A 461373-nucleotide genomic window follows, 5' to 3' on the forward strand; every position below is an offset into this window, starting at 1 on the left:
GGCTCAGCGACCCCGCAGCCGGAACCGGCGGACCATCATCGCGACCCCGGTGACCAGGGCGGCCACGACGGCGACACCCGTCCACAGCCGACGGGGGGCGTCCTCGCCGGCACCACCGGCGGGCTGTGCCGTCCACCGGGTCTGCTGGCGGGGCGCGGCGAACCCGAGCGGGTCGCTGCCGGTCCCACCGGCGCGGGCGTCCTCGGCGGAGCCGGGGGCCGGCCCGAACCCGACCACACCGGGGGAGTCGTTGTCGTCCAGCGGGTTGTAGCCGATCAGCGGCACGTCGGCGGTGAGCGCGGCCACCGGGTCGACCAGGCCGTACCCGAAACGGTCGTCCCGGCCGACCGGCCCGATGTCCTTCGCGGTGCTCAGCAGCCGGTTCACCACGTCCCCGGCGGACATGTCCGGGTAGCGGGCGCGGACCAGGGCGGCGGTCGCCGTCACCAGCGGCGCGGCGAAGCTGGTGCCCTGCACGCCCCAGTAGTTGCTCGGCGGGCGGGCCCCGACCAGGCCGGTCGCCGGTGCGGTCAACGTGGTGGCGTGACCGGTGATCGAACCGGACCAGAGGTTCTCGCTGTCGCGTTCCAGACCGGCCACCGCGATCACGCCCGGCTCCCGGGCCGGATACCAGACCTTCGAGGTGGTGGACGTGGCGACGTTGCCGGTGCAGGCCACCACCACCACGTCCCGGGCGAACGCGTAGTCCAGCGCGGCGGCCAGGGCCGGGCTGTCGCCGCTGCCGCCCAGGGACAGGTTGATCACGCGGGCGCCGTTGTCGACCGCCCAGCGCACGCCCTTGGCGACGATCATCGCGTCGTCGTACCGGTTCTCGTCGTCGAGCACCCGGACGGGCAGGATGCGCGCGTTCGGCGCGAGCCCGACCACACCCCGCCGGTCGTCGCCCCGCCCGGCGATCAGGCTGGCCACCGTCGTGCCGTGCCCCACCGGGTCCGGCTCCGCACCGCCGCCGGGGGAGACCAGGTCCATGCCGGGCAGCACCTGGCCGACCAGGTCGGGGTGGTTGCCGTCCACCCCGGAGTCGATCACCGCCACCGTGACGCCACGCCCGGTCGAGGTACGCCAGGCGGTGGCCGCGTTCAACTCGTCGAGCTGGAACTGGTCGTCGCGGACCCGGTCGGCACGCGCCTGGACCGGGGCGAAGTCGGGCTCGGCCAGCGGACTGCCGACCAGCGCCCCGACCAGGGTGGACGACGGCGGGGGCGCGGCGGACGCGGGAGGCGGGGCCGTGCCGAGCACGGTGACGGTGGTCGCCGCGACACCGAGCAGCGCCCGCCCGGCGAACCGGTGCAGCGCCGTCGGGGAGCCCTGCCGAACCCTGGTCACATCGTCAGCCATTCATCACGTGGGACACATGCTGCTCGGAGATTACCGGTTCCGGGTGCCGACACGGCACGTTCCGGCACACCCGGATCACGGTGGCGGCAGATGTGCCAGTTGAACGAGGCGGACCCCCTCGCGTCGGGTGACCAACCGACCACGCCCCGCCGGCAGCGGGCCGGGGCGGACCGCCCCGACGAGCTGCCCCTCGTCGGGGCTGCCGCTCATCACCAGCCCGGCGGTGGACAACTCCCGCAACCGCTGCACGACCGGCTCGTACTGGGACCGGCCCGCGCCACCGCAGCGGCGGGCCAGCACCAGGTGCAGGCCGACGTCCCGGGCCTGGGGCAGGTGCTCCTCCAGCCCGCGCAGCGGGTTCGCCGGGCCGCTGGCCACCAGGTCGTAGTCGTCGACCAGGATGAACAACTCCGGGCCGGACCACCAGGAACGGTCCCGCAACTGGGCCGGGGTGACCTCCGGGCCGGGCAGCCGCCCCCGCATGTAGCCGGCGACCGAATCGATCAGCTCGGTGGTGTGCGCCGCCGCCGTGCCGTACCCGATCAGGTGGTCGGTCTCGACCGTGCCGAGCAGGCTGCGCCGGTAGTCGACCAGGATCACCCGGGCCTGCTCCGGGGTGAACCGGGTGACGATCGAGGTGGCCAGCGCCCGCAGGAACGACGACTTGCCGCACTCGGCGTCGCCGAAGACCACGAAGTGCGGCTCGGTGGCGAAGTCGAGCAGCACCGGGCGCAGGTCCGCCTCGGCGATCCCGATCGGGAAAGCCAGCCCGGCACCGGCGGTGGTGTCCAGGTCGGCGTAGGGCAGCACCGGGGGGAGCAGCCGCACCCGGGGGGCGGGCGGCCCCGACCAGGCCCCCGCGACCGCCTTGACCAGATCCGCCGTGTCCCCGCCGGTGAGCTGCGGCAGGGCGGTGAGGAAGTGCAGGCTCTGCGCGGTGATCCCCCGCCCCGGCTGCTCCGGCACGCCGGCCGCCGCCACCCGCTTCACCACCGAGTCGGACGGGTCACCCAGGCGCAGCTCCATCCGGGACCCGAACAGGTCCCGGATGCCGGGCCGGAAATCCAGCCAGCGCACCGCGCTGGCCACCACGTGCACCCCGTACGACAGGCCCCGGGTGGCCAGGTCGGTGATCAGGGGTTCCAGGTCGTCGTACTCGCCGCGCAGGGTGGCCCAGCCGTCGACGACGAGGAACACGTCACCGAACGGGTCGACAGGGGGCTGACCGGCGGCGGCCAGCTCCCGCCGCCGGTTGCGCCACGCCGCCATCGACTCCACGCCCAGCTCGGTGAAGCGGCGTTCCCGCTCGGCCAGCAGGGTGGCGACCTCCCCGACCGTACGCCGGACCACCGTCGGGTCGGCCCGGCCGGCGACCCCGCCCACGTGCGGCAGCTCCCGCAGCGCGGTCAACCCGCCGCCGCCGAAGTCCAGGCAGTAGACCTGCGCCTCGGTCGGCGTGTGGGTGAGCGCCAGCGCGCAGACCAGCGTCCGCAACGCGTGCGACTTGCCGCTCTGCGGCGCGCCGACCACGGCCACGTGCCCGGCCGCCCCGCCCAGGGCCAGCCACAGCACGTCCCGGCGCTGCTCGTACGGCTTGTCGACCACCGCCACCGGCACCTGGAGGCCGCCGTGCAGCTCCGGGTTGGCGAAGCCCAGACCCCGGTCGGGGTCGACGGCGGGCGGGCCGAGCAGCTCGTCCAGGGTGGGCGCCAGGTCCAGCGGCGGCAGCCACACCTGGTGCGCCGGCGGCCCCTGCCCGGCCAACCGGCCGACCAGCGTGTCGAGCAGACTCCCCGCCTCGTCCCCGACGACCGGTGGGGTGACCGGGGCGGCCGGCTCGGGCACCGGCACCAGATGGGTGGAGAAGGTGAGCAGCCGGGCCGCCCCACCGGCCCCGCCCCCGGCCGGGCCGCCGTGCCGGCGCAGCGGGCCGGACACGTACGCGGCCCGGAACCGGACCAGCGGGTCGGTGCCGGCGCGCAGGTAGCCGTGTCCGGGGGAGCGGGGCAGCTCGTGCGCGTCCGGCACGCCGAGCACCGTGCGGGACTCCAGCGCCGAGAAGGTCCGCAACCCGATCCGGTACGACAGGTGGGTGTCCAACCCGCGCAGCCGCCCCTCCTCCAGCCGCTGGCTGGCCAGCAGCAGGTGCACGCCGAGGGACCGGCCCAGCCGGCCGATCTGCACGAACAGGTCGATGAAGTCGGGCTTGGCGGACAGCAGCTCGGAGAACTCGTCGCAGACCAGCAGCAACGACGGCAGCGGGGCCAGTGGCGCGCCGGCCGCCCGGGCCCGCTCGTAGTCGCGCAGGCTGGCGAAGTTGCCGGCCCGGCGCAGCAGCTCCTGGCGGCGCATCAGCTCACCGTTGATGGCGTCCACCATCCGGTCGACCAGCGGCAGCGCGTCGACCAGGTTGGTGATCACGGCGGCGGTGTGCGGCAGCCGGTCGAAGGAGGCGAAGGTGGCCCCACCCTTGAAGTCGACCAGGACGAAGTTGAGCTGCTCCGAGCTGTGCGTGGCGGCCAACGCCAGGACCAGGGTGCGCAGCAGCTCCGACTTGCCGGAACCGGTCGCCCCGATCAGCAGCCCGTGCGGGCCCATCCCGTCCTGCGCCGACTCCTTGAGGTCCAGCTCGACCGCGCCGCCGTCCGGGCCCACCCCGATCGGCACCCGCAGCCGGTCCCGGGGCGAGCGGGGCAGCCAGCCCTGGTCGGCGGTGAACCCCTCCGGGTCGCCCAGCCCGAGCAGCTCGGGCAGGCCGGGTTCGGCCCCGGGGGCGGCCTCGGTGCCCCGGGTGACGGCGGCGAGCCGCAGCGGGGCGAGCCGCCGGGCGACCGCCTCCGCGTCGACCACGTCCAGCCGGTCGGCGGTGCCCACCTCGGCGTGCCCCTCGGCCGACCAGGAGTGCAGCCGTCCGGCGCGCACCTCCAGCAGCAGGGCGAACCGGTCCAGCAGGCGCGGTGCCGGGGTGTCCAGGTCGAGCACGGTCACCGCGTCGATGCCGCCGTCGCCGGTCAGTTCGGTGGCGTCGGTCAGGTCACCCCCGTCGAGGAGCACCACCACGTGCGGGCCGTCGGTGGCCGGCCCGGCCGGGCTGAACCGGGACCGGCTGGCCAGCACGTCGCCGAGGAGCCGCTCCAGGTCGACGGCGGAGCTGGTGACCAGCCGGACGGGGCCCAGCGCGTCGACCCTGCTCGGGTGGTGGGCGTGCGGCAGCCACTTCACCCACTCCCAGTGCCGACGCCGTTCCGGGCCGGCGCAGACGGCGACGAGCAGCTCGTCGGGGGCGTGGAAGACGGCGAGCTGGACGAGCATCGCGCGGGCCAACGCCTGAGCGTCGGGCGACCCGCCGCCGACGCTCTCCGCCGCCCCGCCGGGGCCGGCCGGCTGCCCACCCCGGAGGAAGACCCGGGCGAAACTGCGCAGCGACAGCGCCACCGGCAGGTCCGGCACCACCGAGTACGCGTCGAGGAACCGCCGCAGCGCCCCCGCGGTCATCGGCTCCAGCTCCTCCAGCGGCCGGGTGACCGGCGGCACCAGCGGGGTGGCCAGCGTCTGCGGCCCGACGGCGACCCGTACCACGGCGAAGTCCGGGTCGCCGGGGCGGCGTTCCCAGACCCGGTGACTGTCCACCGTCGACCAGAGCCGGTCCGGATCGGGATGCCGGTAGTACAGCCCGGCCCGCTGCTGCCGGGCGGTCTGCCGGACCCGTCGCCGTAGGGTGGTCAGGTGCCGCAGGTACTCCCGGCGGGCGGCCATCATCTCCGACTTCCGCGGGCTGCCCGAGGCGCTGCCCCAGGAGGTCATCAGCATCGCCACCGAGGAGAGCCCGAACATCCCGCCCACCACGTACGAGTAGGCGCCGCCACCGCGACCGAACATCATCGCCATCGCCACCGTGCCGCCCAGCATCGGCAGCACCATCAGCGCCTGCTGCCAGCGCCCGCCGGTGAGCACCGGGATCTCCGGCGGACCCTCCACGGGCAGCTCGCCGACCGGGATCTCCGGGGCGGGCCGGCGCGGTGGCCGCCTGATGACGACAGTGGACAAATCCACCTCCCTGTGGCGCTCGGTAACCCGAACCTGGCTCATCGTAGGTAAAGTGCGCGTCGTCCGTCAGCCGCCACCTCCTATCGATATGGAGTCCAGTCGATGACCATCGGGCTGGCCAGGGTCACCATCAGCGCGCCGGGGCGACGCGTCGACGTGGCCCTGCCGGAGCAGGTCCCCCTGGCCGAGCTGTTGCCCGAGGTGCTGCGGCACGCCGGGGAGGGGCTGGCCGACGACGGCGAGCGGCACGGCGGCTGGGTGCTGCGGCGTACCGACGGGGCGGTGCTGGTGACCGCGCAGCCACTGCTGCCGCAGGGGGTACGCGACGGCGAGGTGCTGCACCTGGTGCCCGCCCACGACCAGTGGCCCGAACTGGAGTACGACGACGTGGTCGAGGCCATCGCCGACGGCGCACGTCGCCGGGGGGCGGCCTGGTCGCCGGCGACGACCCGGGCGGCCGTGCTGGCCGGTGCGGGCGTCCCGCTCGCCGTGGGACTGCTCGCCGTGCTGGCCGCCGGGCCGGGACAGCCCGCCGCCTGGCCCGCCGCGGGCGCGGTGGCGCTGCTGCTCAGCCTCGCCGCCACCACCGCCTCCCGGGCGTGGGGTGACGGCCCTGCCGGGGCCACCCTCGGCGGCTACGCCCTGCCGTACGCCGCCGCGGCCGGCGCGCTCGCGGTCAGCTCGGGCGACCCGGTGGGGGTGTTCCGGCCACTACCCTGGCTCGGTGCACCCGAGCTGCTCGCCGGTGCGGTGGCGCTGCTCCTGGCCGCCGTGCTGGGCCTGCTCGGCGTCGCCACCCGGCTGCGGGTCTTCGTGGCCGGCGCGACGGCCGGGGCGGTGGGCGCGTCCGCCGGCCTGGGCGGGCTGCTGCTCGACCCGGCCGGCACCGCCGCCGTGCTGCTCTGCGTCATGGTCTTCGTCCTCGGGGCGCTGCCCCTGCTGGCGATCCGCCTGGGCAAGGTGCCGCTGCCACCGATCACCCTGCCGGCCGGCCCGACGGGCGGCCCGGACGGCGTACGGGACCTGCCGGACCGGGCCCGGGTGCACGCGGCGGTGGCCCGCAGCGAGGAGATGCTGACCGGGATGCTGCTCGGGCACGCGGTCGCGGTGGTGGCCGCCGCGCTGGTGCTCGCCGTCGACGGTGGGCTCGCCGGGAGGGTGCTGGTGGCCGTCGGCGCGGGGGTGCTGCTGCTGCGGTCCCGGCTGTTCGTGGCCGTCCGGCACCGGGTGCCACCGGTCACGGCCGGGCTGGCCGGGTTCGCGGTGCTCGGGGCGGTGCTCGCCGGCCGGCCCGGTGCTCCCGGGCTGCTGGCGTTGGCCGGGGGCGGGCTGGTCGTCGCCCTGCTCGCCGTCGCCGCCGGTACGACGTACGCCCGGCGGCCGGTCTCGCCGTACCTCGGTCGGGTGGCCGACCTGACCGACACCGCGCTGGTGGTGGCGGTGGTCCCGGTGGCCTGCGCGGTGCTGGACCTCTACGACGCGGCCCGGGGCCTGCTGGGTTGACCTGCGCCGGCGGGATACGACGAAGGCCCGGACCGGGCGGTCCGGGCCTCTCGCGGACGGCCGGCGGCCGGTGGGTCAGTGCCCGCCGCCCTGCGCCTCGGCGTCGCGGGCCCGCTGGTAGGACGCGAGCACCTCGGCCTCGGCCTCGACCCGGCCGACCCAGGTCGCGCCCTCGACCGACTTGCCCGGTTCGAGGTCCTTGTAGACCTCGAAGAAGTGCTGGATCTCCAGCCGGTCGAACTCGCCCAGGTGGTGGATGTCGCGCAGGTGCTCCTGGCGGGGGTCCTCGTAGGGGACGCAGAGGACCTTGTCGTCGCCGCCCTTCTCGTCGGTCATCCGGAACATGCCGATGGTGCGGCAGCGGATCAGGCAGCCCGGGAAGGTCGGCTCGGGGACCAGCACCAGCGCGTCCAGCGGGTCGCCGTCCTCGCCGAGGGTGCCCTCGATGAAGCCGTAGTCGGCCGGGTACTGGGTCGACGTGAACAGGGTGCGGTCCAGCCGGATCCGGCCCGTCGCGTGGTCCACCTCGTACTTGTTTCGGTGACCCTTCGGGATCTCAACCGTGACGTCGAAATCCATCTCCCACGCTCCCTCGTCTGCCCACGCTGGCTGAACGGAACCACTGACGCCCCGGTACGGATGAATGGCCACCCGTCGGCTCCGGACGCCGCATAGTCTTCGGACCGAAGTAGTGTCACCCAGGCGAGTTCGGCGGCGGGAGGAGGGGGTCGTGGGGAGGGAAGATTCACACTACCGCCCGGAGGGGGTTGACGGCCGGGGATCGGGCCGGTCCGTGAGCGGCGGTGCCACCGGTCGGGTCTCGGTGCCCGACGCGAACGTCCCCCGTCGCCCCGGGTCGACGCCCGAGCCACCGGTCACCGGTCGGTCCGGCGAGCACCCGCCACCGCCGATCTGGCGTGCACCGTCCGCGACCGACGGCCGGCCGGCCGTCGGGTCCGCCCCGGTCTCGCCCCCGTTCCCCCCGTCCGGTGCCGCGCCGGCCGCCCCGGCTTCGGCCGCTCCGGCGTCCGGCTCCGCGTCGGTCCCTCCGCACCGGGGCTCGGCCCCGGTCGCCGCCCACCCGGTCGTGGCGTCGCCGCCCCGTCCGGAGCCGTCGGCCCGTCCCGGCTCCACGCCGCCCGCCGCGCCGTCGGACGGTGGCCCGCCGCCCGCCGGTCCACCGCGTCGGCGTCGGCGGTGGGTGCCGGCGCTGCTGGTCGTCGTGGTGCTGGCGGGTCTGGCCGGAGCTGCGGCGGTGCTCCGTCCGGGCCCGGTCGCCGGCTGGTTGGGCGGGGCGGACAGCACCCCGTCGCCCGCCGCGCGACCGCCCGAGCCCGACCCGTCCCCGGTGCTCGCCGGCCCCGACACCACCGCACCGGCACCGACCGCCGCCGGGGTACGCGCCGCGGTGGAGCCGCTGACCACCGCCGCCGCCCTGGGCAGCCGGGTCAACCTCTCCGTGGCCGACGTGGTCACCGGCGAATCGTTGTACGCCAAGGGCGGCGACGACGCCACCGTGCCCGCCTCGGTCACCAAGCTCGCCACCGGGGTGACCGTGCTGAAGGCGCGGGGGCCCGGCTACCGGATCGCCACCCGGGCGGTGGCCGGGGCGAACCCGGGCGAGGTGGTGCTGGTCGGCGGGGGCGACCCGACGCTGGCCGTGGACAAAAACGGCTTCTACCCCGGTGCGGCCCGCCTCGACGCGCTCGCCGCTCAGGTCAAGCAGGCCCTCGGCGGCACCGCCCCGACCCGGGTGGTGGTCGACTCCACGCTCTTCCCCGGCCCGGTCCACGGTCCCGGCTGGGACGCGGACATCCCGACCGGCGGGTTCGGCGCGTCGATCACCGCGTTGATGACCGACGGCGCGCGCCGGGACCCGGTGGGGGCACGGAAGAACTTCGTCGACAGCCACGGCGCGGCCACCCGCTACGCCGAGCCCGACCTGGCCGCCGGCCGTTCCTTCGCCCGGCTGCTCGGCCTGCCCCAGGGAGGGGTGGTCCGGGGCACCGCCCCGGCGGCGGGTGGCGCGACGGCGGCCGGCACGCCGGCGCCCGGCACCGAGCTGGGCAAGGTCGAGTCGCTGCCGATGGTCCGGCTGGTCGACATCATGATCACCGACAGCGACAACGTGATCGCCGAGGCCCTGGCCCGCCAGGTCGCCCTGGCCCGCAACCAGCAGGCGTCCTTCGCCGGTGGCGCGGCGGCGACGGACGAGGTGATCGGCGAGCTGGGGCTGCCGGCCGACGAGATCAGCCTCGCCGACGGCAGCGGGCTGTCCCGCAGCAACCGGATCAGCCCGTCGCTGCTCACCGACCTGATCGCGGTGGCCGGCAACGGCACCCACCCGGAGTTGACCGCGATCTTCGGCGGTCTCCCGGTGGCCGCCTGGTCGGGCACCCTCGGCACCCGCTACGAGTCGACGGAGACCGTCGCCGGGGCCGGCGTGGTCCGGGCCAAGACCGGTACCCTGACCGGGGTGCACGCCATCGCCGGCCTGGTCACCACCCGCGACGGCCGGCTGCTCACGTTCGCGGTGCTCACCGACCGGGCCCCGGCCGGCGACCCGGAGGTCACCCGGGCGGCACTGGACCGGATCGCCGGCGCGTTGGCCGGCTGCGGCTGCCGCTGAGCGACGGCACCCGACTGCCCCGGGTGGGCGGGGACCGCCCGGCCGGTGGGACGCGTCGGCCCGGCCGCAGGGCAGCCCGGACGCGCGCAACCGGCCGGGGTGTCGCGGCGCGGGTACGGTGGGTGGCATGGCGCAGTTCGTGGACTGGGATCTGGCCGCCGCCACCGCTGGGGCGCTGAGCAAGTCGGGCCCCCGCGTGTCGTACGCGGAGGCGACCGGGGTGGTCGGCGATCTGCGCCGACTCACCGACGAGGCGGCCGGGCACGTCGCCGACTACACGGGGCTGCGCCCGCAGGTGAGCCACCCGCCGGTGCGGGTGGTGGACCGGCGCGACTGGGCGGCCACCAACATCGCCGGCCTGCGTGAGGTGATCACGCCACTGGTCAGCCGGCTCTCCGGCGACAAGCCGCCCGGCGCGCTCACCGAGGCGGTCGGCTCCCGGCTCACCGGGGTGCAGGCCGGCACCGTGCTGGCGTACCTCTCCGGTCGGGTGCTCGGCCAGTACGAGGTCTTCTCGGCCGACCCGGGGCAGCTGCTGCTGGTCGCGCCGAACATCGTCGAGGTGGAACGCAAGCTCGGGGCCGACCCGCGCGACTTCCGGCTCTGGGTCTGCCTGCACGAGGTCACCCACCGCACCCAGTTCACCGCCGTGCCGTGGATGCGGGCGTACTTCCTCGGTGAGGTGCAGGCGTTCGTGGACGCCTCGCAGGGCACCGAGCACCTGGTCGAGCGGCTGCGCCGGGGGGTGTCCACCCTCTCGGACGCGGTCCGCGACCCGGACAGCCGCACCAGCGTGCTGGACATCGTGCAGACCCCGGCGCAGCGGGCCGTGCTGGACCGGCTCACCGCGCTGATGACCCTGCTGGAGGGGCACGCCGAGTTTGTGATGGACGGCGTCGGCCCGCAGGTCATCCCCAGCGTGGAGCGGATCCGGGTGGGGTTCAACCGCCGCCGCGAGGCGGGCAACCCGCTGGAGAAGGCGATCCGCCGGCTGCTCGGCGTGGACGTCAAGATGCGCCAGTACGCCGAGGGCCGCAAGTTCGTGCACGGCGTGGTCGAGCAGGTCGGCATGCCCGGCTTCAACAAGATCTTCGGTTCGCCGCTGACCCTGCCCCGGCTCGACGAGCTGGGCGACCCGGCCGCCTGGGTGGCCCGGGTGCACGGCCCGGCCGGCGCCACCCCGACCGCCGGCTGACCCGGTGGCCGGCCGGCCCACCCCCGCCGACCCGGTGACCGGGCCGCCCCCGCCCACCCGGCGGACGGGCCCGTGATGAAGGAACCGACCGGGTCCCACGTCGCCGATCTGCTGACCGGGCCCCGCAGCGGGAAGCCGGCCGTCGTCGGGCGGCATGGTGCCGGCGCCGCTCGCGGGCCGTCCCCCGATCCGGCGGTCGCCGCCGTACGGGTCGCGGTCCGTCGGGTGCTGGCCGGGCTGCCTCCCGCCGGGCCGGTGCTGGTGGCCTGCTCGGGTGGGGCGGACTCGCTGGCTCTCGCCGCCGCCACCGCCTTCGTGGCGTCCCGGCTCGGCCGCCCGGCCGGTCTGGTGACCGTCGACCACGGGCTGCAGGACGGGTCGGCCGAGCGGGCCACCGCCGTCGCGGAGTGGGCGGGGCGGGTCGGCTTCGATCCGGTCGAGGCGGTGCCGGTGACGGTGGCCGGCCGTCCCGGTGGCCCCGAGGCGGCCGCCCGGCAGGCCCGCTACCAGGCGTTGACGGCGGCGGCCCGGCGGCACGGCGCGGTCGCCGTCCTGCTCGGGCACACCCGCGACGACCAGGCCGAGACGGTGCTGCTGGCGCTCGCCCGGGGGGCCGGCCCGCGCGGGCTGGCCGGGATGCCCGCCCGACGGGAGCTGCAGGGGGTACCGCTGCTGCGCCCACTGCTCGACGTCAGCCGGGCGCAGACCCGCGACGCGTGCGCGGCGCTGGGCCTGGCCCCCTGGCAGGACCCGCACAACACCGACCCGTCGTACGCCCGGGCCCGGGTCCGCGCCGACGCGCTGCCGGCGCTGGTCGCCGCGCTCGGCGGCGGGGTGGTGGACAACCTGGCGCGTACCGCCCGGATGCTCGCCGCCGACACCGCCGCGCTGGACGACCTGGCCGCCGCCGCCCTCGGCCCCCCGCAGTCCCGGCCCGACGGGGTGGCCGTCGACCGGCCCGTGCGTGACGGTGGGGGCCTGTCCGTCGTGGCGCTGGCCGGGTTGCCGGGTGCGGTCCGGAGCCGGGTGCTGCACACCTGGGCGCGGGAGTTGGGGGCCCCGCCGGGTGCGCTCTCGCACCGGCACGTGGACGCGCTGGACGCGCTGGTCACCGCCTGGCGGGGGCAGGGTGCGACGGCGCTGCCGGGCGGGGTACGTGTCGGCCGCCGGGACGGCCGGCTGGTGCCCGTCGACTGAGCACACCCGGCCGTGGGTCCGTCAGCTGAACGCGTCCGAGCCGTGGACCGTCGGCCGTCTCGGTGCGCCGCCGCCCGGGTTGCCGGCGGTGAGGAGCGGTCAGATTGCCGTTTTGCGCATCCGGCTCGGCGTGTCGTCTCCATTTTCGCAGTTCGATCATGATGCTCCGGATCTCCGAGGTGCCGGGAGGTGCGGTAGACAGGGCTGATGGCGTACCCCCGCAGTGCCCTGTTCGCCCCGCACGGTGCCGTCTCGACAAGCCATCCGCTCGCGGCGGCGGCGGGCCTGGCCGTGCTGCGGCGCGGCGGCAACGCCGTCGACGCCGCGCTGGCCACCGCGATCACGTTGACCGTGGTGCAGCCGCCGTCCAACGACATCGGCGGTGACCTGTTCGCCATCGTCTGGGACGGCGACCGGCTGCACGGTCTCGCCGCCGCCGGGCGGTCACCGGCCGGGCTGACCCGGGAGGTGGTGCTGGCCGCCACCGGCGGGGTGGCGGCGGAACCGGTGGCGGCGCTCGGTGGCGCGCAGGCGTCCGGGCCGGCGATGCCCGCCCGGGGCTGGCTGCCGGTGACGGTGCCCGGTGCGCCGGCCGGCTGGCGGGACCTGCACGACCGGTTCGGTGTACTGTCCTTCGCCGACCTCTTCACCGACGCGGTCGGGTACACCGAACACGGCCATCCGGTCTCCACCGGCACCGCCGCCACCTGGGCGCGGGCGCTGGCGCAGCCGGTGCCGACGGGTGCCGAGTTCACCGAGTTCGACCGGGTCTTCACGGTGGCCGGTCGGGCACCCCGACCCGGCGAACGCTGGCGCAACCCGGCGGCGGCCCGGACGCTGCGGCTGATCGCCGCCACCGGCGCGGAGGACTTCTACCGGGGCACGATCGCGGCGGCGCTGGACCGGCACGCCGCCCGTACCGGTGGCTTCCTCACCGCCGCCGACCTGGCCGCGCACACCTCGGCCTGGGTCGACCCGGTCCACGTGCGCTACCGGGGGCACGAGGTGTGGGAGCTGCCGCCGCCGGGGCAGGGGTTGGCGGCGCTGTCGGCGCTGGGTGTCCTCGACGGCCTCGACCCGGTCGCCGACCCGGTGGAGCGGGTGCACCGGCAGGTGGAGGCGGTCAAGCTCGGCTTCGCCGACGCGCACGCCCACGTGGCCGACCCGGAACGCGTGAACGTGCCGACCGCCGGCCTGCTCGACCCGGGCTACCTGGCGGCGCGGCGGGCGCTGCTCACCGACCGGGCCGGCGACCCGGTGGCCGGCACACCCGAGCGGGGCGGCACCGTCTACCTCTGCACGGCCGACGCCGACGGGCTGATGGTCAGCCTGATCCAGTCCACCTACCTGGGGTTCGGTTCCCGGGTGGTGCTGCCCGGCCACGGTTTCGCCCTGCAGAACCGGGGCACCGGTTTCCGCCTCGACCCGGGTCACCCCAACCTGGTGGGGCCGGCCAAGCGGCCCTTCCACACGATCATCCCGGGTTTCCTGACCCGCGACGGCGCACCGGTCGGTCCGTTCGGGGTGATGGGCGGGCACATGCAGCCGCAGGGGCACGTCCAGCTGGTCGCGGCGACCGTCGACGACGGCCGTGATCCGCAGGCCGCCCTCGACGCCCCCCGCTGGTACTGGCACGCCGGCCGGACCCTGCTGGTCGAGCCGGCCCTGGCGGCCGAGCCCGGCCTGGTCGCGGGGTTGCGCGCCCGGGGCCACGAGGTCACCGTCGCCGACGAGCCTTCCGTCTTCGGGTACGGCCAGGCGCTGTGGCGGGCCCCGGCCGGCGGCTGGGTGGCCGGCGCGGAGCCCCGGGTCGACGGCGCGGCGCTGGGCTACTGACCCCCTGGCGCTTCCGGCCGGCGGGGCGGTCGGTGTCGCAGCGGTGGCGGGCTCAGGCGGTAGGGACCCGGTCGCGGAAGGTGGTGCGGTAACCCTGCGGGGTGGTGCCGACCCGCCGGGCGAAGTGGTGGCGCAGGGCGGCGGCGTCGGGGAAACCCGAGCGGCCGGCGACGCTCTCCACGCTCAGCCGGGTCTCCTCCAGCAGTCGGCGGGCCAGCAGCACCCGCTGGTTGGTCAGCCAGTCGTGCGGGGTGGTGCCGGTCTCGGCCCGGAACCGGCGGGCGAAGGTCCGCGGTGACATGCCGGCACGGGCGGCCAGCTCGTCCACGGTGGTGGGCCGGTCCAGGTGCCCCACCAGCCAGCTCAGCACCGGTTCGAGGGTGGGCGCGTCGGGGGTGGCCGGGATCGGCGCCTCCACGTACTGGGACTGGCCGCCGTCGCGGTGCGGGGGCACCACCATCCGCCGGGCCAGCCGGGTGGCGGTGACCGAGCCGTGTTCCTGGCGTACCAGGTGCAGGCAGGCGTCGATGCCGGCGGCGGTGCCGGCGCTGGTCAGCACCGGCCCGTCGGCCACGTATAGGCTGTTGCACCGGACCCGGGCCGAGGGGTGCCGGCGTTGCAGCTCGTCGGCGTACTTCCAGTGGGTGGTGCACTCCCGGCCGTCGAGCAGGCCGGCCGCGCCGAGCACGAACGCGGCCGAGCAGACGCTGAACACGTACGCCCCCCGGTCGGCGGCGCGGCGCAGCGCGGCCAGCACCGCCTCGGGCACCTCACCCCCCTGGGTGTACGCGGGCACGGCGACCAGGTCGGCGTCGTCGACCGGGGCGAGGTCGGCGTGCGGGGTGAGGCCGAACCCGGAGGCGGTACGGACCGGGTCGCCGTCGGCGGTGCACACGGTGAACCGGTAGCCGGGGAAGTCGTCGTCGGTGCGGTCGGTGCCGAAGACCTCGGTGAGCACGCCCAGCTCGAAGACGGCCACCTGGTCCAACGCGATGACGGCCACCGATCGAATCATGTGACGAGGGTAACCGGAAACCTGGCAGGAAATCGAGGTTACCTGGCATGACTGCCACTGTCCCGGCCCGGAGCCGGGGCGGAAACTGGGATGAGTCCGGTGCGCACCGGCGGCGAAAACCACGCAGATCGCGAGAAAGCGAGCGCCGCCATGCAGTTCCTGCTGTTCCTGCTCTTCCTCGCCGCGCTGACCGCCGCCTCGGCGTTCGGCCTGACCGCCGACACCCGCGACTCGGCCGACTGGAAGCCCACCGAGGAGGGCCGCCGCTGGCGATCCCGTACCTGCTGAGGTGATTGGTTCCGGTGTGCCGGAAAATTCGGGGCGGGACCGCGCCGAAAGGGGCGGCCCCGCCGACGCGGGCCCTCCGGCGTACGGCAGGCTAGGACCATGGCTGACGGCTCCTGGTACGACGCCGACATCGATCACGTGATCATCTCCGAGGCGCAGATCCGCGAGAAGACGGCGGAGCTGGCCAAGCAGGTCTCGGCGGACTACGCCGGGGTCACCGACGGGCTGCTGCTCGTCTGCGTCCTCAAGGGCGCGGTGATGTTCATGGCCGACTTCGCCCGCGCGCTGGGTCGGCAGGGTCCGCCCGTCGAGCTGGACTTCATGGCCATCTCCTCGTACGGCCAGGGCACCACCTCCTCCGGCGTGGTGCGCATCCTCAAGGACCTCGACCGGGACATCGCCGGCCGGCACGTGGTGGTCGTCGAGGACATCGTCGACTCCGGCCTGACCCTGTCCTGGCTGCTGCGGTACCTGGAGTCCCGGTCGGCCGCCAGCGTCGAGGTGGTGGCCCTGTTCCGCAAGCCCGACGCGGTGAAGGTCCCGGTGCCGGTCAAGTACGTCGGCTTCGACATCCCCACCGAGTTCGTCGTGGGTTACGGCCTCGACTTCGGCGAGCGCTACCGCGAGCTGCCCTACGTCGGGGTGCTCAAGCCCGAGGTCTACGCCCGCGCCTGAGTTCCGCCCGGACCGGTCGTCGTCGAGCGGACGTTCAGCGGGCTCCCAGGCAGTCCGACTACCGTGGGTGCCGGTGGCGTGGGACATTTCCGCGTCCGGCACCCCGACCGCGTGACCGGGCGGTCGACGGAGCCGGTGCGCACGTTCCCCGGCACGCCGGCTGAAACCCCGGTTCGCCGTACGCGTAACTGCGGGACTCGCAAGCTCCCGTGTCGCGTGCACGGTGTACCGTCGAATGACCGCGGTGCGGCAGTTCGCGCGCCTCGGGGTCGAGGCCGGCCCGCACGGCGGCTCGACGCCGCCCCCGGCGGCGACACCATTCAGACGGTCAGGACGTCGATCAGGAGGATGCGGGCGCCTCGGCGCTCGACAACAGCATGGAACGTACGCGTTTCTTCCGCCGACCGGTGGTCTGGATCATCCTGGTCATCCTCGGCGCCGTTGTGCTCAGTCAGCTGTTCACCGCTGGTCCCAGCTACCACCGGGTGGACACTTCCGTTGCGCTCGACCAACTGCACACCGCCAAGATCAACAAGGTCGTCTTCCAGGACAAGGAGCAGACGCTCCAGCTCAACCTGGCCGAGAAGACCAAGTTCGGCGACACCACGACCGACCGGATCGAGGCCCAGTTCCCCTACCAGGCCGGCGAGCAGGTCTGGAACGAGGTGCTGGAGGCCAAGGCGGCCAACCGGGTCACCGGCCCGGCCGACGCCAAGGTGTCGTCCGACAGCATCTGGGTGAGCCTGCTGGTCAACCTGTTGCCGATCGCGCTGCTCGTGCTCCTGCTGCTGTTCTTCATGTCGCAGATGCAGGGCGGCGGCTCCCGGGTGCTCAACTTCGGCAAGTCCAAGGCGAAGATGATCACCAAGGACACCCCGAAGACGACCTTCGCGGACGTCGCCGGGGCCGAGGAGGCGGTGGAGGAACTCCACGAGATCAAGGACTTCCTCCAGAACCCGGCGAAGTACCAGGCCCTGGGCGCCAAGATCCCGAAGGGTGTGCTGCTCTTCGGCCCGCCCGGTACCGGTAAGACGCTGCTGGCCCGCGCCGTCGCCGGCGAGGCCGGGGTGCCGTTCTACTCGATCTCCGGATCCGACTTCGTCGAGATGTTCGTCGGTGTCGGCGCGAGCCGGGTCCGGGACCTCTTCGAGCAGGCCAAGGCGAACGCCCCGGCGATCGTCTTCGTCGACGAGATCGACGCCGTCGGCCGGCACCGTGGTGCCGGCATGGGCGGCGGCCACGACGAGCGCGAGCAGACCCTCAACCAGTTGCTCGTCGAGATGGACGGCTTCGACACCAAGGGCGGGGTCATCCTGATCGCCGCCACCAACCGGCCGGACATCCTCGACCCGGCGCTGCTGCGTCCTGGCCGGTTCGACCGGCAGATCCCCGTCGACGCCCCCGACATGGAGGGCCGCAAGGCGATCCTTCGGGTGCACGCCAAGGGCAAGCCGTTCACGCCCGACGTCGACCTCGACGCCGTCGCCCGGCGTACCCCCGGCTTCTCCGGTGCCGACCTGGCCAACGTGATCAACGAGTCGGCGCTGCTCACCGCCCGCAAGGAACAGCGGGCGATCACCAACGACTCGCTTGAGGAGTCGATCGACCGGGTGATCGCCGGGCCGCAGCGCCGGACCCGGGTGATGAGCGACCAGGAGAAGAAGATCACCGCGTACCACGAGGGTGGGCACGCGCTGGTCGCCTGGGCGCTGCCGCACGCCGCGCCGGTGCACAAGGTGACGATCCTGTCCCGTGGCCGCTCGCTGGGGCACACCCTGGTCCTGCCGACCGAGGACAAGTACACCCAGACCCGGGCCGAGATGATCGACACCCTGGCGTACGCCCTGGGTGGCCGGGCCGCCGAGGAACTCGTCTTCCACGAGCCCACCACCGGCGCCGGCAACGACATCGAGAAGGCCACCCAGTTGGCCCGCGCGATGATCACGCAGTACGGCATGAGCTCGAAGCTCGGCGCGATCAAGTACGGCACCAGCGGGGACGAGCCGTTCCTCGGCCGCAACATGGGCCACGAGCGGGACTACTCCGACTCGGTCGCCGCCGAGATCGACGGCGAGATGCGGGCCCTGATCGAGCTGGCCCACGACGAGGCCTGGGAGATCCTGGTGGAATACCGGGACGTCCTGGACAACATGGTCCTGGAGCTGATGGAGAAGGAGACCCTCTCCACCGCCGACATGGCCCGGATCTGCTCCCGGGTGGTCAAGCGCCCGCCGATGGCCCCGTACAACGGCTTCGGCAAGCGCCTGCCCTCCACCGAGCCGCCGGTGCTCACCCCGGCCGAGAAGGAGAAGCTCAAGGCGCAGGCCACGGCCGACGGTATCTCCGTCGGCGGGGCCACGAACAACTCGGACGGTCTGCACTGAACACCGACGCCGTGGCCAGCCCCGACAACCCGGGGCTGGCCGCCTCGTCCACCGAGCCCGGTGACGAGACGTTGGACTACGTCGCCGCCCGGCTGATCAGCGGCAAGCTCAACGGTCGCCCGATCGAGGACACCATGGACCTCGGCCGGATCGAGAAGGCGGTCCGCGAGATCCTCATCGCGGTCGGCGAGGACCCCGACCGGGACGGCCTCCAACAGACCCCGGCCCGGGTCGCCCGCGCGTACGCCGAACTCTTCGCCGGCCTGCGGGTCGACCCGTCCCAGGTGCTCAGCACCACCTTCGAGGCCAACCACGAAGAGTTGGTGCTCGTCCGGGACATCGACGTGATGAGCCTCTGCGAGCACCACCTGCTGCCGTTCCGGGGCAGCGCGCACATCGGCTACATCCCCGGTCCCGACGGCCGGATCACCGGCCTGTCCAAGCTGGCCCGGCTGGTCGAGGTCTTCGCCCGCCGCCCGCAGGTGCAGGAACGGCTCACCGCGCAGATCGCCGACCTGCTGATGAGCAAACTGCAACCGCGTGGCGTCATCGTGATACTGGACTGCGAGCACATGTGCATGGCGATGCGCGGCATCCAGAAGTCCGGGGCCAAGACCATCACCTCGGCGGTGCGGGGCGTGCTCCAGCACGACGCGAAGTCCCGCGCCGAGGCGATGTCCCTGATCATTCCCCGCTGAGCCGCTGAGCCGCTGAGCGTAGGGGGCTGCGCCGGTCAACCGGCCAGCAGCGCCAGCGTTGTCCCGGCGGTGGTCACCACCGCCGGGACCAGGCAGGTCAGCAGCCCCAGCCGGGGCGTACGGTCCCACCGGCCGTCCGGCCCCGGCGGGAACAACCGGCCCACCCCCACCCAGCCCGCCGCGAACGCCGCCGCCGGCATCGGCAGACCCACCAGCAGCGCCGCCACGACCGCCGGTCCGGTGCCGAGGGCCATCAGGAGCAGCAGCTGCACCAGGGGCACGACCAGCGCCAGCGGACCGTACACCAGCAGGTTGCGCAACCGGGGCGGCCAGCCCGCAGGCCGCAGCGAACCGCGCGCCGCCAGCGCCGCGTCGGCACCCTCCGCCCAGCCCTGCGCCTTGCGCAAGCCTGCCAGCACCGCCGCCGGGCCACCCACCATCGCCCGGGTCGCCTCGGCCAGTTCCGGTGGCGTCGGGGTCAGCGAGATCGCCGGTACGCCCAGCTCGCGCAGCCGGGCCTGCTGCGGCGTCAGGCGGGCGCGCACCTCGGTCAACTCGGCGCGCGCCGCCTCCACCGCCCGGGCCTGTGCCGCTGCGGCCGTCGCCGCGCCCCGGCGTACCCCGTCGAGCTGACGGGCGGCGGCCAGGTAGTCGGTCCAGGCGGCGGCCACCGACGGGGTCGGCTCGCCCCCGGCCCGCTGCCGGACCGGGGCCACCGTCACGGCGTCGTCGATGCTCACGGCCGAGGCTCCTCGCAGCTCGTCACGCCCGGTCCTCCTCGCGGTCGGTCACCTGCGGTCCTCCCGAGGGTCGGTCCCGCATGCCGCACGTCGCGGCCGGAGCCGCGTGGCCGCCCTGCTGCCCTGCCGGCTCCGCGCGGGCCGCCCTCGGGGCCGCTCGTGCCGGCCCCGTCGTGGACGGTCTGCGCGCGGACCCCGTCGTGGATGGTCTCCGCGCATGTCCCGTTGTGGGCGGTCTCCGCGCGGGCCCCGCCGTGGCCGATCATGCCGGGTCCGCCTCGTCGGCGAACGGCACCAGGACCGTGCCCCGGTCGTCGGTGGTGTCCCAGAGGACCACCCGGGCCGGCCGGGGACGCCAGTGCACCGGGTGCCCGAAGAGCGGGGCGAGCTGCGCACCCGGCACGTCGACCGCCGCGACCGCGGCCAGCTTCCCGACCTCGCCGTCCGGCCCCACCAACCCGGCCAGCGGAGGCACCGTCCGCCACCAGCCGAGCAGGTGCCGACCCGCCGGCGGGCCCTCCCGCAGCAGCGCACGCAGCCGGTCCGGCGGCAGCTCCTCCGTCGAGGGTACGTCCACCCCGAACACCACCAGGTAGGTCGGACAGGTACCCGAGACCTCGGTCGGCAACCCCGGTCCGTCCACCGTCGACACCCGATGGCGCTCACCCAACTCGGCGGCGAGCGCGGCGGCCAACGGCGCGGACCCCTCGGCCAACGGCGCGAGCACGAACTCCGCGCCGCCAGGCGGATGGTGCGCGGCGGTGCTGCGCGCGGCCGTCGCCAGCAGCGTCGCCGCCGCCGTACCAGGCCCGAGGACAGCCAGGTTACGGCCGGCCACCGGGCCCAGCGGCACCGCCACGGTCGTCCGGGCCACGTCGACCGCCCGGCCCAGCAGTGCTGCGGGTGCCCCGCACCGACCGGCGACGGCGGCGCGCATGCGGGGGTCGTTGCCCAGCAACGGCCGGGCCCAACCCGCGAACACCACAGGCGGTACGGCATCCTCCGGCCGTGCCGCGAACAGCCGGTGCCGCAGCTCCTCCACCACCTCCGGGGCGTCGTGCGGGTCGGGGAATCGGACCAGCCGCTCATGCCCGCGCGTCGCGCCGCGTGGGCCGCCCAGACCACCGGCGGTGTTGACCACGGCACTGCCCACCGCCAGACCGGCGGCGGCGTCGTTGGTCGGCATCAGCACCGCACTGCCGCCGGCAAGCGCCACCCGCACCGGGAACTGCCCCAGCACCGAGTCCCGGGGTGCCGCTCCCGCGCCGACGCCGAGGTCACCCGCGCCGGCCAGCACCAGGTGCACGCCGTACCCGCGACCCGACCTGGCCAGCCCGTCCAGGCGGGCCAGCACCTCGGCGGCCACCGGTTCCCGGTCCGACAGCAGCAGCGGAAAGTTGTCGATGACACAGACGACGCGCGGCAGCACCTGATGGTCACGCAGCTCGGCGAAACGATGGCCGCCGATCCGCGCCGCCACCTCCTCCCGGCGGTGGATCTCCGCCGCCAACTGGTCGAAGAGGTCCCGAACGTACTCCGGGTCGGCGGCCATCCCCGCCGCGCGGACCTGAGGCACCCACGACCTGTCCCGCCGGGTCTGGAGGAACTCCACGAACGACTCCCCGGCACCCAGGTCCACCAGGTACAGGGCCAGCTCGTCCGGGCCGTAACGGGCGGCCAAGCCGAGCAGCGTGTTGGTCAGGAAGGCCGCCCGGTCCGCATCCGACCGACCGCTGACCAACCAGTGCGGGGTCAACTCGGTGAAACCCACGGTGACCGGCCGGCCGCCGGCGTCGCCCACCGTGGTGGACAGGCCGTCGACCGAGGAGGACGCCCAGAGTGACGCGTCCCCGGGCGGCAGCAGTTCGGCGAGGCCCAACCGGGAGCCCGCCTCGATCTGGTCGGCCAGCCGACGACAGACGGCGTCGATCAGCTCCGCGCCGGGGTCCTCGTCGACGAGGACGGGACAGTTCAGACCACCCGGCGCATCGGTGCCCGGCCCGCTGTACGGGCTGCCCGGCGGATCACCCAGCAGCGCGTACGAGGTGCGTAGCCGTACCGGGGTGGCCTGTGGCAACGGTGGCCGGGTCGTCGGCCAGCCGGCGACCACCAGGTGCAGCCCGGCACCCCGGCCCCGTTCGGCGAGCGCCACGATCCGGTCCAGGTCACTCGGCGCGGTCGACCCGGGCAGCCCGGCGACAACCACCAGCAGCGTCCGGTCGTGCCGGCGGGGTCGGCCGGCTCCCGGGGAGACCCACTGCTCGGCCTCGGCGAGCACCGCCCTCAGCCCGGCGACGTCCGTCGCCGCAGGGGGGAACAGCCCGGCGTCGGCCAGCGCGGTGAACGGGGTGAAGACGGCCCCCTCCCGGGGGCTTGTCGTCCCGCTGCGCTGCGGTGCGGCGCTCGTGTCGGCGGCGGCGCTTCGGGGGACGGTCCCTGTGCTGCCGGCTCTGGTGTCGGATCGCCCGACGCCGGCTTGTTCCATGCCAGCCCTGCCGGTGTCGGTGGTGAGCGGGCTGGTGGTGTCGTCGGCGGTGCCAGGTCGGGTGCCGGTGCCTGCGGTGCCCGACGTGGCGGTGCCGTCGATGCCCCGGACCAGTAGGCAACCCGCCGGAGTGGCCGCCAGCATGCGCAGCAACACGGCCCGGACGAGACCCGCCACCCGGGTGTCACGCACGTCCGCGTCGAGGGTCAGGTGCGCCGAGCCGAGCAGCGGCACCAGCGCCGGGAAGCGCGCATCCTCCAGCGGGGCACCCGTCCCGATCCGGACGAAGGGCGGATGCTCCTCACCACACGGCGTGTCCGCCGACAGGTCCGTCAAGGCGTCCCCGGCCCAGCCCGGGGCGAGCAGGGTGGCGGCGTGCCGCAGCCGGTCCGCCAGCTCGTACTGGCGGCGTTGGTCGGCGGGGGCCGGACGGATCTCGTCGAGGACCGTGGCGGCAGCGGCGACGGTCGCGGCGGCCCGGCGGTGCAGGGCTGCGGCGCGGTTCGTGCGAGCCTTCGGACCGGCCACCGCGTCCACCCCTCTTTCCGAGGTGCTCCACCCCGCTGTTCGCGACGGGAAGCCTCCCCGACTGCAGACCGTATCCCAGCCCTGGCCGCTCCTCCGGGAAGCGCGGCGGCGATGCGCCGGGCTTGTCGCACATCGCGGCAAACTCTCACCTCCCGGGGTCGTCCTGTCACGATCCGCAGCCTCCGGGGCATTGGGTACGGAGCGTCCAGCCGATAGCCTCAGGGGGTGGAATCAGTGCAGCCCCCCGCCGGTTCCCAGGTGTCCCGAGTACCGGCGCAGCGGACCCCACCGGAGCACTCGGCCCCCCCTGCGCCGCTGCCGGTGCCGCAGCGTCCACCCCGTCGGCTCCGGACCGTCCTCACCGTCGTCGCCGGGGTGCTGGCGTTGCTCTGCGTCGGCGGTGGGATCACCGGCTACGTGCTGTACGAGCGGGCCGCCACTCCGGATCGCAGCGCCCCGGACGTCGTCGTCGACAACTATCTGCGTGAGTTCCTGGTCAACGAGAACGACACCCGTGCCAGCCTTCTCGTCTGCCAAGATGCGGATCTTGGTGCGGTTGCGGCTCTCCGTGACGAGTTGCGACAACGAGAAAGCAAATTCAATGTTGTGGTAAGAGTTGGCTGGGGGGCGTTGACCAGAGTGGAAACGCCTAAGGGTGAGTCCGTGACGACCACTTTGACTATCTCGGGTTCGGCCAACGGTCAGCAGCGAAGCAGCCGTCGGGAGGACTGGACGTTCGAGGTCGTCGACATTCGTGACGGCTGGCGTGTTTGCGGTGCGCGGAAGGCTGTCTGACAGTCATTCGATCCATAGCAGGTCGACGGGGATTTCCATCGTGGTGGGCGGTTGTCCGCGCCAGGCCCAGCGGTACCACTCCAGTTCCGGCGTGACCCGGACACAGATGTCACCGTCGGCACCGGAGTAGGACTCGGTCACCGCGCGTAGATCGCGGTGTTCGACGGCGTCCTCGACGTGGACCACCCGTCGTCCGCTGACCGCGTCGGTCTCGAAGACCGGGGTGGGGGGCCGGTGCGTCGGCCCGTCCAGCGAGACGAGTTGGATCCCCTGTTCCCGCACCGGTCCGGTATGCGCAGGCCGGTCACCCAGGGTCTCCACCCAGACCCGCTCCACGGGGACGAGCGGGGCGAAGACCTCCACCTGGTCGGCCTCAGCCCGGTACCACTCGTGTTCGGGGATGACCGGCACGTAGGTACGACTGCCCTGTACCACCCGCTCGTCGGCGCGCAGGTCTCCGCGCCAACCGAGGCCGGGGAGCCCGACGAGGACCCGCCGACCGCGCAGCTCGACCCGGCCGGTGGCGGGAACGATCTCGACCGGTCGTGGTGGAAGTGGTGCCCAGTCGGGCTGACCGGCGAACGGGTCCGGCAGTGGTCCGCTCATCGGGGCGACAGCCTCATGCCGAACCGTTAAGCGGTGCACCACGTTGCCGCATGAACGGCACCGGATTGATCCCGCCGGAGAAGCTGCGGTTGCTGTCGACGTGCACCTCGAAGTGCAGGTGCGGGCCGGATGAGTTGCCACTGCTCCCGACCAGCCCGATCACCTCTCCGGCCTTGACGAGCTGCCCGGGGACCACCCGGGGCTTTTCGATCATGTGGCAGTACCGGGTGATGAAGCCACCGGCGTGCAGGATGTCGACGAACCAGCCGCACCCTCCCTTGCCCGGGAAGCCGTCGACGTCACAGTTGCGAACTCCACGATGGTCGGGATCGCAGCGGGCCACCAGCACCCGACCGGTGGCGGCGGCATGGATCTCGGTTCGCTTGCGGGCACCGATGTCCACGCCGTTGTGTCGCGGTCGGCTCGCCGTACGGAAGCCGGAGCCGACCCCACCGTCGATCGGTGCGGTCCAGCCGGAGGCGGCGATGGCGCGGGCGGAGGCCCGGTCGCACACCGCCCGCTCCGCGATCTGGACCGTGCGGGCAGCCCCACCGGCGAGCGCGTTGACGATCTGACTGGCGACGTCCTCGTGCTTCGCGTACGCGTCGGGATAGGCGCTGATCTGCACCTTCTGAGCGGCCCGGGTCAGGGGCATCCGCTCCCAGCCGTCGATCTTCACCAGCTTCTCGTAGAACTTGCGGGCCGCGTAGTCGGGACTCATCCGCTGGGTGACGCTGCCCCAGCCGGCCCGCTGCTGGAATAGACCGAGGGAGTCGTGGTCGGAGCCGACACCCTCGTTCGGGATGCCACGGGAGCCGGCGACGGTGCTGTTGGACAGGTTGCGCAGCGCCGACTCCTGCATCGCCGTCGCCACCGCGATCACCCAGCCCCGCGGTGGCACCTTCATATCCTGACCGACCTTGATGATGATCGCGGCATTGCGCATCTGACTGGCCCCGTACGCGGACATCCGAGGCATTTTGCCGGTGACGTTGACCCGGTGCTCGTCATCGCACTGCTGCTCGTCCGACACCAGGGTTTCCTGGTCGCCGCCAAGGTTGGTCAGGAAGAACGCGGCACTGCCGCCACCGCAGCAGAGCAACGTGAGAGCGCCGGTCAGCGCGGCGGCGACGGCACCCACCCGGACCCGGCGGCGTGAGGCTCCGGTCTGTGACAGTTCGGCAGTCATTCCCGCTCCCAGTCCACGGCATCCACCAACCAGCGGCCGTCGGGGGCAACCAGTTCCAGCCGCAGCTGTCCGCCCTCCAACGGAACCAGAACCTCCGTGAAGACCGCCGTCCGAGGTCGCAGCGTCGGAGGGCCGGCGATCTTGACAGCAGGCACTCCCGCCGGGTCGGCGCCGGTCAATTTCTCGGTGAGTTCCGGCGTCGACATCGGCCGCAGAGCGGCCTGCCACTGCTCCGCAGTGGTGGTGGAACCGCCCAGCCAGGCGGTGGTGAACCGGGCCGCCGTCTGCTCGGGGGTCAACTCCCCGGGCCGGGTACGTGGTGACTCCGGGACCGGGGTGGCGACGACCCCGTCGTCACCCTCCTCCGGATCGACGGTCGTGATCGGTTCCCGTGGGCGGGTGCTGAGCCCCGCTGTGAGATCGTCGGGACCAGACACCAGACGAGCGGTACCGATCACCCCTAGCACCAGTACGGCGATCACGAGCGCGATGCCGAGCCGCGACCGGATGAGTCGCGTGAAGAGGAGTTCGACCGCTCGCCGCATCGCGTCACCTCGCCTCGGAGCGGATACGAGGGCTTGACTTCACGGGTGTCGGTGCCGGCGCGGAGTCAGGTCGGTAGACCACGAAGGACGGGGCCTCCTCCGGGACGTCCGGCTCGGTCCAACTCGCCGGGCGGCGTCGGGGGCGGGGTGCGGCCGTGGGCCGACTGCTCTCCCTCGCCGGTGGCTTCACCTCGGTTTCGTCGGCGCGTTCGCGCCCATCCGGGCGATCCCGCTGGGCCGGCGTGCTGACCGTTGAGTGGCTGGGGTCCTCCCGCCTGGCCTCAGGGCGTAGGGTTGCCGATTCCAGCGGGGCCCCGCGCCCCCGGGTGAGCTTCGGCTCGGCCGTGCCCCCCGGCTCGGCCACGTCGAGTCGGGCGGCGACGCGCATGTCCCGGAAGAACCGGCGGTGCCACGACCCGGCTGAGCCGACCGCCTCACTGCTGTCCTTGCCACCTAGCTGGGTGATCCTCCGGTAGGGCCGGAGCAGCAGCCAGCCGACCACACCGCAGAGCCAGACCAGCACCACCTGGAGCCAGCCCGGCAGGGTCGGAGTGCTCATGATCAGGTCGACGGCGAACAGGTAGATCGCCGCTCCGGTGCCGAAGATGGCGATGTTGAACACGGCAGCGACCACGGCGTTCGCCAGCCGTCGCAGCCCGGCGCTGGCCGGGCGGAGCAGGCCGATCGTGCCCAGGATCGGTGCGGCGATCACCGCCCACCGGAAGATCATGAATCCGAGCAGCACCAGCAGCGAGGCGGTGAGGTCGAACATGGCGAAGAGCAACGCGGCGAGGACCGCAATGAACCCGGAACCGATCCGGTCCATGTCCCGGCTGCCCTGGAGATACTCGTATGCCTCAGGATCCTCGGTCTTGATCTGCTCGGCGACCGTCATCCACTGCTGCTGCTTGGCCTTGATGGTGGCGTCGCGGGTGGCGGGGTTCTCCCGGAGCTTCTCGGCCTCCTCCCAGGAGAGCGACTTAGCATCGTAGAGGGCAGCCCCGTACTTCTTGGCTGTCTCGCTGTCCGCCGAACCCAGGACCCCACGCAGCCAGTTGCGGTACAACATTGATTCCGTGGCGGTATCACTGGCGCGGACGGCCGGGGGGCGGCTGTCCTTGCACGCATCAGGATTCGGATCGTCACATTGGTCCGCCGGTGTGTCGCGTGCTGCCGGGCCGATTGCGTCGTGGATGACGCCCAGTGAGGTGATGAGGGTGCCGTCGGCAATGTTGGCGGACTTCACCGGCCAGGCGGCCAGAGCGGTCACCGCGACCATCACCAGCAGAGCCCAGCCTGCGGTGGTCATCGCGTTGCTCATGTCCGACTGGCGGGAGCGCCAGAGCAGGTAGAGGCCGACCACGCAGAGCGTCACGATGCCGAAGACGCTGAACACCTTCTGGTAGACGGCCTTGGTCGCCTTCTCCACCAGCGGGTCGGCCCAGTTCCACATCGACCGGGGGTCCCAGGCGCGTTCCCGGAGCGCGTTCGAGGCACCCACGACGGCAGTTGCCATCATGAGTTCGCCGTTGGCGACGGTGGTGGTGAACTTGTAGTCCGGATGCAGGACGGTGGAGGCACAGCCCCCTTCCACGTCGTACGTGTTGAAGCTGTAACCGCCGTAGCCGTAGTCGCTGTAGAAGCCTTTCGGTCCGGGGAGCTTCGACGAGTCGGGGCGGGAGGCGAACCACCCGGCCAGGCCGGAGTCCGGGGCCGACGGTACCGGCGGCTTACGGCAGTCCACCTCCGTCTCGCTGACCTGCTTGAGCTTGCCGACGCAGGCGCGGAAGTCGGCCTGCCACTCCTTGGTGGTACAGAGATCGGCAGCCGCCCGCGCCGTCAGGGTTGTCTGCACTGTGGCCGGGGTACGGGCGTACGCCGGTGTGGCCCCGACCACCGGCCAGGCGATCGTGGCACCGGCGAGTACGCCGAGTGCGAGGAGGAGCGCCGTGATCCGTGCCCGGGCCCTCGCCATTGTCACGCCTCCAGATCAGCCAGGACGGTCGGCAGTATCCCGGCGGCCTGGGCGACCGCGGCGGGGGTGGTGTCGAGGTGATCCAGCAGCCCCTCGACGTACGACACGTCGACCCGGACCTTCTGCACCCGGCCGTCCACGTCCCGCATGACGAACTCGCGGAAGCCGAGCCGGGTGGCGGAGGTGGTGTCGACGGCGGACAGGGAGGCCAGGGTGGCCTCGTAGCCGTCGTCGACCGGCACCCGGAGCAGCCGGAGCGCCTCGGAGGCGATCTCGGTGTCCTCGGCGATGCGGCCGACGAAGACGGTGGAGACGAGGTTCTGGACGTCGAGGCCGAGGATGTCCTTCGGGTTCTGCGAGGCGACCAGGGCGGCGAGGTTCCACTTGCGGGAGTCGCGGGCGAGGCGGACCAGGAAGGACCGGCCGGAGCGCCAGCCCTCCATGAAGTGCGCCTCGTCCAGGCCGACGAGTTTGCGCGAGGACATCGACCCGCCGTAGCAGCGGCGGACGGCGAGGCGGTGCGCGGTGTGCAGCATCGGCAGCGCCAAGGCCTCCTCGGCCGACCAGTACTCGCGTTCGATCTTGAGGTCGGGCAGCCGCAGGCCGGCCATGGTGATCACGGTGAGCGCCGCCCCGGCGCCGAGCAGCCCTTCCGGCGGACGACCGAAGAAGAGCATGGCCAGCGGCATCTCGGCGGTGTCGAGCAGCAGGTGGGCCAGTTCCCGGCCGGCGTCGTCGTCGAGCCCCTGCAGGCAGGTGACCACGTCGTCCAGGGTGGACGTCTCCTCGGCCGGCACCTGGCGTACCGCGTGCCGGAACAGGGTGGCGGTGGACGCCTCCCGGGCCACCTGCGGCGGCACCAGCATCATGCAGATGTCCTGAACCAGCATGCGTCGCTCGGCCCGGGCGTTGGAGACGGCGATCTCGAACTCCCGGTCGCCCGCCGCCCCGGAGGTGAACTCGGTCCGCAGCGGGGTGGGGATGAGGGCGTACGGGGCCAGCGTCCCCGGTTCCGAGCCGGTCAGGTTGAGCACCCGGGCGTACGGCTTGAGTTCCGGCATGGCGCACAGCCGGGCCAGCGGTCCGGACGGGTCGAGCAGGGTGACCTGCACGCCCCGCCGGGCGGCCAGGTAACCCAGCGCGCCGAGCAGGGTCGACTTGCCACCACCGGGTTCGGCGACGAAGACGGCGAGCCCGGAGCGCTCGCGTACCTCCATCGGGAAGTGCAGGTCGAGGAAGACCGGCCGGCGGCAGGTCCCGGCGGTACGCCCGATCAGGTCGCCCCGGCGGTCACCGACGGTCGACGCCGCCTGGGGGAGCGCGGCGGCCAGCAGCGGCACCGGCATCCGGCGGACGTACCCGGTGTTGGCGATCGGTTCGCCGGGGATGAACTCCCGGGCCAGCCAGTCCTGGTTCTTCGGGTGTTGCAGCGAGATGCGCAGTTCCCGGGAGTAGAGCTGGATGAGCCGGCGGGCCCGTTCCATGCACTCCTCGCGGGTCCGGCCGCCCACGGCGATCCGGTGCCAGCCGTGTGCCCGGGCGGAGTCCACCGGCAGACCGGTGGTCATCTCGTCGCCGATCACCAGCGCCCGCTTGGCGAGCCGTTCCAACTCGGGCGGGGCGTCGATGCCGTGCTCGGCATAGTCGAGCTGCTGCGACCGGATCATCCGCAGCCGGTGTTCGAGGTTGCGGAAGGAGTCGCCGGAGCCGAGGATGTCGACCCGGGTGGAGATCTCCATCGGCCAGGGCAGCCGTTCGTGGAAGTGCAGCCAGGGTTCGTGCCGTTCCGGGATCTCCAACGGCTCCATCCGGCCTACCGCGAGTACGGCCACGTGGCGTTCCTCGCCGGTCATCCGGTTGACCAGTTTGACAGTCGTGCCGTACGGGGTGCGGTAGCGCTCGACCTGTTCGGTGAGGGCGAGCAGGTCACCGCGTTCCCACCGGCCGTTGGTCACCGGGGAGAGCGCACCGGGCGGGGCCATGCACAGCGCCACCGACCGGTAGAGCAGCCATTCCAGCTCCTGAGCGGTGACCCGCCGACCCCGCATGCCGAAGCTGCCCAGCACCTCGTCGAACTGCTCGACGGTGCGCCCCAGCTTGCGGCGTTCACCGTCGGCGGTGCCCCTGCCGAAGGCGCGCAGCAGACGTTCGGTGAGGGAGTCGCCGAGGGAACGACGGGCGAAGGTGACCCCCAGGTAGGTCTGCCCCTCGGCGTGGTTGACCGCCATCAGGTGCTGCTGCGCGGCGACCAGGTGGTCGGCCCAGCCGGCCGTGCCGGGGACGTCGGGCAGCGGCGACGCGGTGTGCGCGTCGATGGTGCGGGCCCACTCGTCGGCGGGGAACGGCCGGGTGGTGCGGCGCAGGTGCAACCGGAAGCCGGCCAGGCCGGCGTACTGCTCGGAGATGGCGGAGAGCAGCGCCTCGCGTTCGGCGTCCGGACGGAACGCCCAGCGCACCTCGGGGAGCCAGTACCAGGCGGTGACCGTGTTGGGGGTGAACGTCAGGTGTCCGGCGATCTCGGTGATGGCCAGCTCGATCGACGGGTCCCGGTCCCCGAACTTGATCTTCGGTGGGCGTACCCGGACCGGCTTGGTCGCGGCGGTGCGGCGGCTCGCCGCACGGTCGCGGGGCGTGGCCAACTCCCGGGAGCCGGGGTCGGCCGGCGCGAGCCGGTCGGAGTCGACGGGTGCGGGCCGGTCCGGTCCGGCGGCCGGCGCACCGGCCGGGGCGACCACGGCCTCCGCCCGGATCGGCTCGGCCGGGTCCGGCCAGGCCGGCTCGACGTCCTCCGGCCAGGCCGGCCCGACGGGTTCGGGCCAGGCCGGGGTCGGGGTCGCAGCCGGGGTGGGTCGGGGTCGGGGGGTCAGGGTCGTGTCCCGCCGGGACTGGCCGGCGTTCTCCCGTCGGGCCTGGTCGGCGGCCTCGCGTCGACCCCGCTCCGCCGCCTCGCGCCGGGCCGCCTCGGCCGCGTCCCGCCGGGCCTGCTCGGCGGCCTCGCGCCGGGCCGCCTCCGCCGCCTCGCGTTCGGCACGTACCACCGCCTCGCGATGTGCCGCCTCGGCCACCTCGCGGCGGGCCGCGTCCGCCGCCTGTTCGGCGGCCTCCCGACGGGCCCGCTCGGCGGCCTCGCGCCGGGCGCGGTCGGACGCCTCCCGGGCCCGTTCGGTGGCCTCCCGGCGGGCGCGTTCGGCCGCCTCCCGCGCGGTGAGCGGTTCGCCGGTGTCCCGGGGGAACGGGTCGGTGGGGACCCGGCGCGGGGCCCGCTGCGGCGCCTCGGCCGGACGGTCGCCGGTCGGGTTCGCCGTCGACCGGTCGCCCTGCTGGTGCGGAACGCGGGTACGCACGGTCGGTGGGGCCGCCTCGATGGCCGCCGCAGGTGCCTGCGCCTCGATGGCCGGCGGCGGGGTCGGGGTGGGGGCCGGTTGGTGCGGCACGGGTCGGTGCCCCCGGCCCGGTCCCCGGCGCGCGGGGGTGCCGGGCGACGGGGTGGCGCCGGGGCGGGGACCACCACCGAAGAGATCGAGGAAGGGGGAGTCGATGTCGGTGCCGTCGCCCACCAGCATCGGGGCGGCGGCTGCCGGCTCGGCCGGCGGGGTGCCCCGGTCAGGGCCGGGCCGGGGAGCCTGGAACACCCCCACGCCGCCCTGTCCCGGGTCGGTGAGCAGGGACGGGTCGTACGGCTCGTCGTCCCGCAGCTCCTCCTGGGGGTAGTCGAACGACCGCGCACGGTTACCGTGTGGGGCGCTGTGTCGTCCGGCCGGGAAACCCGGCGTGGAAGAGCGACTCATTCGACCGCCTCACCCGTGTGGTCCGACTGCCCGATAGGGGTACGCCCCGTCATGCCAGTTCCTCCCGGATCCTGATCCGGCTGCCGACCAGGCGGGGGTCCCGCAGTTCGGCGGCCGGTTCCCGGGTGCGTCGCCAGTCGGTCAGCGCGGTGCGGATGACCATCCGCGCCGGCCGGTCCGGGTCGACGTACCGGAAGATGAACGAGGTGCTCACGATGGCGAGCGCGATCTCCCAGGCGGGAAAGAGCTCGACCTGCAGCGTGAACAGCCAGTGGATGAACATGTAGAGGGGCACGAGCAGCATGAACAGCCCGTACTGGGCGTACGGGAGGTGGACCGGAAGGGTGTAGCCGGGCGGCCCGAGGTAGACCAGGCGGGCCCGGTAGATGTCGTCGTCGGTGCGCAGCCGCATGTCTCGCCCGCGCCTATTCGAAGATCAGATCGATCAGGTAGTCACCGATGAAGAAGAGTGTTGCCGCGCCGGCGATGAAGGCCAGCCCGACGATCGCGATGGCCGAACTGGTCAGCACCTTGGAGATCTCGCCCCGGCTGGCCCGGCCGATGAAGATGACCCCGAGCACGGCGAGCAGGATGGGTGCGATCTTGCTGGCGAAGAAGGTGACGACACCGTTGGTGTCGATGCCCTTGGGGGCCGGTTCGGCGAGTGGCGTCGTCGCCAGGGTGTGCAGCACCTGTGCGACGCCGGAAGACGTCGTCTCCATCAGCTCGAAGGCGATCACTGGAACCTCCCCATAACGCGGCCGGCGGTGCCGCGGTGGTGCAGTAGGCAAGCCTGGCGGGAATGTGCTCACTGTGCACAGCGTCGATGACGCGGCGCGGGTCTCTCACCACGCAGAGTGGCGAGATTTGGGGGGATTTTCCCGCTTCGGCCCTCCCTCCAGGCTTCGCCATCTCTTGATGCTGGGCAATTCCACAGCGTACGGGCCGCCCCCCTTTGCGACAAGCCGCGAAGAGTCGACCCGATTCGACCCGGACGACCGATCGTACACCTGTTCCAACAGGCACGTCAGGATGGTCGTGGCGGAGCTGGTCGGGGGCCACCGGAGCGCCCCCGCGCGACCGGTACCGTCTAGTCGTGACCGATCTGGTACGGGCGCAGGCCCCGGTGGTGATGGGCGTCCTCAACGTCACCCCCGACTCCTTCTCCGACGGTGGCCGGTACGCCGACCTCGACGCCGCCGTCGCACACGGTGTGCGACTGCACGACGAGGGTGCGCACCTGGTCGACGTCGGGGGCGAATCCACCCGGCCGGGCGCCGACCGGGTCGACCCCCGTACCGAGGCGTCCCGGGTGCTGCCGGTGATCCGTGAACTCGCCGCCGCCGGGGTGCCGGTCAGCATCGACACCACCCGCGCCCCGGTCGCCGAGGCGGCCGTCGTCGCCGGGGCCGCCGTGGTCAACGACGTCTCCGGCGGGCTGGCCGACCCCGACATGGCCCGGGTGGTCCGCGATGCCGGCTGTCCGTGGGTGCTCATGCACTGGCGGGGGCACTCCCGGGGGATGCGCGAGCTGGCCAGCTACACCGACGTGGTCACCGATGTCCGGGCCGAACTGGCGAAGCGGGTCGACGACGCGCTGGCCGCCGGGGTGGCCGCCGACCGGCTGGTGATCGACCCCGGGCTCGGCTTCGCCAAGACCGCCGCGCACAACTGGGAGCTCAGCGCCCGCCTGCCCGAACTGCTCGCCCTCGGCCTGCCGCTGCTCTTCGGCGCCAGCCGCAAGTCCTATCTGGGCCACCTGCTCGCCCACCCCGACGGCACCCCCCGCGACACCGACGGCCGGGCCGCCGCCACCATCGCCACCAGCGTGCTCGCCGTCGCCGCCGGTGCCTGGGGGGTCCGCGTGCACGACGTCCGGGGCACCACCGACGCGCTGGCCGTCTGGTCGGCCACCGGCCGCCCCCGACTCGCCACCACCGGCAACGACCCGGCCCCCACCGGCCGGACGGAGGGAGGAACGTGACCGACCGGATCGTCCTGACCGGACTGCGGGCCCGGGGCCGGCACGGCGTCTACGACTTCGAGCGCGCCCAGGGCCAGGAGTTCGTGGTCGACGCCGAACTCGAACTCGACCTCGCCCCGGCCGCCCGCTCCGACGAGGTGACCGACACCGTGCACTACGGCGAGCTGGCGCAGCGGCTCGTCGAGGTGGTCACCGGCGAGCCGGTCAACCTGATCGAGACGCTGGCCGACCGGCTGCTCGCGGTCTGCCTGGCCGGGCCGCTGGTCGTCGCCGCCACCGTCACCGTCCACAAGCCCGAGGCCCCGATCCCGCACACCTTCACCGACGTGGCCGTCACGATGCGGCGTACCCGGTGACCCGGGCGGTGCTGTCGATCGGCAGCAACCTGGGCGACCGGCTCGACCACCTGCGGTCCGCCGTCGCCGGTCTCGGTGACGCGGTGCTGGTGGTCTCCGGCGTCTACGAGACGCCCCCGTGGGGGGACGCCGACCAGCCGGCGTACCTGAACGCGGCGGTCATGGTCGCCGACCCGGCGGCGACCCCGGACGACTGGCTGGCGCGGGCACACGCCGCCGAGACCGCCGCCGGCCGGGTCCGCGACCCGGCGCGTCGGTACGGGCCGCGCACCCTCGACGTGGACGTCGTCGCCGTGTGGGACGACGACGGCCGGCCGGTGCTCAGCGACGACCCCGGGCTGACCCTGCCGCACCCCCGCGCCCACCAGCGCGCCTTCGTGCTCCGCCCGTGGATCGACATCGACCCGCACGGGCGGCTGGCCGGGCACGGCTGGCTCACCGACCTGCTCAACGCCGAACCGGTCGCCGGGGACGCCCTCGAACTGACCCCCCGCCCCGATCTTTCGTTAGAGTCGGACACATGAACCAGTGGAGCCGGCCGGTATGACGCCGTCCCGACCGTCCCGTGACCGGGAGCCCGACGGGTCGAGGATGGGCCCCACCCGGCTCTCGACGCTGCTGGTCGCCGCGCTCGCCGCCGCCGCCGTGGCCTGGTTGCTGATCAGCAGCTTCTACTACAGCGGCATTCCCCGGCTGCCCTGGCTGCCGGTGGTCACCCTGGCCGCGCTGGCCGTGCTGGAGGCGTACGCGGCGGTCAACACCCGCGGCCGGATCGAGCGGCGACCCGGCCGGGAACCGGTCAACCCGCTGCTGGTCGCCCGGTTCGTGGTGCTGGCCAAGGCGTCCGCGCTGGTCGGGGCGATCTTCTTCGGCTTCTACGCCGGGTTGACCGGCTGGCTCTTCGTCGAGCCGACCAACGCGGCCATCGAGGACCGGCCGGCCGCCGGGGCGGGCACCCTCGCCGCGCTGGCCCTGGTCGCCGCCGCGCTCTGGCTCGAACGCTCCTGCCGGGTCCCCGAGTCCGACGACGACGCCGACGACCGGGCCGACCGGACCGGGCAGCGCTGACAGGGGTTACGCCCGCCCCCGGCGCGCGGGTACGGTGCCTGGCGACCGGAACACAGTCAGCCGTCACCGGTGACGGCCGGTCACCTGGGAGGCGCACCGCATGGTGTACGACGAACCGGGCCGGACCGCGTCGGCAGAGGTGCCCGCGACCGCACCCGAGAACGTCCTCGACGACCCGGAGCAGGGGGAACCCGGCCGGGACCGGCTCGGCGTGCATGTGGTCTGGGAACTGGCGCTGCTGCTCGCCCTCGCCGCGTTGGCCTACCTGCTGTGGCGGGAGGACCCGGACGCGCTGCGCGGTGCCGCCCTGCGGCGGCTGCTCGTCGACGCGGTCGCGCTCGGCCTGCTCGTCCTCGCCGCCGGGCTGAGCCTGCGGACCGCCGCGGTGAACCTGGCGATCGGCCCGGTCGCGCTGGCCGCCGCGCTGCACTTCGCCGAGCAGGGCGACCGGGGGGTGTCCACGGCGGTCGTCCCGGCCCTGGTCGCCGCCGCGCTGGGCGGGCTGGCCCTGGCCTGGGCGGTGGTGGTGCTGCACGTGCCCGGCTGGGCGGCCAGCCTCGCCGCCGCCGCCGGGGTGATTGTCTGGATCGAACGGCGGAACCTGCCGGTGGCCGTGCAGGCCGACTACGACCCCCGACGTAACGCCTACTACCTGTTCGCCGGGTTCGCCGCGGTGGTCGTCCTGCTCGGCGCGTTCGGCGCGATCCGGACCGTACGCCGGCTGGTCGGCCGGTTCCGACCGGTGGCCGACCCGGCCCGCCGCCGTGGGATGGCCGCCGCCCTGGTGACCTCGGCCGCGCTGATCGCCTCCACCGTGCTGGCGACGCTCGCCGGGGTGCTCGTCGCCGCCAACGCGGACGGCCCGGTGACGCCGGCGTCGGGACTGGACTGGACGGTGCTCGCGGTCGGGGTGTCCATGTTCGGCGGCACCAGCGCGTACGGTCGGCGGGGTGGGATCTTCGGCGCCCTGCTCGCGGTCGGCCTGGTGGTGACCTACCTGACCTGGGCGCAGGATGTCGGCGCGCCGACCGACAGGTGGGCCGTCGGTGGGACGGCCCTGGCCGGTGGCCTGCTGGTGACCCGGCTGGTCGAGACCTACGGCCGGCCCCGCACCGTCCCGGGTGAACAGGTGGAGCTGCCGCCGGTGCGGGACGGGGCGATCAGCTCCGGTTGGTCGATGCCCCCGGGCGGGGAGGCGCGCAACTGGACCCCGGCCCTGCCGGAGCGGACGACCGACGACACCCCGCCCGACCCCTGGGAGGCCCCCCGCTGGCCGAGCGCGCCACCCCGCTGGGACGCCGACGGGCGGTGAGCGCCCGAGCCCGGACCGGTGCGACCGGCGACCGGGCGTGGACGACGGGCCGGCGACGATCTCTCCGGTTAGGCTCGCGGGCATGACCGAGACTCCTTCCGCCGGCACCGGCCACACCTTCGACCAGCTCGACGCCCTCTCCACCGAGGAACTGCGGGAGCGGGCCTTCGCGCGGGCCCGGGAGCGGCGGGACGTCGGGTTCTTCTGGTCGGTGCTGCGGCACCTGCCGAACGCCGACGAGGCCGCCGCGCTCGACGGGGCACCCAACTCGGTGGGGCCGACCATCGACGAGGCGGCGGCGCTGTGGCGGGAGCTGACCGGGCACGGCTACGAGGAGTCCGCGCCGCTGCTGCGGGCGGCGTTCATCGACTACCTGATGAAGCACTGAGCGGCCGGCCCGCCGGCTGGCGGGAGAGGTTTGCCGGCCGTGGCGGGTCGGGAACTTCCCGCCGCATGGCCCTCACCCAACGCCCCCGCACCGTGCAGGGGTACGGCACCGCCGCCGGCACCGGCACCCTCGCCGCGCTGATCCTCGTCGTCGTCGGCGGCAGTCCCTGGTACGTCCGCTGGGCCGAGGCACACACCGACCCGAACTCCGCCGGGGGCTGGTACCTGCGGCTGCTCGCCTGGCCCGCCTGGCGGGTCGAGTCGACCCCGGAGCACGGGGTGCTCGCCACCGACCTGCGGGCCATCCTGCTGCTGCTGTTCGCCGGGGCGCTGCTCTACCTGCTGCCGGCCGGTCAGGTGGCCCGGGTGCCCGGGTCGGCCAGCCAGTTCTTCTCCGGCTGGGCCGCGTACACCCTGGCCGCGGCGGCAGCGACCCTGCTGGCGGCGCTGCTCACCGCGGACGGCCCGCTGCTGGCGGCCTTCGAGACCACCGGTACCGGGGCCGGCTACGGCTTCTTTGCCGGCTGGATCATCGGGCTGGCCAGCCTGGGCGGGCGGGCCTGACCCACAGCCGGCCGGCGCCCCGACCGCCGGGCCGGTCCGGGTGGCGCCCTCCGCGCCGGCTACTTGTCGGGCTGCCCGAGGTCGAGCACCCGGGTGCGGCTGAGCGTGCCGGCCGGCCGGCCGTCGGCGGTGACCACGACCGTGTCGGTGCCGGCGGTCAGCATCGCGGCCAGCGCGTCGTACGCCGAGCGGCCCAGCGGTAGTTCCGGCAGGGTGGCGTCGGTGGCCTCCCCGTCGAGCACCTCGCGGGTGACCGGGGTGACCGCGAGCCGACGGATGCCCCGGTCCGCGCCGACGAACTCCCGCACGAACGGCGAGGCGGGCGTGCCGAGCAGCGCCGCCGGGGTGTCGTACTGCTCCAGTCGGCCGCCCTCGGAGAGCACCGCGATCCGGTCGCCGAGCCGGACGGCCTCGTCGAGGTCGTGGGTGACCAGCACGATGGTCTTGCGGACCTCGGCCTGGAGCCGGAGGAACTCCTCCTGCAACCGGGTCCGCACGATCGGGTCGACGGCGGAGAACGGCTCGTCCATCAGCAGCACCACCGGGTCGGCGGCCAGCGCGCGGGCCACCCCGACCCGCTGCCGCTGACCGCCGGACAGTTCGTGCGGGTAGCGGCGTCCGAACTGGGCCGGGTCCAACCCGACCAGCTCCAGCAGTTCGCCGCTGCGCTGCCGGATCCGCTCCTTCGACCAGCCGAGCAGCCGGGGTACGGTGCCGACGTTGGTGGCGACCGTCTGGTGCGGGAACAGGCCGACGTTCTGGATCACGTAGCCGATCCGTCGGCGCAGCTTCACCGGGTCGACCCGGGTGATGTCCTCGTCGCCGAGCATGATCCGCCCGCCGGTCGGCTCGATCAGCCGGTTGACCATCCGCAGCACCGTCGACTTGCCGCAGCCGGACGGGCCGATCAGCACCACCAGCTCGCCGGCCGGCACATCCAGGCTCAGCTCGCGGACCGCGTCGGTGCCGTCGGGGTACCGCTTGCGGATGCCGTCGAGCGTGATCGAGGCGGCGCTGTGTCCTGCGTCGCCGGTGCCCCCGGGGGTAACGTCCACGTGTGTCCTTCCACCTGAGTTACCGGGCCGAGCCGGGTAATCCGTGGTTCTCCTGGCAGTACGTGCGGGACAACTCTGACACCATTCTCGCCGCGCTGCGCGAGCACGCCTCGCTGACCGGCCGGGCCGTGCTGCTCGCCGCGCTGGTGGCCCTGCCGCTGGCGGTGCTGGCCTACTGGTACCGCCGTCTCGCCGGGCCGATTCTCGCACTGACCGGGGTGCTGTACACGATCCCCTCCCTGGCCCTGTTCGCGTTCATCGCCCCCTACCTGGGCATCGGGGCGGTGACCGTGCTCACCGTGGTGGTGCTGTACGCGCTGCTGGTGATCGTCCGCAACGCGGTGGCCGGGCTCAACCAGGTGCCTCCCGAGGTGCGGGACGCCGCCGAGGGCATGGGGTACGGCCGGTGGGCCCGGCTGTTCCGGATCGACCTGCCGCTGGCCCTGCCCGGCATCCTCACCGGGGTGCGCCTCGCCACGGTCTCCACCGTCGCGCTGGTCACCGTCGGGGTGGTGATCGGCCGGGGCGGCCTGGGGCAGTTGATCTTCGCCGGGTTCCAGAACAACTTCTACAAGGCCCAGATCATGACCGGCACGCTGCTCTGTGTCCTGCTCGCCCTGGTGCTGGACCTGATCCTGGCCGGCGTGGGCCGCCTGCTCACCCCCTGGCTGCGGAGCCGCCCCCGATGATCTCCGCAGTCACGAACGAAAGGTCCGTCCGGTGAATCCGGTGCAGCAGGCGGTGGTCTGGCTCAACGACCCGCTCAACTGGACCAACCCCGGTGGGGTGCTGGACCGGATCGGGGAGCACCTGAGCATGTCCGCCGCGGCGGTGCTGCTGGGCTGCCTGGTGGCCTGGCCGATCGGTCTCTGGCTGGGGCACTCGGGGCGCGGCGGCGGCGCGGTCGTGCTGATCTCCAATCTGACCCTGTCCATCCCCACCCTGGCGCTGCTCACCATCCTGCCGCTGACCTTCCTCGGCTTCGGACGGCCGGCGGTGGTGGTCGCGCTGGCCGTGTTCGCGGTGCCGCCGCTGCTGGCCAACGCGTACACCGGGGTGCGGCAGGCCGACCCGGAGGCCCGGGACGCGGCACGCGGGATGGGGTTGTCGGGGTGGCAGGTGCTGCGCCGGGTGGAGTTGCCGCTGGCGGTGCCGTACCTGGCCGCCGGGTTCCGTACGGCCGCCGTCCAGGTGGTGGCGACGGCGGCGCTGGCCTCGTTCGTCAACGGCGGAGGGCTGGGCCAGATCATCCGGGCCGGTTTCGGGCTGGACATCGCGGCCGGTGGCGGGCAGATCATCGCCGGTGGGGTGCTGGTGGCGGGGCTGGCGTTGGCGGCGGAGGGGGTGCTGGCACTGGTCGAGCGGGCGGTGACCCCGCGACCGCTGCGGCGTACCCGGCGGGCGGCCAACCGGCGGGCGGCGGACGCCACGGCGGGGAACTGATCCCTTTCCGTGACGATCACGTGACGAAAGTGGTTCAGAGTTTGTCGGTCGGTCCGGAAGGATATTGGGTGAACCCGCGGGCGGCGGCCGTCGCCCGTCGGACACGCGGCCGGCCCTGCCCGGGGTCGCGCCGGGACACGGAAGGCGGGCACGATGCGCGTACGGACACGGCTGGCGGCGGGCGCGGTGGGCGCCCTGACCCTGGCGGGTCTGTTGACCGGGTGTGGGGACGCCGGCTCGTCCGGCACCGACGCTCCGCAGCAGGGCGCGAGCGGTGCGGGCTGCGCCCCGGTCGCCGGTGACCAGCTCGTCGTCCTCGACGACGACAAGAAGCTCCAGAACACCGACAACATCATCCCGGCGGTCAACGCCAAGGTGGCCAACCCGCAGCTGCTCGCCGCGCTGGACAAGGTCTCCGCCGCGCTGGACACGCCGAAGCTGATCGCCCTCAACAAGGCGGTCGACGTGGACCGCAAGACGCCGAAGGCGGCGGCCGAGGAGTTCGCCTCGGCCAACGGGCTGACCACCGGCATCGCCAAGGGCCCGGGTGGGCAGATCGTCGTCGGGGCGGGCAACTTCTCCGAGAGCCAGACCCTGGCCGAGCTGTACAACATCGCCCTCACCGCTGCCGGCTACCAGGTCAAGGTGCAGCAGATCGGCAACCGTGAGCTGTACGAGCCCAGCCTGGAGAAGGGCGAGATCCAGGTCGTCCCCGAGTACGCGGCGACCATGGCCGAGTTCCTCAACACCAAGGCCAACGGCAAGGACGCCACCCCGGTCTCCTCGCCGGAGCTGGACAAGACGGTCAGCGCGTTGAAGTCCGAGGGTGACAAGGCGGGCATCACGTTCGGCACCCCGTCCTCGGCGCAGGACCAGAACGCCTTCGCGGTGACCAAGGCGTTCGCCGACAAGTACTCCCTGAAGACCCTCTCCGACCTGGCGGCCAAGTGCTCCGGCAAGGACACCGTGCTGGCCGGCCCGCCGGAGTGCCCGCAGCGGCCGAAGTGCCAGGCCGGTCTGGTGGAGGTCTACGACTTCAAGGCCGGTTCGTTCAGCTCGCTGGACGCCGGTGGCCCGCAGACCAAGAACGCCCTGAAGACCGGCACCGCAAGCGTCGGCCTGGTCTTCTCGTCCGACGGCGCGCTCGCCACCAGCTGAACGTGATCCCGGTCGCGGTCGGCTTCCTCCGACCGCGACCGGGTCCGCCCGGAACCGGGCGATCATGCCCCGCGTGACCAGGCCGGATGCTCATCGGCGGCGATCCGGTCGCGCCGAGGCGTACCGGACGAGATCGGGGCAATTCTGCCCTGGGACCGTTCCCAGCCCGCGTACATCTCGGTAGGCTGCACAGCCATGCCCTCCCCGGTCGTCTCCGAGAAGCGCAGACCGCAACTGCTGACCGTCCTGTTCTGGATCGGGGTGGCGTTCGCACCGATCGCCGCGCTGATCCTGCTGTTCGCCGACGGCAACGGTCCGCTGCGGTTCGCCGCGGTGCTGGCCATCACCGCCGTCGTGCTGATCGGCCTGTCCATCGCGCTGCGCGCCGACGGCGGTGCCCGGGCGTCCGACGAGTCGGTGCTCGACGAGTTGGAGCAGCTCCGGCGCGAGCTGCGTAGCGAGATCGTGGCCGCCGCCCAGCGTGGCAACCAGGCGCTGGACCAGTCGCAGCGGGCCGAGGAGCAGGTCACCGCGTTGCGTCGCCGGTTGGACGCGGCGGCCGAGCTGGCTGCCGCCGTCGCCGCCCCGCCCGCCGAGGATTCCGTAGCCGGTGCCGGCCGGGCCCGGGTCCCGGCCGCCGAGCCGGCACCGGAGGCCCCGGTGGGCCGGCGACGGGCCGTGGTCGAGGAGCCCCCGTCGGACTGGAGCCACCCGGAGGATGCCGCGCCGGTCGCTGCGGGCCGGGGACGGGTCCCGGTCGACCGGGAGCCCGCCGAACCTACCGGCCGCCGCTACGCTCCCGAGCGCACGCCCACCGGGCAGGCCGGGGTGTACGGAGCGGCGGCCCGGGAACCGCGCGGCGGGATTCCCGCCGCCGAGTCGACGTCCCGCCCGCTCGGTGTGGTGCGGCACACCGAGACCGTGCACGTGACCACCCGGCACACCGTCGTCGACGGCCCCGACCCGGCCGGCGGCTACGGCGGCGGGTACGCCGGCCGGTGGGCCCCCGGCGGGGACGAGTCGTCCTGGGCCGGCGGGGAGCCGGAGCGTCCCTGGTCGGCGCAGTCCGAGCCGACCGGCCGGGGCTGGTCGGCCCCGCCGGATGACCGTTCCCGGACAGCCCGTCCGGCGTCGCGTGACGAGCGGGCCTGGCCGGCCGCCGCCGGCCCCGCCTGGTCGACGCCGGGCGACGACCGGCCCGAGCCGGGCCGGCCGGAGTGGTCGACGGGTGGCGGGGAGGCCGGTGGCTGGTCGGCGGGCGGTCGGTCCGGTTGGGCGGGAGACCGGGCCGAGTCGCCCGCGCCGCCTGCCGGTGACCGCTGGGGACAGGACCGGGCCGACGTACCGGCCCGGCAGGCGCCGGCCGGTGACCGCTGGGCCGAGGCGCGTGACCAGGGGCGGGCCCGGGAGGTGCGGGTCGGGGAGCGCCATGCGGAGGCGCGCGCCGACGGCGGCTACCACTACTCGGACCGCTGGGCCTCGGTGCGACAGGAGGAGCCGTACCGGGACGGGACGGACCCTACCGGTGACCGGTGGGGTGGCGGTCGACCGGAGCAGTCCGACCGTCCCGCGCTGCCGGCCGGCGGGGTGCCGGTGCCGCAGCAGTGGCGGGAGCCGGCGCGCAGCTACCGGCCGGCCGACCAGTGGCCGGCCCACGCGACCCCACCGGACCAGGGCCGGCCGGACGGGCAGTGGCCGTCCCGCGCCGAGCCTCAGCCCGCCCAGGAACGGCCGGCGCACGCCGACGACCGGCGGTGGGAGGGACAGCGGGCCGAGCAGTGGCGGGACCGGGAGCCGGTGGTGTCGTGGCGCGACCCGGAGCCCGAGCCACGCGACCACCAGCAGTGGGCTGGCGAGCAGCGGTACGGCTACCCGCCGCGGGACGACGCGCCGCGCGCGGGCGGGCACTGGCGCTGAGCGCCGCAGGTCAGCTCACTTGTCGATGTCGCCGACCACGAAGAACATCGAGCCGAGAATGGCGATCAGGTCGGGCACCAGGCAGCCGGGGAGCAGGGTGGCCAGCGCCTGCACGTTGGCGTACGACGCGGTGCGCAGCTTGAGCCGCCACGGCGTCTTCTCGCCCCGCGACACCAGGTAGTAGCCGTTGATCCCGAGCGGGTTCTCCGTCCAGGCGTAGGTGTGCCCCTCGGGGGCCTTGACCACCTTGGGTAGTCGGGTGTTCACCGGACCGGTGAGCCGGTCGACCCGGTCCAGGCACTGCTCGGCGAGGTCGAGGGAGGCGTACACCTGGTCGAGCAGCACCTCGAAGCGGGCGTGGCAGTCCCCGGCGGTGCGGGTGACCACCGGCACGTCGAGCTGGTCGTACGCCAGGTAGGGCTCGTCGCGGCGCAGGTCGAGGTCCAGCCCGGAGGCGCGGGCGACCGGCCCGGACGCCCCGAACGCGGCGGCGTCGGCGGCCGACAGCACCCCCACCCCGACGGTGCGGGCCAGGAAGATCTCGTTGCGCCGGATCAGGTTGTCGAGGTCGGGCATCCGGCGGCGGACCTCGTCGATGGCGGCGCGGGCCCGGCCGGTCCAGCCGGCGGGGACCTCCTCCTTGAGCCCGCCGACCCGGTTGAACATGTAGTGGATCCGGCCACCGGAGACCTCCTCCATCACCGCCTGGATGGTCTCCCGTTCCCGGAACGCGTAGAAGACCGGGGTGATCGCGCCGATCTCCAGCGGGTAGGAGCCGAGGAACATCAGGTGGTTGAGCACCCGGTTCAGCTCGGCCAGCGCCATCCGCAGCCAGGTGGCCCGCTCGGGCACCTCCATGCCCATCAGCCGTTCCACGGCGAGCACCACGCCCAGCTCGTTGGAGAACGCCGACAGCCAGTCGTGCCGGTTGGCCAGCACGATGATCTGCCGGTAGTCGCGGACCTCGAACAGTTTCTCCGCGCCCCGGTGCATGTACCCGACGATGGGTTCGGCGGCGACCACCCGTTCCCCGTCGAGCACCAGCTTCAGCCGCAGCACGCCGTGCGTCGAGGGGTGCTGCGGGCCGATGTTGAGCACCATGTCGGTGCCGAGCTGCTCCCCGCCGGCCCCGGTGCCGACGGTCAGCTCGCGCAGTTCACCGGTGTCCGTGGTCATGCCGGTCATCGTGCCATGAGCGCATCGACGGCGACGCCGACCGGCTGGAGCAGCCAGTGGTGTCCACCGAGCCCGGCCGGATCGGTCAGCTCGGCCACCGCCGAGGCGGCGGCGAGCGCCCGCACGTAGCCGGCCGGGTCGGTGCCGGCCAGGCTCAGCGCCGGTCGGCCGCCGTCGGCCCCGAGCGCCCGCAGCGCCTCCCGCTGCGACAGCAGGGTGTACGCACACCCGGCGACCCGGGCACCGGCGGCGGCGACGGAGTCGATGGCGACGTGTGCGGTGATGTCGCACGACCCGTCCGGCACCGGCGGCACCTGTCGCCCGTTCCGGTACCCGGTCAGCGTGCCGCCGACGGGTCGCCGCTCCCGCAGGTGCCCGTAGTCGACGGCCAACGCCACCCCCCGCCGCAGCCGCCCGACGACCCCGCCCCAGGCGAGGTCCCGCCCCCGCCCCACCTCCACCCGCTCCACCTCGGCCTCCACCCGCTCCCCAGCCCCGTTGATCAAGAGGTTTGCGTCAACGGAGGGGCCCGGACCTGACGCAAACCTCTTGATCAACGGGGCGGTGGTGGTGGAGGGCCGGGGTGGGGTGGAGGGCCGGGGTGGGGTGGGGGTTTGGGGTGGGGTGGGGTGCCAGGTGGTGAGCCAGGTCAGGTCTTCCGGGGTGAGTGGGGGGCCGGGGGTCTCCTCGCCGGTGTCCGGGTCCACCAGGTGGTAGCGCCAGCCGGTGCCGGTGGGGACGGCCACGTCCAGGGGGACGTTGTCCAGCCATTCGGTGGCGGTCAGCAGGCCGGTGATCCCCGTCGGGGGCTCGGTCGTCCAGCCGATGTGGGGCGGCAGGTCCGCCGGGCGGGGGGCCAGTTCCACGGCCGTGAGGCGCAGGCGGTCAGCCAGCGGCGTCGCAGCCGCGTCGGGCGTCGCCGGGCCGTGGGCCAGGGCGGCCAGGGCGCGCAGCAGCTCACCCCGGCCGGCACCCATGTCCACCACGTCGAACGGGGTGGGGAAGCCGAGGGCGGCGTCGAGACGGCACACGAGCCGGAACACCGCCGCCGCGAACGCCGGGGAGGCGTGCACGCTGGTCCGGAAGTGGTCGGCGGGGCCGGACCCGGCGACGAAGAAGCCGTGCGGCCCGTAGAGGGCGGCGGTCATGGCGTCCCGCCAGCGAATCGCGTTCATCCCGTGTTCAGGGTCCGTCACCGTGCCGACCCTACGGTCTGCGGGCATGAGACGAATCGTGATCCCCGCGCTGGCGGTCGTACCGCTGCTGCTGACGACCACCGGTGCCGCCGCCGCGCCCGCCCGGGACGACGTGCCGCGTGCGGTGCGGGCGGTGGCCGAGACACCCGCCCTGTTCGACGACGCCGCCGGTGGCGACGCCGACGCCGACGACCCGGCGATCTGGGTGCACCCCACCGACCGGGCCGGCAGCCTGGTGATCGCCACCGCCAAGAACGGCGGCCTACGGGTGTACGACCTGCGGGCCCGGGAGCGGCAGGCGATCGCCACCCCGCCGGCACCCGGTCCGGACGACGAGGCGGGCCGGTTCAACAACGTCGACCTGGTCGGCGGCTTCCGGTTGGCGGGCCGACCGGTCGACCTGGCGGTGGTCACCGACCGGGGACGGGACCAGCTGCGGTTCTACCGGATCGACCCGGCGTCGCGGCGGTTGGTGGACGTGACCGCGCCGCAGCCGCCGTTCGCGTTCAGCCGGGACCAGGCGGAGGTGAACACCCAGCGCACCGCGTACGGGTTGGGCACGTTCACCGACCGGGACGGGGCCGCGTACGCGGTGGTGAGCCGGCGCAGCACCCCGGAGGTGGGGGTGTTCCGGCTGGTGGAGCAGGCCGGGCGGGTCAGCTACCGGCCGGTGGGGCGGCTGGTGCTGCCGTCGACGTTCACGCTGCCGGACGGCTCCGCCTGGTCGCCGTGCACCGACCCGGGGGACGGCCCGCAGGTGGAGGGGACGGTGGTGGACCCGGCCACCGGCGTGGTGTACCTGGCCCAGGAGAAGGTCGGCCTGTGGCGGACCCGACTGGTCGGTGGCCGGTTCGTGGGCGTACCCCGGCCGGTGGAGCGGGTCCGGGAGTACGGCGTCCCGGCGGCCTTCGATCCGGCGGCCGACGACTGCGTCACCGACCACACCGCCGACCCGGGCTTCGGCGGGCGGATCGCCCAGGACGTGGAGGGCCTGACGATCATGCGCACCGGCCGGTACGCGGGCACCCTCGTCGTGTCCAGCCAGGGCGACGACACGTTCTTCACCTACGACCGGGTCGGCAACCGGCCGACCGGGCGGTTCGCGGTGGTCGACGGCCGGTTCGACGGCGCGCAGGAGTGCGACGGGGCGGCGGTGACGGCCACCCCGCTGCCGGGCTTCCCCGGCGGGCTGCTGGTGGTGCAGGACGGCCGGAACACCCCGGCGACGCCGGACGGGGACGGCGGGGCGCGTCCGGGCACCAATTTCAAGTTCGTCGACGCCGGGTTCCTGGGCGGCCGGCGGTGAGCTGCCACACCGGGCCACCGGCCGCCACCCGGCCGGCCGGTGCCCGCGGTCGGTGAACGTTTTCACACATCCTTGTTCGGGTTCCCTGCCCCCGGCGCATACTTGCCCTCGACCGGTACCCCCTTCGAGGACTGGATCGTCGCCATGAGCGCACCGCTGCGCCCGCGTCCGGCCGCCCCACCCGGCGTCGCCGCACCGCAGGGCCCCGTCGTACCCGATGTCCCGTTCGTCCTTCCCGCCCGCCTCACCGTGGGTGTGGTCGGTGCCGGCCGGGTGGGTGCCGTGCTCGGGGCGGCGCTGGTCTCTGCCGGGCACCGGGTGGTCGCCGCCTCCGGCGTGTCCGGGGCGACCCGGGCCCGGATCGCGCTGCTCCTGCCGGACGCGGTGCACCGGTCCGCCACCGCGGTCGCCCGGGCCGCCGTCGACCTGCTGCTGATCGCCGTGCCCGACGACGCGCTGGCCGGTGTGGTCGCCGGGCTGGCCGACGCCGGCACGTTGCGCCCGGGCCAGGTGGTCGCGCACACCTCCGGCGCGCACGGGCTGGGCGTGCTGGCCCCGGCCGCCGCCGTGGGCGCCCGGCCGCTGGCCCTGCACCCCGCGATGACCTTCACCGGTACGCCTGACGACCTGTCCCGGCTGGCCGGTATCTCCTTCGGGGTGACCGCCCCGGCGGAGCTGCGGGCGGCGGCGGCCCGGCTCGTCGCCGACCTGGGCGGGGTGCCGGAGTGGGTGGGGGAGACCGACCGGGTGCTCTACCACGCGGCGCTGGCACACGGCGCGAACCACCTGGTGACCCTGGTCAACGAAGCGGCCGACCGGCTGCGTGACGCCGGGGTCACCCAGCCGGAGAAGGTGCTGGCCCCGCTGTTGCGGGCGGCGTTGGAGAACGCCCTGCGCCTCGGCGACGACGCGCTCACCGGTCCGGTGTCGCGTGGCGACGCGGGCACCGTACGCCGGCACCTGGCCCGGCTGGCGCAGACCGCGCCGGAATCCGTCGACCCCTACCTGGCGTTGGCCCGACGCAGCGCCGACCGGGCGATCGCGGCGGGCCGGCTGCGCCCGGTCGACGCCGAGTCCCTGCTCGACGTCCTGGCGGGCGTCCACCGGGAAGTGGCGGCGTGAGCGGGCCCGGATGGGCCAGTGAGCCGGGTTTGCGAGCCCCGCAGCGCGAACGGAAGGCGATTCAGTGACGGAACTGGTGCACACCCGGGCGGAGCTGGCGAAGGCGCGGGCCGGCCTGGCGGGCACGGTCGGCGTCGTGATGACGATGGGTGCGCTGCACGCGGGGCACGAGACGCTGATCCGGGCCGCCCGGGAGCGGGCCGACCACGTGCTGGTGACGATCTTCGTGAACCCGTTGCAGTTCGGCCCGAACGAGGACTTCGACAGGTACCCGCGCACCCTCGACACCGACCTGGAGGTGTGCCGGCGGGCCGGCGCGGACCTGGTGTTCGCCCCGGCCGTGGCGGACATGTACCCGGACGGGCAGCCCACGGTCCGGGTGAACCCGGGCCGACTCGGTGAGGACTTGGAGGGGCAGAGCCGGCCCGGTTTCTTCCACGGGGTGCTGACCGTGGTGTTGAAGCTGCTCCAGCTCACCCGGCCCGATTTCACCTTCTTCGGGGAGAAGGACTACCAGCAGCTCACCCTGGTCCGCCGGATGGCCCGGGACCTGGACGTGCCGGTCGAGGTGGTCGGCGTGCCGACCGTCCGGGAGCCGGACGGGCTGGCCCTGTCCAGCCGTAACCGTTACCTGTCGGCGGACGAGCGGCAGGCGGCGCTGGGCCTGTCCGCCGCGCTGCGGGCCGGCGTGACCGCCGCCGAGCAGGGTGCCGACGCGGGCGACGTGCTGACCGCCGCCCACCGGGCGCTGGCCGCGACGCCGGACGTGCGGCTGGACTACCTGGCGCTGACCGATCCGGACCTGGAGCCGGGGCCGGTCGCTGGGCCGGCCCGGCTGCTGATCGCGGCCTGGGTGGGCGGCACCCGGCTGATCGACAACCTGGCCATCCGGCTCGCTCCCCGCAGCTGACCCCGTACCTGACTCGGAAAGGCACCACGATGCTCCGGACCATGCTCAAGTCGAAGATCCACCGGGCGACGGTGACCCAGGCCGACCTGCACTACGTCGGTTCGGTGACGGTGGACCAGGATCTGCTCGACGCCGCCGACCTGCTCCCGGGCGAGCAGGTGGCGATCGTGGACGTGACCAACGGGGCCCGGCTGGAGACGTACGTGATCCCCGGCGAGCGGGGCAGTGGCGTGATCGGCATCAACGGCGCGGCGGCCCACCTGGTGCACCCGCAGGACCTGGTGATCCTGATCTCGTACGGTCAGATGGACGACGCGGAGGCCCGCACGTACCGCCCCCGGGTGGTCCACGTGGACGCCGACAACAGGGTGGTTGAGCTGGGCGGCGACCCGGCAGCGGCGGCCGTCGGCACGGCCGGTGACCCGGTGCCGAGCCCGCTCGCCGTCGTCGGCTGACCAGAATTCCGGTCTGTTACCGGAAGGTCATTTTTGGTTACCCTGGGCTGACCGTCGGATTGACGGTCGTCGGCTGGGGGAGGCCGCGTTGCGCCGTGCGATGAGGGTCCGCCGAGCGGTGACGCTCGTCGTCGCCGCCGTGGCGGCGGGAGCGGTCCTGGCGGCCTGCGGTGCCCCGGGCGGCCTCGACGGCGATCTCACCGACGACTGGGCGGCCCTGCCGCCGGCCGGGCCGTTCACCCCCGCGGCGGGCGTGTGCCAGGTCGCCGACTTCACCGACACGGTCTCCCTGGCGGCGTACGCGCCGGTGGACTGCGCGGTGCCGCACCGGGTGGAGACGGTGCACGTGGGCGTGTTGCCGGGGGAACGGGCCACCGCGCCGGCCACCGGCTCGACCGAGCTGCGGGGCGCGTTCGCCGAGTGCGACACCCGGGCCGCCGGGTACGTGGGCGACGACTGGCGGGCCGGCCGGCTGCGACTGGCGGTGGCGCTGCCGACCGCGCCGGGTTGGGCGGCCGGGGCGCGCTGGTTCCGGTGCGACCTGAGCGAGCTGAACACCGTCGAGGCGGCGGCCACCGTGGTCACCCGCACGGGCAGCCTGCGGGACGCGTTGAAGGGGCCCTCCCCGCTGCGGCTGGGCTGCCAGCGGGCCAAGAGCGGTCGGGGCGCCGGGGTGCAGGTGCTGGTCCCGGTGGAGTGCCCAGCGGTGCACGAGGCGGAGTTCGTGGGCGCCTGGAAGGCCCCTGACCGGCCGTACCCGACCAAGGATGTCGACTGGCTGCCGTTGTACGCCGGCTGCCGCAGCGTGCTGGCCCGGTACGTCGGGGTGCCGGACGACACGAGGCTGCGTTTCCGCAGCGGGGTGGTGGTGCGTCCGCCCGGTCCGGGCCGGTGGCGGGTCGGTGACCGGGGGGTCCGCTGCTACCTGTGGCTGAGCGACCGGACGGTGACGGCCTCGTTGAAGGGCGGCGGTCCGGCCGCCCTTCCGGTGCGGACGAAGTAGCGGACGGGGTAGCCGAAACCACTCGTCCCGCCCCCCGCCCCCCGTCGCGAGGATCGTTCGGGTTGACTGTGGTCATGGAACTACGTCCGACCGTCGACCTGCCGGCCCTGCCCAGCCTGCTGGCTGCTCCCGCGCCCGGCTGGGTGGAGACCACCGACGTGATCGTGGTCGGCTCCGGGGTGGCCGGGCTCACCGCCGCGCTGCACCTGCGCGAGGCGGGCCTGCACGTCACCGTGGTCACCAAGGTCAACATCGACGACGGTTCGACCCGCTGGGCGCAGGGCGGGATCGCCGCCGTACTCGACCCGGCGGACTCGCCCGCCGCGCACGCCCGGGACACCGAGATCGCCGGGGTCGGACTCTGCGACCCGGCGGCGGTCCGGCTGCTGGTGGAGGAGGGGCCGCTGCGGCTGCGGGAGCTGATGCGCATCGGCGCGGAGTTCGACCGCAACCCGGACGGTTCGCTGATGCTCACCCGGGAGGGCGGGCACCGGGCCGACCGGATCGTACACGCCGGCGGTGACGCGACCGGGGCGGAGGTGCAGCGGGCCCTGCACGCGGCGGTCCGCCGCGACCCGTGGATCAGGCTGGTCGAGAACGCGCTGGTGCTGGACCTGCTGCGTGCCCCCGGCGACGGCCCGGACTCGCCCGGCCCGGCCTGCGGGATCACCCTGCACGTGCTCGGCGAGGGCAGCGAGGACGGCGTGGGCGCCCTGCTCGCCCGCGCGGTGGTGCTGGCCACCGGCGGGATGGGGCAGGTCTTCTCGGCCACCACCAACCCGGCGGTGTCCACCGGGGACGGCGTGGCGTTGGCGCTGCGGGCCGGCGCGGCGGTAACCGACGTCGAGTTCGTGCAGTTCCACCCGACCGCGTTGATCGTGCCCGAGCAGGCGAGGGTGCCCGGGGCCGGCCTGGCCCAGCAGCCGCTGGTCTCCGAGGCGCTGCGGGGCGAGGGTGCGCACCTGGTCGACGCGGACGGCAAGCGGTTCATGCTCGGCCAGCACGAGCTGGCCGAACTGGCCCCCCGCGACGTGGTGGCCAAGGGCATCCACCGGGTGCTGCTGGCCACCGGCGCCGACCACGTCCATCTCGACGCCCGGCACCTCGGCGGGGACTTCCTCGCCGGGCGGTTCCCGACCATCGTCGCGTCCTGCCTGGCCATCGGGGTCGACCCGGCGACGGATCTGATCCCGGTCGCCCCGGCCGCCCACTACGCGTCCGGCGGCGTCCGCACCGACCTGCGCGGCCGGACCTCCATCCCCGGCCTGTACGCCTGCGGCGAGGTCGCCTGCACGGGCGTGCACGGCGCGAACCGGCTGGCCAGCAACTCGCTGCTGGAGGGGCTGGTGTTCTCCCGCCGGATCGCCGAGGACATCGCCACCGGGCTGCCCGAGCAGGCGCAGCCGGCGTCGACCGGCGCGTGGGTGGGCGGCGGGGGCGGGGTGCTGTCCGCCGAGGGCGTGCCGGCGCTGCAACGGTCGATGACCCGGGGTGCCGGGGTGCTGCGGTCGGCGGCCAGCCTCGCCGGGACCGCCGCCACCCTGACCGGGCTGGCCGCGGACGCCGGCCGGGCGGGCACCGCCGGTTGGGAGGCGACGAACCTGGTCACCGTGGCGACGACCCTGGTGGCCGCCGCGTACGCCCGGCAGGAGACCCGCGGCTGCCACTGGCGGGAGGACTTCCCGACGGCCGACGAGCGGTGGCGCGGCCACCTGGTCGCGGCGATCGACGCCCGGGGCGGGCTGACCGAACGCTGGGAGGCGCTGCCCTGACCACGGGCGGCGAAGGAGCGGTGGCGCGAGCCCCGCAGTGGCGAACGGAGGGGGCAGGGTGAGCCCGAGGAGTGAGCCGGGTTTGCGAGCCCCGCAGTGGCGAACGAGAGGAACACAGTGCGGGAATCGACGCGGCAGGCGCTAACCGTCGGTGGGCTGGACCCGGAGCGGGTGCGGCGGGTGATCGTCGACGCGCTCACCGAGGACCTGGGGGCGGATTTTCGCGACGTCACCAGCGTCGCCACCATCGCGGCCGGGCAGACCGACACCGCCGACCTGGTGGCCCGCGAGGACGGGGTGGTGGCCGGGCTGGCGGTGGCCGCCGCGGTCTTCGAGCTGGTCGGGGAGGTGACCGCTGCGGAGCGTACCGTCGAGGTGGTCGTGGTGGCCCACGACGGCGCGCGGGTGGCCCGGGGTGACGTGCTGGCGACGGTGACCGGGCCGACCCGGCTGCTGCTCACCGCCGAGCGCACCGCGCTGAACCTGCTCTCCCGGATGTCCGGGGTGGCCACCCACACCCGGGCCTGGGCGGACGCGCTGGCCGGCACCAAGGCGACCGTGCTGGACACCCGCAAGACCACGCCCGGCCTGCGGATGCTGGAGAAGTACGCGGTCCGTGCCGGTGGCGGCACCAACAAGCGGATGGGCCTGTACGACGTCGCCATGATCAAGGACAACCACAAGCTGGCCGCCGGCGGTGTGGGGGCGGCCTTCCGGCGGGTCCGGCAGACCTTCCCCGAGGTGCCGGTGCAGGTGGAGGTGGACACCCCGGCCGAGGCGGTGGAGGCGGTCGAGGCCGGTGCCGACTTCCTGCTGCTGGACAACATGTCCCCGGCGACCCTGCGCGAGGTGGTCGCGGCGGTCGGCGACCGGGCGGAGCTGGAGGCGACCGGCGGGCTGACCCTGGAGGTGGCCGCCGAGTACGGGGCGACCGGGGTGGACTACCTCTCGGTGGGCGCGCTGACGCACTCGTCGCCGATCCTGGACATCGCGCTGGACCTGCGCGAGCGGTGAACCGGCCGGCCGGCCCGGGCGGCCGGGTGCCGGCCCACTCCTCGCGCCCGGCGGCCCGGCCGGCGTCTAGGCTGCGTGCGTGCTGCTCTGCATCGACATCGGAAACACCAACACCGTGCTGGCGACCTTCGACGGCGACCGCCTGGTGCACTCGTGGCGGATCAAGACCGACGCCCGTTCGACAGCGGACGAGCTGGGGCTGATGTTCCGGGGGCTGCTGGCCGGTGACGCCGTGGAGATCACCGGGATGGCCGCCTGCTCGACGGTGCCGGCGGCGCTGCGCTCGCTGCGGACCATGCTGGCCCGCTACTACGCCGACCTGCCGAGCGTGGTCGTCGAGCCGGGGGTACGCACCGGCGTGCAGTTGGCCATCGACAACCCGAAGGAGGTCGGCGCGGACCGGGTGGTCAACACGCTGGCCGCATACACCCTCTACGGCGGTCCGTCGATCGTGGTGGACTTCGGCACCACCACCAACTTCGACGTGATCAGCGGCCGGGGGGAGTTCCTCGGCGGGGCGTTCGCCCCCGGCATCGAGATCTCCTTCGACGCGCTCGCCGCCCGCGCCGCCCAGCTGCGCAAGGTGGAGGCGAACAAGCCCCGCTCGGTGATCGGCAAGAACACCGTGGAGTGCCTCCAGTCCGGCCTCTACTTCGGCTTCGCCGGGCAGGTCGACCGGATCGTCGAGCGGATGACCGAGGAGCTGGGCGAGGTCCGGGCGGTGATCGCCACCGGTGGGCTGGCCTCGGTGGTGATCGGCGAGTGCCGGACCATCACCCACCACGAGCCGATGATCACCCTGATCGGCCTGCGCATGGTCTACGAGCGCAACACCTGATCACGGGGGGCGGGTTATCCCGTAACGGCCGCCCGGGGGCTTGAGTACGCTCATGGGCTGACCCCGCCGAAACTCCCTTAGCCGAGGAAGCGTGCCGTGACCGAGCAGAACGCCGTGCCAGTGGACCCCGCCGACGACCTTCCCGAGCAGATGAAGGTCCGCCGGGAGAAGCGGGACCGGATGCTCGCCGAGGGCGTCGAGCCGTACCCCGTCGGTTTTCCCCGGACCAGCACCCTGGCCGAGGTGCGTGAGCGGTACGCCGAACTGCCCACCGACACCGCGACCGGGGACCGGGCCTCGGTCACCGGCCGGGTGATCTTCGTACGGAACACCGGCAAGCTCTGTTTCGCAACCCTGCGCGACGGCGACGGCACCGAGTTGCAGGCGATGCTCTCCCTGGACCGGGTCGGTGCGGAGCGGCTGGAGGACTGGAAGCGCCTGGTCGACCTGGGTGACCACGTCGGTGTCACCGGCGAGGTGATCACCAGCCGGCGCGGTGAGCTGTCGGTGCTCGCCGACGAGTGGGCGGTGACCGCCAAGGCGTTGCGTCCGCTGCCGGTGGCGCACAAGCCGCTGAGCGAGGAGGCCCGGGTCCGCCAGCGTTACGTGGACCTGATCGTCCGCCCGCAGGCCCGCCAGATGGTCCGGACCCGGGCCGCGGCGGTGCGCAGCCTGCGCGACTCGTTGCACGGTCAGGGATTCATCGAGGTCGAGACGCCGATGCTCCAGTTGCTGCACGGCGGCGCGGCGGCCCGCCCATTCGTGACCCACAGCAATGCACTCGGTACGGATCTGTATCTGCGAATCGCGCCGGAACTGTTTCTCAAGCGCGCCGTGGTCGGCGGGGTCGACCGGGTGTTCGAGATCAACCGCAACTTCCGCAATGAGGGAGTCGACTCGTCGCACTCGCCGGAGTTCGCGATGCTGGAGACCTACCAGGCGTACGGCGACTACGACACGATGGCCGAGTTGACCCGTAATCTCGTGCAGCAGGCGGCGGTGGCGGTCAGCGGCTCGACGACGGTGACCCACGCCGACGGGCGCGAGTTCGACCTGGGCGGGCAGTGGCGCTCGGTGACCCTCTTCGGGGTGCTTTCCGAGGCCCTCGGCGAGGAGGTCACGGTCCGCACCGACCGGGCCCGCCTGGTGGAGTACGCCGACAAGGTGGGGCTGGCGGTCGACCCGAAGTGGGGTCCGGGCAAGCTGGCCGAGGAGCTGTTCGAGGAACTGGTGGTGCCGAGCCTCCAGTCGCCGACCTTCGTGCGGGATTACCCGGAGGAGACCAGCCCGCTGACCCGGGCCCACCGCAGCGAGCCGGGCCTGGCCGAGAAGTGGGACCTCTACGTGCTCGGCTTCGAGCTGGGCACCGCGTACTCGGAGCTGGTCGACCCGGTTGTGCAGCGGGAACGCCTGGTCGCGCAGGCGCAGCTGGCCGCCCGGGGCGACGACGAGGCCATGCGGCTGGACGAGGACTTTCTCCGGGCCATGGAGTACGGAATGCCGCCGGCCGGGGGTATGGGAATGGGAATCGACCGGCTCTTGATGGCGCTGACCGGCCTGGGAATTCGGGAAACCATCCTCTTCCCGTTGGTCCGTGCCGAGTAGCCCCGCAGGGGGACCTTTGCCGGGTCGTTACGGCGACCTATTGACGTGGCAAGCATCGGGCGGGTTATCGTGCTCCTATTGCAGGAGCACCCTGCTCGAAAGGAATGTGGGACGTGGCCAAGCAGATCATTCACAAGCTGGTCGATGACCTGGACGGCGGGGACGCGGACGAGACCGTCAAGTTCGCCCTCGACGGCGTTCAGTACGAGATCGACCTGTCGAACTCCAACGCCGACAAATTGCGGGATGTTTTCGCGCCGTACGTGGCCGCCGGTACCCGGGTCGGTCGCGGCGGTGTGGTCGTGGGTGGCCGGGCCGCCCGGGGCCGGGGCGGGGCGACCGCCGACCGCGAGCAGAACAAGGCGATCCGTTCCTGGGCCAAGAAGAACGGCAAGGACATCTCCGACCGGGGCCGCATCCCGCAGGAGATCGTCGACGAGTACCACGCGACCCGCTGAGCGTCAGCGGCGAACCGACGCCGGGCCGGAGCACCCCTCCGGGCCGGCGTCGCCGTCTGGGGGGTCGGCGGCATCGCCCGGCCGGAGGGAAGCTCTCCGGCTCCGGGGGCGTTGTCCACAGCCGGTGGAGAGTTCGTCCACAGCCTGTGGATGACCCACGGGGCCCGGGGAGGGTGCTCTGCACCCCGGGCGAATTTCGCTCTGCGCGTACAGGCTGGGGTGTCGGAACACCTCCTGAGCGCGGATGGTTGGTCAAAACGACGTCGGAACGGCCCGGTACGAGGAGACACGACCTCAGCGGAGTCGGTCAGCGGCGATAGAGTAAGGAGGCACGGACGCCCGTCCCGGACGTCCGAGCACCGGCCCCGCCAAGATCTCGCAGTCGAGGCGCACGGCACGTGAGGAGCACGAGGGCATGTTCGAGCGGTTCACCGACCGAGCGCGACGGGTTGTCGTCCTGGCCCAAGAAGAGGCCCGGATGCTCAACCACAACTACATCGGTACGGAGCACATCCTGCTGGGCCTGATCCACGAGGGTGAGGGTGTGGCGGCCAAGGCCCTGGAGAGCCTCGGCATCTCCCTGGAGGGCGTCCGTCAGCAGGTCGAGGAGATCATCGGCCAGGGCCAGCAGGCGCCGAGCGGGCACATCCCGTTCACGCCCCGGGCCAAGAAGGTGCTGGAGCTGTCCCTGCGCGAGGCGCTGCAGCTCGGCCACAACTACATCGGCACCGAGCACATCCTGCTCGGGCTGATCCGCGAGGGCGAGGGCGTCGCCGCCCAGGTGCTGGTGAAGCTGGGTGCCGACCTCAACCGGGTCCGCCAGCAGGTGATCCAGCTCCTCTCCGGCTACCAGGGCAAGGAGCCGGCCGCCGCCGGCACCGCACCGGGTGAGGCCGCGCCGTCGACCAGCCTCGTGCTGGACCAGTTCGGTCGCAACCTGACCCAGGCTGCCCGCGAGGGCAAGCTGGACCCGGTGATCGGGCGCGAGAAGGAGATCGAGCGGGTCATGCAGGTGCTGTCCCGCCGCACCAAGAACAACCCGGTCCTGATCGGTGAGCCCGGCGTCGGCAAGACCGCCGTGGTGGAGGGCCTGTCCCAGAAGATCATCAAGGGCGAGGTGCCCGAGACGCTGAAGGACAAGCAGCTCTACACCCTCGACCTCGGTGCCCTGGTCGCCGGCTCCCGCTACCGGGGTGACTTCGAGGAGCGCCTCAAGAAGGTGCTCAAGGAGATCCGTACCCGGGGCGACATCATCCTGTTCATCGACGAGATCCACACGCTGGTCGGTGCGGGTGCCGCCGAGGGCGCGATCGACGCGGCGAGCATCCTCAAGCCCATGCTGGCCCGGGGCGAGTTGCAGACCATCGGGGCGACCACCCTCGACGAATACCGCAAGTACGTGGAGAAGGACGCCGCGTTGGAGCGTCGTTTCCAGCCGATCCAGGTGGGTGAGCCGTCGCTGGCCCACACCATCGAGATCCTCAAGGGCCTGCGGGACCGCTACGAGGCGCACCACCGGGTGAGCATCACCGACGCCGCCCTCGTGGCTGCCGCGACGCTTGCCGACCGGTACATCTCCGACCGGTTCCTGCCGGACAAGGCGATCGACCTGATCGACGAGGCCGGGGCCCGGATGCGTATCCGTCGGATGACCGCGCCGCCGGACCTGCGCGACTTCGACGAGCGGATCGCCCAGGTGCGCCGTGACAAGGAGTCCGCGATCGACGCGCAGGACTTCGAGCGGGCCGCCCAGCTGCGTGACAAGGAGAAGCAGCTCCTCGGTCAGAAGGCGCAGCGGGAGAAGGAGTGGAAGGCCGGCGACCTGGACGTCGTCAGCGAGGTCGACGACGAGCAGATCGCCGAGGTGCTCGGCAACTGGACCGGTATCCCCGTCTACAAGCTGACCGAGGAGGAGACCTCCCGGCTGCTGCGGATGGAGGACGAGCTGCACAAGCGCGTCATCGGCCAGGAGGACGCGGTCAAGGCGGTGTCGAAGGCGATCCGGCGTACCCGGGCCGGTCTGAAGGACCCGAAGCGGCCATCCGGCTCGTTCATCTTCGCCGGCCCGTCCGGTGTCGGTAAGACCGAGCTGTCCAAGGCGTTGGCCGAGTTCCTGTTCGGCAGTGAGGACGCGCTGATCCAGCTGGACATGTCCGAGTTCCACGACCGCTACACGGTGTCCCGCCTGGTCGGTGCACCTCCCGGTTACGTCGGTTACGACGAGGGCGGGCAGCTGACCGAGAAGGTGCGTCGTCGCCCGTTCTCGGTGGTGCTCTTCGACGAGATCGAGAAGGCCCACCCGGACGTGTTCAACACGCTGCTCCAGATCCTGGAGGACGGCAGGTTGACCGATGGTCAGGGTCGGATCGTGGACTTCAAGAACACGGTCATCATCCTGACCACGAACCTGGGCACCCGGGACGTCGCCAAGGCGGTGTCGCTGGGCTTCCAGCAGTCGGAGGACTCCGAGTCCACCTACGAGCGGATGAAGCAGAAGGTCAACGACGAGCTGAAGCAGCACTTCCGGCCGGAGTTCCTCAACCGGATCGACGACACCATCGTCTTCCACCAGCTGCGGCAGAACGAGATCCTCTCGATCGTGGACATCATGATCCAGCGGATCGAGAGCCAGCTCCGCAACAAGGACATGGGGCTGGAGCTGACCGACAACGCCAAGAAGTACCTGGCCAAGAAGGGCTTCGACCCGGTACTCGGCGCGCGTCCCCTGCGTCGCACGATCCAACGCGACATCGAGGACAACCTCTCCGAGCGGATCCTGTTCAACGAGCTGACCCCCGGTCAGATCGTGGTGGTGGACTGCGAGGGCGATCCGGAGGACATCGACAAGTCGAAGCTGGTCTTCCGCGGCTCCGACCGTCCGGCCGCGGTGCCGGACGCTGTTCCGGCCGACCTGGGTGGCGCCGCCACCACGGGCGAGTAGGCCCCGACGGGTCGGTAGGGACACCGAGCACGAGGGCGGCGGCCCGGTGGCGTGAGCCACCGGGCCGCCGCCCTGTCTGTCGAGCCGGTCCGGTCGGACCGGCCGGATGCGGTCCCGGTCAGCCGGGAAGCGGCTGGGCGGCGGGTCCGTCCCCGACGAGCCGGAAGTGCTCCTCGCCGACCGGCTCCACCATGCCGTCCTTGACCAGCGCGGCAAGCGCACGGGCCCGCTGGACGTCGTCGTGCCACACCTGGTCGAGCCGCTGATGCGGCACCGGGCCGGTGGCGTCGCGGAGCACGCCGAGCAGCAGCCCACGTACCTGACGGTCGGTGCCGGCGTACCGCTGGATCTTGCGGGTCGGCCCGGTGGGTGCCACCTGGCCGGAGGCGCGCCAGGCGCAGATCGACTCGACCGGACAACTCGTGCAGCGCGGCGAGCGGGCGGTGCAGACGATCGCCCCGAGTTCCATGAAGGCGGCGCTGGCCAGCGCGGCGGCGGCCGGTTCCACCGGCAGCAGCTCCGCACAGGCGACCAGGTCGGCCGGGGTGGTGGCCGGGCCCGCATCCGGTGCACCGGCGACGGCCCGGGAGACGACCCGCCGGACGTTCGTGTCGACCACCGGGTGCCGCTGGCCGTAGGCGAACGCGGCGACCGCCCGCGCCGTGTACGTCCCGATGCCGGGCAGCGCCAGCAACTGGTCCAGTTGGTCGGGCACCCGGCCGCCGTGCCGTTCCACGATCGCCACCGCGCACTCGCGCAGCCGTACCGCGCGACGGGGATAGCCGAGCCGACCCCACATCCGGATCGCCTCGGCCGGGGTGTCGGCGGCGAGGGCGGCGGGATCGGGCCAGCGGGCGAGCCAGGCGTGCCAGGCGGGCAGGACGCGTACCACCGGGGTCTGCTGGAGCATGACCTCGCTGACCAGGATCGGCCAGGCCCCGATGCCGGGCACCCGCCAGGGCAGGTCGCGGGCGTTCTGCTCGTACCACCGGCTGACCAGGGTGGTGAAGGTGGGTTCAGTCATCGCGCCGACGATGATGTCACGCGATGCCTTCCCGCTGGTTGGGCGGGCCGGGCGGGGCGTCACCGGGCCGCCGGGCGGATCGGGCAGAATGCCCGGATGAGCGAGCTCGCGATCACCGTCATCGGTCGGGACCGGCCCGGCATCGTGGCCGACGTCGCCGAGGTGCTCGCCGGGCTCGGCGCGAACCTCACCGACTCCACGATGACCCGTCTGCGCGGTCACTTCGCCATGACCCTGATCTGTGTCGGCCCCGCCGCCGCCGAGGTCGAGGCCGCCCTGACCCCGCTGGCCGCCGACGGGCAACTTCTGGCCACCGTACGCGCGGTCACCCCGGACGGTACGGCGACGCCGGCGGGTGAGCCGTACGTGCTGGCGGTGCACGGCGCGGACCGGATGGGCATCGTGGCCGCGATGACCCGGGTGATCGCCGAGGCGGGTGGCAACGTGACGGATCTGAGCACCCGCCTGGCCGGCACGCTCTACGTGGTGGTGGCCGAGGTGGACCTGCCCACGGGCCGTGCCGACGAACTGGCCGGCCGACTCTCCCGCACGGCCGCCGACCTGGGGGTCGGGGTCTCCCTGCGCCCCGCCGACCCGGACCTCCTGTGAGCGCGAGGAGCGAGCGGGGTGTGCGAGCCCCGCAGTCGCGAACCGAGGTCAACCTGTGAGCGGGCTCGGTGGCTGGACCCCGGCGGACCTGGGCCTGCCGGGCGAGGTCCGTCGGGTGGTGTGCGCCCCCGAGCCGGTGCTGAGCCGGCCGGGGCCGGAGGTGGATCCGACCGCCGAGGAGACCGTCCGGCTCGCCGCCGACCTGGTGGCCACCATGCGGGTGTCCCCGGGCTGCGTGGGGTTGGCGGCACCGCAGGTCGGCGTGGAGGCGCAGGTGTTCGCGGTAGACGTGACCGGGCATCCCAAGGCGGTGACGGTGCACGGCACCTTCGTGCTCTGCAACGCCCGGGTGGTGGAGGCGAGCCGGTGGAAGCCGGGTCGGGAGGGCTGCATGTCGGTGCCCGATCTCACCGGCGACGTGAAGCGGGCCAGCCGGTTGGTGGTCGAGGGGGCGCTGCCCGGCAGCGGCACGGCGGTCCGGCTGGTCACCGACGGGTTCGAGGCACGTGCCCTGCAACACGAGATCGACCACTGCGCCGGGTTGCTCTTCCTCGACCGGGTGGCCGGCGCGCACGCGGTCTACCAACGCAAGGTCTACCTGTGACCCGGCCGGTCACCACGACGGCGACGCGGATTGCCGGCGGAGCGGGCCGGTCGACTGTCGTCAGTGGAACGTCGTTCGCCGCCCGCTGGCTGATGCCCGGCGAGTCGTGGCCGGTCCTCGTGCGCCGCGCCGCTACGGTGGGGGCATCATGCGTCTGACGGTCGGTCCCCTGCCTTCCGCCGTGTACTGGCGGCGTCGCGCCGTCGTACTCGGAGCGGGGCTTCTGCTCCTGGTTGTTCTGCTCTACTCGTGTGCCCGATCGGGGGACACCGGCACCACACCCGGTGCCGGGGCCTCGTCGTCGGCCCCGGCGCCGGGGGCGACGAACCCGACGACCGCCTCGCCACCCGCCGGTTCCGCGTCGCCGTCGGGCGGGTCCGAGGTGGGCGCTCCGCCGGCCGGACCGACCGCCGATCCCGACACGAGCAGCGCCCCGCCCGCCGATCCGCCGGCCAATCCGGTCCGGGTCGACGACGGCACCTGCGCCGACAGCGAGATCGTGGTTACCCCGGTGGCGCTCCCCGCCGAGGTGCGTCGGGGTGCGCCGGTCGACCTCAGCCTGAAGGTCAGGAACAAGTCGCAGCGGACCTGCAACCGGGACGTCGGCGCGGACGCCCAGGAGCTGTTCATCAAGTCCGGGGCGGACAAGGTCTGGTCGTCGGACACCTGCGGCACCGGCCGGGGCTCCGACGTGCAGTCGTTCACCCCCGGCTTCGAACGCTCCTACCAGCTCACCTGGAACGGCATGGACGCCAGCCGGTGCAACCAGGGGGTGGCTGCGGGCCCGAACCCGCCGGCCGGCAACTACCAGGTCTTCGCCCGGGTGGGCACCAAGCTGAGTGAGCCGGTCAAGCTGGTCGTCACCGGCTGACCGGACCCGGTCAGACGTACCGTTCCAGGATGGACGCCTCGGCCAGCCGGGACAGCCCCTCGCGGACGCCCCGGGCCCGCGCGTCACCGACGCCCTCGACGGCCTGGAGGTCCTCCACGGTCGCGCCGAGCAGCCGTTGGAGGCTGCCGAAGTGCAGCACCAGCCGGTCGACGATGGCCACCGGCAGCCGGGGAACCTTGGCCAGCAGCCGGAACCCGCGCGGGCTGACCGCCGCGTCGAGCGCGTCGGAGGCCGCCGGGTAGCCGATCGCCTTGGCGACCGCGACCAGGTCGATCAGCTCGGTCGCGCCGAGCAGGTCCAACTCGACCAGGGCCTCGTCGAGGGTGCGCGACTTGCGGCCGGCGGGCAGGTAGTCCCGGATGACCAGGGTACGGTCGGCGTCGACCCCGGCCATCAGCTCGTCGAGTTGCAGGGCGAGCAGGCGGCCGTCGGTGCCCAGCTCGACCACGTACCCGGCGATCTCGTCGGCGATCCGACGGACCATCTCCAACCGCTGCACCACGGCGACCGCGTCGCGGACGGTGACCAGATCCTCGATCTCCAGCGCGGACAGGGTGCCGGAGACCTCGTCGAGGCGGAGCTTGTACCGCTCCAGGGTGGCCAGGGCCTGGTTGGCCCGGGAGAGGATCGCCGCCGAGTCGTCGAGCACGTGCCGCTGCCCGTTGACGTAGAGGCTGATGATCCGCATCGACTGGCTGACCGAGATGACCGGGTAGCCGGTCTGCCGGGCCACCCGCTCGGCGGTGCGGTGCCGGGTGCCGGATTCCTCCGTCGGAATGGACGGGTCGGGCATCAGGTGCACCCCGGCCTGCACGATCCGGGTGCCGTCGCTGGAGAGCACCACCGCGCCGTCCATCTTGCACAGCTCACGGACCCGGGTGGCGGAGAACTCGACGTCCATCGGGAAGCCGCCGGTGCAGATCCCGTCGACTACCTTGTCGTAGCCGAGGACGATCAGTGCGCCCGTCCGACCACGCAGGATGCGTTCGAGCCCGTCACGCAACGCGGTGCCGGGTGCCATCAGGGCGAGGTTGGCCCGTAGCGGATCACCGGCGCTGCCGGTGGCCCCGGCCACGCTCACGCTGATCGGACGGGTGGGCGAGCCCACGGCGGCGGCGCGGGTGTGGGGCGTCGCGCCGGCAGGCTTGGCGGCGTCGCGGTCGGTCGGCACGCGCACAGTCTACGGACTGCCCTGCGGTGGGTGCTCTCGTGGTTACTGTGATGTGTCACGGCGTCGGTTGCCTCCTCCCGGTCGGACCTGCCGGACGTCGACCGGTATGGCCCGACCGGTACCCCGCCGTCGCCACCCTCGGTCACTCCGCGGATGCGCGGGCGACCGCCTGGAGCGCCGACCGGACGTCGGTGACCTCGGTCACCCGCATGTTCTCCGGTCCGGCGCCGGTGCTCTCGGGGCCGCACCCGGGCGGCACCAGGGCCATCCGGAAGCCGAGCCGGGCGGCCTCGGCGAGCCGGCGGGGGACCGCGCCGACCCGGCGCACCTCGCCGGTCAGCCCGACCTCGCCGATCGCCACCAGGTGCGGCGCGATGGCCAGGTTGAGCCCGCCGGAGGCGACCGCCAGCGCGACCGCGAGATCGGCGGCCGGCTCGACGACCCGGATGCCGCCGACGGTGGCCGCGAAGACCTCCCGGTCGTGCAGGGTCAGCCGTTCGGTACGGCGTTGCAGCACCGCCAGCACCATGGCCAGCCGGGCCCCGTCGAGCCCTGAGACGGTACGCCGGGGCGAGCCGGCCACCGTCGCGCCGATCAGCGCCTGCACCTCGGTCAACAACGCCCGCCGCCCCTCCATCGCCACGGTGACGCAGGTGCCCGGGACCGGCTCGGAGTAGCGGGTGAGGAAGAGCCCGGACGGGTCGGCCAGGCTGCTGATGCCGCCCTCGTGCATCTCGAAGCAGCCGACCTCGTCGGCCGCCCCGAACCGGTTCTTGACCCCCCGGACCATCCGCAGCGAGGAGTGCTTGTCCCCCTCGAAGTGCAGCACGACGTCGACCAGGTGTTCCAGCACGCGAGGGCCGGCGACCTGACCGTCCTTGGTGACGTGACCGACCAGCACGGTGGCGATGCCGCGTTCCTTGGCGACCGCGACCAGGGCTGCGGTGACGGCCCGGACCTGGGTGACCCCGCCCTGCACCCCCTCGGCCCCGGTGGTGGAGATGGTCTGCACCGAGTCGAGGACGAGCAGGCCCGGCTTGACCGCGTCGAGGTGCCCCAGCACGGCGCCCAGGTCGCTCTCGGCGGCCAGCCAGAGCTGTTCGTGCAGGGCACCCATCCGCTCGGCGCGCAACCGGACCTGGCTGACCGACTCCTCACCGCTGACCACCAGCGACGGGCTGCCGGCGGTGGCCGCCCACTGCTGCGCCACGTCGAGCAGCAGGGTGGACTTGCCGACCCCCGGCTCCCCGGCGAGCAGGACCACCGCGCCGGGGACCAGACCGCCGCCGAGGACCCGGTCGAGTTCGCTGACCCCGGTGGGGCGGGCGCGGGCCGGCGCGGCGCTGATCGTGGCGATCGGCCGGGCCGGCTCGGCCGGCATCCGGGAGCTGACCACCCGCCCGGAGACGACCGGGCCGGTGACGGTGGACTCGACCACCGAACCCCACTCGCCGCACTCCGGGCACCGTCCCACCCACTTGGGCGGCTGGTGGCCGCAGGCGTCGCACTCGTAGGCGGGGCGGGGCTCGCGGGCGGCCCGGCCCCGGGACGCGCCGGAGCCGCTCCGGGCGGGCGTCGATCGGGAGGTGGTCACCCCAGGACGCTAACCCCCACCGGTGACGAAAACACCGTCGGCGTGGTGGTCACCACGCCGACGGTGTCGTCGGTGTCTCGGGTCCGGCCGGTCAGCCGCCGTGGCCGGAGCTGCCCTCCTGGCCGCTCTCCTCGCCACCCTCGCGGTGCACGATCGGGGAGGGCCGGGCGGCCGGGCTCAGCGGCACACCGACCGGGACCGGGGTGCTGACGGTACGGCCGTCGCCGAAGTCGAAGGTCAGGTTGACCTGCTGACCGGTACGCAGCGCCTCGTTCAGCCCGATGAGCTGGAGGTGCTGGCCGTTCTGCACGTTGAGCTGCACAAATCCGAGGGCCGGGATCTCGATGCGGGCGGGCTGGCCGGCCGGCGCCGACGGGGAGGCACCCTCGGACGGGGAGGCACCTTCGGACGGGGAAGCGCCCTCGGCCGGCGAGGCGCTGCCCGACGGCGAGGCGCCCTCGGCCGGGGAGGCGCTGCCCGACGGCGAGGCACCCTCGGACGGCGACGCGCTCCCGGACGGCGAGCCGCTCTCCGAGGGGGAGGCGGAGGGGCTGGCCGAGCCGGCGGCCCCGGTGAGCACGATCTGCCGGGCGCTGTCGGTGGTGACGGTGACGGTGACCGGGTCCCGGGTGTCGTTGTAGATCACGGCGTTGAGCGCGGCGTTCGCACCGGCGGTGAGACCGTCCTCGCCCGGGTAGTCGACGTAGAGGCCACGCACCTTGTACGCGTTGTCCGACGTCTGGACGTTGACCCCCTGGACCGACGGCTGCTTGTTGGCGGTCTCGGACACCTGGCCCGCCCCGCAGCCCGTCGCCAGCAGGGCGGTCGCCCCCGCCAGGCCGGCCAGCAGCAGGGTGGCCCGCCGGGAACCCCTGATCGAGCGCGTCACGTCGGTCCTCCTCGTCACGATCCCCACCCGGTGCGTGCCCCGGGCGCGGGGTGGTCATACCCGCGCAGACCGCGCTCCAGGGTAGTTGGGGCTGATCGAGGGCCGCACGCGGACCCGGTGCCGCCACCCGGGCGGGTGCCGGTCAGACCACCCGACCGCTCGCCACCAGCAGCAGCACATCGATCAGGGCCACCACCAGCACCGCCCGGAAGGCGGCCGCCGAGCGGCCGCCGCGCCGGGTGGCGGCGCGGCCCGCGTACCAGCCGACCGCCGGCACCGCGACGGCCGCCGCGACCGCCGACCAGCCGACCCACGACGGCGGCCCGGGTGGCCCGAGGACCAGGGCGACGGTAGCGGCGAGCAGCAGCCCGGCGGCGGCCAGCCGGCTGCCGGTGGCACCGAGGCGGTGCGGCAGCCCGCGCACCCCGGTCCGGGCGTCGTCGGCCAGGTCGGGCAGCACGTTGGCGAAGTGCGCCCCCGCGCCCAGGCAGGCCGCCGCGACGACCAGCCAGAGCGGCGGCGTGGGCGCCCCCGGCAGGGCGAGCACCACGAAGGCGGGCAGCGAGCCGAAGGAGACCGCGTACGGCAGCACCGAGACCGGGGTGGACTTCAGCGGCCAGTCGTAGAGCAGCGCCGAGACCAGGCCCACGGTGTAGCAGAGCGCGGCGACCGGGGTGGTGGTCAGCGCCAGCAGCGGGGTGGCGAGCGCGGCCAGCACGGCGGCCACCACCACGGCCCGGCGGCCCACCGCCCCCGCGGCGACCGGCTTGTCGGTACGCCCCACCGTGGCGTCCCGCCCGGCGTCCACCGCGTCGTTGGTCCAGCCGACGGCGAGCTGGCTGGACAGCACGGTGAGCACCACGGCGACCGTCCCGGTCGGACGGTGACCGACCGCGACGGCGAGCAGCCCGGCCACCGTGGTCACGGCCAGGCCCGGTTCCGGATGACTCGCTTTGACCAGCCCTAACACCGTCCGCCACATAAGGGAAGTCTGGTCGTTACCGGCCGGTCGTGCCACGCTCGATGCCATGGGTCACGGTCCGGTGTCCGACGGCGTACGCGTGCTGCCCCCCAACGACCCCCGCCAGTACGACGACCTGGCCGGTGAGTGGTGGCGGCCCGACGGCGCGTTCGCGATGCTGCACTGGCTGGCCCGGGCCCGCGCCGCCCTGGTGCCACCGGCGTCCCGGCCCGACGCGGTCCTGGTCGACCTGGGCTGCGGCGCCGGGCTGATGGCGCCGCACCTGGCCGGCAAGGGTTACCGGCACGTCGGGGTGGACCTCACCCGGTCGGCGCTGGAACAGGCGGCGGCGCACGGCGTCGTCACCGTGGCCGGTGACGTCACGGCGGTGCCGCTCGCCGACGGGTGCGCCGACGTGGTGGCGGCCGGCGAGGTGCTGGAGCACGTGCCCGACTGGCGGGCGGCGGTCGCCGAGGCGTGCCGGCTGCTGCGCCCCGGCGGGTTGCTCGTGCTGGACACCCTCAACGACACGCTGCTGGCCCGGCTGGTCGCGGTGGAGCTGGGTGAACGCCTGCCCACCGTGCCGCGGGGCATCCACGACCCACGGTTGTTCGTGGACGACCGGGCGCTGGTCGTCGAGTGCGCCAGGCACGGCGTCGCCCTGCGGGTGCGCGGGGTCCGCCCGGGGCTGCGGGCGACGCTGGGCTGGCTGGTGCGGCGTACCCGTGGGGGTGCCGCCCGGGATGTCACGCACGACGGGCCCGCGATCCGTCCGACCTGGTCGACGGCGGTGCTCTACCAGGGCCGGGGGGTCCGACACGGGTAGTCACCCCGGTTCGGGGTACCAGGAACACCCAGGAAGGGGACCGCATGACTGTGGACGCACCGGGGGTGGCCCGTCGGTTGGCACCGAGGTTCGCCGCCCGGGCCGCCGGGCACGACCGGGACGGCACGTTCCCGGTCGACGACTTCGCCGACCTGCGGGAGTCCGGGCTGTTCGGGCTGATGGTCCCGGCCGGGCTGGGCGGCGCGGGAGCCTCCTTCGCCAGGTACGCGGCGGTCGCCACCGAGCTGGCCCGGGGCAACGGCGCGACCGCGCTGGTGTTCAACATGCACGCCTCGGTGACCGGCGCGCTGGGCGCGGTGACCGAGGAACTGGCCGAGGCGCTGGGCGTACCGGACGAGGCGCTGGCCGCCCGGGACCGGTTGCTGCGCGCGGCTGCCGAGGGCGCCTGGTACGCGGTGGCGATGAGTGAACGCGGCGCGGGGGCCCGGTTGTCCCGGCTCAGCACGGTCTACGCACCGGTCGACGGCGGCTGGCGGATCAAGGGGAGCAAGACCTTCTGCTCCGGGGCCGGGCACGCCGACGGCTACCTGGTGGCCGCCCGCAGCGCCGCCGACCCCTCGCTGGTCTCCCAGTTCCTGGTGCCCGCCGGCACGGGGGTGACCGTGGAGCCGACCTGGGACGCCCTGGGCATGCGGGCCACCTCGTCGCACGACCTGCACCTGGACGTGACGGTGCCGGCGGACCGGCTGCTCGGTGGCGTCGAGGGGCTGGCGCTGGTGGTCGCCCAGCTCATGCCGCACTGGCTGGTGGCCAGTTACGCCGCCGTCTACGTGGGGGTCGCCCGGGCGGCGGTGGACGCCGCCGCCGAGCACCTCACCGCCCGGGACCTCGGCGGCCTGCCGGCGGTGCGGGCCCGGCTCGGCCGGGCGGACGCGGCGGTGGCGGCGGCGGAGCTGGTGGTGGCCGAGGCGGCCCGCCGGGTCGACGACGCCCCCGGCGACGCCGGGACGAACCGGTGGGTGTGGCGGGCGAAGCTGCTCGCCGGCACCACGGCGGCGGAGGTGGCGGCGTCCATGCTGGAGGCGGCCGGGACGTCGGCGACCCGCCGGGGGCATCCGCTGGAACGGCTCTACCGGGACGCCCGCTGCGGCTCGCTGCATCCGGCGACCTCGGACGTGTGCGCCGACTGGCTCGGGGTGGCGGTGCTCGGGGGTGACCCGGACCGGGACGGAACGGCCCCTCGTTGGTGAGGGTGACGGGGGTCGGGGCGACCACCGGACGGGCAGTGCGGACGAGAGGTGGGGACAGATGGCCGTGCCGTTGATCGCGGGGCTGGGGGCGGCACACCCGCCCGGCGCCGCCCAGGACGAACTCTGGACGGGTTACTTCGCGAAGCACTTCTCGGGTCCCACCCGGGCGCTGGCCGAGCGGATCTTCGCCAACTCGGGGGTGTCCCACCGGCAGGCGGCGGTCAACCCGCTGCTGGAGGACGTCTCCGACTGGCCGACCGACCGGCGGATGCGGCGCTACCAGGTGGAGGCGCTGCCGCTGGGCAAGGAGGCGATCGGCCGGGCGTTGACCGCCGCCGGCCTGGACGCCGGTGACCTCGGGCTGTTCGTGGTCTGCTCCTGCACCGGTTACGCCACCCCGGGGCTGGACATCCTGCTCGCCCGGGATCTGGGCATGGCCCCGGACTGCCAGCGGATGTTCGTCGGGCACATGGGCTGTTACGCGGCCCTGCCGGGGCTGGGCGCGGCGGGCGACTTCGTGACCGCGCGGGGCCGGCCGGCGCTGCTGCTCTGCGCCGAGCTGACCAGCCTGCACATCCAGCCGTCCTCGGCCCGGATGGACACCCAGCAGATCATCTCGCACGCCCTCTTCTCCGACGCGGCGGTCGCCACCGTGCTGGTCCCCGGCACCGGCACCACCGGCCGGGGGTACGCGCTGCGCGAGGTCGCCTCGGTGACCGACACGTCCACCGCCGACCACATGACCTGGGACGTCACCGACACCGGTTTCCGGATGGGCCTGTCGCCGAAGGTGCCGCAGGTGCTGTCGGCGCACGTCCGGGGGCTGGTGGACGGTCTGCTGGCCCGGCACGGCACGACGGTCGCCGAGGTGGACGGCTGGGCGGTGCACCCGGGCGGCCCGCGCATCCTCAACGTGGTGGAGCGGGAGTTGGCCCTGCCCGACGACGCGTTGGCGGCCTCCCGGGCGGTGCTGGACGCGCACGGCAACTGTTCGTCGCCCACCGTGCTGCTGATCCTGGAGCGGCTGCTGCGGGCGGCGGCACCGCCCCGGTGGATCGTGCTGCTCGCGTTCGGCCCGGGACTGACCCTCTACGCCGCCCTGCTCGAACGCCGCTCCTGAGCCACCGGCCACCGCGCCCCGGCCGGAACCGGGTCCGCCCCGACCGGTCACCGGCTGGCCGGGAGCGCTCGGAGTGCGGTGGACGACCTGGTCAGGGTGGGTGGGGTCGGCGCTGCGCCGAGCGCCGCCGTCGGCTGCTGGTTACCCTCGCCGGGTGGGGGTCGAGTGGGGCGGCGGTGATCGGCTGCGCGGTGCGGTGCTGGCCGGCGTGGCCCTGCTCGCCCTGGTCGGGGGCGGTTGGTGGTGGTCGGCCACCGCCCCGGCCGTCGACCCGGTCGGCTCGGCGGCGACGGTGTCACCGCAGCCGTCGGCCGGCGCGGAGGCCAGCCGGCGGGTGGTGGTGATCGACGCCCGTACCGGGCGGCTGCTGGGCGCGACCGAGCTGCCCGGGACCTCCGGCGACCCGGACGTGGGGCTGCCGACGTTCACCGACACCACCTGGCGGGAGCGGATGACCCTGGTGTCCGGCCGGGCACCGGTACGCCGGGAGTCGGCCCCGGACGGCGCGAGGCACCTCTTCCAGTACCGCTGCTCGGGCGACGGGACGCTGCTGGTCTCGGTGCTGCACGACGATCCGCCGCAGCACCGGCGGACGGCCTGCGACGGCGAACTGGTGGCCTGGGAGCTGCGTGGTCCGGACGGGGGTACCCGGTTGGAGTTCTCGGTGGTCGGGCCGGGCTCGGTCGAGCTGGAGGCGCAGGTCGTCGCGGTGCCCTGAGCGGCCCCGCGGGCCCCGTCCGTGCCCCGGACCGGTCGGACGGGCCGGCGGCGGCAGCACCCCGGCCCGGTTCAGCCGCCGAGCCGGATCAGGTCGCCCCGGTAGTCGGCGGCGGCCCCCAGTTCGGGCAGCACCCGGACGACCGTGCCGGCCCGGTCCACCAACAGCGCCGGGGCGGCACCGGCCTGGGCGGGCAGGTGCAACGCGGCGCGTAGCTCGCCGGCGGGGTCGGCGAGGGCGCGCACCGGTCCGCCGACCGGTGGCGCGGGGGTGACCTTCCGTCCGGCGGCGACGCTCACCACCTGCACCCCGTCCGGGGCGGCGCTGGCGGCGGCGGCCACCTGTTCGGCGCAGGCACAGCCGTCGACCAGGATGATCATCGCGGGCAGCAGGCCGCGCAGCGGGACCGGCCGCTGGTCGACGTCGACCAGGTCCAGCGCGGGAAGCGACCGCCCGACCAGCGGCACCGCCGTGCCCGTCTGCGGCAGGACGGTGGGTCGTTCGGTGCCCCGGGAGGACCTGGGCCAGGTGACGGTGACCAGCCCGACGGTGGTGGCGAGCACCGCCACCAGGAGTATCAGCAGGGGCAGCCCGAGCGGTGGCCGCCCGTCGGGGCGTGCGGTCAACCCCAGCCGGCGTCGCCACCGGCCGGACCGGGCCTGCCGGCGCAGCTCGCGGCGGAGCTGGGCGGCCTCCTCGGCGAGCGCGGAGGCGTCGTCCGGCACCACCACCCGCCCCCACTCCGGTGGCAGGTCGGGCAGTCCGTGTCCCTCGGCGTCGGGCATGCCCATCGGACCCCCCGGGTCAGCGGTGCGGCGAGCGGCGTGCGGTACCCCTCCAGCGTCCCGCACGGACCCTCCTGCCGCCAGACCTGGGCGGCCGGAGCGCCGCCGGGCTACCATGGGAGAAGCGCACAGCTGGAGAAATCCGCGCTCCGATCACCCGTACCGGGTTGTCATCCGCTGCTCACGGAGCGTGTTTGAACCACTGGTTTGGCCGCCTGTCAAGCCGAAGCAACGCCTCTCACAGGGCCCCTGAGCTGCGCCAACGGTCAGGACGGCAGCGGGACATTGGTGCCTGAGCGTGTTACCCTAGACACAGCGAAAGGGGTTTCGAACCTATGGTTTTCAGCGTCGGCGAGACCGTTGTTTACCCCCACCACGGGGCCGCACTCATCGAGGCAATCGAGACTCGGGTCATCAAGGGCGAACCCAAGCAGTACCTCGTCCTGAGGGTCGCGCAGGGTGACCTGACGGTCCGGGTGCCGGCCGAGAACGCCGAGATCGTGGGTGTGCGTGAGGTGGTCGGCGAAGAGGGCCTGGGAAAGGTCTTCGACGTGCTCCGTGCACCGCACACCGAGGAGCCGACCAACTGGTCGCGACGTTACAAGGCGAATCTGGAGAAGCTGGCCTCCGGCAACCCGCTGAAGGTCGCCGAGGTCGTCCGCGACCTGTGGCGGCGGGAGCGGGAGCGGGGCCTGTCGGCGGGCGAGAAGCGCATGCTCGCCAAGGCCCGCGACATTCTCGTCGGCGAGGTCGCGCTGGCTGAGAAGAGCACCAAGGACGAGGCGGAGACGCTGCTCGACAAGGTCCTCACCGAGGCCTGATCCCACCGCATCGTCGTACCCACCCCGCAGCGAAGAATTCCCGAGGACCGCGACGTGACCGCGCAGCTCAATCCGCGCGGTGACGTCGCGGTCCTCGTTCCTGCGGCCGGTGCCGGGGTACGGCTCGGGCCGGGCGGTCCCAAGGCGCTCCGGCTCCTCGGCGGTGAACCCCTGCTCGTGCACGTGGTACGCCGGGTCGCCGCCGCGCGATCGGTGCACACCGTCGTCGTCGCCGCGCCGGCCGCCGAGGTCGACGCCGTCCGGCAGTTGCTGGCCCCGGTCGCCCCGGTACTGGTGGTGGCGGGCGGTGCCGAACGTCAGGCTTCGGTGGGGAACGCGCTGGCGGCGGTGCCGTCCGGCCCCGACATCGTGCTGGTGCACGATGCGGCCCGGGCGCTCACCCCGCCCGCACTCGTCGAGGCGGTGGCGGCGGCCGTCCGGGCCGGGCACGACGCGGTGATCCCGGTCCTCCCCGTCAGTGACACCATCAAGCGGGTGGACGCTGCCGACGTCGTCCTCGCCACCGTCGACCGGTCCGCCCTGCGGGCCGTGCAGACCCCGCAGGGTTTCCGCCGGGAGGTGCTCGCTGCCGCGCACGCCGCCGCCGGTGACCCGCTCACCGACGACGCCGGCCTGGTCGAGCAGCAGGGGGTGCCGGTGTTCTGCGTCCCCGGCTCCGAGTACGCGTTGAAGGTCACCCGGCCGTTCGACCTGACCCTGGCCGAGCACCTGCTGGCCGCCGGGCACTGACGCGTACCCTCGATCCATGATCGTTCCCAGGGTCGCCGTCGGCACCGACATCCACGCCTTCGCGGCCGGCCGGCCGTGCTGGCTGGCCGGCCTGCACTGGCCGGGCGAGGACGGCCTGGCCGGGCACTCCGACGCCGACGTGGTCGCCCACGCCGCCTGCAACGCGCTGCTCTCCGCCGCCGGGCTCGGTGATCTCGGGGCGAACTTCGGGGTGGACCAGCCGGAGTGGGCCGCCGCCTCCGGGGTCACGCTGCTCACCGAGTCCGCCCGCCGGGTCCGCGCCGCCGGGTACGCGATCGGCAACGTCTCGGTGCAGGTCGTCGGCAACCGGCCCCGGATCGGGCCACGGCGCGACGAGGCACAGCAGGTGCTCTCCGCGGCGGTCGGCGCACCGGTCACCGTCACCGCCGCCACCAGCGACGGCCTCGGCTTCACCGGTCGGGGCGAGGGCCTCGCCGGTATCGCGGTGGCCCTGGTCTACGACGCGTCGGCCGGGTAGGGCCGCGATGACCGACGACGAGTCGCCGCTGGACGGCTACCGGCAGCGGGCCCAGCTCCTGGCCGAGCTGGGCCGCCACGACGAGGCCACCGAGGAACTGGGCTTCGCGCTAGCCCTGGCGCCCGCCGATCCGACCGCGTTGACGCTGCTGGCCCGGCTGCACCTCGCCGCCGGCCGTCCCGGCGAGGCGCTCGCCGCCGCCGACGCGGCGATCGCCCCACCCCGCCCCGACACCCCACCGCCCCCCGGACCGCCGCACCCGCCTGTGCCCCCGGGGCCCGCCGTGTCGTCGGCGTCACCTGTGCCGCCGGATCCGGCTGCGCCCCCGGGCCCGATTGACCGGTCAGATGGGCCGGCACCGGCCGGCCCTACCGGATCATGGGCGGCGCCGGGACAGGCGGGCCCACCGACGTCGCCCGACCCGTCCGGACCGTCGCCGGACCGGCCCGCACCACCTCCCGGCTCTGACCAGCCGTGGACACCCTCCCTCCCCGGCCCGGCCGGTGCACCCGCCCCCGCCGGCCCGTCCGGCGGATCCGGCCCGGCGGGGGAGGCAGGGGTGAGGGTGCCGACCGCCGCGCTGGTCGTCCGGGCGATCGCCCTCGCCGACCTGGGCGAGTACGCCGAGTCGGCGCGTACCGCCGATCGGATCCTGGCGGCCGGGCCGGGTGACGCGTACGCCCAGCGGAGCGCGGCGGCGATCCTGGCCGAGGCGCGCAACGGCCAGCCGGCGCTGAACGCGGCCTGGCGTGGGGTGGAGCTGGCCCCCGACGAGCCGCAGGCGCATCTGGTGCTGGCCCTGGTCGCCGGCCGGCTGGAGCTGTTCGACCTGGCCGAGCGGGCCTACCGGGAGGCGCTGCGGCTCGATCCGGAACTGGCCGAGGCGCGGCACGACCCGGGGGTACTGCGGTTGGAGCGGCGGCGCTGGGTGCTGGCGCTGGAACAGGTGGCCGCGTTGGCGCCGGTGCAGCCGGCGCGGGCCGAGAAGCTGCCGCTGTGGGCCGGGCTGCGCCGGCTCGTCCTGATCGGCAGCGGCTGGTCGCTGGTCGCCAGCCTGCTGCTCGCGTTCCTGGCTGCCGGTGGGGCGGGGGCGAGCCGGGTGGTGGCGGTGCTGGCGGCGGCCGGTGGCGCGCTGCTGGCCTGGCGGCTGTCCCGGCGGGTGCCCGAGCTGGGCCGGGTGGTCCTGCCGGCGCTGCGCCGCGAGGACCGCGCGTTGGCGTTCGCCGTGTACGCCGTCCCGGCCGGGCCGGCCCTGCTGCTGCTGTTCGCCCTGGTGGGCAGCCCGTGGCCGCTGGTGCTCGCGATCGCCCTCGCGGTGCCGGCGACCCTGATCGCCGCCACCCGCACGGGCATCGCCTAGCCTCGCGCCCCCCTTCAGGGCTGGCGGTTCCAGGTCCAGGCGTAGCCCGGGTCCTCGCACTCGACGGCGGCGTCGCAGAGGTCGAGGGGGCGGAAGGTGTCGACCATGACGGCCAGTTCGTCGAAGAAGTCGACGCCGATCGAGCGTTCCGCCGCGCCGGGCTGCGGGCCGTGGGTGAAGCCGGACGGGTGCAGTGAGATCGAGCCCTGCCCGATGCCGGAGCCGCGCCGGGCCTCGTAGTTGCCGCCGGCGTAGAAGAGCATCTCGTCGGAGTCGACGTTGTGGTGGTGGTACGGCACCGGGATGGCGTCCGGGTGGTAGTCGACCTTGCGGGGCACGAACGAGCAGATCACGAAGTTGGGGCCCTGGAAGGTCTGGTGCACCGGTGGCGGCTGGTGGAGGCGGCCGGTGATCGGCTCGAAGTCGTGGATGGAGAACGCCCACGGGTACTGGTGGCCGTCCCAGCCGACCACGTCGAACGGGTGGTGGGCGTAGACGTGCCGGGTCCAGGCGGTGCCGGTGGCCCGGGACCGGTGGCGGACCAGCACCTCCACGTCGGTGCCGTCGACCAGCAGGGGCGCGTCCGGCCCCCGGACGTCCCGCTCGCAGTAGGGGGAGTGTTCCAGGAACTGGCCGCGTACGGACAGGTAGCGCTTGGGTGGGCCGATGTGCCCGGTGGCCTCGATGGTGAGCAGCCGGACCGGGGCGTCGCCGGTGGGCACCAGCCGGTGGACCGTCGAGGTGGGGATCACCGCGTAGTCGCCGGCGACCAGGTCGAGCGCGCCGAAGGTGGACTCCAGCCGCAGCGTGCCCGCCTCGACGTAGAGGCACTCGTCGCCGGTGGCGTTGCGGTAGAGCGGGGACGGCCGGTCGGCCAGCACGTACCCGATCCGGACGTCGTCGTTGGCGAGCAGCTGACGCCGGCCGAGCACCGGGTCGGCCCCCGCGCCGTCGAGCTTGTGGGTCTGCAGGTGGCGTGGCTTGAGCGGGTGGTTGGGCAGCCGGGTGTACCCGGGTGGGGTGAACTCCTCGGCGGCGACGATCGCGGTCGGCGGGTGCCGGTGGTAGAGCAGGGACGAGTCGGCGGAGAAGCCCTCCTGACCCATCAGCTCCTCGGTGTAGAGGCTGCCGTCGGGCTGGCGGAACTGGGTGTGCCGCTTGCGGGGCACCTCGCCGACGCTGCGGTAGTACGGCATGTCGCCTCCCGTATTGTCCCGATATCCGGCCGGTGGCGTCCGATAACCGGACGTCGCTGTCCGTTCCTTGACAGCGTCCCGTAGATTCTTGTCTCGTGTCAACGCAGGTCCCCCGCCTCCTCGCCGGACTCGTCGACGACGCCGCCGTCTTCCCGCCCGGCAGCGCGTCGCTGCCCGACGCGATCGCGGCCCACCGCGAACACCGCACCTCCTGGTACGCCGACCTGGTCGGCCCGCTGCTGGTGCCCGCCTCCGCCGTCGGTGCGCTGGACGGCCTGCCCGAGGGCACGGTGACCGGGCTGATCGGCGACACCGGCGTCGCCGGGGTGCCCGCCGCGCTGGCCGGCCTCGCCGCCGCCGGCATCGCCGTCCGGCAGGTCGAGGTGGCCGTCGCCCGGCGCGGCGAGGACCCCCAGCCGGGCCTGGCCGCGCTGCGCGGCGTGCTCGCCCGCCACGGTGACCTCGACTGGTACGCCGAACTGCCGCTGACCTTCGGGCTGACCGCCGGGCTGGACACCCTCGCCGAGGCCCGCGCGGCCGGCGAACCGGTCGCCGCGAAGTTCCGCACCGGCGGGCTGGCCGCCGAACTCTTCCCCACCCCGGTCGAGCTGGCCGCGGTGATCTGCGCCTGCCGGGACCGGGCGCTGCCGTTCAAGCTGACCGCCGGGCTGCACCACGCGCTGCGCCAGATCGACCCGGAGACCGGCTTCACCCACCACGGGTTCGGCAACGTGCTGGCCGCCACCCTCGCCGCCGCCGGCGGCGCCGAGGTGGACGCCGTCGCCGCGCTGCTCGCCGACACCGACCCGGTGCGGGTGGTCGAGCCGGCGCGGGCGGCCCGGGACGACGACCGTCCGCTGTGGATCGGGTTCGGCTCGTGCAGCGTGCGGGAACCACTGACCGATCTGATCCGGCTGGGGCTGGTGAACGGGGGATTCGACCGATGAGCTGGGTGACGGGCGCGGACGGCTCGCCGTACGGGGTGACCAACCTGCCGTACGGGGTGTTCCGGCACGACGGGCGGCCACCCCGGATCGGCGTACGGATCGCCGACCTGGTGTTCGACCTGGCCGGGGCGGAGGAGGCCGGGCTGGTGCTCGCCGCCGGGGCGTTGCGCCGGCCCACCCTCAACGACTTCATGGCGCTCGGCCGCCCGCAGTGGACCTCGGTCCGGCAGCGCATCGTCGAACTGCTCACCGACCCGGCGCACCGGGGGACCGTCGAGCCGCTGCTGGTGCCGCTGGCCGCCGTCGAGCTGCTGCTGCCGTTCGAGGTGGCCGACTACGTCGACTTCTACTCCTCCGAGCACCACGCCGGCAACGTCGGGCAGATCTTCCGCCCCGGCCAGCCGCCGCTGCTGCCGAACTGGAAGCACCTGCCGATCGGCTACCACGGCCGGGCCGGCACGGTGGTGGTCTCCGGCACCCCGGTCGTCCGACCGAAGGGGCAGCGCGCCACCGCACAGGGGCCCACCGTCGGCCCGTCCGTACGCCTCGACATCGAGGCCGAGGTGGGCTTCGTGGTCGGCGTACCGAGCGCGCTCGGCGACCGGGTGCCCACCGGCGACTTCGCCGACCACGTCTTCGGGGTGGTGCTGGTCAACGACTGGTCGGCCCGGGACATCCAGGCGTGGGAGTACCAGCCGCTCGGGCCGTTCCTCGGCAAGTCCTTCGCCACCTCCGTCTCCGCCTGGGTGACCCCGCTGGACGCGCTGGCCGACGCGTTCGTGCCGGCCCCGCACCAGGACCCGCCGGTGCAGGACTACCTGCGCCAGACCCCGCACCTGGGCCTCGACCTGCGGCTAGAGGTCGAGTGGAACGGTGAGCGGGTAACCGAGCCGCCGTTCGCCGGCATGTACTGGACGCCCGCCCAGCAGTTGGCCCACCTCACCGTCAACGGCGCGTCCCTGCGGACCGGCGACCTGTACGCCTCGGGCACGGTCTCCGGCCCCGAACGCGGCCAGGTGGGCTCGTTCCTGGAACTGACCTGGGGCGGGGCCGAACCGGTCACCGTCGGCGGGGACACCCGCACCTTCCTCGCCGACGGCGACACCGTCACGCTGCGGGCCACCGCGCCCGGCCCGGACGGCACCACCATCGCCCTCGGCGAGGTCACCGGGCGCATCCTGCCCGCCCGCTGAGCCGACGCCCGTCGGTCGCACCCGCTGTCCGACCGTCCGACGCTCCTGCCGCGTTTCTCCCACCGGATTCCGCCGTACGCCCCGCGCCGCCGTCTCCCGTCGGCGGCGCGGGGCGCGTCGGCGTGGCACGTCCCAGTGGAGAGGAGGTACGAGCATGAACGATCTCGTCGGCGCGGTGTGGCGCACCAGTAGCCGCTCGAACGACCAGGGGCTCTGTGTGGAGGTGGCGGACAACCTCGTCCGCACCCGGGCCGTGGTCGGGGTACGGGACTCCAAGGACCCGTCGGGCCCGGCCCTGGTCATCGGCCCACCGGGTTGGACGGCGTTCGTCGACGCCGTCCGGCAGGGGACCTTCCGTCCCTGACCGCCCCCGTCACCGGCGTCCCACCCCGGGACGCCGGTGACGGAAATTTCACCGTACGGCCCCCCGTCGGTCGCTCACCCGCCGTACGGTGGACGACACGGGAGGTGTCATGTCGACGGTTGCGGTCACCGATGTCATCGAGGCGTCGGCCGTCGACGTGTGGGAACTCCTGACGGACCTGCCCGTCCGGGTCGACTGGCTCTGTACGGTCAGCTCCGTCGAACTGCTCACCCCCGGGCCGTTCGGGCCGGGCACCGCCTGGCGGGAGACCCGTACCCGCCCGGACGGCGGCGACCAGGCGGAGGAGTTCCTGGTCCTGACCGCCGAGCCACCGCACCGGCTGGTGCTCGCCTCCCCGGGCAGCGGGGTGGACTACCGGATCACCTGGACCCTGCGCGCCGTCCAGCGCCGTCGCCGCGCCTGCACCGCCGTCACCGTCGAACACCGGGCCCTGCCGACCACCCCGTACGGGCGGGTGATGGCGCTGCTCTTCGGTGGCCTGGCCGCCCGTACGGTGGAGGGCGCGATCCGGCACGACCTGACCGCGCTGGCCGCCACCGTACGCAGCACCGGCCGGGCCACCGCCGCCTGATCCGCGTCCGGGCACCGGCGGCCCGCCGGCCCGACTTCGTTCGCGCGACGCGACTCGACCTGACCGGTCCCCAGGGGGGAGGTCTGGGTAGGGTGCCGGGCGGAGGTGGGCATGGGATTCCCGAAGGGACGGCGGCGACTCGTGGTCGCGGTCACCACGCTGCTCACCCTCGCGGCGGTCGCCGGCATCGGCTACCGGGTGCTCGCCCCCGCCGAGGTCGTCACGCCCGCCCGGGGCGCACCGCCGCCCGCCGGCACCCCGGCCGTCGGGGTGGTCGGTCGGCTGCCGGTCGCGCCGCTGGTGGTGGCGGGCCGGCTGCGGGTCTACGCCGCCGAGCGTCAGCTCTACGCCGACCAGCCCGCCGACGGCCGCAACCGGGTCACCCCGTTCTGGTCGTACCGGCGCTGGCCGGCCACCCTCGACGGGGTGCTGGCGGCCGGCACCACGGTGCTCAGCCGTTGGTCGGACGGGAAGCTGGTGGCCCTGGACGGGCTCACCGGCACGGTCGCCTGGCGGGCCGACGGGCCGACGCCGTACGCCGTGGCCCCCGCCCGGCGTACCGGGGCGGCCACCGTGTGGGACCCGCACGGCATCTCCGTCGCCCCCGCCCCCGGAAGCCGGACGGTGCTGGTCGTCTCCGGCCGGGACGGCCTGCGCGGCTACGACCTCGCCGACGGGCGCGAGCTGTGGCGGGTCGACGGCGGCCGGGACTGCCGTACCGACCTGGGCACCACCGCCGCCGGGCAGGTCTTCTCCGTCGACTCCTGCGCCGGCCCGACGGTGGTCGAGTTCCGCGCCGTCGCCACCGGCACGGTGGGCACCCGCTGGCGGCCACCGGACGCATCCGGGCGGTTCACCGTCACCCCGGTCGGCTGCCTCACCCCCCGCTCGCAGTGCCGGGGGCTGCGCACCGACGGCGGTGACGGCGGCCGGGGCTGGCAGGTCGGCCCGGGTGCGCCGATGGCCGCCCCCGCCCTGGACGCCGTCGGCACCACCCTGGTCGGCGAGCTGGCCGTCGGCGACGACGGCGGGGTGCTCAAGGGCTGGGAGGCGCGCAGTGGCAAGGGCCGCTGGCAGCGCGGTGACCTCGGCCCGGTGACGATCCTCGCCACCGAGGCCGGTCGGCTCTACGTGCTGACCGAACGCCGGGAACTGGTCACCCTCGACCCGGTCACCGGCGCGCAGCGGTCCCGGTTCCCGATGACCCCCGGCCGGGACGGCATCGGCTGGAAACCCGGCCGGGCGTACGCGGCCGGTGGCTACGTCGCGGTGGAGCGGCTGCGGGAGCGCGCCGACCCGGACGACGACGACCAGGCGTACTTCCTGATGGCCGAGCCGGTGGTGCTCGCCGCGACCTGACCCGGCCCGACCCGGCCGGTTGGCCGGGCCCGGGGCCGGGCGGTGGTTCAGGACAGGGCGTCCTGCGCCACGGCCAGGAAGGCGTCGTTCTCGGCCGGGGTACCGATGGTGACCCGGACGCCGTCGCCGGGGAACGGCCGGACGATCACGCCGCGCGCCTCGCAGGCCCGGCCGAACTCCACGGCCCCCTCACCCAGCGGCAACCAGACGAAGTTGGCCTGACTGGACGGCACGTCGGGCACGAACGTGCGCAGCGCCGCGGTGACCCGGTCCCGTTCCGCGACGACCAGCGCGCAGCGGCGTTCGACCTCGTCGGCCTGGGCGAGCGCGGCCAGCGCCCCCGCCTGCGCCGCCGTGCTGGTGGAGAACGGGGTGACCACCTTGCGGACCGCGGCGGCGACCTCCGGGGCGCCGACCAGCCAGCCGATCCGCAGCCCGGCCAGGCCCCACGCCTTGGACAGGGTGCGCAGCACCACCACGTTGGGCCGGTCGAGGTAGGTCAGCCCGTCGGGCACCTGCGGGTCGGTGACGAACTCCCGGTACGCCTCGTCGATGACGACGAGCACGTCGTCGCCGACGGCGTCGAGGAACCGGTCCAGCTCCGGCCCGCGTACGGCCGTGCCGGTGGGGTTGTTGGGGTTGCAGACCAGCACCATCCGGGTCCGGTCGGTCACCGCCGCGGCCATCGCCGCCAGGTCGTGCCCGTGCCCGGCGTCGTTGGGCACCCGCACGCTGCTCGCGCCGCTGGTCGCCGCGATGATCGGGTACGCCTCGAACGAGCGCCACGAGTAGAGCAGTTCGTCGCCGGGCAGACAGGTGGCCCGTACCAGGTGCTCGGCCAGCGCCACCGACCCGCAGCCGGTGGCGATCCGGTCCGGGTCGACGCCGTACCGTTCGGCGAGCGCGGTGCGCAGCGCCACCACGCCCATGTCGGGGTAGCGGTGCGACCCGGCGACCGCCTCGGTGACCGCCTCGACCACCCCGGGCAGCGGCCCGTACGGCACCTCGTTGCTGGCCAGCTTGATCGCCTCGGCCAGGCCCAGCTCGCGGGCCAGGTCGGCCGGGCTGCGTCCGGGCACGTAGTTCGGCAGGGCGTCCAGGTCGGCGCGGGTCAGTCGCAGCGGGGGCTGGTGGCGTCCGGTGTCGGTCACGGGGTGTCTCCCGGGGGCTCGGGGTCGGCGCGGTCGGTGGCGGTGTCGGGGTCGTCGGTGGGGGTGTCGGGTCGGTCGATTCGCGGCACCCGTACCACGACCGTCTGGGCCCGCTTGTCGTGCAGCGCCTGGCGCAGCGGGTGGTCGAACAGCGCGGAGACCGCGTCGACGAACTGGAGCAGCAGGCCGAAGCCGCAGCAGAACCAGAGCAGGGTGGGCATGCCCATGGTGCTCCACCGCCGGGTGGCCCGGCCGAAGCCGAGCGGCTGGTCGGCGTCGACGGGCACCGCCCGGATGCGCAGCAGCCGCTTGCCCAGGGTCTGCCCGCCGGACGCCATCGTCGGCACCTCGTAGGCGAACCAGAGCGCGGTCGCGATGACCAGGATGGCGATCTGGAGGCCGCCGGCCTGCTCACCGATGGCGGGCAGCCCCTCCCGCGAGGAGTCGCCGGCCATCGCCCGCCGGACCGCCTCGCGCAGATAGGGCGCGGTCTCCTCGAAGTACCGCCAGACGAACCAGCCGTTGACCACCGCGTTGAGCCCGAGGACGACCCCGAAGTCGACCAGCCGGGCGAGCAGCCGGGCACCGTAGCCGGCCAGCGGCACCCCGTGCGGCCGGGGTTCCGGCGGACGCCCCGGCCAGGTCGGGTACGGCCACCCGGGCGGCGGCCCGCCGGGCTGCCCTGCTCCCGGGTGCCCTGCTCCCGGCTGCCCGGTCCAGGGCTGGCCCGCCCAGGGTGGGCCCGGCACGGCCGGCGTGCCGGGAGCGGCCGGTGGGTGCTGGCCGGAGGCCGGGGTGGCCCCGGCGGGGGAGGTCGGGGCGGGCGGCTCGGCGGCGGGCTCCGGCTCGGGCGGGGGCGGGCCGTCGGGTGGGGTGACGTCGACCGGGATCGGGGCACCGATCCAGCCCTCGCCGTCCCACCACCGTCGGGTGGTCGGCTCGGCCGGGTCGACGTACCAGCCTGGTTGCACGCTCACGGTCGCGCCCTGCGCTGTCCGGTACGGTCGCTCTGCTCGCTCACCCGGCAACCTTAACGACGATGGTGCCGGCGAACTTGTCGTGGAGGCACTGCTGCCACGGCTTGTCCCAGAGCTGCCACAGCCCGTCGAGGTAGCTGAAGACGGGGATGACCGCCCCGCCGATCTGGTAGGCGGCCCACCGCTTGGCCGCCGCCGTGCGGGTCAGCGTGGCGGCCGGGTCGAGCGGCACCACCTGGAGCTTCATCACCCGCTTCCCGATGGTCTGCCCGGTCCGGAACATCATCTCGACCTGGTAGACGTAGCTCAGGGCGAACGCCACCAGGAAGATCACCGCCTCCAGCGCCAGCAGCGGGAACAGGAAGTTCGTGAACGGGTCGGCGGTGGGCTGGCCGTCGGACCCGGTGGTCAGGTCCGGCAGGACCGTGGTGAAGAAGACGATGAAGGCCGGCACGATGAAGACCAGGCTGGTCGCCCCGAGCACCAGCCCGTCGATGAGCACCGCGAGCAGCCGGTCACCGAAGCCGGCCAGCGGCAGCCCACGCGGCGAGAAACCCGGAAAGCCGGACGGCGGCACCCCGGGTGCCGGTGGGGGGTATCCGGGCAGCCCGGCGTACGGGCCGGGCGGGGTCGGGTAGGGACCGGGCTGCCCGATCCCGCCGGGCGGGGCGGCGTGGGGACCGGGTTGCGGCGGCACGGCGTACCCCTGGGGGTGTGGGCCGGCAGGCGGGGCGAAGCCGCCGGCGGCGGACCCGGGCCCACCGGCCGGCGGTGTCGGGTAGCTCGGAGGTTGCGTCACGCGGGACAGTGTTACAAATTGCCGCGTGCCTCCTGCTCACGCTCGATGGCTTCGAACAGCGCCTTGAAGTTGCCCTTGCCGAAACCGAGCGAGCCGTGCCGTTCGATCAGCTCGAAGAAGACCGTCGGCCGGTCCTGCACCGGCTTGGTGAAGATCTGGAGCAGGTAGCCGTCCTCGTCCCGGTCGACCAGGATCTTGCGGGACTTCAGCTCCTCGATCGGCACCCGCACGTTGCCGATCCGGGCCCGCAACTCCGGGTCGTCGTAGTACGAGTCCGGGGTGTCGAGGAACTCGACGCCGGCCGCCCGCATCGCGTCGACGCTGGCCAGGATGTCGTTGGTGGCGACCGCGATGTGCTGCGCGCCGGGGCCCTGGTAGAACTCCAGGTACTCGTCGATCTGCGACTTCTTGCGGGCCACCGCCGGCTCGTTGAGCGGGAACTTCACCTTCCGGGTGCCGCTGGCGACGACCTTGCTCATCAGCGCCGAGTAGTCGGTGGCGATGTCGTCGCCGATGAACTCCGCCATGTTGGAGAAGCCCATCACCCGCTTGTAGAACTCCACCCACTCGTCCATCCGGCCCAGTTCCACGTTGCCGACCACGTGGTCGACGGCCTGGAAGAAGCGCTTCGGCTGGAGGCCGGCGGCGATCATCGGCTGCCGGTCGACGATCGGGCCCCGGGCCACGAAACCGGGCAGGAACGGGCCGGTGTAGCGGGACCGGTCGACCAGGCTGTGCCGGGTGTCGCCGTACGCGGCGATGGTGGCCAGCCGGACGGTGCCGTGCTCGTCGGTCACGTCGTGCGGCCCGACCAGGCCGGTCGCGCCCTGGGCCAGCGCATGCGCGTACGCGGCGTCGACGTCCGGCACCTCCAGCGCGATGTCACTGACCCCGTCGGAGTGCTTCGCGACGTGGTCGGCGCCGGCCGCGTCGGGGCGGACCGCGCCGGTCAGCACGAACCGGGCCGAACCACTGGTCAGCACGTACTCGGCGTGGTCCCGGTAGCCCTGCTCGGGCCCCCGGTAGGCCACGCAGGTCATGCCGAACGCGGTGGAGTAGTAGTGCGCGGCCTGCTTGGCGTTGCCGACCAGGAAGTGCACGTGGTCGAGGCCCTTGACCGGGAACGGGTCACGGGTGATGTCGTGGTCGACTGCGCCGACGAGCGTGTCGACGTCGATGTCCTCGGTCGACTGGGGTCGGTCGATCGCCTGGGTCACGGTGGCCTCCCTCGGTTGCGGCCGGCGTCGTGGGCCGGTGGTCCGACAGCTCTTGCAGGCAGCATCGCGGTGGGCCCGTCCACTGGGCAACACTCACGTTTTCCCCTGGTCAGGTTGCGCAATCGGTAGGGTGTGCAGCCATGAACGCTGGACAGGGTGCACAGCTCGACGCGTTGGACGGCAGGCTGGTCCAACTCCTCGCCGACGAACCCCGGATCGGGGTGCTGGAATGCTCCCGCCGGCTCGGGGTGGCCCGGGGCACCGTGCAGGCCCGGCTGGACAAGCTGGTCGACCGGGGGGTGATCGGCGGGTTCGGGCCGGAGATCCGGCCGGCGGCGATCGGGTTCGCGGTGACCAGCTTCGTCACCCTGGAGATCAGCCAGCGGCACGGCCACGACACGGTCACCGCCCACCTGGCGGCGATCCCGGAGGTGCTGGAGGCGCACACCATCACCGGGGCGAGCGACCTGCTCTGCCGGATCGTGGCGCGCTCCAACACCGACCTGCAACGGGTGATCGACCAGATCGTCTCGTCCGAGGCGATCCGCCGGGCCTCCACGATCATCGCGCTGGCCGAGCAGATCCCGTACCGCACGCTGCCGTTGCTGCGGTCCGCCGCCGGTTCGTGATCAGGGCAATTGGGCTGATATAGCGGTATCCGAAGGCTCTATGGACGCTATTTCGGCGATGGTGTGATGCGTCCGGTCTGCCCGCCGGGTACGTCCCCCGCCAGGGAGAAAGCGGGGCGACACTCCGGCGCGGGGGCGGGGCGGGGAGGTGATCGTCGCTACGGTGTCCGGTGTGAAGGGCCTTGGCGGGGTGCGGGGAGGGCTGCTGCTCGGGCTCGTCATCGTGATCGCGCTCGCCGTCACCGGAGTGTGGAACCCCTTCCCCGGGGTGTGGGACTGGGTCGACCGCAGCGAGCCGATCTCCGAACCGGACGTGCTGTGGCAGCAGCGGGTCGGCGGCACCCCGAAGAGCGTCACCATCGTCGGCGACACCGTCGTGGTCGAGCAGCGTACCCGTACGGAGGTGCGCAGCCTCGCCACCGGCGCGCCGCTGTGGGAACGCAAGGCGGACTGGTCGGCGGTGGCCGGCGGCGACCGCGACGCCGTCGTCGCCGTGGGCAAGCTCCTGGTCAAGGGGTACGAGCTGCTCGACCCCACCACCGGGGCGGTACGGCGACGTGACGGCGACGCGGTGGCCGTCTGGACGTACCGGAACATGCTGCTCGACGCCCGGTGTGTGGCCGCCACCGACTGCACGCTGAGCGCCTGGGACCCGCGTGGCACCAGCCCACTGTGGACGGCCTTCCTGCCCGGCGTCAGCAGCGGGCTGTTCGCCGACAACCCGGGCCTGCTCGGCACCCGACGGCTCACCGCGCAGCGGATCGACGAGGGGGTGGCCGGGCCGGAGGCGGCCCCGCCGCTGCTCGGCTTCCCGGTCGACGGCCGGGTGCACGTGGTGGACACCGCCACCGGCCGGGTGGTGCAGGACGTCGAACCGGGTCAGGACGAGCGGTTGTCGGTGGTCGGCGGCCGGCTGCTCAGGATCCGCGCGGTGTCGGTCGACGGCAGTTGCCAGTACACCGTCTCGGCCCGCGACCCGGCCACCGGCCAGGAGGTGTGGCGGCGCAGCGGGTTCAACCTGCGCACCGCCGACAGCGCCGGATGCGCGCAGCGGGAGGACCCGCAGGGGGCGCGCAGCGTGCTGATCGGGGTGGCCCCCGACGGGCGGGAGGCCGTCCTCGACGGCTACGACGGCCGGCTGCTGCTGGTGGACGCCGAGGGCGAGAAACTGCTCGCCGTCGACGACCGGTACGCCGTGGTCCGCAGCGCCGACAAGGACTCGGTCATCGCCCGGGACCTGGGCACCGGCAGGGCCCGCTGGACCCGGCCGGCCGGCGCGAAGGCGGGCGCGGCGCTCACCCCGTACGCGGCGGTGCTGACCGGGGACAAGCCGAACCGGCTGGTCGCCGTCGACCCACGTACCGGCCGGGAACTGGTGGTGTTGCGGACCAGCGCCAACGCGCTCGCCGTCGGGCCCAACGGGATGGTCGTCGGCGAGGGGCGGGAGATCGGGTACGTCCGGTTCGGTGCGGGTGCCGGTGCATCCCCGCCCGCCGCGCCCCCGGCCGGTTCGGACGGCGGCACCGGGCCCGGCCCGGGGCGGACCGGCGGCGCGCCGGAGCCTGAGGACAGTTGCGGGCCGAAACGGGAACTCTGCGCCAACGGCAACGGGTGAGAGCGGCGTCCCACGACCCACCCGGCGGGTGTCACCGATCGCCCGGTCTGCCCTAGGCTTTTCGGTCATGAGCAGTGCCGCCGCGTTCTCGTACGCACCCTTGCTGCCGACCGGTCCGGATCAGACCGAATACCGCCTGGTCACCGACGAGGGCGTCGACGTCGTCCACGGCCCGGGGGGCCGCCGTTTCCTGACCGTGGAGCCGGCCGCGCTGACCGCGCTGACCGCCGAGGCGATGCACGACATCGCCCACTTCCTGCGCCCGGCGCACCTGGCCCAGCTCAGGTCGATCATCGACGATCCGGCGGCCTCGCCGAACGACCGGTTCGTCGCGCTGGACCTGCTGCGCAACGCCAACATCGCCGCCGGTGGCGTGCTGCCGATGTGCCAGGACACCGGCACCGCGATCGTGATGGGCAAGCGCGGCCGGCACGTGCTCACCGACGGCTCCGACGCCGAGGCGATCTCGCGTGGCGTCTACCAGGCGTACACGCGGCTGAACCTGCGGTACTCGCAGCTCGCCCCGCTGACCATGTGGGACGAACGGAACACCGGCAGCAACCTGCCCGCCCAGGTCGACCTGTACGCCGAGGACCCGGACGGGCACCCCGACGCGTACAAGTTCCTGTTCATGGCCAAGGGCGGCGGCTCGGCCAACAAGTCGTACCTCTACCAGGAGACCAAGGCGCTGCTGAATCCGACGCGGATGATGCAGTTCCTGGAGGAGAAGCTGCGGCTGATCGGCACCTCGGCGTGCCCGCCGTACCACCTGGCGATCGTCATCGGCGGCACCTCCGCCGAGTACGCCCTCAAGACTGCCAAGTACGCCTCCGCGAAGTACCTCGACGCGCTGCCCACCGCCGGCTCGATGACCGCGCACGGCTTCCGCGACCTGGAGTTGGAGGCCGAGGTGCTGGAGCTGACCCGCAACTTCGGCATCGGCGCGCAGTTCGGCGGCCGGTACTTCTGCCACGACGTGCGGGTGGTCCGGCTGCCCCGGCACGGGGCGTCGTGCCCGGTGGCGATCGCCGTCTCCTGCTCGGCCGACCGGCAGGCGGTTGCCAAGATCACCCCGTCCGGGGTGTGGCTGGAGCGCCTGGAGACCGACCCGGCGCGCTACCTGCCGGACGTCACCGACGAGACCCTCGACGCCTCCGACGTGGTACGCGTCGACCTCAACCGGCCGATGGACGAGATCCGGGCCGAGCTGTCGAAGTACCCGGTCAAGACCCGGCTGTCGCTGACCGGCCCGCTGGTCGTGGCCCGGGACATCGCCCACGCCAAGATCGCCGAGCGGCTCGACGCGGGCGAGCCGATGCCGCAGTACCTGCGCGACCACGCCGTCTACTACGCCGGCCCGGCCAAGACCCCCGAGGGCTACGCCTCCGGCTCGTTCGGCCCGACCACCGCCGGCCGGATGGACGCGTACGTGGCGAAGTTCCAGGCGGCCGGCGGTTCCCAGGTGATGCTGGCCAAGGGCAACCGGTCGGGCCAGGTGACCCGCTCCTGCCAGCAGCACGGCGGGTTCTACCTCGGTTCGATCGGCGGCCCGGCGGCCCGGCTCGCCCAGGACTGCATCAAGCACGTCGAGGTGCTGGAGTACGCCGAGCTGGGCATGGAGGCGGTCTGGAAGATCGAGGTGGAGGACTTCCCGGCGTTCATCGTGGTCGACGACAAGGGCAACGACTTCTTCGCCGAGGTCACCAAGCCGGTGCTGACCGTGGGCCGCCGCTGAGGGTGGAGCTGCCGGAGGCGGGACGGCCGGTGCCATTACCCGGGCCTAGGCAGACCATCGAGCCGCCGCTGGCCGCCAGCGACGACGAGTCGGCACCAACCACGGTAACGGAGAGTAGTTGAATTTCGTCTGCGTGATTTAATGTGGCGCGGGGGAAACGTGGAAACCGGCTGCTCGCGACATGCCGAACTTGAAAAGTTGGCACCGCTTTTCAAGTCTTACGTGATTTACTTCAAATCATGGAGGATGCTACGTTCCGATCGTCCCCTGTCGGGTCACTTGTCCGGATCACCGGCTGGGACCCTCGGTTCAAGGAGAATTACGACTGCTCCGCCTTCATCCCTGACCCGCTACCCGCCAAGCTCGACTTGGCGCAGGAGACTTACTTCGCAGTCACCAACGCGGCGGTCGCGGTGGCTCGTCTTGATCAGGCGGCCTTCCGGCTACCTAACCCTGGCCTGCTGGCACGTCCCGCCATCCGGCAGGAAGCCGTCAGTACGTCAGCGCTCGAAGGCACCTATGCGGCCCTCGACGACGTCCTCGAAGCCGACTTCCTCGACCGCAACCAGCTCACCGCATCGGTGGCGGAGGTCCACAACTACGTCGAGGCTGCGGAGCTCGCGTTCGAGTGGATCAAGGACAAGCCCATCACGGTCGGGCTGTTGGAGCAACTGCAGGAGATCCTCGTGCGAGGAACCCGAGGGGGCTCGCATGACGCCGGCCGGATTCGGACAACGCAGGTGTTCATCGGTGCCGATGGGGGACGAGTGGGCGACGCGCGGTTCGTGCCGTCACCTCCGGGCGATCAGTTGCGTGCGGGCATCGACGCCTGGGTGTCCTGGCTTACCGCGGAAGACACCTTTCCTCTGGTGATCAAGATGGCTCTTGGTCACTACCAGTTCGAGACCCTGCATCCCTTCAATGACGGCAACGGCCGTCTCGGCCGCCTCGTCTGTGTGCTGCAACTGGCCCACCAGGGCGAGATGCGCGTGCCGGTGCTGAACCTCTCTCCCTGGCTCGAAAGTCGGCGGCGTCAGTACCAGGACCATCTGTTGTCAGTCAGCGCCACCGGTGACTTCGAATCCTGGATCCGATTCTTCTCCGAGGCCGTACGTGCGCAGGCGGTTCGCGGAGTGGAAAAGATCGACGCTCTGCACGACTGGCGAGACGAGGTGCTGAACCAACTTCTCGACGCCGACGTTCGCGGTGTGGCTGTGCGGATCGTCGAGGACCTGCTCGGGTACCCACTGATCACGGCGACGGCCACAGCCGAGCGGCACGGGGTCTCTTACCAGGCGGCGAACACGGCGATCAGGCGGCTCGTCCGCCTGGGCATTCTTGCGGAACGCACCGGCCGGAGGTACGGGCGCGTTTTCGCAGCGCGTAGGGTCCTGAATATCATCAACGCCGCTTGAGACTCGAACGGGCTGCAACGCGGGCGGACGGAGACAACGGTAGAGGTCGACGACCGCGAGGCCACGTCGGTGTCCATGCGGCGCGGTCATCCTGCGCCGTCCCGGTCGGCGCGTCGCGGGGCAACCCGGCGAGTGCTCGACCTGTTCACCGTTCGGGGGCTTTGGTGACGGACGCGGAGCGATCTGCCCCACCGGAGCCGACGATCATCTGCGGTCCGCCGTCGTGCGGGGCAGGATGGGACGGGTGACGACTCCAGAGGCAGCGGGCTACCGGATCGAACGCGACTCGATGGGCGAGGTGGAGGTGCCCGCCGAGGCGTTGTGGCGGGCGCAGACCCAGCGCGCGGTGCAGAACTTCCCGATCTCCGGCCGGGGCATCGAGCCGGCCCAGATCAAGGCGCTGGCCCAGATCAAGGGGGCCGCCGCCCTGGTCAACGGCGAGCTGGGGGTGATCGGCGCGGACGTCGCCGAGGCGATCGCCACCGCCGCCGCGCACGTGGCTGACGGCGGGTACGACGACCAGTTCCCGATCGACGTGTTCCAGACCGGCTCGGGCACCTCGTCGAACATGAACACCAACGAGGTGATCGCCACCCTGGCCACCCGGGAGCTGGGCCGCGACGTGCACCCGAACGACGACGTGAACGCCTCGCAGTCCAGCAACGACGTCTTCCCGTCCTCGATCCACCTGGCGGCCACCCAGTTCGTGGTGGAGGACCTGCTGCCGTCGCTGCGCCACCTGGCGGAGGCGTTGGAGGCGAAGGCGGCCGAGTTCGAGACGGTGGTCAAGGCGGGGCGTACCCACCTGATGGACGCCACCCCGGTCACCCTGGGGCAGGAGTTCGGCGGGTACGCCGCGCAGGTCCGCTACGGCGTCGAGCGGTTGGAGTCGGCGCTGCCCCGGCTGGCCGAACTGCCGTTGGGCGGCACCGCCGTGGGCACCGGCATCAACACCCCGCTGGGCTTCGCCGGCAAGGTGATCGAGAAGCTGCGCGCCTCGACCGGGCTGCCGTTGACCGAGGCCCGCAACCACTTCGAGGCGCAGGGGGCGCGGGACGCGTTGGTCGAGACGTCCGGCCAGTTGCGTACCGTCGCGGTCGGGCTCTACAAGATCGCCAACGACGTACGCTGGATGGGGTCCGGCCCCCGGGCGGGCCTGCGGGAGCTGCGCATCCCCGACCTCCAGCCCGGCTCGTCGATCATGCCGGGCAAGGTGAACCCGGTGGTCGCCGAGGCGGTGCGGCAGGTCTGCGCGCAGGTGATCGGCAACGACGCGGCGGTCGCGTTCGCCGGTTCGCAGGGTGACTTCGAGCTGAACGTGATGCTCCCGGTGATGGGCCGCAACCTGCTCGAATCGATCAAGTTGCTCTCCGCGTCCAGCCGGCTGTTCGCCGACCGGCTGGTGGCCGGCCTGGTCGCGGACGCCGAGGTCTGCCTGGCGTACGCGGAGGGGTCGCCGTCGATCGTCACCCCGCTCAACCGCCACCTCGGGTACGACGAGGCCGCCTCGATCGCCAAGGAGGCGCTGGCGAAGCAGGTGTCGATCCGCGAGGTGGTGATCTCCCGGGGGCACGTCGACTCCGGCAAACTCACCGAGACCCAGCTCGACGAGGCCCTCGACCTGCTCCGGATGACCCACCCCTGACCCACCCCCGCCCCGGCCCCGGCCCCGCCCCGGCCCGGCCCGGCCCGGCTTGATCGACTCCTGTGGGCTGATGTAGCGGTGTCAGGCGGATTCGATAGCGCTACATCGGCCCCCGTGAGTGGATCATGGCTCGAGCGGTGGGCGGGTGCGGGGCACCCAGGCGAGAAAGCGGGCGAAGAGGGCCGCCGGATCGGGGCCGGTGTCGGGATAGAGGCGGTACAGGTCGGCGGCGGCGTCGTGCAGCACCGTGCACAGGTAGATGTTGAGCGCGACCCGGTCGTGGGCGTACTCGGAGACGAGGGTGAGTCGGGCGGTCCCGCAGGGCCACGGCGCGGCGCACACCCGGCACAGCCAGAGCGGACGCAGCGGCAGGTGGGGGCGCGGATTCGCCGGCCCCGGCCCGCCGCGACCCGCCTGGTCGGGCGGTCCACCCGAGCGGCGCTGGTCGGGTGGCCCACCGGAGCGGCGCGGCCCGTCCGGGCCGGCCGCCGCGCTCACCGGCGTCCCCGGTTGGCGCGCCACTCCTGGGCGAGCGTGAGCCAACCGACCCGCCCCACCCGGGGAAACGACACGGTGGTGTCCTCCCACCCGGGCGGGGTCAACGCGGTGCCCGACCCGCCAGCCTGGGACGCCTCCGTTCCCATGGCCTTCAACACGCCCGCAGAGGTGGCCGGGCAGGTATCCGGTCCGGTAGCCGGGGAGGTGGCCGGGTGGGCGGCCGGTCCGCTGGGCGGGGGAGCGGGTCGGCCGGGTGGGATCGCTTCGGGGAGCCGGGCGGGTCGGAATCTGCGGGCAAGCCGGTGTCGCCAGGTGAGCCGGGGCATCGCGTCGCCTCCATGGTGGGTCGGCTGGTCGTCTCCCCCGGCGGTGGGAGGCCGGCCGGGGAGCGGGCCGTCCCACCGCGACACCGACCCGCCCGGAGGGAGAGCGGTCGATGTCGCACTTCACAGTCTGCTGATGAAACCACTACCGTGTGAAGGGTTGTTGTCGGCTACCGGTCTTGTCCTGTGTTGGCGGCGTCCCTGGTCGGCGTGGTGTCGGAGTCGATCGTCGGCGCGGTGGAGGGCGGCTGGAGATGACGGACGGGCGGATGACGGCGGCGGCCTTCCTCGTCGCCGAGCTGCGGCGGGCCCGGACCCGGCGGGGCTGGAGCCAGGACGACCTCGCCAAGGCGGTCAACTACTCGGCGTCGATGGTCAGCGCGACCGAGCTGGGCCAGCAGCCGCCCACCGCGAAGTACCTCGAACTGGTCGACAAGGCCCTCGACACCGGCGGCATCTTCAGCCGGATGCTCAGTCAGTTGGTCGCGCTCGACCGGGCGCAGGTGTGGCTCCGGGGCTGGCGCGCGATTCTCGCCGACGCCTGGGCACTACGGTGGTTCGACCCGCTCCACGTCCCAGGGCTGCTACAGACAGAGGCATACGCGCGAGCGGTCTTCGAGTCCGATCCGATGCTCGATCCGGAGGAGGTCGAACGCCGGCTGGCTGACAGGATGGACAGTCAACGAACGCTCTACACCGAGCGACCTCCACGTCTCGTGGCGGTGCTCGACGAGGCGGTCATGCACCGGCGGGTCGGTGGGCGCAAGGTCATGTGTGACCAGGCTCTGCACCTTGCACGGATCGCCACGGAGCATCCGCAGATCCGACTACACGTCGTCCCCTCATCGGCCGACGAGTATCCGGGTCTGAACGGGCCGTTCATCCTTGCGAGCCTGCCGGGCGACGTGGAGTTGGCGTTTCTCGGCGGTCAGATCGGTGGTCAGGAGTTGGATGACCCGGCCGATCTGAGGCGTCTTCAGCGCACCTGGGAAGCTACCCTCGGCGTGGCCCTGCCACCGCAGGAGTCGATCGAGCGGCTGAGGGAATTGTCGGAGTCATGGAGTTGACCGGGGCTTGTTGGCGAAAGAGCCGCCGGAGCGGTTCCAACGATCAATGTGTCGAGGTGGCGACGAACCTGGGCGGGGTGGTCGGGGTGCGGGACAGCAAGGACCCGGCGGGCCCGGTGCTCACCTTCCCGGCGTACTCCTGGCGGGTCTTCCTGGCCGCGCCGCCGCGCTGACCGCCACCGGAAAACCGGTCGACCGGACGGACGCCGGCCGGGATGATCCGGGGCGTGACCGGCTCGTACGGGGTGCTGCTGACCACCGTCCGGCTGCGGCTGCGCCGCTTCACCACCGACGACGTGCCGCGACTGGTCGAGTTGGACAGCGACCCGGAGGTGATGCGGTTCCTCACCGGCGGTCGGCCGACCCCGCCCGCCACCGTACGGGACGAGCAGCTACCCCGGATTCTCGACGGGTACGACCGCCACCCGGGGCTGGGCCGGTGGGCGGCCGAGGACACTGTCGACGGTGCCTTCCTGGGTTGGTTCGCGCTCGACCCGTCCGACGACGGCACCGGGCCGGAGCTGGGCTACCGGCTGCGCCGCGCGGCCTGGGGGCGGGGCCTGGCCACCGAGGGCGCCCGCGCGCTCGTCGACCACGCCTTCACCCTTGCCGGGGTACGCCGGGTGTGGGCGCAGACGATGGCGGTGAACGTGCGCTCCCGGGCGGTACTGGCGAAGGCCGGCCTGCGGTACGTCCGCACCTTCCACCTCGACTGGCCCGATCCGATCGCCGGAACGGAGCACGGCGAGGTGGAGTACGAGCTGCTCAGGGCCGACCACCTGCCGCCTTGCGGGCCCGGTAGGCGCTGACCGCGACCCGGTTGCCGCAGCCGGCGTCGCAGAACCGGCGGGACCGGTTCCTGGACAGGTCGACCAGCACGTTGGCGCACTCGGGGTGGGCGCAGTGCCGTAGTCGGCCCAGCTCGTCACCCCGGACCAGGTCGGCGACGGCCATTGCTGCCTCGACGGCCATCCGGGTGGCCAGCGGGGCGTCGCGGGGCACCGCGTGCACGTGGTACGGCTCGTCGTCGTGCCGGATGAGTTGCGGCAGCGCCCGGGACTCGCGGAGCAGGTCGTTGACCACGGTGACGACGGTGTCCGGGTCGTCGTCCCAGAGCCGGCGCAGCCGGGGGCGCAGCGCCCGCACGGCGCGCAGCTCGGCTTCGGTGTGCTCGTGTCGGCCGGTCCACTGGTTGGCGGTGACGAAACGGTCCAGCGCGGCGATGTCGGGCAGCCCTTCGCCGTCCCGGCCGTCGGTGTTGACCAGGGCGGCGGCGGCGGTCAGCCCGCACTCAGTGTCATGGGCGAAAAGCAACTTGACCCCTGTCGTCGGCGACGGCTAGCGTCATCGGCGTAATCCTACTTTGCTGATGTCATGCCGGAGGAGTCCCGATGCCGCACCGATCTCCCGCCGGCACCGGGCTGGCACTCGCCCTGCTCTCCGCCGTCACGTTCGCCACCTCCGGCACCTTCGCCCGGTCGCTCATCGAGGCCGGCTGGTCGGCCGAGGCCGTCGTGGTCGCCCGGGTCGGCCTGGCCGCCCTGGTGCTGGCCGTCCCCGCCGTGCTCGCGCTGCGCGGCCGGGCCGGGGTGCTGCGCCGCAACCTCGGCCCGGTCACCGTTTTCGGCCTGCTCGGCGTCGCCACCGCCCAGGCCTGCTTCTTCAACGCCGTCCGCTACCTGCCGGTCGGGGTGGCCCTGCTGCTGGAATACCTCGGCATCATCCTCGTGGTCGGCTGGCTGTGGCTGGTGCACGGGCAGCGCCCCCGCCGGCTCACCGTCGCCGGGTCACTGGCCGCCCTGGTCGGGCTCGTCCTGGTGCTCGACCTGACCGGCACCGGCCGACTCGACCCGGTCGGCGTGCTCTGGGGCCTCGGCGCGGCCGTCGGGCTGGCCGGCTACTTCGTCCTCGCCGCCCGGGTCGACGCTGACCTGCCCTCGGTCACCATGGCCAGCGGCGGGATGGCCGTCGGCGCGGCCGTGCTCGCCCTGCTCGGCCTGGTCGGGGTGCTGCCGTTGCGGGCCACCTTCGGCGCGGTCGACTTCGCCGGGCAGCGCACCAGCTGGCTCGTCCCGATCGTCGGGCTGTCGCTGGTCGCCGCCGTGGTGGCATACCTGACCGGGATCGCCGCGACGCGCCTGCTCGGTGCCCGGCTGTCGTCGTTCGTCGGGCTGACCGAGGTGATGTTCGCGGTGCTCATCGCCTGGCTGGTGCTCGGCGAGCTACCGGTGCCGGTGCAGCTCGCCGGGGGTGCGCTGATCGTCGCCGGGGTGGCGTTGGTCCGCCTCGACGAACTGCGCGCGGGCCGCACCGAACAGGTGGCGACCCGGACGGACGAGCCGGCACTGACCTGAGCCGCCCGGTGGATCCCCGCTCGGCGTGGCCGGGTGCGACGAACATGAGAGGGTGTCGGACATGCTCAGCGTGGTGGTGTTCGACGCCGACGAGACCCTGATCGACCTGCGCCCGGCGGTCACCGGGGCCCTGGTGGCCGTACTGGAGGAGATGCGTCGCCGGACGCCGGTGGCGGCCGGGGTGACCTTCGCCGAGGTGGAGTCCGACTGGCAGGCGGTGTTCGGGTCGATGACCGCCGCGCCGGTGATGGAGATCCGCCGGGCCGCGCTGGCCCGGTCCCTCGACCGGGCCGGGCTGGTCGGTCAGCTCGACGAGTTCGCCGAACTCTTCTTCACCACGCGCTACGCGCTCAGCCACCCGTACCCCGACGCCCTGCCGGCGTTGGCCGCGCTGCGCGCCGACTTCACCCTCGGTTACGCCACCAACGGCAACAGCCGTGCCGAACGCTGCGGCCTACCCGGGGAGTTCGCCTTCGAGTTGTACGCCCACGAGGGTGGCCTGCCCAAGAAGCCCGACCCGGTGTTCTACGCCGCGATCGTCACTGCCGCCGGGGTGCCGGCGCAACGGATCGCGTACGTCGGCGACTCGATCTCCCACGACGTGCTCGGCCCCCAGCAGGCCGGGATGCGCGGCGTCTGGCTCAACCGGCTCGGACTTCCCCTCCCCGAGGGGGTACGACCCGACGCCGAGGTGCGCACGCTCACCGAACTGCCGGCGGCGCTACGCAGCCTGCAACCGACGAATGCCTGATGCGGGGCTAATTCGGATTTGTATCTGGCGGAATCGTCGCCGGTGCTATGGGATGGCTGCCACGTCCCTCAACGAGAGGATCTGATGTGGTGAGCAAGCGCTTCACCGCCGGAGCCGTCGCGACCGCGGCGGCCCTGGCACTTACGGTGACCGGCCTGACCGTCCCGGCGAACGCCGGGCCGACCACCAGCCGGACGTTCACCGTGGTGGCCGAGGACGGCGTTTCGGCGGACGCGGCGATCGCCGCGATCCGTGCCGCCGGTGGCACCGTCGTGTCCCGTACGGACGACGTCGGTCTCTTCCAGGTCACCAGCGACCGGGCCGACTTCGCCGGCCGGGTCACCGCCGCGTCCGCGCTGGTCGGCGCGGCCGAGCAGCGGGCCATCGGCCGCAAGCCCAAGCTGGACCGGGTCGCGCAGGAGAACCTGCTGACCGAGACCAGGAAGGCGGCCAAGGCGGCGGCCAACGCCAAGGGCAAGAAGCTGGACCCGCTCGACGACAAGCTCTGGGGCCTCACCATGATCGGGGCCGACAAGGCCCGCAAGGTCATGCCGGGCGACAAGCGGGTCACCGTCGGCATCCTGGACACCGGTGTCGACGCCAGCCAGCCCGACCTCGCGCCCAACTTCAACTGGGCGCTGTCGCGCAACTTCGCCCCGGACATCGCCGATGTCGACGGCCCGTGCGAGGTGCCGAGCTGCCTCGACCCGGTCGGCACCGACGACGGCGGGCACGGCACCCACGTCGCCGGCACCATCGGCGCCGCCGCCAACGGCTTCGGCCTGTCCGGCGTGGCCCCGAACGTCTCGCTGGTGGAGCTCAAGGGCGGCCAGGACTCCGGGTACTTCTTCCTCAACCCGGTCGTCAACGCACTGGTGCACGCCGGAAAGTCCGGCCTCGACGTGGTGAACATGTCGTTCTACGTCGACCCGTGGCTCTACAACTGCACCGCCAACCCGGCCGACTCGCCCGAGTCGCAGGCCGAGCAGCAGGCCATCATCAAGGCGATGAAGCGGGCCCTGAACTTCGCCCACAACAAGGGTGTCACCCTGGTCGGCTCGCTCGGCAACAACCACGAGGACCTCGGCGCGCCGCGCACCGACGTGTCCAGCCCGGACTACGGCGCCGACCCGTACCCGCGCCCGATCGACAATGAGAGCTGCTGGGACTTCCCGGTGGAGGGGCCGCACGTGATCGGCGTGTCCGCCATCGGCCCGTCCGGCAAGAAGGCCGACTACTCCAACTACGGCACCGAGCAGATCTCGGTCGCCGCGCCGGGCGGCTGGTTCCGCGACGGCTTCGGCACCGACACCTACCGCACCGACGCCAACATGATCCTCTCGACGTACCCGAAGAAGGTGCTCCAGGAGGAGGGGTCGGTCGACGAGAACGGCGACGTCGTGCCGGGCTTCGAGAACTCGGTGTTCAAGCAGTGCACCACCGCGGGTGAGTGTGGCTACTACACCTACCTGCAGGGCACCTCGATGGCGTCGCCGCACGTCAGTGGGGTCGCCGCGCTGATCGTCAGCAAGTGGGGCAAGAAGGAGGGCAAGGACGGCTACGGCCTGGCACCGGCCAAGGTGGAGCAGCACCTCTACCGGACCGCCACCGAGCACGCCTGCCCGGAGCCGCGCCTGCAGAGCTACGCCAACGAGGGTCGGTCGACCGAGTTCGACGCGTACTGCGCCGGGTCGCTGAACTTCAACGGCTTCTACGGGTACGGCATCGTGGACGCCAACGCGGCGGTCCGCAGTCCGCTCAAGCCGAACGTCAACCCCTGACGCCACGGCCCTGGGAGAGGCCCGGACGGCCCCGGTCGTCCGGGCCTCTCCGTGTCCGGCCTCTGCTGCTCGTGCGCGACGAGGCCGATGTTGCGGCGACGGGGCCGATTTTGCGCGACGGGGCCGATGTTGCGGTGTCGGGGTGAGGGGATAACGCAACACCGGCCCAAGGGGGTGGATCATCGGCGCCAGCCGCGCTGGGTGAGGATCAGGCGGATCTCGCCGGCCACGGCGGGAAAATCGTCCCTCAGCCGGCGGCTGGTCACGTGCAGAACGGTCCAGCCGGCGGCGATAAGGTGGTTGAGCCGGCGACGGTCCCGGTGCAGTTGCTCGGGATCGCTGTGCCAGTGCCCGTCGTACTCCACCGCGACCCGGAACGCCGGCCAGGCGAGATCGGGGTGCAGCAGCAGCCCCGAGGGCAGCTCTACAGGATGTTGCGCGACCGGCCGGGGCAGACCGGCCAGCACGAGTCGGACCCGCAGGTGCGACTCGGGCGGTGACTGCGCGGCTGGATCGGCCAGATCGAAGACCCGGCGGGCCCGCACCCCACCCCGTCGGTCGGCGAAGCGCGTGGCGATCTCGGCGAGGGCGGCCGGACTGGTCAGCCCCTTGCCGAGCAGCGAGTCGACGATGCCGACCGCCCTGACCGGGTCCAGCCAGGCCGCCGTCTCCCAGGCGGCGAGCGCGGGGACGACCGGGGCAGGGCGGGCGGTGCCGGGTGCGGGCCGGTCGACGGTGGGCGGACGTCGGTCAGTCTCGCCGTGGTGACCGGGACGGCCCCGGCCGACCCGGGGCCCGGCCCGTACGGTCGGGGATGGGCGACCGGTCCGTCGGGGGCGGCGACGCTGTGCACCCGGATACCGCCGGGGAAGCCGGGCCGTCCACCGCCCGCACCGAGCCGGATTCCGCCCGCGTCGGGCCGCGTTCCGCCCGCGTCGGGCCGGATTCCGCTGGAGACGGTGAGGCGGGCGGTAGCGCGGGAGCCGGACGTGACCGCCCCCTGGGAGCCGACCCGGGCCGCCCGGGGGACGAGCACGTGCACCTCGTCACCGAAGCCGGCGGCGTGCTCGATCCCGTGCAGGTACGCCGCCGACGGACCCGCGACGACCGTGCCGGCGGGCATCCGGAGGAGGGCGGCGCGACAGGTCAGGGCGTGGTTGCGGGCGAGGCGGGCATCGGCGTACACGTCGTGACCGAGCCGGAGCCAGGACGCCCCGCGCAGCTGGTGGCGGGTGAGTAGGCCCTGGCGGATCGCGTCGGAGCCGCGGAACACCTGCCCGACGAGGGCTGCCGGGCGATGAGGTCGAGGTGGCATGACCCCAGCGTCGGACCTCCCGGACGCCCGGCGAAACCCCTGTGGACAACCGCCCCGGCCTCTGGCGGCACCCCCTGTGGACAAACCCCCACCGCCCGCGTAGGCGTGGTATCGCGCGATCTCCCTGCCCGCCCGTGCGCCCCGACCTTCTCCAACTCCCCCTCCGGCCTGGACTCTGCACGCCCCCAGCGCGGGCGTCGGCGAGGGATGAGCACCATGATCGACTCATCTGGGCCGAAGATGCGGGGTAAAGGGCGGCGGATACCGCTGTTTCGGCCCAGATGGATCGATCATCGCCAGGCCGGGCGGCCAGGCCAGGCCAGGGAGGGCCGGGGAGGGCCGGGCCGGAAGGGAGGTGGGAGGGTCAGGACAGGGCGGTGGCGATCGTCCGGGCGGCGGTGGTGACCTGCGGGCCGACCGTGTCGACCGGTAACGGGGCCAACGAGATCACCCCGACGCTCGCCTCCAGGCCCGGCACCCCGAGCACCGGCGCGGCCACCCCGTACGCTCCGGCCTGGAGTTCCCCCGCGGTGCTCACCGGGCCCGCGTGGCCCGCCCGCCCGGCGAGGACGGCCCGGCCGGCGGCCCCGCGTTCCAGCGGGTGCCGGGCCCCCGGCCGGTACGCCACGTGGAACGACGTCCAGCTCGGCTCGACCACGGCCAGGGCGACCCCCTCGCCGCCCTCCACCACGGTCAGGTGGGCGGTCGCCCCGGTCTGTTCGGCCAGCCGCCGCAGCGCCGGCAGGGCACCCTCGGCCAGCAGCGGCTGGGCCCGTCGGGCCAGGTGCAGCACGCCGACGCCGAGGCGCAGCCGGCCGTCGCCGCCCCGGCGCAGCATCCCGTGTGCGGTCAGCGCGCCGACCAGCCGGTACACGGCGGCCCGGCCGATGCCGAGCCGGTGGGCGGCCTCGGTGACGGTCAACCCGGCCGACGCGTCGGCCACCAGGTGCAGCAGGCGCAGGCCCCGGTCCAGGGTCTGCGCCGTCTCGCCCCCGGCAGGGACGTGAAGGCCCGGCCCGTCACCCGCGGGCACGCGCGGGCCGGGCCCGCCGTCGGCAGGCGCGCGGCGGCCGGGGTCATCACCTGCGGGCACCGGGTTGCCCGGCTCGTCGGGGGCCGCCGTCGTCTCCACAGCAGGCAGCGTACGACCCGGCTCGGGCCGACCCGGGAAAGCACGGACAGCTACCCTGGTACGGTGACGCTACGCCTGTATGACACCGCCGCCCGATCGGTGCGGGACTTCGTTCCGCGGCAAGCCGGCAAGGTGGGGGTCTACCTGTGTGGTCTCACCCTCCAGGCGCCGCCGCACATCGGCCATCTTCGCTCGGGTGTCAACTACGACGTGTTGCGGCGTTGGCTGTCGGCCGCCGGCTTCGAGGTCACCTTCATCCGCAACGTGACCGACATCGACGACAAGATCCTCGTCAAGGCGCAGGAGCAGGGCCGCCCGTTCTGGTCCATCGCGTACGCCAACGAGCTGGTCCTGGCCCGGTCCTACCGGGCGTTGAACGTGCTGCCGCCGACGTACGAGCCGCGGGCGACCGGGCACATCCCGGAGATGCACGAGCTGATCGCCCGGCTGATCGAGACCGGTCACGCCTACCCGGCCACCGACGGGTCCGGCGACGTCTACTTCGACGTGGCCTCCTGGCCGGCGTACGGGTCGCTGTCCGGCCAGTCGCCCGACGACATGCAGTCCGCCGGGGACGCCCCGGAGCGCGGCAAGCGGGACCCCCGGGACTTCGCGCTGTGGAAGGGCGTCAAGCCGGACGAGCCGGCCGACGCCTACTGGCCCTCACCGTGGGGCCGGGGCCGTCCCGGCTGGCACATCGAGTGCTCGGCGATGTGCCTGCGGTACCTCGGCGCGGAGTTCGACATCCACGGCGGCGGGCTCGACCTGACCTTCCCGCACCACGAGAACGAGATCGCCCAGTCGCAGGCCGCCGGGCTGCCCTTCGCCCGCTGGTGGGTGCACCACGGGCTGCTCAGCATCGGCGGCGCCAAGATGGGCAAGTCGCTCGGCAACGCCCTCGACCTCGACTACGTCGACTCGCTCGGGGTGCGCCCGGTCGAGCTGCGCTACTACTACGCGGCGGCGCACTACCGGTCCCGGATCGACTACTCGGAGGACGCGCTGCGCGAGGCGGCGGTGGCGTACCGGCGGATCGAGGGGTTCGTCCAGCGGGCCGTGGAGCGGGTCGGCGTGGGGCAGCTCGGGAAACTGCCCGCCGGGTTCGTGGCGGCGATGAACGACGACCTGAACACCTCGGCCGCGCTCGCCGTCCTCCAGGCGACCCTGCGGGACGGCAACACCGCGCTGGCCGACGGCGACGATGTGACGGTCCGCACCACCCTCGCCGCCACCCGGGCGATGCTGGATATCCTCGGCGTCGACCCCCTCGACCCGGCCTGGACCGGTGGCGGTCGCGTCGACGACCTGCGGGGCGTGGTGGACTCCCTGGTCGCGCTGGCCCTGGAGCAGCGCGCGCAGGCCCGCAGCCGCAAGGACTGGGCGGCCGCGGACGCCGTCCGCGACCAGCTCAAGCAGGCCGGCGTGGTGGTCGAGGACACCCCGCAGGGCCCCCGTTGGACTATTGGAGAGCAGGACTGATGGCCGGCAACTCGCAGCGCCGTGGCCGGCGACTGACGTCGAAGGCGGGTGCCCCCAAGGGCTCCGGCGGCAAGAACAAGGACTCCCTCGCGGGCCGGGGCAAGACCCTGCCCGCCGACGAGCGCCCCTGGCACAAGGCGTACTCGGGGACCGAGAAGCTGCCCCAGCGCACCGCCTGGAAGCAGGACAAGGAGCGCCGGGCGGCAGCCGAGGAGGGCCGCGCCCCCAAGATCGGCCAGCCGGGCACCAAGGACACCACCTGGGGCAAGGGCACCCGGGGCGTGGCCCCCGTCCGGGCCGGCGGTGGTGGTCGGTCCGGCGCGGGTGGCCGGGGTGGCGCGGGCGCGGGCCGCAGCGGCCCGCGGGTCGCACCGGGGCGCAAGTCCAACCCGTCGCGGGACAGCCCGGAGCTGCTGGTGGGCCGCAACCCGGTGCTGGAGTCGCTGCGCGCCCAGGTGCCGGCGACCGCGCTCTACACCGCGCTGGGCATCGACGCCGACGACCGGGTCAACGAGATCACCCGTACGGCCGCCGACCGGGGCATCGCCATCCTGGAGATCAGCCGGGCCGAGCTGGACCGGATGACCGGCGGTGTACTGCACCAGGGTGTGGGTCTCCAGGTGCCGCCGTTCGCCTACGAACTCTTCGAGGACCTGCTGGCGGCCTCCCTGGAGCAGCCAGCCCCGCTGCTGGTCGCGTTGGACGGGGTCACCGACCCGCGCAACCTGGGTGCGGTGATCCGGTCGGCTGCCGCGTTCGGCGCGCAGGGCGTGTTCGTACCGGAGCGGCGGGCCGCCGGGATCACCGCGACCGCCTGGCGGACCAGTGCCGGCGCGGCGGCGCGGGTGCCGGTCGCCCAGGTCACCAACCTGACCCGGTCGCTGAAGGCGTGCCAGGACGCCGGCTTCATGGTGGTCGGCCTGGACGCCGACGGCGACACCGACCTGTACGACCTGGAGGCCGCCGTCGGCCCGCTGGTCGTGGTGGTCGGCTCCGAGGGGCGCGGGCTGTCCCGGCTGGTCGGGGAGACGTGTGACCTGACCGTCAGCATCCCGATGATCTCCGACGTGGAGTCGTTGAACGCCAGCGTCGCCGCCGCCGTCACCCTCGCCGAGGTGGCCCGCCGCCGCGCCGCGGAAGGCTGATCCGTCCCGGGCACCCGTGCCCGGGACGAAGAAACGACGAAGGGGGCGGCCCGCCGAAGCGGACCGCCCCCTTCGTCGTACGGTGGGATCAGATGCGGTGGCCGGTGGCGGCGTTGAAGACGTGGCTGCGGCCGGCACGCGGCTTGACGAACACGGTGTCACCCATGTTCGGCATGGTCCGCCGGTCGGTGCGGACCACGAAACGCTCCTCGTGGCCCTCCAACGCGGCGTGGCCGTAGACGTTGGCGTCGGAGCCGAGGTCCTCGACCAGCTCGACCACGACCGGCATGCCGCCCTCGGTGGGGCTGACCAGGTCGCAGTCCTCCGGGCGGAAACCGACGGTGACCCGGTTGTCGCCACCCTCGCTGCGGGCGGCCTCGACCTGCTCACGGGTCAGCGGGATGTGCATCTCGGCGAAGGCCGCGCCCCGCTCGTTCAGCGGGACGGTCTTGATGTTCATGGCGGGGGAGCCCATGAAGCCGGCGACGAACACGTTGGCCGGGGTGTCGTAGAGCGCCCGCGGGGTGTCCACCTGCTGCAGGACGCCGTCGAGCATGACCGCCACCCGGTGGCCCATGGTCATGGCCTCGACCTGGTCGTGGGTGACGTAGACGGTGGTGATGCCCAGCTTGGCCTGGAGCGAGGCGATCTGGGTACGGGTCTGCACGCGGAGCTTGGCGTCGAGGTTCGACAGCGGCTCGTCCATGAGGAAGACCTGCGGCTCGCGGACGATCGCCCGGCCCATCGCGACCCGCTGGCGCTGACCACCGGAGAGCGCCTTCGGCTTGCGGCTGAGGTACTCCTCCAGTTGGAGCAGGCCGGCCGCCTCCTTGACCCGCCGGTCGATCTCGGCCTTCGGGGTCTTGCGCAGCTTGAGGGCGAACGCCATGTTCTCGTACACCGACATGTGCGGGTAGAGGGCGTAGTTCTGGAAGACCATCGCGATGTCGCGGGCCTTCGGCGGGAGGTGGGTGACGTCCCGGTCGTCGATGTAGATCGCGCCGTCGTCGACGTCCTCCAGGCCGGCGAGCATCCGCAGGCTGGTGGACTTGCCGCAACCCGACGGGCCGACCAGGACGAGGAACTCGCCGTCGCCGATCTGGAGGTCGAGCTGGTTGACGGCGGGGCGTTCGGTGCCCGGGTAGATCCGGGACGCCTTCGCGTACGTGACCGTAGCCATGGTGGTGCGCTTCCTTTCACCGGCAGGAACGTGCCGGACGATCCGAGTGAAGGAGCTGTCGGCACCCACGGTGCCGACCCGCGGACCCCATCCGGAGGCAGCCTTCGCCGACCCCGGGTGTCATCCGTGTCACTGCACGGTAAACGGGATTTCCAGCTGTGCCAAGACGGGATACACCGAGTGGGACGGACGGCATACGCATTTCGGTCAGGCGGGCACGGCCGGGCATCAATCCCCTCGCCCGACGGGGTTCCGGCGCGTCGATTCGTCGGTGACGCGGGCACAAGATTGACGTTTTCCATGCTCGGGGACCCTGCCGGCCGGGATTTCCCGACGTCAGTCGCTATGCTGACCTCGCACCACGCGCCCCTGTAGCTCAGCTGGCCAGAGCACTCGCCTTGTAAGCGAGATGTCGCCGGTTCGATCCCGGCCGGGGGCTCCAATTCCACAGCACGGCCGCCACCGGCGTTGCCGCCTGTCGATCCGTCGGCTCACGCGGCGCAGGCGACTGCCCGTGGCGGGGTCCCCGCCGGAGGGCGGCCCGTGGTCCGGTTCCCGCCGGAGGTCGCCGCCCGTTGCGGGTCCCCGCCGGCCGGGTCCGGCTGGGTAGATTGGTCGGCGCGAACGGGGACGACGGGGGCGGGGGCCGATGAGTCGTGCGGTGGAGCAGTCGAACCGGGCCATGCTGCGGGCCCGGGACGCGATGGACCGGGCGTACGCCGAACCGCTGGACATCCCGGCGCTGGCCCGGATCGCGCTGGTCTCCGAGGCACACTTCATCCGTACCTTCCGGGCGACCTTCGGCGAGACCCCGCACCGCTACCTGCAACGTCGTCGGGTGGAACGGGCGATGTCGATGCTGGTGGAGACCGACCGGGACGTCACCGACATCTGTTACGCCGTCGGGTTCAGCAGCCTCGGCTCGTTCAGCCGCACCTTCCGGCAGATCGTCGGCGAGTCGCCCAGCGGGTACCGCAGCCGCCGGTCGGCCGGCGACGCAACGGTGCCGAGCTGCTTCACCAAGGCCTGGACCAGGCCCAGCAGTTTTGGATAAGCAGCAGGTCAGGGGCCTGGAATAGCGTTCCGGGCATGACTATGAACGCGATCACCCGCTCCCAGCTCTACGTCCTCGACCAGGACGAGGCGCTCGACTTCTATGTCGGCAAGCTGGGCTTCGAGGTCAACACCGACCAGGATCTGGGCTTCATGCGGTGGCTGACGGTCAACGTGCCCGGCGACCCGCAGCGGGAGGTGCTGCTGGAGAAGCCCGGTCCGCCCGCGCTGGACCCGGCTACCGCCGAGCAGGTCCGGGAGCTGCTGACCAAGGGCGCGATCGGCGGGTGGCTGAGCATCACCACCGACGACGCGCACAAGACGTACGAGGATCTGGTCGCCAAGGGTGTCGACATCACCGACGAGCCGACCGAGCGCCCGTACGGCATCGACTTCGGCATCCGGGACCCGTTCGGCAACCGGATCCGGATCGGCCAGATGTTCCCCCGGGCCTGACCCGGCGACGCCGGTATTGCGGGTGTGGGCGGTGGGGTCGCCGGGCTACCGTCGCCCGGTGACCACACCGAGCTTCCCCGACCTGCCGAAATGCGAGTTCGCCTTCCCCGGCCCGCTGCGTGACCAACTGGTGGCGGCCGTGCTCAGCGGCGCGAAGACCTCCACCACGGGCCTGCTCCAGGACTACGAGCGCGACGGCGAGCCGCTGCCGGCCGTGGGCGACCGGGCGGTGGTGGTCGACTCCGCCGACCGGCCGGTCGCGGTGATCGAGGTGACCGGGGTGCGGGTGGTCCGGCTCGGCGACGTCGACCTCGACCACGCCCGCGACGAGGGGGAGGGGTACGACTCGGTGGCGGCCTGGCGGGCCGGCCACGAGGAGTACTGGCACGGGTCGGACTACCTGGGCTGGCTGGGTGATCCCGGGTTCCGGGTGACCGACGACACCCTCGCCGTCGTCGAACGCTTCCGGGTGGTGCCGGCCGTCACCGGCTGACCCGGCGCGGCCCGTACGGTGGCGGGCCGGTCAGCCGGTGGGCTGTTCCAGCTCGTCGCGGATGGTGAGGAAATCCTCCTTGCGGTCCGGCTGTCTGGTGCCGGTCAGGAAGACCACCACCCCGGCGACCTCCGGGTCGGCCCAGGCGCAGGCGGTGAGGTGGCCCTCGTCGGCGGTCCGTGCGCGCCCGCACCGGGCCTCGCCGCCGTACCGGCCGAACTCCACCGACCGGGGCTTCGGAATCCGGTACGGCTTGAGCAACCGGTCCAGGGTGGCCTGCGGGTCGGTGACGGTGCCCGAGACAGCGCTCACCACGATCGTCTCCGGGGTGGGCCGTCCCCGCCCGTAGACCCCCTCGACGGTGCTGGTGGCCGGGGCGGCCTCGCGGGTCAGCTCGTTGAGCCGGAACCGGGGCAGCCCGGTGGGCAGTGGCGCACCCGAGCGGGGCAGCCCCAGCAGGGTGTCCGGGGTCCGCAACGTCCGCGCCACCGGTGTCGGGACGGGCGACGCCTGTCGTTCGACGTCGGTGACCGTGCACCCGGTGGCCAGGACGGTGGCGACCACCACCGGCAGCAGCCCGGCCCGGCCGAGCGGATGGCGCGGACCGGCGGGTCGTGTCTTCGGCACAACGCTCCTCGCACGAATCGGAGCGGGTAGGTTATCCGACCAGTGTCACCCCGTGGCGGCGTCCGCCCACGCAGGCCACCGTGAGCCGCGCCACCACCTGCCGGACACGGAAGGCGACCGGATCACGGTCAGCCGGTGGTGGTGTCCAGCAGCAGCGCGGCCAGTTCCCGCGTGGCGTCCGGTGGTCGCTGGCCGGTCGGGCAGTCGGTCCAGTCGACGCGGGTCGCCCCCACGGTGAGCTGATAGCGGTACGTGTCGGCGCAGCCGTCGTCGGACGGGACGCCGCCGTGGTCGCGGGTGGCCGGGCCGACGAGCATCCGGAGCCGGTCGAGGGCCACCGCGTCGAGCCGGCCGGTACGCGTCGTGCCGGCCCGGTCGGTGGTGGTCCACCGGCCGTCGGGCTCGACGGTCACCGTGTCCCGGCTGCCGGCGAAGCCGCCGGAGCGGGTCAGGGTGACCCGGTCCGCGCCGGCCCCCCGGGCGCCGGGGTCGCCGGGTGTCCCGGTCGACGGGGTCGCGGCCCCGGCCGGGGTGCCTGTGATGGCGGTGGCGTCGGAGTTCGGAGCGGTCGTGGCCGCTGGTGGCCCCGGCTCGGTCGCTGAGCAGCCGGTCAGTAGCGCGGCGGCGGTCGTGACGGCGGCCAGGACCAGGACGGATGATCTCATCCCGATCGGACGTGCATCGACGTCAATCGGTTCCCTGGGCAGGGCCCCTCCTCCGTTCGGCCAGTGTCGTGTCATGGAACCGCTCCATCCCTTCTCTTTTCCCGGGTGTATCGCTATATCTACATGCGTGACTACCCCCGTCACATCTTTCCCTTGCCAGGAGGGCACGTGAAACGACCCCTCGCCGCCGTCAGTGCAGCTCTGCTCACCAGCGGAATGCTGACCTGCGTCGCCACCGCAGCGCACGCGGCTCCCCCCGCCCCCGCTCCCGATGCCGCCCCCGCCGCCCGCGCCGAGAGCCTGCTGCGCAGCAACCCGGGCGCCGTCCAGGGCACCAGCGCGGAGGCTTACCAGGCGGTCCGCACCAAGGCCGATGCCAACGGCGCGGCGCACACCCGCTACACCCGTACCTACCAGGGGCTGCGGGTGTACGGCGGTGACTTCGTCATCCACACCGCGCCCGACGGCGCCCTCGCCGGCACCTCCGTCGGCCTGGCCGCCCCGCTGACCCTCGGCACCACCGCCAGGATCAGCCCGGCGGCGGCCGCCGCGACGGCCCGCAAGGCGTTCTCCGGCAAGATCACCGAGGTGGGTGCGCCGGAACTCTTCGTCGACGCCACCTCCGGCAAGGGCCGGCTCGCCTGGGAGACCGTGCTGTCCGGCTGGAAGGCCGACCAGCAGACCCCGTCGAAGCTGCACGTGATCACCGACGCCGTCACCGGCCGGGTCATCGGCGCGCACGACGAGATCGAGTCGGTGGTCGGCAGCGGCCAGGGCATCTACACCGGCTCGGTCAGCATCGACACCACGCTCTCCGGCAGCACCTACCAGATGATCGACCCGTCGCACGGCAACGGCCGCACCTGCGACATGAACAACGGCACCAGCACCTGCACCACGTTCACCGACGCCGACAACGTCTGGGGCGACGGCACCAACGCCAACCGGCAGTCCGCCGCCGTCGACGCCCACTTCGGCGCGGCCAAGACGTTCGACTACTTCAAGAACGTGCACGGCCGCAACGGCATCTTCGGCAACGGCGCGGGCGTGCCGAGCCGGGTGCACTACGGTCGCAACTACATCAACGCCTTCTGGGACGGCGCCCAGATGACCTACGGCGACGGCGCCAGCAACTCCCGGCCGCTGGTCTCCCTCGACGTGGCCGGCCACGAGATGAGCCACGGCGTCACCGAGGCCGTCTCCGGCCTGGTCTACTCCGGCGAGTCGGGCGGCCTCAACGAGGCCACCAGCGACATCTTCGGCAACATGGTCGAGTTCTACGCCGCCGCGCCGAGCGACCCGGGCGACTACCAGGTCGGCGAGAAGATCAACATCAACGGCAACGGCACCCCGCTGCGCTACATGTACAACCCGTCGCTGGACGGCTCGTCCGACTCGTGCTGGAGCACCAGCACCAAGAACAAGGACGTGCACTACTCCTCCGGCGTCGGCAACCACTTCTTCTTCAACCTGGCCGAGGGCACCGGCGCCACGGCGTACGGCACCTCGCCGGTCTGCGGCTCCGCCCCGGCGGTCACCGGCATCGGCCGGGAGAAGGCCGAGAAGATCTGGTTCCGCGCCCTGGACGTGTACTTCACCTCCAACACGTCGTACGTCAACACCAGCACCCCGGCCAACACCGCCCGCGCGTACAGCCTCAGGGCGGCGACCGACCTGTACGGCAGCTGCTCCACCGAGTACAAGGCCGTCCAGGCGGCGTGGACCGCGGTCAACGTCGCCGGCAGCGACGCCCCCTGCTCCTCGACCGGTAACGACTTCTCCGTCTCGCTCTCCCCGACCTCCGGTTCGGTGACCGCGGGCGGTTCGGTCACCACCACCGTCGCCACCGCGACCACCAGCGGCACCGCGCAGACCGTGACGTTCTCGGCGTCCGGCCTGCCGACCGGCGCGACCGCGACGTTCAGCCCGGCCTCGGTGACCTCGGGTGCCGCGTCGACCCTGACCATCGCCACCTCGGCCGGCACCCCGGCCGGCAGCTACCCGGTGACGGTCACCGGCACCGGCGCGGTGGCCCACTCGGCCAGCTACACGCTGATCGTGAGCAGCGTCGGTGGCACCTGCACCGCCGGCCAGCTCCTGGGCAACCCCGGCTTCGAGTCCGGCAACACGGTCTGGGCGGCCAGCACGGGCGTCATCGGGCAGAACGGCGCCAGCCAGCCCACCCACGGCGGCACCTGGAACGCCTGGCTGGGCGGCACCGGTGGCACCCTGACCGAGACGCTCTCCCAGTCGGTGAGCGTGCCGGCCGGCTGCTCGACGTACAACTTCAGCTTCTGGCTGCACATCGACTCGCGGGAGGTCACCACCACGACCGCGTACGACAAGCTGACCGTGCAGGTGCTCAACTCCTCCGGCACCGTGCTGGCGACCCTGGCGACCTACTCGAACCTGAACAAGGCCACCGGGTACACCCAGCGCTCGTTCTCGCTGGCCCCGTACGCCGGCCAGAGCGTCACCCTGAAGTTCACCGGCACCGAGGACGCCTCGCTGCGGACGTCCTTCGTGGTCGACGACACCGCGCTCGACGTGTCCTGACCTGATCCCTGCGTCGGTGGGCCCGGCGGCCACCCCTCCCGGGTGGTCGTCGGGCCCGCGCCGTTATGGTCGCCGCACCGGTGACACGACGAGAGGGGTGCGACGGTGTCGGACGCGGAGTTGACCGTCGGGGTGACCGGCGCGGTGGCGACGGTGACCATCCGTAACCCCGGCCGGCGCAACGCGATGACACCGGACATGTGGCGACGGCTGCCCGTGCTGCTGGACGGGCTGGAGGCCGACCCGGCCGTACGCGCCCTGGTGCTCACCGGCGCCGACGGGGCGTTCTGCGCCGGTGCCGACCTCGGCGACCTCGACGAACTGCTGGACGCGAACGGTGAGGTGGGCGACGCGGTCGCCGCCGAGGAACGGTTGGCCGCGTTCGCCAAGCCCACCGTCGCTGCGGTGCAGGGCCCCTGCGTGGGCGGTGGCTGCCTGCTCGCGGTCGCCTGCGACCTGCGGATCGCCGCCCCGGACGCCCGGTTCGGGGTGCCGCCGGCCCGGCTCGGGCTGGTCTACCCGGCCCCCACCACCCGACGGCTGACCCGGCTCGTCGGCCCGTCCACGGCCAAGTTCCTGATCTTCACCGCCGAGCTGATCGACGCCGGACGGGCGCTGCGGGTCGGCCTGGTCGACGAGGTGGTCGACGACCTGCCCGGCCGGGTCACCGCGATCACCGCCGCCATCGCGGCCCGCTCCCAGCTCAGCATCGCCGCCGCCAAGGAGATCATCGACGACCGGGCCGGGCCGGCCCGGATCGCCTGGTGGCACCGGAAGGCACGGGACAGTGGCGAGGCCCGCGAGGGCGTCGCCGCGCATCACGAACGACGTCCGCCCGACTTTCCCTGGTCGCCGTCCGCCGGTCACTGACCCGGCCTGCCCGGCTGACACCGTCGGGGTGGGCGCACGATCGTGGATGTAGTGGTATCGGAGCTGACGGATGCCGCTACATCCGCGAAAGTAAGCCGATCGCGGTGGCGGGGCTGCGTTCTCGGGGCGCGGCGGGGCGGTGGGGCCGGCGGGCGTCGCGCCGGGCGTTACCCGACGCGACCCCCTGTGCCCGCCGGCCGGTCCGGTCACCGCCCGGCGAGGCTCGCCCAACTCGGCGTCGCCGGCTCCCGCCGCAGCGGCATGTCCGCCTCGGCCGGGGTCCGGTCACCCTTGTGCTGGTTGCACGGGTAACAGGCGGCGGTGGTGTTCCGCCAGGTGTTGCCACCGCCGCGTGAGCGGGGCAGTACGTGGTCGACGGTGCTGGCCGGCCCGCCGCAGTACGCGCACCGCCCACCGTCGCGGCGCAGCACCCCCGCCCGGGACCAGGCCGGGCCGGCGCTGAACCGCCAGCGGGTGACGACGTACCGGACGAGCCGGACCACCCGGGGGACGGGGAAGACCCCGATCACCCGGTCCGGCTCGGCCTCGTGGATCTCGGCGACCCGACGGCACAGCATCCGGATCGCGTGTTGGACGGTGACCCGGTGCAGTGGGCCGAGGTCGGCGTTGATGACGAGGACGGCGTCCACCGGGCTCTCCCTTCGCGGTCGGTGGGTCGATCGGGTCGGCGGGCGGGGTCGGCCGGCCGCAGGGGAGGCGACCCGGACCGGGCCGCCGCCGGAGGTCTGACCGGACGACGAAGGCCGCCCGGTCCTCGGGTGGGACGGGGCGGCCGGCGCGTACGGGCACGCGTCAGTCGGGATTCCCGTCCCGGGGATGTTCGGCTCGGCAACCGCCGACGGGTAGCGTCGACCACGCGCTGGTGAGCTGCGACGACGTCAAAGTGTGCTCCCGGTTCGACTGGTTGACCGTGCGCGGATCACGCTATGCGCGGCGGTGCGGGCCGGCAACGCATTTCGATGCCACCCGCCGCCCGTGCCCTCCCCTGGAGAGCCGCCGGACCGGGCAGGCACGGACGGTCGGTTACGAGCGGACCGACCAGACGGTCACGTCGACCGAGGCCGGCGTCGCCTGCCAGCGGTTGCGGTCGATCCGGACGTAGTTGACCACCGTCGGGTCGCCCGGGTCGGGCTGGCAGTAGGTGACCGGGGTGGGTTCGAGCTGTTCGAGGTCGATGCTCGCGTACCGCTGCGCCTTCGGGTTCCGGCAGCCCTCGTAGCTGAGGTCCGTCGGGTCGTCGGTCCAGTCGTAGAGGGCGAGCTGGTGGTGCTGCGCCTGGAAGATCAGGGTGCCCGCGCCGGTGCCCCTCGCCACCCGGGGCTCAGGCAGGAAGTAGACCGAGTCGTCGTCGTGCAGGGTCCAGCGCGGTGCGCCCGGCGGGGGCACCCAGTCCCGCCCCTCCGGCTCCGTGGGCGTCGGCCTGGTCGGGGAAGTCGGCGCGGGGCCGGTCGTCGGCCCGTCCGGACCGGGGTCCGGGGTCGCCGGGGTGGTGGTGGGCGTCGCCCCGGACGGACCGGCGGTGGGTGTCGGCCCGACCGGGGTCGACGTGACGGTGGGGTCGGCCGACGTGGCGTCGGCGGAGGCCGTGGGGGAGGTGCCCCGCGCGTCCGGCGTGCGGTCGGTCGGCCAGGAGAGCACAGCCACCGTACCGACGATCACCAGCAGCAGCGCGGCGATCCCGGCCGGCAGCCGCCAGCGTCGCCAGCCGCGCCGCAGCCCCGGGCCCGACCCGGTGGCGGTGGCTCCGGCCGGCGCGTCGGGCGTGGCCGGGGTCGCCCCCGCAGGCAGGGCGGCGGCGTCCACCGCCGCCCGGGACAGTCGTGGATCGATCGCGCTGAACAGGGACAACAGCCCGAGCGCGCTCGCGGCGAAGACGCCGGCCAGGCCCACCAGCGCGTTGGCCTTGTCGACCCCGATCCGCCAGGCCAGTACCGCCACCCCGACGGCGGCCACGGCGAGCAACGTGTAGGCCTTTCGCGGTCCCGTCATACGAATCATGGTGGCCGGGGGCGGCGGGGCGCGGTGTCGGGTAGGCGACGCTGCATGGCCCCGGCGCGACATCGGGACCTTCGGCTGACCGGACACGCCCGGGACGGCGCGACGACGGGACCTTTGGCCACCGTGGGACGGGTCCTTGCGCCCCACCGCCGAGACGGCCGTCGATGGATGCTGAGGGTGTCCGAGACGCCGCCAACCGCCGAGGTGAAAGCATGTCGACCGCACTCGCCACCACGATCGACGCCCTGGTCGCCGACGGCCTCAAGGCCCTGGCCGACTACGACCGGTACGACCAGGAGCAGATCGACCACATCGTCCGCAAGGCGTCGGTGGCCGCGCTGGACCGGCACGCCGCCCTCGCCCAGCTCGCCGTCGCCGAGACCGGTCGGGGGGTGTTCGAGGACAAGGCGGTGAAGAACATCTTCGCCTGCGAGCACGTCACGCACAGCATGGCGAAGACCCGTACCGTCGGGGTGATCAGTCGGGACGAGATCAGCGGCATCGTCGAGATCGCCGACCCGGTGGGTGTGGTCGCCGGGATCACCCCGGTCACCAACCCCACCTCGACGACCATCTTCAAGGCGCTGCTGGCGCTCAAGACCCGCAACCCGATCATCTTCGCCTTCCACCCGGCGGCCCAGCGGTGCAGCGTCGAGGCCGCCCGCACGGTACGCGACGCGGCCGTCGCCGCCGGAGCGCCCGAGCACTGCATACAGTGGATCGAGGAGCCGTCGGTCGAGGCGACCACCGCGCTGATGCACCACCCCGGGGTCGCCACCATCCTCGCCACCGGCGGCAACGCCATGGTCCGGGCCGCCTACTCGGCGGGCAAGCCGGCGCTCGGCGTGGGCGCGGGCAACGTGCCGGCCTGGATCGAGGCGACCGCCAAGCTCAAGCGCGCGGTCAACGACGTCGTGCTGTCCAAGTCGTTCGACAACGGCATGATCTGCGCCTCCGAACAGGCAGTCATCCTCGACGCGGCGATCCACGACGCGGCCATCGAGGAGTTCCGCACCCTGCACGCCCACCTGGCGACCCCGGCGGAGAAGGAGAAGCTGGAGGCGCTGCTGTTCCCCGCCGGGAAGCTCAACCCCGACGTGGTCGGCCGGACGGCCGCCTGGATCGCCGACGCCGCCGGGATCACCGTCGCCCCGGACACCTCGATCATCCTGGTCGCGGTCGACCGGGTCGGCCCCGACGAGCCGCTGACCCGGGAGAAGCTCTGCCCGGTGCTGGCCGTGCTGCGCGCCGACAGCCGCGAGCAGGGCCTGCGGTACGCCGAGCAGATGGTCGAGTTCCACGGGCTCGGGCACAGCGCGGTCATCCACACCGCCGACGAGGACCTGGTGGAGGAGTTCGGCCGCCGGGTCAAGGCGGTCCGGATCATCTGGAACTCGCCTGCCTCGCAGGGCGGCATCGGCGACATGTACAACGCGTTCCTGCCGTCGCTGACGCTGGGCTGCGGCAGCTACGGCCGTACCTCGGTGTCCGACAACGTCTCGGCGGTGAACCTGCTCAACATCAAGCGGATCGGCCGGCGGAACAACAACATGCAGTGGTTCAAGGTCCCGTCGAAGATCTTCTTCGAGGCGAACGCGATCCGCTACCTCGCCGAGATGCCCGACGTGCACCGGGTCACCGTGGTCACCGACGCCACCATGACCCGGCTCGGCTTCGTCGACCGGATCAACCGGGTGCTGCAACGCCGCCCCGAGCGGATCGCCCTGCAGATCATCGACGACGTGGAGCCCGAGCCGAGCGTCGAGACCGTCGACCGCGGGGCCGCGCTGATGCGGGCCTTCCGGCCGGACACGATCGTCGCCCTCGGCGGCGGCTCGGCGATGGACGCGGCCAAGGTGATGTGGCTGCGCTACGAGCACCCGGACGTGGTCTTCGACGACATGCGGGAGAAGTTCTTCGACATCCGCAAGCGCGCCTTCACCTTCCCCACCCTCGGCGCGCTGGCCCGGCTGGTCTGCGTGCCGACCACGTCGGGCACGGGCGCGGAGGTGACCCCGTTCGCGGTGATCACCGACCACCGGACCGGCAAGAAGTACCCGCTGGCCGACTACGCGCTCACCCCGACCGTGGCGATCGTCGACCCGGTGCTGACCGCCAGCATGCCGGCGACCATCGCCGCCGACAGCGGCTTCGACGCCCTCACCCACGCCATCGAGGCGTACGTGTCGGTGTACGCGAACGACTTCACCGACGGGCTCGCCCTGCACGCCATCCGGCTGATCTTCGGCAACCTGGAACGGGCGGTGGTCGACGCCGACCCCGAGGCGCGGGAACGGATGCACAACGCGGGCACCATCGCCGGAATGGCGTTCGGCAGCGCCTTCCTCGGCATCGTGCACGCCATGTCGCACACCCTCGGCGCGACGTTCCACATCGCCCACGGGCGCACCAACGCGGTGCTGCTGCCGCACGTGATCCGCTACAACGGCACCGTCCCGGCGAAGCTGTCGGGCTGGCCGCGCTACGAGAGCTACCGGGCACCGGAGCGGTTCGCCGAGATCGCCGCCCAGCTCGGCCTGCCGGCGGGCACCCCGGCGGAAGGGGTGGCGTCGCTGGCCGACGCGGTGGAGCGGCTGCGCGACGCGGTCGGCATCGAACCGTCGTTCGCCGCGATCGGCGTCGACCGGGCGGCGTTCGAGGCGGCGCTGCCGCAGCAGGCCCTCAACGCCTACGAGGACCAGTGCGCCCCGGCCAACCCCCGGATGCCGATGCTCGACGACATGCAGCAGCTCATGCGGGACGCCTACCACGGCACCGCACGCTGACCGGTCCGCCCGACCCGACCGGTCGGGTCGGGCGGACCGGTTCACTTCCCGGCGAGCAGTCCCCGGGGGCGGATCGAGCGGACCGGCTCGGTGGCGGCCCCGGCGGCGCGCAGAATGTGGTTGGCGGCGATGATCCCGGTCGCCGCCGACCGTTCCATCAACGCGCTGGGGAAGTCGGTGCCGATGCCGTCCCCGGCCAGGTAGAGGCCCTCGGCGTCGGTGCGTACCCCGGGGCGGCCGGCGTGGCTGCCCGGGGTGAACGCCGGGGCCTGCGCCTCGACCCGGGCGCGCAGCTCCCGCACCCCCAGCCCGGCGACCTCCGGCCAGAGCGTGGCCAGTTCGGCGCGCATCCGTTCGGCCAGCTCCTCGGCCGGCACCCCCTCGTCGCAGGCGTACGCGTGCAGCTCCACCACCGCGCCGCCGGTGCGTTGCGCCCACCGTCGGGACTCGTTTTCCAGCCGGTGGTAGAGGGTCACCGAGTCCAGGGTGGGCTGGCGGGACACCCCGCTGAACACCGCCCGGTCGGCCCGGACGTCCCCGTCGAGCCAGTACCGCGCCACCGCGTACGGCGGGCCCGGCCGACCGAACGCGGGCATCCGCGCCACCAGCCCGGGCGCCACCGCGACCAGGCCGGGGGAGGCGTCGACCAGCGCCGCCAACGCGGGCGGGTCGACGGCCAGCACCACCTGCCCGGCGGCGTGGACGGTGCCGTCGGCGGTGGTCACCCGCCAGCCGTCCGGTTCCCGGTCCAGCCGGGCGACCGCCGAGCCGGTGTGCACCCGGCCGCCGTGCTTGTCCACGTACCGGGTCAGCGGCTGCCAGATCGCCGTGGCGTAGTCCTCGTCGGGGCAGTCGAACGCCAACCCCTCCGGGTTGCCCAGCAGGTAGAAGTGGAACTGGGCGATCATCTCGGCGGCCGACATCTCCGCCTCGTGGTTGAAGAACGAGTGCGAGAAGACCTCGAACAGCATCGCCCGCGCCCGGTCCGGCAGCTTCAGCGAGGCGAGCAGCGCGTCGGCGGTGGTGTCGTCGAACTCGGCGTAGGTGCGCACCGGGTCGTAGCTGAGCAGCGGCAGCGCGGCGTCCCGGTCCATCGTGCGCAGGTCGGCCAGGCGTAGGCTGGGGCTGCGCAGCAGGAGCGCCAGCAGGTTGGCCGGCGGGGCCGGGGGCAGCTTGCCGAACTCCTCGGTGGGCCACTGCGCGGACAGGATCGGATAGCCGGGGATCGGCTTGAGGAAACCGAGCGTCGGATCGACCCGCCGCAGGATCGACCGCCAGTTGTAGTACTGCCGGAAGAACGCGTGGAAGCCGTGCTCGTTGAGCTGGCTGCCGTCGGCGAGCGCCTCCGGCCACGCGCCGAGCCGGCCACCCAGCGTCGGCGCGGCCTCCAGTACCGTCACGTCCACCCCGCGTTCGGCGAGCACCACCGCCGCCGACATGCCGGCGATCCCGCCGCCCACCACCACGGCCGTGGTCGGCCGGGCCACCCGGGGGGCACCACCCCCGCCCGGGTCCACCACGTGCTCGCGTACGCCGATGAGCCGGCCCAGCTTCTGCGACAGCGCCATGTGCACCTTCCGACCCGAGGGACCCCCAGTCTGCCTGACCGGGCCCGATCCGGCCCGGTCAGACCGGTGCGGTGCCGCCACCGGGGGCGTCGGCGGGGTTCGGCCGCCCGGTCCAGCCCGTACCGGGTCAACGCCTCCTCGTAGCCGGCCCACATCTTCACCGCCGGGTGGTTGCGCCAGCCGTACCCCGGCCGGGTCAGCCCGCGCAGCACCTGCAGCGCCTCCACCCGCTGCTTGCCCAGCCGCCGCTGGTCGAGGGTCCGCGCGCTGGCCAGGAAGTCCGGGTACGGCAGGAACGTCTGCACGCCCGCTGCTCTACCCGCCGCCGCGCCCACCATGCCTGCCGGACCGACCGGCACCGTCCGGTGCGCTCACCAGGGCTGCGTCCCCGCCGGGCGGCTGGCTACCATCCGGGCATGGCCGAACCCCTGCGGGACCGGGCCCGGCGCGCGACCGGCTGGCGGTTACGGATGAACGGCGACCCCCGTCCGCACTACGTGGTCTGCGGCAACGACCCGCTGGCGTACTGGGTGGTGCGGGCGCTGCTCGGCACCGACATGGCCCACGGCCGGGTCAGGATCACCCTGGTGGTGCCGGAACGCCGCCGCTCCGAGGGCCCCGACGGGCGGGACGTCGACGGGGTCCAGGTGGTCCGGGCCGACCGGCTCGACGAGGACACCTTCCGCCGGGCCGGCCTGGCCGGGGCGGACGGGCTGGCCCTGCTGCACCAGGACGACGTGGGCAACATGCACGCCGCGCTCTGCGCGCAGGAGGTCGAGCCCCGGCTGCGCCTGGTGGTCCGGATGTTCAACACCAGCCTCGCCAACGGCCTGCGGCAGCTCTTCCCCGACTCGGCGGTCCTCTCCGACGCCTCGATGGCCGCCCCGGCGTTCGTCGCCGCCGCCCTCGGCGAGGTGGCCCCGACTCACTTCCGGCACGGCGGTCGCACCCTGTACGTGGCCCGCCGCGCCGACGTCCGCCCCGCCGACGTGGTGTGCGGGCTGGCCGTCACCACCGATCCGGATCTGGTCCGGGTGCTGCCCGCCGACGAGCAGGCCGCCGACGTGGTGCTCGCCGAGGCGACCGGGCAGCCCGCCGGCACCGAGCTGGCGGCCCGTCGGCTGGTCCGGGCCCGGCGTCGTCGGCGACCCCTGGCGGTGCTGCTGCGGGCGGTCCGCAGCTTCGCCACCCGCAAGATCGGCATCGCGGTGCTGACCCTGCTCGCGGTGATCGCCCTGCTCGGCTGGCTCAACGCCCGCGCGGTCGCGGTGAGCTGGACGGAGGCGCTCTACCTCACCCTGGTGACCACGCTCAGCGGCCAGGACCCGGACGTCACCAAACCGGCCGCCGCCCAGGTCATGCAGGTGGTGCTCAACCTGGCCGGGCTGGCGCTGATCCCGCTGATCACCGCCGTGGTGGTCGACGGCATCGTCAACGCCCGGCTGGCCCTGCACGCCGGGCGCATCCAGCCGGAACGCACCGGGCACGTGGTGGTCGCCGGGCTGGGCAACATCGGTACCCGGGTGATGGCCCAACTGCACGACTTCGGCGTCGAGGTGGTGGCGATCGACCGCAGCGCGGAGGCGCGGGGCGCGGCGCTGGCCCGGCGGCTGGGCGTACCGCTGATCGTCGGGGACGCCGCCCGCGAGGAGACGCTGCGTTCGGCCTCGGTGGAACACTGCCAGGCGCTGGTGGTGGTCTCCACCGACGACGGGGTCAACCTGCGGGCCGCGCTGAACGGCCGGGCGCTCAACCCGGAGCTGCGGGTGGTGCTGCGGCTCTTCGACGGCGACTTCGCCGAACGCATCCAGCGGGCGTTCGGCATCGGCATCTCGCGCAGCGTGTCCTACCTGGCCGCCCCGTCCTTCGCCGCCGCCCTGCTGGACCGGGCGGTCATCGCCACCATCCCGGTCGACCGGCACGCCCTGCTGGTGGTCGAGGTGCCGGTGGCGGCCGGTGCGGCCCTGGACGGTCGCCCGCTCGGCGCGGTGGCCCGCCCCGGCGAGGTGCGCCTGCTGGCCCACTCCCGGCCCGGCCACAAGACCGACTGGCGGGCCGACCCCCGGATGGTGATCTCGGCGGGGGACCGGCTGACCGTGGTGGCCCGGCGGGCCGGGCTGGGCGCCCTGCTCCGCGAGACCACGCCGCCCCCGCCGGCCGCCCCGCCGACCGCCGACATTCCGGCGTCGCGGGACCCGCAGGAGTGACTAGCGGGGTCGGACGGCATACCAGAGCGCGCCGAGGGCGAGCACCCCGAAACCGGCGAGCACGCTGGCGACCGGCAGGCTGACCGCGAGTAGCAGACAGCCGACCAGCCCCGCCCCGGCGAGCGCCCGGGTGGGCAGCCGGCGGGTCGGGTCCCGGCCCAGCGTCCACGCGGCGGCGTTGGTGATCGCGTAGTAGACCAGCACCGTGCAACTGGAGAAGCCGATCGCACCCCGGACGTCACCGAGCGCCACCACCGCGACCACCACGGCGGCCACGGTCAGCTCGGCGCGGTGCGGGACCCGGTGCACCTGGTGCACGGCGGCCAGCGCCCCCGGCACGTCCCGGCGGCGGGCCATCGCCAGCAGGGTGCGGCCCACCCCGGCGAGCAGGGACAGCAGCACCCCGGTCACCGCCACCGTCGCCCCGGCCCGGACCACCCAGGCCAGGCCGGGCAGCCCCGCGACGGTCACCACGTCGGCCAGGGGCGCGACGGAGCCGGCCAGCCGGTCGGGGCCGAGCACGCCGACCGTGACCACCGCGAGGACCAGGTAGACCGCCAGCACCACCCCGAGGGCCAGCGGCACCGCCCGGGGGATCGTGCGGGCCGGGTCGCGGACCTCCTCACCGAGGGTGGCGATCCGGGCGTACCCGGCGAAGGCGAAGAAGAGCAGCCCGGCGGCGGTGAGCACACCCCGGGCCGTACCGCCGCCGTCGGCGAGCCGGTCGAGCCGTACCTCCCCGGCGGCCAGGCCGGTCACCGCGACCAGGGCCAGCACCGCCAGCACCACGACCACCAGCACCTTCGTGGCGGCGACCGTGCGGGTGACGCCGCGCAGGTTCACCCCGGTCACCGCGAGCACCGCGCCGACCGCGACCAGCCGGGCCTGCCCCGGCCACAGGTACGCCCCGATGGTCAGCGCCATCGCCGCGCAGCTCGCCGTCTTGCCGACCACGAAACCCCAGCCGGCGAGGAACCCGGCGAACGGGCCGAGGCGTTCCCGGCCGTACACGTAGGTGCCGCCGGACTCCGGGTAGCGGGCGGCCAGCCGGGCCGAGCTGGTCGCGTTGCAGTACGCGACGAACCCGGCCAGCGCCAGCGCCACCAGCAGCCCGGTGCCGCCGGCCGCTGCGGCGGCCGGGGCGAAGACCACGAACACGCCCGCGCCGAGCATCGCCCCCAACCCGACCACCACCGCATCGGGTACGCCCAACCGCCGCCGCAGTCGATCCACCCCGGCAGGTTACGGGGCGGAGGTGAACGGGCGGCCCCCATCGGGCGACCGGCCCGGGTCGGCGATGAACGGGCGGTCCCGGCCGCGCAGCCGGGTCGGTAGCGGCAGGTCGTCCCAGGGGATCCGGCGCAGCAGCCGGTCCAGCAGCAGCCCCAGCAGCAGCCCGGCCACCGAGTCGGTCAACCAGTGCCAGCCCAGGTAGGTGGTGGTGCACAGGACCACCAGCGGCGGCACCACCCGCACGGCGGTGGCCAGCCGGGGTGGCATCCACCGGCCGGCGGTACGCAGCAGCGGGACGAGCAGCAGGGCGAGCACGCCGTACCAGACGATCGCGTTGGCCACGTGCCCCGACGGGTACGACTGGGCGTAGCGGACCGGCAGGTCGTGCTGGAACAGCGGCAGGGTCTGCTCCGGCGGCAGGAACGGCTCCTTCACGCTGGCGCTGGGGGCCGGGCGGGCCGTCCACACCTTGAGCGGCCCGATGGTCAGGTAGGTGAGCGCGAAGGCGACCACCGGGGGCAGCACCGGGCGTACCGAGCGGAGCCGGACGGCCAGCAGCACCCCCAGGGCGGCGGCGAGCAGCGTCAACGGGGTGCCCTGGCCGAGCAGGTTGAGCACCCGGGCGATCCAGTACGCGGCGGTCGGCCGGTGCCCCTCGGCCCAGTCGGCGACCGCCCGGTCGACGCCGAACAGGTGGTCGGTGGCCAGCGCCCCGGTCAGCGCGACCAGGGCGGTGAGCAGCAGCAGGTCGTACCACCAGCCGGCCGGGCGGACCGGCCTGAGCCGTGCTCCGCCGCGTACCGTCGTGGTTCGCTCCCGCACGCGGTCACGCTACCGGCCGACGCGACGGTCGGGACGGCACGGCCCGGGGTCGATGTGTGCCGAACCACGAAGGGGGGCGTCGGACGGGGGACACCCGGCACACTTGTCCCCGTGCGGATCACCTCGGCCCTCGTCGACCCGGCGCTGCTCGACCTTCCCTGGTCGACCCCGCTGGAACAGTGGCCCGCCCGGCACCTGGTGGCGTTGCCGCAGGGCATCTCCCGGCACATCGTCCGGTTCGTCCGCCTCGGCGACTACGTGTACGCGGTCAAGGAGACCGGGGAGCGGGTCGCCGAACGCGAGTACGACCTGCTGCGGGCGCTGGAACGGATCGACTTCCCGTCGGTGGAGGCGATCGCCATCGTGGCCGACCGGCAGGCCGACGACGGCACCCCGCTGGATCCGGTGCTGATCACCAGGCACCTCCAGTTCTCGCTGCCCTACCGGGCGCTGTTCTCCCGCACGCTGCGCCCGGAGACGATGGGCCGGCTGCTCGACGCCCTCGCGGTGCTGCTGGTGCGGATGCACCTGACCGGCTTCTTCTGGGGCGACTGCTCGCTGTCGAACACCCTGTTCCGGCGGGACGCCGGTGCGTTCGCCGCCTACCTGGTCGACGCCGAGACCGGCGCGCTGCACCGTTCACTGTCCAACGGGCAGCGCGGTGAGGACCTGGAGATCGCCCGGGTCAACATCTTCGGTGAGGCGCTGGACCTCCAGGCCGCGGGGCTGCTGCACGAGTCGATCGACCCGGAGGTGGTCTGCGAGGAGGTCGTGCAGCGCTACGAACGGCTCTGGCACGAGATCACCTACGAGCAGCAGGTCGAGCGGGAGGCCCGGCACGACATCGAGCGTCGCATCCGCCGCCTCAACGACCTCGGGTTCGACGTGGCCGAGGTGGCCCTGTCGACGGTCGACGACGGGCGGTACCTGGTCCGCCCGAAGGTCGTCGACGCGGGTTACCACACCCGGCGGCTGATCCGGCTCACCGGCCTGGACGCCGAGGAGAACCAGGCCCGCCGGCTGCTCAACGACCTGGACGCCTACCGGGTGGAGAGCGACCTGACCGACGAGCAGCAGGCGGCCCACCGCTGGCTGACGGAGGTCTTCGAGCCGGTCGTCCGGGCGGTCCCGGCGCACCTGCGGCACAAGCTGGAGCCGCAGGAGGTCTTCGCGCAGATCATCGAGCACAAGTGGCTGCTCTCCGAGCGGGCCGGCCGGGACGTGGGGATGGGGCCGGCGGTGCAGTCGTACCTGGCCGACGTGCTGGTGCACCGCCCCGACGAGCAGGCCGTTCTGGGCGTCGAGGTCCCCACCGCCTGACCCGCCCGTCCCCGCGTGCGAGCGGGGTCAGTCGAGCCAGGTGCCGGCGCGCATCACCCGGACGACGCTCAGCTCGTCGTCGAGCACCACCAGGTCCGCACGGCGGCCCGGCTGGAGCGCGCCGACCCGGTCGCCGAGGCCGATGGCGCGGGCCGGGGTGGTGGCGACCATCCGTACCGCGTCGACGATCGGGATGCCGGCGGTGACGGCGTGCCGCAGCGCCGCGTCCATGGTGAGGGTGCTGCCGGCGATCGCACCGTCCCGGGCCAGGCGGGCCACCCCGTCGGCCACGGCGACCGGCTGGCCGCCCAGCTCGTATTCGCCGTCGGGCATGCCGGCGGCGGCCATCGCGTCGGTGACCAGGGCGATCCGCTCCGGGCCGGCCACGGTGGCGGCGAAGGTGAGCATCCCGTCGTGCAGGTGCACCCCGTCGGCGACCAGCTCGCAGACCACGTTCGGGGCCTCCAGCAGGGCCACCACCGGGCCCGGTTCGCGGTGGTGCAGCGGGCGCATCCCGTTGAACAGGTGGGTGCCGACGCTCGCCCCGGCCGAGACGGCGGCCCGGGTCTGCTCCCAGGTGGCGTCGGTGTGGCCGACGGCGGCGACCACCCCGTGCGAGGTGAGCAACTTGATGGCGTCCAGCGCGCCGGGGCGCTCGGGGGCCAGGGTGACCATGCGGACCGCCCCGCCGCCGTCGGCGACGAGCCGGCCCAGCTCGTCGGTGGACGGGTCGCGGAGGAATTCCGGGTTCTGCGCGCCGCACCGGGCCGCCGACAGGTACGGCCCCTCGAAGTGGACGCCGGCCAGCACCCCCTCGCCGACCAGCGGCGCGAACGCGGCGGTCGCCGTGCGCATCAGCTCGAACGGGGAGCTGACCAGGCTGGCCAGCAGGGTGGTGGTGCCGTGCCGCAGGTGGAACCCGGCGGCCGCGCGGGCGGCGTCGGCGTCACCGGTGGTGAAGGTGTGCCCGCCCCCGCCGTGGGTGTGCATGTCCACGAACCCCGGCACGATCCAGTGCCCGTCGCGCTTGGCCGGATACTCGGCGACGGCGGTGATCCGCTCGCCGTCCAGCTCCACGCACCCCTGCCGGATCACGCCGGTCGGGGTCACCACCTTGCCGGTCACCCGCTGGGTCATCGTCTCTCCAGACTGTCGAGGGCGAGCAGGGCGGCACCGAGGCAGCCGGCCTCGTCGCCGAGGGCCGCCGCGACCAGGCGCGGCTCCCGATGGAAGGTCATCCGTTCGCGCAGGGCCGCGCGGAGCGGGTCGAGCAGTTGCCCGCCGGCCCGGGCCAGCCCGCCGCCGATGACCATGGTGTCCACGTCGTAGAGGGCCTGCCCGGTGGCGAGCCCGTCGGCGAGCGCCTCGACGGCCTCCCGCCACACCCGCCCGGCCAGCTCCTCACCGGCCGCCGCGCGCCCGGCCACCTCGGCCGCGCTCGCCGTCGACCCGGCCAGTTCGGCGTAGCGGCGGGCCACGGCCGAGGCGGACGAGACGGCCTCCAGGCAGCCGGGCCGGCCGCAGCCGCAGCGCGGGCCGTCGGGGCGTACCAGGATGTGGCCGATCTCGCCGGCCGCACCGTGCGCGCCGACGGCGGCCGACCCGGCGACCACGTGCGCGGCGGCGATGCCGGTGCCGATCGCGACGAAGAGCACGTGTCGGGCGTCCCGGCCGGCACCGAGCCGGGCCTCGGCGATCCCGCCCACCCGCACGTCGTGGCCGAGCGCCGCCGGCAGCCCGAGCCGCGCCCCCACCAGATCCCGCAGCGGTACGTCCCGGAAGCCGACGTTCGCCGACCAGACCGCCACCCCGGCGGTCTCGTCGACCACCCCGGGTACGGCGACGCCGCAGGCCACCGGGGTCGACCCGGCGGCGCGGGCCCGGTCGGCCAGGCCCTCGGCGACGGCGAGGACGGTCGCCACCACGGCGTCCGGGCCGCGCCCGGCGTCGGTGGGGTGCCGTTCGGCGTGCAGCACGCTGCCGTCGGGGCGGACCAGGGCGCACTTCATGCCGGTGCCGCCGACGTCCAACGCGACGACCACCCGGTCGTCGCCCGGCGGCCCGTCGGTCATGCCAGCACCACGGAGCGGGTCAGGTGCCGGGGCGCGTCCGGGTCGAGACCCCGGCTGGTCGCCAGGGCCACCGCGAAGCGTTGGGCGAGGATCAGGTCGGCCATCGGGTCGACCGGGGTGCGGCCGGCCGCCCAACTACCGAGCACGGTGTGGCAGCCGTGGTGCCGGCTGTGCACGAACGCCGCCCCGGTGGCCGCCACGTCCTCCGGCAGGCCCTCGGGCAGCTCCCCGAACGCCCAGACCAGCCGGCCGGGGCCGGCGATCGAGATGGGGCCGTGCCGGTAGTCCATCGCCGGGTACGCCTCGGCCCAGAAGGTGGCCGCCTCCCGGCACTTCAGCGCGGCCTCCTGGGCCAGTCCGACCGTCCAGCCGCGACCGAGGAAGGTGGCCTGGTCGATGCGGGCCGGGTCGAGCGGCAGCGGGGCGCGGACGGCGACCTCGGCGTCGGCGGCCAGCGCCTCGACGTTGTCGCCGAGGTGGGCGCGCAGCAGCGCCAGGGCGGTGGTGGCGAACCGGGTCTGCACCACCGAACGCTCGTCGGCGAAGGGCATCGGCACGGCCGCGTCGGCCAGCGTGACGGCGGGCGAGCCGGGGTCGCCGACCAGGACGGTGGTGGGGGTCCGGCCGCGCAGCGCGGCGAGCAGGTCGAGCACCTCGGTGGTGGTGCCGGAGCGGGTGACCGCGATCAGCCGGTCGTAGCGGCGGTCGACGGGGAACTCGCTGGCCTGGAAGGCGTCGGTCTCGCCGTGCCCGGCCCGTTCGCGCAGCCCGGCGTACGCCATGGCCATGAACCACGACGTGCCGCAGCCGACGACGGCGACCCGCTCGCCGGGGCGGGGGAGGACGCCGGTGACGGTGCCGGCCAGTCGGGCCGCCTCCCGCCAGCAGTCGGGCTGGCTGGCGATCTCCGCGTCGACGTACGCCATGGGGAACTCCTCGCACAGGGGAGGGAGGTGCGCAATACGGCTCATTACCACCGTCTTTCGCGCGTTATTCTGCGCGAAACGAGGTGCGCGTGGCAACCTGCCCCCGGATCGCGCAGTCGGGGGTTTTGCGCACCAGGAGTTTCGCGCACTACGGTGCACGCATTCGATCACCCTTCGTGCAGAGTCGGAGGCCCCTCGTGGACCGGTACGCCAGGTGGAACGCTCTGCTCGAAATGCTCACCGACAGTGGTCGGGTCAGCGTCGAGGAGGCCGCCGGGCGGCTGGACGTCTCCCAGGCCACCATCCGGCGCGACTTCGACCAGCTCGCCCAGCAGCAGATGATCACCCGGACCCGGGGCGGCGCGGTCGCCAACGGCGTCTCCTACGACCTGCCGCTGCGCTACAAGACGGCCAAGCACTCGGCCGAGAAGCAGCGGATCGGGGCCGCCGCCGCCGCGCTCGTCTCCCCCGGCACCGTGGTCGGCCTCAACGGCGGCACCACCAGCACCGAGGTGGCCCGCGCCCTGGCCGTCCGGCCGGATCTGAACACCAGCGCCGAGGGTGCCCAGCTCACCGTGGTCACCAACGCCCTGAACATCGCCAACGAGCTGCTGGTCCGCTCCCGGATGAAGGTGGTGGTCGCCGGGGGCGTGGTGCGGCCGAAGTCGTTCGAACTGGTCGGGCCGCTGGGCGGGGCGCTGCTGCGCGAGGTGACCCTCGACGTCGCCCTGTTGGGCGTGGACGCGCTCGATCCCCAGTTGGGTGCCGCCGCCCACCACGAAGGCGAGGCGGCGATGAACAACCTGATGGTGGCGCGGGCCAAACGGGTCGTGATCATCGCGGACTCGTCCAAGCTGGGCGGTCACGCGTTCGCCCGGATCTGCCCGGTGGAGCGGGTGGAGACCCTGGTTACCGACTCCGGGGCGGCCCCGGAACTCGTCGATGCGTTCCGCGCCGCCGGAGTGGCCGTCATCTGCGCCTGAGTGACCCGTTGGTACACCGTCGGTAGTAATCGAGCGCCGATGCATACCGGGTATTGCCCTGGCGGGTATACCGAGTATGGTGACCGCTGTCATCAGCCACCATCGGGGGAGGCGCAGCTTGTCGGCTGTCCTGGAGATCGAAGGTCTACGTAAGACGTACAAGAGTCGCCGGCGTGGGGTCCGCAACGCGCTGGACGGCTTCGACATGCGGGTGGAGGCCGGTCAGGTGCACGGCTTCCTCGGCCCCAACGGGTCGGGCAAGACCACCACCCTGCGTACCCTGCTCGGGCTCATCCAGCCCGACGGCGGGCGGATGGCCATCCTCGGCCACGAGGTGCCCGGCGCACTGCCCACCGTCGCCGGTCAGGTCGGCGCGATCGTGGAGAGCCCGCAGTTCTTCCCGCACTTCAGCGCCCGGGACACCCTGTCCCTGCTGGCCGGGGCCGGCGACGTCCCCGCCGTCCGGGTCGACGAGGTGCTCGAACTCGTGGGGCTGCGCGACCGGGCGGGCGAGCGGGTCAAGACGTACTCGCTCGGCATGAAGCAGCGGCTCGCCGTCGCCTCCGCCCTGCTCAAGAACCCCAAGCTGCTGATCCTCGACGAGCCGGCCAACGGCCTCGACCCGGGCGGCATCCGGGAGATGCGCACCCTGATGCGCACCCTCGCCGAATCCGGCATGACCGTGGTGCTCTCCAGCCACATCCTCGGCGAGATCCAGCTCATCTGCGACGAGGTCACCATCATCTCGCTGGGCCGCCGGGTCGCCGCCGGTCCGGTGGAGCAGGTGCTGGCCCAGCACTCGCACGGCGGCGTACGGGTGCGCCTGGACGCCGCCGAGGACCTCGCCGCCGCCGCCGAACTGCTCGGCCGGGCCGGCGTCGCGGTCACCCGCCACCCGGACCACCTGATGCTGGCCGGCGTGGACAAGCCGGCCGCGGTCAGCCGGCTGCTCGCCGAACAACACCTGTACGTCAGCGAACTGGCCCCGGTCTCGGTGGACCTGGAGAGCGTCTTCCTGGAGATCACCGCCACCGCTCCGGTCCCCGGTCAGCACCGGCAGGTCGACCAGTCCGCCAAGATCGGCGAGCCGGGTCACACCGCCGGCACCACGGGAGGGTGGGGCGCATGAGCCTGTACGTCACCGAACTGCGTCGGCTGGCCAAGCGCCGGCTCACCCGGGTCATGCTGATCCTGCTCGTCCTCGGCCTGGCCGGCATCGTCACCGCCTTCACCTTCTCCAGCCACAAGCTCTCGCCGGCCGTGATCGCGCAGGCGCAGGCGGAGTCGGACGCGAACTTCCGGGACGCCGTCCGGGAGTGGGAGCGGTCGATCGCCGAGTGCGACGCGGCCAAGGCCCGCGGCGAGCAGACCGACGAGCGGTACGGCCCGAACTGCGGCCGGGACTGGAAGCCCACCGCCGAGATGTTCGACCCGAAGTGGAACCTGCCCTACCAGTTCGACTTCCGGGCCGAGTTCGGCAACTTCATCGCCATCTTCGCCGGGGCGGTGGCGCTGTTCGGCTTCCTGATCGGCGCCTCGTTCGTGGGCGCCGAGTGGAGCACCGGCGGGATGATGAACCTGCTGCTGTGGCGGCCGAAACGGCTCACCGTGCTCGGCACCAAACTGGCCGCCGTGCTCACCACGCTGACCGGGGTGACCGTGGTCCTCGGGGCGCTGTGGACGCTGGCCTTCTGGCTCATCGCCAGCTTCCGGGGGACCACCGAGAAGGTCACCTCCGGGGTGTGGCAGTCCGCCGGGATCAGCGGCCTTCGGGCGCTGGCGATGATCCTCGCCGCCGGTGCGGTGGCCTTCGCCCTGGCGTCCCTGGGCCGGCACACGGCGATGGCCCTGGGGGTGGCCGTGGGCGCCGGGGTGATCAGTGAGATCGGCATCCGGATCGCCACGACGATCGCCGAGGTCCGCTTCGGTGACCGGTGGGTGCTGTCCACCTACGCGCTCGCCTGGTTCCAGAAGCAGTGGGCGCTCGTCGACTACCGCTCCTGCGAGCTGGTGCAGGGCGAGTGCACGCCCAAGGAGATGCTGGTGACCTGGCAGGACTCGGCACTGGTGTTCGGTATCGGTACCGCCGTGGTGATGGTCGCCGCGTTCTGGATGATGCGCCGGCGGGACATCACCTGATCCGGCTGCCGCCCGGTTCGGGCGGCAGCCGACCGCGACGGGCCCGGGTCGACCACGTGTCGAGCCGGGCCCGTCCGTCGTCCGGAACCGTCGCCCACCCTGGTTAAGCTAGGCTTCCCCGGCCGGTACGCCCGGTCGTCCACCCTGCCGAGGAGCGCCGTGCCGCCGCCCACCGACGCCATGCCGCCCGTGCCCCCCGCCGACCCCCCACCGTCCACCGACGCCCGGTCCACGCCGCCTCCGGTGCCCGCACCCCGACCGGCACCGGAGGGCGACCTGCCGGAGGGCGACCTGCCCGCACCCCGACCGGCCCTGGACGCCGACGTGCCGTCGCCCCGATCCGGGCCGGCGGCCGGCGGCGACGAGTTGACCGAGCGGGAGCGGGCCATCCTCGCCTTCGAACAGCAGTGGTGGCGGCACGCCGGGGCCAAGGAACAGGCCATCCGGGACACCTTCGGGCTGTCCGCGACCCGCTACTACCAGTTGCTCAACGCCCTGCTGGACCGCCCGGCCGCGCTGGCCGCCGAGCCGCTGCTGATCGGCCGGCTGCGCCGGCTGCGCGCCTCCCGCGCCCGCAACCGCCGCCGCTGATCCCTGCCCACGCTGACAGCGGAGCGTGAGATTCCCCGCTCCGACGGCACGACCGGCCGATACCTCCGACCGGACCGCCAGTCACCGGCCAAAGGGGTGGACGACGGCCGGTACGGGCGGCAGACTGCGGCACGTGGCAGGTACGGTACGGCTGGAGCCGGTGGACGAGGCGAACCTGGAATCGTTGCTCTCCGTAGCGGCGGCCGAGGCGGAGCCGATCGACGTCATACCCCCGGTCGACGCCCCCGCCGGTTGGTCGCTGGCCCGCCGGGACGCGTTCCGGGACTTCCACCGGGCCAGCTTCGGCGGGCTGGACGGCCCGACCCGCACCCTGATGTTCGCCGTGTATGCCGGCGGCGAGGTCGTCGGCATGATCCGGATGACCCGCTGCGACGCCCCGGGAGTGGTGGAGACCGGGATGTGGCTCGGCCGGTCGGCCCGGGGTCAGGGCCTCGGCGCGGCGGCCCTGCGGGAACTGCTCAACGCCGCGGCGGCGGCCGGCATGCACTCCGTCGTCGCCGAGACCACCCCGGACAACCTGGGGGCCGTCGCGGTGCTGCGTAACTGCGGCGCCAAGCTCCGCGAGGACGACCACCGGGTGTACGCGGAGATCTCGCTCGACGCGACGCCCCCCGCCGCCGGCTGACCCTCTCGCCGGCCACCGCGCGGGCGGCGTGTCGCCGACGGTCGAGATGCCCGCAGCGAGTGATATGACTACCAGTCATATTTATGCCGCTCAGGCATATCGCTCACCGGCACACCCACCGTCCCCGAGGACACGCCGACCTGCCCGACATGGCCCGCCGCCGCCCGGCGCCGCCGGACCCGCCCCGCTCGGCGCCGCCGGTCCGCAGCACCCCACGGCTGCGCCAGCAGCTCAGCCCGCGTGCTTGTCGGCGTAGGCGGCGAGCCAGGCGACCTGCTCCGGGTCCAGCGAGGGGCGGACGCGGTCCCGGGCGGTGGCGACGTGCGCGGCGGTGACCGTGGCGGCCGACAGCGACTCCCGCATCGCGGCCAGCGCCGCCTCCCGCACCAGCGCCGCGCAGTCCGCCGCCGAGAAACCGGTCAACTCCTCGCCGAGCGCCGCCAGGTCGACGTCCCCGGCGAGTGGCACGGCGCGGGACGCGGCCCGCAGGATCTCCGCGCGGGCCGGGCCGTCCGGCGGCGGCACGTACACCAGCCGTTCCAGCCGGCCGGGGCGCAGCAGGGCCGGGTCGACCAGGTCCGGCCGGTTGGTCGCCCCGACCACCACCACGTTGCGCAGCGCCTCCACCCCGTCCAGCTCGGTCAGCAGGGCGGCCACCACCCGGTCGGTCGTACCGCCGTCGGTGGCCTGGCCGCGCACCGGGGCCAGCGCGTCCATCTCGTCGAGGAAGACAAGCGTCGGCGCGGCCTCGCGGGCCCGGCGGAACAGCTCCCGCACGGCCCGCTCGCTCTCACCGACCCACTTGGACAGCAGCTCGGCACCCTTCACCGACAGCACGTTCGCCCGTCCGGTCCCGGCCAGGGCGGTCACCAGGTAGGTCTTGCCGCACCCGGGCGGCCCGTAGAGCAGCACCCCCCGGGGCGGCTGCACCCCCAGCCGGGCGAAGGTGTCCGGGTAGGTCAGCGGCCAGAGCACCGACTCGGTGAGGGTCTGCTTCACCTCACCGAGGCCGCCGACGTCATCCAGGGTGACCGTCGCCAGCTCCAGCGTGGACGCCGCCATGGTGGTCGGCCGGACCACCTCCAGCGCCGCCGTGAAGTCGGCCATCGCCACTGTCGGCGTCTGCGCCGTCTTCTGCCGCAGCGCCGCCCGCACCCCGGCCTCCCGGACCAGCGCGGCCAGGTCGGCGGCGACGAACCCGGGGGTACGCCCCGCCACCTCGTCGAGCCGGACATCCTCGGCCAGCGGCACCTGCCGGGTCAGCACGGTCAACTGTTCCCGACGCAACGCCGGGTCGGGCAGCGGCACCGAGATCCGCAGCGACAGCAGATCCGGCGCACGCAACCCCGGATCGACCGACTCCGGCCGCGAGGTGGTGCACACCACCGCCGTACCCGACCGGACGGCCCCGGCGAGCACCTGCCGGAACACGGTGGCCAGCGGCCCGGCGTCCTCGGCCGGGGCCAGCGCCTCCACGTCGGTGACCAGCAGCACAGCCGGCCCGCCCGAGGCCAGCTCGGCGACGGTGTCGCGCAGCCGTCGGGCCGCCGCGTCGTTGGTCAACGCGGCGAGTTCCGGCGCCCACAGCGGGCGCACCCGGGCGCCGACCGTCCTGGCCACCGCCCGCACCAGCGCCGACTTGCCCGAGCCGGCCGGCCCGCTGAGCAGCACACCGAGCGAGACCGTGGTGCCCAGCCGCCCCAGCACCTCGCGGTGGTGGAAGCCGAGGTCCAACAGTTCGGTCAGCTCCTCGGCCTGCGCCCGCAGACCGGGCAACTCGTCCACGTGCGGCACGTCGTCGTCGGGAACGGCCTCCCCGGCCTCCCCGATCGGGCCCGTCGCGCTGCCGGCCGGAGCCGTCCCGGTACGGCCGGTCGGCTGCCGCCCGGGGCCGGCCGGGCCGGAGGAACCGTGGGTGACCTGGCCGTGTTCCCAACCGACCACGGTGTCCATGGTGACCAGGCCACCGGTCTGCGGATCGGCGGCGACCACGGTCAGCAGGGTGCTCGTCCAGGCGTACCCGACGGTGTTGGCGAGGCTGCGGCGGGCGGCCTCGACCAGACCGCGTACCGAGGCGTCGGGGAGCACGTCCTGGGGGAGCAGCGAGACGTTGTCGCCCTCGCTGACGACCTTGCCGAGCAGGGCGAGCCGGAGCATCTCCGGGGACACCGCGGCGAGCACCGGCACCGGGCCGGAAAGGGTCACCCGGCGGGCCGGGGTCACCGGGGCGGGACCGACCGTCACCTGCCCGCCGTCGCGCAGCCCGAGATTGCCCAGCGTCAGGTCGTCGGCGTAGAGCAGGGCGGCGCTGGCGGTCGGCTCGGCGGGCGCGACGATCCCGGCGGTGACCCGCCTGCCGGCCAGCCGTACCGGGTCCCCCGGGCGCAGGGCCAGGGCGGTGAGCACCTCCGGGTGCAGCCGGACGATGCCACGTCGGGCGTCCAGCGCGGCCGGGCGCAGGCTGGCGGTCAGGGTCAGATCCGGTGCGGGCATCGCCCGACAGTAGCCGCCCGCCGCCGCCGACGCCCGTGGTCGTCCGGTACGACCGCCCAGGCCAGCGCCCGGTCGGCCCGGACGCGGGGTGCCGTGCCCGGGCGTACCGTCAGGTGTCGTTGTCGAGCAGCGTCGGGTCCCGCCGGATCATCTCGGCGAGCCGGGCCGCCGGATCGGCACCCGGCATCTCCCGGGCCGGGGTCCACGCCGGTGGCGTCCGGTCGGCCAGCGGCCAGGCCGGCGGCGGGGTGGCCGACGGGTCGACACCCGCCCGCGCCACGACGTCGGACCGCTCGTTGCGTACCCCGTTCTCCGGTCGCTCGGTGCGTGCCCCGACGCCCGGCCGCTCGTTGCGGGCCACGGGCTGCGCCTGCTCGATCCGTAGCGGATACGTACGTCCGGCGTACTCGACGTGCAGCACCACGGTCAGGCCGGGGCGGGCGGCCACCACGCGGCGGACGGCCTCGGCCACCTCCTCCACCGGGTCAACGTCGGGGGCGGGCGCCGGCCCGGCCCACCCGGGCCCGGTCCGGGCCAGTTCACCGGTCGCCGGTGTGGCGGGTCCCGGCCCGGGGTGGGCCGGGGCGGTGGGCGGGTGGCCGGTGGCCCCGAAGGCCAGGGTCGGTCCCCCGTCGTCGGTCTCCGGATCGACCGACCGGCGGCGGCGGGCCTCCTCACGGCGGGCCAACCGGGCCAGTGTCTCGTCCAGACCACCCCTCATCACGTCCCCCTCTCCGATGGAAACGACCGGGCGTCGGTTCGGTCAGGCGCCCTTCTCCCGCACCGCCCGGTCCAGCGCCCGGTCCAGGACGACCAGCAGGGCATCCCGCACCGACAGCCGTTCCCGGGCGTCGAACTGCACCAGCGGCACGTGGTCACCGATCGCCAGCGCCCACCGGATCGCCCCCAGCTCGTGGGTCAGCCGGCCGTCGAAGGTGTTCACCCCGACCACGAAGGGCAGGCCGGCCCGCTCGAAGAAGTCGACCGCCGGGTAGCAGTCGTCCAGCCGGGAGCTGTCCACCACCACCAACGCGCCGAGCGCGCCCCGCGCCAGGTCGTCCCACATGAAACCGAACCGGTCCTGGCCGGGCGTGCCGAACAGGTAGAGCTTCAGGCTCCGGTCGATGGTCACGCAGCCGAAGTCCATCGCCACCGTGGTGGTGGTCTTCCCGCTGCGCGCCCCCGGGTCGTCCACCCCGATCCCGGCGCTGGTCATCTCGGCCTCGGTGGTCAGCGGGGCGATCTCGGAGATGGCACCGACCGTGGTCGTCTTGCCCACCCCGAAGCCTCCGGCGATGAGCAGCTTGACCGGGATCGGCGGGGCGGCCGGCGGGCCGCCGCGGGTGTCCGTCGGCGGTGTCGACGCCGCCGGGGGCCGGTACGGCAGTGGCGCGCCCGGGTGCTGCGGTGCCGTCGGAGGGCCACCCACGGGCTGTCCGTAGCGGGCGGAGGCACTGTTCGCGGCGAGCCCGCCGAGCGGGGCGACCGGCCATTCAGGAGATCGCACGGAGTCCATCAATCACTCGCAGGATGAGATCGGGGTCAAATGCGTCGTCGACGGCGCCGACGTGCACGTCGAGATGGCCGGCGGCCCGCAGGTCACCGACCAGCACCCGGGTCACGCCGAGCTGCAGCCGCATCCGGGCGGAGATCTCCGCCACCGAGATCGGCTCACCGCACAGGGCGACGATCGCCTGCAACTCGGGGGCCAGCAGGGCCGCCACGGCGGCCGCCCGGCCGGGTCCGGTCCGGGCGGTGACCTGGGTCTCCAGCCCGATCGCCGGGTCCGCGCCGGCCACCCGCCCGGCGGTCAGCACGAACGGGCGGGGGCTGGCCGGGCGGTCGGCCTCCGGCTCGGAGACGGGCGTGGGCGTCACGTCGCCCACCGGGCTCCGCAGGTAGGGGCGGACCCGGACCATCGGTTCGGGTTCCGGTTCCTCGCCAGCGGCGTCCCGGGTCATTGCTGAACGGCGTTCTTCAGCTCGGCGATGAGTCTCGGTGTCAGTGCGCCGCCGGCCCGGCCGGCGAAGAGGGTCATCTCGTACGCGACGGTGCCCAGGTTGGCCGACCGGTCGGCGATCACGCCGAGCACGGAACCGCTGCTGATCGCCGTGATCAGCAGGTAGCCGTCGGCCATGTCCACGATCACCCGGTTGAGCCCGCCGAGGGCGTACCAGCTGGCGGCACCTCCGGCCAGGCTGGTCATGCCGGAGACGACGGCGGCGAGACGTTCCGCGTTGGACCGGTCCTTGATCGACGACATTGCCATCAGCAGCCCGTCGGAGGAGACCGCGATGGCCTCCAGGACGCCGGCGGTGCTGGAGGTGAACGAGTCCAACAGCCAGTTGAACGTGCGCGCCTCCGGGCTGAGGTCCCCGGCCGGGTGGTTCTGGTAGTCGACGTTCTCGTGTACGTGCGGGCTGGTCACCGTGTCGTTCCTTCTTCAGTGCGGTGGTCGGTGCGGACTTCGCGCAGAGCGCGGGCGACGCCCGTCTCGAACGCGTTGATGAGATCGCGGACCTCGCCCGGATCTCCCGGATTCTGGATCGGTGCTTGCCGGGGCGGTGAGACGGTCAGGTTGGCGCCCGGGATCCGCCGGGTGAGCCGGGGCACCGCCGGTGCGGTGGAGGGCTGGGCGGCGGTGGGTCGGGTAGCGGTGGGTTGGACGGCAGCGGGCTGGGCGGCAGCGGGCTGGGCGGCGACGGGTCGGGCGGCTACGGACGCGGCGGCCGGCCCGGCCTGTTCGGCCCGGTGCACCCCGGACTGGAACTGCTCGACCAGGGCCCGCGCGGCCTCCGGGTCGGCCCGGCTGCCGTCCACCGGCCCGACGACCGGTGCGGTGCGGGGCAGGCTCGCGCCGGGGACCCGCTGCCGGATGCCCGGCAGCGGGGCCGGCCGGTCCGTCGTGGGCGTCGTGGCCTGCCCCACGGTGGGGAGCAGGACGGCCTGCGGGACCGCCGGGTGGGGCGCGTCCGCCACCGGGGCCACCGTGGCGGTGCCCCGGACCGGCAGCACCGTCGTGGCACCGGCCGGGCCGTCGCCGGTGGGATGGGCCGCCGCGTCCGGGTCGGTCCCGGGGGCGCGGGCCGACTCCGGGTCGGCCGGCGCGGTGCCGAACGCGTCCCACGGGCCGGTGGCCGCCATGCTCCTGGTCGCCTTACTGAGCAGCGTGGGGTCGAACCCGGGCAGCGCCGTGGCGTCGACCACCGGCCGGGCCGACGCCACGTCGACCGTCGGCCGGGCGGGACCGGCGTCGAGCACGACCGGCGTACGGCCGGCCCGCAGGGGGACGTCGGTGCCGGGCCCGGTCGCCGGGCCGGTCGGTCCGGGTCGTTCCCGCGTCGGCAGTCCGGCCGGCGGGGTCGTCACGGGGCGGTCCCGCGACGGCAGTGCGACCCGGCTGACGGGTTCCCCACCACGCCCGGTCGCGGGGCGGGCCAGGGCGGAGCCGGGGAGCACCAGGCTGGCGGTCACCCCGCCGCCCGGGGTGGCGGCGAGTTCCACCGTCCAGCCGTGCCGGCGGGCGAGCCGACCCACCACGAACAGTCCCAGCACCTCGGACGGGGCCAGGTCCAGCCGCTCCCGGCGGGTGAACCGGGCGTTTTCCTCGGCGAGCCGTTGCTCGCTCATCCCGATGCCCTGGTCGATGACGGCCAACCGGGCGCCGTCGTCGGTCGTCTCGGCGGTGACCACGACCCGGGTGTGCGGCGGGGAGAACACGGTGGCGTTCTCCATCAGCTCGGCCAGCGTCAGCACCAGGTCACCGATGATCGCCGGTGCGGCGACCACCTCCGGCGGGACCTGCACGTCCACCCGGGTGTAGTCCTCGATCTCACCGAGGGCCAACCGGACCACGTCGGCGACCGGGACCGGTGCGACGTGCGCGTCGTCGCCGGTCGCGCCCGAGAGCACCACCAGGCTGCCCGCGTTGCGGCGCAACCGGCTGGAGATGTGGTCGAGCCGGTACAGGTGCTCCAGCCGTCCCGGCTCGGTCTCCTGCTGCTCCAGCCGGTCGATCAGGGCGATCTGCCGGCCGACCAGGTTCTGGGTACGCCGCCCGACGTGGCCGAACATCTGGGCCACGTTGCGTCGGCTCGCCACCTGCCGTTCCACCAGCCGGGCGGCGGTGTTCTGCACGCGTTCGAAGGCGCGGGCCAGATCGCCGATCTCGTCCCGGGCACCCACGTCGACCGGGTCGAGGCGTACCGGTGGGGTGGTTTCGGACTCGTCGTCGGCGACCCGGACCAGTTCGGACTCGGCGACCCGGGCGACCCGGTCGGCGGAGCGGGTGAGCCGGGTGAGCGGTCGGGCCACCGCCCGGCCGACCGCCATGGTGAGCAGGATGACCGCGATCAGGATGGTCACGGTCAGCAGGGTCACCCAGTACGCCCCGGCGAGTGCCACCTGCCGGTCGGCACTCACCTCGGCGGTGACGTCGGCGGCCAGCTTCTTCTCGACGAACTGGCCGAGCGTGATCATCGAGGAGACGGTGGGGAAGAGGGTCGTCACGTCCAGCGCGCCGATGGCGGTGGCCGGGTCGACGGCGCTCTGGTCGATGAAGTTCGGCCCGGTGCGGTTGGCGACCGCGACCTCCTCCAGGGTGAGCAGGTCGAGCTGCTCGGGGGTGACCAGGGCCTGGAGCCGGGCGCTCTCATCGGACAGGACGGCGAAGTTCGCCACGTAGGCGGTGACGGTCTGGGCGTTGGGCCGGGCGGCGACCAGCACGATCAGGGTGGCGCCGGCGCTGAGGCTCTCGCCGGTGCGCAGCAGGCCGTCCAGGGCCAGTACCTGCCGTCCGGCCGGGGTGCGGGTGTCCGCGTTGAGCCGTAGCCGCAGCGAGTCGATCAGGGCGGTGTTCACCGGCCCGTACCCGGCCATGAGCTGGTCGGGGCCGGTCTGCCCGGCGACCGCCGCCGTCCGCAGGGCGGCGAGCTGGCGTACCCCGTCGAGGGCGGTGTCGACCTCGCCGGGCAGGTCGTCGCCGAGGTCGGTGCGCAGGTCGGCGATCCGGTCGTCCACCTCGGCGATCTTCTGCACCAGGTCGGTGCGTTGCACCTGCCCGAGCAGCAGGCCGACGGCGAGCAGGCGTTCCTGTTGGAGGTGTTGCAGGATCGTGCCGACCCGGCTGGCGACCCGGACCCGGTCGGCGATGTCGCCGGCCCGCTGGGCCGCGGAGGCCCGCTCCCAGACCACCGGCACCGTGAGCCCGGCCATGCAGAGCAGGGGGACCATCACCAGCAGGGCGAGCTTGCCCCGGATGCGCAGCCTACCGAGCAGCATCGAAGGGCCTCCACCGGTCGGGTCCGGTGCCCCGGCCGGCCGGCTGGAGCACCGGACCGGTGGGCAGGCGGCCGGGCGGCGTCGGCGGCTCCCACGGGGCGGGTTTTCCGCCCGCGTCGGCCGGCTCGACCGCCGGGGTGCCCCGGCCGGTCGGGCGCTCACCGCGACGGGTCAGCCAACCGCTCGCGCCGAGCGCCACCAGCAGCAGCCCGGCCACCCCACCGGCGGCGAGGATCAGCAGGGCGTCGCGGTCGAGCTGGTCGATGCGCTGCCGCAGCAGCCGGTCGATCTCGTCGAGCAGGACCGGCTGGAGTTCCCGGGCGGCGGTCTGCGCCTGGGTCCGGGCGGCGGCGAGTTTCGCCACGTCCAGTTCCTGGTTGCGGCCCCGGGGCTGGGAGAGCGCCCCGAGGGCCTCGACGGCCCGCTGGTAGTTGTCGAACGGGGTGAGCACCCCGGCACCGATGTCGGCGCTCTCCGAGGTGTCGACCACCGTCTGGAGGTCGTTGACCAGGTCACCGGCCGGTTGCAGGGCGGCGAACCGGAGGGTGGCCAGTTCACCCACGGTGCGGGCCTGGTCGGCGGCGGGGCGTCGCTGCGCCAGCACGGCCAGGTCGACGAGGCGTCCGGCGGCGACCGTCGCCTCCGGCATCTCCTCGCCGACGCCGTCCTGCAGGAAGTACGAGTCGGAGCCGGGGTCGCGGATCAGGCCGGAGGTTTCGCGGATCTTGCTGTGCAGGGCCAGCAGCAGGTCGGTGACCTCGCCGTACGCGGTGAAGGCGGTTTCCGGGTCGGTGAGCGACCGGCTGGGCAGGCCCTCCAGTTTCGCGCGCAGGCCGGCCCACCGTTCGGTGCTGCGCAGTTCACCGCCGACCCGGGCGTCGACCGCCGCGGCCTCCTCCACCGCCCGGTCCAGGGCGTCGCGGGGCACCGGCCGGCCGGCCACGGCGGCGGTCTGCGCGTCGACCAGGGCGGTGGTGACCGGGCCGAGGGCGCGCAGGTACTCGACGCCGAGCCGTTCCCGTTCGGCCAGCTCGCGGTCGGCGTCCACGAGCCGGTGGCCCTGTACGACGAGGAACGCCACCGGCAGCAGCAGCGCGGTGGCGAGTAGCAGCGGCAACAGGCGGCCCGGTGTCCTGGGCCGTCGACGGACCCGCGAGGCGGGAACGGTCATGGTTGTCTCCTCCGGCGGCGGCGCAGGGGGTCGGGGATGGCGTGACAGTTCGGTCCCGTGCGTCGGACCGAGAACCTAATCGACGGGCGATCCCTGGCCGGAGGTCTACGCGGGTCAGTTTTGCGTCACTTCGAGTGATGTGACGCAAGATTCACCTCCTCGTGACGCTGCGTACTGTTGTCACGGTGACATGCTCGTTTCCATAGCGATATCGCGCCTTACGCGTGAATTCACGTAATCCGAATTCGTTCTGCGTGAACGCCGGGTGACCTTGTGCGGTTTCCGCTGTCCGACCGACGATCGGCTGCCCAGGACGGACGTACGGCGGATCTCAGCCAACGCTCAGGTTCCGGGCCGTACCGTGAGCCGAATGAAATCGCCGTTGTCGGCCACGCGGCTTCGCCGTGCCCTGCCCACCGGTCGTCGCGCGGTCGCCGCGTCGGTGGTCGTCGTCCTGCTGGCGGCGGTCGTCGGCTGGGCGGTCTGGCCGGACCGGCCGGACTTCCGCACCGAGTCGAGCATGCTCACCGTGCGCTCCGGGCCGGCCGGCGACGAGCCCGTCGACCTGGACACCACGTTCTACCTGCCGAAGGGCGCGTCGGCCGACCGGAAGGTCCCGGCCGTGCTGCTGGCGCACGGCTTCGGCGGTACGAAGGACTCCGTCCGCGCCGACGCCGAGGACCTGGTGGGCCAGGGCTACGCGGTGCTGACCTGGACCGCGCGGGGCTTCGGCCGCAGCGGCGGGCAGATCCACCTGGACAGCCCCGACTACGAGGTGCGCGACGCCCAGCGGCTGCTGGACTGGCTGGCGGCCCGCCCCGACGTGCGTACCGACGCCGCCGGTGACCCCCGGGTCGGGGTGGTCGGCGGCTCGTACGGCGGCGGCCTGGCGCTGCTGCTGGCCGCCCAGGACCCCCGGGTCGACGCGATCGTCCCCATGATCACCTGGAACGACCTGTCCCGCGCCTTCCTGCCGGAGAGCACCGGCAGACCGGCCACCGAGGGCGTGTTCAAGAAGGGCTGGGCCGGCATCTTCTTCGGCGGCGGCGGCAGTGCCGGCTCCGGACCGGCCGGGCTGTCCGGTAACACCGCCGCCGCCCAGCCGGAGGGGGCACCCGCGTCGGCCGGTGCGCCCAGCCCGCAGCCGGGCGACGGGCCGGGTACCCGGTCGCCGCGCGCCCCGGGAGCCGCCGCCGACCCGTCCTGCGGCCGGTTCGCCGCCGACGTCTGCGCCGCGTACCTGCGGATCGCCACCACCGGGCGGGCCGACCAGGCGGCGGTGGACCTGCTGCGGCGCTCCTCCCCGGCCGACGTGCTGGGCCGGATCAAGGCCCCCGCCCTGCTGGTGCAGGGCGAGGCGGACACCCTCTTCCCGCTCACCGAGGCGGACGCCAACGCGCGCGGCATCGCCGCCGCCGGCACCCCCGTGCGGGTGGCCTGGTTCACCGGCGGCCACGACGGCGGCGCCGGGCCGACAAGTGACTCCGACCGGGTGAAGTACCTGACCGTGCAGTGGCTCGACCACTACGTCAAGGGCACCGGCGCGGCCCCCGGCGACGACTTCACGTTCTCCCGGATCGCCGGCTTCGACGCCCTCGACCGGGGACTCGTCGCCACCGGGTACCGCACCGCCGACTATCCCGGGGTGACCGGGGACGCCCGGCGCGAGGTGCCGGTCGCCGGGCCGGCCCAGCCGGTCGCCAACCCGCCCAACGGCAACCCGGCGGCGATCTCGGCGATCCCGTTCGCCGGGTCGCTCGGCTCCCTGCTCGACGGGGTGGCCGGCGACGTGCCCGGCCAGCACGCCCGGTTCGAGTCGACGCCGCTGGCCGAGGCGGTGGACGTGGTGGGTGCGCCCACCGTCACCGTCCGGGCCGCGTCGGCGACCGGCGAGGCGGTGCTGTTCGCCAAGCTCTACGACGTCGACCCGGCCGGCGCGGCGACGCTGCCCGACGGGCTGGTCGCCCCGATCCGGTTGACCGGGCTGCCGGCATCGATCGACGCCGCGCAGCCGGTCCAGGTCACCCTGCCGGCGATCGTCCGCCGGGTCGAGGCCGGGCACCGGCTGCGGGTGGTGCTGGCCACCGCCGACCAGGCGTACACCACGCCGACCGCGCCGGCCGTCTACACGGTGGCGGTGGACGGGGCGGTGAGCCTGCCGACGGTCACCGCCACGCCGATCCCGACCACCGCGACGGTGTGGCGCTGGGTGCTGGTCGGCCTGCTGGCCGCGATCCTGGTGGGGCTCGTCGTGGTCGTCACCGTGGTCCGCCGCCGGCACCGCCGCCAGGACGACTCCGTCCACCCCGGGTACGCGGGCATCCCGCTCGCCGTCCGCGACCTGCGCAAGGAGTACGCGGACGGGTTCGTCGCGGTGTCCCGGGTGGACTTCGAGGTGCACCCCGGCCAGGTGATGGGGCTGCTCGGCCCGAACGGCGCGGGCAAGACCACCACCCTGCGGGTGCTGATGGGGCTGACCCAGCCGACCGCCGGGGAGATCTACGTCTTCGGGCACCGGCTGGTGCCCGGTTCGCCGGTGCTGTCGCGGATCGGCGCGCTGGTGGAGGGGCCCGGTTTCCTGCCGCACCTGTCCGGCCTGGACAACCTGAAGGCGTACTGGCGGGCCACCGGGCGGCCGTGGGCCGACGCGCACTTCGACGAGGCGTTGGAGATCGCCGGCCTGGGCGACTCGGTGCACCGGCGGACCAAGAACTACAGCCACGGCATGCGGCAGCGGCTGGCCATCGCGCAGGCCATGCTGGGCCTGCCGGAGCTGCTGGTGCTCGACGAGCCGACCGACGGGCTCGACCCGCCGCAGATCGCCGAGATGCGCCGGGTGCTCCAGCGGTACGCCACCGACGGCCGGGCGGTGCTGGTCTCCAGTCACCTGCTGGCCGAGGTGGAGCAGACCTGCACGCACGCGGTGGTGGTCAACAAGGGCCGGATCGTCGCGTCCGGCCCGGTGGAGGAGATCGTCGGCGAGTCGCCGAGCACCCTGTTCGAGGTGACCGACCAGGCCGCCGCGCGGGCGGTGCTGAGCCGCCTCGACGCGGTGCAGGTGCTGACCGCCGACGACGCCGGTGGGCTGGTGGTGGACACCAACGGGACGGCCCGCAGCGAGGTGGTGGCCGAGCTGGTCCGGGCCGGGATCGGGGTGGACCGGGTGGTGCCACGGCGTCGCCTGGAGGATGCGTTCCTCGCCCTGGTGGGCGAGAACTCTCGGGGAAGCGGTGACCGGTGATGGCAGGTTCTTCGGTGGGCACGTCGTCGGGCGGCGCGGCTGCGCGTGGCGGGACCGCGACCGGGGCGTCCGGGCCGGGTGGGGCGGCGGCCGGCTACCGGCCGGGGGCGACCCTGCCGTTCGGGGCGGAGTTCCGCCGGCAGGCGTCGCGGCGGCGTACCCAGTTGGCGCTCGGGTTCATGGTGCTGCTGCCATTGATCATCCTGGTGGCGTTCCAGTTCGACTCCGGGGACGACGACGGCGGGGGCGGGGGCGAATTCGCCAGCCTCGCCGACCTGGCCACCTCGGGCGGGCTCAACTTCACCCTCTTCTCGATCCTGGTGTCGGCGTCGTTCCTGCTGGTCGTGGTGGTGGCGCTGTTCTGCGGTGACACGGTCGCCAGCGAGGCGAGCTGGGGCAGCCTGCGTTACCTGTTGGCGGTGCCGGTGCCCCGGGCCCGGCTGCTGACGGTGAAGCTGCTGGTGGCGCTGGCGTACTCGGGGCTGGCCCTGCTGTTGCTGGCCGGTACGGCCCTGCTCGCCGGCACCCTGCGCTACGGCTGGTCACCGCTGACCAGCCAGGTCGCCGCCGAGCTGACCCCGACCGAGGGGCTGGTCCGGCTGCTGGCGGTGCTCGGCTACCTGGCGGTCGTGCTGCTGGTGGTGGCCGGGCTGGCGTTCCTGCTGTCGGTGGTCACCGACGCCGCGCTGGGTGCGGTCGGCGGCGCGGTGCTGCTGTGGATCCTGTCCAGCATCCTGGACCAGATCACCGCGCTGGGGGTGCTGCGCGACTTCCTGCCGACCCACTACAGCAGCGCCTGGCTGGGCCTGCTGTCCACCCCGATGCAGACCGACGACGTGGTCCGGGGCGCGATCTCGGCGGTCAGCTACGCCACCCTGTTCTGGGGCCTGGCCTTCTGGCGCTTCACCCGCAAGGACGTCACGAGCTGACGCCCGGCCCGACCCGCCCGGACGGCTCGCCGTCGCGACGGGGCCGATGTTGCGGTGTCACTGCCGTCGGAAACCGCAACATGGGCCCCGTTGGGTCGATCATGACCGGGGCTGCGGGGCCGGTCAGGAAAGGCTGGGGAGGGAGACGGTGACCACCAGGCCGCCGTCGGGACGGGGGACGGCCCGCACCGTCCCGCCGTGTGCCCGCGCCACCGCCCGGACGATGGACAGCCCCAGCCCGAAGCCCCGCTGACCGGCGACCCGTTCCCGGTTGAGCCGGCGGAACGGCAGGAACATCGTCTCGACCTCGTACCCGGCCACCACCGGCCCGCTGTTGCTGACGGTCAGGGTGGCCCGACCGTCGACCATGGCCGTGGCGACCGAGAGCCAACCGTCGACGTCGACGTTGTGCCGGACGGCGTTCTCCACCAGGTTCTGGGTGAGCCGTTCCAGCAGCACCGGGTCGCCGGCCGTACGCGCCGGGGCCAGGTCGCGGGTGACGGCGAGCGTGGTCGACCGGGCGGTCTGCTCCGCGACGTGCCCGGCGATCTCGGCGAGATCCACCTCGGCGCGTTCGGCCAGGGCGTTCTCCGAGTCGGCGAGGGTGAGCAGCCCGTCGATCAGCCGTTCGTGGCGTTCGTTGACGGCCAGCAGGGTCTCCCCGAGCTGCCGCAGCTCGGGTGGGGAGTCCGGCCGGGTGATCGCCAGCTCCACCAGGGACCGGTTGATCGCCAGCGGGGTACGCAGTTCGTGCGAGGCGTTGGCGACGAAGCGCCGCTGACCGTCGAAGGACCGGTCGAGACGTTCGAGCATCAGGTCGAACGTGTCGGCCAGCTCCTTCACCTCGTCGGTCGGCCCGACCAGGGCGATCCGCTCGTGCAACCCCCGGCCGGCGCCGTCGGCCCCGGCGATCCGGCGGGCGGTGCCGGTGATCTGCTGCAACGGCTGCAACGCCCGGCCGGCGACCAGCCAGCCGAAGGCGACCGCGGCGATGGTCACCACGGCCAGCGCCACCCCGCCCTGGGTGAGCAGCGAGTCCAGGGCGTCGCGGCGGGCGTCGTCCTGCACCTGCCGGACGATGTTGCGCAGGTGTTCGGCCTGGTTGGCGCTGATCTGGGTGCCCTGCGGCAGCGAGATCGACTCCTTGCCGCCGCTGCCGCGCAGGTTGAACCCGAGACCGTGGGCGAGCCGCTGGTCGACGAGCACGTACGTCACGGCGAGCAGCACCGTGCCGGCGAGCAGGAACAGGCCGCCGTAGATGAGGGTGAGCCTGGCCCGGATCGTCGGTTTCCTCATCGGATCTGGTATCCCACCCCGGGTACCGTCTCGATGACCGGCGGGTCGCCGAGCTTGCGGCGCAGCTTCATCACGGTGACCCGCAGCACGTTGGTCATCGGGTCGATGTGCTCGTCCCAGGCGCGTTCCAGCAGGTCCTCGGCGGAGACCACCGCACCGTCGGCGCGCAGCAGCTCGGCCAGCACGCCGAACTCCTTCCGGGACAGCGGCACGAAGTGCCCGTCCCGGGTGACCTCCAGCCGGGCCGGGTCCAGGACGATCCCGGCCCGGCTCAGCTTCGGCGGGGCGGCCGGGCGGGTACGCCGGGTCAGCGCGTGCACCCGGGCGCTCAGCTCGACGAACGCGAACGGCTTGGTGAGATAGTCGTCGGCGCCGATGGCCAGGCCGGCGACCCGTTCCCGCACGGCGGCGGCGGCGGTCAGCATCAGCACCCGGGTGTCCCGTTCGGCCCGGACCAGTGCCCGGCACACGTCGTCGCCGTGCACGACGGGCAGGTCCCGGTCGAGGACGACCACATCGTACCCGTTGACGCCGATCCGTTCCAGGGCGGCGTCGCCGTCGTACGCGACGTCGACCGCGAACGACTCCCGGCGGAGCCATTCGGCGATCGCGTCCGCGAGCAGCTTCTCGTCCTCGCACACCAGTACGCGCACCGTTCCATCCTCGCCTACGCCGGGATAACCACCGCGTTAACGCCACCGCTTATGCCCTGGATACCGCCTCAGGAGTTGAGTTATCCCTAATGCCGGCTCTCTGCCGGCCGAAGGGAGATCGACGATGCGACGAAATTCGCTGCGCCCGCTGCTGGCCCTGCCCGTGCTGGCGGCGCTGGCCCTGAGCGGCTGCCAGGCCGGCGGCGACGACGCCCCCGGGGTGGCCACCGCCGGTGGCGGCGGCGCGGAGCCCTCGGTGTCCGCCGCCGGGCTGAGCGACGAGCAACGCCAGCTCAAGTTCACCGCGTGCCTGCGGGAACAGGGCCTCGACGTGCCGGACCCGCAGCCGGGGGAGAAGGGGCCCCGGTTCGACACGGGGTCGGACATCGACCTGGGCAAGGTGCAGGCGGCCCTGCAACAGTGCCGCGAGTACGCCCCCAACGGGGGACAGCCGCGGCAGCTCGACGCCGAACAGACCGAGCAGGTCCGCAAGCTGGCCGGCTGCATGCGGGAGAACGGCGTGCCGGACTTCCCGGACCCGTCCGCCGACGGGCGCATCCAGCCCGGCAAGGCCAACATCGACCTGAAGGACCCGAAGGTGCGGGCCGCGTTCGACAAGTGCCGGGAGATCATGCCCAACCTCGGTGAACGCCGGAGGACGTCATGAGCACCACGGCCCGTCCCGCCGAGTCGACCGCCACCGCACCCGAGGAGCCACCGGCCCGGCGGCGACGTCCCCGGGCCGGGGTGCTCCTCGGCGCGGTGGCCCTGCTCGTCGTGGCGGTGGCGGTCGTCGCGGTCACCTCCGCCGCCGACGGCCGGGCCGACCGGTCCGCCGCCGTCGACCGGCCGCCGGCGACCGCCACCGTGACCCGGCAGACCCTGGTCGACCGGGAGACCAAGAACGGCGAGCTGGGGTACGGCACCCCGCGCGCCCGGGAGAGCCGGCTGGCCGGGACGGTCACCTGGCTCGCCCCGGGTGGCGCGACGGTCAAGCGCGGCAAGGCCCTCTACCGGATCGACGACGAGCCGGTGGTGCTGCTCTACGGCGGTCTTCCCGCGTACCGGGTGCTGCGTTCCGGGGTCAGCGGCACCGACGTCAAGCAGTTCGAGCAGAATCTCGCCGCGCTCGGGCACACCGGCTTCGACGTCGACGAGGACTTCACCTCGGCGACCGCCGACGCGGTCCGCGACTGGCAGGAGGACCTGGGCCTGCCGGAGACCGGTCAGGTCGAACCGGCCCGGATCGTCTACGCCCCCGGCGAGGTGCGGGTGGAGAGCCACGCCGTGGAGGTGGGTGACACCGTCGGCGCGGGCAAGGTGGTGCTGTCGACCACCGGCACGGCCCGGCTGGTCACCTGCACCCTGGACGTCGAGGACCAGCGGCTGGCCCGCAAGGGCGCGGAGGTGACCATCACCCTGCCGGACGGCACCCGCAGCACGGGCCGGGTCGACACGGTCGAGACGGTGGTGCAGACGACGGCGGCGTCCGGCAAGGACCCGGAGACCGAAACCAAGATCGAGGTCACCGTCACCGGGGACGACCCGAAGGTGCTGGCCGGCTACGACAAGGCGGCGGTGGATCTGGGCCTGATCGCCTCGGAACGCGCCGACGTGCTCTCCGTACCGGTCGCGGCGCTGCTCACCCTCGCCGAGGGCGGTTACGGGCTACAGGTGGTGGAGGACACCGGCACCCGGATCGTCGCGGTGCGCACCGGCCTGTTCGCGGACGGTCGGGTGGAGGTCTCCGGCGAGGGGGTCACCGCGGGGCTGACCGTGGGGATGCCCGGTGACTGAGCCGGCCCGGCCCGCCGGCCCCGACCACGTGGTCGAGCTGCGCGACGTCACCAAACGGTACGGCGACACGGTCGCCGCCCTCGGTGGGGTGTCGATGACCGTCGACCGGGGTGCCCTGGTGGCCATCGTCGGCCCGTCCGGGTCGGGGAAGTCCACCATGCTCAACGTGATCGGCACGCTGGACCGGCCCAGCTCGGGCGCGGTCCACATCGACGGGTACGACGCCGCCCGGCTGTCCGACCGGGAACTGTCCGCGCTGCGGGCCAGCCGGATCGGGTTCGTGTTCCAGCAGTTCCACCTGGCTGCCGGCGTACCCCTGGTGGAGAACGTGGCGGACGGCCTGCTCTATGCCGGGGTGCCCCGGCGGGAGCGGCGGCGGCGGGCGGAGGCGGCGCTGCGACGGGTCGGTCTGGGGCACCGGCTGGACCACCGGCCGCACCAGCTATCCGGCGGTGAGCGGCAGCGGGCGGCGATCGCGCGGGCGGTGGTCGGTGAACCGCCGCTGCTGCTGGCCGACGAGCCGACCGGCAACCTCGACTCCAGCTCCGGCGCGGGGGTGATGGAGCTGCTGCACGAACTGCACGCGGCCGGCACCACCGTCGTGGTCATCACCCACGACCGGGAGATCGCGGCGAGCCTGCCCCGGCAGGTGCAGATGCGCGACGGGCTGATCGTGGCGGACTCCGCCACACCGACCGAGGGGGTGCTCCGGTGACCACGACACCACTGCGGCCGACCGGCGCGGGGCGCCGGGGTGACGCCGGGCGACCGGAGCGGCTGCGACCGGCCCGGATGAGCCCACGGGACGTGCTGCGGGTCGGCGGGGTGGGGCTGCGTACCCGGCCGCTGCGGGCGTTCCTGTCCGCCCTGGGCATCGCCATCGGCATCGCGGCGATGATCAGCGTGGTCGGCATCTCGTCGTCGTCCCGGGCCGACCTGGACCGGACGCTTGCCGCCCTCGGCACCAACCTGCTCACCGTCGCGCCGGGCAGCACCCTCTTCGGCGCGGACGCCCAACTGCCGGTCGAGGCGGTCGGCATGATCAGCCGGATCGGCCCGGTACGTCAGGTGTCGGCCACCGCGCAACTGCCGGACACCCCGGTCTACCGGTCGGACCGGATTCCGGCGGCGGAGACCGGCGGCCTGGGCACCCAGGCGGTGGAGCTGGACCTGCTCGACACCGTCGGCGGTTCGCTGGCCAGCGGGACCTGGCTCAACGAGGCGACCGCGCGGTATCCGGCCACGGTGCTCGGGTCGGTGGCCGCGCAGCGGCTCGGCCTCGGCGCGGCCGGGCCGGACATCCAGGTGTACGTCGACGGGCGGTGGTTCACCGTGATCGGCATCCTGCGGCCGGTCCCGCTCGCCCCGGAACTCGACTCGTCGGCCCTGGTCGGTTGGTCGGCCGCGACCACCTACCTCGGCCTGGACGGCCACCCCACCCGGATCTACACCCGCTCGGTCGAACAGCACGTCGAGGCCGTCCGGGCGGTACTGGCGGCGACGGCCAACCCGGAGCAGTCCAACGAGATCCAGGTCTCCCGGCCGTCGGACGCGCTCGCCGCCCAGCAGGCCACCGACGAGGCGTTCACCGGCCTGCTGCTCGGGCTGGGTGCGGTGGCGTTGCTGGTCGGCGGGGTGGGGGTGGCCAACACCATGGTCATCTCGGTGATCGAGCGGCGGGCCGAGATCGGGCTGCGGCGGTCGCTGGGCGCCACCCGGGGGCAGATCCGGACCCAGTTCCTCGCCGAGTCGCTGCTGCTGTCCGCCCTGGGCGGCGTCGGCGGGGTACTGCTCGGTGCTCTGGTCACCGCCGGTTACGCCTGCTCGCAGGGGTGGCCGACGGTGGTGCCGCTCTGGGTGGTGGCCGGCGGCATCGGGGCGACCGTCGCCATCGGCGCGCTGGCCGGGCTCTACCCGGCGATCCGGGCCAGTCGGCTCTCGCCCACCGAGGCGCTCGCCGCCCCGTGACCGCCCGGCCGGCGACGTGCCCCGGCCCGCGCGTCACACCCGGGGAGGGGTGTGACGCGCGGGCCGGGGTGGCCCGCCGGCCGGTGGGGACCGTTCCGGCCGGCGGGCCACGGTCAGCGGGCCGGGGTCACCGGCGGCTGACCCTGATCAGCTCCCAGCCACCCTTGGGGACGCCGGGCGTCGGGTCGGTACGCAGGTTCATCGGGTTCGCCATCCCGACGTAGAGCGTGGAGCCGTCCACGATCATCGTGCGTACCCCCTGGTTGAGCGGGTTGCCGAAGCCCCCGGTGTCGACCGCGCGGGCGGGTCGGTCCGGCGCGTCGAATGCCCAGAGGTCGGAGCCGAAGGTGGGCGGGGTGGTGGCACCGGCCGCAGGAGGCGTCGGCATCTGCCCCTCCAGTGAGATGTAGGCGAAGTCCATGGTGCCGATGTAGAGCCGGCCGCCGGCCACCGCCATCTTCCAGGCGTACAGGTTGAACGGGTCGCCGAAGCCGGAACCGCCGTAGACCGGGGTGACTCCGGTGGGTGCCGGGGCCCAGGCGCCCACGCCGTTGTTCGCGGCCGGGTCGAAGGCGGGCAGCGTGGACTCGCCGTAGAGCGTCTCGATCCGTTCGTGCGCACCGCCGAGGTTCCGGCCCCGGAAGACGGCGAACGCCCGCTGGGTGTTCTGCACGGTGGCCTGGAGCTGTGCCGGGGTGCGCGGCGGGTACACCGAGAGGTGCAGGGCGGTCGCCTGCAGCGGCACGTGCATGGTGCCCCAGTAGAGCCGGCCGCCGAAGGAGGCGAGCCCGCCGAGGGCGTACGCCCGGCGGACCACCGGGTCCGGCTCGTACTCGGCGGCCGACCAGACCTGCGTCCAGTTCCCGGCGTCCTCCGGGTTGAGACCTGGTGCGCCGACGGCGAGCAGCGGGCTCATCCAGATGCTGGCCAGGTCGTTGACGTCGTCGGACGGAGGTGGTGCCAGCGGGGTGCCGCTGCCGCCCGGGGCCACCGTGGTGACCGGGGACGGGGCGACCGAGCCCTCGACGATCGCCTTGGGCCAGGTGGAGACGTAGAGCCGGCCCTGGTGTTCGGTGAGGTCGGCGACCTGGGTGGGCAGGTCGGCGACCTCGGTGAACGTGAACGGGGTGGTGCGGTCACCGGTCCAACGCAGCACCTTGCCCGCCTCGCCGCCGTTGACGCCCACGCCGACCCCGGCGTAGAGCGCGCCGCCGGCCACCACCCAGTGCCGGATGTTCTCGTACGCGGAGAGGTTGGTCGAGCCGAGGTACCGGCCGGTGACGCCGTCGAAGGCGAACACGTTCACCCCGCCGATCACGCTGGGGCCGGCGAGCAGCACGACTCCCTGGTGGGCGGCGGCGCTGCGCAGCCCGGCGGTGGTGTTCAACAGGGTGGCGTCGGTGGGGGAGGCCGACGTGATGTCGGCGGTGCGCTCGACGAGCCGTTCGGTGGCCAGGTCGTAGGTGTAGACCTCGGGGGTGCGGTGGTCGCCGAGGGTGGCCGGCCAGGCCGGGTTGGCCCGGGCCGGCTGGCTCTGGTCGAACTCGCAGACGTAGTCGTCGTTGAGGATCGGCTCGCGGACCTGGTAGCCCTCGGGCTTGAGGCAGAGCACGTTCGCGCCGGTGCCGAACCAGAGCCGGCGGCCGACCTGGGCGAGCCCCCAGACGTACGACTGGTTGACCTTGGGCTGGCCCTCGGCGCAGGGCGGTCCGGGAGGATAGTCGATCCCGACGCCGACGAAACACTCGTCGGCGGCGGCCTTGGCGAGCAGCCGTATCGATTCGGGCCGGGTGTCGGCGCTGGCCGGGGTGGCGAGAAGAGGTAGCAGGATCAGGGTGCCGAATGTGGCGAGCAGTCGTGACGGCAGGAGCGGTCGACGTCGCACGGTGGTCCTTTCCGTGAATTCCGGTCGAGGTGGCGTCCAGCCGGGACGGGGAGCAGGCAGACCGCTCTCGACCAGGGATAATGGGGGGTCGACGTGACGCACGGAATTGCAGCACCGGTCGACTTGGCAACCTCGTCCGGTGGATATGAGAAATTGCCCGGCACGATAATCGCGGGCCGGTCGGGTGTGGTGCGGTTGACTGATGAATCCGGGGGTGGTTCGCAGTTCCGGGCGTAACGTGGTGACGAGGTTAACGTATTACGGTGGTCGTTACCGCGATGCGGGTTGTTAAGGATTATTGAACTGCCCGGCGGGTCGGTCGGAGCGGCGGGCGGCGGGTCGGAAGCGGCGTGGGACACCTCGACGCGGGTGCCGGGTAAATTGCTGATGGGTCCGGCTTTCGGGGTTTCCGGGGAATACCGTGCCAACCGGTTGCTGTCGTCCGAACCCGGCGTGCGGGCCGCGGTGGATGCTCGTGGGCGTCGGCTGCCGCCGGGGTGGGTGGCGGGTCTCCATGCCTGCCGGCGCGCTCCGTGGACTCGCACGTCGCGTTGTGCTGGCGCGGTGGCGGCGGGCCGGGGTGGGTGGTCGGACGCGGCGGTCGGGAGGTGCGCCGGCCGCGCCGCCCGGGGTGCGGCGGTCCGGGTCGGGCAGTGGTGCGGGTCGCCCCGGGACGGGCCCGCCGGAGGCCACGCGAATTGTGCGCATATTCATTTTCTATAAACATCGAGTATGAACTTGATGACAGTTCATTCATAGTTAACAATCATTACACCTCGCGTCGCGTCGACCGCCGCCGGGGCGGCCGGCGGGGGTGCGGCGGGTGGGGTCGGGTGTGGGCCGGTTCGGCGTCGGCCGGCGGGGGGCGACCCGTGGCGCGGGGGGTGGGGTATTGTCGCGCGGCGGGATCTTCCCAGAAACAAAGAATTTATCGATTTAAGTGCTTCGATGCCTCATCATGGGTGGGAAGTAATCCCTTCCATGGAGGTTCCCATGAACGTCTCTCGGCTCGGCGGGCCGACCCTGTCCCTGTACCGCATGGTCATCGGCCTGCTGTTCATGCTGCACGGCCTGTCGTCGGTCTTCGGGTTGTTCGGCGGCAACCCGGTGACCGGCAAGGCTGTCCCGCTCGGCACCTGGCCGGGCTGGTGGGCCGCGCTGATCCAGCTGGTCTGTGGCGCGCTGGTGCTTGCCGGTCTCTTCACCCGGCCCGCGGCGCTGCTCGCGTCCGGCTCGATGGCGTACGCCTACTTCGTGGTGCACCAGCCGGAGGGCCTGCTGCCACTGCGCAACGGCGGTGAGCTGTCCGCGCTGTTCTGCTGGTCGTTCCTGCTGATCGCGGTCCTCGGCCCGGGTGCCTGGGCGCTCGACACGCTGCTCGGCCGCCGGCGCTCCGACGCCCCGGCGACGCCGGCCTCCGAGCCCGCCTCGGTGCCGGTCTGACATACCGACCCGCGTCGCCGGGCCGTCCCGGCGACGCGGCCGGTCAGGGGTTGTAGGGGGCGTCGGTGTGGCTCACCTCGGCGAGGGTGCTGCCGGTGAGCTTGTAGACCGAGGTGCGCTTGATGTCCAGCTCGGCCATGCCCCGGTTGGGGCTGCGGGTCAACCAGACCACGGTGGCCCGCCGCCCGGCCACGCTCACCGACACGACCGGGGTCCGGTCGCCGAGGTCGGTCAGCGCCCGGAACACCGGCAGGCCGCCGTTGTTGCGCCACACCGCGACGGTGTAGAAGGTGCCGCTGCCCCCGGAATTGAGCGCGACCACACCGACCGCGTCGTCCGCGCCGTCACCGTCGAGGTCGCCGATGCCGCAGGGCTTCTGGAGCGTCACGGTGGCGCCGTCCTCGCCCGACCACTGCCCCTCGGTCAACGGCAGGTAGTCCGGATAGCCGTTGTAGGGCGTCTTGCTGCTGCCGAGCTTGGCACCCGCCAGATGGGCGCAGGTCAGCGGGGCCTTGACCGTCGGTGCCGGGGGGGTGGTGGCGACCGCCGGGGCGGTGGTGGGGGTGCTCTTCTTCTGCTGGGTCGGCTCGACCCCGGTGGGCGTCGGCTCGGCCGTGGCCGCGTTCAGCACAGAGGCGGTGGAGGGCTCGGTGGACGGGCCGACCGTGGGCGCCGCCCCGTCCGTCGTGCCCTGCTCACCCCCGCACGCGGTGAGCAGGCAGACCAGGGCGAGGCTGGTGAGGCTCAACGGTATCCGTCGCATTGCCGGGGGTCCTCTCTCGACATCAGATGACCCGCACCGTACTTATCGATGGCAATGCCGGTCATCGGCTCCATGGCCCGCCAGGGTCGGCCTGTCGGAGCGCGGTCAGGGGCCGACCGGGGGGTCGCGTACGGGTTTCTCCACCCGGTGCTCACGGACGTGTTGAGCTGGAAACTTCCCCGAAACATCGGTGCCGACCGGGGTGTCCGGTCGGTGCCCGGCGGCGGGGTGGCCGACGCCATGGTTCACACCGTGGGAAGCGGGCTGGGCGATGGCCGCGAAGCTGCCTAGACTCGGTCCCACAACTGCATACCTCATCCAGAGGGGCTGAGGGATACGGCCCGACGACGCCCCGGCAACCACCCCGCGCGCTCATCGCTGAGCGTCCGGCGGGGCAGGTGCCAATTCCGTCCCCGCCGCAGGGTGCGATGCGGGGAAAGATGAGAGGAATCGACATGACGTCGACGCTCGCCGCCCCCGGTATCGACACCGCCGCCAGCCCCGCCCGCGCCCTGGTCTGCCGCGCCTGCTCCGCCCGCTACCCGCTCGCCGCGCAGCATGCCTGTTACGAGTGTTTCGGCCCGCTGGAGGTCGACTACGACGCCGCCGCGCTGGCGCGCGTCACCCGCGAGCAGATCGAGGCCGGCCCGCAGAACATCTGGCGGTACGCCGCCCTCCTGCCCGCCGGTCAGGACCCGGCCACCCGGGTCACCCTGGACCCGGGGCTGACCCCGCTGGTGGCGGCGCCCCACCTCGCCGCCGAGCTGGGCATCAGCGCGCCGCTGTGGGTCAAGGACGACAGCGCCAACCCGACCCACTCGTTCAAGGACCGGGTGGTCTCGGTGGCGCTCACCGCCGCGAAGGCGCTCGGCTTCGAGCGGTTCGCCTGCGCCTCGACCGGCAACCTGGCCAACTCGGTGGCCGCCCACGCGGCCCGCGCCGGCGCCCCCTCGGTGGTCTTCATCCCGGGCGACCTGGAGCAGGGCAAGGTGATCACCACCGCCGTCTACGGTGGCGACCTGGTCGCCATCGACGGCTCGTACGACGACGTGAACCGGCTCTGCGGCGAGCTGGTGGAGACCGACGAGTTCGAGGACACCGCCTTCGTCAACGTCAACGTCCGGCCCTACTACGCCGAGGGGTCCAAGACCCTCGGGTACGAGGTGGCCGAGCAGCTCGGCTGGCGCATCCCGGCCCAGGTGGTCATCCCGATGGCCTCCGGCGAACTGCTCACCAAGATCGACAAGGCGTTCACCGAGCTGGTCGAGATCGGCCTGGTCGAGGCCCCGGCCGGGGGCTGGCGGGTGTTCGGTGCCCAGTCGGCCGGCTGCAACCCGATCGCCGCCGCCCTGCACGCCGACACCGACACCATCACCCCGGTCCGGCCGACCGGCATCGCCAAGTCCCTCAACATCGGCGACCCCGCCGCCGGCCTGTACGCCCTGGAGGCCGTGCGGCGTACCGGCGGCTGGATGGAGTACGTCGACGACGACGAGATCCGCGCCGGCATCCGGCTGCTGGCCCGTACCACGGGCGTCTTCGCCGAGACGGCCGGCGGGGTGACCGTGGCGGTACTGCGCAAGCTCGTCGAGTCCGGCCGGCTCGACCCGACCGCGGAGACTGTCGTCTTCAACACCGGGGAAGGACTGAAGACCATCGACGCGGTCGCCGGTCAGGTGGGCCCCACCCACCGGATCAAGCCGTCCCTGCGGGCCGCCCGCGACGCCGGTCTCCTCTCCTGACACGTGCGCGCCCCCGGTCCGTGCAGGGTGGTCGACCCATCGGGGCGCAGGTTGCGGTGTCAGCCGGCCGGGATACCGCCTCTTCGGTCCCACTGTGTCGATCATGGGCGCAGGACGGCCCGAGTGGATCTCTGGGTGACCGGGTTTTCGCGGTGGGTGGTGAAAACCCGCCGGGGAGGACTTGACGGCAGGAACCGGGCGGCGGAAGATGCTCCGTGCGGGAGGGCTTTCGCCGGAGACTTTTCAAGTTCTTGCGACCCAACGCCGGAGGCGTTGTGCGAACGTCCCTCCCGACCAACGTGAACCGGGGGCCAGCGGAAATCCGCTGGCCCCCGATGTCGTCCACGGGAAGACTCGCGGCGTGGCCGTGGACATCGCGACGATCGACCGGACCGATCAACCCACCCTCGACGCCGTCTACCGGATCGCGGCCAGGGTCGAGGCGATGGAATCGCCCGACCTTCCGCCGCCCTGCCGGCGACGCTTCGAGGCGCCGCTGTGGCACCCGATGCCCGGCATCGACACCCGTTGGTCGGTGGCCCGGCTCGACGGGGTGCCCGTCGGCTGGTACCGGGTCAACCTGCACCTGCTGGACAACACCGAGAACGCCAGCATCGAGCTGGCGGTGGACCCGGCGTACCGGCGGCGCGGGGTGGGGCGGGCGTTGTTCGCCCACGCCCGGCGGCTGCTCCGGGAGGCCGGCTGCAAGCGGGTGGTCGGCTCCGCCGTGACCCCGCTGCCGGACGAGCCGGCCGGGGCGGCACCGGTGGGGGTGGGGCGGGAGTTTCCCGGGGCCGCCTTCGCGGCGGCGCTCGGCGCGCGGCCGGCGCTGGTCGACGTCCGTCGCCGCCTCGACGTCACCGCGCTCGACTTCGACCGGCTGGCGGCGCTGCGGGCCGGGGCGCGGTCGGCCGCCGCCGGCTACCGCACGGTCCGCTGGCACGGCCACCCGTCGGCGGAGCACCTCGCCGACCTCGCCTACCTGGAGGGCCGGCTGCTGGCCGACGCGCCCCTGGGTGACCTGGAGTGGGAACCCGAGCGGATGGACGCCGAGCGGATCGAGGGCATGGAGCGGGCGCTGGACGCGCGGGGCGTCCGCCGGTACAGCGTCGCCGCCGTGCACGGGGCGTCCGGCCGGCTGGTCGCGTGGAGCGCGCTCAGCCTGGCCGCGAACACCACCCGGCACGCCTGGCAGCAGATCACCATCGTCGACCCGGCCCACCGGGGGCACCGGCTCGGCCTGCTGTGCAAGGCCGAGAACCTCGAACACACCCTGGCGTACGAGCCGGAGCTGAGCGCGGTCGACACCTACAACGCGGCGGCGAACAGCCACATGATCGCGATCAACGAGCAACTCGGGTTCCGTCCGGTGGCCGGCTCCACGGAGTGGCAGTCGACCATCTGATCTGTGACACGCCCCTACTGATCTGGTCGCCATCTGTTGCATGATGGCGGGCATGACCCAGACCCCGCACCCGCTGTACGACAGGCACGCCGACACCCTCCACCGGGCGCTGACCGCGATCACCGAGCGGGGGTACTGGTCCGCGTATCCCGAATCACCGAGCCCCCGGGTGTACGGCGAGACCGCCGCCGCCGACGGCAAGGCCGCCTTCGAGGCGTACCTCGGTGGTGACTTCCCGCTCGACCAGCCGGGCACGGCCGACCGGGTCGCCACCGAGACGAGCCCGTTCGGGGTGGCCCTGGACGTGCGCTACCCGCACCCGGGCGCGGACGAGGTGGTCGCCGCCGCCTCCGCCGCCCTGCCGGCCTGGCGCGACGCCGGCCCGCAGACCCGGGTGGGGGTGTGCCTGGAGATCCTGGCCCGGCTGCACAGGCACATCTTCGAGCTGGCCAACGCGGTGCAGTTCACCAGCGGGCAGGCGTTCGTGATGGCGTTCCAGGCCGGCGGTGCGCACGCGCTGGACCGGGCCCTGGAGGCGATCGCCTACGCGTACGCCGAGATGACCCGGCACCCGGGGACGGCCGGCTGGGAGAAGGCCGCCGGCAAGGGCGACCCGCTGCGGATGACCAAGACGTTCCACGTGGTGCCGCGCGGGGTGGCCCTGGTGATCGGCTGCAACACCTTCCCGACCTGGAACTCTTACCCCGGGCTGTTCGCCTCGCTGGTCACCGGCAACCCGGTGGTGGTCAAGCCGCACCCCCGCGCGGTGCTGCCCCTGGCGATCACCGTGCGCTACGCCCGGGAGGTGCTCGCCGAGGCCGGCTTCGACCCCGACCTGGTGCTGCTCGCCCCCGAGGCCCCCGGCGAGAAGCTGGCCTCGACCCTGGCCCTGCACCCCGCCGTGAAGATCGTCGACTTCACCGGTTCCACCGGGTACGGCGACTGGCTGGAGGCCAACGCCCGGCAGGCGACCGTCTACACCGAGAAGGCCGGCCTGAACACCATCGTGATCGACTCCACCGACGACTTCGCCGGGATGTGCCGCAACCTCGGTTTCACGCTGACCCTCTACAGCGGACAGATGTGCACCACGTCGCAGAACATCCTGATCCCCGCCGCCGGCATCGAGACCGACCAGGGGCACAAGAGCTTCGACGAGGTGGCCGCCGGGATCGCCGCCGCCGTCGGCAAGCTCACCGCCGACCCCGCCCGGGCGGTGGAGCTGACCGGGGCGATCGTCAACGACGGGGTGCTGGAACGCCTCGACGAGGTCACCAAGGTCGGCGAGCCGGTGCTGGAGTCGCGTACCGTCACGCACCCGGCGCTGCCCGACGCGGTGGTCCGGACGCCGACCATCGTCAAGCTCGCCGCCACCGACACCGAGGTCTACGGTCGGGAGTGGTTCGGGCCGATCTCGTTCGTCATCGCCACCGACTCGACCGCGCACGGCCTGGAGATCCTCCGCTCCACGGTGGGGGAGTGCGGCGCGTTGACCGCCGCCGTCTACTCCACCGACGAGGCGGTGCTGGACGCCGCCGAGGCCGCCGCGATCGACGCCGGGGTGCACCTGTCGGCCAACCTGACCGGCGGGGTCTTCGTGAACCAGTCCGCCGCCTTCTCGGACTTCCACGGCAGCGGCGCGAACCCGGCCGCCAACGCCGCCCTGACCGACGGCGCCTACGTGGCGAACCGGTTCCGCATCGTCCAGTCCCGCCGCCCAGCCTGACCCCCGCCCCGCTCCCGCCGCCGCCCGGCCCCCCGCCCCTGCCCCGCCCCCGCCCCTGCCCCGCCCGACCCGATGATCAAGAGGTTCGCGTCAGATCCGGGCGTCCGGTTGACCTGAACCTCTTGATCACTTGACCTGAACCTCTTGATCACGGGGGCGGGTGGGGCGGGGCGGTGGGAGCGGGGCGGGGGTCAGGCGGGGCGGCGCATCTGGAGTTCGGTGAGGGCGGGGATCTTGGGGTGCGGGACGCGTACCCCGGTGTCGGTGAAGCCCAGGCGGTGGTAGGCCCGGCAGGCCCGGTCGTTGCCGACCACCACCTCCAGCATGAGCTGCGGCCGGCCGCAGGCGCGCGACCAGGCGGCGACCTCGTCGATCAGCGCGCCGAGCAGGCCGCTGCCCCGCCACGAGGGGGTCACGTAGACCGCGTAGACGACGGTCAGGTCCGGCTCGTCGGGGGAGAGGGTGCCGCCCGCGTGCCCGACGAGCCGGCCGCCGGGGTCGGCCACGAACTGGGCGGTGTGGCAGCCCTGGGACACGTACGCGATCCGGGCCGCGTAGTCGGCGTGCGGCCGGGCGGCGGCCTCGGCGACGGTCTCCAGGAAGGCCAGCGGCGCGTCCGCGAGCATCTCCAGCCGCAGCGCCCGCATCCGGGCCGCGTCCTGCGGACGCACCCGGTGCACGGGGGCCGTGCGGGTCGCCGGTGGGGCCGGGGCAGAGGTCATGGAGGCATGCATACCGCAGCGACGTTCGCCGATGGGTAACCGGGTCGATACCCGTCTGGTTTGGGCCCATTTGTGGTCGTGCGCTGTCGTCACTCCTCGTGTAGCGTGCGATTTCGGTCACCGATTCAGCGGCCCTCGCCGACCGCCGCAACGGTGGCTCTCCGCTGTCGGCCCGCCGACAATCCGGAGTTGGGGAACGCCGCGCAGAGTGAGGAAGTGCACCGTGGCACAGGGCACCGTCAAGTGGTTCAACTCCGAAAAGGGCTACGGCTTCATCGCCGTCGACGGCGGTCAGGACGTCTTCGTCCACTTCTCCGCCATCGAGATGGACGGCTACAAGGCGCTCGACGACGGTCAGCGGGTGGAGTTCGAGATCGCCCAGGGCCAGAAGGGTCCGCAGGCCGAACGGGTCCGCGTCATCGCCTGACCTCCCCGCCGGCCGCGCCCCGTCCCCGGTGGCGGGGCGCGTCGGATCCGCACCCCGGGCCGCCCCCGGTGGCGGGGCGGGTTCCCACCCGTCGGGTGTGCCCCCGGTGACGGCTGGCGGTGGCGACCGGCGCCGGGAAAGATCGTGAACCGTCCAGGCGTCCCCGCTGAGGAGGGTTCATGTCCGACCAGTCGCCTTCGGGTCCGCCCGACCCCGCTGCCGGGTCCCCGGGCGGCCCGTGGGGGCAACCTCCCTGGGGTACGCCGTCCGGCCAGCAGCCGTGGGGCCCGCCTTCCGGCCAACCCGGCTGGGGGACGCCACCCGGCCCACCCGGCTGGGGGACGCCCGGGGCCTGGCCGCCGGGCTGGGGCCAGCCGCCGGTCGGCGGCTTCCCGCCCGGGGTCGGTCCGTACCCCGGTCAGGGCGGCGGCCCCGCGCCGTACGCCGGCCCGTGGGGCCCCGAGGACCCGCTGGTCAACCCCCCGTACGCCGGCCTGGAAGGTTGGTTCAGCCGGTGCACCGGCGCGGTGCGGCGCAGTTGGCGGTCCCTGCTGCCGCTGATGCTGCTCACCCAGGTCGTGCCGGCGGTGGCGGTGTCCCTGCTCTCGCTCGGCATGGGACCCGACGCCGCAGCGCTGCCCGCCGACGGCTCGCTGCCCGAGGGCTACCTCAGCGACCTGGTGATCTACGGCGTCTCGGTGTTCCTGGTCGCGCTGGCGTTCGGGGTGGTGCAGGGCATCGGCTGGGCCGGCGGGACTTGGGTGGTGGCCCGGCAGGCCGCCGGTCAGCCCGCCGACCTGCCCGGCGCGCTGCGCTACGGCGCGCGCCGCTGCCTCGGCCTGTGGGGCTGGATGCTGGTGCTGGGCGTGCTCGTCGGTGTCGGGTTCTGCCTCTGCCTGCTGCCCGGCATCTACCTGGCCTTCGCCCTCGCCCTGGCCGGCCCGGTCTACCTGTTCGAGGGGCAGAACCCGGTCGGGCGCTCGTTCCGCATGTTCCACGACCGGCTGGGCATGGTGCTCGGCCGGGTGGCGCTCGTCGCCCTGGCGGTGTTCCTCGGCAGCGTGCTGGGCGGGGTGGTGGAGTCGGTCGGCACCGTGCCGTTCGGCACCGACCCGTTCACCGCGCCGGGCACCGCCGTGGGCGCGGTGGCGGTGATCCTGGTCAGCGCGGTGCTGGTTGTCCCGGTCTACCTGGTGCAACTGGTCGGGCTGGTCGTGACGTACGCCGAGCAGCGGGCGCAGGAGGGGCCGGTGAACGTCACGCGACTGGTGGCGGAACTCGGCTGACCGGCCCCATCGTGCTTGCACTCGGCAGGGGAGAGTGCTAAACAAGTCATTGGCACTCGCATACGATGAGTGCCAATGGTCGGGGCGGTAGGGCCACGGTCACACCGGTGTCTCGATGGCGTCGGGTGGCACATGGCCGGTCGTCGCGGGCTGTCCGGCCCGACCGAGGAGGACGTCGTCGTCGCCAGGTGGCGACGTCCCCAAGGTGCGTACACCAGGCGGCCCGTCCGGGGCACAACACCCGGGTGGCCCGTGAGTGTCCAGGAGGACAACGCCGTATGGCCAAGATGATCGCGTTCGACGAAGAGGCTCGCCGCGGCCTCGAGCGGGGCATGAACCAGCTCGCCGACGCCGTGAAGGTGACCCTCGGCCCCAAGGGCCGCAACGTGGTGCTCGAGAAGAAGTGGGGTGCCCCCACCATCACCAACGATGGTGTGAGCATCGCCAAGGAGATCGAGCTCGAGGACCCGTACGAGAAGATCGGCGCCGAGCTGGTCAAGGAGGTCGCCAAGAAGACCGACGACGTTGCCGGTGACGGCACGACGACGGCGACCGTCCTGGCCCAGGCCCTGGTGCGCGAGGGTCTGCGCAACGTGGCCGCCGGCGCCAACCCGATGGCCCTGAAGCGGGGCATCGAGGCTGCCGTGGCCAGCGTCTCGGAGGAGCTGTCCAAGCTCGCCAAGGACGTCGAGACCAAGGAGCAGATCGCCTCCACCGCCTCCATCTCCGCCGGTGACAGCACCGTCGGCGAGATCATCGCCGAGGCGATGGACAAGGTCGGCAAGGAAGGCGTCATCACCGTCGAGGAGAGCAACACCTTCGGGCTGGAGCTGGAGCTCACCGAGGGCATGCGCTTCGACAAGGGCTACATCTCCGCGTACTTCATGACCGACCCGGAGCGTATGGAGGCCGTCTTCGACGACCCGTACCTCCTGATCGTCAACAGCAAGATCTCCTCGGTGAAGGACCTGCTCCCGATCCTGGAGAAGGTCATGCAGTCGGGCAAGCCGCTGCTGATCATCGCCGAGGACCTGGAGGGCGAGGCCCTCGCCACCCTGGTCGTCAACAAGGTCCGGGGCACCTTCAAGTCGGTCGCCGTCAAGGCGCCGGGCTTCGGTGACCGCCGCAAGGCCATGCTGACCGACATCGCCATCCTCACCGGTGGCCAGGTCATCAGCGAGGAGGTCGGCCTCAAGCTCGACGCCGTCGGCCTCGACATGCTGGGCCGCGCCCGCAAGGTCGTGGTGACCAAGGACGAGACCACCATCGTCGACGGTGCCGGCGACGCCGACCAGATCCAGGGCCGGGTCAACCAGATCCGGGCCGAGATCGACAAGAGCGACTCCGACTACGACCGCGAGAAGCTGCAGGAGCGGCTGGCCAAGCTGGCCGGCGGCGTCGCGGTGATCAAGGTCGGCGCGGCCACCGAGGTCGAGCTGAAGGAGCGCAAGCACCGCATCGAGGACGCCGTCCGCAACGCGAAGGCCGCCGTCGAGGAGGGCATCGTCCCGGGTGGTGGCGTCGCGTTGGTGCAGGCCGGCAAGACCGCCTTCGACAAGCTGGACCTGACCGGCGACGAGGCCACCGGCGCGCAGATCGTCAAGATCGCGCTGGACGCCCCGCTGCGGCAGATCGCCGTCAACGCCGGCCTGGAGGGTGGTGTGGTCGTCGAGCGCGTCCGCAACCTGGACGCCGGGCACGGCCTCAACGCCGCCAGCGGTGAGTACGTCGACCTGCTGGCCGCGGGCATCATCGACCCGGCCAAGGTGACCCGGTCGGCGCTGCAGAACGCCTCGTCGATCGCGGCGCTCTTCCTCACCACCGAGGCCGTCGTGGCGGACAAGCCGGAGAAGACCCCGGCCGCCCCGGCCGGCCCGGGTGGCGGGGACATGGACTTCTGAGTCCAGCTCCAACACCGGACGGGGCGGGCCGCGCGAGCGGTCCGCCCCGTTCCGTGTCCGTGGCGGTCAGCGGCGGGCCGCCCGTACCGCCGCGTACGCGTCGACCAGCCCGGCCCCGCTCGACGCCGTCACCGGGCCGCAACTGAGGTCGGCCGGCCCGGCCGGTTGCGCCGTGTCGCGCAGGATGCTCCGGGTCCGGGCCAGGTCGCCGACCAGCGTCGGGTTCGCCGACCACATCAGCGCCACCACCCCCGCCACCTGAGGGGTGGCCATCGAGGTGCCGTCCAGCGTGGCGTAACCGCCGCCGGGCATCGCCGAGGTGATCCCCTCCCCCGGGGCGACCAGATCCGGCTTGACCACCCCACCCGCGACGGGACCCCGGCTGGAGAACTCGGCGACCACCCGGTCCCGGTTCACCGCCCCCACCGTCAGCACGTCCGCGTACGGGGCCGGCGGGTCGACGATCGACCGGCAGTCCGGGCCGGTGTTCCCGGCCGCCGCCACCACCAGGATGCCCGCCGCCTCCAGGGCGGCGGTCGCCGGACGTAACGCCCCCGGATCACAGCCCTCCACCGGTGGGCACCCCCACGAGTTGGTCAGCACGTCCGGGGCGCGCGCCGGGCGTCCGTCGGTGAACGGGTCGCCGCCGGCCGGGAACGGGGCCAGCATGAACTGGAGACAGTCCAGGTAGTGCGCCGGACTACCCAGGTTGCGATCGAGGTTGACGCAGCCCACCCACTGCGCGCCGGGAGCCACCCCGATGCCGTCGCGCCCCACGGCGCTGCCCGCGGTGTGGGTGCCGTGGCCGCCGGAGTCGGCGGGGGAGCGGGTGTGGTTCCACGGGTCGTACCAGGAGTCGTCGCCGCCCCGGAAGCCGGCGGCCAACGCCGGGTGGGTGCCGTCGACCCCGGAGTCCGAGCTGCCGACCACCACGCCGGAGCCGGTGACGGACAGCTCCGACCAGACCCGGTCGGCCCGGATCATCCGCAGGTTCCACTCCGGCCCGGTCGGTGCGGGCTGGTCGCCCCGGCTGACCGGGGCCGGTGCCGGCAACGGGCGGAGCCGCTGGCTGACCAGCACCCGGGCCACCTCGGGACGACCGGAGAGCCAGGCCCGCACGGCCGGCCCGCCGTCGGTCTCGATCGCGTTGACCAGGTAGTACGGCGTGGGGTCGAGGCCCAGCCGGCTCAGGTCCCGGCGCAGCCCGCCCTGGGTACGTTCGGCGGTGGCGACGAGCCTGCGGTAGACCTCGGCGGTCCGTGCCTCCCGGCCCGCCCGACCCGGCGTACCGGTGGGGATGCCGGACAGGTCGGCCTGCTCACGGAGCACCACCAGCAACCGCTCGCCGTACAGGCCGGGTTGGCCGGCGGCCACGTCGACCACCCCGACGGTGAGCAGCAGGACGGCCGCGCCCGACGCGGCGACCAGCCGGCGCGGCGCACGCCCGCGTGGCCGGGCGAGCAGCACCCCGTACCCGATGGCCAGCAGGACCGCGACGGCGAACCCGACGCCCGAGGCGACCGCGACCCAGTAGGGGACGTCGCGGGTGGTGGCCAGCAGGACCGAGATCTCCTCCGGGTCGGTGAGCGCCAGCGGGCCGAACACCGCCAGGCCGACCAGCCAGCGCACCGGAGCGGCACCGGCGGGCCGGCCGCCCCGCCGGGCCGCCACCTGGCACGCGCCCAGCGCGAAACCGACGGGCGGGACGAAGAGCAGCGCGGGAAGCTGGACGCCGGAGTGGCCGGTGCCCGCGCCGAGCAGCAGCAGGACCACCCCGGCGACCAGGCCGCCGACCAGCACGGTACGGGCGGCCCGGGGTGGCCCGTCGCCGGTGAAGGGGGCCCAGAACCGGTCGTCGAGCAGCGCCCCGGCCAGCAGGCCGACCGCCGTCGCGGCGAGCGCGGCGAGCACCGTCTCCAGCAGGCCGCCCAGCGCGCCGAACCGGACCCACGGCAGCAGCAGCGCCAGGCCGGCGGCGATCGCCAGCAGGGTGACCGCCTGCGGCCGGCCGGCCCCGCCACCCGCCCCGCGACCGTGGTCGGTCTGCTGGCCGCTCTGCCGGCCCCGGTCGGTGGGCGTGGCGGGTGCGTGCGTGGGGTCGGTGCCGCTCCGGGGCGCGGTGGCCGGGCCGGGCGTGGCGGCGGCCGGTCGGACCGGGGCGGGCAGCCGGGCGGCCAGCAGCGCGAGCAGCGTCGCCGTCGCGGCCAGCGCGGCCAGGTACGCCTCGTGGTGGACCTGCGGCAGCGCCCGCAGCGACCCGAGGGCGACCAGGGCGAGCGCGGCGGCGAGCCAGGCGCGGCCGGTGACCCGCACCCGGGGCGAGCGGGGGAGCAGGGCCAGCAGCAGCGCGGGCAGGCCGACCAGCAGGGCGGTGGCCAGGCTGAGCGCCGGCCAGAGCCAGGCCTGCCGGTCCCAGCCCGCGGCCACCTGCAACTGCTCGACCGACCAGCCGACCGCCTGGAGCAGCACGGCGAGGGTGACCGTCCAGCCGCCGGCGAAGGCGGCGGCCACCACCGGCCACGGGCTCGACGGACGGGCGGCGGCGCTCGGCGGGAAGCCGTAGCCCGGTGGAGGGGGTGTGTCGGCCAGCATCCGGAAACAGTACGACGCGTCCCTGCCGCTACGACCCGGCCCGGGAGCCACTGCCGCGTGGCGCGTCGCCAGCCGGTGCCTCCCGCTGCCCCGATCGCCCATCGTGCTGACGGAGAGTCATCCTTGCCGCAGGTGTCTACTCCCTCTCGCGGATCCTTTGCTCTGCTGCCCTGGCGGCGACGCACACCAAGGGTGACTGTCGCGTGCAGAGCAGCAGAGCAAAGGATCGGGGGGTGGGACATGGAGGCGCGGTGGCGGTTGAGGAGAAATGGCTGCTCAGGTCGTTCGGCTGCCGGTGGGAGGGGTGTGGTGGGCAACGAGGCAGCCACGAGCTTGGTGACGGAAAGTAGTCATCGCTTCAACGGTTCATGCTCACGCATGGTCACCGGCCGGGCGATGGGGAATCCGGCCGGTTCCGGGCCTGCTGCGGGTGGGACCTGGCGGGTTACGGTGGACGGGTGCGTGACCCCAATGTGACCCGATCCGCCGCCGGTCAACTCTCCCCGCAGCGCCGCGCCGCGGACCTGCGCCGGCTCCGGGCCGAACGGTTCGACGTGCTGGTCATCGGGGGCGGAGCGACCGGGGCCGGTGCCGCCCTCGACGCCGCCTCGCGGGGGCTCAAGGTCGCCCTGGTCGAGGCCCGCGACTTCGCCGCCGGCACCTCCAGCCGGTCCAGCAAGCTGATCCACGGCGGCCTGCGCTACCTGGAGCAGTTGGAGTTCCACCTGGTCCACGAGGCGCTGACCGAGCGCGGGCTGCTCGCCACCCGGCTTGCCCCGCACCTGGTCCGGCCGGTCCCGTTCCTGATTCCGCTCCCCGCCGGGCGGGGGTTGCGCGACCTGCCGGCCCGGCTGTTCCGCCGCTCCTACTACGGGGCCGGCGTGGCCGCCTACGACGCCTTCGCCGGGCTGTTCGGCACCGGCCGGGGAATGCCGCTGCACCGGCACCTGACCCGGGAGGGGGCCCGCCGGGTCTTCCCCAGCCTGCGGGCCGACGCGCTGGCCGGGGCGATCCGCTACTACGACGGGCAGGTCGACGACGCCCGGCTGGTGGTGACCCTGGCCCGCACCGCCGCCAGCCTCGGCGCGACCGTGGTGAGCAGCGCCCGTGCCGTCGGACTGGTGCGGCAGGCCCGGGAGGTCACCGGGGTCCGGGTCCGCGACCTGGAGGCGCCCCCCGGCTCCCCGGACGCCGAGTTCGAGGTACGCGCCCGTACCGTCATCGCCGCCACCGGCGTGTGGAGCGACGACATGTCCCGGATGCTCAACGACGTCGGGCTGCGCCCCGGCGTGCGGGTCCGGGCCTCCAAGGGGGTGCACCTGGTGGTGCCCCGCTCGGCGATCACCGGCGAAACCGGGCTGATCGTGCGCACCGCCACCAGCGTGCTCTTTGTCATCCCCTGGGGCGGGCACTGGATCATCGGCACCACCGACACCGACTGGCGGCTCGACCGCTCCCACCCGGCCGCCTCCGCCCGCGACATCCAGTACCTGCTCGACCAGGTCAACCTGGTCCTGGACCGGCCGCTGTCCAGCGCCGACATCGAGGGCGTCTACGCCGGGCTGCGTCCGCTGCTCGCCGGTGAGGCCGACTCCACCTCCAAGCTCTCCCGGGAACACGCGGTCTTCGAGCCGATGCTCGGGCTGCTGCTGGTGGCCGGCGGCAAGTACACGACCTACCGGGTGATGGCCGCCGACGTGGTCGACCGGGCCGCCCACCGGCTCGGCGGCGTACGGCCCTCGCGCACCGCCGACCTGCCGCTGCTCGGCGCCGACGGGTACGCCGCGATGTGGCGGGACCGGGCCGACCTGGCCCGCCGGCACGGGGTGCCCGTCGGGGTGGTCGAACACCTGCTGGAGCGGTACGGCACGCTCACCCTGGAGGTGCTGGCGCTGATCGCCGCCGACCCGCTGCTCGCCTCACCGCTGGCCGGCGCACCCGAGTACCTGGCCGCCGAGGTGACCTATGCCACCCGTTCCGAGGGGGCGCTGCACCTGGAGGACGTGCTGACCCGGCGTACCCGGATCTCCTTCGAGACGGCCCACCGGGGCCTCGACTCGGCCGGGCACACGGCGGAGCTGATGGGGGCGGTGCTCGGCTGGGACGCGGCCACCCGGGAGCGGGAGATCGCGCACTACCGCGCGCGGGTCGAGGCCGAGCGGGAGTCGCAGCTCATGCCGGACGACGCGACCGCCGACGCGGCCCGCCTCGGCGCCCCCGACGTGCGGGGTTTCGCCGCGGACCGGGGTGTCGACGGTGTCGGGGACGGCCCGCTGCACCTGCCGACGTCGTCGCGCTGACTGGCCCCGGGCCGGTTCCACCAGACGGTGCGGGGCCGGTCGGCCGGTTCCGGACGGCAGCGGGGTGGGATAGGTTCCGGCCCGTGGTTCCCCCTCAGTGGTCACGCGCGCTCCTCGTCCCCGCCGTCATGACGGTCACCCTGGCCGGCTGCGCGATGGCCGACCGGGAGGGCGGGTCCACAGGGGAGAGCCGGGGCGGGACGACAGCGCCGGGGGCGACCCGGGTGAGCCTGATGCAGAAACTCGGCGAGGACGGTCCACTGCGCTCGTTGACCGTCGAGCCGGACGGCCGGTGGGAGTGCGCCGACTGCGCCGGCGACGGGGTCACCTCGGCCGGTTCCCTGGACCCCGAACAGGTGCAGCGGTTGCAGCGGCTGCTGGCCGACCCGCGGCTGGCCCGGGAGACCGACCAGGCCCGCCGGTACCGGGCGACCTGCATCGACGCGTTGACGTCCAGCCTGCTCACCACGGCCGGCCTGATCACCTCGCAGGACTGCCCGGGTGAGGAACGACCGGCGGTGGCCGGTGAGATCCTGCTCCTGCTCACCCAGGCCACCCCGGCCGAACCGACCCGCTGAGCCGACCAGGCCCGCTCAGAGCACCTTGCCCGCTCAGATCACCTTGCCCGGGTTGAACAGCCCGGCCGGGTCGAGTGCCGCCTTGATCGCCTGGTGCACCCGGACGCCGACCGGGCCGATCTCCCGGGCCAGCCAGTCCCGCTTGAGCAGCCCGACGCCGTGCTCGCCGGTGCAGGTGCCACCGAGTTCCAGCCCGAGCCGGATGATCTCGTCGAAGGCCCGCCGGCCCCGTTCCAGGCTCGCCGGGTCGGCCCGGTCCACCACGATGTTCGGGTGCAGGTTGCCGTCCCCGGCATGGCCGACCACCCCGATCGGCACCCCGCACTCGGTGGCGATCCGGGCCACCCCGTCCAGCAGCGTGGCGAGCGCCCCCCGGGGCACCGCCACGTCGTCGATGATCAGGCCGCCGTTGCCGTCCGGGTAGGTGTCGACGGCGAACCTCTCCATCGCCGGGTGGGCCAGCCGGCGGGCCTGGAGCAGCGCCGCCGCCTCCACCGCGTCGGTCGCCGCGTAGACCTCCTGCGCGCCGGCCGCCGCGCAGACCTCGGCGACCCGGGCCAGGTCGTCCGCCGCCCGGGGGCCGGTGTCGGCGGCGGCGAGCAGCAGCGCCTGCGCGTCGGTCCGCAACCCCATCGGCCGGTACGCCTCGATCGCCCGCAGGTGCGTGCGGTCCAGCAGCTCCAGCAGGCTCGGGGTGAGCCCCCGCTCGGCGATCCCGGCCACCGCCGTACCCGCCCCGGCGGTCGAGCCGAAGACCGCCACCATGGTCAACGACTCCTCCGGCGCGGGCCGCAGCGCCACGGTGACCTCGGTGATCACGCCGAGGGTGCCCTCCGCGCCGACGAAGAGCCGGGTCAGGTCGTACCCGGCCACGCCCTTGGCGGTACGCCTACCGGTGCGCAGCACCTCACCGGAGGCCAGCACCACCTCCAGCCCGAGGACGTACTCGGTGGTCACCCCGTACTTGACGCAGCACATCCCCCCGGCGTTGGTGGAGACGTTGCCGCCGATGGTGGAGGACTCCCAGGACCCCGGGTCGGGCGGATAGTAAAGGCCCTGCTCCCGGACGGCGCGGGCCAGCGTGGCGTTCACCACGCCCGGCTGCACCACGGCGATCCGGGCCACCGGGTCGATCTCGCGGATCGCGGTCATCGCGACGGTGCTCACCACCACCGCGCCGTCCACCGCGTTCGCCGCGCCGGCCAGGCCGGTCCGTGCCCCCTGCGGCACCACGGGTACGCCGTGCCGGGCCGCCGCCCGGACCACCGCCACCACCTGTGCCGTGTCCCGGGGGCGGACGACCACCAGCGGCGTGCCGGCGGCGCAGAGGTCCGCCTCGTCGCGCCGGTGCAGCCGGAGCAGGTCCGGGTCGGTGAGGACGGCCTCGTCGCCGAGGGCCGCCCGCAGGTCGTCGAGGAGGGGGGAGCCAGCCATGCGGCCGAGGCTAACCGGCGGCTAGATTGGCCGCCATGCTGTACCTGGACCGGCCCGCCTGGCCGTGGCGCGGTCGGCTCTGGTCGCACCTGATCAGCGATGTCTCCCCGGCCGAGCTGCACGTGTTCGCCGAGACGCTGGGGGTGCCCCGGCGCGGGTTCGACCGGGACCACTACGACATCCCCGCCGACCGGTTCGCCGTGGCGGTGTGGCTCGGCGCCCGGGTGGTGCCCAGCCGGGAGATCGTCCGCCTGCTGTACGCCTCCGGCCTGCGCCGCCCCAAACACCTCAACCGTCCCGCCGCCCCCGGGCACCTCGGCCTGCCCGGGGACCTCGCCCACCGCTGACGCCGGACAGCCGGACGCCTGGCAGCTGGATCAGTGCAGCCCGGCCAGCTCGCGGCGGAGGTTGGCGCGGGCCGGTTCCTCCCACCGGGCGGCCAGCGGGGGCGACCGGAACAGGGCGGGCAGGGCGAGCAGCCCGTCGAGGACCCGCGCCCGGCCGGTACGGAAGTCCGCCTCGGGCACGTGCGCGTACTCGGCGCGGATCGCGGCGGCGTACCCGTCGTACACCTCGGGGGGTGTGGCCAGGACGGCCAGGTCGGCGTCGCAGAGCAGCGCGCCGTCGCGGTCACCCGGGGTGACCCGGTGCCCGGTGGTGAGCAGCACCAGCCGGCACACCTCGGCCACCGTGACGGCCGGCACCCCCAGGCCGGTGAGCAGGGTGCCGGCCAGTTCCGCGCTGGCCCGTTCGTTGGCGTCAGCGGCGGCGCGCGGGTCGTAGACGGCGTCGTGCGTCCAGGCGGCGAGCGCGACCCGTTCCGGCCGGTCGGCCAGGTCGGCGTGCCGGTCGACCAGGTCCAGCACCGCCCGCAGGTGGTGCTCCGTGTGGTAGCGCCGGTGCGGTTCCCGCCAGCGGTTGAGCAGGTCGGCCCCGGCGGCGGTGAGCGCCGGCCCGGCGGCGGCCCCGGCGGCGAGCGCCGCCGCCACCCACCTGTCGATCAGCTCGGTCACCCGGACGATTCTGCCGCAGGGATGAACCGTGGTGGCGCGGGTAGTCCCCGCCATGGCGCTGGCCCGGGACCGACGACCGTCACTGCTGCATCGGACCGGGCTGCGTGACGCCGGGGACGACGTCGACACCGCGCGGATCGCCGAGGCGGTGACCTACCTGCGCCACCGGGGCCGGGCCACCCTGCGCGACCGGCTGCACCAGGTGCACCTGGCGATGGGCCTGGCCGTGCAGGCGGGGCTGGCCGCCGCGCTGGCCTGGATCGTGTCGCACCACCTGCTGGGCAACCCGCAACCGGTGTTCGCGCCGATCTCGGCGGTCGGCACCCTGGCCGCCTCGGTGGGCCAGCGGCTGCGCCGGACCGTGGAGCTGATCGTCGGGGTGGCGGTGGGGGTGTTCCTCGGCGACGTGCTGATCTACTTCCTCGGCACCGGAGGCTGGCAGCTCGGGTTGGTGGTGACCGCGGCGATCGTGCTCACCACCTTCTTCGGGGCCAGCGTCGCGGTGGTGATCCAGGCCGCCGCGACCGCCGTGCTGATCGTCACGCTGAGCCCGTCCACCGAGGATCTGGAGCTGCCCCGGTTCGTCGACGCGTTCGTCGGCGGCGGCATCGCCCTGCTGGTCACCGCGATCCTGCTGCCGCTCAACCCGCTGCGGGTGATCAACCGGGCGGCCCGGCCGGCGCTGGACCTGCTCGCCGACCAGCTCGACGTCTGCGCCCAGGCGCTGCGCGACCGGGACCGGGGCGCCGCCCAGCGGGCGCTGGACCGGCTGCGCGAGAACAAGGAGGAACTGGCCACCTTCACCGAGGCCATCGAGGGGGCGAAGGAGACCAGCACGCTCTCCCCGGCCCGCTGGCACCGGCGCAGCGAACTGACCCACTACGCCGAGGCGGCCGACCCGATCGACCGGGCGATGCGCAACAGCGGCACCCTGATCCGGCGGTCGGTCACCATGATCGAGGACGACGAGCCGGTGCCCGACCCGATGCCGGACGCGGTGGTCCACCTGGCCGAGTCGGTCCGCCTGCTGCGGCACGAGTTCGCGGTCGGGGACGAGCCGGAGCGGGCCCGGGAACGGTCGCTGCGCGCGGTCAGCGAGGCCGGCCGGGCGTACGACCAGGGGGTCGGGTTCTCCGGCAGCGTGGTGATCGCCCAGGTGCGTACCACCGCCAGTGACCTACTGGTCGCCTCGGGGATCGAGCAGGAGGACGCCAACCGGCTGATCCGGCAGGCGTTCGGCGACAAGGACAAACCGGGCGGCGGTCCGGCCGAGCAGCACGCCGCCCCGAAACCCCCGACCGCCCCGCCCCTGGGTTGACCCGGCCGTGGACCGTGCCGTCGGACGCCGGGAGAGCCCGGCCGAACGGGCCGGGGATGACTACGCTGATCCACATGGCCGACACCCCGCCCGGCGGGCCCCCGCCGCCGCCCGCGCCCGCCGTACCGTCGCCGGACGCCGCGCCCCGGATGCCGCTGCGCCGGCTCGGCTGGCGGCGGGTCCTGGTGCTGGCCGGGGTGGTGCTGCTGATCGCGGCCTGCGCGGTCTACATGCTCTACACGCTCGGCTCCAACCTGGGTCTGGACGCGCTGCTGGTCGGGGTGGCCGCGGCGATCCTGCCGGTGCCGGTCCTGGTGGCCTGCTTCCTCTGGCTCGACCGGTACGAACCCGAACCGCTGAAGTACCTGATCTTCTGCTTCGCCTGGGGCGCGTTCGTCTCGACCGCCGCGTCGCTGACCGTCAACAACAGCTTCGCCGCCCTGTTCAAGGACTGGGGGGTCTCGTCGTCGCTGACCGGCGTGCTGGTGGCCCCGTTCATCGAGGAGCTGACCAAGGCGCTCGGCCCGATCCTGCTGCTGATCTTCCGTCGCAAGGAGTGGTCCGGGATCACCGACGGCCTGGTCTACTGCGGGCTGTCCGCCGTCGGGTTCGCCATGGTGGAGAACATCCTCTACCTGGGTGGTCTCGGGTACGCCTCGGGCGTCGACCAGTGGGGGCCGGCCACCGGTGTGCGCAACGTCATCGTCATCTTCATCTCGCGGATCCTCTTCTTCGGCTTCGCCCACCCGCTGTTCACCTCGATGACCGGGGTGGGGCTGGGCATCGCCGCCCGCACCGCCGACCGGCGGGTCCGGGTGCTCGCCCCGGTCGCCGGCCTGCTGCTGGCGATGATGCTGCACGGCACCTGGAACCTGATCCCGACGCTGGTGCAGGCCACCGGCCAGGCGGTGATCTTCTTCTACGGGATGGTCGCGGTGATGGTGCCGATCTTCTTCGGCATGGTCGGCTTCGCGGTCTGGCTGCGCGCCTGGGAAGGGCGGCTCACCGAGCGGACCCTGCCCGACTACGTGCGGGCGGGCTGGTTGAGCCCGCCCGAGGTGGCCGCCCTGGGCAGCCTGGGCCGCCGGCACGCCGCCCGGACCTGGGCGCGGCGGGTCGGTGGGGACGCCGGGCTGCGCGCGATGCGCGGGTACCAGTTCGCCGCGACCCGGCTGGCGCTGCTGCGCGACGGGATGCGGCGCGGCCTGGACCGCAAGCCTGCGGAGCGGGAGAACACCCTGCGGGAGGAGCGGCAGCTGCTGGAGACGATCGCGGCGTACCGGTCGTTCTTCGTCGGTCGGGACCCGCAGACGCCGGTGGGGGTCTGGGACGGGCAGCGCTACCACCTGCGCTTCCCGGACGGCACGCAGCGGGTCGTCGACGCCCCGGACTCGCCTGTGGTGCCGATCCCGGTGGTCCTGGCCCCGCCGCCGCCCCCGGCCTACCCGGCCGGCTACGGCCCGCCCGGTTGGTACGGTCCCCGCCCGGCCGCCCCCTGGCCGCCCGGCCCCGGGCGCTGACCGGCCGGCCCCGGCCGGCCCCGGCCGTCGACCGGCCCCCGGCGGGGTCGGCCCGGCGGGCGGAGTCAGGTCATCAGGGTGGTGAGGAAGTCGCCGAGGCCCTGGGCCATCGCCATCAGGGCCGCCCCGATCCCCTTGAACATCTGGGCGGCCCCGTCCGGGCGGAACGCCATGAAGTAGATCAGGAAGGCGACGCTGCCCCAGAGCAGCACCTTCTTCACGAGAACCGGCATCGTCCCTCCCCAGGGCACCTGTGACGGGCCTGGCTTCCCGCCGGGAAGCGGGACAAACCGGTAGGTCGCCCGGGACGGCTCCCGAGGGCCCCGGGAGAGACCGGAGCTACAGGTAGAGGCCGGTGCTGCCGGTGGACTCGCTCTCCACCCGTTCCGCGGCGACGGCGTGCACGTCCCGCTCGCGCAGCAGCACGTAGCCCCGGCCGTGCAGTTCGACCTCGGAACGGTCGTCCGGGTCGAACAGCACCCGGTCGCCGGCCACGACGGCGCGTACGTGCGGGCCCACCCCCACGGCGGTGGCCCAGGCCAACCGTTTGCCGACGGCGGCGGTGGCCGGGATGACGATGCCTGCGGTGGAGCGGCGTTCGCCCTCGCTGCCGTCCTGCCTGACCAGCACCCGGTCGTGCAGCAGGCGGATCGGCAGGCCGGTGTCGAGGTTCGGGTCGGCGGTCACGCCACGACGCTACCGTGTGGCCCGGGGGCGTCGATCCGGTGGTTGAGCAGATGCGGCACAGGGCAATGAGTGGCGGAACTGCCCTACGGTGGCGGTCGTACGGACGTACCCTGTCCGGGCCGTCGCCGTGGGCGTCCCGGTGTCGTTTCTCAGGAGGTGCGCTTGAGCCGCTTCGAGCGGGTACGCGGCCGACTCCGCCGCGCGTACGAGTCCGGACGGGAGTCGGTCCGCGCGGGGCGTGCCGATCCGGCCGACGCGCCCGAGGGGGCCGCAGTGGCCACGCCCGCGTCCCCCGGTCCGCCGGCCGCCCCGTCGGCGACGGTGGTCGGGGCCGAACCCCCGGCGGCCATGCACAACTCCACCTCCAGCCGCGACGACGCCGACGTGCCGCACGCGCTGCGGATCGCCGCCGCCTGGTCGTGGCGGTTGATCGTGATCGGCGTGGTCACCTGGGCGCTGCTGAGGATCGTCGGGACGATCAGCATCGTGATCATCCCGTTGGCGGTCGCGCTGCTGCTCTCCGCGCTGCTCGCCCCGGCGGTGGGCTGGCTGCTGCGGGCCCGGTTCCCCCGGTCGCTGGCCACCGCCGTGGTGCTGGTCGGCGGGCTGGTCGCGGTCTTCGGCACGCTGACCCTGGTGGTCAACGAGTTCATCCAGGGGGTGCCGGAGCTGAGCGAGAAGTCGTCGCAGGGTGTCCGGCAGATCCAGGACTGGCTCAAGACCGGCCCGCTGCACCTGTCGGACAGCCAGCTCAACCGCTACATCGAAGAGGCGCAGGGCTGGATCAACGGCAACACCGAGAGGTTCACCAGCGGTGCGCTGGCCACCGCCACCACCCTGGCCGAGGTGCTGACCGGTGCGGTCCTGGTGCTCTTCGCCACCTTCTTCTTCCTGCGCGACGGCAGCCGGATCTGGCGGTTCCTGGTCCGTCTGCTGCCGGTCGCTGCCCGGTGGAAGGTCGACGACGCCGGCCGGGCCTCCTGGGCGACGCTCGGCGCGTACGTGCGGGCCACCGTGCTGGTGGCGTTCATCGACGCGGTGGGCATCGGCATCTTCCTGGTCGTCTTCGACGTCCCGTTCGCCTTCCCACTGGCGGCGCTGGTCTTCCTCGGCGCGTTCATCCCGATCGTCGGCGCGTTCCTCTCCGGGGTGGTGGCGGTGCTGGTGGCGCTGGTCGACAGCGGCCCGGTGACCGCCCTGATCATCCTGGGCGTGGTGATCGGCGTGCAGCAGGTCGAGGGGCACCTGCTGCAACCGTTGATCATGGGTCGGGCGGTGGCCATCCACCCGCTCGCGGTGATCATCGGGATCGCCGCCGGGGTGGTGCTCGCCGGCATCACCGGCGCGCTGGTCGCGGTGCCGCTGATCGCGGTGCTCAACACGGCCGTCCGCCGGCTCGCCGCCCGCAGCGTGCCGGACACCCCACCGGACGCCGTGGTGGTCGCCTCCCAGGCCCCCTGACCGGCAACGGTACGACCGACCCCGCAAGCCGCCCGTTCCCCGCCGGGGAGCGGGCGGCCCGCCGTTGCGGGGTCAGAGCTTGGCCAGGCGCTCCAGTGCGCCCCGGGCCACCTCCGGCCGGGTGGTGTACCAGAACGGGGGCAGCGAGCGGCGCAGGAACGGCCCGTAGCCGCGCGCCGTCTCCAGCCGCGAGTCGAGGACCGCGACCACCCCCCGGTCACCGGTGGCCCGGATCAGCCGGCCCACCCCCTGCGCCAGCCGGACCGCCGCGATCGGCACGCTGACCGCCGAGAAGCCGGACCCGCCGCCCGCGTCCACCGCCGCCGCGCGGGCCGCCGCCAGCGGCTCGTCGGGGCGCGGGAAGGGCAGCCTGTCGATCACCACGAGCTGGCACGAGTCGCCCGGCACGTCCACCCCCTGCCAGAGCGACATCACCCCGAACAGGCAACTCGACCGTTCCTCGCGGAACCGCCGCACCAGCAGCGGCAACGCCTCCTCGCCCTGGAGCAGCACCGGCAGGTCGGTGCGCGCCCGCAGCAGCTCCGCCGCCTGCTGCGCGGCCCGCCGGGAGGAGAACAGCCCGAGGGTACGGCCACCGAGCGCGCCGACCAGCCGCAGCAACTCCTCGCCGGCCGCCTCGGGCAGCCCGGAGACGCTGGGCCGGGGCAGGTGCGCGGCGACGTACAGGATCCCCTGCCGGGCGTAGTCGAACGGTGAGCCGACGTCGAGCGACGACCAGCCCGGCCCCGACGTGGCCGGCACGACGCCGGTGGCGGCCCGGCTGCCCGGGGCGCTCGCCACCCCGCCGGCATCCGGGCCGGCGGCCCCGACCGCCGTACCGCCGACGACGCCGGTCGACCGGCCGGCGGTGGCGGTGGCCAGCGCGGCGGCGGCCGGGGACGGCGGGGCGGGCGGCGGCGCCTCCAGGCCCAGCGCCCGCGCCACCGTGTCGAACCGGCCGCCCAGTGCCAGGGTCGCCGAGGTGGCCACCACCGTGCGCTCGTCGTACAGGTGGGTGGCGAGGGTGCCGGCGACGGACAGCGGCGCGACCACCAGCGCCCGGCGGCTGCCGTTGTCCGGCTTCTCCACCCAGGCGACATCGTGGTCGGCCTCCTCCAGCAGCCGCTGCGCGGTGGTCGACAGCTCGTCGAGCACCGCCTTGGCCTGCTGCTTGCGGACCGGGTCCGGATCGTCGGCCTTGACGTCGCCGATCGCGTCGAGGGCGGCCCGGGTGGCCGCGTCCAGCAGAGTGCACGCCTCGCGCAGCGGGCCGGGCAGGCCGCCGGTGAGCCGGCCGGCCGGGGCCTCGGCCAGCCCGACGGCGAGCGCGTCACCGGCCTCGGTGAGCCGGTCGGCGACGTCCGGCCGCAGCAGCGGGCGGGCCCGCCGGGCGGAGCGGTCGATCTGCTCCGGCACCAGCTCCGCCTGGGCCGCCGAGGAGACCCGGTCGGCCAGCTCGTGCGCCTCGTCGACGATCAGCAGCCTGTGCGGCGGCACGATGTGCCGGCCGGCCAGCATGTCCACCGCGAGCAGGCTGTGGTTGGTGACCACCACGTCGGCCTCGCGGGCGCGGGCCCGGGACGCCTCGGCGAAACACTCCTGGCCGAACGGGCAGCGCGACGCCCCCACGCACTCGCGGGCCGGCATCGAGACCAGCCGCCACGCCTGGTCGTCGACGCCCGGGTCCAGCTCGTCCCGGTCGCCGGTGTCGGTCTTCTCGGCCCAGTCGCGCAGCCGCTGGATCTGCTTACCGATCCGGCCGGCCTCGCCGAGCCATTTCGTCCCGCCGCCGGGCCGCTCGGCGGGGGCGTCGAAGAGGGTGTCCTCCGGCTCGTCCTCGGTGGAGTTGTCCAGCCGGGCCAGGCAGAGGTAGTGGTGCCGCCCCTTGAGCACGGCGAAGGTCGGGCGGCGGCCGAGCAGCGGCTCGACCGCGTCGGCCAGCCGGGGCAGGTCGTGCTCGACCAGTTGGGACTGCAACGCCAGGGTGGCGGTGGAGACCACCACCGGCCCGTCCACGGTCAGTGCGGGGGCGAGGTAGGCCAGCGACTTGCCGGTGCCGGTGCCCGCCTGCACCAGCAGGTGCTCGCGGGCGGCGACGCTGCGTTCGATGGCCTCGGTCATCTGCTGCTGGCCCGGCCGGGTCGCGCCGCCGGGCACCGCGCCGACCGCCGCCGCCAGCAGTTCGGTGCCGCTCGGCCGTCCACCGCGCCGTCGGCCGGAGCGGGCCGAGGGGGTGCTGGGGCCGGCGGCGGTACGGGGCGGAGTCACCGTGCGACGGTACCCGCCGCCGCCGACAGTGGACGTGCCCCCGCCTCCCCGCGTGGCGCGGTCACCGTCCGGATTGTCGTGACCTCGGACGGGTCAACTCGCTGCGGCGGGGAGGGGTCGGAATCGGCTAGGGTGCGATTCATGCCGAGCGACGTGGTCCGCGTGATCTACCGCAAGTACGACGGCAGCGCCCACCGCGACTACCCGGCCCGCCGGCTGGCCGAGGACGACCTCGGGGTGTGGCTGGGGGTGACCGAGGGCACCGCGTCGGTCTACCACGGCCGGCCCTCGGTGGAGCAGATCCCCTTCGTCCTGCTGGTGCCGCACCACGCCTGGTGGACGGGCATGTTCAACCCGCCGCCGAGGACCAGCGAGGTCTACTGCGACATCGCCACCCCGGCCCGCTGGGAGGGCGACGACACCGTCCACCTGGTCGACCTCGACCTGGACGTGGTACGCCGCCGGACCACCGGCCTGGTGGAGCTGCGCGACGAGGACGAGTTCGCCGAGCACCGGGTCCGGTTCGGCTACCCGGACGACGTGGTGGCGCAGGCGCAGGCGGCGGCGGCGAAGCTGCTCACCGCCCTCGGTGACGGCACCGAGCCGTTCGCGTCGTCGTACCGGAAGTGGCTGGCCCTGGTGGTCTGACCGGGCGTGCCCCGACCGACGCCCGGGAGGCGACCGGTGCGGTGGTGGGCGAGGATCGGGGGATGCGCGCAGACGAGGAGACGGAGGTCGTCGTACCCGAGGGGGCGACGATGCGGGAGCTGTTGCGGGTGCCCGGTGGTGGCGGCCCGGTCGACCTGGGGGCGGTCGATCCCCGGGCCACCCCGGGCCTGCCCGCCGCGGCGGGCCGGGGCCGGGACCGAAAGCCGTGGGCCCGCCGGCAGGTGGAACTGATCGGCGTCGGACTGGCCCGGCAGCAGGAGATGCTGTTCGCCACCGCGCGGGCGGCCGGTGAACCGGGCCCGTCGGTGTCGGCTCCGGCCCGGGACGGGGCGCGGCTGGGCCGGGGCCGGCCGGGTCGGCTGCTGCTGGTGCTCCAGGCGATGGACTGCGGGGGCAAGGACGGCACGGTGAAGCGGGTGGCCGGCGCGATGAACCCGCTCGGCCTGCACATCCGTTCGTTCGGCCCGCCGACCCGGCAGGAGTTGCGGCACGACTTCCTGTGGCGGGTCCGCCGGGCGTTGCCCCCGCCCGGGTACGTCGGGGTGTTCAACCGCTCGCACTACGAGGACGTGCTGGTGGCCCGGGTCGACGCGCTGGTGCCGGAGCAGACCTGGCGGGCCCGCTACGACCAGATCAACGCCTTCGAGCGGGAGTTGACCGACGGTGGGGTGACCGTGGTCAAGGTGATGCTGCACATCTCGCCGGACGAGCAGGCGCAGCGGTTGTCGGAGCGGCTGACCGACCCGACGAAGTACTGGAAGTACCAGCCGAGCGACCTCGACTCCCGGGCCCGCTGGGACGACTACCAGGCCGCGTACGCGGAGGCGCTGGGGCGGTGCGACTCGGACGCCGCGCCCTGGTTCGTGGTCCCGGCGGACCGCAAGTGGTACCGGGACTGGGCGGTGGCGCACCTGCTGCGGGAGACGTTCGAGGGTCTTGATCTGGGGTATCCGGCTGCCGGTTTCGACGTGGAACGGGAGCGCCAGCGGTTGGCGAGTGGCGGTGGTGACGGCCGAGGTGAACAGCAGATGAACGAGCGGTGAATCGGTTCTGACCAGGGGTAGGCCGGCGGAGACCCGCTCCGGTGGGGTACCTAGCATGCATCAGCGGACGCCCCCTGGGCGGCGGCCACCCTTCCACCGACACGACGAGGTCCGTGCTGTGAAGTTTTCCTTCCGTCCCACCGAGGGCGCTTTCTACGAGCTCTTCACCAGGGCCGCGCAGAACCTGGTGAAGGGCACCGAGCTGCTCAACGAGCTGGCCCTGCCCGGCGTCGACGTGCAGTCGGTGAGCGAGCGGTTGACCGAGGTCGAGCACGACAGCGACCAGATCACCCACGATCTCTACAAGAAGATCAACTCCACCTTCATCACCCCGTTCGACCGGGAGGACATCTACCGGCTGGGCTCGCTGCTCGACGACGTGATGGACCACCTGGAGGCGGTCGGCAACCTGCTCTACCTCTACGGGCTCACCAAGCTCCCGTCGCTGCCGCGCGAGCTGCACGAGCTGGTCAACGTGCTCGACCTCCAGGCCAAGCTGACCGCGGAGGCGATGCCCCGGCTGAAGTCGATGAAGGATCTCGAGGACTACTGGATCGAGTGCAACCGGCTGGAGAACGACGGCGACCAGGCGTACCGGATGCTGCTGGTCCGGCTCTTCTCCGGTGAGTACGACGCGCTGACCGTGCTGAAGATGAAGGAGGTCGCCGACGAGCTGGAGGCCGCCTGCGACGCCTTCGAGCACGTGGCGAACACAGTCGAGACCATCGCGGTCAAGGAGTCCTGATCCTGTGAGTCCCGAACTCATCGCCGTGCTGGCGGTGATCGCGGTGGCCCTGGCGTTCGACTACACCAACGGCTTCCACGACGCTGCCAACGCGATCGCGACAAGCGTCTCCACCCGGGCGCTGACCCCCCGGATCGCCCTGCTCCTGGCGGCGGTCGGCAACTTCGTCGGCGCGCACTTCGGCGCGGGGGTCGCCAAGACCGTCGGCGACGGCCTGGTCACCCTCCCGACCGGCGTGGGCAGTCTCGGGGTGGTCTTCGCCGGGGTGCTCGGCGCCATCGCCTGGAACCTGATCACCTGGTACTTCGGCCTGCCCTCGTCGTCGTCGCACGCGCTGTTCGGTGGTCTGGTGGGGGCGACCCTGCTCTCCACCGGCGGCGTGGTGCAGTGGGTCACCATCGGCGAGAAGGTCATCCTGCCGATGGTGCTGTCCCCGATCGTCGGGCTCACCCTCGGTTACCTGCTGATGCTGGCCATCCTGTGGGCGTTCCGTAAGGGGCAGCCGGGCAAGCTCAACCGGGGCTTCCGTTGGGCGCAGACCGCCTCGGCGGCGGCCATGTCGGTGGGCCACGGCATGCAGGACGCGGCCAAGACCATGGGCATCGTGGTGCTGGCCCTCTACACCGGCGGTTTCCAGGACGACAAGACGCACATCCCGAACTGGGTCTTCTGGACCTCAGCGACCATGCTGGCGCTCGGCACGTACGCCGGTGGGTGGCGGATCATCCGGACCCTCGGCCGCAAGATCATTGACCTGGGTCCGCCGGAGGGCTTCGCGGCCGAGACGGTGGCCAGCGCGGTGCTCTACTTCAACGCCCTGGTGCTCAAGGCCCCGATCTCCACCACCCACACGATCACCTCGGCGATCATGGGGGTGGGCGCGACCAAGCGGCTCTCCGCCGTCCGCTGGAACGTGGCAGGCAACATCGTGCTCGCCTGGATCATCACGTTCCCGGCCGCCGCGCTGATCGCCTGCCTCACCTACCTACTGGTCCGCCCGCTGTTCTGACAGTCGTCGCCGAGGGGCACCCGGTCCGGGCGCCCCTCGGCGACGACGTGCTCAGCCGTAGTCGACGCCGATCCGGGCCCGGATGTCGTCCAGCAGGCCCATCACCTCCAGCGTGACCGCGTGCGGCACCAGCGGGCTCTCCGTCAGCCCGGCCGCCAGGCAGCGCTGCACCTCGGCGGCCTCGTACTGGTAGCCGCCGCCGGCCGGGTCGTCGGTGAGCGTCTCCGGCTCGGCACCGGCCCGGTGCAGCACCGCCGAACCGGGCCGGAAGAACGGCTCGGGCAACTCGATCCGGCCGGTGCTGCCGGTGATCGCGGCGGTCAGCGGGGTCGCCCCCACCATGCCGCAGCCCAGCGTGGCGACCGCGCCCGAGTCGTACCCGAAGACGATGCCGGTGTTCTCGTCCACCCCCTCCGGGCTGAGCTTCGCCCACGCCTGCACGTGCTGCGGCACGCCGAGCAGCAGGTGGGCCAGGCTCACCGGGTAGACGCCGAGGTCCAGCAGGGCGCCGCCGCCGAGCGCCGGGTTACGCATCCGGTGCTCGGGCGGGAACGGCCCGGCCACCCCGAAGTCGGCCCGCACACTGGTCACCTCGCCGATCGCCCCGGCCCGGACCAGCTCGACCAGGCGCAGGATCAGTGGGTTGCAGCGCATCCACATGGCCTCCATCAGGAAGACCCCCCGGGCCCGCGCCAGCTCGACCAGCTCGGTGCTGGTGGCCAGGTCCAGGGTGAACGGCTTCTCCAACAGCACCGCCCGCCCGGCCTCCAGGCAGATCCGGGCGGCCTCGTGATGGGCGGCGTGCGGGGTGGCCACGTAGATCGCGTCCAGCCCGTCGTCGGCCGCCAGCTCGGCCCACGAGCCGTATGCCCGCTCGGCCCCGTACCGGCCGGCGAACTGCTCGGCGCTCCCGATGGTCCGTGAGCCGACCGCGACCAGCTCGGCCCCCGGCACCAGCCGGAGGTCCTCGGCGAACCGGCCGGCGATGTGGCCGGTGGACAGAATCCCCCAACGTGTCATGGGCCCACGCTAGCCCGCCGCTGGTCGCCCGCCGCCGACGCGGGGTCGGCGGCCCCGGGTCGGTCCGGGCGGCGGGGCTAGGCTCGGCGCATGACGATCGACGGCACCGGTTTCCCCGCCCCGCCGGCCCTGGTCGAGCACGCCCGTCGGTTCCACGCCGAGGGCGGCACCCCGGCGACGCCCCGGGTCGCGGCCACCGTGCTGCTGCTCCGCCCGGCCGGCACCGACTTCGAGGTGTACGTCATCCGCCGGGTCGCCGCGATGACCTTCGGCGGGGTGTACGCCTTCCCCGGCGGCGGTGTCGACCCGTCGGACTCCGAGGCGCACCCGGACTGGGCCGGCCCCGACCCGGCAACCTGGGCGGGGCGGCTGGGCGTCACGCCGGACGCCGCCCGGGCGGTGGTGTGCGCCGCCGCGCGGGAGGTCTTCGAGGAGGCCGGGGTGCTGCTGGCCGGGCCCGACCCGGACACCGTGGTGGGCGACGTCAGCGGCGACGACTGGGAGGCCGCACGGCAGGATCTGGAGGCACGCCGGCGGGGCTTCGGCGGGCTGCTCGCCGAGCGGCGGCTCACCCTGCGGTCCGACCTGCTGCTGCCGTGGAGCCGGTGGATCACCCCGGAGTTCGAGCCGCGCCGCTTCGACACGTACTTCTTCGTCGCTCTGCTGCCCCGGGGGCAGCGGACCCGGGATGTCTCCGGGGAGGCCGACCACACCATGTGGGTCCGCCCGGCGGACGCCCTGGCCCGGGCACGGGCCGGCGAGCTGACCATGCTCCCGCCCACCCTGGTCACCCTGGCCGAGGTGGCCGCCGCTGCTGACGGTGCTGCTGAGTCAGCCGGCGGCGTGGCGGCGGTGGCGCGTGCTTCTGCGGCCCGGGACGCGGCCACCCCGGTGACCCCCCGCCTCCACGTCGCCGAGGACGGCACCCCGCACTTCACCCTCGCCTGACTCCGGTTGAATCCGCCCCGGCCACGCCCCGCGTCTCGTGGGCGGTGCGGCTGCCGCCGGCCCACCGCACCCGGTCCCACCGCGTCCGCCCCCACAGGTCCACCTCGGATCCTTTCGACCTGATGACGCTGGCGACTCACCAGCGCGGCGGGCGACACCAGGATTGCTGGCGACCCACCAGCGCCGCCAGCGCGGGCAGTTCGCCGTTGCACCGGGCAGGCGACCCGTCCAGGCGGCCGGCCTGGTCTTGCCGCAGGTTCGATGCTGCCGTCGGCCTGGTGCTGCCGTCGGCCTGGTGTTGCCGTCGGCCTGGTGCTGCCGTCGGCCTGGTGTTGCCGTCGGCCTGGTGAGTCGTCGACGTCATCAGGTCGAAAGGGTCCGCTGGAGTGTTCCGGGACCCCGCCCCGCAGCTTCGGCGGTCGCCCGCAGGGACGCCGCCACCCCGCACGCCCACCGGCTCAGCGGAGCAGGCGGTGGTCAGCCGAAGCGGCCGGTGATGTAGTCCTCGGTCTTCTTCTGGCCGGGGTTGCTGAAGATCTTCTGGGTGTTGTCGTACTCGATCAGCCGGCCGGGGTCGCCGGTCTTCTCGATCGAGAAGAAGGCGGTGCGGTCGGAGACCCGGGCCGCCTGCTGCATGTTGTGGGTGACGATGATGATGGTGAACTTGTCCTTGAGCTGGAACATCAGGTCCTCGATGGCCAGCGTCGAGATCGGGTCCAGCGCCGAGCAGGGCTCGTCCATCAGCACGACCTGCGGCTCGACCGCGATGGTCCGGGCGATGCACAGCCGCTGCTGCTGACCGCCGGAAAGGCCCGCGCCGGGCTTGCCGAGGCGGTCCTTGACCTCGTCCCACAGGTTCGCCGCGCGCAGCGCCTTCTCGGCGGCCTCGTCCAGGATGGACTTCCGGCGGACCCCGTTGAGCCGCAGCCCGGCCACCACGTTCTCGAAGATGCTCATGGTGGGGAACGGGTTCGGGCGCTGGAACACCATGCCGATCATGCGGCGGACGGCGGTCACGTCGACGTCACGGTGGTAGACGTCCTGGCCGTCGATGGTCAGGCTGCCCTCGACCCGGGCGCCCGGCAGCACCTCGTGCATCCGGTTGATCGACCGCAGGAAGGTCGACTTGCCGCAGCCGGACGGCCCGATCAGGGCGGTGACCGTCTTCGGCTCGACCGTCAGGTTGATGTTCTCGATCGCCTTGAAACCGCCGTAGTACGCGGTCACGTCGGTGGCGTCGATGCGCTTGGCCATGGTGGTACCTCCGGGGTTCATCGGCCGAGCCGGTTGCGGCGGGCCAGCAGCTTCGCGGCGACGGTCAGGACGAGCACGAGGACGACCAGGGTCAACGCCGCGGTCCAGGCCCGTGCCGGGGAGTACTTCGACGCCTCGCCGGCCTGCTGGTAGACGAAGAGGGCCAGCGACGACTGGTTGTTCTCGAACGGGTTGAAGTTGATCGCCGCACCACCACCGGCGACGAGCAGCACCGGGGCGGTCTCACCGGCGGCCCGCGCGATGGAGAGCATGATGCCGGTGACGATGCCGGGCAGCGCGGTCGGCAGCACCACCCGCAGGATGGTCTTCCACTTCGGCACGCCGAGGGCGTACGCGCCCTCCCGCAGCGGTGCGGGGACCAGCCGCAGCATCTCCTCGGTGGAACGGACCACCGTGGGCAGCATCAGCACGCTCAACGCGAGGGCGGCGGCGAAGCCGGAGAAGCCGGGCTGGCCGTCGTTGAACCACGGCGACACGATCAGCACCCAGAAGGCCAGCACGAACAGGCCGGTGACGATGGACGGGATGCCCGTCATCACGTCGACGAAGAACCGGATGGTGAAGGCGAACCGGCCCCGGCCGTACTCGACGATGTAGATCGCGCAGAGCACGCCGAGCGGGACGGTGATCGCGGTGGCGATGCCGACCTGCTCCAGGGTGCCCACGATGGCGTGGTATGCGCCGCCGTTGGCGTCCCGGGCGCCGATGTTGTTCATCGAGCTGCCGAAGAAGTCACCGTCGAGCCGGGCGGTGCCCTTGCTGACCAGCGTCCACACCACCGAGGCCAGCGGCAGCACGGCCAGCACGAGGGCGGAGTGGATCAGCGCGCTCCAGAACCGGTTGCGGGCCGAGCGCCGGCCCTCCACGGCGTTCGCCGCGACGAAGAGGCCGGTCAGGTAGAGCACCGCGCCGAGCACCACGACCAGGACCGGGCCGCCGAGGTCGACACCGTAGACGATGCCGGCGGCGACCAGCAGGGCCGCCACCGCCAGCGCGGGGGCGGCGTACCCGGGCAGTCGGCGGGCCCGCAGGCTGTCCGGCTGGGCCGGCGGGCGGGAACGGCGGGGGGTGAGGGTGGTGGTCATGCGGCCGACTCCGTGAACTCGCGGCGGCGGTAGATGATCGCCCGCGCGGTGATGTTGACGACCAGCGTGATCGCGAAGAGCACCAGGCCGGAGGCGATGAGCGCGCCCCGGCCGGTCTCGTTCGCCTCCGCGAACCGGTTGGCGATGTTCGCGGCGATGCTGTTGCCGCCGTTGGCGAGGATGTTGAACGAGATGGCGTACGTCGAGCCGAGGGTGAGCGCGAGCGCGATGGTCTCGCCGAGCGCCCGGCCGAGGCCGAGCATGACGGCGGCGATGATGCCCGGCCGGCCGTACGGCAGCACCGCCGTGCGCAACATCTCCCAGCGGGTGGCGCCCAGCGCGAGGGCGGCCTCCTCGTTGGCCGTCGGGGTCTGGAGGAACACCTCACGGGAGAGCGAGGTGATGATCGGCAGCACCATGATCGCCAGGACCAGCGAGCCGAGCAGGATCGAGTTGCCGTACGGGCCGTCGCCGAAGATCGGGATCCAGCCGAAGTACCGGTTCAGCCAGGCCGACAGGTCGGCGACCGGCCCGACCAGGTAGTCCCGCCCCCACAGGCCGAACACCACACTCGGCACGGCGGCCAGCAGGTCGATGACGAAGCCCAGCGCGGTGCCGAGCCGCCGGGGCGCGTAGTGCGACAGGTAGAGGGCGATGCCCAGCGCCACCGGCACCGCGACCAGCAGCGCCAGCAGGGCGGTGAGCACGGTGCCGAAGGCGAGCGCGCCGATGCCGAACGTGGGTGGATCGTCGTTGGGGAACCACCCCTCGAAGGTCCAGAAGTTCGCACTGTTGGCCCGCAGCGCCGGCACGGCCTTGGCGATCAGGAAGACCGCGATGGCCGCGATGATGACCAGCACGGCGACGCCGGCGGCCAGGGTCACGCCACGGAACGCCCGTTCCGCGCCGAACGCGCGGGCCCGGGGCAGCCCGCCGCCTCCGCCGAGGCCACGGTCGTCATCGGGGGTACGGGGGCTGACTGGTGCCTCGGCCACACGCGCCGAGGCACCGGCGGACCGCTCGTGACCCAGGGTCACGGGGTGTCCGCCGGTGCCGGCGTGTGCCGAGCGGGGAGGGGTTTCACCCATCTGCGCGCTCGCTTCGACTTGAGGTGTTGTCGCTCGGGATGCTCAGGCCAGGTTCTTGACCGCGGCCTCGACCTTGGTCCGGACCGAGTCGGGCAGCGGGGCGTAGCCCAGCTCGACCAGATCGGCCTGGCCCTCGGCGCTGGCGGCGTGGCCCAGCAGGCCCTTGACCAGCGGCAGCTTGTCGGCGGCGATGCCCTTGCTGCACACGATCTCGTAGGTCACCAGGACGATCGGGTACGCCCCGGCCTCCTTGGTGGTGTAGTCGATCGACATCTTGAGGTCGTCGCCCTGGCCCTCGATCTTGGCCCCGGCGATGGTCTTGCCGGCCGACTCGGCGGTCAGCTCGGTGTACTCGCCGGCCCCGTTCTGCACCTTGGCCTTCTTCAGGCCGGAGTTCTCGGCGTACGACCACTCGACGTAGCTGATCGTGCCCTCGGTGCTCTTGACCTTGGAGGCGACACCGTCGGACTTGGGGGCGCCGAGGCCGCCGGGGGCCTTCCACGCCTTGTTGTTGCCGAAGGTCCAGTCCGACGGCGCGGTCTTCGACAGGTACTTGGTGAAGTTGTCGGTGGTGCCCGACTCGTCGGAGCGGTGCACCGTCTGGATCGGGGCGGCCGGGAGGGTGGCGTCCGGGTTGTCGGCCTTGATCGCCGGGTCGTCCCACTTGGTGATCTTGCCGGCGAAGATCTGCGCCAGGGTGGTCGGCTTGAGCTGGAGGTTGTCCAGGCCGCCGACGTTGTAGACGACCGCGACCGGGCCGATCACCATCGGCAGGTTGAGCGCCGCGCCGCCGGTGCACTTGGCGTCGGCCTGCGGCTGCTCCTCCGGCTTGAGGGCGGAGTCGGAACCGGCGAAGTCGGCGGTGCCGGCGATGAACGCCTGGATGCCCGCGCCCGAACCGGTCGACTCGTAGTTGATCGTGGTGCCGCTGCACTTCTGCTGGTACGCCTTGATCCACTCAGCCATGGCGTTCTTCTGCGCGGAGGAGCCCTGCGCGTTCAGGGTGCCCTTGCCGCAGTCGGCCGCGCTGGCCGAGCCGGAGGCGGAGGCGCCGGCCGGCTCGTTGTTGTCCGAGCCGCAGGCGCTGAGGCCGAGGACCGCAGTAAGAGCGAGGCAGGCAATGGCGCCGTGCCGCTGGAGCTTCACCTGAGGGGTTTCCCTTCACGTCTTTGGTCAGGTCGCCCGGATGGGGCCCGAGTGCCGGCGCTGACCGGCTGACACGAAAGCTAGAAGTGCCAGGTAGACGGTTCGCCGGTCGGAAGTGAACGGAGCATGAACAGCCCCGGCCGGGAAGGTGACCGGTGCCTGAGGGAGGGTTGTCCGTTAGGTGAACTGCCGTCCCGGTATCCGCATTGATGCGATATATCCGGGCAGCCGTTATCCGCGCGTGGCCCTGCCGTTACCGCGCGGAGACGCGCCGATCGGCGACCCGGCCGGTCACCGGCCGGGGTGGAGTCGGCGGGGGATCGTCAGCCCAGGTGGTAGTTGACGTGCCCGCACCAGCGGGCGAACCCGAGCCGTTCGTAGAGCGAGACGGCGGCGCTGTTGGACTCGTCGACGTAGAGCATCACCCGGTCCAGCCCACGCCGGTCCCGCAGGTACGCCAGGCCGGCCGTGGTGAGCGCCCGGCCCAGGCCGCCGCCGTGGGCGTCCGGGTCCACCCCCACCACGTAGACCTCACCGGTACGGGCCGAGCCCGCCTGTTCGTGCACCTTGGTCCAGTGGAAGCCGAGCAGCCGCCCGGCGGCGTCGACGGCGAGCAGGAAACCGTCCGGGTCGAACCACGGCTCGGCCAGCCGGGCGCGCAGGTCGTCGGTGGTCCACCGGCCCTGCTCGGGGTGCGTGGCGAAGGCACGGGCGTTGAGCGCGAGCCAGGCGTCGTCGTCGACTCCGGGGCGGAAGGAGCGCAGCGTCACCCCGTCCGGCAGGCGGGGCGGCGGCACCGCCCCGGTCAGCGGCCGGCGCATCTGCCAGAGCACCCGGGCCCGGGTGAAGCCGAGATCCACGGCGAGCGCCGCGGCGGACGGGTGGTCGCCGTGCGCCCAGGCCCGCAGCGGGCCGGTGGCCGCCGCGAGGACGCCCCGGACCAGCGCCCGCCCGGTGCCCCGCCGCCGCAACGCCGGGTGCACCACCAGCTCCACCCCGACCCCGGACTCCGGCTCGGTGGTGTCCAGGTGGGCGTACCCGGTCAGGGTGCCGTCGGGGGCGCGGGCGGTCAGGTGCCCGGCCGGCGCGTGCGGGTCACGCAGCCGCAGCAGGGTGTGCTCGTCGAACGGGTCGGCCCCGTCGGCGTCGCCGCCGAGCCGGGCCAGGGCCAGCACCTCGGTCACCTCGTCCGGGGTGAGGCGTTCGGTGCGGGCCACCCGGTCGACGGTCGGTTCGACGCTGCTCATCCCGCCACCGTAGTCGGGCGTCGCCCTCCCGGTCGGCCCCGCCGGCGTAGTTGGCCCCACTGCTCAGTTGGCCCCGCCGGGCGGTAGCGCCTCCAGCCGGAACCGGCCGGTCAGGTCGGGCAGCAGGCGATGCAGCGCATCCACGGTGCCCTGCCGGTCGCCACCGGCGTCGTGCATGAGCACGACCGCGCCCGGCCCGGTGTCCCGGGAGACCGTGGCGGTGATCTTCGCGGCCCCGGGGACCTGCCAGTCGTTGGGGTCGACGGTCCAGTGCAGCGGGGTCATCCCCAACCCTTCGGCGACCGACACCACGGGGTAGGTCCAGGCCCCGCCGGGCTGCCGGAAGTAGCTGACCGGGGCGTCCGGCACGGCGGCGTGGATGGCGTCGTTGGTCCGTAGCAGGTCGGCCCGGATCAGGGCGGGGGAGCGCTTGCCGAGCAGCACGTCGTGCTGCCACGAGTGGTTGCACAGGGTGTGCCCGTCGGCCACGATCGCGCGGATCAGGTCCGGGTGGTCCTGGGCGTTCTCGCCGACCACGCAGAACGTCGCCTTGACCCCGTACGCGCGCAGCACCTCCAGCACCTGCGGGGTGTACGTCGGGTCGGGGCCGTCGTCGAAGGTCAGCGCGACCTCACCGGTGCCGGTGCTGGCGTGGCTGCCGAACGGGCCGTCACCGCCGCTGGCCGGCTGCGGCGCGTCCGGGTCGGCCCCGGCGGTGGGGGTGTCGGGCGGGCCGGACCCGTCGGGGCGGGTGGCGGGCGGCGCGGCCGGGTCGGCGGGTTGTTCGCCGTACTGGGCACCGTCGATCTGCGCCGCCGCGCCGAGGGGCTGACGGGGCGGGTCGGGGATCATGCTGCGGCCGAGCGCGTACGCGGACCCGAGCAGGGCGGCCAGCACCAGCGTGACGACGCCGACGGTCCCGCCGGTCGACCGGGTACGCATCAGCGCCACCGCCGGTCCGGATCGCGGGACGGCCCTCTCGTCGCCCCCGTGGTCAGTGCACGCACCGTAGCCCCTTTCGCCCCTGCTGATTACGGCACCAAGAATAGAACCGGCAACAGGGGCAAAAGGGGCGTATTGGAAATAGTCCTATCGGGGTGCGGTAATACCGCCCCGGATCAGACCGGCAGCGGCGCGGGCTCGGACTCGGGCAGCGACCGGGACGACGGCGGGACCACGAACTTGTAGCCCACCTGGCGGACCGTGCCGATCATCGACTCGTACTCCGAGCCGAGCTTGGCCCGCAGCCGCCGGACGTGCACGTCCACCGTCCGGGTGCCGCCGAAGTAGTCGTACCCCCAGACCTCCCGGAGCAACTGGTCCCGGGTGAACACCCGGCCCGGGTGCTGGGCGAGGAACTTGAGCAGCTCGAACTCCTTGTAGGTGAGGTCGAGCGGCCGGCCCTTCAGCTTCGCCGCGTAGGTGTCCGGGTCGATGTTCAGCTCGCCGGCCCGGATCGAACCACCGGCCCCGGACGTGGCGTTGCTCAGCCGGCCCACGGCGAGCCGCAGCCGGGCCTCCACCTCGGCCGGCCCCGCCCCGGCCAGGATCACGTCGTCGACGCCCCAGTCCGCGTTCAGGGCGATCAGGCCGGCCTCGGTCACCACCGCGACCAGCGGCACGCCCAGGCCGGTGGCGTGCAGCATGCGACAGGTGGCACGGGCCTCGCTCAACTCGGACCGGGCGTCGACCAGCACCGCGTCCGGGCTGGGCCCGGAAACCAGGGTGCGGACGTCACGCGGTGCGGTACGGACCGAATGCGGCAACAGGTCGAGTGCCGGCAGCACCGCCGAGGGCTCACCTGCGCGCGCGGTCACCAGCAGCAGGAGCTCCACACGATCACCTCCGTCCCGGCGGCCCTTCGGCCGCACGCGACCAGACAACCCCGCGGGTGGGCGGGGCGCTGAGAACTTGCGTGGGTCCCGGCGTCGCTGACGGGCGGGTAACAGCCTGAGCCTAACCGATTGCGCCGCTGTCACCTCGGCGTCCTTTCCTGTTTGTCGGATCTGCCCGTGATCACCGGTCAGGTTTTAACGTCGCCGAAACCGTGATCCCCGTCGGGCACCCCGTGATCCCCGCCGATCCCCGTCGGTCTGGCACGATCGGGGCGTGTTTCCCTCCACCTCGCCCGAGACCGGCCGTGACCCGTGGGCCGACGACGCCCCCGACGGGCCCGCCGGCCCGGCCGGAGGGCCCGCACCCGACGACGACGCCGGGAGCCGCCGCCAGCGCGGCCCGCGCCGGTTCCGCAAGGGCGGTCAGCCACGGCGCAGCGAGGACGACGAGGTCGAGCCGGACGAGGAACCGGTCGAGCCGGTCGAGGTGCGCCGGCCGCTCTCGCTGACCGTCGCCGGTTTCGCCGCGCTGCTCGGCGTCGGCCTGGTGCTCGGCGCGCAGACCGCCGGCCCCGGGCACCGGCTGCCGTTCGCGATCATCGTGTTCGGCGTGCAGCTGCTCTTCGTGCTGGCCTGGACGATGGCCATGCGCCCGCCCGCGCTGCTGCTGGTCGCGCTGACCAGCGGCGTGGTCGCCGCCGCGGCCGACGTCGCCGCCGTGCAGACCGACGTGGCCGGGCTGGCCCCGCTCGGGTACGTGGCGCTGGGCGGGTTCCTGATCGGGGTGCTCGGCCAGCTCGTCCGCCGGGTGGACCGGGTCCGGGTGACCGACTCGCTCGGCACCACCCTGCTCATCGTGGTCGGCGTGGTGGCGTTCGCCACCCTGATCACGCTCAGCCGGATTCCCGCCGGCACCCAGGCGATCACCGTCTGCCTGGTCGCCGCCGGCGTCGCCCTCACCGTGGCCCGGCTCACCGACGCCGTGCTGGCCTGGCCCCGGCTCGCGCCACAGGTGCCCCGGGGGGCCGCCGGGGTGGTCGTCGGCGCGATGGTCGGCACCCTGACCAGCGCCCTGCTCGGTAGCTACCTGGTCGGCTTCACCCCGACCAGCGCCGCGGTGATCGGGCTGGTCACCGCCGCCACCGCCGTGCTGGCCGACCTCGCCGTCGGCTACGCCGAGGCGGGCCGGTTGATGGCCGGCGAGCCGCCCACCATGTGGATCGCCCGGCACATGCAGGGGCCGCTCGGCGGGTTCGCGCTCGCCGCTCCGGCGGCGTACGCCATGTGTGTGCTCTTTCTCTGAACTCTCTGCCGCCGGCCGGGACCGGCTGACGGCGGTGGGGCGTGCGGCGCGGTTGGGCGCGGCGGCGCCCGGGTAGTAGCGGTGCGCCGCGGGCGGCGGCATCGATGACGGGCACGTCGCGCACCCGCGACGGCGACGAGGGACGGAGACGGGCGTGGCGCAGACGTACGAGGAGCGGCCCCGGCGGCGCGGGCGCAGGTGGCTCGTCGTACTGGTCGTCCTGGTGCTGATCCTGGGCGGGTTGCTGGTGGTGGCCGACCGGGTGGCGGCCGGGCTGGCCGAGCGCGCCATCGCCGACCAGGTGCAGCAGGCGATCACCGATCAGGAAGCCAGCTCCGCGCCGCCCCAGGTCGACGTGGGCGGCTTCCCGTTCCTCACCCAGGTCGTCGACGGCCGGTACGAGCGGATCTCCATCGTCTTGACCGACGTGCAGGGGTCGGTGGAGGGTAACGCGGTCAGCCTGCCCCGGCTCGACGTGGACGCCCGCAACGTGCGCGCCCCGCTGGACACCATCCGCTCCGGCCAGGGCGAGGTGGTGGCCGAGACGGTGGCCGGCACCGGCACGGTCACCTACGACAGCCTGGCCAAGCTGCTGGACCGGCCGGGGCTCAAGCTCGGTGAGCAGAACGGCAAGCTCGCCGTCACCGCGCCGGTCGACATCCTCGGCCAGAAGCTCACCGTCACCGGCACCGCCGACGTCACCGTGGCCGACGGTGGAAAGGTGTCGCTGAAGTTCAGCGACCTCAACGCCCAGGGGCTGCCGGCGGTGCCGTTGGCCCGGACCCTGCTGAACAACTACGCCCGGGGCATCTCGGTGGACGTGCCCCTGCCGTCGCTGCCGTTCCAGCTCAACCTGCGCAAGGTCGAGCCGCGCCCGGAGGGCCTCACGGTGACCGCCGACGCGAAGGACGTCCCGATCAACTCGCCGAGCTGAGTCACCGCTCAGTTGTGGACGCGGCACCCGCCCGGCGCTGCCCGCCTGGTGGGGCCCGCGTCCCGCATACTGGTCGTGAGCTGGCACTCTCCGGGACGGCTGGTAGGCTCCGAGCCCATGGGGACGCACCTCACCAAACGGCGCGCGGTCGACCTGTGCCGCGTGGCCACCTGCCTGTGTCGCTCCGTCATCTGACGGCGGGGCTGTCTCCGGCCGCCCAGCGGCCACCGCGCCCAGGGTCCTTCCGACCTTCGGTGCCAACCCTCCGAAACGCCCGGCAGCGGCGCCGTCGCACGAACCCGTGATCCGTTCCTCTATGGGTCCCGCGCATGGTGCGACATCACCGATCTCCACCACCCGCGCTGGCTCACCACCCATCCTCACCAGGGAGTGATCTGATGAGTCGCGACACCGCACTCGTCTCGGCCGAATGGGCCGAGAAGAACCTCGACGCCCCGGGCGTCGTCTTCGTCGAGGTCGACGAGGACACCTCGGCCTACGACACCGGCCACATCGCCGGCGCGATCAAGCTCGACTGGAAGACCGACCTGCAGGACCCGATCCGCCGGGACTTCGTCAACAAGGCCCAGTTCGAGGCGCTGCTCTCCGAGCGCGGCATCGGCAACGACGACGTCGTGGTCCTCTACGGCGGCAACAACAACTGGTTCGCCGCGTACGCGTACTGGTACTTCAAGCTCTACGGCCACCGCGACGTCAAGCTGCTCGACGGCGGTCGCAAGAAGTGGGAGCTGGACGCCCGCCCGCTGGTCACCGACGCGGTGGAGCGGCCGAAGACGCAGTACGTCGCGCAGGAGCCGGACACCTCGATCCGGGCCTTCCGCGACGAGGTCGTCGCCGCGATCGGCACCAAGAACCTGGTCGACGTGCGCAGCCCCGACGAGTTCGCCGGTCGGCTGCTGGCCCCCGCCCACCTGCCGCAGGAGCAGGCGCAGCGGGCCGGTCACATCCCCACCGCGATCAGCGTGCCGTGGTCCAAGGCGGCCAACGAGGACGGCACCTTCAAGTCCGACGACGAGCTGCGCAAGATCTACGCCGACGCCGGGCTGGACGACGGCAAGGAGACCATCGCGTACTGCCGGATCGGCGAGCGCTCCTCGCACACCTGGTTCGTCCTCCAGGAGCTGCTCGGTCACACCAACGTCAAGAACTACGACGGTTCCTGGACCGAGTACGGCTCGCTGGTCGGCGTGCCGGTGGCCCTCGGCGACGAGCCCGGGGAGGCCTGAGCCATGACCGCTCCCACCGCCGCCGGCTGCGCCGCACCGGACCAGTCCGCGCCCCTGCCGGCCAGCCTGGACCTGGAGAAGGAAACCGTCATCACCGGCCAGGTGCTGGCCGAGTCGGGCGACGTCGTGCCCGGCGCGTACGTCCGGTTGCTCGACTCGACCGGTGAGTTCACCGCCGAGGTCGTCACCTCCCCGGCCGGCCAGTTCCGGTTCTTCGCCGCGCCGGGCAACTGGACCCTGCGGGCGCTGTCCCGGCACGGCAACGGCGACACCGCCGTCACCGCCAACCGGGGCGTCAACGAGGTCTCCGTCACGGTCGCCTGACCCACGCTCACGATCGGCCCGGGGCCGGTCACCCCACCCGGGGTGACCGGCCCCGCGCCGTCGCAACCGCCGGCGGCCCGCCCGGCAGCCCGGGTGTCCGCGCCCGGCGGGCGCGAGCTGCCCACCGGGCCGTTGCTCGGCCGGTGGCATCACGAGGTGCAGCCGCCCTGGTGACCGACCCGCCGGACGCAGCGGCGACGCCCACCGAGCCGTCGGTCGCAGAAGACCTGGTGCTGCGGTTCCGACCCGCCCTCCTCGGAGACGGTCGTTTCGCCGAGCACCAGCTCCGGCAGGAACGCCAGCGACCGGCCGATCGCGCCGGCCAGCAGCCGCGCCGCCGGCAGGTCGTCGGCAGCGACAGTCAGGTGTACGACGAACCGTTCGCGCCCGGTCGCGGCGGTCACGCCCGCACCACCCGGGGCGCGAACCGGGACTGCCAGTCGCGCAGCGCACCCTTGATCCGTGCGTTCTCCTCCCGGGTACGGGCCAGCTCGGCGTGCAGCACGGCCAGCTCGTCGGCGACCCGGTGCAGGAACCCGTCCACCTCGGCCGGGTCCAGCCCGTGCCGGGACCGCCGGAACCGTTGCTGCCGCACCTGACTCGTGCACAGCGGCCGGTACGCCACCGGTCGATGCTGGTGTGCCGCCGGCCCGTGGTGGTGCCCGGTGTTCTGCCGCCCGGACGGCCCGGACCGCCTGACGGGACGGTTGCCGGTCCGGCTGCTTGCGGCATGGCTGGTCGGGACCTGGTTGGTCGGGGGCCGGTTGGTGACCCGGTGCCGGGCGGACGGCCGCTCGACCGCCCCGGGCTGCTCGGCCGTCTTGGGCCGGTCGGTTGTCACGGGCCGGTCGGTTGCCGTCGACCGGTTCCGGCGGAACAGCCGGAGGAACCTGCACACGATGGGACCACCTCTCCGCAGGGGCAGCGGGGGATCGTGCTGCCGTGGAAGGTGGCCGGGGCGGGCGGTTTCCCTTCCACTGCACCCACCCCGGCCGGGGGAGAGCCCTGCTCGTTGCCACGCGAGGAGCACTCGCCGACCAACTTGATTGAGGAACTTGAAAGAGTCAACGACCGGTTGCAGTGCGTAGTTGCATGCCGTGATGAGAGCGTGATCGAATCGCGGGTGCCACGCGAGGAGTGCCATGCCTGCGACCCCGGACTACATCCGGATCTCCGACGAGATCGTTGCCGACGTCAGGTCGGGTAAGTACAAGCCGGGAGACAAGCTGCCCTCGATCAGCGAGCAGTGCAGCCGGTTCAACGTCAGTCCGTCAACGATCAATCTGGTCAACGTGCGGCTGGAGGCGCTCGGAGTGATCAGCCGCCACCAGGGCAAGGGCATCTACATCACCGACCCGGCGACCTGGCTGCGCAAGCCCTGACCTGAGTCTGATGGCGCTTTCGGGCTGCGCCGGTGTTGTCTGCGTGCCGTTGCCGTTGTCTGTGCGCCCGCCGCCGCCGCTGCCCGCCCGCCGCTGAGTGGCCGGCACTCCGTGATAGCTGGACACCGGCACCTGCACCGGCGCTCGGGGCGGGGACAGCGCTGTCCTGCTGCTCTGCTGCCCTACTGAATCCGATGGGGGACGCTGTCCCCACAGACAGGTATGCCTGTGAGTCATGAATATGACCCACAGGCATACCTGGTTCCGAACATGGGGTGCCTCCCCGAGCCGCCAGAGAGATCGATCCCCGGCGACCGAAGCTCGTCAGGGTGCCGTGGCCAGCGCATTGGTGGCGATGTAGCGGTATCGGAGCGGGCGGATACCGCTACCTCGGCCCAATGGCGCCGGATCATGACGGACGGCGCCCGACGGGTGGGGCGGCCGGGGGAGACGGCGGTGGCCGCCGACCCCGGGTGGGGTCGACGGCCACCGGGTGGGGCCGGTCAGCCGGTCAGAGGCCGGATGCCCGGACGCCCGCGCAGGTCGACGTCGGGGTCAGCCCGAAGTTGAGCGTCCCGACGATGCCCGCTTCCACGACGGTGCGCTGGACCTGGGGCACCCAACCGTCCTTGGCCACGATCGCCTCGTACCTGCCCTTCGGCAGCCACCAGGCGTAGCGACCCTGGGCGTCGGCGGTGAGCGTGACGCCGGTGGTCGAGTTGACCAGGTTCAACCGGATCGTCGCCGGGACGCCGACGGTCTGGCCGCCGCAGGTCACCCCGGTCACCGTGCCCTGGATCTTGCCCCAGTTGTTCGGTGGCGAGACGTTCATCTCGACGCCGACCGACGACACCGGGTACGGCGTGTTCGAGGTGAGCCCCAGCTCACCCGAGTACGCCCCGGGCTGGAGCACCCCGGCCGCCGCCGTGGCGGTCAGCGTGACCGTGACCGTCTGGGACGCCCCCGGGGCGAGCGTGAAGCTGGTCGGAGCGGTGGACAGCCACGGCAGGTCGGCGGCGTCCGAGCAGCCCTCCAGCCCGCCGAGGCGTTCGCTGTCCGCCGAGCCGACGAACGAGCTGGGCGAACCACCGATCTTGTACGCCCCGCAGGCGGCGGCACCCCGGTACCTGCTGAACTGGGCGTTCGGCAGGTTCTTCCAGGCCCCGGTGACCGGGTCGAAGCCGAGCGTCCGGTTGGTGACCGACGTCGAGCCGCCGGTCACCCCGCCGGCCAGCACCAGCATGCCGCCGGCCGACGCGTACTGGGAGCCCCACAGGTCGACCGGGAGGTTCGGCAGCGGGCTCCAGGAGTCCGACGCCGGCTCGTACCGCCAGGTGTCGGTGTACTCGTCGGCGGCGACCCCGCCCGCGCAGTACACCTGGCTGCCGATGCCGCCGCAGGACACCCAGGAGACCGGGTGCGGGTAGGCCGCCCCGGTGCGGAAGGTGCCGGTACGCGGGTCGAACACCACCAGCTTGTTGCTCTCCGTGCAGGTGCTGTCGACGCAGCCGCCGACCAGGTACACCTTGCCCCCGGCCACGGCGGTGCCGGCTGCGGCGGAGGGTGCCGGGTTGACCGCCCCGGCTAGGGTGCTCCACGCCCCGGTGGCCGGGTCGAACACGTCCACCGACGACTCCATGCCGTCGCCGGAACCCCAACCACCGATCACGTACAGCTTGCCGCCGATCCCCACGGCGGACGGCTTGGACCGGGCGTGCGGCAGGTCGGGCAGCGCCGTCCAGACGCCGGTGGCCGGATCGAACACCCAGGCCTTGCGCTCGTTGCCGGTGTCGCCACCGCCGCCGACCGAGTAGACCTTGCCGTCCAGGTTGGCCGCCGCGTTGTCGTAGATCGCGGCGGGCAGGTTGGCGATCCGGGCCCAGGCGTCGTCGGCCTGCGGCGCGGCGTCGGCGTTCCCGCCGCCGTAACGGGCACCGGTACGCCCGGTGCTGATCCCCTTGACCACCTGCTCCCGCGGCGGCGCGCCGCCGGTGGACAGCACCTCGAACCCGCCACCGCGTTCCAGCAGTTCCACGGTCGCCGGGGCGGAGCCCGTGTTGCGGACCGTCACCTTGGCGGTGCGGGTGCTGCCGTACGGCTGGTGGGCCTCGATCGTGGTGGTGCTGACGGTGAGCCGCCCCGCGGCCAGGGCCAGGTCGGCCCGGCGGGTGCTGTCGGCCACCACCGTCACCTGCTGGGTGACCGGGGTGTACGGCGGCTTGGCGGCGGTGAGCGGGTGGGTGCCGGTCAGGCCGGAGAAGAGGTGGTAGAAGCCGTCCGGCAGGTTCGGGTCGTCCGGGGTGGCCGCCGAGACGGCCGTGTCGGTGGGCCGGTCGACGCTGGTCACCGTTACCCCGTTGACCGCCGCGCCGGTGTTGCGGTCGGTGGTGTTGCCGACCACCAGGCCACCCGGGACGGGGGTGCAGTCCCGGTTGACCAGCTGGACGTCGTCCACCTGCCACCACCAGGCGAAGGTGCCCTTGAACCGGAAGCGCACCAGCGCCTGCGTCGCGCCGGCCGCCGGGGTCAGCGGCACCTCCTCGACGCGGGGGCCACGCCGGCTGGAGGTCTGGTGCCAGACGTTCGTCCAGCTCGCCCCGGCGTCGGTGGAGACGTCCACGTCGGCGGTGTCGCTGATCCCGACGGCCCGCCAGTCACTGCGGAAGCGCAGCAGCGGCGCGGCCGAGGCGGTCAGGTCGACCGGCGGGGCGATCAGGTCGGTGTCCTGGGTGTTGCCGGTGCCGAGCTTGTCGCTGTCGATGATCGCGAACCCGCCGGTGCCGCCGGTCAGGTTGCCCCGTGCGCCCGGGTCGTTGAAGACCCAGCCGCCCTTCTCGGTGCGGTTGCGCACCGTCCAGCCCTCGGGCGCGGTGGTGCCGTCGAAGCTCTGCGACAGCAGCGGCGCGCTGAGGCTGCCGGTGTAGCCGGCGGCGACACAGGCCGCCTCGACCGGGACCGGGACGTCGGCCGTGGTGGCCGTCGACCCGACGGTCAGGTCCTTCGTCACCGTCCGGTAGCCCGGGTACTTCGCGGTGACGGTGAGCTTGTAGTCGGTGTTACCGGCGACGGTGAACGAGTACCGGCCGGTCACCGGGTCGGTGAAGACGGGTCCGCCGGGGCGGCCGGCGACCTCGATCGTGGCGTACAACGGCCAACCGTGCCCGGAGCCGTCGGTGACCCGGCCGGAGACGGTGACCGTCGGCGTGGCCGTCAGGGCGAAGTCCCGGGTGACCGAGCCGTCCTCCGGGACGGTCACGGTGCCGGTCGCCGTGCGGAAGCCGTACGCGGAGACGGTCAGCGTGGTCTCGCCGGCCGGCACGGTCAGCGAATACCTGCCGTCGGTGCCGGTGGTGACGCTGCGCGCGCCCGTGGCGACGGTGGCACCCGCCACCGGGTCGCCGGTCGCCTCGTCGGTGACCCGGCCGCCGACCTGACCCACCGGACCACGCGGGGCCTGCCGGACCGCCTCGTACGCGTTGAGCCGGCCCTCGCCGAAGACGTTGTTGTCGGCGGCGGTGCCCCCGCAGGTGGTCGCGTCGACGTCGGTCGCGGTGCGGTCGAGCAGCGCCTCCGTGCCGGCGATGTCACCGCGCAGGCTGGGCGCGGCCGACCAGACCAGGGCGATCGTGCCGGCGACGTGCGGGGCGGCCATCGAGGTGCCGTTGAACGACGCGTACCCGTTGCCGGGGACGCTGGAGCGCACGTTGCTGCCGGGCGCGGCGATGTTCGGCTTCAGCCCGGCCGGGTCGGTGGAGTTGCCCCGACCGGAGAAGCTGGAGATGGTGTTGTTCACGTCGTACGAGCCGACCGCGTACGCGTTGGGGTTGTCGCCGGGGGAGCCGGCGCTGCCGCAGGCCGGGCCGTCGTTGCCGGCGGAGAAGACGGGGAACATCCCGGCGGCCCGCCAGGCGGCCACGGTCTGCTGGTACCACGGGTCGCCGCCGTCGCCGCCCCAGGAGTTGTTGACGATGTCGGGGCGCAGGTCGGGGCGGGGGTTCTGATCGTTGAGGTCGGTCGGGGCGAGCACCCACTGGCCGGCGGCCAGCAGCGAGGCGTCCGAGCAGTTGTTGGACTCGCAGCCCTTGGCGGCGATCCACTTCGCGCCCGGGGCGACCCCCACCTGGTTGGCGGACCCGTCGGTGCCGACCATGGTGCCCATGGTGTGGGTGCCGTGGTCGTTGTTGTCGCAGGGGGCGTCCTGCGGGCAGATGCCGGCCGGGTCGTACCAGTCGTAGTTGTGGTCGAACGTGCCGCCACCGAGGTTGCCCCGGTAGGAGTTGACCAGCGCGGGGTGGTCGAACTGCACGCCGCTGTCGATGTTGGCGACGACCAGCCCCTCACCCCGGTCGCCGAACTCGTCCCAGACGCGGGGTGCGCCGATGTTGGTCAGCCCCCACTCGACGGCGTCGGTGCCGGCGCGGGCGTCGGTGCCGCGCACCGGACGGATCAGCGGGTAGCTGCGGGTCGGTGCGATCCGCTCGACCTCGGGCCGGGCGGCGACCGTGTCCAGCAGCGCCCGGTCCCCGGTCACCCGCAGCGCGTTGGCGATCCAGTAGGCGGTGTAGGTGGCCTTCCGGTCGTCCAGCACCGTCCGCAGGTCACGCTGGGTCCGTTCGGCGGTGGTGGTGAGCAGCCGGTGCACCTCGGCGGCCCGGGCATCCGGGCTGCGCAGCCGGGCCGCCTGCGCCAGCGGGGCCTGTTCGCGCAGGTAGACAAGGAAGGTCTCGGTGCCGTCGGCGAGCCCGTCGAGGACCTGCCGGTCCACGGTGGCCCGGGGTGCGGCCGACGCGGCCCCGGCGGGTAGTGCGGGCTGGGCGGTGAGGCCCAGGAGTCCGGCCGCGAGCGCGGCCACCAATCGCCACCGGGACGGTCGTCCGGTCGGTCGTCTGAGCACGCTGTTCCTCCCCACGTCGTCGGGCCCGATCGGTTCGGGCCCGGCCGCGTGTGCCGGGGTCGCGGCCACGCGCAGCGGCTGAGGAGGTGGCCGGTGGTGGGTGCTGCGTGGCCCCCCACGGCCGCTGTGCATCATGCTCAGCCGGAGAACCAAGCTGATCAATGGATCGGGTCGGTCAGTATTCGGTCAGTAACCTGGCGCCACGCTGACCGCTAGGCTGACGGCAGGCCGCGCCGGCCCCCCGTCGTGGGCAGACGGACCCCGCCGGGCAGCGGGCGGCGGGTGCGGTCCTGGGGAGGACGGGTGACCGGTGTCGACATCCCTTTCGTGGTCTGTGTCAGCGCTGACGTCTCGGTCCGGGAGCGGGTGGTCCGCCGGCTCGACGACCTCGGCCCGGTGGTGATCTGCGCCGACCTGGCCGAGCTGCGCGCCATGCTCTTCCCGGGCCCGCCGGTGCCGGCCCCCGCGCCCCCGCCGGAGCAGGGCCCGGTGCGCTGCGGCGACCTCGTCGTCGACCCGACCCGCCACCTGGTCACCTGGCGGGGGGAGCCGCTGGCGCTGACCCGGCTGGAACGGGAACTGCTGGCCCGGCTGGCCGGCGACCCGGAAGCGGTCTGGAGCTACGAACGGATCTTCGGCTCGGTCTGGGGCGGCACCTGGCTGGGCGACGCGGCCATCCTGCACTCGGCGGTCAAGCGGCTGCGCCGCAAGCTGCGCGAGGTGGCCGGCGGCCCGCAGGTGCAGACCGTCCGCGGCGTCGGCTACCGGCTCGCCGTACCGCGCGGCTGACCCCGGGCACCGGCGGGTGGGCAGGCGGCGGGGGCGTGACACGATGGCCCGGTGAACGGTGCCGTCCAGCAGGGGTACGCCCCACCCACCGGTCCGTCCGCGCCGCGTCGCCGGCTGGCCTGGCTGTTGGCCGTGACGGTGACCTGGGCGCTGGTGGTGGGCGGGCTCACCTGGTGGTCGGCCCGGCACGACCCGCCGACCGTCAAGGAACAGCGCACCCTCGCCGACGCCGGCCCGGTGGTCGACCGGGCGCTCGGTGAACTGGTCGCGGCGGTCGGCGACGGCGCCTGGGCGCTGACCGCCCCGCAGGTCGAGCGCGGCTGCCGGATCACCCCGATGGCCGACGGCGCGACCCTGAGCCGAGGGCTGGACGTGCTGGTCGCCGAGGGTGGCGAGCGGGCCCTGCTGGACCGGGTCGCCGACCGGCTGCCGGCCGGGTGGCGGGCCGGGGTGCGGGCCGGCGCGTCGGGTCCCCGGCTGCGCGCCGACGCCGGGGAGTTCGTCGCCGTGCAGGGTCGGGTCACCAGCGGCGGCCGGGTCCGGTTCACCGCCGACACCGGGTGCCGCCCGGTCGGTGCCGGCTATCCGCAGCCGTCGGCGGCCCCCGCCGATCCCACGCTGGACGCCGCGCTGCGGGCGCTGGGCCGCCCGGCGCGGTCCGCCCCGGAACAGGTCACCGCGCCGTGTCCGGGTGGCGGCACCGCCCGTACCGTCGCCGTCTCGGCCGGCGACGCGCCGGTCGCGCTGACCGGCCTGCGTCCGCTGGCCGCCGGCTCCCCGGTGGCCGACCTCCCCGAGGTGTACGCCTACCGCAGCGGCCCGGCCACCGTGCTGGCCGACGGCACCGGCGCGCAGGTACGGCTCGCCGCCTCCACCGGCTGCCCCGGCTGACCCGCCCGTGCGGTCAGCGGCGGGGTCTGTGCTCGCGCGGGGTACGGCTGCGCCCCAGGGCGTCGACCCGACCCCACCGGCCCGGGATGTCCAGCAGCTCGACCCGGCCCATCCCCTCCGGCACGACCGGGTCGATGATCAGGTGCTCACCCTGCGGTTCCAGGCCGAGGATCACCCGCAACAGCAGCAGCGGCGTGCCGGCCGACCATGCCTGCGGGCTGCACGCCGTCGGATACTGCACCGGGTAGTCGGTGATGGTGCGTTCGTAACCGGCGAACGCCTCCGGTAGCCGGCCGTTGAAGAACCGCGAGGCGTCGAGCATCGCCTCGCAGATCCGCCCGGCCTCGTCCCGGAAGCCGTACCGGCTCAGGCCCCAGGCGATGAACGCGTTGTCGAACGGCCAGACCGTGCCGACGTGGTAGCCGATCGGGTTGTACCGGCCCTCGTCGGTGGCCAGGGTGCGCACCCCCCAGCCGGAGTAGAGCCGGGGACCGAGCAGGTGTTCGGCGAGCCGGGCCGCCCGGGGTTCGTCGACGATGCCGCTCCACAGCAGGTGGCCGATGTTGGAGGTGAGTGAGTCGACGTGCCGGCCGTCCGGGTCCAGGGCGACGGCGAAGTACCCCTTCTCCGGAATCCAGAAGTCCCGGTTGAAGCGTTCCTTGAGCGCCTTCGCCTCCCGTTCCAACCGGTCGGCGTACTCGGGGTCGTTCCAGAACAGCCGGGCCAGCCGCGCGCCGCGCCGCTTGGCGTCGTAGGCGTACCCCTGGATCTCGCAGGTGGCCCGGGGGAAGCCGGGCAGCCGGCCGTCGGCGTAGGAGATGGCGTCCCACGAGTCCTTCCAGCACTGGTTCTCCAGGCCGGTCTCCGGGTTGCGGCTGCGGTACCAGACGTACCCGGTGCCGAGCAGGTCGCCGTAGGTGTCGATCCAGTGCAGTGCGGCCCGGACGGGGGTTTCCAGTTGCTTGACCAGCGCCGCGTCCCCGGTCCAGCGCTCGTACTCGTCGAGCAGGATGACGAACAGCGGGGTCGAGTCGGCGGCCCCGAAGTAGGGGGAGTGCGGCTGCTCCTCGAAGCCGGCGGTCTCGCCGTACCGCAGCTCGTGCAGGATCTTGCCGGGCTCCTCGTCGCGGAAGTCGTCGAGCCGGTGGCCCTGGAGCCCGGCCAGCATCAGGATCGTCGGCGGCACCAGCTCCGGCAGGAACGGCAGCACCTGCAACGAGGTGAGCATGCTGTCCCGCCCGAACAGGGTCATGAACCAGGGCAGACCGGCCGCGAGCAGCCGTACGCCCAACGTGATCGACTCGTACCGGAGCGCGGCCAGGTCGTGCAGGCTCTGCCGGTACGCCCCGGCGAGCGGCTCGCAGTCGCAGCCGAGCTGCGGGGCGCGGGCGACCAGGTCCTCCTGCTCGTCACGGATGACCGACGGCCCGCGTACCGCCCCGAGCGCGGTGATCGCCCGGACGTCCTCGCCGCGCGCGCCGTGGATGATCGGCGTCACGGTCAGCCGGGTGCTCCACTCGCTGTGCGGGGCGACGGTGATCGACCAGGTCATCCCGGCCTGGTCGACGCGGGCGTCGGTGCTGCTGGTGATCGTCGCCTCGCGGTGGAACGCCTCCCGCCGGTAGGTCAGCCGCAGCGTGTTGTCCCCGGCGACCGCGCTGGTCCGGCCCTTCTTCGGCCGCTGGTGCTTGATCTCGAACAGGTCGGCGAAGTCGGAGCCCATCTCCAGCCGCAGGTCGAAGCGCATCTCCCGGCCGGAGTGGTTGAGCACGGTGAGTTCCTCGGTGAAGTTCCCGCCGATCGACCGGGTGCGGATCATCGACACCTTGGCGTCGAGGTAGTGCGTCGGCTCGCCCGGGACGAGGAAGAACCGGGTCTGGTATGAGTGCGCGTCGTCGACCGAGAGGGCGTGCAGCCGCTCGCCGTCGAGGGTGAGCAGCCAGGTGGACAGGAACCGGGTGTCGAACGAGAACAGCCCGGTCGGGAAGTCGAACGACGGTTCGACGTCCCCGCGCCCGTCGCAGACCAGGAACGTGTTGCCGTCGAGGATGCTGACCCGCTGCTGCATCACGCCCGCCCGGTCTGCTCACGGGCGGTCTCCCGGGGGTCGCGCACCCCGGGCGGGGAGGGGAAGAACTGCCGGAACACCAGGAACAGCATCACGTTGCCGCTGAACGTCGACTCGTTGCGCAGCACCGCCGCGACGCTCTGGGCGCACCCGGTGACCAGCCGTTCGAAGAGGTCGGCGCTGCTGCTCCAGACCGCGTCCGCCGGGCCGCTGGTCCGTTGCACCTCCGCCCGGCCGGGGCTGATCCGCACCAGCCAGTGGTCGGTGTGGTCGTCGTCGACCAGGTCAAACTGGAGCGTTCCGGTGACCGGGGCGCGCAACACCGCCGGGGCACGCGCCGGCAGTGCCGCGAAGAACTCGTCCGTCGCCCGACTCACCTCCGCATGGTAGGCAAAATGCCTACAGACAGGGGCAACATCGGCACCGCCCGGTGCGGGGTCGGTGCGGCCGGGTCAGTAGACCAGCGCCTGCGCGCCCTCGGCCATCGCCTCCTCGACGAAGACCGCCGCGCCGGCGATCCGGACGCCGGGCAGCACGTCGTCCGGGCCGATGTCCCGGCGGGCGGCGCACTGCGTGCAGGCGGTGACCCGGCCGCTGGCGAGGATGACGTCCAGCAGGTCGGCCAGCGGCGCCGAGTGCGGCAGGGTGAACTGCCCGGCCCGACCGGGCACGGCGAACCAGGTGGACTCGCCGGTCAGCCAGAGCGACACGGTCACCCCGGCGGCGGCGGCAGTGGCGGCGACCGTGAACGCCTGCGCGCACCGCTCCGGGGCGTCCGCTCCGGCGGTGGCCTTGACGACGAGAGTGCGGCCCATGCCGCCCAGCATAGGATGACCATGATGGTTACCGAGATCGGGTTCGTCAGCCTGCTGGTCGCCGGCCTGGGCGCGCTCGCCGGTGGCCTGGTCTACCTGGCCGTACGCCTGTCGAGAGGTAAATGGTGAGCGCGAGGAGTGAGCCGGGTTTGCGAGCCCCGCAGTCGCGAACGAAGGAGATCCGGTGAGCGAGAATCCCCTTCAGCCGCCGTGGTTGAACGCGCCGCCGGTCGAGGAGTACCCGTACCAGGAGAGCCACGACCTGCGGGTCGGTCCGAAGCTGCACCCGTCGCTGGACGGGCTACTGCCGTACGTCGGGGTGTGGCGGGGTCGGGGGCGGGGGGGTTTCCCCACCATCGAGGACTTCGACTACGCGCAGGAGATCCGGATCAGCCACGACGGCCGGCCGTTCCTGTTCTACGAGTCCCGGGCCTGGCTGCTCGACGACCAGAGCCGTCCGGTCCGTCCGGCCGGGCGTGAGGTGGGCTGGTGGCGTCCGGTGCTGGACGGTGAGCGGGTCACCGACGAGCTGGAGGCGTTGATGACCTCGCCGACCGGGATCATGGAGCTGCACATCGGCCGGCGCACCGGTACGCAGATCGAGTTCGCCACCGACGCGGTGGTGCGTACGGCCACCGCCAAGGAGGTGACGGCGGGTGCCCGGCTCTTCGGCATCGTGGAGGGGGCGCTGCTCTACGCCCAGGAGATGGCGGGCATGGGGCACAGCCTCTCCCCGCACCTGTCCGCCCGGCTGATCCGGGTGGCCGGCTGACGTTCAGCGACTCAGGTGGGCCGATGTTGCGGCGTCCGCGAGCGGGGATACCGCAACATCGGCCCCGTCGTGTCGATCACGCGAAGCCCAGCAGCCCCTGGAGGCGGGGGGTGTGCGGGGAGGCCGGGCGGGGCGTGCCGTCGAGGGTCCTGACCTCGACCAGACCGCGTACCGACGAGGTCAGCCAGATTCCGGCGGCGGCGTGCAGCCCGGCCGGGGTGACCATCCGCTCGGCGGGCGTCAGGCCCAGCCCGGTGACGTGGTCGAGCAGCCAGCCGCAGGTGGTGCCGGGCAGGATGCCGGTGCGGGCGGCCGGGACGGTGCACAGGCTGTCGCCGTCCAGCCAGACGACGTTCGCGCCCGGAGCCTCCAGCACGTAGCCGTCGGTCGAGACCCAGAGCACGTCGTCCACCCCGGTCCGGGCGGCCCAGCGGCGCGCGGCGCTGTTGGTCGCGTACGAGATGGACTTGATGCCCGTGGGCAGCCAGGACAGTTCGGGGCGGGCGGTGGCCGGCACCCCGAGGGACAGGGTGGCGACGGTGACCCCGGCGTGGCGCAGGCGCTTCGCGGCGGCCGGCACCTCGGCCAGGGTGGCGTAGACGGTGGGCAGCCCGCCGCCCTCCGGCCCCCGGGTGCAGACCAGGCGCAACGCGCCCTCGACCCCGTCGGGCCAGCCGTCGACGAGGGCGTCCAGCAGCTCCACCAGTGCCGCGTCGGGTGGCAGCGGGAGTTCCAGGGCGGCGGCCCCGGCGCGCAGCCGGACCAGGTGGGCGCTCCGCAGCCAGGGGCGTCCGCCGCGCAGGTGCATGGTCTCGAACAGCCCGTCGCCGCGTAGCACACCCAGGTCGTCCCCGCGCAGCACCGGCTCCGTCGCGGGGACGACACCCCGACCGAGCACGGCGATCCTCGATGCCACCACGACCGCCGAGCCTAGCGGCGGTACGACGTGGCCGGGCGCGGGCCGGCGGCCGAACTATGATCGGACGGTGTCCGAATCCTCGCTGGCGGAAATGCTCCGCTCCCGCGGGTTGCGGCTGACGGCGCAGCGGCAACTGGTCCTCCAAGCCGTGCTCGACCTGGGGCACGCCACACCGGAGCAGGTGCACACCGCCGTCCGCGAGGTGGCCGCCGGGGTCAACATCACCACCATCTACCGGACGCTGGAGCTGCTGGAACGGCTCGGCCTGGTGACCCACACCCACCTGTCGCACGGCTCGCCGACCTACCACGCGGCGGGTGAGCACCAGCACATCCACCTGGTCTGCCGGGAGTGCGGCGCGGTCGACGAGATCGACCCGGAACTGATGCGTCCGCTGGCCGACCAGCTCGCCACCGGGCGGGGCTTCCGGGTGGACATCGGGCACGTGGCGCTCTTCGGCGTCTGCGACAACTGCGAGGACGGGGAACCGACATGATCGACATCGGGGGGGCGGTCGCCGTCGAGGCGATCGACGAGGCCAGCCGGGACCAGCCGGACGCCGAGCACCGGGCGGCCGGGGTGCGGGGCGTCGCCGCGCACTACGGCGACCCGCTGCGCGAGCAGCGCACCCTGGCCACCGGGGTCGGCCTGGTGGACCGCTCGCACCGGGGGGTCGTCGCCGTCTCCGGCCCGGAGCGGATCGGCTGGCTGCACACCCTGACCAGCCAGCACCTCGCCGCGCTCGGCCCGTGGCAGGGCACCGAACTGCTGGTGCTCAGCCCGCACGGGCACGTCGAGCAGCACGCCATGGTCACCGAGGACGGCGAGACCACCTGGCTGGACACCGAGCCGGGGATGACCGCCGGCCTGCTGACGTACCTGGAGAAGATGCGGTTCTTCAGCCAGGTCGAGCCGCGTGACGCCACCGCCGGGCACGCGCTGCTGTCGCTGGTCGGGCCGCAGGCCGCCGACGCCGTCGCCACGCTCGGCGTGACCGGCCTGGCCGCACCCGAGGTGCTCACGGTGCCGGGCCCGAAGTTCCGCTCCGGCGAGCTGCCCCCCCGCCCCACCGTCCGGTACGACGTGCGGCCGCTGACCGCCGGCGGGTGGGCCCGCCGGGTCCCGCTCGGGGTGGACCTGCTGGTGCCCCGGCCCGCCCTGGACGGGGTCGTCGCCGAGCTGCGGGCCGCCGGGGTGCCGGCGGCCGGGCTGTGGGCGTACGAGGCGGTACGGGTGGCCGCCCGACGGCCCCGGGTCGGGGTGGACACCGACCACCGGACCATCCCCGCCGAGGTGGGTCTCATCGCCCCGGCGGTGCACCTGGACAAGGGCTGCTACCGGGGGCAGGAGACGGTCGCCCGGGTGCACAACCTGGGTAAGCCGCCGCGTCGGCTCGTCCTGCTGCACCTGGACGGGGTGACCACCGACCAGCTTCCGGTGGCGGGCACCCCGGTCACCCTGGACGGCCGGACGGTCGGCTTCGTCGGCACCGCCGTGCACCACTTCGAGCTGGGTCAGGTCGCGCTGGCCGTGGTCAAGCGCAACCTCGCCGACGACGCCCGGCTGTCGGTGGGCGACACCGCCGCCGCCGTCGACCCGGAGTAGCCGGCCCGGCGACAAGGATGCCCATCCGCTGCCGCAGGGACGGGAATTTCTTCGCGTAACTCCCGGCGAGGGTGCGGTTCTTCCTGCCCCGCCCCGGCCACGCCATCGACCTCGGGCGGCCTGGGCGGCTACCATCGCCGGCATGACGACAGGGACGTTGATCACGGTTGCCCCGACCGGCGCGGAGTCGGCCAAGGCGGAGGTGCCGGCGCTGCCGGTGACCCTCGACGAGTTGCTGCTCACCGCCAAGGAGTGCGAGGCGCTCGGCGCTTCCGTGATCCACGTCCACATCCGGGACGACGAGGCCCGCCCCACCCTCGACCAGGGGCGGCTGCGGGAGACGGTGGCGGCGCTGCGCGAGGGCACCGACCTGATCGTGCAACTCTCCTCCGGTGGCGCCGTGACCGACCCGGAGGCCGACCGGCTGGCCGTGCTGGACGCCGCCCCGGACATGGCCTCCTGCACCATGGGCACCGTCAACTTCGGCGACGACGTCTTCCTCAACCGGTGGGAGTTCATCGTCGACCTGCACGCCCGGATGCAGGAACGCGGCATCCTCCCCGAGTACGAGATCTTCGACCTCGGTCACCTCGCCGCCCTGTCCCGCCTGCTCGACCGGTACGGCCTGCCGCACGGCGGGCACGTGCACGTCGACTTCGTGATGGGGGTGCCGGGCGGGATGCCGGGCACCACGGCCACCCTGGTCGCCGCTCAGCAGATGCTGCGTGACCTGCCGGCGGGCACCACCTTCTCGGCCACCGGCATCGGCCGCAGCACCATCCCGGTGATGCTGGCCTCGCTGTCCACCGGCGGTCACCTCCGGGTCGGCATGGAGGACACCGTGACGTACGCCAAGGGTCGCCCGGTGGAGTCCAACATGCAGCTCGTCGCCCGCGCGGTCGGCTTCGCGCAGCTCGCCCAGCGCCCGCCGCTGACCACCACCGAGGCCCGTCGACTGCTCGGCCGGTAGCCCACCGGCCGGGCGGCGCGCCGGCCCGTGGGCAGGTAAGCCACGCCGGGCCCGGCGCTCCGTACCCTCGTGGCTGACGTCGCAGGTCACCCGGGTGCCGGGCGGGCCGGTCCGCGTCGGTACCTTCCCAGGGTGACCAAGACGTACGAGGGTGGCGGGCCGCTCGCCGAGGTGGTCCGGTCGGGGTTCGTGGAGGGCGTGCACCGGGGCTCGGTGGTGGTGCTCGACGCCGCCGGCACGCCGGTGGCCGGTGCCGGGGACGGCACCTCGCCGATCTTCCCCCGCTCGGCCAGCAAGCCGTTGCAGACGCTAGGCATGCTCCGGGCCGGGCTGGCGGTGACCGACCCGGCCGACGTCGCGCTCGTCTCGGCGAGCCACGCCGGTGAGGAGTTCCACCTGGCCCGGGTGGCTGCGCTGCTGCGCTGCGCCGGACTCGATCCGGACGCCCTGCACTGCCCGCCCGACCTGCCGTTCGGCGAGGCCGCCCGACAGGCCGTGCTCCGGGCCGGCGGTGGCCCGAGCCGGCTGGCGATGAACTGCTCCGGCAAGCACGCCGGGATGCTGCTGACCTGCCTGGCCGCCGGCTGGCCGCTGGACGGGTACTGGCGGCCGGAGCACCCGTTGCAGCGGCGGCTGACCGCCACCATCGAGGAGTTCACCGGCGAGCGGGCGGCGGCGGTCGGCGTGGACGGCTGCGGTGCGCCGGTGCTGGCGGTCTCGCTGACCGGGCTGGCACGGGCGTTCCTGCGGTTGGTGACCGCCGAGCCGGGCTCCCCGGAGCGCACCGTCGCGGACGCGATGCGGGCGTATCCGGAACTGGTCGGCGGCACCGGGGCGGACGACACCCGGCTGATGCGGGGCGTACCGGGGATGCTGGCGAAGATCGGCGCGGAGGGCGTGATCGCCGCCGCGCTGCCCGGCGTCGGCGCGGTCGTCCTCAAGATCGACGACGGGGCCACCCGGGCCCGGATGCCGGTGCTGGTCTCCGGGCTGCGCCGGCTCGGCGTGCAGGCCCCCGTCCTGACCGAGTACGCCGAACTGCCCCTGCTGGGTGGTGGTCTCCCCGTCGGCGCGGTCCGTCCCGTCTGGTGACCCGCCCCCTCGCCTCCGCTGTCAGGGGAGGAAGGCGCGCAGCGCGTCGGCGACCGGGGCGGGGCGTTCCAGCGGGACCAGGTGGGCGGCGTCGGGCACGTCGGGGAGGCGGCGGGCGTCCGGAGCCTCGGCGGCGATCCGGTCGGCCAGCCGGATGATGTCCGGAATGTCGACGGCGCCGGCGGTGACCAGCACCGGCATGCTCAGCTCGCCCAGCCGGTCGATGGCGGGCGGGTCGAGTTCGACGACGTCCACCGCGCTCAGCGCCTGCTCGGCGGCGAGAGCCCGCCGGTCGGCCTCCTCGGCGGCGGCGATGAACGCCGGGTCCAGGTCCTCCGGGCGGCGGTACGGCCCGACCACCCAGAACCGCACCTCACCGGCCGCGCTCGCCGCGAGATCCTCCTCGTCGACCTCGCCGACCAGGGTGTCCCACAACTCCTCGGTCTGCTCCGACCACTCGTGCCCGGAGACTGCGGTGCCGAACAGCGCCAGCGCCGACACCCGCTGCGGGTACGCCAGCGCGGTGTCGATGGCCACCGCCCCGCCGAACGAGCAGCCGACCAGGGCGGCCTGCGCGATGCCGAGCGCGTCCAGCGCCGCCCGGACGTCGTCGTGGTGGGCGAAGGACTCCGGCGGCAGCGCGGAATCCCCGTAGCCGCGCAGGTCCAGGCAGATCACCCGGTGCCGGTCGGCGAGGGTGTCCCGTACGCCGTGCCACATCCGCCGGTCGGCGATCCCCGCGTGCAGCAGGAGCACCGGGCTGCCGCTGCCCGCCTCGTCGTACCCCAGGGTGGTGCCGTTGACGGCGAGGTTCGTGGTCACGCCGTGCAAGGTACGGATCGGGCATCCGGTGCCGCAAGGCGGTTTTGTTACCTCGCTAACTCTGGCAAGCGTTTTGCTTGCTGGAGCTAGCGGCGCGGACTACCGTTGGGGTATGGCCGCACCCAAGGATCTACCCGACGTCGGCGGATTCATCCGTGACCTGCGGCGGAACGCCAAGATCTCGCTCCGCCAGCTCGCCGAGCAGGCGGGGGTGAGCAACCCCTACCTCAGCCAGATCGAGCGGGGCCTGCGTAGGCCCAGCGCCGAGGTGCTCCAGCAGCTCGCCAGCGCGTTGCGGGTCTCCACCCCGGCGATGTATCTGCGGGCCGGGCTGCTCGACGACAAGGAGGGCCAAGGGGTGCTCGCCGCCATCGCGGTCGACCCCGACCTCACGATGGCCCAGAAACAGTCCCTCAGCCAGATCTACGAGACCTTCCGCCGGGAGAACACCCGGCTGGCCGAGGCGGAAGCCGCCGCCAACCCGTCCGCCGAGGACGAGCCGGTGGCCCCGGCCGGACCCACCGGCGCATCCGACGGACCGGCCACCGCCACCGCACCGGACCCGTCCGCTGCGGGCCGGACCGCCACCGGCGAGACCGTGGTCACCGATCGGACCGCCGTCACCGACGAGACCGTCGCGGAGGCCGTCACCGACCGTGCCGCCGTCACGGATCAACCGGTCGTCACCGACCGGACCGCTGCCGCCGTGGCGGACCGCCCGGACACGCCGGCCCCGACGGGCCGCCCGTCCGCGCCGGCCGTGCCGACCGGGGCGGCAGCCGGGATCACCCCGGCGGCCACCGGCCCGGTCACCCCGGAGGGCACCCCGACCGAGGCCGTCCTGGAATCGGTCGCCCGCACCGAGGCGGGCACCGCCCCCGCCCCGGGCAGCGCCGCCACCGCCGCGACGGCTGCGCTCTCCCCGGACCCCGCGCCCACCACCGGCACCCGCGCCGACCGGACGGATGCCGCACCCACGACCAGCACCAGCAGGGCCGCCGGAGCGGCCGAGGAGGAGTTGTCATGACCCAGCCGAAGACCAACCGCATCCCTGCCCCGCTCTACGCCGCCGCCGGCGCCGGAGAGCTGGCCTACCAGCAGCTGCGCAAGCTGCCCACCGTCGCGACCGAGCTGGGCAACCGGGTCGTCGCCGACGGCACCAGGGTCGTCGCCGAGCTGGGCGGCCGGGCCGTCGTCACCGGGGTCGAGCTGCGGCAGAAGGCCACCGAGACCTTCCGTACCGCCAACCTGACCGCCACCGGCCTGCGCGAGCGGGTCGCCCCGACCGAGCTGAACCTGGACAAGCTCCGCGCCGAACTGGACCTGGACAAGCTCCGGGCCGAACTGGACCTTGACCGGCTGCGCGGTGCCGCCACCCGCAACGCCGCCGTCGTCGTCGCCGGGGCGCAGGCCGCCCAGGAGCGCGCGCTGGCCGCGTACGGCGCGTTGATCGCCCGGGGCGAGCGGGTGGTCGGTGCCGGGGTGCTGGAGGCCGCCGACACCGTCAACGCCGACATCGAGGCGACCGACGCCACCGTGCGCACGGGGACCACGGCGGACACCACGACCGGCCCGGCGGACGCCGTGACCAGCCGCCCTTCGGACACCGTGACCACCAGCCCCTCGGGCGGGGCCGCCGCCGACCACACGCCGACCCCGGCGGACGTGGCCGAGGTCGTCGAGGCCAAGCCGGCCGCCGCCAAGACCACCCGGACCCGGGTGAGCAAGGCCGCCAAGGCCACCAAGCCGGCGACGACCGAATCGACGACCGCGACCGGTACGGCGGCGAAGCCGAAGACCACGAAGCGGACCCGCCCGGCCGCCGGGTGACCGTTGCCGACACCGGCCCCGGGGGCGTCCTGACGGACGTTTCCGGGGCCGTCGGCATATGCTGGCCGACATGGCCATCGCCGCGCCGATCTTCGTGTTCCACCTCGTCTACGTGATCGACCTGGTCCTGCTCGTGTTCGCACTGGCGGTGCAGGGCATCTCGCTGGTGCACGCGTTCACCCAGCGCTCGGACGCCTTCCCGGCGATCGGGACCCTGCCCAAGGGGGGCTGGATCGCGATCCTGGCCGTCTGCATGCTGCTCACCCTGCTCGGTTTCGGCGCGCTGAGCATCTTCGGGCTGATCGGCATCGCGGCCGGCCTGATCTACCTGCTCGACGTCCGGGTGGGGCTGCGCGACCTGCACGACGGCAAAGGGTTCTGGTGAGGGGCTTCCGCTGGCCGCCACCACCGGACGGCGGACCCCGCACCTGGGGTCCGGGGCCCGGGGCACCGCGCACCGGGCGACCCGCCCTGCCGGAGCCGGAGACCGAGCTGATCGCCACCCCGCACGACGTGCAGTTGGAACGGCTGGTCACCGGCGTCGGTGACCCGGTCACCGTGTTCGCGCACGGGTTCGGCAACGGCATCGCCACCACCCGCCCGTTCGGCAGCGCGGTCGCCGGTCGTCGGGTCTTCTTCCAGTTCCGGGGGCACGGCCGCTCCGACGCGCCGCCCGGCCCGTGGAGTTACCTCGACCTGGCCCGTGACCTGCGGGCGGTGGCGGATCTCAGCGGCGCCACCCGGGCGTTCGGGGCCAGCCTCGGCGCGGGCGCGCTGTGCCGGTTGCTCGCCGAGAGCCCGGACCGGTTCGAGAAGCTGGTCTTCCTGCTCCCCGCCGTTCTCGACCGGCCGCGCGGCCCGATCGCCCAGCAGCGGCTGGCCGACCTGCTGGAGGCGGTGTCCGGCGGCGACGCCTCAGCCGTGGCGGACGTGGTCGCCCTGGAGCTGCCGCCGTCGGTCCGCAACACCCCGGCGGGTTGGGCCTACCTGCGCCAACGGCTCGACCAGTTGCTCCGCGACGGGCTCGCCGCCGGCCTGGCCGACCTGCCGGAACAGTCCCCGCTGGCCGACCTCGCCGCCCTGGCCGGGGTGACCGCCCCGGCCCTGGTGATCGGCTGCGTCGGCGACGACCTGCACCCGACCCACATCGCCGCCGAGCTGGCCGACGCGTTGCCGCAGGCGACCCTGCACGTCTACGACCGTCCCGGATTCGCCTGGACCGACCGCGCCGACCTGCGGGACCGGATCTCCACCTTCCTCAACGACTGACGTCGGCGTCCGCCGCCGGCAGGTGGGCGGCGCGTACGGCACGTAGCCAGCGTTCCACGGTGGCCTCGTCGGGCCGGTCGGGCAGCGGGGTGCGGAGCCGGTCGAAGTCCCGCTCCGCCTCGGCGACCAGCGCCTCCGCCTCTGCCAACGCGCCGCCCGCGACCCGCTCACCGAACTCCCGGAACCACTGCGGGTCCGCCAGCCGGATCTCCAGGCGGCCGGTGGCGTAGAGGGTGCGCCCCTGGTGCAGCAGCCGGGCCAGGTGCCGGGCGTGCTTGGCCGAGCGGCGTCGACCGCCCACCGTCGCGTCGCGGGTGGTCAGCTTGCGGAACTGCTGACTCGCGTACCCGAGGTAGGCGTCGCGGACGCGCGGCGCGCTGAGGAACGCCGACCGGATGGCGATCAGGCGGTCACCGGGTTCGGTACGGGTCTCGTAGCAGTCGTCGGGCAGCCAGATCAGCTCGGTGGCCGTCGGGTTGCCGCTCAACGCCAGCCGGGCGTACTTGCCGGCCTCGTGCAGGGTGACGTCCGGGTCGGTGGTGACCACCGACTCCCGGGGCGGTCGCAGGCCGTGGAAGGCCACCGTCGGGGCGGCGAAGACGCCGATCCGGTCGACGTCCGAGCCGGGGCCGGCCAGCCCGTAGGCGACCGAACCGACGATCCCGGAGAGCAGCAGGTGCATGCCGGGAGCATGCCGGATCGGACCGGCACGCGAAACCGGACTTCGGTTGTCAGGTATCACTGCCACCCTCGACGGTATGACGACGACACCGTTGGACGGAAAGGTCGCGCTGGTGGCCGGTGCGACGCGGGGCGCGGGCCGGCAGATCGCGATCCAGCTCGGCGCGGCCGGGGCGACGGTCTACGCCACCGGACGCAGCAGCCGGGCCGGCCGCTCCGAGCTGGACCGTCCCGAGACCATCGAGGAGACCGCCGAGCTCGTCACCGCCGCCGGTGGCACCGGCATCGCGGTCCGGGTCGACCACCTGGTGCCCGCGCAGGTACGCGACCTGGTGGCCCGGATCGACGCCGAACAGGGCCGACTCGACGTGCTGGTCAACGACATCTGGGGTGCCGACCCCCTGATCACCTGGGAGAAGCCGGTCTGGGAGCAGCCGCTGGAAGCCGGGTTCCACACCCTGCGGCTGGCGGTGGACACCCACATCATCACCAGCCACTTCGCGCTGCCGCTGCTGATCCGCCGCCCCGGCGGCCTGGTCGTCGAGATCGGCGACGGCACCCGGGCGTACAACGACACGCACTACCGGCTGTCGGTCTTCTACGACCTGGCGAAGGTGTCGGTGACCCGGCTCGCGTACAGCTGGGGGCACGAGCTGGCGCCGCACGGGTGCACCGCCGTGGCGCTCACCCCCGGCTGGATCCGGTCCGAGGCGATGCTGGAACACTTCGGGGTGACCGAGGAGACCTGGCGCGACGGCGCGGCGAAGGACCCGCACTTCGTCATCTCGGAGACGCCGGCCTTCGTCGGGCGCGCGGTCGTCGCCCTGGCCGCCGACGACGACCGGGCCCGCTGGAACCAGGCGTCCGTCTCGGCCGGCGAACTGGCCCGGGTGTACGGCTTCACCGACCTCGACGGCAGCCGCCCGGACGCGTTCCGCTACCTCAGCGAGGTGGTCGAGGCGGACCGGCCCGCCGACCCCACCGGCTACCGCTGATCCGGGGGTACGGGGGTGACGCCGTAGAGGGCGGCTGAGCGGGCCGCCGCGTCGACCAGGCGGGCCCTCAGCTCCGGCGGGTCGAGCACCTCCGCCTCCGGACCGAAGCCGAGCAGCTGGACGTACGCCACCTCGACGGATTCGACGGGCAGCCGGGTCACCACCCACCCCTGCCCGTCGGGTGCCCCGGCGGCGGCCAGCGCCTCCTCGTACGCGAAGGGGGTGTCGGCGAGGAACCGCAGCCGGCGCAGGCCGACGGGGCTGACCCGGACGGTGACCCGCTCGGCGAGCATGCCCCGCAGGAACGCCTCGGCCTGCTCCCGCCAGTAGCCACCCAGGTCGAAACCGTCGTCCCGGACGAACGTCGCCGGGTCGGGCACGACGTCGACCATCCGGTCCACCCGGTAGGTGCGCATCGCGTCACCGACCCGGCCGACGAGGTACCAGGTGCCGCTCTTGAGCACCAGCCCGTACGGCTCGACCCGGCGGGTCACCTCCCGTTCGCCGCGCCGGTACCGCAGCTCGACCACCCCGTCCCGCCACACCGCGCGGGCCAGTTCGGTCAGCCAGCGCGGCGGGGTGGACTCCCGGAACCAGCCGGGCACGTCCAGGTGGAACCGTTGCCCGGTGCGGGCCGGGGCGTCGCGCAGGCTCGGCGGCAACGCGGCGAGCACCTTCAGCTCGGCGGACGCCACCGCGTCGGCCAGTCCCAGGTCACCGGCGGGGCCGGGGAGCCCGGCGAGGAAGAGCGCCTCCGCCTCGTCGCGGGTCAGCCCGGTCAACCGGGTCCGGTAGCCGCCGAGCAGCCGGTACCCGCCGGCCCGTCCCCGGTCGGCGTAGACCGGCACCCCGGCGGCGGACAGCGCCAGCACGTCCCGGTAGACGGTCCGCTCGGACACCTCCAGCTCCCGGGCGAGTTCGGCGGCGGTCATCGTCTCCCGGGCCTGCAACAGCAGCACCAGGGAGATCAACCGGGCGGCGCGCACCCCTGCATCCTGCCGGCCCGACCCGACGTTCGGCGCCACCGGGTGTCCGGTGGCGATGGTGTACGGCCGATAGGCTCTGCGGTCGTGAACGGACCCCGTACGATCGCCGCGCCGGTGACCGGCGCCACCCGTCGCTTCTTCGGCGGCGTGGGCCTGCTCCTGCGCGGCCTCGGCCTGTACGTCCGCAGCCCGGGGTTGATGCTGCTGGGCGTGGTGCCGGCGCTGCTGTCCGCCGTGCTCTTCGTCGCCGCGTTCGCCACCCTGATCTACTTCGTGGACGAGTTGGCGGCGTGGGTGACCCCGTTCGCCGACGACTGGTCGGACACCCCGCGCAGCCTGGTACGGGTGATCGCCGGGCTGGCCTTCCTCGGGCTCGGCGGGCTGCTCACCGTGGTCGGGTTCACCGCGGTCACCCTGGTCATCGGCGACCCGTTCTACGAGAAGATCTCCGAGCGGGTGGAGGACCGCCTCGGCGGCACCCCCGGCGCGGTGGAGGTGCCGTTCGGTGCGTCGCTGCGGCGCAGCGTCGTCGACTCGCTCCGGCTGGTCGGGCTCTCGGTGCTGTTCGGCATCCCGCTGTTCCTGGCCGGGTTCATCCCGGTGGTCGGGCAGACCGTGGTGCCGGTGGTCGGCGCGGCGGTGGGCGGCTGGCTGCTCGCCGTGGAGCTGGTCGGTGCGCCGTTCTCCCGGCGCGGGCTGCGGCTGCCGGACCGGCGGGCCCGGCTGAAGGCCGACCGGGCCACCTCGCTGGGCTTCGGCGTGGCGGTCTTCCTGTGCTTCCTGATCCCGCTCGGTGCGGTGCTGGTGATGCCGGCCGCCGTCGCCGGGGCGGCGCTGCTGGCCCGCCGCTCGCTGGGCCAGCACATCGAGGAGAGCTGACCCGCAGCTGCCCGGCGGCCCGACGGCCCGGCCGGACCTGACGTCAGGGCAGGTCGCGCAGGCAGGACCAGGCGGAGGCCACCGGCCGGTAGCCGAGGCGGGTGTTGACCGCCAGCATCGGCGCGTTGGCCTCGTCGTTGGAGGTGTAGGCCGTGCGTACCCCGCGACCGGCGGCCCGGTACAGCGCGGCCTGCTTGGTCAGCCGGGCCAGCCCCCGGCCCCGGTACTCCGGCCGGGTCGCGGTGAAGTCGGACCACATCCGGTCGCCGTCCCGCTTGACCAGGCTGAGCGCGACCAGCGTGCCGTCGACCTCGGCGACCGTGCCGGCCTCCCGGTCCAGTCCCGGGTTGTCCCAGCACTCCGACCGCCACAGCGAGTAGCTGGTCGCGTCCACCGGCACGTCGCCCGGCTCGCCCACCGCGGCGGCGGCGTCGAGGAGGTGGACCTGGTACGGGTCGAGCCCGGCGAGCGGGAGCAGCCGTACCCCGGCGGGCGGCTCGGGCATCGGCGGGGCGGTGCGCAGGTCGAGCGCCGAGTAGCGCAGCTCCCTGCTCGGGGTGAACCCGTGCCGGCGGGCGTACGGCAGCGAGTCGGTCTGCACCCAGGTGCGTACCCGGCGGACCCGCAGCACGGCCAGGTGGTCCAGCGCGGCGGTGAGCAGCGCGGTGCCGATGCCCCGTCCCCGGTGCTCCGGGTGTACGTGCAGGGTGGAGACGTCCCCGAAGTCCGGCACCGAGGTGTGCGCGTTCCGGTACGCCGAGGCCCAGCCGACGATCCGGCCGTCCGCCTCGGCCACCCAGGCCGTCCAGTCCTCCTCGGGCGGCGGTTGGGCGATCATCTGCCGGGTCGACGCGACGCCCCGCACCAGGTACGGATGGACCAGCGACCGCAGCGCCACCACCCCCGGCGCGTCGTCCGGCCGGGCGGTGCGGATGCGCCACCCCGCCCCTGGCTGCCCGGTGGACCGCGCGGAGTAGTCGTGGGCGGGCGGCGATGCGGCAGCGTCAGGCATGCCCGCGAGCGTAGGCACGGGCCGGTGTCGCCGACCACGGCTTTTCCGCACCCACCCTGGTTGTTGCACTGAGTAACTTCGTTCCCGACTCGGCCGCATTTCACTCTCCGTGTTTGCTGACCCGTCCCCGCCGGGTCACCTGCGCATCCTTTGCTCTGCTGCCATGGAGGCGACAGGATTCCTACCTGCCGTTTCGCAACTGGCGCTTGGTGAGCCGTTGCGTCGGAACGGTCACGAAGGGTGTCTGTCGCGCGGAGAGCAGCAGAGCAAAGTTGCTGAGCAGGAGAAGGAGGGGGCGACCCGATATTGCTGAGAGTGACGAAATTGTCGATGTTCAACCGGCGGGTGGGGTGCTCGGAAGGGCGGGCGGCGGCGCAGCGGGTGGGGCGGGGAGGTGGCAGCGCAGCGGGCGGGCGGTGCACCGCAGCGGAGGGGAGGGGGCGCGGTCAGGCGGACTGCCTGATCACCAGCTCCGTCGGCAGCACCACCGCCCGCTCCACCTCCGCACCGTCGGCCAGGGCCAGCAGCAGCCGGGTCATCTTCCGGCCCAGCTCGACGATCGGCTGGCGCACGGTGGTCAGCGGCGGCTCGGTGTAGGCGGCCGTCTCGATGTCGTCGAAGCCGATCACCGCGACGTCCTCCGGCACCCGCCGTCCCGCCTCGTGCAGCGTCCGCAGGGCGGCGTGCGCCATCAGGTCGGAGGCGGCGAAGACCGCGTCCAGATCGGGGTACGCGGCGAGCAGCCGACGCATCGCGATGGTCCCCGACTCGCGGGTGAAGTCGCCGTACTCGATCATCTGCGGCAGGCCGGCGGCGACCACGGTGTCCCGGTAGCCGGCGAGGCGTTCGATGCCGGCGACCATGTCCTGGGGGCCGGCGATGGTGGCGATCCGACGACGGCCGTTGTCGATCAGGTAGCGGGTCGCCCTGGCGACCCCGCCGATGTGGTCCACGTCGATGTAGGGCACGTCGGCGGCGTCCAGCGGCCGGCCGCTGCACACCACCGGGATGCCGAGGCGGGCGAGCCGGCCGGGCAGCGGGTCCTCCCCGTGCAGCGAGGCGAACAGCACCCCGTCGACGTGCCGGCCGGTGGTGTAGCGGGCGACCCGGTCGTGCCCGGCGGGCGAGCCGGCCAGCATCAGCACGAGCTGCTTGTCGGCGGCCTCCAACTCCTGGGCCGCGCCCCGGATGAGCCCGGGGAAGACCTGGTCGTCGGAGAAGACCCGGGTGGCCGCCTCCGGCAGCACCAGGGCGACCGAGTCGGTCCGCTGGGTGACCAGGCTGCGGGCGGCCAGGTTCGGCACGTACCCCAGCTCGGCCACCGCCCGGCGGACCGCCTCCTGGATCGGCTCGGCGACCGTGGTGGAGCCGTTCACCACCCGGGAGACCGTCGCCCGGGACACGCCGGCCTGCCGGGCGACCGCCTCCAGGGTGGGCCGCTGTGCCGCCGTCATACCCGATACCACCGCCTCGTCACAGCCCGTTCCGGGAGATCACCTCCTGGTACCACCGGGCGCTCGACTTCGGGGTGCGCCGTTGGTTCAGATAGTCGACGTGGACGATCCCGAACCGCTTCCGATAGCCCTCGGCCCACTCGAAGTTGTCCAGCAACGACCATACGAGATAGCCGCGCAGGTCGACTCCGCGGGAGATGGCCTCGTGCGCGGCCCGCAGGTGCCCGTCCAGGTAGGCGATCCGGTCGGCGTCGTGGATCCGACCCGCCGCGTCGGCCGCCGGGCTCCTGCCGTCGTCGGGGAACGCGCCACCGTTCTCGGTGATCATCAGGGGGAGCCCCGGGTAGTCGGCGGCGATCCGCACCAGCAGCCGGGTCAGCCCGGCCGGCTCGATCTGCCAGCCCATGTCGGACACCGGCCCGGTGGCGGGCAGGAACTCCACCGCCTGCTCGGTGCCCGGGTAGGCGCTGCTGCCCGCCCCGTCCGGGCGGCCCGCGACGTAGGTGGGCGAGTAGTAGTTGATGCCGAGCAGGTCCAGCGGCGCGGCGATGATCTTCTCGTCGCCGTCCCGGACGAACGTGGGCTCCACCATCCGGGCGACGTGTTCGAGCACGTCGGCCGGGTAGCCGGCCCCGGTCAGCGGGTCCAGGAAGATCCGGTTCTGGAGGCCGTCGACGAGGCGTACCGCGGCGGCGTCGGCGGCGCTGGCCGGATCGGCAGGCGCGACGTCCGCCGGGTTGAGGGTGATCCCGACCGTCCGCGCGCCCGCCGCCCGCAGCGCCCGCGCCGCCAGCCCGTGCCCCAGCAGCAGATGGTGTACGGCCCGGAACGCCGCACCCGCGTCCTGCTCGCCGGGGGCGTGCACCCCGTTGCCGTAACCGAGGTACGCCGAGCACCACGGCTCGTTGAGCGTCGTCCAGGTGCGGATGCGGTCACCGAGCCGGGCGTGCACCGCCAGGGCGTAGTCGGCGAAGTGCTCGGCGGTCTCCCGGCTGGTCCAGCCGCCCCGGTCCTGCAACGTCTGCGGCAGGTCCCAGTGGTAGAGCGTGACGATCGGGTCGATGCCCCGGTCGAGCAGCGCGTCGGTCAACCGGTCGTAGAAGTCCAGGCCGCGCGGGTTGACCGGGCCGGTGCCGTCCGGCCTGATCCGGGGCCAGGCCACCGAGAACCGGTACGCGGCCAGCCCCAACTCGGCCATCAGCGCCACGTCGTCGGCGTACCGGTGGTAGTGGTCGCAGGCGACGTCACCGGTGTGCCCTGCGAACACCTTGCCCGGCGTACGGCTGAAGGTGTCCCAGATGGACTCGCCGCGCCCGTCGTCGCGGGCCGCACCCTCGATCTGGTACGCGGCGGTCGCCGCGCCCCACACGAAGCCCTCCGGAAATCGAACATCGTTCACGCGGCCTTCTCCTTCGTTCGCGACTGCGGGGCTCGCAAACCCGGCTCACTCCTCGCGCTCACGCCTTAACCGCACCTTCCATGATGCCGCCGATGATCTGGCGACCGAACACGACGAACACCAGCAGCAGCGGCAGCGTCGCGATCGCCGTGCCGGTGAACACCTGCGACATGTCCTGGTAGTAACCGTCGGAGAGGGCCCGCAACGACAACTGCACGGTCGGGTTCTCCGGGTCGTTGAGCACAGCGTACGGCCAGAGGAAGTCGTTCCAGGTCGTCATGAACGTGAGCAGGCCGAGGACGGCGGCGGCCGGGCGCAGCGCGGGCAGCACCACGTTCCAGTAGATCCGCAGCGTGTGGCAGCCGTCGACCCGGGCGGCCTCGATCAGTTCGGTGCTGACCGCCTGGGCCGCGTACTGGCGCATCATGAACACGCCGAACCCGGTGACCAGGGCCGGGACGATCACCGCCGGCAGCCGGTCGTTCCAGTTCAGCTTGGTCATCAGCAGGTACAGCGGGATGACCCCGAGCTGGGTGGGCACCATCATGGTGGCGATGATGACCATGAGCAACGCGTTGCGGCCCCGGAACCGCAGCTTGGCGAATGCGAACCCGGCCAGGGTGGAGAAGAGCACCACCGAGAAGGTGACGCTGACCGCGACGATCGTCGAGTTGACCAGACCGGTGAGGAAGTGCGCGTCGGGGTTGGCGAACAGCCGGGTGATGTTCGCGCCGAGGTTGCCGCCGGGGGTGAGCGGCGGCGGCACCTGGCCCATCGCGTCGCTGCTGCGGCTGGCGACCACGAACATCCAGTAGATCGGGAAGATCGACAGCAGGGCGGTGAGCGTCAGCGCCGGGTAGGTGAGCCGGCCGGCCGACCAGATGCGGTTCATCGGTCCCCCTTGCGGGCGCCGCCGCCGAGCCGGCGCAGGATCAGTACGTTGATCGCCGCGACCACCGCGATCAGGGCGAAGAGCAGCCAGGCGACGGCCGAGCCGTAGCCGAAGTTGTAGTGCGGGGCGAAGGCGTTCTCGAACATGTACATGGTCATCGTCTGGGATTCGCGCAGCGGTCCGCCCCGGATCGCGTTGGTGCCGGAGTTGAACAGCCGGGGCTCGGTGAACAGTTGCAGCCCACCGATGGTGGAGATGATCACCGCGAAGATGATCGTGGGTTTGAGTAGCGGCACGGTGATCGACCAGAACTGCCGGGCCCGGCCGGCCCCGTCGATCGAGGCGGACTCGTACAGGTCGCGGGGGATGGCCTGCATCGCGGCCAGGAAGATCAGCGCGTTGTAGCCGGTCCACCGCCAGTCGACCATGGCGGAGATGGCGGTCCAGGCGGCGAACCGGTTGGCCTTCCAGTCGATCGCGTCGACGCCGACCAGGTCCAGCAGCCAGTTGATCATGCCGAACTCGCGGCCGAAGAGCACCGCGAAGACGATCGCCACCGCCGCCGTCGAGGTGACGTTGGGCACCAGCACCGCCATCCGCCAGGTGGTCCGCGCCCGCAGCCGGCGGTTGAGCAGGTTGGCCAGCCACAGGGCGGCGAGCAGCTGCGGCACCGTGGAGAGGACGAAGATGCCGAGGGTGTTCACCACCGAGTTCCAGAAGTCGGCGTCGGCCAGCAGTTGGGTGTAGTTCTGCGCGCCCACGAAGGCCGGGTCCACCCCCAGCAGGTCCCAGTCGTGCAGCGACACCCAGAACGTGTACGCCAGCGGATACAGCCCGAAGACCGCGAAGAGCAGGAAGAACGGCGTCACGTACAGGTAGGGCGAGTACCTGACGTCGAGCCGGGCCAACCGGTGCTCCCGCTCCGGCCGTCTGCTCCGGGTCCGTACCGCCCCCGGCGGCGGACCGTCGACCTGAACAACCATCTCCCGTGCTCTTCCTCTCATGGTCCCGGCCTGCTCCACCTGCCCCCCGTCCGGGGGCGGGGCCGCGACCCCGCCCCCGGACGGCATCACTTGGCGGCGGCCTTGCGGGCGTTGGTGGTGGCGTCGGTCCAGCCCTGGGCGGGGTTGCGCTGACCCAGCTCGACGGTGCGCACGGCGTTCTCCACCTCGGTGCGGACGGCCTGGTTCTTGGGGCCCATGTAGACCGGCTTGAGGCTCTTCGCGCCGGCGGCGAAGATCTTGCCGACCGGGGCGTCGGAGAAGTACGCGTTGGTCGAGTTGACGATCGCCGGGTCGTCCAGCGCCTGCGGGGACGACGGCAGCGGCCCCTTCTCCTGGAACGCGCCGATCTGGCCCTTGGCGCTGGTCAGGAACTTGGCCAGCTCGATCGCCTCGGCCTGGTGCCGGCTCTGCTTCGGCACCGCCAGGTAGGAGCCGCCCCAGTTGCCGCCGCTGCCGGGCACCTGGGCGATGTCCCACTTGCCCTTGGCGTCCGGGCCGGCGTTGCCCTCGATCACCCCGGTCATCCAGGCCGGGCAGGCGATGGTGGCGAACTTGGCCTGCTTGAAGGCCGACACCCACTCCTCCGACCAGGCCCCGTACCGGCCGGAGAGGCCGGAGTCGATGATGTCTACGGTGGTGTCGTACGCCTGGCGTACCGCCGGGTTGCTGTCGACCACCAGCTTGTCGGCGGTGTCGTAGTAGCTGTAGCCGGTGGTGTTGCCGGCGGTCTGGAGCAGGATGGTGTTGAAGGTGTTGGTGGCGGCGTCCAGGAAGGCCGCGCCGGTGTTCTTCGCCGTGAACTGCTCGCCGACCCGCACGTAGTCCTGCCAGGTGGGCCAGAGCTTGGACACGGCCTCCCGGTCGGTGGGCAGGCCGGCGGCGGCGAAGAGGTCCTTGCGGTAGCAGATCGCCATCCCGCCGACGTCGGTGCCGAGGCCGATGAGCTGCTTGCCGTCGGCGGTCAGCCCGCCGTTCCACTTCCACTCCAGGAAGTTGCCCTTCAGGTCGGCGGCCCCGTGGTCCAGCAGGTTGACGAAGTTCTGCGGGTTGGCCTTGTACTCGACGAGCAGCCCCTCCTCGATGGCGACCACGTCACCGGCGCCCTTGCCGGCGGCGAGCCACTGGGTGAGCTTGGGGGAGTACTCGTCGAGGTTGCCGCCGGTGCCCCGTTCCACGATCTTGATGCCGGGGTGGGCGGCCTCGTACTCCCGGTAGAGCTTCTCGTAGCCGAACTGGCCGAACACGTCGACGGTCAGCGTGACCGGGCCACCGTCGGCGGCCTCGTCGTCGCCGCCGCAGGCGGTGGTGCCGAGCAGTGCGGTGGTGGCCACCAGGGCGATCGCCGTGAGGCGGCGGCGGGAAAAGACACCCATGGGTCGGGACCCCTCTCAGGTCGGGTGGTGGGGTGTGGACCTGCGTATGAGCGGGCCGCACGGGTCGTCGGCCCGGATTCGATCTCCGTGAGAGAGCGCTCTCACGACAGGGTGGTGGGTCGATCGACTCCTGTCAAGAGAGCGCTCTCTCGCGGCTGGTGGAATCCGGACACGCGAGAGCGGCCGCCCCCGGACGGGGACGGCCGCTCTCGCGGACGCGGTGCGGTAGGTCAGCCCACCCGCAGGCCCTCCAGCAGGGAACGGTCCCCCGCCACCCCCAGGGTGTCGAAGCTGACCCGGCCCCACAGCGCCAGCAGCAGATCGCTGGCCGAACCGGTGACCTGCACCCGGGCGTGGTGGTCGTCGTGCCCGAACACCGTCGCGGTGTCCAGCAGCGCCACCCCCTCACCACGCATCCGCAGGTACCAGTCCTGTGCGGCGTCGCTGGCGGTCAGGTGCACCACCCCCTGCCACTGCCCCGAACCGCTGCGCCGGCCCGCCGGCAGCCAGGTGTCCAGCACCTCGCTCACCCCGTCGGCGGCGAGCTTCGCCTCGATCGGGTCACCGGCGGCGATGGCGAGCTGGGCGTCCCACCGGTGCACCGCGGTCTCGTGCGCCATCCGCCGCAGCCAGAACCCGGCCCTCTTCGGCTGCGGCGCCCAGTTCCACGCCGGGGCCTCCGGGTCGAGCGCGTCGAACAGGGTCATCAGCTGGTCGTACTGGTGCTGCCAGAGCTGGAGCGGCGTCACCCCGGCGGGCAGGTCGACGGTGTCGTCGCGACTGGCCGGCTGCGCGGTGTCCCCGGCACCCGCGACGGAGTGCACCCAGTGGTAGAGGCCGGCCAGGTGCACGGTGAGGTCGGACACCGTCCACCCCGGGCAGGACAGCACCGGTGTCTCCGGCGGGGCCTCGGCGACGGCCGCGGCGAACGCCGGGCCGTCGACCCGGAGCGCTCCCAACCAGAAGTCCTTCGTGGCGTGCAGTCTGCTCATCGCAATCCTCCCCGGGGTGACCCGGCGACCAGTGGGTGCCGCGGCTACCCCTCAGCCTAGGGTGAAAGGCGTGTCAGACGTCTACGCCAAACCGACAACGGACGCCGAACCCGCCGATCCGGCCGCCCTGGCGGAATACACCACCCTGCGGCTCGGTGGCCCCGCCGCCCGCTGCGTGACCGCCACCAGCGCCGACGGGCTCGTCCACCGGGTCCGCGAGGCGCACCGGCGCGACGAACCGGTGCTGGTCCTCGCCGGCGGCAGCAACGTGGTCGTCGGGGACGCCGGCTTCCCCGGCACCGTCGTGCTGGTCCGGTCGCGGGGCTACGCCGTGGTCGCCGAGGACACCGACACCGTCACCGTACGGGTCGAAGCCGGCGAACCCTGGGACGACCTCGTCGCCGCCACCGTCGACAACGGCTGGTCCGGCCTGGAGTGCCTCTCCGGCATCCCCGGCTCGGCCGGCGCCACCCCCATCCAGAACGTCGGCGCGTACGGCCAGGAGGTCGCCGAACGGATCACCGGCGTCCAGGTGTACGACCGCGCCGAGGACCGGCTCACCACCGTCGCCGCCGCGGACTGCGGCTTCGCCTACCGGGGGAGCATCTTCAAGTACAGCGACCGCTGGGTGGTGCTCTCGGTCGACTTCCGGCTGGACCGCTCGCCGCTGTCCGGGCCGGTCCGCTACGCCGAACTGGCCCGCTCGCTCGGCGTCGAGGTCGGTGACCGGGTGCCGCTGGCCGCCGCCCGGGACACCGTGCTGGGCCTGCGCGCCGGCAAGGGCATGGTGCTCGACCCCGCCGACCCGGACACCTGGTCGGTCGGCTCGTTCTTCACCAACCCGGTGCTCGACCGGGCGGCGTACGACCTGCTGCGCGAGCGCGCCGCCGACATCGGCGAACCCCCGTCCTGGCCCTGCCCCGGTGACCTGGTGAAGGTCAGCGCCGCCTGGCTGATCGACAAGGCGGGCTTCGCCAAGGGCCACCCCGGGCCGGGCGGCACCGCCATCTCCGGCAAGCACACCCTGGCCCTGACCAACCACAGCGGCACCGCCCGCACCGCCGACCTGATCGCCCTCGCCCGGGAGATCCGCGACGGCGTCCACACCCGCTTCGCCGTCCCCCTCCACCCCGAACCCGTCCTCGTCAACTGCACCCTCTGACTCACCCCGCCCCCGCCCTGGGGTCAGGTGGGGGCGATGGTGGGCCAGGGGAGGGTGAGTTCGCCGTGCCGCCACCGGTGGGGGCGGTCGAGGACGGGCCACCCGTTGGACCGCAGGGTGCCGACGGCGCTCAGCCACCGTTGGCGGGGACCGAACGGGGCCAGCCCGGCGGCGGCGTGCCAGGCGTCGTCCAGGGCGTGCAGCAGGGCGTGGATGCGTTCACCCGGCACGTTGCGGTGGATCAGCGCCTTCGGCAGGCGCTCGGCCAACCGGGCCGGGCTCTCCAGCGTGGTCAGTTTGGCGGCCAGGGTCAGCGTCCGGGGGCCGGTGGAGTCGATCAGCAGCCAGCCGGCCAGCCGGCCCGGTTCGTCACAGGTGCCCTCGACCAGCACCCCGCCCGGGGCGAGCCGGTCGATGACCGTCCGCCAGGCGTCGGCGACCTCGCTCTCGTCGTACTGGCGGAGCACGTTGAACGCCCGGACCACGGTGGGCCGCAACCCGGCCAGTTCGAAGCCGCCCCGGGCGAACGTCAACCCCGGCGGGTCGGCGGCCGGCGCGGCGGCGGCCACCCGTACCGGATCGATCTCCAGCCCGACCACCCGGACGTCGGCGCGGACCCGGGCGGCCAGCCGGTCCCGCAGCTCGACGGCGGTGACCGGGGTGGCCCCGTAACCGAGGTCCACCACCAGCGGGTCGGCGGCGGCCCGTAACCGGTCGCCGCAGGTCCCGACGATCCAGTTGTCGACCCGGCGGAGCCGGTTCGGGTTCGTCGTCCCCCGGGTCACCACCCCCACCGGTCGTTGCCGGCCCCGGTCAGCCATCCCGGGTCACTGCCCGACCCGGTGCACCTTGTGCTGGGCGGCCTGGGCCAGCGGGCGGACCACCAGACGGTCCACGTTGACGTGGTGCGGGAGGGTGGCGCACCAGGCGACGCACTCGGCGACGTCGGCGGCCACCAGGGGCTGCGCCACCCCGGCGTAGGTGGCGTCGGCCTTCGTCGCGTCCCCGCCGAAGCGGTTCAGGCTGAACTCCTCCGTCCGGACCATCCCGGGGTCGATCTCGACCACCCGGACGGGCCGGCCGCACAACTCCAACCGGAGGGTGCCCGCCACGGCGGTCTGCGCGTGCTTGGCCGCGCTGTACCCGCCGCCACCCTCGTACACGGTGAAACCGGCGGTGGACGAGACCACCACGACGGTCCCGGCGCCGGAGCGCTCCAGGGCCGGCAGCAGGGCCTGGGTGACCCGCAGCGTGCCGAGCACGTTCACGTCGTACATCCACTGCCAGTCGGCGACCGAGCCGGTCTCCACCGGGTCCAGCCCTCGCGCCCCACCGGCGTTGTTGACCAGGACGGTGACCGGGCCGGGGGCGTCGGCGGCGGCGCGGGCGAGCCCGGCCACCGACTCGTCCGAGGTGACGTCGCAGGCCACGGCGGTGGCGCTGCCGCCGGCCGCCGCGATCTCGGCGACCAGACCGGCGAGCCGGTCGGTGCGGCGGGCGGCGGCGAGCACGTGGAAACCCTCGGCGGCGAGCCGGCGGGCGGTGGCCGCGCCGATCCCGCTGGACGCCCCGGTGACGATCGCGACAGAGGTCATCAGGCCATTCTCACCCCGCCGGCACGACCGGCCGTTCCGGGTCCCGTGATGAGGTCCGTCACGCCCACGGCCCGGGGCGAGGCATTTCCGAAGCCCGATGGGGAAGATTGCATCCGGCGTGAAGGTTGTCCGAGGAGCGCCGGTCGTGCGGAACGGCATCAACCGTGACAGAGGGAGCGGACGTGGCGGATCAGCACACCGGTGTCGGTCGTCAGCGAGGTGCCCTGCCGTGGCCCCGGCCCCGCCGGATCGCCACCCTGTCGGTGCACACCTCGCCGTTGCACCAGCCGGGCACCGGCGACGCGGGTGGCATGAACGTCTACATCCTGGAGGTCGCCCGGCGGCTCGCCGAGGCGAACGTCGAGGTGGAGATCTTCACCCGGGCCACCTCCGGTGACCTGCCCCCGGTCGTGGAGATGGCCCCCGGGGTGCACGTCAGGCACGTCACCTCCGGCCCGCTGGAGGGGCTGACCAAGGAGGAACTGCCCGGTCAGCTCTGTGCCTTCACCGCCGGGGTGCTGCGGGCCGAGGCGGCCCGCCCACCGGGCCACTACGACCTGATCCACTCGCACTACTGGCTCTCCGGCCAGGTCGGCTGGCTGGCCAAGGAGCGCTGGGGGGTGCCGCTGGTGCACACCGCGCACACCCTGGCGAAGGTGAAGAACGCCCAGCTCGCCGCCGGTGACCGGCCGGAGCCGAAGGCCCGGGTGATCGGCGAGGAGCAGGTGGTCGCCGAGGCCGACCGGCTGGTCGCGAACACCCGGGCGGAGGCCACCGACCTGATCGACAGGTACGCCGCCGACCCGGCCCGGGTGGCGGTCGTCGAGCCGGGGGTGGACCTGGCGCGGTTCCGGCCCGCCGTCGGGGACCGGGAGGTCGCCACCCGCGCCGCCCGTCGCCGGCTGGGCCTGCCCACCGACGGGTACGTCGTCGCGTTCGTCGGCCGGATCCAGCCGTTGAAGGCTCCCGACGTGCTGGTCCGCGCGGTCGCCGCGTTGCGGGAACGCGAGCCGGCCCTCGCCGACCAGGTGACCGTGGTGATCTGTGGCGGCCCGAGTGGCAGCGGCCTGGACCGGCCCACCTCCCTGATCGAGCTGGCCGGTTCGCTGGGGGTCGCCGACCGGGTGCGTTTCCTGCCGCCGCGTACCGGGGACGACCTGCCCGCCCTCTACCGGGCCGCCGACCTGGTGGCGGTGCCCTCGCACAACGAGTCGTTCGGGCTGGTGGCGCTGGAGGCGCAGGCATGCGGCACGCCGGTGGTCGCCGCCGCCGTGGGCGGCCTGGTCACCGCCGTGCGGGACCAGGCCAGCGGCGTGCTCGTGCACGGCCACGACCCGACCGACTGGGCCCGTACGCTGGCCCGGCTGCTGCCCGACCGGGCCGGTCGGGAGGCGCTTGGTCGGGGGGCCGCCCGGCACGCCCGCAGCTTCTCCTGGGAACGCACCGTCTCCGGGCTGCTCACCGTCTACGGCGAGGCGGTCACCGGGCACCGGGAGCGGCTGGCGGCCCGGCTGGCCGACGGTCCGGCACTCACCGGCTCCTGGTGACCGGGTGCCCCGCCCCTCGTCGCCGGGTGGGGCGGCCACGGCGGCCGTAGAGTGGGTCCGATGAGCGCGAAGAGCGAGCTGGCGGCCCTGATTGAGGCGGTCTGCACCGAACGGGAACTGGACTGGGAGGCCACCGGCGAGGGCTCGTACGCGGTCACCCTGCCCGGCACCCACAAGCTGAAGACGATCTGCAACCTGATCGTCGGCGAGCACGCGCTGCGGGTCGAGGCGTTCGTGATGCGCCAGCCCGACGAGCGGCGCGAGGAGCTGTGGGCGTGGCTGCTGCAACGCAACGCCCGGATGTACGGGGTGGCGTTCTCGATCGACGCGGTCGGCGACGTCTACCTCACCGGGCGGGTCAACCCGTCCGCCGTCGACGCCGACGAGTTGGACCGGCTGCTCGGCGCGGTGCTCAGCTACGCCGACGAGTCCTTCGACACCATGCTGGAGATCGGGTTCGGCAGTTCCATCCGCCGGGAGTGGGAGTGGCGGGTCAAGCGGGGCGAGTCGACCGCGAACCTGGCCGCCTTCGCGCACCTGTTCACCCCGTCCGCCGGAGGTTCGGACCGGTCCTGACGGGTATGCCGCAGCGCTGCGGCGCGGCAGTGTGGGACCCGCCGCAGGCCGAGGACGGACTGTCGAGGAGCGTGTCATGGCTCAGCGGAACAGCTCAGGTCGCGGCGCGACGGCGACCGGGACCACGCGTCAGGCCGGCAACCGGACCCCGAACACGCCGGGCATCTCCGAGTCGGAGATCTCCCGGATGAGGGTCGACGAGATCCGGGGCCAGTTGCGTCGGCGGGGGGTCTCGGGTATCTCCGCGTTGCGTAAGCCGGAACTGGTGAAGGCGCTCGCGCGGACGTTGCGCGCGGAGGGCCGGGCCGGCGGCGCCGCCCGCCGCAGCACCGGCCCGTCCGGCCGGGCACCCGCCCGCCGGAGCACGGCCGGGGCCGCGAAGGCCAAGGCCACCCCGTCGCGTACGCGGGCCAAGGCGACGCCGGCGGGAGCCGCCCGCGCCACGGGTGTGCGCACCGGCCGGGCCACCTCCCGTTCGGTACGCTCCGCGCAGCTCATCACCTCTCCGGCGGACCGTCCGGAACGTCCCGGGCGCAGCCTGGTGACCACCAACCACCAGGTGATCCGGAACTGGGCCGCGGCCCGGGGGGCAAAGCCGGCCACCATCGCCGGCACCGAGCGCAACGGCCGGCCGGGGGTGCTCACCTTCGACATCCCGGGCTACCGGGAGAGCCGCCGGCTGCGCGTGGTGAGCTGGGACGACTGGTTCCGGACGTTCGACTCCCGCAAGCTGAACCTGATCTTCCAGGAGCAGTTGCGGGACGGCCGGCCGAGCAACTTCTTCCGCACCGAGTCACCCGATCGGGAAGACGGCTGAGGCGTTTGGCGGAATGGCTGCCGGGTAGCCCCGTGTTGTGACCGGCGAGACAGCGCTCGAAGGTTGAATCCGGAATCCGGGCGAACTAACTTTATTGCACCGCGTCACGCTCGGAAACGTTCGGGGGAGCGGCGGATCGATCAGATCCGTGCACCGAGCGAGACGCAATCGGGTGGGTCACACCGTTGGGGGACGGTGCCACCCGGGAACCGGCGGCGCGAGCGGGCGACGCTTACGGGGGTGAGGGTCGCCCGCCGCCGCCGGGCAGGCGGTACGAGCGCCCACCGCGACCATCGGTCGCCGGTGGGCGCTCTGCCGTTCACCGGCCCGTTCGACCCGTTCCGTTCGACCCGTGCGGAAGCCTCGCCGCTCTGGCGGCGAGGGCGTGCGGCTCAGGGCTGCCGCGCCCGGCCCGGCCCCGGCCAGCGGCCCAGGTGTACGGACGGCGGCCAGGGTCTCGGCCTGTGGGGGCATTGTCCATGTCGTCGCGGGCCTGACGGGAGCTGTCCCAGCCCGGGGCCGGGTAGCCCAGGCGCGTCCTTTCGACCTGACGTCGTTAACGACTCGGCCGGCGACTACGGCGAGGGGCGGCGGGCAAGGGCGGCGGGTGCGGGCAGGGCACCGGGTGTGGGACGCGGGCCGGCGGTGGCGGGCAAGGGCGGCGGGTTCGGCCGGGCGGCGTTCGGCCGGGCAGAGCGGAAGCAGGTGGAAGCGGCCGGGTGGCGTGGGCGTGCGGTCGGGGCGGTGGGCGTACTCAGGCGGGGGTGCGGGCCGTGACCGGCTCGGCGGGTGCGGTCCGCACCTTGGCCTCGGCCGGCTGCGGGGCCGGCGGTTGGACGGCGGTGACCGGCACGACGGGGACCTCGGGGCGGCGCAGGCGGGCCGCCCGGCGTTCCCGCGCCGGCCCGGAGAGCAGGTGGGCCAGCGCGGTCGCCACGCCGATCGCGGCGCAGCCCAGCCAGAGCGTGGCGTTGCCGGCGTGTTCGCGCACCAGTCCGCCGAGCAGCGGGGCGACCGCCCCGGCCACCTGCCAGGACAGTGAGAAGACGCCCTGGTAGCGGCCGCGCAGCTCGGCAGGGGAGAGCTCGGCGATCAGGGTGGCGTTGGACGGGGAGTTGAGCATCTCGCCGAGCGTCCAGATCAGCACGGTCAGCCCGAAGAACCAGGCGGCGTCGGCGAACGCGGTCAGCCCGAAGCCGACCCCCATCACCACCGAGGCGAGGGCGAGCACGTGCGACCGGCTCCGCCCCCGGATCAGCCGGGGGACGAAGAGTTGCCCCACCACGATCAGCACCCCGTTGAGCGCGATCACCGAGCCGTAGGTGGCGGGGGACAGGCCGGCGTCGCCCATCGCGATCGGCAGCATCGAGATGTGCTGGAGGAAGACCAGCGCGCCGAACAGGTTGAGCACGACGAAGCCCAGGAAGACCCGGTCGGCGGCGATGGTGCGCAGCGCACCCACCCGGGGCGGGCCGCTCGTCGCACCCTTGACGGCGCCGGTCGCCGGGGCGCGGCGGGTCTCGCCGACCTTGACGAAGATGATCAGCGCGGTGATCAGGGTGGTGGCCGCGTCGACCACGAACAGCAGCAGGTAGCCGGCCTCGGCGGCGAGGCCGGCGAGCACGGCGGCGCAGGCGAAGCCCAGGTTGATCGCCCAGTAGTTGAGCGAGAACGCGCGCAGCCGGTCCTGCTCCGGCACCACGTCGATCATCATGGCCCCGAAGGCCGGCCGGGCGGCCTCGGCGAACGTGCCGAGCAGTAGCGCCCCCACGGCGACCGCCCAGAGTGGCCGGGCGAAGCCGAGCGTCAGCATCATGGTGGCCGCGCCCAGGTGGGCGGTGAGCAGGGTGGGTCGCCGTCCCCACCGGTCGACCAGGGTGCCGCCCACGGTGGTGCCCACCGCGCCGCCCACCCCCCACAGGCCCATCACCAGGCCGGCCTGGGCGGCCGAGAAGTGGCGGGCCTGGGTCAGGTAGATGGCGAGGAAGACCAGCACGAACGAGCCGAGCCGGTTGATCAGGGTGCCCGTCCAGAGGTACCAGAAGGTCCTCGGTAGCCCACCGGTGGTGTCCCGGAACCAACCCCGTACCGTCCGCACGCCCGCGCCCCCGCTCAGGTAATGACCGCTGTCCTTGAAGCGCCTTACAACCTAGTTCCGGGGGTGGACACCGGTCATCCGTTTTTCCACGTGGTGGTCGTCACCACCACCGCCCGCGTGTCCCCGGACGCCGTGCGGCAGGATGATCGGCATGACTGCGAGCGAGGGGCCCACCGTCGGGACGCTGGTCCTGCTGCGGCACGGCGAGAGCGACTGGAATGCGAAGAACCTCTTCACCGGCTGGGTCGACGTCGACCTGACCGCCAAGGGTGAGGCGGAGGCGCGCCGCGGCGGCGAACTGCTGCGCGAGCACGACCTGCTGCCGGACGTGGTGCACACCAGCGTGATGCGCCGGGCGATCCGCACCGCCGAGCTGGCGCTGAACGCCGCCGACCGGCACTGGATCGCGGTGCGCCGGTCGTGGCGGCTCAACGAGCGCCACTACGGCGCCCTGCAGGGCAAGAACAAGAAGCAGACCCTTGACGAGTACGGCGAGGAGCAGTTCATGCTCTGGCGTCGCTCGTACGACACGCCGCCGCCGCCGATCGCCGACGACGACGAGTTCTCCCAGGTCGGTGACCCGCGCTACGCGCTGCTGCCGACCGAGCTGATGCCGCGCACCGAGTGCCTCAAGGACGTGGTGACGCGGATGCTCCCGTACTGGTACGACTCGATCGTGCCGGACATCCTCGCCGGCCGCACGGTCCTGGTGGCGGCGCACGGCAACTCGCTGCGCGCCCTGGTCAAGCACCTCGACCAGATCTCCGACTCCGCGATCGCCAAGCTGAACATCCCCACCGGCATCCCGCTGCGTTACGACCTCGACCCGCAGCTGCGCCCGCTCACCCTGGGTGGGACCTACCTCGACCCGGCCGCCGCCAAGGAGGCGGCTGCCGCCGTCGCCAACCAGGGCCGCTGAGCTGACGACAGGGCTCCCGGTCCGGCGACCTCCGCCGGGCCGGGAGCCCTGTCGTCGTCGGGCGGTACGGGTCAGCCGGCGGCGGGGGCGGTCTCCCCGGTGATCAGGTAGACCACCCGCTCACCGGCGTTGACCGCGTGGTCGGCGAACCGCTCGTAGAACCGGCCGAGCAGGGTGGCGTCGATGGCGGTCTCCACCCCGTACGGCCATCCGTCGCCGAGCAGGATGCCGAACAGGCTCTTGTGCAGGTCGTCCATGACGTCGTCGTCGCGGTCCAGTTCGGCGGCGATGTCGGCGTCGGGGGTGGCCAGCACCTTGGCGATCTTCTCGGCCATCCGGTCGGCGACCGAGGCCATGTCGGTGAAGACCGGCCGCAGTTCGGCCGGCACCGCCGGGGACGGGTGCCGGCGCAGCGCGGTCTTCGCCACGTGGTCGGCCAGGTCTCCCATCCGCTCCAGGTCGGCCGCGACGTGCAGCGCGGTGATCATCGCGCGCAGGTCGGAGGCGACCGGCGCCTGGCGGGCGAGCAGGTCGCAGACCCGCTCCTCGACGTGTTGGTAGAGGTCGTCGATCTCGGCGTCCCGCGCGATCACGGCCTCGGACGCCTCACGGTCGGCGGTCAGCAGGCCGCGGGTGGCCTGGCGCATCGCGGCGCGTACGCCGTCGGCCATGTCCACCAGCAGTTGGCTGACGATCTGCAGGTCGGCCCGGAACTCGTCGCGCATCGTCACTTCCTGGGGTCGGTGCCGCCGGTGGTCGGAGGGACCGCTGGCGTACGGGTTGAGCAGGTGCGCGACCCACCGTAGGCGGGGGTGACGGGGGCCCAGATGAACCCGGATGAACGACGCGGGGCCCGGGAGTGAATTTCTGCCAAAGCGAGTGTGGTTCGTCCTGTTATGGGCGATAGCCAGGTTAACAATGACCCTACGATCGCCGGGTGGAATGGGCGGTGGCGATCGTGGTGGCCCTGGTGACCGGACTGGTCGCCGGGCTGCTGCTGGCGCGTCCCGCCCGTGACTGGCGACGCCGCGCGGCGTCGTCCGGGGGCGAGGGCCCCCACGGGGACCTGGGGAGGCGTGCGATTCCCGACGACCAGTCCGGCGGGCTGACCGGGCTCGGCCGCAAGACCATCGACTCGCTGCGCGCCGGTGTCGTGGTGCTCGGCCCGGACGACGTTCCGGTGCTGGTGAACCCGGCCGCACGGGCGATGGGACTGCTCCGTACCGGTGCCACCCCCGGCTCCATCGCGGCCCACCCGCTGATCCGTACCCTCGCCGGGCAGGTCCGGCGGACCGGGGTACGGCGCGAGATCGAGCTCGACCTGCCCCGTGGTCGCGACAACGCCGGGGAGAACCCGCTCGGCGTGCACCTGCGGGCGATGGGCATCGGCGGCGGGTACATCGCCGTCGAAGCCGCCGACGTGACCGAGTCGCACCGGCTGGCCCGGGTCCGGCGGGACTTCGTGGCCAACGTCAGCCACGAGCTGAAGACCCCGATCGGGGCGCTGCAACTGCTCGCCGAGGCGCTCGTCGACGCCACCGAACCGGCCGACGGCGCACCCGACCTCTCCGAGGACATGCTGGCCGCCCGCCGGTTCGCCGAACGCATCCAGCACGAGTCGACCCGGCTCGGCCGGTTGGTGCAGGAACTGCTGGAGCTGACCCGGCTCCAGGGCGCCGAGCCGCAACCCGCGCCGGAACCCGTCGCGGTCGACTGGGTGATCGCCGAGGTGCTCGACCGGACCCGCACCTCGGCCGCCGCCCGCCGGATCCAGGTGGTCACCGAGGGGCAGCGGGGCCTGACCGCGTACGGCAGCGACAGTCAGCTCGCCACCGCCGTGTCCAACCTGGTGGAGAACGCGATCACCTACTCCGGCGAGGACACCACCGTGCGGGTCGTCACCCGGGCCGACGACGACCACGTCACGGTCTCCGTCACCGACCAGGGCATCGGCATCGCCCCCACCGACGTCGACCGGATCTTCGAACGGTTCTACCGGGCCGACCAGGCCCGTTCCCGCGCCACCGGTGGTACCGGCCTCGGCCTGGCCATCGTCAAACACATCGCCAGCAACCATGGCGGCCGGGTGGAGGTGGCGAGCACCCTGGGTGGGGGGTCGACATTCACCCTCCGGCTACCCGCCAGCCCACCGGACGCCCTGGAGTCGCTACTGCCGTCCGCTGGTATCGAGCCCGGCCCGACCGACCCTGCGCCGGGCCTGACCGTAGGAAAGGAAACACCCCGTTGAGCCGCGTACTGGTGGTCGAGGACGAGGAGTCGTTCTCCGACGCCCTGTCGTACATGCTCCGCAAGGAGGGTTTCGAGGTCTCCGTCGCCGCGACGGGCACCTCCGCCCTCACCGAGTTCGACCGGACCGGCGCGGACATCGTGCTGCTCGACCTGATGCTCCCGGAGATGTCCGGGACTGAGGTCTGCCGGCAGCTGCGGCAGCGCTCGCACGTGCCGATCATCATGGTGACCGCCCGGGACAGCGAGATCGACAAGGTGGTCGGGCTGGAGATCGGCGCCGACGACTACGTCACCAAGCCGTACTCGCCCCGGGAGCTGGTGGCCCGGATCCGGGCGGTGCTGCGCCGGCAGAGCCCCGAGGTGACCGAGTCGGGGGCCCCGACGCTGGCCGCCGGCCCGGTCCGGATGGACATCGAACGGCACGTGGTGACCGTCGACGGGGCGGCCGTGCAGCTTCCGCTCAAGGAGTTCGAGCTGCTGGAGTTGCTGCTGCGCAACGCCGGCCGGGTGCTCACCCGGGGACAGCTCATCGACCGGGTCTGGGGAGCCGACTACGTCGGGGACACCAAGACCCTCGACGTGCACGTCAAGCGGCTGCGTTCCAAGATCGAACCGGAGCCGTCCGCGCCCCGGTTCATCGTCACCGTGCGCGGGCTGGGCTACAAGTTCGAGCCGTAGGCCGGCACACCGTTCACTCCTGCGGGCTGGCCGGGTGCGGGGCGATCTGACCCTGGCCCAGCCGGGCCGCGCACAGCTCGGCCAGCTTCGCGTACGCGGGCGCGCCGACCAGCGCGGTCAGCTCCGGGCCGTACGACAGGTACATCGGCTCGGTGCCGACGTGCGCGTCGGTCGACGAGGTGCACCACCAGTCCAGGTCGTGCCCGCCTGCGCCCCAGCCCCGACGGTCGAACTCGGCGAGCGTCGACACCAGCACCTTCGTGTCGTCGGGGCGGGTGGTCCACTCCTGGTCCCGGCGGATCGGCAGCTGCCAGCAGACGTCCGGCTTGTACTCCAGCGGGTGCACGCCGTCGCGCAGCGCCTGGCCGTGCAGCGCGCACCCGCCCCCGCCGGGGAAGTCGGCGTCGTTGAGGAACACGCACGGCGCGTCCTCGCCCCGGGTGGCGGTCCGCCGGGCCGGGTTCTTGCCGTCGATCGTGTCGGTCGCGGTCCAGTTCTTCGTACCCTTGCGGAAGTGCTGCCAGGTCTGCGGGGTGAGCCGCTTGACGGCCGCCCGGACCCGCTTCTCGTCGTCGGTGTCGGTGAAGAACGCGCCGTGCGAGCAGCAGCCGTCGGCGGCCCGCCCGGCGACGATGCCGTGGCAGCCCCGGCCGAAGACGCACGTCCAGCGGGACAGCAACCAGGTGAGGTCGGCGCGCACCAGGTGCCGCTCGTCGGCCGGGTCGACGAACTCGATCCACTCCCGGGGAAAGTCCAGCCCGACCTCCCGGCTGCGGGGGTCGCCGGGGTCGTCCACCAGCACGTGCAGCTCCACCTGGCTCGTCACCCGGCCCAGCGTACGCGTGAGTGAACCTGACGGTCGGCGTGCCGTCGAAACGTGGTGGCCCTAGGGTCTTCCCATGCGGCTGGGTGTCCTCGACGTCGGTTCCAACACGGTCCATCTGCTGGTGGTCGACGCCCACCACGGCGCGCACCCGTGGGCCGCGCACTCCGAGAAGGTGGTGCTGCGGCTGGCCGAGCAGATCGGCCCCGACGGCGCGCTCACCCGGGCCGGCGCGGACGGGCTGGTCCAGGCGGTCGGCGCGGCCCGGTCGTCGGCCACCGCGCTGGCCGCCGACGACCTGCTGGCCTTCGCGACCAGCGCGGTGCGCGACGCCACCAACGCGGCCGAGGTGCTGACCCGGGTGCGCGAGGAGACCGGGGTACGACTGGAGGTGCTGTCCGGGGCGGACGAGGCGCGGGCGACGTTCCTCGCGGTCCGGCGGTGGTTCGGCTGGTCGGCTGGTCGGCTGCTGGCGATGGACATCGGCGGCGGCTCGCTGGAGCTGGCCGCCGGCATCGACGAGGACCCGGAGGTGGCGGTGTCGCTGCCGCTGGGTGCCGGCCGGTTGAGCCGGGAACGGCTGCACGTCGACCCGTCCGGGTCGACCCCACCGACCGCCGAGACCGTCGAGGAGCTGCGCGAGTACGTCGACGCGCAGCTCGACCCGGTGGTGGAGAAACTGGCCGGGGTGGGCTGGGAGCGGCCGGTCGCCACCTCGAAGACCTTCCGGACGCTGGCCCGGCTGGCCGGGGCGGCCCCCTCCTCGGCGGGCCTGTGGGCACGGCGCAGCCTCACCCGCACGGGGCTGCGGCAGGTGCTGGGGTTCGTCCGGCACATCCCGCCGGCCCAGCTGCCCGAGCTGGAGGGGGTGAGTGCCGGCCGGGCCCACCAGTTGCTGGCCGGCGCGGTGGTGGCCGAGGCGGTGCTGCGCCGGCTCGACGTGCCGGCGGTGGACATCTGCCCGTGGGCGCTGCGTGAGGGCGTCATCCTCAGACGGTTGGATCAGCTCGAACCGATGTGACGTACGCCGGTCGTTGCGCGGCTTTTGCGGTTGCTCGTCCGGAACTGTGGTGGCGGGCCGGGCTACCCTCGGGGATGTGACTTCCCGCGTCCCGGTGCTCCTGTCCAGTTCCTCGGTCTTTCCTGAGCGGACCGCGGCGGCGTTCCAGCTCGCCGCGGCACTCGGCTACGACGGGGTCGAGGTGATGGTCTGGACCGACGCGGTCAGCCAGGACGCCGGGGCGTTGCGCGGCCTCGCCGAGCACTACGGCGTCCCGGTGCTGTCGGTGCACGCCCCCTGCCTGCTGGTCACCCAGCGGGTGTGGAGCCCCGACCCGTGGGAGCGGCTGCGGCGGGCCGCCGAGCTGGCCGACACGCTGGAGGCACCCACCGTGGTGGTGCACCCGCCGTTCACCTGGCAGCGCGACTACGCCCGCAACTTCGCCGACGGGCTGCGCACCGTCGCCGACCGGTTCACCGGGCTGCACTTCGCGGTGGAGAACATGTACCCGGTGCGGATGGCCGGCCGGCAGTTCGTGCCGTACGTGCCCGGCTGGGACCCGACCGAGGTCGGCTACCCCGCGTACACCCTCGACCTGTCGCACTGCGCCGCGTCGCACAGCGACCCGCTGGCGATGGCCGACCGGATGGGCACCGGCCTGGCCCACGTGCACCTCGGCGACGGCACCGGGGAGGGCCGCGACGAGCACCTGGTGCCCGGCCGGGGCACCCAGCCCTGCGCCGAGCTGCTGCGGTCCCTGGCCGGACGCGGCTTCACCGGCTCGGTCGCGGTGGAGGTCACCACCCGGGGGGCCAGGAGCCGCGCCGTCCGCGAGGCCGACCTGCGCGATTCCCTCGCCTTCGCCCGCGCCCACCTCACCGCCCCCACCCCCCTCAACGCCTGACCCTGCCCGCCCGGCGGGGAGAACCGGGGGCAGGCAGGTCAGGGGACCGGGGTGAGGGTGGGTTGTTCGGCGGCGCGCTTGCGGGCGCGGTGGGCGGCGACGTGCGAGCGGGTGGCGCAGCGCTCCGAGCAGAACCGGCGGCAGCAGTTCGACGAGGTGTCCAGGTAGACGTTGCCGCAGCGTTCGTCGGCGCAGACCCCGAACCGGGCGCTGCCGTACTCGCAGAGCCACACCGACAGACCCCACGCCGCGCCGGCCAGGTATTCGGCGCTGACCGACGCGCCCCGGCTGGTCACGTGCATGTGCCAGTCGCTGGAGTCGTGACCCGAGATGCGCGGCTGCACCGGGAACGCCTCCAGCAGGGCGTTCAGCTCGGCCACCGCCTCGGCGTCGCGCCCCGAGGTGCCGTACTCGAAGACGTCGCGCAACCGCTTCTGCGCCCGTCGGAAGACCGCCAGGTCCCGGTCGGCCACCTCGTCGCGCATCCACGCGTTCTCGTCCGGAATGAGGGCCCGTAGGTCGTCGAGGTCGTCCAGGTGGGCGTTGACGAGGTCAACCCCGGTCCTGGCGTACGCGTCGAAGTTCACCCGACCAACGGTAGACGACTCACGCGGCACGCGGCGCGTCGATGTAGTGCGGCAGGAAGCGCGCGTAACCGTCGGTGATCAGACTCTCGCTCTCCCGGATGCCGACGCCTGCCGACTCGCCGTCGACGATCCAGCTACCCAGCACCATCCGACCCCCGTCGAACTGCGGCAACGGCCGGAACTCCTGATAGCAGAAGCCCTCGTCGCCATAGATCCCGGGATTGCTGATCTCCGTGTCGCCGGTCACGATGCGTACCGAGCCACCCTCCCGGCCGAGCAGCGGCTTCGCCACGTACTCAGGCATCCCGCGCGGCGAGTCCAGGTACGCCGGCAGCAGCAGCTCGTGCCCCGGGTACAGCTCCCAGAGCACGGCCAGCAGCGCCTTGTTCGACAGCAGCAGCTTCCAGGCCGGTTCGATCCAGGTGGTCGGGGTGCCCGGCTCCAGCGCCGGTCGGCCGTACGGCTCGGCCAGCATCCACTCCCACGGGTAGAGCTTGAAGCAGGTGGTGACCGGCCGGTCGGCGGCGTCGACGAAGCGCCGGCCGTCCCAGCCGACGTGCTGGATCGGCAGCAGGGTCACGTCCAGCCCGGCCTGCCGGGCCGTCTCGGCCAGGTAGCCGGCGGTGATCTGGTCCTCGCCGGACTCCTCCTCGTTGGACCAGCACACGTGCACCCGCCGGTCGTGCAGCCCCGCCCCGATCTTGGCCCACGCCCCGACCAGCCGCTCGTGCAGGCTGTTCCACTGGTCGGCGTCGGGCCGGGTGTCCTCCAGCCAGTACCACTGCACGATGCTCGCCTCGACCAGTGCGGTCGGGGTGTCGGCGTTGTACTCCAGCAGCTTCGGCGGCCACGAGCCGTCGTAGGCGAGGTCGAACCGGCCGTACAGGGTGGGTGGGCGCTCGTGCAGCGACCGGGCGACCGCCTGCGCCGCCCACGCGGGGATGCCGAACTCGGCGTACCGGTTGCGGGCCACCACGTGCTCGGCGGCGGCCACCGACATCCGGTGCAGCTCCTCGGTCGCCTCCTCCAGCCGCAGCACCTCGTCGAGGTCGAAGGCGTACGCGGCGGACTCGTCCCAGTACGACATGATCTCGCCGTCGGGCAGCTCGGTGTCGACGTACACCAGGCCCTGGGTACGGATCACCGCGTCGGCGTCCGGTCGGGGGGTGACCCGCTCCCGGCGCACCGTCAGCCGCCGCAGGAGGCGAGATGGGTGCCGAAACCGCCGCGCTCCGGCAGCGCGCCGGCCACCGGGTCGGGCGCGGCGGCCCGGGGGTCGATGCCGACGGTCGGCACCTGCATGGCGAGCGCCACGGTGTCCCCGCCACCGACCGGCCCGAGGGCGCAGTCGTCATCGTCGTCGTCGGAGGTGAGGTTGCAGCCGGAGAGGGCGAGTGCCAGCGCGGTGAGCGCGCCGAGCTGCACGGAGGCCGACCGCAGCCGGCGGCGGGGGTGTCGTTCCACGTTCATGGTTGTAACTGATCCACGCCAGCCGCGCGTCCCCTGACCGGCCCGCTGCCGTGGCCGGAACCGGTCCGCCCCGCCGCCGGGCGCGGCCGTACGGTCGGGCGTTACGCTCGGCTCATGCTCCGTTCCGTCATCCTCGCCGCCTCCCGGTCATCCCAGGTCGAGCGGCTCGTCGCGACGGCCCCGTTCACCCGGGACGTCGTCCGCCGGTTCGTCGCCGGCACCGGCACCGACGACGCGTTGCGCGCCACCCGCGAACTCGTCGCCGACGGCCTGACGGTCACCCTCGACAACCTCGGCGAGGACACCGTCACCCCCGACCAGGCCACCGCCACCCGGGACGAGTACCTCGCCCTGCTGCGCGCGCTCGACGCCGCCGGGCTCACCCCGGCCGCCGAGGTGAGCGTGAAGCTCTCCGCCCTCGGTCAGCGCTTCGACGAGCAGTTGGCCTACGACAACGCGCGGGCGATCTGCGTGGCGGCCGACGAGGCGGGCACCACGGTGACCCTGGACATGGAGGACCACACCACCACCGACTCGACCCTGGACACGCTGGTCAAGCTGCGCAAGGACCACCCGTCGACCGGGGCGGTGCTGCAGGCTTACCTGCGGCGCACCGAGTCGGACTGCCGGGAGTTGGCGGGTGCCGGGTCGCGGGTCCGGTTGTGCAAGGGCGCGTACGCCGAGCCCGAGTCGGTGGCGTACCAGTCGGCCCGCGAGGTGGACAAGTCGTACGTGCGCTGCCTCAACGTGCTGATGTCCGGGGCGGGCTACCCGATGCTGGCCACCCACGACCCGCGCCTGATCGCCATCGGCGAGGACCGGGCCCGCTGGTTCGACCGGGGGCCCGGCGAGTTCGAGTTCCAGATGCTGTACGGCATCCGCCCCGAGGAGCAGGCCCGGCTGGCCGGCGAGGGCTACACGGTGCGCACCTACCTGCCGTACGGGGAGGACTGGTACGGCTACCTGATGCGCCGCCTCGCCGAGCGCCCCGCGAACCTGGTCTTCTTCGGCCGGGCCCTGGCCTCGAAGAAGTAGGCCACCGGGGAACACCAGGTCACGACCGGGTGAACGAGGCGCGGTGCACGATCAGTTGTGGGAAGGGATCGCGCAGGTCACAGCCGCCCCGCTACCGTACTGGTAACACGCGCGTTGCCGGCCCGTACGGGAGCTCCGTCGGGTGGCGCGCGCCGGGCATGGGATGGGTCGGGTGAGCCATGGCCGGGTCGCAGTCCTCCGACGGTCGGCTGTCGGACGTCAGGTTCCTCACGGTCGCCGAGGTCGCCTCGGTGATGCGGGTCTCCAAGATGACGGTCTACCGCCTGGTGCACAGCGGTGAACTCACCGCCGTGCGGGTGGGCCGGTCGTTCCGGGTGCCCGAGCACGCGGTGCACGACTATCTGCGGGGGGCGTTCCAGGAGACCGCCTGACCCCGCCGATCGCGACGTAACGGGCATCGACGGGGGCGCGTTGGTCCTGCTGACGCTCTCCGGCTACCCTGGAGCCCGATCTGACCGTGCGCCGGTGCGCCCCGACGCCACCAGGCTGGTCCAGGTCCGTTGTCCGTAAAGCGGCCACCGGCGTCACCATCTCGACGCCGAGGGTCCGTCCCGAACGTTGCATTGAAAGGCTGTCGTATGGGCTCGGTGGTCAAGAAGCGTCGCAAGCGCATGGCTAAGAAGAAGCACCGCAAGCTGCTGCGCAAGACCCGCGTCCAGCGTCGCCGTCTCGGCAAGTGACCGACGCCGGGTCACCCCCGGCGTCCGGTACCACTTGCCAACTGTCGACCCCCGGAGGCTCAGGTGATCAGGCCGCGGACATCCCGGCTCGATCACTCCTGCCGGTCAGGGCGTGCACGATGACCCCCGGTGGCACCCCAGGTGCTCCGGGGGTCGTCGTCGTGACCGGGGTCGGTCGCTACCTCGGCGCGCACGTCGCCGCCCGGCTCGCCGCCGACCCCCGGATCGACCGGGTGATCGGCATCGACCCGGCCACCCCCGGCCCCGAGTTCGCCGGGCTGCTCGACCGGGTGGAACGCATCCGGCTGGACCTCGACTCGCTCGGCGGCCTGCTGGCCGACCTCGACGTCGCCGCCGTGGTCCACCTCGCCCTGGTCACCGCCCCCGACCCGCAGCACGGCGGCCGGGCGGCGATGAAGGAGCAGAACGTCATCGGCACCATGCAGCTGCTCGCCGCCTGCCAGCGGGCACCCCGGCTGCGCAAGCTGGTGGTCCGGTCGTCGACCGCCGCCTACGGCGCGTCCTTCCGCGACCCGGCGGTCTTCACCGAGGAGACCGAGCCCCGCGAGGTGCCGCGCGGCGGTTTCGGCCGCGACATCCTCGACATCGAGGGGTACGTGCGCGGCTTCCGCCGCCGTCGGCCCGACGTGACCGCGACGGTGCTGCGGTTCGCCCCGTTCATCGGCTCCACCGCCGACACCACGCTCACCCGCTACTTCTCCCGGCCGGTGGTGCCCACCGTCTTCGGCCGGGACCCCCGGCTCCAGTTCGTGCACTTCGACGACGCCCTCGAAGTGCTGCACCGGTCCGTCGCCGAGGACCACCCGGGGACGTACAACGTGGCCGGGCCGGGGGTGCTCTCGCTGTCCCAGGCGATCCGCCGGGCCGGCCGGGTGGCCGTACCGGTGTGGGAGCCGGGGCTGTCCGGGGCCGCCGCGGTCGCCCGTAACCTCGGCTTCGGCCGCTACGGCCTCGACCAGGTCGACCTGATCGTGCACGGCCGGGTGGTCGACACCCGCCGACTGGCCCGGGAGTACGGCTTCACCCCACGCACCACGGCGGCGGCGTTCGACGACTTCATCCGGGCCCACCACGGCGGGGTGGTGGTCACCCCGGACCGGCTGGCCGCCGCCGAGCAGGCGGTGCTGGAGAGTATCCGGCAGGTCCGCTCCGCAGTCCGGGACCGTACGTGACCGAGCAGAACGGCCACCGTCGGCTCACCACGCCACCCGGCCCCGCCTCGCGCAACGGCTCGGGCCCCGACCCGGCCGTACCCGTGACGCCCCATCCCACCGCGGCCGCCGCCGATCCGGCCGCCCCGGGTCCGGCCGGCCCCGGTCGGGCCAACTCCGGTGCGGCCGGTGGGCGCCCGCCGGGGGTGGAGCGGCCCGGTGACCAGTGGGACCGCCGGGTCGCCTCCGGGCTGGCGTTCCTGCGCCGCCGCCTGTCCGGCCAGTACGAGGTGGACGAGTTCGGCTTCGACCCGGAGCTGACCGGGACGGTCTTCCACCCGCTGCTACGGCTGCTCTACCGCGACTGGTTCCGTACCGAGGTCACCGGCCTGGAACACGTGCCCGCCGACGGCGCCGGCCTGGTGGTCGGCAACCACTCCGGCACGGTGGCCCTGGACGCGCTGATCCTCTCCGCGGCCCTGCACGACCAGCACCCCGCCCACCGCTACCTGCGGCTGCTCGGCGCGGACCTGGTCTTCCGGATGCCCGTCGTCTCCGAGCTGGCCCGCAAGACCGGCGGTACGGTCGCCTGCAACCCGGACGCCGAGCGGCTGCTCGGCAACGGTGAGCTGGTGGGCGTCTTCCCGGAGGGGTTCAAGGGCATCGGCAAGCTCTACTCCGACCGCTACAAGCTGCAACGCTTCGGCCGGGGTGGGTTCGTCTCGGCGGCGTTGCGCACCGGCACCCCGATCGTCCCGGTCGCCATCGTCGGCGGCGAGGAGATCTATCCGATGCTGGCCGACATCAAGCCGCTGGCCCGGCTGCTCAAGCTGCCCTACTTCCCGGTCACCCCGACGTTCCCGTGGCTGGGGCCGCTGGGCATGGTGCCGCTGCCGAGCAAGTGGCTGATCGAGTTCTGCCCGCCGATCCCGACCGCGCACCTGACCGACTCGGCCGACGACCCGCTGGTCGTGTTCAACCTCGCCGACCAGGTCCGGGAGACCATCCAGCAGACCCTGCACGAGCTGCTGGAACGCCGCCCCGACCCGTTCGGTCCCTGACCGCTCCCACCCCCGGTGCCCCGGGCAACGCGGTGGCCCCGGTCAGGCCGGGCGGCGGCGTCGGTGCAGCGCCCGACCGGCGGAGACCGCGCCGGCCAGCAACCCGAGCGCGGCCGTCGACGGTACGGCGATCCGCGCGGCCCGGCGACCGGTGCGGAAGTCCCGCACCTCCCAGCCCCGTTCCCGGGCCACCCGCAGCAACACGCCGTCCGGGTTGACCGCCACCGCGCGTCCCACCGTGGTCAGCATCGGCAGGTCGTTGCTGGAGTCGCTGTAGGCGGTGCAGCGGGGGAGGTCGAGCCCTTCGACCGTGGCGAGCTGGGTGACCGCCTCGGCCTTGGCCGGCCCGTGCATCAGCTCGCCCACCAGCCGACCCGTGTACGCCCCGTCGACCACCTCGGCGACGGTGCCGATCGCCCCGGTCAGGCCGAGCCGGGCGGCGATCACCCGGCCGATCTCCACCGGGGCGGCGCTGACCAGCCAGACCCGCTGCCCGGCGTCGAGGTGCCGTTGGGCGAGCCGACGGGTGCCGGCCCAGATCCGGGGCGCCATCAACTCGTCGAAGATCTCCTCGGCGAGCCGTTCGACGTCACCGACCCGCCAGCCCTCGACGAAGGCGAGGGCGGCCTGCCGCGCCTGCGACATGTCGCCGGCGTGCTCGGTGGCCAGCAGCCGGTACCGGGCCTGCTGCCAGGCGAAGCGGGCCAGGTCGCCGGTGGTGAAGTAGCGCCGCGCGGCGAGCCCCCGGGCGAACCAGTAGATCGACGCGCCGCGCATCATCGTGTTGTCGACGTCGAAGAACGCGGCGGCGCGGAGGTCGGTCGGCGTGGGCCCGACGGCCGTCGCGTCCGCCCAGCCGGTGGTGTGTCCGTGGGCGTCGGTGCTGACCGTGACCCTGCGGGTTGCGGCCATGGCGCCTCCCTCCGACGAGCGACCCTGCATGATCGAGCCTAGTCCGGCGCGGACCGTGGCCGACCGGGCGGCGCGGGAACTGTGGCGTGCGGCTCCGTCGCCGGTCAGCGGTCGGTCGGGCAGGTGCCGGGCACCGGGCCGAGGGAGTCGCTGCCGACCGGGGCGGGCAGCGCGCAGGCGAGCGCGGTACGCAGCGCGTCGGAGCGCCGGCGGATGGCGTCGAGCAGGGCGAGGGACTGCCGGGTGCGTTCCCGTTCGGCGGAGCCGGCCCCGTCGAGCAGGCCGCCGACCGCCCGGCGCTGCCCGCTGACGAAGGCGTTCACCGCGTCCAGCGCCGCCGGATCGCCGTGCTGCACGGCACCGCCGGTGAGCAGTCGTACGCCCTGGCGGGTGTCGGCGTCCATGTCGTCGAGGACCGCGTCGAATCCGGCCGCGTCGTCGCGGAGCGTGGCCGCCTCGTCGAGCCGGGTCCGGGCGAAGTCGAGGAAGAGCTGCCCCCGGCTGACGTCCGAGCTGGCCAGGGCGAGCTGGGCGCGTTCGGTGGAGCGCTTCATGCCGTACAGGGCGTCACCCGGCACCGCGTTCTCGCTGGCGGCCGAGATGCCGGAGACGGCGACCGCCCCGGCCGCGATGCCGACCAGGATCGCCCCCCGGGCCCGGGCCCGTCGGGCGGTCGCCCCGCCCAGCAGGGAGCCCAGGCCGGTGGCCTGCGGCGTGCTCTCGGTGACCGGCTCGGCGGCGTGCTCGCGTTCGGCGGCGGCCACCAGCATGGCCCGCAGGCCGGCGCGGAACTCGACGTCCACCTGGATGTCGGGTCGTTCGGCGACGAGTCGCTGCCCGACCGCCACGAGCCTGGTGAGCTGTTCGTCGGCGCGGGACCGGACGTGGTGGCGTCGGCCGCCGTTGGCCTCGTCGAGAAGCTGGGCGAAGCGTACGGCCCGACGACGGGAGAAAAGGTCGCTGTCCACCGCAGGCACCCCCTCTCGCTGGTCACGGCCGGTCGGCCGCGGTGATCCACGCGACCGGCGGCGGCGTGCACCGTCGTACCAGGGTCGTGGTCGGCGGCGCCGCCCCGGACCGGGACGGGTCCGGAGCGCGCCGGACAACCACCGGCCGCACCCGGAGAAACGCTCCGTGCCGGGCCCCGGTTACGGGACGGTCGGGAGTGAAATCACGAAGAGTGATCGTCGCTGCAGGTCAGGGCTGGAAACCGTCCGGAAGTAGACGGGCCAGCGCGCGGACCGCCCGGTACTGCAACGCCTTGATCGCTCCCTCGTTCTTGCCCATCGCACGGGCGGTCTCGGCCACCGAGAGGCCCTGGAGGAAGCGGAGCACGATGCACTCCTGCTGCTCCGGGTTGAGCCGGGTGACGGCCGTGAGCAGCGCGACGTTGGTGATGTGTTCGACCACCGCCGCCTCGGGGCTGCCCTCCGGCCCCCGGTCCTCCCGGTCGGCGTCGAGCACGTCGCCGGTGGTCACCTCCAGCCGGTAGCGGCCGGACTTGAAGTGGTCGGCGACCAGGTTGCGGGCGATGGTGACCAGCCAGGCGCCGAGGTCGCGGCCCTGCCAGGTGAAGCTGCCGATCCGCTTGAGGGCGCGCAGGAAGGTGTCCGAGGTGAGGTCCTCGGCCAGTTGCCGGTTGCCGACCCGGAAGTAGACGAACCGGAAGACGGTGTCGACGTACCGGTCGTAGATCAGGCCGAACGCCTCGGCCTCGCCGGCCTGGGCCCGCTCCACCAGCGTCCAGACCTCGGTGGCCGGGTCGGACGGGTCGGGGCGGCTCGGGAAGCCGGTGGGGGAGGTGCCGGCGGGCGGTGTCGCGGTGTCGGGCGGTCCGGTGGCCGGGACCGTCGGCTGCCCGCCGGGTACGGCCGGGATCAGGGCGGTGTCGTCGGCGGGTACGGCCGGGATGACGGCGGTGTCGTCGGCCGGCACCACCGGTATCACGGCGGTCTCCCCGCCGGCGGGATCGGTGGTGGCGGGCGGCTCGCCGACCCGTCGGGTCTGCGTCGGCATGGGGGGTCGGGAGTGGGAGGTCACCCGGCCGGGCGGCGTGGCGTTACCGCCGGGGGCGGCGGGCCGGGGCGCCGCCTCGTTGGGGTGCGGACGCTGGTGCGGCCGGCGGGGCGTCGCCTCCGGACGGGCCGGGTCGAGCCGTTCGTTGACCGCCGCCCGGGGCGTCGGCCCGGTCAGTCCGGTGGAATGATCCGGGTAGCCGAAGGCGGTCACCGGGCCTCCCCGCGGCGGGGCGCGACCGTGACCGGACGGCGGCGGGCGGCCGCCGTGCCGGGTCTGTCCCGGACGGGCAGAGCCGTGTGGGGGGGTGCCGGCGCGCGGCAGATCCCCTTGAGGTGCTGGTCCAATGCGCGCACAGGCACGGGGGCCTCCTCGGGCTGAGGGGTGTCGACTCACGGCAAATGGGGTGAGCCGACCCGAGTGATGATAGGGCCAACGTCACCCGCGTGTGCCAAGTCCGTTACACAGGGCCAAAGTATTTGCCCGGCCCGCCGACCCCTGCCGGACCGGTTGTCCGTCGTGGTCGGTTGACTTTCACGTCGCGACTTGTTCCCTGATGGAAATTGCAGCCCAGGGGAGTGGTGGAGGGTCACCGGCGCCCGCCCCGCAGCTCCGGCGACGGGTGTCCGCGGGTCCGTCCGGCGCTGCCCCGGGAGCGGTCGGGTCGGCCCCGTTCGGGTGGTCCCGGTACACGCTGCGTGACGGTTCGGTGTGTGGGCCTGGTCGGGCGGCCGACGGCGTGCCAGACTCAGCCACCGCGCGACCGGCTCGGGCGTCCCGGGTGTGCCGCACCCCGGGGCGGGCGAGACTGGGCGGGCGTGCCCGGCCCGCCGCCGGGCATCCGGCACCGCAGCGGTCCGTCCACCGCGCGCATCCCCGTCGCGGCCGAGTCCGGCCGCCCTCACCCGGAGGTCCCGATGTCCACTGCCGCCCGGCTCGCCCTGATCACCCGCCCCGGTTGCCACCTGTGCGACGACGCCAAGGCCGCGCTGGACCGGGTGGTGGCGGTCACCGGGGACCGGTGGGTGGAGAAGGACGTCACCGGTGACGTGGAACTGGAGCGCGAGTACGGCGACCGGCTGCCGGTGGTGCTGCTCGACGGCAAAGAGCACGGCTACTGGCGGGTGGAGGAGGAGCGGTTGCTGCGTGACCTGACCACCCCCCAGCTCTAAGGTGGCGCGGATCACGGTGGGTCATCGAGCGAGCGCGATTGGTGAGAGAAGTCGGGATTGCGCAATAATCGCGCGGCGGCACCGCTGGCGTGCCCGATCGATCTTGTGGGATGGGGGAGCAGGTGCAGGGGGGCCGCGATTCAGCAAGATCGCGATTTGTGCACGTCTTCACAAGCGCCTACTCTGTAGTTTCGACGCGCCCTGCTAGCACGGCCGGCTCGCCCGGCCACCGGCGGGGGTCCCCCAACGGGCGGGCACCGGAGCCGGCCGAGGATCGCACCGCACGGAGTCTCATGAGTCAGCACCGTCACCCTGGCGCGCCCGGCCGCGCCGGTGCCGTACCGGCGCTCCCGGACCTCCCGGAGGCCACCGTCGCGCGGCTCCCCGAATATCTCCGTGCCCTGCACAACCTCGCCGACGCCGGCCACGAGACGGTCTCCAGCGAGGGGCTGGCCGGGGCCGCCGGGGTCAACTCGGCCAAGCTCCGCAAGGACCTGTCCCACCTCGGCTCGTACGGCACCCGGGGGGTCGGCTACGACGTCGCCCTGTTGATCGACCAGATCGAGTTCGTGCTCGGGCTCACCCAGCGCCGGGCGGTCGCCCTGGTCGGGGTGGGTAATCTCGGTCACGCCCTGGCCGGCTACGACGGCTTCGCCAGCCGGGGTTTCCGGATCGCCGCCCTGTTCGACGCCGACGCCTCGCGGGTCGGCGAGATGATCAACGGGCTGGTCGTCCGGCACGTCGACGAGCTGCCCCGGGTCGCCGCCGAGGAGGCGATCTCGATCGGCGTGATCGCCACCCCCGCGCCGGCCGCCCAGGCGGTGGCCGAGCAGCTGGTCGCCGTCGGCGTCACGAGCATCCTCAACTTCGCGCCGTGCGTACTCTCGGTGCCGGACGGGGTCGACGTGCGCAAGGTCGATCTCGCCATCGAGCTTCAGATCCTGTCCTTCCACGAGCACCGCAAGGCGTCGTTGACCGCGCTGCCCGCCGCCGGCGGCTCCGCCCTCACCGCCCTGCCCGGCGGGCTCGCGACCCCCGACACCCAGGAGGCGATCGGCACGTGAAGCTGCTCGTCGTCGGCGCGTCCTACCGCACCGCTCCCGTGGCCACGCTGGAGCAGCTTGCCGTCGCCCCCGCCGACCTCACCCGCACCCTGGACCGCCTGGTCGCCCAGCCGTACGTCGCCGAGGCGGTGCTCGTCTCCACCTGCAACCGGGTGGAGGTGTACGCCGCCGTGTCCGGTTTCCACGGCGGTCTCGGCGACGTCTGCGCCGTCCTCGCCGAGCAGGCCGGTGCGCCGCCCGCCGCCTTCGCCAGCCACCTCTACGTGCACTACGACTCGGCCGCCGTCGACCACGTGTTCCGGGTCGCCGCCGGGCTGGACTCCATGGTGGTCGGCGAGGCGCAGATCCTCGGCCAGCTCCGTGACGCCTACCACTGGGCCTCCGGCGCGGACACCGCCGGACGGCTGCTGCACGAGCTGATGCAGCAGGCGCTGCGGGTCGGCAAGCGTGCCCATGCCGAGACCGGCATCGACCGGGCCGGGCAGAGCGTCGTCACCGCCGCCCTGGACCTCACCGCCGAACTGCTCGACGGCGACCTCGCCGGCCGGCCGGCCCTGGTGGTCGGGGCGGGTGCGATGGGCGCGCTGAGCCTGGCGACGCTGTCCCGCCGGGCCGCCGGGCCGCTCACCGTCACCAACCGGGGGGCCGAGCGGGCCGTCCGGCTGGCCGAGTCGTACGGGGCGAACGCCGTCCCGATCGCCGGACTCGTCCCCGCGCTCTCCACAGTGGACATCGTAGTGGCCGCCACCGCGGCCACCGAACCGGTCCTCACCGTCGACGTGGTGACCCGGGCGCTCGACCGCCGCGACCCCGACCGGGGGCCGCTGGTCCTGCTCGACCTGGCCGTGCCCCGCGACGTCGCCCCCGAGGTGGCCGGGCTGCCCGGTGTCGAGGTGATCGACATCGACCGGATGGCCGCACTGCTCGCCGACGGCCCGGCCGCCGCCGACGCCGCCGAGGTGGGCCGGATCGTCACGGCCGAGGTCGAGGCGTTCCTGAGCTGGTTGCGCGGGGCCGACGTGGCGCCCACCGTGGCCGCCCTGCGCGGACGCGCCGACGACGTGGTCACCGCCGAACTGCGCCGGCTCGCCCAGCGTCGCCCCGACTTCAGCGACGACCAGCGCGCCGAGGTGGCCCGCACGGTGCACCGGGTGGTGCAACGGCTGCTGCACCAGCCCACCGTCAAGGTCCGCCAGCTCGCCGCCGAACCGGGCGGCGACCAGTACGCCGCGCTGCTACGCGAACTGTTCGACCTGGAGGTGCCGCAGACCTCCGGGGTCGACGCGGTGCCCGACGTGGTCGACACCGTCGACGGCCGTGGTTCGTTCGGGGTCGCCGACGTGCCGGCGACCGACACCGACCAGCCGCCCACCGGAGGTGAGCGATGAGTACCCCCCTGCGCCTCGGCACCCGGGGCAGCGCCCTGGCGATGGCCCAGTCCGGTCACGTCGCCGAGGCGATCACCGCGGCGACCGGCCGCGCCGTCGAGCTGGTCGAGGTGGTCACCGCCGGGGACCGGTCGTCCGCACCGGTGCAGCGCCTCGGCGTCGGCGTCTTCGTCTCGGCGCTGCGCGACGCGTTGACCGCCGGCACCATCGACCTGGCCGTGCACTCCTACAAGGACCTGCCCACCGCCGGGGCGAGCGGGCTGCACGTCGCGGCCGTGCCACCCCGGCAGGACCCGCGCGACGCGCTGGTCGCCACCGGTGGGCGTACCCTCGCCGAGTTGCCGCCGGGTGCCGTGGTCGGCACCGGCGCGCTGCGTCGCATCGCCCAGTTGCACGCCCTCGGCCTGCACCTGGAGGTCACCCCGATCCGGGGCAACGTCGACAGCCGGCTCGCCCGGGTGCTCGGCCCGGACGCCGACCTCGACGCCGTCGTCGTGGCGCGGGCCGGGCTGGCCCGGCTCGGTCGCACCGACGTGATCACCGAAACGCTCGACCCGATGCTGATGCTGCCCGCGCCCGCCCAGGGTGCGCTGGCCGTGGAGTGCCGGGCCGACGACTCCGACCTGGTCGAGCTGCTCGCCGTGCTCGACCACGCACCGTCGCGGGCCGCGGTCGTCGCGGAACGCGCGTTGCTGGCCACCCTGGAGGCCGGGTGCTCCGCCCCGGTCGCCGCCTACGCCGAACTCGCCGAAGGTGAGAACGGTGACGAGATTTACCTGCGCGGGGCGGTGATCAGCCCGGACGGTTCGCGAGACATCCGGCTGTCCCGCACCGGAACGCCCGCCGACGCGGCGGAGATCGGCAAGGCACTCGCCGCCGAACTCCTCGAACTCGGCGCCGACTCGATCCTCGGCCACGAAGGAAGCACCGGCCCGGGGACCCAGCAATTTGGGAGCACAGAATGACCCGCACCCGTAAGCCCGTCGGCCGCATCGCGTTCGTCGGCGCCGGACCCGGTGACCCGGGCCTGCTGACCCGCCGGGCCCACGACGCCCTGGTCGACGCCGACCAGGTGGTGTACGACCGGGGAGTCCCCGAGACGCTGCTCGACGTGGTCCGGGCCCAGGCCCGGTCCGACGCCCAGTTCAGCCCCGCCGAGGGCGTGCCGGGCGACGTGGCGAAGATGCTCATCAGCGCGGCCCGTTCCGGGCTCAACGCGGTGCACCTGGTCGCCGGTGACCCGTTCGGCCACGACTCGGTGGTCAAGGAGGTGCAGGCGGTCGCGCGTACCGCCGCGCACTTCGAGGTGGTGCCGGGCGTCGGCCAGGCCGAGGGCGTCGCCACCTACGCCGGGGTGCCGCTGCCCGGGGTACGCACCGCCGCCGACGTCGAGGACGTCGGCACGCTGGACTTCGACGCGCTCGCCGCCGCCGTCGCCCGGGGTTCGCTGGCCCTGGCGGTCGACGCCGGTGACCTGGCCGCCGTGCGGGACGGGCTGCTGGCCGCCGGGGTGGACGGCGGCACCGGGGTCGGGGTGACCGGCGACGGGACCGGCGAGACGCAGTACACCACCACGTCGAGCGTGGACTCCTTCGTCGCGGCGGCGCTCGGCTTCACCGGCCGGGTGGTGCTCACCGTCGGCGAGGGCGTCGGCCAGCGGGACCGGCTGAGCTGGTGGGAGAACCGTCCGCTGTACGGCTGGAAGGTGCTCGTCCCCCGGACCAAGGAGCAGGCCGGCGCGATGAGCGCCCGGCTGCGCGCGTACGGGGCGATCCCGTGCGAGGTGCCGACCATCGCGGTGGAGCCGCCGCGTACCCCGGCCCAGATGGAGCGGGCGGTCAAGGGGCTGGTCGACGGCCGGTACGCCTGGGTGATCTTCACCTCGGTCAACGCGGTCCGGGCGGTCTGGGAGAAGTTCGCCGAGCACGGCCTGGACGCCCGGCACTTCGGCGGCGTCAAGATCGCCTGTATCGGTGAGGCCACCGCCGACGCGGTGCGCGCCTTCGGTATCCAGCCGGAGCTGGTGCCCGCCGGGGAACAGTCCTCCGAGGGGCTGCTGGCCGAGTTCTCCCCGCACGACGAGATCCTCGACCCGGTCGGCCGGGTGCTGCTGCCCCGCGCCGACATCGCCACCGAGACGCTCGCCGCCGGGCTCACCGAGCGCGGCTGGGAGGTCGACGACGTGACCGCGTACCGGACGGTCCGGGCTGCCCCGCCGCCCGCCGAGATCCGCGATGCGATCAAGTCGGGCGGGTTCGACGCGGTGCTCTTCACGTCCTCCTCGACGGTGCGTAACCTCGTCGGTATCGCCGGGAAGCCGCACGCGCGTACCGTGGTTGCCGTCATCGGGCCCAAGACGGCGGAGACCGCGACGGAGTTCGGCCTGCGGGTCGACGTGCAGCCGCCGCACGCCTCGGTGCCCGACCTGGTCGAGGCGCTCGCCGCCTACGCCGTCGAACTGCGGGAGAAGCTAGCCGCCATGCCGGCGAAGCAGCGTCGGGGTTCGAAGGTGCAGGGGCCGACCGCGCTCAGGTTCCGCTAGCCGTACTGGGAGGCCCCTCATGCCGTACCCCGAGATCCGGCCCCGCCGGCTGCGTCGCAACGCGGCCGTGCGGCGGCTGGTCTCCGAGACCCGCGTCGACCCGGCCGAGCTGGTCGTGCCGATGTTCGTCAAGGAGGGGCTGACCGAGCCACGGGCCATCGCGTCGCTGCCGGGGGTGCTCCAGCACTCCCGGGACTCGCTGCGCAAGGCGGCAGTGGAGGCGGTCCAGGCCGGGGTCGGCGGGATCATGCTGTTCGGGGTGCCCGAGCGGCGGGACCCGACCGGCTCCGGCGGCATCGACCCGGCCGGCATCCTCAACGTCGCCATCCGCGACGTCGTGGCCGAGGTCGGCGACGCCACCGTAGTGATGAGTGACCTGTGCCTCGACGAGTTCACCTCGCACGGGCACTGCGGGCTGCTCACCCCCGACGGCGGGGTGGACAACGACGCGACCCTCGCCGCGTACGCCGAGATGGCGGTGGCCCAGGCGGACGCCGGGGTCGGCATGGTCGGCCCGTCCGGGATGATGGACGGCCAGGTGGGCGTGGTCCGCCGGGCCCTCGACGCCGCCGGCCACGCCGACGTGGCGATGCTGGCGTACGCGGCGAAGTACGCCTCCGCCTTCTACGGCCCGTTCCGCGATGCCGTCGAGTCGGCGCTCGACGGTGACCGGCGCACCTACCAGCAGGACCCGGCGAACCTGCGGGAGTCGCTGCGCGAGGTCGAGCTGGACGTGGCCGAGGGTGCCGACCTGGTGATGGTGAAGCCGGCCCTGCCCTACCTCGACGTGGTGGCGGCGGTCCGAGCCGCCGTGGACGTCCCGGTCGCCGCCTACCAGGTCTCCGGTGAGTACGCGATGGTAGAGGCGGCCGCCGCGAACGGCTGGATCGACCGCGAGCGGGTGATGCTGGAGACGCTCACCTCGATCCGGCGGGCCGGCGCGCAGATCATCCTCACCTACTGGGCGGTCGAGGCCGCCGAGTTGCTGCGCCAGCGCTACTGACCGGCGCTCTCGGGCTGACCGCCGGCCGCCCGCCGAGCGGATCGGGCAACCGGCTGGCCGGCTGGCCGGCCCCGCCTGTGCCGTCGGTCTGCCTGAGGCCGGCTTTCGTCGGCGTCGCCCGCCCGGCGCTGGCATAGACCCGGTTACTCTCCGCACTTAACTGCCTCTCCCTGCCTATTCTCTCTCGCACGCTTTGCTCTGCTGACCTCCACGCGACGCTTGCGGTGAGTGGCCGTCGCGAATAGGGCAGCAGAGCAAAGCGTCGGTGTAGGGGTAGGTGACGGTCGGCGGCGGGTTTCTGTTTCCCCAGCCCAGGCGGGTGCCGCGGATCTTGGCAGCGACGACGAGGTCGATCTGATAGTTACTCCCTGTAATTGAGAGCATTTGAGTGCCAGGGTTACTCACCGTGGCCGAGGTGGCGGGCGACCCCGTGGAGGTTTTCCACAGGTGGCGGCGTTGTCCACAGGTGGTGGGTGCGGGATTGCGCCGGTGCCCGGCCGGGCGCGACGGTGGCCACATGACCGACTCCATCCCGCCACCCGCAACCGCCGACCGGGCCACGCAGGATCCTGACGGGGAGGAGGAACGGCGGGAGGACGAGCCGCCGACCTTCCTCAGCACGCCGTACGACCTGCCCTGGCCCGCCGCCGGGATCGTGCGGGCGATCCGGCGACGTGCCGACGCGAGTCAACGGGAACTGGCGCGCTGGGCGGGGGTGCACCACGGCACGGTGGGTCGGATCGAGGCGGGCGCGCTCACCCCGAGCATCGCCCTGCTGCGCCGGATCATCGCGGCAGCCGGCTTCCGGCTGGCCGTGGTCGACGAGTTCGGCCGGGTGCTCACCCCGATGCGGGACCGCGACGGGGCTCGCCCGGCCACCGGAGACGTTCTACCGCAACCGGGCCTACCGGGACGCGATGCGCCGCCGGAGCCAGTGGGAGGTGCGGGTGGCGAAGTACCGCAACGTGCCACCGCCGCCCCGGGTGCGCCCGCAATGGTGACGGCCCGCCGGACCGGCGGGAAGCCGGACCGACGGGCCGTCGGAGGCGCGCGACGCTCAGTCGTCGTCGGTGATGGTGCCGGTCGCCAACAGGTCGGCGAACCGCAGGTTCAGCGGACCGGCCACCGCGAACGCGATCTTCTCGTCCGCCTCCCGCTTGCGGTCACCGCGCACGGCCACCGGGAACGCCAACGAGGTCTGCCCGGCGGGCAGGGTCCGGCAGCCGACGTACGGCTCGAAGTCCAGCACGACCGTCGCGGTCAGCCCCACCGTGGCGGCGCAGAGCGTGGTCGGCCGGGACAGCGGACGGGACACGGTGACCTGGAACGTCATCGTGCTGGTGCCCCGGTCACCCTCCACCACGGTGGCGTCGGCCACCCGCAGCGACGGCTGGCTGCGGAAGCGGGCCACCTGCGGGTCGTGGTCGCTGGCCCCCCGGGTGCCGTCCCCGGTGAACTCCGCCGGCCAGTCCGCGTTGACGTGCGCGGCCCGGATCTGCACCAGGTCGGCGTGCAGCGCGTCGTTGACGAACAGGTTGTCCAACGTCTGCGCCGACCCCTGGAAGCTGTACGAGTACGCCGCCGACGGCACGTCGGCCACCAGGTCGTCCCAGAGGTTGCGCAGGCCGGCCCGGTAGAGCGGGCCGAGCTGGTCCGACGGGGTCGGGTTCGCCCCGGTCGCGATCGGGTCGTCCGGACGGGGGAAGACGTTCAGGTCCCCGCCGTACACCACCCGGGCGTCCGGGTCGGCGGCCTCGATCGCGGTGACGACCGCCGCACCGTACGCGGCCTGCTCGGTGCGCTGACCGACCCGGCTGTCCGGCCCCGACGAGTAGTGGTTGCTCAGCGCGTACAGCAGGTAGGACTCCGACCCGCCGGGCGTCGCCTTCACCACGAACTTGCCCAGCTGCGGGGCCCGGGTGAAGACGTTGTTGCCGTCCTTGCCGGTCGAGGTGTCGGTGTCGGCCGGCAGCACCGCGTTGAGCGCCTTCGGGTTCTGCACGTCCGCGTTGGACGCCAGCCCCGCCGACCGGTACTGCACGGTGGGCGCGGAACCCAGCAGCGGATCGGTGGCGCTCGCCGGAGCCAGCGACAACCGGTCGGTGCGGTAGAGGAACGCCGAGGTGATGCCCCGGGCGTCCGCGCCGGTGCGGTCGTACGCCGCCGTGTAGGCGGGACCACCGGCGGCCCCGATCGCCAGCGCCAGGTCCTGGAGGGTGTCCGGCGCGCCGTCGGCGTTGTCGGTGGTGCCGCAGACCAGGCTGCTGCCCGAGACCGAGCAGATGTCCTGGTCCTCGGCCTCCTGCACCAGGATCAGATCCGGGGCGTGCAGGTCGGTGCGGATCTGCGCGGCAAGCTCCGACAGGTGCTCCCGGTAGTCGGCCTCGCCCGCCGGCACGTAGTCGAACGGCGGGGAAACCCCCGGGCAGCCCGCGTTGCCGGTGAAGTCGCAACCGTCGAACGGGTCGTCGCGGAAGTCGTACAGGTTCTCCACGTTGTAGGTCGCCACCGCGACCTCCCGGGCCCGGTCCGCCGGGCGCGGCGGGTTGTTCGCCGCCGGGTCGACCCCGGCGGTCAGGGCCAGCGACTCCGGCTGCACGCTGAACTTGCTGAAGCCGTACGACACCGCGCCGAACGCGTCGGCGGTGAGGGTGTCGAAGGTACGGGCCGGCGGGAGCAGCGCCGTCGAGTCACCGGCGGTGGCCTTCACGCCGCCACCGCCGAGCAGGATGCGCTGCCCGTTGCCGTTGTCGAAGAGCTGCCCCGGCACGTCGTCCAGCGGGTGGGCGTCCCGGAACACCCGGCGGGCGTACGGGTCGGCGCGCTTGAGCAGTGGGTCGTCCCGGTCCACCACCCACACCTCGGAGTCGGCGGTGGAGCCGAACACGTCCCGGGGGCCGGTGACGCCGGAGCCGCTACGGACCCGCAACCGGGCCCCCTCGTGCCGCTCCCAGAACCGGTCGGCCGCCGCCGCGTCGGCCGGCGGGACCGCGTCGTCCACGGTCACGGCGGTGTTCACGTCGAGCCCGGTGTCGAGTCGGCGGACCAGCGAGGCACCGGAGAGCTGGGTCTGGTCGAAGTACTCCGACACCCGGCCGCGCAGCACCACCTCGTCGCCGACGGTCGGCGCGTAGCCGCCGATCAGCGTGGTGAACGCGCCCATGAAGACGAAGATCCCGTCCGAGCTGAGCGGGTCGCCGTCCTCGGTGCCGTTGCGGCTCTGCAGGTAGAAGCCGTACTGGTCGGCACCGGCCGAGGTGCGGGCCAGCGACTTCTGGGTGATCACGCCCCGCACGTCGTACAGCAGCGGGCTGGTGCCGGTGCCGGTGGGCGGGGCGAGCGGCGACCGGTCGGTGCGCGGGTTCTCGTCGTCGCGGGTCGGGCCCTGCACCTGGCCCACCGACAGCACCCCGTTGGCCTGCACGGTGAGCGGGCAGCTGGCGGTGCCGCCGTCGGCGTCCGTCGCGGTCACGGTGACCGTGTAGGTGCCGGCGGGCAGGCCGGTGGCGGTGACCGTCGCCGTCGCCGTGCCCCCCGGCGCGGTCGCCGGGGTGAACGCGGTACGGCTGATCGAACCGCTCGCCGGGGCGGGGGCGACCGCGGTGACCGCCAGGTCGACGATGGTGTCGTCCGGGTCGGTGCCGGTGACCTGCCGGGTGCCCGTCGCGCCGGCCTCGATGGTCAACGTCCCGCCGCAGGTCAGCACGGCCGGCTGGTCGACCGGGCCGCCACCGTCGAGGGTGTGCGCGCCCAACCCGTCGAAGGTGTCGGTGGGGTGGCCGGCCCACTGGGTGGCCGGGTCGAACGCGTCGGACGGGTCGGTGTCCCCGCTGGACACCGACGGCAGCCGGCGCAGCGTGTTGTCGGCGGTGCTGGTCAGCCCGCTGCCCCACTCGGTGCCCGGGTCGACGCCGACCTGCCCGATCGCGTCGAGCACGACGGCACCCCGGCGCAGCACGATCGCGTCGTCGCCGTTGAACAGGCTCGCGCCGGTGGTCTGGTCGGCCTGGGCGAGGATCGCCGGGCCGGCCGAGGCGGCGGCGAAGACGAAGACGTCCCCGGCGGCGACGGTGCCGGTGAGGGCGATCGTGGTGGCCGTGGTGGATCCGTTGAAATAGAGCTGGAGCTGGTAGCCGCCGGCGGTCAGGTCGACCGGTGCGCCGGTGCCGTTGTACAGCTCGATCGCCTTGTTGTTGGACGAGCCTTCGACGTACTCGGAGATGAACAGGTCGGTGGGCGCGGCGGTGGCCGCGGTGGGAGCGACGCCGAGCACCGGTACGGCGACGACGGCGACGGTGGCGAGCGCGGCGAATCTGCGGCGCAGGCGCATGGGGCCTCCACGATGGGTGGACGGGAACCAACGCACGTTAAGGTGCGTCGCTGTCCGCCGTCCATCCCCCCGGGGGCGATGTGGTGAATTCGCGACAGTGCCCCCGGACGCCCCCGGTCGACGCCGCCGGCCGCCCTGCTCAGCGGTGGGTGTCGAGCCGGTGCACCAGCTCGGCGACGTCCACGCTGTACTCGCACCAGTCCCGGTCGGGCTGGTAACCCAGCTCGGCGTTGACCTTGAGCATCGCCTCGTTGGCCTGGGCGTTCCAGGTCTGCACCTCGGTCAGCTCCGGCTCGGCGGACCGCAGCTCCAGCAGCATCCGCGCCTTGATCGCCCGGTCGATGCCGTAGCCCTGGTGGTCACGCACCACGATGGTGTCGTACTGGTCGGCGCGGGTGGGGTGCTGGACCGGCACCACCACCTCGGTCAGGCCGGCCACCGTGCCGGTGCGCTCGTGCAGGGCGAGCACGATGTACGGCTTCATGCCCCGCCGGTGCAGCGTGTCGAGGCTGTCCCGCAGCCGCTGCGGATCGTACGAGCTGGGGCGCAGTTCGCCGTCGTCGACGTCGCGGACCTCGGCCTTCGCCCGCGCGTACGCATCGATCAGGTCGTCGGACGGCCCGCCCGGGTAGAACTCCAGGTGGTAGCCCGGGTCGACGGCGACGGCCATCTCGGTCAGCGCCGTCCAGTCGACCGTGCCGAGGTCGAGCACGCTGCGGGTCTCGACGTACTCCCGGGTGAAACCCAGCGACGAGTAGAAACCGATCGCCGGGGTGTCGCCGATCACCTCGACGCCGATCGACCGGAAGCCCTCCTGATAGACCCGGCGGGCGGCGGTCAGCACCAGTTCCCGGCCCAGCCCGCTGCGGCGTACCGCCGGGTGCACCAGCACCTCAAGCACGCCGATGTCACCGAGCAGCAGCACGTGCACGTGCCCGAGAATCGGGGCGGGACCCCCACCGGGCGGCGGATCGGCCTGGGCCACCCAGGAGATGCGTCGTTCGCCGGGCATCACCTCGGAGAGGTACTCCCGCAGCGAATCCTCCCGCCACGGCGGGTCCTGCGGGAGGTCGGCCGCGAGAACCGCGTTCAGCGTGTCCAGCACGGAGCCGATCTCGGCGGACGACGCGGTTCGGGGGTCCCATTCGCGCACCATCACGCGTCTAGCTTGCCGTCAACGGCTCTTCGGGGGAAGTGTCCGGTCCGCCAATGTATGCGAACGATCACCTCACGTGCGGCTTGCGCGCCCGTACTCCTGGGCCTTGTCGAAGACGGCCTGCGCGTAGCGGCGCACGTCGTTGTAGGAGAGGATGGCACCCCACCAGTCGCCGGGGATGGTCATGTTCCGGCCGCCCTGGCACAGGTAGTTCCCCGCGGCGAGGGCGGTGTCGTCCAGGTCGTGCGGGTCCTTGCGGCCGTCGTTGTCGGCGTCCGCGCCGACCTGCTGCCAGGTGGTCGGGATGAACTGCATCGGCCCGATCGCCCGGTCGTAGACGGTGTCCCGGTCGAACAGCCCGCCGTCGGTGTCCCGGATCAGGGACCGCCCGCCCTTGCCGTCGAGCGGATCACCGATGATCTCCGGTACGGCCCGGCCGTCCGGCCCGAGGGTCGCGCCGTTGGCCTGCCCGTGCCGGGACTCCACGTAGCCGATCGCGGCCAGCGTGGTCCAGCTCAGCTGGCAGCTCCGGTTCGTCTGGGCGAGCACCAGCTCGGCGTAGCCGTACGCCTGCATCGCTACCGGGGAGACGCCCACCTTGCTGCCCACGACCCTGGCCCAGTCGCCCAGCGCGTCGGCGGGCCGGCCGGCGGCGGGCGGTACGGCCGGTCCGCTCGGCACGGCCCCGGCCGACGGGAAGCCGCCCAGCGGCAGGGTGGGGACGGCGGTACCCGGGAACACCGGCACCCCGGTGGTCGCACCGGCCGACGGGACCCCGGGGGCGGCGGAGGCGCTGTCGTCCACGGCGACCGGTCGGGGGGCCCGGACCGCGCCCGGCACCACCACCGCACCGACCGCGGCGGTCGCCGCGACCAGCGCGAACAGGAACAGGCCGGGGAGGGTCAACCGGCCGCTGGGGCGGCGTGACCAGGCCCGGGTGGCCCGGGTCGCGGCCCGGGCCGCCTGCCGGGGCGACGGCAGCCGGACGGCGTGCGCGAACGGCACCCGTCGTCGCCGACCGATCTTCGCCCCGGTCGCGGCGCTGTCGCCGGTGCCGCTCTCCCCGGTCCCGTCGGTCTTCGCGGCCGGCTCGGTCTTCTCCGCGGGTTCGGCCTTCGCGGCCGGCTCGGAAGTCTCCCCGTCGTCGTCCTTCCCGGTCCCGTCGGTCTTCGCGGGGGGTCCGGCGGCCGGCTCGGCGGGCTTGGTCCCTTCGCCCGGGGCGGCCCGCTCGGCGGGTCCGGTCCCGCCGCCCGGGGCGGCCGGCGCGTCGGACCCGGGGCGGGTGTCTGTCCCGGCGGCCGGGGAAGGACCTGCGGCGGGGTCGTCACCGGCCGGGACGGCCGGCGGGGTGGGGGCGTCGTGGCGGGGTCGGCGGGGGCGGGGGAGCCAGCCGCGTCGCGGGGCGGGGGGCACGTCCTCGGGTGGGGTCGCTGCGCGCAGGGGCCGTTCCGTCGAATCTTCGCCGCTCACCACCGTTTGAGTATCACCCATGGCGGCCATGCAGTCAGGTCCGGCCGTAGGGTGGGCCCATGCCCCGGTACGAGTTCCGCTGCCGCGCCTGCGGCGACACCTTCGAGGTCAACCGGCCGATGGCCGAGGCCGGTGCGCCGGCCGACTGCCCCCAGGGGCACGCCGACACGGTCAAGCTGCTGTCCACCGTGGCGGTCACCGGCCGTGGGGGCGGCTCCGCCACCGGCGCTCCGGCGGGTCCCGCCGCCGGCGGTGGCTGTTGCGGGGGCGGCTGCGGCTGTTGACCTGACCGGATCGGCGGCCGACCGCCCCGGAATCAACCGATGTAACGGTCCGGCGCACCGGTGCGCCGAGATCAGTGACCCCTTGGGTCTGATATCGCCCGACCGTTCTCACGATGCGTGACCGGTCGATCATAGGGCAGCATGAACCCGACGTCAGGGGTGGAGGTCCACGCATGTCGCCACGGATGCACCTCCCGAGCGGTTGGGTGACCTTCGTCTTCACCGACATCGAAGGTTCCACCCGGTTGGCGCAACTGCTCGGGCCCGACTACCGCCCGGTGCTCTGGGAGCACCGCCGGCTGCTGCGTGACACCCTGGCCGCGACCGATGGCGCGGAGCTGCTGACCGAGGGGGATTCGTTCTTCCTCGCCTTCCCGGACGCGTCGGCGGCCCTGGCCGCCTGCCTGACCGCGCAGCGGGCGCTGTCCACCCACGACTGGCCCAACCCGGAGGCCGCGCCGAGGGTACGGATGGGGCTGCACACCGGCTTCGCCGAACCCCGCGACGGCGAGTACGCCAGCCCCGAGGTGCACCGGGCCGCCCGGGTGGCCGCCGCCGCGCACGGCGGGCAGGTGCTCTGCTCGGCGTCGACGCAGCGGCTGGCCGACCCGCTGCCCGCCGGGGCGACCCTGATCGACCTGGGCCTGCACCGGCTGCGCGGCTTCGACGACCGGGAACGGTTGTTCCAGCTCGTCGCGCCGGGGCTGGAACGGCAGTTCCCCCGCCCGAACACCGCCGAGGCGCTGGCGCACAACCTGCCCACCCAGGTCACCTCGTTCGTCGGCCGGGACACCGAGCGGGTTGAGCTGGATCTGCTGATCCGCCGCCAGCGGCTGGTCACGGTGGTCGGCGCGGGTGGGGCCGGCAAGACCCGGCTCGCCGTCGAGGTGGCCTCCGGCCAGGTGGAGGCGTACCCGGACGGGGTGTGGTTCGTCGACATCGCCACGGTCACCGACCCGGGGCTGGTGGCGTTCGCGATCGCCGCCGTGCTGGGGGCCCGGCCGGAACCGGGCCGCCCGATCCTGGACACCCTGGTCGAGTACGCGGCCGTCCGGCGGATGCTGGTGGTGCTCGACACCTGTGACGCCCAGCCGGCCGCCTGCGCCGAGGTGATCTCCCGGCTGCTCACCGGGGGCAGCGGGCTTCGGGTGCTGGCCACCAGCCGGGAGGCGTTCGGCCTGCCCGGCGAGCTGGTGTGGCGGATTCCGCCGCTGGCGGTCGACCCGCAGCCGGGGCGTACCGAGAGCGACGCGGTGGCGCTGCTGCTGGACCGTACGGCGGCGGCCCGGGGTGGCCGGCCGCCGGAGTGGACGGAGGCCGGCGACCTGCGCCGGGTGGTGCAGCGGCTGGACGGGTTGCCGTTGGCGATCGAGCTGGCCGCTGCCCGGTTGCGGGTGCTCTCCGCCGGCCAGTTGGCGGCCCGGCTGGACGACATGCTGGGCACCCTCGACGCCGGCCGGGGCGTGCCGGAGCGACCCCCGGAGCGGGGTTGGGCGGGCAACCAGCAGGACACCGTGGACCTGGTCGCCGCGGCCTCGGGCCAGACGCCGCCGAGCGCCGCGCACCGGGCGGTGCAGCGGTCGGCGACCGAGCGGCACCTCACCATGCAGGCCACGGTCACCTGGTCGTACCGGACGTTGGGGCCCCGCGCCGCCCGGCTGCTGCACTGGTTGGCGGTCTTCACCGGGCCGGTGGACCTGGCCACGGTGGAGTGGCTGATCGGTGACGACCCGCTCGACCCGCTGTCGGTGCTGGTGGACAAGTCGATGGTGCTGGCCGAGCCGCACGCCTCGGGCAGCACCTACCGGATGCTCGACCCGATCCGGGCGTACGCGGCGCGTCGGCTGGTCGAGACCGGCGAGGAGCAGGCCGCCCGGGACCGGCACGTGGCCTGGGCGCAGCACGCGCTGCGCCGGGCCCACCTGGGGGCGGACGGCCGTCCGGTCACCCTGTCGCTGTACGCGGTCGATCCGCTCGCCGGTGAGCTGCGCTCGGCGCTGCGCTGGTCGGCCACCGGGGGCAGTGCGCGGGCCGGGCTGCGGCTGGCCGGCGGGCTGGACCAGTGGTGGCGGGAGCGCGGGCTGTCCCGGGAGGCCAGGCTGTGGCTGTTCCGGCTGTACGGGCGGATCGCCGAGACCGGCGAGGCGATCCCCGAGGCGGAGCTGGCGGCGGCGTACCACCTGCACTCGCTGCACGCCGGCGCGGACGGCGAGTTCGCCGAGGAGCTGCGGTTCTCGCAGCGTGCGGAGGCGGCGGCCCGGCAGGCCGGCGACGCGGGGCTGTTGGCCCGGGTGCTCGCCGGGCGGGCCGTGCCGCTCGTCGACATGGGGCAGTTCACCGAGGCGGAGCGGGTCTGCCGGGAGGTCATCGACTGGGCCAACGAGCAGGAGGTCGGTGGGGACGCGTTGCTCGCCGTCTACCACCTGGCCGAGTTGCTGTGGCGGCGGGGCGCGCTGGTCGAGGCGGCGGAGCTGCTGGGGCGGGCCCGGCCGGTGGAGGCGGCCCGACCGGTGGAGCGCGGGTGCCGCTCGGTGGACATGCTGCTGGGCATGGTGGCGCTGGCGCGGCGTGACCTGGTGGCCGCGCACGAGCACCTGCTGGTGGCGTTGCGGGCCCGGATGGGGCACGGCTACCACGGGCGGGCCTGCGACACGGTGAACGCGGTGGCGGTGCGTTGCGCGCTGGGCGGGGAGCCGTTGACGGCGGCCCGGCTGTTCGGTGCGGCCCAGGCCACCCGGGCCCGGCTGCGCGGCACCCCGGGCATCTACGGCACGTACTGGCTTCAGCAGCAGGCCGAGCTGCGGCGCGTCCTCGGCGATGCGGCCTTCGACGCCGCGTACGGCGAGGGTGGCGAGCTGGGCCTGGAGGAGGCGGCGGCGTTGGCGTTCGCGGTGGAGCACCCGGACCTGGCGGCCGACTCGATCCGGTTCCGGGCGACCGGTGTGGTGACGCCCCGGCCGGTCGGCCGCCGCGAGGCGGACTGCCGGGAGGAGTGGGCCTGACCCGCCGTGCCGTCCGGGGACTTCCGGACGGCACGGCGGGCCGGGCGTCGCGTGCGGGTGCCGGTCAGCCGCGCCGGGCGGCGGCCCGCTCGGCGTCGGCCTTCATCCGGGCGGCCCGGTCGAGGTCGGCCTGCGAGACGGCGGCGACCGAGCCGAAGATGCTGACCGCCTGGTAGTACGTCCAGGCGAGGCTGGTGCAGGCCGGCCGGACGACGGAGTTGTAGGTGGCGCAGACCCGCTTCAGGTCCTCGTAGAAGGCGCTGTCCAGGCGGGCCTTGTTGGCCGGGAAGATCCCCATCGCCTTGTGGTTGCGGTAGCCGAAGTCGTGCCGGTAGCAGGAGAGGTTGAAGGTGAAGCCGAGCGGGTTGTCCGGGCTCGACGAGCAGTAGTCGGTGGACCAGTCGAAGCCGTAGTCGGCCCAGGCGGCCTGGTTGAGGCGGCCGGCGTTCCAGGCGTTGTAGCTGCTCGCGCTGGTCTGGGTCCAACTGCTCAGCACGCTGAGCTTCTGCGAGGTGCTCACCGCGGCGGCCGCGGGTGAGCCGACGCCGAGCACGCTGAGCAGGGCGAACGTGCCGGCGGCGAGGGCGGTGGCGAGACGACGGGACAAGTTTTCCTCCGCGGGATGGGCGGTACGGTGCGTCACCGGTTGGTCACCGGAATTGGATCAGTTTCGATCAATATCCGGTCGGTGGGGCGTGGCGGAGGCGACGTATTGGTGACATGCGTCGAAACAGACGAATGCCCCGGGTGCGTGGGCACCCGGGGCGTCCGTGGTCGATCAGGTCAGCGCACCACCCGGGCCGGCGAGGCGGCGCTCTCGTTCCACGACCGGTCCAGCGCGGTCACCTGGTAGGTGTACGCCCGACCGGGCTCGGCGGTGCCGTCCACCCAGGACTGCTGCTGCCCCGGGGTGGCCCGGACCGTGCCGAGCAGGTGCGCGGCGTCCGCCCGGCCGCACCCGTCGACCGGGCCGGACCCGTCGAACCGGTAGACCGCGTACGAGGTGGCCCCGGCGAGCGGACCCTGCCCGCCCGCCGGCTGCCGCCAGCGCAGCCGTACCCCGTCGGCGGTGCGCTCGGCGCGGGTGAACACCGGGCGCGGCAGCGGCTTCGCCGGCAGGTGCGTCATGGTCGGCACCAGCGCCGGGCGGGAGTAGTGCGCGGCGGCGTAGCGGCTCGTCGCGCCCAGCCGGTCGGCCCGTACCTGCACCGCCGAGAAGTGCACGTTGCCGAGCACCTCCGGGTACGCCCGGTTCAGCGTCAGGTGGTCCGACAGTTCCTGCGGGTTCATCCAGTACGTGCCGTAGGCCGGGTCACCGCTCTTGTAGTCCGCCTGGCCGATGTAGAGCTGCACCCGGGTGCCGCGTACCGTCTGCGCCCACCATGGCACCAGCCGGGCGTAGTCGGCGGCCGGGTACTGGCCGATGTACCAGTAGAGCTGCGGCACGACGTAGTCGATCCACTCCTGCTTGACCCACCTGCGGGTGTCGGCCGAGATGATGTCGTACGACTGGCTGCCGGTGGTGTCCGAGCCGTCCGGGTCGGCGCTGGCGTTGCGCCAGATGCCGAACGGGCTCACCCCGAACTTCACCCACGGCTTGACCGCCTTGATCCGGCCGCCCATCTCCTGGATCAGCAGGTCGATGTTGTCCCGCCGCCAGGCGGCCCGATCGGTGAACCCCCGGTGGTACGCGGCGAACGTGGCGTCGTCGGGCACCGGGTAGGCACCACTCGGGTACGGGTAGAAGTAGTCGTCGAAGTGCACGCCGTCGAGGTCGTACCGGCGGACCGCGTCGAGCATCGCGGTCTGGGCGAACTCGCGGACCTGCGGGACGCCGGGGTCGTAGTAGAGCCGGCTGCCGGCGACGCCGGCCGGCGGGTAGGCGAACGTCCACTCCGGGTGCTGGCGGGCCGGATGGTCCGGGGCGAGCTGCCCCAGGTCCGCGCCCGCGCCCCCGGGTGCCGGCATGGAGATCCGGTACGGGTTGAACCAGGCGTGGAACTCCAGGTTCCGCCGGTGCGACTCGGTGACCAGGAAGGCCAGCGGGTCCCAGCCCGGGTCCTGCCCCCGTACCCCGGTCAGGTACTCCGACCACGGCTCGTACGGCGACGGCCAGAACGCGTCGGCGGTCGGCCGGACCTGCACCACGACGGCGTTGTGGTGCAGCCGCTGCGCCAGGTCGAGCCAGCCCCGGTACTCTGCCTGCTGGGCGGCGATCCGGTCGGGGGCGGTACGCGAGCCCGCGCTCGGCCAGTCGATGTTCACCACCGACGAGATCCACATGGCCCGGAACTGCCGCTTCGGCACCGCCGGATCGACCACGCAGGCGTCACCCGCCGTGACGTCGTCGACGGCCGGCCCGGCCGTCGCGCCCCCGCCGGTGGCTACCGCCACCGTCCCGCTGGTCGCTGCCGCTGCCCCTGTCCTCCCGCCGGTGGCCACCGCCGGCCCGCTCTCCGCGAGCCCACCGACCACCACCAGCACCAACCCGACCACACCGATCCCGAGCCTGCCCACCACTCTCTCCCTCCTCCGGTCCCGCCCCACCCGCCCGCCTCCTTCGCGCCCGCCCGCCCGCACCTCCGCCTCCGGCGCCCCACCCCGCCGCCCGCCCGCCCTTCCGCCCTCCCCTGGCCGCCCCCACCCAGCCCGGTGATCAAGAGCTTTGGGTCAGTCGATCAAGAGGTTCGCGTCAGCGGACGCGCTGGGATTGACGCAAACCTCTTGATCACCGGGGCGGGGTGGGGTGGGGGTGAGGCGGAGGGGAAGGAGGAAAGAGTGGCGGGAAGTGGCGGGGTGGGTGGGGGGATGGGAGGAAATTTTCATATTCGGGGGTGTCGGTGCAAGGGGTGGGTGGCGGGGATGCGGGTCGGGGGTGACCGAAAGTGGTTATTGGGGTGCGGGGTGTTGATGTGGTGGGGTGATTGGGGTGGGCTTGGGGTGGGTAGCAACGCCCGGCACCGGCCGTCAGCAGGGCGGTCGCGGTGGTGGGAGGGGTGAGCGCAGTGTCCGTGCTGCGAACCAAACCGATCAGGGACGTGGTTGCCCAGGGCAACGCCGACGGCAGTGACGGCACCCCAGGTCTGAAACGACGACTCGGGGCCCGCGACCTCACCGGCTTCGGCATCGGCATCGTGATCGGCACCGGCATCTTCACCCTCACCGGCATCGAGGCGCGCGACAGCGCCGGGCCGGGTGTGGTGATCTCGTTCGCCATCGCCGGGGCGGTCGCCCTGCTCGCCGCCCTCTGCTACGCCGAACTGGCGTCCAGCGTGCCGACCGCCGGCAGCGCCTACACCTACGCGTACGCCACGATGGGCGAGATCGTCGCGTGGATCATCGGGTGGGACCTGCTGCTGGAGTTCGCGCTCGGCGCGGCGGTGGTGGCCCGGGGCTGGTCCGGTTACCTCGCCGAACTGTTCGGCCTGCCGAGCACCTGGTTCGCCGAAGAGGGCAGCGTGGTCAACGTCGGGGCGATCGGCATCGTGCTGCTGCTCGGCGTCGTCGCCATCGTCGGCATCCGCGAGTCGGCCCGGATCACCAACCTGCTGGTCCTGGTGAAGGTCGGCATCTGCGTCTTCGTCATCGTCGCCGGGCTGTTCTTCGTCAAGGCGGCAAACCTCACCCCGTTCATCCCACCGGCCGAGCCGGCCGGCGCCGGCGACGACGGGATCAAGCAGCCCGTCACCCAGGCGCTGTTCGGGCTGGAACCCTCCGTCTTCGGTTTCGTCGGGGTGCTCACCGCCGCCGCCGTGGTCTTCTTCGCCTACACCGGTTTCGAGGCGGTGGCGAACCTGGGTGAGGAGACCCGGCGGCCCAAGCGGGACCTGACCCTGGGTCTGTTCGGCACCCTGCTGATCTCCACCACGCTCTACATCGGCGTCTCGCTGGTCGTCGTCGGCATGGTGCCGTACGCCGAGATCGACCGGGGCGCCCCGATCGCGGCGGCCTTCAACGCGGTCGGCGCGGGCTGGGCCGGGGTGCTCGTCTCCATCGCCGCCGTCGCCGGTCTGACCAGCGTGATCCTGGTCGACCTGGTGGCCATGGGCCGGATCGGCTTCGCCATCTCCCGGGACGGCCTGCTGCCGCCCGCCGTGGCGAAGATCCACCCGCGTTGGGGGACGCCGTACCGGATCTCGGCGGTGATGACGGTCGCGGTGGCGGTGCTCGCCGGGTTCCTGCCGCTGTCGGCCCTGGCCGACCTGGTCAGCATCGGCGCGCTCTGCGCCTTCATGATCGTCTCGATCGCGGTGCCGATCCTGCGCCGCAGGCGCCCCGACCTGGAGCGGCCGTTCCGGGTCCCGTTCTCCCCGGTGCTGCCGATCTTCACCGCGCTGGCCTGCCTCTACCTGACGCTCAACCTGTCGGTCGAGACCTGGATCAGGTTCCTGATCTGGATGGCGCTCGGCGGCGTCGTCTACTTCTGCTACGGCTACCGGCACAACCGCCTCGCCGTGCGGGAGGCCGAGGAGCGCGCCAAGGAACCCGCCTCCGCCTGACCGCCCGGCGGGTGCCGGCCGGGACCACCGCCGGCACCCGACCGGTGCCGGGCCCGCCTGCGCCCCGCCCGGTGCCCGGGTCCGGCATCCGGCCCGGCGCGGCCCGGCGCGGTGCCCGGGCCCGCTTGTGCCCGGCCCGATCCGGCGGACAGGGGCGGTGCCCGGCGGGGCCGGCACAGCGGGCCTGGCCGCCGTCGGGACATAGGCCGGGTCAGGGGCGCGGCGCGAAGCGCAGCAGGTTCCAGGAGATCCCCGGCAGGCGTACGGCACAGCGGTCGCCGTCGACGGTGCCGGTGGGCAGCTCCCGGGGGGCCACCAGGTCCGGATCGGCCTCGGTGTTGACCGCGTCCGGGTCGTCCCCGGCGACGAGGGCGAGGTGCTGCACCGGGTACAGCCCCGACAGGCCCCGTAGGTCGAGATCCACGGGAAGGTCGTCGGGGCCCCGGTTGACCGCGAACACGGTCAGCGCGCCGGACTCCTCGTCGTGTAGTGCGACGGTGTCCAGCACCGGCACGTCGCCGTACCGCTTCGTGGCGTAGTGCGGTGAGACCGGCTCGGTGCGCAGCACGGTGCCCGTGGCGTACCGGGCGGTCAGGGCGAACGGGTGGAAGATGCTCTGCCGCCAGGCCGGCCCGCCGGTGCGGGTACGGATCGGGGCGATCACGTTGACCAGCTGCGCCTGACAGGCCACGCCGACCCGGTCGGCGTGCCGGAGCAGGGTGATCAGCAGGTCCCCGACCACCACCGCGTCGACGGCCGTGTACTCGTCTTCGAGCAGCTCCGGTGCCTCGACCCAACCGCGCCCGTCCAGGTCGCCCTGGACGCGGGACTGGTACCAGACGTTCCACTCGTCGAAGGAGATCTTCAGCTTGCGGGTCTGCCGCAGCCGGGCGGCCACATGGTCGGCGGTGGCGACGACCTCGCTGATGAACTGGTCCATGTCGACCGCCGAGGCGAGCAGGCTGGCCCGGTCCCCGTCGGTCGGGTCGTAGTAGGTGTGCGCCGAGACGTAGTCGACCTGCTCGTAGGTGTGTTCCAGCACGGTCGCCTCCCAGGAGGCGAAGGTGGGCATGCCCCGGCCGGAACTGCCGCAGGCGACCAGGCTGATCGAGGGGTCGATCAGCTTCATCGCCCGCGCGGTCTCGGCGGCGAGCCGGCCGTACTCCTGCGCGGTCTTGTGGCCGACCTGCCAGGGGCCGTCCAGTTCGTTGCCGAGGCACCACAGCCGTACCCCGTACGGCTGCTGCGCGCCGTGTGCGCGGCGCAGGTCGGACAGCCGGGTGCCGCCCGGGTGGTTGGCGTACTCCAGCAGGTCGCACGCCTCCTGCACGCCCCGGGTGCCGAGGTTGACCGCCATCATCGGTTCGACCTGCGCGGCGGTCGCCCAGGTCATGAACTCGTCGAGGCCGAACGCGTTGGTCTCGATGGTCTTCCAGGCCAGGTCCAGCCGGCGGGGGCGGTCGGCGACCGGGCCGACGCCGTCCTCCCAGCGGTAGCCGGAGACGAAGTTGCCGCCGGGGTAGCGGACCACGGAGACGCCCAGTTCCCGGGTCAGCTCCAGCACGTCGCGGCGCAGGCCGAGCGGGTCGGCCCCGGGGTGCCCCGGTTCGTGGATGCCGCCGTACACGCAGCGGCCCAGGTGTTCCACGAAGGAACCGAAGAGCCGGCGGTCCACCGGGCCGATCGTGAAGGCCGGGTCGATCGTCAACCGCGCTGCACGCACGGGCCCACCTCTTCCCTGAGCTGCTCGGAGCGACTGCGGTCGATGCGCCGCCCCGCGTTTGTATACCGTTGTCGCCAACGTTGTAAAGGATCTGTCGCGGGCCACCGACACGGGAGGAGCGGGGACGTGCGCCACCGCCTCAAGGACGTCGCCGAGCGGGCCGGGGTGTCGGTCAAGACCGTGTCGAACGTGGTCAACGGCTACCAGCACGTCCGCCCGGAGACCCGGGCCCGGGTCGAGGCGGCCATCGCCGAACTCCGCTACCGACCCAACCTGTCGGCCCGCAACCTGCGCAAGGGGCGTACCGGCGTGATCGCCCTCGCCGTGCCGGAACTGGACGTGCCGTACTTCGCCGAGTTGGCGCGGCACGTGGTGGCCGCCGCCGCCGACCACGGCTGGACCGTGCTCATCGACCAGACCGGCGGTGGCCGGGAACGGGAGAGGGTGGCCGCAGCCGGCGTCGGCGACCACATGATCGACGGGCTGATCTTCAGTCCGCTGTCGCTGTCCGCCGACGACCTCGTCGGCCTGGAACTGCCGATGGTGCTGCTCGGCGAGCGGACGGACCACGGCCGGGCCGACCACGTGATGATCGACAACGTGACCGCCGCCCGGGAGATGACCGCCCACCTGATCGGTCTCGGCCGCCGCCGGATCGCCGCCGTCGGCGCGCAGCACACCCCCGAGGGTGCCGGCGCCCGCCTCCGGCTGGCCGGCTACACCGCCGCCCTGGCCGACGCCGGCATCGGGTACGACGAGCGCCTCGTCGCCGCCACCCCGGCCTGGCACCGCGCCGACGGGGCCGCCGCCCTGCGTCACCTGCTCGCCTCGGGAGCCCGCCCGGACGCGGTCTTCTGCTTCAGCGACACTCTCGCCCTCGGCGCGCTACGTGCCCTGCACGAGGCCGGGCTACGGGTGCCCGCCGACGTCGCCGTCGCCGGTTTCGACGACATCGAGGACGGTCGGTTCAGCGTACCCACCCTGACCACGGTCAGCCCGGACAAGGAACGGATCGCCCGGCTCGCCGTCGACCTGCTCGCCGGACGGCTGGCCGGCGAGCGGAACGCACCCGCCCGGGAGGTCACCGCCCCGCACCGGCTGACCTTCCGGGAGAGCACCACCTGACGTCTTCGTCCGCCCCGCGCTACCGGAACCCCGGCGGCTGCCGTTCCGCCGGAGCCGCCGGCACCGGCGACCGGTCGGACAGTCAGTCGAAGAAGCGGGCCAGGTGGGCCGGGGACACCGGTGGCGCGTCGGCGGGCAGCGGGGTCAGGTCGGCGAAGATGGACGCGCCGTCGCAGCCGGCGTGCAACGGATACCAGCGCGGGGTCCCCGGCGGGCGCTGACCGCACACCCCCTTGATCGTCTGTACGTCCAGCAGCCGGACGTGGGTCGGGTCGGCCACCGCGTTCACATGCCCCCACCAGGGGCTCATCACGTGCAGCACACCACCCGGGCGCAGCACCCGGTGGCACTCGTCCACCAGCGGCAGGAAGTCGATCAGGTGCTCCAGGATGTGCACCGTGAAGATCACGTCGACGGAGTCGTCGGCCAGCGGCAGCGACCCGGACAGGTCCGCCACCGCGTCCACCCCCGGGGCGGGGAAGATGTCCAACCCGAGGTTCGTCGGGTACTGCTTCTGACCGCCGCAGCCCAGGTCCACCACCACCGGGTCCCGGCCGGCGACCCGCACCCGCCCCCACACGCCGTACACCCCGGCCAGCCGGCCGACCAGCTCGCGGACCAGCCGCAGCTGCGCAGGTCGCGGCACCTCCCCGCTCAGGTGGGCGACACCCCGGTCGAACCGCACCTCGACGCCGAGACCGCGTAACCGCTCGTCGTGGCGGGCCTGCTCGGCCCAGGCCGCTTCGAGGAACCCGTCGAGCGCCCGCAGCCGTTCGGCCGAGGGCGGTGCCTGCGCCAACGCGACCATGGCCACCTCCCGCCGGCCGTTACCCGCTTCCCGGCCCGGCACACCACCCGATCTGTTTCGTCAGCGCCGGCCGGGTCAGCCGCCAGCGCCGGCCGGGTCAGCCGCCGGCACGGCGGGTGGGCCGGCCGACGGCCCGGATGCGCTGCCGGGGCGCACCTGCCGCCTTCGGGCGCTTGAGGTGGTAGCGGTGCAGCTCGTTGTGGCCCTCCAGGGACGGGTCCTCGCTCATCCCGACGAGTTCCCAGCCCTGGTCACCGGCCCGGTTCAGGTGTGCCAGCGCGGTGTCGCCGTAGGCGGTCACGTCGGTCATCGAGCCGTCCGGGCCGTACCAGACGAAGACGACCTCCCAGCTGAGGTCGGAGGCGGTCGGCTGGCGACGGCGCACCAGCAGCGCGTACTCCCATCTGAGCATGACCCATTGTCACCCGGCGGCCGGCGGGCGGCACGGATCAGTCTTCGGCGATCCGCCCGTCGGCGACCCGAAGCCGCCGGTCGACACTGACCGCGTCCAGCATCCGGCGGTCGTGGGTGACCAGCAGCAGCGTCCCGGGGTAGCCGGCCAGCGCCGACTCCAACTGCTCGATGGCCGCCAGGTCGAGGTGGTTGGTCGGCTCGTCCAGCACCAGCAGGTTGACCCCCCGGCCCTGGAGCAGCGCCAGCGCCGCCCGGGTCCGTTCGCCAGGCGACAGTGTCGCCGCCGGCCGCAGCACGTGTGCGGCGCGCAGGCCGAACTTGGCCAGCAGCGTCCGCACGTCCGCCGGCGTCATCTCCGGTACGGCGGCCCCGAACGCCTCCAGCAGCGGCTGGTTGCCGAGGAACAGCCCCCGGGCCTGGTCGACCTCACCGACCACCACCCCCGGGCCGAGCGCGGCGTGTCCGGCGTCGAGCGGCAGCCGGCCCAGCAGCGCGCCGAGCAGGGTGGTCTTGCCGGAGCCGTTCGCCCCGGTGATCGCCACCCGGTCGGCCCAGTCGATCTGGAGGTTCACCGGCCCGAGAGTGAAGTCGCCCCGGCGGACCACCGCGTCGCGCAGCGAGGCCACCACCGCACCGGCCCGGGGCGCGGCGGCGATCTCCATCCGCAGCTCCCACTCCTTGCGGGGCTCCTCGACCACGTCGAGCCGTTCGATCAGCCGCTCGGTCTGCTTCGCCTTCGCCGCCTGCTTCTCCGTCGCCTCGGCCCGGAACTTCCGGCCGATCTTGTCGTTGTCGGTGGCCTTGCGACGGGCGTTCTTCACGCCCTTCTCCATCCAGGCCCGCTGGGTGCGGGCACGGGCCTCCAACGCGGCCCGGGTTTCGGCGTACTCCTCGAAGTCGGCGCGGGCGTGCCGGCGGGCCACCTCCCGCTCCTCCAGGTAGGCGCCGTAGCCGCCGCCGTAGTGCCGGACCTGCTGCTGCGCCAGGTCGAGTTCGAGCACCCGGGTCACCGTCCGGGTCAGGAACTCCCGGTCGTGGCTGACCAGCACCGTGCCGGCGCGCAGCCCGGTGACGAACCGTTCCAGCCGGTCCAGGCCGGCCAGGTCCAGGTCGTTGGTGGGCTCGTCGAGCAGGAAGACGTCGTACCGGCTGAGCAGCAGGGACGCCAGCCCGGCGCGGGCCGCTTGCCCACCGGACAGGCCGGTCATCGGGTGGTCCAGGTCGACGGTGAGCCCCAACTCGGCGGCGACCTGCTCGGCGCGTTCCTCCAGGTCGGCCCCGCCGAGGTCGAGCCACCGCTCCAACGCCCCGGCGTACGCGTCGTCGGCCCCGGCCGTCCCCGCGGTGAGCGCCCCGGTGGCCGCGTCCAGGGCGGCCTGCGCCCCGGTCACCCCGGTGCGTCGGGCCAGGAAGTCGCGGACCGTCTCGCCCGCCCGGCGCTCCGTCTCCTGCGGCAGGTAGCCCACCGAGGCCCCGGGCGGGCTCAGCGTGACGCTGCCCTCCTCCACCGGCTGCACCCGGGCCAGCGTGCGCAGCAGCGTCGACTTGCCCGCCCCGTTGACCCCCACCAGCCCCACCACGTCGCCGGGGGCGACGACCAGGTCGAGGTCACTGAAGAGCACCCGCTCCCCGTGCCCGGCGGCGAGTCCCTTGGCGATCATCGTGGCGCTCATGAGGCCCCGAGCCTAGCGCCCGCCCATCCGGGGCGGGGACACCGCGCGGCCCGGCCCACGCCGGGCCCGGCTGCCGGCCCCGACTGCCGGCCCCGACTGCCGGCCCCGACTGCCGGCCCCGACTGCCGGGCGCGGCTGCCGGGCGCGGCTGCCGGCCACCGGCGGGCCCGGTGACCGGCGTCGGTGGCTGGCCCACCGCCGACGTCCGGCCGCCAGCCCCGGTGGTCGGCCCTGCCTGCCCCGGCTGCCGGACCACTAGGGCCTCGGTGACCGGTCCGGGGCCGCCCGGGTGGGGTGCCCGGTGCGGGGACCGTGGTCCGTGCGCCAGATCGTGGAGAGTTCTTGCGGCTATGGCGACAAGAACTCTCCACGATCCTGTGCTCCGGCCGCATCGGTCGGTCACTGTCGCCCGTCACCACCTCCGTCAGGTCTTCCGGCCGGCGGGCGGGTCGGCGGGTCGGGCTGCTGGCCCCGGTCGGCGGAAGGTGGGGGAGGGGCGGGGGAACGGGGGCGGGTGGGGCAAGGTGGGGGTGTGGGATTGACGTTGGCGATCGACTGCGGCGGCGGCGGCATCAAGGGCTCGGTGCTGGACGGGGACGGCACCCTGCGGGCGTCGGTGATCCGGGTGGACACCCCGTACCCGTTGCCCCCCGGGTTGTTCGTCAAGACGCTGCTGGAGCTGGCCGGCCGGCTGCCCCCGGCGGACCGGGTCACGGTGGGGATGCCGGGCATGATCCGGCACGGGGTCGTGGTGGCCACGCCGCACTACGTGACCCGGTCCGGGCCGCGCAGCCGGGTCGACCCCGACCTGCTCGCCGAGTGGTCCGGGTACGACGCGCGGCGGGCGGTCACCGAGGCGTTCGGGATGCCGGCGCTGGTGCTCAACGACGCCGAGGTGCACGGTGCCGGGGTGGTCGCCGGGACCGGCTGCGAGCTGGTGCTGACCCTCGGTACCGGGCTGGGCAGCGCGCTCTTCGACGGTGGGCGGCTCGCCCCGCACCTGGAGCTGTCGCACGCCCCGGTCCGCTGGGGCACCACCTACGACACGTACGTCGGGGAACCGGAGCGGCGGCGGCTCGGCGACGCCTTCTGGTCCCGACGGATCCGGCAGGTGGTGGACGGGCTGCGCCCGGTCTTCCGCTGGGACCGGCTCTATCTCGGCGGGGGCAACTCGCGGCTGATCCGCCCTGAGCAGGTGGCCCGGATGGGCGACGACGTGGTGATCGTGCCCAACACGGCCGGAATCGTCGGCGGCGTCCGGGCCTGGCAGTTGACCGGCGAACGGGACGAGCCGACCTCCTGAGCCACAAGTCCACCCCCAGGAACACTCGCGGTACGCCCGGTGTTGTGCCAGCGTCGGAGCAATGGCGACGTGACGCGAGGGGGTGGGTCGGGATGGATCTTCTGGCGGAGTACCGACGGGCGACCATGTACTTCGAGATGGGTGACCCGAGCGGAGCGGTCCGGCTGCTGGAGCCGATCGTGGCGGCCGAGCCCGGCAACTCCTCCGTACGTCAGCTGCTGGCCCGGGCGTACTTCCAGACCGCCCAGCTCGGCCGCGCCGAGGAGCAGTTGCGGGAGCTGGTCGACCGGGACCCCAGCGACCACTACGCCCACCACGTGCTGGGCCGGACACTGGAGCGGCTGAACCGCTACCCGGACGCGCTGCGGCACCTGCGCATCGCGGCGGCCATGCACTCGACCAACGACGACTACGTGACCGCGCTGCGCCGGGTGGAGAGCCGGGTCGGCAACGGTCGCTGAGTCGCAGACCGCACCGGGCCGGGGGAGGGGTTACTACCCTTCCCCCGGCCCGGTTCCGCGTCTGGTCCAGGCCAGGAACCTGTCGAACAGATCCGTCGGGGGCGGGACGGCGTTCGGGTTGAGGGTGACCAGGTCGCCGGTGGCGTCGAACAGTTGCCCGGCCATGTGGACGGACAGCCCGACCCGGTCCCGCCGGTATTCGAGGATCAGCAGCAGCCGGGCGGGCTGACACGGCCAGGGCGCGGCGCAACCCGGCACAACCAGAGCGGCCGCATCGGTACGTGCGGCCGGACAGCCCTGCCTGGACGGGCGTGCACCGGCGAGGCGTTCGAGCTTCGTCGAGTTCCGGTGACGAACCGGTCACGCGGTCCGCCGACGCTGGTGCGGTTGAGATCCATCGGGCTCTCCATGGCGTCGGCCATCAGCGTGTGGGACGAGCGGGTCGTGCGAGCTGCTGCGACATCAGTCCAGCGTGTGGGCCTGCTCGCCACTTGTCAAGGTGCAGGGGTGCATTAGACAAGGTGCAGTCTGACTAGCTGCTGTTTGACCACTGGCGGTCTGGCTACTCTCGCGCCGTGCCACGCCACCTCTACGGGGCAGGCGAGATCACGACGCGGCTCGGCGTCAGCCGGCAACGGGCCCGTCAGATCATCGACCGGCCCGACTTCCCCCAGCCGTACGACCGGCTCGGGATGGGTGCTGTGTGGCTGAAGGCCGAGGTCGAGGCGTGGATCCGCGAACACCGCCCCCACCTCGGCGAGGCAGACGACGAGGAACAGCCCGTCTGAGTTCAGCCGCTGGTCGCCTGCATGGTGATCATGTCGGAGCACCGGACCAAGCCTGAGCCTCGCTCCGACGCCTGCCGGCCTACGATGGGCCTGCCATGGCGGCTGCGCAGGTGGGGGAGGCGGGATGAAGCTCAAGCTGGACCTGCACGACATCTTCAACAAGGGCCACGACATCGACCGTGCCCTGCGCGGGATCATGGACGAGGCCGTGGCGAAGAAGGCCACCCTGGTCGAGATCATCCCTGGTAAGGGGTCCGGTCAGCTCAAGAAGAAGGTGCTGCGCTTCCTCGACCAGAAGGACGTCAAGCAGCTCTACCACCGGGTCGAGAAGGACTCCAAGAACTTCGGCCGCCTCTTCGTCCACTTCCGCTGGAAGTAGCCTGCCCTAGAAGGACCGGTATACCTCTCTCCGGTGGGCGATTCGCACGACTGCTATCAAAACCTGGTCATCCAGGATCAGGTAGACGATCCGGAAATCGCCGACCCGGATGCGCCACTTGGTATCGCCACCGGACAGCTTCACGCAGCCGGCGGGCCGAGGGTCAACTGCCAGCTGATCGATCGCGGCACCGATGCGGACCTGGGTGGGGCGATCGAGCTTGGCCAGTTCGCGCGCCGCAGCATTGGTGAGCTCGATCTTCCATGTCACAGGTCGAGCTCCCGCTTGACCGCGCTCCACGGCTGCGTCGACTCACCAGCACGCATCGACGCCAGTGCGTCGTCGCATGCCTGGGCGTCCTCCTCGTCGATCACCTGTTCCATGATCTCGTCGAGCCGCGCAAGCTCCTCACGAGCCGAGGCGCGCAGAGCGGGTGTCCGGTTCGGGTTTCTGGCCACCGCTCCCAGATACTGTCTGATCTTCTCAAGACCCTGCGGATCGAGCGCCGTCGGTGGCCCCATCGCCGCCACCCGCTGCCCCTGACGAGTCAGGTAGACGACGTTGCCATCCTCAGCCGCCTCGACGGCCTCGGACGGCGGACCGGCATGAGGCGGAACCTCATACTCGAACGCGTGTGCGGCGGTCATGGAGGTCATGGTAACGCTGGACTGCCCCGGAGCCGGACAACCAGCTGAGGTGGTGTCGGCTGGAATCCGTCAGAGGGTTGAGTCAGCCCAGCCGGGTGACCCGCTCCTACATCCTCATTGTCAGAGGTTCAGGACGGCGACCGTCTCCCCGTCGCTCTGCTCGCCGGTCGGCCGGAAGCCCAGCTTCAGATAGAAGCCCTCCGCCCCGCCCTCGCGCGGCACCCAGGTGACGTACGCCCGGTTGCCGCCCCGGGCGCGGATCTCCGCGCATACCGCCTCGACGGCGAACCGCCCGTAACCCTTCCCCTGGTCGTCGGCCGCGATGTTGAGTTTCCAGAGGCCCGACCGGACGTCATCGGGGTTGTCGCCCCACGCGTAGTCGAGGAAGGCCATCAGGAAACCGACCATCCGGTCGCCGTCGAAGATCAACCTCGGCCAGGCGATGTCGGGGAAGACGTACGCCTCGGCCAGTGACTTGACCACCGGCCCGACCAGATCCTCCTGATCGGGGCGCACCGACAGCTTGAGCGCTGCCTCGTAGTTCTCCGGGGTGACCTTCTCCAGCCGCATCCTGCGGACCGTAGCCGGCCCCGCCGGTCCGGGCGACCGGTTATCCGGGCCATCCCACCGTGTTCAGGCTGCCGACAGCTTCCGTACGACGTACTGGTTGAGGCTCATCCCGTCTTCTGCGGCATGGATGGCCAACTCGCGGTGCAGGCTTTCACCGACGCGCACGTTGAATTTGCCCGAGTAGCTCCGATCGGCAAACGGCTCGGGTACTTCCTCGCCCTGCTGCTCCAGGTCCGCGACCACCTCGCTCAGCAGGTCCTGAAGCCCTTGCAGGGCTTCGATCTGAGAGGGTGCCAGCCAGGACAGCGAGGGAAACTCGGCGCAGGTGGCGATGAACTCGTTGTCCTGGGCCGACCACGTGACGCGATAGGAGTAGTGACTCACCTCGGGGCGAACGTCCTGCATCACAAGGCCTCCCACGCTCCAGACATATGGTACCGCCTGTGGTGCTATAGCGGCAGGCGCTCGTCAGAACGGATACGTGCGGGCGACCGCCAACATCTCCGAGGTGTGCGACCCGACCACCCCCACCGCAGCCGGCCGCTCCCGGAACCCCGGCAGCCCTTCCAGCCCGTCGCTGGCGTCCATCGCCCGCACCGCCACCTGCCCCGCCCGGGACACCACGGTCAGGGTGATCTCGACCCCTTCGGCAGGCGGAGCGTGGAACACGATCCCGAAGCCCCACCGGTCGGCCGACGTTTCCTCACCGCCCGGCTGCCGCTCGACCGGCACCTCCCGGCCGGCCACCTCGGCCCGGGTCACCTCGGCGGTGGTCGTGTCGACGTGCAGGGTGGCCAGCCGGACGGTGCGCTGGGGGAGCAGCCGCAGCCGCAGGGTGCGCGGCCCACCGGCGGTGGTGTCCGCCAGCACCTGCACCGTCGGCGCGGGCAGGCTCGCCGCCGGGGCCGGGCCGCCGCGCAGGTCCGGATCACCCAGGCCGGGGAAGCCGTCGACCGTGGCGGGACCGTCGACGTATCCGGCGGTCCACGGCTGCGGGTCGGCCTCCCGGGTGAGCCACTGCGCCTTACCGGTGTCGGCGTCCAGGGCGTACATCAGGTGGGTGGGCACGGGGTGGTCCGCGTCGAACCGGTCGACCGCCAGGCCGACCCCGGCGAACAGGGCGGCGGCGAGCGTGGCGGCGACGGCCGGCAGCGCGCCGAGCCGGCGGGCCCGGGCGGCGACCATGCCCCGCTGGCCGCCGGCCGCCGGGTGCAGCAGGTCGAGCACCGGCAGCGCGGCCAGCCCGAGCAGCACCGCGAACAGGGCCGCGACCCCGCCCATCGCCATCCCCAGCGCCGGGAAGAGCAGCACCACGGTGGGCAGCAGGATCACCACGGCGACCGCCCCGGCCAGGGTCACCGCGGCCACCGGCCACGGGCCGTCGATCCGGGTACGCAGCGCCACCAGGCCGGCGAGCGCGCCGGCCAGCGCCGGGAGGGTGGCCAGGTAGGCCCCGCCGGGCACCAGCGCCGCCAGCACCACCCCGAGCAGGGCCAGCCAGCCCAACCCACCGACGGCAAGCGCCGCCGGGCCGACCCGGCGGCGGGTCAGCGCGTACCAGGTGAGCAGGATCGCGGCGGCGAGCGCCACCACCGCCAGCCGGTACCAGACCGGCCGGTACGGGTCGAGCAGTTCGGCGTACCCGGGGCGCAGCGCGGTGATCCCCGCCCACAGCAGTTGGGCGGCGACCGGGGCGACCACGATCGGCACCAGCGCCAGCCCGAACCCGGCGACCAGCCGACCGGCCCCGGCCCGCCCCGCGCGCCGGACCTGCCAACCCAGCACCAGCACCCCGAGCACCGCCAGGGCGGCCAGCGGCCAGGTCAGCCAGCCGGGGTAGCGGACCAGCCCGCCCGGCACCGGGAAGTAGGTGGCGTCGTGGCCGGCGCGCAGCGCCGTCAGGTCGGCGCGGCCGAACTCCCGGGCCAGGCCGAGCGCGTTGTCGCCGTGCATCTGGAGGCTGCCCCGGTTCATCGCCGCCGGGGTGTCCAGCGGGGTGTGGTAGATCGCGCCCCCGTCGATGTACGCCGCGTTCAACCCGACGAAGCCGTTGTCGAGGAAGGCGGTGAAGTCGGTGTCGTTGGGCAGCGCCCGGTAGATCTCCACCGCGAACGAGGTGCCCACCGGATGCGGTGCGCCCCGGCCGAAGGCGGCCACCAGTTCGGCGTTGTTCCGGGACGTCTCGAACATGATCACCGGGCCGGTGGAGCCCCGCGCCTCCAGGTTGAGCACCACCCCGCCGTCGGCGGCCAGCGGGTGGCTCGCCGCGAACGCCGCCGCCCCGCACAGGCACGCCTCCTCGGCGTCGGTCAGCACGAACACGACGTCGTTGCGGGGTCGGGGGCCGGCGGCCAGCGCGCGGGCCACCTCCAGCACGGTGGAGGTGCCGGCCGCGTCGTCGTTGCCACCCGGGCCGGTCTGCACCGAGTCGTAGTGCGCCACCAGGAACACCCGGCCGGTGGAGGCGGTTCCGGGCAGCCGGGCCACCACGTTGCGGACCCGGGCGAAGGTGGCCCCGCCGGCCGCCCCGCTGAGTTGCCCGGCCTCCGGGGCGACGGTGTCCTGCACCTCGGTCTCCAGGCCCAGCCCGCGCAGCGCCCCGACGAGGTGCTCACGGACCTGGTCGTTGGCGGCGCTGCCGGCCGGGTGCGGGCGTTGCGCCACCGTCTGCACCGTCCGGTACGCCCGCCCGGCGCTGAACTCGTCGGCCGGGGCGTCGACCGGCCGGGGCGTCGGGGTGGCCAGGGTGACCAGCACGACCGCGCCCACCGCGACCAACGCCAGCAGGGCGGCCACGGCGGCAAGTAGACGACGCCGGGGGCGGGTCAGCGCCCGGTCGGCGGCGGAGGCGGGGGGTGCGCCCACGGGAACTCCTCGGAGGTGGTGCGGAGGTGGTGCACCATCCTGCCCCCGACGGGGCGCGGCCGGGGCGTACCGGAACCGAACCGTGACGCGCGGCGCTGACTCGGCGCTCACCCTGGTGACGGCCTTGCCCGGGAACGCCCGGACCGGGCGGACCGTGTTGTGTGCGACCGTTGTCTAATACAGGATCAGCAGGGCACTCGGAAGGAGCCCGACATCACCAGCGAACTCCCGCGTCTCGCGGCGGTGACCCGGTCGCACCGGGGGCCTGGCATGGCCGGGCCCTCCGTCGCGCCGTACCCGCACGGCGGGCTGGGGCCGCACCCCAACCTGCCGCCGGGGGAACGGCTGCGGGTGCTGCTGGTCGAGGACGACGAGGGCGACGCCTTCCTGGTCGGTGAGCTGCTCGCCGAGACCAACTCGATGATCGACCTGCTGGTCGCGACCAGCCTCAGCGAGGCCCGGCAGCGCATCGCCGGGGTTGACTGCGTGCTGCTCGACCTGGGCCTGCCCGACGCGCAGGGCCTGGACGGGCTGCGCCGGGTGCTGGAGATGTCCAGCGGCGCGGCGGTCTGCGTGCTGACCGGCCGCTCCGACGAGCACCTCGGCATCGTCGCGGTCGCCGAGGGTGCCCAGGACTACCTGGTCAAGGGGCAGGTCGACGGGGTACTGCTGACCCGCGCCCTGCGTTACGCGGTGGAACGCAAGCGGGCCGACGAGAACGCCCGTCGCCTGCGCGAGATCGAGCTGCGCCAGGCCGAGTCGGCCCGACTGGAACGGGGCCTGCTGCCCCAGCCGCTGATGACCACCGACGAGGTGGCGGTGCACACCTTCTACCGGCCCGGCCGGCACGCGGCGCTGATCGGCGGGGACTTCTTCGACGTGGTGCAGACGCAGCCGGACCGGGTCGACCTGATCGTCGGCGACGTCTGCGGGCACGGGGTGGACGAGGCCGCCCTCGGCGTCGAACTGCGGGTGGCCTGGCGGGCGTTGATCCTGGCCGGGGTGCCCGACGACGAGGTGCTGCCCGCCCTGGAACAGGTGCTGATGAGCGAGCGCCGGCTCCAGGAGATCTTCGCCACCGTCGCCACCGTCCGGCTCGACCTGGCCGCGAACCGGGCCACCGTCCGGCTGGCCGGCCACCCGCCGCCGCTGCTGCTGTCCGGCGGCAAGGTCGCGCCGGTCCCGGCCCGGGGTGGCCTGCTGCTCGGCGTACGACCCCGCCGTCCCGTCGCGTTCGATCTGGAGTTCGACACCGATGACTGGTCCCTGTTGATGTACACCGACGGCCTGATCGAGGGGCGGGTGGGTGACGGCGACGACCGGTTGGACGTCGACGGGCTGACCGGCCTGCTCCAGGAACGCGCCAACCACGCCGTGCCGCTGTCCGAGCTGCCCGCCTGGCTGGTCGGTCGGGCCGAGCAGATCAACGGGGGGCCGCTCGCCGACGACGTCGCCATGCTGCTGGTCACCCGGGGCGGTGGCCGGTGAACACGTACCGCCGGGGGTGGACCCTGCGTCGCCGGGTGCTGGCGCTGCTGGCCGTGGTCGGTGTGCTGCTGGTCGGGTTGGCGGCGGCCGAGGCGGTGGTGGCGGCGAAGAACCGCGCGTACACCGACACCCTGCTGACCAGGACCGGCCCGCTGCGGGTGCAGGGCCAGGAGATGCTCAACGCGCTGCTCGACCAGGAGACCGGCGTCCGGGGGTACGCGGTCAGTGGCAACCGCGCCGACCTGGCCCCGTACGAGCAGGGGGTGCAGCAGGAGCGCGACGTGGCCGCCACGATCGCCGACCTGGGCCGCGACTACCCGGCGGTCGCGGGTGCGCTGCGCACGGCGCAGCAGCAGGCGGCGGACTGGCGGCGGACGGTGGCCGAGCCGGTGATCACCACCACCGCGAGCAGCGGCACCGCCGCCGGCCAGGCGTTGATCACCGCGCAGGCCCGGCAGCAGTTCGACGAGGTCCGGGCGACGGTGGGTGACCTCCAGACGGCGATCCTGACCGAGCGGGAGAAGGGCGCCCGGGACATCGAGCGCACCGGCAACATGCTGGTGATGCTGCTGATCGTCGCGGCGGTGGTGGTCGTCCTGGCGGGCACGTTGATGCTGCTCTCCCTGGAGCGGATGGTGATCCGGCCGCTGACCGGCCTGGCGCAGCAGGTGCGGGAGGTCGCCGCGGGCGACTACCAGCACCACATCGCCGGGTCGGGGCCGCCGGAGTTCCGCCGGCTCGCCGACGACGTCGACGTGATGCGGCAGAAGATCGCCAAGGACCTGGCCGAGGTGCGGGCCGCCCGGGAGAACATCGAGTGGGTCAACAGCCAGTTGCAGAAGCAGGCCGAGGAGCTGACCCGCTCCAACCGTGACCTGGAGCAGTTCGCCTACGTCGCCTCGCACGACCTGCAGGAGCCGCTGCGCAAGGTGGCCAGCTTCTGCCAGCTGCTGCAACGCCGGTACGCGGGGCAGCTCGACGAGCGGGCCGACCAGTACATCGCGTTCGCGGTCGACGGCGCGCAGCGGATGCAGCGCCTGATCAACGACCTGCTGGCGTTCTCCCGGATCGGCCGGCTCACCACCGGCTTCGTCGACGTCGACCTGAACAAGGTGATGGGCGACGTGGCCAGCCAGACCGAGCCGGGCCGGCAGTACGCCGACGCCGAGCTGACCTGGGGCGAGCTGCCGGTGATCCGGGGCGAGGAGCCGCTGCTCACCAACCTGCTGGTCAACCTGGTGAGCAACTCGGTGAAGTTCCGCCGCCCGGACGTCGCGCCGAAGGTGCGGGTCTCGGCCCGGCTGGTCGGTGACGAGTGGGAGGTCACCTGCCAGGACAACGGCATCGGCATCGAGGCCGAGTTCGCCGACAAGATCTTCGTGATCTTCCAGCGGCTGCACGCCAAGGACGCCTACCCTGGCACCGGCATCGGCCTGGCCATCGTCAAGAAGATCGTCGAGTACCACGGCGGTCGGGTCTGGGTCGACACCGACCAGGCCGAGGGGACGGCGATCCGGTTCACCCTGCCGGCCCGGCCGGAGGACGTCGAGGCGGCGAAGGCGGCGGCCGAGGCGGACGCGGCGGTGGCCGACGGGGACACCGACGCGGAGAGCCCGGCGGCGACCGACGACGTCACCCCCGACCCGGTCGGGGAGACCGCCGACGGGGCGGCCCGACCGACGCCGGTCGGCCGGCAGCCGGACGGCACGCAGGACGAGGACCCACCCGGCGGGCCGCCGGGGCACGGCACGACGGGTGGCACGAAGGAGAGGGTGGGATGACCGCGCCGGCGGACGGCAAGAGCCCGATCGAGGTCCTGCTGGTCGAGGACGACCCGGGTGACGTGCTGATGACCCAGGAGGCGTTCGAGGAGCACAAGCTCCGCAACCGGCTGACGGTTGTCTCCGACGGGGCCGAGGCGCTGGCCTACCTGCGGCGCGAGGGCCGGTACGCGGACGCGGTGACCCCCGACCTGATCCTGCTCGACCTGAACCTGCCCCGCCGGGACGGCCGGGAGGTGCTGGAGGAGATCAAGAACGACGAGGAACTGCGCCGTATCCCGGTCGTGGTGCTGACCACCTCCCAGGCCGACGAGGACATCCTGCGCAGCTACCAGTTGCACGCCAACGCCTACGTGACCAAGCCGGTGGACTTCGACCGCTTCATCTCGGTGGTCCGCCAGATCGACGAGTTCTTCGTCAGCGTGGTCAAGCTGCCGCCGCGTGGCTGACCACCTGCTCGACGACGTCGACGCGCTGCTGCGGGATACCGCGGCGAGCGTGGTGCTGCCGCTGTTCCGCAAGCTGGACGACGCCGACGTCACCGAGAAGGCACCGGGCGACCTGGTCACCGTCGCCGACCAGCGGGCCGAGGAGCGGATCTCGGCGGAACTGCGCCGGTTGCTGCCGGGTTCCCTGGTCGTCGGCGAGGAGGCGGTCGCCGAGGACGGGTCGCTGCTGCGGCACCTGCGCGGCGACGGCGACGTGTGGGTGGTCGACCCGGTCGACGGGACGGGGAACTTCGCCGCCGGGCGGCGACCGTTCGCGCTGATGGTGGCCCTGCTCTCCGGCGGTGAGCCGGCCGCGTCCTGGGTGTTCGACCCGCTGGCGGGGACGATGGCCGTGGCCCGCGCCGGGGCCGGCACCCGGCTGGACGGCCGGCCGGTGCGCGAGACCCCCGTCCTGCCGCCGGAACGGCTGCGCGGCACCGCGATGGTCCAGTACCTGCCCCGGGCGACCCGGGACCGGGTGGCGGCCGGCCGCAGCCGGATCGGGGAACTGCTGCCCGGCCAGCACTGCGCCGGGCGGGAGTACCTCGACCTGCTCACCGGTGACCAGCAGTTCGTCCTGTTCTGGCGGACCCTGCCCTGGGACCATGCCCCGGGCGCGCTGCTGGTGCGCGAGGCGGGCGGGGTGGCCCGCCGGTTCGACGGCACCGAGTACCACCCGGCCGACGGCGGTCCGGGCCTGCTGGTCGCCTCCGACGAGCAGACCTGGCACGAGGTCCGGGCCGCCCTGCTCGGCGACTGAACCGCCGGGGCCCGGCGGGCCGCGCCAGCGCCCCGGCTGCCGGCTCCACCGGCTGAGGGATCGACGGTGGTGGACCCTCGGCTACCGGTTCGACACTCCCGGTCGAGGGTCGCGGTCCGGGGCCGTCACGGGCCTGGTGACAGGGCGTGATTGCGGTAATGTGACCGGCGGTCTCCGCCCCCAGGCCGCCAACCGGGGCCGGCGGGACCGCCGCCGCACCGGCCCCTCGGTCGGGCGTCGGCGGCAGAGGGAAGGACACCTCCGTGCCCAGGACCAACCTGACCCGGCCGCGTCTGCGTCGGTCGTTGACCGTGCTGCTCGCCGCGGTGGCGCTGCTGCTCGGCGTCGGCGTGGTGCCCGCCGCGGCGGAACCCGGCGAGGGTGGTACCAAGGAGCTCAAGGACGCGTTGACGGCGGCGGCCAAGGGGCACATCGAGGCCAAGGCCAAGCTGGACACCTCCAAGCGGCGGCAGGCCGCGCTGACCGCCGAGCTGAAGGTGATCGAGGGGCGGCTGGGTGAGCTGACCACCCAGGTGGGCGAGGTGGCCGCGCAGTCGTACCGGGTGGGCCGGTTGACGCCGACGTCGATGCTGCTCAACACGGCCAGCCCGGAGGCGTTCCTCAAGCGGGCCGCCGACCTGGACATGATGGCCCAGCGGGACGGCAAGCAGCTCCGCGCCCTGGCGGAGGCCCGGCAGACCGCCGCCGAGGCCACGATCGCGATCAACGCCGAGGTCCGCGAGCAGCAGAAACAGCTCGCCACGCTGGCCAAGAAGAAGCGGGACGCCGAACGCGCCCTGGCCACGGTCAGCTCGGGCAGCAGCGCCGGTTTCAGCGGCGGGTCGAGTTCGGCGAAGCCGGCCCCGCGCAACTCCGACGGGTCGTGGCCGGGCGAGTCGTGTTCGGTGAACGACCCGACCACCTCCGGCTGCATCACCCCGCGCACCCTGCACGCCATGCAGCAGGCCAAGGCCGCCGGCTACAAGCGGTACGTCTCCTGCTACCGCAGCGGCGGGGGCGGCGAGCACCCCAAGGGTCGGGCCTGCGACTTCTCCGCCGCCACCAGCGGCTTCAAGGACGAGACGGCGACCGGCGGGGACAAGGCGTACGGCGACAGCCTGGCCAACTACTTCAAGAACAACGCCAACCGGCTCGGTGTGCTGTACGTGATCTGGTACCGGCAGATCTGGATGCCGAACACCGGCTGGCGGGCGTACAGCGGCTCGGGCAGCCCGGCCGCCGACCACACAAACCATGTTCATCTTTCGATGTACTGACCGTCGGGCCCAGGAAGGGGACGTAGCATCGCGACGGTGAGCAGCTCATCGTCCGACGTCGTGACCGTTCCGACGCCTCCCGCGCCGACGCCCTCCCGGGCCCTGCCCAACGGGCTCGCCGCGTTCCTGGTCTTCTTTTCCAGTGGCGCGGTGCTGGTGCTGGAGACGGTCTCGTTGCGCCTGGTCGGCCCGTACGTCGGGGTGACCCTCCAGGTGACCAGCTCGGTGATCGGCATCGCGCTGGCCGCCATCGCGTACGGGGCGTGGACGGGCGGTTGGCTGGCCGACCGGCGGGACCCGCGCGGGCTGCTCGCCCCGGCGCTGATCCTGGCCGGCATCGCCGCCGCAATCACCCTGCCGGTCGTCCGGTACGCCGGTGAGCTGCTGCGCGGCGGTGCGGTCAGCGGCATCCTGCTGCTCACCGCGTTGGCCGTGTTCGTGCCGGCGGCGCTGCTGTCGGCGGTCACCCCGCTGGTGGTGAAGCTGCAACTGTCCGACCTGCGGCGTACCGGGCAGGTCGTCGGCCGGCTGTCCGGCATCGGCACCCTCGGCGGCATCACCGCCACCCTGGTCACCGGGTTCGTGCTGGTGGCGGCGCTGCCCAGCACGGTCATCCTGATCGGGCTGGCGGCGGCGCTCGGCGTGGCCGGGCTGGCGCTCGGGGTCTACCTGCGCCGGCAGGAGGCCGCCGGGCTGCCCGGCCCGACCCGGGTGAAGGCCGCCCTGGCGGTGCTGGGGCTGGTCGCGGCGGGACTGAGCGCGGTCGCGCCGAACCCGTGCGACGTGGAGACCGCCTACCACTGCGCCCGGGTGGAACGTGATCCGGACCGGGCCGGCGGGCGCACCCTCTACCTCAACTCGGCCCAGCACTCGTACGTCGACCTGAACGACCCGACCCACCTGGAGTACGAGTACACCCAGTGGATCGGCGCGGTCGCCGACGTGCTCGCCCCGAAGGGGCAGCGGTTGGACGCGCTGCACCTGGGCGGGGGCGGGTTCACCATGCCCCGCTACCTGAGCGCCACCCGGCCGGGCACCGACAACGTGGTCTTCGAGATCGACGGTGAGCTGGTCGACCTGGACCGGCGGGAGTTGGGCGTCCGGACCGGGCCGGGGCTGCGGGCCGAGGTGGGCGACGCCCGGATGCTGGTCGGCGGCGAGCCGTCCGACAGCCGGGACCTGGTCGTCGGGGACGCCTTCGGGCACCTGGTGGTGCCGTGGCACCTGGCCACCCGGGAGATGGCGGCGGAGGTCGACCGGGTGCTCCGTCCCGGCGGCATCTACGTGCAGAACGTCATCGACTACCCGCCGGGCCGGTTCATCCGCTCGGAGCTGGCGACCGTGGCCGCCGAGTTCAGACACCTGGCGCTCGTCGCGCCGCCGGAGGCGATCGCCGGGCGGCAGGGCAGCAACTTCCTCATCGTCGCCTCGGACGCCCCGCTGCCGCTGGAGGCGCTGCGCACCCGGCTGGGCACGGTGGCGAAGATCCCCGACATGCTCGCCGGCAGCGAGGTGACCCGGTTCGTCGACGGCGCGCTGGTGTTGACCGACGACTACGCCCCGGTGGACCAACTGCTCGCGACCGCCTGATCGGGTGACTTTCCTGACCGATTACGACCATCGAGGTGTAGGGCGGGCCGTCCCGGGCAACTCGGTCGACCATGGGTGCAGGAGTCCGGAACGCCGCCCAGCTCCTCGGTGAGCGGTACCGGCTGATCGAGCAGCTCGGCGCGGGCGGCATGTCCGTGGTGTGGCGCGGCTACGACCAGGTGCTCGGCCGTCAGGTCGCGGTCAAGGTGCTCGCCTCGCGGCTGGCCAGCGACCGGGCCTTCCGGCACCGGATCAGGATCGAGGCGCAGGCCGCCGCCCGGCTCTGCCACCCCAACATCACCAACGTGTACGACTACGGCGAGTCCGAGCAGGTCGGGCTGACCGTGCCGTACGTGGTGATGGAGCTGGTGGACGGCGGCCCGCTCACCGCGCGGCTCGGCCGCGACGGGCAGCTGCCCTGGCGGGAGGCGGTGACGATCGGCGCCGAGGTGACCTCGGCGTTGGCCACCGCACACGCCCGGGGGGTGGTGCACCGGGACGTGACCCCCGGCAACGTCATGCTCACCACCACCGGGGTGAAGGTCGTCGACTTCGGTATCTCGGCGCTGGTCGGGGAGAGCGAGAAGGGGCCGGACGGCGCGCTGCTCGGCACCCCCGCCTACCTCGCCCCGGAACGCCTCGACAACGGCCAGGTCTCCCCGGCCACCGACGTGTACGCCGTCGGGCTGCTGCTCTACCGGATGCTCACCGGGCGGCTGCCCTGGCAGGCCAGCACCACCACGCAGATGCTGCGGGCGCACATGTACCACGACCCGGAGCCGATGCCCCCGGTACGCGGGCTCCCCGACGAGGTGGTCGAGCTGGTCGGCCGTTGCCTGGCCAAGCGGCCCGAGGACCGGCCGGCGACGGCCGAGGTGGCCCGTACCCTCGCCTCGGCGGCCGGGATGGTCGCGGCGGTGCCCGTCTCGCCGGCACCAGGGCAGGGCGACCCGGCTCTGCTCGCCAACGCCGGCACCACGATCCTGCCCTGGTCGGCCGACACCGACGCGCTGCCCTTCTCGGGTCGTACCCGCACCCGCCGGGCCGCTGTCCGCCGCCGGCGGATCGAGGCCGGGGTGGCCGCCGCGAGCCTGGTGGCCGTCACCGCGGCCATCTGGGGGGTGACCTCCCGCAGCCCCGCAAGCGGTGGCGTCGACCGGCCCACCGAGGCCCGGATGGGACTGCCCGACACCATTCCGTGCGAGGTCGAGTACGCGCTGCGCAGCGACTCCGGCAGGGACTTCGCCGCCCAGCTCACGCTGACCAACACCGGCCCCCGGGAACTGCGGGACTGGACGATGAGCTTCGCGTTCCCCGGCCAGCAGACCGTCACCACGACCACCCCCGGGATACGCCAGGAGGGACGCCTGGTGCGGGTCACCCCGGCGGCCGGGCGGGCCGCGCTGGCCCCGGGCGCATCGGAGAAGGTCGCGCTGACCGGCCGGTACACCGGGGGCAACCCGCTGCCGCTGGAGTTCACCGTCGGCGAGTCGAGCTGCGGGGTACGGGTCTCCGGGGTGGCCGGCAGCGCACCCGTGGTGAAGCCCCCGGCGGCGAAGAAACCGGCGGCCAAGAAGCCGGCGGCCAAGAAACCGGCGAAGTCGTCAGGCAAGGGTGGTTCCGGGGCGGCCGGGCCGGCGAAGCCCAAACCGAAGGCCGAGAAGCCCGCCAAGGGGCCCGGCCCGGCGGCGGGCAAGGGGTCGGGTGGGGCATCGGGAAAAGCGGGAAAGTGACCGGGAAGGGAGGCAAGGGCGCAGGTGGCGGCCCGGGTGGCGGTCCCGGGAAGGGACCCCGGGGCTGAGGCCGGACGTCGGCTCCCGGCGGTGGTCGGGCGTGCCGGCCCCGTGGTGGCGGCCGGGGACCGCGGTCGCCGGGTCGCGTGCGGACGGCGCGGTCAGCGTAGGGCCGCGAACTGCTGCACCCGGGCGATCCCGCCCTCCACTATCAGGATGCTGCCCGGCCCGAGCACAGCGTCCGGGTCGGCGTACCGGAAGCGTTCCCCGGCGGGTTTCGCGCCGACCACCATCACCCCGTAGCGCTCCTGCACGGCCAGGTCCCGCAGCCGGTGACCGACAAGCGGCGGGGGCACCGGCACCTTGGCGATGGCCAAGTCGTCGCCGAACTCCATGAAGTCGAGCATCCGGCTGACGATCAGGTGGGCCACCCGTTCGCCGGTCTCCGCCTCGGGGAAGACCACGTGGTGGGCGCCGACCGAGGCCAGGATCTTGGCATGCTTGCGGGACGTCGCCCGCGCCCAGATCTGCGGTACGCCCACCTCGGTCAGCGCCAGCACGGTGAGCACGCTGGCCTCCACCGAGGCGCCGATGGCGACCACCACCCGGCTGAAGTCGCCGATGCCGAGCTGCCGCAGCGCCTGTTCCTCGGTGGCGTCGGCCTGCACCACCCGGTCCAGCGACGCCGACCAGCGCTGCACCCGGGCCGGGTCGCGGTCCACGGCGAGCACCTGGTGGCCGAGGCGGGTCAACGCCCCGGCCAGGTGGCAGCCGAACCGGCCCAGCCCGATCACGGCGATGTCGCCGTCACTCTCGTCCCTAGCCGACAACGGGTTGCTCCTTCGGATAGCGGTACAGCCGGCGTCGGGTGTTCAACGCGATCGCCGAGCCGAGGGTGAGCGGGCCGATCCGCCCGACGTACATGAGCACGGTGAGCACCAGTTCCCCTGAGGCGGGCAGGTGCGGGGTGAGCCCGACGGTGAGCCCGGCGGTGCTGAACGCCGAGGTCACCTCGAACATCGTTTCGTTGAACCGGACGTCGGTGGTGAGCACGGTCAGGGCGAGCGTGCCGGCGGTCACCAGGGCGACGCTGAGCAGCGCCACCGTCAGCGCCTGGCGTTGGCTGGCCACCGCGATCCGGCGGCGGCCCACGGTGACGTCCGGTTCGCCGCGCAGCTCCGCCCAGATGACGAAGCCGAGCAGGAAGAACGTGGACACCTTGATCCCACCGGCGGTGCTGGTGCTGCCGCCGCCGATGAACATCAGGGCGATGAGCAGCGGGTAGCTCTCCTCGCGTAGCGCCGCCACGCCGATCACGTCGAATCCGCCGGTACGGCTGAGCGCGATCTGGGCGAACGTGGCGAGCAGCTTGTCCGGGGTGTCGTAGGTGCCGATGGTGAACGGGTTGTCCCACTCGGTGGTGAGCAGCCCGACGAAACCCACCGTCACCAGCACCACGCTGCCCCAGACGGTCAGTTTGGTGGCCACCGCCCAGCGGCCGGGCCGGCCACGCTGGCGGAACGCCTCGAACAGCGCGGGGAAGCCCAGCCCGCCGACGATCGCGCCGAACGCCAGCGGCAGCGCCACCCACGGGTCACGGGAGAACCCGACCAGCCCGTCGGTGTAGAGGGTGAAGCCACCGTTGTTGAACGCCTGGATCGAGTGGAACGTGCCCGACCACAACGCCCGGCCCGGGGAGTAGTCGTAGGCGAGCCGGAGCCGGGTGGTCACCACCGCGGTCATCACCAACTCGCAGCCGAACACCGTGCCGGCGATGCGCAGCAGCAGGCGGCGCAGGTCGGCGAAGCCGTACTCGGCGGTCTCGGCCTGCACCAGCAGCCGGTTGCGCAGCCCGAGCTGCCGGGTGACCGCCAGGCTGACCAGGGCCGCGCCGGTGAGGATGCCCAGTCCACCGACCTGGGTGAGCACGGTGATCATCACCAGCCCGAACCCGTTCCAGTAGTTCGGGGTGTCGGTGACCGCCAGGCCGGTGACCGAGACCGCCGAGGTGGCGGTGAACAGGGCGGTGACCAGCGGGGTGTAGCGGTGCGCACTGGTGGCCCAGGGCAGCATCAGCAGGCCGGTGCCGATCGCGATCGCCACCAGGAAACCGAACGGCACCAGCCGGACGGGGTGACGAAGAAAGCGGTGCACCAGACAATCCTGTCGATTCCGGCGGGACCGGGGCGGTGAATCGCGTATCCGGGGCCGGTCCCGGTTTCCCCGCAGGGTTCACCTGGCGGCCAGGCGACGGGCAACTGGCGGTCAGCCACGCCCGGTCTGCTGTGAGCGCCCGTTGGGGCGTACCGGCGTCCGGCCGGGTGCCCATACGACCAAGGAGACCGCGTTGCGACGTACCCTTTCCGCTCTCGGTGTGGCCGGCGCGCTGCTCGCCGTGGCCGTCGCCGTCCCGGTGGCCGTTCCCGGCGCCGCCTCGGCCCGCGAGGACGACGCGGACCGCGCCGACCGGGCCACCCACCGGCCCCTGGTGATCGCCCACCGGGGGGCCAGCGGCTACCGCCCGGAACACACCCTGGAGGCGTACCGGCTGGCGATCCGGATGGGCGCCGACTACATCGAACCCGACCTGGTCTCGACCCGGGACCGGGTGCTGGTCGCCCGGCACGAGAACGAGATCTCCGGTACGACCGACGTGGCCGCCCGCCCGGAGTTCGCCGGCCGCAAGGCCACCAAGACCATCGACGGGGTGCCGGTCACCGGCTGGTTCACCGAGGACTTCACCCTGGCCGAGCTGAAGACGCTGCGGGCCAAGGAGCGGCTGCCCCAGGTGCGGGTGGCGAACACCGCGTTCGACGGCCGGTTCGCGGTGCCCACCTTCCAGGAGGTGCTGGACCTGGCCCGCGCCGAGTCGAAGGCACGGGGCCGCACCATCGGCGTCTACCCGGAGACCAAGCACCCCACCTACTTCGCCTCGATCGGGCTGCCGCTGGAGGAGCCGCTGGTCACGGTGCTGCGCCGCAACAAGCTGACCCACCGCGACGACCCGGTGTTCATCCAGTCCTTCGAGACCGCCAACCTGCGCACGCTCGACCGCATGATCGACGTGCCGCTGGTCCAGCTCCTCGACGCCACCGGCCGGCCGTACGACTTCACCGCCGCCGGTGACCCGCGCACCTACCAGGACCTGGCCACCGCCGCCGGCCTGCGCGGCATCGCCCGGTACGCCGACGGGGTCGGGCTGAACAAGAACCTGATCGTCCCCCGGGACGCCACCGGCCGGCTGCTCGCCCCGACCACGGTGGTCCGCGACGCGCACCGGCACAAGCTGCTGGTGCACGCCTGGACGTTCCGCGCCGAGAACCAGTTCCTCCCGGTCGACTTCCGGATCGGCGCCGACCCGAACGCCCGGGGCGACATCACCGCCGAGTACGAACTCTTCCTCGGCCTCGGCCTGGACGGCGTCTTCGCCGACCAGCCCGACACCGCCGTCGCCGCCCGCGCCGGCCTCGGTGTTTGATCCGGCTTGATCCGGGCTGTGTCGCGCTTGATCCGCGCTCTGTCGCCGAGGTAGCGGTGTCCCCTCGCCCGGACACCGCTACCTCGGCCCACAGGAGTCGATCGAGACGGCGGCCGGCACCTACAGTCGGGGCATGGGGGTCGACGGGTTGGCACCGGTAGGAGGCACCGGTCGGGTACGCGCCGTCTACCTGGTGGGCGTGATCGTCCGGGGCGTGCGGAACAGCACCGACCTCCAGGCCGAGTGCCGGCTCGCCGCGATGAACCAGTCGTTGGGTGTCCCCACGGTCTTCCTGCCCGCCCAGCCCGAACTGGCGGCGATGTCGTCGACCGTCGTACGCGCGCTCGGGAAGCCGCTGCCGCGATAGCCCGGCTCACCGGGCGGTCAGGCGCTTGATCCGCGCTATGTCGCCGATGTTGCGGTATTCCTTCGCCCGGACACCGCAACATCGGCCCAGGAGGGGGTGGAGGTACCCCGGGTCTCGGGCGGGTGAGCGCGGCGACCGGGGTCGGGACGTGGATCAGTCGCCGTCGGCCCGCCGGGAGTCCGGTCACAGACCTCCGCCCCCGGTGCTGCGGAGGTTGCTGCCGTCCGTCGGGTTCCGGTGGTCGTCCAGGCGGCGGCGGGCCTGCTCCGATGCCGCCAGGTCACGTACCTGCCGGTCCCCGTCGGTCACCGGCCGGCGGCCACGACGCCACCATGTCACGGCTGCGAGGGCCACGAGTACGACGATGATGATGATGAGCCAACGCATTCCTGCCTCCAGAGGGTGATGAATGTGCCACTCAGGGTGGAACCCCGGGTCAAGGGTCACCGACGAGGGGCGTGGGTCCGCACGCTTGCCGGGTGCGCCGCTCCGGCGGCCGGCGATGCGTGTACGCCGGGTTGCCGTGCGCCGGGCTGCCGTGGGGCAGGTCAGCGCGTCGCGGGCTCGACGACGCAGGTGCCCCGGCCCAGCGGACCGGTGATCAGCCCTCCCACCCGTCCGCCCCGATGATCAAGAGGTTTGCGTCGTCCTGGGCGCGGATCATGACGTGAACCTCTTGATCAACTGCACGGAGCGTCGGGGTGCCCGGCCGGGGTGGTAGGAATGCCGGGTGAGTGGGGATCGGGCGACGGTGCGGGATCGGGCCGAGGGGGTGCTGCGGCGGCTGGCCGGCGAGCACGCCCGGCTGCGTGAGGACCAGTGGCGGGCCATCGAGGCGCTGGTGGTCGACCGGCGGCGGGTGCTGTGCGTGCAGCGCACCGGGTGGGGCAAGTCGGCGGTCTACTTCGTGGCCACCGCACTGCTGCGCGAGCGCGGCGAGCACGGGCCGACGGTCATCGTCTCGCCGCTGCTGGCGTTGATGCGCAACCAGGTGGAGGCGGCGGCCCGCGCCGGCATCCGGGCCCGCACCATCAACTCGGCCAACCTTGACGAGTGGGACGAGATCACCGCCGAGATCCACGCCGGGGCGGTGGACGTGCTGCTGATCAGCCCCGAGCGGCTCAACAACCCCGACTTCCGCGACGCCGTCCTGCCGCGGCTGGCCGCCACCACCGGGCTGCTGGTGGTCGACGAGGCGCACTGCGTCTCCGACTGGGGGCACGACTTCCGGCCCGACTACCGCCGGCTGCGTACCTTCCTGGGTAACCTGCCGGAGCGGACCCCGGTGCTCGCCACCACCGCCACCGCCAACGAGCGGGTGACCCGGGACGTCGCCGAGCAGCTCGGCACCGAATCCACCCCACCCACCGCCGACGGCCACGCACCCCGCGCCGCACCCCCCGCCGACCGCGCCGGATCGCCCGCCGGACCTCGCGCCGACGGCAGCGCGTCGACCGCCGATCCTGCCGCATCGCCCGCCGACGCCGGTGGACGACGGGCCGACGTGCTGGTACTGCGGGGCACCCTGGACCGGGAGTCGCTGCGGCTGGGCGTGCTCGACCTGCCCAGCCCGGCGCACCGGCTGGCCTGGCTCGCCGACCACCTGGAGGCGCTCCCCGGCTCGGGGATCATCTACACGCTCACCGTGGCGGCGGCCACCGAGACCGCCGAGTTCCTGCGCGGGCGCGGCTGGTCGGTGGCCTCCTACACCGGCCAGGCCGAGGACGCCGACCGCCGCGCCGCCGAACAGGACCTGCTCGACAACAAGATCAAGGCGCTGGTGGCGACCAGTGCGCTCGGGATGGGCTTCGACAAGCCCGACCTCGGTTTCGTGGTGCACCTGGGTGCGCCGCCCTCGCCGATCGCCTACTACCAGCAGGTCGGCCGTGCCGGTCGGGCCGTCGAACACGCCGAGGTGCTGCTGCTGCCCGGGGTCGAGGATGCCGCGATCTGGCGCTACTTCGCCTCGCTCGCCTTCCCGCCCGAGGACCAGGTGCGCGCCGTGCTGGCCGCCCTGCACACCGACCGGCCGCTCTCCACCCAGGCCCTGGAACCCCTCGTCGACCTGCGCCGGACCCGCCTCGAACTGATGCTCAAGGTGCTCGACGTCGACGGTGCGGTCCGCCGGGTGCGCGGGGGCTGGCTCGCCACCGGCGAACCCTGGACCTACGACGAGGCCCGGTTGCGCCGCGTCGCCGAGGCACGCACCGCCGAGCAGCAGGCCATGCGCGAGTACGCCACGACGCCCGGCTGCCGGATGCGGTACCTGCGGGACTGCCTCGACGACACCGGGGCGGACGACTGCGGCCGGTGTGACCGCTGCGCCGCGCCCCTGTTCACCGCCGAGGTGTCAGGCCCCGCGTTGACCGCCGCGCAGTCCTTCCTCGGCCGCCCCGGGGTGCAGATCGCCCCCAAGAAGCTCTGGCCGACCGGCCTCGACGCGGTCGGCGTACCGCTGAAGGGGCGGATTCCGCCGACGGAGCAGGCGCTGGCCGGTCGGGCCGTGGGGCGGCTGTCCGACCTGGGCTGGGGTGGTCGGCTGCGTGGCCTGGTCGGCCCCGGCACGGCCGACGGCCCGGTGCCCGACGACGTGGCGGCGGCCGTGGTGGAGGTGCTGAAAGCCTGGGCCCACGGCGACGACCCGTGGCCGCGCCGCCCGGCCGGGGTGGTCGCGGTCGGCTCCCGCAGCCACCCGACCCTGGTCGCGTCGCTCGCCGAGCGGATCGCCACGGTCGGTCGGCTGCCCCTGCTCGGCCTGGTCACCCCCGCCGGCCCGGCCGGGGGTGGCGGGCCGCGTGGCAACAGCGCCCAGCGGGTACGCGCCCTGCACGACGCCTTTACCGTCACCGACGAGACTGCCGGCGCGCTGGCCGCGCTGGACGGCCCGGTGCTGCTCGTCGACGACCTGGTCGACTCCGGCTGGACGATGACGATGGCGGCCCGCCTGCTGCGCCGGGCCGGCGCCCCCGACGTCCTCCCGCTGGCCCTCGCCGTCGCCGGCTGACCCCGGGCCCGGGTCGCGGCCGACATCGGCGGTGGACGGGACGGGCGGAAAGTTCCCCGGCCGGCCGTGATGCGACCGCCGCCACGGTGTCCGGCCGTCGCTCCGGTGCCGCCGGGGTCGACGGTACGGTGAGCGGATGGCCGACCAGCGATCCGTCACCCGGCCCGCCGGCCCGGCAGGTAGCGGCGGACCGGTCACCGACCAGGACACCGTGGAACCGGTGGACCGGGGCACCGACGCGGGCCCCGCGCAGCCGGCGGACCGGCAGGGCCGGGACGGCGTCGCGGGCGTCGCGTACCTGGCGGACCGGCAGGAGCCGGGCGGCGCGGAACCCGGCGGGTGGGCGCTGTCCGCCGGTGGGAGTGCGGCCGGGGACGGGGCGTCGACGACCGGTCCGGACCGGGCCACGCTGCGGTTGGCTCTGGTGGTGGGCGGCCTGGTGCTCGCCGTCCTGCTCGGTTTCGGGCTCGGCCGGGTCAACGGGCGACCGACCGACCCTCCGGCGGCGACCGCCGCGACCGCCGTCGGCGAGCACACCCACGCTCCGGGCACCGGCGCGCACCAGCACGACGGCACCGGCACCGACTCCTCCGGCGACGCGGCCACCGGCCTGTCCGTCAGCTCCGGCGGTTACACGCTCGTCCCGTCGGGCGGGGAGTTCGCCGCCGGGCGGGCCGGTGAACTGCGGTTCCAGATCCGCGACGCGCAGCGCCGCCCGGTCACCCGGTTCGCGGTCGTGCACGACAAGCCGATGCACCTGGTGGTGGTACGCCGCGACCTCACCGGATTCCAGCACCTGCACCCGACGATGGCCGCCGACGGCACCTGGTCGGTCCCGCTGACCCTGCCGCAGCCGGGCGTCTGGCGGGCGTACACGGATTTCACGGCGGTCGCCGACGACGGCCGGCAGACCCCGGCGACACTGGGCGTGGACCTGGTCGCCCCCGGGGAGTACGCGCCCCGCCCGCTGCCCGCCCCGGCCACCCGGGCCACGGTCGACGGGTTCACCGTCGACTACGAGGGCACCCCGCAGGTGGGTGCGGCCGTACCGTTCCGGTTCACGGCCCGGGACCCGGCGGGACGACCCGCCGCCCTGGAGCGCTACCTCGGCGCGTACGGGCATCTGGTCGCCCTCCGCGAGGGGGACCTGGGCTACCTGCACGTGCACCCGGGCCCCGGGCCGACCACCGATACGGTGACGTTCTGGCTGACCGCGCCCGGCCCCGGCAACTACCGGATGTACCTGGACTTCCAGGTGGCGGGCGTGGTGCGTGCCGCCGAGTTCACCCTGACCGTCCGCTGAGAGCAGCGGCCCGGAGCCGGCCGGATCGACGGCGGGGTGTCAGCCGGCGCGGCGGACCGGGCGGCGGGCCAGGTAGCGCAGCAGGTCGCGGATGTGGTGCTTCTCCTCGGCGGGCACCGTCGGATCGGCCAGCCGGTCGAGGATCACCCGGACGTCCGCCTCCACCGGCCCGTCGTCGGCGCGGCGGCGGGGGGTGGGCCCCGAGTCGGGCAGGCCGAGCGCCCGGAAGGCCGCCGCGACCGGCAGGTCGAGGGCGGCGCAGAAACCACGCACCTTGGCCAGCTCGGGATAGTCCTGCCAGTCACCGGCGAGCCAGCGGAAGACGGTGGACCGACCGACACCGGTGTGGGCAGCGAGGTCGCTCACCGTCCAACCCCGCTCGTCACGGGCGTCGTCGATGGCCCGCCGCACGAAGCGGGCGAACGCCATCTGGGGTGAAACCTCTGTCGAACCCATGCCTGGAGATCGTCCTCTTCGGGTGGGAGCCGGGGTGTCCGGTACGCCCTCCGAGGGTAGTACGACGGCGGTCCGGTGCAATTCCCCGTACCGGTCATCCGAGTGCCCGTACGACATCCACAGGCGGCGACGGCGCAGGTCGTGACACAGCGTCAGTTGCCGTCGGTCAATTGAACCCGGCGGGTCCGTCCACCCGGCGGGCATCCGGTGAGGAGGAGCATGGCCGAGTCCGACCGTCCGGTGCCGCACCGCCCGGGTGCGGTCAGCGTCTTCTTCGTCGTCAAGGCGGCCGTGTTCGCCCTCGGTTTCTGGAGCTGGCTGCTGGTGCTGGTGGTCACCGGTGAAGCGGTGACCGGGGCGCACGTGTTGGCCGCCGCCGGTGCCGTCACCACCACCCTGGTGGGGGTGCTGCTCGGGGTCCGGCTGGCCCTGCAACGCAGCGCCGCCGCCCGGCACGCCGAACTCAAACGGCTCCTGGTCGACATCTCCTGGAACGCGTTCGCCGCCGCCGGCAACGCCGAGCTGTCCGGCACCGTGGTGCCGTTCCCCACCGCGCCCGGCGACGACGAGCGGGGGCCGCGTCAGCGGATCTCCTCGATCGTCGACCGGGGGCCGGGGGAGCGCCCCGGCGGCCGCAGCGGCGACCGGCGGCGCTGAGCCCGGTTCAGCGCGGCGGGTTGGCCGGCCCGTCGTTCCGAACGGCGTCCCCGGGCGGGTCGGCCAGCAGCGTGGCCAGGCGGGGGGTCACCTGCCACTGGTCGACCAGTTGCCGGTACTCGGCCGCCTGCGGGTCGCCGCCGCCGGTGCCGTTCCGGCGGGCCCGGATCAGCAGGTTCCGGGGGGTGTGCCGGGAGTCGACGAACTCGACCACCTCGGCCCGGTAGCCGTACGACCGCAGCAGACCGGCCCGCAGCGCGTCGGTGAGCACGTCGGCGAAGCGTTCGCGCAGGATGCCCTGCCGGGTCAGCAGCTCGTACGGCGTCGGAGCCGGCCGGGCGCGCAGCTGCGCCGCCAGGTCGTGGTGGCAGCACGGTGCGGCGAGGATCCACCGCGCGTTCCAGCGCACCGCGCGGGCCAGCGCCTCGTCGGTGGCGGTGTCGCAGGCGTGCAGGGCGAGCACCAGGTCGGGGGCGGGTTCCACCACCGCGTCGGCGATCGTCCCGGCCACGAAGGTGACCCGGTCGGCCCAGCCGAGGCGTTCGGCCAGCTCGCTGTTGCGCTGCCGTTGGTCCTCCCGCACGTCCACCCCGACCAGTTCCACGTCGAGCCCGCGGGCGGTCAGGTAGCGGTGGGCGGCGAAGGTCAGGTAGGCGTTGCCGCAGCCCAGGTCGACCACGCGCAGCCGCCCGGTGAGATCGTCGGGCAGGGTGGCGGCCAGCGCCCGCAGGAAGGCGTCCACCTGCCGGCGTTTGGCGGCGTTGCCGCCGATCTCGGCGAAGATCGGGTCGCCCGGGTCGAGCAGGTACTCCTTGGCCCGGTCGTGGCCGTCCGCCGGGGCGGCCGGCCGGCTGGCCGCCGCCCGGTGCACCTGCGCCTCGCCGGACTTGGTCACCCGGAGTTGGAGGGTCGCCCCGGCGGTCTCCACGTGCCAGTTGCCGAAGGGCTCGGCGAGCAGCGCGTCGACCGCTGCGCCGGCCTCCGCGCCGGGTGCCACGTTCCGGGTGTACGGCCGTGCGCCGTCGGATGTGGAGATCTGCAACCGGGGGCCGGCCTTGAGGACGACCGGGCGGAGTTCGGCCCGTACCACCGAGGGGCGCCGGCCCCGGCGTCGGCCGGCGGCGACGGCACGGGTCAGGGCGGGGTCGAGCAGCAACGCCCGGACCTCGGTCAGGGCGGCGTCCAACGGTTCCGGCATGGTCACATCATCCTTTCCACCCCGGCGGCTGCCGCTCCCGGCCCGCCCGGCATGGACCGGCCACCGGTGCATGCCGCCTCCGGACGCGCTCCGGCAGGGGTGCGGGCCCACGGTCAGGGGCTGGGGCCGCCGGGGCGACGTGCCCACCGGCGCAGACGGGACATCCCCCGGACCGTCGGACGGCCGGGGGATGTCGTCGGTGCTGTCTGGTCAGTCGGCGGTGGCCTCGGCCGGCGCGTCCGCGCCGGAGCCGCCCCCACCGCGCCGCCGACGGCGGCGACGCGGCCGGCCCGGCTCACCCTCGGTTGCCGCACCGGCGGCGACGGAGGGCCCGCCGGTCGGGCCGGCGGCGGTGTCGGTGGACCCGGCGGTGGTCACCGTGGTCGACTCGCCCCCGACCACCTCGCCGGCCCGGCGACGACGCCGGCTGCGTGGGGTACGGGTGCCCTCCTCGGCGGCCTCCACGGGCGTTCCGGTGGCGTCCGGCGCGTCGGAGTCGGGGCGACCCCGACGCCGCTCACCGCGCCCGCCGCCCCGACCGCTGCTCTCGCCGCGTCCCCGGCCCTCGCCGCGCCGGCCGCCCCGGCCGCCGCTCTCGCCCCGGCGGGACCGGCCGCCCAGGTCCTCCTCGACCTCGGCGGAGAGCCCGGCGCGGGTCCGCTCGGCGGTCGGCAGGGTACCGGTCATCTCGGGGGAGATGTCCAGGTCGGTGTAGAGGTGCGGGGAGGTGTGGTAGGTCTCCGGCGGCTCAGGCATGTCGAGCCCGAGTGTCTTGTCGATGATCCGCCACCGGGGCATGTCGTCCCAGTCGACGAAGGTGACCGCGACCCCGGTCGCCCCGGCCCGGCCGGTACGACCGATCCGGTGGGTGTAGGTGTCCTGGTCCTCGGGGCAGTCGTAGTTGATGACGTGGGTGACGCCGCTGACGTCGATGCCCCGGGCGGCCACGTCGGTGGCGACCAGGGTGTCGATCTTGCCGGCCCGGAACGCGCGCAGCGCCCGCTCCCGCGCGCCCTGGCCCAGGTCGCCGTGCACCGCGGCCACCGCGAAGCCCCGGAAGTCGAGGTCCTCGGCGACCCGGTCGGCGGCCCGCTTGGTACGGGTGAAGATCATGGTCAGCCCGCGCCCCTCGGCCTGGAGGATCCGCGCCACGATCTCGATCTTGTTCATCGAGTGGGTGCGGTACGCCAGCTGCCGGGTCTGCGGGGACGGGCCGGTCTCGGCGGTATGCCCGGCGTGGATCGTCACCGGCCGGCGCAGGAACCGCCGGGAGAGGGTGACGATCGGGTCCGGCATGGTCGCCGAGAAGAGCATGGTCTGCCGGTCCTCCGGCAGCATCGCCAGGATCTTCTCGACGTCGTCGAGGAAGCCCAGGTCGAGCATCCGGTCGGCCTCGTCGAGCACCAGCGCGCGGACCCGGTCCAGCCGCAGGTGCTTCTGCTTCTGCAGGTCCATCAGCCGGCCCGGGGTGCCGACCAGGATCTCCACGCCCTTGCGCAGCGCGTCGATCTGCGGCTCGTACGCCACCCCGCCGTAGATCGGCAGCACCCGGACGCCCCGGGTACGCCCGGCGGCGGCGAGGTCCTTGGCGACCTGGATGCCCAACTCGCGGGTGGGTACGACGACCAGGGCCTGCGGCACGCCGTCGCTGCCCTCGGCCGGGGCGAAGACCCGCTCCAGCAGCGGGACGCCGAAACCGAGGGTCTTGCCGGTGCCGGTGGGGGCCTGGCCGATCAGGTCGGTGCCGCGCAGGGCGATCGGCAGCGCGTACTCCTGGATCGCGAAGGCGCGGGTGATGCCCGCCGCAGCCAGGGCCTCGACGGTCTCGGGTCGCGCGCCGAGCGCGGCGAACGTGGGGGCCTCCGGGCGTACCGGTGCGGTGGGGGCCAGTTCCTGGCCCTCCAGTTGGTCGAGAATCTGTTCGCTCATCTGGATCTGGGGGTGCCCTCTCGTGGTGCGCCCCGTGGTGTCCTCAGGGCGCGGTCGGTATGGCGTGGGCCGCGCGATCGACGGCGGAAAATCGCCGTGTCAGACCGGGCCGCACGCGCGCCGTGGGCAGGACTTCGATCAGATCGGCGCCCACGGCAACTACCTCATCCTACCCGAGCGGGTGGGTACACGCCCCTGACCTGGATGGCCGGCTTTTCGGCAGGGGTGATAAATGTGACCCGCGTCACCGGGTCGCCCTGCGGCGGGCAGCGCCCGCCGCAGGGTCGGACCGGTTCAGCGAACGGTGAAACCGACCGCGCGGGCGGACGCCTCGGCGATCTCGACGTAGGCGACCTTGGTGACCGGCACGATGACCCGTCGACCCTTCTCGTCGGTCAGGGAGAGCGTCCCCTCCGCCTTGGCGAAGGCGTCGGTCACGATCTGCTCGATCTCGGCCGGCGACTGCGCGCTCTCCAGAACCAGCTCGCGCGGCGCGTACTGCACGCCGATCTTGACCTCCACGTGTGCCTCCTCAGGTGGGCGAGATAGCCGCCGATCGGAAGGCTATCCGATCTCGGAGCCGGATGTTCAGGCCGACTCACCCTGGAGCGGGAAGCTCGCGATGCCCCGCCATGACAGGGCGGCGACCAGCGCCTCCGCCTCGGCCTTCGGCACCTGCCGGCCGCCGGCCAGCCAGAACTGGGCGGCGGTCTCGGCCGCGCCGACCAGGCCGGAGGCGAGCAGTTCGGCGTGCGACCGGCTGACCCCGGTGTCCGAGATGATGGTGTCGGTGATCGCCGCGATGCAGCCCTGCTCCACCCGCTCGACCCGCTGTCGCACGGCCGGGTCGTTGCGCAGGTCGGATTCGAAGACGAGCCGGAACGCCTCGCTCTCGTGGTCGACGAAGTCGAAGTAGGCCCGCACCGACGCGCCGACCCGCTCCTTGTTGTCGTTGGTGCCGCGCATCGCGTCGTGCACCTTGGCGACGATGGCGTCACAGTGCGTGTCGAGCAGCGCCAGATACAGATCCATCTTTCCCGGGAAGTGCTGGTACAGCACCGGCTTGGAAACCCCGGCCCGCTCGGCGATGTCGTCCATGGCGGCGGCGTGGTACCCCTGCGCCACGAACACCTCCTGAGCCGCCGCGAGTAGCTGCTTACGGCGTGCTGAACGGGGCAGCCGGGTGGGCCGGCCGGCAGTCTGCGCACCGTTCCCCACAGCGGTCATGGGAACCTCCGAGTTTCGTCATTCCAGCCGGCACTTTTACCCCGTACCGGTCAGGGCACTCACCCCGGCCCCGGAATTGGCCCGCCGCTGTAACTTATCGCCACTGTCACCACACGGTAGCCTCAGCGGGGGCGACCAAGGAGCGCGCGGTGAGTGAATCAGGGCAACCCGGTGCCGCCACCCCGGGAGAGCACGGCGACGGGACGGGTCAGCAGGACGACCTGGCCCGTTCCGTCAGTGGGTGGGCACCTACGACCGGGTGGTCCGGCGGCGGCGACGCCCCGGGTTACCGGGAGGCCGGGTCGCCGTGGAACCGACCCGACCCCGCCGGCGGCTGGGGCGGCCAGCCGGCACGGCACGGTGATCTACCTGCGCCGTTCGCCACCCCGCCGGCCGACGAGGAGACACCCCGCAACGGTCGGGCCCACCGCAATGGTCACGACTCGGCACCGGATTTCCCGGCCCCGCTGCGTCGCCCGGTGAGCGCCCCGCCCGGCGGGCCGGGTCACCCCGTGGTCGATCCCCGCGTCACCGACGGTGACCGGCTGGTCGTGCCGGCCCCCCGGCCGGCGTCCCCGCCCGACCCGGAGGCCGCGCGGCACACCGCCGACGACCCCGCCGCACCCCGGCCGGCCCACCGGTCCGCAGGCGACCTGCCCACCTCGGCCCCACCCGCGGTGCAGGTCCCCCCGGTGGGCACCGCCGCCTCAGGCTTCGAGGTGCCCCCCGGCTTCCATGCCCCCGAGCGGGGCGGGACCGGCGCCGCCCCGGCCGACGACCCCCGCGACCGCTTCGCCGGGCCGGACGGACCACGCGGGACCGGCCGTCCCGAACCCCTCGCCGGCACCGGGCCGCCCGGGACCGACCCCCGGGGCACCGGTGCGCGCGGCACCGAGCACCGGGGCGGGGAGCCGACGCCCGACGAGCGTCGGACGACCGCCGGGCCGGACGAGCCGGACTGGTCCGGACCGAGCTGGAACCGGCCGAGCTGGGGCGGGACCTGGGCCCCCTCCTGGTCGCGGGACGAGGAACCCCCGGCCGGCCGACGGACCCGCGCCGAACGCGCGGCGGAGTGGTCGGCCGAGGCCGCCCGCCCGTACGAGCCGGTGCGTGCCGAGCCCGCCCGGCCGTACCAGCCGGTGCGTGCCGAGCCCGCCCGGCCGTACGAGCCGGTGCGCACCGAGGTGCCCCGCCCGTACGAGCTGACCCGGACCGAACCGGCCACCCCGCCGGCCCTGCCGGAGCCCACCGTCGAGCGGTCCGGTCGGGAACGGTCGGGCGTCGATCGGGTCGCCCCGGGGCGACCCGGTGTCGACAACCCTGAGCGCGCCTGGTCCGGGCACACCGGGGAACACCCCCTGCCGAACCTGGACGAGCGCGCCGACCGGCCGGAACGGCACGGGCCCACCGACCGCTCCGAGCACGACCGGCCCGGCCCGGACCGGTCCGAGCGGGGCACCCGGCCGGAGCGGGACTGGTCCGACCCGGCCGGGCGGGACTGGTCCGACCCGGCCGGGCGGGACTGGTCCGATCGGTCCGGGCGGGACTGGTCCGAGCCGGCCGGGCGGGACTGGTCCGCTCCCGGCGAGCGGGACCGGTCGCCCGTCGAGCCGTCCGCGCCGCAACGGTTGCACCCCGCCGACCGGCCCGGCTGGTCGACGGGAGGGCCCGCCGAGACACCCCCCGCACTCCGGGACGTGCCGGCCGGACCGCCGCCCCTGCCCCGGGACGAGCCCGCCGGTCGGGACGAGCCGGGTGGTGCCGTGCCGCCCCCGATCCGCGACGAGCCCACCGTCCTGCGGGACGAGCGGGCCGCCACGCTGCCCGCCGCCGTCCGCGCCGACCAGCCGTTCCGGCTTCCGCGCGACGAACCGTCGCTCCGGCCGGCGACCTCCCCGGGTGGCCGTACCGACCAGCCGTTCCGACTCCGGTCGGTGCCGACCGAGCCGGCCGCCCCCACCGACCTGCCCGGCCACCCGCCGGAGCCCGCCTCCACGGCCGGTGCCCCCGCCACGAGCGGGCCACGCCGCCTGGACCAGATCCCCTCCGCGCCCGCCCCGACGAGCGCGCCCCCCTACGCGGCCCGCCGATCCGCGCCCGACCCGCTGACCACGACCGAGCCGGTGGTGGACGGACGGAGACCGGACCGGGGCACGGCGGTGCTGCCGCAGCGCGTCCCCGCCGAACCGGACGTGCCCGTCGTGCCGGAGCCGCCAGCCGTGGAGCCCCCCGCCGAGACCCCGGAACTCGCCCGGATCGCCACCCACCTGCGCCGCGACGACGAGCCCGCGCCGCTGCGGGAACGTCCCGAGGGCTTCGACGTCAACGCGATCCTGGACGCCGTCCGTGAGGTGGCCGGGGTCCGCGACGCGGCGCTGCGGCGTACCCCGGCCGGGGCGCACAGCCTGCGGCTCGACCTGTCCGACGGGGCCGACCCGGCGGAGGTGAGCCGGCTGGTGGCCCGCCTGCTCCAGGAGCGGATGGGTCTCGCCGCCGCACCGCAGAGCCTGTCCGGTGAACCGAGCGCCGCGGTGCCACCGCCGATGCGCCGCCGTACCGGTGAACCCCGTGTCGTCGAGCCGACCGCCGGGGTGTCGAGCCCGGCAGGGGAGCGGTCGGCCGGCGATCCGGCCCGGTCGGCGGCGGAGCCACCGGCCGCCCGGCCCGGTGCGGAGCGACCGGCCGCCGGGGTACGCGCCGACGCGGCGACCGGCGGCACGGCACGCGACGTCGAGGACCCGCCGGCCGAGCAGTCACCGACGGTGTCCGGGGTGCCCCGGCGACGCCGGCAGTCGACCCCGCACCGGGGACGGGCCAGCGTGGAGGAGACCCTTCCGGGCGCGCTGCCGCCCACCGGCAGCCCGGCGACGCTCAACGCGTCGTACTCGGGCGGGCAGATGACCACGACGGAGACCGCGCCCTCGCGACCGCTGGACACCGGCGGCGTGCCGGGGCCCCGGGTGGTCATCGACCACGTCCAGGTGAGCACCTTCGGCCTGGACGCCAACGTCGAGGTACGCCTGCTCACCGCCGGTGAGCCGGCCTCCGGGCATGCCACCGGCCCGGCCGTGGACGGGTACGTCCTGCGGCTGTGCGCGGTGGCCGCCGCCGCTGCGGTCGACGAGTTGCTGCGGCACGCCGAGCGCACCGCGGAACGGGGGCGGTGCTTCGTCGAGCACGCCGCCGTGGTGCCGTTCGGCAACTGCGAGGTGGCGACCGTGGTGGTGCTGCTGGTCTGCGACGGCTGGGTGGAGCAGCTGGCCGGCTCGGCGCTGGTCTCCGGGGACCCGCGCCAGGCGGTGGTGCGGGCGACCCTGGCGGCGGTCAACCGTCGGCTGGAGGCGTTGCTCGCCTGACCGGCCACATTGTCGGTACGGGGCCGGAACGGGAACACTTGCCGGTATGAAACGCGCCGCCCTCTGGCCCGAGGAGCACCTGCCCCCGCACCGGCTGCCCCCGCCCTGGCCGGGTCGGCCGGTACGTCTCGACGGCACGGTCACCTACGTCCGGGACACCCCGGCCACCGGCCCGGACGCGGAACCGGCGCTGTACGTGCACGGGCTGGGTGGTTCGTCGCAGAACTGGACGGACCTCGCCGGCCTGCTCGCCGGCCGGCTCGACGGGCAGGCGATCGACCTGCCGGGCTTCGGGCGCAGTGAGCCGGGGCTGCGGTACACGATCCCGGCCTTCGCCGACCGGGTGGTGCGCTGGATCGAGCACTCCGGCCGGGGCCCGGTGCACCTGTTCGGCAACTCGCTGGGCGGCGCCGTCTCGGTGTACGTCGCCGGTCGCCGGCCGGACCTGGTGCGAACCCTGACGCTGATCTCCCCGGCGCTGCCGTTTTTGAACTTCGGCCGCTCGTTGCAGGGGCGGATGCTGCCGCTGCTGGCCATTCCGCGTGGGGAGCGGCTGGCCGCCTGGCGGCTCGCCCAGCTCGCCCCGGAGGTGATGGCCCAGCAGGCGATGGAGGCGTGCGTGGCCGACCTGAGCCGGATCAGCGAGCAGCGCCGGCAGGAGGCGTTGGAGGAGATCCGGGTCCGCTACGACGCGCCCCACTACGCCGCCGCGTACGTGCGTACGTTCCGTGGGCTGGTCGCCAGCTTCCTGCGGTCGTACCTGCCGGGGCCGGAGTCGCTGTGGCGGATCGCCGCCGGCATCGCAGCGCCCACGCTGGTGGTCGGAGGGATGAAGGACCGGCTGGTGGACGTCCGGGTGGCCCCGCAGACCGCCCGGGTCATCCCGGACAGCCGGCTGATGATGCTCGCCGACGTCGGGCACGTGGCCCAGTTGGAGGTGCCGCGTACGGTGGCCCGCGCCGTGCTGCACCTGCTCGCCGAGTCGACGCCGGGCCCGTCGCCGCAGCGTCCCGTGGCCCTGCCCGGTGATGACGCGCCGGGGTCCGGTGATGACGGATGGTGGCGTCCCGGCGTGGCATCCTGAGCCGGATGTCTGCGCTCCCCTCCCGTGGCCCGCGTCCGATCCGGTTCCCGCAGCCGGCGTCCGGCACCGTCCGGTGGCGTCCGATGGCGCTGGTGCTCCTGCTGCTGGTGACCTCCGGCGGGCTGGCCGTCGCCACCCCGCCGCCGGCTGCCGGCCGACCGGTCGCCGGTCCGCCGACGACACCGGCCGGCCCGAACGACGTCGGCCACCCGCGGGGAACCGGTTACGCGGCGGGCCCGGCCGGCGTGCCCGGCGTACCCGCGTCCGGTGTCACCCCCGGACCGCCCGGTGCCGCCGGGTCGTTCGGTGACGGGGCGGCGTTCGGTGCGGGCAGGCCGTTCGGTGGTGGCGGGCCGGTCGTCGGGGCCGGGCCGGTCGGTGCGCCGGGCGGGGTCGGGTCGGCCGGGCCGGTGCCCACGTCGGCGTCGGCCGGTGCCGTGGTCCCGGCGGCGACCGTGCCGCCGTCGGCGCTGTCCGGTCCGGTGCCGGTGGCCGGCCGGGGTACGTTCCGCTACGACGACCGGGACGGGTCGACGCTCGGCCGCTCGGGTGGACTGCAGCGCTACCGGGTGGCCGTGGAGGACGGCTCCGGCGAGGACGTCCGGGAATTCTCCGACCAGGTGCAGGCGGCCCTGGCCGGGCCGGGGAGCTGGGTGGACGGCGGCCGGTTGCGGCTGCGCCGGGTGCCGGGGAACGCGCCGTCCGACTTCACGGTGCTGCTGGCGACCCGCGGCACGGCGGGGCGGCTGTGCCGGGCCGGGGGTGTGGACATCCGGGTCGGTGGTGTGCCCTACACGTCGTGCCGCGCGCCGGGGAAGGTGATCATCAACCTGGACCGGTGGCGGACGTCGGTGCCGCACTTCGTCCGGGCCGGGGTGCCGCTGCCGGTCTACCGGACGTACGTGGTGAACCACGAGGTGGGCCACCAGTTGGGCCACCGCCACGAGGGGTGCCCGGGGGCGGGTCGACCGGCGCCGGTGATGCAGCAGCAGTCGTTGTTCCTGCGGGGCTGCACGGCGAACCCGTGGCCGTACCGCGACGGCCGCCGGTATGCCGGCCCGGCGCTCTGAACTCCAGGGCGGGTGTCCGGCCGGTTGCCGGCTGACGGGCGGTTACCGGATAAGTGAAACATGTTCTCGTAGATTGCGGCAATAGCGGGTTTATGCCCGATTAGTCTGCCATGCTGGCCGGGTGAGCACCGAGTCCGCCGAGCGCCCGGAGCCGCTGGCCGCCGGCCGGCCCGACCAGCGTCACGCCGAGCCGTACCGGGCCCGCCCGCGGCACGTCGACCCGCGGTCGGCATGGTGGCATGGCGAGCCGGGCGTCGGGCCGCGCCGCAGCCGCCGGATGCGCCGTCGGCGACGGCGGGCCGCCCTGCTCGGCCTGGCCCTGCTCGGCGCGGGTGTGGGCGGGTTCGTCACCCTCCAGCCGGAGCGCGACCCGGGCAGCCCCGAGCAGGTCGCCGGCCGGGTGGCCGACGGGGCCGGCGGTGGTCGGCTGCCCGACGGGGTACGCGAGGAGCGCACCACCGTGGCCTATCCGCACAGCGGACCCGGCCGCTTCACCGCCGCCGAGGGCCGCTCCGAGGTGTACGGCTTCGACGGCCCGCTGCACCGCTACCGGATCGAGGTGGAGCAGGACACCGGGCAGGACGTGGACGCGTTCGCCGCCGCCGTGGACGCCACGCTCGGCGATCCGAACAGCTGGATCCGCTCCGGCGAGCTGCGCTTCCAGCGGGTGCCGGAGGCCGCCGCCGCCGACTTCACCATCTATCTCGCCACCCCCGCCACCTCGGAGCGGATGTGCGCCGAGGGCGGGCTGGACACCGAGGGCTACACCTCCTGCCGGCTGCCCGGCCGGGTGGTCATCAACCTGGCCCGCTGGATGGAGGCGGTGCCGGACTACGGCGCACCCCTGTCGGTCTACCGGACGTACGTGGTGAACCACGAGGTGGGGCACGAACTCGGCGAGGAACACCAGGCCTGCCCCGGCCACGGCGAGCCGGCCCCGGTGATGCAGCAGCAGACGTACGGCCTGGACGGCTGCGTGGCGAACGCCTGGCCGTACGTCGACGGCTCGCTCTACTCCGGCGATCTCGTACCCGGCAGTTGAGATATTCCCGCTCCCGTATGTCGGACGGGGTGTCACTGCTCATGGCCGAAGGGTGGTCGTCCGAGCAACAATGGCCCGGTTCGCCATCAGCCGATCACCGGGGAGTCCACCGTGTCGTTGCCCCCGCTCGTCGAACCCGCCGCCGAGCTGACCGTTGACGAGATCCGTCGCTACTCCCGTCACCTGATCATCCCCGATGTGGGGGTCGAGGGGCAGAAGCGGTTGAAGAACGCCCGGGTGCTCTGTGTGGGTGCCGGTGGCCTCGGTTCGCCGGCCCTGATGTACCTGGCCGCCGCCGGGGTCGGGACGCTCGGCATCATCGACTTCGACACCGTCGACGAGTCCAACCTCCAGCGCCAGATCATCCACGGCGTCTCCGACATCGGCCGGTCCAAGGCCGAGTCCGCCGCCGCGTCGATCCGCGAGATCAACCCGCTGGTCCAGGTGGAGATCCACAACACCGCCCTGGACCGGGAGAACGTCCGGGAGATCTTCGCCCAGTACGACCTGATCGTCGACGGCACCGACAACTTCGCCACCCGCTACATGGTCAACGACGCGGCGGTGCTGCTCGGCAAGCCGTACGTCTGGGGGTCGATCTACCGGTTCGACGGCCAGGCGTCGGTGTTCTGGGCCGAGCACGGCCCCTGTTACCGCTGCCTCTACCCGGAGCCCCCGCCGCCCGGCATGGTGCCGTCCTGCGCCGAGGGTGGTGTGCTCGGCGTGCTCTGCGCGTCGATCGGGTCGATCCAGGTCAACGAGGCGATCAAGCTGCTCGCCGGGATCGGCGAGCCGCTGGTCGGCCGGCTGATGGTCTACGATGCCCTGGAGATGAGCTACCGCAAGATCAAGGTCCGGAAGGACCCGAACTGCGTGCTCTGCGGGGAGAACCCCACGGTCACCGACCTGCTGGAGGACTACGAGGACTTCTGCGGCGCGGTCTCCGAGGCCGCCCAGGAGGCGATCGTCGACGCGACCATCACCGCCACCGAGCTCAAGGAGTGGCAGGACGCCGGCAAGGACATCTTCCTGGTCGACGTCCGGGAGCCCGCCGAGTACGAGATCGTCCGCATCCCCGGCTCCACCCTGATCCCCAAGGGCGAGATCATCTCGGGCGAGGCGCTGGCCAAGCTCCCGCAGGACAAGCAGGTCGTGCTGCACTGCAAGTCCGGGGTCCGCTCCGCCGAGGCGCTCGCCGCGCTCAAGGCGGCCGGGTTCCGCGACGCGGTGCACGTCCAGGGCGGGGTGCTCTCCTGGATCAAGCAGATCGATCCCTCGCTGCCGGCGTACTGACCCGGGCCAGGGGCCGGGGGCGGTGCCGAACCGTCCCCGGCCCCGACCGATTCCCCGAGGCGGGATCGCGTTCGCGCCGGTAGCGTCAGCACTGTGGTGGACTTGGATGCCGCGGTCGGCTTCGTCGTGGCGCACGGCGACGCGGTGGACCGCGCCCGGCTGTCCCGGCTGCGTACCGGTGCGCCCGTACCCCCCGACCTGCTCGACGCGGCCGAGGTCGGGCAGACCCCCGACGGCGGTTGGCCGGCCCTGCTCGGCGGTGACGTGCCGTCCATCGACGCCACCTGCTTCCGCCTCGCCGAGCTGGACGACCTCGGCGCGCTCGGCCGGCCGGCGGCCCGGCACGCCCTGGACTGGCTGGCCGCCCGGCAACTGCCCGACGGCGGCTGGGACGAGGACCCGAGGCTGGCCGGCAGCGCCCCCGAGTGGGCCACCCCGGGCGACCCGGAGGCCCGGCTCTACCTCTCCGCCAACGCCGCCTTCTGGCTCAGCGTCGCCGGTCGGGACGCCCGCGCCGCCGGCCCGCTTGACCACCGCGTCGGTGGCGCGTACGCCGGGGTGGTGCAGGCGGCGGCGCAGGCCCTGGCCGGTCAGCTCGCCCCGGACGGCAGCTGGCCGTCGTTCCTGGCCGCCGGCTGGTTGAGCGCGGCCGTGCTGCACCGCCAGCAGCTCTACTACGAGTCGGCCCGGATCCAGGCGGTGCTGGCCGAGCGCATCCCGAAGCTCTCCCCGGCCGACGTGGCCGCGTTGGCCGCCACGCTGCGCCGGGTCGAGGTGGGCGAGGAGCAGTGGGTGCTGGTGTCGGCCCGCCGACGGCTCGCCGAGACCCAACGCAGCGACGGCGGCTGGGACAGCGACGACGGCCACCAGTTCGACGTGCACACCACGCTCACCGCGATCCGCGCCTGCCGGCCGATCGGCCCGGTCCTCCCGCCCGGCTCCCCGATCGCCCCGATGGGCTCGCCGGTGACGCCACCCGGCTCGCCTGTCGTGCGCCGGTCCCGGCCGGCCCCGCCGCCGACCGACGACGAGCCCGGCACCTGGTGACCCGCGGGTCCGCAGCCTCCGGTCCCCGGGCGGCTCAGCGCAGGTGACCGTCGCCGGTCACCACGTACTTGGTGGAGGTCAGCTCCGGCAGCCCCATCGGGCCCCGGGCGTGCAGCTTCTGGGTGGAGATGCCGATCTCCGCGCCGAAACCGAACTCGCCGCCGTCGGTGAACCGGGTGGAGGCGTTGACCATCACCGCCGCCGCGTCCACCCGGGCCACGAACTCCCGGGCGGCGGCCTGCGAGTCGGTGACGATCGCCTCGGTGTGCCCGGTGCCGTAGCGGCGGATGTGCGCGACCGCCGCGTCGAGCGAGTCGACCACGGCGACGGAGATGTCGGCCGAGAGGTACTCGGTGGCGAAGTCCTCGTCGGTGGCGGCCACCACGGCAGGGGAGTACGCGGCGACCTCGGGTGAGCCGTGCACGGTCACCCCGGCCTCGGCGAACGCGGCCAGCACCGCCGGCAGGAACGCGTCGGCGACCTCGGCGTGCACCAGCAGCGACTCGGCGGTGTTGCAGGTGGACAGGCGCTGGGTCTTGGCGTTCAGGGTGATCGCGACGGCCTTGGCGAGGTCGGCGGCGGCGTCCACGTACACGTGGCAGTTGCCCACCCCGGTCTCGATCACCGGCACCGTCGACTCCTCGACCACGGTGCGGATCAGCGACGCGCCGCCGCGCGGGATCAGCACGTCGACCAGGCCCCGGGCCCGCATCAGCTCCTTGACCGAGTCGCGGGAGCCGGCGTCGAGCAACTGCACCGCGTCGGCCGGCAGGCCCGCCCCGGCGACCGCGTCGCGCAGCACCGCCACCAGCGCCGCGTTGGAGTGCGCCGCCGACGACGACCCGCGCAGCAGCGCCGCGTTGCCGGATTTCAGGCAGATGCCGGCGGCGTCCACCGTCACGTTCGGCCGGGCCTCGTAGATGATCCCGACCACCCCGAACGGCACCCGCACCTGCCGCAGCTCCAGCCCGTTGGGCAGGGTCGAACCCCGGACCACCTCGCCCACCGGGTCGGGCAGCGCGGCCATCTGGCGCAACGCGTCGGCGATGCCGGCTACCCGGTCCGCGTCGAGCGCGAGCCGGTCCAGCACGGCCGCGCTCAGCCCGGCCTCCCGCCCGGCCGCCAGGTCCGCCGCGTTCGCGGCAAGGATCTCCGGCGTACGCGCGACCAGCGCGTCTGCCATCGCGTGCAGCGCGGCATCCTTGACCGTACGGGTGGCCACGGCGAGGGCCTCCGCCGCGTCCCGGGCCCGCCGGGCCTGCTCGACGACGCTCATTGGGTACTCCTTCGGATCTTCCGGAAGCGCCCGCGCGGGACGCCTGACGTCACAGCAGAACCAGGTCGTCGCGGTGGACGACCTCACGTTCGTACGCCGGGCCGAGCGCCGCGGCGAGTTCCCCGGTGGACCGGCCGAGCAGGCCGGGCAACTCCACCGCGTCGTAGTTGACCAGGCCCCGGGCCACCGACGCGCCGTCGACGTCGACCAGGTCCACCGGGTCGCCGGCGGTGAAGGTGCCGTCCACGGCGGTGATCCCGGCCGGCAGCAGCGACTTGCGCCGGCCCACCACGGCCTGCACCGCGCCCGGGTCCAGGTGCAGCCGGCCCCGGGGTGCGGTGGCGTGCGCCAGCCAGAACAGCCGGGCCGCCGGGCGTCGTCGGGCCGGGTGGAAGAACGTGCCCACCGGTTCCCCGACCAGTGCGTCGCCGGCCAGCGGAGCGGCGGTCAGCACCACCGGGATGCCGAAGCCGGTGGCGATCCGGGCCGCCTCGACCTTGGTGACCATGCCGCCGGTGCCGACCCCGGCCCGGCCGGCCCCGCCGATGTCGACGCCGGCCAGGTCGGCCTCGCCGCGTACCTCGGTGATCCGGGTGCTGCCGGCGCGGGTCGGGTTGCCCGTCCAGAGCGCGTCGACGTCGGAGAGCAGCACCAGCAGGTCGGCGTCGACCAGGGCGGCGACCAGGGCGGCCAGCCGGTCGTTGTCGCCGAACCGGATCTCCTCGGTGGCGACCGTGTCGTTCTCGTTGACGATCGGCACCGCCCGCAGGTCGAGCAGCTTGCGCAGGGTCCGGTACGCGTTGCGGTAGTGCGCCCGCCGGGTCACGTCGTCGACGGTGAGCAGGACCTGCCCGACGGTGAGCCGGTGCCTGGCGAAGCCGGCCGCGTACCTGCCGATCAGCAGGCCCTGGCCGACGCTGGCGGCGGCCTGCTGGGTGGCCAGGTCGCGCGGGCGGCGGGGGAGCCCGAGCGGGGCGAGCCCGGCGGCGATCGCCCCGGAGGAGACCAGCACCACCTCGCGGCCGGCGGCGGCGAGCGAGGCGAGGGCGTCGACCAGGGTGTCGACCCGGGCGTCGTCCAGGCCGCCGGTCGCGGTGGTCAGCGAGGACGAACCGATCTTGACGACGATCCGTCGGGCCTGGGTGACTGCTTCGCGCACCCGCCCATTCTGCGCGGTCGGTGCCGGCGGACCCCGTCGCGTTCCCATATCCTGGCCGGTCGTGACGCCTGAGGAGTATGTGGAGGCGGTGCTCGCGCTGGTCGAGCGGATCCCGCCGGGCCGGGTGATGTCCTACGGGGCGATCGCCGACGCGCTGGCCGAGCGCTCCGGGCGGGCCTCGGCCCGGCTGGTCGGCTCGATCATGGCCCGGCACGGTGGCGGGGTGCCCTGGCACCGGGTGGTGAACGCGGCGGGCCGGCTGCCACCCGGGCACGAGGCGCGGGCGCGGGCCCTGCTGCGGGCCGAGGGCTGCCCGCTGCGCGGGGCCGGGGTGGATCTGGATGCCGCCAAATGGTGGCCGGATGAGGGGCGGTGACCCGGCGGTAACGTGAGTAGCATTCGGCCGCATGGACGCGCCACCGGCCGGGCCCGGCTCCCCACCCGCCGGCGGGCTGCCCCGTCGGGTGCACGTCGGCTACGCGCTCGGCTCGCTGGCCACCGGGGCGTTCGGCACCGTGCCCGGCCTGCTGCTACTGCCCTACCTGACCGACACGCTCGGGGTGGCCGCCGGGCTGGCCGCCCTGCTGGTGCTCCTGCCGAAGGCGTGGGACGTGCTGGTCAACCCGGTTGCCGGGCGGATCTCCGACCGCACCCGCTCCCGCTGGGGGCCGCGCCGGCCGTGGCTGCTCGGCGCCGGGCTCGCCCTGGCGGTGCTCTTCGCCGCCATCTTCGCCGCGCCCTTCGGCGTCGGGCCGGCCGCCGGGGCGTACGTGGCCGTCGCGTTCCTCGCCACCGCCACCGCGTTCGCCTTCTTCCAGGTGCCGTACGTGGCGATGCCCGCCGAGCTGACCGACGACGCGGCGGAGCGTACCCGGCTGATGGGCTGGCGGGTCGCGGTGCTGGCGCTGGCCATCCTGATCTCCGGCGCGGTGGCCCCGGTGGTGGTGACCGCGGGCGGCGAGGGGGTGGCCGGGCACCGCTGGATGGGGGTGTTCGTCGCCGTGCTGATCGGGCTCGGCGCGCTCGGCGTGTTCCTCGGCACCCGGTCGGCGGCGACCGGCACGGTGACCGCCACCGAGCCGACGCTGCGCGCCCAGCTCGCGGTGGTCGCCGCCGACCGGCCGTTCCGGGCGCTGCTGCTGTGCTTCGTCGTCCAGTCCGCCGGGGTGGCGACCATCCTGGCCGGGGTCAGCTACTTCGCCGCCCAGATCCTGCGCGACCCGACCACCGGGCCGACCGTGCTGTTCGCCTGCTTCGTCGGGCCGGCGCTGCTGGTGATGCCGCTGTGGACCCGGCTCGGCGCCCGGCTGGGCAAGAAGACCGCGCTGGTCGCCGCCTCGCTGCTGCTGGCGGCCGGTGCGGCGGCGTTGCTGGCCGCGCCGGTGCTGCCCGCCGTCGCCGTCTACGCGGTGGTCGCGCTGCTCGGCGTCGGGTACGCCGGCCAGCAGGTCTTCGCGCTGGCCCTGCTGCCCGACTGCGTGGCCGCCTCGACCGCGCGCACCGGACGCCGCCAGGCGGGGGTGTTCACCGGCCTGTGGACCGCCGGGGAGACCTTCGGCCTGGCCCTCGGCCCCGGCATCTACGGCCTGGTCCTGGCCCTGTCCGGCTACGTCTCCTCGGCCACCGGCACCGCCGCCGCGCAGTCCGACACCGCCCGCCTGGGTGTCCTCCTCGGCTTCACCGCCGTCCCCGCCCTCCTGATCGCCCCCGCCACCCTCCTCCTCCGCCCCCACCCCTACCTCCCCCCACCCTCCCCCGGCCTCGTCGATCATGGAGTTGTGGCGGGGACGAAAGCCGCGAAAATCCACGGAAAGGCCACCACAAGTCCATGATCGACAAGAACGGGGTGCCTGCCGAGCGGGTGCTGGACGAGATTCGGCAGCTGCGGGTAGGGGATCGGCCGGTGCACGGGGGGCGGTTGTTCGCCTACGTGTACGACCCGGGGGTGGCGGGGCTCGACGCGTTGGGGGCGGCGGCCCACGCGGAGAGCGCACACGTGAACGGGCTGGATCCGACCGCCTTCCCGTCCCTGCTGGCGATGGAGAACTGGCTCGTCGGGGCGGCCGGCGCACTGCTCGGCGGCGGACCGGGCAGCGCCGCGCCGGACCTGGTCGGCAGCGTCACCAGCGGTGGGACCGAGTCGCTGATCCTGGCCGTCAAGGCCGCCCGGGACGCCCGTCCGGAGCTGACCGCACCCCGGATCGTGGTGCCGGCCAGCGGGCACGCCGCCTTCGCCAAGGCCGCCCACCTGCTACGGGTCACCCTCGACGCGGTTCCCGTCGACCCGGTCACCCTGCGCCCGTCGGTGGCGGACATGGCCGCCGCGATCGGCCCGCAGACGGTGCTGGTGGCCTGCTCCGCCCCGTCGTACGCGCACGGGGTGGTCGACCCGGTGGCCGGGATCGCACAGGTCGCGGCGGCGGCCGGGGTGCGCTGCCACGTGGACGCCTGTTTCGGCGGCTGGACCCTGCCCTACCTGCGTCGCCTCGGCGTGCCGGTGCCCCAGTTCGACTTCACCGTCGACGGGGTCACCTCGATCTCCGTCGACCTGCACAAGTACGCGTACGCCCCGAAGGGGGTGTCGGTGCTGCTGCACCGGGACGCGACGCTGCGCTCCCCGCAGTACTTCGCGTACGCCGACTGGCCCGGCTACACCATGGTCAACCCGGTGCTCGCCTCCACCCGTTCCGGTGGCCCGATCGCCGCCGCGTACGCCACGCTGCGGCACCTCGGCGACGACGGCTACCTGCGGTTGGCCGCCACCACCCGGGACGCGGTCGACACCCTGGCCGCCGCCGTACGCGGGGTCGACGGGCTGCGGCTGATGGCCGAACCGGAGTCCACCGTGGTCTGCTTCACCAGCACCGATCCGGCGCTCGACCTGTTCGTCCTAGTCGACGAGCTGACCGCCCGGGGCTGGCACACCCAACCCCAGCTCCGGTACGCGGACCTGCCCGCCAGCGTGCACCTCACGGTGACCGCCTCGGTGGCCCCCCGGGCGGCCGAGTTCGGCCCGGACCTGGCCGCCGCGGTGGCCGCCGCCCGCCGGGCCGGGCCGGTCGAGCTGCCGGCCGACCTGGTCGCCCTGGCCGGATCGTTGACTCCGGAGGCGCTCACCCCCGAGCTGATCGGTGGACTCGCCGCCGGCCTGGGGCTCGGTGCCGGACCACCGGACCGGATGGCGGTGGTGAACACCCTGCTGGACGCCGCCCCCGCCGCGCTGCGGGAACGGCTGCTGGTGGAGTTCGTCGGGCTGCTGCAACGCCCCACCTGGTGAGCCCTGCGTCTGCTCGTCGCGACCGGGTGGCCGGGACGGTCGAGCTGGCCGGCCTGTTCCTGGCCGGGAGGTGGCGCCGGTCGGTCCATGCCTGGCCGGGGTCGGTCCGCCGGGACGTCGGACGGGTCCGCGCCTGGCCGGGGTCGGTCCGCCGGGACGTCGGACGGGTCCGCCGGGAGGCGGGACGGGCCCGGCCGGTCCGGGGGTGACGCCGGGCGACTGTGGTTGACTGTCCCTGGGTGGACAGCGGGTCAGCGGGGACGGGAGGCGGTCGTGCAGTTGCCGGGAGTGCTCGGCGAGCCGATCCGGTTCGTCCTCAACTGGGGCCGCCGCTACTCGCTCTGGGTGTTCAACTTCGGCCTGGCCTGCTGCGCGATCGAGTTCATCGCCACCAGCATGGGTCGGCACGACTTCATCCGGCTCGGCGTCATCCCGTTCGCCCACGGGCCCCGGCAGGCTGACCTGATGGTGGTCTCCGGCACGGTCACCGACAAGATGGCTCCGGCGATCAAGCGGCTGTACGACCAGATGCCCGAGCCGAAGTACGTCATCTCCTTCGGGTCCTGCGCCAACTGCGGTGGCCCCTACTGGGACTCGTACTCGGTGACCAAGGGCGTCGACCAGCTCATCCCGGTCGACGTCTACGTGCCCGGCTGCCCGCCCCGCCCGGAGGCGCTCCTGCACGGCATCCTCCGCCTCCAGGAGAAGATCGCCGCCGAACAGTCAGGCATCGGCGGCGTCGACCGCACCGACCCGCTGGCTTCGCCCGCCGACACCGCCCCGCGTCCGGTCGAGTCCCTGACCGCCCCCCCGGTCCGCCCTCCGGCCCCCTCCTGACCCACTCCTACGGCCCTCCCGGCCTTCCTGGCTGAACCCCCGCTGCGCCCCGCTCTGCCCTCGCTGTGTCTCGGCCGGCGTCCCGCCCCCGTTGATCAAGAGGTTCGCGTCACCATTCCGCGCGAATCTGACGCGAACCTCTTGATCGACTGACGCGAACCTCTTGATCACCGAGGCGGGGGCGGGCGGGGCGGGCGGGGCGGAGCGCCGGGTGGGGACAGGGTCCGGGGGAGAGGTGGCGGGTGGGGGTTAGCGTGCGGGGCATGACCGACTCCGTGGACCGACGGTCCGCCTTCATCGTCGACGTGTTGACCGAGGAGTTCGGCGCGTCGATGGCGCTCGACCCGGCGGCGTTCCGCCGGAAGTTCCGCAAGATGGCCGCCTCCCCGTTCGCCTTCTACCGGGGCAGCGCCTCGCTGTTCTACGCCGACCAGCGCGGCGACTTCGCCGACGACGCGTTCCTCGACGGGCAGACCAGCCGGGTGTGGATCCACGGCGACCTGCACGCCGAGAACTTCGGCACCTACATGAACGCCTCCGGGCGCCTGGTGTTCAACGTCAACGACTTCGACGAGGCGTACGTCGGGCCGTTCTCCTGGGACCTCAAGCGGCTCGCCGCCAGCGTGGCCCTGATCGGCTACGCCAAGGCCCTGTCCGACCAGGTGATCGGCGAGCTGGTCACCGGCCTCGCCCGGTCGTACCTGACGGAGTTGCGGGCCATCGCCGCCGGTGGGGACGACGCGATCGGCTCGATCACCCTGGACAACGCCGACGGGGTGCTGCGCCGGGTGCTCCAGGAGGCCCGGCTGAACACCCGGGTCGACCTGCTGGCCGCGCAGACCACCGTCGACAACTACGAGCGGCGGTTCTCCCTCGGCGACGGGGTGTTCGAGGTCGACGCGAAGACCCGCAAGAAGGTGTGTGCCGCGTTCACCGGGTACCTGGACACCCTGCCCCCCTCGACGGCCCGGCTGCGGCCGGTCGCCACCCGGATCAAGGACGTGGTGCTGCGTAAGGGGGTGGGCATCGGCTCGGCCGGGCTGCCGTCGTACAACCTGTTGCTGGAGGGGCACACCGAGGCGTTGGAGAACGACGTCGTCATCTACATGAAGCAGGCGCAGGTGCCGGCGGTGGCCCGGCACATCGACGACGAGCGGGTCCGGGGCTACTTCCGCCACCAGGGGCACCGCACGGCCGAGTCGCAGCGGGCCTTGCAGGCGCACGCCGACCCGTGGCTGGGCTTCACCGAGCTGGACGGGGCCGGTCAGCTCGTCGCCGAGGTCTCCCCGTACGCCGCCGACCTGGACTGGTCGGACGTCAACGAACCGGACGAGCTGGCCGGGGTGCTCGCCGACCTGGGTCGCGCGGTGGCCCGGATGCACTCGGTCGCCGACGACGAGTCCAGCCACGACCTGGTCGACTACTCGACCGAGGAGGCGATCGTCGCCGCGATCGGCGACGACACCGACGGCTTCGTCGGGCACCTGGTCGAGTTCGCCCACGCGTACGGCGTCCGGGCCCGCACCGACCACCAGCTCTTCGTCGATCTGTTCCGCAACGGTCGGCTCCCCGGCATCTGAGCCGGCCCGTCGGGCGTCACAGCCCGAACTCCAGCACCACCTTGATGTCGTCGTCGGCGTGGGCGTACGCCTGTGCGTACGCCGACACCGGCACCCGGCGGGTGATCAGGGCGTTCAGCCAGGACTGGTCGGCCCGGGCGAGCGCCTGGGCGGCCAGGTCCCAGTGCCGTCGGTTGGCGTTGACCGAGCCGAACACCACGTTGTTCTCCAGCACCAGCGCCCGGTTGAGCGCCCCGGCGTCGAAGTCGATGGTCCGGCCCCCGCTGGACACCCCGGTCAGGCAGACGATCCCGGCGGGGCCGACCTTGCACATGGCCTCCAGCACCACGGTCGGCGCGCCGGTGCACTCGACCACCACGTCCGGCTCGAAGTCCAGCTCGTCGACCGGCACCGTGTGGTACGTCGCCCCGAGCGCCCGGACCAGGTCCGGCTTGGGGCCGGTGGTGTTGCGGTCCAGCACGTGCACCGACAGGCCACGCTGGACGGCCAGCAGGGCCGCCAGCAGCCCGATCGGCCCGGCCCCGGTGACCAGTACGGTCTGCGGTTTCCACTCGGCCCGGGTGCCGATCTGCGCGATGTGGTCCCACGCCTTCGCCACCACGCTCGCCGGCTCCAGCAGCATGCCGACCGGGGCGAGGACCGGGTCCAGCCCGACGGCGAACTTCGGTTGCACCCGCCACCGTTCCCGGGCGAAGCCGGGCAGCCCCTTGATCCCGTGCTCGGTGTACCGGCCGTTGCGGCACATGTCCCACTCGTCGACGGCGCAGTTCGGGCAGGGCACCGGGTCGGGATGGCGGACGATGCCGGCCACCAGGTCGCCGGGTTGCAGGGTGCCGGTCGGGTCCTCCAGCACCCGGCCGAGGGACTCGTGGCCGAGCACCAGTTCCCGCTGGCCGGGCGGGGCCTCGCCGTAGTCCCCGGAGATGATCTCCTGATCGGTGCCGCAGATGCCGACGGCGAGCGCCTCGACCAGGATGGCGCCCTCCTCGGCCGGCGGCTCCGGCCAGTCCTGCACCAGCCGCAGCGAGTCGCGGACCCCGGGAGTCACCGTCACAGCGCGCACGGCCCCATCTTTCCCCGACCCACGTCGTCATGCCTGACAAAGCGCCAGATGCCCGCTCCGCCACCCGTCGGAACCGTGGCGCGGGCCGTCCGTTCACCTCATCCAGGTGTCCGCCGGGCGCGTACGACCGGGCGGGCGGGCCCGGCGTCGGGGCGGCGGCCATAGGATCAACCGCATGACTCCGGAAGAGGTCGGTCGGCGGGTGGTCGCGCTGCTCACGCCGGTCGAGGCGACCGCGTCGGTGTCCGGCGGGCAGGCCCACGCCCGGGCCACCGTCGACGTACCCCCGGCGGCCTGGGCGGACACCCTCCGCGCGGTACGCGACGACGCCGAGCTGGCCTGCGACTTCTTCGACTGGCTCTCCGCCGTCGACGAGCTGGCCGACGGTTTCGACGTGGTGGTCCACCTGTGGTCGACCCGGCACCGGCACGGCGTGCTGCTGCGTACCCGGGTGCCGAGGCAGACGCCGACGGTGGCGTCGGTGGTCGACGTCTTCCCGGGCGCGGCCTGGCACGAGCGGGAGACCCACGAGATGTTCGGTGTCGACTTCACCGGCCACCGGGGGCTGGCCCCGCTGCTGCTGCCGCCCGAGTTCGAGGGGCATCCGCTGCGCAAGGAGTTCGTGCTCGCCTCCCGGGTGGCCAAGCCGTGGCCGGGGGCGAAGGAGCCGGGCGAGTCCGAGGCCGGCGGGGGTCGCCGGGCGGTCCGCCCACCAGGGGTGCCCGCTCCGGGGGAGTGGGGCGTGGTGCCGGCCCCGGCCGGCCCGGTGACGGTGGGTGACAGGGCTGCGGCCCGCGCGCCCCGGGAGCGGCCGGCCCCGGGGGCCCGTCCGCCGCGTACCCCCGGCCCCGGCGCGGCAGGCGACGACCCGGCGGCCACCGCCCGCCCGGCCCCCGACGGGCCGGGGACGAGCGACGGCCCGGCGCGCGGTGACCAGGCTGGCGACGAGGGGGGTACGGCCTGATGCCGACCTGGTTGGAGCTGGTGATCCGGATCGGCGGGGTGCTGGTCGCGTTCCTGACCCTGCCGCTGATCGTCGGCCAGGCCGAGCACAAGGTGATGGCGCACATGCAGGGCCGGCTCGGCCCGATGTACGCCGGTGGCTTCCACGGGTGGGCGCAGCTCGTCGCCGACGGGATCAAGTTCGTCCAGAAGGAGGACATCACCCCGCGTGAGGCGGACCGGGCGGTGTTCCGGTTGGCGCCGGTGGTGGCCCTGGTGCCCTACCTGCTGGTGCTGCTGGTGATCCCGCTCGGCCCGGACGACCTGGTCGGGCAGCCGCTGGACATCGGCTTGTTCTTCGTCCTGGCGGTGGTCGGGGTCGGTGTGGTGGCGGTGCTGATGTCGGCGTGGGCGTCGGCCAACAAGTACAGCCTGCTCGGCGGGTTGCGCGGGGCGGCCCAACTGCTGGGCTACGAGCTGCCGCTGGTGCTGGCCGCCGCCTCGGTGGCGGTGGCGGCCGGGACGTTGAGCCTCGGTGGGATCGTCGAGGCGTGGCAGCCGTGGTGGCTGCTCTGGCAGGCCCCCGCGATGATCGTGTTCTTCGTGGCGGGGCTGGCCGAGATCCGGCGGCCCCCGTTCGACATGCCGGTCGCCGACTCGGAGCTGGTGTTCGGCTACATGACCGAGTACACCGGGCTGCGGTTCGCGTTCTTCCTGCTCGCCGAGTACGTCGGGATCGTGGTGATCGCCGCGCTGACCACCGTGCTGTTCCTCGGCGGCTGGCAGGGCCCGTTCGCCGACGCCCAGCTCGGCTGGCTGTGGACCCTGCTGAAGGTGTTCGCCGTCTCGTTCGTGATCATCTGGCTGCGGGTGTCGTTCCCCCGGCTGCGGGAGGACCAGCTCCAGCGGCTGTGCTGGCTGGTGCTGGTGCCGGCCGCGCTGGCCCAGCTCGTCCTCACCACCGCCGTACGACTCACCCTGAACTGAGCGCCGACCCGGAGGGGCCCCGGACACTTCCCGGGGCCCCTCCGGCACGCTCACGGCGCGGCGTAGAGCAGGCGGTTCGGGGAGCCGGTCCCCGGGTTGACCACCTTGCCGGTGGTGGCGGCGCTGATCAGTGCGCTCTTGGCGGTGGCGAGGGTCGCCGTCGGGTTGGTCTGCCGGTAGCGGGCCAGCCAACCGGTGACGTGCGGGGCCGCCATCGAGGTGCCGGACCAGCCGCTGGCGACGGCGGTGTTCGAGGCGATGCCGGCGGAGGTGATGTTCACCCCCGGGGCGAAGATGTCGACGCAGGTCCCGTAGCTGGAGAACGAGGCCCGGTTGTCGTTGATGTCGGTCGCCGCGACGGTGATGCCCCGGCTGGACCGGGGGCCGTTGGTGCAGGCGTCGGTGTTGAAGTTGTTGGCGATGAAGACCGGGTACACGCCGTGGTCGATCAGGTTCTCGATCGAGGTGTTCGCCGAGGTGCCGTAGCCCTGGAGGCTGAAGTTCGCCACCGAGACGGCCGCGTGGTTGGTGGCCAGCCAGTCGACGCCCTCGATCAGGTCGGTGCTCCACCCGGAGTTGTCGCACTGGAGGACCCGGACCGCGCGCAGCGTCACCGACTTGGCGACCCCGTAGGTGGTGCCGCCGACGGTGCCGGCGACGTGCGTGCCGTGGCCGTGGCAGTCGTTGGTGCCGTTGCCGTCGCCGACCGCGTCGTAGACCCCGGCGGCGCGGGTGCCGAAGTCGACGTGGGTGGCCCGGATGCCGGAGTCGACGATGTAGGCGGTCACCCCGGAACCGGTCGTGGTGTAGCCGAAGCTGTTGCTCAGCGGCAGGTTGCGCTGGTCGATGCGGTCCAGCCCCCACGACGGCGGGTTGCTCTGCACGGCCTGGGTGGACGCGCCGCCGGCCTGGGCCCGCTCGGCGCGGGCCGTCGTCGGTCCGGTCCGGTCCGGGGTGGTGCTGGTCAACCCGCCCTCGATCCGGGTGTCCCGCTCGACGTACTGCACGGCCGGGTCGCTGCGGACGGCGGCGAGGGCGGCCGGCGGCAGCACGGCGGCGTACCCGTCGAGGACCTGGGTGTAGCGGTTCAGCACGGTGCCGCCGGCCCGCTCGGCGGCGGCGGCCGACTGGTCGGTGCGGGCGAGGCGGGCGGTGCGTTCGCCGCTGACCGGCTTGTCGGAAAGGACGACGATGTACCGGTCCGGCGCGGCTTCCGCGCTGCCGGCCAGCAGCGGCGCGGGCGCGTCCCGTCCGGGGGCGGGGGTGCCCGGTGCCGCGACGGCGGCGTTGGTGGTGGTGGCGAGCGCACCGGCGAGAACACCGGCGAGTACGCCCAGACGTGCGGTCCTGCTACCCAGCTTGCGCAAGGCTCGTTCCTCCTCAAGGGGGGAGTCCGTAGTGGACGTGAGTCCGCCATCGACGGAAATCGCAGCGACGGACCTCCCCACTCCAACAGGTCATATTGACCATCGTGTTAACTCTTGGGCACCCAAGGTGAATGTGTGGCACCTCTCAGTGTCCGCAGTCGACGGCGGTTCACGCCCGACCGGGGTCGGTGGCACGGTGTGGCGGCCCGGTGCCCGGAGGCGGTGGCGCCCCCGGGACACGGCAGTGCGCCCCCGCCCGGTGGGTCGGGCGGGGGCGCACCTGGTGGGGGTGGTTCAGCCGATCGGGGTGTGTTCCGGCGGCACCTGCTCGCCGGGCGGCGGGGGCGGCGGGGGCGTGCCGTCGCCGAACGGCCGGCCGCCCAGCGCCTCCCGCCCGTGCGGGCTGAGCCAGTTGACCAGGTCCGGGCCGAGCGGCACCACTCCGGTCGGGTTGATGTCCCGGTGCACCTCGTAGTAGTGCCGCTTGATGTGGTCGAAGTCGATGGTGTCGCCGAACCCCGGGGTGGTGAACAGGTCCCGCGCGTACGCCCACAGCACCGGCATCTCGCTGAGCTTCTGCCGGTTGCACTTGAAGTGGCCGTGGTAGACCGGGTCGAACCGGGCCAGCGTGGTGAACAGCCGCACGTCGGCCTCGGTGATGGTGTCGCCGACCAGGTAGCGCTGGCCGGCCAGCCGGTCGCTGAGCCAGTCCAGCCGGTCGAACAACCGCCGGTACGCCTTCTCGTACGCCTCCTGCGAGCCGGCGAAGCCGCACCGGTACACCCCGTTGTTGACGTCGGCGAACACGACCGCGTTCACCTCGTCGATCTCGGCGCGCAGGTGTTCCGGGTAGAGCTGCGGGGCGCCCTCACGGTGGTACGCCCCCCACTCGGTGGACAGGTCCAGGGTCATCTGCGCGTAGTCGTTGGTGACCACCTGACCGGTGGGCACGTCGACGATCGCCGGCACGGTGATCCCCCGGTCGTAGTCGGGGTAGCGGGCGAAGAACGCCTCGGCCAGCCGTTCGATGCCGAGCACCGGGTCACGCCCGTCCGGGTCCAGGTCGAACGTCCAGCTCCGGGCGTCGTGGGTGGGCCCGGCCACCGCCATCGGCAGCGCCTCCTCCAGCCCGAGCAGCCGCCGTACGATGATCATGCGGTTGGCCCACGGGCAGGCCCGGCTGACGACCAGGCGGTAGCGGCCCGGCTCGACCGGGTAGCCGTCCCGCCCGTCGACGGTGATCCGGGTGGCGATGTAGCGCTGGTCCCGGGTGAACTCACCGCCCGGCTCGACGTACTTGCCGCCGGTCCGGGTCGCCGTCCTGCCGTTGCTCTCCGCCATGGTGTCGCCCTTCGTCCGCTTCGGCTCCCATCATGGCGGGTCCGGCGTCCGGTGGCACGGTAACGCGGGCCTAGGCTGCCCACATGATCGACGTGGCGGCGGTGGCCCGGCGGTTCGTGGCCGACGTGTGGAACGCCGGCCGCGAGGAGTCGGCGTACGAGTTGGTGGCGCAGGAGTGCCCGGGGCTCGGCGGCACCGGCCCGGCGGCGGTGCTGGCCTGGCATCGGGACCGCCGGGCCGCCTTCCCCGACCTACGTTACAAACTGGTGGACGTGGTGGCGGCCGGGGACCGGGTGGCGCTGCGCTGGCGGGCCGCCGGCACCCAGGCGGGACAGTTCGGCCCGGTGCCGCCGACCGGGCAGGTGGTCAGCTACTCCGGGGCGACGTTCCTGCGCTTCGACGCCGCCGGGCGGATCGTCGACGTGTGGAGCGTCAACGAGCTGTTCCAACTGCTGCAACAGTTGGGTGTGGAGATGCTGCCGCCGCTCACCGACGCCGGGGCGTGATCCGGGCGATCGACAGGTTCACCGGGAACGGCTCACCGGTGTCGACGAACTTCGTCCACCGCCCGGTCTCGGTGTAGACCTCGTTCACCGCGTCGATCTTGTAGGTGTGCACGACCAGACCGTCGTCCTCCACCTCGATCCGCCAGTAGAACGGGATGCCGGCCTGCGCGTAGAGGGTCGGCTTGAGCACCCGGTCGATGGAGCGGGTGCTGGGGGAGACGATCTCGACGGCCAGCACCACCTCGTGCGGTTCGTACCGGGACGGCTCGCGGGCGGCGGCGGTGGACGTGGTCACCAGCACGTCGGGGATGAACGAGCGGGTCCGGTTGATCCGCACCTCCACGGCCTGGGTCACGTCGTAGTCGTCGGGACAGTCCTCTTCGAGCGCGACGCCAAGTCGCATCGCGATGGTCTGGTGGATGCGGGTGGGGGAGGGGGACACGATCAGCACTCCATCGAGAAGTTCGCGGCGGCGGCCGTCCTCGGGCAGCGCGTCCAGATCGTCAGTCGTCCAGCCGCCCTCGGGCGGATGGTCGTTCTGCAGCGCGGCGGTCATCGGTCGGTCCTTCCCGGTGCGTCGTTCTCCCCGCCTGTCAGGGTAACGCCGGCAAACGCCGGGTGGTGGTCGCGCACGCCGTGGCCACAGGGCAGGATGACCCCATGAGCGAGCGAGTCGGGGCGACACGGTGAGCGAGCACGGCGGGGGCACCGGCGGAGGGCTGGTGAAGGGGCTGGCGGTCACGTTGAAGACGATGACCCGCCGGTCGCACACCCAGCAGTACCCCGACGTCGCGCCCGAGCTGCCGCCCCGCTCCCGGGGGGTGATCGCGCTGCTGACCGAGAACTGCACGGTCTGCATGCTCTGCGCCCGGGAGTGCCCCGACTGGTGCATCTACATCGACTCGCACAAGGAGGAGGTGGCGGTGGCCGGCGCGGCCCGTCCCCGCCAGCGCAACGTCCTCGACAAGTTCGACATCGACTTCTCGCTCTGCATGTACTGCGGGATCTGCATCGAGGTCTGCCCGTTCGACGCCCTCTACTGGTCGCCCGAGTTCGAGTACGCCGAGTACGACATCAAGGACCTGCTGCACGACCGGGACCACCTCGGCCAGTGGATGGCCACGGTGCCGCCGCCGCCCGCGCACGACCCGCACGGCGAGCCGGCCAAGGAGGAGACCACCGCCGCGCGCAAGGCCGCCGCCCCGACCAGCTCCGCGGCCCGCCCCACCGTGGTACGCCCCGAGCCCGGCCCCGCCGACGACGGAGGTGCTCCCCGGTGACCGGTGCGGACGTCCTCCTGCTGGCCCTGGGCGCGGTGGCGGTCGGGTCGGGGGTGCTGGTGGTCGCCACGAAGCACCTGGTCCGGGCCGGCCTCTACCTGGTGCTCTGCCTGGGCGCGCTGGCCGGCGACTACCTGGTGCTCACCGCCGAACTGGTCGCCTGGGTGCAGGTGCTGATCTACGTGGGCGCGGTGGTGGTGCTGCTGCTGTTCGCGGTGATGCTGACCCGGGCCCCGATCGGAGCGTCCGACGACCTGGACCGGCCGGGCTGGCCGGCCGCGCTGATCGGTGCGGGCACCGGGCTGGGCCTGACGGCGCTGCTGGTGGACGCGTTCCGCTGGTCGACGGTGGAGCTGCCGGCGGCGGGCACCGCCGAGGGCATCGGCGAGCAGGTGTTCCGCTCCTGGGTGCTGCCGTTCGAGGTGCTGTCGGTGCTGCTGCTGGCCGCCCTGGTCGGCGCGGTCATCCTGTCCCGCCCCGACATCGGCCGCCGCCCCGACACCGTCCCCGCGCAGTCGCGAACAGAGGTGGTCCGGTGAGGCCGGTCATCCCGTACGTCACCGCCGCGCTGCTGTTCGGCCTGGGCGTCTACGGTGTGCTGCGGCGACGCAACGCGGTGCTGGTGCTGATGGCGGTGGAGCTGATGCTCAACGCGGTCAACCTGATCCTGGTCACCGCCGACACCACCGTGCGGGCGGCGCTGCCGCACTCCGGGCAGGTCTTCGCGTTGTTCGTGATCGTGCTGGCCGCCGCCGAGATCGGCGTCGGGCTGGCCATCGTGCTCCAGCTCTACCGGCTGCGGGCCAGTGTCACCGTGGACGACGTGCCGTTGACCGAGCCGGCCGGGGGCCGGGCGGGGTCGACAGGTGACGTCGCGGCCGGGCCGGCCGGCGCACAGGCGGGGGCCGGGCGGTGACCGGGCTGCTCGGGGCGGCGCTGCCGGTCGTACCCCTGGTTGCCGGGTTGCTCGGGTTGCTGCTGCCGCCGGCACCGCAGGGCGCGACCACCGGGGAGGGTGTGGCCCGGCGGGCGGCGATCGGCCTCGGGGTGGCGGGCGCGGCTGGCGCGTTGCTGGTCGCGGTGCTGCTGCTGGTGCGCCTCGGCGACCCGGTGGAGACCAGCACCACCTGGATCGACCTCGGTGGGCTGCGGGTAACCCTCGGGGTACGGCTGGACGGCGTCGCCGCGCTGGTCGCGGTCGCGGTGGCGGCGGTGGCCCTGGCGGTGCAGGTCTACTCGGTGGCCTACCTGCGGCGCGGCCCGCACGACGACGTCGAGGTGGACCACCGCTACCCGCCCTACGCCGCGCAGATCAGCCTGTTCACCGCCGCGATGCTGCTGGTGGTGGTCAGCGGGGACCTGATCCTGCTGCTGGTCGGCTGGGAGGTGATGGGCCTCTGCTCGTACCTGCTGATCGCCCACGACCGCCGGCTGCCCGAGGCGCCCGCCGCCGCGATGAAGGCGTTCCTGGTCACCCGGGTGGGTGACGTCGGGTTCCTGCTCGGCATCGCGCTGCTCGGCGTCTCGGCGGGCAGTTTCCGGATCGCCGACGTGCTCGCCCACGACCACGCCACCGGCACGCTGACCGCCGCCTGCCTGCTGCTGCTCGCCGGGGTCGCCGGCAAGAGCGCCCAGTTCCCGCTGCACACCTGGCTGCCGGACGCGATGGCCGGCCCGACCCCGATCTCCGCGCTGATCCACGCCGCGACCATGGTCGCCGCCGGGGTGTACGCGGTGACGAGGCTCTACCCGCTGTTCACCCGGGCCCCGGTGGCACTGGCGGTGCTCGGCGTGCTCGCCTCGATCACCCTGCTGCTCGGCGCGTTCGCCGCCACCGCCCAGGACGACCTGAAGCGGGTGCTCGCCTGGTCGACGGTCTCCCAGCTCGGCTACATGACCGGCGCGCTCGCCGTCGGTGCCCCGGCCGCCGCACTGTTCCACCTGCTCACCCACGCCGCGTTCAAGGCGCTGCTGTTCCTCGCCGCCGGTGCGGTGATCCACGCCGTCGGCACCACCCTGTTGTCCCGGATGGGCGGGCTGCGACGCAGCATGCCGGTCACCTTCTGGTGCACCCTGATCGGCCTGGGTGCGCTGGCCGGCGTGCCGCCGCTGTCCGGTTTCTGGAGCAAGGACGGTGTGCTCGCCGCCGCCGAGGCCGCCGCGCTCGACGGCACCGGTCCCGCCCCGGCGTGGGTCGGCTGGCTGGTCTGGCTGGCCGGTCTGCTCGGGGTGCTGCTCACCGCCGCGTACGCCACCCGGCTGCTGCTGCGCGCCTTCTTCGGCGAGCCCCGGCTGCCGCTGCTGCACCCGCACGACCCACCGGCTCTGATGCGTTGGCCGGTGCTGCTGCTGGCCGTCCCGGCGGCGCTGCTCGGGCTGGCCGCGTTCTGGCCGCCGTTCACCGACCGGCTACGGGGCACCGCCGCCGACGTCGACCTGGTCCACCTGACCCCGGCGGTGCTGCTACCGCTCGTGCTGCTGCTGGTCGGGGCGGGGCTGGCCTGGGCCGGCTGGCGGCGTGACCCGGCCGCCGATCCGGCCCGCGCGCTGGGTCCGCTGCGTCCGGTGTTCGCCCGCGCCTTCCGCCTCGACGACCTGCAACACACCCTTGTGGTACGCCCCACGACGGCGCTGGCCCGGGTGACCCGTACCGGTGACGAGGTGGGGGTGGACGGCCTGGTGGAGGGGGTCGGCCGGGGCACCTCGGCGCTCGGTGCCGGGCTGGCCGCGCTGCACCGGGCGGCGCTGCCCCGCGCGACGGCGGCGGTGCTGGCCGGCGCCCTGCTGATCGGCCTCGCCGCCGCCCTGATCGGAGCATCCTCATGAGCTTGGGACAGGTGTTGCTGATCGGGGTGTTGGCGTTGCCGGCGGTGGGGGCGGCGCTGGTGGCCGTGCTGCCACGGGAGCGGGCGGCCCGGCTGCTGGGCACGGCGGTCGCCGGCCTGACCCTGGTCGGGGCGGCGCTGCTGGTGCTCGGCGACCACGGCTGGTTCGGCTACGGCCCGGCTCCTGCGGTGCAGCCCTGGCACGAGGTCGACCTGCCCTGGGTGCCCGGCCTCGACCTGCGCTTCCACCTCGGGGTGGACGGCATCTCCTGGCCGCTGGTGGTGCTCACCGCCCTGCTCACCCTGCTCTGCTGCGGCTACACCGTGCGCCGGGTGCCCGAGGGCCGGGGGAGCGGCCGGGCGCTGGTGGCGTTGCTGCTCATGGTCGAGGTGGGCATCCTGGGCACCTTCCTCGCCCTCGACCTGGTGCTCTTCTTCGTCTTCTTCGAGGTCGTCCTGCTGCCGATGTACGCGGTCATCGCCGGCTGGGGCGGCACCGGCGATGACCTGCCGGCGCGCGACGCGGCCCGCGCGGCGGCCCGCAAGTTCGCCCTCTACACGCTCTTCGGCTCGGTGCTGCTGCTGGTCGGCGTGTTCGTCGTGGTGGCCGCCGCAGGAACCGCCGACATCGTCGCGCTGACCGGCGGGACGGGACTGTCCCGGGGCACCCAGTTGGCCGCGTTCGCCCTGCTCGGGTTGGCGTTCGCGGTGAAGGCCCCGCTCTGGCCGCTGCACACCTGGCTGCCCGACGCGCACACCCAGGCACCCACCGTCGGCAGCGTCATCCTCGCCGGGGTCCTGCTCAAGATGGGCACGTACGGCCTGATCCGGGTCGCCGTCGGGGTGGCCCCGGAGGGTGCCCGCTGGGCCGCGCCGATCCTGGGGGTGCTGGCCGTCGCGGCGATCCTGGTCGGCTCCCTGGTCTGCCTGGCCCAGGACGACCTGAAGCGGCTGATCGCCTACTCCAGCGTCGGTCACATGGGCTTCGTGCTGCTCGGGGTGGCGACGCTGACCGCCACCGGCATCCAGGCGGCGCTGATCGGCAACGTGGCGCACGGGGTGATCACCGGGCTGTTGTTCTTCCTCGCCGGGGCGGTCAAGGACCGGGCCCACACCGGGGCGCTGGCCGAGCTGTCCGGGCTGCGGGAGACCGCACCCCGGCTGGCCGGTCTGCTCGGCTTCGCGGCGGTCGCCTCGCTCGGCCTGCCCGGCCTGGCCGGGTTCTGGGGGGAGGCGTTCGCGGTGGTCGCGGCCGTCGAGCGGGGCGGGCCGCTGTGGACCACGCTGGCGGTGCTGGCGGCGGTCGGCGGGGCACTCACCGCCGCGTACTTCCTGCGGTTGCTGCGCCGGGTCACCCACGGTCGGCCGAGCCCGGCGGTGGGCCGGTTCACCCCCGCCCTGGCCGGGGTGGAGCTGACCGCCTGGGTCCCGCTGGTCCTGCTCGCCCTCGCCGTCGGCCTGGCACCCACCCTGGTGCTCGGCTACGCCACCGGCCCGGTGGACGCCCTGGTGGGGATCGTCCGGTGAACGGGGTCGGTCCGGTGAGCGCGAGGAGTGCAGCGCAGCGGAGCCCCGCAGTCGCGAGCGGAAGGGTGGTCCGGTGAGCGCGAGGAGTGCAGCGCAGCGGAGCCCCGCAGTCGCGAACGAAGGGTCCGACTCGTGAGTGTGGTGCAGAGCGTCGACAACATGGCGTTGCTGCCGGCGTACCTGGCGGCCGGCACCGTCGTACTCGTGCTGCTGGCGGATCTGCTGGTCGGCCGGGCCGGCGCGACGGTGGCCGTGGCCTGCGCGGGCGTCGTCGCCACCGGCGTCGGCGCGGTGGCGGTGGGCGCGGCCGGCACCCGGCGGACGTTCTGCGTCGGCACCGACTGCTCGTGGGTTTTCGACGGCCGGGCGGCCCTGGTCGCGGGGGTCTTCGCCCTGCTCACCCTGGGGGTGCTCGGGCTCTCCGGGCCGCTGCTGCGCGGTGGCCCGACGCCCGTCGGCGAGTACTGCTTCCTGCTGGCCTGCTCGATGACCGGTGGCGTGGTGCTCGGCGCGGCCGGTGACCTGATCACCCTGATCGTCGCCCTGGAGACCCTGACCCTGCCGCTGTACGTGCTGGTGGGCCTGCGTCGGGGCAGCCTGGCCAGTGCCGAGGCGGCGGTCACCTTCTTCGTGGTGAGCGTGGTGGCCACGACGGTCACCCTGCTCGGCGCGGCACTGCTCTACGCGGCGACCGGTGGCCTGCACCTGGGTCGGCTCGGCGGGCTGCTGGCCGACGCGCCCGACGTGCCGCTGGTCCCGGCGGCGGTGGCGCTGGTGGTGCTCGGGCTGGCCTTCAAGGTGGCGGCGGTGCCGTTCCACGCCTGGGTGCCGGCGACCTACGACGGGGCACCGCTGCCGGTGGCGGCCTACCTGTCCACCGCGTCGAAGCTGGGCGGGGTGGTGGCCCTGCTGGCGGTGGTGCAGCGGGCGCTGCCGGCCGAGGTGACGGGCCCGGTGCTGGCCCTGCTGGCGGTGCTCACCATGACCGTGGGCAACCTGGTGGCGCTGCGCCAGCGGCGTACCGTCCGGTTGCTCGCCTGGTCGTCGGTGGCGCAGGCGGGCTACATCCTGGCTCCGCTGGGGGTGCTGGCGTCGGCCGCCGGCCGGGCCGATGACGTCCGGGCCGGGGCGTACGCCGCCGCGGTGGCGTACGCGGTCTTCTTCGTGGTGGTGGAGTTGGCAGCGTTCGCGGCGCTGGTGGCGCTGCGCCCGGCCGGTGCGGACGGCGGCGCGGTGGCGGACCTGAGTGGGGTGGCCCGGCGGCGGCCCTGGGCCGGGGCGGCGTTCGCGTTGGCCCTGGTCGGGCTGGCCGGCCTGCCGCCCGGGCTGGCGGGGCTGTTCGCCAAGGTGACCGTGGTGCGGGCGGTACTGGACGGCGGGGCCGGCTGGCTGGCTGTGGTGGTGGCCCTGAATGCGGTCATCGGCCTGGCCTACTACCTGCGCCTCGCCGCCACCCTCTACGCCGACCCGACCCCGCTGCCGGCCGGTCCGACGCGGGCTGCGGAGTCGACCGCCGCCGGGCAGCCGGTCGCGCCCGGGGTGCTGACCGGCCGGGTGGCCTGGCCGGTCTCCGTGGCGCTGGCCGGGGCGACGGCACTGGCCGTGGTGATCGGCTTCGCCCCGCAGTTGGTGCTGGACCTCGCCTCCCGCTGACCGGCCCGCGCGGAGCGTCCGCCCCGGCGGGCCGGACGCCCCCTGACCTGGTGTCCCGGGCCGTCCCCGGTGTCCGGTCCGTTCAGCGGGTTCACAGCTTCTGTCAGTCAACTGCCAGTCATGAGCTGGATGGTTGACGGGTACCGGTGACGTTGTACCGGTCAGCGGGTCCCGCGCGACCCGCGCACCGAAGGAGCGATCGTGCATCACAACCGTCTGAAGACCGCAGCGCTGCTGGGCCTGCTGACCTCGCTGATCCTCGCGGTCGGCTACTGGTTCGGTGGGAGCGGTGGCCTCGTCGTCGCCGTCGTCGTCTCGTTGCTGATGAACGGAGTGACCTACTTCTTCTCCGACAAGCTCGCGTTGCGCTCGATGCGGGCGCAACCGGTCAGCGAGGCCCAGTTCCCCGAGCTGTACCGGATGGTTCGTGAGCTGGCCACCGAGGCCCGTCAGCCGATGCCCCGGCTGTACGTGAGCCCCACCTCGCAGCCCAACGCGTTCGCGACCGGGCGTAACCCGGCCAACGCGGCGGTCTGCGTCACCCAGGGGATCACCGAGATCCTCGACTACCGCGAGCTGCGCGGGGTGATCGGCCACGAGCTGTCCCACGTCTACAACCGGGACATCCTGATCTCCAGCGTGGCGGCCGGGCTGGCCGGCATCATCACCATGTTGGCGAACCTGGCGTTCTTCATCCCGCTGGGTGGCAGTAACGACGAGGACGGCCCGAACCCGGCCGTGCTGCTGCTCACCATCATCCTCGGCCCGATCGCGGCCACCGTGATCCAGTTGGCGATCAGCCGGAGCCGGGAGTTCCAGGCTGACGCCTCGGGCGCGCAGCTCACCCGGGACCCGCTGGCCCTGGCCAGTGCCCTCCGCAAGATCCACCTGGGGACGCAGGCCCGGCCGCTGCCCGCCCAGGGTCAGCTCACCAGCACCGCCCACCTGATGATCGACAACCCGTTCAAGCGGGGTGGCGGCATCGCCGCACTCTTCTCCACCCACCCGCGGATGGAGGAGCGGGTGGCCCGGCTGGAGCAGATGGCCCGCACCACGGGCCCGGTGCAGTTCCAGCGCTGACCCCGACCGACACCGCGCCCGCGTCCAGCCCGGACGCGGGCGCGGTCGTGTCCACGGGTCAGCGGGTCGGGCCGGTCGGCTGCGGGCCCACGTCGGCGGGCAGCCGGTCGGGGCGGGTCAGCAGCACCACGACCAGCAGCAGCACCCCGGCCAGCAGGTAGGCCACGGCCGGCCCGAACAGCGCGGCGGCCGAGCCGAGCAGGAAGATCCCGCAGCCGGCGACGACGATGTTGGCGGCCACGATGGTCGCCTCCACCTGCCCCATCCGCTCCACCGGGGCCAGCCGGGCAAAGGTGGCCTGCGCGCCGATCAGCCACCCGCCGCCCGCGCCGATCAGCGCGTTGGCGCATGCCAGCGCCCATACCGGGGCGTGCGTGGCGACCAGCAGGGCGGCCAGCAGCAGCGCCCCGGCCAGGGCGGCGGCCACGGTGACCTGCCCGGCCAGCCGACCCAGCCAGGTGCCCCGCCCCAGCACCAGCACGAAGACCGCCCCGCCCAGCGCCGACGAGGCCAGCACCACCGGCCGCCAGGCCCCGGCGGCGAGGTCCGGGGCGAGGGTCTCCGGCAGCGCGCCGGAGAGCACGGTGGCGAGGGTGAGCAGGGCCACACCACGCAGCACCGGATGCCCGGCGATGGTCTGCAGGCCGGCGGTGGCCGGCGGGCGCGGCCCGCGCCGCCGCTGCTGCCCGCCCGGCAGGCCGGCCAGCACCACCGCCGCGACGAGGAACGAGACCAGGTCGATCAGGAGCGCCACCCGGGGGCCGAGCGCCACGGTGATGCTCGCCCCGGCCAGCAGCCCCACCACCTGGCCGACCTGGTTGGCGAAGGCGGACAGGCCGAACAGCGGCAGCCGCAGCGGGGCGTCCACCGCCTCGGCGGCGACCGCCACGTTGACGCTGGAGTAGGCGGCCCGGACCGCGCCGAGCAGCCCCGCCGCGACGATCGCCGGCACCGGCCGGGGCACCGCGAGGGGGGCCGCGATCAGCACCGCGCCGGCCACCGAGAGCCAGACCAGCAGGGTACGGCGGGCCGGCACGTCCAGCCAGCCGCTGAACACCGTGGCGACCAGCAGGGCGGGCAGGGCGCGGGCGGCGTACACGGCGGCCGGCCCGAGGACCGACTGCGTCTGGTCGTACGCGAGCAGCAGCAGCGCGGCCAGCCCCACGAAGTCGCCCAGCTCGGAGATCCCCCGGGCGGTGACCAGGCGGGAGGCGACCGGATGCCGGAACAGGGCCAGGTAACCGGGGGGCGGTGAGAGCCGCTCGTCGGCGTCGGTCATCAGGTCGTCGGATCCGCTTCCTCGACCCCGTTCTGCTGGTGACGGGTGCTCTCCCGGAGCACCGGGACAGCTGCCCGGCGGCGGCTGCCCCGGGACGCCGGGCCGGGCCGGCGGCGTTCGGTCGTCGTGCCGACCATTGGACCTCCTACGGCATCGGGGGCGATCCAGCGGTGTATGTATCTGGGTCGATCAGCAAGTTACCGTCTCGCCGCCACCGGGTCAGCGGCCCCGGGTGTGAGTGAATCGACCATTCCCGGAGCGACCTGCGGCGTTAGGGTCTACAGGGTTCTGAGTCGTTACCTGATCGTCTCCTGGGAGGTGTGCCGTGTCCGCACTGCGCCAGTACCTGGGCGTCTGGCGGATTCCCGGCGCCCCCCTACTGCTGCTCCTCGGTGTCGTCGGCCGGCTCGGCATCGGCATGACCCCGCTGGCGTTGCTGCTGGTCGTGGAGCAGGTCACCGGCCGGTACTCCCTCGCCGCCGTGGCCGGTGGCATCTACGCCCTGTCCGGTGCCGCGCTCAGCCCGGTCGCCGGCCGGATCGCCGACCGGGTCGGACCCACCCCGGTGCTGCTGGTCACCGCCGTGGCGCACCCGCTGGCCCTGTTCGCGCTGCTCGGGGCCAGTCGCGCCGAGAACGCCGACCTGCGCCTGATCTACCTGGCGGCCGGGCTGGCCGGGGCCACCTATCCGCCGCTGACCGCCGCGATCCGGGGGGCCTGGAACGACCTGACCGCCCCGGCGACCGGCCGCTACCAGTTGCGCAACACCGCGCTGGCCGCCGAGACGTCGCTGTTCGAGGTCGTCTTCGTACTCGGCCCGCTGCTGGTGGCCGCGTTCGTCCTGGTGGCCGACGCCGCAGCCGCACTGGTCGGCGCGGCCGTGGTGACCCTGGTCGGCACCGGCGGGGTGGCACTCGGCCGGGTGATGCGCGCCTGGCGTCCGCACGCCCGCGAGCACCACGCCCGGGGCCTCGGTCCGCTGCGGGTCGGCGGGTTCCCGGCGCTGCTGGTCTGCGTGGCGAGTCTCGGCATCGCGTTCGGCGCGGCCGGCGTGATCGTGCCGGCGTTCGCCGGTAACCAGCCCACCGACGACCCGCAGAGCCTGGCCGGCCTGCTGCTCGCCGTCTGGGGGGTGGGCAGCGCCGTGGGCGGTTTCTGGTTCGGGGTACGCCGCCCGGCGGCCAACATGACCCGCCAGTTCGCCTGGCTGCTCGCGGCGGTGGCCGGCACCCTGGCGATCTTCGCGGTGATGCCCGGCCCGGTGTCCCTCGGCATCGCCCTGGTGATCGGCGGAGCCACCATCGCCCCCGCGCTGACCCTGGAGAACACCCTGGTCGGGCGGATCACCCCGACGGGAATGCTCAACGAGGCGTACACCTGGGTGGTGACCATGTCGGTGGCGGCGAGCGCGGCCGGCGGCGCGGTGGCCGGCCTGATCGTCGACCACGCCGGCGGGGTGCCCTGGGCGTTCCTGTTCGCCGCCGCAGCGGTCGGCGTCGGGGCCGCCGTCGCGGCGCTGCCCGGCGGCCCGATCGCCCGCGCCGAGGCCGCCGCCACCCGCGCCGAACACCCCGTCACGGTCTGACGGGGGGTACGCGTGCCGCGGGCGGTCGTCCCGTCAGGGGACGACCGCCCGCGCGTGCGGTGCCGGCTACCGGGTCAGCGGTAGTTGGTGAACTGGAGGGCCACCCCGAAGTCCTCGCCCTTGAGCAGGGAGATGACGGTCTGGAGGTCGTCCTTCTTCTTGCCGGTGACCCGGAGCTGGTCGCCCTGGATCTGCGCCTGGACGCCCTTCGGGCCCTCGTCGCGGATCTTCTTGCTGATCGCCTTGGCCTTCTCCGACTCGATGCCCTGGATCACCTTGGCGTCGATCTTGTAGACCTTGCCCGAGGCGCGGGGGTCGCCGGCGTCCAGGGACTTCAACGAGATGTTCCGCTTGACCAGCTTCTCCTTGAACACGTCCAGGGCGGCGCTGACCCGCTCCTCGGTCTCGGCCTGGAGGCTGATCGCCTCCTCACCCGACCAGGAGATCTCGGCGCCGGTGCCGCGGAAGTCGAACCGCTGGGCAAGCTCCTTCTCCGTCTGGCGAAGGGCGTTGTCGACCTCCTGCCGGTCGACCTTGCTCACGATGTCGAACGACGGGTTCGCTGCCATGCTGATGCTCCTGCTTGTCCGGCGGTCTGTCAGGGTCGTCGCGGTGCTGACCAGCCCCACGACCCTCTGACGGTACCCGGTTGCCATGCCCCCGGGGGCGACCGCTATCCTTGCTCCGCTGCCGCGTTACGACACGGCGGTGTGCCCTGGCGGGTTGCCCGAGCGGCCAATGGGAGCGGACTGTAAATCCGTCGCGAAAGCTACAGAGGTTCGAATCCTCTACCCGCCACCAGGTGCACAAAGCGGCCCCTGACCAGCGAGAATGCCGGTCAGGGGCCGCTTTCGTGAGTCTCACTCAGTCCTGCTCTGACCCGCTCAATCTCGCCGGTCGCGTCGTATTCGCGTCGGCGTTTTCCGCACCTCCCAGCGCAGCCTCGATCCGGCGGCGGGCGGCTTCCTCCTGGCCGTAGACGCACTTCGCGTAGACCCGCATGAGGACGTTCACACTGTGCCCGGCCCACTCGGCGACCTGGGTAGCCGGCACCCCCGCATTGAGCCAGAGCGACACGGCAGCGTGCCGCAAGTCGTACGGCCGGCGGGCCAGCGGGGAGCGCTGCTGAGCCGGGGTGAGCACCTTTGCCCGCGCATCGCGCCACGCCTTCCCGTAGGTGTTGTTCGGGATCGGCTGGCCGGCGGTAGGCACGTATCGCCCACCGGGGCCGCGCCGGGTCACGAACAGCTTGCCGTTCGATCCGGGCGGGTACTCCTTGACGTGGTGGTCGAGTAGCCGCACGAGCGGCGGCGGCACCGGAACGTCCCGCGTGGCTGCCTTGGCGCGGTGCTTCAGCTCTCGGTCTTCGGTGGTGTCGTCTCCGTCGCCCCAGTCGCGGCCTACGGCCACCGTGGAGCCGGTGAGGTGCAGGACGCCCCACCCCCCGCGCTGAGCGGGCCGCTCGTACTCGTCTTCCCGCAGGTGAAGCACCTCCTCGGGGCGCAGGGCGGCGTAGTACATGCATCCGAAGAACGCTTCCAGCTCGGGCACGGAGCGTCCCACCTCGGCGAGCAGCGCTCGCGCCTGATCGGGATTCACCACCGCCCCACGGTCGATCTCATTGGCCGTCTTCGGTGCGGTCCAGCTCACCAGGGACATCGGGTGCACGTCGAGTAGCCGCAGCTCAACGGCGTACTTCAGCGCCCCGGAGAAGACAGCCCGCTTACGGGCGATCGTGCTGGCCGACGCGGCGGCACCATCCATCCGCAGGGCAAGCGTGTCGAGCGCCTTCCGCACCAACGCGGCGTCGGCGAGCGCGGACAGGTTGACGGTGTTGGCTTTGAGCCAGCGCACGGCGGTGGCGAGGTCGGCGGGTGGTTCCCCGGCGTCTCGGCGTGCCTTGTTGAACACCCATCCGTAGAGTGCGGCCCGTAGCGCCTTGTCGCTGGGCACGCCCCGGTCGGTCGAGAGCAGTGCCGGGGTGACGGTGGCCAGCGTCTCGGCGATGCCCTTCCGGTGCTTGGCCGACGCGCGAGGCCACTTCATGTCGACGTAGGCCACGGCGTGGTCGAACCACGACCGGGTGTTTAGTGCTCGCGCCATTGGCTCGGGCAGGCCGCTGACCTCATCGAATGCGACACCCTCCCGCTGCGCAACGATCAACTTGGCGCGGAAGCTCTCCGCAAGCGCTCGCGTCGCGTAGGTCTTCCGGAACGGCTTCTTTGCGACGAACCAGCGAACGGAGTAGCTGGGCTTTTTCTGGCTGCGGTTCGGAAGGATGCTCCACAACCGCACGTCATAGCTACTCAAGCGGCCTCCTCGTGGTCGTCAATCCAGTTGTCCAGGTCGCGGCGGCGGACGTACAGGCTGCCGTTGGGGTACTTGATGGTTCGGGGGGCGCGGCCGGTGGCCTTCCACTTGAAGAAGGTCGACCGGGGTACGCGGAGTTCGTCCAGGACTTCGGCGAGGGTGAGCAGGTTGCCGGTGGGGGTGGTGCGCTTCGGTCGGCTGGTCACGGGTGGCTGTCCTTCCTCGGTGTGGAGGTCGGTGCGTCGCTGGGCGGTCGGGGTTGCCCGGGGTAGCCGTCCCAGCCGTCCCAGCCGTCCCGTTGCAGGTCAGGGCTGGGACGGCTTGGAAGTTGGGACGGCTTAAGCCGTCCCAGCGGTCGGCTGGGCGGTGGTGGTGTGGGACGGCTTGAGCCGTCCCAGGGGGATAACCCGTCCCGGGGCTGAGCTGGGCGGGGACGGCTGGGACGGCTGGGACGCCTCTGCCGGGGGTACGGCTTCGGGGCCGGGGCAGTAGCGCTGCCAGGCGTCGGTGAAGTCGGCTTGGTAGTAGCCCTTGACCTGCCCGTGGGGCGGCCCGAACCGGATGTTCGTGGACCGGATCTCGTACTCGGCCAGGAGTTGGCCGAGTTTCATGGCGGTCAGGCCGGTACCGCTCTTGCCGTACTCGGCCCACGGCGCTTCGGCGTCGGCTCGCAGGTGGTCCAGCAGGATGCTGCTGGGGATGCCGGGACGGTTCTGGGTGTCGGTCACTCCGGCGGTGCGGAAGATGGCGCGGCAGTCGGCCAGGAGCCGAATCCGGTCGGAGGGAACGGCGGCCCCGTCGCGGAGGGCGGTGAGGGTTTCGCAGGCGCGGCGTGCCCGGTCGGGCCAGGGTCCGCCGGCAAGGTCGGCGACGGCGACGAGGGGTTCCCAGGTGTCGGCGGCGCGGTCTTCGACGGGCATGGGTGGTTCCGCGGCTTCGAGGGCGGGCAGGTTCGCGCGTAGCCAGGTCGTGAGGGTCCGGGCCAGGGTCCGCAGGGCCGGGCCGTCACGACGGTGCCGGTACGGGGCGACCTGCTCCCCGGGTGCCCGGCGGCGCATGCGGATGACGACGGCGCGGTCTTCGATGGTGTCGGGCATCGCGCCGATGCCGGCGAGTGCGGCCATGGCGAAGGTGGGGATCTTCTCCAGGCTGCGGGTGTTGTTGTCCCAGCGGATCGCGGGTCGGTTGCGTTGGTGTCCGGCGTTGAGCAGGCCGCGTAGGTCTTCGTTGCCTTCGGCGGCGGCTCCGAAGATGGTGTCGGCTTCGTCGACGAGCAGGGTGGGCGGGTCGTCGCTGCCGATGGCCCGGTAGACGGCGGCGGGGCTGGCGTTGACGGTGATCAGGGGCGTGTAGCAGGTGGCCTCGACGACGTCGAGCAGTCGGGACTTTCCGCACCGCTTTTCGGGTGCCCGGATGACCAGGCGGGGGGCGTGCGCCCATGCGGGTTGGGCGTGGCTGGCGGCGATCCACAGCGTGACCGCGTCGGCGGCTTCCGCCGACGGCAGGATCACGTACTTGGTGAGGCAGGCGTGCACCTGGTCGAGAATCGCTGCGCCGTCGACCTGGTCGGTGGTGGTGCCGGTGGGTTGGGTCATGGGTTCACCTGCTCTGGTGGTGGTTGAGGATGATGTGGCCGATGTGTTCGGCGACTGCGGGGACGACGGCGTTGCCGAGGGCGCGCAGTCGGTCCACCCGGTGGGGAACCCCATGAGCCACTCGACCCACGTCGGGTTCAGTGGCCCACCAGCGCGCTCGCTCAGTGGCCGTCCCGGTCGGTCCCAGCCCGCTCCCCGGCCCGCGTCCCTGGCGGTGGGTGTCGGCCAGAGCCGGACGGCGGCGAGCAGGTTCGGGCCGCCGCCACCCGTTGCCGTCCTGCCGTAGCTCGCCCCCGATGTCGAGTCGGCTGCTTTGGGGGTCGGCCAGTGCGGCGAGGACGAAGATGCGTTGACGCCGGTGAGGTGCCCCCACCTCGCTAGCTGAGACAACGCCGGCACTGGCGGTGTATCCGAGCCGTTGCAGGTCTCGGAGGACGAAACGAAGTCCCCGGGTGCGGTGTCCCATGACGTTCTCCCCGACGACGTACCGGGGTCGGATCGCGTGGATGACCCGGGCCATGTCCGGCCACAGCCACCGGTCGTCATCGGTGCCCCGGCGCTTGCCGGCGGTCGACTCGGGTTGGCACGGGTAGCCGCCGGCGACGACGTCGACCCGGGGCCGGTCGGTGGAGCGCCACCAGGCGGCGGCAGTACGGACGTCGTCATGTGAGGGGACCTCCGGCCAGTGCTTGTGCAGGACGGCACGACAGAACGGGTTGATCTCGACGTGGCCGACGATGCGCATTCCGGCCCGTTGCAGGCCGAGGGACAGACCACCGATGCCGGCGAACAGCTCCAGCACGTTGAGCGGTTCGCCGGTCATGCGGCGAGTCCTTCGGCGCGGAAGCCACCGGTGATGGCGGCGCGAATGTCCCGGTCGGTCTGCTCTGCCTGCTGGCCGGCGGTGGTGAGGGCGGCTACCGCGTCGTCGTGGCTGATCGCGTCGACTGCAACCATGCGGGCGATGCCCCTGGCTGCGCCGTAGAGGGTGGTGCGGCGGGTTCCCTGCGGGGCGGTGGTGACCGCGTGCAGGTGTGCGGCTAACAGCCGGTCGGGGTGGGAGATGCCCTCCGCCTCTCGGGTGATGGTCGGCGTGTGCGCCGGCACCGAGATCGGGGCGGGCGGGGCCGGTCGGCACGCGGTAACCAGCGCGGGGGGCATCTCCTGCATCTCCCGGCGCGGCGCCCACCGGTACGGGCGGCCCGTACGCGGGTGCACGCTCGGCGGCAGCACCACATACCCGCCGTCGCCCTTGACGTCGATGCCGGGGCCGAGTCCCTGCCTCGGCTTGCCCTGACTGCACGACACCGGCTGTCCGGGGTGCCGGTAGTACAGGTGCAGGCCGCCCGACCCGGTGACCACGTAGGCGGTAGGCGGCAACAGCCCATCAGCAATGAGCGTGTTCATGGTGTCCCTACCGCCGTGGGCGGGGTCGACGTCGACCACGACGGTGCCGGACGCGGCACCGGTACGCAGGGCGAGCTGCCCGGTAGGGACGGCGGCCACGATCGCGGCGACCCGCTCCGGGTCGGTGGTGGCGGCGTAGAAGCCGTGGCAGGTCAGGCAGGCACAGCCTTCCCGGTCGTGGTTGGGGCCGGCGGCGGCGCAGGGTGGGCAGTTGGCGACGGGTCGTTTCGACCGGGCGAGCATGAACACGGGCCACCCGCGTTCGGTGTAGGTGAGGGCGGGGGCGACCAGGGCAGACGTGTCGGGCATGGCGCTCCTCTCGGGTTCGTTCAGGACCATCGATAGGGCTTCGGGCCGGCCGGCAAGGGCGTTCGGGGTGTGGGCCGGGCAGCGTGGGCCTTGCAGGTAGGGGCGGACACCGTCGGGGTGGTGGCAGAAGCGCTGTTCAGCGCCGATCCAGTGCCCGCACCGGATGCCGTTCGGGGGCATGGCCGCTCCTTTGCGGGTGCGGCGTGACGATGGCCAGCGCCGGGCGGGCACTGGCCATTGATGGGGTGAGGGCGCGAAGCGCGCCGTTCAGAGGTGTCAGCGGTGGGGCCGCAGCAGCGCCCAGACCACGAATACGACGGCGGTCACGACCACCGCGACGGCGAGTAGCCAGCCGCTGAGGTCGCGCAGGAGCCAGCCGGTGATGCGGGCGCGGGCGAGGGTGGCGTCGGCGTACCAGGCGACGCGTTCGACGCGACGGCCGAGGGGCACGCCGAGGATCAGGCCGAGTAGCGCGCCTAGGACGAGCGCGGCGACGGTCAGCATGGGGTTCTCCCGGGTGGGTGTGCGCGGGCAGTGTTGGTCACGGGCTGCGATGGTGTGGGGGTGGTGGGGGCCGTCCGGATGGTCCGGATGGTGGCGTCCGGACGGCTTCCTACGTGGACTCTGGCGGGGTCGTCCGGACGGTCCGGACCGTCCGGACGACCCCGGGGTGTGGTGACGGTGCGTTACGCCGGTTCGGGGATGCGGATCTTGTAGGTGCCCCGGTCGGTCTTGCGGAGCATGGCGTCGGGGCCGGTGGAGAGTCGGCCGAGTGCCTTGCGTACCCAGTCGCCGGACAGGCCGGTAGCGGCGATGACGTCACCCAGGTCCCCGGGTCGCACGACGGTGACGCCAGCATCGTGCAGGTCGTGCAGGTGCCCACGCAGGTGCTCGTACGCCTCATCGGTGCTCATCGCCGGTTGGCGGAGTCCGAGCGGGATGCGGGGCATGCCGGGTGGAATGCGGATCGGTTCGGCGGGGTCGACGTCGTCGGGTGGGTCGTGGGGGTTAATCGCCTGGTTGGGTTCGTCGTCGTGGTCGCTGTCGTCGTCGGTCGGGGTGGGTTCCGGACGGGGGTGGGGTGCCGGCCGCGCCGACTCCGGGCGAGTGGGGCCGGCGGCGGGTTGTCCACCGAGGTACGGCGCGACCGCGTCAGCGCGCTGGTCCTCGTCGGCCACGTAGCTGCGGCAGGGCATGGACCAGCGGGTGGTGTCGGTGCCGGGAACCTCGGCGTAGAGGTAGCCAGGCTTGGTGTTCTTCCATGCCCATGGCATCGCCCCCGCGTCGAGGGTGGCCTCGGACAGGGCCATGCTGGCGTCGACGTCCTTGTCGACGCCGAGGCAGATCGACCCGGGGATGTTCGCCCGTGCCGAGGTGGGGAACCGGTCGTGGCTGGCGCGCTGCAACCCGAACACCAGCGAGATGCCGGCGCTGCGGGCGGCTTCGGTCAGTTCGGTGACCAGGGGGTTCCCGGCGGCGACCTGCGACGCCTCATCGATGATGGCGACGCGGTAGCGGGGGCATTGCCGGCAACCCTTGGTCCACTGCTTGTGGCCGTGTGCGCCGATCTGCCTGGCCCGACCAGTGATGTCGGTGTACAGGTCTTCCAGCAGTTCGTTCGTGTCGTCTTCGGTCCCGGCGGTTCGGGCGGCACCGTGGATGGCCCAGGTGGGGAGTTGGTCGAACTTGCGGGGGTCGGCCAGCCAGAGTTCCGCGTCGGTGCGGGAGATGACTTCGGCGGCGATGTTGAGGATGACTTCGGTTTTGCCTGCGCCGGACATGCCGACGATCAGGAAGTGCGCCGCGTTCCGCCCGGCCGTGTGGTCACCCGGCAGCCACAGGGTCAGCGGTTCGCCGTCTTCCATCACCCCGAGCACGATCGGTTCCGCGATGGACCGGCCGGGGGCGGACAGGCCGGGCCAGGGGACCATGGCGCGGAGCTGGTCGACGGGGACGACTTCGACCCTCCCGCGTCGGGCGGAGTCCGGGTCGGGGATGACCCGCACCGCCGTTTCCGGCACGTCGAGCGCGGAGGCGAGGGCGGCCCGGTCGGCGGCCAGCTCCCGCACCGACGTACCCGCCTCCAGGGTCACGCCGGCCGTTGCTTTCGCGCCCTTGATGGTGGGTCGGGCGACGCTGGCGTTGCGGAGGCTCTTGACGGCTTCGGCCAGCCCGCCCCCGGCGGTGGTCGGGTCGTCGCCGTCGCCGTTGCGGAGCACCCGGATGACGGCCATGGCGATGGTGGCGGTGGGTGCGCCGATGAGCCACATGTCCGACCACGGTGAGGACCAGGGGCCGGCGATGGTCGCGCCGATCGCCCACACCGATCCGGCCACGCAGGTGGTGGTGGCGACGGCGCGGCGGACGATGCCCCGGGCGGCGGCGGCCCGCCACGTCAACGACGTCAGCGCCGTGCCGGCGAGGGTCAGGCCGGCGGCGGCAGCGCCGACGGTGGTGGGTTGGTCGCCCCATCGCCAGTGGGCCAGGCCGGTGGCGACGGCCAGGCCGACGGACCCGGTCGGGGTGACCAGGTAGGGCCACAGTGGCAGCCGCACCGTGTGCACAGCGGCTAGGCCGGACGGGTCGGTGATCCCGCCGTTCTTCGGCATCCGTGACTTCACGATCCCTCTCCTTCCTCGGTCAGGCGGTGAATTTGAAGTCGGGGCGGCGGGTGCCTCGGTAGCCGACCTGCTCCAGCTCGGGCATGTAGGCGGTGACGAACCGGTTGTTCGCCGTGATCACGTACTGACTCGCGATCACCAGGGCCTCGGATGCCTGTTGGATCGGCTTGGCGACCTGCCGGGCACGCGCCCGCGCGGTCAGACCACCGACGACGACGGCCCCACCACCGACCCGCCGCAAGCGGGCGTCCAACTCGCTGGCGGTGATCCCGAGTTCCAGGGCGGCGGCGTGCAGGATGCGGCGGGTGCTCTCGCACCACTCGATCAGAGCGTGGTTATCCGTCAACGAGTCCGCACCGGAGAACAGCGTGCGACCCTGCGGCGGGTTGGTGTTCGACACGAAACGACTCCTTCGTGATCAGGCGAGGGCGGCGAGCAGGGCAGTGAGCGCGGTGCCGACCATGCCGGCCAGCAGCAGATCCACAGCGGTACGCACCCGCCGGTACTTCCGCACGGCCGTGCGGGACAGCCACACGAGGTGGTGCGCCCGTTCGGCGGCGGCGGTCAGCGGCGGGGCGGTGGCCTCGGTCATCAGGTCCCCCGGCGCGGTCCCGGCGTAGCGGACCAGGCCGTGACCACCACCGAGGCACGGCCGCACCGCACCCGCGAGCAGTGCCACCGCCGTACCGACCAGGGCGACGGTGGCGACCCCGGCGGCCAGGGCCGGGGCGGGCAGGTCGGTGCGGGCCAGGATCGCCACGCCGACCGTCACGGCCGCACCCGCGACGGCCATCAGGGTGGACGCTTTGCTGTCGGCGCGGGCGAGTTCGGCGCGGACTTCGGTGATCCGGTCGGCGAACCAGGCCGGATCGGGTACTGGCACCATCAGAGGTGCCCTCCCTTCATATGGGGGTTGGGTGACCGGACCGGCGGCACAGCACGGGTTTCTCAGGCCATCAGGGCTGTGCCGCCGGGCGGGGTCAGGTACGGCTGCGGCGGCTGGTCACCAGCAGCGCGGCGGACGCCATGACCATCAGCCCGTCGACAGCGAGGGGGCCGATGGCGATGGTGAGCGGGTCTTCGCCGAAGTGGGCCAGCAGTCCGGACAGGTGCCGGTAGGACACGACAGCGGCGACCACCGCGACCGGGAGCACCCCGGCGACCCGGGCGAACACGGAGCTTGCTCCGTTGCCCCAGGGGATGCGGGTCAGGATCTCCACCGTCACGAACAGCGCGACCGGCCAGAACACCGACAACGCCACCGCCAACGGCGACGGCGACCACCCCGAATCCGGCACCCAACCAGCGGGCGCGCCGTCGGGCGACTTCGGCAGGTAGGTGTGGGCGATGTTCGCCGCGATCGACACCACCCCACCCAGGATCACCCCGACATAGGCCCACCCCCGACCCGACGGACGACCAGCAGCCCGGGCGCTGGTCGGGGCGGTGGTGATGTTGGAACCCGGGTCTGCGGCGGGTACTGCCTGCCCCGACGCGACCCCGGGTGCCCCGGTCCCGTCCGGGGCCGTGCCCGGGGCGGTCGGGTCGTGCGGCACCGGGGCCGTGAGCGCGTCCGGGGCGTCCGGCGCGGGCGGGTCGACGTCCGGGTGCGGGTCCAGGTCGACCGGCGGCAGGTCGGCGGCGTCCGGGGCGGGGGTGGTGCCGGTCGGGGTGGGGTCCGGGTCGGCCGGGGGGCGGGTCAGTCGGTTGATGATGGCGTCTGCCTTCGGACCGCCCACCCGCAACTCGGTCTTGATCCGGTTCCGCGACGGAACCGTGCCGAGACGGGCGACCAGGGCGTGCGCCTCGGGCATCAACTCGTCGACCGTTCGGGGGTAGATGCTCAGCGTGGGTGCGGTCATCAGGCCACCGCCAGCGCGGCGAGCCGGTCAGCCGTCGACGAGTCGAGCGGTTCGACGGGGTCGGTGTACTCGGTGGCGATGGCGTAGAACTCCCAGCCGTGCCAGGTCGGGTAGGCGTTCATCTGCCGGTACGGGCGACCGTCGGTGGTAGTGCCGTCGTGCTCGCCGGCCAGCATGTCCGGGTCGTTGAGTCCGGCCAGGTGCAGCCACGACTTCAGGGCGGCGATGCTGTCGAACGTGACCGACAGCGACACACCCGGGGTGTGAACCCGGATGTCGGTCGGGTCGGCCAGCAGCAGCAGTTCGGCCATCACGGCGCGGCGGGTCTTACGGGCGGTCATCGCAGCGTCTCCTTCACGGTCGGGGTGGCGTGGTTGAGGGCGTGGGCGAGGGCGAACGGGGCGAGCATCACCAGCGGTCCGCCCAGCAGGATCAGGAGCAGCCAGATCACGAGGGGACTCCTTCGAAGCAGTCAAGGCACTCGTTCAGCGAGCGCGGGATGTAGTAGGGCTGCACCCGCTCGCAGATGCGGCAGGTACGGCGGGCCAGCAGGGCGGCGCGGACGGCGCGGAGCTGGGCGGGGGTGGCGGTGCGCTTCGGCCGGGCCAGATCCACCCGGTACAGGTACGCGGCGCGGGTACCGCCGACACCACGCCAGAGCACCTGAGCGGCGATCTCCTGACCACCCGGACACAGGCCGGCGGCACGGAGTTGACGGCGGGTGGCGTAACCGGCCGGGGCACCCTGCCACCAGTAGGTAGGGATGCCGAACCTGGTGCCGTCCGGATCGTGAAAGGCGGCCCGGATGCGGGACATCAGGCGACCCGGAACGCGGCCTGCCCGGTAGCCGGTCGCCCGGCCACCTCGGCGGCGACGCGGGTGACGCGGGCCTCGGCCCGGCGCAACCTGCGCCAGTCCAACGGCGACGGGCCACCCCGGTCATCGGCGTACAACAGGCTGATCTCAGCGTCGAGCACGTCCAACTCAGCGGCGATCAACGGCCACTCGGCGTCAATCGCGGCCAGGTCAGCAGGGGTCGGGTCCATCTCGGCGGGGGTCACTTCGATCGGTTCCTCTCAGTACGGCGAGACGTCTGCGGGCAGGCCCGGCAACGGTTCTCATCAGGGGCCAGCGGAGCGAGCGACCCGCACGCCGTGCAGGTACGCCAGATAGCGCGGCTCTTGGTCGTGACACGCACACACGCGGCAATCACGGACATAGCGGGATCACCTCTCCCACGGGGGTAGGTCAGATCGGGTAGGTGGCGCGGTCCGGGCGTCACACGGACCAGCAGCAGAGCGCCGGGGCTGGGGCCGCGCGGTCACAGCGCGGCCCCGCCCGCAGCAGGGACCAGAGGCAGAAGCAACCGCGCGCCAAGATCAGCCCGCTCGGCCCGCTCGCTCGGGACATACCGAGGTCGGCCACCATGTGGATCAAGGCGGACATACCGCAGACGGATCAAACGCGGCACTCCTGCTGTGAAGTTCTCAATGAACGACCACGCGATCGGCCCGTAGGCGTGCGGCGCAACGCGCCAACCTTCCTCGGCTTCCGCTCGGCTTGCCCTGCCTGGCTAGCCAGGTTGGACGTGATGAACCTAAGCCGGCTTGGCTAGTCAGGTCAAGGGGGTGCGGCGAACTTTCCTGACTTGGCTAGTCAGCGATACCGTGAGGGGGTGAGCGAGAACCTTGACTTCCTCGGCGAGCTGGACCCCGACGACCCCAAACAGGCTTCGCAGCAGATCGCGAACAAGCTGCGAGCGGCCATCCTCACGCGTCGACTCGCGCCCGGTGACAAGCTGCCGTCACAGCCCGACCTGGCCGCCCGGTACGGCGTTGCGCGGGAGACAGTCAAGCGAGCCTTAGACCTGCTCCGGGCGGAACGGCTGATCGTGTCCCGGCAGGGCAGCGGCGCGTTCGTTCGTGCGCAGACACAGCGAGCGGTGGAGCTGCGGCCCCACATCGAAGCGGCTTTCGAGAGGGCCCACGTCACCATCGACTTCGCCGGGTTCTCGGGCGAGACGTTGCGAGACGCGCTTGCCGAAGCGCTCGACAAGGTGCGGGTAGGAAGGCTCGCGCCGGAGACGATCGCGGTACGGGTGCTGATCTCTGACATGACGATGCCCATGGCGCTGCCCGCTCGGGCTGAGACTCAGGCGGATGATCCGGCGGTGAGAGAGCGAGCCGAGCGCATCACGCGCCGGGCGGCAGACGGCATCATCGACCAGGTGGCCGAGCTGGGCGACCTCGGCCTGATCCGCTCAACAACGGTAGAGGTGCGGATGCACCGAGCGTCGCCCCTGTTCAAGCTCTACATCTTGAACGGGGAAGAGGTCTTCTACGGCTTCTATCCGGTCGTTGAGCGCACCGTCTCGATCAAGGGTGAGCCCATGGCGATCTACGATCTGATGGGCAAGGACGTGCCGTTGTTCCACTACGCCGTGACCGACGATGACACGTCTCACGGCACGCAGTTCGTGGAGGCATCCCGCCAGTGGTTCGACTCGGTGTGGTCGACCATCGCCTACCGGTACGACGGATGACCGCCGACCTTGGCCGGGTGTTCAGGGGGGTCGGGGCGGTGCTGCTCGACTTCGACGGACCGGTGTGCAGCATCTTCGCCGGATACCCCGCCCCGCAGGTTGCCGCCGAGTTGGTCGAGTTGCTGCGGCGACGCGGTGTCGACGTACCTCCTGACCTAGCTAGGGAGCCCGATCCGCTTGAGGTGCTGCGCCGCACCGGCGCGGCCGGCAACTACGGCACCACGCGTGCGGTAGAGGATGCACTCTGCGCGGCTGAGCGCCGGGCCGTGGAGACTGCCGAGCCAACGCCGTACGGCCGTGAGGTCATCGTGGCTGCCCAGCAAGCCGGGATGCCGGTGGCGGCGGTCAGCAACAACTCAGCCGGGGCTGTATCCGCCTACCTAGCCGCGCACCGGCTCGCCGGGTACGTCTCGCCGGTAGTCGGCCGGGCGTACGCAGACCCGGATCGCATGAAGCCCAACCCGGAACCGATCCTGCAAGCCGTGCGTGCCCTCGGCCAGTTGCCGGCCCGGTGCGTGCTGGTCGGCGACTCGCTGCCGGATATCGAGGGCGCGCGGGCCGCTGGAGTAGCGGTGATCGGCTACGCGAATCGGCCGTCAAAGGTCGATGCGTTCCGGCTCGCCGGGGCGGGCGCGGTGGTTACCAGCATGGGCGAGATTGCCGAGGTTCTGATCGACCGGGCTGAGGGCTGAAATCGGGAGGGCCTGCATCTGGTCGTTTGCTCCGATCGACTATGAAGAGAAACGTGGAGCGCGAAAGTCGATCTCTGTCCTCGGTGCCTGGCGGCATTGGAGTTCCACCACTTCCACCAGCGGATAGTCCGGTGCCGGCGCTTCGGCTTTGGAGTATCCGCCGATCGATCGCGCTGGTCATCGCGACTGCGGTGCTGGTGGTTGGAGCCCTGATTGCTGGAGCGCTCTGGTACGCCGGTTGGCCGAGCCTCCACCGGGCCAGCACCGTCACGGCCGCCACCCTGTTTGACCTGCTGAAGCTTGTCTTTTCCGTGGTGGCGGGTATTGGAGGTGTCGCAGCTCTCGTAGTGGCGTACCGGCGGCAGCGCGTAGCCGAGCATGCCAACAAGTTGGCCGAGTTTGCCCACGGGTTAGCGCACGCCGCTGACCTGCGCGCGGAGGCTGCCGAGGGGCGAGCCAAGATCGAAACCGACCGTAACGGGGTCCGGCTCTTCAATGAGCGATTCGCCAAGGCTTCCGAACAGCTCGGCTCGGACAAGGCGGCAGTGCGATTGGCTGGGGTCTACGCCATGGCCGGGCTGGCAGACGACTGGCAAGACGGTCGACAGACCTGCATCGACGTCCTCTGCGCGTACCTCCGTATGCCCTACACCCCGCCTCAGGATGCCCCAAACGAAGCGCTACCGACGCAGGCCGACGGCGACGCGCCGGCGGCAACCTCGGAGACTGCTCGGACCGCTCGCGAGGAGCGGGAGGTGCGTCATACCGTCATTCGACTCATTGGCAGGCATTTACGGCTTGCCGAGGAGGATGCGAATTCGTGGCGCGGCTTCGACTATGACTTCACCGGCGCAGTTTTCGACGGTGGTGACCTCTCGGGCGCGGCGTTCAGCGGTGGGCGGGTTTCGTTCGACAGGGCGACGTTTGGCGGCGGGGTGGTGTCCTTCTACGGGGTGACGTTTGGCGGCGGAGAGGTGTCCTTCGACGGGGTGACGTTTGGTGGCGGGGTGGTGTCCTTCGACGGGGTGACGTTTGGTGGCGGGGTGGTGTCCTTCGACGGGGCGACGTTTGGTGGCGGGGTGGTGTCCTTCGACGGGGCGACGTTTGGTGGCGGGGTGGTGTCCTTCGACGGGGCGACGTTCAGCGGCGGAGAGGTGTCCTTCGGCGGGGTGACGTTTGGCGGCGGGGTGGTGTCCTTCGGCGGGGTGACGTTTGGCGGCGGAGAGGTGTCCTTCGGCTGGGCGACGTTTGGCGGCGGAGAGGTGTCCTTCTACGGGGCGACGTTTGGCGGCGGGGTGGTGTCCTTCTACGGGGCGACGTTCAGCGGCGGGAAGGTGTCCTTCGACGGGGTGACGTTTGGCGGCGGGGTGGTGTCCTTCGGCGGGGCGACGCTCAGCGGCGGAGAGGTGTCCTTCGGCAGGGCGACGTTCAGCGGCGGAGAGGTGTCCTTCAACGGGGCGGATCTGGACTACCCCCCGAAGTTCGACCGATGGCCGGACGGACGCCCGCCAAAAGGGCTACACCTGCCCAACGAGTGAGGCTGCGTCGCATCTGCGTTGCCATCCTGCCGATACAGCCCATCGGGCCAGGTCAGGGCTTTGAGCGTGGCGCTCTGTAAATCCGTCGCGAAAGCTACAGAGGTTCGAATCCTCTACCCGCCACCAGGAGCACAAAGAAGCCCCTGACCAGCGCGAACGCCGGTCAGGGGCATTCTTTGTCTAGCCTCGCTTCCGTCCCACTCCGATCGGTCGACCGGCCACCTGCGTGGCATACGTGTCACCGTTCGATCCTGTACGTCACGGGCGTGAATCCCGATCCAGCGGGTGCCTGTCGGGCGGGGAACCGGGTGCACCAGGCCAGTGTGGCGTCGTCGTACGCCTTGGCGCGCGGCCACCGCCTGCCCTGCGGATCGTCGGCCTCCGCCGCCCGGACCCGCCTGATCACCTCGCCCGGCCCTTCCGCAGCGATGAGCGCGAGCACTTCCGGCCAGCCCGCCAGGGCGAACTGATCCACGATGCGGCTGGCCCCGTCGCTGAGCAGGACGGCACCCCTGAGTTCCGCGACAGGTCGACTCCCGGTCAGCGCTTCCGCTGCCACCCCCGGATCGTCGGCGGCGACCCAGAACCCGCCGGGCCGGTTGCGGTGGGCGCGGAGGGCTTCGATGTATTCGCGGAGCGCCCGGTCGTGTTCGGTGCTCCCGTTCGGGGTGGCGTCCATCGCGGCGCGGTAGCGGCTGCCCACGGCGTCCACCCGCCCGTCGGTGATCACCTCGGGGGCGTCTCCGGCGCGGTCGAGGACCAGCACGGAGTCGGCGAGCGCGAGGTGGTCGGCGCGGTCCTCGTCGATCCGGAGGATGGTGACGGTTGCTGACGGACTGCTCGGATCGCTGATGTCGCAGGTGTCCCGGTGCGCGTCGGCGACCTCCGCGATGGCCTGACCGAGGATGGCGGTGAGGTCCCGGCCGTCGTCGGCTGCGAGCTGGGCGAGCAGCCCCCCGCCGAGCCGGCGGGTGTACCAGGCGACGCCGTGCAGGCAGGTCGAGGTGGTGCCGGCCAGCCCGGCCCCGTCGAGCAGGACGACGGCATTCGGTACGGCACCGACGAAGTCCTCATTCGGCTGGTCGGGCTTGGCCGGGCTGGTTGCCATGACGACCTGCATCAGCGTCCTCCATGCCGTTCAGGGACCGATGAACCGTGGCGTCGGTGGCCGGCTTCGGGACGGTGACCCATGGGCAGGTCCGTCCGAGCCACCCGAGGTACGAGGATCGCCGGTCGATGTGACGTGCGGGTTATCCGATTTCGGTGGACCGTCGCCGGGTCAGGGTGACCCCGGCGAGGACCAGGGCGATACCGGCCACGATCGCGGTCGTGACGGCCTCGCGGAGGATGACCCATCCCAGGACCACGGCGACGACGGGCAGCAGGTAGGTGACCACCGAAGCTGCGGTCGGACCCTCGTCGTCGATGATGCGGTAGTTCAGGACGTAGGCCGCCCCGGTGCCGAGCAACCCGAGTACGAGCAGGCTCGCCACCGCGTCGAGCCGCCACTCCGGCGACTCCAACCCGGCGAATGGCAGCGCCGGGACCAGCAGAACGGCAGCCGCGCCGAGCTGGGCCGCCGACAGCATGAGCGGCGGGATTCCGCGCCCGGACAGGAACCGGCCCATGTAGACGTAGCCGAGCCCGTAGCTGGCGGCTGCGGCGAGGCAGGCGAGGCCGCCCCAACTGGCGATCTCGCTCGCCGACTCCCACGGCGAGAAGATGACCACGACCCCGAGGAACCCGAGGGCGAACCCGGCGGCCTTCTTGATGGTGACGGCCCGGTCGACGCCGACGAGGACGGCCAGCAGCAGCGTCCACAGCGGCGTGGTCGCGTTCAGTACCCCGGCCACGTTCGACCCGATCGTCTCCTCAGCGATGCTGAACAACAGGTACGGCACGGCATTGGCGACCAGGGCGGCCACGAACAGGTGACCCCAGAGCCGCCCGTGCCTCGGAAAGCGGAGTCCCCGGGACAGCGCGATCGGGGTGAGGACCAGGAAGCCGAGCAGGAGCCGGGCGAACACGATCTGCACCGGGTTGAAGCCCCGCAACGCGAGCTTGATCCAGAGAAAGCCGGAACCCCACAGCAGTGCGAGACCCGCCACCCGGGCGATACCTGCCCGGGAGACCCGCCGCCGGTCAGTCCTCAACGGGCTTTCCGTAGTTCAGGTCGGCTGGGGTGACGGGCCGCGTAGTAAGGGCGTCCCCGGACTTGTCATGCCGTGCGGAAGCCTGAAGCGGTAGCCGTGCGATCGAGGACCACTCGTACATCTGCCGGTCTCGGTGCATGTCTATGACGTCGACGTGGGTGATCCGGACGGCGGCGGGCCGGGGCTCGGTCGCCGTGACGGCCTGGACGTAGGGTGCGGCCGGACCATCGGTGGTCAGGTAGGCGACGCTCACGTGCGGGCGGTACCGGCGGGGATCTTCGGGAACGTTCTCGTCGCCGAGCACGTGACCGAGGGCAGCCCGGGTGGTGGCGCGAAGCTCCTGGACGGCATCGGCGGGCGTTGCCGGCATGACGATGGCCTCGTCCGCGACGATGGCCTCACCGAACTCGACAGCGACCGGACCCAGCCGGACGAGTTGCTTCCCGGCCTCTTCGATGATCGCGGCCAGGGTTTCGTCGCCAACCTCGTCGGTGAAGCCGATGCCCTGCATGGTGAGGTGCAGCCACTGATCCGGAATGAGAGTCAGGGAAGGTGCCGCGCTCAGTGCCGACCGGTAACGGTCGGCCAGTCGGTACAGCTCGGGTTGGTCCTCGAAGGTGAGGTGGAAGGCGTAGAAGCGTCGGCCGACGCGCCAGCCGGGTCGCCACCACCAGTGGTCACGGACCCGATCGGCGTGCTGCCCGGGGGGAAGGTCGGCGAGCGCCACGGCGTACCCCTGTCAGACGTCGGACGGCGCGTGGGGCGCGGTGGCCGTCGGCTCCACGTCGTACTCGTCAATGATCATGATCCGATCGGCGGGCCAGATCGATTCGGATACTTCCAGGATGGTGTCGTCCTCGGCTCGGGCCGTGTGGATGACGTGCATGACCGGGGCACCTGTGGGAAGCGCGAGGGCTGCGGCTTCCTCGACGGTGGGGAGGCGGGCGATCCACTGGTCCCGCGCCGTCGCGTAGCGCCTGCCGCTCAGTTCTTCGACGCAGAGGAACAGGCCCTTGGGAGTCACCGTGGGCTCCTCCAGATGGGTGCCGGCGGCGATCTCGGCGGGGAGGTAGCTGGCACCGATCTCCTCAGCCTTGCCGGTCTCCCGGTCGAAGAGGTGTCGGCGGCGAACTACCACCTCCGTGTCGGGCTCGATGCCCATGACCTCGGCGATGTGGGCGGGGACCGGCATGCGTCCGGCGAAGACGATCTCGTGCCGGAGGTGTGAAGTCAGGAGTTGCCGGTCCTGGCGGGCACGTCCGTAGCGGTCGCGGGACCGGCGGTGCAGTCGCCGGCTCTCGCGGACGAACGTGCCGACGCCGTGACGGGATTCGATCAGCCCTTCGGCGCGGAGGACGCTGATGGCGTTCCGGAGGGTTATCGGGCTGACGTGGAAGCGCTCCGCGAGGGCTGTCTCGGCGGGAAGGCGGTTGTCCGGCTTGAACCTGCCCTCGCGGATCTCCCGCCGCAGCTGAGCCGCGATCTGTAGGTACTTGGGTGCCCTGGCACCGAGATCCTCGGTCATGTCTGCCCCATCTCCGCCTGGGTCCTGTGGAGGTCCACCCCTGTTGAACACGGTAGCGGCCAGCCCTTCTGACTCAGTCCTATAGAGGTCTTGATTGGCTGGCGCCAGCTTACCTATAGTCCTCTATAGGTCTTGTCGGGTGCGTAAGCCCTCAAGGAGCCGGCGGCGAGTGGACGAGGAAGGTGGGCGATGTCGATCCCCAACGCGATCAGGGTTCCGATGCTGGCCGGGTCTACGGGTGTCAGACGTCAGCCGCCGGGGCGGTGGCATCCGCCGCTGCTGACGCGGGCGCAGCCGTGCCGATGTGGCGGTGGGCGGTGGCCGCGATGACCCGTACCGGTAAGCCGACCACCACCCACCCGCCGTGGTGTACCCCCGAACGCTGCGGTTTCCTGGTCCCGCCGGTGATGCCGCACATGGCCCGCCGGCATCGTGGCCCGATGCTCCGGGTCGGTGAGAGTCGGGCGAGTGGCCTCGTCGTCACGTACCTCATCAGCGCGGAAGTCCCGGGTACGCCGCTCGTCGGGGTGCACGCGACCTGCCGGGCCGGCAACGCCTGGGCCGAGTTGTCCCTGCCCCAGGCCGCCGAACTGGCGGACCAGTTGCGTGACCTGCTGGCCCAGGCGGTCGACCAGGTCGATCCGGGCCGGGGCGACGGTGACCCGCCGGGGGCTGATCCGGCCGAGGATCAGGGTGACGGCCGTCCGGGGGTCGACGATGAGTGAGGGCGGTCGGCCGGCCGCGTGTCCGGTGTGGTGCCGGGGGTGCGGGCCGAACGACCCGATGCACCGCGGGTTCCTCGCCACGGTGGGGCGGGAGCGGACCGGCTGGGTGAGCCTGCAACTGATCGTCGACCGGTTCGTCCGGCGCGAGGCGGCGATCAAGCTCGACGCGACCCGGTGCGGCGCCACCCAGGCCGTGTTGCTGTCGCTCGGGCAGGTCGACCGGCTCATTGACGAGCTGACCCAGGCACGTGGGCTGATGCGGGCCCCGGTGCGACAGCCGGGGGAGGAACGGTGAGCGGTGGCGGCCCCCGGGGCCGGGTGCGAGGAGCGTCGGCGAGGATCGCGGGGTGTCCGACGACCGCTTCATGCGTATCCACAGCCCCGAGTTCCAGGCGATGGCGGCGAGGGTGCTGCGGGCCACCGAGTTGACCTCCCGGCTGAACGTGCTGCCCTTCGACGACGAGGCCGGCCGGGCGGAGTTGTTGGCGCAACTCCTCGGCCGGCCACTGCCGGCGCGGGTGACGATCTATCCGCCGTTCTACACCGACCACGGCCTCAATCTGGAGATCGCGGAGCGGGTCTTCATCAACCAGAACTGCACGTTCCTCGACTATGCCGGCATCCGGCTCGGCGAGGGCGTCATGATCGGCCCGAAGGCCACCTTCATCACCCTCGGTCACCCGGTCGACCCCGGGCAGCGGCGGGAGTGGCTGACCGGTGCGCCCATCGACGTGGCGGAGAACGTCTGGATCGGGGCCGGCGCGACGATCCTCCCCGGCGTCAGCATCGGCCGCGACGCCGTGGTGGCGGCCGGCGCGGTGGTCGCCGACGACGTCCCGCCCGCCACCCTGGTCACCGGCCCCAAAGCAGGTGTACGCCGCCAGTGGTGACCGCCACGCCTCCCGCCCGCCGCACCGTTGGGCCGAGGTAGCGGTATCGGGGCGGGCGGATACCGCTACATCGGCCCAGTTGCGTAGATCATGGGCGACGCCCGTCCCGGTCCGGAAGGCGCGCGGGGGCTACGGCGTGGCCTCGTGGCCGGGCATGCCGTGGGTACGCCGCCGCTGCTTCATCTCCGCCTCGTAGAGGTGCCGCCGGCCGTCGGCCAGCTTCTCCCGGGCGTACCGCTCGATCTCCTGGAACGTGGCGTAGTAGCCGTCGTCGAACTCCTCCACGATCTGGAACGTCCACCGGCCGGGCAGCAGGTTGCGCCCCAACAGCTCGTGCTCGACCCGGTCGGCCACCTCGTCGTGCCCGGCCCCGCGCAGCAGCTCCACCACCCGGTCCAGGGTGAGATCCGCGCCGCCGACGAGCTGGTGCGCGGAATAGAGGTGCCCACGCACCCGGTGGATCGTCTCCAACGCCTCACTCAACTTGCCCAACGCCTCGACCGTCGCGTCGTCGACTCCCGCCGGCCGCGCGTGCTCCTCGTCTATCGCATCGTTCTGACCTGCCATAACCCCCGACATACCCCCATACCGCCCCAGGTATCCCGGTCTGCTCAGTCCGCCAGTCGGAACGCCAGCTGTGTCTTCCACGTGTTCCGGTCCGGGTCGTCGTCCGGGCCGAGGTGGTAGATCTCCAGCCGGCAACCCCAGCGTTCACCCGCGTCGGTGTCGGCGGCGTCCCAGCGCAACCCGTGGCGCTGGGCCCACTCCAGGAACGCCCCGGTCACCGCGACCAGTTCGTCGGGGTCGCCGACGTGGGTGGTGGTGAGGTAGCGGCCGGCCGGCAGCATGCCGGTGCCCATAGGTGCCTCGACCGCGAGCTGCGTGCCGGCCGGCAGCGGCACGCCCGCCTCGACCTCCAGCTCCCGCGCCATGTCGATCACGTGGTAGCGCAGGAAGTCCGGGCCGGCCGGGGTGATTCCCCGCGTGGTCAGCCAGTCGGCCAGGTCGGCCAGGTCGGCCGCGGCGTCGCCGATGGTCGCCATGGTCACCGTGCGTCGGATCCCCAGGTACGGCTGGGGCGTCCGTTCCTCGATCACGGGCGTCACCGGTGTCTGCGATGTCATGGATTCACGACATCATCGGGGTACGACATCACGGGGTCCGACCGCCTCTGGCGGGTGTTTCGCCTGCTCGCGCCGGCTCGCCACCGTACGCGTGTTTTGTCGTTGATCTGGTGCGGAGTCCGTCGACTCCCGACAGGCCGCTTCCGTACCTGACGAAATGAGCTATGGTGATCGATGTGACGGTTCCGGGAGCAGTCGTCGCGGCCCTCGACTACGACGGTCGCCCTGCCGCCCGGAGAACGGCCCCGCGCCGTTAAGATCGGGTTTGCGTCGATAGTGACATTGGGCGATTCGTGGAGGCTGTTACCCGTCCTGGTGCCGCTGATCTGGCACGGGGAGGTGACGGTGGTGGGCCGAACGGCGGAACCTCTCCGCTGCTCGGACCAGCACCGCTCTCCCCGCTTTTCTGGGTACCCGAGGTGTGGCACGATCGTGGAACCTCCACCATCCCCCGTGAACACTCTCTCGACAGGAGCAATCATGTCTGGTCGAAGGCTGGGCCGGCTGTTTGGCTCGCTCCTCGTGCTCGCCACCATCCTGGGTGGACTCGCCGTCGCCGGCGTCCAGTCCATCGACGGCAGCGCGCAAATGGCGGACGTCGTCTGGACGATGGGCGGCGCGCGCTAAGCCCCCGCGTCGTCCCCGCTCCCGGTGTCCTGGGGGTGACGTCTCTCAGGGAGAGGGTGGCGCATGGCCAGCCGAGATCAGCGGCGTAAGTCCACCGAACGCGCCTGGTTCATCACCGCCCCCCTGGCCCTGCTGGCCATCGTCTTCAGCACCGCGATCGGTGTCCTGCGGCCCGAGTTCGGGAAGTGGGGCCTGGCGTTCGTTCTCTTCGTGGCGATGACGGGGATCAGCATCCCGGTCCTCAACGTCATAGTCCGGCGGCAGTCCGTCGGGGTGACGTTGACCGAGGTGCCCCTCGTCGTCGCGCTCTTCTTCCTGCCACCGCTGACGGTGGTGCTCATATACACGCTCTCCGTGCTGATCTGGAGCGCGTCACACCGGTTCGCCCCGGCCAAGCTGTGGTTCAACGTCGCGAAGGCGGCGGCGGCCACCTCGTTGGCCGGGCTTCTCCTGCTGGCCCTGCCCCCGCTTGCGGGGGTGGGGCCGGGCACCTGGGGCATCCTGTTCCTGGCGGTCAACACCATCACCCTGGTCAGCCTGCTCTCGGTGGCCGGGGTGCACGTGCTGCTCCAGGGTTGGCAGGCCGGCCGGGAGGCGCTGCGTACCGCGCCGTCGGTCTTCCTCACCACCTCGATCAACGCCTCGGTGGGGCTGCTCGTCCTGATCGCGTTGAAGACCACCTGGTGGTCGGTGCTGCTGCTGGCCGCATTGTTCGCGGCGTTGTTCCAGGTCTACCGCTCCTACTCGCAGTTCTTCCGGCAGCACCGCACCCTGACCGGCATGTACGACCTGACCCGGTTGCTCACCAACAGCGCCGAGGGGGCGATCGCCGACATCCTCCTCGACCGGGTGCGGGCCCTGATGCAGGCCGAGTACGCCACCCTGTGGTTGCCCGCCCAGCGCCGGCACCCCGAGGTGCTGCTGACCGCCCGGGTCGACACACCCGGCCTGCTCGACGTCGCGCCCACCCCGACGGTCTTCCGGGAACAGGCCCGTGAGCTGGGCAAGACGCTGTCCATCGGGCGGCTGCTCGGTGACGACACGGCCCTGCGCCGGGAGGTCGGCGCGCAGCAGGTCAAGGACGCGATCGTGGTACCGCTGCGGTCCGGCCAGGCGGTGATCGGCACCTTGGAGGTCACCAACCGGCTCAGCGACATCGGCCACTTCACCACGAGCGACATCCCCGTCTTCGAGACCGTGGCCGCGCATGCCGCCGTCGCCCTGGAGAATTCCCGGCTGGTCGACCGGCTGCGGCACGACGCCTACCACGACGCGCTGACCACGCTGCCCAACCGGCGGCGGATCACCGCCGCGCTGGCCGAGGCGGTCAAGATCCGGGCACCCGGCGAGGTGGTCGCGGTCCTGCTCTTCGACGTCGACGGTCTGCGCCAGGTCAACGAGTCGCTGGGCCACGCGGCGGGGGACAAGGTCCTCGTCGAGGTGGCCGAGCGGCTGCGCGCCTGTGCCCCCTCGTCCGCGCTGGTGGGTCGGGCCGGCGGGGACGAGTTCCTGGTGACGCTGCGGCTGGAGAACGCCGAGGCGGCCCTGGAGCTGGCCGCCCAGCTCCGCGAGCAGATCCGCGACGAGATGGTCTTCGACGCGCTCACCCTCGACGTGGACACCGCGGTCGGGGTGGCGGTGCACCCGGATCACGGCAGCGACGCCGCCGTCCTCCTGCAACGGGTCGACCTGGCGGCCACCGCGGCCAAGGCGGTGCCGGGCAGCGTGCAGTTGTTCAACCCGGCGCTGGAGTCGCGGTCGCTGCGCCGGCTCGGGCTCGCCGGTGACCTGCGTCGCGCCCTCGACGAGGGGGAGCTGGAGGTCTACTTCCAGCCGAAGGTGACCCTGCGGGACCGCCGCCTGCTCGGGGTGGAGTGCCTGGCCCGCTGGGAGCACCCGGCGCACGGCACGGTCTCCCCGGAGGACTTCGTCGCGGTCGCCGAGCACACCGGGCAGCTGGGCCGGCTCACCGAGTTCGTCCTCCGGGAGGGGCTGCGCCGCAGCCGGGACTGGAGCCGCACCGGGCAGCCGCTGGCGGTGGCGGTCAACATAGCCGCCCGCTCGCTGACCGACAGGCACTTCCCGGACCGGGTCGGTGAGCTGCTGACCGAGTACGGCGTCCCGCCGCAACTGCTGACCGTCGAGATCCCGGAGGCGGCGGTCCTGGACGGCACCGAGCGGCCGATCCCCACCCTGCGCCGGCTGCGGGACCTCGGCGTCCGGCTGGCGGTGGACGACTTCGGCACGGGCAACTCGTCGCTGGCCCAGCTGCGCCGGCTGCCGGTGCACGAGGTGAAGGTGGACCGGTCGTTCGTGCAGGGGATGGCGACCGACCCGGGGGACCTGGCGATCGTCAACGCGGTGGTGTCGCTGTCCCAGCAGTTCGGCCTGGCGGTGGTGGCCGAGGGGGTGGAGAGCGAGCTGACTCTCGAACTGCTCCAGGACATCGGCTGCGAGATCGGGCAGGGCTTCCTGTTCAGCCGGCCGCTGCCGTACGAGCGGCTGGAGGCCTGGTTCGGTGCCCAGACCGACCAGGAGGCGATCGACCCGGACGCGCTGCCGAGGCTCCGCGTCGTGCCCTGAGCTGCGGCGATGCGGGACAGGGGGATCCCATTTCACCCCCGGCGCGGTGCCGTGTAATGTATCCCCTGCGCGACGCCCTCCGGGGTGATCGGGTAGGCCCCCTTAGCTCAGTCGGCAGAGCGTCTCCATGGTAAGGAGAAGGTCTACGGTTCGATTCCGTAAGGGGGCTCAGAGGGTCCGGCTGGACCCGCCTGCGGCGGTGTAGCTCAGATGGCAGAGCAAGCGGCTCATAATCGCTGTGTCGCCGGTTCAAGTCCGGCCACCGCTACTCTCGTCCTTCGGGCTCATCCCCGGTGGTCGGTGGGACGGGCGCCACTGGCGCCCGCTTTGCATGTCCAGGCGTTGTCCGCGTAGGCTGATGCGCTGTAGTTGATATCCGTAGCGAGGAAGGCACTCCGCCGTGGCGAAGGCGACCGATGTCCGGCCGAAGATCACTTTGGCGTGTGTGGAGTGCAAGGAGCGCAACTACATCACGCGCAAGAACCGCCGCAACGACCCGGACCGCATCGAGCTGAAGAAGTTCTGCCCCCGGGACGGCAAGCACACCGTTCACCGCGAGACCCGCTGACCTGCGGCCGGCATTAGCCGGCCCGGTCCGCAGCGCTTCCCCGGACGCCGATCCGCACGGCTGGCGCGGCCCTTGTCAGGGCCGCCCGCCCGTACGGGTCGGCGTTCGTGTGTCCCGTGTAGGTTCGGCGGCATGTCCCTGGACCCGTCCTTCGTCGGCCGGACGTACCCGCCGACCGCCCCCTACCAGGTGGGCCGAGAAAAGATCCGCGAGTTCGCCACCGCCATCGGCGCGACCGACCCGGCCCACCACGACCCGGCGGCGGCCCGCGCGCTCGGCCACCCGGACGTGGTCGCCCCGCCCACCTTCCCGGTCCTGATCACCATGGCCGCCAGCCAGCAGATCGTCGACGATCCGGCGCTCGGGGTCGACTACAGCCGGGTGGTGCACGGCGACCAGCGGTTCGCCTACACCCGGCCGGTGGTGGCCGGGGACGAGCTGGTCTGCGTGAACACCATCGAGGAGATCAGCTCCCGCAGCGGGCACGGCTTCCTCACCACCCGCACCGACGTGACCACCGTGGCCGGTGAGCCGGTGGTCGCCGTCTGGTCCAAGCTCGTCGTCCGTGGGGAGTCCTGACGTGGAACTGTCGACCCGTACGTTCCGGGTGACCCGGGCGGACCTGGTCCGCTACGCGGGCGCCTCGGGGGACTTCAACCCGATCCACTGGAGCGACCGGACCGCCACGAAGGTGGGGCTGCCCGGGGTGATCGCGCACGGCATGTTCACCATGGCGCTGGTCGGTCGGGCGGTCACCGAATGGGCCGGCGCGCCCGACGCGGTGGTCGAGTTCGGGGTGCGGTTCACCCGGCCGGTGGTCGTCCCGGACGACGACGAGGGCACCGAGATCACCGTCGACGCGGTGGTCAGGGAGGTCACCGAAACCGGCCTGACCAGGCTCGATGTGACCGCCAGGTGCGGCGGCGAGAAGGTCCTGTCGCAGGCGCGGGCGCTCGTGCGGACAGCCGGCTGACAGGTCGCCGGCACGGACCGGGCGGGACCGGTTGGGAAAGTCGGGGTGCTACCCGTACACTGGTCCGCCGTGGGGCAAGTGACCCCTGCTCGGCCGTGCAGGCCGGGTGGGGCGAGCGTTGCCGCACAGGGGTGTAGCTCAATTGGCAGAGCAGCGGTCTCCAAAACCGCAGGCTGCAGGTTCAAGTCCTGTCACCCCTGCGCCTCAGGCCTGACCGTTCCCGTGGGTCGCGCCGCCGCAAGGCGGCGTCCGGCCCGTGGTGGTGGCATCGGCGGGGTGGCTTCGAGGCGACTCGGGGCCCTTCGTCCGGTCCGCCGGCCGCGGCCCGTCGCGGGACGGTTGGTCCGGCCGGCGTGACCAGCGCCGCGTACGCCTCCCGGCGTACGAACCGACATCCCGCGACGGAGGGCGAAGTGGCCGAGAGCAAGCGGCGCGGCGAGGACGCCGGCGACGACGGTCTGCGCGACGAGCGTGACGAGGTCGTCGACGAGGTGACCGCCGACAGCGACGCCACCGACGACGACGCCACCGACGCGGACGAGCCGGTATCCCGGGGCGGTACCGCGACCCGGTCGCGGACCCGTGCGGGTGCCGCCGACAGCAAGTCGAAGACCCGCTCCGAGACCGACCGGGTGGGGCCGTTCGGCCGCATCGCGCGTTTCTTCCGCGAGGTCGTCGCCGAACTGCGTAAGGTCATCTGGCCGACCCGCAAGGAGCTGCTGACCTACACCGCCGTGGTGGTCACCTTCGTCGCGGTGATGCTGACCATCGTGGGCCTGCTCGACTTCGCCTTCGCGAAGGGCGTGCTGTGGGTCTTCGGCAGCCCCAGCTGACCGGCCGACTGAGCCGATAGTGACGGAAGTGAGCAAGCGTGCCTGAGTACGACGAGACCGCCGGGACCACGGACGACCAGTCCACGGTCGCGACGGCGGCGAGTGACGAGTCGGTCGAGGCCGCCAGCGAGCCGGAATTCCCGACCACGGAGCCGGAGCCGGACGAGGACTACGACCCGGTCGCCGAGCTGCGCCAGAAGCTGCGCTACGCGCCCGGCGACTGGTACGTGGTGCACTCGTACGCCGGTTACGAGAACAAGGTCAAGACGAACCTCGAGACCCGGATCACCTCCCTCGACATGGAGGAGTTCATCTACCAGGTCGAGGTGCCGACCCGGGAAGAGGTCGAGGTCAAGAACGGCAAGCGTTCCCAGATCCAGGCCAAGGTCTTCCCCGGCTACATCCTGGTCCGGATGGAGCTGACCGCCGAGTCCTACTCCTGCGTGCGCAACACGCCGGGGGTCACCGGGTTCGTCGGGGCCACCGACCGGGCCGACCGGCCGGCGCCGCTGAGCCTCGACGAGGTGCTCAAGTGGCTGGCCCCGGCGGTGGAGACCGAGCAGAAGAAGGCCAAGCCCGAGATCAAGGTCCTCGACTTCGAGGTGGGCGACTCGGTCACCGTCACCGACGGGGCGTTCGCCTCGCTGCCGGCGACGATCAGCGAGATCAACGCCGACCAGCAGAAGCTCAAGGTGCTGGTGTCGATCTTCGGCCGGGAGACCCCGGTCGAGCTGAACTTCAACCAGGTCGCCAAGATCTGACGTCGTACCCCGTCGCCGGCGGTGGGCCTCGGCCCGCCGCCGGCGACGTCGTTCCGCCCCGGCGCGGACCTCGACGCAGAGGGTCACCGGGCGCTGCGCTACCCTTGAATGTCGTCGCTGTGGCACCGCGCTGACCGTGCGCGCCCGTGGCCGGCACCTTTCCCAGTTCCAAGCCCCAGGAAGTGACATGCCTCCGAAGAAGAAGCTCGTCAAGACGTTCACGCTTCAGCTGAAGGCGGGCCAGGCGACCCCGGCTCCGCCGGTGGGCCCCGCGCTCGGTCAGCACGGCGTGAACATCATGGAGTTCTGCAAGTCCTACAACGCGCAGACCGAGTCCCAGCGGGGCGACATCGTCCCCGCCGAGATCAGCGTCTACGAGGACCGCTCCTTCACCTTCGTCCTGAAGACCCCGCCCGCCGCCCGGCTGCTGCTCAAGGCCGCCGGTGTGGACAAGGGCTCCGGCGTGCCGCAGAGCCAGAAGGTCGGCTCGGTGAGCCAGGCCCAGGTGCGCGAGATCGCCGAGAAGAAGATGGTCGACCTCAACGCCAACGACATCGACCAGGCTGCGAAGATCATCGCCGGTACCGCCCGGTCGATGGGCATCGTCGTCAACGACTGACGCCCGTCAGTCCCCCAGACCAGTTCGTGGGAGGGCGCGCGTCGACCGCGGCCCGCCAGAGACCACAGGAGTAACCCGAGATGCAGCGCAGCAAGACGTACCGCAAGGCCGCCGAGGCGATCGACAAGTCGAAGCTCTACACCCCGGCCGAGGCGGTCAAGCTCGCCAAGGACACCACCAGCGCCAAGTTCGACGCCACGGTCGAGGTCGCCATGCGCCTCGGCGTCGACCCCCGCAAGGCGGACCAGATGGTCCGCGGCACGGTCAACCTGCCGCACGGCACCGGTAAGACCGCCCGCGTGATCGTCTTCGCCGCCGGCGCGAAGGCCGAGGAGGCCGTCGCCGCCGGTGCCGACGAGGTGGGCACGGACGAGCTGGTCGCCCGGATCCAGGGCGGCTGGCTGGACTTCGACGCGGCGATCGCCACGCCGGACCAGATGGCCAAGATCGGCCGGATCGCGCGGATCCTGGGCCCGCGCGGCCTGATGCCGAACCCGAAGACCGGCACCGTGACCATGGACGTCACCAAGGCCGTCTCGGACATCAAGGGCGGCAAGATCACCTTCCGGGTGGACAAGCACTCCAACCTCCACCTGATCATCGGCAAGGCCTCGTTCTCCGAGACCCAGCTGATCGACAACTACGCCGCGGTGCTGGACGAGGTGCTCCGCGCCAAGCCGTCCGCGGCCAAGGGCAAGTACCTCAAGAAGGTCACCCTGGCCACCACGATGGGCCCGGGCGTCCCGGTCGACCCGAACGTGGTGAAGAACCTCCAGGAGACCGCCGTCGAGGGCTGAGCCCGACCGCTCCCGCGCAGGGGCCCCGCCACGCACCGTGGCGGGGCCCCTGCCGTGTGTCGGTTTGTGGCAGGCTCACCCCATGCGACTGGAGGACGTCCGGCTCCGGTACCGCCGGGGCGGCCCCTGGGTGCTGCGCGGCGTCACGGCCCGCCTCGACCCGGGCGAGGTGGCGGTGGTGCTCGGTCGCAACGGGGCCGGCAAGTCGACCCTGCTGCAACTCTGCGCCGGGGTGCTGCGCCCGGTCCGGGGCCGGGTGGTCGACCGTCCCCAGCGGGTCGGCTGGGTGCCCGAGCGGTTCCCCGCCGACCAGCCGTTCACCGTGACCCGCTACCTCACCGCCATGGGCCGGGCCGCCGGCCTGGGCCGGGCCGACGCCGACCGGGCCGTCGACGGGTGGACCGACCGGCTGGGCCTGACCCCGTTCCGCACGGTCCGCCTGCCCGACCTGTCCAAGGGCACCGCGCAGAAGGTCGGCCTGGCCCAGGCGATGCTGCGGACCCCCGGACTGCTGGTCCTCGACGAGCCCTGGGAGGGGCTGGACGCCGCCGCCCGGGGTTTGGTCCCGGAACTGGTCGACGAGGTGCTGGCGGCCGGGGGAGCGGTCCTGGTCAGCGACCACCGGGGCGAGACGGTCCGGCTCCCCGGGGCCCGGCACTGGACGGTCGCCGACGGCCTGGTCACCGACGAACCGGCCACCGGTGACGCGGCCGTCGCCGTGGTCGAGGTCGCGGTGCCGGCCGCGCGGGTGGCCGGCACCGTCGCCCGGTTGCGCGCCGACGGCCACCGGATCCTGCGGGTACGCGAACCCGCCGGCACGCCCCGGCGGGCGGCTGCGCCGCCGGCACCCGTCCTGCCCGCCGAGGCCGGGTCGGCGGGTGATCCGGCGCGGGACGGCCGGGCGGGGGAGGGGGCCCGGTGAGCGCGCTGGTGCGGATGCGGTTGGCCGGTTTCCTGCGTACCGGACGGGCGCTGGCGCCGCTGCTGGCCGGCCTGCTGGCCCTCGGCATCCTGTACGGCGGCGGCCGGGCCCGCCCGGCGGAGGCGTACGGCGTCAGCGCGGTGGTGCTCTTCCCGGTGCTGGCCTGGCAGACCAAGATCCTGCTGGACGTCGAGCCGGACGTGCAGCGCCGGCTGGCGCAGGTGCTGGTCGGCCCGGTGCGGGAGCGGCTCGCCGGGCTGCTCGCGGCCGTGCTCGCCGGGGTGGGCACCGTGCTGGTCGCGCTGGTCTTCCCGTGGCTGGTCGGCGGGGCGGCCGCGCCCGGTCCGGGTGATCCGCCGGTGGTGGCGGCGCTGGCCCTCGGCCTGTGGGCGCACCTGCTCGCCCTGCTGCCCGCGGTGGCCCTGGGCGCCCTGGCCAGCCGGGCGCTCACCCGCAGCGCCGGGTACGGCGTCGCCGTGCTCGCCCTGGGCGCGGTCGGCACCCTCGCGCTGGGCCTGCGCGGCTCGGTGGCGCCCTGGCTGGTGCCGCCGGTGCTGGCCACCGCCCGGGCGCTCGCCGGTTCCCTGCCGGCCGGCACCGCGCTGCTCCTGTCGGCCTGGACGCTGGCCTGGGCGGGGGCGGCACTGGCCGGCTACGTCCGCTGGCGGCGGGTCCGCCCGTGACCGGCGGGGGGCGATTTGGTGATGGCCGGGCCGTCGCGTAACCTGGTGCGGTAGTTCCACCCAGAGACCGCTGGTCACCGTGCCCCGGCACGGTCGAAGGCTCCGCGACGACGGGCGACCCGCGCAGGGCGGTAAGCGTAATACGGTTCATTTCCGTGGTCCGCCGACCACGGTGATCGGTCCGGTCCTCGCCCCGCGCGCCCTGCGCCGGGGCTTTTTCGTTGTCGTGACGCCTCCGGCGCCGTCACCGAGCCCCGTGCTCCCCGATGGCGACCAGCTCCGAGTAACGAGAGAGGAGGGACATGGCGGACAAGCCGATCCGGGCCGACAAGGCCACGGCCGTCGCTGAGCTGACCGAGAGCTTCCGTACCTCGGGCGCCGCGGTGCTCACCGAGTACCGTGGTCTGACGGTTTCCCAGCTCACCCAGCTGCGGCGCTCGCTCGGCAAGGAGACCACCTACACGGTCGCGAAGAACACGCTGGCCAAGCGTGCCGCGACCGAGGCGGGCATCTCCGGCCTCGACGAGCTGTTCACCGGTCCTACCGCGCTGACTTTCGTTTCGGGCGACGTCGTCGAGGCGGCGAAGGGTCTTCGCGACTTCGCGAAGGCCAACCCGAAGCTCGTCATCAAGGGCGGTGTGTTCGAGGGCAAGGCCATTTCCGCGGCCGAGGTCACGAAGCTCGCCGACCTGGAGTCCCGTGAGGTGCTGCTGGCCAAGCTGGCCGGCGCGATGAAGGGCAACCTGAGCAAGGCCGCGGCCCTGTTCCAGGCGCCGCTCTCCAAGGCCGCCCGCGCGGCGGCCGCCCTGGCGGACAAGAAGCGCGAGCAGGAGGGCGCCGAGGCGGCCTGAGGCCCCCCGGCGCACCACGTTCTTTAATTTTCATTGCGAGAAAGGACGCCAGACATGGCGAAGCTCAGCACCGACGAGCTGCTCGACGCGTTCAAGGAGATGACGCTGATCGAGCTCTCCGAGTTCGTGAAGCAGTTCGAGGAGACCTTCGAGGTCACCGCCGCCGCGCCGGTCGCGGTTGCCGCCGCGGGTGGTGCCGGTGGCGCCGCCGCCGCGCCGGTCGAGGAGGAGAAGGACGAGTTCGACGTCGTCCTGGAGGCCGACGGTGGCAAGAAGATCCAGGTCATCAAGGTCGTGCGTGAGCTGACCGGCCTGGGCCTCAAGGAGGCCAAGGACGCGGTCGAGTCCGCGCCGAAGGCGATCCTGGAGAAGGTCAACAAGGAGACCGCCGAGAAGGCCAAGGCCAAGCTCGAGGGTGAGGGCGCCAAGGTCACCCTCAAGTGACCTGAGGTCGACCCCTGGGGTCGACAGTGGCGCGTGTCCGGCTCGGGTGAGTCGCGGCACACCACGAACTGAACGGGCGGTGATCCGATACACGGATCACCGCCCGTCCTGCTTGGTGACTCCGGGTATCAGTGGTGTGAGCAGGGTGTTCGCACTCGTGGTGCGACATCGTGGTGACGCCGTGGGTAGCCCGTCCGTGGGAAACCCGTCGAGCAGGCGCTTGGAGCCTCTTGACGTGGCCCCGGCCTGCCAGGCACGCTGACACCAGCAAGACCTTCCGCGCTTGCGACGGCCCCCTCCCGGGTAATGGCTGCGGCAGCACCAGCAGCCGCTCCACCCGGGCGGTCCGACAGGAACGTCGTGTTCCGAGCGGCCCGGTGTGACCCCGTTCTCCGGGGTCCCGTGGCGCGTTCCGCGACGACCTGCGGGATGGGCTGGACAGCGGTTAGCCTCTCGGCTACACTGCTAGTTTGCGCTGCCTTCCGACTTGACCCCTGCTCGGAAATGTCCGGTTACGGATATTTCTGGTGGGGTCATTGGAGTGCACGCGTACCAGCCGTTCTGCAGCACCGGTCCTCGGAAGGACGCATCTTGGCAGCTTCCCGCCCTGCGAAGACCAGTCGTACGTCGAGCGCTTTCGCGCCCCGCCGAGTTTCTTTCGGCAGGATCACCGAACACCTCGAGGTCCCCAACCTCCTCGCCATCCAGAACGAGTCCTTCGACTGGCTCGTCGGCAACGAGGCTTGGCAGGGCCGGTCGGCGGACGACCCGCACGCACGCTCGGGTCTCGCGGAAATCCTCGACGAGATCAGTCCCATTGAGGACTTTTCCGGCACCATGTCGCTGTCCTTCTCGGCACCGCGCTTCGACGAGGTCAAGGCCTCGATCGAGGAGTGCAAGGAGAAGGACCTGACCTACTGCGCCCCGCTGTTCGTGACGGCGGAGTTCACCAACAACACCACCGGCGAGATCAAGAGCCAGACGGTGTTCATGGGTGACTTCCCGATGATGACGCCCAAGGGCACCTTCATCATCAACGGCACCGAGCGCGTCGTGGTCAGCCAGCTCGTCCGGTCCCCGGGCGTCTACTTCGACAAGCAGCCGGACAAGACCTCCGACCGCGACCTCTCCAGCGTCAAGGTCATCCCCAGCCGGGGTGCCTGGCTGGAGTTCGACATCGACAAGCGCGACACGGTCGGCGTCCGCATCGACCGCAAGCGCCGGCAGGCCGTCACGGTCCTGCTCAAGGCCATCGGTTGGTCCGCCGAGCAGATCCGCGAGAAGTTCGGCTGGTCCGAGCTGATGATGACCACGCTCGAGAAGGACCACATCGCCGGGCAGGACGAGGCTCTGCTCGACATCTACCGCAAGCTCCGCCCTGGCGAGCCGCCGACCCGCGAGAACGCCCAGACCCTGCTCGACAACCTCTTCTTCAACCCGAAGCGGTATGACGTCGCCAAGGTCGGGCGGTACAAGTTCAACAAGAAGCTCGAGCTCGACGTGCCGATCACCACCGGCACGCTCACCGAGGACGACGTCGTCGCCACCGTGGAGTACCTCTGCCGGCTGCACGCCGGTGAGGAGGGCTACGAGGCCGACGACATCGACCACTTCGGCAACCGTCGCCTGCGTACCGTGGGCGAGCTGATCCAGAACCAGGTCCGGGTGGGTCTCTCCCGGATGGAGCGGGTCGTCCGCGAGCGGATGACCACCCAGGACGTCGAGGCGATCACGCCGCAGACCCTGATCAACATCCGCCCGGTGGTGGCGGCGATCAAGGAGTTCTTCGGCACGTCGCAGCTGTCCCAGTTCATGGACCAGACCAACCCGCTGGCGGGCCTGACCCACCGGCGGCGGCTGAGCGCGCTCGGCCCGGGTGGTCTGTCCCGGGAGCGGGCCGGCTTCGAGGTCCGCGACGTGCACCCGTCCCACTACGGCCGGATGTGCCCGATCGAGACGCCGGAAGGCCCGAACATCGGCCTGATCGGCGCGCTGTCCACCTTCGCCCGGGTCAACCCGTTCGGCTTCATCGAGACGCCGTACCGGAAGGTCGTCGAGGGTCGGGTCACCGACCAGATCGACTACCTGACCGCGGACGAGGAGGACCGGTTCGTCAAGGCCCAGGCCAACGCGCCGCTCAAGGCCGACGGCACGTTCGCCGAGGACCGGGTCCTGGTCCGCCGTAAGGGCGGCGAGACCGAGGACGTCGCGCCCGGCGCGGTCGACTACATGGACGTGTCGCCGCGGCAGATGACCTCGGTCGCGACCGCGATGATCCCGTTCCTGGAGCACGACGACGCCAACCGCGCGCTGATGGGCGCGAACATGCAGCGTCAGGCGGTGCCGCTGGTCAAGGCGGAGTCGCCGCTGGTCGGCACCGGCATGGAGTACCGTGCCGCGGTCGACGCCGGTGACGTGGTGGTGGCCGAGGTCGGCGGCGTGATCGAGGATCTCTGCGCCGACTACATCACCATCCACCAGGACGACGGCCACCGCCGGACGTACCTGCTGCACAAGTTCCGCCGCTCCAACGCCGGCTCCTGCGTCAACCAGAAGCCTGTCGTCTTCGAGGGCGACCGCGTCGAGGCCGGCCAGGTCATCGCCGACGGTCCGTGCACCGACGAGGGCGAGATGGCGCTCGGACGCAACCTGCTGGTCGCGTTCATGTGCTGGGAGGGCCACAACTACGAGGACGCGATCATCCTGTCGCAGCGCCTCGTGCAGCAGGACGTGCTCACCTCGATCCACATCGAGGAGCACGAGGTCGACGCCCGGGACACCAAGCTCGGCCCGGAGGAGATCACCCGGGACATCCCGAACGTCAGCGAGGAGATGCTCGCCGACCTCGACGAGCGCGGCATCATCCGGATCGGCGCCGAGGTCGTCCCCGGCGACATCCTGGTCGGCAAGGTCACGCCCAAGGGCGAGACCGAGCTGACCCCGGAGGAGCGGCTGCTGCGCGCGATCTTCGGCGAGAAGGCCCGGGAGGTCCGGGACACCTCGCTGAAGGTGCCGCACGGCGAGACCGGCACGGTCATCGGGGTACGGACCTTCTCCCGCGAGGACGGCGACGAACTGCCGCCGGGCGTCAACGAGCTGGTCCGGGTGTACGTCGCCCAGAAGCGCAAGATCCAGGACGGCGACAAGCTCGCCGGCCGGCACGGCAACAAGGGTGTCATCTCGAAGATCCTGCCGATCGAGGACATGCCGTTCCTGGAGGACGGCACCCCGGTCGACATCGTGCTGAACCCGCTGGGTGTGCCTTCCCGGATGAACATCGGCCAGGTCCTGGAGACCCACCTCGGGTGGGTGGCCAAGACCGGCTGGAGCGTGGACGGCGACGACACCGAGTGGAAGCGTCAGCTCCGCTCGATCGAGGCGCACGAGTCCGAGCCGGACACCAACGTGGCCACGCCGGTCTTCGACGGTGCCCGCGAGGAGGAGATCTCCGGTCTGCTCGCGTCGACCCTGCCCAACCGGGACGGCAAGCAGCTGATCGGTTCCTCCGGCAAGGCGCAGCTGTTCGACGGTCGTTCCGGCGAGCCGCTGCCGGACCCGATCGCGGTCGGCTACATCTACATCCTGAAGCTCAACCACCTGGTCGACGACAAGATCCACGCCCGGTCGACCGGACCGTACTCGATGATCACGCAGCAGCCGCTGGGTGGTAAGGCGCAGTTCGGTGGCCAGCGCTTCGGTGAGATGGAGTGCTGGGCCATGCAGGCGTACGGCGCCGCCTACGCCCTGCAGGAACTGCTGACCATCAAGTCCGACGACGTCCTGGGCCGGGTCAAGGTCTACGAGGCGATCGTCAAGGGCGAGAACATCCCGGAGCCGGGCATCCCGGAGTCGTTCAAGGTGCTGCTCAAGGAACTCCAGTCGCTGTGCCTGAACGTCGAGGTGCTCAGCAGCGACGGGGTGGCCCTGGAGATGCGCGAGACCGACGACGAGGTGTTCCGGGCCGCGGAGGAGCTGGGCATCGACCTGTCCCGGCGCGAGCCGAGCTCGGTCGAAGAGGTCTGAGGTGGTGGTTCGGGGCAGGGTGACCCGCTCCGGGCGGTCAGGCTTGAATCCTGCGCGGGTCACCCTGCCCCGAACCCCACTGGTTAGCTAGCAGTACAGACGACGACATAGGGGACATAGTGCTCGACGTCAACTTCTTCGACGAGCTGCGCATCGGCCTCGCGACCGCGGACGACATCCGTCAGTGGTCGCACGGTGAGGTCAAGAAGCCCGAGACGATCAACTACCGCACCCTCAAGCCGGAGAAGGACGGGCTCTTCTGCGAGAAGATCTTCGGTCCTCAGCGGGACTGGGAGTGCTACTGCGGCAAGTACAAGCGGGTCCGGTTCAAGGGCATCATCTGTGAGCGCTGCGGCGTCGAGGTGACCCGCTCCAAGGTCCGTCGTGAGCGGATGGGGCACATCGAGCTGGCCGCTCCGGTGACCCACATCTGGTACTTCAAGGGCGTGCCGAGCCGGCTGGGCTACCTGCTGGACCTCGCCCCCAAGGACCTCGAAAAGATCATCTACTTCGCCTCGTACGTCGTGACGAGCGTGGACGCCGAGGCGCGTCACCGTGACCTCTCGACGATCGAGAACGAGATCCTCGCCGAGAAGCGGCAGTCCGAGAACAGCCGCGACTCGGAGATCGAGAAGCGGGCCGCCAAGCTGGAGGCCGACCTGGCCGAGCTGGAGGCCGAAGGCGCGAAGGCGGACGTCCGGCGCAAGGTCAAGGAGGGCGGAGAGCGCGAGATGCGCCAGATCCGCGATCGGGCCCAGCGCGAGATCGACCGCCTCGACGAGGTCCTCGACACCTTCCGCAAGCTCGACTCCAAGCAGCTGGTCACCGACGAGCTGCTCTACCGCGAGCTGCGTGACCGGTTCGGCGAGTACTTCACCGGTGGCATGGGCGCCGAGGCGATCAAGGCGCTGGTCCAGAACATGGACCTCGACGCCGAGGCCGAGAGCCTGCGCGAGACCATCCGCTCCGGCAAGGGCCAGCGCAAGATCCGCGCGCTCAAGCGGCTGAAGGTCGTCGCGGCGTTCCTGAACACCCGCAACTCGCCGCTGGGCATGGTGCTGGACTGCGTCCCGGTCATTCCGCCGGACCTGCGCCCGATGGTGCAGCTCGACGGTGGCCGCTTCGCGACCTCCGACCTGAACGACCTGTACCGCCGTGTGATCAACCGGAACAATCGGCTCAAGCGGCTGATCGACCTCGGCGCCCCCGAGATCATCGTCAACAACGAGAAGCGGATGCTCCAGGAGGCCGTCGACGCGCTGTTCGACAACGGCCGTCGGGGCCGGCCGGTCACCGGTCCGGGTAACCGCCCGCTCAAGTCGCTGTCCGACATGCTCAAGGGCAAGCAGGGCCGGTTCCGGCAGAACCTGCTCGGCAAGCGCGTCGACTACTCCGGCCGTTCGGTCATCGTGGTCGGCCCGAAGCTGAAGCTGCACCAGTGCGGCCTGCCCAAGCAGATGGCGCTGGAGCTGTTCAAGCCGTTCGTGATGAAGCGGCTGGTCGACCTCAACCACGCGCAGAACATCAAGTCCGCCAAGCGGATGGTCGAGCGGCAGCGCCCGGTCGTGTGGGACGTGCTGGAAGAGGTCATCGGCGAGCACCCGGTGCTGCTCAACCGCGCGCCGACGCTGCACCGCCTGGGCATCCAGGCCTTCGAGCCGCAGCTGGTCGAGGGTAAGGCGATCCAGATCCACCCGTTGGTCTGCACCGCGTTCAACGCCGACTTCGACGGTGACCAGATGGCGGTGCACGTGCCGCTGTCGGCCGAGGCCCAGGCCGAGGCGCGGATCCTGATGCTGTCGTCGAACAACATCCTCAAGCCGGCCGACGGCAAGCCCGTCACCATGCCCACCCAGGACATGGTGATCGGCCTCTACCACCTCACCCACCTGACCCCGGGCGGGGTCGGCGAGGGCCGGGCGTTCAGCTCGGACGCCGAGGCGCGGATGGCCTTCGACGCGGGCGAGCTGCACCTGCAGACCCCGGTCAAGATCCGGCTGCGGGACGTGGTCGGTGTCGACAACGGCAACGGCGCCCAGCCCTGGGTCGCCCCGGAGGGCTGGGTCGAGGGTGAGCCGCTGACCGTGGAGACCACGCTCGGCCGGGTCCTGTTCAACGAGACGCTGCCGCAGGGCTACCGCTTCGTGAACTACGAGATCCGCAAGGGCCAGCTCTCCGCGATCGTCAACGACCTCGCCGAGCGCTTCCCCAAGGTGGCGCTGGCCGCCACCCTGGACGGGCTCAAGGAGGCCGGCTTCCACTGGGCCACCTGGTCCGGCGTCACCATCGGCATGGAGGACGTCATCGCTCCGCCGCGCAAGCGGGAGATCCTGGAGCGGTACGAGAAGGAAGCCGACCGGATCGACAAGCAGTACCAGCGTGGTCTGATGACCGCCGAGGAGCGTCGCGGCGAACTCATCGAGATCTGGACCAAGGCGACCAACGAGGTCGCCAAGGAGATGGACACCGCGCTGCCGCAGGAGAACCCGCTGTGGAAGATGATCAACTCGGGCGCCCGCGGTAACCTGCTCCAGCTCCGGCAGATCGCGGCGATCCGTGGTCTGGTGGCCAACCCGAAGGGCGAGATCATCCCGCGACCCATCAAGGCGTCGTACCGGGAGGGTCTGTCCGTGCTGGAGTACTTCATCTCCACGCACGGTGCCCGTAAGGGTCTGGCGGACACCGCGCTGCGTACCGCCGACTCGGGTTACCTGACCCGTCGTCTGGTGGACGTCTCGCAGGACGTCATCATCCGCGAGGAGGACTGCGGCACCGACCGGGCGATCCCGATGCAGATCGGCGAGCGTCTGGAGGGTGGCCGGCTGGTCGTCCACGAGCACGCCGAGACCAGCGTGCACGCCCGTACCCTGGCCGACGACATCAAGGGGCCGGACGGCACGGTGGTGGCCCACCGGGGTCAGGACATCAACTCCATTGGGGTCGACAAGATCGTTGCCGCCGGGGTGGAGACGGTCCGGGTGCGCAGCGTGCTCACCTGCGAGTCGAAGCTGGGCGTCTGCGGTGCGTGCTACGGCCGTTCGCTGCCGACCGGCAAGACCGTGGACGTCGGCGAGGCGGTCGGCATCATCGCCGCCCAGTCGATCGGTGAGCCGGGTACCCAGCTGACGATGCGTACCTTCCACACCGGTGGTGTCGCGGGTGAGGACATCACCCAGGGTCTGCCGCGTGTCCAGGAGATCTTCGAGGCGCGTATCCCGAAGGGCAAGGCGCCCATCGCCGACACCCCGGGCCGGATCCGGATCGAGGACGGCGAGCGGTCCCGGAAGATCATCGTGGTGCCGGACGACGGCAGCGACGAGATCGTCTACGACAAGATCTCCAAGCGGGTCCGGCTGCGGACCCACGACGGGGACCACGTCGAGGTCGGCGAGAAGCTCACCGAGGGCACCATCGACCCGCACGAGCTGCTGCGCATCCTCGGCCCGCGCGCGGTCCAGGTCCACCTGACCCAGGAGGTCCAGGAGGTCTACCGCTCGCAGGGTGTGCTCATCCACGACAAGCACATCGAGATCATCATCCGCCAGATGCTCAAGCGGGTGACGGTCATCGACTCCGGCTCGACCGAGTTCCTGCCGGGTGTGCTGGTCGACCGCGCGCTGTTCGAGTCGGAGAACCGCCGGCTCGTCGGTGAGGGTGGCGAGCCCGCCGCCGGTCGTCCGGTGCTGATGGGTATCACCAAGGCCTCGCTGGCCACCGACTCCTGGCTCTCGGCGGCCTCCTTCCAGGAGACCACCCGGGTGCTGACCGACGCGGCGATCAACTCGCGCAGCGACTCGCTGGTCGGCCTCAAGGAGAACGTGATCATCGGTAAGCTCATCCCGGCCGGTACCGGCATCAGCAAGTACCGCAACGTCCGGGTCGAGCCGACCGAGGAGGCGAAGGCCAAGGTCTACTCGATGACCGGCTACCCGGAGACCGACTACGGCTTCGGGCCGGCCAGCGGCCAGGCGGTTCCGCTTGACGACTTCGACTTCGGGTCGTACCGCTGAGCACCAGCTGACGAGGAAGGCCCCCGGCGTCGTGCCGGGGGCCTTCCTCGTTGCGGGCCGGTGTCGGTCGGCACATGTCCGGTACGCCCGGCAGCCGGGCATGATGGTGGGTATGACGACCGCTGCGGGGCAGGTGCCGTCGGTGCACCAGCCACCACGTCATCCGCTCGATCCCGACCCGGTACGCGCCACCAAGGCCCGGGCCGTCTTCGCGCTCGGGTTGATCGGGGCGTTGACCGGCCTCTTCCTCGGCGGGGTGGTGCCCGCCACGATCGCCCTCCAGCTGGCCCGGCAGGCCCGCCGGGAGGCGTACGCCTCGGGTGGGTTCCTCACCGGCGCGGCCTGGCTGCGGCGGGGCGAGCGGTTGGCCCGGGTGGGCCTGGTGCTGGTCGCGGTCGCGGTGGTGACGCTGGTGGTGATCGGCGTCGTCCGGCTGGCCGGTTCCCCGTACGGGCAGGACTTCGCCCCGAACGTCGACTGACTGTCGGGGTGATGATCCGGCAGGGGGCACCCGCGGTGCGCGGCGGCGGTAGCCTGGCCGGTGTCCGTCGCGTGACGGTGGACCCACATCGCGACAGGAGGACCCCGTGACGGAACCGGCGCCGCCGTCGGGAGGCGAGCCGGGCCGACCGCCCGCCGGCTCCCCGGAGCCGGCCGCGCCCGGCACCGACGCCGGAGCGAACCGCCCGCCCGACCCGTGGGCCGCGCCGTCCGCGCCCGGCCCGGTGCACGGTGCCGGCGTCCCGCCGGAGGCCGCCCCCCTCGGGTACGCCCCACCGCCGACGTCCGGGGCCGGCGTCCCGCCGTCGGAGGGCGGGCCGGCCGGCGCTGCTCCGTTCAGTGCTGCTCCGTTCAGCGGTGGGCCGCCCGTCGGCGGACCGTTCCCCGGGGCCGGGGGACCGTCCGCCGGCCCGTCGGCGTATCCGGGGCTGTCGCCGTACCCCGGCCCGGGTGGGGCGATGGTGGCGCCCGGGTCGTACCCGGGACAGCCGACCGGGACGGGCTGGCCGGCGTCGTCGGGGCACGGGCACGGGCCGCTGCCCCCACCGCCGCCGGAGGCTCCGCGCGCGCCCAAGCGGGTCGACGCCGTGCCGGGCACCCCCTTCGGGGTGGTGCACCTGGACGTGCCGGCGGTCACCTCCGGGCCGGCGGTGGGGTCGTTGATCGCGGGGATCGGGTCGATCCTGGTGTCGTTCCTGGTGATCTGCTTCGGCGTCGGGGGAGCGCAGCTCGGCGGGGCCTGGGCGGCCGGCGCGTTCACGGTACCGGGGGTGCTGGCCGGTACGGCGGCGATCGTCGCCGGGCTGCTGGCCCGCCGGCAGATCCGCCGGGCCGCACCACCGCCGGCGGTGCGGTTCACCGGCCGGGGCCTGGCGACGGCCGGGATCAGCTGTGGTGGGGTGGGGTTGGTGCTCAGCCTGTTGGGCCTGGGGCTGGCGTTGCTGGTGCAGTTGGCGTGACCCCCGTCGCCCGGGGGTGACGGGCTGCGGCGCACGGCAGCCGGTACACTGGACAGCCTAGGGGCCCGTCACGGGCGAGCAGGCAGGGCGCACGGCGCGACCGACGGAGTTCTGAGACCCGGCGGACCAGCCCGTTTTGACCTGCGAGGCTGTGGTAGGTACTCTTTCCCCTTGCGCCCGGGCATGCCCGGGCAACTCGTGCGTGCGCGGGATCCGGATCAATCCGGAGATCGAGCGGCCGTACGACACAGTCCACAGGACCCGGCGGGCGGACGACCACGCGCCGGTGACAGAAACCGGTGCCCACCCGCGCGAGCGACGGCACCGGGACCGCGAACCGGGCGACACACCCGACCGCGGGTACCGGGACCGCCGCGAGGTGGACCCGGTCGGAATGTAGGAGAGTCGGCCATCAGGTCGGCTAACGAGCAGACGGCGCGGTCGCGTGACGCGGCCGAAGGGAGCGGAGAAACCCGGTGCCCACCATTCAGCAGCTGGTCCGAAAGGGCCGCCAGGCCAAGACGACCAAGACCAAGACCCCGGCGCTGAAGGGATCCCCTCAGCGGCGCGGTGTGTGCACCCGCGTGTACACCACCACCCCCAAGAAGCCGAACTCGGCGCTCCGCAAGGTCGCGCGTGTCAAGCTCAGCAGCCAGATCGAGGTGACCGCCTACATCCCGGGCGTGGGTCACAACCTCCAGGAGCACTCAATCGTGCTCGTTCGCGGCGGCCGGGTGAAGGACCTCCCCGGCGTGCGTTACAAGATCGTCCGCGGCTCGCTGGACACCCAGGGTGTCCGCAACCGCAAGCAGGCGCGCAGCCGGTACGGCGCGAAGAAGGAGAAGAGCTGACATGCCGCGTAAGGGACCCGCTCCGCGGAAGCCGCTGGTCGCTGACCCGGTGTACAACTCGCCGCTGGTCACCCAGCTGGTCAACAAGATCCTGATGCGCGGCAAGCGTCAGCTCGCCGAGCGCATCGTGTACGCCGCCCTGGAGGGCTGCCGCGAGAAGAGCGGCACCGACCCGGTCGTCACCCTCAAGCGCGCCATGGACAACGTCAAGCCGACCCTGGAGGTGCGCAGCCGCCGGGTCGGTGGCGCCACCTACCAGGTGCCGGTCGAGGTCCGTCCGGCCCGGGCGACCACCCTCGGTCTGCGCTGGCTGGTCACGTACTCCAAGGCCCGCCGCGAGAAGACCATGGTCGAGCGGCTGATGAACGAGCTGCTCGACGCGAGCAACGGTCTGGGCGCCGCCGTCAAGCGGCGCGAGGACACCCACAAGATGGCGGAGTCCAACAAGGCCTTCGCGCACTACCGCTGGTAACAGCCTGGTTCCGGCGCCGGACCGGCGCCGGAACCGCCACCGGTCGAGTCGAGACGACGATAAGTAGGGATTGAAGTGGCCGCCGCAGACGCGCTCGCCAACGTACGCAACATCGGCATCATGGCGCACATCGATGCCGGTAAGACCACGACCACCGAGCGGATCCTGTTCTACACCGGTATCACCTACAAGATCGGTGAGGTCCACGAGGGCGCTGCCGTCATGGACTGGATGGAGCAGGAGCAGGAGCGTGGTATCACCATCACCTCCGCTGCCACCAAGTGTGAGTGGAAGGGCCACACGATCCAGATCATCGACACGCCCGGTCACGTCGACTTCACGGTCGAGGTCGAGCGGTCGCTGCGGGTGCTGGATGGTGCGGTCGCGGTCTACGACGGCGTCGCCGGCGTGGAGCCGCAGACGGAGAACGTCTGGCGGCAGGCCGACAAGTACCACGTCCCGCGGATGTGCTTCGTCAACAAGCTCGACCGCACGGGCGCGGACTTCTTCCGCTGCGTGCAGATGATGATCGACCGGCTCAACGCCACCCCGCTGGTGCTCCAGATCCCGATCGGGCTCGAGGGCGACCACATCGGTGTCGTCGACCTGATCGGCATGCGCGCCCTCACCTGGCGCGGGGAGACCCAGAAGGGTGAGGACTACGCCATCGAGGAGATCCCGGCCGACCTGGCCGACTCCGCGGCCGAGTGGCGCGAGAAGCTGATGGAGACCCTGGCCGACGTCGACGACGCGGTGATGGAGAAGTACCTGGAGGGCGAGGAGATCTCCGTCGAGGAGATCAAGGCCGCCATCCGGCGGGCCACCATCGCCAGCAAGGCCAACCCGGTGCTGTGCGGCTCGGCGTTCAAGAACAAGGGCGTGCAGCCCATGCTCGACGCCGTGGTCGACTTCCTGCCGTCGCCGCTGGACGTGCCGGCCATCGAGGGCACCGCGACCGACGGCGAGACGCCGTTGCAGCGTAAGCCGTCCAAGGCGGAGCCCTTCTCCGGCCTGGCCTTCAAGATCCAGACCGACAAGCACCTCGGCAAGCTCACCTACGTCCGGGTCTACTCGGGCGTGGTCGAGACCGGTACCCAGGTGGTGAACTCCACCAAGGACCGCAAGGAGCGGATCGGCAAGATCTACCAGATGCACGCCAACAAGCGGGAAGAGCGCGGCTCGGCCCAGGCTGGCGACATCATCGCGGTGCAGGGTCTCAAGCAGACCACCACCGGTGACACCCTCTGCGACCCGGCGAACCCGGTCATCCTGGAGTCGATGACCTTCCCCGAGCCGGTCATCGAGGTCGCGATCGAGCCGAAGACCAAGGCCGACCAGGAGAAGCTCAGCACCGCCATCCAGCGGCTGGCCGAGGAGGACCCGACCTTCCGCGTCAAGCTGGACGAGGAGACCGGTCAGACGGTCATCGCCGGCATGGGCGAGCTGCACCTGGACATCCTGGTCGACCGGATGCGCCGCGAGTTCAACGTCGAGGCGAACATCGGTAAGCCGCAGGTGGCGTACCGTGAGACGATCCGCCGCAAGGTGGACAAGATCGAGTACACCCACAAGAAGCAGACCGGTGGCTCCGGCCAGTACGCCCGCGTCATCGTGAGCATCGAGCCGCTGCCGCTGGACAACGAGTCGCCGACCTACGAGTTCGCCAACGCCGTCACCGGTGGCCGCATCCCCCGGGAGTTCATCCCGTCGGTGGACGCCGGGGCGCAGGACGCCATGCAGTACGGCATCCTGGCGGGCTTCCCGCTGGTCGGTGTCAAGCTGACCCTGCTGGACGGCCAGTACCACGAGGTCGACTCGTCCGAAATGGCATTCAAGATCGCCGGCTCGATGGTGATGAAGGAGGCGGCCCGCAAGGCCGACCCCGCGCTCCTCGAACCGATGATGGCCGTTGAGGTCACCACTCCCGAGGAGAACATGGGTGACGTCATCGGCGACCTCAACTCCCGCCGTGGCATCATCCAGGCGATGGAGGAGCGCAGCGGCGCCCGCATCGTGAGGGCCCTGGTGCCGTTGTCGGAGATGTTCGGCTACGTCGGCGACCTGCGGTCGAAGACCCAGGGCCGGGCAAGCTACAGCATGCAGTTCGACTCCTACGCCGAGGTGCCGCAGAGCGTGGCGAAGGAGATCATCGCCAAGGCGACGGGTGAGTGACGCTCACCTGCCGCTGATCCGGTGATCCGGGGCTGGTCGCGGACGGGAGTCCCGCCCGCGACCACCTCGGTCGGGTCGTGTGAATCCGGGCCTGTAGGCTTCATCGCCGCAGAACCCACCAAGCTCTCCGGCCGTTGGCCGGAAAGGCTGTCGACAGAGTCCTAAGCGCCGTCCGGCGCGCCGGGGCGAGAAGAACCAAGAAGTCCACAGGAGGACACCAGTGGCGAAGGCGAAGTTCGAGCGGACTAAGCCGCACGTCAACATCGGCACCATTGGTCACATCGACCACGGTAAGACGACGCTGACGGCGGCCATCACGAAGGTCCTGCACGACCAGTACCCGGACCTCAACCCGTACACGCCGTTCGACGAGATCGACAAGGCGCCGGAGGAGAAGGCCCGCGGTATCACGATCTCGATCGCGCACGTCGAGTACCAGACCGAGGCGCGGCACTACGCGCACGTCGACTGCCCTGGGCACGCCGACTACATCAAGAACATGATCACCGGTGCCGCCCAGATGGACGGCGCGATCCTGGTGGTCGCGGCGACCGACGGTCCGATGCCGCAGACCCGCGAGCACGTGCTGCTGGCCCGTCAGGTCGGTGTGCCGTACATCGTCGTGGCGCTCAACAAGAGCGACATGGTCGACGACGAGGAGCTCCTGGAGCTCGTCGAGCTCGAGGTCCGCGAGCTGCTGTCGGCGCAGGAGTACCCGGGTGACGACCTGCCGGTCGTCCGGGTCTCGGCGCTGAAGGCCCTCGAGGGTGACCCCGAGTGGACCGGCCGCCTGCTGGAGCTGATGAACGCGGTCGACACCGCGATCCCGCAGCCCGAGCGGGAGACCGAGAAGCCGTTCCTCATGCCGATCGAGGACGTCTTCACGATCACCGGTCGTGGCACCGTCGTCACCGGCCGCGCCGAGCGTGGCGTGCTCAAGCCGAACGAGGAGGTGGAGATCGTCGGTATCCGCGAGAAGTCGCAGAAGACGGTCTGCACCGGCATCGAGATGTTCCGCAAGCTGCTCGACGAGGCCCGCGCGGGCGAGAACGTCGGTCTGCTGCTGCGTGGCATCAAGCGCGAGGACGTCGAGCGCGGCATGGTGGTCGTCAAGCCGGGCACCAGCACCCCGCACACGGAGTTCGAGGCGACGGTCTACATCCTCTCCAAGGAGGAGGGCGGCCGGCACACCCCGTTCTTCCAGAACTACCGCCCGCAGTTCTACTTCCGCACCACCGACGTCACCGGTGTCGTCACCCTCCCCGAGGGCACCGAGATGGTCATGCCGGGCGACAACACCACGATGGCCGTCAAGCTCATCCAGCCCATCGCGATGGAGGACAACCTCAAGTTCGCGATCCGCGAGGGTGGTCGTACGGTCGGCGCGGGTCGCGTCACCAAGATCATCAAGTGACCCAGGTAACCCCGATTAGCGTCGCCGCCGGTCGTGCGGCATACTAGTCAGGTTGCGTAACGACGGTTAGTCGCCCGTGTCCGGCGAAAGTTGGACCTCCGGGAAGACCAACAGTCGCGCGTAGGGTGGTTGATCGCCCCTGGCGGTCAACCACCCTCGCACGGCGTCCAGATCGCTGTGATGCGATCGGCGCCTTGACCCACCGCGTGGTCAGGGAATCGCTCCGGAGTCCCGGGGCGGAGCCTGGTCCGAGGGCGCGACACGCCCGACCGCGGGGGTCGGCGAAGTGGGCCTGTGCCAGCCGGTACAGGTGCCCGCAACACAGCGGCATCGAGAGAAGGAACAGAAGCCACCATGGCGGGACAGAAGATCCGCATCCGGCTCAAGGCCTATGACCACGAGGTCGTCGACTCCTCGGCGCGGAAGATCGTCGAGACGGTGACGCGCACCGGGGCGCAGGTTGCGGGCCCGGTGCCGCTGCCCACGGAGATCAACCGTTTCTGCGTCATCCGCTCGCCGCACAAGTACAAGGACTCGCGCGAGCACTTCGAGATGCGTACGCACAAGCGGCTGATCGACATCATCGACCCGACCCCGAAGACGGTCGACTCGCTCATGCGCCTCGACCTGCCGGCTGGCGTCGACATCGAGATCAAGCTGTAGGGACCGGACAAATGGACAGGCAAGTCAAGGGGATCCTGGGCGCAAAGCTCGGCATGACCCAGGTCTGGGACAACAACAAGGTTGTCCCCGTGACCGTGGTTCAGGCCGGCCCCTGCGTCGTCAGCCAGGTTCGTAGCGCCGAGAAGGACGGTTACTCCGCGGTCCAGCTCGCCTACGGCACGATCGACCCGCGCAAGGCCAAGAAGCCGCTCGCCGGGCACTACGCCAAGGCGGACGTGGCGCCGCGCCGGCACATCGTCGAGCTGCGCACCACCGACGCCGCGGACTACTCGCTCGGCCAGGAGGTCACGGTCGAGGAGTTCCCGGTCGGCGTGGTCATCGACGTCACCGGCAAGACCAAGGGCAAGGGCTACGCCGGCCCGATGAAGCGGCACGGCTTCCACGGTCTGCGCGCCAGCCACGGTGTCGAGCGTAAGCACCGTTCGCCGGGCTCCATCGGCGCCTGCGCGACCCCGGGTCGCGTCTTCAAGGGCACCCGGATGGCGGGTCGGATGGGTGGCGTGCGCTACACCGTCCAGAACCTGACCGTCCAGGCGGTCGACACCGAGAACAACCTCCTGCTCGTCCGTGGTGCCATTCCCGGCCCCAAGGGCGCGCTGGTCCTGGTCCGCACCGCGGCCAAGACGAAGGCGAAGAAGGGCGGTGTGGCCAAGTGACCACCGTTGACGTCCTCAACGTCGAAGGCGCCAAGAGCGGCTCCGTCGAGCTGCCGGCCGACATCTTCGACGTCCAGGCCAACATCGCGCTGATGCACCAGGTCGTGGTGGCTCAGCTCGCGGCGGCCCGGCAGGGCACCCACAAGGCCAAGACCCGTGGCGAGGTCTCCGGCGGCGGCAAGAAGCCGTACAAGCAGAAGGGCACCGGTCGCGCCCGGCAGGGCTCGATCCGCGCGCCGCAGTTCGCCGGCGGTGGCGTGGTCCACGGCCCGGTGCCGCGCGACTACAGCCAGCGGACCCCGAAGAAGATGAAGGCCGCCGCCCTGCGTGGCGCCCTCTCCGACCGGGCCCGCGCCGGCCAGGTGCACGTCGTCGAGACCTTCGTCTCGGGCGAGAAGCCGTCGACCAAGGCGGCCCTGGCCACCCTGGCCAAGCTGACCGGAGCCCGGCGGGTGCTGGTCGTGCTGAGCAGCACCGACGAGCTGAACTGGGTGTCGCTGCGCAACGAGCCGCGGGTGCACCTGATCGAGTCCGGCCAGCTCAACACGTACGACGTGCTGGTGGCCGACGACGTGGTCTTCACCAAGGACGCCCTGGACGAGTTCCTGGGCGTGCCCGCGGAGGCCGGCCCTGCGGCCGAGTCCGCCGAGACCACCGAGGAGGGTGGCAAGTGAGCACGATCGCCGACCCGCGGGACGTCATCGTCGCGCCGGTCGTCTCGGAGAAGAGCTACAGCGAGCTGAACCGGAACTGGTACACCTTCCTGGTGCACCCGGACGCGAACAAGACCGAGATCAAGATCGCTATCCAGCAGATCTTCAACGTCCGCGTCCTGACGGTCAACACGCTCAACCGCCAGGGCAAGCGCAAGCGCACCAAGACCGGCTTCGGTCAGCGCAAGGCGACCAAGCGGGCGATCGTGAAGCTGGCTGACGGTGACCGTATCGAGGCCTTCGGCGGCCCGGTCAGCTGAGGGGTGTAGACAATGGCTATCCGTAAGTACAAGCCGACGACGCCGGGCCGACGCGGCTCCAGCGTCGCCGACTTCGCCGAGATCACCCGGTCCACGCCGGAGAAGTCCCTGCTGGCCCCGCTGCCGAAGAAGGGCGGACGCAACGCCCACGGCCGGATCACCGCCCGGCACCACGGCGGCGGCCACAAGCGGCAGTACCGCCTGATCGACTTCAAGCGGGTCGACAAGGACGGCGTGCCGGCGAAGGTCGCGCACATCGAGTACGACCCGAACCGCACCGCGCGCATCGCGCTGCTGCACTACGCCGACGGCGAGAAGCGCTACATCCTCGCGCCGAAGGACCTGAAGCAGGGCGACCGGGTCGAGTCCGGGCCGGGCGCCGACATCAAGCCGGGCAACAACCTGCCGCTGCGCAACATCCCGGTCGGTACCACCGTCCACAACGTGGAGCTGCGTCCGGGTGGCGGTGCCAAGCTGGCCCGTTCGGCCGGCGTCGGCATCCAGCTGCTCGGCCGGGAGGGCGTGTACGCGACCCTGCGTATGCCGTCCGGTGAGATCCGGCGGGTCGACGTGCGCTGCCGCGCCAGCGTCGGCGAGATCGGCAACGCCGACCAGTCGAACATCAACTGGGGCAAGGCCGGCCGGATGCGGTGGAAGGGCAAGCGCCCGACCGTCCGTGGTGTCGCGATGAACCCGGTCGACCACCCGCACGGTGGTGGTGAGGGTAAGACCTCCGGTGGTCGCCACCCGGTGAACCCGCAGGGTAAGCCCGAGGGCCGCACCCGTCGTAAGGGCCAGCCGAGCGACCGGCTGATCGTCCGCCGCCGCTACGCCACGCGTAAGCGCGGCTGAGGGAGATAGAGCATGCCTCGCAGCCTGAAGAAGGGCCCGTTCGTAGACGACCACCTGCTCAAGAAGGTGGAGACGCAGAACGACAAGGGCTCGAAGAACGTCATCAAGACCTGGTCGCGCCGCTCGACGATCATCCCCGAGATGCTCGGGCACACGATCGCCGTGCACGACGGACGCAAGCACGTCCCGGTGTTCGTGACCGAGGCCATGGTCGGGCACAAGCTCGGCGAGTTCGCGCTGACCCGTACGTTCAAGGGTCACGAGAAGGACGACCGGAAGAGCCGCCGGCGCTGACGCCGCGGGCATACGGATAGAGGAACAAGGGGTTACAGCGATGCCAGGAAAGGGCGACGCTCCGGTGCTTCCGGGCGCGCGGGCGGTTGCGCGACACGTGCGCATCTCGCCGATGAAGGCGCGCCGGGTGGTCAACCTCGTCCGCGGCCTGCCCGCGAAGGAGGCGCTCACGGTGCTGCAGTTCGCGCCGCAGGCGGCGAGCGAGCAGGTGTACAAGGTGCTCGCGAGCGCGATCGCCAACGCGGAGAACAACGAGCGGCTGGACCCTGACGCGCTGCTCGTCAGCGAGGCGTTCGTCGACGAGGGCCCGACCATGAAGCGGTTCCGGCCGCGGGCGCAGGGCCGGGCCTACCGGATCCGCAAGCGCACCTGCCACATCACCGTGGCGGTCGAGGCGGTCGCGCCGGCCGCGCCGAAGAAGTCCGCGGCGAAGAAGGCGGCACCGGCGCAGCAGGCCGAGCCCGCAGCGACCGAAGGCAAGACGGAGGGTGCCGAGTAATGGGTCAGAAGGTTCACCCCACTGGATTCCGGCTCGGCATCTCGACCGACTGGAAGTCCCGCTGGTTCGCGGACAAGCTCTACAAGGACTACATCGGCGAGGACGTGAAGATCCGCCGGATGATGTCCAAGGGCCTCGAGCGTGCCGGCATCTCCAAGGTCGACATCGAGCGCACCCGCGACCGCGTCCGGGTCGACATCCACACCGCCCGGCCGGGCATCGTCATCGGCCGTAAGGGTGCGGAGGCCGACCGGATCCGCGGCGAGCTGGAGAAGCTCACCGGCAAGCAGGTGCAGCTGAACATCATCGAGGTCAAGAACCCCGAGTCGGACGCGCAGCTGGTCGCCCAGGGTGTCGCCGAGCAGCTCTCCAGCCGGGTCAGCTTCCGTCGGGCCATGCGCAAGTCGATGCAGTCGGCGATGAAGAACCCCGTCTGCAAGGGCATCCGGGTGCAGGTCTCGGGCCGCCTCGGCGGCGCCGAGATGAGCCGGACGGAGTTCTACCGCGAGGGTCGGGTTCCGCTGCACACGCTGCGGGCCAACATCGAGTACGGCTTCTTCGAGGCCCGTACCACCTTCGGCCGGATCGGCGTGAAGGTCTGGATCTACAAGGGCGACGCCGTGCCGGGCCGGGAGGCTCCGGCCGAGGCCGGTCCGTCCCGCCCGCGTCGTGGTGAGCGTGGCGACCGGCCCGAGCGGCCGCGTCGTGGCCGGTCGGGTTCGTCGGGCACGACCGCCGGCGGTACCGAGGCCGGCCGGGCTGCCGCGACCACCATCGCGCAGCAGGCCGAGACGCCGAGTGGCGAGCCGGTCGACAGCTCCGCTGTCGCCGCGGCCGCCAGCCAGCCGGCAGAAACGCAGCAGGAGGGCTGACAGATGCTGATGCCGCGCAAGCCCCCGAAGGGCTTCCGCAAGCCGCACCACCCGGACCGCCACGGCGCGTCCAAGGGCGGTAACCGGGTGGTGTTCGGCGAGTTCGGAATCCAGGCTCTCGAGCCGGCGTACGTGACCAACCGGCAGATCGAGTCGGCACGTATCGCCATGACCCGGCACATCAAGCGTGGCGGCAAGGTGTGGATCACGGTCTTCCCGGACCAGGCCCTCACCAAGAAGCCGGCCGAGACCCGGATGGGTTCCGGCAAGGGCTCGCCCGAGTGGTGGGTCGCGAACGTCAAGCCGGGGCGGGTTCTCTTCGAGATGTCCTTCCCCAACGAGCAGATCGCGCGAGAGGCGATGCGTCGCGCGATCCACAAGCTCCCGATGAAGTGCCGCATTGTTACGCGCGAAGTGGGTGAATCCTGATGGCAGCGGGCGTCAAGCCCTCCGAGCTGCGTGAACTCTCCGAGGAGGAGCTGGTCACGAAGCTGCGCGAGGCCAAGGCGGAGCTGTTCAACCTCCGCGTGCAGGCCGCGACCGGTCAGCTGGACAACAACCGGCGGCTGCAGGTCATCCGTCGGGAGATCGCCCGGATCTACACGATCATGCGTGAGCGCGAGCTGGGTCTCTCGGCCGCGCCGACTGAGGTGACTGCATCATGAGCGAGACCGAGAACACCGCCACCACCGTGCGGGCCCGCCGTAAGGTCCGTGAGGGCCTGGTGGTCAGCGACAAGATGGACAAGACCGTCGTGGTCGAGGTCGAGGACCGGGTCAAGCACGCGCTGTACGGCAAGATCATGCGCCGTACCAGCAAGCTGAAGGTCCACGACGAGCAGAACGCTGCCGGCATCGGTGACCGGGTCCTGATCATGGAGACCCGGCCGCTGTCCGCCACCAAGCGTTGGCGGATCGTGGAGATCCTCGAGAAGGCCAAGTAGCGAAGGCTCGAGCTCGGCCGGTTTCGGTCGGGCGCAGGTTCCGCCAGGCTCCGGCCGTCCGCGAGGGCGGCCGGAGAACCGGCAGACATAGGAGATAGACGTGATTCAGCAGGAGTCGCGACTGCGCGTCGCCGACAACACGGGTGCCCGGGAGATCCTGTGCATCCGGGTTCTCGGTGGCTCCGGTCGGCGCTACGCGAGCATCGGCGACGTCATCGTGGCCACCGTCAAGGACGCGATCCCGGGCGCCGGTGTCAAGAAGGGCGACGTCGTCAAGGCCGTCGTCGTCCGCACCGCCAAGGAGAAGCGGCGGCCGGACGGCTCGTACATCCGTTTCGACGAGAACGCCGCCGTCATCATCAAGGACGGCGGGGACCCGCGCGGGACCCGTATCTTCGGCCCGGTGGGCCGCGAGCTGCGGGACAAGCGGTTCATGAAGATCATTTCCCTCGCGCCGGAGGTGTTGTGACCGTGAAGGTCAAGAAGGGCGACACGGTCATCGTCATCGCCGGCAAGGACAAGGGTGCCAAGGGCAAGGTCATCGCGGCCTACCCGCGGCAGGACAAGGTCCTCGTCGAAGGCGTGAACCGGGTCAAGAAGCACACCCGAGTCAGCACCACCCAGCGCGGCGCCAAGACCGGTGGCATCGTCACCCAGGAGGCCCCGATCCACGTCTCGAACGTGCAGGTCCTGGACTCCGACGGGAACCCGACCCGGGTCGGCTACCGGTTCGACGACAACGGCCAGAAGGTCCGCATCGCGCGTAGCACCGGTAAGGACCTGTGATGACCACGGCTACCGAAACCAAGACCCTGCCGCGCCTCAAGGAGCGGTACCGCAACGAGATCGTGGCCAAGCTGCAGGAGCAGCACAGCTACGGCAACCCCATGCAGGTGCCGCGGCTGGTCAAGATCGTCGTCAACATGGGCGTGGGCGAGGCTGCCCGCGACGCCAAGCTGATCGACGGCGCCGTCCGCGACCTGGCCACGATCACCGGCCAGAAGCCGCAGGTGCGTCGGGCCACCAAGTCGATCGCGCAGTTCAAGCTGCGTGAGGGCATGCCGATCGGCGCGAAGGTGACTCTGCGCGGCGACCGGATGTGGGAGTTCCTGGACCGGCTGCTGTCGATCGCGCTGCCGCGTATCCGTGACTTCCGCGGTCTGGACGGACGCAAGCTCGACGGGCACGGCAACTACACGTTCGGTCTGACCGAGCAGTCGGTGTTCCACGAGATCGACCAGGACAGGATCGATCGCCAGCGGGGCATGGACATCACGGTGGTCACGACCGCCACGACCGACGACGAGGGCCGGGCGCTGCTCAAGCTCCTGGGCTTCCCGTTCAAGGAGAACTGAGATGGCCAAGAAGGCGCTGATCCTCAAGGCCGCCGCGAAGCCGAAGTTCTCGGTTCGCGCGTACACCCGCTGCCAGCGGTGCGGGCGTCCGAAGGCGGTCTACCGCAAGTTCGGCCTCTGCCGGGTGTGCATCCGGGAGATGGCCCACCGCGGTGAGCTGCCCGGCGTGTCCAAGGCTTCCTGGTAATAGCCCGGCGCGCTCCGCGCGTCAGCTGAACTGTCTCTTCGCCGTAGGCCCCGGGCCGTGCCCGGGGAACCCCGGCGAGAAAGGTTGACGAATTTCATGACGATGACCGACCCGATCGCAGACATGCTCACGCGTCTGCGGAACGCCAACCAGGCGTACCACGACCGGGTGACGATGCCCTACTCGAAGATCAAGGCGAACATCGCCGAGGTCCTCAAGGCCGAGGGTTACATCGCCACCTGGTTGGTCGAGGAGCCCGAGGAGGGCGCCGTCGGCAAGCGACTGGTCGTCGAGCTGAAGTACGGCCAGAACCGGGAGCGGAGCCTGGCCGGCATCAAGCGCGTGTCCAAGCCCGGTCTCCGGGTGTACGCCAAGTCGGACGGGCTCCCGCGGGTGCTCGGCGGGCTGGGCGTGGCGATCATTTCGACGTCCCAGGGGCTGCTCACCGACCGGCAGGCCCGCAAGCGGAGCGTTGGCGGGGAAGTCCTCGCCTTCGTCTGGTAACGGGAGACAGGTAGAAATGTCGCGTATTGGACGTAAGTCGATCCCGGTGCCTTCCGGCGTCGACATCACGATCGAGGGCCAGACCGTCAAGGTCAAGGGCCCCAAGGGCGAGCTGGCGCACACGCTCGCCGAACCGATCTCCGCGGAGCGGGGCGAGGACGGCCAGCTGCACGTCAACCGGCCGAACGACGAGCGCAAGGCCAAGGAGCTGCACGGCCTGAGCCGTACCCTGGTCGCCAACATGATCGTCGGGGTCACCGAGGGCTACCGCAAGAGCCTGGAGATCGCCGGCACCGGTTACCGGGTCACCGCCAAGGGCAAGGACCTGGAGTTCGCGCTCGGGTTCTCGCACCCGGTCCTGGTGCAGGCGCCGGACGGCATCACCTTCACGGTGGAGCGGCCGACGCTGTTCCACGTGGCCGGCATCGACAAGCAGCAGGTCGGTGAGGTCGCCGCCAACATCCGGAAGATCCGCCCGCCGGAGCCCTACAAGGGCAAGGGTGTCAAGTACCAGGGCGAGGTCATCCGCCGCAAGGCCGGAAAGGCAGGTAAGAAGTGAGCGCCACGCTGCTCAAGCGCCGCCGCGGCGTCGCCGCCAAGCGCGCCGTCGGCCGTGCGCGTCGACACTTCCGGGTCCGCAAGAACGTCAGCGGAACCGCCGAGCGTCCCCGCCTGGTGGTCACCCGCTCGCTGCGGCACATCGTCGCCCAGATCGTCGACGACACCAAGGGTCACACCCTGGCGTCGGCCTCGACCCTGGACGCGTCGCTGCGCGGTGCGGAGGGCGACAAGAGCGCCCTCGCCGGCAAGGTCGGCAGCCTGCTCGCCGAGCGGGCCAAGGCCGCCGGTGTGTCCAAGGTCGTCTTCGACCGCGGTGGCAACCGGTACGCGGGGCGGGTCGCCGCGCTTGCCGACGCCGCCCGCGAAGCCGGGCTCGAGTTCTAGAAACCCCGTCACGAGAGATAAGGAAGGCTGCTGATGCCAGGTCAACAGCGCCGTGGCGGCGGGTCCGGTGGCAACGAGGGTGGTCGCCGCGACAACCGCCGTGAGGGCGGCCGCGGAAACGCGCCCGTCGAGAAGACCCCGCACCTCGAGCGGGTCGTCGCGATCAACCGCGTCGCCAAGGTCGTGAAGGGTGGTCGTCGCTTCAGCTTCACCGCCCTGGTGATCGTGGGCGACGGCGACGGCACGGTCGGCGTGGGCTACGGAAAGGCCAAGGAGGTGCCCGCGGCGATCGCCAAGGGCGTCGAGGAGGCCAAGAAGCACTTCTTCAAGGTGCCGCGGATCGGCCAGTCGATCCCGCACCCGATCCAGGGTGAGGCCGCGGCCGGTGTGGTGCTGCTCAAGCCGGCGTCCGCCGGTACGGGCGTCATCGCCGGTGGCCCGGTGCGTGCCGTGCTGGAGTGCGCGGGCATCCACGACGTGCTCTCCAAGAGCCTCGGCTCGTCCAACCCGATCAACATCGTGCACGCCACGGTGGCGGCGCTGAAGGGGCTCGAGTCCCCGGAGGCCGTCGCGGCCCGTCGTGGCCTGCCGGTCGAGGACGTGGCGCCGGCCGCCATGCTGGCGTCGCGGGCGGGGGTGGCGTCCTGATGGCACGCCTGAAGGTCACCCAGATCCGGTCCGAGATCGGGAGGAAGCAGAACCAGCGGCACTCGCTGCGTTCGCTCGGCCTGAAGCGGATCAATGACGTGGTGGTCAAGGAGGACCGTCCCGAGATTCGGGGCATGATCTTCACGGTCAGCCACCTCGTGAAGGTCGAGGAGGTCGAGTAATGACGATCAAGGTTCACCATCTGCGTCCGGCCCCGGGCGCCAAGACCGCGAAGACCCGGGTGGGTCGCGGTGAGGGCTCCAAGGGCAAGACCGCCGGTCGCGGCACCAAGGGCTCCAAGGCCCGCAAGAACATCTCGGCGGCGTTCGAGGGTGGGCAGATGCCCATCCACATGCGCCTGCCGAAGATGAAGGGCTTCAAGAACAAGTTCAAGGTCGTCTTCCAGGTGGTCAACCTGGACCGGCTCGCCGAACTGTTCCCCAACGGCGGCCAGGTCGGCCCGCTGGAGCTGGTCGAGGCCGGTGCGGTCCGCAAGGGCCACCCGGTCAAGATCCTCGGCACCGGCGACCTCGGCGGCGTGACCCTCCAGGTGTCGGCGCAGGCGTTCAGCGCGTCCGCCAAGGAGAAGATCACCGCTGCCGGCGGCTCGGTCACCGAGCTGTAGGTCAGGCAGACCAGGGCGCCCGCTCAGTTCTTCGTGACTGGGCGGGCGCCCTGGTCTACCCGGAGCGTGTGCGCCGGGTAACATCGGATTCGGTTTATGTAGCCGGGCACACCTGCCCGGAGCGGGATCGGGCTGTTAGAGTCCCTTCCCAGCCATGGATATCGGGCACTTGCCCGGCACCCACCCCACCCGCCAGGGACCACCACCGGGCGGCCCGCGCGCAGGAGGAAGAAGTTGCTGTCCGCCTTTCTCAGTGCGTTCCGTACGCCTGACCTGCGCAAGAAGCTGCTGTTCACAGTAGGCATCATCGCGGTCTACCGGCTCGGCGCGACTCTGCCCAGCCCCGGCGTCTCGTACGGCAACGTGCAGAAGTGTCTCGACAGTCTGCAGGGCCAGAACACGGGCGTGCTCAACCTGCTCGACCTGTTCTCCGGCGGCGCGCTGTTGCAGCTCTCGGTCTTCGCGCTGGGCATCATGCCCTACATCACCGCGTCGATCATCCTGCAACTGCTGACGGTGGTCATCCCCCGGCTGGAGCAGCTCCGCAAGGAGGGCCAGGCCGGCCAGGCGAAGATCACCCAGTACACCCGCTACCTGACCCTCGGCCTGGGCATCCTCCAGTCCTCGGCGTTCGTGGCGCTGGCCCGTTCCGGCCAGCTGTTCCAGAACCGCTGCGATCAGTTCCCGATCGTCCCCGAGGGCACCGGCATCCCGGACTGGCTGACCCTGAGCATCCTGGTCATGACGATGACCGCCGGCACGGGCATGGTGATGTGGCTCGGCGAGCTGATCACCGACCGGGGCGTCGGCAACGGCATGTCCGTCCTGATCTTCACCTCGATCGCGGCCCGGCTCCCCAGCGAGGGCTGGAAGATCAAGACCAACGAGGGCTGGGGCAAGTTCGCCCTGGTGCTCGCCCTGGTCCTGGTGGTCATCACCGCGGTCTGCTTCATCGAGCAGGCGCAGCGCCGCATCCCTGTGCAGTACGCCAAGCGGATGATCGGTCGGCGGATGTACGGCGGCACCTCCACCTACATCCCGCTGAAGGTGAACCAGGCCGGTGTCATCCCGGTCATCTTCGCCTCGTCGCTGCTCTACCTGCCGCAGCTGGCGCTCCAGTTCTTCGACCAGAACGACCCGGGCAAGACCCAGGCCTGGATCCAGAACAACATCGTGCAGGCCGACGCGCCGCTGCACATCGTGATCTACTTCCTGTTGATCATCTTCTTCACGTACTTCTACGTGTCGATCACGTTCAACCCGACCGAGGTCGCGGACAATATGAAGAAGTACGGCGGCTTCGTGCCGGGCATCCGCCCCGGCAAGCCGACCGCCGACTACCTCGACTTCATCCTCAGCCGGATCACCCTGCCGGGCGCGCTCTACCTGGGTATCGTGGCGGTCCTGCCGAACTTCTTCTTCATCTGGCTGAACAGCCAGCAGTTCCAGAACTTCCCGTTCGGCGGCACCGCTGTGCTCATCATGGTCGGCGTCGGTCTGGAGACCGTGAAGCAGATCGAGAGCCAACTCATGCAGCGGAACTACGAAGGGTTCCTGCGGTAGATGCGACTCGTTCTGGTTGGCCCGCCTGGCGCGGGCAAGGGCACACAGGCGGAGTTCATCGCCGCACACCTCTCGGTGCCGAAGATCTCGACCGGTGACATCTTCCGGGCCAACGTCTCCCAGGGGACGCCCCTGGGAGTCGAGGCGAAGCGGTACATGGACGCGGGCAAGCTGGTCCCGGACGAGGTGACCATCAACATGGTCCGGGACCGGCTCGCCGAGCCGGACGCCTCAGAAGGCTTCCTGCTCGACGGCTTCCCGCGCACCACCCCGCAGGCCGCCGCGCTGGACAAGCTCCTCGCCGACCTGGGCACCGCGCTGGATCTGGTGCTGGAGCTGGTCGTCGACGACGACGAGGTGATCCGACGGCTCTCCGGTCGGCGCACCTGCCGGGGCTGCGGCAAGATCTGGCACGTCGAGTTCGACGCCCCCAGCCGGGAGGGTGTCTGCGACCGGTGCGGCGCCGAGCTGTTCCAGCGCGACGACGACAAGCCGGAGACCATCGCGGCCCGGCTGCGCGAGTACGCCGACAAGACCGCGCCGCTGGTCGACTACTACGGCGCGCAGAACAAGCTGGTCGGGATCGACGCCACCGGCCCGGTGGAGGACGTCACCGTCCGCGCGATCGACGCGCTGCGCTCGTACGGCGGCTGACCTCCCGCCGGGGTCCGGCGGATAGAGTGCGAACAGCGGGGTACGCGACGTGCCCCGCTGTTTCGCTGTGCAAGGCAACGAAAGGTGACCGCTCCATGCGCCGTGCCCAGCTGGACATCCAGCTGAAGACCCCTGACCAGATCCAGAAGATGCGGGCCGCCGGCCTGGTGGTCGCCGAGGCCCTGCGCCGGATGAGCGCAGCGGTCGCCCCCGGGGTGAGTACGGCCGACCTCGACGCCATCGCCGAGTCGGCCATCCGCGAGGCGGGCGCGATCCCGTCCTTCAAGGGCTACCACGGCTTCCCCGCCTCGATCTGCTCGTCGGTCAACGAGCAGGTGGTGCACGCGATCCCCGCCGCCGACCAGGTGCTCAGGGAGGGCGACCTGATCTCGATAGACTGTGGCGCGGTACTGGACGGCTGGCACGGCGACGCGGCGGTCACCGTCGGGGTGGGCGAGGTCGACCCGGCGCTGTTGAAGATGGCCTCGGTCGCCGAGGACGCTATGTGGGCCGGGATCGCCGCCGCCGCGCGGGGTGCCGCGAACGGCCGCGGCCGGCTCACCGACATCTCGCACGCCGTCGAGACCGCCGTCCGTCGGGGTGGCCGGTACGGCATCGTCGACGGCTACGGCGGCCACGGCATCGGCACCGAGATGCACCAGGACCCGCACGTGCTCAACCACGGCCGCCCCGGCAAGGGGCCCCGCCTGGTGCCGGGCATGGCGCTGGCGATCGAGCCGATGATCACCATGGGTTCCCCGCGTACCGTCGAGTTGTCCGACGGGTGGACGGTGGTCACCCGGGACCGGTCGATGGCGGTGCACGTCGAGCACTCGATGGCGCTGCTGGAGGATGGGGTCTGGGTGCTGACCGCGTTCGACGGCGGGCGGGCGCGGCTCGGCGACCTGGTGACCGCCCGGCAGCCGGTCGACTCCCCGACCACCTGACCCGTCGACGGCTCCCCGAACCACGGCCCCGTCCCGGTGTGATGCGGCGCGGCCCGACGGCCCCTGGCCGCCGCCGGCCGGGTTGAGGCGCGCCCCGGCCGGTGTGGTTCCCGGGGGCGGACGCCGTCTCGGGGCGTGTCCGGGCGGTGCGGTGCCCCCATGGAGCCGTGGCCCAGGGGTGCGGTGTCGCAGGGGTGCGGTGTCCAGGCGGGCTGGTCGCGGTGGTGACGCCGCCGCGGCCTGTCGTCCGGCGGGACGGTTCCGGTAGACCACCCCGGGCCCTTTCGAACTGATGACGTTGACGACTCAACCGTCGGACGGAGAGCGGACGTGCTCCCGGCCGTCGGCGCAGGCGTGCGTCGGCGCGGGAGAGAGTCGGCGCAGGCGGGCGTGGAAAGAGTGCAGGCGTGCGGCTCACCCGGGGACGGGGGGAGGAACGTGAGTCGCCGATGTCGTCAGGTCGAAAGGATCCGAGGACGGATGCGGTGGGGGAGGGGCGGTCACCGGTGAGAGAGACGCGGGTGGCCGCTCGTGGAAAGCGCCGGAGCGGCCCGACGACCCCGCGAGGGCTGTTACCGGGAGGAACCGTCCGGTAGATGCGGGCCGGCCTGGTCGGGGCGGGTGGCCCGGTGAGCGGGTCACGGGTTCGGCGGTGGTGGACCCGTGGTGTCATGCTTGCCGGCATGGAGGGGCGGGCCGGAATGCAGGGGCGGGACCGGATGCGGGCGGCGGACGCCGACCGGGAGGCGACGGCGGAACGGCTCCGGGTCGCTCTGGAGGAGGGCCGGCTCGACCTGCACGAGTACGACGAGCGCCTGCAACAGACGTACGGGGCGAAGACGTACGCGGAACTGGACACCGTCCTGGCTGATCTGCCGGCACCGGCGTCCGCGCAGCGCTCCGCGCTGGCCCCGCCCGGCCCGCAGGCCCCGCCGGTGTCCGGTTCCGGGGCGTCGGTGCCCGAGCGGGAGATGCCGCCGGAGCCGCCGGTGACCGGGGCCCCCGTGGTGGGCGAGCCGGTGCCCGTGGGTGCCGGCTCCGGTCGGTGGCCGGTCGAGGTGTGGGCGCCCTGGTTGCGGGTGGCGGCCCTGCTCACCGTGATCTGGGCGATCTCCTCGGTCGGCAGTCGGGAACTGCTGTTCTACTGGCCGGTATGGGCGCTCGGCCCGTGGGGGGTTCTGCTGCTCCTGCGTACCACGGGTGGGTTCGCCGGCGGTGCTCCCGACCGGCGGGACCGCCGGCGGGCGGCGCGCGACATGCGGCGGAAGCGCCGGAGGTAGCGCCGGAACGACCGCCGACAGTTGGGCGTTGCGTGGAAGGGTGCCCGGTTTCGTCCGGGTGGGTGACACCACTGGTGGCCGGTTTGGCGACCACCAGTGGGCGGGCGTACACTTTCAGATCGGCGCACAGCGTCCACTCCGGCATGCCCACCACGCGCTTCGGTGGGAGCCCGGAGCCGCGGCTGGCGCGGGTCCCCGACGACCGTCGGAAGGCCCGTGTAAGACGTTGTGGGTCGTCCGGAACAACCGACGTCAGGACAGCGGAGTACATGCCGAAAAAAGACGGAGCCATCGAGATCGAGGGTCGGGTCATCGAGCCTCTGCCGAACGCCATGTTCCGGGTGGAACTCGCGAACGGCCACAAGGTGCTGGCTCACATCAGCGGCAAGATGCGGCAGCACTACATCCGCATCCTGCCGGAGGACCGGGTCGTCGTCGAACTCTCGCCGTACGACCTGACCCGCGGGCGCATCGTCTACCGCTACAAGTAAAGCCTGACGGCGGCCGGGAAGTCCCCGTGTCCGTCTTCGACGTCCGGAGTCGCGGTCACCGCGTCACCGGGCCGGATGGGAAGTAAGGCAACCGTGAAGGTCAAGCCGAGCGTCAAGAGGATCTGCAACAAGTGCCGGGTTATCCGCCGGCACGGCCGGGTCATGGTGATCTGCACCGACCCGCGCCACAAGCAGCGCCAGGGCTGATCCGAGCCCGCTCTCCGCGTGACGGAGGGCGGCGGACCGGTCCGGGTCGCGCAGATCCGACGACAACACGTCACCAGCTCGTCCCAGCCGCGGAACGTACGCATGCGTACCTTCTCGTGGTCAACCCCCGGTCGGAGGCCGGGGCCCGCTCGGGCAGCGGCCGTCCGGTCGCCGGCGCACGACGCGCCGGACCCGGAACTGGTCGGTAGCGGGGTGGGACGGGTCCACACCTCCGCCACACATCACGAGGAGTACGCCCGCACATGGCACGTCTAGTCGGCGTGGATCTCCCCCGCGAGAAGCGGATGGAGATCGCGCTCACCTACATCTTCGGGGTCGGTCGCACCCGCGCCCAGGAGACGCTCGCCGCTACCGGCATCTCGCCGGACAAGCGCGCTCGGGACCTCACGGACGAGGAGCTCGTTCAGCTCCGCGACCACATCGAGGCGAACTACAAGGTTGAGGGCGACCTGCGCCGCGAGGTCGCCGCTGACATCCGCCGCAAGGTCGAGATCGGCTGCTATGCAGGCATCCGGCACCGCCGGGGCCTGCCCGTGCGCGGCCAGCGGACCCGCACCAACGCGCGGACCCGCAAGGGCCCGAAGCGGACCGTGGCCGGCAAGAAGAAGCCCGGCAAGAAGTAATTCCCACGCCGGCGCCCAGGCCAAGAGCCAGCAGCCGATCGAGAACCCATACAGGAGCGCAGAAGACTTATGCCACCGAAGGCTCGTGCCGGAGCCGCAGTCAAGAAGGTCCGGCGCAAGGAACGCAAGAACGTCGCCCACGGGCAGGCGCACATCAAGAGCACGTTCAACAACACCATCGTGTCCATCACGGACCCGACCGGTGCGGTCATCTCCTGGGCCTCCGCCGGCCAGGTCGGCTTCAAGGGCTCCCGCAAGTCGACTCCGTTCGCCGCGCAGCTGGCCGCCGAGGCCGCCGCGCGCCGGGCGATGGAGCACGGCATGCGCAAGGTCGACGTGTTCGTCAAGGGTCCCGGCTCCGGCCGGGAGACCGCCATCCGTTCGCTGCAGGCAGTCGGGCTCGAGGTCGGCCAGATCGCCGACGTCACCCCGCAGCCGCACAACGGGTGCCGTCCGCCGAAGCGTCGCCGGGTCTGAGAGGTTAGAGAGAGATGGCTCGTTACACCGGTGCTGACTGCCGCCGTTGCCGGCGGGAGAAGATGAAGCTGTTCCTCAAGGGCAGCAAGTGCGATGGCCCGAAGTGCCCGTTCGAGTCCCGGCCGTTCCCGCCCGGACAGCACGGCCGTGGCCGCACGAAGGAGACGGAGTACCTGCTCCAGCTCCGCGAGAAGCAGAAGGCCCGCCGCGTGTACGGCGTGCTGGAGAAGCAGTTCCGCGGGTACTACGAGGAGGCCGTGGCCAAGCAGGCCAAGACCGGTGAGGTCCTCCTGCAGATCCTCGAGTCGCGGCTCGACAACGTGGTCTACCGGGCCGGGTACGCGCACTCCCGGGACATGGCCCGCCAGCTTGTCAAGCACGGTCACTTCACCGTGAACGGCAAGAAGGTCGACATCCCGTCGTACCGCGTCAAGGAGCACGACATCATCGAGGTCCGGGGCAAGAGCAAGGAGCTCACCCCGTTCATCGTGGCGCAGGCCCAGGCCGGCTCGAAGACCGTTCCGGCGTGGCTGGAGGCGATCCCGAGCCAGATGAAGGTCCTGGTGCACTCGCTCCCGGCCCGCCAGGTGATCGACACCCAGGTCCAGGAGCAGCTGATCGTCGAGCTCTACTCCAAGTAAGGGCTCGTTGCGGTGGCCCGTCCTTCGGGGCGGGCCACCGGAACAGTTCGTGTCGTGGACGTCATATAGCGGGCGTCCCGGAAGAGAAGAGAAGAAATGCTCATCAGCCAGCGACCGTCTCTCTCCGAAGAGTCGATCAACGAGACCCGCTCCCGGTTCACCATCGAGCCGCTGGAGCCCGGCTTCGGCTACACCCTGGGCAACTCGCTGCGGCGCACGCTGCTGTCGTCCATCCCGGGTGCCGCGGTCACCTCGATCAAGATCGACGGTGTGCTGCACGAGTTCACCACGATCCCCGGGGTCAAGGAGGACGTGGTCGAGCTCGTCATGAACATCAAGGAGCTCTGCGTCAGCTCCGAGCACGACGAGCCGGTCAGCATGTACCTGCGCAAGCAGGGGCCGGGCGACGTGACCGCCGGTGACATCCAGCCCCCGGCCGGGGTCTCGGTGCACAATCCCGACCTGAAGCTCGCCACCCTCAACGGCAAGGGCCGGCTCGACATGGAGCTGACCGTCGAGCGGGGTCGTGGCTACGTGACGGCGGCGCAGAACAAGCAGGCCGGCGCCGAGATCGGCCGGATCCCGGTCGACTCGATCTACTCGCCGGTGCTGAAGGTGACCTACCGCGTCGAGGCGACCCGTGTCGAGCAGCGGACCGACTTCGACCGGCTGATCATCGACGTCGAGACCAAGCCGTCGATGGGCCCGCGTACCGCGCTGGCCTCCGCCGGTTCGACGCTGGTGGAGCTGTTCGGGCTGGCCCGGGAGCTGGACGAGACCGCCGAGGGCATCGACATCGGGCCGTCCCCGCAGGACGCCCAGCTGGCGGCCGACCTCGCCCTGCCGATCGAGGAGTTGGACCTCACCGTCCGCTCCTACAACTGCCTCAAGCGCGAGGGCATCAACTCCGTTGGTGAGCTGATCGGGCGTACCGAGGCCGACCTCCTCGACATCCGCAACTTCGGTCAGAAGTCGATCGACGAGGTCAAGATGAAGCTCGCCGGGATGGGTCTGGGGCTGAAGGATTCGGCCCCGAACTTCGACCCGGCACACGTCGTGGACGCCTTCGGTGAGGCCGACTACGACACCGACGACTATCGCGAGACCGAGCAGCTCTAGTCCGCGCTGCCGCCACACCTGAGGAGCACCAAGCATGCCCACGCCCACCAAGGGCCCCCGCCTCGGCGGCAGCCCCGCGCACGAGCGGCTGATGCTGGCCAACCTGGCCACCGCGCTGTTCCAGCACGGCAAGATCCAGACCACCGAGACGAAGGCCCGGCGGCTGCGCCCGCTGGCCGAGCAGCTCATCACCAAGGCCAAGCGCGGCGACCTCGCCTCGCGGCGGCGGGTGCTGGGCGTCGTCAAGGACAAGGACGTGGTCTACTCCCTGTTCGACCAGATCGCGCCCCGGTACGCCAACCGCAACGGTGGCTACACCCGGATCGTGAAGACCGGCCCGCGCAAGGGTGACGCCGCTCCGATGGCGATCATCGAGCTGGTGGAGGAGCTTCAGGTCGCCGAGCCGAAGGCGAACAGGAAGACCGCCGCCCGCAAGGCCGCCCAGCAGGACAAGGTCGAGGCGCTCGCCCCGGCCGAGGAGACCCCGGCGGCCCAGGCCGACCAGGACTCCGAGGCGCCGGTCTCGGCGTCCGGTGACACCGCCGCCGCCCGCGAGGACAGCGACGAGGCTACCGAGACCGAGGCCACCGAGAAGAAGGCCTGAGCAACGGCAGCACCGTCGGGCCCGGCATCCCTTCCTGGGGTGCCGGGCCCGACGTCGTGAACCGGAGGTACGAGATGGACGAGCGGACCCGGCTACGGCTGGACGTCTCGTACGACGGCACCGACTTCTCCGGCTGGGCCGCCCAGCCGACCCGGCGCACGGTGGCCGGGGTGCTGGTCGCGACACTGGACCTGGTGCTCGGGGCGGACACCGTGACCGGCCTGACCGTGGCCGGGCGCACCGACGCCGGGGTGCACGCCACCGGGCAGGTCTGCCACCTCGACCTGCCCGCCGCCGTGTGGGCGGAGCACCGGGAGCGGCTGCTGCGCCGGCTGGCCCGGCTGCTCCCCGGTGACGTCCGGGTCCGGGCGATGACGGAGGTACCCGCCGACTTTGACGCCCGTTTCTCGGCGACCTTCCGCCGGTACGAGTACCGGGTGACCGACGCCCCGTGGGGTGCCGAGCCGCTGCGGCGGCGGGACACCCTCGCCTGGCCCCGGGCGTTGGACCCGGCCGCCCTGAACGTCGCGGCGGCCGGCCTGGTGGGGGAGCACGACTTCGCCGCGTACTGCCGGCGCAAGGAGAACGCCACGACGGTGCGCGAGGTGACCCGGCTGGACTGGCGGCGGGACCCGGACGGCATCCTGGTCGCCACCGTGCAGGCCGACGCGTTCTGCCAGGCGATGGTGCGCAGCCTGGTGGGGGCGATGCTGACCGCCGGGGACGGTCGACGTCCGGTCGGGTGGCCGGCGGGGCTGCTCGCCCGGCGGGAACGCTCCAGCGAGGTGACGGTCGCCCCGGCGCACGGGTTGACCCTGGTGGCCGTCGGCTACCCGGCCGACCCGGCCGACTACGCCGACCGCGCCGACCGGACCCGCCGGTTGCGGCTGCCGGTGGAGTCCTGACCCGGTGCTACCGGCGCGCGGCGGCGCTGCGCTGGCGTGCCGACTCGTAGAGCACGACGGTCGCGGCGGCCGCCGCGTTCAGGGAACTGGCGGCCCCGGACATCGGCACCCGGACGAGCTGGTCGCAGGCGTCCCGCCAACCGGCGCTCAGACCGTTGGTCTCGTTGCCGATCAGGGTCAGCGTGGGCTGCGTGAAGTCGTAGTCGGCGGCATCCAGTGCGGCGTGCTCGTCGGCACCAGCGATGCCGAGGCGGACACCGCCGGCCCGTACGTCGGCCACCCAGGACAGCACCGTCTGGTGCGAGGGTGCCCGGACCACGGGCAGCGCGAACAGCGAGCCGGTGCTCGCCCGTACCGCCTTCGGGTCGTACACGTCGGCGGCATGGCCGGTGACGATGACGCCGGACGCACCGAAGGCGTCCGCGGACCGGATGAGGGTGCCGATGTTGCCGGGGCTGGCGGGCCTGTCGAACACGACGGTGAGCATGGTCGGCCCGGTGGGGATGCGGCGCAGGTCGTCCTCCGGTAGGGCGACCACGGCCAGCAGCTCGGGCACCGTGTCCGCCTTGCCGCCCAGCTCGTGCATCAGTTCGGGGGAGACGGCGTACCGCTCGGCCGGGACGGTGTCCAGGGTGTCGCGGGCCCAGCCGGACAACCTTGCGGCGGCGTCGTACAGCAGCTCCCGGACCTGCCAGCCGTGTTCGACGGCCATGGCGATCGGGCGTACCCCCTGCACGAGGAACTCGCCGCGACGCTGCCGCTTGGTCCGGTTGCGCAGCAGGGCCTCCCACTGCTGGAACCGCGCGTTGCGGCCACTCACCCGCCCGCTCACCGGTGGTCCCGCCTCCCCGGCACCTCGGGGTCGGGGGTGTCGTGCCCGAGTCCCCGGCGGATCGCGATCTCCACGGGCGAGTACGCGCCGTCGGGCCGGTCCAGTTCGTACGGTGCCGCCGGCATCAGCGGCGGCTGGGCCATGAAGCGCGGTCGCGTCCCGTGGTGCGGCTGCGCCGCGTGCACCAGGAACGGATGGCAGAGGAAGACGTCCCCCGGGGACCCGGTGGCCAGGGCGACCGGCCGGTGGTCCGACGCCGCCACCAGGTCGGGCGCGAGGTCGAGTCCGCTCGCCCCGTCCTCCCCGTACTTTTCGAGCACCCTCGGCACGTCGAGGTGGGAGCCGACCCTGATCCGGGTCGGCGCGTCCTCGTCACCGACCTCGCTGAACAGGAACAGCATCAGCAGGGCCCGACCCCGGGAGCGGATGTTCGTGAAGTACCAGTTCGCGCCCTCCGGCAGGTAGCTGCCCTCGATGTGCCAGCCCGCGTCGTCCGGCTCGTCGGGGTGCGGGAAGCGCAACGGGAACGTGCCCAGTGAGTAGCGCGGCTCCCAGCGTCCCGCGCCGACGAGCAGGTCGTACGCGTGGTGCAGGAACGGGGAGTTGGGTGCGGCGGCGAACGGACCCTGCGCCATGCCGGGCACCCAGTGCACGGGCTTCGTCCAGGTGGCCGGGTCGTCCGGGTCGCAGCCGGTCTCCCGCCACAGCAGCCGCGCGCAGTCCGTGGCCACGCGCGGCGCGACGGCGCCCGCCAGCTTCACGAAACCGTCGTGAAGGAACCGGGATACCAGTGTCGTGTCGTCCATGCGCCCATGGTGTGGCGGCGCCGGTCCCGGTCGCCCGACACTTCCCGCTCCGCTTCTGTCGGGTGTGCCGCCTGCGCGCCGGCCCACGATACGAACGACCGACCGGGTCGTCCGGGGCCAGGGCTCAGGTTCCGCCGCAGCGCCGAAGGGAGCGAACGCATGGACACCCGCATCGTCGGCCGTCCCGCATTCCGGCTCGTGGGGCACGCCACCCGGGTCCCCCTGATCCACCGGGGCGTCAACCCGTACATCCAGCGGCACGTCGCGGCGCTGCCGGCGCGGGAGCACCTGCGCCTGAAGACACTCGGTGACGCCGAGCCGGCCGGTCTGCTCGCGGTCTGCGACGACCTGGACGCGGACTACGACGAGGACAGCGAGCTGACGTACCTGCACGGGGTGGCCGTGTCCCGGAGCACCCCGGTCCCGGCCGACCTGGACGTCATCGAGGTGCCGGCGGGCTGTTGGGTGGTCATCCGGGTCGTGGGTCCGTATCCGCAGACCCTGCAGCGGACCTGGGCGGCTGCCGCGACCGGGTGGTTCCCCTTCAACCCGTGGCGGCTGCGGCCCGGCCCGGAGATCGTCGCGGTGCCCGAGCCGATGGACGACCACGGCAGTGCGACCCACGAACTCTGGTTGCCCGTCGAACCGGCGTAGCGACCGGGTCCGCCGCCGGCCAGTCCCAGGCCGGCTCCTCAGACGCAGGCCCGGCCGCTCCGGCCGGGCCTGCGTCGCCGGCGGTCAGTCGCCTGGCAGTTCGCCGGTGTCCGGGTCGTCGCCGCGCGGGGAGGCGGTGGGCGTCCGGCGGGTCCCGGCGGACGGGGTGGCCGAGGCGCCGGTGGCCCTGGCGGTGGGCTGGTCCACGCTGACGCCGGCCGCGCGACGGTCCAGCACCCCCTTGTCCAGGTGCAGCTCGATCAGGTCGTAGATGATCTCGCGGACGTCGCGGTCACCGGCCGGGACGGCACCGGCGTCGTCCCGGGTGACCAGGCAGTAGGCGACGTAGTGGCCGCGTACCTGCCAGGCGACGCGAGCGGCGGCGGTGGCGACCGATTCGGTGTCCTCCCCGGCGGGCATGCCCCGGAACCGGCCACGCTGGTCGTCGAGCAGCGGCCTGATCCGTTCCCGGACGCGTTGCGCGGTGGCCAGGTCGGTCAGGTTGAGCAGGCCGGCGGTGAGCAGGTGGTCGCCGTCGGGGGAGCGCAGGGTGGCCCGGACCACCTGGCTGCACCCGAGGGTTACCAGCAGGTCGGCGATCTCACCGGTGGCGGCCACGGCGCAGTTCGCGCCGGCCTGGGTCTTGAGCACCTGGTACTCGTGCCGGTCGACGCCGACGACCAGGGTCTTGTCGGGGAAGACCTCCTTGACGGTCAACGGCTGCCGGTCGACGTCCCGGGAGTCCAGCGGACCGATGGCCTGGTCGGTCGGGGCAGTGCTCACCGTCGCCGTCGGCGCGGCCCCGTTCTGCGCCGGGTCGTCGGTGGCGGTGCGGTCGATGAGCAGCAGGGCACCGCCGATGCCGCAGAGGCCGAGCAGCATCAGCACCGCCGCCCCGCCGACGGCGATCTGCCAGAGCCGGCCGCCGCGGGCGTCGCCGGAGCGGCGGGACCGGGACCGCTGCGGCGCAGACGTCGGGGCGGGGACCTGGACGGCGGACCGGATCGGGACGGGATCGGCCTCCGGCGGCGTCGGCCGGGTGGTCCGGGGCAGGGAGGGGGCCGGGAAGCGGGACGGGGAGGGCCCGGCCGGTGCGGTCGGGCCGGGTTGCCCCAGCGGCAGGTCCGCCCCGGGCCGCGGGTTCTCCTCAAACGCGTCCTCAGCGGACTCGTACCGATATACCATGTCGCCCAGAGTAGGGTTCATTGCCCCTTTAGGGGATAAAATTAGGAAATACCGCGCATGGCGCGTCGGGTCGATCGGCCCGGCCGCCCCGGCGGCCCGGCGGGCACACCCCGACCGCCGACGACAGGACCGGTCCGGGCCGGTGGAAGAATGCCCCGGTGACCGGCGACCACTACTTCACCCCGGAGCCCAGCGCCCCGGCCCACCCCCGCGAGGTCGAGTTCCACGTCGCCGGGCGCGACTACACGCTCGCCTCCGCCAGTGGGGTCTTCTCCGCCGCCCGGCTCGACCCCGGCACCGCCGTACTGCTGCGCAAGGCCGAGCTGCCGACCGCCGGCACCGGCGGCCACCTGCTCGACATCGGCTCCGGGTTCGGGCCGATCAGCTGCGTGCTGGCCGACCTCGCACCGACCGCCACCGTGTGGGCGGTCGACGTCAACGCGCGGGCCCGCGAACTGACCGCCGCGAACGCCGCCCGCGTCGACGCCGCCGACCGGGTGCACGCCGTCGCCCCGGACGAGGTGCCGGCCGGGGTCACCTTCGCCCAGATCTGGTCCAACCCGCCGATCCACATCGGCAAGCCCGAACTGCACGCCCTGCTGCGCCGCTGGCTGCCCCGGCTCGCCCCCGACGGCGTCGGCTGGCTGGTGGTGGCCCGGCACCTCGGCGGTGACTCGCTGCACCGCTGGCTGGTCGACGAGGGATTCACCGTCGTGCGGCAGGCCAGCCAGCGGGGCTACCGGGTGCTGCGGGTCACCCGGTAATCGAGTGTCGCCCGGCCGCACGCCTCGGGCAGGATGCCGACGTGGGATACGTGGACGTGGCAGCGGTCGGGCACATCCTCCCGGACGGTCGGGAACTCTTCGCCGACGTGTCGTTCCGGGTCGGTGAGGGCGCCAAGGTCGCCCTGGTCGGGCCGAACGGCGCCGGTAAGACGACGCTGCTCCGGATGGTGGCCGGTGACCTGCCGGTGCGGACCGGCGTGGTCGCCCGGTCCGGTGGGCTCGGCGTGATGCGGCAGTTCATCGGCATGATCGGCGACGAGTCGACGCTTGCCGACCTGGCCCTGTCGCTGGCCCCACCGGCGCTGCGCGCGGCCGGCCACCGGCTCGCCGACACCGAACGGGCCATGCGCGAGGCCGAGCTGCGCGGCAAGTACAGCACCGCCGCCGGCAAGGCCCAACTGGCGTACGCCGACGCGCTGGCCGCCTGGGGCGAGGCCGGCGGGTACGACGCCGAGGTGCTCTTCGACACCGTCACCACCACCGTGCTCGACCTGCCCTGGGACGCCTCCCGGGACCGGCCGGTACGCACCCTGTCGGGCGGGCAGCAGAAGCGCTTCGCCCTGGAGTTGCTGCTGCGCGGCCCCGACGAGGTGCTGCTGCTCGACGAGCCGGACAACTTCCTCGACGTGCCCGGCAAACGCTGGCTGGAGCAGCGGCTGCGCGAGTCCACCAAGTCGGTGCTGTACGTCTCGCACGACCGGGAACTGCTCGCGCACACCGCCGACCGGGTGGTCGCCGTCGAAGGGGGCAGCGCCTGGGTGCACCCGGGAGGCTTCGCGAGCTGGCACGACGCCCGCACGGCCCGGCACGCCCGCCTCGACGAGCTGCGCCGCCGCTGGGACGAGGAGCACCAGAAGCTGCGTGAGCTGATGCTGATGTACAAGCAGAAGGCCGCGTACAACGACGGGCTCGCCTCCCGGTACCAGGCGGCGCAGACCCGGCTGCGCAAGTTCGAGGAGGCCGGGCCGCCGCCCGTACCCCCGAAGGACCAGGACATCCGGATGCGGCTGGCCGGCGGGCGGACCGGCAAGCGCGCGGTGATCTGCGAGCAGCTGGAGCTGGACGGCCTGACCTATCCCTTCGACCTGGAGCTGTGGTACGGCGACCGGGTGGCGGTGCTCGGGGCCAACGGCACCGGCAAGTCGCACTTCCTGCGCCTGCTGGCCCGGGGCGGCACCGACCCCGACCCGGCCAACGGCCCGGTGGACGGGGCCGCCGCCCTGGCCCCGGTGGCGCACGCCGGACTGGTCCGGCTGGGCGCCCGGGTCCGGCCGGGACACTTCTCGCAGACCCACGACCGGCCCGAGCTGATGGCGAAGACCCTGGTCGAGGTGCTGTGGCGCGGTGACGAGCACCGGGACGGGATGGACCGGCACGCGGCGATGGCGGCGCTGAGCCGCTACGAGCTGGCCGGCCAGGGAGACCAGCGGTTCGGCACCCTCTCCGGCGGCCAGCAGGCCCGGTTCCTGGTGCTGCTGCTGGAACTGTCCGGGGCCACCCTGCTGCTGCTCGACGAGCCGACCGACAACCTCGACCTGGCCTCGGCGGAGGCGTTGGAGGCGGGAATGGCGGCGTTCGCCGGTACGGTGGTGGCGGTCACCCACGACCGCTGGTTCACCAGGTCCTTCGACAGGTTCGTGCTGTTCCGGGGCGACGGTGACGTGGTGGAGACCCCGGAGCCGGTCTGGGACGTGGGCTGAGCCGGCCGCGCCGCCCGTGAGCAGGCGACCACGACCGGTCACCGGGCGTGGTCGTCGCCGGTCGGGGCCGGTCCGGGCGGCATAGGGTGGATCTCGTGACTGAGATGACCTACCGCCGGCTGGGCGACTCCGGGCTCGTGGTGTCCGTGGTCGGCGTCGGCTGCAACAACTTCGGCCGCAAGCTCGACATCGACGGCACCCGGGCGGTGGTCGACGCCGCGCTCGACGCCGGGATCACCTTCTTCGACACCGCCGACATCTACGGCGAGCCGCCGGGCGGCTCGGAGGAACTGCTCGGGCAGGCCCTCAAGGGCCGGCGGGACGACGTGGTGCTGGCCACCAAGTTCGGCATGTCGATGGGCGGGCGCAACGGCCGCGACTTCGGGGTACGCGGCTCCCGGCGGTACGTGGTGCGGGCCGTCGAGGCGTCGCTGCGCCGGCTCGGCACCGACCACATCGACCTGTACCAGCTGCACGAGCCCGACCCGGACACCCCGGTCGACGAGACGCTCGCCGCGCTGGACGACCTGGTCCGCGCCGGCAAGGTCCGCTACCTGGGCAACTCCAACTTCTCCGGCTGGCAGATCGCCGACGCCGACTGGACGGCGAAGACCCGCGGGCTGACCCGGTTCATCAGCGCGCAGAACCACTACAACCTGCTCCACCGGGACGCCGAAGTCGAGATCATCCCGGCCTGCGAGCGGTTCGGCCTCGGACTGCTGCCGTTCTTCCCGCTGGCCAACGGCCTGCTCACCGGCAAGTACCGGCGCGACAGCGCCCCGCCCGCCGGCAGCCGCCTCGCCGGTGGCGGCCGGTACGCCGAACGGCTCGCCGCCGCCCGCTGGGACACCATCGAGGCGCTGGAGACGTATGCGCAGCAGCGGGGGCTGACGCTGCTCCAGGTGGCCATCGGCGGGCTGGCCGCCCGCCCGGCGGTGGCCTCGGTCATCGCCGGCGCCACCACCGCCGAGCAGGTCCGCGCGAACGCCGCCGCCGGTGGTTGGCAACCCACCGACGACGACCTCGACGCGTTGGACGCCCTGCTCTGAGCACACCGGCCGGACACGGTCGGGCCCGGACACCGTCGCGGTGTCCGGGCCCGACCGGTGACGGGGTGGTCAGCCGTCCAGGCCGACCGGTCCGCCGGGCCCGGGGTGCGCCCGGCGACGCCACCACAGCAGCGTCGACCCGGCGACGACCAGCACGGCGAGCCCGCCGGCCAGCCACCGCCACCAGCCGGCTCCGGCCTCCCGCGGTGCGGCGGCCGGGCGTTCGGCGGCGACCGGCGACGGCGACTGGGCCACCCGGGCCTGCACCTGCGCGGTCGCCGTGCTCCGGTACGGCGCGGGGGCGCTGACCGTCACCCGCCAGTCGCCGGGGGAGAGCAGCGGGCCGCTGCTGTAGAAGCCCTGACCCTCCCCGGACGGCTCGATCTGCACCGGCCCGGCCGTCCGGCCACCCTCGCCCTCGGCGGTCAGGGTGAGCCGGACCGGCTGGTCCAGCCGGTGCCCGTCGGCGTACACGGCCATCACGGTCACCCCGCCGGCACCGTCACCGGCCACGGTCAGCTTGACCTTCCCGCCGTGCGCCGCCGCCGGCCCTGCCGGCAGGGCCACCAGGGCCGCCACGACCAGCGCGGCGAGGGCTCTGAAGGTACGCATCGACGTCTCCCTTCCGATGTGGAGGGGCCGCCCCCACCGTCGGTGTCGACGGTGGGAGCGGCCCCGTGGTGCTCCTTACAGCGAACCGCCCTCGGCGATCCGGGTGGGGTCGGCACCGAGCCGGCCGGCCCCGTCGACCGACTTGTTGTCGTTCGCCTTGACGCCGGCCTTGGTGGCCGCGCCGCCGAGCCGGACGATCATGGCGTCGGCGTCACGGACCAGCACGTCCCGCACGTCGGTGTCGGTCACCACCGCGGTGTCGGTGGCCAACGCCTTGAAGGCGGTCAACTGCTGCACCGCCCGCTTGTCGTTGCCCGCCGCCTCGGACTCCCGCACCGCGTCCAGCTTGTTGGACAGCTGACGGTGCGCCTTGGTGGTGAGTCGTCCGGTCGCCTTGAACCGGTCCAGCAGGTTCTGCATGTCCCGGAACGAGGTGGTGACGAAGAACCGGACCGTCGAGGTGGTGGTGTTGCCCGCCTTGTCGGTCGCGGTCACCGTCAGCTCGTGCAGGCCGAGCGGCAGCTCGTACAGCGCCTGCAGGGTGCCGCTGGTGTACGCCCGGCCGTCCAGCACGCCGGAGGTCGTCTTGATGCCGGAGGTCGGGTCGACCGCCTGCCACGAGATCCGGACGTCCTGGCTGTCACCGTAGAGCTGGCCGTCGGCGATGCCGGAGACCAGCAGCGTCGGCTTGGTGCCGTCGATCTTCACGACCGCCGACTTCAGCGCCTCGACGTTGCCGGCGGCGTCGGTGGCCCGGTACAGCAGCTCGTGCGTGCCGTCCCCGGTCACCTCGACCGGCGTGGTGTACGCCGTCCAGGCGCCGCCGTCGAGCGACCACTCCAGCTTCTTCACCCCGGAACCGGCGTCGGTGGAGGTGATCACCACCGGGACGGTGCCGTTGTGCCAGCCGTCGTCGTTGGCCGGGGCGAACGACGCCGAGCTGACCGGCGCGGTGGCGTCGATCTTCACGGCGACCTTCTTCGTCGCCTCCACGTTGCCGGCGGCGTCGGTCGAGCGGAACCGCACCTCGTGGGTGCCGTCCCCGGTGACCGGCACCGGCCCGGTGTACGCGGTCCACGTGGTGGCCCCGTCGAGCTGGTACTCGGTGCTCGCCACCCCGCTACCGCCGGCCTCGTCGGCCGCCGCCAGCGTCACCGTGACCGGGCCGGTGTACCAGCCCTCGGTCGGGGTGCCGGAGACGGTGGCCGTGGTCACCGGGGCGGTCGTGTCGGCCGCCTTGGTGGAGAGCCGGAAGTAGTCGAACGAGGCCGTCTTCGAGGTGGCCGCGTTCGCGCCGAGGGTGAACAGGCCGACCTTCGGGGTGGCCCCGACGGCGGCGTTCGTCACCGTCTCGAACGTGGTCCACTCCTGCCCGTCGGCCGAGTAGGACGCGGTGAAGGTGTCACCGGCGCGGGCGAGGCGCAGGTACCACACCGCCGAGGTCAGGTTGGAGACCTGCGGCTGCGGGTTCTGCGTCACCCCGCCGAGCTCCCCGCGGAACTCGATCCGCCGGGAGACCGCCTGCCCGGCCTGGTTGTCCACGATGTAGTCGAACTTGACGTAGTTGTCGTCGTCGGCGTGGACGATCAGGCCGGCCTGCTGGTACTGCTCGGCCAGCGCGCTGCCGTCGACCTTCGTCTCCAGGGTCCAGTCGCCGCTCGGCGCGGTCTGGAGGATGAAGTTCGTCGGCCCGGTGTTGCTGGTGCCGTAGATGTCACCGGACGGCACGTCGATCTTCAGTGCGCCGTCGGCCACCCGGTAACCGGCCGGGTCCTCCCGCAGCACCGCGTTCCACCGGCACTTGTCCAGCGTGGTGCCGGTGAACTCGTCCGACGGGTCCACCGGGCCGGCCGGGGCGTCCGGCGAGACCAGGAACGAGTCGAACACCGCGTCCACCACCGGGGCGGTGGTGCCGCCGTTGAGGGCGAGCAGGCCGATCCGCGGGTTGGTGATGCCGGCCAGCGCGGCGGACCGGCCGACCGGGGTGAACGTGGTGCCGTCGGTCGAGAACTGCGCGGTCAGGTTGGTGCCGTCGCTGATCAGCCGCAGCCAGATGGTGTCACCGGCCGGGGCGGCCACGGCGTCCGCCGAGTCGTTACGCGGCGTACCGGCGGTCTCCCGGATGAACTCCACCTTGCGCGAACCGCCGTAGAGCAGGTCCACCTTGGCGTAGTTGTCGTCGTCGCCGTAGATCAGCAGGCCGGCCTGCTGGTAGTCGGCGCTGACGGGCACGGTGACCTTCGTGGTGGCCTGCCAGGCCCCGCTGGGTGCGGGCTGGAGCACCAGGTTGGTCGCGTCGTTACGGGAGCCGTACAGGTCACCGGAGGAGGTGGGCAGCCGCAGCGACCCGCCGGAGACCGAGTAGAGCTGGTTCTCCCGGACCACCGACCAGCGGTCCTTGTTCAGGGTGTTGCCGGTGAACTCGTCCGACCGCGCCCCGAGGCAGGAGTTGTTCGGCGCGTCCACCTTGACCGGGACGGTCGCGTAGGACTTCGCGCCCCGCTTGTCCGTCACCGTCAGGGTGGCGGTGAAGGTGCCCGGGGTGGTGTAGGTGTGGGTGGCGTTCAGGGTCGTCGCCGTCCCGCCGTCACCGAAGTCCCAGGCGTACGTCAGCGGGGTGTCACCCTCGGTGTCGGTGGCCGTGCCGGTGAAGGTCACGGTGACCGGCGCGGTGCCGGTCGCCGGGGTGGCGGTGGCCGTCACCTGCGGCGGCGCGTTGTCGGTGACGCCCCGGCCGATGAAGTCCATCCAGTTGACGTTGAACAGCGAACCCGCGCCACCGGCCGGGTCCTTGGCGACGAAGTACAGCGAGCCCTCCGCGCCGGCCGTCACCGGCGCGGTCACGTCGACGAACTGCTGCCAGCCGCCCGTGCCCGGCACGGTGGCCGTGGCCACCACCGGACCGTCGACGGCACCGGCGTGCACGTCGATCCGGCCGCCCTGGACCTCGGAGGCCACCCGGAACCGGATCTGCTCGACCCCGGTCAGGTTGGCCGGGACGAGCGACCACCAGTCGCCGTCCTCGATGAAGCCGATGTTCTGGCCGCCACCGGCGGGGTCGGTGGTGGTCTCCTTCTGCACGCCCGGGTCACCGCCGCCGGTGCTGCCCGGGGCCCGCCCGGTGGCCGTGTAGTACTCGGCCTGCTTGCGCTTGGGCTGGAGGATCTCGATCGCCCGACCGGTCAGCGGGCCGGCGCCGCCGGTGCCGCCGTCGTCGGTGTAGGTGGCCTCGAAGACCGCGAAGACGTTGGCCTCCGCGCCGTGCCCGGACGCCAGCGAGGTCTGCACCGTGCCGGTGCAGCCGGTGTGCTGCTCCAGCGGGTGGGCGTGCTCGTCGTGGCCGAGCAGCACCTGGAGCTGCACCCGGTCACAGTCGACGGTGCCGTCCTCCGGGTCGGTCACCTTGATCGTGTACTTGACCTGGTCGCCCCAGTCGAAGAAACCGCCGCTGGGCGGGAACTCGATGGTCACCGTCGGGGCGGTGTTGCCGACCGTCACCGGCACGTTCGCCACGGCGGTACGGCCCTTGGGGTTGGTCACGGTGAGCTGCGCGGTGTAGTCACCGGCCGCGGTGTAGGTGTGGGTCGGGTTCGCCTCGGTGGAGGTCTGCCCGTCACCGAACTTCCACGCGTAGGTCAGCGTGCCGCCGTCCGGGTCACGGGACCCGGCGCTGGAGAACTTCACGGTCAGCGGGGCGGCTCCGGAGGTGGGGTCGGCGCTGGCCTCGGCGATCGGGGCGCGGTCACCGGCGGTGTAGTCGATCCGGTAGACCCCGGAGTCGTCGTTGTTGCCGCCGAAGCCGGTGCCCCACTCGATCATGTAGAGCGCGCCGTCCGGACCGAACTCGAAGTCCATCGGGCGGACCATCGGCATGCCGGTGAGCAGCTGGTTGATGTCGATCAGCGTCTTGCCGTCCGCGCTGACCTGCATCGTGTACATCTTCGACTGGTTCCACTCGCCGAGCAGCGCCTTGCCGTCGTAGTACGCCGGCCACTTGCGGCCCGACGTGCTGTCGGCGTCGTAACGGTAGACCGGGCCGCCCATCGGGGCACCGCCGCCACCGATCTCGGGGAAGCGCGGGTCGCCGGCGTAGCCGTAGTCCACGGTCGCCGGGATGGCCGGCGGCAGGTTGGTCAGGCCGGTGTTGTTGGGCGAGTCGTTGACCGGCGCGGCGCAGTCGAACTTCGCCCCGCTCGGCCCGGACGGGAAGGTGTAGTCGTTGTACGCCTTGTTGTTGCCGGTGCAGTACGGCCAGCCGTAGTTGCCGGCGGTGGCGACGATGTTCCACTCCACCAGGCCCTCGGGGCCGCGGTTCGGGTTGGCCGCCGAGGCGTCCGGCCCGTAGTCGGCGACGTAGAGGGTGTCGGTCTTCTGGTCGACGCCGATCCGGAACGGGTTACGGAAGCCCATGCCGAAGATCTCCGGACGGGTCTTCGCGGTGCCCGGGGCGAACAGGTTGCCCGCCGGGACGGTGTAGGTGCCGTCGTCCTCCGGGTGGATCCGGATCACCTTGCCGCGCAGGTCGTTGGTGTTGCCGGCGCTGCGCTGCGCGTCGTAGTCCTGCCGCCCGGCCCGCTCGTCGATCGGCGTGAACGCGTTCGACTCGAACGGGTTGGTGTTGTCGCCGGTGGCGAGGTAGAGGTTGCCCTTCGAGTCGAAGGTCATGCTGCCGCCGGCGTGGCAGCAGGTGTTTCGCTGGGTGTCGACCTGGAGCACGACCTTCTCGGTGGCCTTGTCGATGGTGTCACCGTTGACGGTGAACCGGGACAGGTAGTTGCGCGGGGCGCCACCGGCCGGGGCGTAGTACAGGTAGATCCACTTGTTGGTGGTGAAGTCCGGGTCGAGGCGCAACCCGAGCAGGCCGTCCTCGTTGCCGGTGAAGACGTCCAGCCGGGTCGCGGTGACCGTGTTGCCGGTGTCCGGCTTGACGATCTGCACCCGGCCGTCGCGCTCGGCGTAGAACACCCGGCCGTCGGGAGCGATGTCCAGCTCCATCGGGTTGTTGGTGTTGCTGTCGAGGGTGACCTTCTCGAAGTTCGCGGTCTTGGTGGCGCCGCAGTCGGCGTTCTCGACCCCGGCCGCGGTGCGGATACCGCCGAGCAGGTGGCTGAGGAACTCCGGCTCGGTGTACGACGCCTGGGTGTGGCCGCCGCCGGTGTACCAGGAGCGACCGCCGTCGTAGTCCTGGCACCAGGCGGTGGGGTGGTCGGCGCCCATCGCGCCGGCGCCCGGGCTGTAGGACTTTTCGTCCAGGCTGGCCAGCACGTGCACCTTGGAGCGCGGGTTGGTGCGGAAGTTGTACCACTCGTCGAACCGGGACCAGCGGGCCGGCAGGTCGGCGGTCGACGGGTGCGCGGGGTCCTCGACCTTGACGGTGGCCTGCTGGTTGGCCGGGTGGCCGGAGAAGTACGCACCGACCAGGTTGCCGTACCAGGCCCAGTCGTACTCGGTGTCGGAGGCGGCGTGCACGCCGGCGTAGCCGCCGCCGGCCTTGATGTAGCGCTCGAACGCGGCCTGCTGGGTGCTGTCGAGCACGTCACCGGTGGTGGAGAGCCAGATCACCGCCTGGTACTTGGCCAGGTTGGCGTCGTTGAAGGCGGCTCCGTCCTCGGTGGTGTCGACGGTGAAGCCGTTCTCGGTGCCGAGCTTCTGGATCGCGGCGATGCCGGCCGGGATGGCGTCGTGCCGGAATCCGGCGGTCTTGGAGAAGACCAGGACCGAGAACGGTTCGGCGGCTGCCGCCGCCGGTGCCGGTGCGGCCTGTGGCCGGGCCGCAGCGACGGGAGCGGCCTGGGCGGCGGTGCCGCCGATCAGGCCGCTGGCGAGTAGGGAGAGGGCCAGTAGACCGGCACCCAGTGGACCGCGACGTGCGCGGCGATGGCGGGATGGAGACACTCCATGCTCCTTTTGTCCGCGTTGGACAGTGGTGGGGGCATGGGGACGACTCGCCGCAGACCGTCCCCGGTCGGATCGGTGTGGGCCCGCCGAGGTCCGCACCGGTGGCGATCAGGTGCGGGCCACGCCGAGGCTCCGCACCGGAATAATGTCGATCGGTTGAACAAATTAGCGCCGCTGGATTGGTTTCCGGCAAGGCATGAGCATGTAACGATTCGGTATCGGCGACTCGCTTTTCCGGCTTATGTGGATACAAGCCCAAAACAGTAGGCATCGACGTTCCTGGATCAATCTAACACCCCTTGGCGGATCAGCGGATCTGTCGTACGGTCACAGGCACGTGACCCACGGGAGCCCGGTACACCGGGCTGAGAGGGGGGCTGGGAGCCCCCGACCGTCGAACCTGATCCGGGTAATGCCGGCGCAGGGAGGAGAGTTGCCGTGCCGTCCCTCGGCCGACTGCACCTGATCACCGACACCCGCCCCGGGTGCGACCCGCTCGCCGTCGTACGGGCCGCCCTCCCGGTGGCCCGCGCCGACCTCGTGGTCCAGGTCCGGGTGACCGACGACGCCACCGACCGGCAGGCGTACGACCTGGCCCGACGGGTGCATGCGCTCTGCGCGCCGTACGGGGCGACCTGCCTGGTCAACGACCGGCTGCACGTCGCCCTCGCGGTGGACGCCCAGGGCGGCCACGTCGGCGCGGACGACCTGCCCGTCGCGGCCGCCCGCCGGGTCCTCGGCCCCGACGCCGTGCTCGGCGCGACCGCCCGGGAACCGGACGCCGCCGCCCGGGCGGTCGCCGAAGGGGCCAGCTACCTGGGCGTCGGCCCGTGCCACCCGACCGCCACCAAGACCGGCCTGCCCGACCCGATCGGCCCCGCCGGCATCCGCGCCGTCGTCGCGGCCGTCGACGTGCCGGTGATCGCCATCGGCGGGGTCACCGCCGCCACGGTGCCGGCGCTGCGGGCCGCCGGGGCGTACGGGGTGGCGGTGGTCGGGGCGCTGTCCACCGCCGCCGACCCGGGCCGGGCCACCGCCGAACTGATCGCGGCGCTGACGTGCTGACCCGGCCCGACGTCGCCGTCGTGGGCGCGGGGCCGGTCGGGTTGGCGATCGCCTGGCGCTGCGCCACCCGGGGCCTGCGGGTGTCCGTACACGACCCGGCCCCCGGCTCCGGCGCGTCCCGGGTCGCCGCCGGGATGCTCGCCCCGGTCGCCGAGGCGTACTTCGGGGAACGGGAACTGACCGGGCTGCTCACCGCGTCCGCCGCCCGCTGGCCGGGCTTCGCCGCCGAACTGGCCGAAGCCACCGGAACGGAGTTCGGGTACCGCACCGACGGCACCCTCGTCGTCGGGCTCACCGGGGACGATCTGGCCGAGGCGCGCCGGCTCTGGGCGTACCAGCAGGGGTTGGGGCTGCCGATCAGCGCGCTGCGGCCCTCGCAGCTGCGGGAGCGCGAACCGGCGCTGACCCCCCGGCTGCGCGGCGGGGCGGTCGCCCCCGGCGACCACCAGGTCGACCCACGCCGGCTGGTCGACGCGCTGCGGGTCGCCGCCGGGCGGGCCGGCGCGACCCTGCTGCCCGGCGCGGTGACCCGACTGGCCGAGGTGGACGCGCCGGTCGTCGTGGTCGCCGCCGGCTGCGGCTCCGCCGCGCTGACCGGGCTGCCGGTCCGCCCGGTCAAGGGCCAGGTGCTGCGGCTGCGCGCGCCCGACCACCGCCCGCCCGGCTTCCGGCACGTCATCCGGGGGTACGCCGACGGCGAACCGGTCTACCTCGTCCCCCGCGACGACGGCGAGGTGGTGCTCGGGGCGACCGTCGAGGAGCGCGCCGACACCGAGGTGACCGCCGGGGCGGTGCTGCGGCTGCTCCGGGCCGCCGTCGACCTCGTCCCCGAACTCGCCGAGTACGCGCTCGTCGAGGCGACCGCCGGACTGCGCCCCGGCACCCCGGACAACGCGCCGATCCTCGGCCCGCTGCCCGACCGTCCCGGCGTGCTCGCCGCCACCGGCCACCACCGGCACGGCATCGTGCTCACCCCGGTCACCGCCGACCTGATCACCGACCTGATCGTCACCGGTCAGCCGGACCCGCTGCTCACCCCCTTCACCGCCGACCGGTTCCACTGAGGAGGAAGACGTGCGACTCATCGTCAACGGCGTCGGACGCGAACTGGCCGGCGGCACGACCGTCGCGGACCTCGTCGCCGCGGTCACCGGGCAGCGGCGCGGCCTCGCCGTCGCGGTCAACGGCGAAGTCGTCCCCCGGGGCGGCTGGCCCGCGACCGTCCTGCGCGACGGCGACCGGGTCGAGGTGCTCAGCGCCGCCCAGGGCGGGTGATCCGGATGCCCCTCACCATCGCCGGACGGACCTTCACCTCCCGGCTCATCCTCGGCACCGGCGGCGCGGCCAACCTGCACGTGCTGGAACAGGCGATCCGGGCCTCCGGCACCGGACTGGTCACCCTCGCCCTGCGCCGCGTGGACACCGCGCCCGGCACCGCCGGTGGCCTGCTCGACCTGCTCGACCGGTGCGCGGTGCGGCTGCTGCCCAACACCGCCGGCTGCCACACCGCCGCCGAGGCGGTGAAGGTGGCCCGGCTGGCCCGGGAGGCGTTCGACACCGACTGGGTCAAGCTGGAGGTGATCGGCGACGAACGCACGCTGCTCCCGGACGGGGTGGAGCTGCTGCGGGCGGCCGAGGAACTCGTCGCCGACGGGTTCGTCGTGCTGCCGTACACCTCCGACGACCCGGTGCTGGCCCGCCGGCTGGCCGACGTCGGCTGCGCGGCGGTGATGCCCGCCGGTGCGCCGATCGGTTCCGGACTGGGCATCACCAACCCGCACCACATCCGGCTGATCCGGCAGGGCGTCGACGTGCCGGTGATCCTCGACGCCGGGATCGGCACCGCCTCCGACGCGGCGCTCGCCATGGAACTGGGCTGTGACGGGGTGCTGCTGGCCAGCGCCGTCACCCGGGCCGCCGACCCGACGGCGATGGCCACCGCCATGCGGTACGGCGTACGGGCCGGACGGCTCGCGTACACCGCCGGGCGGATACCCCGCCGCTTCCACGCCCTCGCCTCCACCCCCGACGACGGAAGACCCGACCTGTGACCCGCCCCGCCGCCCCGCGCGGGGTGGTGCTGCTGACCGACCGGCGGGCGGCACGCGGCGACCTCGTCGACGTCGTCGCCGGGGCGGTACGCGGTGGCGTGCGGTGGGTGGTGCTGCGGGAGAGGGACCTGCCCCGCGCCGAGCGGGCCGCCCTCGCCGTCGACCTGCGGGCCGTCCTGGCGCAGGGCGGCGGCACCCTGATCGTGGCCGGCCCCGACCCGCTGGACGGGGAGGCCGTCCACCTGCCCGCCGCCGGGCCGTACCCGCCGCCGGCAGTCGGGCTGGTCGGCCGGTCCTGCCACGACGCGGCGGAGCTGGCCCGACTGACCACCGAGGACTACGCCACGCTCTCGCCGGTCTGGCCCACCCGCAGCAAACCCGGCCACGGCCCACCGCTGCGCCCGGACGGGCTGCGCGACCTGGTCCGGCGCAGCCCGGTGCCCGTGCTCGCCCTGGGCGGGATCGAGACACCGCAGCAGGTGACGGCGTGTGTCGGGGCGGGCGCGGTCGGGGTGGCGGTGCTCGGGGCGGTCATGCGGGCCGCCGATCCGACCGAGGTCGCGTCGGCCCTCACCGGTGTCTTCGCCGACCACACCCCGATCACCGACGCGTGGCCCGAGGAGACGACATGACACCGACGACCGTGCTCACCATCGCCGGTTCCGACTCCGGGGGCGGTGCCGGCATCCAGGCCGACCTGAAGGTGTTCGCCGCCCTCGGCGCGTACGGCACCAGCGTGCTGACCGCCGTCACCGCGCAGAACACCCGGGGCGTGGACGCCGTGCTGCCGCTGCCGCCGCGCACCGTCACCGAGCAGCTCGACAGCGTGCTCACCGACTTCGCGGTGCGCGCGGTGAAGACCGGGATGCTCGGCACCCCGGCGGTCGCCGACGCGGTGGCCGAGGCGGCGAAGGCGGGCCGGCTGCCGCACCTCGTCGTCGACCCGGTGCTCGTCGCCACCAGCGGACACCGGCTCGGGGTGGTGGCGGCGGTCGAGCGGCTGCTGCCGTACGCCCGGGTGGCGACGCCGAACTGCGCGGAGGCTGCCGCCCTCACCGGACGCCCGGTGACCACGGTCGAGGAGATGGTCGCCGCGGCGCAGGCCCTGGCGGCCGGCGGGCCGGAGTTCGTGGTGGTCACCGGCGGTGACGTCGACGCGGCCGGCGAGTCGGTCGACGTGCTGGCCGGCGGCGGCACGACCACCCTGTTGCGTGCACCCCGGGTGGACACCCGGCACAGCCACGGCACCGGCTGCTCGTTCTCGGCGGCGATCGCCGTCCGGCTGGCCGCCGGTGACCCGGTGCCGGTCGCGGTCGCCACCGCCAAGGAGTACGTCACCCGCGCGCTGACCGGCGCGCGGGGTTGGGAACTGGGCGCGGGACGCGGCCCGCTGGACCACTTCGGCTGGTCCCGATGACCATCAGGGAGGCTGTCATGCAGGCACGTCGCAAGGTCTACGTCGAGGGGTCCCGACCGGACGTCCGGGTGCCGTTCGCCGAGGTGGAGCTGGCCGGGGACAACCCGCCGCTGCGCCTGTACGACACCTCCGGCCCCGGTTCGGACCCGCAGGTGGGGCTGCCGCCGCTGCGCGGCCCGTGGATCGCCGAGCGGGGCGACGTCGCGCCGACCCGGGGCGCGGGCACCCCGCTGGCCGGCGTCGACGCCAGACGCCCCACCCAGCTCTGGTACGCCCGCGCCGGGATGATCACCCCGGAGATGGAGTTCGTGGCGATCCGGGAGGGGCTGCCGCCGGAGCTGGTGCGCGACGAGATCGCCGCCGGCCGGGCGGTGCTGCCGCTCAACGTCAACCATCCCGAGTGCGAGCCGGCGATCATCGGCAAGGCGTTCCTGGTGAAGGTCAACGCCAACATCGGCACCTCGGCGGTGACCTCGTCGGTCGCCGAGGAGGTGGAGAAGCTGACCTGGGCCACCCGGTGGGGTGCGGACACCGTGATGGACCTGTCCACCGGGAAGCATATCCACGAGACGCGCGAGGCGATCGTGCGCAACTCGCCGGTGCCGATCGGGACGGTGCCGATCTACCAGGCGCTGGAGAAGGTGGGCGGCGACCCGGTCAAGCTGAGCTGGGAGGTGTTCCGGGAGACGGTGATCGAGCAGGCCGAGCAGGGCGTGGACTACATGACGGTGCACGCTGGGGTGCTGCTGCCGTACGTGCCGCTGGCCGTCGACCGGGTCACCGGGATCGTCTCCCGGGGCGGCTCGATCATGGCGGCCTGGTGCCTGGCCCACCATGAGGAGAACTTCCTCTACACCAACTTCCGCGAGCTGTGCGCGATCCTCGCCCGCTACGACGTGACGTTCTCCCTCGGCGACGGGCTGCGGCCCGGCTCGATCGCCGACGCCAACGACGAGGCCCAGTTCGCCGAGCTGCGCACCCTGGGCGAGCTGACCCGGATCGCCTGGGAGTACGACGTGCAGGTGATGATCGAGGGGCCCGGCCACGTGCCGATGCACAAGATCAAGGAGAACGTGGACCTCCAGCAGGAGTGGTGCCACGAGGCGCCGTTCTACACCCTCGGCCCGCTGACCACCGACATCGCCCCCGCGTACGACCACATCACCTCGGCGATCGGGGCCGCGATGATCGGCATGTACGGCACCGCGATGCTGTGTTACGTCACCCCGAAGGAGCACCTCGGCCTGCCCGACCGGGACGACGTGAAGGCCGGTGTGATCGCGTACAAGATCGCGGCACACGCGGCCGACCTGGCCAAGGGGCACCCCGGCGCGCAGGCCTGGGATGACGCGCTGTCCAAGGCGCGGTTCGAGTTCCGCTGGGAAGACCAGTTCAACCTGTCGCTGGACCCGGAGACCGCCCGGTCCTACCACGACGCGACCCTCCCGGCGGAGCCGGCGAAGACCGCCCACTTCTGCTCCATGTGCGGCCCGAAGTTCTGCTCCATGAAGATCACCCAGGAGTTGAAGGAGTACGCCGCCCAGGGCATGCAGGCCAAGTCGGCGGAGTTCCGCTCCACCGGCAACCGCGTCTACCTCCCTCTCGCCTGACCGGCCCTGCCCCGGTGATCAAGAGGTTCGCGTCAGATTCCGCGCGGCGGATGACATGAACCTCTTGATCACCGCGCCCCAGCGGCCGCCCGCCCGTTTCGTCCCGGTTGTTGTTTGGTGATCAAGAGGTTCGCGTCAGGTTTTGCCGGGTGGGATGACGCAAACCTCTTGATCAACCGGTGCGGACCGGGGGTGGGGGTGGAGGGGGCGGGGTGGGGTGGGTGGGTCAGTCGGGGTGGTGGTGGTGGCCGCTGGTGCGCAGGGAGCGTCGGCCGCTGTCCCGGTCCGGTTCGTTGTCGGCCAGCGGCTTGCCCAGGCCGGTGACCCAGTCGACGTACTCGTCGTCCGGCGTCGCCGACTTCGGGTCGGCGTCGTCCGCCGGGATGTCCTGCGGGGGGCGGTTGCGCCGGAACAGGCCCCGTCGGCCCCTGACCTTCCCGGCCTGCTCAGGCGCGCCCGCGTCGTGGGGAGCGGCGTCGGCGGGCTGGCCGTCCCCCGGTGCGGTGCCGTGGGACCCCTCCGGCTCCCAGCGGAGACTGACCGGCTCCCGGGCGTCCGGCTGCCCGGCGTCGCCCGGTTCAGGGAACGGAAGGGCGGCTCGGGCCGGTGCGGGTCGGTGGGCATCGGCCGGGACACCCGTACCGCCGAGATCCGGCAGGTGGTGGCGGGGGCGGGGGGTGCCCTCAAGGCCTCCCGGCGCGACGTGCCGCACGCCGGCCACCGGCGGCACGTCCCCGGTGGCCGGCACGACCGGAGCGGTGCTGCCCCGGCCGGTGGCTTCCGGCGCCGTCGTGCCGACCGGGGCGATGTCGACGGCATCCGGTGTCGCGGTGCCGGCCGGACCGGTGCCGGCCGGCCGGTCGTGCCCGATGCTGTCCGCCCCGACACCGGGCGCGGGCTCGGGTCGACCGGTGGGGACCACCCCGGCTCCGGTCGCGGTGGACCGGGCACGGCCGGCCCGCTTCGCGCGGGGCTTGGGCGTGGCGACGGATCCGTCCCCGACGGCGGGACCGGTGCCTGCCGCCTGGTCCACGGCGACTTCGCTGGCGGTCTGTTCGACCGGTGCCGCTTCGACCGGTGCCGCCTTCCGCTGTCCCGAACGGCTTCGCGGCGACCCGCCCCGGCCCGATCCGGCCCCGGCGGGCGACGTCGCATCCGTTACGTCCCCGGCCGGTCCGTCCGGGGCCGTTTCCGTCGCGTCCTGGCCCGTCGGGGCCGCTGTCTGCGCGTCCGGGCCGGTCGGGGGCACTCCGGTCGGGACCGGAGCCGGATCGGTCGGAGCGGAGCCGGGCCAGGCCATCCCGGTCCGGGCCGGACCGGTTGGCTTCACGCCGGCCCAGGGGTCGGTCGGAGTCGGCTCGGTCGGGGTCGAGCCGGACAGGACGGCCCCGGTCGGGGACGGGACGGCGCGGGGGGCGTGCCGGTCGGCGACCGTGGCGGCGGGGTCAGGCCAGTCCCAGTGGGCCGGGTGACGACCGGTGCCGGGCACGTCGGGCGACGGCCACCCCGGACCGGTGCCGGCCTCCGACCGGTCGGCGGCCCGGGACCCGGCGACGTCCTGCCGGTCGGGGTGGAGGGAACCCGTGGCGGCGCTCAGGTCCACGGTGACCGGCTCGTCCGCGCCGGAGCCGGTCGGGTCGGAGCCGGTCAGGGTGGCCCGGTCCGGGCCGGAGCCGGCCGCGGCGGTGCCGGCCGGGTCGGACACGGCCGGCAGCGGGGCGAGGATGTCGGTCGGCTCGATCGCCGCCCCGCCGTCGCGGCGGGCGGCGCGGGCGGGCAGCAGCGGCCAGCGCGCCACGGTGGCGGCGGCCGAGCCGAGCGCGCCGGCGACGACCGCGATCACCGCGCCGTAGTACGGGGCGAGCTGGTACCGGTCCACCTGGTCACCCGGCCCGGCGGTCAGGTAGGCGAAGGCGAGCAGCACCGGCCCGGCGACCCCGGTCGCCCCGCAGGTCAGCGGGGGGTGTCCCCGCCGCCGGGCCAGCCCGCCGGTCACCGCGCCGGCCACCAGCGCGATCACGGGCAGCAGCAGCATCGCCAGCCGCTGCGCCCGGTCCGCCCCGAGCCAGGAGGGTTCCAGCACCCCCAGGCGTACGGTGCGCAGCGGCTCACTGGACAGCACCGCCGGTGCGACCGACAGGAGCGCGAGCAGCCAGATCGTCCCACCCAGCAGGGCGACGTTCCAGCCCAGCGGGGGCCGGAGCAGGACGGCCGAGGCGGCTCCCGCGCCGACCACCGCCCCGGCGACCGCGCAGATGCCGACCGCCCAGACCGGGTCGACGGCGTTGAGGTCGGCGGCCCGCGCGGGCTGCATGCAGAGCGGGGCGACGACCAGCGCGCCGAGCGCGGCGACGCCGGAGATCGCGAGCTGGACGGGGGTGCCCTCCGGTAGCCCTTCGCGTCGGGCGAGCCGGCCGGTGAGGACCGCGCCGACCACGGCGGCGGTCACCGCGAACCAGCCGACCCAGGCGAGCTGGGCCGGCCAGCGGTTGACGTCGGTGAAGTCGCCGGTGAGTCGGACGATGCCGAAGCCGTACGCGATGCCGAGTTGGCCGGCCCCGGCCAACATGCTCACCCCGAGTGCGGTGAGCAGCAGTTTGCCCCACGTCCGAAAGGCCATGTGGCGCACGTTACGGCCCGGTGCGCCCGATCGCCACTGCGGCGCGGCGCGGCCGGGACGACCTGTTACCCAAGCTCTACCAGCGACTACTTCAGCTCGACCAGGCGGGCCAGGTAGGTCGTGTCCCCGACGTTGGTGAGCATGTGGACGGCGCCCGGGTCCCGGTAGACCACCCCGCCGGTGGGTTCGTCGGCGTCGATCCGGGTGCCGTCGACCGTCTGCACCACGTTCTTCGCGCCCTCGATCGCCACCACCAGGTACGGGTGGTCGTGCCGGTGCAGCGGCTGCCGCTCGCCCGGGGCCAGCCGAATGTGCCAGACCCGCACCCGGTCGTTCTCGAAGACGATCTCCTGGCCGACCGGGCCGAGTTCGAGGTCGTGCGTCACGTCGGTCATCGGGTTCCGTCCAGTTGGGGGAGCACCTCGGCGGCGATGAGCTCCAGGTGGTCGAGGTCGTCGAGTTCGATCAGCCGCAGGTGCACCCGGGTCGCGCCGATCGCGGCGAACTCGCCGATCCGGTCGACCAGTTGGGCGGGGGAGCCGACCACCGGGTCCTCCGGCGGCAGGGCGCTCTTGACGTGCAGCGGAGCGGCCCGACGCTGGGCCTCGGCGTCGGTACGCCCGATCGCCACCACGATCCCGGCGGAGAGCACCAGCGGTGCCCGCCCCGACTCGGCCCGGCCGGCCCGGTCGCAGGCCTCCCGTACCCGGTCGTACGCCTCGGCGGTCTCCTCGACCGACGTGAACGGCATGTTGAACTCGTCGGCGTACCGGGCGGCGAGGTCGGGGGTGCGCTTCGCTCCCCGGCCACCGACGATGACCGGCGGGCCGGGCTGCTGGACCGGCTTGGGCAGGGCCGGGGCGTCGACGAGCCGGTAGTGCTCACCGGCCCAGCTGTACGTCTCGCCGACCGGGGTGCGCCACAGCCCGGTGACGATCTCCAACTGCTCGGCGAGCCGGTCGAAGCGTTCGCCGACCTTCGGGAAGGGGATGCCGTACGCGGTGTGTTCCCGTTCGTACCAGCCGGCGCCGATGCCCAGCTCGACCCGTCCGCCGCTCATCTGGTCGACCTGGGCGACCATCACGGCCAGCGGGCCGGGCAGCCGGAAGGTGGCCGAGGTGACCAGGGTGCCGAGCCGGATGCGGGAGGTCTCGCGGGCGAGCGCGGCCAGGGTCAGCCAGGCGTCGGTGGGGCCGGGCAGCCCGGGTTCGTCGCCCATCGCCCGGTAGTGGTCGGCCCGGAGGAACCCGTCGAACCCGCCGGCCTCGCAGAGCCGGGCGAACCGGAGCTGGTCGTCGTAGTTGGCGCCCCGGTGCGGTTCGGTGAAGATCGCCACCCGCACGGTCATCGTCCCTCCACCCCGGCCGCCGCCGGCAGGTCCCGTTCCATCAGCAGTTCGTGCAGGTCGGCGCTGACCCGGGCGACGTCGGCCAGGTGCGCGTTGCGGCCGAGGGTACGGGGCCGCGGGATGTCCACGTCGACGATCTTGCGGATCCGGCCGGGGCGGGGGCTGAGCACGACCACCCGGTCGGCCAGCAGCACCGCCTCGTCGATGGAGTGGGTGACGAAGACGACTGTCGCGCCGGTCTCCATGTGCACCCGTTGCAGTTCCCCGGAGAGTTCCTCGCGGGTCAGCGCGTCCAGGGCGGAGAAGGGTTCGTCCATCAGCATCACCCGGGGTTGGCCGATCAGCGACCGGCACAGCGACACCCGCTGCTGCATGCCGCCGGACAGTTCGTGCGGCAGGCGCTTCTCGAAGCCGGCCAGGCCGGAGAGTTCCAGCAGTTGGCGGGCGCGGTCGCGGTGCTTGGCCCGGCTCCAGCCGAAGATCTCGGCGGGCAGCAGCACGTTGTCGAGCACGGTCCGCCAGGGGAGCAGGGCCGGCTTCTGGAAGAGCATGGCGACGTCCCGGCGGGGCCTGGTGATCCGGCTGCCGGCTACAGTGATCTCGCCGCCGCTGACCGGAAGCAGCCCGGCGATCATCCGGAGCAGGGTGGACTTGCCGCAGCCGGAGCGGCCGAGCACGGCGACGAACTCGCCCTCGGCCACGTCGAGGGTGATCCCGCGCAACGCCTCGACCCGCCCGGAACGGCCGTCGAACGTACGCGACACATCGGACAGTCGGATCATCGCCGTCGGTCTCCCCTGATTCGGCGGTCAGGAATCCGACAAGGATATCCCCAGCGTGCTGGCCGCTCACTGTCCGGGGTGGAACGCAGTTGTTTCCGTTCCGCAACCCGATCCGCCTGGTGTGGTGACGGTCAGTGTCTCGTACTCTGTGCCAGCGAAGAGTCCCTTCACGACGGCGGCTCGGTGCCCCCTCACGCCGTGCCGCCGACCGACAACCCCCTCCGGGTACACCGCCCGGTCGGAAAGGACATGGTGCACAGATGACAAGGCTGACCCGCACGGTCGCCGCGGCCACCCTGGCCACCGCCCTCGCCCTGGTCTCCGCCTGCAGTGGCGGGTCCGACTCGGCGGACGCAGCAAAGACCGGCGACGGCGCGTCGCTGGAGAAGGTGACCTACCTCACCTCGTTCGGCAACTTCGGTCGTGACTCCTACGCCTGGGTGGCGAAGGACAAGGGCTTCTTCAAGGAGGCCGGCTTCGACGTGGAGATCAAGGCCGGTCAGGGCACCGGCGCGGTCATCCAGACCATCGTCGGCGGCCAGGCCGACTTCGGCCCGATCGACCTGACCGGTGGCCTGCTCCAGGTCGGCAACGGCCAGGCCAAGGACTTCGTGGCGGTGGCCGCGATCCAGCAGCGCACCATGGCCGCCATCGTCTCGGTCGAGGGCAAGAACATCGCCACGCCGAAGGACCTGGAGGGCAAGAAGCTCGCGGACACCCCCGGCTCCGTCGTGCGCAACCTCTTCCCGACGTACGCCCGGATGGCCGGGGTGGACTACAACAAGGTCACCTGGGTCAACGGCGAGGCGCAGACCCTGATGGGCACGCTGGCCTCCGGCCAGGTGGACGGCATCGGCCAGTTCGTCGTCGGTCAGCCGACCGTCGAGGCGGTGACCAAGAAGAAGCCCGTCGTGCTGCCGTACAGCAACGTGATGCAGGACCTCTACGGCAACGCGCTGATCACCTCCAGCAAGATGGCCAAGGAGAACCCGGAGAAGGTGAAGAAGTTCACCGCCGCGCTGCTCAAGGGCCTGGAGTACGCCCTGGCCAACCCGCAGGAGGCGGCCGACATCCTGAAGAAGAACGTGAACACCACCAACCCGGCCGCAGCCGCGGCCGAGTTGCAGCTGATGGCCGGCTACGTCCGCTCCAGCAACTCCGGCACCGCCATCGGCACCCTGGACAGCGACCGGGTCGCCAAGAGCATCGCCATCCTCCAGGGCGCCGGCGCGCTCAAGTCGAACATCACCCCGGACCAGATCATCAACTTCGACCTCGTACCGAAGGCCTGACCGACACCGACGGTGCACGGGGGTGCGACCCAGCGGGACGACCGGTGGGCGCACCCCCGTCCTGTGCCGGCCAGCGTGCCGGCAGGAGAGGAGGACCCTGTGACGGAGTCGATCCGGACCCGTCCCGTACCCGGGTCGGCCGGACCGCCGAGCGCCGTGCCGGCCGTTCCCCCGACGCCCGGCCGGTCACCCTGGTCCCGGATACGTCCCGCGACGGTCGGTCTGCCGCTGCTCGGCCTGGTGATCACGGTGGCCGTCTGGTGGGCGGTCACCTCCGGGCTGCACCTGGTGCACCCGGCGTCCCTGCCGCCGCCGCAGGCGGTCGGGACGTCACTGACCGCCTCGGCGGACGTGCTCCTCCCGGCGCTGGGCACGACCACCCTGATGACGGTGCTCGGCTTCCTGCTGTCGGCGGTCACCGGGGTGCTGATCGGGATGGCGCTGGCCGCCTCCCGGCGGGCCGAGCGGATGTTCGCCCCGCTGCTGGTGGCGGTCAACGCGGTGCCGAAGATCGCGTTGGGGCCGCTGCTGGTGGTCTCGGTCGGCTGGGGGACCAAGCCGATCCTGACCATGGTGTTCCTGCTCTGCTTCTTCCCGATCGTGCTCTCCACCGCCACCGGCCTGACCACCACCCCGGCGGACCTGGCCGAGCTGGCCCGGTCGCTGAACGCCTCCTGGTGGCAGTCGTTCCGCAAGGTCCGGTTCCCGGCCGCGCTGCCGCAGATCTTCGTCGGGCTGAAGGTGGCGATGCCGCTGGCCGCGATCGGCGCGGTGATCGGGGAGTTCTACTCCGACAAGCCGGGGCTGGGCTACCAGATCCTCCAGTACAACGGCGTCGGCGACACGGCGACCGCGTGGGCGGCGATCGTGCTGATCGCCGCCATGAGCATTCTGCTCTACTCGGCGTTGTCGCTGGTCGAGCGGCTGGCCCTGCCCTGGGTCCGGGCCACCACCTCGGCCCGCTGACCCGTCCCGGACGACCCCCGACGCCACTGACGGGCCGACCCCACCCGGGGACCGGCCCGTCGGTGCGCGGCGGTCAGCCCGCCAGCCGCCACCGGCCACCGCGCGCGACAAGCGTGGTCAACGCCTGCGGCATCAGGCCGGAGTGGTTGTCCGGGGTCATCCGGATCGGCCCGGACAGACCGTCCAGCTGGGACGTCTCCAGCACGTCGCGCAGGCCGTCCCGGTCGACCCTGCCGTCGGAACCGCCGGAGCGCAGCGCCGAGTCGGCGATCAGCTGCACGGCGTCGGCGGCGAACGACGACAGTCCGTTGTAGCCGCCGAACCGGGCGGTGTAGTCCTGGAACCACTGTCGACGGGCGGCCTTGGCCGGGGTGGTGGCGATGACGTCGTCGATCACCATGGTCTGCGTGAAGATCAACGTGGCCCGTTCGGTGGCCTGGCCGGAACCGCCCAGGAACAGGTCACCGGCCGCGGCGGCGTCGAGGAAGAGTGACCCGCCGTAGCCGGACTGGTCGGCGGCGGTGGCGGCGAGGGTGGCCTGCTCCGGCGGGGTCCAGATGATCAGGGCGGCGGGGTCGCGGTTGGTCAGCCGGCGCACCGGCGCGGTCAGTTCGGTGTCGGTCGTGCGGACCGCCTCGGCGCGCACCCGCTCGATGGTGGTCTTGCCGAACTCGGCGTCCAGCGCGGTCAGGCCCTCGCGTCCGTAGTCGTCGTCGCTGTGCAGGACGCCGACCTTGGTGATCCCGCGTCGCCGCAGTTCGGCGGTGAGCGCGGCCGCGTTGTCGGCCGCGTTCGGCGCGAGCTTGAACACGTACCGGCGTTCGGTGACCGGGTTGGCGACCGCGCCGGACGGGGCGAGCGCGATGGTCGGGATCTTCCGCTCGTTGATGGTGCGCACGGCGTCGACGGCGCACTGGTTGCAGCCGCCCATGATGATGGCGTTGACCGTGGCGTCGTTGCTGAAGTCGCCGATGTTGCGCAGCGACTCGGCGGCGTCGGAGCGGTTGTCCTTCACCACCAGCCTGACCTTCCGGTCGCCCAGGGCGCCGGACGAGTTCAACTGGTCGACCTTCAGTTCCAGGGCGCGCTGGTACGCCTTGCCGACCGGTGCGGCGGCACCGGAGAGTTCGAGGTCGGCGGCGATGGTGATCGGGCTGCTGTCCTTCTCTGCCGCGCCGAACGAGCAGCCGGTGAGCGTGGTGGCCAGCACGGCCGATGCGAGCGCCACGATGGTCGCGGAGCGGATGGGGCTCAACTCAGTCCTCCAGGTGCGGCGCGGGCGGGGCCCGGTCACCGCCGCTAGTCCGTCCTCAGTGGAGAAACGGGATTGTGTGCCGTACGGTGTGCGCGAAAGCCTGCAAAACCTTGCCAATGCGGGGGCGTGCGGTCAAGCGCGATGCTGACGGCGGTTTCGGGACGCGAATCTCACATTGTGGGGACATCAGATATTTACCCATGCTCACTCATCAGAGGCGGACGAACACTCTGGAGTGACATGCCCTGTTCAGGGGTGGCCTGCTCAGCAGGGAAAATGGTGACCAGACCACTGGTCGCCCGATTCCTGTCCGAACGCGGCTTCCCAAACAGGATCTTCTCTGATGAAATCGCGGCCGTGCCGCGCGTGGCGCTGTCCGTCGCACCAGGCGCGGGTCGGCGGGTCAGGCGTGTGGAAGATACGACGGAGGCGATGTCGTGAGCACCGGACCGACGACCCTGCCCGAGCCAGGCGAAAACGCCGGACCCGACCGGGAGCGCCGACTGCCCCGGTTGCGGGATGCGCGGATTCGTTCCAAGCTCGCCCTCATTCTGGTCGTACCGGTCGCCGCGGTCATCGCGTTGGCAACAATCCGACTTGTTTCCACTACCGAGGGTGCTGTCGACGCGACCCAGATCCGGTCGCTGACCGCGCTGTCCATCGACGTTTCCGCGCTGACGCAGGATCTGCACAAGGAACGGATGGCGGCGGCCGCCTACCTGGCGAACCCGCAACTGCGCCCGGACGACTACAACCTGCGGGTGCGGGCCACCGGCGAGCGGATCAACGAGTACCGGGCCGAGCGGTCCGACCTCGGCGAGGTCCCGTCCTCCGTGCAGGACCGGCTCAAGGTGATCGACGACCACCTGCGCACGCTCGACGCCACCCGGCAGGAGGTGCTCGACCGACGGCAGATGCCGGTCGCCGAGGCCACCCTGCGCTACGGCGTGATCCTCACCGACCTGGTCTCGTACGGCGACACCCTGGCCCAGCTGCCCGGCCAGGAGAGCCTCGCGGACGCCCGTCGCGCGGTGGCCGCGTTCAGCCGGGCCAAGTCGGCCGTCGCCGAGGAGGAGGCGGTCGCCTACACCGCGCTGGTCGGCGGACGCCTCGACGAGGAGCAGTTCTCCTCCTTCGTGGCGACCCTGACCAGCCAGCAGGAGGCGCTGCTCGGCTTCTCCCTCGCCGCCGACCCCACCCAGCGCGCGCTGGTCGACAGCGCGGTCTCCGGTGACGCCGTCGGCCTCGCCGACCGGGTCGCCGCCGACATCACCCGCTCGGTCGGGCAGCGCAGCCCGGTCAGCGCCGGTGACGCCAGCGCCGCGATCGGCGCGGTCAACGACCTGATGCGGTGGACCGAGATCCAGCTCCAGGACACCCTGCTCACCCGCTCCGAGCAGGCCCGCAGCGACGTCATCCGGCAGGCCGTCATCGAGACGGTGCTGGTGCTGCTCACCCTCATCGTCGCGATCACCCTCGCGGTGGTGCTGGCCCGCTCGCTCAACCACTCGCTGCGCCGGCTGCGGGAGGGCGCGCTGTCGGTGGCCAACCACGACCTGCCGGACGCGGTCAAGCGGCTGCAGAACATGGGCAGCGTCGGCGACGGCGGGGTCGACGAGATCGTCCGCCAGGTGCGGGACCCGATCCGGTTGACCAACCGGGACGAGGTCGGCCAGGTGGCCCTGGCGTTCAACGTCGTGCACCGGGAGGCCGTCCGGGTCGCCGCCGAGCAGGCGGCCCTGCGGACCAGCGTCTCGGCGATGTTCCTCAACCTGGCCCGGCGCAGTCAGACCCTGGTCGACCGGATGATCGGCGAACTGGACGCGATCGAGCGCGGCGAGGAGGACCCGAAGCGGCTCGCCCAGCTCTTCGAGCTGGACCACCTCGCCACCCGGATGCGCCGCAACGACGAGAACCTGCTGGTCCTGGCCGGCGCCGACTCGGCCGTGCCGCGCCGCGACGACGCGCTGCTGGTCGACGTGCTGCGCGCCGCCCAGTCCGAGGTGGAGCTGTACAACCGGATCGAGTTCGGCACCGTCGACACCGACATCTCGGTCGCCGCCCACGCCGTCAACGACGTGGTACGGCTCGTCGCCGAGCTGCTGGACAACGCCACCCGCTTCTCGCCGCCCACCACCACGGTGGTCGCCGACGGCCGGCGCATCCGCGACTACGTGCTGATCCAGATCGAGGACCGGGGACTCGGCCTCACCGACGAGCAGCTCGACTCGCTCAACCGCCGGCTCGCCGCCCCGCCGACCGTGGACGTGGCCGCCTTCCGACTGATGGGTCTGGCCGTGGTCAGTCGGCTCGCCAGCCGGTACGGCATCCGGGTGGAGCTGCGCCGCAACGTCGAGGGCGGCACCGTCGCCCAGGTGACGCTGCCCAACGCCACCGTGGTGCTCCCCGCCCACCGGGGCCGGGACCAGGCGATCAGCCGGCCCCGCCAGCCGCTGGCGGTCGAGCAGCCGGCCGCCCCCGCCGGTCTCGGCGGTGCCCTCAACGGTTCCCGCAGCGCGGCGGCGACCCTGACCGACCAGTGGCGCAACACCCCGCCGGCCCCGGCCCCCTGGCAGCCGCCGGTGGATGCCCGGGACACCGCTCCCGCCGTGCAGTTCGGCGGGCCGGTCTCCGCCCCGCCGTTCGCCCCGGCCCCCACCCCGGCGACCGCCGACTCCGGCTTCAACGCCTTCTCGGCCGGCAGCCCCACGGTGGCGAACCCGACCATCGACCCGCTGCCGAGGCGGGCCGCGCCGGGCGAGCCCGCCCCGCCGCTGCCGACCGGCCCGGTCGCCGGTGCCGCACCGCACCCGCCGGAGTCGTACGGCGCGGGGGCCATGCCGTTCGCCGGCGCACCGGCCGCGACCCCGTACGCGGGGGCACCGGCGGCGACCCCGTTCGCCCCGGCCGCCGCCGCGTCGTTCGCCCCGGCGGCCCCGCCGGCCGCGTACGCCGCCCCCGCCGCGCAGCCGTACACCGCGCCGGCCACCTCGTACGCCCCGCCGGCCCCGTCGACGCCGGTGGTGGCCCGTCCGGACCGGCCGGCCGACTCGCCGATCTTCCGGGAGATGGAGGCGGTGTGGTTCCGGTCCCACGGGGACGACGCCACCGCGATCTTCACCCGGCCCCGGTTCGACGAGGAGCCGCCGGCCGCCCCGGCCCGCCCGAACGGCGCGACCACACCGGCGCGCCCGCCGCTGCCCACCCGGGTGCCGACCGCGCCGACCGCCGCCGGCACGCCGACCGTGACGCCCGCCGCCCCGGAAGCGCCGGCCGCGACCGGTCCGGTTCCGCCGGCCGCCACCGCGTCGCCGACATACGGGACACCCCCGCCGGCCGCCCCCGAGGCACCGGCGACCCCGCCGGCCACCGACGCCGACGCGTGGCGGACGGCGGCCGACGAGGGCTGGACCCGGGCCAGCCGGGCGGCCGAGCCGGCCAACGCCGGCACCACCCGGTCCGGCCTGCCCAAGCGGGTGCCCCAGGCGCAGCTCGTGCCCGGCGGGATCGAGCCGAAGGGCGGCCGGGACCGCAGCCGCCGCACCCCCGACGAAGTACGCGGCCTGCTCTCGGCCTACCACCGCGGCGTGCAACGCGGTCGCACGGCGGGCGCGGACCCCAACAGCACCTCGACCAAGGAGACGAACCGATGAACAGGCCAGCTGCCATGCAGGACATGGGTTGGCTGCTCACCAACTTCGCCGACAGCGTGGCGGGTATCGCCCACGTGGTGGCGGTGTCCGCGGACGGGCTGCTGCTCGCCTCCTCGCGGGACCTGCCCGCCGACCGGGCCGACCAGCTCGCGGCGATCACCTCCGGCGTGGTGAGTCTGACCGAGGGTGCCGCCCGGATGTTCAGCGCTGGCGGGGTGCTGCAGACAGTGATCGAGATGGACAGCGGCTACCTGTTCCTCATGTCGATCAGCGACGGCTCGTCGATGGCGGTGCTCGCGGCCCGTAGCTGTGACGTGGGTCAGGTCGGCTACGAGATGGCGCTGCTGGTCGAGCGGGTGGGTGCGGCGCTGGTGCCGCTGCCGCGGGACGCCGTGCGCTCGTAGCCACGGCGGTGGGCCGGGCGCGACCGCGTCCGGCCCGAGTGACGACGCATCCGGGCCCGGACCCGGGCGGGAGGAGGTGATCGAGGGATGGACCCCCGGCGGGACCCACGTGGAGCGCTGGTACGTCCGTACGCGGTCACCCGGGGCCGCACCGAACCGAGCCGGGACATCGCGCTGGAGGCGGTGCTCAGCTCCAACGCGACCCAGGTGGCCGAGTCCCGCTTCGCCGGGCACGACAAGTACCGCATCGCCACCGTCTGCGAGGGACGGGCGCAGTCGCTGGCGGAGATCGCCGCGTACACCCGGATGCCGCTGGGCGTCGCCCGGGTGCTGATCGCCGACCTGGTCGCCGACGGTCTGCTCACGCTACACACTGCCGCTCCCGCCGAGGGGTTCGAGGAGCGAATGGAAATCCTTGGAAGGGTGCTAAGTGGACTTCGCAGGCTATGACCCCGCCGGGTCGCGCCAGAGCCGGGGAATCGTCTCCGCGAAGATCGTGGTCGCGGGCGGCTTCGGTGTGGGCAAGACGACCCTGGTCGGGGCGATCTCCGAGATCACGCCGCTGACCACAGAGGCGCTGATGACCGCCGCCGGTGTCGGCATCGACGACCCGTCGAAGGTGCCCGGCAAGGAGACCACCACGGTCGCCATGGACTTCGGCCGGATCACCATGGCGCAGGACCTGATCCTGTACCTGTTCGGCACCCCCGGCCAGACCCGGTTCTGGTTCATGTGGGACGAGATCATCAGGGGTGCGGTGGGTGCCGCCGTCCTGGTGGACACCCGCCGGATCACCGACGCCTTCGCCCCGCTGGACTACTTCGAGAACCGCAACCTGCCGTACGTGGTGGCGCTGAACCGGTTCGACGGCGCGGACCTGTACGAGCCGGAGGAGGTCCGGGAGGCGTTGGCCATCTCGGCGGACGTGCCGCTGGTGATGTGCGACGCCCGGGACCGCGAGTCGGTCAAGCAGGTGCTGGTGACGGTGGTGGAACACGCCATGATCCGGCTCCAGGCCGAGCACGGCCGGGGCTTCCCCACCCCGGTGGGCTGAGCCGACCCGCATCGACCCGGCCCGCCCCGCCGCGTGACGGTGGGGCGGGCGCCCCGGGTCACTCCACCCGGAGCCGGTAGCCGCGCTTGACCACGGTCTGCACCACCCGGGGTGCCCGCAGCCCCACCCGCAGCCGGGCGACCGCCATCTCCACCGCGTGCTCGTCGGCCCCCCGGGGCAGCGTGCGCAGCAGTTCCGTCCGGGACAGCACCCGGCCGGGCCGGGTGGCCAGCGCCCGCAGCACCGCCATCGGGGCGGGTGCCAGCGGGCGCAGTTCCCCGTCGATGACGGCGGCGTGCCCGCGCAGGGTCAGCAGGTGCCCGGCCGCCTTCACGGTGACGGTACGCCGGGGCAGTTCGTCCACGATGGTGCGGACCAGTGCGCCGAGCCGGGCGCGGCTCGGCGCACTGACCGGCACCCCCCGCCGGACGAGGGGTTCGGCGGTCACCGCGCCGACGCAGCTGACCAGCACGTCCCCGCGCAACGCGGCCAGCACCGTCTCGGTGCGGTCCCCGGCGGCCCGCAGCAGCGCCTCCGCCGCCGGGGCGGAGGTGAAGGTGACGGCGTCGACCAGCCGGCCGGCGACCAGGTCGATCAGCCGGTGCAGCGGGGCCGGGTCGGTCGGTGGGGCCCACCGGTAGACGGGCACCTCGATCACGGTGGCGCCGGCGGCCTCCAGCGCCTCGGTGCACTCCGGCTGCCGGTCGCCGTGCAGTTGCATGGCGATCACCTGTCCGGCCACGCCGCGCCGGCACAGGTGCTCCACCACCTCCTCGCAGCTCTCCGAGGCCGGCGACCACTGGTCGTGCAGGCCGGCGGCGCGGATCGCCCCCCGCGCCTTGGGGCCCCGGGCCACCACGTAGGCCCGGGACAGCACGCTCTTCAGTGGCTCGGCCAACCCCCAGCCCTCGGCCGCCTCCAGCCAGCCGCGCATGCCGATGCCGGTGTTGGCCATCAGCACGTCCGGTGGCCGGTCCAGGCAGGCCCGGGTGGCGTCCCGCAGGTCGGTGTCGTCGGCCAGCGGCACGATCCGCAGGGCCGGGGCGAGCACCACCCGGGCACCGCGCCGTTCCAGCAACGCGGCCAACTCGTCGCGTCGCCGGTCGGCGGTCACCCCGATGGTGAAGCCGGCCAGTTCGTCCCGCATCACTCCTCCTGTCGCAGCCGCACCTCGACCAGGCCGTCCCGGCAGCGGACGTCGTACCGGGGCAGGGTCACCCCGGGCAGGTCCAGGCAGAGCCCGGTTCGCAGGTCGTACACCTGCTTGTGCAGGGGGGAGGCGACGGTGGGCACCCCGCCCCGGCTGCCGACGATGCCCCGCGACATCACGTACGCGCCGCTGAGCGGGTCGAGATTGTCCACCGCGAACAGTTCGTCGTCGATCCGGAAGATCGCCACCTGGACGCCGTCGACGAGGGCGGCGACGCCCCGTTCGGCCTCCAGCCGGTCCAGCGGGCAGACCGGGGTCCAGTCGACGGTGACGGTGCCGCTCATCGCCGCACCTCCGGCAGGCCCAGGGCGACCGGCTGGCGGCGGCGGGCGGGTGCCCCGTCGGGTGGCGCGCCGCCGTCGGGTGCGCCGGTGCCGGGTCGGGTGTCGCGCGTCGGCACCGGCTGGCCGCGTTCCACGGCGAAGGTGATCGACGGGTCCGGCACGTCGGGGGCGTTGACGAACGAGGTGAACCGGCGCAGCCGGTCGGGGTCGTCGAGCACGTCCCGCCACTCGTCGGAGTAGGAGGTGACGTGCCGCGCCATCGCCGCGTCGAGTTCGGCGCAGAGCCCGAGCGAGTCGTCGACGATCACCGAGCGGAGGTGTTCCAGGCCGCCGTCCATCGCCTCGATCCAGGCGGAGGTGCGTTGCAGCCGGTCGGCGGTGCGGATGTAGAACATCAGGAACCTGTCGATCAGTCGAATCAGTGCTTCTGTGGACAGATCAGTGGCGAACAGGTCGGCGTGCCGGGGCCGGAAGCCGCCGTTGCCGCCGAGGTAGAGGTTCCAGCCGGTGTCGGTGGCGATGATGCCGAAGTCCTTGCTGCGCGCCTCGGCGCACTCCCGGGCGCAGCCGGAGACGGCCGACTTGAGCTTGTGCGGGGCGCGCAGCCCCCGGTAGCGCAGTTCCAGCGCGACGGCCAGGCCGACCGAGTCCTGCACCCCGTACCGGCACCAGGTCTCGCCGACGCAGGACTTCACCGTGCGCAACGCCTTGCCGTACGCGTGGCCGGACTCGAAGCCGGCGTCGACCAGCCGCCGCCAGATCTGCGGGAGCTGTTCGACCCGCGCGCCGAACAGGTCGATCCGCTGCCCGCCGGTGATCTTGGTGTAGAGCTGGAAGTCGCGGGCCACCTCACCGATCACGATCAACTTCTCCGGGGTGATCTCGCCGCCCGGGATCCGGGGCACCACCGAGTAGCTGCCGTCGCGTTGCAGGTTGGCCAGGAAGTGGTCGTTGGTGTCCTGCAACGACGCCTGCTCGCCGTCGAGCACGTGTCCGGTGCCCAACGAGGCGAGGATCGAGGCCACCACCGGCTTGCAGACGTCGCAGCCCCGGCCCCGGCCGTGCTCGGCGACGAGCTGCGAGAACGTCCGGATGCCGCGCACCCGGACGATGTCGAACAACTCCTGCCGGCTGGCGTCGAAGTGCTCGCAGAGGGCGGTGGACTGCCGCACCCCGGCCGCGTCGAGCAGTTGCTTGAGCATCGGCACGCAGGAGCCGCAGCTCGTCCCGGCCCGGGTGCACGCCTTCAACGCCGGCACGTCGCACGCCCCACCGGCGATCGCCGCGTCGATGTCGTCGCGGGTCACCGCGTTGCACGAGCAGACCTGCGCCGCGCCGGGCAGCGCGGTCACCCCGCCGCCGCCCTCGCCGGCCGGGGCGAGCAGCGCCAGCGGGGGAGCGGGCAGCGGCCCGCCGACGCTGGCCCGCAGTGTCGGGTAGGCGGTCGCGTCCCCGACCAGCACCCCGCCGAGCAGCGTCCGCGCGTCGTCGGAGAGGACCAGCTTCGCGTACGAGCGGGTGGCCGGGTCGGTGAACGTGACGTCCAGGCAGCCCGGGGTGGTGCCGTGGGCGTCCCCGAACGAGGCCACGTCGACGCCGAGCAGCTTGAGTTTCGTGGCGCTGTCCGCGCCGGGGAAGGTGGCCGCGCCGCCGAGCAGCCGGTCGGCCACCACCTCGGCCATCGCGTACCCGGGGGCGACCAGACCGTGGCAGGTGCCGTCGACGGCGGCGCACTCGCCGACCGCCCAGATCCGCCCGTCGTCGCTGCGGCAGGCCGCGTCGACCAGCACCCCGCCGCGCGGGCCGAGGGTCAGGCCGGCGGCGCGGGCCAGCTCGTCGCGCGGCCGGATACCGGCGGCCACCACGACCAGCTCGGCGTCGACCGTGCCGCCGTCGGAGAGGTCCAGGGCGGCGACCGTGCCGGCCGGGCCGGGCCGCAGCGCGGTGGTGCCCACCCCGAGGTGGGTGGTGACCCCCAGCTCCTCGACGTAGCGGCGCAGCATCGCCCCGCCCGCCTCGTCGACCTGCACCGGCATCAGCCGGGGCGCGAACTCCACCACGTGGGTCCGCAGCCCCAGCAGGCGCAGCGCGTTGGCGGCCTCCAGCCCGAGCAGGCCACCACCGATGACCGCACCGGTCGACCGGCCCCGGGCGTGCTCCCGGATCGCCTCCAGGTCGTCCAGGGTGCGGTAGACGAAGACGCCGGGCAGGTCGGTGCCGGTCACCGGCGGGACGAACGGGTACGACCCGGTGGCCAGCACCAGCGCGTCGTACGGGTGCTCCCCGGTCGCGGTGGTCACCACCCGCCGGTCGCGGTCGATCCCGGTGACCGGCTCGCCGAGGCGCAGCTCCACCCCGTCGTCGGGGGTGTGCAGGTTGAGTTCCTCGGCGGTGACCCCGTCGAAGAACGCGGACAGCCGGACCCGGTCGTACGCCGGGCGGGACTCCTCGGCGAGCACCGTCACCTGCCAGCGCCGGTCGTGGTCGCGGGCGCGCAGCGCCTCGACGAACCGCTGGCCGACCATGCCGTTGCCGACGACGACCAAACGTCCACCGGTCATCGGGTCACCTCCTCGTGGTGTCATCGCGGTCATCGGGTCGTCCCCACCGAGTCCACCTCGGACAGCCAGGCGACGATGCCGCCGACGGCCTGCCGGCAGCCACCGCAGCCGGTTCCGGCCCGGGTCGCGGCGACCACCTCGTCGACCGTCCGGGCGCCGGCCCGCCAGCAGCGGACCAGGGTGCCCTTGTCGACGTCGTTGCACTGGCAGACGGTCGCCGCGTCCGGCATCAGCGCCGGGGAGGCGGCGGGTGTCGCGGGGGCGTTGCCGATCGACCGGCCGAGCAGCAGTGCCCGCCGGTCGGTGGGGACCGGGGCGCCCCGGTCGAAGAGCTGCACCACCGTGCCGACCGAGGGGTTGTCGCCGAGCAGGATCGCCCCGGTGAGCCGGTCGTGGTGGATGCGTATCCGGGCGTACGTGCCCCGGGCCGGGTCGCTGAAGGTCAGTTCCTCGCCGGGACCCCCGGTGGGGTCGCCCATCGCGGCCAGGTCGATCCCGGCGGCCTTGAGCCGGGTGACCACCGGCCGGGGCCGGTAGCGGGCGTCGGGGTCCTCGCCGGTGAGTAGCCGGGCCACCACCCGGGCCTGCGCCCAGGCGGGCGCGACCAGCCCGGTCGGGCCCTGGCCGGGTGGGCGGGCGCAGTCGCCGATCGCCGAGATCGCCTCGTCGTCGGTGCGCAGCCGGTCGTCGACCAGCACCCCCCGGTCGACGGTCAGCCCGGCGGCGGCGGCCAGCCCGGTGTCGGGGCGGACCCCGCAGGAGAGCACCAGCAGGTCGGCGTGCAGGGCGGTGCCGTCGGCCAGGTCGAGCCGGACCCCGTCGGGGTCGGTGGCCAGCCCGGTCGCCGGCACCCCCAGCCGGGTGGCCACGCCGAGCCCGGCCAGCGTGCCGGCGAGCACCGCACCGGCGGCCGGGTCGAGCTGCCGCTCCATCAGGTACGGGTGGGGGTGGACCACGGTCACCGCGAGCCCCCGGGCGGCCAGCCCGCGGGCCGCCTCCAGGCCGAGCAGCCCACCGCCGAGCACCAGCGCGGTGCGCGCCGACCGGGCGGTGGCGAGGATGCGGCGGCAGTCGGCCAGGGTGCGGAAGACGGCCACCCGGGGCGGCAGAGCGGCCGGGTCGAGGCCGGTCAGCGGGGGCACCACCGCCCGGCTGCCGGTGGCGAGGACCAGGTGGTCGTAGTCGACGTCGCCGTCGGGGGTGCGTACCGTGCGGGCCGCCCGGTCGATCGCGGTCACCGCCGCGCCGGTCCGCACGTCGGTGCCCTGCCCGGCGACCTCGGCCAGCTCCACGTCGGGCTCGTCGACCTTGCCGGCGAGCAGCGTGGACAGCATGATCCGGTTGTACGCCCGGTGCGGTTCCGCCCCGAGCACGGTGACCTTGCGGTCCCCGTTGCGTGCGTGCAGCTCGGTGGCGAGCCGGGCGCCGGCCATGCCGTACCCGACGATCACGATGTGGCCGGTCATGCCCGCTCCACCCGGACCGCGCAGATCTTGAACTCGGGCATCCCGGAGACCGGGTCGAGGGCGTCGTTGGTGACCGAGTTGGCGCGGGCCGCCCCGGGCCAGTGGAACGGGGCGAAGACGGTGTCCGGCCGGATGGTCGGGCTGAGCCGGGCCGGTGCCCGCAGCTCACCCCGGCGGGAGGCGACCCGTACCTCGTCGCCGTCGCCGACCCCGAGCCGGGCGGCCAGGTCGGGGTGCAGTTCGACGAAGCCGTGCGGGGCGGCCCGGCGCAGCGCGTCGACCCGCCGGGTCTGCGTGCCGGACTGGTACTGGGCGAGCACCCGCCCGGTGGTGAAGTGCAGCGGATAGTCGGCGCAGACCGGTTCGGCCGCCGGCCGGTGCCGGACGGCGTGGAACCGGGCCCGGCCGGTCGGGGTGGGGAACGTGTCGGCGAAGAGCCGGGGGGAGTCCGGTCCGTCCGGGTCGGGGCACGGCCAGAAGACCCCGTCGGCGGATTCGATGCGCTCCCAGCTGACCCCGGCGTAGTCGGCGACGCCACCGGCGGAGGCGCGGCGCAGCTCGGCGAAGACGACCCTCGGGTCGGTGGGGAAGCGGCCCGGGCTGTCCCCCGGGACGGGACCGCCCGCCGGCACCGCCGGGCCGGCATCGGGGCCGGCCGGCACCGGGTCGGGGGCGTCGAGGCGGGCCGCGAGGTCGGCGAGGACCGCCAGGTCGGTGCGGACGCCGGGCGGCGGCCGGCGCAGCGCGCGGCGGCGTAGCACCCGACCCTCCAGATTGGTCATCGTGCCGTCCTCCTCGGCCCACTGGGCCACCGGGAGCACCACGTCGGCCAGTTCGGCCGTCTCGGAGCGCAGGAAATCGGCCACCACCAGCAGGTCCAGCCCGCGCAGCCGGGACTCGACCCGGGCGGCCCGGGGCGCGGAGACCACCGGGTTGGAGCCGAAGACCAGCAGCGCGCGGGGGCCGTCGGGGGTGCCGAGCGAGTCGAGCAACTGGTAGGCGGGCACCCCGGGGCCGGGCAGCTCGGCCGGGTCGACGCCCCAGACCCCGGCGACGTGGGCGCGGGCGGCCGGATCGTCGATCTTCCGGTAGCCGGGGAGCTGGTCGGACTTCTGGCCGTGTTCGCGTCCGCCCTGGCCGTTGCCCTGACCGGTGAGGCAGCCGTACCCGGAGTGCGGGCGGCCGGGCAGACCGAGGGCGAGGGCGAGGTTGACGTAGGCGCTGACCGTGTCGACGCCCTTGGCGTGCTGTTCGGCGCCCCGGGCGGTGAGGATCATCGCCGAACCGGCGGTGCCGAGCGCGCGGGCGGTCGCCTCCAGATCGGCCACCGGCACCCCGGAGAGCCGTTCCACCTCGGCCGGCCAGTACTCGGCGACGGTCCGGCGTACGGCGTCGAAGCCCTCGGTGCGGGCGGCGACGTACTCCCGGTCGATCAGCCCTTCGGTGAGCGCGATGTGCAGCAGCGCGTTGGCGACCGCGAGATCGGTGCCGGGCAGCGGTTGCAGGTGCAGGTCGGCCTGGCGGGCGGTGGCGGTGAGCCGGGGGTCGACCACGATCAGCCGGCCGCCCCGGGCCCGCTGGTCGGTCACGTGCCGCATGAGCGGCGGCATGGTCTCGGCCGGGTTCGCCCCGACCAGCAGCAGGGTGTCGGTGCGGCCCAGGTCGGTCAGCGGGAACGGCAGCCCCCGGTCGACGCCGAAGGCGCGCAGCCCGGCCGCTGCGGCCGACGACATGCACCACCGGCCGTTGTAGTCGATGTGCCGGGTGCGTAGCGCCACCCGGGCGAACTTGCCGAGGGCGTACGCCTTCTCGTTGGTGAGCCCGCCGCCGCCGAAGACGGCGACCGCGTCCCGCCCGTGGGCCCGCTGGACGGTGCGCAGCCCGTCGACGATCCGGTCCAGCGCGGCCACCCAGCTGGCCGGGCGCAGCGTGCCGGACGGGTCGCGGACCAGCGGGGTGGTCAACCGGTCGGGGTGGTCGAGCAGGTCGGCGGCGGTCCAGCCCTTCTGGCACAGCCCGCCCCGGTTGGTGGGGAACTGTCGGGGCTGGACCTCGATCCGGCCGTCGTCGGTGTCCCGCAGGACCATGCCGCACTGGAGTGCGCAGTACGGGCAGTGCGTCTCCGCCTCCCGGGGTGGCTGCCCCGTTAGTGTCGCGGCGCGTGCACCGTCTGTCATGTCCGCAAAGCGTGCCGCCGGCCCGTTTCCGACCGGGGTCCCTTCTGTTTCGGTCCTGTCAAGAGCGGTTCACACCGCACGGGCGCAGCGGACCGGACGGTAGGGTCTATAATATGAGACGGATTTCCTAATATGTGAGAGAGGTGGATCGTGGACGTGACGGCGGCCTTCGATGCGGTGGCAGGCTCCTACGATCAGGCCCGCCGCCGGCTCGTCCCCTGCTTCGACGACTTCTACGGCACCGCCGTCGAGGTGGCCGCCCCACCGCTGCGGGCCGCGCTCGCCGCCGGCCGCACCCCCGAGGTGCTCGACCTGGGCGCGGGCACCGGGCTGCTCTCGCTGCTGCTCACCGCGGCGCTGCCCGGGGTGCGGGTGACCCTGGTCGACGGGGCCGCGCGGATGCTCGCGGTGGCCGCCGACGGGCTGACCGCCCGGGGGGTGGCGCACCGCGCCGTCGTGGCCGACCTGGCCGACCCGCTGCCCGCCGGCCGGTACGACGCGGTGGTCTCCGCCCTGGCCGTGCATCACCTCGACGACGACGGCAAACGCGCCCTCTACCGGCGGGCGGCCGACGCGCTCGTGCCCGGCGGGGTGTTCGTCAACGCCGAGCAGGTGGCCGGCCCCACCCCGACCCTGGACCGCCGGTACGACGACGTCTGGCTGGCGCAGACCGCCGCCCGGGGCTCCGACGCCGACGAGATCGCCGGTGCCCGGGAGCGGATGCGGCACGACCGTCCGGCGTCGGTGGCCGACCAGTGCCGGTGGCTGGCCGACGCCGGCCTGGTCGACGTGGACTGCTTCTACAAGGCGTGGCGGTTCGCCGTCTTCGGCGGGTGCCGCCCGGCCTGACCCGGGCCACCCCGGCGGGGCCTGTCCCGTGGGCGGTCCACCGGTGCATGGGGGTGACCGCCGGTCATACCAGGGGTAGGATCGGCGGCATGACTGCCAAGGTGACCCTCTCGTTCTCGGACGAGACGATCGAGGAGGCCCGCCGGTTCGCCAAGCGGGAAGGGCTGTCGCTCTCCGCCTGGATGGACCAGGCCGCCCGGGAGAAGGCCCTGCGGGAGGTCTTCACCGCGCACGCCGAGGCGGTCGGCCGGGCCGGGCTCGACCTGGAATCCGCCGCGCTCGCCGACGCCAACGAGGTGGGGATGGTCGCCGACGTGCTCTTCGGTGGTCGCCCGCGTGCTGCGTAGGGGAGAGGTCTGGCGCATCGAGGGTGCCCGGGAACGGCTCGGCCTGGTGATCAGCTCCGACGTCTACAACTCCACCGACGTGCCGATCGTGATCGTCGCCGAGGTGGTCGAGACGGCGCTGCTGCGTGACTCCCCGCTCGCCGTGCCGATGGGCGGTAACGTGGTCATGCCCGACCGGCTGTCCGCGCCGATGAAGAAGTGGTTCACCGAGTGCGTGGACGTCGCCGACACCGAGACCATGCAGCGGGTGAACCGCGCGCTGCGCATCCTCCAGGAACTCTGACCACCTCACGGCGGGTCGCCGGGCGACGTGCGGTTCCCGTTTCCGGAACGACCCAACCGGGCCACCACCGGGAAACCGCCCCTGCCTAACATCCCTCTTCACATCGATGAGGAGGAATCGCCGTGAGTACGCTCGCCAGCAGCAGCAACTCCGCCGCCGACCCGGCGGGCACCACCGACGCACTGCCGGAGGTCGATGCGTCGGCCGCCGTCGACCCGCCGGCCGCCCGGGGCGCCGGCCGCCGGCACCGGCTCGACGACTGGCGTCCCGAGGACCCCACCTTCTGGCGGACGACCGGAGCGCCGATCGCTCGCCGTAACCTCTGGGTGTCGATCTTCGCCGAGCACGTCGGCTTCTCGGTGTGGAGCCTCTGGTCGGTCACCGTGCTCTTCCTCGGCCCGGCGTACGGCATCGACCCGGCGGGCAAGTTCCTGCTCACCGCCGTGCCGGCCGCGCTGGGCGCGGTGCTGCGGCTGCCGTACACCCTGGCCGTGGCCCGCTTCGGCGGGCGGAACTGGACGATCGTCAGCGCGCTGCTGCTGCTCCTGCCGGCGGTGCCGATGACGGTGCTGCTGGAACCGGGGGTGTCCTACACCACGCTGATGGTGCTGGCCTGCCTGACCGGGGTCGGCGGCGGCAACTTCGCCTCGTCGATGGCGAACATCAACCTGTTCTTCCCCGACCGGCTCAAGGGCCGCGCGCTCGGGCTCAACGCCGGTGGCGGCAACCTCGGCGTACCGGCGGTGCAGCTGGTCGGGCTCGCCGTGCTGGCCACCGCCGGGGCCGCGTACCCCCGGCTGGTGCCGGCGGTCTACCTGCCGCTGATCGTGCTGGCCGCGCTCGCCGCCGCCCGCTGGCTGGACAACATCCCGGACGCCCACAACGAGCCCGGCGCGTTGCGCGAGGCCGCCCGCGACCGGCACACCTGGGTGATGTCCCTGCTGTACGTGGGCACCTTCGGCTCGTTCATCGGCTTCGGTTTCGCCTTCGGTCAGGTGCTCCAGCTCCAGTTCGCCGAGCGCTTCCCCACCCCGGTCGACGCGGCCTGGCTGACCTTCCTCGGCCCACTGATCGGTTCGCTGATCCGGCCTGTCGGCGGGCAGCTCGCCGACCGGCTCGGCGGGGCCCGGGTGACCTTCTGGAACTTCGTCGCGATGGCCGTCGGCGCCAGCCTGGTGCTCTTCGCCGCCCGGGAGCGGTCCTTCCCGCTCTACCTGACCGGGTTCCTGTCGCTGTTCGTCTTCTCCGGCATCGGCAACGGGTCCACGTACAAGATGATCCCGGCGATCTTCCGGGCCCGCGCGGCGGCCGAGGCGGAGCTGACCGGTGACCCGGTCGCCGCGCAGCGCCGGGCCCGTCGGCTCTCCGGGGCCCTGATCGGCATCGCCGGTGCGGTCGGCGCCTCCGGCGGGGTGCTGGTGAACGTGGCCTTCCGGCAGTCCTTCCTCACCTCCGGCAACGCGGACGCCGCCTATCTGGCCTTCATCGGGTGGTATGCGCTCTGCTTCGCGGTGACCTGGGCGGTCTACCTGCGGCCCGGCCCGGGCAGGCTCACCGGGGTGTGACCCTGGTCATGCGGGAAACCGCAGGCCACGCCGGTCGACCCCCCGTTTTGACCAGCCGACGGGGCGGCGGGTATCGTTGCCTGCTGTTGTACGACATCCAGAGGCGTGCCGCTCAGGTACGCTTGGTCGTTCGTGCGCGCTGGTCCGGCCGGGAAGCCTCTGGTCACCTCGGCGCGCGACCCCAGACCGACGACGAGACAAGGTAGACCTGTGCGTACGTACAGCCCGAAGCCGGGTGAGATCGAGCGTCAGTGGCACGTTATCGACGCCTCTGATGTCGTGCTGGGCCGCCTGGCCACCCACGCCGCCACGCTGCTGCGCGGCAAGCACAAGCCGACTTTCGCGCCGCACGTCGACACGGGCGACTTCGTCGTCATCGTGAACGCGGGCAAGGTGGCGCTGACCGGCAACAAGCGGCAGACCAAGGTCGCCTACCGGCACTCCGGTTACCCGGGCGGCCTCAAGCAGGTCGGCTACGAGGAGCTGCTGACCAAGCGGCCCGAGCGGGCGATCGAGCTGGCCGTGAAGGGCATGCTCCCGCACAACAAGCTGGGCCGTCAGCTGATCAAGAAGCTGAAGGTCTACGCCGGCGCCGAGCACCCGCACCTGGCGCAGCAGCCGGTGCCGTTCGAGATCAAGCAGATCGCGCAGTGAGCGAGGGCGAAGGAAACAGCATGACCGACATCACCGAGACCGAGGTTGCCGCGGAAGCCCCCGAGGCCACCGAGGCGCCCGCGCCCGTCGCCCGCGCGCCGCGTGGTGACCGCCCGATCCAGACCGTCGGCCGCCGCAAGGAGGCCATCGTCCGGGTCCGCATCGTCCCCGGCAGCGGCAAGATCACCTGCAACGGCCGCGACCTCGAGGCATACTTCCCGAGCAAGGTGCACCAGCAGCTCATCAAGGACCCGCTGGTCACCGCCGAGAAGCCCGAGGCGTTCGACGTCATCGCCAACCTGCGTGGCGGCGGCACCACCGGCCAGGCCGGTGCGCTGCGGCTGGCCATCGCCCGCGCGCTGATCGTCAACGAGCCGGACGACCGCCCGGCCCTGAAGAAGGCCGGCTTCCTCACCCGGGACGCCCGGGTCAAGGAGAGCAAGAAGTACGGTCTCAAGAAGGCCCGTAAGGCACCCCAGTACTCGAAGCGCTGATCACCGACAGCGCGTTGTACTTCTGACGGACGGCCGGGTCCGCCTCCCCCAGCGGGGAGGTGGCCCGGCCGTTCCGTTTGCTCCACTCATCGCAGTCGCACCGGAGGTTGGCGGGTATGGGTCGGTTGTTCGGCACGGACGGCGTACGCGGGCGGGCGAACGTCGACCTCACCCCGGAACTGGCGCTCGCGGTGGCAGTGGCCGCCGCGCACACACTGGCCGAGTCGGACCGCAGCCACCCGCCGCTGGCCGTCGTCGGACGGGACACCCGGGCCAGCGGCGAGATGCTGGAGGCCGCCGTGGTCGCCGGCCTCACCAGCGCCGGGGCCAGCGTCGTCCGGGTCGGCGTGCTGCCCACCCCCGCCGTGGCGTTCCTGACCGCCGAGGCCAAGGCCGACCTGGGCGTGATGCTCTCCGCCTCGCACAACCCGATGCCGGACAACGGCATCAAGCTCTTCGCCGCGGGCGGGCACAAGCTGCCCGACGAGATCGAGCTGCGGATCGAGGCCGCCGTCGAGGCCAACGCCACCACCGCCTGGGACCGCCCGGTCGGTGCCGGCGTCGGCCGGGTGCACGACCTCCTCGACGGTGCCGACCACTACGTGCAGCACCTCGTCGGCACCGTGCCGCACCGCCTCGACGGGATCAAGGTGGTGGTCGACTGCGCCAACGGCGCCGCCGCCGAGGTCGCCCCGGTGGCCTACCGGGAGGCCGGCGCCGAGGTCATCGCGATCCACGCCGAGCCGGACGGCCTCAACATCAACGACGGGTGCGGATCCAACCACCTCGACGGCCTGCGGGCCGCCGTGGTCGAGCACGGCGCGCACCTGGGCCTCGCCCACGACGGCGACGCCGACCGCTGCGTCGCGGTCGACGCCGACGGCGCGGAGGTCGACGGCGACGAGCTGATGGCGATCCTCGCGCTGGCCCTGCGCGACGCCGGCGAGCTGACCCGGGACACCCTGGTCGCCACCGTGATGAGCAACCTCGGCCTGCGGCTGGCCATGTCCGCGCAGGGCATCCGGCTGGTCGAGACCAAGGTCGGCGACCGGTACGTGCTGGAGGAGCTGCGCGCCTCCGGCCTCGCCCTCGGCGGCGAGCAGAGCGGACACCTCGTCATGCCCGCGCACGCCACCACAGGCGACGGGGTGCTCACCGGCCTGCACCTGATGGCCCGGATGGCCGCCACCGGCCGGTCCCTGGCCGAGCTGGCCTCCGTGGTCACCAAGCTGCCGCAGGTGCTGATCAACGTGCCGGTCGGGGACCGTACCGTCGGTGCCACCGCGCCCACCGTCACGGCCGAGGTCGAACGGGCCGCGGCCGAGCTGGGGGAGACCGGTCGGGTGCTGCTGCGTCCGTCGGGCACCGAACCGCTGGTCCGGGTGATGGTCGAGGCCGGCACCGAGGAGACCGCCCGGTCGGTGGCCGAACGGATCGCCGAGCAGGTCCGCACCGCCAGCCCCGCCGGCTGACCGGTGTCGGGTCCGCCGCCTGCCGGCCCGGCGGGATCAGCGTGCGGTGGCCAGTCCGCGTAGCCGGGTGACCGCCTCGGTCAGCACCTCGGGGCGCTTGCAGAAGGCGAACCGGACCAGCCGCCGGCCGGCCTCGGCGTCGTCGTAGAACACCTGGGTGGGCACCGCCACCACGCCGCAGCGTTCCGGCAGGGAACGGCAGAACTCCAACCCGTCCCGACCGCCGAGGCCGGTGATGTCGGCGGTGACGAAGTACGTCCCCTCCGGGGTGAGCACGTCGAAACCGGCGTCGGTCAGGCCACCGATCAGCAGGTCCCGCTGCCGTTGGAGGCTGTCGCGGAAACCGGTGTAGTAGTCGTCGGGCAGGGCCAGCGCCACGGCGACCGCCGGTTGCAGCGGCCCCGCGTTGACGTAGGTGAGGAACTGTTTGACCCGCAGCACCGCCGAGACCAGCGGGGCGGGCCCACTGACCCAGCCCACCTTCCAGCCGGTGCAGGAGAAGGTCTTGCCGGCCGACGAGATGCGCAGGGTGCGTTCCCACATCCCCGGCAGGGTGGCCAGCGGCAGGTGCGCGGCGGCGGCGTCGGTGAAGACGAGGTGCTCGTACACCTCGTCGGTGACCGCGTACACGTCGTGTTCCCGGCAGAGGTCGGCGACCAGGGTCAGCTCCGGTGCGGTGAAGACCTTCCCGGTCGGGTTGTGCGGCGAGTTCAGCAGCACCAGCCGGGTACGCGGCCCGAACGCGGCCCGCAGCTCGTCCGGGTCGAAGGCGTAGCGGCCGTCGTCGCCGGGGCGCAGCGTCACCGGCCGCCGTACCGCCCCGGCCAGGGCGATCGACGCCGCGTACGAGTCGTAGTACGGCTCGAAGCAGATCACCTCGTCACCCGGTTCGCAGAGCGCGAGGATGCTGGCGGCGATCGCCTCGGTGGCCCCGGCGGTGACGATCACCTCGCCGTCGGGGTCGTACGTCAGGCCGTGGAAGCGGAGCTGGTGCGCGGCGACGGCCCGACGTAGCACGGGCACCCCCGGACCGGGCGGGTACTGGTTGTGCCCGGAGCGCAGCGCCTCGGCGGCGGCGGCCAGCATCTCCGGCGGCCCGTCGGTGTCCGGGAAGCCCTGGCCCAGGTTGACCGCACCGGTCCGGACGGCGAGCGCGGACATCTCCGCGAAGACGGTCGTCCCGAACGGACGCATCCGGGCCACCAGCGGGTCGACATCGGTCGGCGTCGTCACGCCCGTCAGCCTACGGCCCGCGGCCGCCCCTGCCACCAGGGCTCGTCACCGCCTTACCGCCGCTGGTCCGCCTTCCCGCGCTGATCCGGCGTGCTACCGGTGGTCCGTCGTGGTCAGCGGATCGGGTTGGCGTGGCACTGCACCCGCCAGTCGTCCGGACCGGCCGCGTCGGTGACCCGGGGTCGCGTGCCGACGGTGGTGGCGCACCGGAACCCGCCCGGGTTGCCGTCGGAGCGGGCGGCGGTGACCAGCACCCGGTTCGGATCGTCGGTACGCAGCTGCATCCGCCAGGGCAACCGTACCTTCTCCTGCTGGATGAAGTAGCCGTCGCCGTCGTAGAACTGGAGGTCCACCGGGCCGGTGCCGGTCACCTCGTAGGTCACCGCCACCCGGCCGGGACCGTCGGCCGGCCGGGTGGCGGGTGCGGAGGGTTGGAACGGCTGCGGCGGGCTCCAGCTCGGCTCGGGTTCGTCGTCGTAGTAGCCCCGGCCGTAGGGGTCCTCGGTCGACGTGTCCGGCCCGATCCCGTCGAGCAGGGCACCGCCCCCGCAGAAGCAGGCGCAGCCGACGAGGGTGAGTACCGCGATCACGGCGACCACGATGCCCACCACCGTGCCGGCACTGGTCCGCCCGCCCGACGGCGGGTAGCCGGGGTGGGCGAACGGCGGCGGATAACCCGGCGGCGGCCAGCCGGGACCGGGTGGCCCGCCGGGCCAGCCGGCTGCGGGCGGGCCGGCGGGGATTCCGGGCCAGCCGGCGGGCCAGGCGACGCCGGGCGTACCGGGGGCCGGGCCGGAAGAAGGTGAGCCGTGCGGGCCGGGAGGAGCCGGGCCGGTCGGGTCGGGATAGGCGGCACCGGCCGGGTCGGGATAGGCGGCAGCGGAGGGGCCGGGTGCCGATCCGTGGACCCAGGGGCCGGGGGCCGCCCAGGGCTGTGGGACCGCGAACGGGTCCGGCGGGGCCCACGCGGACGGGCCCGGGGCGCCGGCGGGCCCGGGAGCCGGGTAGCCGGCTGCCGGAGGCGTCGGGGCGCCGGCGGCAGGTGCGGGGTCGCTGGCGGCAGGTGCGGAACTGCCGGCCGCAGGTGCGGAATCGCCGGATGGGGGAGTGGGGTCGCTGGGGGGCGACGTGTCGGACATGGCTGCTCCGGGGACGGAAGGGGAGGAAAGGGGCGTGCGGGCCGTCCCAGGGACGTTCCAGGGTCGCCGAGAGACTGTCGTACCGGCGGGCCTGCCGCAACCCCGTACGGCCGGACGGCTGCGACGGTCGTCCGGTTGCCGCCCGTCACCGCCCGATCGCTCAAATTCGGTGATCGTTTGCCGGGCTTCCGCGCACACGAGGTGAGCGAAACTGGGTTAGGCTGCGAACCATGTGTGGAATCGTGGGTTACGCCGGCGCGCGCCCGGCGCTCGGCATCGTGCTCGACGGGTTGCGGCGGCTGGAATACCGGGGATACGACTCGGCCGGGGTCGCGATCGTCTGCGACGACGAGCTGCTCACCGAGAAGAAGGCCGGCAAGCTGGCCAACCTGGAGAAGGTCCTCTCCGAGCGGGCCGCCACCAACCCCGACGACTGCGCCGCCAGCCCGGTAGGCATCGGTGACGGCACGACCGGCATCGGCCACACCCGGTGGGCCACCCACGGCGGCCCGACCGACCGCAACGCCCACCCGCACCTGGCCCCCGACGGCCGGGTCGCCGTGATCCACAACGGCATCATCGAGAACTTCGCCAAGCTCCGCGCCGAGTTGGAGGACGACGGCGTCCAGTTCACCAGCGACACCGACACCGAGTGCGCCGCCCACCTGCTCTCCCACGCGCTCGCCGAGCTGCGGGCGGCCGGCGGCACCGACGGCCCGCAGCTGCTCGCCGCCGCGATGCGGGTGGTGTGCCGCCGGTTGGAGGGCGCGTTCACCCTGCTCGCCGTGGACGCCGCCATCCCGGGCGCGGTGGTCGGTGCCCGGCGCAACTCGCCGCTGGTGGTCGGCCGGGGTGACGGGGAGAACTACCTGGCCAGTGACGTGGCGGCGTTCATCGAGCACACCCGCGAGGCGGTCGAGCTGGGCCAGGACCAGCTCGTGCTGATCACCGCCGACAGCATCGAGATCACCGACTTCGACGGCCAGCCGGCCACCGGCAAGGACTTCCACATCGACTGGGACTCCTCGGCCGCCGAGAAGGGTGGTTACGACTGGTTCATGCTCAAGGAGATCGAGGAGCAGCCGCAGGCCATCGCGGACACCCTGCTCGGCCGGCTCACCGAGACCGGGGAGATCGCCCTCGACGAGGTCCGCCTCAGCGACCAGGACCTGCGCGACGTCGACAAGATCTTCATCGTGGCCTGCGGCACCGCGTACCACTCGGGCATGGTCGCCAAGTACGCCATCGAGCACTGGACCCGTATCCCCTGCGAGGTGGAACTGGCAAGCGAGTTCCGCTACCGCGACCCGGTGCTCGACCGGTCCACCCTGATCGTGGTGATCTCGCAGTCCGGCGAGACGATGGACACCCTGATGGCGTTGCGGCACGCCAAGGAGCAGAAGGCCCGGGTGCTGGCCATCTGCAACACCAACGGCTCCACCATTCCGCGCGAGTCCGACGCGGTGCTCTACACCCACGGCGGCCCGGAGATCGCCGTCGCCTCGACCAAGGCGTTCCTCACCCAGCTGGTCGCCTGCTACCTGATCGGCCTGCACCTGGCCCAGGTACGCGGGATCAAGTTCGCCGACGAGGTCGGCGCGGTGGTGGCCCAGCTCCAGGAGATGCCGGGCAAGCTGCGGGAGCTGCTGGGCCGGATCGAGCCGGTGCGGGAGCTGGCCCGGGAGCTGAAGTCGGAGCCGACGGTGCTGTTCATCGGCCGGCACGTCGGCTACCCGGTGGCCCTGGAGGGCGCCCTCAAGCTCAAGGAGCTGGCGTACATGCACGCCGAGGGGTTCGCCGCCGGTGAGCTGAAGCACGGGCCGATCGCCCTGATCGACAAGGGCACCCCGGTGATCTGCGTGGTGCCGTCGCCGGTCGGCCGGGGCATGCTGCACGACAAGGTCATCTCCAACATCCAGGAGGTCCGGGCCCGGGGCGCGCGGACCATCGTGATCGCCGAGGAGGGCGACGAGGCCGTGGTCCGCTACGCCGACCACCTGATCTACGTGCCGCGTACGCCGACCCTGCTCGCCCCGCTGGTCACCACCGTGCCGTTGCAGGTGTTCGCGGCCGAGATCGCCGCCGCCCGGGGACACGACGTGGACCAGCCGCGCAACCTGGCGAAGTCGGTCACCGTGGAGTAGGACGCCGCTCACCGGCCCAGCACGATCCGGGCCATCCCGTCCAGGGCGGGGTTGTCGGGCTCCCAGTACCCGGTGTGGCCGCCCCGACCGCTGGGGAAGGTCCGGCCGCCGAAGCCCGGATCGCTCGGATCGTGCCCGAACCACAGCCGGTGGTCGTCCGGGCGGAACAGCGAGGCGGCGCTGGCCAGCGGCGAGGTGGCCAGCACCGCCCGGCCGGCCAGCTCCCGGGGTGGCTCGACCAGCCGGATCACGTCGTCGCTGGCGGTGCTCGACCAGACCTGCCCCGGTGGCAGGCCGAGCGCCCCGGCCCGGTCCACCCCCACCCCCGGTGACCCGACGAAGGCCAGCGCGTCGGCGGCCAGCCCGTGGTCGCGGGCGGCGCTGCCCACCACCAGCGAGCCGTAGCTGTGCCCCAGCACGGTCTGCCGGGCCGCCGGCCCGTCGTGGGTGGCGCGCAGCCCTTCCTGGAAGCGGTGCAGGTCGGGCCCGGCGTCCCGGGCCTGGGCCGGTGAGGACGCCTCGGACAGGAAGTCGGGGGCGTCGTAGTCCAGCCAGAGCACCGCCGCCGTCTCCTCACCCGGGGCGAGGGCGGTGCACCGGTCCTGCACCCGGGCGGCCCGACCCAGCTCGCCGGGGACGTCGGCGAGGTCGCTCGTCATCCCCGGCACGTAGGTCAGCACCCGGTGGGCCCGGTCCGGGTTGCCCAGCGCGACGATCGCCCGGCCGTCGCCGCGCGGGTCGAGCCCGAGCAGGTAGGGCCGGGGTCCCGTCGTCGCGGCGAGCCGCCCGGCGAGCCCGTCCAGGGTGGCCAGCGTCCGGTCGATCCGACGCAGCCGGGACCGCCCACCCGACCCGCTGGCCGACGCCGCCCGGCGTTCGGCCAGCAGAGCCTCCCGGTGCCCGGCCAGCAGCAGCCGGTTCGCCTGGTCCCGGGCCGCCGCCGGCACCCCGTCGCGCGGGCCGGTCCGGGCCGGTTCGTGCAGCACCAGCCAGCGCCGCTGCGCCGGGGTGAGGCCGTCCCACCAGGCGCGGACCGCCGCCGGGGTGGCATCGTCGGCCGGCCGGGCCGGTGGTGGCCGCTCCACCCAGCCGGTGCGGGCCGCCCCGGTCAACTCGGCCAGCCGGCCGGCGACCTCCCGGTCGGCCACGTCGGCCAGCGCCAGCGCCTCCCGCAGCGCCGCCGCCACCTGGGCCACCGCCACCGGCGACCCCACCGCGTTCCTGGTGCCGCCCCCGCCGGTCACGTCCGTGCCGGCGGGGGGACCGGGGGAGTGGGCCGCGCCGGCACCACCCGCCGGGGCGGGGCGCGCACCCGTCCCGGCCGGCAGCCCGCCCGACTCGGGGCCGCGCCAGACCGGGGGGACCGTCCGCAGCCCGCCGTGCCGGTCGACCGCCACGCCGGTACGGTCGGCCAACGCCACCGCCTCGGCGAGCCGGGCCTTGGCCACCCGCAGCCGACCGGCGAACTCGGCGAGCACCTGATCGGTCTCGACCAGCGCCGGCAGGATCGTGCCCAACTCCGCGCGCAGCCCGTCGAGCCGCCCGCCGGCCCTGGTGGCCGCCCCACCCGACCAGCCCGTGCGCAGCGTCGCCGCCCGCTCGGCCAGCCCGGACCGCCGTCGGGTGACCGGCGCGTCCAGCCCGCGCCAGGCCAACCCCGCCGCCACCCAGTCGCCCGGGGAGGCGGCCCAGAGCTGGGCGTACCCGATCATCGGGGTCGACCGGCCAGCCGCCCGGCGGCCCGGTCGTCGGCTGCCGCGTACGCCTCGGCGGCGGTGCGCAGCGCGGTACCGGTCTCGGCGACGCGTACGCCGAGCACCCCGTGCCAGGCGTGCACCGCCGACTCCAGCCCGGCCAGCGCGGCCCCGGCCCGCCAACCCGGCGCGGACGGCACCAGCCCGGGGTGACCCGCCAGCCCCCGGGCCAGCGCGTACGCCTCGTCGGCCAGCCCACCGGCCGCCGCGCGCAGCACCGGCAGGTCGACCCGCACCGGCTCGTCCGTCATCGTCCGCCTCCCGCCCTCGCCCGGCCCGTCGCCGTGACCGTGCCGCCGACGCTAGGTGGCGGGGCGGCCGGCCGGCGGGCCCTGTGGACGACGGGCGGCGGTCGTACCCCCGGGTTGTCCACAGGTCTTGCCGGCCGTGACGCCGGTGGCTAATCTGCCGCCCCCACCGCCGGTAGGGTGATCCCGACCACGGCGGACGCGCCCGGCCGGGACGGGCGGGACGGCCGCCCGAAGACGGGGGTGGCATGAGACCGGTGTGGCGGGTGTCGGACGTACGCGCGGCGGAGGCCGGCCTGATGGCCACCGTGCCCCCCGGGACGCTCATGCAGCGGGCGGCGGCCGGGCTGGCCCGGCGGTGCGCCCTGCTGCTCGCCGACCGGGGAGGGGTGTACGGCGCGCGGGTGCTGGTGCTGGTCGGCAGCGGCGACAACGGCGGCGACGCGTTGTACGCCGGTGAGCGGCTGGCGCGCCGGGGTGCCCAGGTCGCCGTGCTGCCGACCGCCCCCGGGCGGGCGCACGCCGACGGACTGGCGGCGCTGCGGGCCGCCGGGGGACGACTGGTCGACGCCCCGCCCGCCACGGTCGACCTGGTGCTCGACGGGATCGTCGGGATCGGCGGCACCGGCGGGCTGCGCGACGCCGCCGCCGAACTCGTCGCCGGCCTGCCCGGGTTGCGGGGCCGCGACGGCGGCCGGGCCACCGTCGTCGCCGTGGACGTGCCCAGCGGGGTGGCGGTGGACACCGGGGACGTGCCGACGGACGGCACGGGCCGGCCCCGCGCGGTGGCCGCCGACGTGACGGTGGCGTTCGGCGCGCTCAAGCCCGCCCTGGTGGTCGGCCCGGCGGCCCCGCTGGCCGGGCAGGTCGAACTGGTCGACATCGGGCTCGGGCCGTGGCTGCGCGGCACCCCCGCGCTGCATGTCACGCAGTGGTCCGACGTGCGCGACTGGTGGCCCCGCACCGGCGCGTCCTCGGAGAAGTACCGCCGGGGCGTGGTCGGGGTGGCCACCGGGTCGCGGACCTACCCGGGGGCGGCGGTGCTCTCGGTGGGTGGCGCGCTGGCCGGCCCCACCGGGCTGGTCCGGTACGCCGGTGGCGCCCG

The 461373-nt window shown here is 73.0% G+C and carries 429 protein-coding genes, 5 tRNA genes, 7 pseudogenes and 2 riboswitches (1 of these 443 cut by a window edge); of the genes and pseudogenes, 273 read left to right on the forward strand and 168 right to left on the reverse strand.

The window, feature by feature from the left end; translation table 11 throughout:
- Positions 1-3: 3 nt before the first annotated feature.
- Together mycP and eccCa are read right to left on the reverse strand one after the other, a co-directional pair.
- Entirely contained in the window at positions 4-1359 is a 1356-nt protein-coding gene (mycP, locus tag ACN260_RS00740) for a type VII secretion-associated serine protease mycosin (RefSeq protein WP_422754296.1), read from the reverse strand.
- A 75-nt stretch (positions 1360-1434) separates the two neighbouring features.
- Positions 1435-5406: a type VII secretion protein EccCa gene (eccCa, locus tag ACN260_RS00745; protein WP_422754297.1), complete on the reverse strand. Its 3972-nt coding sequence runs from the start codon at positions 5404-5406 to the stop codon at positions 1435-1437.
- 102 nt (positions 5407-5508) lie between these two features.
- On the opposite strand from eccCa, the gene eccD reads away from it, so the two are divergent.
- Positions 5509-6909 (forward strand): type VII secretion integral membrane protein EccD, encoded by a 1401-nt coding sequence (eccD, locus tag ACN260_RS00750; RefSeq protein WP_422754298.1) that lies wholly within the window; start codon positions 5509-5511, stop codon positions 6907-6909.
- A 75-nt stretch (positions 6910-6984) separates the two neighbouring features.
- Here eccD and ACN260_RS00755 read toward each other — a convergent pair whose 3' ends face one another.
- The gene (locus ACN260_RS00755) at positions 6985-7488 is read right to left on the reverse strand and encodes an inorganic diphosphatase (protein WP_422754299.1); all 504 of its coding nucleotides are present in this window, start codon (positions 7486-7488) and stop codon (positions 6985-6987) included.
- Between the two features lie 622 nt (positions 7489-8110).
- Here ACN260_RS00755 and dacB point away from each other — a divergent pair.
- From dacB to ACN260_RS00775, 4 genes are all read left to right on the forward strand, one after another.
- Positions 8111-9538 carry a D-alanyl-D-alanine carboxypeptidase/D-alanyl-D-alanine endopeptidase gene (gene dacB / locus ACN260_RS00760; protein WP_422756578.1) on the forward strand — a complete coding sequence of 476 codons (1428 nt, stop codon included), beginning with the start codon at positions 8111-8113 and terminating at the stop codon, positions 9536-9538.
- Between the two features lie 127 nt (positions 9539-9665).
- On the forward strand, positions 9666-10733 hold the full coding sequence (locus tag ACN260_RS00765) for a zinc-dependent metalloprotease (RefSeq protein ID WP_422754300.1): 1068 nt from the start codon (positions 9666-9668) through the stop codon (positions 10731-10733).
- 75 nt (positions 10734-10808) lie between these two features.
- A complete protein-coding gene (tilS, locus tag ACN260_RS00770; RefSeq protein WP_422754301.1) occupies positions 10809-11930 on the forward strand; it encodes a tRNA lysidine(34) synthetase TilS in 1122 nt (373 codons plus the stop codon).
- Between the two features lie 207 nt (positions 11931-12137).
- The gene (locus ACN260_RS00775; protein WP_422754302.1) at positions 12138-13766 is read left to right on the forward strand and encodes a gamma-glutamyltransferase family protein; all 1629 of its coding nucleotides are present in this window, start codon (positions 12138-12140) and stop codon (positions 13764-13766) included.
- A 52-nt stretch (positions 13767-13818) separates the two neighbouring features.
- On the opposite strand, the gene ACN260_RS00780 is transcribed toward ACN260_RS00775, so the two are convergent.
- Entirely contained in the window at positions 13819-14781 is a 963-nt protein-coding gene (locus tag ACN260_RS00780; RefSeq protein ID WP_204927076.1) for a GlxA family transcriptional regulator, read from the reverse strand.
- A gap of 150 nt (positions 14782-14931) precedes the next feature.
- On the opposite strand from ACN260_RS00780, the gene ACN260_RS00785 reads away from it, so the two are divergent.
- The 4 genes from ACN260_RS00785 to folE all read left to right on the forward strand — a co-directional run bounded on the left by ACN260_RS00785 (position 14932) and on the right by folE (position 18826).
- Positions 14932-15069 carry a hypothetical protein gene (locus tag ACN260_RS00785; protein WP_169733054.1) on the forward strand — a complete coding sequence of 46 codons (138 nt, stop codon included), beginning with the start codon at positions 14932-14934 and terminating at the stop codon, positions 15067-15069.
- A gap of 99 nt (positions 15070-15168) precedes the next feature.
- The gene (hpt, locus tag ACN260_RS00790; protein ID WP_145922109.1) at positions 15169-15744 is read left to right on the forward strand and encodes a hypoxanthine phosphoribosyltransferase; all 576 of its coding nucleotides are present in this window, start codon (positions 15169-15171) and stop codon (positions 15742-15744) included.
- Positions 15745-16121: 377 nt separating this feature from the next.
- The gene (gene ftsH, locus ACN260_RS00795) at positions 16122-18128 is read left to right on the forward strand and encodes an ATP-dependent zinc metalloprotease FtsH (RefSeq protein WP_145922108.1); all 2007 of its coding nucleotides are present in this window, start codon (positions 16122-16124) and stop codon (positions 18126-18128) included.
- A 35-nt stretch (positions 18129-18163) separates the two neighbouring features.
- A complete protein-coding gene (gene folE / locus ACN260_RS00800; protein WP_422756579.1) occupies positions 18164-18826 on the forward strand; it encodes a GTP cyclohydrolase I FolE in 663 nt (220 codons plus the stop codon).
- 35 nt (positions 18827-18861) lie between these two features.
- Here folE and ACN260_RS00805 read toward each other — a convergent pair whose 3' ends face one another.
- Positions 18862-19566 (reverse strand): hypothetical protein, encoded by a 705-nt coding sequence (locus ACN260_RS00805; protein ID WP_422754303.1) that lies wholly within the window; start codon positions 19564-19566, stop codon positions 18862-18864.
- Positions 19567-19828: 262 nt separating this feature from the next.
- The gene (locus ACN260_RS00810) at positions 19829-22588 is read right to left on the reverse strand and encodes an FtsK/SpoIIIE domain-containing protein (RefSeq protein WP_422754304.1); all 2760 of its coding nucleotides are present in this window, start codon (positions 22586-22588) and stop codon (positions 19829-19831) included.
- 225 nt (positions 22589-22813) lie between these two features.
- On the opposite strand from ACN260_RS00810, the gene ACN260_RS00815 reads away from it, so the two are divergent.
- Positions 22814-23374: a hypothetical protein gene (locus ACN260_RS00815; protein ID WP_422756580.1), complete on the forward strand. Its 561-nt coding sequence runs from the start codon at positions 22814-22816 to the stop codon at positions 23372-23374.
- Positions 23375-23377: 3 nt separating this feature from the next.
- Here ACN260_RS00815 and ACN260_RS00820 read toward each other — a convergent pair whose 3' ends face one another.
- Genes ACN260_RS00820 through ACN260_RS00850 form a run of 7 tightly spaced genes read right to left on the reverse strand, consistent with a single transcriptional unit; the run spans position 23378 to position 32217 of the window.
- On the reverse strand, positions 23378-23980 hold the full coding sequence (locus tag ACN260_RS00820; protein ID WP_422754305.1) for a hypothetical protein: 603 nt from the start codon (positions 23978-23980) through the stop codon (positions 23378-23380).
- Between the two features lie 13 nt (positions 23981-23993).
- The gene (locus ACN260_RS00825; RefSeq protein WP_422754306.1) at positions 23994-25169 is read right to left on the reverse strand and encodes a M23 family metallopeptidase; all 1176 of its coding nucleotides are present in this window, start codon (positions 25167-25169) and stop codon (positions 23994-23996) included.
- On the reverse strand, positions 25166-25714 hold the full coding sequence (locus ACN260_RS00830; RefSeq protein ID WP_422754307.1) for a hypothetical protein: 549 nt from the start codon (positions 25712-25714) through the stop codon (positions 25166-25168). Before ACN260_RS00830 ends, ACN260_RS00825 begins: the two co-directional genes overlap by 4 nt.
- Before the next feature lie 4 nt (positions 25715-25718).
- Positions 25719-27689 (reverse strand): MFS transporter, encoded by a 1971-nt coding sequence (locus ACN260_RS00835; protein WP_422754308.1) that lies wholly within the window; start codon positions 27687-27689, stop codon positions 25719-25721.
- Positions 27690-27691: 2 nt separating this feature from the next.
- On the reverse strand, positions 27692-31477 hold the full coding sequence (locus ACN260_RS00840; RefSeq protein ID WP_422754309.1) for an ATP-binding protein: 3786 nt from the start codon (positions 31475-31477) through the stop codon (positions 27692-27694).
- 49 nt (positions 31478-31526) lie between these two features.
- A complete protein-coding gene (locus ACN260_RS00845; protein WP_067302246.1) occupies positions 31527-31889 on the reverse strand; it encodes a hypothetical protein in 363 nt (120 codons plus the stop codon).
- Positions 31890-31902: 13 nt separating this feature from the next.
- The gene (locus tag ACN260_RS00850) at positions 31903-32217 is read right to left on the reverse strand and encodes a hypothetical protein (RefSeq protein WP_088643869.1); all 315 of its coding nucleotides are present in this window, start codon (positions 32215-32217) and stop codon (positions 31903-31905) included.
- 356 nt (positions 32218-32573) lie between these two features.
- Here ACN260_RS00850 and folP point away from each other — a divergent pair, with 356 nt between their 5' ends.
- From folP to ACN260_RS00885, 7 genes are all read left to right on the forward strand, one after another.
- On the forward strand, positions 32574-33461 hold the full coding sequence (folP, locus tag ACN260_RS00855) for a dihydropteroate synthase (RefSeq protein WP_422754310.1): 888 nt from the start codon (positions 32574-32576) through the stop codon (positions 33459-33461).
- Positions 33458-33817 (forward strand): dihydroneopterin aldolase, encoded by a 360-nt coding sequence (gene folB / locus ACN260_RS00860; RefSeq protein WP_422754311.1) that lies wholly within the window; start codon positions 33458-33460, stop codon positions 33815-33817. The genes folP and folB overlap by 4 nt, the downstream gene beginning before the upstream one ends.
- On the forward strand, positions 33814-34341 hold the full coding sequence (gene folK, locus ACN260_RS00865) for a 2-amino-4-hydroxy-6-hydroxymethyldihydropteridine diphosphokinase (RefSeq protein WP_422754312.1): 528 nt from the start codon (positions 33814-33816) through the stop codon (positions 34339-34341). Before folB ends, folK begins: the two co-directional genes overlap by 4 nt.
- 19 nt (positions 34342-34360) lie before the next feature.
- Positions 34361-34885 carry a DUF3180 domain-containing protein gene (locus ACN260_RS00870; protein WP_422754313.1) on the forward strand — a complete coding sequence of 175 codons (525 nt, stop codon included), beginning with the start codon at positions 34361-34363 and terminating at the stop codon, positions 34883-34885.
- Positions 34886-34985: 100 nt separating this feature from the next.
- Positions 34986-36197: an ABC transporter permease gene (locus ACN260_RS00875; protein WP_422754314.1), complete on the forward strand. Its 1212-nt coding sequence runs from the start codon at positions 34986-34988 to the stop codon at positions 36195-36197.
- 82 nt (positions 36198-36279) lie between these two features.
- Complete coding sequence (locus ACN260_RS00880) at positions 36280-36585, forward strand: hypothetical protein (protein ID WP_088643875.1); 306 nt, start codon at positions 36280-36282, stop codon at positions 36583-36585.
- 65 nt (positions 36586-36650) lie between these two features.
- Entirely contained in the window at positions 36651-37148 is a 498-nt protein-coding gene (locus tag ACN260_RS00885; RefSeq protein WP_422754315.1) for a hypothetical protein, read from the forward strand.
- A 59-nt stretch (positions 37149-37207) separates the two neighbouring features.
- On the opposite strand, the gene ACN260_RS00890 is transcribed toward ACN260_RS00885, so the two are convergent.
- Positions 37208-38203 carry an ABC transporter ATP-binding protein gene (locus ACN260_RS00890; protein ID WP_422754316.1) on the reverse strand — a complete coding sequence of 332 codons (996 nt, stop codon included), beginning with the start codon at positions 38201-38203 and terminating at the stop codon, positions 37208-37210.
- A 2-nt stretch (positions 38204-38205) separates the two neighbouring features.
- On the opposite strand from ACN260_RS00890, the gene ACN260_RS00895 reads away from it, so the two are divergent.
- The 4 genes from ACN260_RS00895 (at position 38206) to ACN260_RS00910 (ending at position 42721) form a co-directional block, all read left to right on the forward strand.
- Positions 38206-38892: an ABC transporter permease gene (locus ACN260_RS00895; protein WP_088643878.1), complete on the forward strand. Its 687-nt coding sequence runs from the start codon at positions 38206-38208 to the stop codon at positions 38890-38892.
- Between the two features lie 31 nt (positions 38893-38923).
- A complete protein-coding gene (locus tag ACN260_RS00900; RefSeq protein ID WP_422754317.1) occupies positions 38924-39646 on the forward strand; it encodes an ABC transporter permease in 723 nt (240 codons plus the stop codon).
- A 153-nt stretch (positions 39647-39799) separates the two neighbouring features.
- Positions 39800-40804: a glycine betaine ABC transporter substrate-binding protein gene (locus tag ACN260_RS00905; protein ID WP_302738727.1), complete on the forward strand. Its 1005-nt coding sequence runs from the start codon at positions 39800-39802 to the stop codon at positions 40802-40804.
- A 195-nt stretch (positions 40805-40999) separates the two neighbouring features.
- Positions 41000-42721 (forward strand): hypothetical protein, encoded by a 1722-nt coding sequence (locus tag ACN260_RS00910; protein WP_422754318.1) that lies wholly within the window; start codon positions 41000-41002, stop codon positions 42719-42721.
- 15 nt (positions 42722-42736) lie between these two features.
- Here ACN260_RS00910 and ACN260_RS00915 read toward each other — a convergent pair whose 3' ends face one another.
- Together ACN260_RS00915 and ACN260_RS00920 are read right to left on the reverse strand one after the other, a co-directional pair.
- Complete coding sequence (locus ACN260_RS00915; RefSeq protein ID WP_422754319.1) at positions 42737-43906, reverse strand: NADH-quinone oxidoreductase subunit D; 1170 nt, start codon at positions 43904-43906, stop codon at positions 42737-42739.
- The gene (locus ACN260_RS00920; RefSeq protein WP_422756581.1) at positions 43903-45072 is read right to left on the reverse strand and encodes an SAM-dependent methyltransferase; all 1170 of its coding nucleotides are present in this window, start codon (positions 45070-45072) and stop codon (positions 43903-43905) included. Before ACN260_RS00920 ends, ACN260_RS00915 begins: the two co-directional genes overlap by 4 nt.
- A gap of 46 nt (positions 45073-45118) precedes the next feature.
- Here ACN260_RS00920 and ACN260_RS00925 point away from each other — a divergent pair, with 46 nt between their 5' ends.
- The 11 genes from ACN260_RS00925 (at position 45119) to ACN260_RS00975 (ending at position 58517) form a co-directional block, all read left to right on the forward strand.
- The gene (locus tag ACN260_RS00925) at positions 45119-46399 is read left to right on the forward strand and encodes a phytase (protein WP_422754320.1); all 1281 of its coding nucleotides are present in this window, start codon (positions 45119-45121) and stop codon (positions 46397-46399) included.
- A gap of 144 nt (positions 46400-46543) precedes the next feature.
- Positions 46544-47521, forward strand: coding sequence for a Rossmann-like and DUF2520 domain-containing protein (locus ACN260_RS00930; RefSeq protein WP_422754321.1), 978 nt, complete (start codon positions 46544-46546; stop codon positions 47519-47521).
- Between the two features lie 64 nt (positions 47522-47585).
- Complete coding sequence (panC, locus tag ACN260_RS00935) at positions 47586-48431, forward strand: pantoate--beta-alanine ligase (protein ID WP_422754322.1); 846 nt, start codon at positions 47586-47588, stop codon at positions 48429-48431.
- A gap of 29 nt (positions 48432-48460) precedes the next feature.
- A complete protein-coding gene (gene panD, locus ACN260_RS00940) occupies positions 48461-48886 on the forward strand; it encodes an aspartate 1-decarboxylase (protein ID WP_088647581.1) in 426 nt (141 codons plus the stop codon).
- Positions 48887-48986: 100 nt separating this feature from the next.
- Positions 48987-49889: a septum formation family protein gene (locus ACN260_RS00945; RefSeq protein WP_421484461.1), complete on the forward strand. Its 903-nt coding sequence runs from the start codon at positions 48987-48989 to the stop codon at positions 49887-49889.
- A 74-nt stretch (positions 49890-49963) separates the two neighbouring features.
- Positions 49964-51661 carry an L-aspartate oxidase gene (locus tag ACN260_RS00950; RefSeq protein WP_422754323.1) on the forward strand — a complete coding sequence of 566 codons (1698 nt, stop codon included), beginning with the start codon at positions 49964-49966 and terminating at the stop codon, positions 51659-51661.
- A gap of 117 nt (positions 51662-51778) precedes the next feature.
- The gene (gene nadC / locus ACN260_RS00955; protein ID WP_422754324.1) at positions 51779-52675 is read left to right on the forward strand and encodes a carboxylating nicotinate-nucleotide diphosphorylase; all 897 of its coding nucleotides are present in this window, start codon (positions 51779-51781) and stop codon (positions 52673-52675) included.
- A gap of 79 nt (positions 52676-52754) precedes the next feature.
- The gene (locus tag ACN260_RS00960) at positions 52755-53513 is read left to right on the forward strand and encodes a type III pantothenate kinase (protein WP_422754325.1); all 759 of its coding nucleotides are present in this window, start codon (positions 52755-52757) and stop codon (positions 53511-53513) included.
- 96 nt (positions 53514-53609) lie between these two features.
- Complete coding sequence (gene lysS, locus ACN260_RS00965) at positions 53610-55118, forward strand: lysine--tRNA ligase (RefSeq protein WP_422754326.1); 1509 nt, start codon at positions 53610-53612, stop codon at positions 55116-55118.
- A 113-nt stretch (positions 55119-55231) separates the two neighbouring features.
- Positions 55232-55576 (forward strand): histone-like nucleoid-structuring protein Lsr2, encoded by a 345-nt coding sequence (locus ACN260_RS00970; RefSeq protein WP_168222573.1) that lies wholly within the window; start codon positions 55232-55234, stop codon positions 55574-55576.
- Between the two features lie 415 nt (positions 55577-55991).
- Positions 55992-58517 carry an ATP-dependent Clp protease ATP-binding subunit gene (locus ACN260_RS00975; RefSeq protein ID WP_422754327.1) on the forward strand — a complete coding sequence of 842 codons (2526 nt, stop codon included), beginning with the start codon at positions 55992-55994 and terminating at the stop codon, positions 58515-58517.
- Between the two features lie 118 nt (positions 58518-58635).
- Here the strand turns inward: ACN260_RS00975 and ACN260_RS00980 are convergent, their stop codons facing one another.
- Entirely contained in the window at positions 58636-59541 is a 906-nt protein-coding gene (locus ACN260_RS00980) for an A/G-specific adenine glycosylase (RefSeq protein ID WP_422754328.1), read from the reverse strand.
- Between the two features lie 96 nt (positions 59542-59637).
- On the opposite strand from ACN260_RS00980, the gene ACN260_RS00985 reads away from it, so the two are divergent.
- The 3 genes from ACN260_RS00985 to ACN260_RS00995 all read left to right on the forward strand — a co-directional run bounded on the left by ACN260_RS00985 (position 59638) and on the right by ACN260_RS00995 (position 61625).
- Entirely contained in the window at positions 59638-60150 is a 513-nt protein-coding gene (locus tag ACN260_RS00985) for a glycine cleavage system protein R (RefSeq protein WP_422754329.1), read from the forward strand.
- Positions 60151-60205: 55 nt separating this feature from the next.
- Positions 60206-60754, forward strand: a complete 549-nt coding sequence (locus tag ACN260_RS00990) for a peptide deformylase (protein ID WP_422754330.1) — start codon at positions 60206-60208, stop codon at positions 60752-60754.
- A gap of 148 nt (positions 60755-60902) precedes the next feature.
- On the forward strand, positions 60903-61625 hold the full coding sequence (locus ACN260_RS00995) for a hypothetical protein (protein WP_422754331.1): 723 nt from the start codon (positions 60903-60905) through the stop codon (positions 61623-61625).
- Between the two features lie 10 nt (positions 61626-61635).
- Here ACN260_RS00995 and disA read toward each other — a convergent pair whose 3' ends face one another.
- The 4 genes from disA to ACN260_RS01015 all read right to left on the reverse strand — a co-directional run bounded on the left by disA (position 61636) and on the right by ACN260_RS01015 (position 66330).
- Positions 61636-62817 (reverse strand): DNA integrity scanning diadenylate cyclase DisA, encoded by a 1182-nt coding sequence (gene disA, locus ACN260_RS01000; RefSeq protein ID WP_088643288.1) that lies wholly within the window; start codon positions 62815-62817, stop codon positions 61636-61638.
- A gap of 142 nt (positions 62818-62959) precedes the next feature.
- The gene (gene radA / locus ACN260_RS01005; RefSeq protein WP_422754332.1) at positions 62960-64411 is read right to left on the reverse strand and encodes a DNA repair protein RadA; all 1452 of its coding nucleotides are present in this window, start codon (positions 64409-64411) and stop codon (positions 62960-62962) included.
- 91 nt (positions 64412-64502) lie between these two features.
- The gene (locus ACN260_RS01010; protein WP_422754333.1) at positions 64503-65300 is read right to left on the reverse strand and encodes a hypothetical protein; all 798 of its coding nucleotides are present in this window, start codon (positions 65298-65300) and stop codon (positions 64503-64505) included.
- A gap of 142 nt (positions 65301-65442) precedes the next feature.
- Positions 65443-66330 carry a UbiA family prenyltransferase gene (locus tag ACN260_RS01015; protein ID WP_422754334.1) on the reverse strand — a complete coding sequence of 296 codons (888 nt, stop codon included), beginning with the start codon at positions 66328-66330 and terminating at the stop codon, positions 65443-65445.
- Between ACN260_RS01015 and ACN260_RS01020 the strand changes: the two genes are divergently transcribed.
- The 4 genes from ACN260_RS01020 (at position 66329) to ACN260_RS01035 (ending at position 70136) form a co-directional block, all read left to right on the forward strand.
- Positions 66329-67087, forward strand: coding sequence for a methyltransferase domain-containing protein (locus tag ACN260_RS01020; protein ID WP_422754335.1), 759 nt, complete (start codon positions 66329-66331; stop codon positions 67085-67087). The two genes, ACN260_RS01015 and ACN260_RS01020, sit on opposite strands and share 2 nt — an antisense overlap.
- A gap of 44 nt (positions 67088-67131) precedes the next feature.
- Positions 67132-68298: an acyl-CoA dehydrogenase family protein gene (locus ACN260_RS01025; protein WP_422754336.1), complete on the forward strand. Its 1167-nt coding sequence runs from the start codon at positions 67132-67134 to the stop codon at positions 68296-68298.
- 58 nt (positions 68299-68356) lie between these two features.
- Positions 68357-69418, forward strand: a complete 1062-nt coding sequence (locus ACN260_RS01030; RefSeq protein ID WP_422754337.1) for a type III polyketide synthase — start codon at positions 68357-68359, stop codon at positions 69416-69418.
- Positions 69419-69572: 154 nt separating this feature from the next.
- Complete coding sequence (locus ACN260_RS01035) at positions 69573-70136, forward strand: hypothetical protein (RefSeq protein ID WP_422754338.1); 564 nt, start codon at positions 69573-69575, stop codon at positions 70134-70136.
- Between the two features lie 71 nt (positions 70137-70207).
- Here the strand turns inward: ACN260_RS01035 and ACN260_RS01040 are convergent, their stop codons facing one another.
- Positions 70208-70927 (reverse strand): hypothetical protein, encoded by a 720-nt coding sequence (locus ACN260_RS01040; RefSeq protein WP_422754339.1) that lies wholly within the window; start codon positions 70925-70927, stop codon positions 70208-70210.
- Positions 70928-71256: 329 nt separating this feature from the next.
- Here ACN260_RS01040 and ACN260_RS01045 point away from each other — a divergent pair, with 329 nt between their 5' ends.
- The 5 genes and pseudogenes from ACN260_RS01045 to ACN260_RS01065 all read left to right on the forward strand — a co-directional run.
- Positions 71257-71742 (forward strand): CarD family transcriptional regulator, encoded by a 486-nt coding sequence (locus ACN260_RS01045; protein WP_007073334.1) that lies wholly within the window; start codon positions 71257-71259, stop codon positions 71740-71742.
- A gap of 54 nt (positions 71743-71796) precedes the next feature.
- Entirely contained in the window at positions 71797-72492 is a 696-nt protein-coding gene (ispD, locus tag ACN260_RS01050) for a 2-C-methyl-D-erythritol 4-phosphate cytidylyltransferase (RefSeq protein ID WP_422754340.1), read from the forward strand.
- Between the two features lie 16 nt (positions 72493-72508).
- Positions 72509-72991, forward strand: a complete 483-nt coding sequence (gene ispF / locus ACN260_RS01055; protein WP_088643252.1) for a 2-C-methyl-D-erythritol 2,4-cyclodiphosphate synthase — start codon at positions 72509-72511, stop codon at positions 72989-72991.
- A 7-nt stretch (positions 72992-72998) separates the two neighbouring features.
- Positions 72999-73232: pseudogene (locus tag ACN260_RS01060) on the forward strand (tetratricopeptide repeat protein); the annotation flags it as partial.
- Positions 73233-73568: 336 nt separating this feature from the next.
- Positions 73569-74351: pseudogene (locus ACN260_RS01065) on the forward strand (hypothetical protein); the annotation flags it as partial.
- Positions 74352-74365: 14 nt separating this feature from the next.
- On the opposite strand, the gene ACN260_RS01070 reads toward ACN260_RS01065, so the two are convergent.
- Complete coding sequence (locus ACN260_RS01070) at positions 74366-75547, reverse strand: homogentisate 1,2-dioxygenase (RefSeq protein ID WP_422754341.1); 1182 nt, start codon at positions 75545-75547, stop codon at positions 74366-74368.
- Between the two features lie 95 nt (positions 75548-75642).
- On the opposite strand from ACN260_RS01070, the gene ACN260_RS01075 reads away from it, so the two are divergent.
- The 5 genes from ACN260_RS01075 to ACN260_RS01095 all read left to right on the forward strand — a co-directional run bounded on the left by ACN260_RS01075 (position 75643) and on the right by ACN260_RS01095 (position 80002).
- The gene (locus tag ACN260_RS01075) at positions 75643-76494 is read left to right on the forward strand and encodes a hypothetical protein (RefSeq protein WP_422754342.1); all 852 of its coding nucleotides are present in this window, start codon (positions 75643-75645) and stop codon (positions 76492-76494) included.
- The gene (fahA, locus tag ACN260_RS01080; RefSeq protein WP_422754343.1) at positions 76491-77687 is read left to right on the forward strand and encodes a fumarylacetoacetase; all 1197 of its coding nucleotides are present in this window, start codon (positions 76491-76493) and stop codon (positions 77685-77687) included. Before ACN260_RS01075 ends, fahA begins: the two co-directional genes overlap by 4 nt.
- A 154-nt stretch (positions 77688-77841) precedes the next feature.
- Positions 77842-78051, forward strand: coding sequence for a DUF397 domain-containing protein (locus ACN260_RS01085; RefSeq protein ID WP_088643247.1), 210 nt, complete (start codon positions 77842-77844; stop codon positions 78049-78051).
- Positions 78052-78160: 109 nt separating this feature from the next.
- Positions 78161-78643, forward strand: a complete 483-nt coding sequence (locus ACN260_RS01090; RefSeq protein ID WP_422754344.1) for an SRPBCC family protein — start codon at positions 78161-78163, stop codon at positions 78641-78643.
- Positions 78644-78754: 111 nt separating this feature from the next.
- Positions 78755-80002 (forward strand): pyrrolo-quinoline quinone, encoded by a 1248-nt coding sequence (locus ACN260_RS01095; RefSeq protein ID WP_422754345.1) that lies wholly within the window; start codon positions 78755-78757, stop codon positions 80000-80002.
- Positions 80003-80049: 47 nt separating this feature from the next.
- Here the strand turns inward: ACN260_RS01095 and hisC are convergent, their stop codons facing one another.
- From hisC to hppD, 4 genes are read right to left on the reverse strand one after another with little or no spacing between them, the layout of a single operon-like run.
- Complete coding sequence (gene hisC, locus ACN260_RS01100) at positions 80050-81153, reverse strand: histidinol-phosphate transaminase (RefSeq protein WP_422754346.1); 1104 nt, start codon at positions 81151-81153, stop codon at positions 80050-80052.
- Entirely contained in the window at positions 81150-82130 is a 981-nt protein-coding gene (locus ACN260_RS01105) for an RDD family protein (RefSeq protein WP_422754347.1), read from the reverse strand. Before ACN260_RS01105 ends, hisC begins: the two co-directional genes overlap by 4 nt.
- Before the next feature lie 40 nt (positions 82131-82170).
- Positions 82171-82929, reverse strand: a complete 759-nt coding sequence (locus tag ACN260_RS01110) for an RDD family protein (RefSeq protein WP_422754348.1) — start codon at positions 82927-82929, stop codon at positions 82171-82173.
- A gap of 11 nt (positions 82930-82940) precedes the next feature.
- Positions 82941-84146 (reverse strand): 4-hydroxyphenylpyruvate dioxygenase, encoded by a 1206-nt coding sequence (hppD, locus tag ACN260_RS01115; protein ID WP_422754349.1) that lies wholly within the window; start codon positions 84144-84146, stop codon positions 82941-82943.
- A 140-nt stretch (positions 84147-84286) separates the two neighbouring features.
- Between hppD and ACN260_RS01120 the strand changes: the two genes are divergently transcribed.
- The 5 genes from ACN260_RS01120 to ACN260_RS01140 all read left to right on the forward strand — a co-directional run bounded on the left by ACN260_RS01120 (position 84287) and on the right by ACN260_RS01140 (position 91185).
- The gene (locus tag ACN260_RS01120) at positions 84287-84775 is read left to right on the forward strand and encodes an Lrp/AsnC family transcriptional regulator (protein ID WP_204957498.1); all 489 of its coding nucleotides are present in this window, start codon (positions 84287-84289) and stop codon (positions 84773-84775) included.
- Positions 84776-84938: 163 nt separating this feature from the next.
- A complete protein-coding gene (locus tag ACN260_RS01125) occupies positions 84939-86390 on the forward strand; it encodes a PQQ-binding-like beta-propeller repeat protein (protein ID WP_422754350.1) in 1452 nt (483 codons plus the stop codon).
- Positions 86391-86457: 67 nt separating this feature from the next.
- Positions 86458-88125 carry a fumarate hydratase gene (locus tag ACN260_RS01130; protein WP_422754351.1) on the forward strand — a complete coding sequence of 556 codons (1668 nt, stop codon included), beginning with the start codon at positions 86458-86460 and terminating at the stop codon, positions 88123-88125.
- Between the two features lie 239 nt (positions 88126-88364).
- A complete protein-coding gene (locus ACN260_RS01135; protein ID WP_422754352.1) occupies positions 88365-89540 on the forward strand; it encodes a Fic family protein in 1176 nt (391 codons plus the stop codon).
- Between the two features lie 244 nt (positions 89541-89784).
- Entirely contained in the window at positions 89785-91185 is a 1401-nt protein-coding gene (locus ACN260_RS01140; RefSeq protein WP_145922053.1) for a class II fumarate hydratase, read from the forward strand.
- A gap of 123 nt (positions 91186-91308) precedes the next feature.
- Here ACN260_RS01140 and ACN260_RS01145 read toward each other — a convergent pair whose 3' ends face one another.
- Both ACN260_RS01145 and ACN260_RS01150 read right to left on the reverse strand, forming a co-directional pair.
- The gene (locus ACN260_RS01145; protein ID WP_422756582.1) at positions 91309-91557 is read right to left on the reverse strand and encodes a hypothetical protein; all 249 of its coding nucleotides are present in this window, start codon (positions 91555-91557) and stop codon (positions 91309-91311) included.
- Positions 91558-91679: 122 nt separating this feature from the next.
- Complete coding sequence (locus tag ACN260_RS01150; protein ID WP_422754353.1) at positions 91680-91829, reverse strand: hypothetical protein; 150 nt, start codon at positions 91827-91829, stop codon at positions 91680-91682.
- Positions 91830-92260: 431 nt separating this feature from the next.
- Here ACN260_RS01150 and ACN260_RS01155 point away from each other — a divergent pair, with 431 nt between their 5' ends.
- From ACN260_RS01155 to ACN260_RS01165, 3 genes are read left to right on the forward strand one after another with little or no spacing between them, the layout of a single operon-like run.
- The gene (locus ACN260_RS01155; protein ID WP_422754354.1) at positions 92261-93073 is read left to right on the forward strand and encodes a helix-turn-helix domain-containing protein; all 813 of its coding nucleotides are present in this window, start codon (positions 92261-92263) and stop codon (positions 93071-93073) included.
- The gene (locus ACN260_RS01160; RefSeq protein WP_422754355.1) at positions 93064-93246 is read left to right on the forward strand and encodes a DUF397 domain-containing protein; all 183 of its coding nucleotides are present in this window, start codon (positions 93064-93066) and stop codon (positions 93244-93246) included. Before ACN260_RS01155 ends, ACN260_RS01160 begins: the two co-directional genes overlap by 10 nt.
- Before the next feature lie 54 nt (positions 93247-93300).
- Complete coding sequence (locus ACN260_RS01165; protein ID WP_422754356.1) at positions 93301-93882, forward strand: GNAT family N-acetyltransferase; 582 nt, start codon at positions 93301-93303, stop codon at positions 93880-93882.
- On the opposite strand, the gene ACN260_RS01170 is transcribed toward ACN260_RS01165, so the two are convergent.
- Positions 93839-94387, reverse strand: coding sequence for a CGNR zinc finger domain-containing protein (locus ACN260_RS01170; RefSeq protein ID WP_422754357.1), 549 nt, complete (start codon positions 94385-94387; stop codon positions 93839-93841). The two genes, ACN260_RS01165 and ACN260_RS01170, sit on opposite strands and share 44 nt — an antisense overlap.
- A 77-nt stretch (positions 94388-94464) precedes the next feature.
- Here ACN260_RS01170 and ACN260_RS01175 point away from each other — a divergent pair, with 77 nt between their 5' ends.
- The 3 genes from ACN260_RS01175 (at position 94465) to ACN260_RS01185 (ending at position 97959) form a co-directional block, all read left to right on the forward strand.
- A complete protein-coding gene (locus ACN260_RS01175) occupies positions 94465-95427 on the forward strand; it encodes an EamA family transporter (protein ID WP_422754358.1) in 963 nt (320 codons plus the stop codon).
- 61 nt (positions 95428-95488) lie between these two features.
- A complete protein-coding gene (locus ACN260_RS01180) occupies positions 95489-96178 on the forward strand; it encodes an HAD family hydrolase (protein ID WP_422756583.1) in 690 nt (229 codons plus the stop codon).
- A gap of 89 nt (positions 96179-96267) precedes the next feature.
- The gene (locus tag ACN260_RS01185) at positions 96268-97959 is read left to right on the forward strand and encodes a S8 family serine peptidase (protein ID WP_422754359.1); all 1692 of its coding nucleotides are present in this window, start codon (positions 96268-96270) and stop codon (positions 97957-97959) included.
- Positions 97960-98138: 179 nt separating this feature from the next.
- Here ACN260_RS01185 and ACN260_RS01190 read toward each other — a convergent pair whose 3' ends face one another.
- The gene (locus ACN260_RS01190) at positions 98139-98504 is read right to left on the reverse strand and encodes an endonuclease domain-containing protein (RefSeq protein ID WP_422754360.1); all 366 of its coding nucleotides are present in this window, start codon (positions 98502-98504) and stop codon (positions 98139-98141) included.
- Between the two features lie 491 nt (positions 98505-98995).
- On the opposite strand from ACN260_RS01190, the gene ACN260_RS01195 reads away from it, so the two are divergent.
- Positions 98996-99199: a hypothetical protein gene (locus ACN260_RS01195; protein WP_422754361.1), complete on the forward strand. Its 204-nt coding sequence runs from the start codon at positions 98996-98998 to the stop codon at positions 99197-99199.
- A 439-nt stretch (positions 99200-99638) separates the two neighbouring features.
- On the opposite strand, the gene ACN260_RS01200 is transcribed toward ACN260_RS01195, so the two are convergent.
- Positions 99639-100307 carry an IclR family transcriptional regulator gene (locus tag ACN260_RS01200; protein ID WP_422756584.1) on the reverse strand — a complete coding sequence of 223 codons (669 nt, stop codon included), beginning with the start codon at positions 100305-100307 and terminating at the stop codon, positions 99639-99641.
- A gap of 162 nt (positions 100308-100469) precedes the next feature.
- On the opposite strand from ACN260_RS01200, the gene cysS reads away from it, so the two are divergent.
- Entirely contained in the window at positions 100470-101885 is a 1416-nt protein-coding gene (gene cysS / locus ACN260_RS01205) for a cysteine--tRNA ligase (RefSeq protein ID WP_422754362.1), read from the forward strand.
- The gene (gene rlmB / locus ACN260_RS01210) at positions 101885-103030 is read left to right on the forward strand and encodes a 23S rRNA (guanosine(2251)-2'-O)-methyltransferase RlmB (RefSeq protein WP_422754363.1); all 1146 of its coding nucleotides are present in this window, start codon (positions 101885-101887) and stop codon (positions 103028-103030) included. The genes cysS and rlmB overlap by 1 nt, the downstream gene beginning before the upstream one ends.
- An 88-nt stretch (positions 103031-103118) precedes the next feature.
- Here rlmB and ACN260_RS01215 read toward each other — a convergent pair whose 3' ends face one another.
- Positions 103119-104210, reverse strand: a complete 1092-nt coding sequence (locus ACN260_RS01215) for an ABC transporter ATP-binding protein (protein ID WP_402897351.1) — start codon at positions 104208-104210, stop codon at positions 103119-103121.
- Between the two features lie 365 nt (positions 104211-104575).
- On the opposite strand from ACN260_RS01215, the gene ACN260_RS01220 reads away from it, so the two are divergent.
- The 4 genes from ACN260_RS01220 to ACN260_RS01235 all read left to right on the forward strand — a co-directional run bounded on the left by ACN260_RS01220 (position 104576) and on the right by ACN260_RS01235 (position 106212).
- Positions 104576-104652: transfer RNA gene (locus ACN260_RS01220), tRNA-Thr, on the forward strand.
- A gap of 207 nt (positions 104653-104859) precedes the next feature.
- Positions 104860-105264: a helix-turn-helix domain-containing protein gene (locus ACN260_RS01225; RefSeq protein WP_422754364.1), complete on the forward strand. Its 405-nt coding sequence runs from the start codon at positions 104860-104862 to the stop codon at positions 105262-105264.
- 35 nt (positions 105265-105299) lie between these two features.
- Entirely contained in the window at positions 105300-105719 is a 420-nt protein-coding gene (locus ACN260_RS01230; protein ID WP_088643226.1) for a VOC family protein, read from the forward strand.
- Between the two features lie 58 nt (positions 105720-105777).
- The gene (locus tag ACN260_RS01235; RefSeq protein ID WP_422754365.1) at positions 105778-106212 is read left to right on the forward strand and encodes an ASCH domain-containing protein; all 435 of its coding nucleotides are present in this window, start codon (positions 105778-105780) and stop codon (positions 106210-106212) included.
- 30 nt (positions 106213-106242) lie between these two features.
- Here the strand turns inward: ACN260_RS01235 and ACN260_RS01240 are convergent, their stop codons facing one another.
- Together ACN260_RS01240 and ACN260_RS01245 are read right to left on the reverse strand one after the other, a co-directional pair.
- Positions 106243-106839 (reverse strand): hypothetical protein, encoded by a 597-nt coding sequence (locus ACN260_RS01240; RefSeq protein WP_422754366.1) that lies wholly within the window; start codon positions 106837-106839, stop codon positions 106243-106245.
- Positions 106840-106967: 128 nt separating this feature from the next.
- Positions 106968-107504: a hypothetical protein gene (locus ACN260_RS01245; RefSeq protein WP_422754367.1), complete on the reverse strand. Its 537-nt coding sequence runs from the start codon at positions 107502-107504 to the stop codon at positions 106968-106970.
- Between the two features lie 168 nt (positions 107505-107672).
- On the opposite strand from ACN260_RS01245, the gene ACN260_RS01250 reads away from it, so the two are divergent.
- Both ACN260_RS01250 and ACN260_RS01255 read left to right on the forward strand, forming a co-directional pair.
- Positions 107673-110060: a M4 family metallopeptidase gene (locus tag ACN260_RS01250; RefSeq protein WP_422754368.1), complete on the forward strand. Its 2388-nt coding sequence runs from the start codon at positions 107673-107675 to the stop codon at positions 110058-110060.
- 105 nt (positions 110061-110165) lie between these two features.
- Positions 110166-110930 carry an enoyl-CoA hydratase/isomerase family protein gene (locus tag ACN260_RS01255; RefSeq protein ID WP_422754369.1) on the forward strand — a complete coding sequence of 255 codons (765 nt, stop codon included), beginning with the start codon at positions 110166-110168 and terminating at the stop codon, positions 110928-110930.
- A 206-nt stretch (positions 110931-111136) separates the two neighbouring features.
- On the opposite strand, the gene ACN260_RS01260 is transcribed toward ACN260_RS01255, so the two are convergent.
- Positions 111137-111580 (reverse strand): HNH endonuclease, encoded by a 444-nt coding sequence (locus tag ACN260_RS01260; protein WP_363650616.1) that lies wholly within the window; start codon positions 111578-111580, stop codon positions 111137-111139.
- 394 nt (positions 111581-111974) lie between these two features.
- The gene (locus ACN260_RS01265) at positions 111975-112940 is read right to left on the reverse strand and encodes a hypothetical protein (RefSeq protein ID WP_422754370.1); all 966 of its coding nucleotides are present in this window, start codon (positions 112938-112940) and stop codon (positions 111975-111977) included.
- A gap of 221 nt (positions 112941-113161) precedes the next feature.
- Here ACN260_RS01265 and adhE point away from each other — a divergent pair, with 221 nt between their 5' ends.
- Positions 113162-115735, forward strand: a complete 2574-nt coding sequence (gene adhE, locus ACN260_RS01270; RefSeq protein ID WP_422754371.1) for a bifunctional acetaldehyde-CoA/alcohol dehydrogenase — start codon at positions 113162-113164, stop codon at positions 115733-115735.
- A 41-nt stretch (positions 115736-115776) separates the two neighbouring features.
- Here the strand turns inward: adhE and ACN260_RS01275 are convergent, their stop codons facing one another.
- The gene (locus ACN260_RS01275) at positions 115777-117303 is read right to left on the reverse strand and encodes a hydroxysqualene dehydroxylase (RefSeq protein WP_422754372.1); all 1527 of its coding nucleotides are present in this window, start codon (positions 117301-117303) and stop codon (positions 115777-115779) included.
- Positions 117304-117392: 89 nt separating this feature from the next.
- A pseudogene (locus ACN260_RS01280) lies at positions 117393-117608 on the reverse strand (MSMEG_6728 family protein); the annotation flags it as partial.
- A 111-nt stretch (positions 117609-117719) separates the two neighbouring features.
- On the opposite strand from ACN260_RS01280, the gene ACN260_RS01285 reads away from it, so the two are divergent.
- Positions 117720-119510 (forward strand): NAD-binding protein, encoded by a 1791-nt coding sequence (locus tag ACN260_RS01285; RefSeq protein ID WP_422754373.1) that lies wholly within the window; start codon positions 117720-117722, stop codon positions 119508-119510.
- Here the strand turns inward: ACN260_RS01285 and ACN260_RS01290 are convergent, their stop codons facing one another.
- Together ACN260_RS01290 and ACN260_RS01295 are read right to left on the reverse strand one after the other, a co-directional pair.
- Complete coding sequence (locus ACN260_RS01290) at positions 119511-120743, reverse strand: APC family permease (protein ID WP_422754374.1); 1233 nt, start codon at positions 120741-120743, stop codon at positions 119511-119513.
- Between the two features lie 9 nt (positions 120744-120752).
- On the reverse strand, positions 120753-121565 hold the full coding sequence (locus ACN260_RS01295) for a phosphatase PAP2 family protein (protein ID WP_422754375.1): 813 nt from the start codon (positions 121563-121565) through the stop codon (positions 120753-120755).
- A gap of 111 nt (positions 121566-121676) precedes the next feature.
- Between ACN260_RS01295 and ACN260_RS01300 the strand changes: the two genes are divergently transcribed.
- Positions 121677-122885 carry a DUF4032 domain-containing protein gene (locus ACN260_RS01300; protein ID WP_421484401.1) on the forward strand — a complete coding sequence of 403 codons (1209 nt, stop codon included), beginning with the start codon at positions 121677-121679 and terminating at the stop codon, positions 122883-122885.
- A gap of 27 nt (positions 122886-122912) precedes the next feature.
- Here ACN260_RS01300 and nagA read toward each other — a convergent pair whose 3' ends face one another.
- The 3 genes from nagA to ACN260_RS01315 are packed head-to-tail and all read right to left on the reverse strand — an operon-like array spanning position 122913 to position 125883.
- Positions 122913-124022, reverse strand: coding sequence for an N-acetylglucosamine-6-phosphate deacetylase (gene nagA / locus ACN260_RS01305; protein WP_422754376.1), 1110 nt, complete (start codon positions 124020-124022; stop codon positions 122913-122915).
- Complete coding sequence (locus ACN260_RS01310; RefSeq protein ID WP_422754377.1) at positions 124019-124957, reverse strand: ROK family protein; 939 nt, start codon at positions 124955-124957, stop codon at positions 124019-124021. The genes nagA and ACN260_RS01310 overlap by 4 nt, the downstream gene beginning before the upstream one ends.
- A complete protein-coding gene (locus ACN260_RS01315) occupies positions 124954-125883 on the reverse strand; it encodes an SIS domain-containing protein (RefSeq protein WP_422754378.1) in 930 nt (309 codons plus the stop codon). Before ACN260_RS01315 ends, ACN260_RS01310 begins: the two co-directional genes overlap by 4 nt.
- A gap of 197 nt (positions 125884-126080) precedes the next feature.
- Here ACN260_RS01315 and ACN260_RS01320 point away from each other — a divergent pair, with 197 nt between their 5' ends.
- The 5 genes from ACN260_RS01320 to ACN260_RS01340 all read left to right on the forward strand — a co-directional run bounded on the left by ACN260_RS01320 (position 126081) and on the right by ACN260_RS01340 (position 130242).
- Positions 126081-126866, forward strand: a complete 786-nt coding sequence (locus tag ACN260_RS01320) for a DeoR/GlpR family DNA-binding transcription regulator (RefSeq protein ID WP_422756585.1) — start codon at positions 126081-126083, stop codon at positions 126864-126866.
- Between the two features lie 118 nt (positions 126867-126984).
- The gene (locus ACN260_RS01325) at positions 126985-127995 is read left to right on the forward strand and encodes an ABC transporter ATP-binding protein (protein WP_422754379.1); all 1011 of its coding nucleotides are present in this window, start codon (positions 126985-126987) and stop codon (positions 127993-127995) included.
- Complete coding sequence (locus ACN260_RS01330; protein ID WP_422754380.1) at positions 127992-129005, forward strand: ABC transporter permease; 1014 nt, start codon at positions 127992-127994, stop codon at positions 129003-129005. Before ACN260_RS01325 ends, ACN260_RS01330 begins: the two co-directional genes overlap by 4 nt.
- A 159-nt stretch (positions 129006-129164) precedes the next feature.
- Positions 129165-129596 (forward strand): DUF3263 domain-containing protein, encoded by a 432-nt coding sequence (locus tag ACN260_RS01335; protein ID WP_422754381.1) that lies wholly within the window; start codon positions 129165-129167, stop codon positions 129594-129596.
- 133 nt (positions 129597-129729) lie between these two features.
- Positions 129730-130242: a GNAT family N-acetyltransferase gene (locus ACN260_RS01340; RefSeq protein WP_422754382.1), complete on the forward strand. Its 513-nt coding sequence runs from the start codon at positions 129730-129732 to the stop codon at positions 130240-130242.
- Between the two features lie 231 nt (positions 130243-130473).
- On the opposite strand, the gene ACN260_RS01345 is transcribed toward ACN260_RS01340, so the two are convergent.
- The 7 genes from ACN260_RS01345 to ACN260_RS01375 all read right to left on the reverse strand — a co-directional run bounded on the left by ACN260_RS01345 (position 130474) and on the right by ACN260_RS01375 (position 139186).
- Positions 130474-132735, reverse strand: a complete 2262-nt coding sequence (locus ACN260_RS01345; protein ID WP_422754383.1) for an AAA family ATPase — start codon at positions 132733-132735, stop codon at positions 130474-130476.
- A 109-nt stretch (positions 132736-132844) separates the two neighbouring features.
- Entirely contained in the window at positions 132845-133456 is a 612-nt protein-coding gene (locus tag ACN260_RS01350) for a hypothetical protein (protein WP_422754384.1), read from the reverse strand.
- Positions 133457-133498: 42 nt separating this feature from the next.
- On the reverse strand, positions 133499-134251 hold the full coding sequence (locus ACN260_RS01355; RefSeq protein ID WP_422754385.1) for a GTP-binding protein: 753 nt from the start codon (positions 134249-134251) through the stop codon (positions 133499-133501).
- The gene (locus ACN260_RS01360) at positions 134229-134696 is read right to left on the reverse strand and encodes a DUF742 domain-containing protein (protein WP_422754386.1); all 468 of its coding nucleotides are present in this window, start codon (positions 134694-134696) and stop codon (positions 134229-134231) included. Before ACN260_RS01360 ends, ACN260_RS01355 begins: the two co-directional genes overlap by 23 nt.
- Positions 134693-135163, reverse strand: coding sequence for a roadblock/LC7 domain-containing protein (locus ACN260_RS01365; RefSeq protein WP_067305308.1), 471 nt, complete (start codon positions 135161-135163; stop codon positions 134693-134695). The genes ACN260_RS01360 and ACN260_RS01365 overlap by 4 nt, the downstream gene beginning before the upstream one ends.
- Positions 135160-138015, reverse strand: a complete 2856-nt coding sequence (locus tag ACN260_RS01370; RefSeq protein ID WP_422754387.1) for a nitrate- and nitrite sensing domain-containing protein — start codon at positions 138013-138015, stop codon at positions 135160-135162. Before ACN260_RS01370 ends, ACN260_RS01365 begins: the two co-directional genes overlap by 4 nt.
- Positions 138002-139186, reverse strand: a complete 1185-nt coding sequence (locus ACN260_RS01375; protein ID WP_422754388.1) for a hypothetical protein — start codon at positions 139184-139186, stop codon at positions 138002-138004. The genes ACN260_RS01370 and ACN260_RS01375 overlap by 14 nt, the downstream gene beginning before the upstream one ends.
- A gap of 370 nt (positions 139187-139556) precedes the next feature.
- Here ACN260_RS01375 and ACN260_RS01380 point away from each other — a divergent pair, with 370 nt between their 5' ends.
- Both ACN260_RS01380 and ACN260_RS01385 read left to right on the forward strand, forming a co-directional pair.
- Positions 139557-142427 (forward strand): alpha/beta fold hydrolase, encoded by a 2871-nt coding sequence (locus tag ACN260_RS01380; protein ID WP_422754389.1) that lies wholly within the window; start codon positions 139557-139559, stop codon positions 142425-142427.
- The gene (locus tag ACN260_RS01385) at positions 142427-143356 is read left to right on the forward strand and encodes an ABC transporter permease (protein WP_422754390.1); all 930 of its coding nucleotides are present in this window, start codon (positions 142427-142429) and stop codon (positions 143354-143356) included. Before ACN260_RS01380 ends, ACN260_RS01385 begins: the two co-directional genes overlap by 1 nt.
- A 123-nt stretch (positions 143357-143479) precedes the next feature.
- On the opposite strand, the gene ACN260_RS01390 is transcribed toward ACN260_RS01385, so the two are convergent.
- Together ACN260_RS01390 and ACN260_RS01395 are read right to left on the reverse strand one after the other, a co-directional pair.
- Positions 143480-144652, reverse strand: a complete 1173-nt coding sequence (locus tag ACN260_RS01390) for a sensor histidine kinase (RefSeq protein ID WP_422754391.1) — start codon at positions 144650-144652, stop codon at positions 143480-143482.
- Entirely contained in the window at positions 144649-145305 is a 657-nt protein-coding gene (locus ACN260_RS01395; RefSeq protein ID WP_422754392.1) for a response regulator transcription factor, read from the reverse strand. The genes ACN260_RS01390 and ACN260_RS01395 overlap by 4 nt, the downstream gene beginning before the upstream one ends.
- A 124-nt stretch (positions 145306-145429) precedes the next feature.
- Here ACN260_RS01395 and ACN260_RS01400 point away from each other — a divergent pair, with 124 nt between their 5' ends.
- The 4 genes from ACN260_RS01400 to ACN260_RS01415 all read left to right on the forward strand — a co-directional run bounded on the left by ACN260_RS01400 (position 145430) and on the right by ACN260_RS01415 (position 149070).
- A complete protein-coding gene (locus ACN260_RS01400) occupies positions 145430-145972 on the forward strand; it encodes a hypothetical protein (protein ID WP_422754393.1) in 543 nt (180 codons plus the stop codon).
- Positions 145969-147102: a peptidoglycan-binding protein gene (locus tag ACN260_RS01405; protein ID WP_422754394.1), complete on the forward strand. Its 1134-nt coding sequence runs from the start codon at positions 145969-145971 to the stop codon at positions 147100-147102. Before ACN260_RS01400 ends, ACN260_RS01405 begins: the two co-directional genes overlap by 4 nt.
- Positions 147103-147130: 28 nt before the next feature.
- Positions 147131-147817 carry an ABC transporter ATP-binding protein gene (locus tag ACN260_RS01410; RefSeq protein WP_422756586.1) on the forward strand — a complete coding sequence of 229 codons (687 nt, stop codon included), beginning with the start codon at positions 147131-147133 and terminating at the stop codon, positions 147815-147817.
- A gap of 77 nt (positions 147818-147894) precedes the next feature.
- A complete protein-coding gene (locus tag ACN260_RS01415) occupies positions 147895-149070 on the forward strand; it encodes an ABC transporter permease (protein ID WP_422756587.1) in 1176 nt (391 codons plus the stop codon).
- Positions 149071-149197: 127 nt separating this feature from the next.
- Here the strand turns inward: ACN260_RS01415 and ACN260_RS01420 are convergent, their stop codons facing one another.
- Positions 149198-150955, reverse strand: a complete 1758-nt coding sequence (locus ACN260_RS01420) for a hypothetical protein (RefSeq protein WP_422754395.1) — start codon at positions 150953-150955, stop codon at positions 149198-149200.
- A 993-nt stretch (positions 150956-151948) separates the two neighbouring features.
- On the opposite strand from ACN260_RS01420, the gene ACN260_RS01425 reads away from it, so the two are divergent.
- Positions 151949-152398, forward strand: a complete 450-nt coding sequence (locus ACN260_RS01425) for a DoxX family protein (RefSeq protein WP_422754396.1) — start codon at positions 151949-151951, stop codon at positions 152396-152398.
- Positions 152399-152441: 43 nt separating this feature from the next.
- On the opposite strand, the gene ACN260_RS01430 is transcribed toward ACN260_RS01425, so the two are convergent.
- Entirely contained in the window at positions 152442-153161 is a 720-nt protein-coding gene (locus ACN260_RS01430) for a hypothetical protein (RefSeq protein WP_422754397.1), read from the reverse strand.
- A 311-nt stretch (positions 153162-153472) separates the two neighbouring features.
- Positions 153473-153608: riboswitch (SAM riboswitch) on the forward strand.
- Positions 153609-153616: 8 nt separating this feature from the next.
- Between ACN260_RS01430 and thrC the strand changes: the two genes are divergently transcribed.
- From thrC to paaN, 3 genes are all read left to right on the forward strand, one after another.
- Positions 153617-154903 (forward strand): threonine synthase, encoded by a 1287-nt coding sequence (gene thrC / locus ACN260_RS01435; RefSeq protein WP_204924705.1) that lies wholly within the window; start codon positions 153617-153619, stop codon positions 154901-154903.
- A gap of 361 nt (positions 154904-155264) precedes the next feature.
- Positions 155265-156308, forward strand: a complete 1044-nt coding sequence (locus tag ACN260_RS01440; protein WP_422754398.1) for a GNAT family N-acetyltransferase — start codon at positions 155265-155267, stop codon at positions 156306-156308.
- A 52-nt stretch (positions 156309-156360) separates the two neighbouring features.
- Positions 156361-158034: a phenylacetic acid degradation protein PaaN gene (gene paaN / locus ACN260_RS01445; protein ID WP_422754399.1), complete on the forward strand. Its 1674-nt coding sequence runs from the start codon at positions 156361-156363 to the stop codon at positions 158032-158034.
- 191 nt (positions 158035-158225) lie between these two features.
- Here paaN and ACN260_RS01450 read toward each other — a convergent pair whose 3' ends face one another.
- Entirely contained in the window at positions 158226-158756 is a 531-nt protein-coding gene (locus tag ACN260_RS01450; RefSeq protein WP_421405782.1) for a GNAT family N-acetyltransferase, read from the reverse strand.
- A 223-nt stretch (positions 158757-158979) separates the two neighbouring features.
- Here ACN260_RS01450 and ACN260_RS01455 point away from each other — a divergent pair, with 223 nt between their 5' ends.
- The 3 genes from ACN260_RS01455 (at position 158980) to groL (ending at position 162370) form a co-directional block, all read left to right on the forward strand.
- Positions 158980-159183 (forward strand): cold-shock protein, encoded by a 204-nt coding sequence (locus ACN260_RS01455; RefSeq protein WP_067305333.1) that lies wholly within the window; start codon positions 158980-158982, stop codon positions 159181-159183.
- Between the two features lie 179 nt (positions 159184-159362).
- Entirely contained in the window at positions 159363-160469 is a 1107-nt protein-coding gene (locus ACN260_RS01460; protein ID WP_422754400.1) for a hypothetical protein, read from the forward strand.
- Between the two features lie 278 nt (positions 160470-160747).
- On the forward strand, positions 160748-162370 hold the full coding sequence (gene groL / locus ACN260_RS01465) for a chaperonin GroEL (protein WP_421484376.1): 1623 nt from the start codon (positions 160748-160750) through the stop codon (positions 162368-162370).
- A gap of 66 nt (positions 162371-162436) precedes the next feature.
- On the opposite strand, the gene ACN260_RS01470 is transcribed toward groL, so the two are convergent.
- Positions 162437-164962, reverse strand: a complete 2526-nt coding sequence (locus ACN260_RS01470) for a S8 family serine peptidase (RefSeq protein WP_422754401.1) — start codon at positions 164960-164962, stop codon at positions 162437-162439.
- A 458-nt stretch (positions 164963-165420) separates the two neighbouring features.
- Here ACN260_RS01470 and ACN260_RS01475 point away from each other — a divergent pair, with 458 nt between their 5' ends.
- Together ACN260_RS01475 and ACN260_RS01480 are read left to right on the forward strand one after the other, a co-directional pair.
- Positions 165421-167262 carry a glycerol-3-phosphate dehydrogenase/oxidase gene (locus ACN260_RS01475; protein WP_422754402.1) on the forward strand — a complete coding sequence of 614 codons (1842 nt, stop codon included), beginning with the start codon at positions 165421-165423 and terminating at the stop codon, positions 167260-167262.
- An 83-nt stretch (positions 167263-167345) separates the two neighbouring features.
- Positions 167346-167840, forward strand: coding sequence for a hypothetical protein (locus ACN260_RS01480; RefSeq protein ID WP_422754403.1), 495 nt, complete (start codon positions 167346-167348; stop codon positions 167838-167840).
- A 33-nt stretch (positions 167841-167873) separates the two neighbouring features.
- On the opposite strand, the gene ACN260_RS01485 is transcribed toward ACN260_RS01480, so the two are convergent.
- Entirely contained in the window at positions 167874-169274 is a 1401-nt protein-coding gene (locus tag ACN260_RS01485; RefSeq protein ID WP_422754405.1) for an FAD-binding oxidoreductase, read from the reverse strand.
- A 35-nt stretch (positions 169275-169309) separates the two neighbouring features.
- On the opposite strand from ACN260_RS01485, the gene ACN260_RS01490 reads away from it, so the two are divergent.
- On the forward strand, positions 169310-169621 hold the full coding sequence (locus ACN260_RS01490) for a DUF4031 domain-containing protein (protein ID WP_422754406.1): 312 nt from the start codon (positions 169310-169312) through the stop codon (positions 169619-169621).
- Positions 169622-169651: 30 nt separating this feature from the next.
- Here ACN260_RS01490 and ACN260_RS01495 read toward each other — a convergent pair whose 3' ends face one another.
- Positions 169652-170287: a metal-dependent phosphohydrolase gene (locus ACN260_RS01495; protein ID WP_422754407.1), complete on the reverse strand. Its 636-nt coding sequence runs from the start codon at positions 170285-170287 to the stop codon at positions 169652-169654.
- Positions 170288-170345: 58 nt separating this feature from the next.
- Here ACN260_RS01495 and ACN260_RS01500 point away from each other — a divergent pair, with 58 nt between their 5' ends.
- Both ACN260_RS01500 and ACN260_RS01505 read left to right on the forward strand, forming a co-directional pair.
- A complete protein-coding gene (locus tag ACN260_RS01500; RefSeq protein WP_422756588.1) occupies positions 170346-171605 on the forward strand; it encodes an FUSC family protein in 1260 nt (419 codons plus the stop codon).
- Positions 171606-171612: 7 nt separating this feature from the next.
- Positions 171613-173125: pseudogene (locus ACN260_RS01505) on the forward strand (PrsW family intramembrane metalloprotease).
- Positions 173126-173190: 65 nt separating this feature from the next.
- Here the strand turns inward: ACN260_RS01505 and ACN260_RS01510 are convergent.
- Together ACN260_RS01510 and ACN260_RS01515 are read right to left on the reverse strand one after the other, a co-directional pair.
- The gene (locus ACN260_RS01510; protein ID WP_204924719.1) at positions 173191-173358 is read right to left on the reverse strand and encodes a hypothetical protein; all 168 of its coding nucleotides are present in this window, start codon (positions 173356-173358) and stop codon (positions 173191-173193) included.
- A gap of 106 nt (positions 173359-173464) precedes the next feature.
- A complete protein-coding gene (locus ACN260_RS01515; RefSeq protein WP_088643178.1) occupies positions 173465-173812 on the reverse strand; it encodes a GroES family chaperonin in 348 nt (115 codons plus the stop codon).
- A gap of 156 nt (positions 173813-173968) precedes the next feature.
- Between ACN260_RS01515 and ACN260_RS01520 the strand changes: the two genes are divergently transcribed.
- A complete protein-coding gene (locus ACN260_RS01520) occupies positions 173969-175273 on the forward strand; it encodes an AI-2E family transporter (RefSeq protein ID WP_422754408.1) in 1305 nt (434 codons plus the stop codon).
- 72 nt (positions 175274-175345) lie between these two features.
- On the opposite strand, the gene ACN260_RS01525 is transcribed toward ACN260_RS01520, so the two are convergent.
- The gene (locus tag ACN260_RS01525) at positions 175346-177541 is read right to left on the reverse strand and encodes an ATP-dependent DNA helicase (RefSeq protein ID WP_422754409.1); all 2196 of its coding nucleotides are present in this window, start codon (positions 177539-177541) and stop codon (positions 175346-175348) included.
- Positions 177542-177682: 141 nt separating this feature from the next.
- Between ACN260_RS01525 and ACN260_RS01530 the strand changes: the two genes are divergently transcribed.
- From ACN260_RS01530 to ACN260_RS01545, 4 genes are all read left to right on the forward strand, one after another.
- Positions 177683-178189, forward strand: coding sequence for a DUF402 domain-containing protein (locus ACN260_RS01530; RefSeq protein ID WP_422754410.1), 507 nt, complete (start codon positions 177683-177685; stop codon positions 178187-178189).
- A 62-nt stretch (positions 178190-178251) separates the two neighbouring features.
- On the forward strand, positions 178252-179253 hold the full coding sequence (locus ACN260_RS01535; RefSeq protein WP_422754411.1) for a PPK2 family polyphosphate kinase: 1002 nt from the start codon (positions 178252-178254) through the stop codon (positions 179251-179253).
- 118 nt (positions 179254-179371) lie between these two features.
- A complete protein-coding gene (locus tag ACN260_RS01540; protein WP_067311399.1) occupies positions 179372-179998 on the forward strand; it encodes a DUF47 domain-containing protein in 627 nt (208 codons plus the stop codon).
- 4 nt (positions 179999-180002) lie between these two features.
- Positions 180003-181007 carry an inorganic phosphate transporter gene (locus ACN260_RS01545; protein ID WP_422754412.1) on the forward strand — a complete coding sequence of 335 codons (1005 nt, stop codon included), beginning with the start codon at positions 180003-180005 and terminating at the stop codon, positions 181005-181007.
- Positions 181008-181058: 51 nt separating this feature from the next.
- Here ACN260_RS01545 and ACN260_RS01550 read toward each other — a convergent pair whose 3' ends face one another.
- Positions 181059-182027: a Gfo/Idh/MocA family protein gene (locus ACN260_RS01550; RefSeq protein ID WP_422754413.1), complete on the reverse strand. Its 969-nt coding sequence runs from the start codon at positions 182025-182027 to the stop codon at positions 181059-181061.
- 90 nt (positions 182028-182117) lie between these two features.
- Between ACN260_RS01550 and ACN260_RS01555 the strand changes: the two genes are divergently transcribed.
- Positions 182118-182975, forward strand: a complete 858-nt coding sequence (locus tag ACN260_RS01555; RefSeq protein WP_422754414.1) for an NUDIX hydrolase — start codon at positions 182118-182120, stop codon at positions 182973-182975.
- 477 nt (positions 182976-183452) lie between these two features.
- Here the strand turns inward: ACN260_RS01555 and pstB are convergent, their stop codons facing one another.
- The 7 genes from pstB to ACN260_RS01590 all read right to left on the reverse strand — a co-directional run bounded on the left by pstB (position 183453) and on the right by ACN260_RS01590 (position 190651).
- The gene (gene pstB, locus ACN260_RS01560; protein WP_145921987.1) at positions 183453-184229 is read right to left on the reverse strand and encodes a phosphate ABC transporter ATP-binding protein PstB; all 777 of its coding nucleotides are present in this window, start codon (positions 184227-184229) and stop codon (positions 183453-183455) included.
- Positions 184230-184246: 17 nt separating this feature from the next.
- Complete coding sequence (gene pstA / locus ACN260_RS01565; protein ID WP_422754415.1) at positions 184247-185335, reverse strand: phosphate ABC transporter permease PstA; 1089 nt, start codon at positions 185333-185335, stop codon at positions 184247-184249.
- Complete coding sequence (pstC, locus tag ACN260_RS01570) at positions 185332-186423, reverse strand: phosphate ABC transporter permease subunit PstC (protein WP_422754416.1); 1092 nt, start codon at positions 186421-186423, stop codon at positions 185332-185334. Before pstC ends, pstA begins: the two co-directional genes overlap by 4 nt.
- A 42-nt stretch (positions 186424-186465) precedes the next feature.
- Positions 186466-187569, reverse strand: a complete 1104-nt coding sequence (gene pstS / locus ACN260_RS01575) for a phosphate ABC transporter substrate-binding protein PstS (RefSeq protein ID WP_422754417.1) — start codon at positions 187567-187569, stop codon at positions 186466-186468.
- Positions 187570-187892: 323 nt separating this feature from the next.
- Positions 187893-188816, reverse strand: coding sequence for a mycothiol synthase (gene mshD / locus ACN260_RS01580; protein WP_422754418.1), 924 nt, complete (start codon positions 188814-188816; stop codon positions 187893-187895).
- 63 nt (positions 188817-188879) lie between these two features.
- Positions 188880-189758: a polysaccharide deacetylase family protein gene (locus ACN260_RS01585; protein WP_422754419.1), complete on the reverse strand. Its 879-nt coding sequence runs from the start codon at positions 189756-189758 to the stop codon at positions 188880-188882.
- A gap of 176 nt (positions 189759-189934) precedes the next feature.
- The gene (locus tag ACN260_RS01590; RefSeq protein WP_088643167.1) at positions 189935-190651 is read right to left on the reverse strand and encodes a winged helix-turn-helix transcriptional regulator; all 717 of its coding nucleotides are present in this window, start codon (positions 190649-190651) and stop codon (positions 189935-189937) included.
- Positions 190652-190925: 274 nt separating this feature from the next.
- Between ACN260_RS01590 and ACN260_RS01595 the strand changes: the two genes are divergently transcribed.
- The 5 genes from ACN260_RS01595 to ACN260_RS01615 all read left to right on the forward strand — a co-directional run bounded on the left by ACN260_RS01595 (position 190926) and on the right by ACN260_RS01615 (position 194459).
- Positions 190926-191954, forward strand: coding sequence for a hypothetical protein (locus tag ACN260_RS01595; RefSeq protein ID WP_422754420.1), 1029 nt, complete (start codon positions 190926-190928; stop codon positions 191952-191954).
- A gap of 154 nt (positions 191955-192108) precedes the next feature.
- Positions 192109-192888, forward strand: coding sequence for a DUF2993 domain-containing protein (locus ACN260_RS01600; protein WP_422754421.1), 780 nt, complete (start codon positions 192109-192111; stop codon positions 192886-192888).
- Positions 192889-193005: 117 nt separating this feature from the next.
- Positions 193006-193083 carry an Ms5788A family Cys-rich leader peptide gene (locus ACN260_RS01605; RefSeq protein WP_323135737.1) on the forward strand — a complete coding sequence of 26 codons (78 nt, stop codon included), beginning with the start codon at positions 193006-193008 and terminating at the stop codon, positions 193081-193083.
- A 203-nt stretch (positions 193084-193286) separates the two neighbouring features.
- Complete coding sequence (locus tag ACN260_RS01610; protein WP_422754422.1) at positions 193287-194135, forward strand: sulfurtransferase; 849 nt, start codon at positions 193287-193289, stop codon at positions 194133-194135.
- A gap of 3 nt (positions 194136-194138) precedes the next feature.
- Complete coding sequence (locus ACN260_RS01615; RefSeq protein WP_145921871.1) at positions 194139-194459, forward strand: DUF1416 domain-containing protein; 321 nt, start codon at positions 194139-194141, stop codon at positions 194457-194459.
- 149 nt (positions 194460-194608) lie between these two features.
- Here the strand turns inward: ACN260_RS01615 and ACN260_RS01620 are convergent, their stop codons facing one another.
- Positions 194609-194863, reverse strand: coding sequence for a hypothetical protein (locus ACN260_RS01620; protein ID WP_422754423.1), 255 nt, complete (start codon positions 194861-194863; stop codon positions 194609-194611).
- Positions 194860-195300 carry a DivIVA domain-containing protein gene (locus ACN260_RS01625; protein ID WP_422754424.1) on the reverse strand — a complete coding sequence of 147 codons (441 nt, stop codon included), beginning with the start codon at positions 195298-195300 and terminating at the stop codon, positions 194860-194862. The genes ACN260_RS01620 and ACN260_RS01625 overlap by 4 nt, the downstream gene beginning before the upstream one ends.
- Before the next feature lie 301 nt (positions 195301-195601).
- Between ACN260_RS01625 and ACN260_RS01630 the strand changes: the two genes are divergently transcribed.
- The gene (locus tag ACN260_RS01630; protein WP_088643161.1) at positions 195602-195841 is read left to right on the forward strand and encodes a winged helix-turn-helix domain-containing protein; all 240 of its coding nucleotides are present in this window, start codon (positions 195602-195604) and stop codon (positions 195839-195841) included.
- Between the two features lie 511 nt (positions 195842-196352).
- Here the strand turns inward: ACN260_RS01630 and ACN260_RS01635 are convergent.
- The gene (locus tag ACN260_RS01635) at positions 196353-200735 is read right to left on the reverse strand and encodes a S8 family serine peptidase (RefSeq protein WP_422754425.1); all 4383 of its coding nucleotides are present in this window, start codon (positions 200733-200735) and stop codon (positions 196353-196355) included.
- Between the two features lie 303 nt (positions 200736-201038).
- Here ACN260_RS01635 and ACN260_RS01640 point away from each other — a divergent pair, with 303 nt between their 5' ends.
- Both ACN260_RS01640 and ACN260_RS01645 read left to right on the forward strand, forming a co-directional pair.
- Positions 201039-201524, forward strand: a complete 486-nt coding sequence (locus ACN260_RS01640) for a winged helix-turn-helix domain-containing protein (protein ID WP_422754426.1) — start codon at positions 201039-201041, stop codon at positions 201522-201524.
- Positions 201525-201638: 114 nt separating this feature from the next.
- Entirely contained in the window at positions 201639-202415 is a 777-nt protein-coding gene (locus tag ACN260_RS01645; protein ID WP_422756589.1) for a hypothetical protein, read from the forward strand.
- Between the two features lie 13 nt (positions 202416-202428).
- Here ACN260_RS01645 and ACN260_RS01650 read toward each other — a convergent pair whose 3' ends face one another.
- The 3 genes from ACN260_RS01650 to ACN260_RS01660 form a co-directional block, all read right to left on the reverse strand.
- A complete protein-coding gene (locus ACN260_RS01650; protein WP_422756590.1) occupies positions 202429-204483 on the reverse strand; it encodes a glycogen debranching N-terminal domain-containing protein in 2055 nt (684 codons plus the stop codon).
- Entirely contained in the window at positions 204483-204860 is a 378-nt protein-coding gene (locus tag ACN260_RS01655; protein ID WP_422754427.1) for an SCP2 sterol-binding domain-containing protein, read from the reverse strand. The genes ACN260_RS01650 and ACN260_RS01655 overlap by 1 nt, the downstream gene beginning before the upstream one ends.
- Positions 204861-204935: 75 nt before the next feature.
- Positions 204936-205310 (reverse strand): DsrE family protein, encoded by a 375-nt coding sequence (locus ACN260_RS01660; RefSeq protein WP_422754428.1) that lies wholly within the window; start codon positions 205308-205310, stop codon positions 204936-204938.
- Positions 205311-205322: 12 nt separating this feature from the next.
- On the opposite strand from ACN260_RS01660, the gene mtfM reads away from it, so the two are divergent.
- Both mtfM and ACN260_RS01670 read left to right on the forward strand, forming a co-directional pair.
- Complete coding sequence (mtfM, locus tag ACN260_RS01665; protein WP_067315095.1) at positions 205323-205427, forward strand: small membrane protein MtfM; 105 nt, start codon at positions 205323-205325, stop codon at positions 205425-205427.
- 55 nt (positions 205428-205482) lie between these two features.
- On the forward strand, positions 205483-206070 hold the full coding sequence (locus tag ACN260_RS01670) for an FABP family protein (RefSeq protein WP_422754429.1): 588 nt from the start codon (positions 205483-205485) through the stop codon (positions 206068-206070).
- A gap of 76 nt (positions 206071-206146) precedes the next feature.
- Here ACN260_RS01670 and ACN260_RS01675 read toward each other — a convergent pair whose 3' ends face one another.
- Positions 206147-206989, reverse strand: a complete 843-nt coding sequence (locus ACN260_RS01675) for an aminotransferase class IV (RefSeq protein WP_422754430.1) — start codon at positions 206987-206989, stop codon at positions 206147-206149.
- A 91-nt stretch (positions 206990-207080) separates the two neighbouring features.
- On the opposite strand from ACN260_RS01675, the gene ACN260_RS01680 reads away from it, so the two are divergent.
- The 4 genes from ACN260_RS01680 (at position 207081) to ACN260_RS01695 (ending at position 210656) form a co-directional block, all read left to right on the forward strand.
- Positions 207081-207485, forward strand: a complete 405-nt coding sequence (locus ACN260_RS01680; protein ID WP_088643156.1) for a Fur family transcriptional regulator — start codon at positions 207081-207083, stop codon at positions 207483-207485.
- Positions 207482-208594, forward strand: a complete 1113-nt coding sequence (locus tag ACN260_RS01685) for a YgfZ/GcvT domain-containing protein (protein ID WP_422754431.1) — start codon at positions 207482-207484, stop codon at positions 208592-208594. Before ACN260_RS01680 ends, ACN260_RS01685 begins: the two co-directional genes overlap by 4 nt.
- A 142-nt stretch (positions 208595-208736) precedes the next feature.
- Positions 208737-209564: a 3-keto-5-aminohexanoate cleavage protein gene (locus tag ACN260_RS01690; RefSeq protein WP_422754432.1), complete on the forward strand. Its 828-nt coding sequence runs from the start codon at positions 208737-208739 to the stop codon at positions 209562-209564.
- Positions 209565-209696: 132 nt separating this feature from the next.
- Positions 209697-210656, forward strand: coding sequence for an asparaginase (locus ACN260_RS01695; protein WP_422754433.1), 960 nt, complete (start codon positions 209697-209699; stop codon positions 210654-210656).
- A gap of 21 nt (positions 210657-210677) precedes the next feature.
- On the opposite strand, the gene ACN260_RS01700 is transcribed toward ACN260_RS01695, so the two are convergent.
- Positions 210678-211478 carry an alpha/beta fold hydrolase gene (locus ACN260_RS01700; RefSeq protein ID WP_422754434.1) on the reverse strand — a complete coding sequence of 267 codons (801 nt, stop codon included), beginning with the start codon at positions 211476-211478 and terminating at the stop codon, positions 210678-210680.
- A 112-nt stretch (positions 211479-211590) separates the two neighbouring features.
- On the opposite strand from ACN260_RS01700, the pseudogene ACN260_RS01705 reads away from it, so the two are divergent.
- From ACN260_RS01705 to ACN260_RS01720, 4 genes and pseudogenes are all read left to right on the forward strand, one after another.
- Positions 211591-212319, forward strand: a pseudogene (locus ACN260_RS01705) (helix-turn-helix domain-containing protein); the annotation flags it as partial.
- A gap of 182 nt (positions 212320-212501) precedes the next feature.
- Positions 212502-213308, forward strand: coding sequence for a hypothetical protein (locus ACN260_RS01710; protein ID WP_422754435.1), 807 nt, complete (start codon positions 212502-212504; stop codon positions 213306-213308).
- Between the two features lie 70 nt (positions 213309-213378).
- Positions 213379-213693: a DUF2516 family protein gene (locus tag ACN260_RS01715; protein WP_088643267.1), complete on the forward strand. Its 315-nt coding sequence runs from the start codon at positions 213379-213381 to the stop codon at positions 213691-213693.
- Positions 213690-214577, forward strand: a complete 888-nt coding sequence (locus ACN260_RS01720) for an alpha/beta fold hydrolase (RefSeq protein WP_422754436.1) — start codon at positions 213690-213692, stop codon at positions 214575-214577. Before ACN260_RS01715 ends, ACN260_RS01720 begins: the two co-directional genes overlap by 4 nt.
- Here the strand turns inward: ACN260_RS01720 and ACN260_RS01725 are convergent.
- Positions 214567-215259 carry a nucleotidyltransferase domain-containing protein gene (locus ACN260_RS01725; RefSeq protein WP_422754437.1) on the reverse strand — a complete coding sequence of 231 codons (693 nt, stop codon included), beginning with the start codon at positions 215257-215259 and terminating at the stop codon, positions 214567-214569. The genes ACN260_RS01720 and ACN260_RS01725 overlap by 11 nt on opposite strands.
- Positions 215260-215335: 76 nt before the next feature.
- Here ACN260_RS01725 and ACN260_RS01730 point away from each other — a divergent pair, with 76 nt between their 5' ends.
- Positions 215336-216253 (forward strand): SDR family oxidoreductase, encoded by a 918-nt coding sequence (locus ACN260_RS01730; RefSeq protein ID WP_422754438.1) that lies wholly within the window; start codon positions 215336-215338, stop codon positions 216251-216253.
- On the opposite strand, the gene ACN260_RS01735 is transcribed toward ACN260_RS01730, so the two are convergent.
- Entirely contained in the window at positions 216244-217239 is a 996-nt protein-coding gene (locus ACN260_RS01735) for a helix-turn-helix transcriptional regulator (RefSeq protein WP_422754439.1), read from the reverse strand. The two genes, ACN260_RS01730 and ACN260_RS01735, sit on opposite strands and share 10 nt — an antisense overlap.
- 84 nt (positions 217240-217323) lie before the next feature.
- On the opposite strand from ACN260_RS01735, the gene ACN260_RS01740 reads away from it, so the two are divergent.
- Positions 217324-218118: an EI24 domain-containing protein gene (locus ACN260_RS01740; RefSeq protein ID WP_422754440.1), complete on the forward strand. Its 795-nt coding sequence runs from the start codon at positions 217324-217326 to the stop codon at positions 218116-218118.
- Positions 218119-218161: 43 nt separating this feature from the next.
- Here ACN260_RS01740 and ACN260_RS01745 read toward each other — a convergent pair whose 3' ends face one another.
- The 7 genes from ACN260_RS01745 to ACN260_RS01775 form a co-directional block, all read right to left on the reverse strand.
- On the reverse strand, positions 218162-219130 hold the full coding sequence (locus ACN260_RS01745; RefSeq protein ID WP_422754441.1) for a GNAT family N-acetyltransferase: 969 nt from the start codon (positions 219128-219130) through the stop codon (positions 218162-218164).
- 446 nt (positions 219131-219576) lie between these two features.
- Positions 219577-220584: a LacI family DNA-binding transcriptional regulator gene (locus tag ACN260_RS01750; protein ID WP_363650746.1), complete on the reverse strand. Its 1008-nt coding sequence runs from the start codon at positions 220582-220584 to the stop codon at positions 219577-219579.
- 19 nt (positions 220585-220603) lie between these two features.
- Positions 220604-221983 carry a GH1 family beta-glucosidase gene (locus tag ACN260_RS01755; protein WP_422754442.1) on the reverse strand — a complete coding sequence of 460 codons (1380 nt, stop codon included), beginning with the start codon at positions 221981-221983 and terminating at the stop codon, positions 220604-220606.
- A gap of 58 nt (positions 221984-222041) precedes the next feature.
- The gene (locus ACN260_RS01760) at positions 222042-222875 is read right to left on the reverse strand and encodes a carbohydrate ABC transporter permease (RefSeq protein ID WP_422754443.1); all 834 of its coding nucleotides are present in this window, start codon (positions 222873-222875) and stop codon (positions 222042-222044) included.
- Positions 222872-223858, reverse strand: a complete 987-nt coding sequence (locus ACN260_RS01765) for a carbohydrate ABC transporter permease (RefSeq protein WP_422754444.1) — start codon at positions 223856-223858, stop codon at positions 222872-222874. Before ACN260_RS01765 ends, ACN260_RS01760 begins: the two co-directional genes overlap by 4 nt.
- A gap of 86 nt (positions 223859-223944) precedes the next feature.
- Positions 223945-225252 carry an ABC transporter substrate-binding protein gene (locus ACN260_RS01770; RefSeq protein ID WP_422754445.1) on the reverse strand — a complete coding sequence of 436 codons (1308 nt, stop codon included), beginning with the start codon at positions 225250-225252 and terminating at the stop codon, positions 223945-223947.
- 230 nt (positions 225253-225482) lie between these two features.
- Positions 225483-226244, reverse strand: a complete 762-nt coding sequence (locus ACN260_RS01775) for a maleylpyruvate isomerase family mycothiol-dependent enzyme (RefSeq protein WP_422754446.1) — start codon at positions 226242-226244, stop codon at positions 225483-225485.
- 70 nt (positions 226245-226314) lie between these two features.
- On the opposite strand from ACN260_RS01775, the gene ACN260_RS01780 reads away from it, so the two are divergent.
- Positions 226315-227406 (forward strand): UDP-N-acetylmuramate dehydrogenase, encoded by a 1092-nt coding sequence (locus ACN260_RS01780; RefSeq protein ID WP_422754447.1) that lies wholly within the window; start codon positions 226315-226317, stop codon positions 227404-227406.
- Between the two features lie 23 nt (positions 227407-227429).
- On the opposite strand, the gene ACN260_RS01785 is transcribed toward ACN260_RS01780, so the two are convergent.
- Together ACN260_RS01785 and ACN260_RS01790 are read right to left on the reverse strand one after the other, a co-directional pair.
- Positions 227430-228227, reverse strand: coding sequence for a class I SAM-dependent methyltransferase (locus ACN260_RS01785; protein ID WP_422754448.1), 798 nt, complete (start codon positions 228225-228227; stop codon positions 227430-227432).
- A gap of 6 nt (positions 228228-228233) precedes the next feature.
- Positions 228234-229001, reverse strand: coding sequence for an SDR family oxidoreductase (locus ACN260_RS01790; RefSeq protein ID WP_422754449.1), 768 nt, complete (start codon positions 228999-229001; stop codon positions 228234-228236).
- A gap of 182 nt (positions 229002-229183) precedes the next feature.
- Between ACN260_RS01790 and mshA the strand changes: the two genes are divergently transcribed.
- The 3 genes from mshA (at position 229184) to ACN260_RS01805 (ending at position 231941) form a co-directional block, all read left to right on the forward strand.
- On the forward strand, positions 229184-230548 hold the full coding sequence (gene mshA / locus ACN260_RS01795) for a D-inositol-3-phosphate glycosyltransferase (protein WP_422754450.1): 1365 nt from the start codon (positions 229184-229186) through the stop codon (positions 230546-230548).
- Positions 230549-230608: 60 nt separating this feature from the next.
- Positions 230609-231124 carry a YbjN domain-containing protein gene (locus ACN260_RS01800; protein ID WP_088646095.1) on the forward strand — a complete coding sequence of 172 codons (516 nt, stop codon included), beginning with the start codon at positions 230609-230611 and terminating at the stop codon, positions 231122-231124.
- 76 nt (positions 231125-231200) lie between these two features.
- Positions 231201-231941 (forward strand): hypothetical protein, encoded by a 741-nt coding sequence (locus tag ACN260_RS01805; RefSeq protein WP_422754451.1) that lies wholly within the window; start codon positions 231201-231203, stop codon positions 231939-231941.
- A 754-nt stretch (positions 231942-232695) separates the two neighbouring features.
- On the opposite strand, the gene ACN260_RS01810 is transcribed toward ACN260_RS01805, so the two are convergent.
- A complete protein-coding gene (locus ACN260_RS01810; RefSeq protein WP_422754452.1) occupies positions 232696-234039 on the reverse strand; it encodes an MDR family MFS transporter in 1344 nt (447 codons plus the stop codon).
- A gap of 151 nt (positions 234040-234190) precedes the next feature.
- Between ACN260_RS01810 and ACN260_RS01815 the strand changes: the two genes are divergently transcribed.
- Complete coding sequence (locus tag ACN260_RS01815; RefSeq protein ID WP_422754453.1) at positions 234191-234958, forward strand: phosphoglyceromutase; 768 nt, start codon at positions 234191-234193, stop codon at positions 234956-234958.
- A 71-nt stretch (positions 234959-235029) separates the two neighbouring features.
- On the opposite strand, the gene phoU is transcribed toward ACN260_RS01815, so the two are convergent.
- Positions 235030-235683 (reverse strand): phosphate signaling complex protein PhoU, encoded by a 654-nt coding sequence (gene phoU, locus ACN260_RS01820; RefSeq protein ID WP_204957604.1) that lies wholly within the window; start codon positions 235681-235683, stop codon positions 235030-235032.
- Positions 235684-235895: 212 nt separating this feature from the next.
- Between phoU and ACN260_RS01825 the strand changes: the two genes are divergently transcribed.
- Both ACN260_RS01825 and ACN260_RS01830 read left to right on the forward strand, forming a co-directional pair.
- Positions 235896-237206 carry a sensor histidine kinase gene (locus ACN260_RS01825; RefSeq protein ID WP_422754454.1) on the forward strand — a complete coding sequence of 437 codons (1311 nt, stop codon included), beginning with the start codon at positions 235896-235898 and terminating at the stop codon, positions 237204-237206.
- The gene (locus tag ACN260_RS01830) at positions 237203-237886 is read left to right on the forward strand and encodes a response regulator transcription factor (RefSeq protein ID WP_067314784.1); all 684 of its coding nucleotides are present in this window, start codon (positions 237203-237205) and stop codon (positions 237884-237886) included. Before ACN260_RS01825 ends, ACN260_RS01830 begins: the two co-directional genes overlap by 4 nt.
- A 13-nt stretch (positions 237887-237899) precedes the next feature.
- Here ACN260_RS01830 and ACN260_RS01835 read toward each other — a convergent pair whose 3' ends face one another.
- Entirely contained in the window at positions 237900-238712 is an 813-nt protein-coding gene (locus ACN260_RS01835) for a hypothetical protein (RefSeq protein WP_422754455.1), read from the reverse strand.
- Positions 238713-238785: 73 nt separating this feature from the next.
- On the opposite strand from ACN260_RS01835, the gene ACN260_RS01840 reads away from it, so the two are divergent.
- Both ACN260_RS01840 and ACN260_RS01845 read left to right on the forward strand, forming a co-directional pair.
- Entirely contained in the window at positions 238786-239730 is a 945-nt protein-coding gene (locus ACN260_RS01840; protein WP_422754456.1) for a Ppx/GppA phosphatase family protein, read from the forward strand.
- A 76-nt stretch (positions 239731-239806) separates the two neighbouring features.
- Complete coding sequence (locus ACN260_RS01845; RefSeq protein WP_422754457.1) at positions 239807-240613, forward strand: sugar phosphate isomerase/epimerase family protein; 807 nt, start codon at positions 239807-239809, stop codon at positions 240611-240613.
- A gap of 38 nt (positions 240614-240651) precedes the next feature.
- Here the strand turns inward: ACN260_RS01845 and ACN260_RS01850 are convergent, their stop codons facing one another.
- The 3 genes from ACN260_RS01850 to ACN260_RS01860 are packed head-to-tail and all read right to left on the reverse strand — an operon-like array spanning position 240652 to position 242664.
- A complete protein-coding gene (locus ACN260_RS01850; RefSeq protein WP_422754458.1) occupies positions 240652-241200 on the reverse strand; it encodes a CGNR zinc finger domain-containing protein in 549 nt (182 codons plus the stop codon).
- Positions 241201-241219: 19 nt separating this feature from the next.
- Positions 241220-242386 carry a glutathionylspermidine synthase family protein gene (locus ACN260_RS01855; RefSeq protein WP_422754459.1) on the reverse strand — a complete coding sequence of 389 codons (1167 nt, stop codon included), beginning with the start codon at positions 242384-242386 and terminating at the stop codon, positions 241220-241222.
- A 2-nt stretch (positions 242387-242388) separates the two neighbouring features.
- Complete coding sequence (locus ACN260_RS01860) at positions 242389-242664, reverse strand: hypothetical protein (protein WP_245854933.1); 276 nt, start codon at positions 242662-242664, stop codon at positions 242389-242391.
- A gap of 120 nt (positions 242665-242784) precedes the next feature.
- Between ACN260_RS01860 and ACN260_RS01865 the strand changes: the two genes are divergently transcribed.
- The 5 genes from ACN260_RS01865 to ACN260_RS01885 all read left to right on the forward strand — a co-directional run bounded on the left by ACN260_RS01865 (position 242785) and on the right by ACN260_RS01885 (position 246639).
- Positions 242785-243705, forward strand: a complete 921-nt coding sequence (locus ACN260_RS01865) for a proline dehydrogenase family protein (RefSeq protein WP_204924770.1) — start codon at positions 242785-242787, stop codon at positions 243703-243705.
- Between the two features lie 179 nt (positions 243706-243884).
- Positions 243885-244097 carry a helix-turn-helix domain-containing protein gene (locus ACN260_RS01870; RefSeq protein WP_088646105.1) on the forward strand — a complete coding sequence of 71 codons (213 nt, stop codon included), beginning with the start codon at positions 243885-243887 and terminating at the stop codon, positions 244095-244097.
- A 207-nt stretch (positions 244098-244304) separates the two neighbouring features.
- Positions 244305-244406, forward strand: a complete 102-nt coding sequence (locus ACN260_RS01875; protein ID WP_007465623.1) for a 30S ribosomal protein bS22 — start codon at positions 244305-244307, stop codon at positions 244404-244406.
- A gap of 119 nt (positions 244407-244525) precedes the next feature.
- Positions 244526-245599: an NAD-dependent epimerase/dehydratase family protein gene (locus ACN260_RS01880; protein ID WP_422754460.1), complete on the forward strand. Its 1074-nt coding sequence runs from the start codon at positions 244526-244528 to the stop codon at positions 245597-245599.
- A 185-nt stretch (positions 245600-245784) separates the two neighbouring features.
- On the forward strand, positions 245785-246639 hold the full coding sequence (locus ACN260_RS01885; protein WP_422756591.1) for a lysophospholipid acyltransferase family protein: 855 nt from the start codon (positions 245785-245787) through the stop codon (positions 246637-246639).
- Between the two features lie 42 nt (positions 246640-246681).
- On the opposite strand, the gene ACN260_RS01890 is transcribed toward ACN260_RS01885, so the two are convergent.
- The 3 genes and pseudogenes from ACN260_RS01890 to ACN260_RS01900 form a co-directional block, all read right to left on the reverse strand.
- Positions 246682-247551, reverse strand: a complete 870-nt coding sequence (locus ACN260_RS01890; protein WP_422754461.1) for an HAD family hydrolase — start codon at positions 247549-247551, stop codon at positions 246682-246684.
- 104 nt (positions 247552-247655) lie between these two features.
- On the reverse strand, positions 247656-248519 hold the full coding sequence (locus ACN260_RS01895) for a DUF5667 domain-containing protein (protein ID WP_422754462.1): 864 nt from the start codon (positions 248517-248519) through the stop codon (positions 247656-247658).
- Positions 248520-248748: 229 nt separating this feature from the next.
- A pseudogene (locus tag ACN260_RS01900) lies at positions 248749-249594 on the reverse strand (ECF subfamily RNA polymerase sigma factor, BldN family); the annotation flags it as partial.
- Between the two features lie 890 nt (positions 249595-250484).
- Between ACN260_RS01900 and ACN260_RS01905 the strand changes: the two are divergent.
- From ACN260_RS01905 to hemB, 6 genes are all read left to right on the forward strand, one after another.
- The gene (locus ACN260_RS01905) at positions 250485-250739 is read left to right on the forward strand and encodes a glutaredoxin family protein (protein ID WP_422754463.1); all 255 of its coding nucleotides are present in this window, start codon (positions 250485-250487) and stop codon (positions 250737-250739) included.
- 293 nt (positions 250740-251032) lie between these two features.
- Positions 251033-251803 (forward strand): redox-sensing transcriptional repressor Rex, encoded by a 771-nt coding sequence (locus tag ACN260_RS01910; protein ID WP_145921832.1) that lies wholly within the window; start codon positions 251033-251035, stop codon positions 251801-251803.
- Positions 251800-253191, forward strand: a complete 1392-nt coding sequence (locus ACN260_RS01915) for a glutamyl-tRNA reductase (protein WP_422754464.1) — start codon at positions 251800-251802, stop codon at positions 253189-253191. Before ACN260_RS01910 ends, ACN260_RS01915 begins: the two co-directional genes overlap by 4 nt.
- Positions 253188-254156 (forward strand): hydroxymethylbilane synthase, encoded by a 969-nt coding sequence (hemC, locus tag ACN260_RS01920; RefSeq protein WP_422754465.1) that lies wholly within the window; start codon positions 253188-253190, stop codon positions 254154-254156. Before ACN260_RS01915 ends, hemC begins: the two co-directional genes overlap by 4 nt.
- Entirely contained in the window at positions 254153-255733 is a 1581-nt protein-coding gene (locus ACN260_RS01925) for a uroporphyrinogen-III synthase (RefSeq protein ID WP_421484315.1), read from the forward strand. The genes hemC and ACN260_RS01925 overlap by 4 nt, the downstream gene beginning before the upstream one ends.
- 19 nt (positions 255734-255752) lie before the next feature.
- On the forward strand, positions 255753-256736 hold the full coding sequence (gene hemB / locus ACN260_RS01930; protein ID WP_422754466.1) for a porphobilinogen synthase: 984 nt from the start codon (positions 255753-255755) through the stop codon (positions 256734-256736).
- A gap of 687 nt (positions 256737-257423) precedes the next feature.
- Here hemB and ACN260_RS01935 read toward each other — a convergent pair.
- From ACN260_RS01935 to ACN260_RS01950, 4 genes are all read right to left on the reverse strand, one after another.
- Entirely contained in the window at positions 257424-257615 is a 192-nt protein-coding gene (locus ACN260_RS01935) for a hypothetical protein (protein ID WP_422754467.1), read from the reverse strand.
- Between the two features lie 178 nt (positions 257616-257793).
- A complete protein-coding gene (locus ACN260_RS01940; protein WP_422754468.1) occupies positions 257794-261066 on the reverse strand; it encodes a lamin tail domain-containing protein in 3273 nt (1090 codons plus the stop codon).
- Between the two features lie 139 nt (positions 261067-261205).
- Positions 261206-262222 carry a GNAT family N-acetyltransferase gene (locus ACN260_RS01945; RefSeq protein WP_422756592.1) on the reverse strand — a complete coding sequence of 339 codons (1017 nt, stop codon included), beginning with the start codon at positions 262220-262222 and terminating at the stop codon, positions 261206-261208.
- Between the two features lie 72 nt (positions 262223-262294).
- The gene (locus tag ACN260_RS01950) at positions 262295-263695 is read right to left on the reverse strand and encodes a lytic murein transglycosylase (RefSeq protein WP_422754469.1); all 1401 of its coding nucleotides are present in this window, start codon (positions 263693-263695) and stop codon (positions 262295-262297) included.
- 56 nt (positions 263696-263751) lie between these two features.
- Between ACN260_RS01950 and ACN260_RS01955 the strand changes: the two genes are divergently transcribed.
- Together ACN260_RS01955 and ACN260_RS01960 are read left to right on the forward strand one after the other, a co-directional pair.
- Entirely contained in the window at positions 263752-263976 is a 225-nt protein-coding gene (locus ACN260_RS01955) for an FmdB family zinc ribbon protein (protein WP_422754470.1), read from the forward strand.
- A 173-nt stretch (positions 263977-264149) separates the two neighbouring features.
- Positions 264150-266978 carry an ATP-binding protein gene (locus tag ACN260_RS01960; RefSeq protein ID WP_422754471.1) on the forward strand — a complete coding sequence of 943 codons (2829 nt, stop codon included), beginning with the start codon at positions 264150-264152 and terminating at the stop codon, positions 266976-266978.
- A 64-nt stretch (positions 266979-267042) separates the two neighbouring features.
- Here ACN260_RS01960 and ACN260_RS01965 read toward each other — a convergent pair whose 3' ends face one another.
- Positions 267043-267585 carry a phospholipase gene (locus ACN260_RS01965; protein WP_422754472.1) on the reverse strand — a complete coding sequence of 181 codons (543 nt, stop codon included), beginning with the start codon at positions 267583-267585 and terminating at the stop codon, positions 267043-267045.
- Between the two features lie 176 nt (positions 267586-267761).
- Complete coding sequence (locus tag ACN260_RS01970) at positions 267762-269261, reverse strand: glycoside hydrolase family 10 protein (RefSeq protein WP_422756593.1); 1500 nt, start codon at positions 269259-269261, stop codon at positions 267762-267764.
- Between the two features lie 713 nt (positions 269262-269974).
- Between ACN260_RS01970 and ACN260_RS01975 the strand changes: the two genes are divergently transcribed.
- Positions 269975-271477 carry an amino acid permease gene (locus ACN260_RS01975; RefSeq protein WP_422754473.1) on the forward strand — a complete coding sequence of 501 codons (1503 nt, stop codon included), beginning with the start codon at positions 269975-269977 and terminating at the stop codon, positions 271475-271477.
- Between the two features lie 211 nt (positions 271478-271688).
- On the opposite strand, the gene ACN260_RS01980 is transcribed toward ACN260_RS01975, so the two are convergent.
- Positions 271689-273200 (reverse strand): alpha-N-arabinofuranosidase, encoded by a 1512-nt coding sequence (locus ACN260_RS01980; RefSeq protein ID WP_422754474.1) that lies wholly within the window; start codon positions 273198-273200, stop codon positions 271689-271691.
- A gap of 126 nt (positions 273201-273326) precedes the next feature.
- On the opposite strand from ACN260_RS01980, the gene ACN260_RS01985 reads away from it, so the two are divergent.
- Entirely contained in the window at positions 273327-274325 is a 999-nt protein-coding gene (locus ACN260_RS01985) for a LacI family DNA-binding transcriptional regulator (protein WP_422754475.1), read from the forward strand.
- Positions 274326-274407: 82 nt separating this feature from the next.
- On the opposite strand, the gene ACN260_RS01990 is transcribed toward ACN260_RS01985, so the two are convergent.
- The 3 genes from ACN260_RS01990 to ACN260_RS02000 form a co-directional block, all read right to left on the reverse strand.
- On the reverse strand, positions 274408-275133 hold the full coding sequence (locus tag ACN260_RS01990; protein ID WP_422754476.1) for a methyltransferase domain-containing protein: 726 nt from the start codon (positions 275131-275133) through the stop codon (positions 274408-274410).
- 97 nt (positions 275134-275230) lie between these two features.
- Positions 275231-275545, reverse strand: a complete 315-nt coding sequence (locus ACN260_RS01995) for a hypothetical protein (protein WP_088646124.1) — start codon at positions 275543-275545, stop codon at positions 275231-275233.
- 37 nt (positions 275546-275582) lie between these two features.
- Positions 275583-277220, reverse strand: a complete 1638-nt coding sequence (locus tag ACN260_RS02000) for an ABC-F family ATP-binding cassette domain-containing protein (RefSeq protein ID WP_422754477.1) — start codon at positions 277218-277220, stop codon at positions 275583-275585.
- A gap of 532 nt (positions 277221-277752) precedes the next feature.
- Here ACN260_RS02000 and ACN260_RS02005 point away from each other — a divergent pair.
- Together ACN260_RS02005 and ACN260_RS02010 are read left to right on the forward strand one after the other, a co-directional pair.
- Positions 277753-278523, forward strand: a complete 771-nt coding sequence (locus ACN260_RS02005; protein WP_422754478.1) for an ROK family protein — start codon at positions 277753-277755, stop codon at positions 278521-278523.
- A gap of 92 nt (positions 278524-278615) precedes the next feature.
- The gene (locus tag ACN260_RS02010) at positions 278616-278984 is read left to right on the forward strand and encodes a tetratricopeptide repeat protein (protein ID WP_088644718.1); all 369 of its coding nucleotides are present in this window, start codon (positions 278616-278618) and stop codon (positions 278982-278984) included.
- Between the two features lie 33 nt (positions 278985-279017).
- On the opposite strand, the gene ACN260_RS02015 is transcribed toward ACN260_RS02010, so the two are convergent.
- Positions 279018-279242 (reverse strand): hypothetical protein, encoded by a 225-nt coding sequence (locus ACN260_RS02015; protein ID WP_422754479.1) that lies wholly within the window; start codon positions 279240-279242, stop codon positions 279018-279020.
- A 317-nt stretch (positions 279243-279559) separates the two neighbouring features.
- On the opposite strand from ACN260_RS02015, the gene ACN260_RS02020 reads away from it, so the two are divergent.
- Together ACN260_RS02020 and ACN260_RS02025 are read left to right on the forward strand one after the other, a co-directional pair.
- Positions 279560-279772 (forward strand): helix-turn-helix transcriptional regulator, encoded by a 213-nt coding sequence (locus tag ACN260_RS02020; RefSeq protein WP_204957630.1) that lies wholly within the window; start codon positions 279560-279562, stop codon positions 279770-279772.
- Between the two features lie 124 nt (positions 279773-279896).
- Positions 279897-280151, forward strand: a complete 255-nt coding sequence (locus ACN260_RS02025) for a Smr/MutS family protein (protein ID WP_067315484.1) — start codon at positions 279897-279899, stop codon at positions 280149-280151.
- A gap of 6 nt (positions 280152-280157) precedes the next feature.
- On the opposite strand, the gene ACN260_RS02030 is transcribed toward ACN260_RS02025, so the two are convergent.
- The 5 genes from ACN260_RS02030 to ACN260_RS02050 form a co-directional block, all read right to left on the reverse strand.
- Positions 280158-280421, reverse strand: coding sequence for a type II toxin-antitoxin system RelE family toxin (locus tag ACN260_RS02030; RefSeq protein ID WP_422754480.1), 264 nt, complete (start codon positions 280419-280421; stop codon positions 280158-280160).
- On the reverse strand, positions 280418-280798 hold the full coding sequence (locus ACN260_RS02035; protein ID WP_281902619.1) for a hypothetical protein: 381 nt from the start codon (positions 280796-280798) through the stop codon (positions 280418-280420). Before ACN260_RS02035 ends, ACN260_RS02030 begins: the two co-directional genes overlap by 4 nt.
- Before the next feature lie 120 nt (positions 280799-280918).
- Positions 280919-281368: a GNAT family N-acetyltransferase gene (locus ACN260_RS02040; RefSeq protein WP_422754481.1), complete on the reverse strand. Its 450-nt coding sequence runs from the start codon at positions 281366-281368 to the stop codon at positions 280919-280921.
- 63 nt (positions 281369-281431) lie between these two features.
- Entirely contained in the window at positions 281432-281773 is a 342-nt protein-coding gene (locus ACN260_RS02045) for a type II toxin-antitoxin system HicB family antitoxin (RefSeq protein ID WP_422754482.1), read from the reverse strand.
- A 63-nt stretch (positions 281774-281836) separates the two neighbouring features.
- Positions 281837-284233, reverse strand: a complete 2397-nt coding sequence (locus ACN260_RS02050) for a M28 family peptidase (RefSeq protein WP_422754483.1) — start codon at positions 284231-284233, stop codon at positions 281837-281839.
- Between the two features lie 270 nt (positions 284234-284503).
- Between ACN260_RS02050 and ACN260_RS02055 the strand changes: the two genes are divergently transcribed.
- The 7 genes from ACN260_RS02055 (at position 284504) to ACN260_RS02085 (ending at position 293350) form a co-directional block, all read left to right on the forward strand.
- Complete coding sequence (locus ACN260_RS02055) at positions 284504-285721, forward strand: PP2C family protein-serine/threonine phosphatase (protein ID WP_422754485.1); 1218 nt, start codon at positions 284504-284506, stop codon at positions 285719-285721.
- A complete protein-coding gene (locus ACN260_RS02060; RefSeq protein WP_422754486.1) occupies positions 285718-287502 on the forward strand; it encodes a sensor histidine kinase in 1785 nt (594 codons plus the stop codon). Before ACN260_RS02055 ends, ACN260_RS02060 begins: the two co-directional genes overlap by 4 nt.
- Positions 287499-287951: a response regulator gene (locus ACN260_RS02065; protein ID WP_402897112.1), complete on the forward strand. Its 453-nt coding sequence runs from the start codon at positions 287499-287501 to the stop codon at positions 287949-287951. The genes ACN260_RS02060 and ACN260_RS02065 overlap by 4 nt, the downstream gene beginning before the upstream one ends.
- On the forward strand, positions 287944-288750 hold the full coding sequence (locus ACN260_RS02070; RefSeq protein ID WP_422754487.1) for an inositol monophosphatase family protein: 807 nt from the start codon (positions 287944-287946) through the stop codon (positions 288748-288750). The genes ACN260_RS02065 and ACN260_RS02070 overlap by 8 nt, the downstream gene beginning before the upstream one ends.
- 263 nt (positions 288751-289013) lie before the next feature.
- Positions 289014-290027 (forward strand): coiled-coil domain-containing protein, encoded by a 1014-nt coding sequence (locus tag ACN260_RS02075; RefSeq protein WP_422754488.1) that lies wholly within the window; start codon positions 289014-289016, stop codon positions 290025-290027.
- Between the two features lie 36 nt (positions 290028-290063).
- Complete coding sequence (locus ACN260_RS02080; protein ID WP_422754489.1) at positions 290064-291617, forward strand: fused MFS/spermidine synthase; 1554 nt, start codon at positions 290064-290066, stop codon at positions 291615-291617.
- A 71-nt stretch (positions 291618-291688) separates the two neighbouring features.
- Positions 291689-293350: a serine/threonine-protein kinase gene (locus tag ACN260_RS02085; RefSeq protein ID WP_422754490.1), complete on the forward strand. Its 1662-nt coding sequence runs from the start codon at positions 291689-291691 to the stop codon at positions 293348-293350.
- Positions 293351-293511: 161 nt separating this feature from the next.
- Here ACN260_RS02085 and ACN260_RS02090 read toward each other — a convergent pair whose 3' ends face one another.
- Both ACN260_RS02090 and ACN260_RS02095 read right to left on the reverse strand, forming a co-directional pair.
- Positions 293512-294180, reverse strand: coding sequence for a potassium channel family protein (locus tag ACN260_RS02090; RefSeq protein WP_422754491.1), 669 nt, complete (start codon positions 294178-294180; stop codon positions 293512-293514).
- Positions 294170-295504, reverse strand: coding sequence for a TrkH family potassium uptake protein (locus ACN260_RS02095; RefSeq protein WP_422754492.1), 1335 nt, complete (start codon positions 295502-295504; stop codon positions 294170-294172). Before ACN260_RS02095 ends, ACN260_RS02090 begins: the two co-directional genes overlap by 11 nt.
- 193 nt (positions 295505-295697) lie before the next feature.
- Here ACN260_RS02095 and ACN260_RS02100 point away from each other — a divergent pair, with 193 nt between their 5' ends.
- A complete protein-coding gene (locus ACN260_RS02100) occupies positions 295698-296828 on the forward strand; it encodes a glycerophosphodiester phosphodiesterase (RefSeq protein ID WP_422754493.1) in 1131 nt (376 codons plus the stop codon).
- A gap of 133 nt (positions 296829-296961) precedes the next feature.
- Complete coding sequence (locus ACN260_RS02105; RefSeq protein WP_422754494.1) at positions 296962-297195, forward strand: hypothetical protein; 234 nt, start codon at positions 296962-296964, stop codon at positions 297193-297195.
- Positions 297196-297378: 183 nt separating this feature from the next.
- Here the strand turns inward: ACN260_RS02105 and ACN260_RS02110 are convergent, their stop codons facing one another.
- Positions 297379-297582 (reverse strand): hypothetical protein, encoded by a 204-nt coding sequence (locus tag ACN260_RS02110; protein ID WP_422754495.1) that lies wholly within the window; start codon positions 297580-297582, stop codon positions 297379-297381.
- Between the two features lie 343 nt (positions 297583-297925).
- Between ACN260_RS02110 and ACN260_RS02115 the strand changes: the two genes are divergently transcribed.
- Together ACN260_RS02115 and ACN260_RS02120 are read left to right on the forward strand one after the other, a co-directional pair.
- Positions 297926-300199 (forward strand): DEAD/DEAH box helicase, encoded by a 2274-nt coding sequence (locus ACN260_RS02115; protein ID WP_422754496.1) that lies wholly within the window; start codon positions 297926-297928, stop codon positions 300197-300199.
- Positions 300200-300335: 136 nt separating this feature from the next.
- A complete protein-coding gene (locus ACN260_RS02120) occupies positions 300336-301502 on the forward strand; it encodes a hypothetical protein (RefSeq protein WP_422754497.1) in 1167 nt (388 codons plus the stop codon).
- A gap of 39 nt (positions 301503-301541) precedes the next feature.
- Here the strand turns inward: ACN260_RS02120 and ACN260_RS02125 are convergent, their stop codons facing one another.
- Positions 301542-301958, reverse strand: coding sequence for a helix-turn-helix domain-containing protein (locus tag ACN260_RS02125; RefSeq protein ID WP_091242216.1), 417 nt, complete (start codon positions 301956-301958; stop codon positions 301542-301544).
- 219 nt (positions 301959-302177) lie between these two features.
- On the opposite strand from ACN260_RS02125, the gene ACN260_RS02130 reads away from it, so the two are divergent.
- A complete protein-coding gene (locus tag ACN260_RS02130) occupies positions 302178-302615 on the forward strand; it encodes a hypothetical protein (RefSeq protein ID WP_422754498.1) in 438 nt (145 codons plus the stop codon).
- A 7-nt stretch (positions 302616-302622) separates the two neighbouring features.
- Here ACN260_RS02130 and ACN260_RS02135 read toward each other — a convergent pair whose 3' ends face one another.
- The 4 genes from ACN260_RS02135 to ACN260_RS02150 form a co-directional block, all read right to left on the reverse strand.
- Positions 302623-303813, reverse strand: coding sequence for a class I SAM-dependent methyltransferase (locus tag ACN260_RS02135; protein WP_422754499.1), 1191 nt, complete (start codon positions 303811-303813; stop codon positions 302623-302625).
- Between the two features lie 210 nt (positions 303814-304023).
- A complete protein-coding gene (locus tag ACN260_RS02140) occupies positions 304024-305742 on the reverse strand; it encodes a DEAD/DEAH box helicase (protein WP_422754500.1) in 1719 nt (572 codons plus the stop codon).
- Between the two features lie 294 nt (positions 305743-306036).
- A complete protein-coding gene (locus ACN260_RS02145) occupies positions 306037-306264 on the reverse strand; it encodes a DUF3107 domain-containing protein (protein ID WP_088644741.1) in 228 nt (75 codons plus the stop codon).
- Between the two features lie 66 nt (positions 306265-306330).
- The gene (locus ACN260_RS02150) at positions 306331-306969 is read right to left on the reverse strand and encodes a TetR/AcrR family transcriptional regulator (RefSeq protein ID WP_422754501.1); all 639 of its coding nucleotides are present in this window, start codon (positions 306967-306969) and stop codon (positions 306331-306333) included.
- Positions 306970-307118: 149 nt separating this feature from the next.
- Between ACN260_RS02150 and ACN260_RS02155 the strand changes: the two genes are divergently transcribed.
- From ACN260_RS02155 to ACN260_RS02180, 6 genes and pseudogenes are all read left to right on the forward strand, one after another.
- Positions 307119-310325 carry a hypothetical protein gene (locus ACN260_RS02155; protein ID WP_422754502.1) on the forward strand — a complete coding sequence of 1069 codons (3207 nt, stop codon included), beginning with the start codon at positions 307119-307121 and terminating at the stop codon, positions 310323-310325.
- A 46-nt stretch (positions 310326-310371) separates the two neighbouring features.
- Positions 310372-311409: an alpha/beta fold hydrolase gene (locus ACN260_RS02160; protein ID WP_422754503.1), complete on the forward strand. Its 1038-nt coding sequence runs from the start codon at positions 310372-310374 to the stop codon at positions 311407-311409.
- A gap of 5 nt (positions 311410-311414) precedes the next feature.
- The gene (locus ACN260_RS02165) at positions 311415-312479 is read left to right on the forward strand and encodes a DUF3152 domain-containing protein (protein WP_422754504.1); all 1065 of its coding nucleotides are present in this window, start codon (positions 311415-311417) and stop codon (positions 312477-312479) included.
- 121 nt (positions 312480-312600) lie between these two features.
- Positions 312601-313521, forward strand: a complete 921-nt coding sequence (locus ACN260_RS02170; RefSeq protein ID WP_422754505.1) for a DUF3152 domain-containing protein — start codon at positions 312601-312603, stop codon at positions 313519-313521.
- Positions 313522-313632: 111 nt separating this feature from the next.
- The gene (moeZ, locus tag ACN260_RS02175) at positions 313633-314814 is read left to right on the forward strand and encodes an adenylyltransferase/sulfurtransferase MoeZ (RefSeq protein WP_204924813.1); all 1182 of its coding nucleotides are present in this window, start codon (positions 313633-313635) and stop codon (positions 314812-314814) included.
- 93 nt (positions 314815-314907) lie between these two features.
- A pseudogene (locus ACN260_RS02180) lies at positions 314908-315726 on the forward strand (hypothetical protein); the annotation flags it as partial.
- Between the two features lie 169 nt (positions 315727-315895).
- Here the strand turns inward: ACN260_RS02180 and ACN260_RS02185 are convergent.
- Together ACN260_RS02185 and proB are read right to left on the reverse strand one after the other, a co-directional pair.
- Positions 315896-317137, reverse strand: a complete 1242-nt coding sequence (locus ACN260_RS02185) for a glutamate-5-semialdehyde dehydrogenase (RefSeq protein ID WP_422754506.1) — start codon at positions 317135-317137, stop codon at positions 315896-315898.
- Between the two features lie 49 nt (positions 317138-317186).
- Complete coding sequence (gene proB / locus ACN260_RS02190; RefSeq protein WP_422754507.1) at positions 317187-318344, reverse strand: glutamate 5-kinase; 1158 nt, start codon at positions 318342-318344, stop codon at positions 317187-317189.
- A 13-nt stretch (positions 318345-318357) separates the two neighbouring features.
- Here proB and ACN260_RS02195 point away from each other — a divergent pair, with 13 nt between their 5' ends.
- The 5 genes from ACN260_RS02195 to ACN260_RS02215 all read left to right on the forward strand — a co-directional run bounded on the left by ACN260_RS02195 (position 318358) and on the right by ACN260_RS02215 (position 323990).
- Positions 318358-318672, forward strand: a complete 315-nt coding sequence (locus ACN260_RS02195) for an MGMT family protein (protein ID WP_145921789.1) — start codon at positions 318358-318360, stop codon at positions 318670-318672.
- 31 nt (positions 318673-318703) lie between these two features.
- The gene (locus tag ACN260_RS02200) at positions 318704-320128 is read left to right on the forward strand and encodes an MFS transporter (RefSeq protein ID WP_422754508.1); all 1425 of its coding nucleotides are present in this window, start codon (positions 318704-318706) and stop codon (positions 320126-320128) included.
- A complete protein-coding gene (locus ACN260_RS02205; protein WP_422754509.1) occupies positions 320125-321573 on the forward strand; it encodes a pyridoxal phosphate-dependent decarboxylase family protein in 1449 nt (482 codons plus the stop codon). The genes ACN260_RS02200 and ACN260_RS02205 overlap by 4 nt, the downstream gene beginning before the upstream one ends.
- Positions 321574-321846: 273 nt before the next feature.
- The gene (locus ACN260_RS02210; protein ID WP_422754510.1) at positions 321847-322410 is read left to right on the forward strand and encodes an NADH-quinone oxidoreductase subunit B; all 564 of its coding nucleotides are present in this window, start codon (positions 321847-321849) and stop codon (positions 322408-322410) included.
- A 263-nt stretch (positions 322411-322673) separates the two neighbouring features.
- A complete protein-coding gene (locus ACN260_RS02215) occupies positions 322674-323990 on the forward strand; it encodes a DUF2252 domain-containing protein (RefSeq protein WP_422754511.1) in 1317 nt (438 codons plus the stop codon).
- Between the two features lie 16 nt (positions 323991-324006).
- On the opposite strand, the gene ACN260_RS02220 is transcribed toward ACN260_RS02215, so the two are convergent.
- Positions 324007-325053 carry a glucose 1-dehydrogenase gene (locus tag ACN260_RS02220; RefSeq protein WP_422754512.1) on the reverse strand — a complete coding sequence of 349 codons (1047 nt, stop codon included), beginning with the start codon at positions 325051-325053 and terminating at the stop codon, positions 324007-324009.
- Positions 325054-325228: 175 nt separating this feature from the next.
- Here ACN260_RS02220 and ACN260_RS02225 point away from each other — a divergent pair, with 175 nt between their 5' ends.
- Both ACN260_RS02225 and ACN260_RS02230 read left to right on the forward strand, forming a co-directional pair.
- On the forward strand, positions 325229-326017 hold the full coding sequence (locus ACN260_RS02225; protein ID WP_422754513.1) for an NADH-quinone oxidoreductase subunit C: 789 nt from the start codon (positions 325229-325231) through the stop codon (positions 326015-326017).
- A complete protein-coding gene (locus ACN260_RS02230) occupies positions 326017-326982 on the forward strand; it encodes a complex I subunit 1/NuoH family protein (protein ID WP_088644755.1) in 966 nt (321 codons plus the stop codon). The genes ACN260_RS02225 and ACN260_RS02230 overlap by 1 nt, the downstream gene beginning before the upstream one ends.
- A gap of 50 nt (positions 326983-327032) precedes the next feature.
- Here the strand turns inward: ACN260_RS02230 and ACN260_RS02235 are convergent, their stop codons facing one another.
- Positions 327033-328349 (reverse strand): S8 family peptidase, encoded by a 1317-nt coding sequence (locus ACN260_RS02235; RefSeq protein ID WP_422754514.1) that lies wholly within the window; start codon positions 328347-328349, stop codon positions 327033-327035.
- Positions 328350-328643: 294 nt separating this feature from the next.
- Complete coding sequence (locus ACN260_RS02240) at positions 328644-329690, reverse strand: glutathione S-transferase family protein (RefSeq protein ID WP_422754515.1); 1047 nt, start codon at positions 329688-329690, stop codon at positions 328644-328646.
- An 83-nt stretch (positions 329691-329773) separates the two neighbouring features.
- Here ACN260_RS02240 and ACN260_RS02245 point away from each other — a divergent pair, with 83 nt between their 5' ends.
- Positions 329774-330196 (forward strand): ester cyclase, encoded by a 423-nt coding sequence (locus ACN260_RS02245; RefSeq protein ID WP_204957667.1) that lies wholly within the window; start codon positions 329774-329776, stop codon positions 330194-330196.
- On the opposite strand, the gene ACN260_RS02250 is transcribed toward ACN260_RS02245, so the two are convergent.
- On the reverse strand, positions 330177-330752 hold the full coding sequence (locus ACN260_RS02250) for a Uma2 family endonuclease (RefSeq protein ID WP_422754516.1): 576 nt from the start codon (positions 330750-330752) through the stop codon (positions 330177-330179). The genes ACN260_RS02245 and ACN260_RS02250 overlap by 20 nt on opposite strands.
- A 130-nt stretch (positions 330753-330882) precedes the next feature.
- On the opposite strand from ACN260_RS02250, the gene ACN260_RS02255 reads away from it, so the two are divergent.
- From ACN260_RS02255 to htpX, 7 genes are all read left to right on the forward strand, one after another.
- The gene (locus ACN260_RS02255; RefSeq protein ID WP_204924829.1) at positions 330883-331476 is read left to right on the forward strand and encodes a NuoI/complex I 23 kDa subunit family protein; all 594 of its coding nucleotides are present in this window, start codon (positions 330883-330885) and stop codon (positions 331474-331476) included.
- On the forward strand, positions 331473-332015 hold the full coding sequence (locus ACN260_RS02260) for an NADH-quinone oxidoreductase subunit J (RefSeq protein ID WP_422754517.1): 543 nt from the start codon (positions 331473-331475) through the stop codon (positions 332013-332015). The genes ACN260_RS02255 and ACN260_RS02260 overlap by 4 nt, the downstream gene beginning before the upstream one ends.
- Positions 332012-332392 (forward strand): NADH-quinone oxidoreductase subunit NuoK, encoded by a 381-nt coding sequence (gene nuoK, locus ACN260_RS02265; RefSeq protein WP_422754518.1) that lies wholly within the window; start codon positions 332012-332014, stop codon positions 332390-332392. The genes ACN260_RS02260 and nuoK overlap by 4 nt, the downstream gene beginning before the upstream one ends.
- Positions 332389-334302 (forward strand): NADH-quinone oxidoreductase subunit L, encoded by a 1914-nt coding sequence (locus ACN260_RS02270; RefSeq protein WP_422754519.1) that lies wholly within the window; start codon positions 332389-332391, stop codon positions 334300-334302. The genes nuoK and ACN260_RS02270 overlap by 4 nt, the downstream gene beginning before the upstream one ends.
- Positions 334299-335828, forward strand: coding sequence for a complex I subunit 4 family protein (locus ACN260_RS02275; RefSeq protein ID WP_422754520.1), 1530 nt, complete (start codon positions 334299-334301; stop codon positions 335826-335828). The genes ACN260_RS02270 and ACN260_RS02275 overlap by 4 nt, the downstream gene beginning before the upstream one ends.
- Positions 335829-335960: 132 nt before the next feature.
- Entirely contained in the window at positions 335961-337481 is a 1521-nt protein-coding gene (locus ACN260_RS02280; RefSeq protein WP_422754521.1) for an NADH-quinone oxidoreductase subunit N, read from the forward strand.
- 201 nt (positions 337482-337682) lie between these two features.
- Positions 337683-338561, forward strand: a complete 879-nt coding sequence (gene htpX, locus ACN260_RS02285) for a zinc metalloprotease HtpX (RefSeq protein ID WP_422754522.1) — start codon at positions 337683-337685, stop codon at positions 338559-338561.
- 58 nt (positions 338562-338619) lie between these two features.
- On the opposite strand, the gene ACN260_RS02290 is transcribed toward htpX, so the two are convergent.
- On the reverse strand, positions 338620-339840 hold the full coding sequence (locus ACN260_RS02290; RefSeq protein WP_422754523.1) for a hypothetical protein: 1221 nt from the start codon (positions 339838-339840) through the stop codon (positions 338620-338622).
- Positions 339841-340165: 325 nt separating this feature from the next.
- Between ACN260_RS02290 and ACN260_RS02295 the strand changes: the two genes are divergently transcribed.
- Entirely contained in the window at positions 340166-341425 is a 1260-nt protein-coding gene (locus tag ACN260_RS02295) for an MFS transporter (RefSeq protein ID WP_422754524.1), read from the forward strand.
- Between the two features lie 74 nt (positions 341426-341499).
- Here ACN260_RS02295 and ACN260_RS02300 read toward each other — a convergent pair whose 3' ends face one another.
- Positions 341500-341994 (reverse strand): YajQ family cyclic di-GMP-binding protein, encoded by a 495-nt coding sequence (locus ACN260_RS02300; RefSeq protein ID WP_204924838.1) that lies wholly within the window; start codon positions 341992-341994, stop codon positions 341500-341502.
- Between the two features lie 148 nt (positions 341995-342142).
- On the opposite strand from ACN260_RS02300, the gene ACN260_RS02305 reads away from it, so the two are divergent.
- A tRNA-Tyr gene (locus tag ACN260_RS02305) sits at positions 342143-342226 on the forward strand.
- Positions 342227-342289: 63 nt separating this feature from the next.
- On the opposite strand, the gene ACN260_RS02310 is transcribed toward ACN260_RS02305, so the two are convergent.
- From ACN260_RS02310 to ACN260_RS02370, 13 genes are all read right to left on the reverse strand, one after another.
- Positions 342290-343735: a tyrosine-type recombinase/integrase gene (locus ACN260_RS02310; RefSeq protein WP_422754525.1), complete on the reverse strand. Its 1446-nt coding sequence runs from the start codon at positions 343733-343735 to the stop codon at positions 342290-342292.
- Positions 343732-343941, reverse strand: a complete 210-nt coding sequence (locus ACN260_RS02315; protein ID WP_357654307.1) for a helix-turn-helix transcriptional regulator — start codon at positions 343939-343941, stop codon at positions 343732-343734. The genes ACN260_RS02310 and ACN260_RS02315 overlap by 4 nt, the downstream gene beginning before the upstream one ends.
- A gap of 132 nt (positions 343942-344073) precedes the next feature.
- On the reverse strand, positions 344074-344793 hold the full coding sequence (locus tag ACN260_RS02320) for a DUF3631 domain-containing protein (RefSeq protein ID WP_422756594.1): 720 nt from the start codon (positions 344791-344793) through the stop codon (positions 344074-344076).
- A 541-nt stretch (positions 344794-345334) separates the two neighbouring features.
- Complete coding sequence (locus tag ACN260_RS02325) at positions 345335-346153, reverse strand: DNA cytosine methyltransferase (RefSeq protein ID WP_422754526.1); 819 nt, start codon at positions 346151-346153, stop codon at positions 345335-345337.
- Positions 346150-347046, reverse strand: a complete 897-nt coding sequence (locus tag ACN260_RS02330; RefSeq protein ID WP_422754527.1) for a bifunctional DNA primase/polymerase — start codon at positions 347044-347046, stop codon at positions 346150-346152. Before ACN260_RS02330 ends, ACN260_RS02325 begins: the two co-directional genes overlap by 4 nt.
- Positions 347047-347322: 276 nt before the next feature.
- Entirely contained in the window at positions 347323-347550 is a 228-nt protein-coding gene (locus ACN260_RS02335) for a hypothetical protein (protein WP_422754528.1), read from the reverse strand.
- Positions 347551-347732: 182 nt separating this feature from the next.
- A complete protein-coding gene (locus ACN260_RS02340) occupies positions 347733-349667 on the reverse strand; it encodes a conjugal transfer protein TraB (protein WP_422754529.1) in 1935 nt (644 codons plus the stop codon).
- A gap of 19 nt (positions 349668-349686) precedes the next feature.
- A complete protein-coding gene (locus tag ACN260_RS02345) occupies positions 349687-350067 on the reverse strand; it encodes a hypothetical protein (protein WP_282344971.1) in 381 nt (126 codons plus the stop codon).
- An 18-nt stretch (positions 350068-350085) separates the two neighbouring features.
- The gene (locus ACN260_RS02350) at positions 350086-350553 is read right to left on the reverse strand and encodes a Pycsar system effector family protein (RefSeq protein ID WP_422754530.1); all 468 of its coding nucleotides are present in this window, start codon (positions 350551-350553) and stop codon (positions 350086-350088) included.
- Between the two features lie 94 nt (positions 350554-350647).
- Positions 350648-351529 carry a DUF2637 domain-containing protein gene (locus ACN260_RS02355; protein WP_422754531.1) on the reverse strand — a complete coding sequence of 294 codons (882 nt, stop codon included), beginning with the start codon at positions 351527-351529 and terminating at the stop codon, positions 350648-350650.
- The gene (locus ACN260_RS02360; protein WP_422756595.1) at positions 351529-351840 is read right to left on the reverse strand and encodes a hypothetical protein; all 312 of its coding nucleotides are present in this window, start codon (positions 351838-351840) and stop codon (positions 351529-351531) included. The genes ACN260_RS02355 and ACN260_RS02360 overlap by 1 nt, the downstream gene beginning before the upstream one ends.
- A gap of 136 nt (positions 351841-351976) precedes the next feature.
- Positions 351977-352345 (reverse strand): RRQRL motif-containing zinc-binding protein, encoded by a 369-nt coding sequence (locus tag ACN260_RS02365; protein ID WP_422754532.1) that lies wholly within the window; start codon positions 352343-352345, stop codon positions 351977-351979.
- Positions 352345-352590, reverse strand: a complete 246-nt coding sequence (locus tag ACN260_RS02370) for a DUF6284 family protein (RefSeq protein ID WP_422754533.1) — start codon at positions 352588-352590, stop codon at positions 352345-352347. Before ACN260_RS02370 ends, ACN260_RS02365 begins: the two co-directional genes overlap by 1 nt.
- A 614-nt stretch (positions 352591-353204) precedes the next feature.
- On the opposite strand from ACN260_RS02370, the gene ACN260_RS02375 reads away from it, so the two are divergent.
- The 3 genes from ACN260_RS02375 to ACN260_RS02385 all read left to right on the forward strand — a co-directional run bounded on the left by ACN260_RS02375 (position 353205) and on the right by ACN260_RS02385 (position 356301).
- Positions 353205-354071, forward strand: coding sequence for a GntR family transcriptional regulator (locus ACN260_RS02375; protein WP_421484203.1), 867 nt, complete (start codon positions 353205-353207; stop codon positions 354069-354071).
- Positions 354068-354763: an HAD family hydrolase gene (locus tag ACN260_RS02380; RefSeq protein WP_422754534.1), complete on the forward strand. Its 696-nt coding sequence runs from the start codon at positions 354068-354070 to the stop codon at positions 354761-354763. Before ACN260_RS02375 ends, ACN260_RS02380 begins: the two co-directional genes overlap by 4 nt.
- A 131-nt stretch (positions 354764-354894) precedes the next feature.
- Entirely contained in the window at positions 354895-356301 is a 1407-nt protein-coding gene (locus ACN260_RS02385) for a pentapeptide repeat-containing protein (protein ID WP_422754535.1), read from the forward strand.
- Positions 356302-356539: 238 nt separating this feature from the next.
- On the opposite strand, the gene ACN260_RS02390 is transcribed toward ACN260_RS02385, so the two are convergent.
- The 4 genes from ACN260_RS02390 to ACN260_RS02405 form a co-directional block, all read right to left on the reverse strand.
- A complete protein-coding gene (locus ACN260_RS02390) occupies positions 356540-357409 on the reverse strand; it encodes a hypothetical protein (protein WP_422754536.1) in 870 nt (289 codons plus the stop codon).
- Positions 357410-357551: 142 nt separating this feature from the next.
- Positions 357552-358409, reverse strand: a complete 858-nt coding sequence (locus ACN260_RS02395) for a DMT family transporter (RefSeq protein WP_422754537.1) — start codon at positions 358407-358409, stop codon at positions 357552-357554.
- A 34-nt stretch (positions 358410-358443) separates the two neighbouring features.
- Positions 358444-359181: a 2'-5' RNA ligase family protein gene (locus ACN260_RS02400; RefSeq protein ID WP_422754538.1), complete on the reverse strand. Its 738-nt coding sequence runs from the start codon at positions 359179-359181 to the stop codon at positions 358444-358446.
- A gap of 12 nt (positions 359182-359193) precedes the next feature.
- Positions 359194-359979, reverse strand: a complete 786-nt coding sequence (locus ACN260_RS02405; RefSeq protein WP_422754539.1) for a GntR family transcriptional regulator — start codon at positions 359977-359979, stop codon at positions 359194-359196.
- Between the two features lie 326 nt (positions 359980-360305).
- On the opposite strand from ACN260_RS02405, the gene ACN260_RS02410 reads away from it, so the two are divergent.
- The 3 genes from ACN260_RS02410 to ACN260_RS02420 are packed head-to-tail and all read left to right on the forward strand — an operon-like array spanning position 360306 to position 361594.
- The gene (locus ACN260_RS02410) at positions 360306-360704 is read left to right on the forward strand and encodes a hypothetical protein (protein WP_422754540.1); all 399 of its coding nucleotides are present in this window, start codon (positions 360306-360308) and stop codon (positions 360702-360704) included.
- Between the two features lie 58 nt (positions 360705-360762).
- Positions 360763-360999, forward strand: a complete 237-nt coding sequence (locus tag ACN260_RS02415; RefSeq protein ID WP_422754541.1) for a precorrin-4 C11-methyltransferase — start codon at positions 360763-360765, stop codon at positions 360997-360999.
- 52 nt (positions 361000-361051) lie between these two features.
- Positions 361052-361594, forward strand: coding sequence for a DapH/DapD/GlmU-related protein (locus tag ACN260_RS02420; RefSeq protein ID WP_422754542.1), 543 nt, complete (start codon positions 361052-361054; stop codon positions 361592-361594).
- Positions 361595-361723: 129 nt separating this feature from the next.
- Here ACN260_RS02420 and ACN260_RS02425 read toward each other — a convergent pair whose 3' ends face one another.
- Together ACN260_RS02425 and ACN260_RS02430 are read right to left on the reverse strand one after the other, a co-directional pair.
- Positions 361724-362161: a hypothetical protein gene (locus tag ACN260_RS02425; RefSeq protein WP_422754543.1), complete on the reverse strand. Its 438-nt coding sequence runs from the start codon at positions 362159-362161 to the stop codon at positions 361724-361726.
- Positions 362162-362205: 44 nt separating this feature from the next.
- Complete coding sequence (locus tag ACN260_RS02430) at positions 362206-362718, reverse strand: GyrI-like domain-containing protein (RefSeq protein WP_422754545.1); 513 nt, start codon at positions 362716-362718, stop codon at positions 362206-362208.
- A 480-nt stretch (positions 362719-363198) separates the two neighbouring features.
- Here ACN260_RS02430 and ACN260_RS02435 point away from each other — a divergent pair, with 480 nt between their 5' ends.
- The 57 genes from ACN260_RS02435 to truA all read left to right on the forward strand — a co-directional run bounded on the left by ACN260_RS02435 (position 363199) and on the right by truA (position 407350).
- The gene (locus tag ACN260_RS02435; protein WP_169733070.1) at positions 363199-363345 is read left to right on the forward strand and encodes a hypothetical protein; all 147 of its coding nucleotides are present in this window, start codon (positions 363199-363201) and stop codon (positions 363343-363345) included.
- 63 nt (positions 363346-363408) lie between these two features.
- The gene (locus ACN260_RS02440; protein WP_422754546.1) at positions 363409-365928 is read left to right on the forward strand and encodes a putative bifunctional diguanylate cyclase/phosphodiesterase; all 2520 of its coding nucleotides are present in this window, start codon (positions 363409-363411) and stop codon (positions 365926-365928) included.
- A 96-nt stretch (positions 365929-366024) separates the two neighbouring features.
- Positions 366025-366097 (forward strand) — tRNA-Thr (locus tag ACN260_RS02445).
- Between the two features lie 26 nt (positions 366098-366123).
- Positions 366124-366196: transfer RNA gene (locus ACN260_RS02450), tRNA-Met, on the forward strand.
- 132 nt (positions 366197-366328) lie between these two features.
- A complete protein-coding gene (gene rpmG / locus ACN260_RS02455; protein ID WP_013288652.1) occupies positions 366329-366496 on the forward strand; it encodes a 50S ribosomal protein L33 in 168 nt (55 codons plus the stop codon).
- Positions 366497-366628: 132 nt separating this feature from the next.
- Positions 366629-367075: a MaoC family dehydratase N-terminal domain-containing protein gene (locus tag ACN260_RS02460; RefSeq protein WP_088644785.1), complete on the forward strand. Its 447-nt coding sequence runs from the start codon at positions 366629-366631 to the stop codon at positions 367073-367075.
- Between the two features lies 1 nt (position 367076).
- Positions 367077-367469, forward strand: a complete 393-nt coding sequence (locus ACN260_RS02465) for a MaoC family dehydratase (RefSeq protein WP_422754547.1) — start codon at positions 367077-367079, stop codon at positions 367467-367469.
- Between the two features lie 127 nt (positions 367470-367596).
- Positions 367597-367669: transfer RNA gene (locus tag ACN260_RS02470), tRNA-Trp, on the forward strand.
- Positions 367670-367882: 213 nt separating this feature from the next.
- Positions 367883-368302 carry a preprotein translocase subunit SecE gene (gene secE, locus ACN260_RS02475; protein WP_088644787.1) on the forward strand — a complete coding sequence of 140 codons (420 nt, stop codon included), beginning with the start codon at positions 367883-367885 and terminating at the stop codon, positions 368300-368302.
- A 38-nt stretch (positions 368303-368340) separates the two neighbouring features.
- Positions 368341-369063, forward strand: a complete 723-nt coding sequence (nusG, locus tag ACN260_RS02480) for a transcription termination/antitermination protein NusG (protein WP_204924848.1) — start codon at positions 368341-368343, stop codon at positions 369061-369063.
- A 187-nt stretch (positions 369064-369250) separates the two neighbouring features.
- Entirely contained in the window at positions 369251-369682 is a 432-nt protein-coding gene (rplK, locus tag ACN260_RS02485) for a 50S ribosomal protein L11 (RefSeq protein WP_088644789.1), read from the forward strand.
- Between the two features lie 80 nt (positions 369683-369762).
- On the forward strand, positions 369763-370479 hold the full coding sequence (rplA, locus tag ACN260_RS02490) for a 50S ribosomal protein L1 (protein WP_302738507.1): 717 nt from the start codon (positions 369763-369765) through the stop codon (positions 370477-370479).
- Between the two features lie 82 nt (positions 370480-370561).
- Positions 370562-371401, forward strand: coding sequence for an ABC transporter ATP-binding protein (locus ACN260_RS02495; RefSeq protein WP_422754548.1), 840 nt, complete (start codon positions 370562-370564; stop codon positions 371399-371401).
- The gene (locus ACN260_RS02500) at positions 371398-372084 is read left to right on the forward strand and encodes a hypothetical protein (RefSeq protein ID WP_422754549.1); all 687 of its coding nucleotides are present in this window, start codon (positions 371398-371400) and stop codon (positions 372082-372084) included. The genes ACN260_RS02495 and ACN260_RS02500 overlap by 4 nt, the downstream gene beginning before the upstream one ends.
- Positions 372085-372386: 302 nt before the next feature.
- The gene (rplJ, locus tag ACN260_RS02505; protein WP_088644793.1) at positions 372387-372935 is read left to right on the forward strand and encodes a 50S ribosomal protein L10; all 549 of its coding nucleotides are present in this window, start codon (positions 372387-372389) and stop codon (positions 372933-372935) included.
- A gap of 54 nt (positions 372936-372989) precedes the next feature.
- Complete coding sequence (gene rplL, locus ACN260_RS02510) at positions 372990-373379, forward strand: 50S ribosomal protein L7/L12 (RefSeq protein ID WP_088644794.1); 390 nt, start codon at positions 372990-372992, stop codon at positions 373377-373379.
- A 591-nt stretch (positions 373380-373970) separates the two neighbouring features.
- On the forward strand, positions 373971-377402 hold the full coding sequence (locus tag ACN260_RS02515; RefSeq protein WP_088644795.1) for a DNA-directed RNA polymerase subunit beta: 3432 nt from the start codon (positions 373971-373973) through the stop codon (positions 377400-377402).
- A gap of 119 nt (positions 377403-377521) precedes the next feature.
- Positions 377522-381412, forward strand: coding sequence for a DNA-directed RNA polymerase subunit beta' (locus tag ACN260_RS02520; RefSeq protein WP_422754550.1), 3891 nt, complete (start codon positions 377522-377524; stop codon positions 381410-381412).
- 112 nt (positions 381413-381524) lie between these two features.
- A complete protein-coding gene (locus ACN260_RS02525; RefSeq protein WP_422754551.1) occupies positions 381525-381893 on the forward strand; it encodes a hypothetical protein in 369 nt (122 codons plus the stop codon).
- Positions 381894-382500: 607 nt separating this feature from the next.
- Positions 382501-382872, forward strand: coding sequence for a DUF4190 domain-containing protein (locus tag ACN260_RS02530; protein WP_145923052.1), 372 nt, complete (start codon positions 382501-382503; stop codon positions 382870-382872).
- A 476-nt stretch (positions 382873-383348) separates the two neighbouring features.
- Positions 383349-383723: a 30S ribosomal protein S12 gene (gene rpsL, locus ACN260_RS02535; protein ID WP_007465318.1), complete on the forward strand. Its 375-nt coding sequence runs from the start codon at positions 383349-383351 to the stop codon at positions 383721-383723.
- A 1-nt stretch (position 383724) separates the two neighbouring features.
- A complete protein-coding gene (gene rpsG, locus ACN260_RS02540) occupies positions 383725-384195 on the forward strand; it encodes a 30S ribosomal protein S7 (protein WP_088647009.1) in 471 nt (156 codons plus the stop codon).
- Positions 384196-384270: 75 nt separating this feature from the next.
- Positions 384271-386367, forward strand: a complete 2097-nt coding sequence (gene fusA / locus ACN260_RS02545) for an elongation factor G (RefSeq protein ID WP_422754552.1) — start codon at positions 384271-384273, stop codon at positions 386365-386367.
- Positions 386368-386587: 220 nt separating this feature from the next.
- Positions 386588-387781 (forward strand): elongation factor Tu, encoded by a 1194-nt coding sequence (gene tuf / locus ACN260_RS02550; protein WP_088647007.1) that lies wholly within the window; start codon positions 386588-386590, stop codon positions 387779-387781.
- 354 nt (positions 387782-388135) lie between these two features.
- A complete protein-coding gene (gene rpsJ / locus ACN260_RS02555; protein ID WP_007073037.1) occupies positions 388136-388444 on the forward strand; it encodes a 30S ribosomal protein S10 in 309 nt (102 codons plus the stop codon).
- An 11-nt stretch (positions 388445-388455) separates the two neighbouring features.
- Complete coding sequence (rplC, locus tag ACN260_RS02560; RefSeq protein WP_088647006.1) at positions 388456-389121, forward strand: 50S ribosomal protein L3; 666 nt, start codon at positions 388456-388458, stop codon at positions 389119-389121.
- Complete coding sequence (rplD, locus tag ACN260_RS02565) at positions 389118-389795, forward strand: 50S ribosomal protein L4 (protein WP_364309695.1); 678 nt, start codon at positions 389118-389120, stop codon at positions 389793-389795. Before rplC ends, rplD begins: the two co-directional genes overlap by 4 nt.
- Complete coding sequence (gene rplW, locus ACN260_RS02570; protein ID WP_067301418.1) at positions 389792-390094, forward strand: 50S ribosomal protein L23; 303 nt, start codon at positions 389792-389794, stop codon at positions 390092-390094. Before rplD ends, rplW begins: the two co-directional genes overlap by 4 nt.
- A 12-nt stretch (positions 390095-390106) precedes the next feature.
- Positions 390107-390946 (forward strand): 50S ribosomal protein L2, encoded by an 840-nt coding sequence (rplB, locus tag ACN260_RS02575; RefSeq protein WP_204924858.1) that lies wholly within the window; start codon positions 390107-390109, stop codon positions 390944-390946.
- A gap of 12 nt (positions 390947-390958) precedes the next feature.
- A complete protein-coding gene (rpsS, locus tag ACN260_RS02580) occupies positions 390959-391240 on the forward strand; it encodes a 30S ribosomal protein S19 (RefSeq protein ID WP_007073032.1) in 282 nt (93 codons plus the stop codon).
- A 40-nt stretch (positions 391241-391280) separates the two neighbouring features.
- Positions 391281-391739, forward strand: a complete 459-nt coding sequence (gene rplV / locus ACN260_RS02585; RefSeq protein ID WP_422754555.1) for a 50S ribosomal protein L22 — start codon at positions 391281-391283, stop codon at positions 391737-391739.
- Complete coding sequence (gene rpsC / locus ACN260_RS02590; RefSeq protein WP_402897035.1) at positions 391739-392611, forward strand: 30S ribosomal protein S3; 873 nt, start codon at positions 391739-391741, stop codon at positions 392609-392611. Before rplV ends, rpsC begins: the two co-directional genes overlap by 1 nt.
- Before the next feature lie 3 nt (positions 392612-392614).
- Positions 392615-393040, forward strand: coding sequence for a 50S ribosomal protein L16 (gene rplP, locus ACN260_RS02595; RefSeq protein ID WP_088647000.1), 426 nt, complete (start codon positions 392615-392617; stop codon positions 393038-393040).
- Positions 393040-393276 (forward strand): 50S ribosomal protein L29, encoded by a 237-nt coding sequence (rpmC, locus tag ACN260_RS02600; RefSeq protein WP_013288628.1) that lies wholly within the window; start codon positions 393040-393042, stop codon positions 393274-393276. Before rplP ends, rpmC begins: the two co-directional genes overlap by 1 nt.
- A complete protein-coding gene (rpsQ, locus tag ACN260_RS02605; protein ID WP_088646999.1) occupies positions 393273-393554 on the forward strand; it encodes a 30S ribosomal protein S17 in 282 nt (93 codons plus the stop codon). The genes rpmC and rpsQ overlap by 4 nt, the downstream gene beginning before the upstream one ends.
- Positions 393555-393654: 100 nt before the next feature.
- Positions 393655-394023, forward strand: a complete 369-nt coding sequence (gene rplN / locus ACN260_RS02610) for a 50S ribosomal protein L14 (RefSeq protein WP_007073026.1) — start codon at positions 393655-393657, stop codon at positions 394021-394023.
- Positions 394020-394340, forward strand: coding sequence for a 50S ribosomal protein L24 (gene rplX / locus ACN260_RS02615; protein ID WP_194821781.1), 321 nt, complete (start codon positions 394020-394022; stop codon positions 394338-394340). The genes rplN and rplX overlap by 4 nt, the downstream gene beginning before the upstream one ends.
- Complete coding sequence (rplE, locus tag ACN260_RS02620) at positions 394340-394909, forward strand: 50S ribosomal protein L5 (RefSeq protein WP_067301437.1); 570 nt, start codon at positions 394340-394342, stop codon at positions 394907-394909. Before rplX ends, rplE begins: the two co-directional genes overlap by 1 nt.
- 1 nt (position 394910) lies before the next feature.
- Entirely contained in the window at positions 394911-395096 is a 186-nt protein-coding gene (locus ACN260_RS02625) for a type Z 30S ribosomal protein S14 (RefSeq protein ID WP_007073023.1), read from the forward strand.
- Positions 395097-395192: 96 nt separating this feature from the next.
- The gene (rpsH, locus tag ACN260_RS02630) at positions 395193-395600 is read left to right on the forward strand and encodes a 30S ribosomal protein S8 (RefSeq protein ID WP_067301438.1); all 408 of its coding nucleotides are present in this window, start codon (positions 395193-395195) and stop codon (positions 395598-395600) included.
- A 16-nt stretch (positions 395601-395616) separates the two neighbouring features.
- Positions 395617-396159, forward strand: a complete 543-nt coding sequence (gene rplF / locus ACN260_RS02635) for a 50S ribosomal protein L6 (protein ID WP_402897031.1) — start codon at positions 395617-395619, stop codon at positions 396157-396159.
- Complete coding sequence (gene rplR / locus ACN260_RS02640) at positions 396156-396545, forward strand: 50S ribosomal protein L18 (protein WP_088646997.1); 390 nt, start codon at positions 396156-396158, stop codon at positions 396543-396545. Before rplF ends, rplR begins: the two co-directional genes overlap by 4 nt.
- 33 nt (positions 396546-396578) lie before the next feature.
- A complete protein-coding gene (gene rpsE / locus ACN260_RS02645) occupies positions 396579-397193 on the forward strand; it encodes a 30S ribosomal protein S5 (protein ID WP_088646996.1) in 615 nt (204 codons plus the stop codon).
- Positions 397193-397375, forward strand: coding sequence for a 50S ribosomal protein L30 (rpmD, locus tag ACN260_RS02650; protein WP_088646995.1), 183 nt, complete (start codon positions 397193-397195; stop codon positions 397373-397375). Before rpsE ends, rpmD begins: the two co-directional genes overlap by 1 nt.
- Complete coding sequence (gene rplO / locus ACN260_RS02655; protein ID WP_088646994.1) at positions 397375-397818, forward strand: 50S ribosomal protein L15; 444 nt, start codon at positions 397375-397377, stop codon at positions 397816-397818. Before rpmD ends, rplO begins: the two co-directional genes overlap by 1 nt.
- A gap of 234 nt (positions 397819-398052) precedes the next feature.
- Positions 398053-399381, forward strand: coding sequence for a preprotein translocase subunit SecY (secY, locus tag ACN260_RS02660; protein ID WP_088646993.1), 1329 nt, complete (start codon positions 398053-398055; stop codon positions 399379-399381).
- Entirely contained in the window at positions 399382-400035 is a 654-nt protein-coding gene (locus ACN260_RS02665; protein WP_088646992.1) for an adenylate kinase, read from the forward strand.
- 95 nt (positions 400036-400130) lie between these two features.
- Positions 400131-400982 (forward strand): type I methionyl aminopeptidase, encoded by an 852-nt coding sequence (map, locus tag ACN260_RS02670; RefSeq protein ID WP_422754556.1) that lies wholly within the window; start codon positions 400131-400133, stop codon positions 400980-400982.
- 683 nt (positions 400983-401665) lie between these two features.
- Complete coding sequence (locus ACN260_RS02675) at positions 401666-402262, forward strand: DUF1707 SHOCT-like domain-containing protein (protein ID WP_422754557.1); 597 nt, start codon at positions 401666-401668, stop codon at positions 402260-402262.
- Positions 402263-402531: 269 nt separating this feature from the next.
- Positions 402532-402753: a translation initiation factor IF-1 gene (gene infA / locus ACN260_RS02680; RefSeq protein WP_007073013.1), complete on the forward strand. Its 222-nt coding sequence runs from the start codon at positions 402532-402534 to the stop codon at positions 402751-402753.
- 93 nt (positions 402754-402846) lie between these two features.
- The gene (gene rpmJ / locus ACN260_RS02685; RefSeq protein WP_012184307.1) at positions 402847-402960 is read left to right on the forward strand and encodes a 50S ribosomal protein L36; all 114 of its coding nucleotides are present in this window, start codon (positions 402847-402849) and stop codon (positions 402958-402960) included.
- Positions 402961-403223: 263 nt separating this feature from the next.
- On the forward strand, positions 403224-403604 hold the full coding sequence (rpsM, locus tag ACN260_RS02690) for a 30S ribosomal protein S13 (RefSeq protein ID WP_088646990.1): 381 nt from the start codon (positions 403224-403226) through the stop codon (positions 403602-403604).
- 69 nt (positions 403605-403673) lie between these two features.
- Positions 403674-404081 (forward strand): 30S ribosomal protein S11, encoded by a 408-nt coding sequence (rpsK, locus tag ACN260_RS02695; RefSeq protein ID WP_030329919.1) that lies wholly within the window; start codon positions 403674-403676, stop codon positions 404079-404081.
- Positions 404082-404095: 14 nt separating this feature from the next.
- On the forward strand, positions 404096-404722 hold the full coding sequence (gene rpsD, locus ACN260_RS02700; RefSeq protein WP_067301470.1) for a 30S ribosomal protein S4: 627 nt from the start codon (positions 404096-404098) through the stop codon (positions 404720-404722).
- Between the two features lie 96 nt (positions 404723-404818).
- Positions 404819-405841: a DNA-directed RNA polymerase subunit alpha gene (locus tag ACN260_RS02705; RefSeq protein WP_007073009.1), complete on the forward strand. Its 1023-nt coding sequence runs from the start codon at positions 404819-404821 to the stop codon at positions 405839-405841.
- Between the two features lie 34 nt (positions 405842-405875).
- The gene (gene rplQ, locus ACN260_RS02710) at positions 405876-406445 is read left to right on the forward strand and encodes a 50S ribosomal protein L17 (RefSeq protein ID WP_422754558.1); all 570 of its coding nucleotides are present in this window, start codon (positions 405876-405878) and stop codon (positions 406443-406445) included.
- Positions 406446-406519: 74 nt separating this feature from the next.
- Entirely contained in the window at positions 406520-407350 is an 831-nt protein-coding gene (gene truA / locus ACN260_RS02715; protein ID WP_422754559.1) for a tRNA pseudouridine(38-40) synthase TruA, read from the forward strand.
- A 7-nt stretch (positions 407351-407357) separates the two neighbouring features.
- Here the strand turns inward: truA and ACN260_RS02720 are convergent, their stop codons facing one another.
- Both ACN260_RS02720 and ACN260_RS02725 read right to left on the reverse strand, forming a co-directional pair.
- Entirely contained in the window at positions 407358-408182 is an 825-nt protein-coding gene (locus tag ACN260_RS02720) for a TrmH family RNA methyltransferase (RefSeq protein WP_422754560.1), read from the reverse strand.
- Positions 408179-408988 carry a phytanoyl-CoA dioxygenase family protein gene (locus ACN260_RS02725; protein WP_422754561.1) on the reverse strand — a complete coding sequence of 270 codons (810 nt, stop codon included), beginning with the start codon at positions 408986-408988 and terminating at the stop codon, positions 408179-408181. Before ACN260_RS02725 ends, ACN260_RS02720 begins: the two co-directional genes overlap by 4 nt.
- Positions 408989-409147: 159 nt before the next feature.
- Between ACN260_RS02725 and ACN260_RS02730 the strand changes: the two genes are divergently transcribed.
- On the forward strand, positions 409148-409642 hold the full coding sequence (locus ACN260_RS02730) for a GyrI-like domain-containing protein (RefSeq protein ID WP_422754562.1): 495 nt from the start codon (positions 409148-409150) through the stop codon (positions 409640-409642).
- 84 nt (positions 409643-409726) lie between these two features.
- On the opposite strand, the gene ACN260_RS02735 is transcribed toward ACN260_RS02730, so the two are convergent.
- Complete coding sequence (locus ACN260_RS02735) at positions 409727-410827, reverse strand: hypothetical protein (protein WP_422754563.1); 1101 nt, start codon at positions 410825-410827, stop codon at positions 409727-409729.
- 158 nt (positions 410828-410985) lie between these two features.
- On the opposite strand from ACN260_RS02735, the gene ACN260_RS02740 reads away from it, so the two are divergent.
- The 3 genes from ACN260_RS02740 to ACN260_RS02750 all read left to right on the forward strand — a co-directional run bounded on the left by ACN260_RS02740 (position 410986) and on the right by ACN260_RS02750 (position 414361).
- The gene (locus tag ACN260_RS02740; RefSeq protein ID WP_422754564.1) at positions 410986-411591 is read left to right on the forward strand and encodes a class I SAM-dependent methyltransferase; all 606 of its coding nucleotides are present in this window, start codon (positions 410986-410988) and stop codon (positions 411589-411591) included.
- A gap of 41 nt (positions 411592-411632) precedes the next feature.
- Positions 411633-413312 carry an ABC-F family ATP-binding cassette domain-containing protein gene (locus ACN260_RS02745; protein ID WP_422754565.1) on the forward strand — a complete coding sequence of 560 codons (1680 nt, stop codon included), beginning with the start codon at positions 411633-411635 and terminating at the stop codon, positions 413310-413312.
- A gap of 86 nt (positions 413313-413398) precedes the next feature.
- Entirely contained in the window at positions 413399-414361 is a 963-nt protein-coding gene (locus tag ACN260_RS02750; protein ID WP_422754566.1) for an aldo/keto reductase, read from the forward strand.
- A 69-nt stretch (positions 414362-414430) separates the two neighbouring features.
- Here ACN260_RS02750 and ACN260_RS02755 read toward each other — a convergent pair whose 3' ends face one another.
- Positions 414431-414973, reverse strand: coding sequence for a hypothetical protein (locus ACN260_RS02755; protein ID WP_422754567.1), 543 nt, complete (start codon positions 414971-414973; stop codon positions 414431-414433).
- A gap of 75 nt (positions 414974-415048) precedes the next feature.
- Positions 415049-420868, reverse strand: a complete 5820-nt coding sequence (locus ACN260_RS02760) for a ThuA domain-containing protein (RefSeq protein WP_422754568.1) — start codon at positions 420866-420868, stop codon at positions 415049-415051.
- Positions 420869-421205: 337 nt separating this feature from the next.
- A riboswitch (TPP riboswitch) is annotated at positions 421206-421315 on the forward strand.
- Here ACN260_RS02760 and thiE point away from each other — a divergent pair.
- From thiE to thiC, 7 genes are all read left to right on the forward strand, one after another.
- Positions 421310-421936, forward strand: a complete 627-nt coding sequence (gene thiE, locus ACN260_RS02765; protein WP_422754569.1) for a thiamine phosphate synthase — start codon at positions 421310-421312, stop codon at positions 421934-421936. (Overlaps the previous riboswitch by 6 nt.)
- A complete protein-coding gene (gene thiO, locus ACN260_RS02770; protein WP_422754570.1) occupies positions 421930-423000 on the forward strand; it encodes a glycine oxidase ThiO in 1071 nt (356 codons plus the stop codon). Before thiE ends, thiO begins: the two co-directional genes overlap by 7 nt.
- Before the next feature lie 10 nt (positions 423001-423010).
- Positions 423011-423211 (forward strand): sulfur carrier protein ThiS, encoded by a 201-nt coding sequence (thiS, locus tag ACN260_RS02775; RefSeq protein ID WP_422754571.1) that lies wholly within the window; start codon positions 423011-423013, stop codon positions 423209-423211.
- Positions 423212-423216: 5 nt separating this feature from the next.
- Positions 423217-423987, forward strand: a complete 771-nt coding sequence (locus ACN260_RS02780; protein WP_422754572.1) for a thiazole synthase — start codon at positions 423217-423219, stop codon at positions 423985-423987.
- Positions 423984-424619: a thiamine phosphate synthase gene (locus tag ACN260_RS02785; protein ID WP_422754573.1), complete on the forward strand. Its 636-nt coding sequence runs from the start codon at positions 423984-423986 to the stop codon at positions 424617-424619. Before ACN260_RS02780 ends, ACN260_RS02785 begins: the two co-directional genes overlap by 4 nt.
- On the forward strand, positions 424616-425404 hold the full coding sequence (thiD, locus tag ACN260_RS02790) for a bifunctional hydroxymethylpyrimidine kinase/phosphomethylpyrimidine kinase (RefSeq protein WP_422754574.1): 789 nt from the start codon (positions 424616-424618) through the stop codon (positions 425402-425404). Before ACN260_RS02785 ends, thiD begins: the two co-directional genes overlap by 4 nt.
- A 17-nt stretch (positions 425405-425421) precedes the next feature.
- A complete protein-coding gene (thiC, locus tag ACN260_RS02795) occupies positions 425422-427014 on the forward strand; it encodes a phosphomethylpyrimidine synthase ThiC (protein WP_422754575.1) in 1593 nt (530 codons plus the stop codon).
- A 226-nt stretch (positions 427015-427240) separates the two neighbouring features.
- On the opposite strand, the gene ACN260_RS02800 is transcribed toward thiC, so the two are convergent.
- From ACN260_RS02800 to ACN260_RS02815, 4 genes are all read right to left on the reverse strand, one after another.
- Entirely contained in the window at positions 427241-429634 is a 2394-nt protein-coding gene (locus ACN260_RS02800) for a hypothetical protein (protein ID WP_422754576.1), read from the reverse strand.
- Between the two features lie 86 nt (positions 429635-429720).
- Entirely contained in the window at positions 429721-430029 is a 309-nt protein-coding gene (locus ACN260_RS02805; protein WP_422754577.1) for a cupin, read from the reverse strand.
- Positions 430026-430976, reverse strand: a complete 951-nt coding sequence (locus tag ACN260_RS02810) for an LLM class F420-dependent oxidoreductase (RefSeq protein WP_422756596.1) — start codon at positions 430974-430976, stop codon at positions 430026-430028. Before ACN260_RS02810 ends, ACN260_RS02805 begins: the two co-directional genes overlap by 4 nt.
- A 2-nt stretch (positions 430977-430978) precedes the next feature.
- Positions 430979-431764: an ABC transporter ATP-binding protein gene (locus tag ACN260_RS02815; protein ID WP_422754578.1), complete on the reverse strand. Its 786-nt coding sequence runs from the start codon at positions 431762-431764 to the stop codon at positions 430979-430981.
- Between the two features lie 260 nt (positions 431765-432024).
- Between ACN260_RS02815 and ACN260_RS02820 the strand changes: the two genes are divergently transcribed.
- Positions 432025-433056 carry an ABC transporter substrate-binding protein gene (locus ACN260_RS02820; RefSeq protein ID WP_422754579.1) on the forward strand — a complete coding sequence of 344 codons (1032 nt, stop codon included), beginning with the start codon at positions 432025-432027 and terminating at the stop codon, positions 433054-433056.
- 99 nt (positions 433057-433155) lie between these two features.
- Positions 433156-434022, forward strand: coding sequence for an ABC transporter permease (locus ACN260_RS02825; RefSeq protein ID WP_422754580.1), 867 nt, complete (start codon positions 433156-433158; stop codon positions 434020-434022).
- Between the two features lie 73 nt (positions 434023-434095).
- Here ACN260_RS02825 and ACN260_RS02830 read toward each other — a convergent pair whose 3' ends face one another.
- Positions 434096-435277, reverse strand: coding sequence for an ABC transporter substrate-binding protein (locus ACN260_RS02830; protein WP_422754581.1), 1182 nt, complete (start codon positions 435275-435277; stop codon positions 434096-434098).
- Between the two features lie 437 nt (positions 435278-435714).
- Here ACN260_RS02830 and ACN260_RS02835 point away from each other — a divergent pair, with 437 nt between their 5' ends.
- From ACN260_RS02835 to ACN260_RS02850, 4 genes are all read left to right on the forward strand, one after another.
- Entirely contained in the window at positions 435715-438930 is a 3216-nt protein-coding gene (locus ACN260_RS02835; RefSeq protein ID WP_422754582.1) for a nitrate- and nitrite sensing domain-containing protein, read from the forward strand.
- Entirely contained in the window at positions 438927-439334 is a 408-nt protein-coding gene (locus ACN260_RS02840) for a roadblock/LC7 domain-containing protein (protein ID WP_030329975.1), read from the forward strand. The genes ACN260_RS02835 and ACN260_RS02840 overlap by 4 nt, the downstream gene beginning before the upstream one ends.
- Positions 439335-439421: 87 nt before the next feature.
- Entirely contained in the window at positions 439422-439784 is a 363-nt protein-coding gene (locus ACN260_RS02845; protein ID WP_088647420.1) for a DUF742 domain-containing protein, read from the forward strand.
- Positions 439765-440388, forward strand: coding sequence for a GTP-binding protein (locus ACN260_RS02850; protein WP_421484141.1), 624 nt, complete (start codon positions 439765-439767; stop codon positions 440386-440388). Before ACN260_RS02845 ends, ACN260_RS02850 begins: the two co-directional genes overlap by 20 nt.
- A 58-nt stretch (positions 440389-440446) precedes the next feature.
- On the opposite strand, the gene ACN260_RS02855 is transcribed toward ACN260_RS02850, so the two are convergent.
- The 5 genes from ACN260_RS02855 to ACN260_RS02875 are packed head-to-tail and all read right to left on the reverse strand — an operon-like array spanning position 440447 to position 448086.
- Positions 440447-441535, reverse strand: coding sequence for a uroporphyrinogen-III synthase (locus tag ACN260_RS02855; RefSeq protein WP_088647418.1), 1089 nt, complete (start codon positions 441533-441535; stop codon positions 440447-440449).
- The gene (nirD, locus tag ACN260_RS02860; RefSeq protein WP_088647417.1) at positions 441535-441882 is read right to left on the reverse strand and encodes a nitrite reductase small subunit NirD; all 348 of its coding nucleotides are present in this window, start codon (positions 441880-441882) and stop codon (positions 441535-441537) included. The genes ACN260_RS02855 and nirD overlap by 1 nt, the downstream gene beginning before the upstream one ends.
- Positions 441879-444443, reverse strand: a complete 2565-nt coding sequence (gene nirB / locus ACN260_RS02865; protein WP_422754583.1) for a nitrite reductase large subunit NirB — start codon at positions 444441-444443, stop codon at positions 441879-441881. The genes nirD and nirB overlap by 4 nt, the downstream gene beginning before the upstream one ends.
- Before the next feature lie 29 nt (positions 444444-444472).
- A complete protein-coding gene (locus tag ACN260_RS02870; protein WP_422754584.1) occupies positions 444473-445909 on the reverse strand; it encodes an FAD-dependent oxidoreductase in 1437 nt (478 codons plus the stop codon).
- Positions 445906-448086, reverse strand: coding sequence for a molybdopterin oxidoreductase family protein (locus tag ACN260_RS02875; RefSeq protein ID WP_422754585.1), 2181 nt, complete (start codon positions 448084-448086; stop codon positions 445906-445908). The genes ACN260_RS02870 and ACN260_RS02875 overlap by 4 nt, the downstream gene beginning before the upstream one ends.
- A gap of 150 nt (positions 448087-448236) precedes the next feature.
- Between ACN260_RS02875 and ACN260_RS02880 the strand changes: the two genes are divergently transcribed.
- The 7 genes from ACN260_RS02880 (at position 448237) to glmM (ending at position 453750) form a co-directional block, all read left to right on the forward strand.
- The gene (locus ACN260_RS02880) at positions 448237-448935 is read left to right on the forward strand and encodes a class I SAM-dependent methyltransferase (protein ID WP_422754586.1); all 699 of its coding nucleotides are present in this window, start codon (positions 448237-448239) and stop codon (positions 448933-448935) included.
- Between the two features lie 89 nt (positions 448936-449024).
- Positions 449025-449282, forward strand: coding sequence for a DUF6364 family protein (locus ACN260_RS02885; protein WP_422754587.1), 258 nt, complete (start codon positions 449025-449027; stop codon positions 449280-449282).
- Positions 449260-449565 (forward strand): type II toxin-antitoxin system PemK/MazF family toxin, encoded by a 306-nt coding sequence (locus ACN260_RS02890; protein ID WP_422754588.1) that lies wholly within the window; start codon positions 449260-449262, stop codon positions 449563-449565. Before ACN260_RS02885 ends, ACN260_RS02890 begins: the two co-directional genes overlap by 23 nt.
- Before the next feature lie 182 nt (positions 449566-449747).
- A complete protein-coding gene (locus tag ACN260_RS02895) occupies positions 449748-451130 on the forward strand; it encodes an MFS transporter (protein ID WP_422756597.1) in 1383 nt (460 codons plus the stop codon).
- Positions 451131-451340: 210 nt separating this feature from the next.
- Positions 451341-451784: a 50S ribosomal protein L13 gene (gene rplM / locus ACN260_RS02900; protein ID WP_088647410.1), complete on the forward strand. Its 444-nt coding sequence runs from the start codon at positions 451341-451343 to the stop codon at positions 451782-451784.
- A 20-nt stretch (positions 451785-451804) separates the two neighbouring features.
- Positions 451805-452278 (forward strand): 30S ribosomal protein S9, encoded by a 474-nt coding sequence (gene rpsI / locus ACN260_RS02905; protein WP_421484131.1) that lies wholly within the window; start codon positions 451805-451807, stop codon positions 452276-452278.
- 116 nt (positions 452279-452394) lie between these two features.
- Entirely contained in the window at positions 452395-453750 is a 1356-nt protein-coding gene (gene glmM, locus ACN260_RS02910) for a phosphoglucosamine mutase (protein WP_422754589.1), read from the forward strand.
- A gap of 36 nt (positions 453751-453786) precedes the next feature.
- Here the strand turns inward: glmM and ACN260_RS02915 are convergent, their stop codons facing one another.
- Positions 453787-454983, reverse strand: a complete 1197-nt coding sequence (locus ACN260_RS02915) for a pyridoxal phosphate-dependent aminotransferase (RefSeq protein WP_422754590.1) — start codon at positions 454981-454983, stop codon at positions 453787-453789.
- Between the two features lie 113 nt (positions 454984-455096).
- Positions 455097-455573 (reverse strand): MmpS family transport accessory protein, encoded by a 477-nt coding sequence (locus tag ACN260_RS02920; protein WP_422754591.1) that lies wholly within the window; start codon positions 455571-455573, stop codon positions 455097-455099.
- A 779-nt stretch (positions 455574-456352) separates the two neighbouring features.
- Here ACN260_RS02920 and glmS point away from each other — a divergent pair.
- A complete protein-coding gene (glmS, locus tag ACN260_RS02925) occupies positions 456353-458266 on the forward strand; it encodes a glutamine--fructose-6-phosphate transaminase (isomerizing) (protein ID WP_422754592.1) in 1914 nt (637 codons plus the stop codon).
- 8 nt (positions 458267-458274) lie between these two features.
- Here the strand turns inward: glmS and ACN260_RS02930 are convergent, their stop codons facing one another.
- Positions 458275-459978, reverse strand: a complete 1704-nt coding sequence (locus tag ACN260_RS02930; RefSeq protein WP_422754593.1) for an alpha/beta hydrolase — start codon at positions 459976-459978, stop codon at positions 458275-458277.
- A complete protein-coding gene (locus ACN260_RS02935; protein ID WP_422754594.1) occupies positions 459975-460271 on the reverse strand; it encodes a hypothetical protein in 297 nt (98 codons plus the stop codon). Before ACN260_RS02935 ends, ACN260_RS02930 begins: the two co-directional genes overlap by 4 nt.
- A 245-nt stretch (positions 460272-460516) precedes the next feature.
- On the opposite strand from ACN260_RS02935, the gene ACN260_RS02940 reads away from it, so the two are divergent.
- Positions 460517-461373, forward strand: the 5' portion of a protein-coding gene (locus ACN260_RS02940) for an NAD(P)H-hydrate dehydratase (RefSeq protein ID WP_422754595.1). It continues 613 nt past the right edge of the window; 857 of the gene's 1470 nt are visible here — the first part of the coding sequence; its start codon is at positions 460517-460519; its stop codon lies off the right edge, out of view.

The sequence above is a fragment of the Micromonospora sp. WMMD708 genome (assembly GCF_049315245.1).
GTDB lineage: Bacteria > Actinomycetota > Actinomycetes > Mycobacteriales > Micromonosporaceae > Micromonospora > Micromonospora wenchangensis.

Coding starts and splice junctions, on each gene's coding strand:
- ACN260_RS01040 (WP_422754339.1), bottom strand. CDS start 70,927: ATGGGCATGCCCGACGCCGAGGGACACGGACTGCCCGACCTGCCACCG.
- ACN260_RS00975 (WP_422754327.1), top strand. CDS start 55,992: ATGTTCGAGCGGTTCACCGACCGAGCGCGACGGGTTGTCGTCCTGGCC.
- rpsH (WP_067301438.1), top strand. CDS start 395,193: ATGACGATGACCGACCCGATCGCAGACATGCTCACGCGTCTGCGGAAC.
- ACN260_RS02380 (WP_422754534.1), top strand. CDS start 354,068: ATGACCGCCGACCTTGGCCGGGTGTTCAGGGGGGTCGGGGCGGTGCTG.
- ACN260_RS01045 (WP_007073334.1), top strand. CDS start 71,257: ATGGTTTTCAGCGTCGGCGAGACCGTTGTTTACCCCCACCACGGGGCC.
- ACN260_RS00845 (WP_067302246.1), bottom strand. CDS start 31,889: ATGCGGCTGCGCACCGACGACGACATCTACCGGGCCCGCCTGGTCTAC.
- ACN260_RS02705 (WP_007073009.1), top strand. CDS start 404,819: ATGCTCATCAGCCAGCGACCGTCTCTCTCCGAAGAGTCGATCAACGAG.
- ACN260_RS01970 (WP_422756593.1), bottom strand. CDS start 269,261: ATGTGGATCTCGTCGGTGGTGAACATCGACTGGCCGAGCGCGGGCTCG.
- ACN260_RS01725 (WP_422754437.1), bottom strand. CDS start 215,259: ATGCACCTGCTGCTCTCCGGGATCGTCGGTTCGGTCGCCTACGGGCTG.
- ACN260_RS02665 (WP_088646992.1), top strand. CDS start 399,382: ATGCGACTCGTTCTGGTTGGCCCGCCTGGCGCGGGCAAGGGCACACAG.
- ACN260_RS00905 (WP_302738727.1), top strand. CDS start 39,800: ATGCGCGTACGGACACGGCTGGCGGCGGGCGCGGTGGGCGCCCTGACC.
- ACN260_RS01090 (WP_422754344.1), top strand. CDS start 78,161: ATGTCGACGGTTGCGGTCACCGATGTCATCGAGGCGTCGGCCGTCGAC.
- panD (WP_088647581.1), top strand. CDS start 48,461: ATGCTCCGGACCATGCTCAAGTCGAAGATCCACCGGGCGACGGTGACC.
- rplC (WP_088647006.1), top strand. CDS start 388,456: ATGGACAGGCAAGTCAAGGGGATCCTGGGCGCAAAGCTCGGCATGACC.
- ACN260_RS01490 (WP_422754406.1), top strand. CDS start 169,310: ATGCTGTACCTGGACCGGCCCGCCTGGCCGTGGCGCGGTCGGCTCTGG.
- infA (WP_007073013.1), top strand. CDS start 402,532: ATGCCGAAAAAAGACGGAGCCATCGAGATCGAGGGTCGGGTCATCGAG.
- ACN260_RS02935 (WP_422754594.1), bottom strand. CDS start 460,271: ATGACGGACGAGCCGGTGCGGGTCGACCTGCCGGTGCTGCGCGCGGCG.
- ACN260_RS01745 (WP_422754441.1), bottom strand. CDS start 219,130: ATGCCTGACGCTGCCGCATCGCCGCCCGCCCACGACTACTCCGCGCGG.
- ACN260_RS02800 (WP_422754576.1), bottom strand. CDS start 429,634: ATGGCCTTTCGGACGTGGGGCAAACTGCTGCTCACCGCACTCGGGGTG.
- ACN260_RS01995 (WP_088646124.1), bottom strand. CDS start 275,545: ATGCTCAGATGGGAGTACGCGCTGCTGGTGCGCCGTCGCCAGCCGACC.
- rplK (WP_088644789.1), top strand. CDS start 369,251: ATGCCTCCGAAGAAGAAGCTCGTCAAGACGTTCACGCTTCAGCTGAAG.
- ACN260_RS01650 (WP_422756590.1), bottom strand. CDS start 204,483: ATGCAGCAGCGGGTCAGCATCCTCGACGGCAACACGTTCCTGGTCTGC.
- ACN260_RS01315 (WP_422754378.1), bottom strand. CDS start 125,883: ATGGCGTACGTCGACGCGGAGATCGCCAGCCAGCCCGACTGCTGGCGG.
- ACN260_RS01790 (WP_422754449.1), bottom strand. CDS start 229,001: ATGACCTCTGTCGCGATCGTCACCGGGGCGTCCAGCGGGATCGGCGCG.
- ACN260_RS02275 (WP_422754520.1), top strand. CDS start 334,299: ATGAGCTTGGGACAGGTGTTGCTGATCGGGGTGTTGGCGTTGCCGGCG.
- ACN260_RS02525 (WP_422754551.1), top strand. CDS start 381,525: ATGACGACCGCTGCGGGGCAGGTGCCGTCGGTGCACCAGCCACCACGT.
- ACN260_RS02035 (WP_281902619.1), bottom strand. CDS start 280,798: ATGACCGCCGCACACGCGTTCGAGTATGAGGTTCCGCCTCATGCCGGT.
- ACN260_RS02065 (WP_402897112.1), top strand. CDS start 287,499: ATGACCGCGCCGGCGGACGGCAAGAGCCCGATCGAGGTCCTGCTGGTC.
- ACN260_RS01875 (WP_007465623.1), top strand. CDS start 244,305: ATGGGCTCGGTGGTCAAGAAGCGTCGCAAGCGCATGGCTAAGAAGAAG.
- ACN260_RS02000 (WP_422754477.1), bottom strand. CDS start 277,220: ATGAGCGCCACGATGATCGCCAAGGGACTCGCCGCCGGGCACGGGGAG.
- nagA (WP_422754376.1), bottom strand. CDS start 124,022: ATGACCCAGCGGGTGACCGGCAAGGTGGTGACCCCGACCGGCGTGATC.
- ACN260_RS00820 (WP_422754305.1), bottom strand. CDS start 23,980: ATGAGCGGACCACTGCCGGACCCGTTCGCCGGTCAGCCCGACTGGGCA.
- ACN260_RS02755 (WP_422754567.1), bottom strand. CDS start 414,973: ATGCGTACCTTCAGAGCCCTCGCCGCGCTGGTCGTGGCGGCCCTGGTG.
- ACN260_RS02815 (WP_422754578.1), bottom strand. CDS start 431,764: ATGATCCGACTGTCCGATGTGTCGCGTACGTTCGACGGCCGTTCCGGG.
- ACN260_RS02460 (WP_088644785.1), top strand. CDS start 366,629: ATGTCCCTGGACCCGTCCTTCGTCGGCCGGACGTACCCGCCGACCGCC.
- ACN260_RS02435 (WP_169733070.1), top strand. CDS start 363,199: ATGTCTGGTCGAAGGCTGGGCCGGCTGTTTGGCTCGCTCCTCGTGCTC.
- ACN260_RS01330 (WP_422754380.1), top strand. CDS start 127,992: ATGAGCCTGTACGTCACCGAACTGCGTCGGCTGGCCAAGCGCCGGCTC.
- ACN260_RS02025 (WP_067315484.1), top strand. CDS start 279,897: ATGAAGCTCAAGCTGGACCTGCACGACATCTTCAACAAGGGCCACGAC.
- ACN260_RS01425 (WP_422754396.1), top strand. CDS start 151,949: ATGAACGTCTCTCGGCTCGGCGGGCCGACCCTGTCCCTGTACCGCATG.
- hpt (WP_145922109.1), top strand. CDS start 15,169: ATGGCTGACGGCTCCTGGTACGACGCCGACATCGATCACGTGATCATC.
- ACN260_RS01245 (WP_422754367.1), bottom strand. CDS start 107,504: ATGAGATCATCCGTCCTGGTCCTGGCCGCCGTCACGACCGCCGCCGCG.
- phoU (WP_204957604.1), bottom strand. CDS start 235,683: ATGCGCGACGAGTTCCGGGCCGACCTGCAGATCGTCAGCCAACTGCTG.
- ACN260_RS02320 (WP_422756594.1), bottom strand. CDS start 344,793: ATGCGCCGCCGGGCACCCGGGGAGCAGGTCGCCCCGTACCGGCACCGT.
- ACN260_RS01535 (WP_422754411.1), top strand. CDS start 178,252: ATGCGCGCAGACGAGGAGACGGAGGTCGTCGTACCCGAGGGGGCGACG.
- proB (WP_422754507.1), bottom strand. CDS start 318,344: ATGGGAACGCGACGGGGTCCGCCGGCACCGACCGCGCAGAATGGGCGG.
- ACN260_RS02055 (WP_422754485.1), top strand. CDS start 284,504: ATGGCCGGGCCCTCCGTCGCGCCGTACCCGCACGGCGGGCTGGGGCCG.
- ACN260_RS02250 (WP_422754516.1), bottom strand. CDS start 330,752: ATGACCGCCGCGCTGCAGAACGACCATCCGCCCGAGGGCGGCTGGACG.
- ACN260_RS01805 (WP_422754451.1), top strand. CDS start 231,201: ATGGCTCAGCGGAACAGCTCAGGTCGCGGCGCGACGGCGACCGGGACC.
- ACN260_RS01360 (WP_422754386.1), bottom strand. CDS start 134,696: ATGACCCGGGACGCCGCTGGCGAGGAACCGGAACCCGAACCGATGGTC.
- ACN260_RS01375 (WP_422754388.1), bottom strand. CDS start 139,186: ATGACCGTTCCCGCCTCGCGGGTCCGTCGACGGCCCAGGACACCGGGC.
- ACN260_RS01840 (WP_422754456.1), top strand. CDS start 238,786: ATGCGGCTGGGTGTCCTCGACGTCGGTTCCAACACGGTCCATCTGCTG.
- ACN260_RS01765 (WP_422754444.1), bottom strand. CDS start 223,858: ATGGTTGTTCAGGTCGACGGTCCGCCGCCGGGGGCGGTACGGACCCGG.
- ACN260_RS01015 (WP_422754334.1), bottom strand. CDS start 66,330: ATGGCATCGAGCGTGGCACGACCGGCCGGTAACGACCAGACTTCCCTT.
- ACN260_RS02430 (WP_422754545.1), bottom strand. CDS start 362,718: ATGACATCGCAGACACCGGTGACGCCCGTGATCGAGGAACGGACGCCC.
- ACN260_RS01990 (WP_422754476.1), bottom strand. CDS start 275,133: ATGGTCGCGTTGGCGCAGGCACCGCCCTCGGCCGAACGGCTGCGGGCG.
- ACN260_RS01285 (WP_422754373.1), top strand. CDS start 117,720: ATGGCCGAACCCCTGCGGGACCGGGCCCGGCGCGCGACCGGCTGGCGG.
- ACN260_RS02780 (WP_422754572.1), top strand. CDS start 423,217: ATGCCCCTCACCATCGCCGGACGGACCTTCACCTCCCGGCTCATCCTC.
- ACN260_RS02120 (WP_422754497.1), top strand. CDS start 300,336: ATGGCCGACCAGCGATCCGTCACCCGGCCCGCCGGCCCGGCAGGTAGC.
- pstC (WP_422754416.1), bottom strand. CDS start 186,423: ATGGGTGAAACCCCTCCCCGCTCGGCACACGCCGGCACCGGCGGACAC.
- rlmB (WP_422754363.1), top strand. CDS start 101,885: ATGGCCGGCAACTCGCAGCGCCGTGGCCGGCGACTGACGTCGAAGGCG.
- ACN260_RS01385 (WP_422754390.1), top strand. CDS start 142,427: ATGGCAGGTTCTTCGGTGGGCACGTCGTCGGGCGGCGCGGCTGCGCGT.
- ACN260_RS00920 (WP_422756581.1), bottom strand. CDS start 45,072: ATGAACGCGATTCGCTGGCGGGACGCCATGACCGCCGCCCTCTACGGG.
- ACN260_RS00885 (WP_422754315.1), top strand. CDS start 36,651: ATGGCCCTCACCCAACGCCCCCGCACCGTGCAGGGGTACGGCACCGCC.
- ACN260_RS02840 (WP_030329975.1), top strand. CDS start 438,927: ATGAACAGGCCAGCTGCCATGCAGGACATGGGTTGGCTGCTCACCAAC.
- ACN260_RS00785 (WP_169733054.1), top strand. CDS start 14,932: ATGCAGTTCCTGCTGTTCCTGCTCTTCCTCGCCGCGCTGACCGCCGCC.
- adhE (WP_422754371.1), top strand. CDS start 113,162: ATGTCGACCGCACTCGCCACCACGATCGACGCCCTGGTCGCCGACGGC.
- rplA (WP_302738507.1), top strand. CDS start 369,763: ATGCAGCGCAGCAAGACGTACCGCAAGGCCGCCGAGGCGATCGACAAG.
- ACN260_RS02215 (WP_422754511.1), top strand. CDS start 322,674: ATGACCGACTCCGTGGACCGACGGTCCGCCTTCATCGTCGACGTGTTG.
- ACN260_RS02845 (WP_088647420.1), top strand. CDS start 439,422: ATGGACCCCCGGCGGGACCCACGTGGAGCGCTGGTACGTCCGTACGCG.
- ACN260_RS00870 (WP_422754313.1), top strand. CDS start 34,361: ATGACGCCGTCCCGACCGTCCCGTGACCGGGAGCCCGACGGGTCGAGG.
- nirB (WP_422754583.1), bottom strand. CDS start 444,443: ATGACCGGTGGACGTTTGGTCGTCGTCGGCAACGGCATGGTCGGCCAG.
- ACN260_RS01685 (WP_422754431.1), top strand. CDS start 207,482: ATGATCGACATCGGGGGGGCGGTCGCCGTCGAGGCGATCGACGAGGCC.
- ACN260_RS02225 (WP_422754513.1), top strand. CDS start 325,229: ATGACTCCGGAAGAGGTCGGTCGGCGGGTGGTCGCGCTGCTCACGCCG.
- ACN260_RS02875 (WP_422754585.1), bottom strand. CDS start 448,086: ATGACAGACGGTGCACGCGCCGCGACACTAACGGGGCAGCCACCCCGG.
- ACN260_RS02350 (WP_422754530.1), bottom strand. CDS start 350,553: ATGGTGCCAGTACCCGATCCGGCCTGGTTCGCCGACCGGATCACCGAA.
- ACN260_RS02410 (WP_422754540.1), top strand. CDS start 360,306: ATGACCCGTACCGGTAAGCCGACCACCACCCACCCGCCGTGGTGTACC.
- groL (WP_421484376.1), top strand. CDS start 160,748: ATGGCCAAGATGATCGCGTTCGACGAAGAGGCTCGCCGCGGCCTCGAG.
- ACN260_RS01095 (WP_422754345.1), top strand. CDS start 78,755: ATGGGATTCCCGAAGGGACGGCGGCGACTCGTGGTCGCGGTCACCACG.
- ACN260_RS01940 (WP_422754468.1), bottom strand. CDS start 261,066: ATGCGCCTGCGCCGCAGATTCGCCGCGCTCGCCACCGTCGCCGTCGTC.
- ACN260_RS01880 (WP_422754460.1), top strand. CDS start 244,526: ATGACCCCCGGTGGCACCCCAGGTGCTCCGGGGGTCGTCGTCGTGACC.
- ACN260_RS02140 (WP_422754500.1), bottom strand. CDS start 305,742: ATGAGCGAACAGATTCTCGACCAACTGGAGGGCCAGGAACTGGCCCCC.
- ACN260_RS01470 (WP_422754401.1), bottom strand. CDS start 164,962: ATGCTGGCCGACACACCCCCTCCACCGGGCTACGGCTTCCCGCCGAGC.
- ACN260_RS01345 (WP_422754383.1), bottom strand. CDS start 132,735: ATGCCCGCACCGGATCTGACCCTGACCGCCAGCCTGCGCCCGGCCGCG.
- ACN260_RS00840 (WP_422754309.1), bottom strand. CDS start 31,477: ATGAGTCGCTCTTCCACGCCGGGTTTCCCGGCCGGACGACACAGCGCC.
- ACN260_RS01230 (WP_088643226.1), top strand. CDS start 105,300: ATGACTATGAACGCGATCACCCGCTCCCAGCTCTACGTCCTCGACCAG.
- ACN260_RS01150 (WP_422754353.1), bottom strand. CDS start 91,829: ATGGGAACGGAGGCGTCCCAGGCTGGCGGGTCGGGCACCGCGTTGACC.
- thiC (WP_422754575.1), top strand. CDS start 425,422: ATGCAGGCACGTCGCAAGGTCTACGTCGAGGGGTCCCGACCGGACGTC.
- ACN260_RS01175 (WP_422754358.1), top strand. CDS start 94,465: ATGCCGCACCGATCTCCCGCCGGCACCGGGCTGGCACTCGCCCTGCTC.
- ACN260_RS02200 (WP_422754508.1), top strand. CDS start 318,704: ATGGACGCGCCACCGGCCGGGCCCGGCTCCCCACCCGCCGGCGGGCTG.
- hemC (WP_422754465.1), top strand. CDS start 253,188: ATGAGTACCCCCCTGCGCCTCGGCACCCGGGGCAGCGCCCTGGCGATG.
- ACN260_RS01085 (WP_088643247.1), top strand. CDS start 77,842: ATGAACGATCTCGTCGGCGCGGTGTGGCGCACCAGTAGCCGCTCGAAC.
- ACN260_RS02335 (WP_422754528.1), bottom strand. CDS start 347,550: ATGCTGACCGTCGCCGCGCTCGTCCTAGGCGCGCTACTCGGCCTGATC.
- ACN260_RS02405 (WP_422754539.1), bottom strand. CDS start 359,979: ATGACCGAGGATCTCGGTGCCAGGGCACCCAAGTACCTACAGATCGCG.
- mtfM (WP_067315095.1), top strand. CDS start 205,323: ATGGTTACCGAGATCGGGTTCGTCAGCCTGCTGGTCGCCGGCCTGGGC.
- ACN260_RS00910 (WP_422754318.1), top strand. CDS start 41,000: ATGCCCTCCCCGGTCGTCTCCGAGAAGCGCAGACCGCAACTGCTGACC.
- ACN260_RS01870 (WP_088646105.1), top strand. CDS start 243,885: ATGGCCGGGTCGCAGTCCTCCGACGGTCGGCTGTCGGACGTCAGGTTC.
- ACN260_RS02135 (WP_422754499.1), bottom strand. CDS start 303,813: ATGCCGGAACCGTTGGACGCCGCCCTGACCGAGGTCCGGGCGTTGCTG.
- ACN260_RS01180 (WP_422756583.1), top strand. CDS start 95,489: ATGCTCAGCGTGGTGGTGTTCGACGCCGACGAGACCCTGATCGACCTG.
- ACN260_RS01390 (WP_422754391.1), bottom strand. CDS start 144,652: ATGAGGAAACCGACGATCCGGGCCAGGCTCACCCTCATCTACGGCGGC.
- ACN260_RS01020 (WP_422754335.1), top strand. CDS start 66,329: ATGGGTCACGGTCCGGTGTCCGACGGCGTACGCGTGCTGCCCCCCAAC.
- fahA (WP_422754343.1), top strand. CDS start 76,491: ATGAGCTGGGTGACGGGCGCGGACGGCTCGCCGTACGGGGTGACCAAC.
- ispF (WP_088643252.1), top strand. CDS start 72,509: ATGATCGTTCCCAGGGTCGCCGTCGGCACCGACATCCACGCCTTCGCG.
- ACN260_RS01660 (WP_422754428.1), bottom strand. CDS start 205,310: ATGCTGGGCGGCATGGGCCGCACTCTCGTCGTCAAGGCCACCGCCGGA.
- thrC (WP_204924705.1), top strand. CDS start 153,617: ATGACGTCGACGCTCGCCGCCCCCGGTATCGACACCGCCGCCAGCCCC.
- ACN260_RS02300 (WP_204924838.1), bottom strand. CDS start 341,994: ATGGCAGCGAACCCGTCGTTCGACATCGTGAGCAAGGTCGACCGGCAG.
- ACN260_RS02390 (WP_422754536.1), bottom strand. CDS start 357,409: ATGGCAACCAGCCCGGCCAAGCCCGACCAGCCGAATGAGGACTTCGTC.
- ACN260_RS01785 (WP_422754448.1), bottom strand. CDS start 228,227: ATGGCTGACCGGGGCCGGCAACGACCGGTGGGGGTGGTGACCCGGGGG.
- ACN260_RS02010 (WP_088644718.1), top strand. CDS start 278,616: ATGGATCTTCTGGCGGAGTACCGACGGGCGACCATGTACTTCGAGATG.
- ACN260_RS02110 (WP_422754495.1), bottom strand. CDS start 297,582: ATGCGTTGGCTCATCATCATCATCGTCGTACTCGTGGCCCTCGCAGCC.
- ACN260_RS00775 (WP_422754302.1), top strand. CDS start 12,138: ATGGCGTACCCCCGCAGTGCCCTGTTCGCCCCGCACGGTGCCGTCTCG.
- rplV (WP_422754555.1), top strand. CDS start 391,281: ATGCCAGGAAAGGGCGACGCTCCGGTGCTTCCGGGCGCGCGGGCGGTT.
- ACN260_RS02930 (WP_422754593.1), bottom strand. CDS start 459,978: ATGATCGGGTACGCCCAGCTCTGGGCCGCCTCCCCGGGCGACTGGGTG.
- ACN260_RS02230 (WP_088644755.1), top strand. CDS start 326,017: ATGCCGACCTGGTTGGAGCTGGTGATCCGGATCGGCGGGGTGCTGGTC.
- ACN260_RS00930 (WP_422754321.1), top strand. CDS start 46,544: ATGAGCGCACCGCTGCGCCCGCGTCCGGCCGCCCCACCCGGCGTCGCC.
- eccD (WP_422754298.1), top strand. CDS start 5,509: ATGACCATCGGGCTGGCCAGGGTCACCATCAGCGCGCCGGGGCGACGC.
- ACN260_RS01350 (WP_422754384.1), bottom strand. CDS start 133,456: ATGAGGGGTGGTCTGGACGAGACACTGGCCCGGTTGGCCCGCCGTGAG.
- ACN260_RS02735 (WP_422754563.1), bottom strand. CDS start 410,827: ATGGTATATCGGTACGAGTCCGCTGAGGACGCGTTTGAGGAGAACCCG.
- ACN260_RS02885 (WP_422754587.1), top strand. CDS start 449,025: ATGACTGCCAAGGTGACCCTCTCGTTCTCGGACGAGACGATCGAGGAG.
- ACN260_RS01160 (WP_422754355.1), top strand. CDS start 93,064: ATGGAGTTGACCGGGGCTTGTTGGCGAAAGAGCCGCCGGAGCGGTTCC.
- map (WP_422754556.1), top strand. CDS start 400,131: ATGCGCCGTGCCCAGCTGGACATCCAGCTGAAGACCCCTGACCAGATC.
- ACN260_RS01775 (WP_422754446.1), bottom strand. CDS start 226,244: ATGAGCAGACTGCACGCCACGAAGGACTTCTGGTTGGGAGCGCTCCGG.
- rplF (WP_402897031.1), top strand. CDS start 395,617: ATGTCGCGTATTGGACGTAAGTCGATCCCGGTGCCTTCCGGCGTCGAC.
- ACN260_RS01380 (WP_422754389.1), top strand. CDS start 139,557: ATGAAATCGCCGTTGTCGGCCACGCGGCTTCGCCGTGCCCTGCCCACC.
- rpsJ (WP_007073037.1), top strand. CDS start 388,136: ATGGCGGGACAGAAGATCCGCATCCGGCTCAAGGCCTATGACCACGAG.
- mycP (WP_422754296.1), bottom strand. CDS start 1,359: ATGGCTGACGATGTGACCAGGGTTCGGCAGGGCTCCCCGACGGCGCTG.
- ACN260_RS00945 (WP_421484461.1), top strand. CDS start 48,987: ATGAGGGTCCGCCGAGCGGTGACGCTCGTCGTCGCCGCCGTGGCGGCG.
- ACN260_RS01750 (WP_363650746.1), bottom strand. CDS start 220,584: ATGACGGCGGCACAGCGGCCCACCCTGGAGGCGGTCGCCCGGCAGGCC.
- ACN260_RS00985 (WP_422754329.1), top strand. CDS start 59,638: ATGAGCGAGCTCGCGATCACCGTCATCGGTCGGGACCGGCCCGGCATC.
- rpmC (WP_013288628.1), top strand. CDS start 393,040: ATGGCAGCGGGCGTCAAGCCCTCCGAGCTGCGTGAACTCTCCGAGGAG.
- pstB (WP_145921987.1), bottom strand. CDS start 184,229: ATGGCCAAGCGCATCGACGCCACCGACGTGACCGCGTACTACGGCGGT.
- ACN260_RS01690 (WP_422754432.1), top strand. CDS start 208,737: ATGACGACAGGGACGTTGATCACGGTTGCCCCGACCGGCGCGGAGTCG.
- ACN260_RS00995 (WP_422754331.1), top strand. CDS start 60,903: ATGCGTCTGACGGTCGGTCCCCTGCCTTCCGCCGTGTACTGGCGGCGT.
- rplP (WP_088647000.1), top strand. CDS start 392,615: ATGCTGATGCCGCGCAAGCCCCCGAAGGGCTTCCGCAAGCCGCACCAC.
- ACN260_RS01120 (WP_204957498.1), top strand. CDS start 84,287: ATGAACGCTGGACAGGGTGCACAGCTCGACGCGTTGGACGGCAGGCTG.
- ACN260_RS01215 (WP_402897351.1), bottom strand. CDS start 104,210: ATGGCTACGGTCACGTACGCGAAGGCGTCCCGGATCTACCCGGGCACC.
- ACN260_RS02675 (WP_422754557.1), top strand. CDS start 401,666: ATGGAGGGGCGGGCCGGAATGCAGGGGCGGGACCGGATGCGGGCGGCG.
- ACN260_RS01960 (WP_422754471.1), top strand. CDS start 264,150: ATGTCGCCACGGATGCACCTCCCGAGCGGTTGGGTGACCTTCGTCTTC.
- mshD (WP_422754418.1), bottom strand. CDS start 188,816: ATGAGCAGCGTCGAACCGACCGTCGACCGGGTGGCCCGCACCGAACGC.
- ACN260_RS02045 (WP_422754482.1), bottom strand. CDS start 281,773: ATGCAGGACGTTCGCCCCGAGGTGAGTCACTACTCCTATCGCGTCACG.
- ACN260_RS01155 (WP_422754354.1), top strand. CDS start 92,261: ATGACGGACGGGCGGATGACGGCGGCGGCCTTCCTCGTCGCCGAGCTG.
- ACN260_RS02360 (WP_422756595.1), bottom strand. CDS start 351,840: ATGGCCGAACTGCTGCTGCTGGCCGACCCGACCGACATCCGGGTTCAC.
- ACN260_RS01710 (WP_422754435.1), top strand. CDS start 212,502: ATGACCCAGCCGAAGACCAACCGCATCCCTGCCCCGCTCTACGCCGCC.
- rpsE (WP_088646996.1), top strand. CDS start 396,579: ATGCCAGGTCAACAGCGCCGTGGCGGCGGGTCCGGTGGCAACGAGGGT.
- ACN260_RS02625 (WP_007073023.1), top strand. CDS start 394,911: ATGGCCAAGAAGGCGCTGATCCTCAAGGCCGCCGCGAAGCCGAAGTTC.
- ACN260_RS02185 (WP_422754506.1), bottom strand. CDS start 317,137: ATGAGCGTCGTCGAGCAGGCCCGGCGGGCCCGGGACGCGGCGGAGGCC.
- ACN260_RS01275 (WP_422754372.1), bottom strand. CDS start 117,303: ATGGCGCTGTCGCAGAAGCTGGGCCGGCTCATCGGCGTACGCGAGCAC.
- ACN260_RS02205 (WP_422754509.1), top strand. CDS start 320,125: ATGATCGACAAGAACGGGGTGCCTGCCGAGCGGGTGCTGGACGAGATT.
- ACN260_RS02325 (WP_422754526.1), bottom strand. CDS start 346,153: ATGACCGGCGAACCGCTCAACGTGCTGGAGCTGTTCGCCGGCATCGGT.
- ACN260_RS00825 (WP_422754306.1), bottom strand. CDS start 25,169: ATGACTGCCGAACTGTCACAGACCGGAGCCTCACGCCGCCGGGTCCGG.
- ACN260_RS01415 (WP_422756587.1), top strand. CDS start 147,895: ATGAGCCCACGGGACGTGCTGCGGGTCGGCGGGGTGGGGCTGCGTACC.
- ACN260_RS01430 (WP_422754397.1), bottom strand. CDS start 153,161: ATGCGACGGATACCGTTGAGCCTCACCAGCCTCGCCCTGGTCTGCCTG.
- rplQ (WP_422754558.1), top strand. CDS start 405,876: ATGCCCACGCCCACCAAGGGCCCCCGCCTCGGCGGCAGCCCCGCGCAC.
- rplL (WP_088644794.1), top strand. CDS start 372,990: ATGGCGAAGCTCAGCACCGACGAGCTGCTCGACGCGTTCAAGGAGATG.
- ACN260_RS01865 (WP_204924770.1), top strand. CDS start 242,785: ATGCTCCGTTCCGTCATCCTCGCCGCCTCCCGGTCATCCCAGGTCGAG.
- rplE (WP_067301437.1), top strand. CDS start 394,340: ATGACCACGGCTACCGAAACCAAGACCCTGCCGCGCCTCAAGGAGCGG.
- ACN260_RS02150 (WP_422754501.1), bottom strand. CDS start 306,969: ATGACCGCTGTGGGGAACGGTGCGCAGACTGCCGGCCGGCCCACCCGG.
- ACN260_RS01485 (WP_422754405.1), bottom strand. CDS start 169,274: ATGGCTGGCTCCCCCCTCCTCGACGACCTGCGGGCGGCCCTCGGCGAC.
- rplB (WP_204924858.1), top strand. CDS start 390,107: ATGGCTATCCGTAAGTACAAGCCGACGACGCCGGGCCGACGCGGCTCC.
- ACN260_RS02085 (WP_422754490.1), top strand. CDS start 291,689: ATGGGTGCAGGAGTCCGGAACGCCGCCCAGCTCCTCGGTGAGCGGTAC.
- rpsD (WP_067301470.1), top strand. CDS start 404,096: ATGGCTCGTTACACCGGTGCTGACTGCCGCCGTTGCCGGCGGGAGAAG.
- ACN260_RS02440 (WP_422754546.1), top strand. CDS start 363,409: ATGGCCAGCCGAGATCAGCGGCGTAAGTCCACCGAACGCGCCTGGTTC.
- ACN260_RS01945 (WP_422756592.1), bottom strand. CDS start 262,222: ATGGTGCGCGAATGGGACCCCCGAACCGCGTCGTCCGCCGAGATCGGC.
- ACN260_RS02820 (WP_422754579.1), top strand. CDS start 432,025: ATGACAAGGCTGACCCGCACGGTCGCCGCGGCCACCCTGGCCACCGCC.
- ACN260_RS01800 (WP_088646095.1), top strand. CDS start 230,609: ATGAGCGCGAAGAGCGAGCTGGCGGCCCTGATTGAGGCGGTCTGCACC.
- ACN260_RS02105 (WP_422754494.1), top strand. CDS start 296,962: ATGGGGGTCGACGGGTTGGCACCGGTAGGAGGCACCGGTCGGGTACGC.
- thiD (WP_422754574.1), top strand. CDS start 424,616: ATGACACCGACGACCGTGCTCACCATCGCCGGTTCCGACTCCGGGGGC.
- ACN260_RS01460 (WP_422754400.1), top strand. CDS start 159,363: ATGTCCGACCAGTCGCCTTCGGGTCCGCCCGACCCCGCTGCCGGGTCC.
- rpsK (WP_030329919.1), top strand. CDS start 403,674: ATGCCACCGAAGGCTCGTGCCGGAGCCGCAGTCAAGAAGGTCCGGCGC.
- ACN260_RS01955 (WP_422754470.1), top strand. CDS start 263,752: ATGCCCCGGTACGAGTTCCGCTGCCGCGCCTGCGGCGACACCTTCGAG.
- ACN260_RS01770 (WP_422754445.1), bottom strand. CDS start 225,252: ATGGGTGTCTTTTCCCGCCGCCGCCTCACGGCGATCGCCCTGGTGGCC.
- ACN260_RS00925 (WP_422754320.1), top strand. CDS start 45,119: ATGAGACGAATCGTGATCCCCGCGCTGGCGGTCGTACCGCTGCTGCTG.
- hemB (WP_422754466.1), top strand. CDS start 255,753: ATGCCGTACCCCGAGATCCGGCCCCGCCGGCTGCGTCGCAACGCGGCC.
- ACN260_RS01355 (WP_422754385.1), bottom strand. CDS start 134,251: ATGGACTCCGTGCGATCTCCTGAATGGCCGGTCGCCCCGCTCGGCGGG.
- ACN260_RS02730 (WP_422754562.1), top strand. CDS start 409,148: ATGGACACCCGCATCGTCGGCCGTCCCGCATTCCGGCTCGTGGGGCAC.
- ACN260_RS01025 (WP_422754336.1), top strand. CDS start 67,132: ATGACTGTGGACGCACCGGGGGTGGCCCGTCGGTTGGCACCGAGGTTC.
- ACN260_RS01550 (WP_422754413.1), bottom strand. CDS start 182,027: ATGACACGTTGGGGGATTCTGTCCACCGGCCACATCGCCGGCCGGTTC.
- ACN260_RS02290 (WP_422754523.1), bottom strand. CDS start 339,840: ATGACCGACGCCGACGAGCGGCTCTCACCGCCCCCCGGTTACCTGGCC.
- ACN260_RS01530 (WP_422754410.1), top strand. CDS start 177,683: ATGCCGAGCGACGTGGTCCGCGTGATCTACCGCAAGTACGACGGCAGC.
- ACN260_RS02355 (WP_422754531.1), bottom strand. CDS start 351,529: ATGACCGCACCCACGCTGAGCATCTACCCCCGAACGGTCGACGAGTTG.
- ACN260_RS01715 (WP_088643267.1), top strand. CDS start 213,379: ATGGCCATCGCCGCGCCGATCTTCGTGTTCCACCTCGTCTACGTGATC.
- ACN260_RS01370 (WP_422754387.1), bottom strand. CDS start 138,015: ATGCTGCTCGGTAGGCTGCGCATCCGGGGCAAGCTCGCCCTGCTGGTG.
- ACN260_RS02245 (WP_204957667.1), top strand. CDS start 329,774: ATGATCGACGTGGCGGCGGTGGCCCGGCGGTTCGTGGCCGACGTGTGG.
- ACN260_RS02425 (WP_422754543.1), bottom strand. CDS start 362,161: ATGGCAGGTCAGAACGATGCGATAGACGAGGAGCACGCGCGGCCGGCG.
- ACN260_RS02495 (WP_422754548.1), top strand. CDS start 370,562: ATGCGACTGGAGGACGTCCGGCTCCGGTACCGCCGGGGCGGCCCCTGG.
- pstA (WP_422754415.1), bottom strand. CDS start 185,335: ATGACCACCACCCTCACCCCCCGCCGTTCCCGCCCGCCGGCCCAGCCG.
- ACN260_RS02365 (WP_422754532.1), bottom strand. CDS start 352,345: ATGTCCCGCATCCGGGCCGCCTTTCACGATCCGGACGGCACCAGGTTC.
- ACN260_RS01615 (WP_145921871.1), top strand. CDS start 194,139: ATGACCGCTCCCACCGCCGCCGGCTGCGCCGCACCGGACCAGTCCGCG.
- ACN260_RS00765 (WP_422754300.1), top strand. CDS start 9,666: ATGGCGCAGTTCGTGGACTGGGATCTGGCCGCCGCCACCGCTGGGGCG.
- ACN260_RS01225 (WP_422754364.1), top strand. CDS start 104,860: ATGAGTCGTGCGGTGGAGCAGTCGAACCGGGCCATGCTGCGGGCCCGG.
- glmS (WP_422754592.1), top strand. CDS start 456,353: ATGTGTGGAATCGTGGGTTACGCCGGCGCGCGCCCGGCGCTCGGCATC.
- ACN260_RS01030 (WP_422754337.1), top strand. CDS start 68,357: ATGGCCGTGCCGTTGATCGCGGGGCTGGGGGCGGCACACCCGCCCGGC.
- ACN260_RS01730 (WP_422754438.1), top strand. CDS start 215,336: ATGACGACGACACCGTTGGACGGAAAGGTCGCGCTGGTGGCCGGTGCG.
- ACN260_RS00755 (WP_422754299.1), bottom strand. CDS start 7,488: ATGGATTTCGACGTCACGGTTGAGATCCCGAAGGGTCACCGAAACAAG.
- ACN260_RS01405 (WP_422754394.1), top strand. CDS start 145,969: ATGAGCACCACGGCCCGTCCCGCCGAGTCGACCGCCACCGCACCCGAG.
- rpsG (WP_088647009.1), top strand. CDS start 383,725: ATGCCGCGTAAGGGACCCGCTCCGCGGAAGCCGCTGGTCGCTGACCCG.
- ACN260_RS01555 (WP_422754414.1), top strand. CDS start 182,118: ATGACGATCGACGGCACCGGTTTCCCCGCCCCGCCGGCCCTGGTCGAG.
- ACN260_RS00835 (WP_422754308.1), bottom strand. CDS start 27,689: ATGGCGAGGGCCCGGGCACGGATCACGGCGCTCCTCCTCGCACTCGGC.
- ACN260_RS01910 (WP_145921832.1), top strand. CDS start 251,033: ATGAGTCAGCACCGTCACCCTGGCGCGCCCGGCCGCGCCGGTGCCGTA.
- ACN260_RS00980 (WP_422754328.1), bottom strand. CDS start 59,541: ATGACTGAACCCACCTTCACCACCCTGGTCAGCCGGTGGTACGAGCAG.
- rpsM (WP_088646990.1), top strand. CDS start 403,224: ATGGCACGTCTAGTCGGCGTGGATCTCCCCCGCGAGAAGCGGATGGAG.
- ACN260_RS00880 (WP_088643875.1), top strand. CDS start 36,280: ATGACCGAGACTCCTTCCGCCGGCACCGGCCACACCTTCGACCAGCTC.
- ACN260_RS00915 (WP_422754319.1), bottom strand. CDS start 43,906: ATGACCGGCATGACCACGGACACCGGTGAACTGCGCGAGCTGACCGTC.
- ACN260_RS02330 (WP_422754527.1), bottom strand. CDS start 347,046: ATGCCCGACACGTCTGCCCTGGTCGCCCCCGCCCTCACCTACACCGAA.
- ACN260_RS02125 (WP_091242216.1), bottom strand. CDS start 301,958: ATGGGTTCGACAGAGGTTTCACCCCAGATGGCGTTCGCCCGCTTCGTG.
- ACN260_RS01680 (WP_088643156.1), top strand. CDS start 207,081: ATGCTCCGCTCCCGCGGGTTGCGGCTGACGGCGCAGCGGCAACTGGTC.
- ACN260_RS01925 (WP_421484315.1), top strand. CDS start 254,153: ATGACCCGCACCCGTAAGCCCGTCGGCCGCATCGCGTTCGTCGGCGCC.
- ACN260_RS02725 (WP_422754561.1), bottom strand. CDS start 408,988: ATGGACGACACGACACTGGTATCCCGGTTCCTTCACGACGGTTTCGTG.
- ACN260_RS02130 (WP_422754498.1), top strand. CDS start 302,178: ATGGCCGAGTCCGACCGTCCGGTGCCGCACCGCCCGGGTGCGGTCAGC.
- paaN (WP_422754399.1), top strand. CDS start 156,361: ATGACCCAGACCCCGCACCCGCTGTACGACAGGCACGCCGACACCCTC.
- rpsS (WP_007073032.1), top strand. CDS start 390,959: ATGCCTCGCAGCCTGAAGAAGGGCCCGTTCGTAGACGACCACCTGCTC.
- ACN260_RS01630 (WP_088643161.1), top strand. CDS start 195,602: ATGCCTGCGACCCCGGACTACATCCGGATCTCCGACGAGATCGTTGCC.
- ACN260_RS00950 (WP_422754323.1), top strand. CDS start 49,964: ATGGAACTACGTCCGACCGTCGACCTGCCGGCCCTGCCCAGCCTGCTG.
- ACN260_RS02160 (WP_422754503.1), top strand. CDS start 310,372: ATGAAACGCGCCGCCCTCTGGCCCGAGGAGCACCTGCCCCCGCACCGG.
- ACN260_RS01310 (WP_422754377.1), bottom strand. CDS start 124,957: ATGACCGACGGGCCGCCGGGCGACGACCGGGTGGTCGTCGCGTTGGAC.
- nirD (WP_088647417.1), bottom strand. CDS start 441,882: ATGAGCGGCACCGTCACCGTCGACTGGACCCCGGTCTGCCCGCTGGAC.
- ACN260_RS02415 (WP_422754541.1), top strand. CDS start 360,763: ATGCACCGCGGGTTCCTCGCCACGGTGGGGCGGGAGCGGACCGGCTGG.
- ACN260_RS01450 (WP_421405782.1), bottom strand. CDS start 158,756: ATGACCTCTGCCCCGGCCCCACCGGCGACCCGCACGGCCCCCGTGCAC.
- ACN260_RS01130 (WP_422754351.1), top strand. CDS start 86,458: ATGAGCAGTGCCGCCGCGTTCTCGTACGCACCCTTGCTGCCGACCGGT.
- ACN260_RS00875 (WP_422754314.1), top strand. CDS start 34,986: ATGGTGTACGACGAACCGGGCCGGACCGCGTCGGCAGAGGTGCCCGCG.
- ACN260_RS01610 (WP_422754422.1), top strand. CDS start 193,287: ATGAGTCGCGACACCGCACTCGTCTCGGCCGAATGGGCCGAGAAGAAC.
- rpsQ (WP_088646999.1), top strand. CDS start 393,273: ATGAGCGAGACCGAGAACACCGCCACCACCGTGCGGGCCCGCCGTAAG.
- ACN260_RS02040 (WP_422754481.1), bottom strand. CDS start 281,368: ATGCGGCTGGAGAAGGTCACCCCGGAGAACTACGAGGCAGCGCTCAAG.
- ACN260_RS01605 (WP_323135737.1), top strand. CDS start 193,006: ATGGGGACGCACCTCACCAAACGGCGCGCGGTCGACCTGTGCCGCGTG.
- ACN260_RS01400 (WP_422754393.1), top strand. CDS start 145,430: ATGCGACGAAATTCGCTGCGCCCGCTGCTGGCCCTGCCCGTGCTGGCG.
- ACN260_RS02240 (WP_422754515.1), bottom strand. CDS start 329,690: ATGGCGGAGAGCAACGGCAGGACGGCGACCCGGACCGGCGGCAAGTAC.
- rpsI (WP_421484131.1), top strand. CDS start 451,805: ATGACCGACATCACCGAGACCGAGGTTGCCGCGGAAGCCCCCGAGGCC.
- ACN260_RS01510 (WP_204924719.1), bottom strand. CDS start 173,358: ATGCCGGTTCTCGTGAAGAAGGTGCTGCTCTGGGGCAGCGTCGCCTTC.
- ACN260_RS01890 (WP_422754461.1), bottom strand. CDS start 247,551: ATGGCCGCAACCCGCAGGGTCACGGTCAGCACCGACGCCCACGGACAC.
- ftsH (WP_145922108.1), top strand. CDS start 16,122: ATGGAACGTACGCGTTTCTTCCGCCGACCGGTGGTCTGGATCATCCTG.
- ACN260_RS01760 (WP_422754443.1), bottom strand. CDS start 222,875: ATGAACCGCATCTGGTCGGCCGGCCGGCTCACCTACCCGGCGCTGACG.
- rplJ (WP_088644793.1), top strand. CDS start 372,387: ATGGCGGACAAGCCGATCCGGGCCGACAAGGCCACGGCCGTCGCTGAG.
- ACN260_RS01265 (WP_422754370.1), bottom strand. CDS start 112,940: ATGACGGGACCGCGAAAGGCCTACACGTTGCTCGCCGTGGCCGCCGTC.
- ACN260_RS01905 (WP_422754463.1), top strand. CDS start 250,485: ATGTCCACTGCCGCCCGGCTCGCCCTGATCACCCGCCCCGGTTGCCAC.
- ACN260_RS02870 (WP_422754584.1), bottom strand. CDS start 445,909: ATGACCGGCCACATCGTGATCGTCGGGTACGGCATGGCCGGCGCCCGG.
- ACN260_RS02855 (WP_088647418.1), bottom strand. CDS start 441,535: ATGCGGGACGAACTGGCCGGCTTCACCATCGGGGTGACCGCCGACCGG.
- glmM (WP_422754589.1), top strand. CDS start 452,395: ATGGGTCGGTTGTTCGGCACGGACGGCGTACGCGGGCGGGCGAACGTC.
- rplO (WP_088646994.1), top strand. CDS start 397,375: ATGACGATCAAGGTTCACCATCTGCGTCCGGCCCCGGGCGCCAAGACC.
- ACN260_RS01135 (WP_422754352.1), top strand. CDS start 88,365: ATGGAGGATGCTACGTTCCGATCGTCCCCTGTCGGGTCACTTGTCCGG.
- ACN260_RS00780 (WP_204927076.1), bottom strand. CDS start 14,781: ATGATTCGATCGGTGGCCGTCATCGCGTTGGACCAGGTGGCCGTCTTC.
- rpmD (WP_088646995.1), top strand. CDS start 397,193: ATGGCACGCCTGAAGGTCACCCAGATCCGGTCCGAGATCGGGAGGAAG.
- truA (WP_422754559.1), top strand. CDS start 406,520: ATGGACGAGCGGACCCGGCTACGGCTGGACGTCTCGTACGACGGCACC.
- ACN260_RS00830 (WP_422754307.1), bottom strand. CDS start 25,714: ATGCGGCGAGCGGTCGAACTCCTCTTCACGCGACTCATCCGGTCGCGG.
- tilS (WP_422754301.1), top strand. CDS start 10,809: ATGAAGGAACCGACCGGGTCCCACGTCGCCGATCTGCTGACCGGGCCC.
- rpsC (WP_402897035.1), top strand. CDS start 391,739: ATGGGTCAGAAGGTTCACCCCACTGGATTCCGGCTCGGCATCTCGACC.
- ACN260_RS02805 (WP_422754577.1), bottom strand. CDS start 430,029: ATGACCGACGTGACGCACGACCTCGAACTCGGCCCGGTCGGCCAGGAG.
- ACN260_RS01585 (WP_422754419.1), bottom strand. CDS start 189,758: ATGCGTACCCGGTCGACCGGCGGGACCGTCGGCGTCGTCACGCTGGTG.
- ACN260_RS01815 (WP_422754453.1), top strand. CDS start 234,191: ATGACTGCGAGCGAGGGGCCCACCGTCGGGACGCTGGTCCTGCTGCGG.
- ACN260_RS02165 (WP_422754504.1), top strand. CDS start 311,415: ATGTCTGCGCTCCCCTCCCGTGGCCCGCGTCCGATCCGGTTCCCGCAG.
- ACN260_RS01070 (WP_422754341.1), bottom strand. CDS start 75,547: ATGCCGTACTACCGCAGCGTCGGCGAGGTGCCCCGCAAGCGGCACACC.